The sequence below is a fragment of the Nonomuraea sp. NPDC050227 genome, from assembly GCF_044459705.1.
Classification (GTDB): Bacteria; Actinomycetota; Actinomycetes; order Streptosporangiales; family Streptosporangiaceae; genus Nonomuraea.
Genome location: NZ_JBITJF010000009.1, coordinates 55809 through 468273, shown reverse-complemented (window position 1 = coordinate 468273; position 412465 = coordinate 55809). Strand labels below are relative to the sequence as shown.

Sequence of the window (412465 nt, the reverse complement as noted above, 5' to 3'; positions counted from 1 at the left end):
TTTCAGCCGTTCAAGTCTCTGTCAAATTGACCGGACTTGCTCGACCTGCTGGAATTAAGTCGCGCCCCGCTTCCGGGACAACCCCTCTAACTTACTCCCAAGCCCGACTCTTGTCGAATCGACCTTCCGTTGGACGCGAACGTCCGCCGGAGTGGCAGTGTCTGGAGGTGGCCCCCGAGTGAGGTCGGCGATCAACGCCTTCCTCGTGGGACTGGTGAACTCTATGTACGGTCCCCAGAACCGTCAAATCGGCGACCCGCCACGCGTCGGGAAGACATGGTGGGTAGGTATTCCGGCGTGCGAGATCAATCCGTGCCGAGAGCACTCATCCTCCTGGTGGGCATCGCCGGCGCGGTGATCGCTCTGTTCGGGCTGCGCGAGATCAATTCCATCGTCGGGCCCGTCGTGCTGGCGCTCGTGCTGGTCATCGCCGTGGCGCCGGTGCGCAGCTGGCTGACGGCGCGGCGGGCGCCCATATGGGTGCAGGTGGCGGTGCCGTTCCTGATCGTGGTGCTGGTGCTGCTCGGCATGGTGGGGATCCTGACGATCTCCGTCACCCAGCTCGCCTCGCTGCTGCCGACGTACGCCAAACAGTTCGAGGAGCTGCTGGCGGCGTCGCAACACTGGGCCGGCACCCACGGTCTGGGCAACGACGTGCTGGCCAAGGCGGTGCAGGCGTTCGATCCCGGCCGGATGCTGGGGCTGGCGCAGAGCCTGCTCGGGAGCCTGATCGGCGTGTTGTCGAGCCTGTTCCTGATCGTGGTGCTGTTGCTGGCGATGTGCCTCGACGCGCCGGTGACGGCGCGGATCCTCACCACCGGCGAGGGGAACCGGCCGCAGCTGGTGACGGCGCTGGCGACGTTCGCGCACAAGACGCGGCGGTATCTCATCGTCTCGACCGTCTTCGGGCTGATCGACGCGGTTCTCGACGTCATCGTGCTGTCGTTGCTGGACGTGCCGTTGCCGCTGTTGTGGGGGGTGCTGGCGTTGATCGCCAACTACATCCCGAACATCGGGTTCGTCATCGGGCTGCTGCCGCCCGCCCTGCTGGCGCTCCTGCACGGCGGCGTCAAGACGATGGTGCTGGTCGTCGTGGCCTACATCGTCATCAACGTGGTCACGCAGTCGTTCATCATGCCGAAGTTCCTGGGGGACGCGGTGGGGCTCTCGACCACGATGACGTTCCTGTCGCTGATCGTGTGGACGTTCATGCTGGGGCCGCTCGGCGCGATCCTGGCGATCCCGCTCAGCCTGCTGGCGCGGGCGGTGCTGATCGACAGCGACCCGAGCGCGAAGTGGGTGCAGGCGCTGGTGTCAGGGAAGATGCCGGACGGGTGAGAGCAGGCGGCCCAGCGGGACGCCGCTCAGCCGTTTCACGTCGTGGGACAGGTGGGCCTGGTCGGCGTAGCCGGCGCGGACCGCCGCCTCCGCCGCCGGCACGCCCGCGCGGGCCAGGGTGAGCGCGCGCTGGAAGCGGACGACGCGCTGGAGGGTCTTGGGCGAGTAGCCGAAGGAGGCGACGCTGCGGCGGTGGAGCTGGCGTTCGCTGAGGCCGATGGCCCAGGCGACGTCGCGCACGCTGCGGCCCATGCGCAGCGCCCCGGCGATGGCGGGCGCGGCCGGGTCGGGGGCGGGGGTCTCGCGCAGGCGGGTCAGGACGGCGGCGCGCATGGCCGCGAGCCGCGCCGCCGGGTCGGGCGCGAGGGCCGCGTCGGACAGCAGCGGGGACGCGACGGCGAGGGCGGGCAGGGCGGCGAGCGGGACGCGGCGGTCGCGCAGCTCGTGGACCGGGACGCCGAAGACGGCGCCCGCCGCGCCGGGCTTGAAGCGGATGCCGACGTAGGCGTCGCCCGCCGCCATCGGGGTGGGCACCGGGCCGGTGTCGGGGCCGGCCACGAAGAGGCCGCCGGGCCCCCAGACGAGGTCGAGGCAGGCGTCGGGCACCACGAGCTGCGTGGTGTCGCCCTCGCTGACCTGCTGCCACACGCAGGCGACACGGCCGGAGAGAGCGTCGCCCGGGTGCCGTTCCGCGTACATGCCTCCAACGTACGCGACCCCGCCGACAGAATCCGTTCAGGCGGGCAGGCGGCCGTACGCGCGCAGGGTCTGCAGGCGTGCCACGGTCAGGTAGCCCGCCCATTCGTGGGCGACCAGCGGGGTCCAGGTGTTCCAGTTCGGGTGCCAGCCGCCTTCCGGGGACTGGGCGGCGGCCATGGCGTCCAGGTGGGGGTCGAGGGTGGCGGCGTCGAAGAGGGGCAGGGCCGACGGCGCGGGCGCGAAGTCGAGGGGGTGGTGGACCGCGCCTTCGGCGTGCGGGTCGAAGGTGACCGTGGCCAGGACGGACTCGCGCAGCCGGTCGAACTCGGCGACCGCGCGCTCCCTGTCGGGGACGTGTTCGAGGAACACGAGCAGGGCGCGGGCCTCGTACGGAGTGGTCCGCGTGAGCTGGGCGACGCGCGACCAGCAGAAGTCGGTGGCGGGCCCGAGCCAGGGGTGGGTGACGCCGTGCTTGTGCAGCAGCCCGGCGAGCGCGGCGGTGGGGTTGAGGTCGCCGGGCGGGTCGTCGGGGGCCTGCCACCAGGGCGCGCGCGGCGTGTCGCGGACGGACGGCAGCACGAACGGCACCCCGCCCCCGGCGGCCGTGATGCCCGCCAGGTAGTCGCAGGCGGCGGCGACCATCGGCGAGTCGAAGGCGTCGAGCTCGTCGAGGATCCAGAAGGCGACCTCGACCGGCTGCGGCTGGCTGCCGGCGCCGCGCAGGTCGGGCTCCAGGGCGTTGCCGAAGCCGCCGTCGGCGTTCTGGTAGCAGCGCAGGGCGTCGAGGACGCGGGCGCGGGAGCCGCCCGCGAACAGGGCCTCGAATCTCAGTCTGTCGATGAGCCTGCCGTGGAGTCGCAGGAACTGTGCCGCTCGGTCGAGTGTGTCCATGTCCGCTTCCGTGTCCGCTTCCGTGGAGAGAGCCGTGTCCTGCGACGCTACCGCCGGGGGCGCGGGCGGCTCTTGTCGGAATCGGACGCGTCGGCGGGTCACTTCATGAAGAAGACCGGGCCGCGCGGCCGGAAGGGCAGCGGCGCGCCCTGGGGCACCAGGAAGGCGTGCTCGCGGCGGATGCGCAGCACGTCGCACTGCCCGTCGGTGATCAGCAGGATGGGGCCGTCGGGCGGGAAGTCGTCGGCGCGTTCGAGCAGCTTGACGCCGGGCTGGAGGATCGTGCCGCCGCGGCCGCGCACCCTGACCCGGCCGGCGATCTCCTCGACCGGCAGGTAGCCGGCGTCGTAGGCGGTGGCGTCGCAGAAGACGACCCTGGCCCGGGGCACGTCGCGGGCGGCGGCGTAGGAGGCGATGGCGCCGAGTGCCTTGCCGAGCAGCTTGACGTCCATGGAACCGGAGGTGTCGAGGACGACGCCGAACGTCTTCCTGCGGACGACCTCCTCGGGCCGTACCCGGCCGGGGCGCGGGATGCCGGGGCTGGCGGCCTGGCGGCGGGAGGCGCGGGCGTACGAGCGACGCGACTCCTCGGGCCGGAAGTGCTCGTCGAACCAGCGGGCGAGCTGGGCGTCCCAGGGCAGGGGCGGCTGTTCGAGCGCGCGGATCTCCTGTTCGAGCCCGGCGGGCAGCAGGCCGCGTCCGCTGGAGTGGTGGTAGGCCAGGCCGGTGCACAGGGCGTTGCGGTAGTAGTCGTCGAGGTCGACGTAGCCGCGTGCCTGGCGTGCCGGGCGGTCGAGCACGTCGCCCATGCCGCGGCCGCGCAGGGTGGCCAGCTTGCGCATGCGCCGCAGGTCGCCGGCGATCTGGTCGTAGACGGCCTCGGCGGACAGCGTGCCGAGCGACTGGTCGAACAGCAGCCCTTCGGGCATCTCGCCGACGCCCATCTCGACCAGCCAGCCGTTGATCACGTAGTCGCAGGCGACGTTCCACAGGTACGGGTCGCGCATGCCGGCTCGTTCGCCGTGCCGCAGGGCGGCGTGCAGCATCTCGTGGGCGAGCACGAAACGCCATTCGTGCTCGGTGTGCGTGGCCAGCGGGTTGACGTAGATCTCGGCCGCCTCGGCGCTGACGGCGGCGATCGAGATGTCCCAGGCCCTGGCCAGCTCGGCGTCCGCGACGATCTTCATGCCCGCGGCCAGCGCGCCGAGCAGCGGGTACGACGACATGAACCAGCGCAGGGCGCCGTCCCAGGGGCCCTTGACGTGGCCTTCGGCGGGGGTGCGCGGCGCGCCGGCCCGGTCGAGCGCGGACGTGGCGGACCAGGCGACGCCGATCGCGAAGCCGCGCTGGAAGTCGAAGTGCTCGGCGTCCTGCTCGGTGCCGATGTGGAAGTCGGCCGGGCCGAGCGGCTGGAACGGGGGCGGGACGCCGGTCCTGCGCCACCGTTCGGAGAGCGTCACCTCGTCCTCCTCGGGCAGCTCGGCGGGCAGCGGCGCGGGGCAGCGTCCGATCTTGACGGTGCGCAGGAAACGGTCGACCGCCAGGCAGCAGGCCGCGTGGTAGGCCGGGTCGGGCAGGTCGCCGTCGACGTCCTTGGGGGCGCAGGCGCGCGGGTCGGCGTGGCCGAAGCCCAGGTGGAGCAGCAGGTGGGCGAAGACCCATGCCCACTCCTCGGCGGGGGCGCGGCGCTTGGGGTGGAAGGTGACGTCGCCGTCCTCGCTGACGACGGCCCACGTCTCGGGCGGCAGCCGGCCGTCGGCCGCCTCCAGCAGGGTGCCGTGCAGGCCGGCGAACAGCGGGTGGCGGTTGACGGCGGCCCAGCCGTTCATGACCTCGGCCCGCCAGGGGTCGGCCTTGGGCTTGCGGCGGCTCACGAGCGGGCCGCCATGAGCCGGGGCACGTCCCTGCCGATCTCGACGAGGAACCAGGTGGGCAGCGCGGGCGCGCCGTCGGCGTCGTTGGCGATGACGAGCTGGGCGCATTCGAGGGAGATCTCGGCCAGCTCGACGAGCAGTGTCTTGGCGCGGAAGCCGAGGTCGCGGCCGCGGGCCGAGGCGCCGCGCTTGTCGGCGGGCAGCTCCTTGATCAGGCGGGCGCGGAAGGTCTCGGCCAGGAAGTAGAGCAGGTCGCGCTCCTCGGGACGGCGCGGCCAGGGCGCCTCGCCCTTGAGCACGGCGTCGAGGTCGTAGGCGTGCCGGACGGTCCTGACGTAGGCGCGGAAGGCGGAGGCGTGGGCGGTGGTGAGGGTGCCGAAGGCGAGCATCGCGAGGGTCTCGTCGCCGACGTCGTCGCCGTAGGAGGTGAGCACGTCGGAGAGCATGTGCCAGGCGCGCGGCGAGGAGAACGGCTCCTCGGTCTTGGGCGGCGGGCTCCACAGGTGGTCGGGGCGCTGGACGAGGTAGTCGACGATCCAGGGGTGGATCCCGCTGGACGCCGCCCACTTCAGCCAGTCGTCGGCCGAGGCGCGCAGGTGCACGTGGACCAGGCGGTTGATCAGGGCCGAGGCCATCGGGCGGGCCAGCGCGTTGTCGGTGGCCCGGTTGCCGGCGCCGATCACGACCGAGCCGGCGGGCAGCTCGTACGTGCCGATGCGGCGGTCGAGGATCAGCGAGTAGAACGCCTTCTGCACCTCGGGCGCGGAGGCGTTGAGCTCGTCGAGGAACAGGCAGTAGGGCTCGTCGCGGGCGATGGACTCCGGCGGCGCGAACCGGCTGCGCCCGCCGACCAGCTCGGGCACGCCGATCAGGTCTTCGGGGGCGAGCTGGGTGCCGAGCAGGGTCACGCAGTCGAGGCCGAGGGAGCCGGCGAACTCGCGTACCAGCGAGCTCTTGCCGATGCCGGGCGCGCCCCACAGGAAGACCGGGCGGACCACGGCGACGTGCAGCAGCACCTCCGGAAGCTGCGCCGGGGTGACGGTGACCGTTGCCTGCATGCGTCCAAGGGTGACGAACCGGGCGTGCCCGCGCATCACATTTAATCGTTTGCCCTGGTGGCGCCGCCCGGCCTACTGTCGGCGCCATGTGTTCCATGTTCTGCACCGTGTTCATCCGCATCCGCCACGGCCGGGCTCTGGCCCGCTAGCGGACGGCTGACACCGCGCGTCCGCCGGCGCGCCCAGGGCCCTTCGAGACCTGTTCATCTCGAGGACCCGAAAGGGCAGTGCTGTGGCGCAGAACTTCGCGCACGGAAACTATTCACACACCCAGAAGAACGTCAGGAACGGCGGCGGCGGTCGCACGCCCGCCGACCGGCTCAGGCGTGAGCTCTCGCAGAACTTCCTGGCCGACCGGCATGCCGTGGAGCTGATGATCAAGGCGGCGGCGCCGGAGGGGCTGGTGCTCGAACCCGGCTCCGGGCCGGGGGCGCTCACGCTGGCGCTGGCCGAGGCCGGTGCGCGGGTGATCGGCTACGAGCTCGATCCCCGGCTCGCCGGGCGGCTGGCCTCGCGTACGCGCGACGACCCGCGGATCGAGGTGGTCAGGGGTGACTTCACGGCCGCGCGGGCGCCGCGTGAGCCGTTCGCGGTCGTGGGCAACATCCCGTACTCGATCACGTCGAGGATCGTCGACTGGTGCCTGCGGGCGCGCGAGCTGACCTCGGCGACGCTGCTCACCCAGCGGGAGTACGCGCGCAAGCGCACCGGCGACTACGGCCGGTGGAGCCTGGTCACGGTGTCGTCGTGGCCGTGGTTCGACTGGCGGCTCGGCGACACGATCGGCAGGGAGAGCTTCCGTCCCGTGCCGTCGGTGGACTCGGCGATCCTGCGCGTGCGACGGCGGCCCGAACCGCTGGTGAGCGACCGCGGGAGCTACCTGGAGCTGGTCGAGCTGGGCTTCGGCGGGGTCGGCGGCTCGGTGCGCGCGTCCCTGCGCACGCGCTACCAGGGGGTGGACGCGGCGCTCGGCGAGGCGGGCGTGCCCCGCGACGCCGTCGTGGGGCACGTGCACCCGGACCAGTGGGTGAGCCTGTGGCGACGGCTAGAGCGCCGTTGAGGCGACCTTCGGCGGGACGGCGGCGACTCTGTCCTGGGCCGTCGACACGCGACGGGCCCAGGGCATCGCCAGCAGCAGCACCGGCAGCAGCACGATGGAGGCCCGTGACCAGTCGCGGTGGAGGTACCACCAGTCGTTGACGCTGAACTGCGTCATGTACAGGTAGCCGAAGGCGGCCCAGAAGGAGGTGCCGATGATGGCCGGCCAGGCCCACCTGGTCGGCCTGGCCACCAGGAACGGCATGAACCACAGCAGGTACTGGGCGCCGAGGCGGGGCGTCATGACCATGAAGATCAGCAGGATGGCCGTGGTCAGGTCGATCGGGTCGGCCCGCCGCCACAGCAGCAGGACGCCGACGACGCTGATGTAGATGAGCTTCGTGCCGAACGAGGCCAGCCCCGGCATCAGGGCCCAGTCGCCGCCGGTGAACCACGGGGTGTAGCCCCATTCGCCGACGATCGGGCGGATGTCCTGGATGGTACGGATGACGGCCGGGATCTCGTCGAGCGTGGTGCCCGCGAAGATCGGCGAGGTGACCAGGAAGAACACCGGGACGATGCCGGTCATGACGAGCGCGGCGATCCTGGCCCGCAGGTGGGGCAGGAGCAGCAGCATGCCGGGGATCAGCCAGATCGGCCAGCTCTTGGCGCACAGCGCGAGGCCCATGAGCAGCCCGGCCAGCATGGCGCGCCGCAGGTCGGCGCGGTCGTCGGAGCCGGGCATGAGGGCGCGGCGCAGCATGGCGACGGGGCGGCGCGCCACGGCGCCGAGGACGGCGGCGTCGATGGCCACGCCGGGACGGTCGGGTGCGCCGGGCCCGCGGGCCACCACGAACGCGGCCACGCCGAACACGAGCGCGACCGGCTCGACCTGGCCGTGGACGCTGGCGATGAGCACGGCCAGCGGGTTGAACGCGTACTGGAGGGCGCGCAGGGACGCCTTGGGGCCGCCGGCCAGCTTGCCGACCAGCGGGATCAGCACGATGTCGGCGACGACGGTGACCAGGCGGCCGGCGTACTCCCACGGGATGCCGAGCCACAGCAGGATGCCGTAGACGTAGGGGATGGTCGGCAGGAAGTGCCAGCCGCCCTCGCTGGCCAGCACCGGGTCCTTGCCCTGCAGCACCGCCTCGCCGGCGGGCTTGAAGCTCTCCATGAAGTCGACGGGTTGCCATGAGTCGATCGCGGAGGTGTACATGATCAGCACGCGGACGGCGATGCCGACGAGCACGGCGACGTAGAGGGGCGGACGCCAGTCGCGCCACTGCGCGACGAGGGCGAGGACGACACCGGTGACGAGGACGACCCCCGTGAGAACTGCGTAATCCATGGCGGCCCCTAGCCTGCCGTAACAAACTGAGTGCCGCCACCTGGGCTTCCAATTCTTATCCCCGACATGCGGACACGTAACGCGATAGAACATGACTGTCTGTGTTGAACTTTTTCCATGGGGGGATCGCAGGTCAACCAGGCACTGGTCAGGCTCTATTTCGAGGTGAGGGACGGGGTCCGTGACCCGGTCGCGGCCTGGGCGAAACTCACAGGCAACTCTCAGGTCTACCAGGCGCGGCGCGGGGAGCGGCGGGTCCCGCTGGACGACGCCACGGCGGCCGAGCTGGCGGCGGCGGCGATCGTGCACACGGCGTCGGAGCACGGCGCGGACCGGGTGGCGGCGCTGGCGACGTCGCCGCTGGCGGGCGTGGTGGACGGGCTGGGCGGCGCGCTGCTGACCGAGCATCCGTGCGCGTCGGAGCAGGTGCTCGGGCCGCGGTTCACGGGGCCGGGGGCCGAGGACTGGGCGCGGGCGGCGTACGTGCTGCTGTGGGGGGAGAACAACCGGCTGGCCCGGACGGCGGACACGCCCTGGGTGATCGCCGGGCGGTACAAGGGCCAGAAGGTGGTGGCGATCGGCACCCATCCGACCCGGTTGTCGGACGAGACGCTGGTCGTGCGGCCGGGCACGGACGGCGCGCTGGCGATGGCGATGGGGCACGTGCTGCTGAAGGAGTTCTTCCTGGACCGGCCGCCGTTCGCCGCGCACGCGATGGAGCGGACGGACCTGCCGTTCCTGGTGCGGCTGCGCGAGCGCGAGGACGCGTACGTGCCGGGCGGGCTGCTCGGCCGGGCCTGCGACCGGCTCAGCGTGTACGGCGGCGAGGCGGTGCAGGTGCTGCTGCCGCGCTTCGACTTCGGGCCGGGCGTGCTGCGGCGCGGCGTGCCGGTCGTCAGGGACGGCGGCGAGCTGGTGACCACGGTGTTCGACCTGCTGCTGGCCGCCTACGGCGTGGCCCGGGACGGGCTGCCGGGGGTGTGGCCGCAGGGGTACGGGGACCGGGAGCCGTACACGCCGGGCTGGCAGGAGATCTACACCGGGGTGGCCGCCTCGCGGACCGTGAAGACGGCGCGGGAGCTGGGCGTGACGGCGGAGAAGACCGGCGGGCGGTGCATGATCGTGCCGGGCCGGCTGGAGACGCCGCACGCCGACACCGCCTACCGGGCGATGCTGGCGCTGCTGGTGCTGACCGGGTGCGGCAGCGGGTGGGCGCAGCCGGCGGGCGGCGCGGGGATCCCGCTGGTGCCGTACCTGTGCCTGCACGCCTGCGGCGAGGACCGCGCCGACGTGGGCGCGCTGAGCTGGGCCCTGTGCGAGGGCCTGTTCGCGCGCCGCACGTCGCGGTCGGTGCTGCTGGAGGCGGTGCGCGACGGGTGGCCGATGGCTCCCTCGCCGCGCGTGCTGGCCATCCCCCGGCCGATCTACCCGCTGCCGCCGGAGGTCGACCTGCTCATCGGCCCCGACGAGCAGTGCGACCTCGCGCCGCCGGACGCGGGCCTGGTGGCCGAGGCGGTGGCCCGGCTGGCCGGGCGGACGTCCCGGGCGGACCCGGACGGCACGCCGGCGGACGGGCGCATGCGCCTGATGGTCGACCACGCCTGGATGCACGAGTACGGCGAGGCGCTGCCGACCTACCGTCCGCCGGGGTTGGGGGTGCCGCTCAAGCCCACCCAGCTCGTCCGGCCGTTCACAGGCCGTTGAGGTAGGCCCGGTGGCTCCTTGAGAACTCGAAGGCGTTGTACCTGTCCCAGTTGATCGACCAGGTCATCAGGCCGCGCAGGTTCGGGTAGACGCCGCGGGGCCGGTAGCTGCCGCAGTTGCTGCCCTTGGCCAGGCAGTCGAACGCCTTCTGGACCTCGGCGACGGTGGTGAACCCGTTGCCCGCGTTGGGCGAGGCGGGCAGGCCGATGGCCACCTGGTCCTGGCGCAGCGGCGGGAACACGTTGTTCGGGTTGCCCATGATCGGGAAGCCGGCCAGCAGCATGTCCGTCATGGCGACGTGGAAGTCGTGGCCGCCCATCGTGTGGTACTGGTTGTCCAGGCCGGTGATCGGGCCGGAGTTGTAGTCCTGCACGTGCAGCAGGGTCAGGTCGTCGCGCAGGGCGTGGATGACGGGCAGGTAGGAGGCGGCCCTGCTGTCGGCCGAGCCGTTCGGGCCGGGGCCGTAGAACTGGTAGCCGAGCTGCACGAAGAACGTCTCGGGCGCCATGGTGAGCACGAACTTGGCGCCGTAGCGGCTCTTGAGGGCGCGCAGCGCGGAGATCAGGTTGACGACGACGGGCGTGGTGGGGTTGGCCAGGTTCGTGTCGCCCTGGTTGAGGTAGAGGGAATGGCCCTCGAAGTCCACGTCGAGGCCGTCCAGGCCGTACCTGTCGATGATGGCCGCGACCGACTCGACGAACTTGTCCCTGGCGGCCGTGGTGGTGAGCTGCACCTGGCCGTTCTGGCCGCCGATGGAGATGAGCACCTTCTTGCCCTGGGCCTGCTTGGCCTTGATGGCGGCGACGAAGTCCGCCTCGGGTTCGACGTTCGGGCACTCGGCGGCCGGGCACTGGCGGAAGCGGATGTCGCCGGAGGTGACCGAGGTGGGCTCGCCGAAGGCGAGGTTGATGACGTCCCATTCGGCGGGCACGTCGGCCATGCGGATGTAGCCGGAGCCGTTGGCGAAGGAGGCGTGCAGGTAGCCGACCAGGACGCGTTTGGGCAGTCCGCCTCCCCCGCCGCCGCCCGCGGTCGTGGTGCCGGTGGCCTCGGCGGTGTAGGGCGAGCAGTTGCCTGCGGCGTCGCAGGCGCGGACCTTGAAGCGGTAGGAGGTGGAGGCGGCCAGGCCGGTGGCGGTGTGGCTGGTGGCGGTCACGGCGACCGGGGTGCCGCCGTCGCGGGAGACCTCGTACCGGTCCACGCCGACGTTGTCGGTGGCGGCCGACCAGGTGGCGGTGAGCGAGCTGCTCGTCGCGCCGCCCACGGTCAGGTTGCCCGGGACGGTGGGAGCCTGGGTGTCGCCGCCGCCTCCGCCGCCGGGCGCGCCGTCCAGGACGACGTCGTCGGCGAGGTAGGCGCTCTGGCCGTACCAGGAGTTGAGGTAGACGGTCACGGACGTGGTGGCGGCGCCGGTGGTGAACGTGGTGCGCAGCTGCGTCCAGGCCGAGCCGGGCGAGCCCCACGTCTGGGGGTCGGTGCCGCCGGTGCCGGTCGCGCCGAGGAAGACGTAGCCGCCCTGCACCCAGGCCGACAGCGTGTACGACGACGACGGCTGCACCTTGATCTGCTGCTGGCAGCGGGCGAGGTCGGTCCCCGCCGGGGTGGCCTTGAGCGCCTTCGTCCCGCCGTGGACGGGCGAGGTGACGGCCGCGGCCCCGGCGGAGGAGCTGCAGGTCCAGCCGGTCAGCCCGTCCTCGAAGCCGGGGTTGACGGCGATGTTGGCCGCCAGGGCGGGGGTGGCGGTCAGGCCCGCCGTGCCGAGGGCGAGCACGACCGCCGCGACGGCGGTGCGCCACCTGAAGATGCCGCTCATCCGGTGAACCCCTTGAAGATGTTCGTGAACTCGTAGCTGGACTGGGAGATCCCGCTGCAGGTCGGGGAGACCTGGCCGTTGGGGCAGCCGCCGTTGTCGCGGGCGGCCGACCAGAAGCCGACGAATCCGATGTGGTTGCTGTTGGCCCAGGTCAGGAGCTTGCGGGCGTCGGCCTGGGTGGTGGTCATGCCGGTGTCGTTCTTGCCGATCATGGGGGTGACGCCGAGCGCGCGCCTGAGCTGGGCGTCGCTCCTGGCCGGCCAGACGCCCTTCATCTGGCCGAGCGTGGCCTGGGCGGCGGCGGTCATCGCGTCGCCCCAGTTGCCGGTGTAGCCGAAGTTCATCAGCATGGGGTTGACGATCACGTCGAGGCCCTTGGCGGCGGCGTCCTGGAGGATCTGCAACGAGAACGGGTCCACGCCGTAGTCCTGGCCCTGCACGCGCAGCGTGTAGCTGATCACCGTGCCGCGCTCGGTCTGGAGCTGCTTGAGCGCGGTGTTGACCTTGTTCGCGTCGATGCTCGCCTCGACGTCGACGTCCAGGTGGTTGGTGCCGACGGTGTCGAGCACCTTCTTGTAGGCGGCCAGCAGCGCCGCCGAGGTGCCGCAGGCGTGCTCCAGGTACGGTCCGACCGCGCCGCCGCTGGCCACGACCACCTGGCCGCCCTGGGCCTGGAGGGCCTTGACGTCGTTGACGATGCGGGTGTCGGCGAGCGGGATCGTGCCGCCCCAGGCCGGGTTGCAGCCGCTGCTGTCGCCGAGGACGAACGCCAGCGTGTAGTTCTTCACGCCGGTCGCGTTGGCCGCGCCCACCAGGGACGGGCTGGTCATCGTGATGTCGATGTAGGGGGCGTACCGGATGTCGCCGGCGGGCGGGACGGTGTCCTTGGTGGTGCGGCCGCTGACCGGGGGCGAGTAGGCCGAGCAGTTGCCGGCGGCGTCGCAGGCCCGCACGCGGAAGGCGTAGGAGGTGTCGGGGGTGAGGCCGGTCGCGGTGTGGCTGGTCGTGGGAACGGCGACGGGGGCGGCGTCGTCCCTGGAGACTTCGTAGCGGGCCACCGAGCCGGAGTCGTCGGTGGAGGGCGACCAGGTCACCGTCAGGGAGGTGCCGGTGGGGCCGCCGACGGCCACGCTGCCGGGGACGGTCGGCGCCTGCGTGTCGGGCGGGCCGCCGGGGCCGTCGAGGACGACGTCGTCGGCGGTGTAGGCGCTCTGGCCGTACCAGCCGCTGACGTACACGGTCACGGAGGTGGTGCCGGCGCCGGTGGTGAAGGAGGTCCTGAGCTGGCCCCACTGGTTGCCGGGGGCGCCCCACGTGCTGGCGTTGACGCCGGCGCCGGTCGCGCCGAGGAAGACGTAGGAGCCCTGGGCCCAGGCCGAGAGCTGGTAGGCGGTGCCGGGCTTGACGGTGACGGTCTGCTGGCAGCGGGCGAGGTCGGAGCCCTGCGGGGTGGCCTGGAGCGCCTGCGTGCCGCCGTGCGCGGGGGTGGTGACGGCCTGCGCGCCGGCCGGGCAGGTCCAGCCGCTCAGGCCGGACTCGAAGCCGGGGTTGGACAGGATGTTCGCGGCGGCGGCCGGGGTGGCGTGCAGGACGGTGAGTCCCAGTGCGGCCAGGGCCGTGGCCGCCAGTCCGCGCAGTCTCGTGCGGGGTCTCATGCGGGTCCTTTCGGGGGGTGCGGACCGCGCGCCGGTGCGGCCCGCCACCGGAGGGTGGCGGGCCGCCTCAGCGGGTCAGAAGCCAGCGGTGATCTTGGTGAACTCCCAGTTGTCCTGGGCGATGCCGCTGCAGTTCTCCGCGACACCGCCGCCGGGGCAGGGGCGGTCGCGGTTGACCGACCAGAACGCGAGCCTGGTCAGGCCGTGGGAGTTGGCGTAGTCGCGGATCTGGGTCCAGGTGCTCTGGTTGGTGAGCTCCTGCTGGTCGGACAGGCCGTTCATGCCGGAGATGCCCATGTGGGCGTACGCCTGGGCGTCGGTCCAGCTCTGGGCGGTCTTCAGGGCGTTCTTGAGCCCTTCGGCCGCGTTGACGGTGTTCTGGTACATGTTGGCGCCGCCGCCGAAGTCGAACGGCATGATCGTGTAGTTGTCGATCGGCACCGCCAGTTCCTTGGCGCGGTTGATCAGGCGGGTGCCGTAGTAGGTCGGGCCGGTGGTCGCGGTGCCGAAGGTGACGGCGATCTTGACGTTCGGGTTGGCCGCCTTGACGATCTTGAGGGCGTTCAGGATGCGGTCCTGGACGGTCAGGTTCTCGAACTCGTCGGTGTTCTCGATGTCGAAGTCCACCACGGCCGGGCCGACGGCGTTGATGACCTTCTGCACCGCGCCGGCGAACAGTTCGGGCGTGGAGCAGTTCGGGCCGAGCTTGTTGCCCTGCCAGCCGCCGAAGGACACCTGCACGCTGCCGCCGGCCGCCTTGATGGCCGAGATGGCCTGCGCGTCCTGGCCGCCGGTCAGCGGGCGCTGCCCGTCCCAGGCCGGGTTGCAGCCGTTGCTGGCCAGGATGAAGGCCATCGTGAACGACTTGATGCCGGTCGCGCTCATCACCGTGGTGGGAGAGGGCGGGTCGCCCCAGCCGGTGTAGAGGTAGGGCGCGCCGGGCATCTTGCCGCCGGTCGGACAGCCGGTCGTGGTCGCCGAGACGTCACGCCCGGCCGACTCGCCCACCGAGTTGTACGCCTTGACGGTGTAGGTGTGGCTCTGGCAGGCGCTCAGCCCGGAGATCGTCGTGCTGGTCCCGGTGACCTCGGCCTTCTGGGTCGCGCCCTCGTAGACGCGGTACCCGGTCACCGTGCCGGAGGAGGCTCCCCACGACAGCGCGATGCTGGTGTCGGTCACGGTCGTGGTGACCGTGCCGGGCTGGCCGGGCGCGCCGGTGCCGCCGGGGGTGGTGACGCTGAGCGCGTTGCTGACGCCGGACAGGTTCCCCGCGGCGTCGCGGGCCCGGACGGTGTAGCTGTAGGTGGTCGACGCCGTCAGCCCGTTGTCGGTGTACGTCGTGCCGGTCGCGGTGCCGACCTGGGTGCCGCCGCGGTAGACGTTGTAGCCGGTCACGCCGACGTTGTCGGTGGAGGCGTCCCAGGCCAGGCCGGCGCTGGTGGCGGTGACGGTGGTCGAGCGCAGGTTGCCGGGCACCGACGGCGGGGTGGGGTCGCCTCCGCCGCTGCCCTGCTTCCACAGCGCGGGCACGTTCGGCGGCTCCCAGCCGGGCTGGGAGGTGTGACCCTGGAGGGCCACGTAGTCCACGCCGTTGTAGGTGACGGCGGCGCCGGTGGCGTAGGCGGTCCACGGCGCCCAGGCGGCGGCCAGCTGCTGCTGGGCGGCGGCGCCGTAGGCGGTGGGTACGCCCGTGGCCAGGCCGGCCCCGGTGAGGGCGATGGCCAGGCCGGCCACCGAGCTGATCAGTCTGCTACGTAATCTCATGGCATTCCCTGAAGGTGCGGCTTGACGGTCTTGGAGAAGGACCAGTTGTTGCTGGCGTCCCAGTTGATGGACCAGGTCATCGCGCCCCGGATGTCCGGGTAGGCGCGCGGCGGTACGAAGGATCCGCAACTGGTGCGCTTGGCCAGGCAGTCGAGCGCCTGGTTGACGAGGGAGGGCGAGACGACGCCGCCGCCCGCGGCCCCGGGCCCGGCCGGCAGGCCCAGTGCCACCTGGTCGGGGCGCAGGCCGTTCTCCAGCTGGATGCAGGCCAGGGCGGTCATGAAGTTGACCGTCCCCTGCGAGTACGCCGCGGACTGGTCGCAGCCGAGCATGGATCCCGAGTTGTAGTACTGCATGTTGACGACCGTGAGGATGTCCTTGATGTTCAGGGCGAGCTTGAAGTACTCCATCCCGGTCGACTGCATGTCGATGGTCTGCGGGGCCATCATGATGATCAGTCCGCTGCCGGCCTTCGCGCGCAGCGACCGCAGGGCCTGGCCCATGTAGGTGGCGTTGAGGCCGTTCTCCAGGTCGATGTCCACGCCGTCGAAGCCGTAGCTCTGCATCAGCGCGTACACCGTGTCGGCGAACTTCGTGGCGGCCGCGCCGCTGGAGACCTGCACGCGACCGGCCTCGCCGCCGACCGACAGGATGACCTTCTTGCCGCGCTGGTGCAGGGCCTGCACGTCGGCCTTGAACTGGGCGTCGGTGTAGCCGCCGAGCGCGGTGGAAAGGCCCGGGTCGACCGAGAAGACGACCTCGCCGGCGGTGGAGGTGGCCTCGCCGAAGGCGACGGCGACGACGTCGTACTCGTTGGGCACGGCCGACAGCTTGAGCTCGGTCGCGGCGTTGACGAAGTTGTGCCAGTAGCCGGTCAGGAAGTGCTTGGGCAGCGGGTCGGTGGTGCAGCCCGGGGTGGTGAAGGTCGCGGCGTCGCTGGGCGGGCCGTCGCCGGTGGCGTTCGACGCGGTGACCGTCAGCGAGTACGAGGTGCAGGCGGTCAGGCCGGTGAGGGTGTAGGAGGTGCCGGTGACGGTGGCCACCTGGGAGCCGTTGAGCCGGACCTGGTAGCCGGTGGCTCCGGCGACCGCCGGCCAGGTGGCCGTGGCGCCGGTCTGGGAGGTGCCGGTCACGGTGATCGGGCCGGCCTTGCCGGGCACGCCGGTGCCGCAGCCCGTGGTGGTCGCGGTCACGGCGTCGCCGGCGGCCGACTCGCCCGCCGAGTTGTACGCCTTGACGGTGTAGGTGTGGCTCTGACACGTCCCGAGGCCGGAGATCGTCGCCGTGGTGCCGGTGACGGTGGCCTTGACGGCGCTGCCTTCGTAGACGCGGTAGCCGGTCACCGTGCCCGTGGAGGCGCCCCAGGACAGGGCGATGCTGGTGTCGGTGCTGGTCGCGGTGGCCGTGCCGGGCTTGCCGGGGACCTCGACGGTCGTGCCGCCGCAGGAGGAGCCGTTCAGCGTGCAGCCGGTGATGCCGGGGAAGTTGCCGGGGGCGCCGTTGAAGCCGAAGCTCGTGCTCGCCCCGGCCGCCAGCGGTCCCGCCCAGCTCGGCGCGGTGAACGTGTAGTGCTGGCCGCTCCTGGTCAGGACCGCGTCCCAGGCGGACGGGATGGAGAACCCGGCCGGCACGTCGAACTGCACGTTCCAGGCCAGGGGGGCGGTGGTGCCGTTGACGACGGTGACCTTGCCCTCGAAGCCGGACCCCCAGTCGGCGACCTTGACGAAGGTCGCGGTGGCGGCGGCGGCGTGGGCGGGCAGGGCCAGGAGACTCAGTGCGAGGGTCGCGAGCGCTAAGAAGATCGCGCGAAATCTCACTGTCGATTTCCGTTCTTCTGGCGTGCCGTACGGCTTGCACCGGGGGGTGAGAGCGCAAGCCGTACGGCACGGGCCCGTGGAGGTGAGACACGGGCCTTTTCGGGGGGTGTCGGCGCAGGCCGGTGGAAAAGCAGGCGCGCGCGGAGCTTGCAGCGGCAGTCAGGGCCGGTGCGTCCGGCCGGGCCGCGTGACCGCTCCAGCGGCTGGGAAGAGGTGGGGGGTGTGCACGCCCGCAGCGCCGGGGGCGTGGCAGAAGGGGTCGTTCGGGTGGATGTCTCCGCAGCTCAGCAGCGAGTCATGCGGGCGGCGAGCGAGTCATGGGCCATCCGATCCATGATTTCTTTTAGGAAAGTTTCCTAAGAGTTGTCGCGATCGTAGCCTTGACACCCTGTGCTTACAAGACCCAATCACGTGACGGCCCGTGACGTGCCGAAACGCGGGGTGCCGGCGGCAACGGCAGCGCCCCCTCGCCCGGACCGGGGTCCGGGCGAGGGGGCGCGGTGGTCGGGTCAGGGCTGCTGGGTGATCTTGACGTCGTCCACGCCCGCCTCCACCAGGGAGGCCCCGGAGGCGTCGGCCGCGTCGATGAGGATGCGGACCGTCTGGCCCGCGTAGGCGGTCAGGTCGGCCGTCGCCACGGCCCAGGCGCCGTTGCGGTTCGTGGCCGCGCCGGCCTGCTGGAAAACGGTGGTCGTGGTGCCGCCGACCACGCGGACCCGGAAGTAGTCCGCGCTGGAGGCGTTGGAGCCGTGCGCCAGGTACCACGACAGCGACAGGCTCAGCGTGCCCGTCGAGGGCAGCGTGATCGGCGGCGACTGGATCGAGCTGACGCCGCCGTCGAGGTCGTAGTCACCGGCCGCGGCGCCCGCCAGGCGGCCGGTCACCAGGTCGTTCGTGCCGCTGACCGTGGTGCCGAGCTGCTTGGCGCCCGAGGAGGTGGTCGCCTCCGGGTCGCCGCGCTCCCACGCGCCCGTGGTGGCGGTGTCGGTGCCGGACGGGTTCGCCGTCCAGCCGGTCGCCGTCTCGAACGTGTCGGACCAGACCGTCACCGGCGGCGTGCCGGTGCCGCAGTACTGCGACTCCTTGCCGATGATCCGGTAGACGCAGTCGGAGTACTCCAGGAAGCGCAGCACGGCCTCCTTGTTGCGGGTGGTCTGCGGGACGATCTGCTCGTCCGGCGGGTAGAAGCCGGGGCTCGCGCCGACCGGGTACATCTCGAACGTGAAGCTGAAGATCTTGTACTGGCCCCACATCCAGTCGTCGATCGTGCCGTCGGTGATGTAGAGGTCGCTGGACTGCTCGGGCGTGTAGCCGTTGGTGCCGGCCATGTTCTGGCCGAGGGTGGCGTGCGCGTCCCGGTCGTCCTGGGTCAGGCCGGGGGCGGTGTCGTTGTAGGTGTAGCCGTAGGGCCACAGGACCAGCTCGCTGTAGGTGTGCCAGTCGAGGTTCGTCCTGATCTGTTGCACGCCGCCGACGACCCGGCTGCGCACCCAGTCGGCCGCCGCCTTGACCTCGGGGGCCGACTCGGCGCTCGCGCCGCGGTAGGTCTCGCTGGAGGTCGAGCCCGAGGAGCCGCCGCAGCAGCCCCACTGGTAGGCCCAGTTGCGGTTGAGGTCGGTGCCGACCGCCGAGGAGCCGGAGTTCGGCTGCCGGTTCTTGCGCCAGGAACGGTAGGTGCCGCTGGCGATGTCGTACTCGCCGCCGTCCGGGTTGAGGTCCGGCATGATCCAGATCTCACGGGTGTTGACCAGGTTCGTGATCCTGGCGTCGGTGCCGTAGTTGTCGGTCAGCAGGTGCATGATGTAGAGCGCCATCTCGACCGTGAGGTGCTCGCGGGCGTGCTGGTGGGCGGTGAACAGCACCTCGGGCTCGGCCTCGTCCGTGCCCACGTTGTCGCTGATCTTGACCAGGCGCATCGGCCGGCCCTCGTACGAGGTGCCGAACGTGCTCTGGCTCATGATCCCCGGATGGGCCGCGACCAGGGTGTTGATCTCGGCCGTCATCTCCGCGTAGTTGTGGTAGCCGGAGTCCGACGGCGGGAAGTCGAACGTCCCGACGGCGTCCGGCGGCGCCGGGCGCGGGGCCTCCGTCACCCGGTAGCCGAGCCGCCTGATGGCCGCGATCTCCGCTCCCGTGGCGGTGACCAGCACCGAGTCCGCCTGCACGTCCTCGATGGCGGCGCCCGTCGCCGCCACGGCGCTGCGCTGCCGCGCGTCGGCCGGGCCGGAGACCCGGTACTGCTTGTTCGCCGGTGGTTCCGCGCCGGCCCCGGCGCCGGTCATGCCGGTCAGGCTGACCATGCCCAGGACCGCCAGCAGGATGAGTAATCGGCGTTTCACCTCGTCCTCCTCGCCCGCGCGGGACTGGGGGGTTTGACCCGCGCCTGAACTGAGAGTGAAGACGATGGGTGCCCTAGGAAAGGCCCAATTTTCCGTCGAACCGGATCAGGGCCTCTTCCAGCGGTTTCCTGGCGAGGTCAGGCACCTCGGCGTCGGGGGCGGCGTACCCGACGGGGAACAGGATGTAGGGCCGCTCGTTGGCCGGGCGTTCGCAGATCTCGCTGAGGAAGGCCATCGGGTTGGGGGTGTGGGTGAGCGTGGACAGGCCCATGGCGTGCAGGGCGGTGATGAACAGGCCGCAGGCGATGCCCACGCTCTCGTTGACGTAGTAGTGCTTGACCTTGCGGCCGCCGGGGCGCACGCCGTACTTCTCGGCGAAGCACACCACCAGCCACGGCACGACCTCCAGGTAGCCCTTGTCGGAGGTCGTCTCCAGCGGGGCCAGCGCCTCGCGCCACTCCTGCGGCAGCCTGCCGCCCTCGTAGTTGCGGCGTTCCTCTTCCTCGGCGGCCTCGCGGATGCGCCGCTTGACCTCCGGGTCGCCGATCACCACGAACTTCCACGGCTGCTGGTGCGCGCCCGACGGCGCGGTGTTGGCCGCCCGCACGGCCAGCTCGACGCACCGGTACGGCACCGGCTCGTCGCTGAAGAAGCGCACGCTGCGCCGCCGGTCGGCCAGCGCGTGGAACTCCTCCCCGCGTTTGATCATCTCGTCGGCGTCGTAACGTTCGGGCCGGTAGGGGACGAACGGAAACTGGTGCTCCATAAGATCCGCAGTCTCGGCACGACCGGCGGGTCTGACAACACCGCGCGCCGTATGCTGCCGATCTGACAGCCGAATCGGCTTTTGGGAGGCGAATATGCCGGCACGTCGCCGCGGGCTCGACGATCTGGACCTGCGCGTCCTGCGCCTGGTCGCCGACCGGCCGCGCAGCGGGCTGCTGGAGATCGCCCGGCTGCTCGGGGTGGCGCGGGGGACCGTACAGGCCCGGCTGGACCGGATGGCCGCGGACGGCGTGATCATCGACTACGGCCCGAACCTGTCCCCCGCCGCGCTCGGCTACCCGGTGCAGGCGTTCACCACCCTGGAGGTCGAGCAGGCCGCCCGCGAGCACATCTCCAGAACCCTGGAGTCCATCCCCGAGCTGCTCGAAGCCTGCATCGTGACCGGTCCTGGCGACGTCTGGTGCCGCGTCGCGGGCCGCGACAACGAGCACGTCCAGCGGGTGATCGACCGGATGCTGACGATCCCCGGCGTGCGCCGGAGCAGCACCGTCATCGCGCTGTCGACCGTCGTGCCGCACCGGGTGCTGCCGCTGGCGGCGGCTGACAGGTAGGTGCCAGGCCGCTGCCAGCGCCCTCCGCGACCGTAGGGGCATGACATACGCGATCGAAGCGGAAGGGCTCGTCAAGCGGTACGGCGACAAGACCGCGCTGGACGGCGTCGGCCTGCGGGTCAGGACCGGCACCGTGCTCGGCGTGCTCGGCCCCAACGGCGCGGGCAAGACCACCGCCGTCCGCATCCTGGCCACCCTCGCCGCCCCCGACGCCGGCCACGCCACGGTCGGCGGGCACGACGTCGTCACCCAGGCCCGCCGGGTCCGCGAGCTGATCGGCCTGACCGGCCAGTACGCCTCGGTCGACGAGAAGCTGACCGGCACCCAGAACCTCGTGCTCGTCGGCCGCCTGCTCGGCCTGTCCAGGGCGGCCGCCAGGGCCAGGGCCGCCGAGCTGCTGGCCAGGTTCGGCCTGGAGGAGGCGGCGGGCCGGCCGGCGGCCGGCTACTCGGGCGGCATGCGCCGCCGGCTGGACCTGGCGGTCAGCCTGGTCAGCCGGCCCCGGATCCTGTTCCTCGACGAGCCGACGACCGGCCTCGACCCGCGAGCCCGCGGCGACCTGTGGGACGTGGTCAGGGAGCTGGTCGCGGACGGGGTGACGGTCCTGCTGACCACCCAGTACCTGGAGGAGGCCGACCAGCTCGCCGACGACCTGCTCGTCATCGACCGCGGCCGGGTGGCGGCGAGCGGCACGCCGGCCGAGCTCAAGTCGCTGGCCGGCGGCCACCGGCTGGACGTCCGGCCGCTGCACGCCGCCGACCTGGAGAAGGCCGGCTCGATCCTCGGCGCCACGGCCGTGGACGGGCTGCTCAGCGTGCCCGTGCACGACCTGGCCGCGCCGCCCGACCTGCTCAGGCGGCTGGACGACGCCGGGATCGTGCTGGCCGAGCACGCCCTGCGCCTGCCCTCCCTCGACGACGTCTTCCGCACACTCACCGGAGCAAGCTCATGACCACCGCGCTCTCCCAAGGGCTGACGCTCGCCTGGCGCAGCCTGATCCCGTTGAAGAACAACCCCGGCCAGCTCGCCGGGCTGCTGCTCCAGCCCGTCTTCATGATCGTCATCTTCGTCTACCTGTTCGGCGGGGCGGCCGGCGGCGACCGGGCGGGCGCGGTGTCGTACATGCTGCCCGGCGTGCTCGTCCAGGTCGCGCTGATGGCGACGATCACGACGGGCATGAACCTGGCCACCGACATCGGCAACGGCGTGTTCGACCGGTTCAGGACCATGCCGATCGCCAGGTCGGCGCCGCTGGCCGGGCGCATCATGGCCGACCTGCTGACCCTGCTGATCACCATCGCCATGTCGCTGGCCGTGGGGTACGCCGTCGGCTTTCGCGTGCGGACCGATCCGCTGAGCGCGCTGGCCGGGATCGGCCTGGTGCTGCTCATGGTGACGGCGCTGAGCTGGGGGTCGGCCTGGATCGGGCTGGTGGCCAAGTCGGTCGCCTCGATGCAGGGCATCGCGACCGCCGTGCTGCTGCCGCTCACGTTCGGCAGCAGCGCGTTCATCCCCGCCACCGACCTGCCGGGCTGGCTGACCTGGTGGATGGGCGTCAACCCGGTCTCGCACCTGGCCGGCGCGCTGCGCGGGCTGCTGGTGGGCGGCCTGGCGGCGTCCGACGTGTGGATCACGCTCGGCTGGGCCGCCGCGCTGCTCGCCCTCTTCGCCCCCTTCGCCCTTCGTGCCTACAACCGGAAAGTGCGGTGACCGCGCTCTCCTACGTGGTGCTGCGGGCCATCGCGTAGAGCTCGTCCGGCGGCAGGGTGGCGCCCTCGGCGAAACGGCGGGCGAAGAGCTCATCGCCGAGCGCCTTCCTGGCCGCCGCGTGTCCCTCCGCGGTGTCGGGCGAGGTGTCCTGCGGGACGACCGCCGACGCCCCGCCGAACAGCACCGCCGCCCGTTCCTGGTCGCCCGCGGCCTGCGCCGCCAGCGCGAACCCGGCCAGCGTCATCGACAGCAGCGGCCGGTCCGGGCTGACGTCGCCGAGGACGTCGAGCGCCTGGCGGTGCCGGGCCAGCGCGGCGTCCAGGTCGCCGGCTCGGGCCAGGGCCCGGCCGTAGGAGATCAGGTACACCGCCGTGATCTGCGGCACCCGGGGAGCCGCGGCCACGACGCCGTCCATGTCCCGGTAGATCGCCAGGCTGCCGGCCAGGTCGCCGCGCCGCTCCTGGTACGCGGCCTCGCCCAGGCCGAGCAGCACCAGCGTCCACGGCGACGTCTCCTCGCCCACCCGGGACCTGGCCATGGCGAGGTCGGCGCCCGCGCCGTCCAGGTCGTCCACCCGCAGGCGGAGCTGGGCGAGCCGGATCAAGGTGGAGATCGACTCGTCGTCGCTGATCCATTCGCTGGTCAGCGACCTGGTCTCGGCGATCAGGTCGTCGGTGCCTGCGCCGCGCTCGGCCCGCAGGTCGGCCAGGCCCAGCAGCGCCTCGCTCAGTCCCCAGCGGTCGCCGAGCCGCCGGAACCCCTCGACCGCCCGTTCCAGCTCCCGCTCCCGCTCTCCCCCCGACCGCATCCGGCCGCCGATCATCAGGGCGGCGGACGACAACCACAGGTCGTCGCTGCCGGCGTAGTCGCCGATCAGCGCGGCCGCCCGCTCGTCCTGCCCGGCCGCCGCGGCCATGACGACCCTGCTGATCAGCAGCAGCGGGTGCACCGGACCCTCCCGAGCCGCCCGCTCCACCAGCTCCTCCATCCGGGCCGACAGCTCCAGCATGGCCGCGCGGTCGTTGCTGATCGTCCCGAACACGTCGACGCCGTAGGCGAACATGCAGGACGTGTACGCCTCCGCGAGCCCCGGCGGCGGCGTGTCCCCGGCCAGGTCGAGCGCCTGCCTGGCCCAGGCCGCGCTCTCGCGGCGGTAGCCGCACATCCACCAGTACCAGTTGAGCGCCCCGCACAGCCGCAGCGCGGGCCCGGCGTCCCGCCGGTCGATCAGCCAGCGCAGCGCCGCCGCGAAGTCGTCGCGTTCCGCCGCCAGCCGTTCGATCCACTCCACCTGGGTGGCGGTGCGCAGCTCGGGCACCGCGCGTTCGGCCAGGTCGAGCAGGTGGCGGGCGTGCCGGTCGCGGTACTCGTCGGTCTCGTCCGCCTCGGCCAGGCGTTCCAGGGCGTAGGCGCGGATGGTCTCCAGCATCGAGTAGCGGCCTTCGGGCGACAGGCGCACCAGGGACTTGTCGGCCAGCGCGCCGAGGACGTCGGCCGTGCCGCCGCACACCTCCTCGACGGCCTCCAGGGACGCGCCGCCGGCGAACACGCCGAACCGCCTGGCCAGCACGCGTTCCCGCGCGTCGAGCAGGTCCCAGCTCCACTCCACGACCGCCCGCAGCGTCTGCTGGCGCGGCAGCGCGGTACGGCTGCCGCCGTCGAGCAGCCTGAACCTGTCGTCCAGCCGGTCGGCGAGCTGGCGCGGCGTCATCGTGCGCAGCCGGGCGGCGGCCAGCTCGATGGCCAGCGGCATGCCGTCGAGCCTGCGGCAGAGCGCGACCACGGCCGCCGCGTTGCCCTCGTCCACGGCGAACGACGGCCGGGCCGCCGCCGCCCGGTCGACCAGCAGCCGCACCGACGGGTAGGCCGACGCCTCGGCGGGCCCCGCGCCCGCCGGCGGCGGTTCGAGCGGCGGGAGGGGCAGCAGCCGCTCGCCCGGCACGTTGAGCGGCTCCCTGCTGGTGGCCAGCACGCGCAGCTCGGGGCACTCGTCGAGCAGCCGCTCGACCAGCACGGCCGCGGCCGTCACCACGTGCTCGCAGTTGTCCAGCACGACCAGCGCGGGCCGCTCGCCCAGCGCCTCGGCGACCTGCTCGACCACGTCCTTGGCCGCCTCGGGCGGGCGGTAGCCGGGGCGGTCGTCGCGCAGGCCGAGCGCGTCGAGCACGGCTCCGGGCACGCCGGCCGGGTCGCTGACCGAGCCCAGCTCCACCATCCACGCCACGACCCCCCGCCGACCGCCGGGCTCGCCTGCCGTCCGAGGTGTGGAGGGTTCGGTGGCCGGCCGGAGGGCCGCCTCGGTGCGCGGTTCGGTGGCGGGCTGGAGGGCCGCCTCGGTGCGCGGTTCGGTGGACAGCTGGAGGGCGGCCTCGGTCGCCAGTCTGGTCTTGCCGGCGCCGCCGGGGCCCACGAGCGTGATGAGCCGGTCGTGGCGGAGCAGGCCGGTGAGCCGTCCGAGCTCGGCCTCCCGGCCGATGAAGCTGGTGCGCGGCTTGCGTACGTTGCCCTTCGGCCGGCTTCTGGGCCACGCGACCGGAGGCGGCTCCGCCGACAACACGGCCAGGTGCGCGGCCCGCAGCTCGGCGCCGGGATCGACGCCCAGCTCGTCGGCCAGCCGGTGACGGGTGCGGTCGAACAGCTCCAGCGCCTCGGCCTGCCGTCCGGACGCGGCCAGCCCGCGCATGGCCAGCCCGACCAGCCGCTCGCGCAACGGGTGCGCCGTCACCTCGGCGGCGAGCTCGACCGGCCGCCCGGCCGCCAGCAGGCGCTCGGCCCTGGCCTCGACCGCCGCCAGCCGCTCCTGCTCCAGCGCGGTCGCCGCGTCCGCCAGGTACGGGACCGACATGAGATCCGCCAGCGCCGCCCCACGCCACAACGCCAGCGCCCGGTCGGCGTCCTCGCCGGCCAGCCGCCGGAACGCCAGCGCGTCCACCTGCTCGGCGGGGAGCGCGAGGGCGTACCCGCCGGGGCGGCTGTCGATCACCTCGGCCGGCCTGAGCGCCGCCCGCAGCCGTCTGACCAGCGTCTGCAGCGCGTTGGCCGCGTTGGCGGGCGGCTCCTGCGGCCAGAGCACGTCGATCAGCCGCTCCGCCGTGACCGTACGGCCCGCTTCGAGCGCCAGCACGGCCAGCAGCGCCCGCAGCCGGAGACCGCCGACCACGACCGCTCCCCCGTCGCCCTCGACCTCCAACGGCCCCAGGATGGATATCCGCATCCATCACATCCTGCCCTGCCTGCGCACATGCTCCGGTAGAGACCTTTCCCCCGCCCGTTTCCTCCCGGGGATGAACTCTTTCCACCTCCACGCGCCTGCCATCCTTTTTCGCGGACACAGAACGTCATCGGCCGCTGACGTTCCGCCCGTGATCTCCTCCCAGCACGAGGCGCTGCACCGCGTCTTCCGTGACAATCCAGAGCTCTGCACGAGCGTCTTCAAGGTGCTCGACATCCCCTTCCCGTCACCGACCGAGGTCGCGGTGGTGGACACCGACCTGACCGAGATCAAGCCGATCGAGCGGCGCGCCGACACGATCATGATGTTCACGTCCCTGGAGGGACAGCACGCGGTCATCACCGAGTCGCAGTCCAAGCCCGACGACCGCAAGACCGCCGCCTGGGCGCACTACATCAGCCACGTGCACGTCAAGTTCGGCTGCCCCGTGACGCTGCTGGTGATCTGCCAGGACGAGGCGACCGCCACCTGGGCCGCCCTTCCGAAGACGATCGGCCTGCCGGACTGGCCGACGCTGTCCGTCCGCGCGGTCGTCGTGGGCCCGCACAACATCCCCGTGATCGACGACCTCGCCGAGGCGGTGAACGACGTGGTGCTCACCATGTTCTCGGCGCTGACCCACGCCCGTTCCAAGGAGGTCGCTGCCATACTGGAAGTCCTGGCAGACGCCTTGGACACCACCGACACCACCAGCGCGGGACACATCGCCGAACAAACCGAAATAGGCCTCGGAAACACCGACGCCCGACGAATCTGGAGAGACCTGATGGCGACCAAGACCTACCGCTACCAGTCCGAGTACGCCCAGATGCTGCGCGCCGAAGGCGAAGCCAAAGGCGAAGCCAAAGGCGAAGCCAAGGTGCTGCTGATGATCCTCGACGGCCGTGGAGTGGTGATCCCCGACGAGGTGCGCCGGCGCATCACCACCTGCGCGGACACCACCGTCCTCGAAACCTGGTGCAAGCGGGCCATCCACGCCACCAGCCTCACCGACATCTTCGGCACGGACGACGAGCAACCGGAACAGGGCTGACGGGCGGCCATGACCTACCGCTACCGGTCCGAGTACGCCGAGATGCTGCGCGCCGAAGGCATGGCCAGGGGGCTCTTGCGGCTGCTGGACGGGCGAGGCGTGGAGGTGCCCGATGACGTGCGGGAGAGGGTCACCGCCTGCACGGACATCGCCCTCCTCGAAACCTGGATCGACAGGGCCGTTCACGCCGATCGGCTCTGCGAGGTGTTCGGGTCAGGCCTGGAGGACGGTGAGGAGGCCGGCGGCGATCAGGGCGGCGGCCCACATGCGGTCCACGTTGAACCAGGCGCGGCGCAGGATCGTCAGGCCGAGCACCTCGTAGACCACCAGGGCCACGACGCCGGCCACCACGAACATGGCCAGCGTGTGCAGGGCCGCCACCGCCAGCCCTCCTGAGACGGCGTGCCCCGGGTGGCCCTCCGCGCGCAGCCCGGTGAGTACGGGCAGCAGCATGAGCCCGGCGCCGTGGGCCGACGACATCAGGAACGACCAGCCGGCGAGCTGGGCGAGCGACAGGCGCATGCCCACCCACCGGAAGTGGCGGGTGGACAGCAGCCGCCACAGCCCGAACGCCACCAGCACCAGCCCGCCGACCACCGGCAGCGCCGCGCCCGTCACCAGGGAGCCGGTGGCGGCCACGACCAGGGCGACCAGGGCCACCGACGCCAGGTGGCCCAGGGCGATCACGGGGATCGACTGGAGCAGCAGGTCGCGGCTGCGCTCCTGCAGGCCGCGGGCCACCGCGAAGAGCCAGCCCATGGCCGGGTTCAGGCCGTGGAAGGCTCCGAGCAGCAGGACCGTCGCGGTGCTCATGGCGGGCATCGTGGCGGGCATCGTGGCGGGCATGGTCACGGGTAGCAGTAGGAGTCGGAGGAGGCGTCGCCGCCCTGGAGGCGTACCTGGTGGGGGCGCAGGCCGCGGAAGGCGTCGCCGTGGGGGAAGAAGGCGGTGTCGAAGGTGAAGGAGTCGGCGTCGACCTTGGCGAGCCAGGCTCCGACGCCCTCGGGGTAGAACTGGTCGTCCCAGGAGCCGTACAGGGAGTTGGTGAGGTAGACGCGGCGGCCGTCGCGGCTCACTTCGACCATCTGGGGGCCGCCGCGCAGCGGGAGTCCGGGCTCGGCGGGGTGCGGGGTGCGCCGGGTGATGCCGCCGATCCGCAGGGATCCCAGTTCGACCGGCTTGTACGGGTCCGACACGTCGTACTGCTTCAGCTCCCCGGTGCCCCAGCAGGAGACGTACAGGCGCTGGTCGTCCACGGAGAGGGCGATGTCGGTGACCAGCGGCGGCACGGCGGCGAACGGCTGCAGCACGGGCGGCAGCAGGGCGGGGTCGGCCGGTTCCGCGGGGATGGTGATGACCTTCCGCGCCTGCCAGCGGCCGTCCTCGTGGAACCACAGCCAGACGGAGGCCGACAGGTCCTCCACGCTGGTGACCACGCCGACGAAGCCGTACAGGCGGGTGGGGTCGTGGGCGGGGCGCAGCTCCAGCGGCATCTGGTGCTGGTCGCCCAGGTCCACCTCCTGGACGTGCCGGCGCTTGCGCAGGTCCCAGAAGTGCAGCTTGTGGCCGTACTTGCGGCCGAGCAGCAGCTCGCCGACCACGCCGTCCTCGATCATGGACGGCGTGCCCCACTCCGAGGTGATCAGCACGTCGTGGTTGATGTGCCACCAGAAGTCGTAGGCGAGGTACTGCGGCCCGCGGTCCAGCTCCCATCGGCCGAGCACCTCGAAGGAGGTGTGGTCGAGCACGGCGATGCCGCCGGGGCCCTCGGCGCCGTCCGCGCCGCCGAGCGCCGAGACGTACAGGCCCTCGGGACCGCAGTGGACGGTGTGCGGGCGGGAGTAGCCCGCCCGCCTGGCCAGCGACTCGGCGTCGATCACCTTGACCAGCTCGGGGCTGATCCGGTCCTTGGTGTCGTAGATGTGGATGCGCGAGGAGCGCAGGCCGGGCACGACCAGGTAGCGCCGCTCGACGTGCGGGTGCGGCGCGTTGGGGCACAAAGCGCTGCTGCAGGCGTTCCAGCCGAAGTGGTGCAGCTCGTCGCCGGTGCCGGGCAGGTCGGTCCAGCCGATCACGGTGCCGTAGGCCGGGGAGGCGGGGTCGGTGTCGAGCACGGCCAGCGCGTCCGGACGGTTCGCCGACCGGTCGAAGGCGGCGACGTAGGCCAGCTTCTCCACGGGGGCCTCGACGGCGTCGCGCGGGGAGGGGTAGAACGTGGGGTCGGGGGTCCAGAGAGCCATGACACCAGATATTCACGAGTATCCCTACTGGGTCAATAGGCATCAGCGCCGCAATGTGCAGCCACCGACCGACTGAATCGGCACATATCACGCGATACCGTTAAGCGTGTTCTTCGGTATCACGGACATCTGGACCTACGTCGTCGGCGCCTTCTTCATCGTGCTGCTGCCCGGCCCGAACTCCCTGTACGTCCTCAGCTTCGCCGCCCAGCACGGCGTCCGGCAGGGCTACCGGGCCGCGGCGGGCGTGTTCCTCGGCGACACCGTCCTGATGGTGCTCGCCGCCGCCGGGGCCGCGTCCTTGCTGCGCGCGACGCCCGTGCTGTTCACCGTCGTCAAGTACGCCGGCGCCGCCTACCTGGCCTGGATGGGCTTCCAGATGATCCGCGGCGCGGTACGGGCCTGGCGGGCCCGTCCGGCGGCGGCGGACGAGTCCGGGGCGGCCCCCGTGCGGCAGGCCAGGCCGTTCCGCAAGGCCCTGACGATCAGCCTGCTGAACCCGAAGGCGATCCTGTTCTTCCTGTCGTTCTTCATCCCGTTCGTGGACCCCGGGTACAGCGCCCCCTGGCTGTCGTTCCTCATCCTGGGCGCGGTGATCCAGATCTTCAGCGTGCTCTACCTCACCACGCTGATCTTCTCCGGCACGTTCCTGGCCGGTCAGTTCCGCCGGCACAGGAAGCTGAGCGCGGGCCTGACCTCGGGCGTCGGCGCGCTGTTCCTCGGGTTCGGCGCCAAGCTCGCCACGGCGTCACTCGGCTGAAAGCCGGGTTCAAGGGTGAGCTGGTTTCGTATGGAACAGATGGAACGCGGCAAAAGCGGCAGTCCTACTCGCCGGGCTCCGGTACGGTAGGCCACCGGCCTTCGGGGTCGCACCGGGCGGAGTCGCATCCGGCGGTGACGACGACCGGTCCATCCGGCAAGCCTGGACCCCCGAAGCCCGGGTAGACGCTGATCGTCGGCCTATCTGCGGAGCAGCCTTGAACCACCATCCGGTCGCACTCCCCCGTCTGACCGCGCTCGCCCGTCAGGCGGCCCCCCGCCTGCTCGAAGGCGTGGTCGCCCCCCTGCTGGTGTTCTACCTCGCCATGGTCGTGCTGGGCTTCAAGTGGGCCCTGGTGGCCACGGTCTCCTGGGTGTACCTCGGCGTGGCCTGGCGGCTGGTCAGAGGGATCAAGGTGCCCGCCACCATGTTCCTGGCGGCGTTCGCGGTCACGGTGCGGGCCCTGGTGTCGTTCTGGACGGGCACCTGGATGTGGTTCTTCATCCAGCCGGAGCTGGGCACGATCTGCATCAGCATGGTCTTCCTGGCCTCCGTCCGGCTCAACCGGCCGCTGGTGCAGAAGCTCACCCTCGACTACATCCACCTGCCGTCGGCCGTGCTCAAGCACGAGCGGGTGCGCAGGTTCTTCGCCAGGATCACGCTGCTGTGGGCGTTCGTGCTGCTGGCCAACTCGACGCTGAGCATCTTCCTGGCCGTCTACGAGAAGCTGGAGGGCTCGCTCGGCGCGTTCATGGTGCTGCGGACCTCAGCGGTGGCCGTGATCAGCGGGCTGGCGATCACCTTCTCGATCCTGGCGTTCAAGCGCGTCCTGGCCAGGCTGCACGTGGCCCACGCCTGACCGTTCGGCCAGCAGGAACGCTCCACACATCCCCATCACCAGCCCGGTCAGCATGCCGAACAGCTCGGCGAAGTCCGCGACGCCCGTGCCGCCGTAGGCCAGGGGGCCGCCCGTGGACCTGACGATCATCGAGAACAGCCCCCAGCCGAACAGCGAGCCCGACCCGAGCCAGGCCAGCGCCAGCGGCCGCCAGAACGGGCCGTTCCCGCGCCGCCTGACCAGGGCCACCAGCGCGGCCGCCCCGCCCACCGCGAGCAGCGCCTTCAGCCCGTTCTGCACGGCCTGGACGGTCCCGTCGAACGCCATGACGACCCGCAGCGCCCCGACGGCGGTCGCCACCAGGAGCGCGCCCCACGCCACCACCTCCTGGAACGATCTGGTCGCGCTCGGGAACGGCAGCCTGACCGGGGTGGCGAAGACGGCCGGCCAGCGGTCGCGGGCGTAGAGGGCGAAGGCCGTCATGAGGGCGACGCCGAGGGTGATGAAACCGCCGTAGACGACCAGATAGACCCAGGTCTGGATCGGGCCGCCGCTGAAGATCGTCAGGCCGCCGATCAGCAGGATCAGCGGGGTCGTGACGGCCAGCACCGACAACAGGCCGGTGCCCACCCACAGCGGCAGCAGCACCAGCCAGGCGGGCAGCCGCATGCCCCAGCGCATGGTGAAGGCCAGCGCCAGCAGCAGCCCGGCGGCCTCCATGGCGAAGGTCAGCGCGTTCATCCCCAGCATCTGCCCGTTGTCCATGAGCGCCGGGTCGGAGACGCCGACGGCGTCGCCGGTCAGCCAGAGCGTCTTGATCGTGAGGTAGGGCAGCGTGGCGGCGACCGCCACGATCGCGGCGGTGAGCCGGCCGATGCCCGCTCGCTGTTCTGTCATGCCACGATCGTGCGCCTCAGGCGGGCCGGCCCCCTCCCGACCGGCGGGGATCCGCCTCCCCCTCGCGGGGGAGCTCGACGGCCAGGCGGAAGCCGTCGCCGTCGGGGCCCGCGGTCAGCGTGGCGCCGGCCAGCCGTACGCGCTCGCGCAGCCCCGCCAGGCCCAGCCCGCCGCGCCGGGCGCTGGGACGCGAGCTCGGCGGGCCGTTGCGCACGACCACCCGGTGCGGCGCGACCGACACGGCGACCGCCGCCCCCGGCGCGTGCTTGGCCGCGTTCGTCAGCCCTTCCTGGACGACGGCGTGCGCCAGCTCCGACGACGACGCCCCCGGCGCCAGCTCCAGGGTGATCGACATGCCGGAGTCCCTGGCCCGGCCGACCAGCTCGGCGACGTCCTCGCCCACCGGGGACAGCGGGGCCTCCTCGGCGTCCTCGCGCAGCAGGCCGATGATCTGGCGCAGCCGCTCGGTCGCGTCGGCCGCCGCCATGCGCAGCTCGCCGGCCGCCTTGACCTGGGCCGGGCCGAGCCCGGGGGCGACTTCGAGCCCGCCGGCGCGCATCGCGATCAGCGCCAGGTCGTGGCCGAGCGAGTCGTGCATCTCGCGGGCGATCCTGGCCCGCTCGCGCAGCCGCGCCTGCGCCTCGACCGACAGCCGCGCCTGCCGCCGCTGCTGGAGCACGCCCCGCCGGAGCAGCCCCAGCAGGTACGGGACCAGGTACGTGCCGACGAGCCCGGTGCCCATCGACACCCACAGCGCCAGGTCACCGCCCTGGAGCAGCACGACCCCGCAGCCGATGGCCGTGATCAGGCAGAACACGGCGCCCGCGGGCCACAGCCGGGTCATGCGCCGGCCGGTGAGGTAGGCGTACCAGATGATGAACGGCGAGGTCGCAAGCAGCGGCAGGATCTTCACGTCGCGCCGGGGCAGCAGCCACGTCAGGTCCACCGTCGCGAAGCCCTCGGTGAAGGTCCACGGGCCGAGCGGCAGCAGCAGCACCAGCGCCGCCAGCGGCCAGGGCCGGCCCACGAGCACGGCCAGCCCGGCCAGCCCGACCCTGGGCAGCGTCACCAGCGCGAACCCGGCCGGATCGGCGAACGGGTCGGGGCCCATGGCGGTCACGAAGATGCCCAGCACGGCCCACAGCAGCAGGTCGAGGACGACCTGACGGCGACTCTCACGACGCAGACGGTTCACGCCCCGACGGTATCCGCCGCCCGGCGGGCCCGGTCCCGCCCGAAGGTCATGCGGCGCCCCTGACGAAAGTCAGGGTGGGGCCCGGTGCAGTGATCACGGTGGGGCTAACCCCACCTGAAAGGCGGATACCTCCTCTCCTGTTTCCGGGGCGCGCAACCGGTTTGATCGTGGGTGTCACACGGAAGTCGCACGTCCGCCCCTGACGAAAGTAGGGGGTGGCGCGTGCCGATGGGCCGATGTGCCACGACCTGCGGAATTTCTACCTTCATGGGGTAGGCGGCCCTGACCCTCCTAGGGGACGGGCCCGCGTTCGACCGGGGGCATCCCCGATGTCCCCGGTCCGCTCACGCCGACAGGCTTGGTGAGTGCCCTGACGATCGGAGTCCACGCATATGTCGCACGCCATTCTCGACCTCGTCCAGCAGGTGATGTCATCGCCATGGCTGTACGTGGCGCTGTTCGCCCTCGCGCTGCTCGACGGGTTCTTCCCCGTCGTGCCCGCCGAGACGTCGGTCATCACCGCGGCGGTGTTCGCCGCCTCCGGCCAGACCAACCTGGCCCTGGTGATCGTGGTCGCGGCGCTCGGCGCGTTCGTGGGCGACCACGTGTCGTACCTGATCGGCAACAAGTCGGCCAGGCGGCTGCGGGACAAGAAGGCGTTCGTCTGGGCGCGCGGCGCGCTGGCCGAGCGGGGCGGAATGGTGCTGATCGTGGCCAGGTACATCCCCGGCGGGCGGACCGCGACGACGCTGACCATGGGCGCCGTCGGTCATCCGCTGCGCTCGTTCACCTTCTTCGACGCCATCGCGGCGAGCTCGTGGGCGGTGTACTCCGGGCTGATCGGCTTCTTCGGCGGCATGGCCTTCGAGAACGACCCGATCAAGGGCCTGCTGCTGGGCCTCGGGATCGCGCTGTCGATCACCGGGCTCGTCGAGCTGGTGCGGTGGGCCAGGAAGCGGCGCGCCACCCAGCCTTCCCCGGAACGCCTTCCGGTGGACACGTCCGTTTGACCCAGTCCGGCAACCATCCGTCTGAAGGGAGTGCGCATGAGTGTGCTGGCCGCGGCGATCGCGCTGGTCGGTTCGCTGTTCTTCGCGCTCGGGGCCGCGCTGCAGCAGTTCGAGGCGGCGGGCTCGGCGAAGCCCGCGCTGCTGGCCCTGCTGCGCAGGCCGCGCTGGCTGCTCGGCGGCGTCTCCATCGTGACGGGCGGCGGCCTGCACATCGTCGCCCTCGGGCTCGGCCCGCTGACCGTGGTGCAGCCGATGGGGGTGGCCAGCCTGCTGTTCGCGCTGCCCATCGCCGCCGCGCTGCACGGCCGCCGGCCCTCCCGCAAGGAGCTGGCCGCGGCGGGCGTGGTCGCGGCCGGGCTGATCGGCCTGGTGCTGCTGGTGCCCGAGTCCGACGGGCCGACGTACCTGGCGCCCACGGGCGTGCTCACCCTGCTCGCCGTGGCCGGGGTCGCGGCGGTGCTGCTGTGGGCGGGCTCGAAGGCGGCCTCCCCCGCCGGCCGGGCCGCGCTGCTCGCCACCGGCTCCGGCGTCCTGTACGGCGCCACCGCCACGCTCATGCGCGTGCTCGTGGACGGCGGCTGGAACTGGTGGTACCTGCTGGCCCTGCCGGTGCCGCTGCTGCTGGCGCTGGTGATGCTGCAACGCGCCTACGCCGTCGGGCACTTCGGCGTCTCCTTCGCCTCACTGCAGATCGCCGACCCGCTCACGGCGGTGGCCTTCGGGGCGCTGCTGCTCGGCGAGCCGCTGCCGTCCGGCCTCGCGCCGATCGCGGCCGCCGCCCTGACCGCGGCGGGCACGTTCGCCCTGGCCCGGACGTCCCCGCTGGAGGCGCGCAACGACCTCGCCTGATCCCCTCCCCTGACCGAAACCCCCTGTTCGCCCATCGGCCCTCCCCCAGCCGTCCCCCCTTGTGAAAGCGGAGTCACCGTCATGGCCATGCCCCTGCGCAACGTCACCGACCACGCCCAGCTCGCCCCCGCCCCCGAACGTCCCCGCCGCGTCCTGATCTCGACCGACACCTATCCCCCCGACGTGAACGGCGCCGCCTACTTCACCCACCGCCTGGCCACCGGCCTGGCCGCGCGCGGCAACGAGGTGCACGTGGTGTGCCAGTCGGAGGCCGGCCCGGCCAGCGCCGACGTGGTGGACGGCGTGATCGTCCACCGGCTGCGCTCGGCCCCGCTGCTGGTCCACCCGACCATGCGGGTCACCGTGCCGACCAGGCTCGACCGGCTGGTGGCCGACATCGACCCGGACGTGCTGCACACCCAGGGCCACTTCGTGGTCGGCCGGGCCGCCATCGCCGCCGCCCGGCGCCGCGGCGTGCCGGTCGTGGCCACCAACCACTTCATGCCCGACAACCTCTTCCAGTTCGGGCACGTCCCCGAGGCGCTGCGGGCCAGGGCGGGCCGGCTGGCCTGGCGCGACTTCAGCCGCGTCTTCAAGCGCGCCGACCACATCACCACGCCGACCCCGCTGGCCGCCAAGCTCCTGTCCGACCAGGGCTTCTCCCGCGACGTCGAGGCCGTCTCGTGCGGCATCGACCTGGCCAGGTTCCACCCGCACGCCGAGCCCAAGTCGTGGGCGCGCCGGCGGTTCGCGCTGCCCGACCGGCCGACCGCCCTGTTCGTGGGCCGCCTGGACGAGGAGAAGCACCTCGACGAGCTGATCCGCGCGCTGCCCCTCGTGCTCAACGAGACCGACGCGCAGGTGGCGTTCGTGGGCCGCGGCAACCAGCGGATGGAGCTGGAGAAGCTGGCCAAGCGCATCGGGGTGGGCGACCGGGTGTTCTTCGTCGGGTTCGTGCCCGACGAGAGCATGCCGCAGGCGTTCGCCGCCGCAGACGTGTTCGCCATGCCGGGCGTCGCCGAGCTGCAGAGCATCGCCACGCTGGAGGCCATGGCGTCCGGCCTGCCCGTCGTGGCCGCCGACGCGATGGCCCTGCCGCACCTGGTGAACGGCAACGGCTACCTCTACCAGCCGGGCGACGTGGTCGCGCTGGCCAGGCACCTGACCGCCGTCCTCACCGACGACGACCTGCGCGCCCGCCTGGGCAACGCCAGCCGGACGCTGGCGCTGACCCACGACGACCAGGTGTCGCTGGCCCGCTTCGAGCAGATCTACGACGAGGTGACACGATGACCTGGCGTGCCGTGCTCGCTCCCGTGGCCGGAGCCGTGGCGGCGGTGGCCGCCCTCGGCTACGCGCAGGTGACCCTGCCCGAGCAGCCGCTGATCAGCGACTACGCGCTCGTCCCCGGCGGCATGCTGCCGGTGCTGGCCGGGACGCTGGCGCTGGCCGCCGCCTGCCTGGCGCTGGCGTACGGGCTGGCCGCCCGGGAGCCAGGGCGGACCGCCGCGACCCGCGTGCTGCTGCTGGCGGGGGCGGCCGGGCTGATGCTCAGCGCCATCTTCCCCACCGATCCCGGCATGTCGGACGTCAGCACGCTCGGCGGGGAGATCCACCGCTGGTCGGCGGCCGTGGTCTTCACCGCGCTGCCGGTCGCCGGCTGGACCCTGGCCAGGGGACGGGCGGCGGCCGCGCGCTGGAGCGCGGTCAAGGCCCTGAGCGTGACCTCCGGGCTCACGCTGGTCGCCTACCTGGCGGCCCACCCGGCCGCCGTCACCTCCTCGCTGATCGGCGGCGAGGCGTACTACGGGCTGCTCGAACGGGGACTGGTGCTGGCCGAGATCGTCCTCGTCGTCGCCATGGCGCTGGCCTGCGCACCGGGCCGCGCCGCCGCACGGGAGCAGGGCACGCGGGCCACCGGGGCGCCCGCGCAGCCCGAGAGCCCGCAGCGGCTGGCGGCGTGACGGGGATGCGCAGCCACACTTCGTCCGCCGTCGAACGGTCGGCGGCCTAGCGTGGACCCATGCTCATCACCCACCACGCCGAAGCCCGGGCGGTGCTCTCCGACGGCCGGTACGTGCCGCCGCCCGTCCCGCAGGACGGCGAGCCGGGGACGCTCGCCTGGCTGCGGGCCCACGTGTCGCGCTTCAGCACCGGCGAGACGCACGCCGAACGCCGCCGCCTGGTCGTCGAACGCCTGTCCGCCCTGGACCCGGCCGAGCTGCGGACGGCCGCCAAGGCCGCGACGCTCGACCGTTGCGGCGACAGTGACGGCGACCGTGACGGCGACTGGCGCGGTGTGCCGACGGCCGTGCTGGGGGCCGCGCTCGGCGTGCCGGACACCTCGGCTGTGCCCGCGGCCGCGAGCGGCTACCTGTCGGGCGAGGGGAGCCCGCAGGCCGACGCCGCCGTCGCCGAACTGCTCGGCCTGACCGACCTGCCGGCCGTCACCCTGCTGCTCCAGGGCCACGCCGCCACCGAGGCGCTCATCGAGAACGCGCTCACCCACGCCGTGCCGGGCGACGACCCCGAGGCGGTGCTGCGCGAGACGCTCAGGCAGGACCCGCCGCTGAAGGCCAGCCGCAGGCTCGACACCCGCACCGGCGAGGAGGTCACGATCGACCTGGTCGCGGCCAACCGCGATCCCGAGGTGTTCGCCGACCCCGACCGCTTCGACGCCTCCCGGGGCCCCGCCCCCCACCTGACGTTCGGGGACGGCCTGCGCCCGTGCCCCGCTCCCGCCCACGCCCTAGCGCTGGCCGCCGGCGTGCTCGACGCGCTCCTCGAAGGGACCCGCCGATGAACTTCCACGACCTGCACAAGCCGGGCGACCCGCTGCTGCTGCCCAACGCGTGGGACTACGGCTCGGCCGCGATCCTGGCCGCGCACGGCTTCCCCGCGATCGGCACGACCAGCCTCGGCGTGTCCGCCGTGCACGGCAAGCCGGACGCCGCCGGCGCGACCAGGGCCGAGACGATCGAGCTCGCCGAGACGGTCAAGGACCTGGGCGTGCTGGTCACGGTGGACATCGAGGGCGGGTTCAGCGACGACCCGCAGGAGGTGTCGGACCTGGTCGCGAGCCTGGCCGCGCTCGGGGTGGCGGGCGTGAACCTGGAGGACGGCCGTCCCGACGGCACGCTGCGCCCGGTCGAGCTGCACCGGCGGATCATCGAGGCCGCCAAGGGCCACGGCGTGTTCGTCAACGCCCGCACCGACACCCACTGGCTGGGCACCGGCGACTGGCGCGAACGGGTGGACGCCTACGAGCACGCCGACGGCATCTTCGTCCCCGGGCTCTCGGATCCGGCGGAGATCGCCGAGGTCGTCGCGCGTACGCGGCTGCCGCTCAACGTGCTCTACCAGCCGGGCGGGCCGACGCTGGACCGGCTGGCCGAGGCGGGGGTGGCCCGGGTGAGCACCGGCTCGCTGCTCTACCGGGCCGCGCTCCAGGGCGCTCTGGCCGCCGTGCTGGGCGCGCAGGGCAAGGACGCCCCGGCGCTGCCGACGTACGGAGAAATCGCCGCGCTCCTCCCGCAGACCCGATAATCGGGGCATGCGCTTCGAGATCCTCGGACCCACCAGCGTGCTGGACGAGGACGGCGCGCCGGTGGCGCTCGGCGGGCCGCGGGTGCGCGCCCTGCTCACCCTGCTGGCCCTGAACGCCGGCCGCGTCGTCGGCGCCGGACAGCTCGTGGACGACCTCTACGGCCCCCACCCGCCGGACGGCGTGGCCAACGCGCTGCAGTCCCAGGTGTCCAGGCTGCGCCGGGCGCTCGGCCGGGACCTGGTCGAGTTCCACCCGGCGGGCTACCGCCTTGTCGCCGACCCGCACGACGTGGACGCGCGCCGCTTCGAGCTCTTGGCCCTGGACGGGCGGCGGGCGCTGGCCGCCGGGGACGCCGGGCGGGCAGCGGCGCTGCTGTCCGAGGCGCTGGAGTTGTGGCGGGGCGCGCCGCTCGCCGACGCGCCGCACGCGGTGTCCGCCGCGGCCGGGCTGGAGGAGCTGCGGCTGGCGGCCGTCGAGGACCGCCTCCAGGCCGACCTGGCGCTCGGGCGGCACCGCGACCTGGTCGCTGAGCTGCGCCGGCTCACCGCCGCCCATCCGCTGCGCGAGCGCCTGCGCGCCCAGCTCATGCGCGCCCTGTACGGCAGCGGGCGACAGGCCGAGGCGCTGGCCGTCTACGACGAGGCGCGGCGGCTGCTCGACCGGGAGCTGGGCATCGAGCCGGGCGCCGAGCTGGCCGCCGCGCACCTCGCCGTCCTGCGCGCCGACCCGTCCCTGACCCCGCAGATCACCGCGCCGAACCCCCCGCAGATCACCGCGCCGAACCCCCCGCTGAGCACCGCGCCGAACGCCGCGCCGGCCTCCGCACCGGCTGCCGCGCCGATCCAGCCGCCGGTTCCCTCGTCCCCTCCCGCGCCCGGAGGGCCCGCCGGGTCGTCGCGCGGGGGGTTCAAGCAGGGGTTGCGGGCGCAGCTGACCAGTTTCGTGGGCCGGGCGGAGGAGCTGGCGCAGGTGGGCGCGCGGCTGCGGGACAGCAGGCTCGTCACGCTGATCGGCCCCGGCGGCGCGGGCAAGACCAGGCTGGCGCAGGAGGCGGCCGCCCAGGAGCCGGGCGACGTGTGCTTCGTGCCCCTCGCCCACGTGGCCGGCGCGGCCGGGGTGCCCGGCGCGGTGCTGGTCGCCCTCGACATCCGCGACGCCCTGCTGCCCGCGCCCCAGCGCGCCGCGGTCGGCCCCGTCACCCGGCTGCTCACCGCGCTGGCCGAGCGCGACCTGCTGCTCGTCCTGGACAACTGCGAGCATCTGGTCGCCGCCGTGGCCGAGCTCGCCGACGCGCTGCTGGCCTCCTGCCCCGGGCTGCGGGTGCTGACCACCAGCCGCGAGGCGCTGGGCATCACCGGGGAGTCGATCCTGCCGGTGTCCCCGCTGCGCCTGCCGCCGCCGGAGCCGGACGACCCGCTGGAGTACGCCGCCGTCCGGCTGTTCGCCGACCGGGCCGCCGCCGTGCGTCCGGGGTTCGCCGTGGACGCCGGCAACGCCGCCGACGTGGTGCGCATCTGCCGGGCGCTCGACGGGCTGCCGCTGGCCATCGAGCTGGCCGCGGCCCGCCTCCGCACGCTGTCGGTCGCCGACGTGGCGGCCCGCCTGGACGACCGGTTCCGGCTGCTGACCCGCGGCAGCCGTACGGCGCTGCCCCGGCACCAGACGCTGCGCGCGGTCGTCGCGTGGAGCTGGGACCTGCTGGACGACGCCGAGCAGCGCCTGGCCGCCCGCCTGAGCGTGTTCGTCGGCGGCGCCACGCCCGAGGCGGCCGAGCGGGTGTGCGGGCTGCCGGAGGAGGTGCTGTTCTCGCTGGCGGAGAAGTCGCTGGTGGAGTACGTCGGCGGCCGGTACCGCATGCTCGACACGATCCGGGCGTTCTGCGCGGAACGCCTGGCCGAGTCCGGCGAGACCGCCGCGATCGGGGACGCGCACACCGCCTACTACCTCGACCTCGTCCTGACCGCCGACCCCCTGCTGCGGACCGCCGACCAGCTCACCTGGCTGGCCCGCCTCGACCAGGAGAGCGACGACCTCGAAGCCGCCGTGCGCTGGACGACCGCGTCCGGGCAGCCGGAGACCGGCCTGCGGCTGCTGGCGCACAGCGCCTGCTACTGGTGGATGCGCGGCCACCGCGGCGTCATCGCCGGGCTGGCCGCCGCGCTGCTGGCCAGGATCGGCGACGCCCGCCCCGCAGGCATGGAGGAGGAGTACGTCATGTGCCTGCTCGTCACCGCCTGGACGGGCGTGGCCGACGACGTCGTGCGCGAGCGGCTGGCCGAGGTGCGCGAGCTGCTGCCGATCACCCACCTGCCGGAGCGGGTGGAGTTCCTGATGATGATGCGGTCGATGTTCACCGGGCCGCCGGGCGACGTCGAGCAGATCTACCACGAGCTGCAGGCCCACACCGAGGGGCTGCCGCCCTGGCAGCGGGCGTTGTCGTACAGCGGCGCGGGGTTCGTGCTGCAGATCCTGGGGCGGGTCGAGGAGTCGCTGGCCTCCTTCCGGCGCGCCCTGGCCGCCTTCCGGGCCATCGGCGAGCGCTGGGGGGCGGTGCTGGTGCTGTCGGGCCTCGGCGAGCTGGCCTCCCGCGAGGGCGACTACGCGGCCTCGTACGCGCTGTCGGACGAGGCGCTGACGCTGGCCCGCGAGCTCGACGCGCGGGCGGAGATGGCCGAGGCCCTGTGCCGGCGCGGCGACGCGCTGCTCGGCATGGGCGAGCCGCTGGGCGGGCGGGCCGACTACGAGGAGGCCGCCGAGCTGGCCCGTCGCGTGGGTTCCATGGACATGCTGGCGTGGGCGCACCTCGGGATGGCCGAGGTGGCGCTGATCGGCGGCGAGCGCGACGCCGCGCTGTCCCTGCTGGCCCAGGCCCGCGCGGAGTGCCCCGACGACTGGTACAGCACCGAGGACATCCGCAACCGCATCGACGAGGCCCTCGGCCGGGCGGTCAGCGAACGGTAGGCGGCCCGTCAGCCGTCCTCGCCACCGTGGACGGCATGACGCGAAAATGGGCCTGTCTGGCCATCGCCTGCCTGGCGACGCTGCTGCTCTCGGTCGATCTCACCGTGCTGCACCTGGCGCTCCCCCGGCTGGTCGCCGACCTCGGTGCGAGCTCGACGCAACTGCTCTGGATCGGCGACATGTACGGGTTCGCCCTGGCCGGACTCCTCGTCACCATGGGCAACCTCGGGGACCGCGTGGGCCGCAAGCGGCTGCTGCTGATCGGCGCGGCCGGCTTCGGCGCCGCCTCGGTGGTGACCGCCTACGCCCCGAACCCCGAGCTGCTGATCGCCGCCAGGACGCTGCTGGGCGTGGCGGGCGCGATGATCATGCCGTCCACGCTCTCGATCGTCAGGAACGTCTTCGCCGACCCGCGTGAGCGGACCGCGGCCATCGGGATCTGGAGCGGGATGAGCGCGGCCGGGTTCGCGCTGGGGCCGGTCGTCGGCGGCGTGCTGCTGGACCATTTCTGGTGGGGGTCGGTGTTCCTGATCAACGTGCCGATCATGGCGCTGGTGCTGGTCTGCGGGTTCCTGGTGCTGCCGGAGTCGCGCGGCCCCGCCGGGCGGGTGGACGGGCCCAGCGTGGTGCTGTCCTTCGCCGGTGTCGTGACGGCCGTCTACGCGGTCAAGGAGGCCGCCCACCAGGGCCTGGCGCACGCCGACGTGCTGGGGGCGGCCGTGGTGGGGGCGGTGTGCCTGATGCTGTTCGTCCGGCGGCAGGGCCGGCTGGCCACGCCGCTGATCGACGTACGGCTGTTCCGGCGGCGGGCCTTCAGCGCGTCCGTGGGCACGAACCTGCTGGCGATCTTCGCGTTGTCGGCCATGAACCTGCTGTTCGCCTGGTACCTGCAGCTCGTCCTGGGGTGGACCCCGCTCCAGGCCGGGCTGGCGCAACTGCCCGGCGGCCTCAGCGGCGCGGTGGGCGGGGTGCTCGCGGCCCGGCTCATCGGCCGGCTCGGCAGGAACGGCGTGGTCGCGCTCGGCCTGGCGCTGAACGCCGGCGCGTTCGTCCGGTACGCCATGCTCGGCACCGAGCTGGACTATCTCACCCTGCTGCCGGTGATGATGATCGGCGGGCTGGGGGTCGGGCTCACCTTCACCGTGAACAACGACAACATCCTGGCCACCGCGCCCAAGGAGCGGGCGGGGGCGGCGGCCGCGGTGTCGGAGACGGCGTTCGAGCTGGGCGGGGCGCTGGGCATCGCGGTCCTGGGGACGGTGCTCAACAGCGTCTACCGCGCGAACCTGCTGGTGCCCGCGGGGGTGCCCGGCGAGGCGGCGCGGGAGTCGATCGCCGGGGCCACCGCCACGGCGGCGGAGCTGCCCCCGCAGGCGGCCGGTGAGCTGATGCGCGCGGCGCGCACGGCGTTCGTGTCGGGGATGCAGGTGACGACGCTGGTCACGGCGGTCCTGCTGGCCGTGGTCGCGGTGTTCGCGCTGGCCTGGCTGCGCGGCGTGCCGAAGGTCATCCAGGAAGAGCAGCCGGTCCCTCGGTGAGCGACGGGGTCTGCGCCGCGGGCCCGGCGGGCAGCGGGCGCAGGCTGCGCACCCTGGCCAGCACGAGCAGCGCGGCCACGCCCGTCGCCGCCGGCGCGACGACGAACGCCAGGGACGCGCCGAAGTGGTCCACGAGCTGCCCGGCGACCGACGACCCGGCCGCGATGCCGAGGGCGATGCCGCCGTTCAGCCAGGTGAACGCCTCGGTGCGGACCTCCGCCGCGACCAGGCCCTCGACCAGGGTGTAGCCGGTGATCACCACGGGGGCGATCACCAGGCCGGCCAGGGCGGCGGCGACGTACATGTGGGGGACGGCTCCGGCCAGCGTGAACGCGCTGGTCGCGACCGCGAGCAGGGCCAGCCCGGCGACCAGCCGGGCGCGGGCGGACGACCGCCAGCGGACCGCGCCGTACAGCAGGCCGCCGAGCATGCTGGCGCCGGAGAAGACGCCGTAGACGGGTCCGGCGGCGGCGGGCGCGTGCAGGGCGGTGGTGAGCGAGGTGACGCCGACCTGGAGGCTGCCGAAGACCGACCCCATGGCCAGGAAGGCTGCGGCCAGCAGCGCCACGCCGCGCCGTCGCAGCACGCCCTTGGAGGCGGCGATCCTGACCGGCACCGGCTCGGGCGCGCCCGTCCGGACGGCGGCGAAGACGACCGTGCCCACCAGGATCAGCACCAGCCCGCCGAGCAGCGCGACCACCGGCGAGTACGCCGTGGACAGCCCCACCAGCAGCACCGGGGCCAGCGTGAACGTCAGCTCGTCGGTGATCGACTCGACCGCGAACGCCGTGTTCAGCCTGCCGGTGCCGCCGAGCCGGTGCGCCCAGCGGGCCCGGACCATCGAGCCGACCTGCGGTCCTGACGCGCCGACGAGGGCGGCCATGGCGACCAGCGGCGCGAGGTGGGCGTGCGCGGCGGCCAGGGCCAGCAGGCCGCCCATGGCCAGGGCGTGCAGGGCCACCTGCGGGAGCAGCACGCGGGCCTGGCCGTACCGGTCGGCCAGGCGGCCCGTCTGGGGGCCGATGAGGGCCTGGCAGACGGCGGCGGCGGCGGCGGTGATCCCGGCCGCGCCATAGGAGCCGGTGGACCACTGGACCAGCAGCAGGATGCCCATCTGGGTCATCGCGAACGGCACCCGGGCCAGCAGCGCGGGCACGAGGAACCGCCAGGCGCCGGGGGTGGCCAGCACGTCGAGGTAGGACTTCAAGGGTCTCCGTCCAGATCATGACGGAGTCCTCCCCCGGGGGAGCGCACCGTCGGAGGTGGGCTTCGACCGGGGTAGATACCGGCGGGTGCCGGCCGCCGAGCGGTCAATCAGTCACTTCAGTCAAACGCGACGAGAGCCGATCCTATTGCAGGAAACGGGCGACTTATTTCATTTGTCGTTGACTTCAACGCCGGGATGCCGGAGAGGTCTTGGGGGTCGGGAGGGGCGGCGTCAGGGGCCCGGGTTCCTCGGGCAGGACCGGATCATCGTCGGCGACAGCTCGTCGAGGCGGGAGCCGATCATCCTGGCCACCCCCTCGATGGTCTCGATGCCCGCCCCCTCCCCCGGCTGCTCGTCGGTCTGCACCGCAAGCAGCAGGTCGCGCCCCGGCCCGACGACGCGGCCGTAGCTGGTCACCGCCCAGGTGTTGCGGATGAACGGGCGTGGCGTCCAGCCGTTCTTCAACGCCACCCGGTCCACCGGGCGGGCGGCCGCGCTGACGCCCCACGACTGGTCCTTGACCACGCGTCCCATCAGGCCGAGCACGAGGTCGCGGTCGCGGCCGGACAGGCCCTCGCCGCCCTCCACCAGTACCTGGAGCAGGCGGATGCGGTCGGCGGGGCTGGTGTTGGTGCCGCCCCAGAAGACGCCGGGCCCGGGGATGGTCTCGGTCAGGCCCATGCGCCGGTAGAACTCGCCCATCGCGCCGCCGACCCGGCCCCACAACGCGTCCGCGGCGCCGTTGTCGCTCTCGATGATCATGCGCTCGGCCAGGTCGCGTTCCTCCTCGCCCAGGCCGCCGCGGCCGAGCACGAGCGCCGTCAGGATGTCCACCTTGACGCCGCTGGCGGTGATCATGTCGTGCTGGTGCTCGCCGCGGCCCAGGGTGATACCGCTGTCGCGCTCCAGCATGCTGTAGGCGATCCGCCCAGGGCGTCTGGACAGGTACTGCTCGATGTCGTGCTCAAGCCGGTCGCGGGCCGCCCTCCCAGCCCTCTTGTCCGGAAATTTCAGGACGCATCGGCCGACCGTCACCGGCGCCTTCCGCACGCCGGGCACCCCGGGCAGCCGTCCGGCCGCACATCCGGCCGCGAGCCCCCAGACCACCACGACGACCAGCCATCTCCACCACACCCGCAAACCCCCGCGATCGTCCCGTCTCGGGGGTTTTGATCACCTTCTGCCCAGTGGCGTCAATGGTCACACTCTGCACGTCAGGGCAGGAGCACCACCTTTCCGACAGTTCGCCGTCCGGCCAGGTCGGCCACGGCCCGGCCGGCCTCCGCCAGCGGGTACTCGCCGCCCACCAGCGGCCTCAGCCGCCCGGCCGCGGTCAGCGCGAGCAGCTCGCCCAGCGGGGGCCCGACCATCTCCCGCCGCCCCCGCAGCGGACGCAGCCAGAACCCGAGGACGGCGAGGTTGCCCGCGGTGAGCCGCGCGACCTCGACCGGCGCGGCCTGCTCCCCCGACGACGACCCGTAGCTCACCAGCCGCCCGAAGGGGGCCAGCACGGTCAGCGCCGCGTCGAAGACCGCGCCGCCCACCGCGTCGAGCACGACGTCCACCGGACGGTCGCCGTTGGCCTCGATGACGCGCTCGGCGTACCCGTCGGCCGCGCCGTCCACGGCGGCGTCCGCGCCGAGGTCGAGGGCGAGCGAACGTTTGTCCTCGCTGGAGGCGGTGGCGATCACGCGTCCGGCCCCGAACACCTTGGCGAGCTGCACGGCCAGGCTGCCGACGCCGCCCGCGCCGGAGTGGACGACCACGCTCTCGCCCTCCCTGAGCCGCGCCGACGAGCGCAGCAGGTGCCAGGCGGTGAGCCCCTGGACGAGCAGCGCCAGCGCCTCCCCGGCCCGCAGCGAGCCGGGCACGACCACGACGTCGCCCTCGTCCAGGACGGCCCTGGAGGCGTAGCCGTTGGCGGTGAAGCCCATCACCCGCCGCCCCCGGGGATCGAGCCCGACGACCTCGCTGCCGGGGATGTGCGGCAGGCGGTCGGGGGCGGAGTAGTGGCCGGAGATCTGCCGCACGTCGGCGAAGTTCAGCCCCGCGGCCTCGACGTCGACCAGCACCTGGCCCGGCCCCACGACCGGGTCGGGCACCTCGGCCTCTTCGAGCACCTCCGGACCGCCGAAGCGGGTGAACTGGATGGCACGCATGAATCCCCCCATTCCGCGCGATACCCCCCAGCGTAGACGTCAGGCTCCGGAGCCTCCCGGCCGGAGGTGCTCGGCGAGGAAGTCCGCGGTGGCGTCCACGGCCTGCGACACGTACGGCTCGCGGTCGTAGAGGTCGATGTGCTGCTTGGCGTCCACCCAGACGAGCCTCTTGGGCTGGTCGAGCCGCCTGAACGCCTCCTCGGCCCCTTCGGGCGGGCAGAACCTGTCGATCACGCCGTGCACGATCAGGGCGGCCTTCGGCGACAGGAAGTCGGCGCCCATCATGTTGTCCATGGTGATCAGCTCGCGCAGCCCGGCCCGGGTCACCGCGTTCCGCCAGGAGGCGGAGGCCCCGCGCTCGGTGCCGTAGTAGGCGAACGGCTCGTCGCCCGGCATCGCGGCCTCGCCCTCCTCGGCCACGGCGGGCAGGTACTCGACCGGGCCGCCCCGGTCCTGCCGCTCCAGCACGCCGGCGAACCCGGCCAGCGCCGCCTGGTAGTCCATGCCGGACCGCATCGCGTACGGGTTGTTGTAGGCCCCGGCGATGCCCGCGAACGCCCGTACGCGCGGGTCGAAGGCGGCGAACCTCAGCGCGTACCCGGCGCCCAGGCAGATGCCGACCGCGCCGATCAGGTCGCCGTCCACCTCGGGGCGCGACCTCAGCAGAGACACCGCCGCCCGCAGGTCGGCCAGCTTGCCCTGCGGATCCTCGTGCCCGCGCGGCTCGCCGCCGGACTCGCCCCAGTTGCGGTGGTCGAAGGACAGCGTCACGTAGCCGCGCCGGGCCAGCCGTTCGGCGTACAGGCCGGTGACCTGGTCGCGCACCCCGGTGAACGGCCCGGTGAGCACCAGCCCCGGCCAGGGGCCCGTACCCTCGGGCGTCCGCAGGTCACCGGTCAGGCGCACGCCGTCGGCGGCGAACTCGACTTTCATGGTGACAAGTGTGCGCCAGGCCCGCCGCGGGCGGGCCCGGCGCCCCCTCGGAACACCGGATCAGGAGTCGAACCCGAGGCCCATCCTGTCGAGCGTGCGCAGCCACAGGTTGCGCTTGCCCTGATGCTGGTCGGCCTGCGCGATCGACCACCGGGTGAACTGGATCACCCCCGACCGGACCGGCTCGGGCGGGAACGGCACCGGCTTCTCCTTGACCATCCGCAGCTCGGTCCGCTCGGTGGCCTCCCCCGACAGCAGGTCCAGCATCACGTTCGCGCCGAACCTGGTGGCCCCGACGCCCATGCCGGTGTAGCCCACGGCGTAGGCCAGCCGGCCGCCGTGCGCCGTGCCGTAGAAGGCGCTGAAGCGGCTGCAGGTGTCGATCACGCCGCCCCAGCGGTGCGTGAAGCGCACCTGGGAGAGCTGCGGGAACGTGGTGGCGAAGTGCTCGGCCAGCTTGACGAACGTCTCGTCGCGCTGCTCGTACTCCGGCTTGACCAGGCCGCCGTTGTAGTAGACCGCGTCGTAGCCGCCCCACAGGATGCGGTTGTCGTCGGTGAGCCGGTAGTAGTGGAACTGGTTGCCCGAGTCGCCGACGCCCTGCCGGTTGTGCCAGCCCACCTCGGCGAGCTGGGCCGCGCTCAGCGGCTCGGTCATCAGGGCGTAGTCGTACACCGGGACGACGAAGTGCTTGAGCCTGCGCAGCAGGGGCGGGAAGACCCCCGTGCCCAGCGCCACCCGGCGGCCCACGACCGACCCGTACGGGGTGCGGAGGGTGATCGTCGTGCCGTCGTCGCGCAGCGAACGCACCGGGCTGCGCTCAAAGACCCGTACGCCGAGCCGCAGGCACGCCTCGCGCAACCCCCAGGCCAGCCGCGCCGGGTCCAGCATGGCGCAGCCGCTGCGTTCCCACAGGCCGCCCAGGTAGGTCGGCGAGTTGACCTCGGCCCGCACCTGCCGCTCGTCCATCGGCACGTAGTCGAGGCCGAGCTCGGAGATCAGGTCCAGGTGTTCGCCCAGCGAGTCGAGCTGCCACGGCTCGGTGGCCACGTGCAGCTCTCCGGTGCGCTCGAAGGAGCAGTCGATGCCGTGCCGCTCCAGCGTGCGCTCGATCTCGTCGAGGTTGTCCACGCCCATGCGTTCCAGGCGGCCGATGTCCTCCGGCCACCGTTCCAGGCCGTTGGCCAGGCCATGGGTGAGGGTCGCCATGCAGAACCCGCCGTTGCGGCCGGTCGCCGCCCAGCCGATCCTGCGCCCTTCGAGCAGGACCACGTCCAGCGAAGGGTCACGTTCCTTGGCCATCAGGGCCGTCCAGAGCCCCGAGAAGCCTCCGCCGACGACGACCAGGTCGGCGTCGGTGTTTCCGATGAGCCGCGCGCGCGGCTCGGGTCTGGCCGGGCTGTCCAGCCAGTACGGCTTGCGCTCCGCGTCAGCCAGCGCCTTCAGCGGATCCACAAATCCCACTTCCCTACGAAAGTCTTAGTTGTTCTTTGTTGATTGCGGGATCCAAAAGCATGATGTGATCACGCGCGGGTTCCCCCCGCCGAAATCCGATCTCGCCTCCCTGTTCTTGGTCGGAATACACCAATCCCCCCGCCGGATCGCGGGGGGAAAGCCTGTTGGAGCAGATCCTAGGCGCGGCGTCTGGCGGCCACGGCGTTCGCCACGGCGATCAGCACACCGATCCCGAAGATGAGCGTACCCATCACATTGACCTGCGGCGGAATGCCGGTCTTCACCGCACCCACGATCCACAGGGGGAAGGTGACGGTCGAGCCGTTGACGAAGCTCGTCACCACGTAGTCGTCGATCGACAGCGCGAAGGAGAGCATCGCGCCCGCGAGCACGCCCGGCATGATCGAGGGCAGCGTCACCTGCCGGAACGTGCCCCAGGCGGTCGCGCCGAGGTCCTTGGCCGCCTCCTCCAGCGACGGGTCGAGCGTGATGACCCGCGCCCTGACCGTCACCACGACGAAGGAGAGCGAGAACAGCACGTGCGCGACGATGATCGTGTTGCCGTCGCGCGGCACGTTGCCCGAGACGAACAGCGACAGCAGCGAGGCCCCCATCACCAGCTCCGGCGTGGAGATGGCGGCGAAGACCAGGAAGTTCGTGGCGCTGAGGCCGCGGAAGCGGTGCCGGCCGACGGCCAGTCCCAGCATCGTCCCGATGACGACCGTGATGACGGTGCTGACCAGGGCGATCACGATGGAGTTGCGCAGCGCCGTGGTCAGGTCGGAGATCTCGAAGAGCTCGCCGTACCACTTGAGGGTGAAGCCCTGCCAGCTCGTGTTCGACTTGCTCTTCTTGTCGTTGAAGCCGAACAGGATCATGACGGCGATCGGCGACGACAGCCACAGGATGATCAGCCAGGTGTAGACGTGCAGCAGGCGGTCGCCGAACCTGCCCCGCGTGCCCCTGCTCATTGCTCGCTCACCGCTCATCGCGCCGCCGCCTCCAGGACGTTCTCGGTGCCGAGCGCGCGGGCGTAGACGAAGATGCCCACCAGCAGGATCGCCATCAGCGTGAACGACAGCGCCGAGGCGGTCGGGTAGTCGAGGTTGGTCAGGTACTCGGTCTGGATGATGTTGCCGATCATGGTGTTGGCCGTGCCGCCGAGGATCTGCGCGTTGACCGGGTCGGCCGTCGCGGGCACGAACGTCATCAGCACGCCGGCGAAGACGCCGGGCAGCGACAGCGGCAGCACCACCCGGCGGAAGGCCCCGGCGCGGGTGGCGTACAGGTCCTGGGCCGCCTCCACCACCCGCGGGTCCACCCGCTCCAGGGCCACGTAGATCGGCAGGATCATGAACGGCAGGAAGTTGTAGGTGAGCCCGCCCACCACGGCCACGGTCGTGGCCAGCACGTGGAAGCCCTCCGGCAGCAGCCCCCAGCCCTTCAGCGTCCCGAACAGGATGCCGTTGTCGGCCAGCAGGAAGTTCCACGAGATCGTCCGCAGCACGAACGACACGAAGAACGGCAGCAGCAGCAGGAACAGGTACACCGACTTGCGGCTGCCGCCCTTGAAGGCGATCCAGTACGCCACCGGGTACCCGATCACCAGCATGGCCACCGTGGCCAGGCCGCCATACAGGAGCGAGCGCAGCAGCTGGTCGCTGTACCTGCCGAGCGCGTCGGCGTAGTTGGAGAAGCTGAACGTCATCGCGTAGCCGTCGATGGCGTTGCCCGTCTGGAGCGAGACCGACGCCATCGCCACCATGGGCACGACCAGGAAGATCGCCAGCCACAGCCAGCTCGGCAGGGCGAGCAGGTAGGGGGTGAGCCGTTTCATGGCTATGCCTGGGTGATCGACTGGAAGATGGAGTTGAACACCTGCTCCTGCTGGGTGGTCAGCGTGGTGTAGGTGCGCAGCTTGGCGTAGTCGGCCTCCGAGGGGAACATGAGCGGGCTGTCCACCATGTCCTCCAGGGCCTTCTTGTCCTCGCCCTTGGCCGTCTTGGCCTTCTCGCGCAGGAGGTCCTGCACGGCCGGGACCGGGGTGACGAACTGGATGAACTCATCCAGGTCGGCGGCCACCGCGGGCTGGTACAGGTAGTCCATGAGGGTGAGCGCGTCCACGGGGTTGGCCGCGCCCTTGGGGATGAGCATGTTGTCGGTCCAGATCGTGCCGCCCTCCGCCGGCACCACGAACTTGACCGGCTCGCCGGCGAGCTGCCGCTGGAAGACGTCGCCCGACCAGGCCATGCTCAGCCAGACGTCGCCCTTGGAGACCGCGTCGATGTAGCTCTGGTCGTAGTATTTCCGGACGATTCCCGCGTCGCGCTGCTGCTTGAGCTTCTCCCCGGCCTTCTTCCAGTCGGCCTCGGTCGACTTCTCCGGATCGACGCCCAGCGCGAACATCGCGAAGTTGCCGATCTCCTGCGCGTCGGCCATCATCCCGACCCGGCCCTTGTACTTGGGGTCGAACAGGGCCTCGATGCTGGTGATGTCGTCCTTGACGTACTTGGTGTTGTACGCGATGCCGGTCACGCCCGAGGTGTAGGGCATCGTGTACTGGTTGCCCGGGTCGTAGGCGCGTTCCTTGTACTTGTCACCGGCGTTGGCCAGGAAGTTCGGCATCCGGCTGTGGTCGAGCGGCACGATGTAGCCGAGCTCGACCATGTGCTGGAGCTGCACGCCGTTGGTCATCACGATGATGTCGTAGCCGAGCGACTGGCCGGCGCGGAGCACGGGGTCGGCCTTGCCGAAGAACTCCGCGTTCTCCTGGATGACCTCCTTGTACTCCACGGAGATCCCGGTGGTCTGGGTGAACTTCTTCAGCGGGGCCTGGTCCTCGGGCATGTACTCGGGCCAGTTGGCGAAGACGAGCTTGCCGTGCTTGCTCTGCTTGGCCCAGTAGTCCTGGACGGCGTCGGCCTTCGGAGGGGCGGCCTTCTGGCCCTGCACGCCACAGGCGGCGAGCGCGAGGCCGGCGGCGGACAGGCCGGTGACACGGAAGAAGTCGCGGCGGGTGCGGGGCTGGGTCATGCCCCTCAGGAGGGCGGGGGTGATCTGGCGGGGGTTCATGGGGTGCTATCAACTTCCAATCACATAAGAGTGCTGCGCCTCCCACGACAGCCACACGGAGTCGCCCCGCTCCGCGGTCGCCGTCGCGTCATGCGCGTTCTGCTCGAACACGGTCATCTCGGCTCCGTCGGCGAGCTGCACCGCGTAGCTGTTGGAGGTGCCCAGGTAGACCATCTCCGTGACGGTCCCGGGGACGGCGCTCAGCCCGGGCCCCGGCTCGTCCGCGCAGATCGTGATCTTCTCGGGGCGGACGGTCACCGTCACGTCGCCCTCGTGGCCCGGCACCAGCACCCGGCCGCCGCCGATCGCCAGCACCCCGCCGGTCACCGTCCCGGTGATCAGGTTGGAGGTGCCGATGAACCCCGCCACGAACGCGGTGGCCGGCCGTTCGTAGATCTCCCGCGGGCTCGCCAGTTGCTCGACCAGCCCGTCGTTCATCACGGCGATCCTGTCGCTCATGGTCAGAGCCTCGTTCTGGTCGTGCGTCACGTACACGAACGTGATGCCGACCTCGCGCTGGATGCGCTTGAGCTCGATCTGCATGGCCTGGCGCAGCTTGAGGTCGAGCGCGCCGAGGGGCTCGTCGAGCAGCAGCGCCCGCGGCCGGTTGACCAGCGCGCGGGCCAGCGCCACGCGCTGCTGCTGGCCGCCGGACATCTCGCGCGGCCGGCGCTTCTCCCGGCCGGTCAGGTCGACGATCTCCAGCATCTCGCCGACCCGCCGCCGGATCTCCTCCGGCGGCGTCTTGCGCTGCTTCAGGCCGAACGCCACGTTGTCCCACACGCTCATGTGCGGGAACAGGGCGTAGGACTGGAAGACCATGTTGACGTCGCGCTTGTTCGGCGGAACGTCGGTGACGTCCTTGCCGTGCAGCCTCACGAGCCCTTTGGTGGGCTCCTCGAAGCCGGCGATCATCCTCATGGTCGTGGTCTTGCCGCATCCGGACGGGCCGAGGAGGGAGAAGAACTCCCCCTCGGCGATGTCCAGCGACACACCCTTGACCGCCTGGACGACCTCGCCGTGCGAGAGGTACTCCTTGACGACGTCCTCAAGCTGAATCGCGGATAGCTCGGTCATGTCCAGGGCTCGTCCTTATTCGCCGATGTAGTGCATGACGTGCTTGACCCTGGTGTAGTCGTGCAGACCGAACACCGACAGGTCCTTGCCGTACCCGGAGTGCTTGAAGCCGCCGTGCGGCATCTCCGAGACGAACGGGATGTGCGTGTTGACCCAGACCACGCCGAAGTCGAGGCGGTTCGACATGCGCATGGCGCGGCCGTGGTCGGAGGTCCACACCGAGCTGGACAGGCCGTACTTGACGTCGTTGGCCTTGGCCAGCGCGTCGGCCTCGTCGGTGAACGTCTGGACGGTGATGACGGGGCCGAAGACCTCGTTCTGCACCATCTCGTCGTCCTGGCGCAGGCCGTCCACGACGGTCGGGGCGAAGAAATAGCCCTTGTCGCCGACGCGGTTGCCGCCGGTGAGCACCTTGGCGTGGCCGGGGACCCGGTCGATGAAGCCCTGGACCCTGGCGAGCTGGTTCTCGTTGTTGAGCGGGCCGTAGAGCGCTTCCTCGTTGCCCAGGTCGCCGGTCACGGTCGCGGCGGCGGCCTCGGTCAGCGCGGCCACGAACTCGTCGTGCACGCTCTCCTGGACGAGCACGCGGCAGGCCGCGGTGCAGTCCTGGCCGGCGTTGTAGAGACCGGCGGTGGCGATGTCGGCGGCGGCCTTGGCGAGGTCCTTGACGTCCTCGAAGACCACGACCGGCGCCTTGCCGCCGAGCTCCAGGTGCACCCGCTTGAGGTCGTCGGCGGCGCTCTTGGCGACCGCCATGCCCGCGCCGACGGACCCGGTGATCGCCACCATGGCGGCGGTCGGGTGGCCCACGACGAGCGCGCCGGTCTCGCGGTCGCCGGTGACGACGTTGAAGACGCCGGGCGGCAGCACCGAGCCGACGATCTCGGCCAGCTTGAGCGTGGAGGCCGGGGTGGTGTCCGACGGCTTGAGGACGATCGTGTTCCCGGCGGCCAGCGCCGGGGCGATCTTCCACACGGCCATCATCATCGGGTAGTTCCAGGGGGTGACCTGGCCGACGACGCCGATGGGCTCGTGCCTGATGACGCTGGTGTGCTCGGCGAGGAACTCCCCGGCCGTGGGCCCCTCCAGGGTGCGCGCGGCGCCGGCGAAGAAGCGGAAGTGGTCGGCCGCTACCGGTGTCTCGTCCTCGGCCATGCGGGCGCGCGGCTTGCCGGTGTTGAGGCACTCGGCCTCGTTGATCTCGTCGGCCCGGGCGTCGATCGCGTCGGCGACCTTGAGCAGCAGGTTCGCCCGCTCACCGGGGGTGGTCCGACCCCACGACTCGAACGCGACGGCCGCCGCGGCGTAGGCCGCGTCGACGTCCTCGGCGCCGGAGATCGGGGCCTGAAGGTAGGCCTCTCCCGTGCAAGGGTCGATGATGTCGGAGAACCGGCCGCTCTGGGCGTCCACGAACTCACCGTTGATGAAGTTCTGCAGACGGGTGGTCAATGCACGACCTCCTCGTTGAGGTGGCTGAGATGCCGCGACTCTTACAGAGCAGATGCATCTGGACAAGGGATTTCGTGGTGAAGATATCAAATTGCTACGAATTCGCTTGACACACCGCCAAGAACTGACAACATGTCGCACCAGGACGGCAATCGAGCGGGAACGCCCCCGTAACGCCGGACCGCTAGGAGGATTCCTCTGACATGACGACGCCGCCCCGCGTACGACGAAACAACGCCAGTTCCGGGCCCGTCGTGCTCGACGATCTCTCCAAGCAGATCATCGAGCAGCTCCAGTCAGACGGGCGCATGCCCTACGCGGCGATCGGCAAGGCCGTCGGGCTCTCCGAGGCCGCGGTCCGCCAGCGCGTCCAGCGGTTGCAGGACGCCGGGGTGATGCAGATCGTCGCGGTCACCGACCCCCTCACCCTCGGCTTCCCCCGCCAGGCGATGATCGGGGTCAACTGCGAGGGCGACCTGGAGTCGGTGGCCGACGAGCTGTCGGCCATCGAGGAGATCGACTACGTGGTGCTCACGGCGGGCTCCTTCGATGTGATCGTCGAGGTGGTCTGCGAGGGCGACGGGCACCTGCTGGAGATCCTCAGCAAGATCCGCGCCATCCCCGCCGTCCGGGCCACGGAGTCGTTCGTGTACCTGAAGCTGCGCAAGCAGTCGTACTCCTGGGGCACGCGCTAACCGATCCGCGCCACGGCCCGCACGGGCGCGCCGTCGGCGCCGTCCAGCCGCAGCGGCATCATCCAGACCTCGATCGGCCGCCCCCTGGCCTGGGCGTCCAGCAGCCGGTCGAGGCCGGTGAGGTTCTCGGCGATCACGGCGTGCGCCCCGCACAGGACGCGGTGGGCGGGGAAGTCGTCGGCCGGCGTCGGATCGACGCTCAGCGCGTCGATGCCGACCGTGCGCACGCCCCGCTCGACCAGCAGCGTGGCGGCCTCCTCGGTGAGGAAGGGGTGGGCCTGGTAGGACTCGCCGCCCCAGTGGGCCGACCAGCCGGTCGCGACCAGCACGATCGGCGCGTCGCCGCCGGACGGCCAGGCCGGGCCGTCGAGCAGCCCGGCCCCGATCGGCGACCGGGGCGCGAGCCCCCGGGCGTCGGCCACCACGGCCGGCCCGGCGAAGCGGGACAGCGGCAGGTCGCCGAGCGCCGGCAGCGCGTCGTCGATGTGGAAGGGGGCGTCGACGTGGGTGCCCGACTGCGAGCCGAGGTGCAGGCCCAGCACGTTGACGCCGTCGCGGGGGCCGGTGAGCGCGGGGACGACCGAGACCTCGGGATCGCCCGGGTAGACCGGCATCCCGGTCTCGACGGGCACCGACAGGTCGACGAGTTCCATCACGCCATCGATTCTGCCGCGTCCACGATGGGCAGGATCGGCGTGTCGGCCGAGCGCACCAGGAGCGGGCCCTGCGGGCCGTACACCTCGCGCGGTTCGGGGAAGAGCGCGAGCAGCGTCAGGTAGAGCACGGCCGCGACCGCGAGGCCCAGCGGCAGCGAGACGTCCACGCCGCCGGCCAGGTCGCCCAGCGGCCCGACGAACTGGCCCGGCAGGTTCACGAACATCAGCGCCACGGCGGCCGCGAGCAGCCACGCGGTGAGGCCGCGCCAGTTCCAGCCGTGGGTGAACCAGTACCGCCCGCCGCGCTGCCGCCGGTTGAAGACCTGCAGGGCGTCGGGGTCGTACCAGCCCCTGCGGGTCACGTAGCCGAGCATCATGATCACCATCCAGGGCGCGGTGCAGGTGATGATCAGCGTGGCGAACGTGGAGATGCTGGCCGTCAGGTTCGCCGCGAAGCGCCCGACGAAGATGAACACGATCGACAGGGTGCCGATGAAGACGGTCGCCTGCACCCGGGAGAAGCGCGGGAACACGCTGGAGAAGTCGAGCCCGGTCCCGTACAGGGAGGTGGTGCCGGTGGACATGCCGCCGATCAGCGCGATCAGGCAGACCGGGACGAAGTACCAGGCCGGCGAGATCGCCAGCAGCCCGCCCACGTAGTTGGGCGCGGCCGGGTCGACGTACTCGGCGGCCTTGGCGGCGATGATCGAGGCGGTGGCCAGCCCGAAGAAGAACGGCAGGATGGTGGCGAGCTGCGACAGGAAGGCCGCCGCCATCACGCGGGAGCGCGGGGTCGAGGCCGGGATGTAGCGGGACCAGTCGCCCAGGAAGGCGCCGAAGGACACGGGGTTCGACAACACGATCAGCGCCGCGCCGATGAACGACGGCCAGAACAGCGGGTCGCCGGCCGCCAGCGTCCCGGGGTAGGACGGGTCGAAGTCCCCGGCGAAGGCGAACAGCCCGAGCACGAACAGCAGCGACGCCGCCGCGACCGCGATCTTGTTGACGAACAGCATGAAGCGGAAGCCGTACACGCAGACCACGAGGACGAGCAGGGCGAAGACGGCGTAGGCCACACCGTAGGACAGGTCGGTGTCGGGCAGGCCGACGAGCCGGTGCGCGCCGCCCACCAGCGCGTCGCCCGACGACCACACCGAGATCGAGAAGAACGCGATGGCGGTCAGCAGCGACAGGAACGAGCCGACCACCCGGCCGTGCACGCCCAGGTGGGCCGAGGAGGAGACGGCGTTGTTGGTGCCGTTGAGCGGCCCGAACAGCGACAGCGGGGCCAGGATCAGCGCCCCGACCACCAGGCCGAGCACGGTGGCCGCGAGCCCCTGCCAGAACGACAGGCCGAACAGGATGGGGAAGGCGCCCAGCACGCAGGTGGCGAACGTGTTCGCGCCCCCGAAGGCGACCCGGAACAGGTCGAACGGCCCGGCGGTGCGGTCGGCGTCGGGGATGCGCTCGACGCCGTAGGTCTCGATCTCGGTGATGCTCATGTCTTCTCCTGCATCGCCAGCAGGCTGACGAGGTCGTAGGCCACGTGGGAGGCGGCGACCGAGGTGATCTCGGCGTGGTCGTAGGCCGGGGCCACCTCGACCACGTCGGCCCCGATCAGGCGGCAGCCGGCCAGACCGCGGAGAATCTCCAGCAGCTCCCGGCTGGTGAGCCCGCCGGCCTCCGGCGTGCCGGTGCCGGGGGCGTGGGCGGGGTCGAGCACGTCGATGTCGACGGAGACGTAGAGCGGGCGGTCGCCGACGCGCTGCCGCAGCACGTCGATGACCTCGTCCAGGCCGCGGCGGAGCACGTCGGCGGCGGTCAGGATGCCGAAGCCGAGCCGCCGGTCGTCCTCCAGGTCCTTCTTGCCGTACAGCGGGCCCCGGATGCCGACGTGGCTGAGCGCCTCGGTGTCGAGGATGCCCTCCTCGACCGCCCGGCGGAAGGGGGTGCCGTGGGTGTACTCGGCGCCGAAGTAGGTGTCCCAGGTGTCGAGGTGCGCGTCGAAGTGCAGCAGCGCCACGGGGCCGTGCTTCCTGGCCGCCGAGCGCAGCAGCGGCAGCGCGATCGTGTGGTCGCCGCCGATGGTGACCAGCCGGGCGTCCAGCTCGTCGGCCGCGGCCTCGATGGTCTCGACGGCCTCGCCGATGTCGAACGGGTTCGCCGCGATGTCACCGGCGTCGGCGACCTGGACGCGCTCGAACGGCGAGACGTCCAGCCCCGGATGGTAGGGCCGCAGCAACCGGCTGGCCTCCCGTACGGCGGCGGGGCCGAACCGGGCGCCCGGACGGTAGGACACGCCCGCGTCGAAGGGCACGCCCACGACGGCCACGTCCGCCCGCTCGACCTGGTCGAGCCGGGGCAGCCGGGCGAAGGTGGCGGGCCCGGCGAAACGCGGGACCCGAGAGGAGTCGACGGGACCGATGTGCATGTTCGTCAGTGTTCGTCACGCTTCTGACCTGCGGCAATTGTTACTCCCACAAAGTAATACGGTGTGTGTTGTGGCTGACCACAAGCTGACGGTCGAAGACCTTCTCCGCTCCCCCGCCCTCCAGCTCCGCGTGCTCGCCGGCGAGGCCGGGCTGTCCCGCTCGGTCTCGTGGGCGCACGTCAGCGAGCTGGCCGACCCGACGCCCTGGCTGCTCGGCGCCGAGGTCATCATGACGACCGGTCTCGGCCTGCCGCGCTCGGCCGCCCGGCAGCGCGCCTACCTCGAACGCCTCGACGACGCGGGGGTCTCGGCGCTCGCCCTGTCGGCCCAGTTGCACGTCCCGCCGCTGCACCGGGCGTTCTTCGAGGCCGCCGAGGAGCGCGGCATGCCGGTGCTGGAGGTGCCGCTCGCGGTGCCGTTCATCGCCGTCTCGCAGGAGGTGGCGGCGGCGCTCCAGGAGGACGCCAGCCACCGGCTGGGCGCCCAGCTCCAGGTGTTCGGCGCGCTGCGCTGGCTGGCCGCCGAGGACCTCGACACCGTCACCCTGTTCAAGCGCCTGGAACGGCTGTCCGGCTACGACGTCTACCTGTGCACCCCGCAGGGCCGGCCGTTGCTGCCCGGCGTGCCGGTGCCGGCGCTCGACGTCCTGCCCGCCGAGCCCGACGCGCCGCCCACGATCCCGGGCGGCTTCGCGCTGCCGGTGCCGGCGCCCGGCGGCCCCGCCGGGTTCCTGGTGGCCTTCGAGCGGGAGGGCGCGCGGCCCGCCGGGCTGGCGGTGGTCCAGCACATCGCCACCGTGGCCGCCCTCCAGGTCGCCATGGCCAGGCACGAGCGCGAGACCCTGCGCAGAGAAGGTGCCGAGACGCTGGCCGAGCTGCTCCAGGACGTGCTCGACCCGCCCGCGGCCCGGCGCCGGCTGGCCAGGATGGGCCTGCCCCTGGAGACCGGGTCGGTGCTGCTCGTCGTGCGGCACGCGCCCGACGACGCGCTGCGCCGGGCGGTGGGCGAGCTGCCGCACCTGCTGCTGCGCCGCGGCGACGACCACTACCTGCTGGGGCCGCCCGAGCTGGGGCCGACGGTGGCCGCCGTGCCCGGGGTCAGCGCGGGCGTGAGCCGGCCGTTCCCGCCGGGCGAGTCGTTGCGGGTCGCCCAGCGCGAGGCCGTGTGGGCGGCCGCGCACGCCGCCGAGTCGGGCAAGGCGCTGGTCCACTACGGCGACGACACCACCGGCCGCTGGCTGCCCGACGACCCCTCCACGCTGTCGGCCCTGGTCGACCACGTGCTGGGCGAGGTGCTGGCCTACGACGAGGCCCACGACTCGCGGCTGCTGCTGTCGGTGCGGACGTGGATGGAGCGCAACCGCCACGTCGAGGACGCGGCGGCGGCGTTGCACGTCCACCCCAACACGCTGGCCTACCGGCTGCGCCGGTTCGCCGCGCTGAGCGGGCGGGACCTGTCGTCCAGCGCGGCGTTCGCGGAGGTCTGGCTGGCCGTGCGCGCGGCCCGCCAGCTCGGACTCTGCTAGGGCTGCGGGGTCAGCGGAGCTGGACGGTGGCGATCTCCCACGGCCTCAGCGGCAGCCTGAGCGTGCCGTCCGCCGTCTCCAGCGTCTCGCCGGGGCCGCCGGTCAGGCCGGCCCGCCGGGCCCGGGTGAAGTCGCCCCGCACCACGGCCTCGGTGCCGGACGCGGTGAGCGCCACCAGGCGCAGTTCCTGCCAGTCGTCGCGGCGGCGCAGCGAGCTCATCGTCACGCCCTGACCGGACACCGACAACCCGTGCGCCGCCGGCGGCGGGGTCAGCTCGCGATCGCCGCCGCCCGGCACCACCAGCAGGTCGTGCCGGTACAGCTCCGCCTGCGGCGGCACGTCCCGCCAGTCCAGGTACGGCATCAGCGCCAGCGACACGGTGTGCGGCCCGCGTGACTGCGCGGCGGGGGTGGGCAGTTGCGGACCGGCGGGCTCGGGGCGCAGCCTGTTGTGGTTGCGCGACAGGTAGCCGACCGAGCGCAGCAGCGTGAGCGCCAGCTCGTAGCCGTCGTCCAGCAGCTCGTACTCGGTGACGTGCTCCAGCAGCGCGGCGACGCCGCCGGCGGCCACCCAGCCGGAGGCGGGGAAGGTGGGCAGCGGGGTCTCGCCGCAGCCGCCCTCGGCTTCGAGCTCCCGCCGCACGATCGCGAACTGCCCCTCGGCCAGCGAATGGTCGGCCCGCCTCGGCAGCGGCACGTGGAAGCGCACCCGGTGGTCCGCGCACCGGTTGTCGAACGACACCCGCAGCCGGACGAACGGCTCGCCCGCCCGCAGCTCGACCCGCATGGTGACCACGACGTCCTCGGTCGCGCCGGTACGCGCGGGCGGCGGCAGCTCCGGCGTGTTCGGGACGGGCTCGCCCGCCGCCGGCCACAGGTAGACCCGGGTGATCTCCACGGCGGCGACGAGCGGGCCGCCTTCGATGATCTCCGTGTCGATCGAGATCGGCTCGGACACGACCAGGTCGTCGGCGGGGGGCGCGTGGTTGTAGGTGTCGCCGGAGTCGCCGCCGTCCTCGATGCGGCCCACGCCGGTGATCGTCCGGCCGTCCTCGCCGAACAGGCCGAGGGTGCCGTCGGGCTCGATCTCGACCCGCAGCAGCCCGTTGTCCAGCACCGTGGAGCTGGCCTTGATGGGCAGGACCCCGGTGTCGGAGGAGAGCCAGCAGTCCTGGTGGTGGCCGTTGTTGCGGATCTCCGCCCGCGGAGCGGGGTGCGTGGGCTCGGGCGGGCCGGGGCGCAGGCTCGTGTGGCCGAGCGCGGGCACCTCGACGAAGGCGGCGACCGTGGACCGGGGCTCGGCCTCGACCCGGACCCAGGTCACGCCGTCGAGCGCGCGGCGCAGCTCGGCCTGGTCGAACGGCCCGCGCGGCTCCCTGCCCACGGTGATGAGGAGGATGTCGTCGAACACCTGCCAGTCGATGATGTGCTGGCCGTACAGCTCGGTGCCGTGCACGAAGCCCAGCACGGTGAGGGGGTCGATGCGCTCGTCCAGCAGCAGCACGGGCGCGGAGTCCAGGGGCTGGGTGGGCACCGGCGCGCCGGAGGGATCCACCAGGGGCCCGCTGCCGCCGGCCACGTCGGCGATCACCACGCCGCTGCGCACGGCCGGCGTCGGGTTGACGACGAGCACGCCGTCGGCCGGCACCGCCGCCGCCAGCCGCGTGGTCACCATGTCGCGGACGGCCTGCCCGAGCTGCTCGGCCTCGGCGATGCGGGCGGCGACCTGCTGGGCGGTCTCGTCCACGCCGCAGCCGGTGACCGAGTCGTGGCCGCTGGCCTCCACCAGCCGCCGCCAGGCCATGTCGAGGAACCGGCCGGGCCACGGGCCGCCCCAGAGCGTGGCCAGGGGCTCGGCGTAGCGCTCGACCATGCGCTCGGCCCGGCCCATGGCCTGCTTGACGGCGACGCGGGCGGAGATGACGCCGGGCAGGATGTTGGCGCGGGCGTGCGAGCGCAGCTCGCCGACGACCTGCGGCAGCCCCGCGGTATCACCCGAAAATTTCTCGATATATCCAGACAAGGTGTCCATGCGGGCGCCGACGGCCGCCACCATCTCCGGCAACCCGCGCACCGGAGCCGAGTGGTCGGCGCCGTACATGGCCAGCAGCTCGCCCTGCGGGCCGTGCCAGGCGCGCATGGTGGCGACGAACTCCGCCGCCCGCTCCTCCAGCCCCTTGACGTCGGAGAACAGGTGGGCGCCGTTGCCGTAGCCGCCCTCGGGCAGGTACTGGGTGCGGATCGCGGTGCCGTCGGGGGCCACCCAGGCGAAGGCGTCGGTCGTCACCGACGACGGCACTCCGCGGTAGACGCAGGCGTGCTCAAGCCCGGCCTGCCGCAGGATCTGCGGCATCTGGGCGGTGTGACCGAACATGTCCGGCAGGTAGCCCACCCGCATCGCGCCGCCGAGCGCGTCCGCACCGGCCAGCCCGAGTTCGAGGTTGCGCACGATGTTCTCGCCCGAGCACAGGAACTCGTCGAGCAGGATCTGCCACGGCCCCACCGCCAGCCGCCCGGACTCGACGAGCGCCGCGACGCGGTCCCGGTTCTCCGGGCGCACCTCCAGGTAGTCGTCCACGCAGGCGAGCTGGCCGTCGAGGGTGAAGTGGTAGGCGGGCTCGCGTTCCATGGTGTCGAGCACCTCGTCGAGGAGGTCCACCAGCCGCAGCCTGAAGCGCTGGAAGGGCTCGTACCACTCCCTGTCCCAATGCGTGTGCGGTACGACCACTATGTCCATGCCGCCGCCTCCCCTCCGATGGGCAGCCGATGCTGGACGGCGTAGCGGGCGGCGATCCGCTGAGCCGTCACGATGTCCTCCAGTGCGCCGGCCGCGTCGGTGAGCGGCGGGCTGCCATCGTTCACATAAGCATGGAAGGCCGTCAGTTGTACCTCGAACGCCTCGGTCACCTGGCGGTGTTCGGCGCGGGTCTCGGCCCCGGAGACCACGGTGAGGGTGGTGGGCGCGTTCATCAGGTAGGGCGTGGGGAAGACCAGCTCCAGCGTGCCCCCGTCGTGGTGGATCGCGACGGTCTCGCGGTAGGCGGGGTAGCCGTCCAGGTAGTGCCAGCGGATGTGGAACCGGCCCGCCACGGGCAGCGGCCCGGAGATCTCCACGGAACCGGGCGCCGGCCCCCAGCTGTCCACGTACGTGATCTCCCGCGGCGCTCCGGTGAAGCGCCGCAGCAGCGACAGGTCGTGGCAGATCGAGCCCAGGGAGACCGCGTACACGTTGCGCAGCGACTCCGGGGCGGCCTGGCCCAGCGCCCGGGAGACGAGCGCGTCCTCGGCCTCGCGCAACGAGCCGAGCACGCCGGGATCGACGTCGCCGGCCCGCGCCAGGTTCGCGAACGCGAGCTGCGACTCCCCGCTGGGATGCAGCACGGTCACCTCGACCGACCGGACGGCCGCCGGGCCGCCCAGCTCCTCCAGCAGCGCGACGGCCCGGCGCACGGCCGGGTCGTACTGCTTCATGTAGCCGACCATCAGCCGCCCCGCGGGCAGCGCGGCCACCTCCGCCCTGGTCAGCGCGAGCGGCTTCTCGCACAGCACGGCGTACCCGGCGGCCAGCGCCCGGCGCACGGTCTCGCCGTGGGAGCCCGAGGCCAGCACCACCACGGCCTCGAAACCGCCGTCGGCCAGCATCTTCGCCAGGGAGGTGTAGCGCCGGGGCGCGCCCAGCCGGTCGCCGACGACGTCGGCCAGCGTGCGCGACAGGTCGCAGACGGCGCTCACCTCGAACAGGTCCCGCCGCCTGGACAGCAGCGGCACGTAGACCGCCTGGGTGACGGCCCCGCACCCGACCAGCGCGATCCTCACAGGCCCAGCTCCCTCAGCCGCTCGCGGTTGGCGGCCTGGTCGGCGATGTTCCGCCCGACCGGGCGGCGGCCCGGCATCGTGTCCTGCTCGACCACGATCCAGCCCTCGTAGCCGATGGCGTCGAGCGCCGCCACGACCGCGGGCAGGTCGAGCTCGCCGTCGCCCAGGCGGGTGAAGCCGCCCCTGGCCATCAGCTCGCGCAGGTCGGCGCCGTCGTCCAGGGCGGCGGCCAGGATCCTGGTGTCGCCGTCCTTGACGTGCACGTGCCCGACGCGGCCGGCCCACGCGCGCAGCGCCGCGACCGGGTCCCCGCCGGCCAGCAGCAGGTGACCGGTGTCCAGGCAGAGCTGGACGTCGGTCAGCTCCAGAAGGCGCTCGACGTCGTCGGGGGTCTCGACGTAGGTGCCGAGGTGGTGGTGGAAGGCGGGTTCCAGGCCGCGTTCGCGGCAGCGGTCGGCGGCCTCCTGGACGCGGGCGGCGTACCCGGGCCAGTCGGCGGCGGGCAGCCCGGGGACGCTGCCGCCGGGCCTGGCGAACCTCTCGGGCGAGCCCGAGCAGGCCAGCGTGGGCCGGGGCGCGAAGAGGGCGGGCGCCTGCGGCGCGGCGGCGAACACGTCGAGCGCGGCCTCCAGCGCGGGCAGCCCCCGCCGGTACGCCTCGGCGTCGCCGTACCGCAGGTCGACCCAGCCGCCGGCGAGCAGCAGGCCGTGCGCCGACAGCCGGGCGGCCAGGTCGGCGCCGGTGCCGAGGTAGCCGATGGGCCCGGAGTCGATGCCCGCGTAACCGGCCTCGGCCAGCGCGCGGACCATCTCGTCGGGGCCCAGGGGCGGCGGCGCGTCGCTGAGCTCGAACACGCCGAAGCTCACCGGCGCGTTCGCGACTCTCCTCACTCGCATAGGGCGATCACCTCGTTCTCGTAGGTCTCCAGGCGGTGGCGTCCCTCGGCCGCGGGAAGCAGCGCCCGCTCGCCGCGTACGACCTGGCGGGCGCCTCCGGGGCGGACCAGCACCAGGCCGTCGGCGTCGAGCGCGAGCAGCTCGTCGCCCAGCCGGAGCAGCAGCGGCGCGTCCGGCCCCGCCGAGACCGCGGTGCGCCCGGCGCGCACGCCGTCGAGCACCGCGCCCGGCTCCTCGGCCAGCACCCACGTGGTCGGCGCGCCCGGCAGGCCGTCGCTGCCGTGCCGGTGGAAGTCGCTGCCGCCGATCGCCACCACGTCGTCGCGCCAGGCGTCGGCCCAGGCCAGTGGCGCGCCCCAGCGGCGGTCCCACCACCCGGAGCTCCACACCTCGGCCACCCTCGGGCGTTCGCCGACCGGCAGCAGCCAGGCGCAGTCGCCGCCCAGCGGGTGGTTGATCGAGATCAGGCCGCCGGCGCGCCCGGCGTGCTCGGTCCAGGAGCCCGCGGGCCGCCGGAAGTCCACCCAGCCGACCTCGCCGAACACGTTGGCGTGGCCGCGGTCGGTGGTGACCTCCTGGCCGGGGATGAGCGTGACGCCGCGGTCGGTCGCGCGCAGCCAGGGGTGGTGGCTGACGGTGTTGTGGTCGGTGACCGCCAGGAAGTCCAGGCCCCGGCCGCGGGCCAGCTCGGCCAGCTCGGCAATGGTGAGCGCGCCGTCGCTGTGGACGGTGTGCGCGTGGAAGTCGCCGGCGAACCAGCGCAGCCCGCCGACGTCGGGCACGTCCCGGCGCGGCGGCCGTTCGCCGGGCGGCGGCTCGGCGGCGACCGGCTCCGGCGGGGCCGTGCGCGCGGCCGAGATCTCCAGGGTGAAGTCGAGGCCCTGCGGCGGCACGCGGTGCAGCCCGAGCCACACGTGCCAGGCGCCGGGCTCGGGAACGCCGGGCAGGTAGCCGGGGGTGGCCCAGTCGCGGGCGATCGTGAACTCCGAGCGCGCCCCTCCCGACCAGCCGCGGAAGCCGCCGGGCGAGCCGCAGCCGAGGTCGAGCACGCCCTGCGACCGGTCGTAGTCGAGCCGCACGGTGACGGACTCCGACCCGGCGGGCACCTCGAAGGGGACCTCGCGCAACGACCGCTCCAGCCGGTCGTCGAGGCTCCAGTGGCCTTTCACGCCGGTCCGCCCTTGCCTGAGGCGGGGCGGAAGGAGAGCTTGGTGGTGTGCTGTTCGTGATGGACGCCGTTGGGGACGAACATGAGCGAACCTCCTCACCGCCCGACACTACAGAAGTGAGGTGACGGGGGCCCGTCCTGAAGGATCATCAACAACATAGCGGACATCCTTATGTCATGACAATATGCCATAGTGTCGAGGTAGGGTGCGTCCTCTGGAGGTGCGTTGTACGACCTGATCACGATCGGCCGCTGCGGCGTCGACGTCTATCCGCTGCAGACCGGCGTCGGGCTGGCCGACGTCGAGACCTTCGGCAAGTTCCTCGGCGGCAGCCCGACCAACGTCGCCGTCGCGGCGGCACGTCACGGGCTGCGCTCGGCGGTGATCACCGCGGTGGGCGCCGACCCCTTCGGCGCGTACGTCCGACGGGCCATCCGCGACTTCGGCGTGGACGACGCCTACGTGAGCGTCATCGAGGGCCCGGCCACCCCGGTCACGTTCTGCGAGATCTTCCCGCCCGACCACTTCCCCATCTGGTTCTACCGCGGCGAGCACCCGCCCGACCTGCGCCTCACCCCCGGCCACCTCGACCTCGACGCCATCCGCGCGACCGGCCTGTTCTGGTTCTCCCTCACCGGCCTGAGCAAGGAGCCGAGCCGCGCGGCGCACGCCGCCGCCCTGTCGGCCCGCACCTCCGGCTGGACCGTGTTCGACCTCGACCACCGTCCGGCGCTGTGGGAGTCGCGTGCGGCCGCCCGCGCGGCGGCGCGCGAGGCGCTGCCGCACGCGAACGTGGCCGTCGGCAACCTGGACGAGGTGGAGACCGCCGTGGGCGTGCGCGAGCCGGAGGCGGCGGCGCAGGCGCTGCTCGACGCCGGGGTCGAGGTGGCGATCGTCAAGATGGGCCCGGCCGGGGTGCTGGCCCGCACCGCCACCGAGACCGTCGTGGCCGAGCCGGTCGAGGTGAAGGTGGTCAACGGCATCGGGGCCGGCGACGCGTTCGGCGGCGCCGTCTGCCTCGGGCTGCTGCGCGGCTGGCCGCTGGAGCGCACGATCCGCTTCGCGGGCGCCGCCGGCGCGTTCGTGGCCGCCCGGCTGGCCTGCGCCGACGCCATGCCCACCACCGACGAGGTGCACGAGCTGCTGAACGAGGTGCCCACGTGAGCGACCTCACGCTGCCCAGGACCGCCCGCTACGAGTGGCTCACGCGGATCCGCGCGACCCGCCCCGAGGAGATCGCCGCGGCCGCCGCGCGCCGGCAGCGCCGCCGGATGCCGGGGCCGGACGAGCGGCTGCTGATCATCGCCGCCGACCATCCGGCCAGGGGAGCCTTGTCCGTACGCGACCGCCCGCTGGCCATGGGCAGCCGCCACGACCTGCTCGACCGCCTCCAGGCGGCCCTGGCCCGGCCCGGCGTGGACGGCATCCTCGCCTCCCCCGACGTCCTGGAGGACCTGCTGCTGCTGGGCGCGCTGGAGGGCAAGCTGGCCTTCGGCTCGATGAACCGGGGCGGCCTGCAGGGCTCGGTGTTCGAGCTGGACGACCGTTTCACCGGCTTCGACCCCGAGGCCATCGACACGATGCGCCTCGACGGCGGCAAGATGTTGTGCCGCATCGACCCCGGCGACCACGCGACGGCCGCCACCCTGGAGTCGTGCGCGCACGCGGTGACCGGCCTGGCCCGCAGGCGGCTGGTGGCCATGGTGGAGCCGTTCTGGGCGGCGCGCTCGGAGTCCGGCGTGCTGCGCAACGACCTGTCCCCCGACGCCGTGATCCGCTCGATCAGCGTCGCCCAGGCGCTCGGCGCCACCTCGGCCCACACCTGGCTGAAGATCCCCGTGGTGGCCGAGATGGACCGGGTGATGGCCGCGACCACGCTGCCCACCCTGCTCCTCGGCGGCGACCCGCCCGACATCGGCACGGCCTACGCCGACTGGCACCGCGCGCTGGCCCTGCCCGGCGTGCTCGGCCTGGTCGTCGGCCGCGCCCTGCTCTACCCATCCGACGACGACGTGGCGACGGCGGTGGACGGCGCCGCCGCCCTGGTACGAGAGGCACACGCATGACCTACCTGCCCTACGGCAAGGCCGCCGACGGCCCCTGGTCGGTGGAGATCACCCCCTCGCTGGCCGGCTGGACCTACTCCGGGCTGCGCGTGGCGGACCTGACCGGCACGCCGCTGTCGTTCGGCACCGGAGAGGAGGAGATGATCGTCCTTCCGCTGTCGGGGTCGTGCACGGTCGAGGTCGGCGGTGAGACGTTCGTGCTGGCCGGGCGCGGGTCGGTGTTCGACGGGCCGAGCGACTTCGCGTACCTGCCGATCGGCGTCCAGGTCACGTTGAGCGGCGGCGGGCGCGTCGCGCTGCCGTCGGCCCGCGCGACCCGGTCGCTGCCGCCGCGGCACGTGCCCGCCTCCCGGGTGCCGGTGGAGATCAGGGGCGCGGGGCAGGCCAGCCGGCAGGTGAACAACTTCTGCGCCCCCGGCGTCTTCGACTGCGACAAGCTCATGGCCGTCGAGGTGCTGACCCCGGGCGGCAACTGGTCGTCCTACCCGCCGCACAAGCACGACACCCCCAACCCGGGCGAGGCCGTGCTGGAGGAGGTCTACTACTTCGAGGTCGCCGGCGACGGGCCCGGCTACCAGCGCGTCTACTCCTCCGAGCGGGGGCAGGTCGACACGCTGGCCGAGGTCTCCTCCGGCGACGTCGTCCTGGTGCCCTACGGCTACCACGGGCCGTCCATGGCCGCCCCGGGCTACGACCTGTACTACCTCAACGTGCTGGCGGGGCCGGCGGAGGAGCGTTCGATGGCGTTCTGCGACGATCCCCGTCACGCCTGGATCCGCTCGTCCTGGTCGGGCCAGGACGTCGACCCGAGACTGCCGTTCGGAGGGCACGCATGACCCGGTTGACCGTCGCGCAGGCCGTCGTGCGCTTCCTGGCCGCCCAGTGGAGCGAGCGCGACGGCGAGGAGCGCCGCTTCTTCGGCGGCTGCTTCGGCATCTTCGGCCACGGCAACGTCGCCGGGCTCGGCCAGGCCCTGGCCACCTCGGGCGACGACCTGCCCTACTACCTGGCCCGCAACGAGCAGGCCATGGTGCACACGGCCGCCGCCTACGCCCGGGCCGCCGACCGGCTGGCCACGCTGGCCTGCACGACGTCGATCGGCCCCGGCGCGACCAACATGATCACCGGCGCGGCCGGCGCGACGATCAACCGGCTGCCCGTGCTGCTGCTGCCCGGCGACGTCTTCTCCACCCGTGCCGCCAACCCGGTGCTCCAGGAGCTGGAGGACCCGCGTTCGTACGACATCTCGGTCAACGACTGCTTCAAGCCGGTCTCGCGGTACTGGGACCGGATCAACCGGCCGGAACAGCTCCCGTCCGCGCTGACGGCGGCCATGCGGGTGCTCACCGACCCGGTCGAGACCGGCGCGGTGACGTTGGCCCTGCCGCAGGACGTGCAGGCCGAGGCGTACGACTGGCCCGAGGAGCTGTTCGCCCGCCGGGTGTGGCACGTGCCGCGCCCGCGCCCCGAACGCGCCGCGCTGGCCAGGGCGGCCGCGGTGATCAGGTCGGCGGCCCGCCCGCTGATCGTCTCGGGCGGCGGGACGATCTACAGCCGGGCCACCGCCGAACTGGCCGCCTTCGCCGAGGCGCACGGCATCCCGGTCGCCGAGACCCAGGCCGGCAAGGGGTCGCTGCCGCACGGCCATCCGCTGGCGGTGGGCGCGGTGGGCGCGACCGGCACCACCGCCGCCAACACGCTGGCCCGCGAGGCCGACGTGATCATCGGGGTCGGCACCCGCTACAGCGACTTCACCACGGCTTCGAGGTCGCTCTTCGCCGCGGACGCCAGGTTCGTCAACGTCAACGTCGCCGCCTTCGACGCCGCCAAGCTGTCGGGGCTGCACCTGGTCGCCGACGCCCGCGAATGCCTGACCGACCTGGTCTCGGCCGTCGCCGGCCGGCGCTCCGACGACGCCTGGACGGCCAGGGCCGCCGCGCTCTCCCGGGACTGGGACGCGCAGGTGGACCGGGCGTACGCGCTCGACGGCTCCCCTCTGTCGCAGGCGGCGATCATCGGCGCCGTGAACGCGGCCGCGGGCCCGGACGGCGTCGTGGTGTGCGCGGCCGGTTCCATGCCGGGCGACCTGCACAAGCTGTGGCGGCCGAGCGGCCCCGGCGGTTACCACGTCGAGTACGGCAACTCCTGCATGGGCTACGAGATCGCGGGCGGCGTCGGCGTCAAGCTGGCCGCGCCGGAGCGCGAGGTGTTCGTCCTGGTGGGCGACGGGTCGTACCTGATGATGGCGCAGGAGCTGGTCACCGCGGTCGCCGAGGGCGTCAAGCTGGTCGTCGTCCTGGTGGACAACTCGGGCTTCGCCTCCATCGGGCGGCTGTCGGAGAGCGTGGGCGCGCGCCGCCTGGGCACGTCCTACCGCTCCCGCACGGGCGGCCCGCTGCCGGTGGACCTGGCCGCCAACGCCGCCAGCCTGGGCGCGGCCGTGCTGCGTCCGGAGTCGCTCGCCGACCTGCGCAAGGCCCTGGAGGAGGCGCGCTCGTCCGGCGAGACGACCGTCGTGCACGTGCGCACCGACCCCATGGCCGACGACGTCCCCTCCTCGCAGGCGTGGTGGGACGTGCCCGTGGCCGAGGTGGGCGCGCCGGCCGAGCGGGCGGCGTACGAGGAGGCCAAGCGGTCGCAGCGCGCGCACCTGAGCCCGCCGTCCTGACCAGGGTCGCCCTCGATCGCCTGAGCCCGCCGTCCTGACCAGGGTTGCCCTCGATCACCGCCGGGAAGGCCACTGACCAGGCACGATCGGGGGTTGGGCATGAGGCCGTGGCGGGTGCTGGGGTGGATCGCGATCATCGCGGTCGCCTTCTTCTGCCTCTATCACCTGCGCACGGTCGTCATGTCCGTGATCATCGGCGTCTTCCTCACGGCGCTGCTGCACCCGCCGGCCCGCTGGCTCACCGCCCGCGGGCTCGGCCCGGCGCTGGCCACCACGATCGTCTTCGTCGGCGGCCTGCTGCTGGCCGGCGCGCTGATCGCGCTGCTGGTGCCGCCCACGGTGGACAGCCTGAGCGAGATGCGCACCAGCCTGGGCAAGGCGTTCGGCGACCTGCACGGCCTGGCCGCCCGGTTCGGGCTCGACGACCAGCGGCTGCTCGCCCAGGCCAGGGACTACGTCTCCAAGCAGGGCAGGCAGATCACCAGCGGCGCCATCGCCGGGGTCAGGACGGCCGGCGAGATCGTCGTCGGCGCGGTGCTCGCGGTCATCCTGTCGGTGTACTTCGTGCACGGCGGCGAGCGGCTGTTCGCCTGGATCGTCGATCTGATGCCCGACGCGGCGAGAACGCGCTGCCACGACACCGGCGTGCTGATCTTCGGGGTGATCGGGCGCTACATCCGCGGCGTGGCGATCGTGGGCGTGGTCGACGGCTTCTTCATCGGGCTCGCCCTGTGGATCCTCGGCGTGCCGATCGCGCTGCCGCTGGCCGTGCTGACGTTCGTGGGGGCGTTCCTGCCGGTGGTGGGGGCGTTCATGGCCGGGCTGCTGGCGGCGGTGGTGGCGCTCGTGGCCAAGGGGTGGCTGGTGGCGCTGATCGTGGTCGCGGTGACGGTGGCGGTGCAGCAGCTCGAAGGGCACGTGCTGGCGCCGCAGGTCTACGGCAAGGCGCTCGACCTGCCGGGAGCGGTCATCCTGATCGCGATCACGGTGGGCAGTGTGATCGCGGGCATCACCGGGGCGTTCCTGGCCGCGCCGGTGACCTCGGTGCTCGTCGCGCTGCTGCGGCGGCCGCGCCCGCACCTGATCACTCCCGGGCCGAGCTGACCGCCTCCAGCTCCTCGCGCGACCACTGGATGCGGCCTTCCCGCAGGTCGGCGATGACGGCGCGGAGCCAGCGGGCCTCGGCCGCCGTCACCTCGCGCAGGTACTCGGACTCCAGCATCGTGATGCGCGGCAGGTCCTGCTCGGCCGACAGGCTCGACTCCAGCTCGGCCAGCGTCTGCTCCACGGCCGCCGCCCGCCGCTCCAGCGCGTCGGCCAGCACGCCGGGCGGGAGCAGCATCGCGTTGGACAGCGCGGCAGGGAACTGCGGGAACTCCTGTTTGGGACGGCTGAGCATGTCGTCGAGCCACACGTCGAGCCGCTCGCGCCCGGCGTCGGTGAGCTCGTAGACCGTGCGCTCCGGGTACTGCTGGTCGCGGCCGGTCTCCCTGATCCTGAGCAGCCCGGCCTCTCCCAGCCGCTCGATCGTGCGGTAGAGCCCGGCCCGCTGGCCGACGTTGACGACCTGGTCCTTGCCCCACTGCTTGAGCAGGCGCTGCATGCCGTACGCGTGCAGAGGCCGGGACCGCAGCAGGGCCAGCACGGTGAGGGCGAGCGGCGAGCCGCGGTCGAGAGCCATGGCCCTCATCATAGCCGCACAGCAACTAGTTGACTTGAGACTAGTTGCAGTGCAACTATCTCCCCATGACCACAGCAGACCGCCCTGAGGGCGTCATGACCGAGATTCCCGTGCTGATCGTCGGCGGCGGCTACGCCGGGCTCACCTCCGCCCTGTTCCTGTCCCACCACGGGGTGCCCTGCGTGCTCGTCGACCGCCACCCCGGCGTGTCGCTCCTGGGCAGGGCGCGCGGCATCACCCCGCGCACGATGGAGATCTACCGGCCGCTCGGCCTGGAGCAGGCCGTCAAGGAGGCCGGGCGGCCCTTCGACGAGGAAGGGGGCGTGGCCCGCTGCGAGACGCTGGCCGGCGAATGGCAGTGGCTCTTCGAGGGCGGCTCCTCCCGGGCGATGCCCGAGCTCACCTCGGGCGAGTACGGCATGGCCGACCAGAGCACGGTCGAGCCGATCCTCGCCGAGGCCGCCCGTGCCCGGGGCGCCGACCTGCGCTTCGACACCATATGCAGGTCGATCGAGCCCGACGCGGACGGCGTCACGGTGGTGACCGAGGACGCCCGCACCGGCGAGCGCCGGACCCTGCGCGCCCGCTACCTGATCGCCGCCGACGGCTACCGCGGCACGATCAGGGAGCGGCTGGGCATCGCCCGCGAAGGGCTCGGCGTCCTGCGCGCCTACCAGTCCTTCGTCTTCAGGGCCGACCTGTCGGAGCTGGTCACCAAGCGGGCGCTGTTCTGGATCCTCGGGGCGCCCGGCGGGACGGCCTCGGGCGCGATGGTCTCCCACGCGCTGCCGGGCCATTGGGGCATGGCCCTGACGTACGACCCCGCCGCCGAGTCGCCGGCCGACTTCACCGACGAGCGGCTGGTCGCCTCGGCCAAGGAGCTGATCGGCCGCGACCTGCCCGTGGAGATCGTCAGCAGGGCCGCGTGGGAGGAGGCGGTGGGCGTCGCCACGCGCTACCGCGAGGGACGGGTCTTCCTGGTCGGCGACGCGGCGCACGTCTGGCCGCCGGCCGGCGGGCTGGGCGCCAACTCGGCCGTCCAGGACACCCACAACCTGGCCTGGAAGCTGGCCGCCGTGCTGGCCGGCCGGGCCTCCGACGCGCTGCTCGACACCTACGAGGCCGAGCGCCGCCCGGTGGCCCTGGAGCTGGCCGACCTGACCGTGCGCAGCCAGGCGGCCAGGTTCGGCCCCAACCCCGAGGACGACCCGCTGGACCACGTCGCGGCGATCCTGGGACAGCGGTACCGCTCGTCGGCCATGGTCGGCGCCACCCACGAGACGGTGCTCGGCGACCCGGCGGCCCAGGGCGCCCGTCCCGGCACCCGCGCCCCGCACCTCTGGCTCGACCGGGACGGCGAGCGCATCGGCGTCCACGACCTGTTCCACGACGCCTTCGTCCTGCTGTGCGGCCCCGGCGGCGCGGACTGGGCGCGGGCCGCCGGGCCCGGCGTGCGGGTGCACCAGGTGGGCGGTGACGTGCTCGACGTCGAGGACGTCTGGGCCGAACGCTACGGCGACGCCACCGCCGTCCTGGTCCGCCCCGACGGCTACGTGGCCTGGCGGGCCGAAGGACCGGCGGTCGAGGGCGAGGTCGGCCGGGCGCTCGACCAGGTGCTCGGAAGGGTCATCATGTGACCTATGCGATGGATCACGTTCGACTGTTTCGGCACCCTCGTCGACTGGCGGCACGGCATCGGCACCAGCCTTGAGCTGATCGCGCCCGGCAGGGGGGATGAGCTGCTGACGGCGTACCTGCGGCACGAGAGCGCGGTCGAGGCCGAGACGCCACGGGCCCGCTACCGGGACGTCATGGCCGAGGCGCTGCGCCGCGCCTGCGCCGAGACCGGAGTCCCGCTGAACGACGACGACGCCTCGGTGCTGGCCGCCACGCTGCCCTACTGGCCGGTGTACGCCGAGGTCGGGGCGGAGCTGTCGGCCCTGCGCGCGGCGGGCCGGCGGCTGGCGCTGCTGACCAACTGCGACCGCGACCTGATCGCCCAGACGCTGCGGCGGCTGCCCGTGCCGTTCGACGCGGTGGTGACCGCCGAGGACGCCGGGGCCTACAAGCCGGACGAGGCGCACTTCGAGCACTTCAGCAGGACCTACGAGCCGGCCGAGTGGGTGCACGTGGCGCAGAGCCACTTCCACGACATGATCCCGGCCGAGCGGCTGGGCGTGCGCCGGGTGTGGATCAACCGGCACGGCGAGCGGCCCGCCGGGCCCGAAGTCGTCCGGGTGGTCCTGCCCGACCTCCGCGGCCTGCTCGCGGCCGTCGAACGGGCCTGACGGCGGCGCCGGGGCCGCACCGCGGCGGCCTAGCGGGGTTTCTCCAGGATCTCGGCGACGCCTTCGAGGAAGGAGTCGACGTCGGCGATCAGGTAGCCGGCGCGCAGCAGCACGGTCGAGAAGCGGGCCTCGCGCACCTCCTGGGCGGTCACCGCGAACTCGGTCGTGCCGCGCAGGGTGGCCACGATGCGGTCGAGGAAGGCGTCGACCTCGTCCTCGTTGTAGCCGGTGCCCATGCGGCCGGGGCGGAAGGCCACCCGTTCGACGCGGGCCGCCTGGGTCTCGAACCACTCCTCGCGCAGCAGCTCCCCGGTGGGCTCGGCCATGGCCAGCCGTACCGGGCGCTTGGCCTGGGTCTCCAGGGCCACGACGAACGCCTCCAGCGCGAAGTCCACCGCGGTCTCGTGGTAGCCGCCGCGTTTGGCGCGGAAGGTCGCGGTGCGGACCTCGTCGGCGGTGACGGGCTCGACCGTGTGCGGGCCTCTGCCCAGGGTCGACTCGATGCGCGCGATCAGGGCGTCGACTTCCACGGGGTCATAGCCTGAACGCATACCCATGACGCGCGGAAAGCGGTTCAAGCCCACTCCTCCTGAGATGTGCCGGGGCTTCTCCATTGTGAGGCCCTTCATCACGGTCAGGCCCTTTATAGCGGTGAGGCCCTTTATCACGGCCCTGCGCCCTGACATATACCGTTACAGCACCATGCGACTGTTACAGGTCTCTTTTCGCTACCGAAGACGTCAGCCCTTCGTCCTCGAAGAGGCCGAAGCGCAGCTCGCGCCGGGCGACGCGATCGAGCTGACCGGGGCCAACGGGGCGGGGAAGTCCACGCTGCTGCGGCTCCTCGCGGGGCTCGCGCGGCCGACGCGGGGCCACATCACCGACCGTCCCGGCGTCGTGGGCTTCGCCCCCGACCGCTTCCCGACGGCCCAACCGTTCACGGTGACGTCCTACCTGACGCACATGGCGTCCGTACGGGGCGGCGCCCGGTGGCGGCCCTGGGCCGAACGCCTGAACATGGGCCACCTTCTCCGCCTGCCGCTCGGCGAGCTGTCCAAGGGCAGCGCGCACAAGGTCGGCCTGGTCCAGGCCCTGATGGCCGACCCCGGCCTGCTGATCCTGGACGAGCCCTTCGCCGGCCTGGACGCCGACGCCCGCGAGATGCTGCCCGCCATCGTCACCGAGGTCGCCGGGCGCGGGGGCATCGTCGTCGCCAGCGACCACCAGGGCGGCCTGCGCGGCCTCCCCGGGCTGCGCTCATGGTCGCTCGTGGACGGCCACCTCAAGGAGGCCACCCCTGCGGCCCCTGGGCCTTCCGCGGCCCCGATCTCCGCCACCCCCGTCGCCCCTGAGCCCCCCGCGGCCCGGATCTCCGCCGCCGCTGTGGCCCAGGTGGCCCCGGCGGCCTCTGCGTCCCCTCCGACTCACGCTCCGGAACGCCCGCTGACCACCGTGGCGGTCACCCTGCCCGCCGACGAGCTCCCGCTCTTCCTGACCAGGATGCGCGACCAGGGCTACCGAACCTCCACCCTCGACCACCCCCACACCCCCGAGGAGCCCGGATGACCGCCCTGGCCGCCGTCCGCCTGACCGAGGAGTGCCGGTGACCGCCCTGGCCGTCTTCCGCTCGCCTGAGGAGTGCCGGTGATCGCTCTGGCCGTCTTCCGGTTGGCCGCCTATGTGCGGTCGCACCGGGTCCATCAGGCGCTCCTGCTCACCCTCGCCATGCTCGCGATCGTCTACGGCAGCCGCGCGCCCAAGGGCACGGAGGCCGCCGTGCTGGCCGACGGCGCCGTCCTGATCATCCCCATCCTCGCCTGGGCCACGCGGAGCCTCCTGGACACCGAGCCCGACCGGCAGCGCGAGCTGTCGGCGGTCACCGCGGGCGGGCGCGGCAAGGAGGTGGCCGCGGGGCTCGTGGCGAGCCTGGTTGCCTGCGCCGCGCTGGCCGCCGTCGGCCTCGCGTGGGCCGTCCTGCTCGGCCTGAGCGAGCGCCCCGGCCGGGACGTGCTCGGCGCGGCCCTCGTCCTGCACGCCCTGGCCGTGCTCGCCGGGACGGCGCTCGGCGCGCTCACCAGCCGGGCCGTGCTGCGCTCCCCCGCGGTCTCGATCATGTCGCTGGTGCTCGGCTACCTGGTGATGCTGCTGCTCAGCGCGTCCCCCGCGTACTGGCTGACGGTTCCGCTGGTGGTCTGGATGCGTACGGCCGGCGCCGGCGAGCTGCTCGACCAGCTGCCCCAACTGTCCGCGATCTCCCTGGTGTGGTGCCTGGCGGGACTCGCCCTGTATGCCTGGAGGCGCCGTAGGGTAGGTTAGTAAGCGTTCACTCACCCCTGAGGAGGCAACGGTGAAGGTGATCTGCCTGGGTGACAGCATCACCCGCGGACAAGTGAGCGTCGACTATGTGGCCATGCTGCGCGACCGGCTGCCCGGCGAGACGGTGATCAACGCGGGCGTCAACTACGAGCCGTCGTCCGAGCTGCTCAAGCGTCTCGACGACGTCGTACGGCAGGATCCGGATGTGGTGACCGTGCTCATCGGCACCAACGACGCCAACGCCACGTTGAGCGAGAAGCGGGCCAGGGCCCTGCGCAAGCGCTGGAAGCTCGCCGAGACCCCCACGCCCGCCGCGTACGCCGCCAACCTGACGGCCATCGCCGCCCGCCTGCAGAACGAGACCATGGCCCGCGTGGCGCTGCTGTCCCCGCCGGTCATCGGCGAGGACCTGGACTCGGTCCCGGTGCGCCGCACCCAGGAGTTCGCCGAGATCGTCAGGACGGTCGCCGCCGAGCAGGGCGTGACCTACCTGCCGCTCAACGAGCGCATGACCGCCGACCTGGAGGGCACCTCGCCCCGCACCCACTACCGTCCCGAGAGCAACCAGGCGCAGACCGCCGCGATGCAGCACTTCCTGCTCGGCCGCAGCCTGGACGCCATCTCCAGCAGCCGCGGCCTGCGGCTCACCACCGACACCGTGCACCTCAACAGCCGGGGCGCGGCCATGATCGCGGACCTGATCGAGACCTTCGCCGCCCGCTCGCCCGCCACAAGATAGGCCGGCCGCCCTGTTCGGCGGCCGCCGGTCGGGGCCGGTCACTTGCTCGAAGAGGGCCGGCTACCACCCGCTCGGGCCGGGGCCGGTTACTCGGCCGCGGCGAGCTGGCCGCAGGCGCCGTCGATCTCGCGGCCCCTGGTGTCGCGCACGGTCACCGGCACCCCGTGGAACTCCAGCCGGCGCACGAACGCCCGCTCGTCCTCCGGCCGGGAGGCCGTCCACTTGGAGCCGGGCGTGGGGTTGAGCGGGATCAGGTTGACGTGCACGAGCTTGTTCCTGACCAGCTTGCCGAGCAGGTCGGCCCGCCACTCCTGGTCGTTGACGTCCTTGATCAGGGCGTACTCGATGGAGATGCGGCGCTTGGTCTTGGCCGCGTACGACCAGGCCGCGTCGAGGACCTCGGCCACCTTCCAGCGCGTGTTGATCGGGACGAGCGTGTCGCGCAGCTCGTCGTCGGGCGCGTGCAGCGACAGCGCGAGCGTGACCGGCAGCCCCTCGTCGGCGAGCTTGCCGATGGCGGGCACCAGCCCCACGGTGGAGACCGTGACCCCGCGCGCGGAGATGCCGAGACCGTGCGGCGCGGGCTCGACCATGCGGCGCACGGCGCCGATCACCTGCTTGTAGTTGGCCAGCGGCTCGCCCATGCCCATGAAGACGATGTTGCTCACCCGGCCGGGACCGCCCGGCACCTCGCCCGCCGCCAGCGCACGGGCGCCGGAGACCACCTGCTCGACGATCTCGGCGGTGGACATGTTCCGGGTCAGGCCCGCCTGTCCGGTGGCGCAGAACGGGCAGTTCATGCCACAACCGGCCTGCGACGACACGCACATCGTGACCCGCTCGGGATAGCGCATGAGCACCGACTCGACCAGCGCGCCGTCGAACAGGCGCCACAGGGTCTTGCGGGTCGTGCCGCCGTCGGTGGTCAGCTCCTTGACCGGCGTGAGCAGCGTCGGCAGCAGCGCCGACAGCTTGTCGCGGGCCGCCGCGGACAGATCGGTCATCTCGGCGACGTCGGCGGTGTGGCGCTCGAAGTAGTGGCGCGAGAGCTGGTCGGCGCGGAACGCCTTCTCCCCCAGCTCGGTGACCGCGGCCCGGCGCTCGGCCATGGACAGGTCCGCCAGGTGCCGCGCGGGCTTGGCCCGTCGCGGTGCGACGAAGGTGAGCTGGCCTGGCTGCTGGGACACGTTCCTGCCTTTGCTTGGGGGACTTCCGGGACTCTGCTTGGGACTTCCGGGATTTCTCACCGGCCAGGTTAGTGAACGCCGGCCGCGGAGGAGGCATTCCTGATCACGGTACGGCTCGCGTCAGGGTCACCGCCCGATCTACAGTCATCTCGTATGGCGATTTTCCGGTCGGCATCTGGCGAGGGTGGCACCGAGGTCGTCCTCGCCGCCGGTAACCCCTACGGCAGCCGCACGCTCGTGGTCGAGCGGGACGAGGACTCCTCGGTAGCTTACCTGTGCTCGCCCGAGGGCGCCGTCCACGGAGCGGTCTGGCTGGCCAACCACCGGCCGGCCCCGGCCGTGGTCGACCTGGCCCGGATCAACTCCGGCCTGCCCCCGCTGATGCCGAGGGGCAACACGACGCACCCCGAGGGGCGCAGGCCGCTCGGCCAGTTGTCCGCCCTGTGGTTCGAGGAGGGCGACGGCGTCGCCCTCTACGAGGACGACGACCTGCTCGCGGTCATCCCCGGCTGGGCCGACATGAGCAGGGGCATGCCCGGCTACGCCCGTGACGCCGTGGGCGAGTCTCCGTTCGCGTGGGCGCTGTCGGAGGCGCTGGAGGGGCTGCGGCCGCGTATCTCCAATGCCACGTCCTACTGGCGCTGGCGGCACGGCGAGGGGTCGTGGCCGTCGTTCCAGCAGTTCGTCATGGGCCATCTGGACCGGGTGCTCGGCCCGGCCGGCCGGTACTGGGACGCCAGCGGCGAGCGCCTGCCGACCGTCGGCATCACCGAACGGCCGCCGTACGCGGGCCGCGAGCCGACCGTGCTGTCCACGGTGGGGATGAGCTGCCAGCGCATGCCGACGGTCGAGCAGTGGATCGACCGCCCCGACGCCTACGCCCGGATCGAGCTGGCCGTGGCCACCCACGACGACCCCAGGGACGCGGCGCTGCTGCTGGTGTGGCTGGCCCAGTATCCGTGGCACTCGGTGACCTGGCTCGGCCACGGGCACACGGCCAAGTGGTACCACGAGCCCTCGACGTTCCCGCTGGGGCCGCAGTACTCGGGGGTGCTCATGCGGGCCGACCCACCCGACATGCCTGACATGTCGGGGTTCGCGTTCGGCGGGGAGGCCGTACGGTGGTTGTGGCTCACGCCCGTCACGACGGAGGCGTTAGAGGAACAGCGTCAGTAGCAGCCAGACCGGCACCAGCGTGGTCACCAGCGAGTCGAGGCGGTCCATCAGGCCGCCGTGCCCCGGCAGGATCGTGCCGAGGTCCTTGATGCCGAGGTCCCGCTTGATCATCGACTCGATGAGGTCGCCCACGGTCGCCAGCAGCGCCGCCAGCGCCCCGATCAGCGCGCCCAGCCAGAGCGGGCCGTCCAGCAGCCAGGTCACCAGCCAGCCGCCGACCAGCGTGCAGGCGATCACCGACCCGGCGAAACCCTCCCAGGTCTTCTTCGGGCTGATGACCGTCATCTTGTGCCTGCCGAACAGCACACCCGCGACGTATCCGCCGATGTCGCTGGCCACGGTCACCGCGATGAAGATCAGCACCCGGTCGCGGCCGTCGTGCGGCGCCAGCAGCAACGCCGCGAACGCCGCCAGCATCGCCGGGTAGAACAACGTGAACACCGAGGCGGTGCCGTCGCGCACGTAGCCGTCGGTGCCGTCGCTGAACATCCGCCAGACCAGCAGCACGAACGCGAACACCGCGAACGTCCCCAGCAGCCAGAACGGCCCGCCCCAGTACGCCCCGGCCTGCATCGCCACCAGCCCCGCGAGCACGGGCACGGCCGGGACCTTGATCCCGCGCGTGGCGAACGCCTTGGTCAGCTCCAGCACGCCCACGCCGACGCACACCACGATCACCAGGAGGAAGAGCTCCTTGATCGTGTAGAGGGTACCGAGGACCAGCGCACCCAGCCCCACACCCACCGCGATCGCGGCCGGCAGGTTCCTTCCGGTACGGCTGCCGCCGTCCGGGCCGGTGCCGGCCGTACGTTCTTCCACAGACACTCTCCATAGCCACGGCCCCCGCCTTCCGGCGAGGGCCGCGAGGCGTGCCGCTCAGACTTCGAGCAGCTCGGCTTCCTTGTGCTTGAGCAGCTCGTCGATCTTGGCGACGTGCTTCTGGGTGAGGTCGTCGAGTTCCTTCTCCGCGCGACGGACCTCGTCCTCGCCCGCCTCGCCGTCCTTGATCATCTTGTCGAGGGCCTCCTTGGCCGTACGACGGATGTTCCGGATCGACACCTTGGCGTGCTCGCCCTTGTTCTTGGCGACCTTGATGTACTCCTTGCGGCGCTCCTCGGACAGCTCCGGGAAGGTCACGCGGATCACGTCGCCGGTGTTGGTCGGGTTGACGCCGAGGTCGGAGTCGCGGATGGCCTTCTCGATCGCGCCCATCGCGCTCTTGTCGAAGGGCTGGATGATGACCATGCGCGCCTCGGGCAGGTGGAACGAGGCCAACTGCTGCACCGGAGTCGGAGTGCCGTAGTACTCCGCATTGATCTTGTTGAACATCGCGGGGGTGACCCGGCCGGTCCGGATGGTCGCGAAGTCTTCCTTCGCGACCGAGACGGCCTTGTCCATCTTTTCCTCGGCTTCGAGGAGGGTTTCGTCGATCACAGCGGCTCCCTGTCTACTAGCTGGCGGTGTCGGGCTAGCTCCCTCATTTGCCTGCGGGACTCACCAGCGTGCCGATTTTCTCACCGCGTACCGCTCGCAGGATGTTGCCCTCGCCCATCAGGTCGAAGACCACGATCGGCAGATCGTTGTCCTTGCACAGGCTGATCGCGGTCGCGTCCATGACCGCGAGGTCGCGCAGCAGCACCTCGCCGTAGTCAAGATGGTCGAACCGGACCGCGTCGGGGTTCTTGCGCGGGTCGGAGTCGTAGATCCCGTCGACCTGCGTGCCCTTGAGCAGCGCCTCGGCGCCGATCTCCAGGGCTCGCTGCGACGCCGCGGTGTCGGTGGAGAAGTACGGCGAGCCGAGACCCGCCCCGAAGATGACCACGCGGCCCTTCTCCAGGTGCCTGATCGCGCGGCGCGGCAGGAAGGGCTCGGCGACCTGCTGCATGGTGATGGCGGTCTGGACGCGGGTCTCGACGCCGCGCCGCTCCAGGAAGTCCTGGAGCGCCAGACAGTTGATCACCGTGCCGAGCATGCCCATGTAGTCGGCCCTGGCGCGGTCGATGCCGCCCTGGGACAGGGTGGCGCCGCGGAACATGTTCCCCCCGCCGACCACGACCGCGACCTGCACGCCCTCGCGCACGGCCTCGGTGATCGAGTCGGCCAGGTGGTCGACGACGGCCGGGTCGATGCCCAGCGGGTCGTCTCCGGCGAACGCCTCGCCTGACAGCTTCAACATCACCCGCTTCCACCTCAGTGGACCCTGCGGGCTGGGTGATGAGGAAGCCGCCGTCCGTGTGGATTCGTGGGCTGACTCCCGGTGGTCCTGCACGGCGGCGGCCTCCTTCATTGGGTGGAACTCTGGGCTGGCAGTTCGCTCAAGCCTATGCCTGGCCGACCTTGAATCGGACGAAGGCGAGCACCTCGACGCCGTTCTCCTCGGCGTACTTGCCCACGCTCTTCTTGTTGTCCTTCACGAAGGCCTGCTGGACCAGGGTGAAGTCCTTGTACCAGCCGTTGACGCGACCCTCGACGATCTTGCCGATGGCGGCCTCGGGCTTGCCCTCCTCGCGGGTCATCTCCTCGAAGAGCTTGCGCTCCTTCTCGACGACCTCGGCGGGGACGGACTCGGCCTTGAGGTACTGCGGGGCCATCGCCGCGGCGTGCTGGGCGATGTCCTTGGCGACCTCGGCGTTCGGCTTGTCGAGCTGCACGAGCACGCCGACCGCCGGCGGCAGCGCCGGGTCCGTCTTGTGCATGTACGAGCCGATGTAGCCGCCCTCAAGCACGGCGAAGCGGCGGATCTCGATCTTCTCTCCGAGCGCGGCGTTGGCCTCGTCCAGGTGCTCCTTGACGGTCTTGCCGTCGAAGGAGGAGTCGAGCAGCGTCGCCACGTCGGCGGGCTTGCTCGCCAGGATGTGCGCGACCACACCGGCGGCCAGCTCCTGGAAGCGCTCGCCCTTGGCCACGAAGTCGGTCTCGCAGTTGAGCTCGAGAAGAGCGGCGGAGGAGTCGCTGTCCTGCTGGAGCGCGACGAGGCCGTTGGAGGCCGTACGGGCCTCGCGCTTGCCCACGTCCTTGGCGCCCTTGAGGCGCAGGAGCTCGATGGCGCGGTCGAAGTCGCCTTCGGACTCCTCAAGCGCCTTCTTGCAGTCCATCATGCCGGCAGCGGTGATCTCGCGAAGCCGCTTGACGTCGGCCATGTTCACGGAAGCCATTGCTCTTATTCCTTGTGGGATTTCGTCGTCGTCGTGGATCGGAGTGGACGCCCTGGGCGCCCGCCCCTGGTCGGTGCGGCAGGCGCGCGCCGCACCAGGGCCTTGTCGTGCGCGGGTCGTGCGCGGGTCGTGCGTTCTGCCTCGGTCGTGCGCGGTCTCGAACGGTGGTGCCGGTTGTGTCGGGTTGTGCTCGGACGGTGGTGCCAGGCGTTGTCCGGAGGGCGCCCTCACGCCGGGTTCCCTCCCGACCAGCCGAACATCCGTCCGGCCGACCCGGCCCTCGCCCAACCGGCTGAGCTCCGAGCCATCGAACCTCCGCCCAACTGGCCGAGCTCCGAGCCATCGAACCTCCGCCCGACCGGCTGGGCTTCCGCCCGGCCCTTTGGCTTTCACCTGACTGGCCCGGCTTTCGCCTGGCCCGTCCGGCTGCCTCCGGAACCTTCGCTCGTACCTGGGCTTGGTCTGGGCTCGGGCTTCGTCCGGCCTGGGCGCGGACTCCGCTCGGGCCCGGGTTTTCGCCCAGGTCTCCGCTCAGCAGGACGGGCTCCGCCGGTGGAGCTCCGCTCCGCCTCGCTCGGCATACTGCCCAGCCAGGCTCGGCTTATCGCTCCGGCCCGATGGTCATCCACCTCGGCTCACCGCCTCGGCTTCCGACGCCCGGCCCTGACCTACCGCCCGAACCTGATCGCCACCCTGCCTTGACTTATCGCCTCGGCGGGGTGCCGTCCTGTCCGGCTTGCCGTCCCGGCTCGGCCGTTTGCCCAGTCGAGACGCGTACCTTGCCCTACCAAGCCTCAGCCCGCGCAGGACCTCGGCCTTGCCCTTCACAACCTCGGCCCGCGCAGGACCTCGGTTCCGCTCACCCTCTGTCGGCCGGCTGCCCGCCCCGCACCGCGGTCGAGGACGACCTGCGGCGCGGAGCCGGCGCCTGTACCGTGCCCGGCCTCACGGACCGGGCGCGGCGGCCGTGTCTCAGGCCTGCGGCTCGGACTCGGGGGTCGCGTCGGCAGCCGGAGCGGCCTCGGCGGCGGGCGCCTCCTCGGCCGGAGCCTCGGCAGCGGGCGCCTCGGCGGCGGGGGCCTCCTCGGCGGCGGCCTCGGGAGCAGCCTCAGGGGCGGCCTCGGCGGCCTGACCCTGGCCCTGCTCGATGAGCTCGCGCTCCCACTCGGCCAGCGGCTCGGCGGCGGCCGGCTTCTCGTCACCGCGGGCGGCGCCGGAGCGAGCCATCAGACCGGCGGCGACACCGTCGGCGACGACCCTGGTGAGCAGGCCGACGGCGCGGATGGCGTCGTCGTTGCCCGGGATCGGGTAGTCGACCTCGTCGGGGTCGCAGTTGGTGTCGAGGATCGCGACGACCGGGATGCCAAGCTTCTTGGCCTCGCTGATCGCGATGTGCTCCTTCTTCGTGTCCACGACCCACACCGCGCTGGGCACGCGGCCCATGTCACGGATGCCGCCGAGCGTGCGCTCGAGCTTGTCCTTCTCGCGACGGCGCATGAGGAGCTCCTTCTTGGTGAGCCCCGAGCCGGCGACGTTGTCGAAGTCGAGCTCCTCGAGCTCCTTCAGACGCTGAAGCCTCTTGTGCACGGTGGAGAAGTTGGTGAGCATGCCGCCCAGCCAGCGCTGGTTGACGTACGGCATGCCGACCCGCGCGGCCTGCTCGGAGATGGCCTCCTGAGCCTGCTTCTTGGTGCCGATGAACAGGATCGTGCCGCCGTGGGCGACGGTCTCCTTGACGAAGTCGTAGGCACGGTCGATGTACGACAGCGACTTCTGCAGGTCGATGATGTAGATGCCGTTGCGCTCGGTGAAGATGAAGCGCTTCATCTTCGGGTTCCACCGGCGGGTCTGGTGGCCGAAGTGAACGCCGCTCTCGAGCAGCTGTCGCATGGTGACGACGGGGGCCATGTGATGGTCCTCCAGGTCTGGGCGCCCTGCGGATGGGCGCAGTTCTCGGTTGTGCCGCGGCAGCGCGTTGTCTACCGCCCTGATGCCCCAAAACCGCTCCAGCCGGGCCGGGGCCCGGACCGAGGGTGCGGTCCGCAACGGGGCATGCGAAGTCGGCCTGTTGCCACAGGCCATCGAAAAGTCTACCTCCCACACCGCCCCAGGCTGACCGTCGGAGGTCAAACCGACATGCCGGGTACGGCTCACCCCACATCGTGGTCCTCCGTGGGCAACCCGGGCGACGTCCTGGGGGCGACCGGGAAGAGGTTGATCTGCGCCTCCGCGATCCTGGCACCGCTCGGCGCGTCCTCCTGGCTGCGCTGGTGGGCGATGTACGGCTCCAGGAGCTTCTCGATCTCCGCGCTCAGCCGTCCCAGCTCGCTCGCGTCGACTCTGATCCGGGTGCGGCTGAAGCGCGTCGCGTCGCGCCATTCGTCCGTGTCGTGCTCGGTCCTGGCCAGGGCCCGGTCGGCCTCGTCGCCGGCCTCCTTGCGGAACGCCTTGATCAACAGGGTCTTGGCGTCACGGACCTCCGGCTGGTCGTCCGGCAGCACTCCCACGCTGAACGGCTTGTGCGTCGACCTCCACAGCCGTTCGCGTCCGTCCCCTCTGGGCGGGGCGTCCTCGACGAAGCCGTATTTGGCCAGCATGCGCAGGTGATAGCTGGCGGCGCTGGGCGTGATCCCCGCGATCTCGGCCACCTCGGTCGCGGTGGCGCTGTCCTGCACGCCGAGCCGGTTGAGGATCAACAGCCTCGCCGGGTGAGCCAGCGCCCGCATCATCTTGGGATCGCTGAGCCCCTCCATGTCCTGCGTCATGTGCCAAAGGTACCCGGCGGGAGATGTGAAGCATTCCCTTTACAACTCTGAAGGGATCCCTTCATACTTATGAAGTCTTCCTTTCACATCTCTCCCCACCCGTCCGACCGGCCCCCCTTCAGCTCCCTCGAACTCGCCACCGGAGACCCCAGCATGGACACGACGCCCCCACTCCCCCTCCGCAAACAGCGCGACTACCGCCTGCTGTGGAGCGCCCGCACGATCTCGATCACCGGCTCGGAGGTCTCCAAGCTGGCCGTCCCGCTGACCGCCATCACGCTGCTGACCGCCTCACCCGCCGAGATGGGACTGCTCACCGCCGCCGCGCCGCTGCCCGCCCTGCTGTTCGGCCTCCAGTCGGGCGCCATCGCCGACCGTCTCACCCGGCACCGCCCGCTGATGATCGCCTGCGAACTCGTCTCCTGCGCCGCCGCCCTCACCGTCCCGCTGGCCTGGCTGCTCGGCGTCCTCACCGTGCCCTGGCTGATCATCGTGGCCCTGGTCATCGGTACGGCCGGCGTCATCTTCAAATCCGCCAACTTCCCCTACATAGCCGCGGTCGTGGATCCGTCGCAGCGCACCGAGGCCATGGCCGGCTTCCAAGCCTCGTACTCGGTAGCCTCCGTGAGCGGCCCCGGCCTGGCCGGCATCCTGGTCCAGACGCTCACCGCGCCGTTCGCCGTACTGGCCGAGGCGCTGTCATTCCTCGCCTCCGCCATCCTGCTCCGCTCGATCCGCACCCCGGAGCACAACGAGCCCACCCGCTCGTCCAGCATGTGGCACGACATCGTCGAGGGCCTGCGAACCAGCCTCACCCACCCCACGCTCCGAGCCGTCCTGGGCGCCGGCGTGACGATCAACTTCTTCGCCATGGCGTACATCGCCGTCTACATGCTCTACATGGTCAACACGCTCGACATCCCCAAGGGAATGATCGGCTTCCTCACGGCGCTGAGCGGCGCGGGCGGCCTCCTGGGCGCCTGGCTCACCTCCCGCCTGTCCAAGCGCTACGGCGAGAACCGCATCCTGCTCGTCTCGGTCCTGTTCTTCCCGCTGGACATCCTCGCCGTCGGCCTCCTGACCGGCCCCCTCTGGGTGAAGCTCACCGTCCTCGGCCTGACGGGCGTCATGACCGGCGTCATCGTGGTCGCCTTCGCCACCTGCATGGGCGTGATCACCCTCCGCTACACCCCCGCCGCCCTCCGAGGCCGCGTGAACGCCACCATGACCTTCGCCGTACAGGGCGTCCTGGCCGTCGGCGGCCTGGTGGGCGGCGTACTGGCCGAGTTCATGGGCCTGCGCCCGGTCATCCTGCTGAGCGCGGCGGGCATCGCCTTGAGCAGCCTCTGGATCTGGCTCTCCCCCCTACGTCCCAACCGCCCTCAGACCTCCCACACCCCACCCGCGCCCCCTCACAACCCCAGCCCCCAGACACTGAAGAACCTGATCGAATCCAAGCGCCACTCAGTCATCTAGCCACCTCCACTCCCCAGATTCCGCACTTCGCCCGTACGGACCCCACTACGTCTCGCTCCCACCGCTCTCCGCCTCTTGCCATCTCGCCAACCACACGTACACCCACGGCGCCTGCACCGGTCGTACGGCACACAGCCAGAGCCCTCGCCCTCCCGGCGTCGGCGGTTACCGTCACTGGGGACGGCCCGTTCCTTGGGCACAGCCTTTCTCCAGCTCTCGGCGCAGCTCTGGATCGATCGCCACACCAGCCGCATGGTGGTGACGCAATGGTGTGACCGTGCTGTCCAGGCAGAGATCGACCTGCCTGCACCAGCGCACTTCATCAACGTCCTGAAGCCACTTTGAGTCGTCACCGCCGGAAGCGGCCATCAATGGCCGCCCAGGAGCCGCAGCACTCGGCCCTCAAGCTCCGCCGAACAGCGACCTGAAGCCGGGACGGGCCTAATACGGCAGGTAGTAGCTGAGCAGATCCGCGGTGAGCGGCGGGAAGAGCGCCTGGGACAGCTCTTCCTCTCCGGTGTAGACGTCGGGCCGGATGCGGGTCAGCCCCTCGATCCCGTGCGGGCCGAACAACAGGGCGGGCAGGTGGTCGGGTGCCACTCCGATGCCCTTCACGGATCCAGGTCTCTGCATCGGGCCGCCTGTGACGACCTCGCCGAGGCCATCGGCGCCGACCGGGATCCGGTAATGGGCGCCGAAGGTGGAGATGACGATGTCATCGCCGGTGCGGTCCGTCCCCTCTGCGGTGAGGCGCTGCCAGAGCAGCGGCCGGAACCGGTCGAGCAACACCGCGACGTCCGGAATGCGCACGTAGTACTGCTCCGCCCGCTTCCGCGGTTCGTGGTCGAGGAACTCCTGCCAGGCGGTGGCGGTCACGGATCCGGCCCGATGGACGACCTTCAGCTCACTCCCGGGGAACTGGGCGACGACGGCACTGAGCAGGTCGCGGGCCGCGGCCTCGTCGGCGGCGGCAGCCTCGGCCAGCAGCACCTCGTCGTCGTCGGGAGGCGTGGTGCGTCCGGTGGCGATGACGGTGCCAGCGCGCTCCAGGACCCAGGAGGTGCTCGCCTGGTGGTCCAGCAACCATCGCCAGCATGCCGCCGAATGCGGCATGGCCACGTCGAACCGGTCCTGAGCCATGTCCTGCAGAGCTGCCATGGCGGGAATGTCGGCGGGCCGGGCGACGCGGAGTGCGGGCGTGCCGTCACCGGCCGGGGGCGTGTGCACGGTCAGCGCCGACGGTATGTCGATGGCGTACTCGTAGCCGAACAGCCGGTAGAAGTACGGGATCCCGATCATCACCTGAACGACGTGACCACGGGCGGCGGAGCGGTCGTGAGCCCATCGCATGAGCGCCCGTACGAGTCCGCGTCCTTCGTATTCGCGGTCGGTGGCGACCAGTTCGACCTGGCCGGCTGGTAGGCGGATGCCGCCGACGCGCACTTCCTCGTCGAGGAGCGTCGCGGTGGACACGACCCGCTCTCCATCCACGACCACGGCGCAGGCGGACCAGCCGACCTCCGGGTCCGAGACGACCAGCCGGTGGTCGAGGGCGTCGGCCGAGTCGCCACGTTCGGTGAGCAGCGCGCTGATCTGGTCGAGGTCCGCCGGCCGTGCCTGCCGCAGAACGAGACCGTCGGCCAGCGGGACGGATGTGGGGGACGCTGCAGTCGGGCTCACGGTGGGACTTTTGCATCGCCCGGATGACCTCGTCCATTGAATTTCCACTCGGGCGGGCGGGCGGCGGGCTCGGCACAGGGCGGGTTGTCCACAGGAGGCTCCCCACCGCTTCCTGTATCCACAGAATCCCGCTCGCCTCGACCTCCGCAGGCCGCTCCCGGCAAGACTCCCCGCCATGCCCCCTCGCCCACGCCTCCCCGCCCTGTCCCCCCGCTCAGCACCGCCACCGCCGAGACCACGCACGCAGGACGTGGCCCGCCGTGCCGTGATCTCCCTGGTCGTGCTCACAACAGCGATCATGCTCACGACCCTCGCCACCCCGGCTCCGCTGGCGAAGGCCGCCCCACCCGCCTGGCGCTGGCCACTCGATGGCAGCCCCCGCGTCCTGCGCCGCTTCGCCCCGCCCTTGGCTCCTTGGCTGGCCGGACACCGCGGCATCGACCTGGCCGCCTCCGCCGACACCCCCGTCCTGGCCGCGGGCTCAGGCACCGTCCGCTACGCAGGCCCAGTAGGCGGAAGGGGAGTCGTCACCATCGACCACCCAGGCGGCCTCCGAACGACGTACCTGCCGATCAGCGCATCGGTGAAGCAGGGTGAGCCGATCACGATGGGCAGCCGACTGGGGGTCGTACAAGCCGTACACGGCCATTGCCAGGAGTCATGCCTGCACTGGGGCCTGATCCAGAGCGCCCGCTACCTGGACCCTCTTCTCCTCCTGGGCCACGCCCCCATCCGCCTCCTCCCCATCTGGCCCAAGACCGCCCCACCGCAGACCACCCCACCCCTGCTCCCTCCGGCCCCCAAAACACCCTCCGAAGCACCGCTTGCCTATCCCTCCGAGCCTTCCGAAGCGCCCGATGCCGTCCCCGTCGAGCCCTCCGAAGTACCCCTCGCCGTCCCCCTTGAGCCCTCCGAAGCTCCGCTTGACGTCTCGTCCAACCTCTCGGAGGCCATTGCAGGCAGCACCTCAACCTCACCCACCCTTCCCCTGCTCACCAAGCTGTCCGCCGCTTTCTACCGCCCGAACCCGCCCCTGCTTCCGCACCTGAACCCGCCTGCTCCGCTCGCACGGAACCTGCTCCCCAACGCCCCCGTGCCTCCTCCGCCCCCGCTCCTCGTCCCTCTCCCCCCGTCCCTGCTCACAGTTCTCGCGCACCGCGACTCATCCGCGAACCAGCACAACGCGCTCCCATCCCCCTACTCCACGGTCCTGCAGGCACTTGGCCTCACCGCAGAGCCGCCCCCCGAGACCCCGCTCATCACCCCTGCGGTCACCTCCTCACGCCCGGAGATGCGTTCCAGCGACCTTCCCCTCCGCAACCAATCAGCCATAACTCCCGAGCAGCGGCATGAACCAACTCACGCCCCCTCCAGATCCCTTGCAACCGTCCTCCGACTCCTGACACACGCGGCTTCGCTGCCAGCAGCCCCAGCGCTCGGGCTGGGCACCCTCCTCGCCTCCGCCCTCCTGATCACGGCCCTACGCCGCCGCCGACGCCCCCACAAGAAGCACCACGGCTCAAGAAGCGGCCAACACCGCAAACCCCCAACAGAAGGGCTCCACAGACGCCCCAACCCACCCTCACGACGCTCCTCCTGACCCCCTCAAAACCACCCTCAGAGGCTCACTCTTCAAGCCCTAAAACCCGACACCTGCCGAGACCTCCAAGCTCACAACGAGACCTCCACAACGGCCACCCGCATCAATCCAGAAAGGCCTTCAAGGCAACCAAGATGCCCATCCATTCACCGCCGCTGGATGAACACGACCGTCAAACCTCATCGGGAAACGCGCGCGCCCTTGATCCGGACCAAGCCCCAACTAATAAGAGCGCCTTGTTCCGCCCTCCGGCCCCATGGCCCAGCCGCCGTCCGCCGCCTCCATAGCCATCGGCCGTCGCCATTCGCCGTCGCCGTCCGCCCACCGCTGTCGGTCCACCACCGTCCGCCCACCACCCACCACCCACCACCCACCACCCACCGCCGACGCCCGACACCGACACCGACACCGACACCGACACCGACACCGACACCGACACCGACCAACCGTCTCTGAACTCTCCGCCCTTCGCGCTTCTTGCTCTTCGCGCCCTCTGCTCCTCTGTGCCCCTCACCGCCAAGCCAGGCAACCGAAGTACGGTGCACCAGGACCGCACTGCCAAGTTGCGGCCTACGTAGAGCGCACGGCACCTGCGCCGCGCGTGGTTGTGGTTGCCTGTAGCGGCACAGGCCACCCGCGCCATGTGAATGGCGACCACTCATTTCTTGGCCGCCGTAGGTCAGCCCAGTCGCTACATGGCACCGCTCCCCTGTAAGCGAGACGCTTTTATGCGCCGTAAGGGGGAGCTCGTCAGCAGGGGACCGAACCAACCCGGGACTCACTTGGGCGAGGGCTGGCCCCACGCCGGAGCCCGTACCCCCAGGGGGGCGGCGTTCACCCGGACAGTGGCTAGACCCGCGCCGGAGCCCACACCCCAGTGGGCGGCGTTCACCCGGACGGTGGCTAGACCCGCGCCGGAGCCTGCCCTCCAGTGGGACGGGGACTCACCCAAGCTGTGGCTAGACCCGAGCTGAAGCCCCCGCCCCCCTTCTGGGTGAGAGACTCCCAGGCTGTGGCTGGCCCCTGATGGGAGACCATGCCCGCGAATACTCCAACGCCGGAGTGGTTTCGTCCTCTACCGTCCGCGCCGCGTTCGTACGAGTCCTTCGTTCCCCGTTCCTCCTCGGAGGGGGCCAGGTACAGACGCGTCCTGCTGTGGGATGACGGCGCGTGATCTGGAACGTCCAGCAAGCCGGCGCCAGCCAGGAGCATCAGGTCCTCGATCAAGGCGCTGCACGTGACCCACTCCTCCGCGCGCTCGACTCCCGCGCGCCTATCCGGTAGAGCAACCGTCGGTTAGATGGTCGCCACCGGTCTCTCGCTCCACCCCGTGAATCCAGCACTGCCTGCGCGGCAGGAACATGCTCCTCGCGTCATTGCCTCTCGCCCCTTCGCATCCCTCGCGCATTGACGGCACTGTCGTGTCGTCGCGCCGTCGGGTTCTCTGGCCGACGTGGCTACAGGTCTTGGGTCGTTGGCGTAGATGCGGGAACTGCGCAGCACGCCCGAACGTGTCGTGCTGCGTCGCCTGGCGGCGGGCTCGGCCGGGCCCAATGCCTGCGTGGACGCTTGGTTCGACGTCTTATGGCCCTTGCGCTCAGCCGGAGAGCGAGGGGTGGGCGAGAGAGGCAATGGCGTGCTGGTGTTTGTGGTCAGGCGCGGGGGTGGGCTTGGCGGTATGCGGTGCGGAGGCGGTCGATCGAGACGTGGGTGTAGATCTGGGTTGTGTTGAGGGAGGCATGACCGAGTAGTTCTTGGACGCTACGCAGGTCTGCGCCCCCTTCGAGCAGGTGGGTTGCCGCGGTGTGCCGCAGTCCGTGTGGGCCCATGTCGGGGGCGCCCTCGGTCTGGGCCAGCCGCGCGTGCACCACCCGTCGTACGGTGCCGGCGTCGATCCGGCCGCCACGGACTCCGAGGAAGAGGGCCGGCCCGGAGCGTTCCCGAACCCAGATGGGACGCCCGTTGATGCACCATCGGTCCAGAGCTCGAAGCGCTGGCAGCCCGAACGGCACGGAACGCTCCTTTCGTCCCTTGCCCAGGACCCTGATGACATGCCGGTCCCGGTCCACGTCATCGACGTCGAGCGCGCAGAGCTCACCCACCCGCACACCTGTGGCGTAGAGGAGTTCCAGGAGCGCCTGGTCTCGAAGGTCTTTGGGATCGCCGGTGGACTGGGGCGCGCTCAGGACGGTCTGCGCCTGTTCCTGGTCGAGCACGGCAGGCAAGGGACGGGGCGCCTTTGCGCTGCCCAACAACAGGCCGGGGTCGGCGGCCAGCCAACCCCGGCGGTGGCAGTACGCGGTGAAGGTACGGACGCACGCCGTTCTGCGGGCCAGCGTGGCTCTTGCCTTGCCTGCACTGTGCTGGTCGGCCAGCCAGCCTCTCAGCTCGCTGATGTCCAGGCCGTCAAGCCGTCCATGGAGGTGGTCGAGGAGGGCGGTGATGTCGGAGAGATAGGCGCGCACTGTATGTGGGGAAAGGTCTCGCTCGAACCGCAAATACCTCTCGAACTCGGCAAGCACTTCGTCGGCGTTCACGTCACGGTTCAAACCGGAGTTCAGGCCACGATCCGGGTACGCGTTCACGTGGGGGTTCGGGTCCGCGTTCACATCGGGGTTCAGGCCAGCGTTCGCCTCGGGATTCAGGTCGGCGTTCACGTCAGGGTTCAGGTCGGGATTTGGGTCGCGGTTCAGGCTGTCGTTCAGGTCGTTGTTCAAGGCTTCACCTATTGTCCGCACGAACATTCGCCACTTATGTCACTGCTGTGCCGCCCGATGCCTCGGGCTCGCCATGGGAGCGGTGTGCAGCTCAACCGCCCGAGCGTCCGTCCGAGCGGCCGAGCAAGGCACGACGCGGCACGGCACGGCACGGCACGGCACGACGCAGCACGACGCGGCACGACGCGGCACGACGCGGACGTCGGCTGCGGCTTGGTTGCGCGTCGCATTGCCCACATGTCAGTCATTTTCGATCGCCCTCATGCCTTCTTCCTTCACCATCTCACCCGATGCACTCGCCCCTTGGTTCATGGTGGCTGTCACATCGGCGGTGCTGCATGCCCCTACGTCGCAAAGGTTGGTCAGGTAAGGGGTGCGAGTTCTTCGGGGTGGGGCGGGGGCGGGGTGTCGTCTTCCGCAGGTGGCGGAGGGTCGGTGGCTGGGGCTTCGTTGGCCGGGGGCGGGGTCAGGGCCATGGTTTCGGGGGCTTTCGGGTAGCTGGATGTGGTTTTGCGGAGGCGCCAGCCGCCGCCCGCTCGTTCTATGTATCCGGCTGCGGCCAAACCGCCCAGGGCGCTCAGTGTGATGTCCATGCTGACGCCTGCTGAGACCGCTATCGAGGCCGGACCGGCGCCGCCGCGGGTGGGGATGGCGTCCAGGACTCTCTTGGTGGATTCGCTGAGACCGTCGCGGGGGACGATGGGCGTTCGGGTCTGCGGGGCCAGGTCGTCGCCCATGACGCCGACTAGTTCGATCATTTCCTCCGGAGTGGTGACACAGACCGCCTTGCGTTCGCGCAGGAGTTTGTGGCAGCCGGCCGACAACGCGGACGTGGTGGGCCCGGGCACCGCCCCCAGGTGACGGTTGAGAGTGAGCGCGTGGCCGGCGGTGTTCAGGGCACCGCTGCGGAGGGCTGCCTCCACGACGGCCGTGCCTCTGGTCAGGGCGGCGATGAGGCGGTTCCTGATCAGGAACCGGGCGCGGGTGGGATGGACGCCGGGCGGGCATTCGCTCATCACGACGCCCTGCTCGCGGGCCTGGGCGAAGAGCTCCTGATGGCCGCTCGGGTAGCAGATGTCCACTCCGCAGGCGAGAACGACCACCGTGGGTGAGCCGGCCAGCAGGGCGCCCTTGTGGGCCGCGCCGTCCACCCCGTAGGCGCCGCCGGAGACGACGGACCAACCCGCTTCGCTGAGGCCGATGCCGAAGTCGGCCGCGATGTGCAGACCGTACTGGGTGGCGGCTCGGGCTCCTACGACGGCCACGGACTGCAGGCAGGCGAAGCGGAGATCGGCCGTGCCGTGCAACCAGAGGCCCAGGGGGCGACTCGGGCCGAGATGATCCAGTTGCGTGGGCCATTCGGGGTCGCCTGGGACGATCAGCCTGGCTCCGTGCTTCTCGCCGGCCTCCAGATCGGCGGCGGGCTTCGACGCAGCCAGGCGGAGGAACCAGGCGTTCAGCCGACCCGACAGGTCACACGGACGTTCCTGCCGGGACTCCTGGGCGGTGAAGGCCGGTGGAAGTGCGCGCTCGCGGATCGCCTCCACCGCTTCGGAGGCACCGAGGTGGGCCACCAGGCGGCCCATGGCCGTGTCGCCCACGTCGGCGGCTCGCATGAGGGCCGCACGTGCCTCATGCTCTGGACTAATCACAGGGACCTCCTGGTGATCTTCATGGGCGGGTTCGTGTGCAGGCGGACGGCCGGGGTCACGGTTGTACTCCGAGCCAGAAGCCGAGGGCTGCGGTGGTCTCGTCTTCTTCTGGGCGGTCTTTGCCGGCGAGGTCGGCGAGGGTCCAGGCGACGCGCAGCGTGCGGTCGAGGCCGCGGGCGGTGAGGGAGCCCGAGTCGAGGCAGGAGGTCATGGGCTTCATCGCCGCATCGGACGGACGGAGGTCGGAGTGGAGGACGGACGAGGGGATCTCGGCGTTTGTCCGCCAGGGGGTGTGGGCCAGGCGTTTGACGGCGCGCTCGCGGGCCAGCAGGACGCGTTCGGCCACTGTTTCGCTGGATTCGACGAAGTGGCGGTCGGCCAGGAGCTCGCGTCTGGACGAACGGGCGACCGTGACCTTCATGTCGATGCGGTCGAGGAGGGGACCGGACAGCCGGCCCAGATATCGACGTCTTGTGGTGGGCGAGCAGCGGCAGGCCGCGCCGGCCTGGTCGTCGGCCTGGGCGCAGGGGCACGGGTTGGCGGCCAGCACCAGCATGAACCGGGCGGGGAACGTGACCGACGCCGCGGATCTGGACACCGTGACGCGCCCCGACTCCAGCGGTTGCCGCAACGAGTCGAGGACGTGACGAGGGAACTCGGGGGCCTCGTCCATGAACAGCAGGCCCCTGTGCGCGAGGGAGACCGCTCCCGGACGGACGACCGTGCTGCCACCACCGATGATGGCGGCCGCCGTCGCCGTGTGGTGGGGGCTGACGAACGGCGGACGGTTGATCATGGGACTGTCGGGCGGCAGCAACCCCGCGACGGAGTGGATGGCCGTGACCTCCAGGGCGTGGTCGAGCTCCAGGTCCGGCAGGAGGGTGGGAAGGCGTTCGGCCAGCAGGGTCTTGCCGGTGCCGGGCGGGCCCACCATCCACAGGTTGTGGCCGCCTGCGGCGCACACCTCCAACGCTCGGCGGGCCACGGGCTGGCCGACGACGTCCGCCAGGTCGACGGCGGGCTGGGTCACGGGCTTGGGCGTGTCGACGCGGCCAGCGACTTCGGGTTCGGGTGGCTTGTCGCCTTTGCGTAGCCACTCGACCAGCTGGCGCAGGTGAGCCACCGGAACCACGTTCACGTCGGGGACCAGGCCCGCTTCCCCCGAATTCTCCGACGGGACGATGATCGTGGCGTCTTCGTGCGCCGCCGCGGCACCGAGGATGGACGGGAGCACTCCGCGCACGGGCCTGATGCGGCCGTCGAGACCGAGCTCGCCCAAGAAGAAGGGCTCGGCGATGCGCTCCGCCGGGACGACTCCTGCGGCTCCCAGGATGGCCATGGCGATGGCGAGGTCGAACTGGGATCCGCGCTTGGGGAGGCTGGCGGGGAAGAGGCTGACGGTGATGCGGGCGTCCGGCCATGGGTAACTGCTGTTGACCACGGCGGATCGCACCCGGTCGCGGGCCTCGCTGAGCGCCGTGTCGGGCAGACCGATGAGGTGGATGCCGGCCAGGCCGTTGCCCACGTCGGCCTCGACCTCGACGCTGCGGCCGCTCACACCGACCAGCGCGACGCTGCGGGTGCGGGCCACGGCCATCTAGATCGCCCCCCGTATGTGGCGCAGGGCGAAGTTGCCCGCGAAGCGCTCAAGGGCGATCACGTCTATGCGTACGGCTTCGAAGGACCGGGACTGCGCCGACAGCCATTTGGCGGCCAGCATGCGGAGCCGCGCCAGTTTGGTGTGGTTCACGGATTCCAGGGCTGTGCCGTGGGATCTGCTCGATCTGGTCTTGACCTCGACGACCACCAGGACCTGACCGTCCAGGGCGATGATGTCGATCTCGCCGCGACGGCAGCGCCAGTTGCGTTCGAGGATCGTCATTCCCTTGGCTTCGAGGTAGATCGCGGCCAGGTGCTCGCCTTCTTTGCCGAGCTCGTCTTTCGGGGCCATGGGGGGCGTCCCTTCGTCCGTCGTCGGTGCTGTGTTCGGTCACCGACCTTGGCGGATGGCGGGGAGATCAGACGGAGGCGAACGGGATTCTGGGGATAGCGGAGAGAGCTGGGCGGCGGCTTGTGGATAGCTCCACGCGACCGAGGCTCGTTGCCGGGCCATCGAGGGGCGTCATCTGTGCATCCATGCCGGGATGACGGAACAGGTCAGAGCGTTGTGTGATCAGGAGCGGTGTGACCGTCCCGCCCGAGATGGCTCGCCGTGGCACGACAGTCGGCCACTGCACAGCGCAGGGGCGGCGGAGGCGCACCATGAGCCTTATGGCCCTACGGCCCTACGGCCCTACGGCCCTCCGCGGCCCCTGAAGCGACGCGGACGGCTGGCGGCGACGGTGCAGGTAGGACGCGGTACCCATCCCACGAGGCGGCACATGACGGGCAGCACGTGGGAGGAGGCGGGTGAGCGCTGGCAGGGGGCGGGCACCGCGTGGCGGGAGGCGGGCAGACGCCTGCATCGTGGGCCAGATGGCGCTCATCTTGAGCCGGCTGCCAATGCTCATCGCGGGCGAGGCGTCGCTACCCTGAGCTGGCTAATGCTTCCGCCTGCCCGGCAACCCTCACCTTGCGCTCGGCGACGACCATCGCAAGCCGAATGACGTCCCAGCACGCGCTGATGGCACCCAGCGTGTGCAGCAGCGCTCAGCGTGTGCCCGCAGCGCTCAGCGTGTCCCGGAGGGAGCCCAACGTGGTCCCTGCAGGGCTCAACATGTGCCGACACTGCCCAGCAAGCACCCGGCGGGCGCCACAGCGCGGAAGCAGGTCATCAGCGTGCAGGAGGCGGTACTCAGCATGCTTGCAGGTATGCGTCGTGCAAGGCATCGGGCCGATGAGGTCAGCGTTGGTCAACCAGCAACGAGACTTCCTGAGGACCAATAGCCGCCCAGAGCGATGAGTCCCCCCGATGCGGCGTGACAGCAGCGGCGTCACGCGCAACACCAGAACCCCGGACCTCCAGGAGCGAGCACAAGCTCAACCGAGCCGACACGCCGCCGGACGCACCAGCAACACCCGCCGCCCCACCGGCCCCGCCTCGACGGCGCCCCTTCGACCTACCCCGAGAACCCTTCCTTGGGCATCTCCAGGTCGGCCTTGGCCAGTTCCTCGACGTTCACATCCTTGAACGTGACCACCCGCACGTTCTTCACGAACCGCGCCGGCCGGTACATGTCCCACACCCAGGCGTCCTGCATCTTCACATCGAAGAAGACGTCGCCGTTCTCCGCCGTACGGACGTCGAGGTCGACCGAGTTGGTCAGGTAGAACCGACGCTCAGTCTCCACGACGTATGTGAACAAACCGACGACATCACGGTATTCGCGGTAAAGCTGCAGCTCCATCTCGGTTTCGTATTTTTCGAGATCCTCTGCGCTCATCGCGGTCCTCCTGTCGTACCGGTCCCCCGGTTCGCCTGCTCAGGCAACCCCGGCCCCCATCTCATTTTCACCCATCCCCCTGGCCACCGTGACGAAGGAGTAACGGTGTTCGGGGCACGGGCCGTGTCTCTCCAGTGCCAAACGGTGTCCTGGCGTGACATACCCCTTGTGCTCGGCAAAACCGTACTGAGGGAACCTTCGATCCAGCTCGACCATGAGGCGGTCCCTCGTCACCTTGGCCACGATCGACGCGGCCGCCACGCAGGCGGCCACCTGATCCCCCTTCCACACCGCCAGGGACGGCGCGGGCATGCCGGGCACCGGGAAGCCGTCCGTGAGGATGTACTCCGGATCACATGGCAACTGCGCCACAGCCCGCCGCATTCCGGAGATGTTGCTCCTGTGCAGCCCCCGGGCGTCGATCTCGGCGGCCGGGATCACCACGACGCCCACGTGGGCGGTGGCGACGACGCGGTCGTACAGGCGCTCGCGCACCGGCGGGGACAGCACCTTGGAGTCACCGAGACCGTCGATCTCCCTGCGCAGGACGACGGCCGCGACGACCAGCGGCCCGGCGCAGGCGCCACGGCCCGCCTCGTCGACGCCCGCGATCGGGGTCAGCCCACGGCGGGCCAGCGCCCGCTCGTAGGCGTAGAGTCCGGAATCGCGCCGGACGACGCTCGGTCGAGGGCGGAACGCAACTGTCATGACACTCGAAGCGTACGCCCCATTCGCCGCAAACCGCGACCGAAAGCCCCTTACTTGACCTTGTCGAAAGTCTCGGGCGTGGAGAACAGGTAGCCGCGCGACAGCGGCCAGTAGCGGACGACCGCCTTGCCGATCACGTCGTCGACGGAGATGAAGCCGCCGCCGGGCTCGTCCATGTGGGCCCGCGAGTCCGCCGAGGCGGTGCGGTGGTCGCCCATCAGCCACAGTTTGCCGGCCGGGACGGTGACGCTGAACTTGTCGCCGCCGCCGAAGTCGCCGGGGTAGAGGTAGGACTCCTCGTCGAGCGGCGTGCCGTTGACGCTGATGCGGTGCTTGGAGTCGCAGCACACCACCTTGTCGCCGCCGACGCCGATGACCCGCTTGATGGTGTCCTCGCCGGTGCGCCAGCCCTTGAAGACCACGATGTCGCCGCGCTCGGGATCGCCCGCCAGCTTGTTGACGAAGACCCGGTCGTTGATGAGCAGGGTGTTCTCCATCGACTCCGACGGGATGTAGAACGACCCGATCACGAACGCCTGGAGCAACAACGCGATGCCCACGCCGAGCACCAGCAGCAGGACGGTCTCCCGGAAGCCGCCCTTTTTCTTCTCTTTGGCCACGCCCTCCGCCTTCTTGGTGACGGCCATCAGCGCTTCCTCCCCAACCGGCGCCGACGAACCAGGACCAAGGGTACGGCCAGCCCGAACCCGGCCACCAGCGGTACGGCCCCTCCGAGTGCCTGGAGCGCGGGCTGCGCGAAGGTGTCGGGTATGGACAACACGCCCGCCCGGTTGAACGGCCAGACGATCACGAAGGCCCGGCCGATGACCTGACCTTCGGGGATCGAGCCGCCGCCCTGGTCGCCGGTGTGCGAGCGGGAGTCGAGCGAGACGGAACGGTGGTCGCCCATCACCCACAGCCGCCCGGGCGGCACGGTGATGTCGAAGAACCGGTCAGACGGCACATTGCCCGGATAGAGGTAGGACTCCTCGTCGATGGCCGTGCCGTTGACCGTGATGCGCCCCTTGGAGTCGCAGCACTTGACGTGGTCGCCGCCCACGCCGATGACCCGCTTGATGTAGTCCTTCTCGCCGGGGACGACGCCGAAGGCCGTGCCGACCCAGCGGAAGAAGCCCGCGATCGGGTTGGACGGCTCCTCGACCTCGAACTCGCCGTCCCAGGAGTCGACGCCGGAGAAGACGACCACGTCGCCGCGCTCGATGTCACGGGTGTGGTAGACGAGCTTGTTGACCAGGACCCTGTCGTTCTTGAGCAGGGTGTTCTCCATGGACTCCGACGGAATGTAGAAGGCCTGGATCACGAACGTCTTGATGATCAGGGCCAGCACGAGGGCCACAACGACAAGTACGGGGAGTTCTTTCCAGAACGACCCCTTCTTCTCCTTGTCGCCCTTTGCCGGCTTCTGAGTCTCTTCGGCGACCACGTCCACCTCGTCCTCGACAGGGCGGCGCGAAGCGCCGTGCTCCTGGTCTTCGCTTGTCATCGCTGACGAGCCTAGATGATGGAACGGCTCGACAAGCCTCGACCGACGTTACACCCACGCACGAGTCGCTCCACATAAAGGAAATGGCCCCGCAAAGCCGAAAGGCCCGTGCGGTGCACGGGCCTTTCGGAAAAGATTGGGGTTACTTCGCGGGCGTGGACTCACGCTTCTCGCGGATGCGGGCGGCCTTGCCGCGCAGGTCGCGCATGTAGTAGAGCTTGGCGCGACGCACGTCACCGCGGGTCACGAGCACGATCTTCTCGATGACCGGGCTGTGCACCGGGAAGGTGCGCTCGACGCCGACGCCGTAGCTGACCTTGCGGACCGTGAAGGTCTCGCGGGCGCCGCTGCCCTGCCGGCGCAGCACGAAACCCTTGAAGACCTGGATACGGGAGCGGTTGCCTTCGACGACTCGTACGTGGACCTCGAGCGTGTCACCGGGGCGGAACGCCGGGACGTCGCTCCGAAGGGTCGCCTTCTCGAGCTCCTGGATCTTCGTGTGCATGAGAGCTGTCCTCAAGTCCTCGCGAGCACGCGGAGGTCCACCCGGCCGGAGCTCGCGGCGGACACGCTTGCTGATTTGATGAACCCGGGACCGTTACCCGGGCATGACGGACCAACCGTGTGATGGTCGGCAGCGATTCAGTTTGCCACATCTTCCGGCCGGACGCGAAACGAGAGCTCGTCGAGCAGCTTTCTGTCGTGCTTGTCGAGCGTCTCCGGATCGAGCGCCGCGGCCAGTTCCGGCCGGTTCCGCACCGTACGCCGGAGCGCCTCGTCCCGTCGCCATCGGGCGACTTTTCCGTGATGTCCGGACAGCAGCACCGCGGGAACCTCGTGCCCGCGCCAGACCGGCGGCTTGGTGTAGACCGGGCCTTCCACCAGGTTCTGCATCGAACCCGGCGCGAAGGAGTCGTCCACGGCCGACTGGGCGTTGCCCAGCACGCCGGGCAGCAGCCTGCCGACGGCCTCGACCATCACCAGCACCGCGACCTCGCCACCGGCCAGCACGTAGTCGCCGATGCTGACCTCGTCGACCCGCAGCCGGGCGCCGTACTCGGCCATGACGCGCGAGTCGATGCCCTCGTAACGCCCGCAGGCGAACAGCAGCCACGGCTCGGCGGCCAGCTCCTGGGCCATCTCCTGGGTGAACGGCCGCCCGCTCGGCGTCGGCACGATGACCCGCGGAGCGCCGTCGCCGATCACCGAGTCGATGGCCTCGCCCCAGACCTCGGGCTTCATCACCATGCCGGGACCGCCGCCGTACGGCGTGTCGTCGACCGTCCTGTGCACGTCGTGCGCCCAGTCGCGGAGCTGGTGGACGCGTACGTCGAGGGTGCCGCGCTCGCGCGCTTTGCCGATCAGCGAGACGTCGAGCGGGGCGAAGTACTCGGGGAAGATGGAGATGATGTCGAGGCGCATCACAGCAGGCCCTCTGGCGGGTCGACGACCAGGCGCCCGCCCGTCAGATCGACCTCGGGCACCAGGGCCTTCACGAACGGGATGAGCGCGTCGTCCTGCCCGCGCCGGCGTACGACCAGCAGGTCCTGGCCGTGGTGCAGCACGTCGGTGACCTCGCCGACGGGCTCGCCCGACACGGTCTCCACCGCCAGCCCGACGAGCTGGTGGTCGTGGAACTCGTCCGGGTCGTCCGACGACTCCACGTCGGCGGAGTCGATGACCAGCATGGTGCCCCGGAGCTCCTCGGCGGCGTCGCGGCCGTGAACCCCCTCGAACGCGATCAGCAGCACGCCCTTGTGCCAGCGGCGGCTCTCGACCACGAGCGGCCCCGCGCTCGCCGGGTCGGTCGCGACAGCCACGCCCTCGGCGAAGCGCAGCTCGGGATCGTCGGTGCGCACCTCCACGGTGACCTCGCCGCGTACACCGTGCGGACGGCCTATCCGGCCGACGACCAGCTGCACGTAAACCCACCTTCTCCTAACGCAAGCGCCCCCATCAGCCCCTTCGGGACCGATGAGGGCGCGAATTCCTGACGCTAACGGACTGCTTCGTCCAGGTCGAGCAGATCGACCCGTACGTACTTCCCGTCGGCCAGGGCGTTCACAACGGTGCGCAGCGCCTTGGCGGTGCGCCCGCCGCGTCCGATGACCTTGCCCAGGTCCTCGGGGTGCACCCGGACCTCCAGGACGCGCCCGCTGCGAATGCGGCGAGCGCGGACCCGGACATCGTCGGGATGTTCGACGATGCCCTTAACGAGGTGCTCGAGAGCCTCCTCGAGCACGTCAGCCCTCGCCCTCGGTCGGGGTCTCGGCGGCGGGGGCGGCCTCAGCCTCTTCCTTCTTCTTGGCACGCTTGGGCGCCGTGGTGGCGGCCGTGCCGGTGTCGCCACCGGACAGCGCCTCCTTGGCCGCGGCCTCGTAGAGGGCGTGGCGGTCGGGCGCGGGCTCGGCGACCAGCAGCGGCGCCGGGGCGGCCTCGCCCTTGAACTTCTGCCAGTCACCGGTGAGCTTGAGCAGCTTGAGCACCGGCTCGGTCGGCTGCGCGCCGACACCCAGCCAGTAGGCCGCACGCTCGGCGTTGACCTCGATGCGCGAAGGGTTTTCCTTCGGGTGGTACAGGCCGATCTCCTCGATCGCCCGGCCGTCACGCTTGGTGCGGCTGTCGGCGACGACGATTCGGTACTGAGCGTTGCGGATCATGCCGAGCCGCTTGAGCTTGATCTTGACTGCCACTGGTGTGGTCTCTCCTGCATTCGAGCGTGGGTGAACGGCACCTCATCGAGTGGGGCACGATGAGAGGACGTTCCAGGGACAGGCGTGGCCGGCAGGAGATGAGAGGGCACCCACCTGGTCACGATGTTCCAACATGTCATTCTGCCAGACCGCGGACAGTGCCTTCGACCTGTCCCGGCAGGCCGCGGCAAAGGCTCGGCAAGGGCCGCGTGTCACCTCGCCCGACTTGATCAACTTCCCTGCGGAATGGGTGGGTGACCACCACGACCAATCCGCTGTTCACGCGCGCGCGGCTGCTCACCGCCGGCGCGTCCGTCCTGCTCACCGGCGCCTTGTTCGGGCTTACGGCCACCGCCGCGGCGGGCGAGTTCGCCAACGCCAACGGTATCGGCCTGACCATCACCGAGATCCCGGAACTGGGCCAGCCGGGCTTCTCCGGCACCTGGGGCACGGCGTCCGTCGGGCCCGACCCCGGCACCGACACCGGCGACTGGAGCGACCCCGACGGGGTCACCGACTTCGTCAGCCTGGCCAACGAGCAGATCCAGGCCGACGGCCTCGACGCGCCGGACGTCTGGGAGGCCAGCGCCCAACTGGTCGTCAACACCCTTCAGCTCAACCCGGACGCGTCCGAGCCGCTGCTGGTCACGGGCAACGTGGAGACGCACGCGCGGTGCACGCCGCCGGCTCCGGCGATGGCGTCCGTACAGGCGGCGCCGGGGACCATCACGGTGCTCGGCGTGCCCGTGGACCAGGGGACCACGGAGGTGCCTGCGACGGGCGCGCAGCTCGGGTACCCCGGCGTGTACGACGGGATCCTGACGGTGGTCAGGATCGACAACGCCACGACGAACGACGCGACCTCCGCCGAGGCGGACATGACGATCTCGATCTCGGCCAGCCTGCGGGACGCCGACGGGAACGTCGTCTACGAGGGGCCGCTCACGGAGGTCACCATCGGCCGGGTGGAGGTCAACTGCGTCCCCAACCAGCCCACCCCGACGCCCACGATCACCCCCACGGTGACCCCGACACCCACGCCCACCGTCACTCCCACGCCCACCGTGACCCCCACCCCCACGGTCACACCCACCGTGACGCCCACTGTGACACCGACGCCTACGGTCACGCCGACGCCGAACCCGACGCCCACCGTGACTCCGACGCCGACCGTCACTCCTACGCCCACCGTGACGCCCACCGTGACACCGACGCCCACGGTGACGCCCACGCCGACCGTGACGCCGACACCCACCGTGACGCCGACGCCGAACCCGACGCCCACCGTGACGCCGACGCCCACGCCGAGCCCAACGCCCACGCATGACTGCACTCACAAGCCGCACGAGACTCACAAGCCGTACGAGAAGAGCCACTGGCCCCCTTGCGAGTGGCCGTACAGCCCGCATGAGCCGCACCACCACGGCGGCCCCAGCGGTCATCAATGGCCCGGCGACCACGACGGCGAGTTCGGCACAGCGCACGAAGACGCCTGGGTGACCCAGAGGTCGCCGCTCACCGGCCTGCCGATGTGGATGCCCGTAACGGCCGCCTCAGGGTGGCTCCTCATGGATCCCGCTCTGCAGTGGATGCTCCTCTGCCGTTAGAGCAGGCCGAACGGCCTCACATCCGCGCGCCCGGTGACCGACCACGGTCCCGGGCGCGCACCCGTTCGGGCGAGCGCGAACACACCGGCGAACAGCGACACAGCCCCGACGCGCAATCCACCGTCATGAAGGCGGCGCGAGTAGGGGTAGTACGAGAAGGACCGGCGCGAAAGGGGGGCCGGGGCGAGAAAGACCGGCGCCAAAACCCGCCAGCACAGCACCGACGGCGCAAGGGCCGCCAGCACAGGGACCGCCAGCGCAGAAGCCGCCAGCACAGGGGCCGCCACCGCAAGGGGCGCCGACGTAAGGGGCACCGGCGTAAGGGGCACCGGCGCAAAGGGCCGCCGCAAGGGACGCAGGTGTAAGGGCGCGCCTGGATGCCCAGAGCTTCCGATGCGGGGCGAGGCCCGCCATGGCACGCGTAAGAGACACGGCTCCGAGTCGGGCGCCAGACAGGCGCGGCGGACAGACAGACGCGCCGGTCGGCCAGCCCAGGGTCGCGGTCAGGGCCAGGCGCGCGCCCGGCAAAGAGGCGCGCGACAGATGGCCACGCAATAGACAGCTACACGCCAGACAACACGTGAAAGGACCTGCCCGACAAGCAGGCGCAGGAGGCGGACGCGGCAGGCCCCAGCAGGCGCGCAGGCCGGGCAGACGTGCAGGCCGGGCAGACGTGCGGGCCGGGCAGACGTGCGGGCCGGGCAGGCAGTCAGGGCAGGGGCGGGCGGGACGGGTGCCCGCCCCTGTCGGCGCGGCTACTGCCCGGGCAGCTTCAGCTTCGACGGGTCGAAGCCCGGCGGCAGTTCGAGCCCCGGCGGCAGCTTGCCGCCCAGGTTCCCCAGCACTCCCCCGGCCTTGGGCGCGCCGCCCTCGCCGTCGGGCGACGGGGACGCCGACTTCTCCAGGCCCGCCTTGCGCGGGTCGCCGCTGACGCGCCGCCCCTTCTTGGCCTTCTTCTGAGCCTTGGACGCCTTCCCGCGCCCCCCGGGCATGCCCGGCAGCCCCATGCCCCCGGCCACCCGCTTCATCATCTTCTGCGCCTCGAAGAAGCGCGTGACGAGGTTGCTCACGGCGCTGACCGTGACGCCGGAGCCGGCGGCGATGCGGGCGCGGCGGGAGCCGTTGATGATCTTCGGGTCCTGGCGCTCGCCGGGCGTCATCGAGCGGATGATGGCGGCGATGCGGTCGAGGTCGCGGTCGTCGATGGAGTTGAGCTGGTCGCGCATCTGCCCCATGCCGGGCATCATGCCGAGCAGGTTCTTGATGGGGCCCATCTTCTGGACCATCATCATCTGCTCGAGGAAGTCGTCGAGCGTGAAGTTCTCGCCCGAGGTGAGCTTGCCCGCCATCTTGGCGGCCTGCTCCTCGTCGAACGTCTTCTGCGCCTGCTCGATCAGGGTGAGGATGTCACCCATGTCGAGGATGCGGGAGGCCATCCGGTCGGGGTGGAAGGCGTCGAAGTCTTCCAGCTTCTCGCCGGTGGAGGCGAACATGATCGGGCGGCCGGTGATGTGCCGCACCGACAGCGCGGCGCCGCCGCGGGCGTCGCCGTCGAGCTTGGTCAGCACGACGCCGTCGAAGCCGACGCCGTCCATGAACGCCTGGGCCGTGGTGACGGCGTCCTGGCCGATCATGGCGTCGACCACGAACAGGACCTCGTCGGGGCGGACCGCGTCGCGGATGTCGGCGGCCTGCTTCATCATCTCCTGGTCGATGCCCAGGCGGCCGGCGGTGTCGATGATGACGATGTCGTGGTTGAGCCGCCGGGCCTCGTCGATCGAGCGGCGGGCGACGTCGACCGGGTCGCCGACGCCGCTGCCCGGCTCGGGCGCGAAGACGGCGACCTGGGCGCGCTCGCCCACGACCTGGAGCTGCTGCACGGCGTTGGGCCGCTGGAGGTCGGCGGCGACCAGCAGGGGCGCGTGGCCCTGATCGCGCAGCCACCGGGCCAGCTTGCCGGCCAGGGTGGTCTTGCCGGCGCCCTGGAGACCCGCGAGCATGACGACGGTCGGCGCGGTCTTGGCGAAGCGGAGCCTGCGGGTCTCGCCGCCGAGGATCTCGATCAGCTCGTCATTGACGATCTTGACGACCTGCTGCGCCGGGTTGAGCGCCTGGGAGACCTCGGCGCCGCGGGCGCGCTCCTTGACCTGGGCGACGAACGCCTTGACCACCGGGAGCGCGACATCGGCCTCGAGCAGGGCGATGCGGATCTCGCGGGTGGTGGCGTCGATGTCGGCGTCGGACAGCCGACCCTTGGATCGGAGGGAGGAGAAGACCGATGTCAGCCGGTCGGAAAGCGTCTCGAACACGTGGTTGGCCAGTCCTCGAAGCGAATGTACGTCTAAGACTTCAGCCTATCCGCTCTCCTAGCCGCTCCAGCCTGGCACGGCCATCCGGACGGTCAACGCGTGCTCGACGAGGTTGATCAGAGCGCTTTTGACCGAGTCCTTCTGGCGGGCGTCGAGACGCACCAGCGGGATGTGGGGGGCCAGCGTGAGGGCGTCGCGGACCTCGGCGTCGCTGTGGGCGTACGTGCCGTCCCAGCCGTTGATCCCCACGATGAAGGGGAGTTGCGCCTCCTCGAAATAGTCGATCGCGGGGAAGCTGTCGGCCAGGCGGCGGGTGTCCACCAGCACGACCGCGCCGATCGCGCCGCGCACCAGGTCGTCCCACATGAACCAGAACCGGTGCTGTCCGGGCGTGCCGAACAGGTAAAGGATCAGGTCGCGGTCGAGCGAGACGCGGCCGAAGTCCATCGCGACGGTCGTGGTCGACTTCAGCGGCGTCATGCCCAGGTCGTCGATGCCCGCGGAGGCGTCCGTCATGACGGCCTCCGTCGTGAGCGGCATGATCTCCGAGACCGCGCCGACGAACGTCGTCTTGCCCACGCCGAAGCCGCCGGCCACCACGATCTTCGTCGAGGTCAGACCGGGGCTAGAGCCTGCGAAGTCCACTGAGCACCCTTTCCAGCAGGTTGACGTCCGGCCTACCCGCATCCAGCTGCGGCTGATGCACCCGTACCAGGCCCTCGGCCGCCATGTCCGCGATCAGAACACGCACCACGCCGAGCGGGATCCGCAGCAGCGCCGACACCTCGGCGACCGACCGAACCTGACGGCAGAGCTGGCTGATCGCCTTGTACTCGGGGGTGATGTGGGAGAACTCCCGGTGTTCGGCCGTAGCCGACGAGACCAGGGCCTCCATGGCCAGCTTGACCTTGGGCGCGGTACGCCCGCCCGTCACCGCGTACGGGCGCACCGGCGAGGCCGGGTCCGAGCTGACCGGCGGCTGGGGCTCCCAACCACCGCTGTTCCAGGAATCCGTCACCTACATCACCTGGTCTGGCTGGCGCGCAGCTCCGCGCGCACCGCCGGGGTCAGCACCTGACCGGCGCGATCCACCATCAAGGTCATCTGGTACGCCACCAGTCCCATGTCGCAGTCGGGAGCCGCCAGGACCGCCAGGCACGAGCCGTCGCTGATCGACATGATCAGCATCAGGCCGCGCTGCATCTCCACGATCGTCTGGTTGACCGCACCACCCTCGAACACCCTGGCCGCGCCCTGCGTGAGACTCACCAGTCCCGACGCGATGGCGGCCAGCTGGTCGGCCCGGTCAGCCGGAAAACCCGACGAAGCCGCGAGCGGCAAGCCGTCGGATGACACGACCACCGCGTGCGCGACCCCCGGGACGGTACTGACGAAGTCGGTGATCAACCAGTCGACTCCGCGCGCCGAGTGGCTCAGGTCATTCACGCGCCCTCCTCCCTACTGTCGTTCCTCGGGCCGGATTGGTATGTCCTGCCCTCGCTGATGTCGTCACGCGCTGCTCGGAAGCCCTGCTGGAAGCTCGACAACCTGCTGCGCACCCGGTCGGGCGAGACCGACGGCATGGGAGCCACGCCCTTGGGCGCGGACGCCGTGTCCGCCGATCCGGGCACCAGGTTGGCCTTGGGCACCCGCTTGGGCAGCCCGGCCGCCGTCGAGCCGTCGCGTACGGGCTCCACCACGGACGCCGCCGCGTTCCAGCCGGCGTCGGCCTTGGCCGAGCCCCAGGTGGCGCTCGGCTCGCCCTGGTCGAACCAGGCCGACTCCACCGCGGCGAATATCGGCAGGTATTCGTCCCCGCCGGAGGCGGGCTTGACGACGGGGATCGGGCCGGTCGCCGCCGACTCGGTCTCGGGGTAGTCGTACTTGGACGCGGGCGACGTCTCCTGCGGCGGAGCCGACCAGGCGCGGGGCTCCTCGGGGGGCAGGCCGCGCTGCGGCGGCGCGTGCTCCCCGGTGACCGGCCCGCGCGAGGACACCCAGACGTCGGACGACGAGTCCGGCAGCCAGTCGGAGCCGGTGTTCGTCGACTCAGTCGAGGGCCATTGCGGCATCGCGGACGGCATGGACGACGACATCGAGGACGGCAGCGAGTTCGGCAGCGACGGCCACGACCCGCCGGCCGGCTCGGACGGGTACGACGGGTAGGACGGGTGCCCGGGGGCGAGCCCGAAGCCCGCGGCGCCGGGCCACTGCTGGGCCCCGGCGACGGGCTGGGAGGCGGCGAAGGCGTCCTCGCGGGCGGTCGTGGCGGCGGTGTTGCCGCCCGCCCCGGCGGCCGCGGCGGGCTGCGCGCCGAGCAGCGTCTCGGGGATGAGAACCATGGCGGTCAGGCCGCCGGAGCCGTGCGGGCGCAGCTGCACCCTGATGCCGTGCCGGTGGGCCAGCCTGGCGACCACGAACAGGCCCATGCGGCGGGAGACCGACACGTCCACGGTGGGGGCGTCGGTCAGGCGCTCGTTGGCCTGGACCAGTTCCTCGCCGGTCATGCCGATGCCGGAGTCGCTGATGGAGAGCATGATCCCGCCGCCGTCGATCCTGCTGCCGGAGACGGGGACGCGGGTCTCGCGCGGGGAGAACGACAGCGCGTTCTCGATGAGCTCGGCCAGCAGGTGGATGACGTCGTTGACGGCCTGGCCGGCGATGGAGACGCCCTCGGGCACCTCCAGGACGACGCGCTCGTAGTTCTCGACCTCCGACAGGGAGGCGCGGGCGACGTCGACCAGCTTGACCGGCTGGCTCCAGCGCCGCGGCGGGTCCTGACCGGCCAGCACCAGCAGGTTCTCGCTGTTGCGCCGCATACGCGTGGCCAGGTGGTCCAGCTTGAACAGGTTGCCGAGCCGCTGCTCGTCCTGCTCGCCCTGCTCCAGACCGTCGATCAGGGTGATCTGCCGCTCCACCAGCGTCTGACTGCGGCGCGACAGGTTCACGAACATCGCGTTGACGTTCGAGCGCAGCCGCGCCTCCTCGCCGGCCAGCCGGACCGCCTCGCGGTGGACCTCATCGAAGGCGCGCGCCACCTCGCCGATCTCGTCCTTGGAGTTGACCTCGATCGGCGGGACCTGGAGCTGTTCCGGGCTGACGTCGGTGTTGCGCAGCTGCCGGACCAGGTCGGGAAGGGTCTGGCCGGCGATCTTCAGGGCGTCCGAGCGCAGGCGGCGCAGCGGGCGCACCAGCGAGCCGGCCATCAGGGCGGTGATCGCGAGGACCAGGACGAGCAGGCCCACCACGATGCCGATGTTGATCGCGGCGACCTGCCGGTCGCTGCTGGCGATGTCGGCGCTTCGGGTGGCGATCTGCTCCGACAGCGACTTCTGCACGCTGTGCAGGCGCTCGACGGTCTCGGTGATGGACTGGAACCACTGGTCGGTGTCGTCCCTGGTCGAGGTGTCGAGCCGGCGCAGTGACTGGTTGGCGTTGTGCAGCAGCACCGCGCGGCTGGCGTAGAACTCGGCGCGGCCGATCTTCAGGCTGGCGACGGTGTTGTCGTAGAACTGGCGCTGCGCGGGCGTGGCGACGGCGCGGAAGGAGTCCCGCTCGCTGTTGCGGCGGGAGCGGGCGTCGAGGAAGGCGTTGTACTCCGGCTCCTCGAACGAGCCCCTGATCAGGGCGCTGGTCAGCAGGCCGCGCTGCTTGGAGGCCTCCTCCTCGGCGCGGGCGACGGCGCGCAGGGCCGCGCTGGTGGCGATGATCTCCTCGTCCGTGGAGCCCTGGCCGAGCTCGTCGTAGAGCTGCAGCAGCTCGGCGATGACCTCGGAGTACTTCTCGCTGGTGGGCAGCGGGCCGAGCTTGGTCTCGGCGACGGCCTTGCGCATCGTGGGGATCTGGCCGAGCCGGATCCGGATGTGGTCGAGGGACTTCCTGCCAAGGTCGGACAGCGCCGTCTCGGACTTCTTCCCCGCCTCAAGGGTGCCGGCGATGCGCTTGTCGACGATCTCGTGCTGGCTCTGCAACCGCTGCTCGTCGGAGGCTCCGCGGTTGGTGGCGACGTGGCGGGTGGCCAGGTCGCGTTCGAGCCCGAGGTCGCGGGAGAGCTCGCCGAGCTGTGCGACCAGGGTCCCCACGCTGCTGATGTCCTGGTACTGCTGGGCGCTGCTGATCGAGGTCGTGACCCGCAGGGCGCCGAGGACGACGGCCACGAGGGTGGGAATGGCGATGAGGGCGATGAGGCGGGTACGCACGCGCCAGTTGCGCAGGGCGAACGGGCTGCCCGCCTTGGGCGTGTGGGCTTGCCGCACCTCGCCGTCCGCGGCCTTTTCCGGGGCGTCCGGAGCCCGGCCACGACCGGATCCGGTCGTTGTTGTCCTCACTGGTGGCAACCTCTCGCCATGGCCTGCTTCAGGGGGAATCAGCGGCTTCGTCACGCGGACGAGTGATCGCAGGCAAGTTCGAGGCCCAATTTGAGCACAAACCTCATACTTAGGCCAACGTTTCGGTGGTTTTCAACCGTTCCACATCGCACTCCCTTCACGTCGCATACCAGCGCACACGGAGCGCAACCACCGCCCCAATACGGACATATCGCCACTAAACATACTTAATCTTCTGATTTACATCTATAGCGCCGATTTGTCATATTTTCGCGATAAACCAACATATACGCGGCATAGCGCTGTAGATCCGAAGTCGGCTCCGGTACGCTTCACGCCCGGCATCCCGTGCCGATCTCCGGAACTTCCCCCTGGTAGGAGAACCCCCCCATGACACGCACTATGCGCGGTCACGCCATTGTCGTCGGCGTGGCTCTGGCGCTCACCCTTGCCGGCTGCGGCGGAGGCAGCGGCGAGACCGCGAAGAGCTCGGCCAACAGCAAGGGCCTGGAGAAGACCACCATCAAGGTCGGCGCCCTCCCCGTGCCCGACGTTGTGTCGGTCTATCTCGCCAACGAAAAGGGCTTCTTCAAGGAAGAGGGACTGACCGTCGAGCCGGTCACCATCACCGGTGGCGCGGCGGCGCTGCCGCAGATCGAGAGCGGTGCGCTCGACATCTCGCAGACCAACTACGTCTCGACCTTCCTCGCGGTGAGCAAGGGCAAGAAGATCAAGCTGGTCGCGGACATGTACCAGGCCGCGCCGAACACGTTCAACATCATGGTGCCGAAGGACTCCCCCATCAAGACGGTGGCGGACCTCAAGGGCAAGACGGTCTACGTCAACAACCTCAGGAACATCGCCACCCTGGCCGTGGAGACGCAGCTCAAGGTGGCCGGTCTGGCCGACACCGACGTGAAGTTCGTGGAGAAGCCGTTCCCGGAGCAGGGCAACGCGATCAACACCGGGCAGGCGGACGCGGGCTGGATGACCGAGCCCTTCATCACCGCCAACCAGAGCGCCTTCGGCTTCCGCAAGCTCGCCGACACCATGACCGGCCAGACGGAGGACTTCCCCATCGCCGGCTGGATGGCCACCGAGGACTGGGTGCAGAAGTACCCGAAGACGCTGGCCGCCTTCCAGCGGGCCATCGCCAAGGCGCAGCAGCTCGCCTCCAGTGACCGCAAGGTCATCGAGGAGACGCTGCCGAAGTACACCAAGATCGACGCCAAGACGGCCTCGGTGATCACGCTCGGCACGTACCCGAGCGAGCTGAACGAGAACCGGCTGCAGAAGGTCGCCGACCTGATGCTGGAGTACAAGTACCTCACCAGCCCGGTCGACGTGAAGTCGGTCATCGCCGCCCCTGCAAGCTGATGAACACCGCGCGTCTGCTCCGCGGCGCCGCCGGCGCCGCGGGGTTCCTCATCGCCGGTGAGCTGGTCATCCGCTTCGCGCTGAGCGACGGCGTGATCTTCCCGGCGCCCTCCGTCATCCTGTACGAAGCCGTGCGCCTGCTCGCCGACCCGGTGTTCACGGAGGGCCTGGCCACCACCCTCACCAACTGGGCGCTCGGCCTGCTCGCCGCCATCGTCGTGGCCGTGCCGCTGGGCGTGCTGCTGGGGGCGGTGCCGCCGGTGGAGCGGGCGATCCGGCCGCTGCTGGAGTTCATGCGCCCGATCCCCTCGGTGGCGATCATCCCGCTGGCGATCCTGCTGATCCCGGTGGACGGCCTGATGAAGGTCTCGGTCATCGTGTACGCGTCCATGTGGCCGATCCTGATCAACACCCTGTACGGCATGCAGGACGTGGACCCGCTGGCCAAGGAGTCGCTGCGCAGCTTCGGCTTCGGCCGCCTGGCCGTGCTGGCCCGGGTCAGCCTGCCGAGCGCCGCCCCCTTCGTCGCGACCGGCATCAGGATCGCGGCCGGCATCGCGCTCGTGCTCGCGGTCAGCGCCGAGCTGCTGGCCGGCGGCACGGCCGGGATCGGCGTCTACACGATCCAGGCGGGCAGCGGCAACCGGATGGACCTCATCATGGCGGCGACGTTCTGGGCCGGGGCGTTCGGGGTGTTCGCGAACCTCGTCCTGCTGGCCGGCGAGCGGCGGCTGTTCCGCTGGCACCGCGTCCGGATGGGAGCGTCGGAGTCGTGAGGCGGCTGTCCAGGCTGTGGGTGGTGCCGGTCGTGCTGGTCGTCTGGGAGCTGCTCGGGCGGCTCATCGACGACAGCGACTTCCCGCCGCCGCTCACCATCGTCACCAGCATGTACCAGATGTGGTTCTCCGGGCCCGTCTCCCACCTGTTCCTCACCGAAGACGCGATCGGCAACATCCTGCCCAGCCTCGGCCGCATGTTCAGCGGCTGGATCCTGGCCTCGCTGCTCGGGGTGCTGCTCGGCGTGGCGCTCGGCCGTTCCAAGGCGGCCACCGACTACGTGGACGCGCTGTTCGAGTTCGGCCGGGCGATCCCGCCGCCGCTGCTGCTGCCGCTGTTCGTCGCGCTGTTCGCGCGCACCGAGTACGCGCAGCTCGGCATGCAGCTCGCCACGATCGTCTTCGGCGTGATCTGGCCGGTGCTGCTCAACACGATCGAGGGCGTCCGGGCCGTGGACCGCACCTACACCGAGACCGCCACCGTGTTCGGCCTGTCCAAGGCACAGCGCCTGCGCGTCGTCGTGCTCCCCGCCGCCTCGCCGAAGATCTTCGCCGGGCTGCGGCTGAGCCTGTCCCTGGCGCTGATCCTCATGGTGATCTCCGAGCTGTTCGGCAGCACGGACGGCATCGGCTACCAGCTCCTGCAGGCCCAGCGCAGCTTCGACGGGCCCGGCGTGTGGGCCGCGATCGCCCTGCTCGGCATCCTCGGCTACCTGGTGAACTCGCTGTTCGTGCTGGCCGAGCGCCGCCTGCTGGTGTGGCACCGGCAGGCCAACCGCAACGTCTGACTTCTGGAAGGACCCCATGCCCCACTCGGATGACCTCCTTTGGGGGGCCGTGGCCGACATCTCGCGCTTCGCCGCTCTGCTGACCATGGCGGAGCTCGGCCTGGCCGACCATCTCGCCCACGGTCCGCTCACCACCGCCGACCTGGCCGCCCGCTGCGAGGCCGACGCCCCCCGGCTGCGCCGCGTGCTGCGCGAGCTGGCCGGGATGGGCGTGGTCCGCGGCGCCGGGCCGGACACGTTCGACCTGACCGAGCGCGGCACGGCGCTGCGTTCGGACGTGCCCGACTCGGTGCGCTCGTCGATCAGGATGCTCGGCGAGGAGGGCTTCTGGCACGCCATGGGCAACCTGCCCGCGACCGTCCGCGACGGCGGCTCGGCCTTCGCCGCCCGCTACGGCCACCTGTACGACTACCTGGCGGCCAACCCCGGAGCGGGCAAGCTGTTCGACGACTACATGACCGCCCGCGCGATCCCCTTCACCGAGGGCCTGGCCAAGCGGTACGACTTCCCGGCCACCGCGACCATGGTGGACGTGGCCGGCGGCAAGGGCCACATCCTGGCCACGGTGCTGCACGCCAACCCGGACATGCGCGGCATCCTGTTCGACCTGGAGCACGTGGCCGACCGGGCCAGGGAGCTGCTGGCCGCCGAGGGGCTGGGCGAGCGGAGCGAGGTCGTCACCGGCGACTTCTTCACCGAGGTCCCGGCGGGCGGCGACGTCTACCTGCTGGCCAGCGTCCTGCACAACTGGGACGACGAGGACGCGGTCACGATCCTGCGCAACGTCCGCCGGGCGATGAACCCCGGCGGCCGCGTCCTGGTGCTGGAGGTGGTGCTGCCCGACGACGAGGCGCCGCACCTGGGCAAGGACATCGACATGCGGATGCTGGCGATCTTCGACGGCGGCGCCGAGCGCAGCCGGGAGCAGTACACGGCACTGCTCGACCGGGCGGACCTGCGCCTGGCCGAGGTCGTCGAGCTGGGCTCGGGAGCCAGCCTCATCGAGGCCCGGCCCCGCTGAGCGCGAGGGGCGGCGGCGGGCCGGATCAGCTGCCGCCGCTCCAGCCCGGCACCGCCATCCTGATCGACAGGGCGTGCTCGACCAGCTGGATCAGCGCGCTCTTGACGGCGTCCTTGGAGCGCGCGTCCAGCCGGACGAGCGGGATGTGGGGGGCCAGCGTGAGGGCGTCGCGGACCTCGGCGTCGCTGTGCGGGTACTGGCCGTCCCAGCCGTTGACGCCCACCACGAACGGCAGCTGCGCCTCCTCGAAGTAGTCGATCGCGGGAAAGCTGTCGGCCAGCCGGCGGGTGTCCACCAGCACGACCGCGCCGATCGCGCCGCGCACCAGGTCGTCCCACATGAACCAGAACCGATGCTGGCCCGGCGTGCCGAACAGATAGAGGATCAGGTCACGGTCGAGCGAGACGCGGCCGAAGTCCATCGCGACGGTCGTGGTCGACTTCAGGGGCGTCATGCCCAGGTCGTCGATCCCCGCGGAGGCGTCGGTCATCACCGCCTCGGTGGTCAACGGCATGATCTCGGAGACCGCGCCGACGAACGTCGTCTTGCCCACCCCGAAACCGCCGGCTACCACGATCTTCGTTGAAGTCAAGCCGGGGCTAGAGCCTGCGAAGTCCACTGAGCACCCTTTCGAGCAGATTAACGTCCGGCCTGCCGGCGTCCAGCTGTGGCTGATGCACGCGGACCAGGCCCTCGGCCGCCATGTCGGCGATCAGAACACGCACCACGCCCAGCGGGATCCGCAGCAGCGCCGACACCTCGGCCACGGACCTGACCTGCCTGCACAGCTGGCTGATCGCCTGGTACTCCGGCGTGATGTGCGAGAACTCCCGGTGCTCGGCCGTCGCCGACGACACCAGGGCCTCCATCGCCAGTTTGACCCTGGGCGCCGTCCGCCCACCCGTCACCGCGTACGGGCGGACGGGCGAGGCGGGGTCGGGGTGCAGCTGCGACTGGGGCTGTGGCTTGGGCGGAGGCGCCCAGCCGCCGCTGTTCCATCTCTGGTCCGTCACCTACATCACCTGGTCTGGCTGGCGCGCAGCTCGGCCCGCACAGCCGGGGTCAGCACCTGACCGGCGCGATCCACCATCAGAGTCATCTGGTACGCCACCAGCCCCATGTCGCAGTCGGGAGCCGCCAGCACCGCCAGGCACGAACCGTCGCTGATCGACATGATCAGCATCAGCCCGCGCTGCATCTCCACGATCGTCTGGTTGACCGCACCACCCTCGAACACCCTGGCCGCACCCTGCGTCAGGCTCACCAGCCCCGACGCGATGGCGGCCAGCTGGTCGGCCCGGTCAGCCGGAAAACCCGACGAGGCCGCAAGCGGCAACCCGTCGGACGAGACGACCACCGCATGTGCCACACCGGGGACCGTGCTGACGAAGTCGGTGATCAACCAGTCGACTCCGCGCGCCGCGTGGCTCAGGTCGTTCATGCGCCCTCCTCTCTTTCACTGTTGTGGGCTTCACCGTTGTAGGAGCCGCGAGGGCCCGGCTGGAACGCCTTGCCCCCGGTGATGTCGTCGCGGGCCGCCCGGAAACCCTGCTGGAAGCTGGACAACCTGTTCCGCACCCGGTCCGGCGAGACCGAGGGCATCGGGGACACGCCCTTGGGCGAGGCGGAGGTGTCGGCCGAGCCGGGCACCAGGTTCGCCTTGGGCACCCGTTTGGGCAGGCCGGCCGCGGTCGTGCCGTCGCGGGCCGGCTCGGCCGCCGCCTCGGCGGCGCTCCAGCCGGCGTCGGCCTTCGTCGAGCCCCAGCCGCCCTCGTCGCGTCCGAACCAGGCCGACTCGACGGCGGCGAAGATCGGCAGGTAGTCGTCCCCGGCGGAGGCGGGCGGCACGGGCGGGATCGGGCCGGTGGCCGCCGACTCGGTCTCGGGGAAGTCGGGCCGCGGGCGCTGGAAGCCGTCCTGCTTCCAGGGGGGCGGCGGCTCGGCCGCGGGACGCTTGGGCAGCCCGCGATCGCCGTTGTTGCGCGGCGGCGACCAGATGTCGTGGCTGTCGAAGCCGCCGCCGTGCGGGTCGGAGGGCCAGCCGTCGGACGAGGGCCACTGCGGCCAGTTGCCCCCCGCCTCCGGGTTCGACGGGTACGACGGGTGCGCGGGGCCCATCTGGTAGGTGGGCCGCGGCCAGTCCTGTCCGGCGGCCGGGGGCGCCTGCGGCCAGTCGGCCGCCGGCGTGAGCGGCGCCTGCGGCCAGTCGGCTCCCGGCGCGGGCGGCGCGGGCGGCCAGTCGGCCCCGGCGGCGGAGGCGGCCGCGGGCCAGTCGGCCTCGGGCGGAGCCGAGATCGGTGGCCAGTCGGTGGCCGGGGGCGCCGCGTGCGGCCCCACGTACGGCTCGCTCCCGGACGTGCTCTCGGCCGCCGCCGGCTGCATGCCCGCGAACCCGGGCGGCTGCGTGCCGAGCATGTTCTCCGGGACGAGCACCATGGCGGTCAGCCCGCCCGAGCTGTGCGGACGGAGCTGCACCCTGATGCCGTGCCGGTGGGCCAGCCTGGCGACCACGAACAGGCCCATCCGCCGCGAGACCGACACGTCGACGCTGGGCGAGTCGGTGAGGCGGTCGTTGGCCTGGGCCAGCTCCTCGGGGGTCATGCCGATGCCGGAGTCGGTGATCGACAACATCACGCCGCCGCCGTCGATCCTGCTGCCCGACACCGCCACCCGGGTCTCGCGCGGCGAGAACGACAGCGCGTTCTCCACCAGCTCGGCCAGCAGATGGATGACGTCGTTGACGGCCTGACCGGCCACCGACACGCCGTCGGGCACCTGGAGCACGACGCGCTCGTAGCTCTCGACCTCCGACAGAGAGGCGCGGGCCACGTCGACCAGCTTGACCGGCTGGCTCCAGCGCCGCGGCGGGTCCTGACCGGCCAGCACCAGCAGGTTCTCGCTGTTGCGCCGCATACGCGTGGCCAGGTGGTCCAGTTTGAACAGGTTGCCGAGCCGCTGCTCGTCCTGCTCGCCCTGCTCCAGACCGTCGATCAGGGTGATCTGCCGCTCCACCAGCGTCTGACTGCGCCGCGACAGGTTCACGAACATCGCGTTGACGTTCGAGCGCAGCCGCGCCTCCTCGCCGGCCAGCCGGACCGCCTCGCGGTGGACCTCGTCGAAGGCGCGCGCCACCTCGCCGATCTCGTCGTGGGTGTCCACCCCGATCGGCGGGACGGGCCCGACCTTGCCGTCACCCGCCTCGCGGAGCGCCCGCACGGTCTCCGGCAGGCGTTTGCCGGCGATGTCCAGGGCCTCGCCGCGCAGCCTGCGCAGCGGCCTGATGAGCGAGCGGGCGATGAAGGTGATGATGATCAGCACCACGATCAGCAGGATCATGATGAGCACGCCGGAGATCAGCGCCGACCGGTTGGCCGCCTCCTCCAGGGCGCGGGCCCGCAGGATGACCGAGGAGGCCAGCGACTTCTCCACGCTGCGCAGGGCGTCGATCTTGCCCGTGCTGACGTCGAACCAGGTGCCGACGTCCTTGTCCGGCCGTACGCCGATGCTCAGGGGCTTGGCCTCGACGGACTGGGCCATGGCCCGCAGCCGGAACAGGTCGGTCTGGTCGACGTCCCTGCCCACCACGGTGTCGCGGTAGAGCTCCAGCTGGTCGATGCTGGCGAGGGTGGCGAACAGGGTCTCCTCGCTCTCCTCCCGCGCTTTGGCGTCGGAGAGCGCGTCGAGCTCGCCGCTGTCGAAGCTCTTCTTGTCCAGGGCGCTGGCCAGGATGCCGCGCTGCTTGGACGCCTGCTCCTTCGCGCGCGCGATGGCCGCCATGGAGCTGGCGCTGTGGGAGATGTCGTCGTCCACCGCGACCTGTCCCACCTGGTCGTGGAACTGCAGGAGGGTGGCGATGATCTGGGAGTACTTCTGGATCATCGGCAGCGGCTGGATCTTGCCCTTGACGGCGGTGTCGCGCAGGGTCTGGATCTCCTCCAGGCGGCGCAGCACCGGGCGTACGGAGTCGGCGTGGGTGTCGGTGAGGGCGCCGGCCCGCACCTTGGCCTCGTCGATGAGGTTGTCGACCCCGCTGTAGGTGGTGCGGAGCTGGGCCGCGCGGCTCTCCGGACGGCCTTGGGCGATGTAGAGAGCGGTCTCGTCCCGTTCGAAGGCCAGTTCGTGCGTGACGGCGCCGAGCTGCTCGCTGAGCTCGGCCACCTCTCTGAGTGTCTGGTAGGTGTCGGCGTCCCTGAGGGAGGTGATCACGTTCAGCCCGCCCAGGCCCACCGCGACAGCCGTGGGTACGACGATCAACGCCACGAGGCGCGATCGTACGTGCCAATTGCCCAATCCGAACCTGTTAGAAGCAGGTTTGGGCGGCCGTCGCTTCTGGTGCCCGTGCGGCTCGCGGTCAGCGGAAGCTTCAGCGCTCTGCGTTCTCACTTGCCTCGCAACCTCTCGCCCCGGAGGGGAATTCTCGAAGACCATGCAGGTAAATGCACGTGGGGCAATATGTACAATCGAGATGAGGGCCATTTGAGCACAGGTACCGGTCAGGACCAACCACCTATAGTGCCCCTCTGAGGCTTATATCCCGGATTGTCCAAAAATTGTGACAAAATTGGTAGACCGCCGTTTACCTGCAAAAACGGGCAGCCGAAACGTGTTCCGCAAGCCCCCTTCCGCCCGCGGAACGATCCAGGTCAGCTAGTCCCACCAGTAACAGACGCCCCGGTCGCCACCCTCTTTCCCAAAACGGACAAAGACATCTCACGCCTCTATTTACGATAGAGCGGCAAACGGACATTGCAACCACAAGAGTCATTTTCTTGATAATGACTGCCAATGTGGTGCTACGGTCGATTCCTGCTTGTTCGTCAGGCACTCAGCCCCGGGGGCAGTTCAGCCACCCGGTCCCCCCGGCTCCACGTCTTGAAGGGAGTCCCTGACATGAGGCTTGGCCGCTCCGCCAAGGCCGCCATCATCGGGTTCGCTGTGACTTTAGGCGCCGTAGCGTGCAGCACCGGCGGCTCAACCACCGCCAGCGCACCACCCTCCGCCTCCGCGAACGGCGGCGGCGGCGCCTTGGAGAAGACGAAGCTCAAGATCGCCACCCTGCCCGCCATCGACAGTGCCGCCATCTACGTCGCCATCGACCAGAAGCTCTTCGAGCAGGAGGGTCTCGACGTCACCCCGCAGGTCGTCCAGGCCGCCCCCGAGGCGATCCCCATGCTGGTCAACGGCGAGATCGACGCCATGTTCGGCAACTACGTGTCGATGTTCCAGGCGCACGACAAGGGGGCGATCAAGATCCACGTGCTCGCCGAGGGCTCGCGGGCCGCCCCCGACTCGCTCAGCATCATGGCGCTGCCCAACTCCCCCATCAAGACGCCGAAGGACCTCGCGGGCAAGACGATCAACGTCAACGTCCTGCACAACTTCCAGGAGCTCGCGCTCACCCAGGTGCTCAAGGCCAACAACATCGACCCCGGCACGATCAAGTACGTCCCCGTGACGTTCCAGAACATCATGGCCTCGTGGAAGAGCGGCCAGATCGACGCCGCCTACCTGGGCGAGCCGCAGGTCACCGCGGCGACCTCGTCGATGGGCGCGCGCAAGATCCTCGACCCGGCCTCCGGGCCGGCGGCGGAGTTCCCGATCTCGGGATACATCAGCACCCAGGACTGGTACGACAAGAACCCGAGGACGGCGGCGGCCTTCCAGCGGGCCATCCACAACGCGGCCAAGCTGATGGAGAACAACCGTGAGGTGGTGGCCAAGGTGCTGCCGAACTTCACGCAGATCGACGCGTCCACGGCGGCGACGGTCACCTTCCCCTACTTCTCCAGCTCCGACAACCCGGTGCGGCTGCAGCGGGTGGCCGACTGGATGTGGGAGGCCAAGTGGCTGGGCAAGGAGATCGACGTCAAGACGTTGATGTCGCCGACGACGTCGGGGTGAGCAGCACCGCGACGGCCGTCGTCCGCCGTCCGGCCGGCGCCGCCACGCGGTGGTCGCGCCGGGCGGCGGGGGCGGCCGGCTTCGCCGTCCTCGTCGAGCTGCTGAGCCGGTCGGGGCTGGTGGACGCCGAGGTGCTGCCGCCGGCCACGCGGATCGTCGGGCGTGGCCTGGCGCTGCTCGCCGATCCGGCCTTCCTGACCCACGCCCGCACCAGCCTGCTGGCCTGGGCCTTCGGGCTCGGGCTCGCGGTGCTGGTGGCGGTGCCGCTCGGCCTGCTGCTCGGCAGCGTGCCGGTGATCGACGCCGCCACCCGCTCGGTGGTGGAGTTCCTGCGGCCGATCCCGTCGGTGGCGCTGATCCCGCTGGTCGCCCTCGTGATCGGCACCGGCCTGCAGCTCCGCGTCACGCTCGTGCTCTACGCCGCCATGTGGCCCATCCTCTACAACACCATGTACGGCCTGCGCGGCGTCGACCCCGTCGCCAAGGAGACCCTGCGCTCCTACGGCTTCGGCCCGCTGTCGGTGCTGCTGCGCGTCAGCCTGCCGTCGGCCGCGCCGTTCATCACCACGGGCGTGCGGCTGGCGGCGTCCGTGGCGCTCATCCTGACCGTCAGCACCGAGATCGTGGCCGGGCGCGGGGAGGGCATCGGCGTGTTCATCTTCTTCGCCGGGATCGCGGTCCCGGCCAGGATGACCGACATCCTGGCCGGGGTGTTCTGGGTGGGACTGTTCGGCGTGCTGGTCAACGCGCTGCTGGTGGCGGCCGAGCAGCGCGCCTTCCGCTGGCACCACGCCCGGCTGACGGAGGGGTCGTGACCGGGGGCCGGCGCGGGCCGTCGGCCCGCGACCGCACGCGCGGCACGGCGTTCCGGGTGGCCGTGCTGGCCGTGCTGGTCCTGGCCTGGGAGGCGGGCACGCGGCTGGCGGGCAGCTCGTTCTTCCCGCCGCCGACGACGATCGTGGCCCGGATGCACCAGATGTGGTTCTCCGGCCCGCCCGGCAGCCTGTTCCTGACCGGCGCGGCGGTGGACGACGTCCTGCCGAGCCTGGGCCGGATGGCCGCCGGGTTCGCGGGCGGGGCGGTGGCCGGGGTGCTGCTCGGGCTGGCGTTCGGGCTGTCGGCGCGGGTCTACGACTATCTCGACGGCGTGCTGCAGTTCCTGCGCGCGATCCCACCGCCCGCGCTGGTCACCGTGTTCCTGGTGGTGTTCGGCTTCGGGCTGCGCATGCAGCTGGCGTTCATCACGTTCAGCGTCGTGTGGCCGGTGCTGCTCAACACCGCCGACGGCGCGCGGGCGGTCGATCCGCTGCACCTGGACACCGGGCGGGTGTTCCGGCTGTCGGGGACCGAGCGCCTGCTGCGGGTCGTCCTGCCGTCGGCGCTGCCGAAGATGTTCGCCGGGCTGCGGCTGTCGTTGTCGTTGTCGCTGATCGTCATGGTCTTCGCCGAGCTGCTGCCGGGGGCCTCCAACGGCATCGGGTTCCAGCTCACCACCGCGTACTCGACGTTCGACCTGCCCGCGATGTGGGCCGGGATCGTGCTGCTCGGCGTGCTGGGCTACCTGCTCAACGAGCTGTTCCTGGTGGCCGAGCGGCGGGTGCTGGCCTGGCACCTCGGCGCGCAGCGGCTCACGGAGCAGTGAACGTGCCGGCGGCGACCGGGCGGCTGCGCGGCGGCTCGTAGGCGCCCGAGTCGATGCCCCACGACGCGACGGCCAGCGGCATGATCTCCACCCATACGGGCTCGTACCCGGGTTTCAGCCGCTCGCCGCCCTTGGCGTGGACCCGCCCGACCCCCTGGACGAGGACGCCGCGCGGCCCGTCCTCGGTGAAGTCGTCCACGACGAGCGACACCTCGGGGTTGTCCCTGACGTCCCGGCGATACCGCCGGGGACGCACGCCGCCGGGCAGCAGGCGGGAGCCGACCGCGATCATGCCGCGGTCCGGCTGGAGATGGATCCGCACGGGCACGACGTGCGGCGTTCCCCCGGCTCCCGCCGTGGCGAGCCGCGCCAGGTCGTGCTCAAGCAGGTAGGCGAACTCCCCATCACTGAATCCGCGCATCACACACCTCACACCCAGATAGGAACGAGGTTAATGGGATAACTCTGGTCTTCGGCCTGCAAAGGGCGAGAAACTTATCGTCATGTTCCCCGTCAGGGACACGTGGGACCGGATCGAGACCACTGGGGGCGACGTGAGGACGATGGTCGTGGGCGCCGGGATCGGCGGGCTCACCACCGCGCTCAGCCTGGCGGCGGCCGGGCTGGAGTGCGTGGTCGTGGAGGCGGCCGCCACGCTGAGGCCGCTCGGCGTCGGGATCAACCTGCAACCGCACGCCGTACGGGAGCTGACCGAGCTGGGGCTGGCCGGCGAGCTGGCCGCGCTGGGCGTGGAGACGACCTTCATGACCTTCGCCGACCGGCACGGCAACGTGATCCTGGCGCTGCCGCGCGGGCGCTCGGCCGGATACCGCTGGCCGCAGTACAGCATCCACCGGGGCGAGCTGCAGATGGCGCTGCTGGCCGCGGTCGAGGAACGGGCCGTCCCGGTGCGGACGGGCGTCCGCCTGGAGGGCTTCGAGCAGGACGGCGCGCAGGTCCTCGTCCGGCTCCGGCGGGGCGGCGAGCTCGTGGAGGAACGCGTGGACGTGCTCGTCGGCGCGGACGGCGTGCAGTCCACGGTGCGGGCGCTGCTGCACCCGTCGGACGACCCGCTGCTGTGGTCCGGCATCAGGATGTGGCGCGGGGTGGCCGAGGCCGACCGCGTCCTGGACGGCGCCACCGTGCTGGTGGGCGGCTCCAACCGGGCCGGGAAGTTCGTCACCTACCACATCTCGGCCCGCAACCCCCGGCTGGTCAACTGGGTGGCCGAGGTCAAGGTGGCCGAGCCCGGCGTCGCCGCGGAGGCCGACTGGTCGCGCGCGGGCCGGCTGGCGGAGGTGGCCGCGCACTTCGCCGACTGGCGGTACCGGCCGGCCGACGTCCAGGGGTTGCTCGCGGCCTCCCCGCGCATCCTGGAGTACCCGATGGTGGACCGGGACCCGCTGCCGGTCTGGGGAGAGGGCCGGGTGACGCTGCTGGGCGACGCCGCGCACCCGATGTACCCGATCGGCTCGAACGGCGGCTCGCAGGCGGTGCTCGACGCGCGGGTGCTGGCCCGGCGCCTGGCGACGTCCGGCGACCCGGTCACGGCGCTCAAGGCGTACGAGGAGGAACGGCGTCCGCCCACGTCGGCGCTGGTGATGGCGCATCGGGCGCTGCCCATCGAGGATACGATCGGGCTGGTGACCGAGCGCGCGCCCGACGGGTTCGCCGACATCGCCGACGTGCTGACGGAGGCCGAGCTGGCCGCCATGGCCGGGGCGCAGCGGCGCATCTCCGACGCCGACGTCCGGGCGCTGAACGAGCGGGAGTCGTGGAGCGTACGCATCCCATGACAGCCGCGAAGACTCAAGGGTAAGATCCGACACCGTAGAGCCATACCGACATTTCCGGCTTCCCGAGTCGGTCCTCCGCTCGCGGCCTCGCCCCCTAGGACATCCATGCTCGAGATAGAGAACCTCTCCCACGTGTACGGCGGCGGTGGCCCCAACGCTCACCACGCCATCGAAGGGCTCAACCTGAGCGTCGCCGCGGGCGAGCTGCTGTGCATCGTCGGGCCGTCGGGAGCCGGGAAGTCGACCCTGCTGCGCTCCATCGCCGGGCTGATCAGGCCGACCGGCGGCGAGGTCAGGGTCGAGGGCGAGCTGGTGCGGCAGACCCCCGACAACCTGGCGGTGGTCTTCCAGGACTACAGCCGCTCGCTGTTCCCGTGGATGTCGGTGGCCGACAACGTGGCCCTGCCGCTGCGCCGCCGGGGCATGGACAAGCAGCAGCGCCGCGAGGCCGCCCAGGAGGCGCTGGAGTCGGTCGGGCTCCAGGGCGCCGAGAAGAAGTACCCGTTCCAGCTCTCCGGCGGCATGCAGCAGCGGGTGGCGATCGCGCGGGCGCTGGCCTACCGGCCCTCGCTCATGCTCATGGACGAGCCGTTCGGCTCGGTCGACGCCCAGACCCGCGAAGACCTGGAAGACCTCGTGCTGAAGGTGCGCGGCCACCACCAGATGACGATCGTGCTCATCACCCACGACATCGACGAGAGCGTCTACGTCGGCGACCGCGTCGTGGTGTTGTCGAAGGCCCCCGCGCACGTGGTCGGCGACCTCAAGGTCGACCTGCCCGAGCCGCGCGACCAGATCACCACCCGCGAGCACCCCGACTTCGTGCACCTGCGCGCCGAGGTCGGCCGCCTGGTGCGCGGCCACGCCACCACCGTCTGACGCGCGGACGGGCGCCCGGCCTCAAGCCGGGCGCCCGGGGCGCGTCGGGCTATACCGGCGTGTGGGAGTGGCGCGTGAGCGCGTGCTCCACCAGCGTGATCAGGGTGGATTTCACCGCGTCGCGCTGGCGGGCGTCGAGACGGACGATCGGGATGTGCCCGCCGACGGACAGCGCCTCGCGGATCTCGTCCTCCGCGTGGGCGAACTGGCCGTCCCAGCCGTTGATGCCGATGACGAAGGGCAGCTTGGCCTCTTCGAAGTAGTCGATGGCGGGGAAGCTGTCCGCCAGACGGCGCGTGTCCACCAGGACGACGGCGCCGATCGCGCCGCGCACGAGGTCGTCCCACATGAACCAGAACCGGTGCTGTCCGGGGGTGCCGAACAGGTAGAGGATCAGGTCGCGATCCAGCGACACACGTCCGAAGTCCATCGCCACGGTCGTGGTCGTCTTGTTCGGCGTGAGCGAGACGTCGTCGACGTGGGCCGAGGCGTCCGTCATGACCGCTTCCGTGGTGAGCGGCAGGATCTCCGAGACCGCTCCCACGAACGTCGTCTTCCCCACGCCGAAGCCCCCGGCCACGACGATCTTCGTCGAGGTCAGACCGGGGCTAGAGCCTGCGAAGTCCACTGAGCACCCTTTCGAGCAAGTTGAGGTCCGGCTTTCCCGCGTCCAGCGCAGGCTGGTGCACGCGGATCAGGCCCTCCGACGCCATGTCGGCGATCAGCACCCGGACCACACCAAGGGGCTGGCGTAAAAGGGCGGAGATCTCGGCAACCGACCGGACGTTCCGGGTCAGCTGAATGATCGCCTGATACTCCGGACTCAGTAGGGAAATGTCTTGGTATTCCGACGTCACGGAGGACACCAAAGCCTCCATGGCGAACTTCATCCGCGGCGCGGTGCGCCCCCCGGTCACGGCATAGGGCCGTACCAGGGAACTCGGCTTCTGCGGACGAGGGGCCGCCGGATGCGGCGGAGTGCTATCACCAGCCCAACCCTGACCTGACACCATGATCTCCTGTCACCGCCCGCTAGCGGGGGCGGGCCGCTTGCAGCTCAGCGCGTACGGCCGGGGTGAGCACCTGACCGGCGCGCTCGACCAGCAGCGTCATCTGGTACGCCACGAGGCCCATGTCACAGTCGGGAGCCGCGAGGACGGCCAGACAGGACCCGTCGCTGATGGACATGATCATCAACAGCCCGCGCTGCATCTCGATGACGGTCTGGGTGACCATGCCGCCCTCGAAGACCCGCGCGGCGCCCTGCGTCAAACTGATCACGCCCGAGGCGACCGCGGCGAGCTGGTCGGCCCGGTCCTTGGGGAAACCCTCCGAGAAGGCCAGCGGCAGGCCGTCGGACGACACCACGACGGTGTGCGCGACGCCCGGCACGTTGTTCACGAAGTCGGTGATCAGCCAGCTGATGCCACGCGCTCCCTGGCTCATCTCTCTCATTTGTCCTCCTCATTCTCTTCTCCGCGGGTGAACGCGCGGCCTTGCCGCACTCCCTGCTGGAAGCTGGAGAGCCTGCTGCGCAACCGCTCGGGCGAGATCTGCGGCGGCGGTGACGTGGGCTGCGGCTCGGCGAGACTGGCCGTACCGGGCACGAGGTTGGCCTTGGGCACCCGGCGCGGCAGCCCCGAGGACGTCGTGCCGGCCTGGGCGGGCTGCGCGGCGGCCTGGGCCGCCTGGAAACCGGAGTCGGCGGGCGAGGACCACGACGCGCCGGCGCCCGACTGGCCGGGCCTGCGCTGCGGCAGCCCGGACCGGCCCACCGCCGGGGCGGCGGGCGGCGCGGCCGCCGGAGGGTCGGCGGGCACGGCCGGATGCACGGCGGTGATCTCGTGCTCGGGCTCCTGCTCCTGCTGGCGCAGCTGCTCGGGGTCGGGCCTGCGGAACCAGTCCGAGCCGACGGACGAGAAGATCGGCAGGAACTCCTCGCTCTGCTCCTCCAGGGGCGAGGTGCGCACCACGGGGAGCGGGCCGGTCAGGTCCTGGGAGGAGTAGTCGCCCTGGCCGAACGGGCCGTAGGCGCCCGGACGGCTCTGCTCGTACTGGTCGGCGGGCTTGGGCTCCTCCGCGCCGAACCCCGGCAGGTCGCCGAACGCCGCCCGGTAGGGCTCCTCGCCGAACGCCGAGGGGCGCGGCGGGTCGACCGACTCGAACAGGGACCGCCGCGGCGGCTCCTCGTTGAAGGCCGACTGGCCGAGCGAGGTGTCGCCGAAGGACGGCGAGCCGAAGGAGGACCAGCGGGGCTCCTCCGTCCCGCTCTGCGGCGGCTCGGTGGCGAAGGACGGCCAGCGGGGCTCGTCGTCCTGCAGCGGCGGCGGCTGCTCGGCGAAGGAGGGCCAGCGCTGCTCGCCCCACGGGGACTGGGCCTGCGGCTGCGGCTGCGGCTGGGCCGCGGGCGGCTCGTCGGCGAAGAACGGCTTGGGCTCGTCACCGAAGGACGGCTTCGGCTCATCGCTGAAGAACGGCTTGGGCTCGTCGGCGAAGAACGGCTTGGGCTCGTCACCGAAGGACGGCTTGGGCTCCTCGGCGAACGACGGCCAGCGCGGCTCGTCCCGGCCCGGCTCCTCGCCGAAGGATCCCCAGCGGGTCTCCTCCTGGGCCGACTCGTCGGCGAAGGACGGCCAGTTGCCGGTGCCCGGCGCGGGCAGCGAGCCCGGCCACTGCGTGTCCAGCACCCGGTCGGCCGCGTCGGGCGCGGAGACGGGGGCGCCGTTCTGGCTCGCCTCGGCGGGCGCGGCGGCGACGCCGAACTGGCTCGGGTCGAACGTGGTGAACGCCTCGTACTGGCTGCCGGGCTGCTGCGGCATGCCGGCGCCGCCGCTGATGAGCATGTCGGGCATCATCACCAGCGCGCTCAGGCCGCCGGTCTCCCGCATGCTGAGCTGGACGCGGATGCCGTGGCGCAGGGCCAGGCGGCCGACCACGAACAGGCCCATGCGGCGGGAGACGCCGACGTCCACGACGGGCGGGTTGGCCAGGCGCCAGTTGGCCTCGGCGAGCTCCTCGGGGCTCATGCCGATGCCCAGGTCGTTGATGGAGATCATGACGCCGCCGTCGGCGGCCACGCTGGAGACCTCGACCTTGCTCTCGCGCGGCGAGAAGGAGATCGCGTTCTCGATCAGCTCGGCGAGCAGGTGGACGGCGTCGGTGACGGCCGGGCCGACGATCAGCGTGCCGGACGGGATCTTGATCTGGACCCGCTCGTAGTTCTCGACCTCCGACAGCGAGGCGCGGGCGATGTCGACCAGCGGCACCGGCTCGCTCCACTTGCGCGCGGCCTCCTGGCCGGCGAGGACCAGGAGGTTCTCGCTGTTGCGGCGCATGCGGGTGGCCAGGTGGTCGAGGCGGAAGAGGTTGGCGAGCCGCTGCTCGTCCTCCTCGCCCTGCTCCAGGCCCTCGATGAGCTGCAGCTGCCGTTCGACCAGCGTCTGGCTGCGGCGGGAGAGGTTGACGAACATGGCGTTGACGTTGGCGCGTAGCTTGGCCTCGTCGCCGGCCAGCCGGAGCGCCTCGCGGTGGACCTCGTCGAAGGCCCGCGCCACTTCACCGATCTCGTCGCGGGTGTTGACGCCGACCGAGGGCACTTCGGGCATCTGCGCGCCGTCGCCGGACTCGCGCAGGATGCGGACGGTCTCGGGCAGCCGGGTGGTGGCCACCTGGAGCGCCTCGGCGCGCAGCCGGCGCAGCGGGCGGACCAGTGAACCGGCCACCCGGGTGGTGATGATCAGGACCAGCAGCAGCAGGACGAGGATGGTCGCGCCGCTGATGATGGCGTTGCGCTGCTCGGTGTCGCTCAGCTCGCGGGCCCTGGTCACGATCTTGGTGGCCAGGGAGTCCTCGACCTTGCGCATGGTGTTGCCGGCCAGCGTGGTGCTGTCGTACCAGCGGCTCAGGTCGCGAGCGGAGGTGACGTCGAGGTCGCGGATCCGGTTGTACTCGCGGACCTGGGCCAGGGCGCGCTGCCGCATGGCGTCGGCGCGGTCGATGTCCGGCCCGCGCATGCTCTTCTGGTAGGCGCGCAGGTCCGCCGGGTCGGCCTCCCGCTCGAAGGCGGTCAGCTCGGCCTGCTGGCGGCTCCACGAGCCGAGGAACTCCGACAGGTCGTCGTAGTCCAGCTCACGCTCGATGAGCGCGATCATGAGAATGGCCTGCTGCCTGGAGACTTCTTCCTTGACCCGCTGCAGCGAGCCGAGGGCGGCCACGTCACCCTGGAGGTCGTCGTCGTTCACGCCGTCGCCCAGGTCGCCCTGGATCGCGGAGAAGACGCCGATCATGGTGGTGTACGTGGTGATCGCGGCTCGCGGGGGCGTGCCCTCGGCCACCATCGACGTGCGGAGGCTGTCGAGGCCGGTGAGCCACCGGCGCATGTTCTCCACACCGTCGCGGATACGGGCCGAGTGCGCGGCGTCGATGGCGTTGGCCGAGGCCAGCACCTTCTTCTTGGCCGCGTCGACGGCCGCGCGCTGGGTCTTGAGCTGGACGAACCGCCCTGCCTTCGACTGGTCGGTCACGTACCACGCGGTGAGCGTGCGCTCCTTGGCCAGCTCGTGGTTGAGCCCGCCGATGCGCTGCACCAGCTCGGCGACCTGGGTCAGCCGGCGGTACTCGGAGCTCGTCCCGATGGCGTTGGCGAGCTGCACGCCCGCGAGGAGCACGCCCACGATGGTGGGGATGAGGATCAGCGCGATCAACCTCGAGCGCACACGCCAGTTCCCCAGCCGGAACCTTCCGCCTGTGTACTCCCCTGACCTCGTGTGCCTGGGGTTTTCCGTCCTCACTGACTCTCGCTACCTCTCGCCGGTACGTGCTCGAAAGAAATCAGACACGCGTGTGGCGCATGGGATTCTGTCCGGCTGGGTAATTGGAACACAGTCCGTACCAGACGGCCAACCGCACATTTCCCACTAAATGCACCCAAAGCGACACTTTGGGCGTCATATCGCCGTACACGTTTTCAGGCGGGCCGGAACGAATCCCGCTCCACGGGCGCCGCGTGCTTGACCATGAGGTGACGCGTCACCGAATACTCCTGCACCGCCTCCTGGCTCATGTCCTTGCCGAACCCGCTGCCCTTCACGCCGCCGTGCGGCGCCTCGCTGGCGATCGGCAAATGATCGTTCACCCAGGTCACGCCCACGTCGAGCCGATGGGACACGCGCATCGCCCGCGCGACGTCGCGCGACCACACCGACGAGGCCAGCCCGTACGGGGTGTCGTTGGCCAGCCGGACGGCCTCGTCCTCGCCGTCGAACGGCAGCGCCACAAGGACCGGTCCGAAAAGTTCACCTTGGACGATCTCGCTGTCCTGTGCGACATCGGTCACAAGCGTCGGCGGGTAGAAGAACCCCGGCCCCTCGACGGGCGCGCCGCCGTGCACGACCCGTCCGCCCGAGCGCGCGACGAAGCCGTGCACGCGCTCGCGGTGGGCGGCCGAGATCAGCGGGCCGATGTCCGTCGCCGGGTCCCAGGGGTCGCCCACGGTGATCTCGGCGAGGGTCGCCCGGATGGCCTCGACGGCGTCGTCGTAGATCTCGCGGGCGAGGTAGACGCGGGTGGCCGCGGTGCAGTCCTGGCCGGTGTTGTACGTGGCGCCCATGGCCACGCCGCGGGCCATCTCGGCCAGGTCGGCGTCCTGGAAGACCAGGGCGGGCGCCTTGCCGCCGAGTTCGAGGTGCACCCGCTTGAGCGTGGCCGCCGCGCCGGTCATGACCGCCCGGCCGGTGCCGGTCGAGCCGGTGACGCTGACCATGTCCACGCCCGGGTCGGTGACCAGCGCCTGGCCGACCTCGGCGTCGCCGGTGACCGCCTGGACGAGCCCTTCGGGCGCGCCCGCCTTGGCGAACAGCTCGGCCAGGCGCAGCGTCGTGCGCGGCGTCTGCGGCGCCGGCTTGATGACCACGGCGTTCCCGGCGGCCACGGCCGGGCCGACCTTCCACACCGCCATGACGAACGGGAAGTTCCACGGCGCGATCGACCCCACCACCCCGACCGGACGGCGCAGCAGCACCGAGGTGTAGCCGGCGCTGAACACCCCGGCCCCCGACCCTTCGAGCGAACGGGCGGCGCCGGCGAAGAAGCGCAGGTTGTCGACGGCGAAGGGCAGCTCGCCGTCCCTGAAGACGGCCGCCGGCTTGCCGGTCTCCTCCACCTCCAGCCGGGTCAGCTCCTCGGCGTCGGCCTCCACCAGGTCGGCCAGGCGCAGCAGCAGCCGCTGGCGCTCGGCGGGGGTGGTCTGGGCCCACTCCTCGAACGCGCCCCGGGCGGTCCGGACGGCCGCCGCCACGTCGGCCACCGGGGTGTCCGGGATCTCGGCGCACGGGAGGCCGGTGGCGGGGTTGATCAGTTCACGCATGGAAGGTCCTCGAAATCCCTACTGGCCGAGCTGTTCGATCAGGTCGGCGGCCTTGCGCAGGCCGTCGCGGCGGCGGATCTCCTCGCCCGCCGCGGCGAGCCTCGCGCGCATCTCGGTGTCGCCGAGCAGGCGCTCCACCGCGCCGGTCAGCTCCTCGTCGGTGAAGGTGTAGGTGGAAAGCCGGACGCCGTAGCCCAGCTCGTCCACCCGCTGGGCGTTGTCGTACTGGTCCCAGAACAGCGGCAGCACGATCATCGGCTTGCCGAAGTGCGCCGCCTCGGTGGTGGTGTTGTTGCCGCCGTGCGTGATGACCAGGTCGCACAGGGGGATGATCTTCGTCTGCGGCAGGAACTCGGCGCCGTACATGTTGTCGGCGAGCTTGATCTCCTCGTGCAGCGGGCCCTTGGAGACGATGTACTGGTGCCGCGTGCCGGCCAGGATGTCGATCACGCGCTGCATCAGCTCCACGTCGGAGGAGCCGAGTGAGCCGAGCGAGAAGTAGATGAGCGAGCCGTCATTACGCTCGAAGGGCAGCGTGAAGTCCTCGTCGGTCTCGCGGACCGAGGAGTCGAGCCGGTGCCAGCTCGGGCCGAGCGGGCGGGCGTCGGTGTAGTCGAGGATCTCGGGGAAGACGTAGAGGTTCAGGTCGCCCTCGTGGATGAAGTCCAGGTCGGGCAGCGGGGCGGTGCCCTGCTCGACGCACCACTCGTTGAAGGCGGTCCAGATCTCGCGGTGGGTGCGGTCGTACTCGGCGCGGAAGGCGTCCCAGCCGGAGCGGTCGTCCGCGGGCAGGCCGGAGAAGACCGGCGCGACGTTCTCGCCGCGCACCTCCAGCGGGTTGCAGGAGACGATCCGGACGTACTTCTTGCCCGCCGTGAGCAGCGCCGGGAACGTGATCACGTTGTCCTCGACGATCACGTCCGGGTTCACCCGCTCGATGATGGCCTTGAGCTGCGGCTCGCAGTACTTGGCGCCGTCGATGAGGGAGTCCCAGATGGGCTTGATGACGGTGTCGAGCTGCTCCAGCGTGCTCTTGCGGTACTCCGGCGCGGTCTCGCGGATGAAGTCCTTCCAGAACTGGCCGGCGTCCTGCTCCTCGGCGTTCTCGGGCGGCGGGGCCAGGTCGACGAGATCCTCCTCGAAGCCGAGCGCTTCGAGCTTGCCCTTCCAGGACGACTCCGCGGCGAAGACGACGCGGTGCCCGCGACGGCGGAGAATGTCGCCGACGCCGATGCAGTTGTTCGTGGGGCCGTACGCGCTCTCTGGCATGAACAGGATGGTGAGGGACATCGTGAACTCCGGGGGAACTCGTCAAATTGAAGAGGAATTCAAATACTCATCTAGCGTGAAGCGCAAGTTAAGTGCACTATGGTCACGGCCGATCTGAATGGTGACCAAACGCACGGGGGGTGGTGGTCGTGGCCCAGCGCAAAAGCCGTAGTGACCGGCGCATCGACTTGATCGAGGCCGCGCGCCGAGCCATCATCCGCCACGGCATCGACGGAGTACAGCTCTCGCACGTCGCCGAGGAGGCCGGTCTGACCTCCGGCGCCGTGCTCTACCACTACCCCGACCTGGGCGAACTGCTGGTCGAGGCGCAGCACGCGGGCATGGAGCGGTTCTACGAGCTGCGCATGCGCCGCCTGGCCGACTTCACCGACCCGGTCGAGAAGCTGGTCGTCACGATCCGGTCGGGGTTGCCGACCGGGCCGCTCGACCCCGACGTCCGCCTGCTCAACGAGCTGGGCGGCGCCGCGGGCCGCAACCGGGTCTACGGCGTGCTGCTCACCTCGCTGTACGACCGCCAGGTGTCGATGTACCAGGCGATCCTGGACACCGGGGCCGCGCTCGGGGTCTTCCGGCTGACGGCCGACTCCGTGACCGTCGCGCGCAACCTGGTGGCCCTGGAGGACGCCTACGGCTACCGCATCACCGCCAGGCACCCGCTGATCGGCCCCGACGAGGCGGCCGAGCTGATCCTGTCGTACGCGCGGGCGGCGACGGGCAACGACCTGGCTCATTGATCGACCGCCATGATGACGGCGTCCTGGGCCTCCCAGCGCACCTTCACCTTGGCGCCGGGCTGCACCGTGCTCGCCCCCTGCACCGCGGCGAGCACGGGCTTGGCCCGTCCCGGCACGTCCACGGAGATGTGCGAGACGCCGCCGTAGAAGCTCACGTCCAGGACGCTGCCCTTCAGGCCCCGCGTCGCGTTCTCGTCGGCCAGCTCGATCTTCTCGGGCCGCACCGCGAGCAGCGCCTTGGAGTCGGCGGCCAGGTCTTCGAGCGGCGTGCCGGCCAGCATGCCGAACTCCTCGCTCTTGATCCCGTCCAGGCCGGTGCAGACGCCCTCGAACAGGTTGTTCGCCCCGACGAAGTCGGCCACGAACGGCGAGCGCGGGCGCTCGTACAGGGCCACGGGGGCGTCCACCTGGCGCACGCTGCCGCTGTCGAAGACCGCGATGCGGTCGGCCAGCGACATGGCCTCCTCCTGGTCGTGCGTGACGACCACGAAGGTGATGCCGACCTCGCTCTGCAGCCGCTTGAGCTCCAGCTGCATGTCCGCGCGGACCTTCTTGTCCAGGGCCGACAGCGGCTCGTCGAGCAGCAGCAGCCGCGGCCGCTTGACGATGGAGCGGGCCAGCGCGACCCGCTGCCGCTGGCCGCCGGACAGCTGCGCGGGCTTGCGCGAGGCGTGCGCCGACAGGCCCACGGTCTCCAGCACCTCGCCGACCCGCTGCTTGATCTCCTGCCGGGGCAGCTTCTCCCGCTCCAGGCCGTAGGCCACGTTCTTGGCCACGGTCATGTGCGGGAACAGCGCGTACGACTGGAACATGAGGCTGATCGGCCGCCGGTTGGGCTGCTTGGACAGCAGGTCCTCGCCGTCGAGCGTGACCGTGCCGGCGTCCGGCGTCTCGAACCCGGCGATGATGCGCAGCAGGGTGGTCTTGCCGCAGCCGGAGGGCCCGAGCAGGGCGAAGAACTCGCCCTGCTCGATCTCCAGCGAGACGCCGTCGAGCGCGGTGACGTCACCGAACCTGCGGGTGACCCCGTCAATCCTGAGCACGTGATTTCCCGATCTTGGTCATCCGCTGCCCGGCGATCACCGCCGTGAAGCTCACGAGGAGCAGGATCGCGGCCAGCGCGTTGATCTTCGGGGTCACCCCGAAACGAACCATTGAGTAGATGACGATCGGCAGCGTCGGCTCGGCGTTGCCGATCGTGAAGAAGGCGATCACGAACTCGTCCAGCGACAGCGTGAACGCCAGCAGCGCCCCGGCGACGATCCCGGGCACCAGCTGCGGCAGCGTGACCTTCATGAACGTGACCACCGGCCCGGCCCCCAGGTCGCGCGAGGCCTCCTCCAGCGAGGTGTCGGCGTTGGTGAGCCGGGTGCGCACCACCGCCGCGACGAACGCCATCGAGAACACGGCGTGCGCGATGGTCACCGTGGGCAGGCCCAGCGCGAACTGGGCGTCCCACTGGGCCAGGAAGGTGTTGATCAGGGCGTACAGGACCAGCAGTCCGATCCCGAGCACCAGGTCGGGCAGCACGGCCGGCATGAGCGAGATCGCGTCGAGCAGCTTCGATCTGGTGTACCGGGCCAGGCCGACGGCCAGCAACGTGCCCAGCACGGTGGCGATCGCCGTCGAGCCGAGGGCCACGATCAGGGTGTTGACCAGGCCCTCTCGGATCTTCTCGTCGGCGGCCAGCTCGCCGTACCACTTGAGGCTGAAGCCCTCGTAGGTGTAGGCCGACTTGCCGGAGTTGAACGACATGACGACCAGGACGATGATCGGCACGTACAGGAAGGCGTAGGTCGCCCAGAACGGCACGTACAGCAGCTTGGGTCTACGCACGGCGGGCCGCCCACGCCTGCACGAGCAGCAGCAGGATCAGCACCGCGATCAGCGCCAGCACCAGCGCCGAGCCGAACGGCCAGTCGCGCGCGACCAGGAACTGGTTGCGGATCAGGTTCCCCACCATGATGGACTTGTTGCCGCCGAGCATCTCGGGGATGACGAAGTTGCCGAAGCTCGGCACGAACACGAACATCGCCCCGGTCAGCGCGCCGGGCAGGGTGAGCGGCAGCGTCACCTTCCGGAACGTGGTGAACGCCGAGGCCCCGAGGTTCGCCGACGCCTCGCGCAACTGCGGGTCGAGCTTCTCGATCGAGGAGTACAACGGCAGCACCATGAGCGGCAGGTACGAGTAGAGCAGCCCGGTGACGATCGCGCCCTGGGTGTACAGCAGCTCCATCTCCTTGCCCAGCAGGGAGCTGAGCAGCCCCTGACTGCTGAGCATGATGATCCACGCGTAGACGCGGATGATGAAGTTCGTCCAGAAGGGCAGCACGACCGCCACCAGGGCGATCGTCTTCCACTTCGACGGGAGCTGGGCGATCAGGTACGCCGTCGGGTAGCCGAGCAGCAACGCGATCAGCGTGGCGATCGTCGCCATCTTCAGCGAGTCGCCGACGACGTTCAGGTAGAGGGAGTCGAACAGGCGCTGGAAGTTCTCCAGCGTGAACTCGTAGACGATGCCCCCGAAGCGCCCCCGCTGGAAGACGGTGTAGCTGAGCACCAGCGCCAGCGGCACGAGGAGGAGCACGACCAGGTACGTCAGACCTGGCGAAAGGAAAACGAACGCGCCCAGCCGGCGACCCCGCTTACGGGACACCGGCCGGGCCTTGACCTCGGATCTCACTGCACCAACGACTATCCGGCCGTGACTTCCTGCGACAGGCGGCTGAACTTGGTCGACGCCTGTCCCAGGTCGATGATCGACTCACCGTTGAGCAGTTCCGCCGGCTTGATGTCCAGCAGCGAGCCCTTGGGGATGGTCACCTTGTCCATGGCGGCCTTGTTGGGGACCTTGTAGTTGATGTTCTCGGCCGCCCAGCGGTGGATCTCCGGGTCGAGGATCATGTTGATGAAGGCGTGGGCCGCCTCCTTGTTCTTGGAGGACTTCATGATCACCATGGTGTCCACCCAGAGGTCGCTGCCCTCCTTCGGCACCACGAACTTGATGTTCTGCTTCTCGTCCGTGGTCGGGCACCAGCCGTCCCACGCCTCGACCATGATGGCCTCGCCGGACTTCAGCCGGTCGCCGAAGGTGGTGTCGTCGTAGCGCAGCAGGTGCGGCTTCTGCGAGACCAGGAGCTCCTTGGCCTTGGCGATCTCCTCGTCCTTCTCGGTGTTGACCGAGTAGCCGAGCGCCTTGAGCGCGGGCAGGACCAGCCAGCGCTCGGTGGTCATCATGGTGACCTTCTTCTCGGCCCAGGAGGCGGGCTTGAGGATGTCGTTCCAGCTCGTCGGCGGCGTCTTCACCAGGTCGCTGCGGTAGCAGATGCCGGTGGTGCCCCAGGTGTAGGGCACCGAGTACTTGTTGCCCTTGTCGTAGGAGAGCTGCGTGGCCTCGGGGTAGAGATTGGCCAGGTTGGGGATCAGCTCCGCGTGGATGGGCTCCAGCAGGCCCTGGGCGTTGAGCGCCTGGGCGTACTGGCCGGACACGAACGCCACGTCGATGCCGCTGTCGCCGGAGGCGGTCAGCTTGGCCATCGCCAGCTCGTTCGTGTCGTGGTTGGTGATCCCCATCTCCTTGACCTTGAGCTGCTGCTTGACCTTCTCGGGCAGCTCCTCCGGGGTGTAGCCCGGCCAGACGGTCACCTGGAGCGACTGCTTGGTCAGGTCGGCGTTGGGCTGGAGCTGTTCGGCCTTGGCCGCGGTCGTGCCGTCTGAGCTGCTCGACGACCCACCGCCGCACGCCGCGACGGCTAGCGCGAGGCCGGCCACCGCCACGGCGGCCGGAAGACGACGGGTGAACCGGTTACGGGACACGGCCGCTACTCCTTCTGGTGCTGAGGATTGAGGGGTCGCGCGACCTTACTGGACACGGCAGACCAGAGCAGGAGTGTTGCAGCAGAAATCAACATGAGCAAGACTTTTCCCGACATTGCTACCAGGAAGTTTGATCAGAGTGTTGAATCGAGATTCAATAACGGAGTCGCCTCATCCCGGTCCGTGAGGGACCTCTCACCTCGCGTACGGACCGCCTTTGGGCCGCGCTCTTCGCGCCATCTCTCCCAGCCGTAATCTATCGGCTCGGGAGCGTGCGATCCCTGGCGGGTGCTCAGCGAACGGGTGAACGATCCGGATCCGCTCAGAGCGGGTTATCGGTCGCGGTGACACCGCGCGGACCCCACTGGCGCATGGAGGCAGGGGCGGCCCGGAGCGAGCACCGGGGGCGGGACCGTACCCTCCTGACCGGCGCAGGCGCTTTTCCCCTAATACGCGGACGGGCTCCGAAGAGGGCGAAGTTGCAGCGGATATCAACATGAGCGAGACTTCCTTCCACACGTCGATCGGGAACGATGGTCAATCTGTTGAACTGGGATTCAATTGCGCCTCGGCTCGCCGCCCTCGCGGCGGAGCCCGTCTCCGACCGGGATCACGGCCTGTCCGCGAGCCTGCTGCGGGCGCTGGCGCACGACCCGCCGCCCCCGTTCGCCGTCCGCCGGTTCCATGACCTTCCCGTCCTCGCGGCGACGGCCGCCGAGCGCGGCTTCGGGCCGCACGTCGACCAGACCAACCACTCGGTCGTGGTGGACGAGCGGATGGTCGTGAAGTGGCTGGCCCCGCCGGTCCCGCTGCCCCACCCGACGCCCGAGATCTTCGCCCACCTCGTCGAGGTCGGCTTCACCGGCACCGCGCCCCCGTACCTGGCGCTGACCCGCGCGTCGGACGCCGGCGAGGAGCTGCTCGCGCTGGTGACCGGCTACCTGCCCGAGGCGCGCGACGGCTGGGAGTGGTGCGTGGACGAGGCCGAGTCCGGCGGCACGCGGTTCGCCGGCGAGCTCGGCCGGCTGGCCGCCGACCTGCACGTCGCGCTGTCCACCCTGCCCGGCGGCTCGTCCGCGCGGCAGGCGGACCCGGCGGCGCGGGCCGCGGACGCGCTGGCCGAGGCGCTCGCCCTCACCGGCGGCGCCGACGGCGCGTGGCTGGCCACGCGGGCCGGCGCCCTGGCCGGCGAGCTGGAGCCGCTGCGCGCGGGCTTCGCGGGCCCGGTGATCAGGATCCACGGCGACCTGCACGTCGGCCAGATCCTGCGGTGGCGCGACGGCTACGCCGTGATCGACTTCGACGGCAACCCGACCGTGGCCGACACCGGCGTGCGCCAGCCGGCCGCCAGGGACGTCGCCCAGCTCACCACCAGCCTGGAGCACGTGGCCCAGGTCGCCGTCAAGCGCCGGGGCACCCCGCCCGCCCACGCCGCGGCCTGGGCGGCGCGGGCCCGGGCCGGCCTGCTGGACGCCTACCGCGACCGCCTGTCCGGCCTCGGCCGCTCCGACCTGCTGGAGGAGACCCTGATCCGCCCGTTCGAGGTCGAGCAGGAGTGCCGCGAGCTGATCTACGCCGCCCGCCACCTGCCCCGCTGGCGCTACGCCCCCATGGGCGTGCTGCGCACCTGGTACCCCGAGGAGAACCTGCCGTGAATCCCGAGCTCTACCTGGCCGACCTGGAGGCCAAGCCCGCCGCCCTGGCCGCCCTCGCCGACAGGCTGCGCGCGGCCGATCCCTTCGCCGGGCTGCCCGAGGGCGTGCGCCGGGTGCTGTTCCTCGGCATGGGCAGCTCCCGGTACGCCGCCGGGGTGGCGGCCCTGCGCCTGCGCGCGGCCGGCGTGGACGCCTACGCCGACTACGCCTCGGCCGCGGCGACCTACCCGGCCGGGCCGGACACGCTGGTCGTGCCGATCTCGGCCACCGGCGGCAGCCGCGAGACCCTCGACGCCCTCGCCCGCTACGCCGGGGGCCCGTCGTACGTGGCCGCGATCACCAACGTGCCCGGCTCGCCCGTCACCGAGGCGGCCGACCTGGTCGTCCCCATGGGCGCGGGCGAGGAGCGCGGCGGCGTGGCCTGCCGGACGTTCCAGCACACGCTGGCCCTGCTGCTGGCGCTCGAAGCCCGGCTCACCAGGACGGGCGGCGACCTGCCCGCGCTGCTCACCCGCGCCGCCGAGGCCACCCGCGACCTCCTGGACCGCCGGGACGAATGGCTCCCGCTGACCATGGAGCTCCTGGACGGGCCCCACGGCGTCTACACGATCGCCCCCGCCGAGCGGCTGTCGTCGGCCGAGCAGTCGGCGCTGATGTTCCGCGAGGGCCCGCGCCGCGCGGCCGACGCCTGCGAGGCGGGCGACTGGTCGCACGTCGACGTCTACCTCACCAAGACCCTCGACTACCGGGCGCTGCTCTTCCCCGGCTCCCGCTACGACGAGCAGGCCATGGACTGGGTGCGCGAGCGCGGCTCCACGGTGATCTCCGTGGGCGGCGAGGTGAAGGACGCCGCGGCGGCGATCCGCTACGCGCACGACGACGACCCCGGCGTGGCGCTGCTCACCGAGACGCTGGTGGCCGAGCTGGTGGCCGCGTACTGGTGGAACGCTCAGTAGGGACGGGCGCCGATCACGTGCTCGACCAGGGTGATCAGGGTGTTCTTGACCGACTGGCGGGCCCGCGCGTCCGTGCGCACGATGGGCACCTGCGGTGAGAGCGTGAGCGCCTCGCGCACCTCGCTCTCCACGTGCGGGAAGCGACCGTCCCAGCCGTTCAGGCCGACGACGAACGGCAGCCCGGCCTCCTCGAAGTAGTCGACGGCGGGGAAGCTGTCGGCCAGGCGGCGGGTGTCCACCAGCACGACCGCGCCGATCGCGCCGCGCACCAGGTCGTCCCACATGAACCAGAACCGGTGCTGGCCGGGCGTGCCGAACAGGTAGAGGATCAGGTCGCGTTCGAGGGAGACGCGGCCGAAGTCCATCGCGACCGTGGTGGTGGACTTGCCCGGGGTGTGCGCGAGGTCGTCGATGCCGGCCGAGGCGTCCGTCAGCACGGCCTCGGTGGTCAGCGGCACGATCTCCGACACCGCGCCGACGAAGGTGGTCTTCCCCACGCCGAACCCGCCCGCCACGACGATCTTCGTCGAGGTGAGCGCTGGGCTAGAGCCGGCGAAGTCCACTCAGGACCCTCTCCAGCAGCCTGCGGTCCGGCAGCCCGGCCTCCAGCTGCGGCTGGTAGACCTTGACCAGCCCGTCCGCCTCCATGTCGGCGACCAGCACCCGCGCCACGCCGAGCGGCACGGCCAGCAGCGCGGAGATCTCGGCCACCGAGCGCACCTGGCGGCACAGCTCGCTGATCGCGCGGTACTCGCGGGTGTAGGTCATGCCGAGCCGGGCCGAGGTCGCCGACGAGACCAGCGCCTCCATGGCCAGGCCGGTGCGCGGCGCCGTCCTGCCGCCGGTCACGGCGTACATGCGCACCAGCGAGCTGCGCTGGGGCTCCGGCTCCCCGTCATGCCACGATGCCAACGTCCACTCCCATCACCAGGGGCGCGCGGATGACAACTCCGCCCGTACGGCAGGGGTCAGCACCTGCCCCGTGCGTTCGACCAGAATCGTCATCTGGTACGCCACCAGGCCCATGTCACAGTCGGGCGCGGCCAGCACCGCCAGGCACGACCCGTCGCTGATCGACATCACCAGCAGCAGCCCGCGTTCCATCTCCACCAGGGTCTGCGTGACGCCGCCGCCCTCGAACACCCGCGCCGACCCCTGCGTCAGGCTGACCAGCCCGGCCGCGATGGCGGCGAGCTGGTCGGCGCGGTCCTTGGGGAAGCCGCGGGAGAAGGCCATCGGCAGGCCGTCGGCGGAGACGACCACGGCGTGGGCCACGCCGGGCACCTCCTCGACGAACGCGCTCACCAGCCAGTTGATGTCCCTGGCCCCCTGGCTCAGTTCCTTCATCAGTCCTCCTCTAGCTCGGCTCGGCCCTTGCGCACGCCCTGCTGGTAGCTGGCCAGCCGGCTGCGCAGCCGGTCGGGGGACGGCGGAGGAGCCGGCACGGGCGGCGGCTGGGGAACCGCGGTACCCGGTACCAGATTCGCTCGCGGCGTGCGCTTGGGCAGGCCGGAGTTCGTGGTGCCGCCTTGGGCGGGCTCGGCGGTCGTGTTCGCCGCCTGCCAGCCCTGGTCGGCGGGCGACGACCAGGCCGGGTCCCGCCGGTCGGCGGTCGGCGCGGCCTTGCTGAACCAGCTGCTCTCCTCGACGGAGGCGAAGATCGGCAGGAACTCGTTCCCGGCCGCCGGCCCGGCCGGCTCGGGCCCTGTGGCGAACGACGGGTACGACGCCCCGGACGCCGGCGGCTCCGGCTGCTCGACCGACTGCGAGGAGGACGAGGTGAACCACGACGACTCGGACGCCGACGGCATGGGGTCGAACGACGGGTGCCCGTAGGCGGGCATCGGGGCCGTGGGCGGCGCGTACGACTCGGCGCCCTGGAAGGGCTCGGCACTCTGGAACGGGTCGGCGCTGCGGAACGGGTCGGCGCTTCGGAACGGCTCAGCGCTTCGGAACGGCTCGGCGCTCTGGAACGGCTCGGCAGTCTGGAAGGACTCGGCGCTCTGGAAGGGCTCGGCGCGTCCCTGGTCCGGGCGGCCCACGGCGGACATGGCCGGGGTGTGCGCGGCCGCGGCCATCGAGCCGTGCAGGTGCCCGGCCACCGTGCCGGGGACGGCGGCGAGCAGCATCTCCGGGATCAGCACCATCGCGGTCAGCCCGCCGATGTCCTGGCGGCGGAGCTGCACCTTGATGCTGTGCCGCAGCGCCAGCCGCCCGACCACGAACAGGCCCATCCGCCGCGACACGGACACGTCCACGACCGGCGGGTGGGCCAGCCGCCAGTTGGCCTCGGCCAGTTCCTCGGGGGTCATGCCGATGCCGTTGTCGGTCACCGAGACCATCAGCCCGCCGCCGTCGATGCGGCTGCTGGAGATGATCACCTTGGTGTCCTTCGAGGAGAACGAGACCGAGTTCTCGACCAGCTCGGCCAGCAGGTGCACCACGTCGGTGACGGCCTGCCCGGCGATGGCGACGTCCGACTGCGCCTGGACGCTGACCCGGTCGTAGCTCTCGACCTCGCCGAGCGCCGCGCGCACGATGTCCATGAGCTCGACCGGCTCGCTCCACTTGCGCGCGGCCTCCTGACCGGCCAGGACCAGCAGGTTCTCGCTGTTGCGGCGCATGCGGGTGGCCAGGTGGTCGAGCTTGAACAGGTCGCCGAGGCGCTCGTCGTCGCGCTCGCCGCGCTCCAGGCGCTCGATCAGGGTGAGCTGCCGTTCGACCAGGGTCTGGCTGCGCCGCGACAGGTTGACGAACATCGCGTTGACGTTGGAGCGCAGCCGCGCCTCGTCGCCCGCCAGCCGGACGGCCTCGCGGTGCACCTCGTCGAAGGCGCGGGCGACCTCGCCGACCTCGTCCCTGGAGAAGATGCCGATGGGCGGCACCTCGGCGTCGACCGCGCCGTCGCGCGACTCGCGCAGATGCTGGACGAAGTCCGGCAGGCGGCGCCCGGCGATCTCCAGCGCCTCGCCGCGCAGCCTGCGCAGCGGCCGGACCAGCGACCTGGCCACGCCGGTGGTGATCAGCAGGACGGCGACCAGCAGCGCGAGCACCGCGCCCGCGATGACCAGCGCCCGCCGCTGCTCCTCGGCGCTGAGCGTGGCGCTGCGCGCCACGATCCCGGCGGCCTGGCGCTGCTCGACCTTGCGCATGGAGTCCACGACGACGTTGGAGGCGTCGAACCACTCCTTGGCGTCGTCGCGCTTGGCCAGGTCCAGCCCGCGCAGCGGCAGCGAGGCCGAGGCCCTGATGAGCACCAGCTCGCGCAGGAACAACATGCGGTCGGCGCTGCGGCCGTTGACGGTCTCGTCGAAGAAGCGGCGCTCGTCGGCGGTGGCCTCGGCGGCGAAGCCCCTGCGGTCGGCGGTCTCGGCGGACAGCTCGCCGAGGAAGCGCTTGAGCTGGTCCTGGCCGAAGGCGCCCTCGACGAGGACGGTGGTGAGCAGCGCCTGCTGGTAGGAGACGCTCTCCTTGGCCCTGGCCAGGCCGTCCAGCATGCGGGTCTGGCGGAACAGCTCGTCGTCGGAGCTGCCCTTGATCAGTTCGGTGTGGATGGAGAGGAGGTCGCCGATCACCGTCGTGTAGAGGTCGACGGCGGGGCCGGGCAGCAGGTCGGCGTCCATCGCCTGCTCGCGCAGCGAGGTCAGGTCGTCCAGGCGGGTGAGCATGTTCTCGATCTGGTCGGCGGTGCGGCCCTCGACGTCGGCCAGGATCTGCTGGGCGGTGCCGCGTACCTCCCTGATGGCGACGTCCACCTGGTCCATCTGGGACCGGACGCCGCCGAGCCCGTTCACGGGCCGGTTCCTGGCGATGTACCAGGCGGTCTTGGCCCGCTCACCGGCGAGCTGGTGGGTCAGGTCGCCCACCTGCTCCGACAGCACGGCTAATCGGTTCGTCCGGTCGTAGTCGGCGGCGGCGCCCGTCGAGGACAGCACCTGGACGCCGCCCAGCAGCACGGCGGCGGCGGTCGGCACCAGGATGAGGGCGACCAGGCGCGCACGTACGCGCCAATTGCGCAGGCGCCAGTTGCCTTCGACGGCCTGCCGCTCGCCCAGCTGTGTTGTCACCGAACGCACCTCGCCCGAATCGGCGTATTTGTCAGGGCTGTGGCCCTTGGGAGAAATCAGCAAGTGCGGGTAATTGGAACACATCCTAAGCGGAGGTGGCCACCCGCACATATCGGTGCGAAATTCAACTTCTGTGCCCAGTGGGACGAAAGCTGGAGCCCCATCTCGCCGCCCACTCAACCAGAAATAGCCCCCTATACATTCGTATGTCCATCTATGGGCGTTTAGTTCGTTCCAAGCGCATAACACGGGAGGAGCAGCCAGGTCTCTCACAGGTCACAGCGTTGAGATTTGCGTTATTCACCGCATATGTTGAGCCCTCGGCAATCGAGGAGGCGAGGGTGCGGGATTCTCCCGACAGCGCGGCCATCAGCGTCGAAGGGCTTTGGAAGATCTTCGGATCCAGGGCGCAAAAGGTGCTGGACAGCGAGGACAGACACCTCGACCCCGCCGCTCTGCGAGAGAAGACCGGTTGCACCGCCGCCGTCCGCGACGTGAGCTTCGAGGTGCGCCCCGGCGAGGTCTTCGTCGTCATGGGCCTGTCGGGCAGCGGCAAGTCCACCCTCGTACGCTGCCTGACCAGGCTCGTCGAGCCCACCGCCGGCCGCATCAGCATCGGCGGCGAGGACGTCGGCCGCGCCTCCCCCGCCCGGCTGCGCGAGCTGCGCCGCCACCGGGTCAGCATGGTCTTCCAGCACTTCGGCCTGCTGCCGCACCGCAGGGTCATCGACAACGTCGCCTACGGCCTGGAGATCCAGGGCACCCCCAGGGCCGCCAGGCACGCGCGGGCCGCCGAGATCCTCACCCTCGTCGGCCTCGACGGGTACGCCGGCGCCTACCCCGACCAGCTCTCCGGCGGCATGCAGCAACGCGTCGGCCTGGCCCGCGCGCTGGCCGTCGATCCCCAGGTCATGCTGTTCGACGAGCCGTTCAGCGCGCTCGACCCGCTGATCCGGCGGGACATGCAGACCGAGGTGATCCGGCTCCACCGCGAGGTCGGCAAGACGATGGTGTTCATCACCCACGACCTGTCCGAGGCGCTCAAGCTGGGCGAGCGCATCGCCATCATGCGGGCCGGCTCGATCGTGCAGCTGGGCACGGCCGAGGAGCTGGTGGGCGCGCCGGCTGACGACTACGTGGCCGACTTCGTCCGCGACGTGCCGCGCAGCCACGTGCTGACGCTGCGCTGGATCTGCCGCGCCCCCGAGCCCGGCGAGCCGCTGGACGGCCCCCAGCTCCCCGCCACCACCCTGGTCAAGGACGCCATCGCCGCGGCCTCGGCCTCCTCCCGCCCGATCCGGGTGATGGACGGCGACGAGCTGACCGGCGTCGTGGACCGAGTGGACCTGCTGTCCTTCCTCGCCGGCGCGGACGCCGCGGTGAGGGCAGGCGCGTGAGCACCACCGCGGTCAGCGCCCCCACCAGGCTCAAGATCCCCAGATGGGCCGCTCCCGCCGGGGTCGCGGTCCTGTTCGCGGTGGCGTACCTGGTCTTCCGCGGCACCGGGACGCTGCCGCACGACAAGGAGGCGCCGCAGTTCCTGGCGGTCACCGAGCTGCGCGAATGGATCGACGACCACCGCAACGAGAGCCCGCTCTTCCTGTACTTCCTCAACTACATCCGGCTGTTCGTCGACGGCGTCTACACCTTCTTCCAGACCGTGCTCACCGCCCTGAACTGGCCGGGTCTCATCGGCGTCCTGGCCGCGCTGGCCTGGCTCGCGGGCGGCTGGCGCATCGCGCTGCTCGCGGCGGCGGGCGTGGGCGCGTTCGGGGTGCTCGGCCTGTGGCAGTCGAGCGTGGACACGCTGGCGCTGGTGGCGGCCTCGGTGCTGCTGTCGCTGGCGGTCGGCGTGCCGCTCGGCGTCTGGGCCGGGCTGTCGGCGCGGGTGCGGCGGGTGCTGACGCCGGTGCTGGACGTCATGCAGATCATGCCGACGTTCGCCTACCTGGCGCCGCTCGTGCTGTTCTTCCACATCGGCGCGCCGGCCGGGGCCATCGCGACGATGATCTACTCGATCCCGCCCGCGATCCGGATCACCGCGCTGGCCGTCGAGGGGGTCTCCGCCACGGCGGTCGAGGCGTCGGCGTCGCTCGGCGCGACCCGCCGTCAGACGCTGTTCAAGGTGCAGCTGCCGCTGGCCCGTCCGACGATGGCGCTGGCGGTGAACCAGACCATCATGATGGCGCTGTCGATGGTCGTGATCGCGAACCTGATCTCGGCCCCCGGCCTGGGCGGCGACATCATCCGCGGCCTGTCGCGGGCCCAGGTCGGCATCATGCTCCCGGCGGGCCTGGCCATCGTGGTCATGGCCGTCGTGCTCGACCGCATGCTCATGTCGGTGGCCCGCCGCGAGGCGCACGCGTCGCTCGGCCGGCCGGACCTGGCGGTCGCGGCGGCGCTGGCGGTCGCGGGCGTGGCGGCCGGGCTCGCGCTGCCCGCGGGCTGGCCCGACGGCCTGACGGTCACCTTCGCCGGCGCGGTGAACGACGCCGTCCGCTGGGCGGAGACGACCTGGTACCCGGTCACGACGTTCGTCAAGGACCTGACCTCGGCCTTCCTGCTCAACCCGCTGGAGGGCCTGCTCACCTCCGCCCCGTGGTGGCTGGTCGCCCTCGCGGTGCTGGCCCTGGCCTGGCGGGTGAGCGGGGTACGCCCGGCGCTGACCGCGCTCGGCTGCCTGCTGGCGATCGCGCTGCTCGGCGTGTGGGAGCACGCCATGCAGACGATGACCACGGTCGCGGTGGCGGTGCTCGTCACCCTCGTCGTCGGCCTGCTGCTGGGGGTGGCCGCGGCCCGCTCGCCACGCTGGTCGGCCGTTCAGCGCCCGCTGCTGGACGCCGCCCAGACCATGCCCGCGTTCGTCTACCTGCTCCCGGCGCTGGCCCTGTTCGAGACGACCCGGTTCACCGCGATCTTCGCCTCGGTGATCTACGCGGTGCCGCCCGTGGTGCGCCTGGTCGAGGACGGCATCAGAGGGGTGCCCGGCACGGTCGTCGAGGCGGCCGCGTCGGCCGGCTCGACCCCGGGCCAGCTGCTGTGGAAGGTGCAGCTGCCGATGGCGCGGCGGGCCATCCTGCTCGCCGCCAACCAGGGCATCGTGATGACGCTGGCCATGGTCGTCGTCGGCGGCCTGGTCGGGGCGGGCGCGCTCGGCTACGACGTGGTCGTCGGCTTCTCCCAGCGCACGGATTTCGGCATGGGCTTCGTGGCGGGCATCGCGACCGTCCTGCTCGGAGTCATGCTCGACCGCATCACGCAGGGCGCCGACAGGCGCCCTTCCCCCCGAAAGAGGAAGCGCACATGAAGATTCGCCTGCTCGCAGGCCTGCTCGTTGTCGGCCTCACCGCCGTGGGTTGCGGCGGTGGCGCCAAGGTGGAGACCTCCCCCAGCTCCGCCGCCCCGTCGGCCGGCGCCGCCTCAGGCGCGGCGACGACCGGCACCGTCAAGATCGCGATCAACCCGTGGGTCGGTTACGAGGCCAGCGCGAACGTCGTCGCCTACCTGCTGAAGAACGAGCTCAAGTACGACGTGCAGCTGCCCGAGATCAAGGAGCAGGTCGCCTGGGAGGGCTTCGAGACGGGCGACGTGGACGTCATCATCGAGAACTGGGGCCATCCGGACCTGAAGAAGAAGTTCATCGACGAGAAGAAGGTCGCGCTCTCGGCGGGCTCCACCGGCAACAAGGGCGTCATCGGCTGGTACGTGCCCAAGTGGATGGCCGACAAGTACCCCGACATCACCGACTACAAGAACCTGAACAAGTACGCCGACCTGTTCAAGACGTCGGAGTCCGGCGGCAAGGGCCAGCTCCTCGACGGCGACCCGAGCTACGTCACCAACGACGAGGCCCTGGTCAAGAACCTCAAGCTGAACTACAAGGTGGTGACCGGCGGCAGCGAGGCGGCCCTGCTCAAGGCGGCCGAGCAGGCGCAGGCGCAGAAGAAGGCGCTGCTGTTCTACTTCTGGACGCCCCACTGGCTGTTCGACAAGGTCGAGCTGACCCGGGTGAACCTGCCCCCGTACACCGAGGGCTGCGACGCCGACGCCAAGAAGGTCGCCTGCGACTACGCCGAGCTGGACCTCGACAAGATCGTCAGCAAGAAGTTCGCCGACACCGGCGGCAAGGCGTACGAGCTGGTCAAGAACTTCAGCTGGACCAACGAGGACCAGAACGCGGTCGCCAACGACATGACCAACAACGGCCTGACCGGCGAGCAGGCCGCCAAGAAGTGGGTCGAGGTCAACACCGCCAAGTGGCAGGCCTGGCTCCCCAAGTGACCCCTCTTGACCGCGTCCGCGCCGGCCGCCCGCCGGCGGAGGCGCGGTCGCGGAGACCTCTCATGCGAACCAAGAAGCTGGCCGGGCCGCTGCTCGCGGCCCTGCTCCTGACGTCCTGCTCCGGCGGCGCCCCCGAGACCGGGGCCGCCGCCAAGGGCACGGTCAACATCGACGTGCACGCCTGGGTCGGGTACGAGGCCCAGGCCGCCGTCCTGGCCTACCTGCTCGAACACGAGCTGGGTTACAAGGTCAACACGCGCAAGAACAACGAGAGCGATTCCTGGCGCGATTTCGAATCCGGCAAGGTCGACGTGATCGTCGAGAACTGGGGACACAACGACCTGAAGAAGGAGTACATCGAGCAGAAGAAGGTGGCGCTGTCGGCCGGGCTCACCGGCAACAAAGGCGTGATCGGTTGGTACGTCCCCGAGTGGATGACCAAGAAATATCCCGACATAACCGACTATCGGAACCTGAACAAGTACGCACACCTATTCCGGACCGCCAAAACCGGAAATTTGGGTCAGGTACTCGACGGGGACCCGACATTCGTCACCAACGACGAGGTTCTCATCAAGAACCTCGGCCTCGATTACAAGGTCGTCTACTCCGGCAGCGAGGACGCGCTGATCAAGGCCGCGCAGACGGCGGCGCGCACCCGCACGCCCCTGCTCATGTATTTCTACGAACCGCAATGGCTGTTCACCAAGGTCAAACTGGTCAAGGTCAACCTGCCCCCGTACGCGGTCGGCTGCGACGACGTGCCCGCCAGGGTCGCCTGCGACTACCCGCCGTACCTGCTGGACAAGATCGTCAGCAGGCGGTTCGCCGAGCGCGGCGGGAAGGCGTACGAGCTGGTGCGCAACTTCACCTGGACCAACGACAACCAGAACGCCGTGGCCGCCGAGATGATCAACGGCAAGAAGACCGCCGAGCAGGCCGCCCGGCAGTGGGTGGAGGAGAACAAGATCGTGTGGAAGGACTGGATCCCGCGTTGAGCTTCGACTTCGTCATCGTGGGCGGCGGCTCGGCCGGCTGCGCCCTGGCCAACCGGCTGAGCGCCGATCCGTCGGTGTCCGTGCTGGTGCTGGAGGCGGGCCGGCCGGACTACCTCTGGGACGTCTTCATCCACATGCCGGCCGCGCTGATGTTCCCCATCGGCAGCCGGTTCTACGACTGGAAGTACGAGTCCGAGCCAGAGCCGCACATGAACGACCGGCGCATCTACCACGCGCGCGGCAAGGTGCTGGGCGGCTCCAGCAGCATCAACGGGATGATCTTCCAGCGCGGCAACCCGCTGGACTACGAGCGCTGGGCCGCCGATCCCGGCATGGAGAACTGGGACTACGCCCACTGCCTGCCCTACTTCAGGCGCATGGAGAACTGCCTGGCCGACCCCGGCTCCCCCTTCCGTGGCGACGACGGCCCGCTGAAGCTGGAGCGCGGCCCGGCCCGCGGCCCGCTGTTCGAGGCGTTCTTCGAGGCGGTCCAGCAGGCCGGCCATCCGCTCACCGACGACGTGAACGGCTACCGCCAGGAGGGCTTCGCCGCCTTCGACCGCAACGTCCACCGGGGCCGCCGGCTCAGCGCGGCCCGCGCCTACCTGCATCCGGTGCGCCGCCGTCCCAACCTCACGGTCAGGACGCGGGCCCACGTGGAGAAGGTGCTCTTCGACGGGACGCGGGCGGTGGGCGTCCAGTGCGGCGGCGAGCGCATCGAGGCGCGCGAGGTCGTGCTGTGCGGCGGCGCGATCAACACCCCGCAGCTCCTCCAGCTGTCCGGGGTCGGGCCGAAGGCGCTGCTGGAGTCCGTGGGCGTCCGGGTGGTGCACGACCTGCCGGGCGTCGGCGAGAACCTCCAGGACCATCTGGAGGTCTACGTCCAGCACGCCTGCACGCAGCCGGTCTCGCAGCAGCCGTCGCTGGCGATGTGGCGGCGGCCGTTCATCGGCGCCGACTGGCTGTTCCTGCGGCGCGGCCCCGGCGCCACGAACCACTTCGAGGCGGGCGGGTTCATCCGCTCCAACGACGACGTCGCGTACCCGAACCTGATGTTCCACTTCCTGCCGATCGCCGTGCGCTACGACGGCTCGGCGCCGGCCGGCGGGCACGGCTACCAGGTGCACATCGGCCCGATGTACTCCGACGCCCGCGGCTCGGTGCGGATCCGGTCGGCCGACCCCCGCGCCAAGCCCGCGCTGCGCTTCAACTACCTCTCCACCGAGCAGGACCGCCGCGAGTGGGTGGAGGCGATCAGGCACGCCCGCGCCATCCTGTCCCAGCCCGCCTGGGCCGGCCTGGACGGCGGCGAGATCTCCCCCGGCCCGGACGTCCGGACCGACGAGGAGATCCTGGCCTGGGTGGCCAAGGACGGCGAGACCGCCCTGCACCCGTCGTGCACCTGCAAGATGGGCGTGGACGACCTGGCCGTGCTCGACCCCGCCACCATGCGCGTGCACGGCCTGGACGGCCTGCGCGTCGTGGACGCCTCCGCCATGCCGTACGTCACCAACGGCAACATCTACGCTCCGGTCATGATGCTCGCCGAGAAGTCCGCCGACCTGATCCTCGGCAACACCCCCCTCGCCCCCGACACCACGGCCTTCCACCGCCACGCCTGACCCGGTCTAACGGTCCAGACGCTGGTACAGGCGGACAGACAGGACGAAGAAGACGACGGTGATCGCCACCGGCCACAGCACCGCCATCGTCACGGCGTGCTGGGCCACCCACGAGTCGCCGCCCCAGCCCGGGTTGCCGAACAGCTGCCTGGCGGCGGCGACCGTGGAGGAGAGCGGGTTCCACTCCGAGATCGCGCCCAGCCAGCCGGGCATGGTGCCGGGCGCGACGAAGGCGTTGGACAGGAAGCCGATCGGGAACTCCAGCGTCTGGATCGCGACCACCGCGCCCGGCTCCCGGGTGAGCAGGCCGAGGTACATGCCCGCCCACAGCAGGGCGAAGCGCAGGAGCAGCAGCAGGCCGATCGCGCCCAGCGCGCCCCCGGCCGAGGCGGGCCGCCAGCCCACCGCCAGGCCGCACAGCAGCAGCCCGCCCAGGATCAGGACCGAGTTGAGCAGGTCGGCCACGGCCCGCCCGACCAGCACGGCCGAGGGCGCCATGGGCATCGACCGGAACCGGTCGGTGACGCCCTTGGAGACGTCGGAGGACACGGCGATCATGGTGGAGCTCAGGCCGAAGAGCATCGTCATGCCGTACATGCCGGGCATGAGGAAGGCGAAGTAGTCGGCCCCCGCGGGCACCTCGACGGCGCCGCCGAACAGGTAGCCGAAGGCCAGGGTGATCATCACGGGGAAGAGCACCCCGAAGACCACCGTCATGGGCTGGTTGGCCCAGTGGATCAGGTCGCGGCGGGCGACGGTCCAGCCGTCGGCCAGCGCCCATCTGAGTGCGGTCATCGATCGCCTCCCGCGGTCGTCAGGTTCAGGAAGACCTCGTCGAGGGTCGGCCGGCGCAGCGCGACGTCGGCGGCCTCGATGCCGGCCGCCGCCAGCGCGGGCAGGACCTGGGTGAGCGCGCTCACCCGCTCGGCCACGGGGGCGCTGACGTGCCGGGTGTCCCGGTCGATCTCGGCGGGGCCCGCGGCGGCCGCCGAGAGGATCGCTGCCGCCTCGTCGAGCCGCGCCGGGTCGTTGATCACCACGTCGAGCCGGTCGCCGCCGAGCTTGGCCTTCAGCTCCTCCGGCGTGCCCTCGGCCGCCAGCCGGCCGGAGTCGATCACCGCGACGCGGTCCGCGAGCTGGTCGGCCTCCTCCAGGTACTGGGTGGTCAGCAGCACGGTCGTGCCGCCCGCGACCAGCTCGCGCACCGCGTTCCAGATCCCGGCGCGGCTGCGCGGGTCGAGACCGGTGGTGGGCTCGTCGAGGAAGAGCACGGGCGGCGCCAGGATCATGCTCGCGGCCAGGTCGAGCCGCCTGCGCAGGCCGCCGGACAGCTCCTTGGCCGGGCCGTCGTGCCCGGTCAGGCCGAAGCGCTCCAGCAGCTCGGCGGCCCGGGCGCGGGCGGCCGGCGCGCTCAGGTGGTAGAGGCGGCCGAACAGCTCCAGGTTCTGCCTTCCGGTCAGGATCTCGTCCACGGCCGTCTGCTGGCCGACCAGGCCGATGGCGGCGCGGACCCGGCGGGGCTCGGCCGTCACGTCGAACCCGGCCACCTCCGCCCGGCCGGCCGAGGGGCGAAGGAGCGTGGTGAGGATGCGGACGGCGGTGGTCTTCCCGGCGCCGTTGGGCCCGAGCAGGCCGTAGACGGTGCCGGCGGGCACGTCGAGATCGATGCCGTCGAGCGCCGTCTTCGAGCCGTACGTCTTGCGCAGGCCCTGGGCGAGCACTGCGGACATGGCCACCTCCCTATCGAATCGTACGGCGTACCGTACAACATACGATCGACGCATGCAACCGTACGGTGTACCGTACGAGGGTGACTGTTGAGTACCCGGGCAAAGGCGACCCGGCCCGCAGCCTCGCGCTGCTGTGGCGGACGAGCGAACGGGCCAGCCGCAAGGGCAAGCCGGAGCTGAGCGTCGAGCGCATCGTCCGCGCCGCCATCGACGTGGCCGACGCCGAGGGGCTGGCGGCGCTGTCCATGCGCCGGGTGGCCGAGAAGCTGGGCGTGGGCACGATGTCGCTCTACACGTACGTGCCGGGCAAACCCGAGCTGCTCGACGTCATGCTCGACACCGTCTACGGCGAGACCGCCCGCCCCGAGGACGTGCCGGGCGGCTGGCGGGCCCGGCTGGAGCTGATCGCCCGCGAGAACTTCGCCCTCTACCTGCGCCACCCGTGGCTGCTCCAGGTGGCCGCGAGCCGCCCGGTCCTCGGCCCCAACGTCACCGCCAAGTACGACTACGAGCTGCGCGCCGTCGACGGCATCGGCCTGACCGACCTGGAGATGGACTCGGTGATCACGCTGGTCACCGGCTTCGTGCACGGCACCGCGAGAGGTGCGGTGGAGGCCGCGCAGGCCGAGAGCCAGACCGGCATGACGGACCTGCAGTGGTGGGCCGCGCACGCGCCCTTCCTCAGCCGGATCTCCGATCCCGCCATGTTCCCCACGGCCTCGCGCGTCGGCCAGGCGGCCGGGGAGGCGCTGCAGGCCGCCTACAGCCCCGAGCACGCCTTCGAGTTCGGCCTCCAGCGCGTGCTCGACGGCGTCGAGGTGCTGGTCGACAGCCGGTCAGCGGGCTGACAACGCCTGCTCGTAGGCCAGCAGGGTGCGCACGAACGTCTGCCGCTCCTGCGGCGTCAGCGGGTCGAGGGCGGCCCGCCAGGCCGTGGCGCCGTAGCCGAGCCATTCGGTGATCGCCTCCTGGTGGGCCGGGGCGATGCTGACGATCGTGCGGCGCCGGTCGGCGTCGTCCTCGCGGCGCTCCAGCACGCCCTTCCTGCTCAGCTCGCCCACCATCAGGCTCACGGTGGCCGGCGCCACCTCCAGGCGCCCGGCCAGCTCGTTGACCGTGGTCGGGCCGTCGAACAGCAGATAGGCCAGCAACGACAGGTGCCGGGGGGCCAGCGCCAACGACCGCAGCGCCTCGGGCACCTTGAGCCGCTTGGCCCGGCCCACCATGCGCGGCATCAGGAGCAGCAGCGTCCTGATGCCTTCGTCCACGCTCAAGCCGTCGGTTGACATCGCCAATACCTTGCTGTCTAAATTAGCTTTGTTCGCAAAGCTAATTTGTCGTCGTCTGAGCAAAGGATAGTGACATGGACGAGCGGGTGCGGGCCTTCGGGGACGAGCTGGTCAAGGTGCACGACTGGTTCAGGGGCGAGCTGGCGAGGCTGCGCGCGGGCGGGGCCGTCACCGACGACCTGCGGGCACACTGCCTGACCTTCTGCGACGCGCTGAGCTTCCACCACTCCGGCGAGGACCGGGTGGCGTTCCCCCACCTGGAGGGCACGCGTCCGGAGCTGAAGGAGGCGCTCGACCGGCTGCGCCGCGAGCACGAGGTGATCGCGGCGCTGGTCGAGGAGCTGCGCGCGGCGAGCGACCCGGCGGCGATCGAACGCGTCGCCGCCGAGCTGGAGAGCCACTTCGACTACGAGGAGCGGGCGCTGGTGCCCGTGCTCAACTCGCTGGAGAGCGTCCCGTGGGCGGTCGGCGGCTAGCGGACGGGGGCCGCGCGCAGCCGTACGACGTGCTCGACCAGCGAGATCAGCGTCGTCTTGACCGACTCGCGGTTGCGCGCGTCGGTGCGCACGATCGGCACGTGCGAGCCCAGCGCCAGCGCCTCGCGCACCTCGTCGTCGGTGTGCGGGAACTGCCCGTCCCAGCCGTTGATGCCCACCACGAACGGCAGCTTGGCCTCTTCGAAGTAGTCGATGGCGGGGAAGCTGTCGGCCAGGCGGCGGGTGTCGAGCAGCACGACCGCGCCGATGGCGCCGCGGACCAGGTCGTCCCACATGAACCAGAACCGGTGCTGTCCGGGCGTGCCGAACAGGTACAGGATCAGGTCGCGGTCGAGCGAGAGCCGGCCGAAGTCCATGGCGACGGTCGTGGTCTGCTTGTTCGGCGTCAACCCGAGGTCGTCGATGCCCGCGGACGCGTCGGTCATCACCGCTTCCGTGGTGAGCGGGAGGATCTCGGACACCGCCCCCACGAACGTCGTCTTGCCGACGCCGAACCCACCAGCGACGACGATCTTCGTCGAAGTGAGCCCGGGGCTAGAGCCTGCGAAGTCCACTGAGCACCCTTTCGAGCATGTTGAGGTCTGGCTGTCCCTGGCTGAGGCGTGGCTGGTGCAGGCGGACGAGACCTTCGTCTGACATGTCCGCCACTAGCACCCTCGCCACGCCCAGCGGGACGCGGAGCAGGGCCGAGATCTCGGCGACCGACCGGAACGTCCTGCAGAGCTGCATGATGGCCTCCTGCTCGGGGGTGAGCATGGCCATCTCGTCGTCCGGGATCGACATCGACGAGATCAGCGTCTCCATCGCGAGGTGATACCGCGGCTCGGAACGGCCGCCGGTCACCGCGTAAGGACGGAACAGGGGCTCGTCGTCCCCGGTCCCGTCACTGCCGTACACGGCCCTCTCCCATCAGTTCCATCACATCACCGGGTCCTGGCGGCCTGGAGTTCGGCGCGCAGGGCCGGCGTGAGCGCCTGTCCCGCTCTGTCTACCAGCAGCGTCATCTGGTACGCCACCAGCCCCATGTCACAATCAGGACCCGCCAGCACCGTCAGCACCGAGCCGTCGCTGATCGCCATGACCAGCAGCAGCCCGCGCTGCATCTCGACGACGGTCTGCGACACCGCGCCGCCCTCGAACACCCTGGACGCGCCCACCGTCAGGCTCAGCAGACCGGCGGAGACCGCCGCGAGCTGGTCGGCCCGGTCCGGCGGGAAACCCTCGGAGGCGGCCAGGCACAGGCCGTCCGCCGAGACGACCACGGCGTGCGCGACCCCCGGAGTGTTGCGCACGAAGTCGGTGATCAGCCAGTCGAAGCGGTGCGCTTCATGGCTCAGCGTTGTCACGCATCCTCCCCAGCGGGACGCTTACTCACTCTGTTCCTCCTGTCCACGTACTTCCTGGCGGCCCCGTCGCACACCCTTCTGGTAGCTGGCCATGCGGCTGCGCATCCGGTCGGCTGAGACCGGTGGCGCCGGCGGCGGCGACTGCTGAGCCTGCTGCTGAGCGGGCTGGCTGGCCGTGCCGGGGACCAGATTGGCCTTGGGGGTGCGCTTGGGGAGCCCCGCGGCGGTCACGCCGCCGAGGCTGGGCTCGCTGGCTTTGGCCGCCGCACGCCAACCGGCGTCCGCGGCCGTCTGCCACGCTTCCTCCCCAGAGGGTACGGCTTGCGCGGGCCTCGCCTCACCGCCGTTCTCGCCGGACGAGGACGCCTCGGGCGCCGACTCCCCCGGCGGCCTGCGGAACCACGCGGACTCCACCGACGCGAAGATCGGCAGAAACTCCTCCTGCTCCGGCTCCATCGGCGAGACCTCCACCGAGGGCGCCGGATCGGGACGGCGTACGTCGTTCGTCCCGTAGCTCGTCGCGTACGGCGGCGGCGTCGGGAACGTCCCGCCGCTCGCCGGATACGGCGGGAACGAGCCGGTGCCCGACGACAACGACGGGTAGGCCCCGGAGTCGAACGAGGACGGCTGCCGCCGGTAGGAACCGCCGTCGGTGTCGGCCGTGAAGCCGTTGACCGGACGGCCCGGGTCGGAGTTGAACGCCCCGAGCCCGTGCCTGGGCGCGGGCGGCGGCGGGTTGTCGAAGGACGGCGGCCCGGAGGGAGCGCTGTCGAAGGTCCCCGAGGGCGCCGGGGCCGCCGGGGACGCCGACGGCCCGGTGCCGAACCTGGCCGGGTCGCCCGGAGCCGGCCTGGCCCCGTTCGCCCCGTTCGCCTCGACCGAGTCGAAGCTGCCGAACGACCGGAACGAGCCGTTCGGCGCAGGCGGCGGCACGGTCCCGCCGCCGAACGCGGGGCGCTGCGGCAGCGGCTGCTGCATGTTGTCGGCGATCAGCGTGGGCGGCAGCAGCACCATGGCGATCAGGCCGGTGCCCTCGCCCTTGCGCAGCTGCACCCGGATGCCGTGGCGCAGCGCCAGCCGGCCGACCACGAACAGGCCCATGCGGCGGGAGACCGACACGTCCACGACGGGCGGCTCGGCCAGGCGGCGGTTGGCCTCGGCCAGCTCCTCCTCGGTCATGCTGATGCCGGAGTCGCTCACCGACAGCAGCGCGCCGCCGCCCTCGATGAGGCTGCTGGAGACCAGGACCTGGGAGTTGCTCGGGGAGAACTGGATCGCGTTCTCGACCAGCTCGGCCACCAGGTGGACGAGGTCGTTGGCGGCGCTGCCCTGCACGGACGTGGCCCGGTGGACCTTGACCTGGACCCGCTCGTAGCCCTCGACCTCCGACAGCGCGGCGCGCACGACGTCGACCAGCTTGGCCGGCTGGCTGCGCCGGCGGGTGGCCTCGTGGCCGGCGAGGACCAGCAGGTTCTCGGAGTTGCGGCGCATGCGGGTGGCCAGGTGGTCGAGCTTGAACAGGTCGGCCAGGCGGCCGCCGTCCTGCTCGCCCTTCTCCAGGCCGTCGATCAGCGAGATCTGCCGCTCGACCAGCGTCTGGGTGCGGCGCGAGAGGTTGACGAACATCGAGCTGATGTTGCTGCGGAGCTCGGCCTCCTCACCGGCCAGGCGCACGGCCTGGCGGTGGACCTGGTCGAAGGCCCGCGCGACCTCGCCGATCTCGTCCTGGCCCTCGACCTCGATCGGGCGGACCTCGGTGCTGGCCTCGCCCGAGACGCGCAGCTGGCGGACCACGTCCGGGAGCCGGAAACCGGCGATCTCCAGGGCCTCCGTGCGCAGCCGGCGCAGCGGGCCGACCATCGAACGGGCGATGGCCACGGTCAGCAGCAGCACGATCAGCAGCAGCGCCAGGATCAGCACACCGGCGATGATGGCGTTGCGGATCTCGGCCTCGCGCAGCTCCTGGCTACGCAGGTTCACCTTGTCGGCGAGGTCCTTCTCGATCTCGTGCAGGACGCCGATCGCGACCTTGTTGTCGTTGAACCACTGCTCGCGGGCGTTGGACCGGGAGGAGATCAGGTTGTCGGCGATCCGCACGCCCGGGGCCCGGCCGCTGGCCAGGGTGACCGCGCGGGCCTTGGTGAGCTGGACGTTGACGTACTCGTTCTTGCCGGTCAGCAGCTTGGACAGCTGCAGGCCGATCTCGACGCCGGCCTCGGCGCCCACGGTGGCGATGTCGCTCTGCTCGCGGGCGTTGGAGGCGATGAACCGCTCGACCTCCTTGGCGTCGACGCGCTCGACGTTGTAGGAGTTCTTCAGCAGCTGCACGCGCTGGCGGGACATCTCCTCCTTGGCCTGCGCGAGCGCGCTCAGGGCGCGAAAGTGGCCGATGATCTGGGAGTCGTCCGACAGCAGCGAGAGCTCGTCGTGCAGCTTGAGCAGGGTGTCGGTCAGGAAGTCGTACCGGATGGTGTCGGCCTGGCCCTCGGCGCGGATCTTGCTCAGCCGGTTGAGGTCGTACTTGGCCTGGCCGGCGGCCTTGACGACGCGTTCGCCGTAGGACTCGTCCATGGTGTCGAGGTCCGCGCGCACGCTGGTGACCAGCTTGTCGACCGCGGCCTTGTACTCGGCGAGTTCGTCGGCCTTCGACTTGCGCAACTTGGGATAGGCGCCGATCCAGCCCCCCGTGTCACGCTCCAGGCCGAGTGCCTGCACCAGGTCGCGGATCCGGCCGGCCTGCTCGGCCGCGGTGGCCGTGCGGTCGTAGTCGCCGATGCTCTGGACCGAGCCGACCACACGTGCTCCCCCGAGCACGACGCCGGCGATGGTGGGCACGAGGATGAGCGCCGTCAGACGCCATCTCACGCGCCAGTTCCGCAGGCCGAGGCGAGGCAGCGACCGCTTCCCGCGGTCCCGCCTCGCGGCATGGCCGCTGTCGGAGTTCCCCGTGATCACTGCTTTCGCTACCCCTCAATCGTCCCGTTCAAACGACGGGTGTTCAAGCCGTCCACAAGGTATCCGCAGCATCCGACTTAACAGGCATTTCGGACACAATCGTTACATATGTGACCGACAGTTGTTCACTGTTGGTTATCGCAGTGCGGCCAGCACCTGATCGTGGACTTGAGCTCGCTGCGCGCTGTCGCTGAGGGGGCGACCGGCGCGGTCCACGACATAGAAGACGTCCACCGCCTCCGCGCCGAGAGTCTCCACGCGGGCGGCTCTCACGTCAAGACCGCACTCCCCGAACGCCCGTCCGATGCGCCACAGGAGCCCCGGCCTGTCATGGGCCCTGACTTCCACCACGGTGGCCGTCGCGGAGGCGTCGTCGACCAGTGTCACCCGAGGTGGAGCCACAGGTACCCGCGGCGGCCGCACGGACCTGGTCCGGCGGGCCAGCCGCTGCTCGATGTCAAGACGGCCGGCAAGGACGAGACGGAGGTCGGCCTCCAGGGTGGCGGGGTCGGGCGGCGAGCCGTACTCGGGCACGACGGCGAACTCGATCACCGCCGTGCCGCCCGCCGAGGCGGCCGACGCCGAGCGCACGACCATCCGGTGGGCGGCCAGCACCCCGGCGGCGCTCCACAACAGCCCGGCCCGGTCGGGCGCGACGACGGTGACCGCCCCGCCGTTGACGCGCACCGCGCCGCCGCCGTGCCGGGCCAGCGCCGCCTGCTCGGGCGGGATCGAGGGCGCCCTGGGCGGCGGCGAGCCCGACAACACGGACCTGACGCGGCGCACGAGGTCGGCGACCAGCCCGGCCTTCCAGGCGTTCCACGCGGCCGGCCCGGTCGCGTTGCCGTCGGCGACGGCCAGCGCGGCCAGCAGGTCGAGCACTTCGCGGGAGCCGACCGTGGCGGCGACCTTCTCGATCGTGACCGGGTCGTCGAGGTCCCTGCGGGTGGCGGTCTCGGGCAGCAGCAGGTGGTGGCGTACGACGGTGGCCAGCGTCTCGACGTCGCGGGCGGGCAGCCCCATGCGCCGGGCGATGTCGCGGACCACGACCTCGCCCGTCGCCGAGTGGTCACCCGGCCAGCCCTTGCCGACGTCGTGCAGGAGCGCGCCGATCAGCAGCAGGTCGGGACGGGAGACCTCGCGGGCGTGGCCGGCCGCGTTCGCGGCGGCCTCGATCAGGTGCCGGTCGACGGTGAAGCGGTGGATGGGGTTGCGCTGCGGACGGTGCCGTACGCGCTCCCAGTCAGGAAGCAGCTTGACAAGCACGCCCGCCTGGTCGAGCTCCTCCCACACCGGCACGGCGGCCCGTCCGGCGCCGAGGATCGACACCAGCGCGTCGCGCGCCTCCTCCGGCCACGGCACCGGCATCGGAGCCGACTGAGCAGCCAGGACGGACACCGTGGCGGGCGCCAGCGGCAGCCCCGAGCCGGCCGCCGCGGCGGCGGCCCGCAGCACCAGGACGGGGTCCTTGCGCGGGTCGGCGCCCCTGGCCAGCACCACCTCGCCGCCGTGCTCGACCACGCCGTCGGCCAGCGGGCGGCGCCCTCGCGGGACCGGTCCTGACAGCAGCCTGTCAACCGTGCGCCAGGTGGCGTCGAAGGCGTGGGAGACGGTCCGGCCCGCCTCGGCGAGCCGGCGCATGAGGGCCTCGGCGTCCAGCAGGCCGAGCAGCCCGGCCACCGCGTCCTGCTCCTGGAGCACCAGCCGGTCGGCGCCGCGCGCGGTGACGACGTGCAGCGCGTGCCGCACGTCGAGGATGAACTCGTGGGCCTCGCGCGCCCGCGGTCCCGGCGCCGAGGCGACCCACGCCGCCGCCACGGCCTGCATCGCCTGGACGTCGCGCAGCCCGCCGCGGCCGTCCTTGAGGTCGGGTTCGAGCAGGAAGGCCAGCTCGCCGCTGACCTGGGCCCGGTGGTCGGCCGACGCGCGCAGCTCGCCCAGCCTGCGCCGCGAGTCGGCCCGCCACTCGGCCAGCACCGCCTCCCTGGCCCTCCTGGTCAGCTCGGGGTCGCCGGCGACGTGCCTGGCCTGGATGAGGCCGAGGACGGCCTTGAGGTCCTGCCCGGCCACGGCCACGGCCTCCGCCACGGTCCGCACGGAGTGGTCGAGGCCGACGCCGGAGTCCCAGATCGGGTACCAGATGCGCTCGGCGATCCGCGCCACGTCGGCCCGCCCGTCGTGCAGCAGGACCAGGTCCAGGTCGCTGCCGGGGGCCGGCTCGCCGCGGCCGAGGCTGCCGACGGCGACCAGGGAGACCTGGTCGCCGTCGCTCGCCGTCCTGAAGAGGTCCTTGAGCCAGCGGTCGGTGTCCGCGGTCCGCTCCTTGCGGGCCGCGGCGTACGAGCGCGCCTCTCCTCTCACAGGGCCTCCGGCCCTCGCTCTCCGGTGCGTACGCGCACGGCCGTGTCGACGGGCACGGACCAGACCTTGCCGTCGCCGATCTTGCCGGTGTGCGCCGCCTTGACGATGACGTCGATGACGTCCTCGGCGTCGTCCTCCTCGGTCAGCACCTCCAGGCGCACCTTCGGCACCAGGTCCACCTGGTACTCGGCGCCGCGGTAGACCTCGGTGTGGCCGCGCTGGCGGCCGTAGCCGCTGGCCTCGCTGACCGTCATGCCCTTGATGCCGAACTGCTCCAGCGCCGCCTTGACGTCGTCGAGCTTGAACGGCTTGATGATCGCGGTGATGAGCCTCATGCCTCCACCTTCTTGGGAGCCGGTGCCGGGGTGAGCGGACCGTTCGGGGTGGTCACGCCGGAGGCGTAGACCGTGCCGAGGTCGTACCCGGTCTCGGCGTGCGTGGTGACGTCGATGCCGGTGAGCTCGTCCTCGGCGGAGATGCGGAAGCCCATCGTCCTGTCGATGAGCTTGCCGACGATCCAGGTGGCGGCGAACGAGTAGCCGCCGATCGCGACCGGGCCGAGCACCTGCAGCCCGAGCTGGCCGAGGCCGCCGCCGTAGAACAGGCCCTTGCTCTGCTGGTCGAGGAAGGGATAGGCGGCCAGGAAGCCGAGCGAGACGGCGCCGATGACGCCGCCGACCAGGTGCACGCCGACCACGTCGAGCGAGTCGTCGAAGCCCAGCCGGTACTTCAGGCCCACGGCGTAGGCGCAGACGGCCCCGGCGGCCAGGCCGATGACCATCGCGGCCCACGGGTCCACGAAGCCGCAGGCCGGCGTGATGGCGACCAGGCCGGCGACCGCGCCGGAGGCGACGCCGAGGCTGGTGGCGTGGCCGTCGCGCAGCTTCTCCACGACGAGCCAGGCCCCCGCGGCGACCGCCGTGGCGATCTGGGTGTTCATGAACGCCAGCCCGGCGGTGCCGTCCACGGCCAGCTCCGAGCCGGCGTTGAAGCCGAACCAGCCGAACCACAGCAGGCCCGCGCCGAGCAGGACCAGCGTCAGGTTGTGCGGCCGCATCGGCTCCTTGCGCCAGCCCTGGCGCTTGCCGATCACGAGGGCCAGGGCCAGCGCCGCGGCGCCGGCGTTGATGTGCACGACGGTTCCGCCGGCGAAGTCCTCGATGCCCATGGTGTTGAGCCAGCCGGTGCCCCACACCCAGTGGGCGACCGGGAAGTAGACCACGGTGGCCCAGATGACGCTGAACAGGATCCACGCGCCGAACTTCGCCCGGTCCGCGATCGCGCCGCTGATCAGGGCGACGGTGATGATGGCGAACGTCAGCTGGAAGGCCGAGAAGACCAGGCTCGGCATGCCGGTGCCGTCGTCCTTGGTGGCCGTCTCCACCAGGCTCTGCAGGCCCAGGGCGTCGAAACCGCCGACGACGTTGTTCAGCAGCGAGCTGCCGTTGTCGGTGAAGGCGAGCGAGTGCCCGAACAGCACCCAGGCCACGGTGACCGTGATGATGGCGCCGAAGGACATCATCATCATGTTCAGGACGCTCTTGGCCCTGGTCATGCCCCCGTAGAAGAACGCGAGACCCGGAGTCATCAGCAACACCAGCGCGGTGGCCGCGAGCATCCAGGCTGTGGTGCCGCTATCGATCTTCACGACGCGACCCTCCTTACATGTGACGTGTTGCCACAGCGTGTTCGGCCGGGGTTTCGTGGCTCGACCTGGAGTGTTTCGCGGCGGTGAATCTCACCGGCACGGTGTTTCGGGTAGGTTTCGGCCCCTTCACACGCGCCGATCCGGTCATGAGATACTTAGGATTGCCTAACCTAATAGATCAAGGAATCCCTCATGCGTCTCCGGCTTCTGGCCCTGCTCCCCGTCCTCGCCCTGGCCGCCTGCGGCACCTCGACCGGCACGGAGGACGCCGGCCCCACCCGGACCGTCAAGCACGCCATGGGCGAGACCAAGGTGCCGATGACCCCCAAGCGGGTCGTCGTGCTCGACACCGACAAGCTGGACACGATGGTCTCCCTCGGGATGGCCCCCATAGGCGCGGCCCAGGCGGGCGAGAACCAGACCTGGCCGGAGTACCTCGGCTCGGCGTTGTCGGCCACCAAGCCGGTCGGCACGCTCCAGCAGCCCAACATCGAGGCGATCATGGCGCTCAAGCCGGACCTCATCCTCGGCTCGAAGTTCCGCCAGGCCGCCTTCTACGACAAGCTCAGCAAGATCGCGCCGACCGTGTTCACCGAGAAGGTGGGCGTCACCTGGAAGGAGAACTTCCTGCTGGACGCCGAGGCCCTGGGCAAGAAGGAGCAGGCGTCCGGGCTGCTGTCGGCCTACGAGCAGCGGGCCGAGGCGCTGGGCGGGAAGTTCGGCAAGCTGTCGGTGAGCATCGTGCGCTTCATGCCCACCGAGATCCGCATGTACGGCCCCGAGTCGTTCAGCGGCATCGTGGTCGGCGACGCGGGCGTCCAGCGGCCCGAGGCCCAGCGCCTGGCCGACCAGGACGACAAGCGCTTCGGCAAGCTGAGCCAGGAGAACATCGCCAAGGCCGACGGCGACGCCGTCTTCTACAGCGCCTACGGCGAGGCCGCCGCCAAGTCGCAGGCCACGGTGACCGGCGGCCCGCTGTGGAAGAACCTGGCCGCGGTGAAGGCCGGCCACGCCCACGACGTGGACGACGAGATCTGGATGACCGGCATCGGCGTCACCGCCGCCGGCAAGATCCTCGACGACCTGGAGAAGTACCTCAGCCCGCTGGCCTGACCCGGTCGCCCCGGGCGATCCGGCCGGGCCGCAGCACCCGCGCGTAGACGCCCGCGCACGCCTGGAGCCCGGCCTCCAGCACCTGGACCCGGTTGTGCCGGGCCACCACGCGCAGCGCCTCGGTGTCGCGGCCGAGCGCGCCGTGGGCGAGCGTCGGCACCGCGCAGCGCGGGCTGGCCACGATGACCTGGAGCACGACCTCGTCCCCGACGTGCAGCTCGCGCCCCACCCAGTCGTTCTCCACGAAGCCCGCCGCGTCCGTCCTGATGATCAGGTTGGGCCGGTAGCGGAGGGCTTCGACGTGCCCCCGCGGGCTGAGCTCGCCGATGCGGCCGATCGTCGAGGTGGAGATCAGGTGCAGGGGCGCGAAGTCGAAGAAGGTGCCCGCCGGCGAGGCCCCGCCGAGCGTGCCTGCCGTGTACGGCACCTCCGCCTCGATGCCCTCGGCCAGCACCCGCTCGGGCACCGACCGCTCCAGCTCGGCCCCCTCCGGCGGCACGTCGATCAGCCGCACCTCGCGGCCGAGCAGCTTCGACAGCTCCTCGTCGCCCGGTGCGCGGGCGCCTTCGACGGTCAGCAGGTCGCGCCAGAGCCGCGGGTTCTTGGCGCTGGCGATCTTCCCCGTGGCGACGTCGAGCACCGCCCGGGCCCGGTCGCCGGCCAGGCCGCGCTCGGTCACCTCGCTCTCGGCGACCTCCTCGCCCAGCATCGACTTCACCGGATAGCGGCGCAACGTCTCGACATGCATGATCGAGAGCTTAGGCCCGGCCCCAGAAGCGGCGCAGGTGGGGGACCAGCTCGGCGGCCCGCTCGTCGGGGAAGAACAGCCGGCCGCCGTCGATCTCCACGACCTCCCGCACGCCGGGGATCGTGTCGCGCAGCCAGCGGGCCCAGCTCACGTCGAAGAACACGTCGCCGGTGCCCCACACGACCAGCGTCGGCACGGTGAGCACGGTGAGCTGCGGCTCGATGGCGACCATGTCCGCGGCGTCGATCGAGGCCAGCAGGCGTTCGAAGGCGCGGCCGCCGTCCGGCCTGGCCAGGATCGGGCGCAGGTAGGCGTCCACCAGCGCGGCGGGGTCGTCGATGTGCTCGTAGCCGGCGCCCAGGGCGGTTCGGGTCAGCAGCTCGGGGTGGTCCAGCACGGCGGCCACCAGCCCGGCCAGCTCGCCCTTGGCGGCCAGCTCCACGGTGTCCTTGAACGCCTCCGGCGGGGTGTTGGTGTGCACGTCGCAGTTGGTGAGGGTGAGCGAGCGCAGCCGTCCGGGATGGCGGACCGCGAAGACCTGGGCGACGGCGCCGCCGGTGTCGTTGGCCACGAGGTCCACCTCGTCCAGGCCGAGCCCGGCGCACAGCTCCTCCACGGCCTCGGCCAGCGCGGGGATGGACAGGTCTTCGCGCGGCTCGCTGCCGCCGTGCGCGGGCAGGTCCAGGGCCACGCAGCGGCGCTCGTCGCGCAGCTCGGCGATGACGTTGCGCCACAGGTACGAGCTGGTGCCCACACCGTGCACGAACAGGGTCACCGGGCCCTGGCCCACGTCCACGTAGTTGATGCCGTCCATGCCGGCTCCCCCTCAATTACAGACCGACTGTCGGTCTAGGAAATTACCGACCGTTGGTCGGTTTGTCTAGAGTGAGGGCATGAACCTCAAGGCGGAGCGCGGCGCGGCCACCCGCGACAAGGTCCTGGCCATCGCCACGCGGCTGTTCGCCGAACGGGGCTACGACGACACGTCGATCGAGGCCGTGCTCCAGGAGTCGGGGCTGAGCCGCGGGGCCCTCTACCACCACTACGCGGGCAAGGACGCGCTGTTCGAGGCGGTGCTGGAGGCCACGGAGTCGGCCATCGGCGTCAAGATCGCCAAGGCGGTGCGCGGCATCGCCGACCCGGCGGCGGCGCTCCTGGCGGGCGCGCTGGCCTGGGTCAGGCTGGCGGGCGATCCGGTGATCCGGCGCATCGTGCTCATCGACGCGCCCGCGGTGCTGGGCTGGGAGAGCTGGCGGGCGATGGAGGAGCGGTACTCCTTCGGCATGCTGAAGGCGGCCCTGCAGGCGACCGGCGCGGTCCCCGACGACTTCGTCGACCTGCACGCCCACATGCTGCTGGCCGCCGTCAACGAGAGCGCCCTGCTGGTCGCCAGGGGCGGCGACACGGCGACGGCGGAGGCCGCCGTGGAGGAGTTCCTGCGCCGCGTCCTCAAGCCGTAGCAGGCCCTCGGGGCGCTGCGACACGGCCCTGGAAACGGCGGCGCCGCCCGGAGGCCGGGCGGCGGGGCCGGAAACGCCGCCGCCGCCCGGAAGCCGGGCGGCGGGGCGGAAACGTGGAGAAAGGTCAGGCGGCGGCGTTGGCCATGCGGCGCAGCCGGGCCAGGGCGTCGCGCTCGATGCGGCGGGCGCGGTCGCGGCCGATGCCGTAGCGCTCCCCCACCTCGGTCAGCGTGTGCTCGCGCCCGTCGAGCAGCCCGTAGCGCCAGCGCAGCATCTCGCTGGTGTCGCCCTCCAGGCCGGTGAGCCACTGGTCGAGCCGCTCGCGCTCAAGGATGTCGATGGCCTGCTGCTCGGGATCGGCCCACGTCTCGTCGGCGATCATGTCACCGAGCTCGGTCTCGTCCTCGTCACCCACGCCGAGCTGCAACGACACCGGGTCGGACGCCCAGCGGCGCAGCTCGCGCACCCGCTCGATCGGCAGGTCGAGGATCTCGGCGAGGTCGCCGTCGGTCGGCTCGGCGTCGAACTCGGCCAGCATGTCGCGGCGCACCCGCATCAGCCGGGTCATCTGCTCGCCGGCGTGCGTCGGCAGCCGGACCGGACGGGCCTGCTCGTGGATGGCCCGTCCGACCGACTGCCTGATCCACCAGGTCGCGTAGGTGGAGAACTTGTACCCCCGGCGGTAGTCGAACTTCTCGACCGCTCGAACCAGGCCCAGGTTCCCCTCCTGGACCAGGTCGATGAGCGGCATCCCCCGGCCCGAGTACTTCCGGGCCACCGCCACCACCAGGCGCAGGTTGGCCTGGATGAACTCGTCCTTCGCGCGCTGGCCGGAGACGGCCAGGCGCTCCAGCTCCTCGTCCGCCGCGTCCCCGATCCGCGGCTCGGAGCCTCCGCTGTCAAGAAGCTGCTCGGCGAACAGGCCCGCCTCGATCCGTTTGGCGAGCTCCACCTCTTCCTCCGCCGTGAGCAGCGGGACCCGGCCGATCTCGGCCAGATACGTCCCCAGCAGGTCGCGGTCAGCGACGTGCTGCTCCTGCGTGCGACTCCCCGTAGGCCTTGCCATCCCCTGGCACCTCGTTCCGCAGCTGCGTCCTATATCCGGCCAACGTCCGGCCGGAAGCAAAGATTCCCTAAACAGCTACGCCAGAGGGAGGGTCTTGGACGTCCTCCTAAAGGAGGAGACCGGCCTGAAACACCTGGTGGACAAGGGGAACACCGGGTCGGTACGCCAGGTGGACATAGGAGGGGGCGTCGAGCACGACCAGGTCCGCGCGGGCTCCCTGACGCAGCCACCCCACGTCCGTGCGGCGCAGCGCGCGGGCTCCGCCGTACGTGGCCGCGCGCACCGCCTCCAGCGGCGTCATCCCCATCTCGCGCACCGCCAGCGCCACGCAGAACGGCATCGACGAGGTGAACGACGAGCCCGGGTTGCAGTCGGTGGCCAGCGCGACCGTGACGCCCGCGTCGATGAGCCGCCGCGCGTCGGGATAGGGCGAGCGGGTGGAGAACTCGGCCCCCGGCAGCAGCGTCGCCACCGTCCCGCTCGACGCCAGGGCGTCGACGTCGGCGGCCGACAGGTGGGTGCAGTGGTCGGCCGAGGCCGCGCCCAGCTCGCAGGCGATGCGCACGCCGGGCCCCTCGGTGAGCTGGTTGGCGTGCACCCGGGGCTGGAGCCCGGCCTTGATCCCGGCGTTCAGGATCTCCCTGGTCTGGTCGCCGTCGAACGCGCCGCGCTCGCAGAAGACGTCCACCCATTTGGCGTAGGGGGCGCAGGCGTCGAGCATCTCGCCCGTCACCAGCCGGACGTAGTCGTCGGCGTCGGCGCCCTCGGGGACGACGTGCGCGCCCAGGTAGGTCGTCTCGTCGGTGAGGGTGGTGGCGATCTCCAGCGAGCGGCGCTCGTGCTCGGCGGACAGGCCGTAACCGCTCTTGATCTCCACGGTGGTGGTGCCCTGGGCGAGCATCTCCTCCACCAGGGCGCGGGCGTGCGTGGCCAGGTCGGCGTCGCTCGCCGCGCGGGTGGCGGCGACGGTCGTCCTGATGCCGCCGCCGGTGTACGGCTGCCCCGACATGCGGGCCTGGAACTCGGCCGTACGGTCGCCGGCGAACACCAGGTGGGCGTGGCTGTCCACGAACCCGGGCAGCACGGCCCGGCCGCCGGCGTGCAGGCGCTCGTCGGCGTCGGGCGCCTGGGCGGCGGGGCCGACCCAGGCCACCAGGCCGTCCTCGACGACCAGCGCCGCGTCGGTGATCTCCTCGCGCTCGGGGTCGCCGGTGTAGAGCAGCCCGATCCCGTCGATCAGCGTGGTGGTCATCGCACCTTTCCTATCGCCTCGGAGAGCATGTGCCCGACGTCGCCGAGCTCGTGGCGGCCCTGCGCGACCACCCTGCGGCCGCCGGAGACCACCGAGTGCACGTCGGAGGCCGTGGCCGCGAACACCACGGCCTCCAGGCCGCCGATGCCCGCCGTGCGCACCGAGTCGAGCCGGACCGACACCAGGTCGGCCCACGCCCCGGGGATGAGCCGGCCGGCGTCGGCGAAGCCGAGCGAGGTGTGCCCGGCGCCCGTGGCGGCGGTGAGCAGGTCGGCGGCGCTCCAGTGGCCGCGCCGCTCGCTGGTCAGCCGCTCGTCGAGCTCGACCGCGCGGGCCTCCTCGAACAGGTCGATCACGGCGTGGCCGTCGGAGCCGAGCGTGATCGGGGTGCCGCGGTCGGCCGCCGCCCTGGCCGGGCCGACGCCGTCGGCCAGGTCGCGCTCGGTGGTGGGGCACATGCAGATGTACGTGCCCGACTGGCTGAGCAGCTCCACGTCGGAGTCGGTCAGATGGGTGGCGTGCACCGCGGTCGAGCGCGGGCCCAGCACGCCGCGCTCGTGCAGGATCTGGACCGGCGTGGCGGCGTACGTCTCGGCGCAGGCCGCGTTCTCGGCGCGCTGCTCGGAGACGTGCGCGTGCAGCGGGGCGCCGTGCCGGTGGGAGAACTCGGCCACCACCGGCATCTGCTCGGGCGGCACCGCGCGCACGGAGTGGACGGCGGCCCCGATCTCCACGTCGTGCTGCCCCTCGTAGGCGGCGGCCAGCTCGTCGGCCCTGGCCGCCCAGCCGTCGGCGCTGCCGTCGCTGAAGCGCAGCTGGGTGCCCGACAGCGGCACGCCGATGCCGCCGGACAGGTAGCAGGTGTCGAGCAGCGTGATGCGCAGCCCGGCCTCGCGCGCGGCCTGGACGAGCGCGTGGCTCATCACGTTCCTGTCCTCGTACGGGCGGCCGCCGGGGCCGTGGTGCAGGTAGTGGAACTCGCCCACGCAGGTCACCCCGGCCAGCGCCATCTCGGCGTAGACGGCCCTGGCGAGCTGGAAGTAGGTGTCGGGGTCGAGCTTGCCCGCGACCTCGTACATCTGGTCGCGCCAGGTCCAGAAGTCGCCCTTGCCGCGCTGGGTGGCGCCGCGCAGGGCCCGGTGGAAGGCGTGGGAATGGGCGTTGGCCAGGCCGGGGATGGTCAGGCCGGGCAGCCGCTCGGCCGAGCCGGGCTCACCCCGCCCGATCCTGGCGATCCGGGCGCCCTCGACCTCGATGAGGACGCCGTGGGCGACCCCGTCGGGCAACCAGGCCTGCTCGCACCAGTAGGTCAGCGACACAGATCCTCCAGCACGTCCGCGAGTGCCACCACTCCCGCATGGCAGTCTGCCTGGTCGGCGTGCTCCTCGGGGGAATGGGACACGCCGGTGGGGTTGCGTACGAACAACATCGCGCTCGGGACGCCCGCCGTGGCGAGGATTCCGGCGTCGTGGCCCGCTCCGGTCGGCAGGATCGGCGCGGGCGTGTCGCCGCCCGCCACGCGGGCCAGCCGGTCCCTCAGCGCCGCGCCGAAGGCGACCTCGGGGGTCCACGACTCCTCGCGCACGTCCGCGCCGGCCCCCGCGGACAGCTCCTCGACCAGGGCGCGGACCGCGGGCTCGGCCGGGCCTCGGGCGTCCAGCCAGGCCGTGACCAGGCCGGGGACGGCGTTGGCGTTGCCGGGCGAGACGCGGGTCTTGCCGACCGTGGCCACCACGTCGTGCCGCTCGGCCGCCTCGCGGGCGGCCAGCACCAGGCGGGCGAAGGGCAGCATCGGGTCGTCGCGGTCGGCCAGCCGGGTGGTGCCCGCGTGGTCGGCCCTGCCGTGGAAGTCGAACCGCCACCGGCCGTGCGGCCAGATGGCGCTGGCCACGCCCACCGGGCGGCCCTCGTGCACCAGGCCGCGGCCCTGCTCGACGTGGAGCTCGACGAACGTGCCGACGGTGGCCAGGGTCTCGGCGTCGTGGCCGACGTCCGCCGGCTTGCGGCCGGCCCGCGTCATGACGTCGGCCAGCGTGTCGCCGTCGTCGTCGGTGAGCGCGAGGGCGCGTTCCGGCGTGAGCGCGCCGGTGAGCAGCCGGGAGCCCATGCACGGCACGCCGAACCTGGCGCCCTCCTCGTCGGTGAAGCAGGCGACGCCGATCGGCCGGCCCGGCGTGACCTGCCGTTCGCGCAGCAGGTCGAGGGCGGCGAAGGCGGACACCACGCCGAGCGGGCCGTCGTAGGCGCCGCCGTGGCGCACGGAGTCGAGGTGGCTGCCGGTGACCACGCCGGGCCTGCGCGACGGGTCGCCCCACCAGGCCCATAGGTTGCCGTTGCGGTCTTCCCGCAGGTCGAGCCCGCGGCGCGCGGCCTCGCCCGCGAACCACCCGCGTAGCTCCATGTCGGCGGCCGACCAGGCGTCTCTCACGTATCCGCCGGAGCGGGGATCTCGTCCTATGTGCGCGAGTGGTTCAAGCATGGGTCCACTGTAGTGAATGGATCCATTCAGATGTCAGTTGGCCGGGCCCGCACTCGGTCTGATGGTCAGTTCGGTGAGGTGGGCGTCGGGTCCGGCGTTGATCGTGGCGAGCACGGCCCGCGCGACGGTCTCCGGGGTGAGGTACTTGTCCGGTTCGTACGCGCCGCCCTCCTGGGCGCGCACGCCGCGCTGCATGTCGGTGGCCACCCGGCCCGGGTAGACGGTGGTGACCCGCAGCTCGGGCTCCTCCAGGCGCAGCGCGTCGGCGAAGGCGCGCAGGGCGAACTTGCTGGCCGCGTACGAGGCCCACTCGGGGTTGGCCCGCTGCCCCGCGCCGGAGTTCACGCAGACGACGTGCCCCCGGGCGCGGCGCAGCGCGGGCAGCAGCAGCCGGGTCAGCTCGGCGACCGCGACGACGTTGAGCTCCATGGTCGTGCGCCAGTTGCCGGCGGGCTGGTCGGCGATCCGGCCGAGCAGCGCGATCCCGGCGCTGTGCACGAGCACGTCGAGCCGCTCGACGCCGTCGGCGTCGGCCTCGGTGAGCCGGGTCAGCTCGACGGGCCAGGGCCGGGCGTCCGGCAGCTCGGCCGCCAGCCTGGCGAGCGCGGACTCGTCCCTGCCGCCGAGGATGACGTGATGCGTGGGGCCCAGCGCCCGCGCCACGGCCTCGCCCACACCACGGGAAGCGCCGGTGACCAGCGCAGTCGGTCGTTCAGTCATGGGGCCGAGTTTATGACCTTGACGGCCATACAAATTTGAGTACAAACTTGAGCACATGTCGGCGTCCACGCGCATCCTGATCCTCGGTTCCCTGCTCGACGGCCCCATGAACGGCTACGGCGTCCGCCGCCGGCTGGAGATGATGGGCGCCGACACCTGGGCCAACGTCGCCTTCGGCTCGATCTACCACGGCCTGGGCAAGATGGCCGACGAGGGGCTGCTCGCGGTCGTCGAGGCCGGCAAGGGCGGCAAGGTCGTCTACGAGCTGACCGAGGCCGGCCGCTACGAGTTCCACCGGCTGCTCATGCACAGCTGGTCCGAGGTGAGACCCGTCGTCGACCCCTTCCAGGTCGCGCTGACGTTCATGCACCGGATGAAAAAGCAGGAGATTCTCGACGCCCTGCATGGCAGGATTCGGCAACTGCGACTGAACATCGAAACCATCGACCACGCGTACGGCACCAAGCAGCGCTACGGCGAGCCCCGCCACCTCGACGAGAACCTCCGCCTGACCCAAGCCATGCTCCAGGCCCAGCTCGACTGGGTCGAAGGCGCGATCGGCCGGGTCGAGAAGGACGAACTGCCCTGAGGAGAAAAATGATCATTGAGGCACGTGAGTTACGCAAGACGTTCACCACCAGGAGCCGCAAGGGCTCGCAGACCGTCGAGGCCGTGCGCGGCATCGACCTCGACGTCGAGAAGGGCGAGATCTTCGGCGTGCTCGGCCCCAACGGCGCCGGCAAGACCACGACGATCCGCATGCTGGCCACGCTGATCACGCCCGACTCCGGCACCGCCGTCGTCGCCGGCCACGACCTGCGCAAGGAGCCCGAGGCCGTGCGCCGCCGGCTCGGCTACGTCAGCCAGGCGGGCGGCGTGGAGGACACCACGAGCGCCCGCGCCCAGATCATGATGGCCGCGAAGATCCACGGCGTGGCCGACCCGAAGCAGGCCACGGCCGACGTGCTCGACCGCTTCGACCTCGCCGAGATGGCCGACCGGCCCGGCCGCACGCTCTCCGGCGGCCAGAAACGGCGGGTGGCCATCGCGCTGGGGCTGGTGCACGCCCCGCCGCTGCTCTTCCTCGACGAGCCCACCACCGGCCTCGACCCGCAGAACCGGGCCAACCTCTGGGATCGCATCAGGCAGCTCCGCGAGGCCGGCACGAGCGTGCTGCTCAGCACCCACTACCTCGACGAGGCCGACGCGCTCTGCGACCGGCTGGTGATCGTCGACCACGGGCGCATCGTGGCCGAGGGCACGCCCGGCGAACTCAAGCGCGAGGTCTCCGGCGACGTCGTCACGCTGCGGCTGGCCGAGCCCGAGCGGGCCGCCGAGGCGCTCAGGCCCCTGGCCCGCGAGGTGCGCCTGGACGAGGACGCCCTGCGCGTCTACGTCGACGACGGCGAGCACACCCTGCCCGCGCTGCTGCGCGTCCTTGAGGAGCAGGGCATCGGCCTGCGCTCGATCGCGCTCGACCGCTCCACCCTCGACGACGTCTTCCTGGCCAAGACCGGCCGGTCCCTGCGCGACACCGGAGCCGCCGCATGATCCGCCACATCGCCCTGTTCACCGGCTACGAGCTGAAGAAGTCCTTCAGCAACCCCGTCTGGCCGCTGTTCGGCATCCTGCAGCCGGTGCTCTACCTGCTGATGTTCGCGCCGCTGCTCAAGGACCTGACGCCGGGCCGCAGCACGGTCGACGCCCTGCGCATGTTCACACCCGCGTCGATGATGATGATCGCCGTGTTCGGCTCGTTGTTCTCCGGGTTCGGCCTGATCGCCGAGCTGCGCAACGGCTCGCTCGAACGGTACGCCGTCAGCCCCGCCTGGCGGCCGGCCATCGTGCTCGGGCGGGTGGCCAAGGACATGGTCGTGCTGGTGTGCCAGGCGGTCCTGGTGCTCGTCGTGGCCGTGGCCATGGGCGTGCGCATCGGCGGCGTCGAGCTGGTGCTGGTGCTGGCGCTCATGGCGGCCACCGGGCTGTTCGCCTCCGGGCTGTCGCAGGGGCTGGCGCTGACCGTGCGCGACGAGAACGGCATGTCGCAGACGCTCAACCTGTTCATGCTGCCGATCATGCTGCTGGCCGGGCTGTTCATCCCGATCGCGTTCGCGCCCGGCTGGATGCGGGCGATCGCGCCGGTCAACCCGCTCTACCACGCGGTCGAGGCCGGGCGGGCGCTGTTCGCCGGACGGCTGGACGACTCGTCGATCCCGATCGCCTTCGCGCTGTTCATCGTGCTCGCGGTGCTCACGACGCTCTGGTCGATGCGGTCGCTACGCAGGATCGCCGGGTAGGAACGTGCCGGCCTCGTCGGTCATCCGCTCGTACTCCTCCAGCCTGGCCCTGGTACGCAGCGGCGCGGCGTCGGCCATGGCCTCGACCAGGGCCATGGCCAGGGCCAGGGGGGCTGCGTGGGAGTCGAACACCAGGCGGTCCCCGACCGGGCCGTCGAGCACGACCTCGGCCGGGAAGTCCGCTTTGTCGGTGATGGCGGCGACGCGCAGGCCGAGCTTCCCGGCGTACTCCAGCGCCTGCACGACCTCGGCCGGATAACGCGGGAGCACCACCGCCACCACCCACTCCGCGCCCGCCCGCCGCGCCGCGTGCAGCCCCTCGACCAGCTCGGAGCCGCCGTGGGTGAGCAGGCGCACGTCGGGGTGGATGCGCCTGGCGTAGTAGGCGAAGGTGGTGGCCAGGCCGCAGGAGACCCGCAGGCCCAGCACCGGCAGCGGCTCGGTGGCGGCGAGCTGCTCGCCCAGCTCCTTGAGCGGGAGTGCGGCCAGCCGCTCGCGGACCACGGCGAGGTTGCGGATCTCGCTGTCGATCGCGTTGCGCAGCAGGCTCTCCTGGGGCGCGACCACGCCGCCGCCGCCGAGCACCAGCGGGCGCAACGCCTGGCGCAGCTCGGGATAGCCGGCGAAGCCGAGCACCATGGCGAACCTGGTCACCGACGGCTGGCTGACCCCGGCCCGCTCGGCCAGCTCGACGCTGGACAGGAAGATCGCCTCGTCGAGGTGCTCGCCCAGGTAATGGGCGATCCTGCGCTGCACCGGCGACAACCTCCGGCCGTCGAGCAGCACGCCGAGCCCACCGTGATATCCGTCAGCCACGCCACCTCCAACACTCCGCCACCGGCATTCTCATCCCCCGCGCCGGGCGGGGGACGGCGACGGCGGGGTCAGGACTCGCGCATGGGGATGCGCACGCCACGGGCCTCGGCCACCTCGGCGGCCTCCTCGTACCCCGCGTCGACGTGGCGCATCACGCCCGTGCCGGGGTCGTTGGTCAGGACGCGGTTGAGCTTCTCCCCGGCCAGCGCGGTGCCGTCGGCGACCGTGACCTGCCCGGCGTGGATGGACCGGCCGATCCCCACGCCGCCGCCGTGGTGGATGGACACCCAGGCCGCGCCGGAGGCGGTGTTGAGCATGGCGTTGAGCAGCGGCCAGTCGGCGATGGCGTCCGAGCCGTCGGCCATGGCCTCGGTCTCCCGGTACGGCGAGGCCACCGATCCGCTGTCCAGGTGGTCGCGGCCGATCACGATCGGCGCCTGGAGCTCGCCGGAGGCCACCATGTCGTTGAACCGCTCGCCCGCGACGTTGCGCTCGCCGTAGCCGAGCCAGCAGATGCGCGCGGGCAGGCCCTGGAAGTGCACCTTCTCGCCGGCCTGCGCGATCCACCTGGCCAGCGGCTCGTTGTCGGGGAACAGCTCCAGGATCGCGCGGTCGGTCGCGGCGATGTCGGCCGGGTCGCCGCTCAGCGCGGCCCACCGGAACGGCCCCTTGCCCTCGCAGAACAGCGGCCTGATGTACGCCGGCACGAACCCGGGGAAGTCGAAGGCCCGCGTGTACCCGGCCAGCTGGGCCTCCCCGCGGATGGAGTTGCCGTAGTCGAACACCTCGGCGCCGGCGTCCTTGAAGCCGACCATGGCCTCGACGTGCCGGGCCATCGACGTGCGCGCCCGCTCGGTGAAGCCGGCCGGGTCCTTGTCGCGTTCGGCGCCCATGTCCTCGAAGGCGACGCCGACCGGCAGGTACATCAGCGGGTCGTGCGCGGAGGTCTGGTCGGTGACGATGTCGATCTCGGCGCCCCCGGCCAGCAGCTCGGGCAGGGCCTCGGCGGCGTTGGCCACGACGCCGATGGACAGCGGGCGGCGCGCGTCGCGGGCCTCGTAGGCCAGCCGCAGCGCCTCCTCCAGGGAGGCCGCCTGCACGTCGAGGTAGCGGTGCTCGATGCGGCGGGTGACCGAGCGGGGGTCGCAGTCGATGCAGATCGCGACGCCGCCGTTCATGGTGACGGCCAGCGGCTGGGCGCCGCCCATGCCGCCGAGGCCGGCCGTGAGGGTGATCGTGCCGGCCAGCGAGCCGCCGAACCGCTTCGCGGCGACCGCGGCGAACGTCTCGTACGTGCCCTGGAGGATGCCCTGGGTGCCGATGTAGATCCACGAACCGGCGGTCATCTGGCCGTACATGGTGAGGCCGGCCGCCTCCAGGCGGCGGAACTCCTCCCAGTTGGCCCAGTCGGGGACCAGGTTGGAGTTGGCGATGAGCACCCGGGGGGCCCATTCGTGGGTGCGGAAGACGCCCACCGGGCGGCCCGACTGGACCAGCAGCGTCTCGTCGCCCTCCAGCGTGGTCAGGGTCCTGACCATGGCGTCGAAGGAGGGCCAGTCGCGGGCGGCCCGGCCGGAGCCGCCGTAGACGACCAGCTGCTCGGGGTGCTCGGCGACCTCGGGGTCCAGGTTGTTCTGGAGCATGCGGAGCGCCGCCTCCTGCGGCCACCCCTTCGCGGTGATCGTGGTGCCTCGCGGTGCGCGCACGCTGCGGCTCATGGTGACCCTCCTGAATGAACACATTCACCTTTGTCACCCGAAGACTACGGTGGACCGCGTCCAGCGGTCCACCGCAGGCTGCAGGCGAAGCCTGCGCCTACGGTCCCCAAGCGTCCAGCGGTCCACCGCAGGCAGCAGGCGAAGCCTGCGCCTACGGCCCCCGAACGCCCAACGGACCGCTTTGCGGCCTTCAGCTCACCAAGAACTGGGTGGCGGCCAGTTCGCGGTAGAGGTCGTCGTCCGCGACGAGTTCGGCGTGGGTGCCGACCGCCCGTACGCCGCCCGCCTCCATCACCACGATCCGGTCGGCGTTCGTCACGGTGGACAGCCGGTGGGCGATGACCAGCACGGTCGTCTCGGCCGCCACCTCGGCGATGACCTCGCGCAGCCGCAGCTCGTTGACCGCGTCGAGCTGGGACGTGGCCTCGTCGAGCAGCAGCAGCCTGGGCCTGCGCAGCAGCGCCCTGGCGATGGCGACGCGCTGCCGCTCGCCGCCGGACAGCAGCACGCCGCGGTGGCCCACCGCCGTGTCGAGCCCTTCGGGCAGCCGGGCGACCAGGTCGTCGAGCCGGGTGCGGGTGACGGCGCGGCGCAGCTCGTCCTCGGTGGCGTCCTGGGCGGCGAAGAGCAGGTTCTCGCGCAGCGTGCCGGCCAGGACGGGGGCGTCCTGCTCGACGTAGCCGAGCGCGGCCCGCAGCTCGCCGAGCGGCCAGTCGCGGATGTCCCGGCCGCCGATGGAGATCAGGCCGTCCTGGTGCTCGTAGAAGCGTTCGAGCAGGGCGAACACCGTGGACTTGCCCGCGCCGGACGGCCCGACCAGCGCCGTGAGCCCGCCCGCGGGCACCTCGAAGGTGACGCCGTCGTGCACGGCGGGACGGTCGTCGCCGTACCGGAAGACCACGTTCTCGAACCGCAGGCCCACCGGCGTGCCCGCGACCGGGACGGCGGCGCTGACCGGCTCGCCGGGCAGGTCCTCGATCTCCTTGATGCGCCGCATCGCGGCCAGCCCGTTCTGGAGCTGGACGGCGCCCTGGACGAGCTGTCCGATCGGCGGCACCAGGTAGAACAGGTAGAGCAGGAACGCGATCAGGGACGAGACCTCCAGCACCCCCGACGCCACCCGCGACCCGCCGACGGCCAGCACGCACAGGAAGGCGATCTGCACGGCCATCCAGGTCGCCACGCCGGCCAGCGACGTCCAGCCGGCCACCTGCAGCCCGCGGTCGCGGGCGCGCTCGGCCGCCTCTCCGACGACCGCGATCTCCCGCTCCTCCGCGCCGCTGGCCTTGACCGTCCGGTACGCCTGCAGCGCCCGGTCCAGCACGGCCCCCATCTCGCCGACGGCCTCCTGGGCCTGCGTCTGCGCCCGCTGGATGCGCGGCATGATGAGCGCGACCAGGCCGCCGATCACCACCACCACGAGCAGCGTGACCAGCAGCAGCACGCCGTCCATGGTGGCCATCATGACGATCGCGCCGATCAGCATGAAGACCGCGCTGACCGACTCCACGATCCCGTTGGTCAGCACCGCGCGCAGCAGCGTCGTGTCACTCGTCACCCGCGACATCAGGTCGCCGGGCTTGAGCCGGTCGACGTCGGCGACCCTGAGCCGGAGCATCCGGTCGACGAGCCTGCGCCGGGCGCCCAGCACGACGCCCTCGCCGGTGCGTTCCATCAGGTAGGTGCCCCCGGCCGAGACGACGGCTCCGACGAGCACCGCCACGGTCAGTCCTAACAGCGGCGCGGCCAGCGACTGGTCTTCTCCGAAGGCGTCCACGACGTACTTGGCCAGCAGGGGCATCGCCAGCCCCGCCACCGAGCCGATCAACCCGAGCAGACCGCCCGCGATCAGGACCTTCCGATGCGGCCTGAGGTAGGCCAGCAGCTCTTTGAGCACCCCAACTCCTCTCACGACATTTCTCGAAATTGCCCAACGAACGGCGCAACGCGATCCGCACCGCCACGCCCGGGTCAACTTAGATTGACGACCAAAGTATGTCAACTTTCGTTGACGCCTCCTCCTTGAGAAGGAGACGCACGGGCGATCGCCGCCCCCTGGCACCGGAATCGGCGGCGGCCCTATAGTCATGTCCATGAGTAGTCATGTTCTTGAGCGTCGCTGATGGCGTTGCGGCATGCCGTGCTGGCGGCGCTGCTCGACGGCGAGTACAGCGGCTACCAGCTCACCAAGATCTTCGACGTGGGCGTCTCCAACTTCTGGTACGCCGCCCCCCAGCAGCTCTACGCCGAGCTGACCAGGCTGGAGGCCGACGGCCTGGTCACCGGCCGGGAGGTGGTCCAGCGCGGCCGTCCGAACAAGCGCCTGTTCTCGGTCACCCCGGCCGGCCTGGACGAGCTGGCCGGCTTCGCCGCTGCTCCGGCCAAGCCGTTGCTGCTCCGCGACGACCTGGCCGTCAAGGTCCACGCGGCCGACCGGCTCGACCCGGCGCCGCTGATCGCCCAGCTCCTCGACCGCGCCGGGGAGGCCGCCGCCAAGCTCGCGTTCTTCGAGCAGACCCTGCTGCGCCTGCGCGGCGACCGCGACGAGGAGTCGTTCCTGCGCGAGGGCGAGCGGGTCGGCCCGTACCTGTCCTGCCTGGCGGGCTGCCGCCTGGAGCGGGAGATGCGCGACTGGTGCCTGAGCACCGCCCGGACGCTCGGCGAGCGCGCCGCCCGGACCTCGGAGGAGAACCCGTGACCTACACCCGTTACGTCGCGCTCGGCGACAGCCAGACCGAGGGCCTCGGCGACGGCGACGACGTCCTCGGCCACCGCGGCTGGGCCGACCGGCTCGCCGAGCACCTGGCCCGCGGCAATCCCGGCCTGCTCTACGCCAACCTCGCGGTGCGCGGCCGGGTGGCCGCCCAGATCCGCGCCGAGCAGCTTCCCGCCGCGCTGGAGCTCCGTCCCGACCTGGCCACGGTCATGGCGGGCATGAACGACGTCATCCGTCCCGGCTTCGACGCCGCCGCCGTCGCGGCCGACCTGGAGCACATGTTCGCGGCGCTGACCGGAGCGGGCGCGCGGGTGGTGACCGTGACCTTCCCCGACATCGGCCGGATCGCGCCGCTGGCCAGGCCGCTGCTGCCGCGCGTGCTCGACCTCAACGCCCGCGTCCGCGAGGCCGCCGCCCGGCACGGCGTGACGCTGGTGGACACCTTCCCCGACACGGCAGTGACCGACGCGCGGTTGTGGAGCCCCGACCGGCTGCACGCCAGCCCGGCCGGGCACGCCAGGTTCGCCGCGTCGGTGGCGTACGCGCTGGAGCTGCCCGGCAGCGACGACGGTTGGAACCTGCCGCTGCCCGTGCTGCCGCCGCCCGGCCGCCTGCGCACGGCGGCGGCGGAGGTCCGCTGGCTGGGCTCGTTCGCCGGGCCGTGGATCGCCCGGCGCCTGCGGGGCCGCTCCTCGGGCGATGGCCGGGTGTGCAAGCGCCCGGCGCTCGCGCCGGTGCTCCTGGGCCTGCCGGATCAGTCGACCTCGGGCAGGTCGGGATCGTCGTAGTCGGCGTCGCCGTCGTCGGCCCTGCGCAGCTTGATGTCCTCGGCCCACTCCAAGGCGAAGGCGCGGATGTCCGCGATGTGCCGTTCGTCCAGGCCGTGGGCCTCGAAGCGTTCGTCGCTCATGAGCTCGACGAACTCCAGCCGCATGAGCAGCTCCTGCGGCGAGAAGTCGTCGAGATGGACGGCGGCGAGGCGTTCGAGGTCGCGGAAGGAGAACACGTGCGCCGCCGAGGCCGCGTCGGCGACGTCGGCCGGCAGCCCCCTCTCGTGCAGGTCGCGCACCCGCAGCCCGATCACGTCCGCCGGGGCCGCCACCGGCAGGCCATCGCACACCACCGGGGGCTCGCGCAGCGCCTCGCGCGTGAGGACGATCTCGGCGTCGCGCCCGCTGGACGGGTCCGTGACGGTCAGGCGGGCCGCCCACGCGGCGCTCTCGGCGACCTCGGCGACCAGCCCGCCGACGCGCAACGCGGCCACGACGTCGTCTGCGGCGGACGGCAGGGGCCCTTCGGCGGCGGTCACCAGGTCGAGGCCCTCGACCAGGCGGTCGGTGAAGCCGTGGGCCCGCAGGGCGTGGCCGCCCGCCAGCAGCAGCCCGTGCCGCTCGCCGGCCGGGGACAGGGCCCGCAGCAGGCGCTCGGGGAACGGCGGTAAGCGCATCAGAGCGCGGCGGGGGGCGCGAGCGGTGTCATGGGTCAAGTATGCCGACGGCCGCGCCGGCTGGAGGGCAGGTCGTGCCGCCCCGACAGGAACTCCTGGAACGCGATCTTGGCCCTGATGACCGGCCGCCGCCAGCGTTCCTCACGATGGACGGCGGTGGCCAGCTTGCGGGGCGAGCGTCCGCCGCGGAAGAACCAGCGGGCCCACGGCGAGCCGGGACGGGCCAGGCGCACGGCGCCCACCACGAGCAGTAAAGGCAGGAACAGCCCCGCCATCCCGGTCCAGATCTTGCCCTTGAGCAGCGTGATCACCGCCAGCGCGAGGTTGGCCACGATCAGCGCCGCCGGGTTGACCGGCGTGCCATAGTCCCAGGTCAGCGGGCGCAGGCCGATGAGGAGCAGGCCGGTCACGGCGACGGCGATGAAGACCGCGTCCACCGAGGTGCGCCCCTCCTCCTCCCAGTAGACGTCGTGCAGGTGCAGGATCAGCGCGAACTCGTCCAGCACGAGGGCGGAGCCGACGCCGAACACGCAGGCGGCGACCACCTGCCCGGCCTGCGCGGCGCCGTTGACGATGAGCCCGGTCACGCCTCCGATGAGCATGAGCACGACGCCGAACACGACGTGGTGGATGTGCATCTCGCCCACGTTCACGTTGCGGAACCAGCCGACCTTGGCCCTGATCAGGCGGACGTTGATGCGGGTGGCGATGAACGCCACGATGAGCGTGACGAAGTAACAGAACAGCGGCAGCCGTCCCGTGGTGACGATGTTGCTCTGGAACCAGTTCCCCATGACCTTAGAAGTCGATGGTACGAGCCGGAACAGCCTTGTATGTCCGCTGCGGGAGGGCTTACGAGGCGGCTCTCGCCTGGAGGGCCCGTTCGTAGCCCTCGATGACGAGCTGCCGCCTGATGTTGTCGCGTACCTGGTCGAAAGGGGGCGCGCCGGGGGCCGCGGTGCGGGCGTACCGGTCGCGCAGGCGGCGTTCGGACAGGTCGAGGGTGGCCGCGTGCAGCTTGCCGAGCGCCGAGTCCAGCTCGGCGGCCCGCACCTGCGCGTAGGTGTACTGGTCGTAGGAGGGCACGCCCGGGATCGGGCGGCCGGAGCGCGCGGCCTGCGCGCGGCGGGCGTTCTCGGCGGCCAGCTCGCGCTGGAACCCCTGCTCGCTGACGTCGGCGAGCAGGCCCGCCTCGCGGGCCCAGATCCGCCGCGCCTTGTCCAGCACAGCGGCCCGCACCGCCCGCTCCCTGAGCCGCCGCGCCGGGGTGACGCCGTCGCGGGGACGGCCCCAGAAGCCAGGACCGAGCCCCTGGGCGGCGAACTCGGAGATCACCTCGGCGCGCACGGTCTCGGCCGCCCGCAGCACCTCGGCTCCGCTCACCCGCTCCCCCTCGAACGTGACGACCGTGTCCCCGGGACGCATCCCGAGCACCTCCGCCACGCCCGCGGACGCCGCCCGCGCCGGAACCCCGCCCCCGGCCTCCTTCCCCGACACCGCGATGCCGGCGACGAGCACCCCGGCCAGGGCGAGAGCCGCCCACAGGACCCGCCCGCGCGCCGGGAACCCCCGACGCGGGCCGGACGCCCGGCGCGGCCGGCCGGTGGCCGGGGTGCTCGTCACGGCGTCAGCTCGCGATCTTCATGTCGAAGACGTGGAACCCCGCGTTCGCCAGCGGGCTGCCCGCCGGGAAGGTCACCGTGGCGACCGTCCTGGACGCGTCGAGCGGCACCGCGTAGCCGAACACCGACACGCCCGACTCGCGCGTCTGGCCGGTGGCCGGGTTCCTGTAGCTGGTCTGCGTCATGTTGTGGTAGTCGGCGCGGGCCACGAGCACGCCACCGGCGGGCGCGGTCGCGTCCCACTGGTCGCCGAACCTGACGGTCTTGTCCTCGGTCGTCCCGTCGGTGTAGGTGACCTTGAACACGCCCTCGCGCGCCTTCAGGCCACCGGCTCCGAGCAGGACCAGCCTGGCGCCCTGCCCCGGCAGCGCGACCGTCTGCCCGGCGGCCTTGACGTTGTCGGTCATGCCGTACGGGCGCGGGTGCCAGACGAAGTCGGCGCCGAGCACGTTCACGGTCCGGCCCGGCGTCAGGCCGGCCTTCTCCAGCGCCTGGCCGGAGTAGCTGCGGCCGCTGGTGGAGAAGCCGCCGACGTTGGGGTTGAGGTCGGAGCTGACCGCGACGTTGTTGTACGCCTCCTCGACCGAGCCCGCCACGACCGGCGCGGTGGCCGGCCCGTTGTAGGCCCCGCGCGAGACCGTGCCGGCGACCTGGTTGCCGAAGTAGTCGCGGTCGCCCAGACCGTCCACGACCGCGCCGGACGCGAGCGCGGGCGAGCCTTCGAGCAGCTTGTAGCCGTCCACGTCGGCGGCCCCGTCGGCGGTGCCGGGGGCGGCGAGCCCGGGGTCGGCGGTCACCGCGCGGGCGTCGGCCGCCGGCACGGCCACGCCGCCGTGGTAGACGTTGGAGTCGTAGCCGATGCCGGGGGCCGCGGGCAGCGTGCCGGACGGCGCGTAGAAGATGTTGTTGACGATCTTCGAGTTCCCGGTGGGCACGGCCACGTCGAGCTTCTGCGACGGGCAGAAGAACGTGTTGTTGTACAGCCACAGCGGGCTCGTGTTGTCGCCGGAGGCGTTGCCCGCGATGCGGCAGTCGTCCTGGGCGATGTTGAACCGCAGGATGGCGGTGGCCTTGTAGTTGGGGAACTCGGTGCAGCTCTGGCAGCCGAGGTAGAAGCCGCCGGCGTTGTCGTGCGAGTAGTTGTACTGGTAGACGCACGAGCCCTTGATGCCGCCGTCGCAGTCCCAGGCGGTGGAGTCGAAGATGGTGGGCCGCTGCCGGGTCACCTCGTTGAACTGAAATACCGGGTCAACAGAGTTGATCGGCCACATTCCCGCGAAATTTCCGTCTACGTACGGGTATTTCCCGGCGCCGCCCTCGTCGAACAGGTTCTGCTCCACCAGCGGCCGGTCCGAGGCGTGCACCACGATGCCGTCGCCGCCGACCGCGCGGATGGTGTTGCGGGCGATGAGCACGTTCCGGTGGTAGTCGGTGCCCTTGCGGCTGATCTTGATGCCGCCGCCGCCCGTGTCGTGCACGTAGTTGCCGGTGATCGTGATGCCGTCGAGATAGCCGACCTTGCCCTCGGGCAGCGCCTGGACGCTGATGCCCGCCGAGTAGGCGAACCAGGAGCTGTTCGCCCCGGTCTTGTTGCCCCATCCGGCGACGTCGGAGACCTCCAGGTCCCGCAGGACCAGCCCGGCCTTCGGCTCGGGGGTGGTGGAGTTGTACTGCACGCCGGTCCGCTTGGCCGTGGTGGCCGCCGGGTTGGTGATGTGCAGCTTCTCCAGCGTCACGTAGCTGTTGTCCACCAGGTGGACGGCCCACTCGCCGCCGTCGCCCTGGATGATCGGCTTGGGGCCCTCGCCGTAGGAGGTGAAGACGACGGGGTGCGCGGCCGTGCCGGAGCCGACGGGTTCGAGCCGGCCGGCGCAGACGGTCCCCGCCCTGAACTTGATCGTGTCCTTCTCGCGGAAGGTGATGGCGTTGACGGCGTCCAGGCTGTTCAGCGGCCCGGCGGCATTGCGCCCCGAGCCGCCGTCCGGCGCCTGGCAGTCGACGAAGAAGTTCCGGGCGGCGGCCGCTTCCGCGGGGGTGGCGACCAGTCCGGCCGCCACGACCAGGGCCGCGACTAACTGAAGGCGCATGTTTCCTCTCCGGGGGTGTTTCAGGCGAACTCTGAGCAGCTCAGAGCGGTTCAGAGGGGGCTTCAGGCGGACCGGGACAGCGTGCCGGGCTCGACGCCGTGCTCGAAGGGCAGGCCCTGGGCGTGCCGGGCCAGCTCGTCGAGCGCGAGGTCGGCCATCCTGGCCAGCTCGCCGCCCAGCGAGCCGGCGACGTGCGGCGTGACGAGCACGTTCGGCAGGTCGTAGAGGGGCGAGTCGGCGGGCAGGAACTCCGGCTCGGTGTGGTCGAGCACCGCGTACAGCCGTCCGGAGGTCAGCTCGGCGATCAGCGCGTCCTGGTCGACCAGGGCGGCCCTGGCCGTGTTGATCAGCGTGGCGCCGTCGCGCATGGCGGCCAGCCGGCCCGCGTCGATCAGGTGGCGGGTCTCGGGCAGGTCGGGCGCGTGCAGGCTGACCACGTCGGAGCGGGCGACCAGCTCGTCCAGCCCGACCCGGCGCGCCCCCAGGTCCTCCGTCAGGTACGGATCGCTGACCAGCACCTCGAAGTCGAACGGCCGCAGCAGCTCGATCACCCGCCGCCCGATCCTGGAGGCCCCGACGACGCCGACCACCCGCCGGTAGTTGCCGAAGCCGGGGAAGCGGGCGTCCCAGTCGTCGTTGGCCCGCCGCGCCCGGTAGGCGCGGGCGATGTCGATCACCCGCTTGTTCGCGAACAGGATCGCCGCGAGCGTGAACTCGGCCACCGGCTCGGCGTTGGCCGAGGCGGCCGAGGAGACCACGATGCCGCGCTCCCAGCAGGCGTCGGTGACGTGGTGCTTGACCGAGCCGGCCGCGTGCACGATCGCCCGCAGCCGGGGCGCGCGGGCCAGCACCTCGGCGGTCACCGGCGGGCAGCCCCACGAGGTGAGCAGCACCTCGGCCTGCGACAGGTCGGCGTCGTCGAACGCGGCGACCTCGGCCCGGACGTCGGCCACCCGGGCCAGCCGGGCGCGCACCTCGCCGGTGAGCATGCGCCCGGCGACCTCGGCGGCCATGGCGACGACCGTCACCGGCTTGTTCATGTTCTCCCCCGAGAGCTCGTTCACTTGACGCTGCCCGCCGTCATCCCGGCCTTCCAGAACCGCTGCAGGGACACGAACACCAGCAGCAGGGGCACCACGGACAGCAGCGACCCGGTGATCACGAGGCTGTGGAACTCGGGGAAGGCGTTGCCCTGCTTCTCCCAGCCGTACAGGCCGAGGCTGAGCGGGTAGAGCCGCTGGTCGCTCAGCATGACCAGGGGCAGGAAGAAGTTGTTCCAGATGGCGGTGAACTGGAACAGGAAGATCGTCACGTACGCGGGCAGCAGCATGGGCAGCGCCACGGACACGAACGTGCGCAGCTCGCCGGCCCCGTCGGACCTGGCCGCCTCCAGCACCTCGCCGGGCACGTACCCGGAGGAGAGCACCCGCGCCAGGTAGACGCCGAACGGATGCACCAGCACCGGCACGAACACCGACCAGAACGTGTTCACCACGCCGACCTTGGAGGCCAGCAGGTAGAGCGGCACGGCGGTGGCGGTGGTCGGCACCAGCACGCCGAGCAGCACCAGCCCGAACATCTTCTCCTTGGCGAACCAGGAGTACTTGTCGAAGGCGTAACCGCACATCACGGTGACGAACGAGCTGACCGCCGCGCCGACCCCGGCGTACAGGACGCTGTTGAGGTACCAGCGGAAGAAGACGCCGTCGCCCTCCTGCGCGACCGCCCTGATGTTCTCGAACAGGTTGAAGCCGGCGAAGGAGAAGCCGGGCGTCGAGTACAGGTCCGACAGCGACTTGGTGGAGGCGAACAGCAGCCACGTCAGCGGCAGCAGCGTGTAGAGGGCGGAGATGATCAGCAGCACGTTGACCGTGGCGCGGGACATCCACTTCACCGGCGGTTCCCCCACTTCGTGACGGCGTAGGACAGCACGGCGGCGAGCAGCGCGAGCAGGATGGAGGCCGCGCCGGCCTGGCCGTAGTCGTTGTTGCCGAACGCCTCGTTGTAGGCGTACATGTTGGGCGTCCAGGTGCTGACGACGCCGTCGCTGACGTTGTCGAGCACCATCGGCTCGGTGAACAGCTGCAGCGAGCCGATGATCGTGAACAGCACGGTGGTGACCACGGCGCCGCGGATCAGCGGCACCTTGACCTGGAGGGCGACGCGCAGCGGGCCGGCGCCGTCCATCCTGGCCGCCTCGACGACCTCGGCCGGGATGGCCTGGAGCGCCGCGAAGTAGATGATCATGTTGTAGCCCACCCACTCCCACAGCGCGATGTTGACCACCGAGCCGAGCACGTGGTCGCCGCCGAGGAAGTCGACGTCGCCGAGCAGGTCCACGATGGGGCTGATGCCGGGCAGGTACAGGTAGAGCCAGATCAGCCCGGCGATCACGCCCGGCACGATGTGCGGCATGAACAGCGCGAGCTGGAAGAACTTGCCCAGCCTGGCCAGCCCGGAGTCCAGCAGCAGCGCCAGCGTGAGCGCGCCGCCGATCATCAGCGGGATGTACAGCACGCAGTAGCCGAGGATGACCAGGAAGCCGTCGGTGAAGGCGGAGTCCTTCAGCGTGTCCAGGTAGTTGCCGAGCCCGACGAACACGGTCTCCGCGCCGCCGAAGCCGAGCCCCGACGACTTCTCGCTGAACAGGCTGAGGTAGACCGCGTAGGCCAGCGGGGCCACGATCACGGCCGCGAACAGCGCGAAGAACGGCCCGACGAACAGCAGGATCGCCCCCCGCCGCCGCCACCCCTCGCCGCCGCGACCGCTTCCTACTGGAGGAGTCACAAGCTGCCTTTCGGTGGGTCGCGGCGGAGCCGGCGCTCCGCCGCGAGCGTCGTGCTACTGCTGGGCGACGTTGAGGCCGCGGCTCTTGATCTCGCCGACGGTGGCCGTCTGAGCGGCGTCCAGCACGCCGGGGATGGTGGTGCCGCCGCTGGAGACCTTGCCGAGGGCGTCCTTGAAGGTGGTCAGCGTCTGGACCATGCTCGGGCCCCACGTCCAGCCGGGCTGGACCGTCTTGTACGACTCCGCGAACAGCGCGTAGATGTCCTGGCCGCCGTAGAAGGAGGCGTCGAAGCTCTTGGCCGCGACCGGCACGAGGTCGGCGATGGCCGGGAAGCCGCTGGAGGTGCCCGAGGACAGGCGGGCGGTCCACGCCTCCTCCGAGCCGGTCAGCCACTTGACGACCTCGACGGCGGCCTTGGCGTTCTTCGACCCCTTGCTCACGCCGAACGTGGTGCCGCCGAGCATGCCGCTGGCCGGGGTGCCCCAGTTCGGGATCGGCGCGATGGCCCACTTGCCGGCCTGGCCGGCGTGGTTGCCCTTCATGACGCCCGCGCCCCAGTTGGCGCCGACGTAGCCCCAGAGGGTGTCGTCCTCGAAGGCGGCGTTCCACTCCTGGCTGAAGGACGGCTGGACCTTCAGCAGGTCGTCCTTGACCAGGCCCTGCCAGTACTCGGCGACCTTCTTGCTGGGCTCGTCGTTGATCGTCACCTTCCAGGCGTCGCCCTCGGTGCCGAACCACTTGCCGCCCGCCTGCCACGACAGCGCGGCCAGCACGCTCGGGTCATCGGGGAAGAAGGTGGCGATGCGCGACTTGCCGTCGGCCTTCTTGACCTTCTCGGCGGCAGTGCGGAAGTCGTCCCAGGTCTTGGGGACCTCGATCTTGTTCTTCTCGAACAGGTCCTTGCGGTAGAAGAACACCTGCGGCGCGGCGTCCATGGGCAGCGCCCACGCCTTGCCGCCCAGCTCTACCAGGCCGAAGACCTCGGCCGGGTACTTGGACTTGACGTCGGCCACGTCGGCCGAGATGTCCTGGAGGGCGCCCTGGTTCACGAAGTCGGGCAGCTGCGGGTACTCCACGGACATGACGTCGGGGGCGTTGCCGGCCTTGACGGCGTTGGAGAACTTGGCGTAGCCGCCCGCGTTGCCCGAGGGGATCTCCTCGTACTTGATCTGGACGTCCTTGTGTGACTTGTTGAAGGCGTCCACGACCTGCTGGGTGCCCTTGGCCCAGCCCCAGAAGGTGACCTCGGCGGGCTTGCCCGCCTCGCCCGCGGGCTGCGCCGGCTCCGTGCTGCCGCACGCGGCGGCGAGCAGGCTCATACCGGCCAGCAGTCCGGCAATGCCGGCGCTCTTGCGTCCCATCGATGGCTCCTCATCGCTTTCGATCGATAAGGCATCATTCGCTCATACTCGATCGGTTGTCTAGAGAGAGGCCACAAATCGATCAATAACGAAATGGATGCGTAACGTCACGGACGCGGCGCGACCGTGGATTCCCGGACCCTCAGCTCGGGCAGCAGCGCCACGTGCTGGGCAGGGCGCCGCGGGCCCTCCTGGATCCGGCTCACCAGCAGGTCGACGGCACAGCGGCCGACCGCGGCCTTGGGGGGCGCGACGGCCGTGAGCGGGGGGTCGCTGAGCGCCGCCACCTCGTCATCGTAGGCGACCAGCGACACCTCTTCGGGAATGCGCACCCCGGCCGTCCGCAGGTGCTGGACCAGCAGCAACGTGTCCTCGTCGTTGTGCACCAGCATGGCGGTGACCCCGCCCCTGATCGCCGCGACCACGTCGGCCACCTGCTCGCGCGAGGGCCCCTCCTGCGCGACGTCGAGGTGGACGGGCTCGGCCAGCCCCAGGTCGCGGACGGCGGCGAGGAACCCGTGGCGCACCCGGGGGGCCGTCGGGCTGTCCCGCGAGACCATCGCCAGGCGCCGGTGCCCGAGCTCGGCCAGGTGCCGCGTGCCGAGGAAGGCCCCGTGGGCGTGGTGGGAGGCCGCCGCGTCCAGCAGCGAGGCGGGCCCGCCCAGCTCGGCCCGCCGTTCGACGAGCACCGCCGGCACGCCCAGCTCGGCCAGCCAGTCCTCGTGCGAGGCGTCCGGCTGCCTGCTCGGGGTGAGCAGCAGGCCCTCGATGCCGCCGTCCACGAGCTGCCTGACCTGGGTGCGGTCCTCCTCGTCGTCGTAGCGCGAGACGCCGAGGACGAGCCGCGCGCCCAGCCGTTCGGCCTGCTCGCGGGCACCCCTGATGACCGCCGGGTAGTAGTAGGTGGCCGAGGGCACCAGCATGCCGAGGGTCAGGGAGCGCTCCCTGGCCGGGGCGGGCGCGGACTCGGGCCGGGTGATGCCGCCGTGCACGCGGTTGACCAGGCCCTGGCCGGCCAGGTGCTCGACGTCCCTGCGCAGGGTGACCATCGAGACGTTGAGCCGGTCGACCAGCTCGGCCAGGCGTACGGAACCGCGCTCGCGCACCTCGCGCAGGATCAGTTCATGACGTTGTTCGGCGAACACCGCGACTCCTTCTGACTCGACCCTACGATCCTAGCGGGAAGTGCTTTCGTTTTTGAACGGATGCTTTCGTTCGATCAGGATGCTAAGGTCCCGGCCGAGACCGGACGTCCCTTTGGAGTGCCGCATGTTCCCGCTTCCGCCGGAGGATCGAACGCTCAGCCCGTACACCGGCTGGACCCGCGCCCATTGGGAGGCGGTGGCCGACGGGCTGCTGGCCGCGGTGGAACCGTACCGCTCCGCGGACGGCGCCGTGATCACGTTGCCGGGACGCGAGAGCTGGTCGCGCTGCGACGGCCTGGAGGGGTACGCGCGCACCTTCCTGCTGGCCGCCTTCCGCGTGGCCGGCGGCGGCCCCGAGGAGCTGCTGGCCCCGTACGCGCGCGGCCTGGAGTCCGGCCCCGGCGTCTGGCAGCCGATCGAGGACCGCACCCAGCCCATGGTCGAGGCGGCCTCGATCGCCCTGTCGCTCTGGCTGACCCGCGAGCGCCTGTGGGACCGCCTGTCCCCCGCCACCCGTGAACGCGTCGCCGCGTACCTGGCCGGGGCGCTGCGCCACGAGCCGGTGGACAACAACTGGTGGCTGTTCCCCGCCATGGTGGGCGGCTTCCTGTCGGCCGCCGGCCTGCACGCCGAGGAGGCCGGCGCGGCGGTGGAGCGCGGCCTGGCCCGCATCGAGCCCTGGTACGCCGGCGACGGCTGGTACGCCGACGGCGACAACCGCTCCTTCGACCACTACAACGGCTGGGCCATGCACCTCTACCCGGCCCTGCTGGCCCACCTGGGGGGCCAGGGCTCCCCCGGGCCCCGCCTGCGCCGCTTCCTGGAGAGCTACGCCCTCACCTTCGACCAGGACGGCCGCATGCTCTACCAGGGCCGCTCCCTCACCTACCGCTTCGCCTCGGCGACCTCGCTCTTCGCCGGCGCCCTGCTGGAGGCCACCCCGCTCTCCCCCGGCCAGACCCGCCGCATCGCCTCCGGCGTCCTGCGCCGCTTCCTCGACGAGGGCGCGCTCTCCCCCGAGGGGCTGCTCACGCTGGGCTGGCACGGCCCGCACGAGCCCTCGCTGCAGTCCTACTCCGGCTCGGCGTCGCCGTACTGGGCGTCGAAGGCGTTCCTCGGGCTGCTGCTGCCGGCCGGCCATCCGGTGTGGACCGCGACCGAGGAGCCCGGCCCCACCGGCCTGGCCGCGCTGCCCGGCCCGGGACTGGTCGTCCAGCACACCGGCGACGTCGCCCGCCTGCTCAACCACGGCAGCCAGCACCACCCCGGCGACCCCCTGTACGACCGCTACGCCTACTCCACCCGCACCGCGCCGACGACGGGCGTCCCCGACAACCACTTCGGCGTGGTCGGCCCGGACGGCACGGTCGCCGGGCGCGGCACGATCACCCCTCGGGGGGCGGGCTCGGCGGGCGACCTGGCGTGGGCCGCGTCGGCGGGCGCCGGTGTGGAGAGCCTGAGCGTGATCAGGGGGGCCGTCGAGGTGCGCGTCCATCGGGTCGCGCCCGGCTCGGCGGTCCGGCAGAGCGGCTGGGCGCTCGTCGCGTCCGCCGACCCGGCCGACCAGGCCGACCAGGACGACCCGGCCGGCGGGCCCGGCGTCCGGGTCCGGGACGGCGACGGGCTGGTCTCCGAGCTGGCCGCGATGCGCGGCTACAGCCGGGCCTACGTCGCCGACGACCCCGAGGGCAGCGCCTTCGGGGCCCCGGCGGCCGTGCCGGTGCTGGAGGGGGTGGCGGCGGACGGCTGGGCGGTCAGCGCGGCCGTCCTGGACGGCGACCCGGCCGGGCCGCCGTCGGCGGCGGCCGCCGACATCACGCTGACGGTGCCGTCGGCGGCGGTGACGGCTGACGAGATCACGCTGACCTGGCCCGACGGCACCCGCCACACCTTCCAGGTCCGCACCCCGGACACCGCCGCCTGACGGCCCCGGCTCAGGCCAGGAAGGCGCGCAGGAGGGCTGCCGTGCCCTCCAGGTGCTCGGCCATCGCGCGGCGCGCCGCGTCCGGGTCGCCGGCCAGGATGGCGTCCACGATGGCCCGGTGCTGGGCGGCCGCGTGCTCGATGTTCACCTGGAGCATCGGGATCGCGTTCAGCAGGTCGCTCACCCGGGAGCGGGCGTCGGCGCACGTCGCCGCGAGCAGCGTCGAGCCGGTCAGCTCGGCGATCGACAGGTGGAAGGCCGTGTCCAGGCGCCGGTAGTCCTCCAGGGGCGCCGCGTCCAGCTCGGCCAGCCGGCGCAGCAGCACCTCCCGCTGGGCGGGGGTGAGCTCGGCCGCGGCCAGCACCTGCGCCGCCCCGCACTCGACCGCCAGCCGGAACGTCAGCGCGTCCGACAGCTCGGCCATGCCCATGTCGGCCACCGCCTGCCGCAGGTCGCCCGCGTCGGGCCGCGGCGGGACATAGGTGACGAACGCGCCGCCGTACCGGCCGCGCCGCACGTCGAGGTAGCCCGCGTCCTGAAGGGCGCGGATGGCCTCGCGCAGGGTGACCCTGCTGATGCCCAGCCGCACGGCGAGCTCGCGCTCGGGCGGCAGCTTGTCGCCGTACGCCACCACGCCCAGTTTGATCGCCTGGAGCAGCCGTTCCACGGTCTCCTCGAAGGCGTTTCCCGCCTTCACCGGGCGCAGCACTGTCATCAAACGCGCCGAATCGTCCAAGGTGTCCTCAGGTCTTGACAAGCGATCCCGGCATGCACATCAATGGTCTGAGACTAGCCCAATCAACGGGAAAGCGCTTCAGAGCAGATCGGAGCGACCTAGGGTGAGCGAACCAGCGGGCAACGGATTCCTGTCCGTCGAGGAACTGCGGGGCGAGGTCGCCTCCGGCCGGATCGACACGGTGCTGCTCGCCGTCGCCGACATGCAGGGCAGGTTGCAGGGCAAACGGCTCTCCGCCCGCTACTTCCTGGACGAGGTGCTGCACCACGGCTCCGAGGGCTGCAACTACCTGCTCGCGGTCGACGTGGACATGAACACCGTCGCCGGCTACGACATGTCCTCCTGGGACCGGGGCTACGGCGACTTCGCGATGAAGCCCGACCTGTCCACCCTGCGCCGGGTCCCCTGGCAGGACGGCACCGCCCTGGTCATGGCCGACCTGGCCTGGGAGGAGGGCGGCGAGGTCACCGCCTCGCCGCGGCAGATCCTGCGCCGCCAGCTCGCCCGCCTGGCCGAGCGGGGCCTGGCCGCGTACGTGGGCACCGAGCTGGAGTTCGTCGTCTACGACGACAGCTACGAGGACGCCTGGCGGCGCGCCTACCGCGACCTGACCCCCGCCAACCTCTACAACGTCGACTACTCCCTCCTCGGCACCGCCCGCGTCGAGCCGCTGCTCCGGCGCATCAGGCGCGACATGGAGGGCGCCGGCATGTACGTCGAGTCGGCCAAGGGCGAGTGCAACCTCGGCCAGCACGAGATCGCCTTCCGCTACGACGAGGCCCTGCGCACCTGCGACAACCACTCGATCTACAAGAACGGCGCCAAGGAGATCGCCGCCCAGGAGGGCCGCTCGATCACCTTCATGGCCAAGCCGAACCAGCGCGAGGGCAACTCCTGCCACATCCACATCTCGCTGCGCGGCCTCGACGGCGGCCTGGCGATGGCGGGCGAGGGGCCGTACGGACTCTCGCAGCTCGGCGCGCGGTTCATCGCCGGGCAGCTCGCCCGCATGCGCGAGCTCACTTTGCTGTACGCCCCCAACGTCAACTCCTACAAGCGTTACGTGCCCGGCAGTTTCGCGCCGACCGCCGTCAAGTGGGGCGTGGACAACCGCACCTGCTCCCTGCGGCTGGTGGGCCACGGGCCGTCGCTGCGGGTGGAGAACCGGGTGCCGGGCGGGGACGTCAACCCCTACTTGGCGGTGTCGGCGCTGATCGCGGCCGGCCTGGACGGCATCGACCGGGAGCTGCCGCTGGAGGACGCCTTCGAGGGCAACGCCTACGACTCCGGCGCCGAGACCGTGCCCCACACGCTGCGGGACGCGCTCGCCCTGTTCGAGGGGTCGAAGCTGGCCAGGGAGGCGTTCGGCGACGACGTGGTCGAGCACTACGCGAACAACGCGCGCGTGGAGCTGGCCGCCTTCGACGCGGCGGTGACGGACTGGGAGCTGTTCCGTGGTTTCGAGCGAATGTGACGGTGGGCATGAGGATCGTTAATCCGGCGACGGAAGAGGTCGTCGCCGAGGTCGAGATGGCCGACGCGGCCGAGGTCGACCGGGCGGTGGAGCGGGCCGCGAAGGCGTACCGGAGCTGGCGGGAGGTGGCGCCGGGCGACCGGGCGCGGCTGCTGCGCCGCTTCGCCGACCTGGTGGACGCCCACGGCGAGGAGCTGGCCCGGCTGGAGCTGGACAACGCCGGGCACCCGATCGGCAACGCGCGCTGGGCGGCCGGGGCCGTCCGCGACGTGCTGCACTTCTACGCCGCCGCCCCCGAGCGCAACCACGGCAAGCAGATCCCGGTGCCCGGCGGCGTGGACATCACGTTCCAGGAGCCGCTGGGCGTGGTGGGCGTCATCGTGCCGTGGAACTTCCCGATGCTGATCATGTCGTGGGGCGTCGCCCCGGCGCTGGCGGCGGGCAACACGGTGATCGTCAAGCCGGCGGAATGGACTCCGCTCACGGCGCTGCGGCTGGCCGAGCTGGCCCTGGCGGCGGGCCTCCCCGAGGGGGTGCTCCAGGTGCTGCCCGGGGCAGGGGAGGTCGCGGGGGCCCGGCTGGTCGAGCATCCCGGCGTGGCCAAGATCGTGTTCACCGGCTCGACGGAGGTGGGCAAGGAGATCGCCGCCAAGGCGGCGGCGCAGGTCAAGCGGGTGACGCTGGAGCTGGGCGGCAAGTCCGCGAACATCGTCTTCGCCGACTCGGATCTCGAAAAAGCAGCAAAAACAGCCCCTTATGCGGTCTTCGACAACTCCGGCCAGGACTGCTGCGCCCGCTCGCGCATCCTCGTCCAGGCCGAGGTGTACGACGAGTTCCTGGAACGCCTGTCGGCGGCGGTGCGCGGCGTCAAGGTCGGCGACCCGCTCGACGAGTCCACCGAGATGGGCCCGCTGATCAGCGCCGAGCACCTGGAGCGCGTCCGCGGCTTCGTCGAGGGCACGCCCTACCTCCAGGGCGACTGCCCCCAGGGCAAGGGCTTCTGGTTCCCGCCGACGGTGCTCACCTCCAAGGTCACCGACCGCGCCTTCACCGAGGAGATCTTCGGCCCGGTCGTGTCGGTGGTGCCGTTCGCCGACGAGGCCGAGGCCGTGCGCATCGCCAACGACACCCCGTACGGGCTGAGCGGCTCGATCTGGACGCGCGACGTCGGGCGGGCGCTGCGGGTGGCCCGCGCGGTGGAGTCGGGCGCCCTGTCGGTGAACTCGCACTCCTCGGTGCGCTACTGGACCCCGTTCGGCGGCTTCAAGCAGTCCGGCCTCGGCCGCGAGCTCGGCCCCGACGCCTTGACGGCCTTCACCGAGACCAAGAACGTCTTCATTTCATGGGAGTAGGTACAGTGCAGCGATTGCAGGACCGGGTGGCCGTGATCACCGGCGCGGGCAGCGGCATCGGGCTGGCCACGGCGCGCAGGTTCGCGCAGGAGGGCGCGAGGGTCGTCTGCGTCGACATCGACGAGGAGGCCGGGGCCAAGGCCGCGGGCGAGGTCGGCGGCCTCTTCGTCAAGGCCGACGTGACCAGCGAGGACGACGTCGTCCGGATGTTCGCCACGGCCCACGAGACCTACGGCAGCGTGGACGTCGCCTTCAACAACGCCGGCATCTCGCCGCCCGACGACGACTCGATCCTGGAGACCGGCCTGGACGCCTGGCGCCGCGTCCAGGAGGTGAACCTGACCAGCGTGTACCTGTGCTGCAAGCACGCCATCCCGTACATGCGGCGGCAGGGCAAGGGTTCGATCATCAACACCGCGTCGTTCGTGGCGGTGATGGGGTCGGCCACGTCGCAGATCTCGTACACGGCGTCCAAGGGCGGCGTGCTGGCGATGTCGCGCGAGCTGGGCGTGCAGTTCGCGCGCGAGGGCATCCGGGTCAACGCGCTGTGCCCGGGGCCGGTGAACACGCCGCTGCTGCAGGAGCTGTTCGCCAAGGACCCCGAGCGGGCCCAGCGGCGTCTGGTGCACATCCCGGTGGGCCGCTTCGCCGAGGCGTCGGAGATCGCCGCCGCCGTGGCGTTCCTGGCCAGCGACGACGCCTCCTTCATCACGGGGGCCGAGTTCCTGGTGGACGGCGGCATCTCCGGCGCGTACGTGACGCCGCTGTGACCCGTCCGGTCATCGGCGTCACGACGTACGTCGAGCCCGCCCGGTTCACCGTGTGGGACCTGCCCGTCGCGCTGCTGCCGTACATGTACGTCGAGAAGATCGTCCAGGCCGGCGGGCAGCCCGTGCTGCTGCCGCCGGCCGGCGATCCCGCCCAGGTCGTGGGGCGGCTCGACGGTCTCGTCCTGGCCGGCGGCGGCGACGTCGACCCGGCCAGGTACGGCCGGGCGGCGCACGAGCGCACCGGCTACGTCCGGGAGTTCCGGGACGAGGCCGAGTTCGCCCTCCTGGCGGCGGCCCTGAAGGCCGGGCTGCCGTTCCTGGGCATCTGCCGCGGCCTGCAGGTGCTCAACGTGCTGCTCGGCGGCACCCTGCACCAGCACCTGCCCGACGTGACCGGGCACACCGGCCACTCCCCCGCGCCCGGCGAGTTCGGCCACCTGCCGGTCACGCCCGTCCCCGGCAGCCGCCTGGCCAAGGTGCTCGGCACGGACCCGGTGGCGGTCCCGCACTACCATCACCAGGCCATCGACCGGCTCGGCCGGGGCCTCACGGTCACCGCCACGGCCGGCGACGGGACGATCGAGGCGGTGGAGCTCGACTCCGGCAGGTTCGCGGTGGCGGTCCAGTGGCACCCGGAGGCAGGCGACGGACCGGCGCTCTTCGAGGCGTTCACGGCGGCCTGCTGAGACCGTTACTGGAAAGCTTCTTTACCTTTTCTGCGCCCTAAAATCCCGCGAAATCCCAGCTCAGGGGGCCATACCACCGCGTTATAGGAAACTTGTTGGGTACCGGGTCGCGCCATCCCGGTGTCACCCTGTGTTCATCCCCAGCCGGCCGGGGCTCTTCCACTCCACACCCCCCTGAGGAGCCAGAGAGTGAACCCCAAACTCAGGTTGGGGGCTGCCGCAATGCTCGCGCTAGCCCTGACCACCAGCTCGCTGGTGGGCGCCACGAGCGCCACAGCCCAAGCGTCGCAGGTGGCCGATCCTCCCAGCCCCGACGAGCGCAGGAACGCGATCGCCACCGCGCACAACGCGATCCTGGCCGACTCGGCGGCATTGCTGGCATCCGAGCAGGACACGTTCACGCTGACGTCGACCGTCGAAGGCGTCCGCGGCCTGCAGTACCTGACCTACGCCCGTAAGCACGCGGGCCTGCCCGTCTACGGCGGCGACGTGGTCGTCGCCACGGACGCCTCCGGCGCGGTGGTCGACACGGTCGCCACCGGGCAGCGCACGAAGATCGGGATCGGCACGAAGGCGAGGGTCACCGCGGCCCAGGCCGCCGTGACGGCCAGGGCCAAGGTGGCCAGGGTCGAGACCGTCGCCACGCCCGTGCTGTCCGTGCACGCCACCACGACGACCCCGCGGCTGGCCTGGGAGGTCCTCGTCACCGGCGCCACCGCCGCCGGTCACGAGACCAAGCTCCACGTCTACGTGGACGCCCTGACCGGCAAGGTCATCGACGACTGGGACGAGGTGCGCGACGGCACCGGCAACAGCTACTACGTCGGCACCGTCACCATCGACACCAGCCCCTCGTACACGATGCGCGACCCCCGCAGGAGCGGCGTCGCGTGCGGCGGCCAGAACGGCTCGCCGTACACGAAGACCACCGACACCTGGGGCAACGGCTCGGGCACGAACCTGGAGACCGCCTGCGTCGACGCGCTCTACGCCGCGCAGCGGGAATGGGACATGCTGAGCGCCTGGCTCGGCCGCAACGGCATCAACGGCCAGGGCGGCGGCTACCCGGCCCGCGTCGGTCTGGCCGACGTCAACGCCTACTGGAACGGCCAGTACGGCTCCTTCGGCCACAACTCCGCCAACTCCCAGCAGCTCACGTCGATGGACGTGGTCGGCCACGAGTTCGGCCACGGCATCTTCCAGTTCACCAGCGGCGGCTCGGGCAGCGGCAACGAGACCGGCGGCATGAACGAGTCCACCGGCGACATCTTCGGCGCGCTCACCGAGGCGTACGCCAACAACCCGAACGACCCGCCGGACTACCTGGTCGGCGAGGAGGTCAACCTCTCCGGGTCCGGGCCGATCCGCAACATGTACAACCCGTCGGCCCTCAGCCACCCGAACTGCTACAGCGCCTCCATCCCGAACACCGAGGTGCACGCGGCGGCCGGTCCGCAGAACCACTGGTTCTACCTGGTGGCCGAGGGCACCAACCCCTCGGGCAAGCCCGCCAGCACCCGCTGCGACAACGGCGCCGCGATCACCGGCATCGGCATCCGCAAGGCCGGTGAGGTGTTCATGTCCGCGCTGAACACGAAGACCCAGCCGTGGACGCACGCCAAGGCCAGGGTCGCCACCCTCCAGGCCGCCAAGACCCTGTACCCGGGCAGCTGCACCGAGTTCAACGTGGTCAAGAACGCCTGGGACGGCGTCAGCGTACGGGCCCAGTCCGGCGAGCCGACCTGCACCCAGGGCAGCAACGACTTCTCGGTCAACCTGAACCCCGCCTCCGGCAGCGTCACCCCCGGCCAGAGCACCACGACCACGGTGAGCACCACCGTGACCGGCGGCTCGGCGCAGTCGATCACCCTGCGGACCGGCACCCTGCCGGCCGGCGTGACCGCCTCGTTCAGCCCGGCCACCATCACCGCGGGGCAGAGCTCGACGCTGACGATCACCACCTCGGCGGGCAGCCCGCAGGGCAGCCACTCGATCGCCATCACGGCCGACGGCGCCGACGTGGACCGCCAGGCCACCTACAACCTGCAGATCGGGCAGAGCTCGCCGAACGACTACTCCTTCGGCGTGACCCCGTCGTCGGCCTCGGTGCAGGCCGGTCAGTCGGCCACCGCCACGGTCAGCACGCAGGTCACCGCCGGTCAGGCGCAGAGCATCGCCCTGGCGGCGAGCAACGTGCCCGCGGGCGTGACGGTCAGCTTCAGCCCGTCCACGATCACCGCCGGGCAGTCGTCCACGGTGACGTTCGCGACCACGAGCGGCGTGACGCCCAGCACGTACACGATCAGCCTGAACGCCGACGGCGCGAGCGCCGACCACTCGGCCTCCTTCAGCCTGACGGTGGGCGGCGGCCAGGGCACCACGTGGCAGACGTACACGGCCTACACGGCCGGACAGACCGTCACCTACCAGGGCACCAGCTACCGCTGCCTCCAGGCGCACACCAGCCTGCCGGGCTGGGAGCCGCCCAACACCCCTGCCCTCTGGCAGCCGGTCTAAGTCGCACGACCTGGGCGGCCACGCCGGGGTGGCCGCCCAACCCCCTTGAGGAGCCACAGATCGTGAACGCCATGCTCAGGCTGGGCGCCGCGGCCACCGCCGCGTTGGCCCTGACCCTCACCACGCCGGCCGGACCGGCCGGCGCCGCCGCCGACCCCGCGCCCGACATCCCCGTCGCGAACGTGACGGCGCATCTGAGCCAGTTGCAGTCCATCGCCACGAGCAACGGCGGCAACCGCGCCTCGGGCAGGCCGGGCTTCACCGCCTCGATGAACTACATCAAGGGCAAGCTGGACGCGGCCGGCTTCACCACCCGCGTGCAGAACTTCAGCGGCGGCAGCAACCTGATCGCCGACTGGCCGGGCGGCCCGGCCAACCAGACCGTGATGCTCGGCGCCCACCTCGACAGCGTCGCGGCCGGCCCCGGGATCAACGACAACGGTTCCGGCTCGGCCGCGCTCCTGGAGAACGCCCTCACCCTGGCCGCCCGCAAGCCCACCCTCACCAAGCACGTGCGGTTCGGCTGGTGGGGCGCCGAAGAGGCGGGCATGGTCGGGTCCAGGTACTACGTCCAGAACGGCGGCGCGAGCGGCGTCGAGGTGTACCTGAACTTCGACATGATCGCCTCGACCAACGCCGGCTATTTCGTCTACGACGACGACGCGGCGATCCAGCGCACCTTCAACGACTACTTCGCCACCATCGGCCTGCAGACCGAGGGTGACAGGGAGGGCGACGGCCGCAGCGACCACGCCTCGTTCAAGAGCGCGGGCGTCCGGGTCGGCGGCCTGGCCACGGGGGCCGGGGCGGTCAAGAGCTCGGCCCAGGCCGCCAAGTGGGGCGGCTCGGCCGGGCAGGCGTTCGACCGCTGCTACCACAGCGCGTGCGACAGCTACCCGAGCGCCATCAACACCACGGCGCTCGACCGCAACTCCGACGCCATCGCCTACGCCATATGGAAGCTCGCCGTGGGCACCAGCACGCCCACGGAGAACGACTACTCGATCTCGGTGACCCCGTCGTCGGCATCGGTCCAGGCCGGTCAGTCGGCTACCGCGGCGGTCAGTACCCAGGTCACGTCCGGCCAGGCGCAGAGCGTCGCGCTCTCCGCCGGGAACGTGCCGAGCGGGGTCACCGTCTCCTTCAGCCCGTCCACGGTTCAGGCGGGCCAGTCGTCCACCGTCACGATCGCCACCACCAGCGGCGTCGCGGCGGGGACGTACACCATAGGGATCAACGGCGACGGGGCGACGGCGGACCACTCCGCGTCCTTCACCCTGACCGTCGGAGGGGACGGCCAGGGCACCACCTGGACGGCTTACAAGTCGTACACGGCCGGAGACGTCGTCACCTACCAGGGGGTCAGCTACCGCTGCCTCCAGGCGCACACCAGCCTGCCGGGCTGGGAGCCGCCGAACGTGCCCGCCCTCTGGGCACGGGCCTGACCTCAGGGCCTGTCATCTGTAGGGCCTGATCCCGCGCGGGCCGGTCACCGCCGGCCCGCCCCGAGCTGCCGCGTGCGAGCTGACCTGCCATGACCGGCTCGCGCGCGGCCACCAACGCGGCCGCGACCCCGCCTCTCCGGGGCCGCGGCCGCTTTTCGCTGCGTGCGGTATGTCGCGGATGCCGCGGATGGTGGAGGGCGAAGCGCGACAACACCCCCATGACGGCACTAGGCTGACGGACATCACCGGCGAAACCGTGCGGGAGAGCACCCTGACAGCCGGTCAGGGTCCCTGAAGGAGCAAGCCCTCCCCGCGAACCTCTCAAGGCAAAGGACCGCGCGGCAGCCCTGTAAGGCGTTCTTACGGGGAGGTGACCTCTGGAAAGCAGGCCCTCGGGGCCTCGCCGAAGGTGAAAGTCCGGTAAAACTCGGGCGAAGCTCTCAGGCATCCATGACAGAGGGGGAGGATGCTGGCATCCAATCCTGTCCTGAGGTGCGACAAATGTCCCGACCTACGCCGCTACGAGACGTCCACGAGGCCCTAGGCGCCACGCTGACCGACTTCGCCGGCTGGCTCATGCCGCTCCGGTACGGCAGCGAGTCCGCGGAGCACAAAGCCGTCCGCGAGGCGGCCGGGCTGTTCGACCTCTCGCACATGGGCGAGATCTTCCTGACCGGTCCGCAGGCCGGAGAGGCCCTCGACTACGCGCTGGTCGGCCACCTGTCGGCGCTCGCGCCCGGCCGGGCCAGGTACACGATGATCGTGGACGAGCGCGGCGGGGTGCTCGACGACCTCATCGTCTACCGGCTGGCGGACGAGGAGTTCATGGTGGTGGCCAACGCCTCGAACTCCGACAAGGTCGCGGATGAGCTGAAAAATCGTACTAAGTCGTATGACGCGGCGGTCGATGACCGCTCCCAGCAGTACGCCCTCATCGCGATCCAGGGCCCGAAGGCCCAGGAGATCCTGGCCACGCTCACCGACGCCGACCTCGACGGTCTCAAGTACTACGCGGGCCTGCCCGGCGTGGTCGACGGCCGCCAGGCGCTCATCGCCCGTACCGGCTACACCGGCGAGGACGGCTTCGAGCTGTTCGTCGCCAACCAGGACGCCGTGCCGCTCTGGCGCGCCCTGGAGGCCGCGGGCGAGCCGCACGGGCTGCGCGCCGCCGGTCTGTCCAGCCGCGACACCCTCAGGCTGGAGGCCGGCATGCCGCTCTACGGCAACGAGCTGAGCTCCGACCTGACCCCGTTCGACGCGGGGCTGGGCAGAGTGGTGAAATTCGACAAGCCCGGTGACTTCGTCGGCAGGGCGGCGCTGGAGGCGGTCAAGGACGACCAGCCCCGCCGCCGCCTCGTCGGCCTGGTCGCCCAGGGCCGCCGGGTGCCGCGTCACGGCTACCCGGTCACCCGCGACGGCGCCGTCGTCGGCGAGGTCACCAGCGGTGCGCCCTCCCAGACCCTGGGCAAGCCCATCGCGATGGCCTACGTGGACGCCGGTGCCGACACAGGTCTGGCCGTGGACATCCGGGGCAGCCATGAACCTATGGACCTGGTCGAGCTGCCCTTCTACAGGAGGAACAAGTGAGCAACATCCCTGACGACCTGAACTACACCAAGGAGCACGAGTGGGTGTCGGGCGTGGACGACGGCATCACCGTGACCGTCGGCATCACGGCCTTCGCCGCCGAGGCTCTTGGTGACGTCGTCTTCGTGCAGCTCCCCGAGGTCGGTTCGACCGTCGAGGCGGGTGACTCGGTCGGCGAGGTGGAGTCCACCAAGTCGGTGAGCGAGATCTACGCGCCCGTCGGCGGCGAGATCGTCGAGGTGAACTCGGCCGTGGCCGACGACCCGTCGCTGGCCAACAGCGACCCGTACGGCGACGGCTGGATGTTCCGCGTCCGCATGGAGGGCGACGCGGAGGACCTGCTGTCCGCCGAGGAGTACACGGCGCTCACCTCAGGCGAGTCCTGACACCAACGCCGGGGCCCGCCGCGGGCCCCGGCACTTCCTGAACTGAAGGGCGCCATCAATGGCGATCAGCGTCTTCGACCTCTTCAAGATCGGCATCGGACCGTCCAGCTCCCACACGGGCGGCCCGATGGCCGCCGCGCACAAGTTCGCCCGCGGGCTGCACGACGACGGCCTGCTCCCCCGCGTGGCCCGCGTCGAGGTCATCCTGTACGGCTCGCTCGGCCTGACCGGCAAGGGCCACGGCAGCGACAAGGCGGTGCTGCTCGGCCTGTCCGGTGAGAAGCCGGAACTGGTCGACGTCGACTCCGTCGACACCCGCCTGGCCGAGATGCGCGCCGCGGGCACGGTCAAGCTCTACGGCGAGCGCGAGATCCCCTTCGTCGTGGGTCAGGACCTCGTCTTCGAGCGCAAGATCTCCCTGCCCGAGCACCCCAACGGCATGCGCTTCACCGCCCGCGACGAGCAGGGCGAGACCGTGCGCGAGAAGGTCTACTTCTCCGTCGGCGGCGGCTTCGTCGTGGACGAGAAGGCCACCGGCGCCGACCGCATCAAGCCCGACGACACCGTCCTGCCCTACCCGTTCGCCTCGGGCGAGGAGCTGCTCAAGCACTGCTCGAACACCGGCCTGTCGATCTCCGCCCTGATGCTGGAGAACGAGAAGGCGTTCGGGCGCACCGAGGAGGAGATCCGCGCGGGCATCCTCAACCTGTGGCGGGTGATGTCGGAGTGCGTGCGGCGCGGCATCAGCAAGGAGGGCGTGCTGCCCGGCGGCCTGAAGGTCAAGCGCCGGGCCAACCAGCTCCACCGGCGGCTGCAGGCCGAGTCGGCAGAGAAGGACCCGCTGCAGGCGATGGACTGGGTGGCGCTGTTCGCCCTGGCCGTCAACGAGGAGAACGCCGCCGGCGGCCGCATCGTCACCGCCCCCACCAACGGCGCCGCGGGCATCATCCCGGCCGTGCTGACGTACTACACCAAGTTCGTCCCGAGCGCCGACGACGACGGCGTGGTGCGTTTCCTGCTCACGGCGGCCGCGATCGGCGTGCTGTTCAAGGAGAACGCCTCGATCTCCGGCGCCGAGGTCGGCTGCCAGGGCGAGGTGGGCTCGGCCTGCTCGATGGCCTCGGCCGGGCTGACCGAGGTCATGGGCGGCACCCCCGAGCAGGTGGAGAACGCCGCCGAGATCGGCATCGAGCACAACCTCGGGCTGACCTGCGACCCGATCGGCGGCCTGGTGCAGATCCCGTGCATCGAGCGCAACGCGGTGGCCTCCAACAAGGCCATCACGGCCGCCCGGATCGCCCTGCGCGGCGACGGCCGCCACTACGTGGCGCTGGACAAGGCCATCAAGACCATGCGCGACACCGGCCGCGACATGCTCGACAAGTACAAGGAGACCTCCCGCGGCGGCCTGGCCGTCAACGTCATCGAGTGCTGACCCGCCTCCGAGTGGTACCGTGAAGTTGTACCACTCGGAGGAGGCGACCATGTCCATCACCGCCAGCGAGGCTCGCCGTCGTCTGTTCCCCCTCATCGAGGAGGTCAACAACGACCGCACCGCCGTGGAGATCGTGTCCAAGAGCGGCAGCGCCTACCTGGTGGCCGCAGAGGAGTACGAAGCACTCCAGGAGACGGCCTACCTGCTACGTTCCCCGGCCAACGCCCGCCGGCTGATCGAGTCCTATCAGGAAGCGGTCCAAGGGCGTCATGAGCGACACGAGCTGCTGGGCGACGAGGCTGCTCGGTGAAGGTGGCGTTCACCACCCAGGGCTGGGAGGACTACGTCCACTGGCAGACGGCTGACCGGCAGGTGCTCAAGCGCATCAACCGGCTCGTCGAGGATGTCCTGCGCGATCCTTACGAGGGCATCGGCAAGCCCGAGCCCCTCAAGTACGCGTTGGCGGGCGCCTGGTCCCGGCGCATCACCGACGAGCATCGCCTGGTGTATCTCGTCCTGCACGACGAGATCGTCGTCCTGCAGGCTCGCTACCACTACGAGTAGACCCGCCCGGCCCCCTCCGCGGGAGAGGGCCGGGGAGCCGGGTGTCAGGCGGATGAGCGGCAGATGACCGTGGTGGTGTGGCTGTCCACGCAGATCAGGCCGACCGCGGGGCTGAGCGCCTGGGCCAGCAGGCCGGGCAGGTGGTCCCCCACGCAGTGCATCTGGCCGTCTTCCCCGATCTTGCAGGGGATCAGCGGAAAGCCGTCGCCCGTCGCCGCGTGGGCGGCGGGCGCGGCGAGCGCGAGGGCGAGGGTTGCGGCGGCGAACGCGCCGATGATGCGGTGAATGACGACCTCCCGATCGGATTCGACGACGAAGGCGCCGAGTCGCGCCTTCTTCCTTCAGCTACGAGCAGCCGGTTGACTGGTCAGCGGCGCTCGGCCGGTTGGCGGCGGACGTGCACGCGGACGACCGCAGGCGTCTCGTCGTCGCGCACCTCACGGCGGATGCGGCCGACGATGTCCTGGTCGAGCTTGGTCACCACCGCGCCGACGTCCGCGTCGGAGGGGCAGGTCAGGGCGACGCGCAGGCCGTTGTCGGCGACCCGTACGGCCGCCCGGCCCAGGCCGTCCACGCCCTTGAGGCCCACGCACAGCATGGCCGTGCCGGTGCCGCTGGCCGCGCCCCGGCGGCCCCAGCCCAGGCTCAGCAGCAGCCAGCGCACGGCGAGCATGGCCAGGATCAGCATGGCGAAGGCCAGCAGCCACAACGTCCAGGGGTCGGCGGCCAGCGTGCGGGCGAACTCGGCGGGCAGCACCTTGGCGTTGCGCGGCAGGTCGAACAGCAGGCCCCGGCCGCGCAGCCAGCCGTAGCCGCCCACGGCGAGCAGGGCGAGGCCGACCAGGGCCAGGCCGACGCGGTTGCCCGTGTACTGCCGCATCACACGCCCTTCCTGCGCAGCCGGACGACGACCTCGCCGGTGCCGAGCGTGCCGACGCCGGCCAGCCGGTCGCCGACCGCCGTGCCGACCTGCCGGAGCATCGCGCCCGAGCTCTCCGGCCCGGTCACGACGGTGACCTCGATGGTGCGCCGGCGCAGCCGTACCCGGGCCCGGTCCACGCCGTTGACCTTCTGGGCGGCCGCGCGCAGGGTGCGCCGCAGCCCGGCGCGGGTGATGCCGATGACGATCAGCGGGTCGGACGTCTCGACCGGGACCGTCCTGGACCGTCCCGGCACGATCGCGAGCAGCAGCATCAGCAGCCCGGCGCCGGCGGTGAGCAGCGCGGCCGAGGAGACCTGCGGCCAGGTCCGCGCGCCGGCCAGCTCGACCGCCTCGTTCACCGGGACCCAGCCCAGCGGCTTGCCGAGCAGCGACGTCACCACCTCGGCGGTCGTCGCGCCGAGCACGGCGGCCAGGACGAGCGCGACGAGCGCGCCGGGCAGCGTGCGCGCCGGTCTGAGCGCCCGTCTCGCCCTGCGCAGCCCGGTGTGGTGCTGGGCGGTGATGGCTGCGGGCACCATCTGCTGAAGCGTGGTCATCACAACGACAGACGTACATGGGTGCGCGGGGGCCGCGACCGCGCCCTCGCCGCCCATTTGCCCGATCATTACGGCCGCACCAAGGAAAGTGAACCTCTCCCGCGCTCCGGAAAGGAATATGAACCCCACTCATATTCATTCGCCCGATATGCCGTTACCCTGCTGACATGGATGACCGCCGGCGCTACGACCGCGCCACCGCCGCGCTCGAACCGCCCTTCGCGATCCTCGATCTGGCGGCCATGCGGGCCAACGCGGCCGACCTGGTGCGCCGCGCCGCCGGCAAGCCGATCCGGGTGGCGAGCAAGTCCGTGCGCAGCCGCGCGGTCCTCGAACGCATCCTGGCCATGGACGGCTTCCGCGGCGTCATGGCCTTCACCCTCCCCGAGGCCCTGTGGCTGGCCGGGCAGGGTTTCACCGACATCCTGGTCGCCTACCCCACGGCCGACCGGCACGCGCTCGCCGCCCTGGCCGCCGACCCGCGGGCCGCCGCCGAGATCGCGATCACCGTCGACTCCCGCGAGCAGCTCGACTTCGTCGAGCAGGCCGTGTCGGATGTGCATCCCAGAGCCGAGCTGCGGCTCTCCCTCGACCTGGACGCCGGCTACGTCGCCCTCGGCGGCAGGTTCCGGGCCGGCGCGCTCCGCTCCCCCGTGCGCGAGCCCCACGAGGCCGCCGACCTGGCCACGGCCATCGCCAAGCGCCCGGGGCTGCGCCTGGTGGGGCTCATGGCCTACGAGGCGCAGATCGCCGGGGTGGGCGACGCCCCGCCGGGCAACGCCGCCTTCGCGCGCGTCGTCCGGGTCATGCAGGCCCGCTCGGCCCGCGAGCTGATCCTGCGCCGCGGCCGCGTCGTGAACGCCGTGCGCCAGGTCGCCGACCTGGAGTTCGTCAACGGCGGCGGCACGGGCTCGATCGAGACGACGGTCAGGGAGAAGGCGATCACGGAGGTCGCCGCCGGATCGGGCTTCTTCCACCCGCGGCTGTTCGACTTCTACCGGCGTTTCACCGGCCGTCCGGCGGCCCTGTTCGCGCTGCCGGTCGTCCGGCGGCCGGGGCCGGACACGGTGACGGTGCTGGGCGGCGGCTACCTCGCCTCCGGCCCTCCCGGGCCGAGCCGGCTGCCGCAGCCGTACCTGCCCGCCGGGCTGCGGTACGCGCAGGACGAGGGCGCGGGCGAGGTGCAGACCCCGCTGCTGGGCCAGGCGGCCCAGGAGCTGCGGGTCGGGGACCGGGTGTGGTTCCGGCACGCCAAGGCGGGCGAGATGTGCGAGCGCTTCGACACCCTGCACCTCGTGGACGGCGACACCCTGGCCGAGTCGGTGCCGACGTACCGGGGCGAGGGCCGGACGTTCCTGTGACCCCGGCCCCGGGCCCCGGCACCCGCGCTCAGCGCCGGCGGCGCCTGCGCCGGAACAGCACGATCGCGGCGCCGACGACCAGCACCGCGCCGACGCCGATGAGCACCGGCGCCAGGTTGGGCTGCTCGTCCTCCCACACCCCTTCGGGCTTGTCGCCGTAGTCGACCGGGCGGGCGGTCACCCCGAGGGCGTCCCCCACGGACGCCACGAAGTGGCCCGCCCGGCTCTTGACATCGGCGACCGTACGCTCGGCGACCCGCTTGGGGCTCACCCGGTCGGCGATGGCGTCGACCGTCTGCGCCAACTCCGCGCGCGTGCGCGCGATCCGCCGCTCCAACTCGTCGGGATCGGTGTCAGCCATGGCTCTCCTTTCGACCGTACGCGTGGTCGCGCCCGCTACGTTGTCCGTCGCGAGCTCCGTCCGTTCTGGTCGTGATCAGTCTGTCAGGTCGGCGTGCCGTACGGCACAGCGGCCGGGCCGGTAGGTTTGCCGGAGGAACTCAGGAGGGCCCATGACAGAGACCAAGCTCGCGCCCGGCGACGCCGCGCCCGAGTTCACGCTACCCACCGCCGACGGCGGCACCGTCTCCCTCGACAGCCTGCGCGGCAAGAGGGTGATCCTCTATTTCTACCCCGCCGCCATGACGCCCGGCTGCACCAAACAGGCCTGCGACTTCCGCGACAACCTCAGCCAGTTGACCGGCGAGGGTTTCGTCGTCCTCGGCGTGTCGAAGGACAAGCCGGAGAAGCTGGCCAAGTTCGTCGCCCGCGACGCCCTGACCTTCCCCTTGTTGTCGGACCCTGAGCTCGCCGTCCACCAGGCCTATGGCGCGTACGGCCCGAAGAAGCTCTACGGCAAGGAGATGATCGGCGTGATCCGCTCGACGTTCGTCATCGACGCCGACGGCAAGATCGAGCAGGCGCTCTACAACGTGAAGGCCACCGGCCACGTGGCCTCGCTCAAGAAGAAGCTCGGCCTGGCCTGACCCCGGCTCGCGGGCCCCGCCGACAGGGGCCCGCGGTCGTCGCGGAAGGCTGCCCGGTCACGGCCGGAGCGCTAAGCTGTTCCCAGCCCGCCTCGGCGGGATCGCGGGCGTGGCGAAATGGCATACGCGGCAGGTTTAGGTCCTGTTGGTGGAGACACTGTGGGGGTTCGAGTCCCCCCGCCCGCACACGCAGCGGCTGCGCGGGGCGCGCCGTCCGGGAGGCCGGGTCGCGCGGTGCTTCCTCTTCACCGCGCGACCCGCGTCTCGATCATGATCCGCCATCACGATCTCCCTTTACTCGCCCGCGAGGGGCGCTCCCAGGTACCACCATGCCTGGTCCCCCGTAAGACCCATGTAAGACCTGGGTCGTAGGCGGACTTCCCCCTCCAGGCGGACAAACCCGCGGCGTGGCTTACATATCGTGATGATGTGTTCGGCAGGGTACGGGCGTGGTCGAGGCGCCACGGCGGGCTGGTGAGCGTCCTGCGGGTCGCCCCCCTCGCCGTCTTCAGCTTGCTTCTGGCGATCCCCTACGCCTCGCTCACCCCGGCGGGGGGCGGCCGGTACCTGGGCGTGGCGGGCTACGTCGCGCTCTCGGTGCTGCTGATCGCGCCGCTGCTGTGGCGGCGCAGGCCGCTGGCGGCCTACGCGGTGATCACACTGGCCTCCTTCGGGCAGTGGCTGGCCCACGTCGACCCGCTGCCCGCCAACCTCGCGGTCATGGTGGCGTTGTGGACGGTCGCCTCCGAGTGCGCGTTCCGGTGGGCGCTGGCCGCCGGGCTGGTGGCCGAGCTGGGGATCTTCCTGGCGCTGGTGAACTGGTCCGTCGCCACCTTCGGCATGTTCTTCAGCGGCTCGATCTTCGTCGTCACCATCTGGCTGGCCGGCCTGTACGCCAACACCCGCCGGCGCTACCTCGAAGGGCTGGAGGAACGCGCCGAGCGGGCCGAGCGCGAACGCGACCAGCAGGCCAGGATGGCCGCTGCGGCCGAGCGCACGAGGATCGCCAGGGAGCTGCACGACGTGGTGGCGCACAATGTCAGCGTGATGGTGGTGCAGGCCGACGGCGCGGGCTTCGCCCTCGACAGCGACCCCGAGCAGGCCCGGCTGGCCGTACGGAACATCTCCAAGACCGGGCGGGCGGCCCTGGCCGAGATGCGCAGGATGGTCGGCGTGCTGCGCGAGAACGAGGACGACGGCACCGACTACACCCCGCAGCCCGGCCTGGGCCAGCTCGAAGAGCTGGTACGCGGCGCCGGCGTGCCCGCCAGCCTGCGGATCGGCGGCGTGCCCGGCGAGCTTCCCGAAGGGCAGCAGCTCGCCGTCTACCGCATCGTCCAGGAGGCGCTGACGAACGCGCTCAAGCACGGCGGCCCGCACGTCCAGGCGCGGGTCGAGATCGACTACGGCGGGCCGGAGCTGGTCGTCCGGGTGACCGACGACGGCCGGGGGGCCGCCGCGCCGCGCAGCCCGGACGGGCACGGCCTGATCGGCATGCGCGAACGCGTCGGCATGTACGGCGGCGCGGTCTCGGCCGGTCCCCTGACCGGCGGCGGCTTCGAGGTGCTGGCCCGCCTCCCGACGGCCAGGGCGGCGTGATGATCAGGGTGATGCTGGTCGACGACCAGGAGCTGCTGCGGGCCGGGTTCAAGATGGTGCTCGGCGCCCAGCCCGACATCGACGTGGTGGCCGAGGCCGCCGACGGCGTCACGGCCCTGGAGCTGCTGGACCGCGTCGAGGTGGACGTCGTGCTGATGGACGTCCGCATGCCGCGCATGGACGGCGTCGAGGCGACCAGGCGCATCGACGGGCCGAAGGTGCTGATCCTGACCACCTTCGACCTCGACGAGTACGCCCTGGCCGCGATCAAGGCGGGCGCGGCCGGGTTCCTGCTGAAGGACGTGCCGCCGGCCGACCTGGTCAACGCCATCAGGCAGGTGCACGCGGGCGACGCCGTGGTCTCGCCGCGCACGCTGCGCCGGATGCTGGACCGCTTCGCCGCCCAGTTGCCGGTGGAGGAGCTGCCGGCGGCGACCGAGCTGACCCCGCGCGAGCGGGAGGTGCTGCTCATGGTGGCCCGCGGCCTGTCGAACATGGAGATCGCGGGCCGCCTGGAGGTCGCCGAGGCCACGGTGAAGACGCATCTCGGCCGGGTGCTGGCCAAGCTGGGGCTGCGGGACCGGGCGCAGGTGGTCGTGTACGCCTACGAGGCGGGGCTCGTCGTGCCCTCGCATCGGCCGAAAGGCTGACGAGGGTCGTCTGAGGTCCTACACGAAGTCCCTCCTCAGGGCCCACAATTCCTGAAATTTCCACTCCTAACGTGGGTCGCGACGAGAAATTGCGACAAGGAGTGAAAGTGACCCTCACCGAGTCCTGGCGCGCGGCACCGCCCGCGGTGGTGGCCAAGGCCCTGACCAAGGTGTACGGCCAGGGCGACGCCCAGGTCCACGCCCTCCGCGGCGTGGACGTGGCCTTCGCCACCGGCGCCTTCACGGCGATCATGGGCCCGTCCGGCTCCGGGAAGTCGACGCTCATGCACTGCCTGGCCGGCCTGGACACCGCCACCTCGGGCACGGTGCACATCGGCGACGTCGAGCTGACCGGCCTGGCCGACCGGCAGCTCACGCTGCTGCGCCGGGAGCGGATCGGCTTCATCTTCCAGGCGTTCAACCTGCTGCCCACGCTGACCGCCGAGCAGAACATCAGGCTGCCCCTGGACATCGCCGCCCGGCAGGCGGACGAGGAGCTGTTCGCCCGGGTCATCGACACCGTCGGGCTGCGCAACCGGCTCGGGCACCGGCCGACCGAGCTGTCCGGCGGCCAGCAGCAGCGCGTGGCCGTGGCCAGGGCCCTGATCAGCAAGCCGCAGGTGATCTTCGCCGACGAGCCCACGGGCAACCTGGACTCGCGCAGCGGCTCGGAGATCCTGTCCTTCCTGCGCACCTCGGTCCGCGAGCTCGGCCAGACCATCGTCATGGTCACCCACGACCCGGTCGCGGCGGCCTACGCCGACCGGGTGGTGTTCCTGCGCGACGGCGAGCTGGTCACCGAGATCACCTCGCCGTCGCCGCAGGCCGTCCTGGACACGCTCGTGAAGCTGGAGGGGTGAGGTGCTGAAGACGGCGCTGGCCGGGCTGCGCGCGCACAAGCTCAGGCTGCTGCTCACCTCGCTGGCGATCACACTCGGGGTGGGCTTCATCGCGGGCACGTTCGTGCTGAACGACACCATCCAGGCGGGCTTCTCCCAGCGCGTCACCGCCGACGCCGACAAGGTGGACGTGGCCGTCCTGCCCAAGGAGCGCGACGGCGTGCTGCCGGAGAAGGCCCTGGAACGGGTGCGCGCCCTGGCCGGCGTGACCGAGGCGCAGGGCCTGATCCGCGACCCCGCGCCGCTGCTCGGCAAGGACGGCAGGGCGGTCGGCAGCAGCCCGACCACGGCCCTGTCCATCGTCCCCGGCCCGCTGGACCGCGCCGCGATCGTCGCGGGCACCGGCCCGGGCACCGACGACCAGGCGGCCGTGCTGGACAAGAACACCGCGAAGTCGCAGGGCCTGCGGCTCGGCGACACGATCACCGTGCTCGACCGCAAGCAGGCCCGCCACCAGTTCCGCCTGGTCGGCCTGCTCGACCCCGGAGTGGACCAGGAGCTCTCCTTCACCGGCGCGGTCGGCTTCACCGCGGCCACCGCGCAGCGCATGACCGGCGCCAAGGGCTACCGCGAGATCGACGTCGCCGGCTCGGCCCCCGGGCTGAAGCAGGCCGTGGCCGCGGCGCTCGGCGACGCCTACGAGGTCAAGTCCGGCACGGAGCTGGCCGACGACCTGGCGGCCTCGGCCGGGCTGTCGATGCGCACGCTGACCATCGGCCTGCTGCTGTTCGGGGCGGTGGCGATGATGGTGGCCGCGCTGGTCATCTACAACACCTTCACCATCCTGGTCGCGCAGCGCACCCGGGAGATGGCGCTGCTGCGCTGCATCGGCGCGACCCGCGGGCAGGTGTTCGGCTCGATCGTGCTGGAGTCGGTCGCGGTCGGGCTGCTCGCCTCCGCGCTCGGCCTGCTGGCCGGTTACGGGCTGGCCATGCTCGCCCTGACGCTGCTGGCCGCGTTCGACGCCCCCATGCCCACGGACGCGGCGGTCTCGCTGACGCCGGCCACCGTCGGGATCGGTCTGGCCGTCGGCCTGGTGGTCACCCTGTTCGCGGCCCTGCTGCCCGCGCGGGCGGCCACCCGCGTGCCGCCGGTCGCGGCGCTGCGCGCCCAGCCGGAGGAGCAGGACTTCCGCACCGGCCTGCTGCGCTCGGTGTTCGCGGGGCTGTTCCTGCTGGCCGGGGCGGGCCTGACCGCGTACGGCGTGGCGGGGCTGCCGGCGGGCGAGACGAGCACGCTCTTCGTCGTGATGGCGGGCGGCGCGCTGGTCTTCCTGGCCGTGCTGATCCTCGGGCCGGTGCTGGTCGGGCCGCTGAGCGCGGTGGTGGGCTGGATCCCGGCCAAGCTGTTCGGCGTGCCCGGACGCCTGGCCCTGGACAACTCGGCCCGCAACCCCCGGCGCGCCGCGACCACCACGGTCGCGCTCACCATCGGCGTCACGCTGATGACGCTGATCTCGGTGCTCAGCGCCTCCACCCGGCTGACCGTGTGGAACAAGCTCGACGAGCAGTTCCCGGTCGACTACATGCTGGCCGGCCAGGTGCAGGACAGCGGGGTGCCCAGGTCGGTGGCCGAGAAGCTGCGCGGCCGTCCCGAGCTGGCCTCGGTGCTGCAGATCCGCGAGACCCCGGGCAAGGTGGGCGACCGGCGCTTCGACATCGGCACCTACCACGGGACCGTCACCCCCGAGGTGCTGTCCGGCTCGATGGCGGGCCTGTCGGCCGGGCAGGTCGCACTGCTCGACTACGCGGCCTCCGCCCTGGGCGTCAAGGTCGGCGACACGGTCACGGTGAAGACCGAGCTGGCCGGGTCCGTGCCGCTGAAGGTGGTCGCCGTCCTCGCCGGGACGAACTCCACCCTGCCGCCGCTCACCGTCGCCGAGCGGCCGTTCGACACCTACTACGACCGGGTGCCCGACTCCCGCGTGATGATCAACATCCGCGACGGCGTCGCGACCGACCAGGCCCGCCAGGTGGTCAAGGCCGCGATCGCGGCCCATCCCACCGTCCAGATGGCCAGCTCGACCGAGGTGCGCGGGCAGTTCGACGAGACCCTGGACATGCTGCTCATGATCGTGACCGGGCTGCTCGGGCTGGCGATCCTGATTTCGCTGCTCGGCATCGCCAACACCCTGTCGTTGTCGGTGCACGAGCGCACCAGGGAGTCGGCGCTGCTGCGGGCGCTCGGGCTGACCCGGCCGCAGCTGCGGCGGATGCTCTCGGTCGAGGCGCTGCTGCTCGGCCTGATCGGGGCGCTGGTCGGCGTGGTGCTCGGCGGCGTGTTCGGCTGGGCCGCGGTACGGGCGATGCTGCCCGGCGCGGTGTTCTCCGCGCCGCTCGGGCAGATCGCGCTGTTCGTGGTGCTCTCGGGGCTGGCGGGCGTGCTGGCCGCCGTGGTGCCGGCCCGGCGGGCGGCCAGGGCGTCGATCGTCGGCTCGCTGGCTACGGGCTAATCCCTGATAAAAGCGAATAAAAGCGAAAAATCAGGATAGAGGGTACGCGCAGGGGCTGCGCGGCCTCATGGGACGGGTGTCGTGGGGGACGCCGAGGCCGCGCGGCCACACACGTGCCGCCAGACCAGAAGCCAGGTCGGGCGCCAGGTCGGACGCCCCATGGGGGGCGGCCACGTACGTGCCGCCAGGTCGGGCGCCCATGGGGGCGGCGCCCGGCCCCGCGTGTGCCACACGGTCAGCGCGGGGTGCGACCCGGCCAGAGCTCGGCGACGGTCTCGGGGTCCAGCAGCGGCCGCACCACGACCTCCCCGGACGCCTTGTCGATCACGATGCACGCCCCGCCGACCGTGTCCGGCAGGGTGGTGGGGTCGTCGGGGTCGAGCTCCCGGATCCACGCGACGTACCCGTCGTGGAAGCCGTACAGGCCCACCGACAGCGGCTCGTCCGGCGGACGCGTCCCGTTGACGTACTCCTCCGCCAGCGCCCTGGCCTGGTCCATGTTCATCGCGGCCGCCCCTGCCGGTCGAGGATCATGCAGAACACCCCCGTCACCGTCGCGTACGGCGGCTCGACCGACATGTGCCCGCGCTGGGCGTCGATCCAGATCACCTCGCTGCCGGAGTTGACCGCGTTCCAGACGTGCGACCCGCCGCCCGGCCAGCGCACCACGATGACCGCGCTCGCGCCGTGCCCGGCCTCCAGCAACCGCCGGGCGATCATGGGGTAGGCGTGCCGCCCCTGGCCCGCGTACTGGAACCGCTGGCCGGTCCACCGCTCGATCCGGGCCGCTCCGCCCTTCTCGCCGGTGAGCAGCGGACGGCCGATCCCGTCGTACTCGGGGAGCCTGGGGGCGGCGGTGGCGGGCTCGCCGTGCCAGGTGGACAGCACGGCCAGGGCGCAGTCGGCGGCGTTGGAGGCCCGGAACGGGTCGTCCGCCGGGCCGCCGCCGTTGATCAGCCGGACCCAGGTGCCGCGCGGGTCGGGGAACCGGGTGCCGGGCTCCAGCGCCTGCCTCAGCTCCCGTTCCACCTGCGGGTCGGGCTGTGCCAGCCCGCCGGGCAGCCCGTACGGCCGGCTGTCGGCCAGCCTCGGCGGCCGCCGCGCGCCCTCGAACCAGTCGACGGCGGCACGGTTCCTCGCCCGGTCGATCCGGGCCTCCAGCGGATGCCGTCCGTCCGCGCCACAGGCCCCGTCCCTCTCCCCGAACTCCAGCCGCCGCATCCCGCTGACCGCCGCCCCGAACCCCCGCGTCACCGCTCCCCCGGGTGTCTCCGGCCCACCGGTCCCGCCCCCTGGGAACTCCCCTGGCTCCCGCGCGTCCGGCCCGGCCCCAGGCGGGCCGCCCTTGCCCGGACCGGCCGCACGCAGGCTGCCCGGCTGCGGGGCGGCTTCCCGCAGGTCGCTTCCGCGTGCCGCGCCTGCCTGCGGGGTGGCTCCGTTCAGGCCGATCTCGCGCGGGGCGGCCGGCGCGGGTGCGGCTCCGTGCGGATCGCGGGCCGGGTGAGCCGTCGTGCGCGACGCCGCCTCCTCCGGGAGCTCCCGGGCGTCAGGCGCGTCAGGACGCCCCTCCCGATGTCCGGACGTGCCGGTCCGCGTCTCCCCGGCGTTCGGCACTTCTGTGGCGGTCTGCCCGTCGGTCGCCGCGCCGGCGTCGGCGTCGCAGCCGGTCGGCTCGGTGGCAGGCGGCGCCGGACCGTCCGGCACATCCGTCGGCGGCAGGCCGGGACGTGCGTCCTCCCGTTCGTCCGGGAGGGCGAGGCGGTTGAGGGTGTTCAGGCTGAACGTCAGGCCGTACGGCGTGCCGGCGCGGGCCGGGGCCGGGCGGGTGGCGAGACCGGTGAGCACGTCCAGGGCGGAGGCCACGCCAGGGGCGGGGGCTGCGGCGGGCTGGGGGGACGGGCGGGAAGGAGGAGGGGCCTGCGTACGGAGGCCGGGTGGCGGCGGCTCCTCGTCGGGGGCGCTGGAGGCGGCGGGCGTTAAGGGGGCCGAGCCCTCACGGGAGGAGGGGACCTCGGTCGTGGCGGGCGCTTCGCCGGGCACGTCCTCGGCGGCACGTTCGTAGTCGAGCCACCGGACCCCCTCCCCCACCACCGGGTTGTACTGCCCCTCCGGAAGGACCCCTCGGACGCTCGACTTGCGTTCGCGGACCACGTCCTGCCTCCTGTCCTGCTTGGACGACCGATCGTAGGGCCGCCGTCGCGTCCGAGAGGGGGAAGTGGGGAAGATTATCCGTCAGGGGGAACGGCTTTACCTGCGCAAACGTCCGCGAATCAGGCCACCTGGACCGTCACGGCCGGCCACCCGCTGGCGCCGTCGGGCGCGGGCGGCGCCTGCCGTTCGGTCTGGGTGTGACCGGCCGCGTCCGTGGCCCGCGCCTCGATCATGTGCTCCCCGGGGGTGGCGTCCCAGTCGAGCGCCCACTGCCGCCAGGTGTCGGGCCCCGGCACGGCGGCCAGCCGCGCCTGCCGCCACTCGCCGCGATCGACCCGCACCTCGACGGCGTCCACCCCGGTGTGCTGGGCCCACGCCACCCCGGCGATGGTCGTGCGCCCGGCCTTGAGCGAGGCGCCGCTCTTCGGGACGTCGATGCGCGACTCCGTCTTGATCGGCCCCTTGGCGGCCCAGCCGCGTGGCGTCCAGTACGCCTGGTCCTGGTCGAACCGGGTCACCTTCACGTCCACCACCCACTTGGTGGCCGACACGTACCCGTACAGGCCGGGCACCACCTGGCGGACGGGGAAACCGTGCTCGAACGGGAGCGCCTCGCCGTTCATGGCGATGGCGAAGAGGGCGTCGCGGCCGTCCATCACGACGTCCACGGGCGTGCCGCAGGTGAAGCCGTCGTCGGAGGTGGACAGCAGCATGTCGGCGCCCGACTGGAGCCCGGCACGGCGCAGCAGGTCGGCCATGCGCACGCCGAGCCAGCGGGCGTTGCCGACGTACGGGCCGCCCACCTCGTTGGAGACGCAGGTCAGGGTGATGTCGGCCTCGGTGAGCGGCAGGTTCAGCAGCTCGGCGTAGGTGATCTCGACCGGTCTGTCCACCATGCCGTGGATGCGAAGCCGCCAGGCGCGCGGGTCCACCTGGGGGACGACGAGCGCCGTATCAACCCTATAGAAGTCCTGATTTTTCGTGATGAAGGAGGACAGGCCGGGGATGCGGAAGTCCGTACCGGGGGGAAGGGGGCGGGCGGGCGTCGCGGGCCTGGGCAGCGCCAGGTTCCCCCGCGTCGCGGCCAGCTCCCGCCGCCCGCCGAGCTGGCGGCCCAGCGCGGCCGACGCCCCCGCCACCACGATCCCGCCCGCCACCCCGGTGATCAGCCGCCGCCGGTCGAAACCGCGCTCCCCCACCCCGGCCCGCATCACAGCCGGCCGCTTCACAGCCCCCTCACCGCCCGCACCGACCTCGGAGCCCTCGCCGCCGACACCGCCCGCGCCACCGATCTCGGGACCCGCCGTGGCCGTACGGCGACCACTACCCGCGCGCCGCAGCAGCCACCCCAGCGCCAGCCCCCCGCACAGGACCCCGGCCACCGTGGGCAGCACGTCCACCGCCGCCGCCCCAGGACGGGTGAGCACCGCGGCCACCCCCACCACCCCGAACAGGGCCAGCCCCGCGTACCCGTACGCGAGCCGCCGCCGCGCCAGCACGCCGATGAGGGCCGCGATCCCGGCGAGCACCACGAGCACGCCCCCGATGAGGACGGTCTTGTCGTTCTCCCCGAACGTGTTGATCGCGAAATCTTTGACCGGCGCCGGCGTCAGGTCGACGACGGCGTCCCCCACCGCCACCACCGGAAAGGTCTCAGGACCGGCGAGCCCGGCGACGAGCTGCGCGATCCCCAGCGCCAGCGCGCCCGCCGTGAGCCCCGCCAGGGCGCCGGCCCAGGCGGGCACCGTCTCGTTCTTCTGCACGGTACGACGTTACGTCGCCCGTGGTCAGCAGGTTCTTACGCGGTGGTTACGAGCCGACGATGTCGCGCACGATCGGCGCCAGCGCGCGGAAGGCGCGGCCCCGGTGGCTGATGGCGTCCTTCTCGTCAGGGGACAGCTCGGCGGTGGTGCGGTCGTGGCCGAGCGGGACCAGGATCGGGTCGTAGCCGAAGCCGTTGGTGCCCCGCGGGGTGGTGATCAGGTGGCCGGGCAGCGTGCCCTCCACCACCCGGTGCTCACCGGACGGCAGCGCGAGCGCGGCGGCGCAGGCGAAGTGCGCCGACAGCTTCTCGGCGGGCACGTCGGAGAGCTGGGCGAGCAGCAGGTCGAGGTTGGCCTGGTCGTCGCCGTGGCGGCCGGACCAGCGGGCCGAGAAGACGCCGGGCATGCCGTTGAGCACGTCGACGCAGAGCCCGGAGTCGTCGGCCACGGCCGGCAGCCCGGAGCCGTTGGCGACGGCGTGCGCCTTGAGCAGCGCGTTCTCCTCGAAGGTGACGCCGGTCTCGGCGACCTCGCCGATCTCGGGGAACTCCTCCAGGCCGACGATCTCGAACCCGGCGAGGATGCGCCGCAGCTCCGCGATCTTGCCCGGGTTGCGGGTGGCGAGCACGATCTTCATGCGCTCAGCGCCTCCTGCTGGATCAGGGTCAGCTCCTCGCACCCGGCGGCGGCCAGGTCGAGCAGCTGGTCGAGGGCCGCGCGGTCGAAGGGCACGCCCTCGGCGGTGCCCTGCACCTCGACGAAGGCGCCCTCGCCGGTCATCACGACGTTCATGTCGGTCTCGGCGGCGACGTCTTCGGTGTAGCACAGGTCGAGCATGGGGACCGAGCCGACAACCCCGACGGAGACGGCCGCGACCGAGCCGATCAGCGGGTCTCCCGGGCACATCTTGCGCGCCTTCATCCAGGCGACGGCGTCGGCGAGCGCGACGTAGGCGCCGGTGATCGCGGCGGTCCTGGTGCCGCCGTCGGCCTGGAGAACGTCGCAGTCGAGCACAATGGAGTTTTCGCCCAGAGCCTTGTAATCGACGCACGCGCGAAGTGATCTTCCGATCAACCGGGAAATCTCGTGCGTGCGCCCGCCGATTTTGCCGCGGACCGATTCCCGATCATTACGGGTATTGGTCGCCCGCGGCAGCATCGCGTATTCGGCCGTGACCCAGCCCTGCCCGCTGCCCCTGCGCCAGCGCGGCACGCTGTCCTGCACCGAGGCCGCGCAGAGCACCCGCGTGCCGCCGAACTCGACGAGGACCGAACCCTCGGCATGCGCCAGCCACTGCCGGGTGATGGTGATGGGGCGTAGCTGGTCGGGGTTGCGGCCATCCTGTCGGGACATGCAGATCACCCTATCTCCGCGGCACGACACTCTTGACCAAATGTGTCCGACACATGGATCCTTACGCAATGACAACGGGGGTGTTGCGAAACCCTGACTTCCTCCGGTTCCTGACGTCGCACGTGGGGAACGAACTGGGAGCGAATATCTCGCGCGTGGCCCTCCCGCTGGTGGCGGTCGTCACGCTGCACGCGCAGCCGGCCCAGGTGGCTCTGCTGTCCGCGCTGCAGACCGCCGCGTTCCTCGTGCTCGGCCTGCCCGCGGGGGTGTGGGTCGACCGGATGCGCCGGCGCCGCGTGATGATGGTCACCGACCTGGCCAGGTTCGTGCTGCTGGCGAGCATTCCGCTGGCGGCGCACCTGGGCCTGCTGTCGATCGGGATGATGTTCGCGGTCGCCTTCCTGGCGGGTGCTGCGCAGGTGTTCAACGACGTCGCGGACCAGACGTACCTGCCCAGCCTGGTGAGCACGCGGCAGCTCAGCGACGGCAACTCCAAGCTGGAGGTGGTGCGCTCCGGCAGCTTCCTGGCCGGGCCGGGCATCGGCGGCCTGCTGGTGCAGCTCGTCGGCGCGCCGTTCACGATGTTCGCCACCGCGCTGGGCTCGCTGACGTCGGCGCTGTTCCTCAGCACCATCAAGACCCCGGACAAGCCGCCGGCCGCGAACGAGCCCGAGCCGTTGCTGCGCGGCATCGGCGTGGGGCTGCGCCACGTGTGGCGCGACCGCCTGCTGCGCATGTTCGCCGCGTCCTCGGTGCTGACGAACCTGACGGTCGGCGCGGTGCTCGGCCTGTCGGTGTTGTTCCTGGCCGATGAGGTGGGGCTGGCGCCCGGTCTCATCGGCGTGCTGCTCATGTCCGGCGGGTTCGGCGGCGTGACCGCGGGCCTGCTCGGCGCGCTGCTGGCCAGGAAGGTCGGCACGGCCAGGATCACCTGGCTCTCCCTCACCGTGCCGGCGCCCTTCGCCCTGCTGCTGCCGATGACCCAGGCCGACTGGCGGGTGGCGTTCTTCGCCGTCACCTCGATCGCGTTGTCGTGGAGCGCGGCGCTGAGCACGGTCGGCCAGATCACCTACCGGCAGACGACGGTCCCCGAGCAGCTGCTGGGCCGGGTCAACGCCTCGTTCCGGTCGTTGATGTGGAGCTCGGTCCCGCTGGGCGCGCTGCTCGGCGGGATCGTCGCCCAGCAGTTCGGCGTGCGGACGGCCTTATGGGTGTTCATGATCGGCCGGGTCGTGTCGTTCGTGCCGCTGCTGTTCTCGCCGCTGCCCCGATTACGCGACTTCGACGACGTTCAGGCCAGGTCGTAGACCGCGCCGCTGCGGGCCAGCTCGATCGGCCCGGCGTAGCCGCCCCTCGACGCGTCCTGCAGCACTCTCGCGTTGTCGTTCCACGGCACCAGGTGGGTGAGCACCAGCTTGCCCGCGTTGGCCTTGGCCGCGTGCTCGGCCGCCTGACGGCCGGTCAGGTGCAGGTCGGGCGGCAGGTCGGGCCCCTCGACGAACGACGCCTCGCACAACATGAGGTCGGCCCCCGCGGCCAGCTTGACCAGCTCCGCCGACTCCCCGGTGTCCCCCGAGTACGCCATGCACACGTCGTCGCTGGCCACCCGGAACCCGTACGCCTCGACCGGATGGTTCACCAGGCCGGCGGTGACGACGAACGGCCCCACCTCGAACGAGCCGGGCGACAGCGGCGTGAAGTCGAAGGCGGTCTCCAGGCCGGGCTCGTCCGGCATCCCGTACGCGGCCGCGAGCCGGGCCGGCGCCCCCTCGGGCGCGTAGACCGGCACGGGCGGGTACGGCGCGTCGGGCCCGTACGTGCGGGCCACGTGGTAGCCGCAGACGTCGAGGCAGTGGTCGGCGTGCAGATGGGACAGGCAGATGGCGTCCACGTCGTAGAGGCCGATGTGGCGCTGGAGCGCGCCGAGCGACCCGTTGCCGAGGTCGAGCAGCATCCTGAACCCCTCGGCCTCGACGAGATAGCAGGACGCGGGGCTGTCGGGGCCGGGGTAGCTGCCCGAGCATCCGACGATGGTCACCTTCATGTGGGCCTCCCGCTAAAGGTAGTACCCCCCACTGGCGCGACTTCGACCACGTCGATCTCCGGGCCCAGGAACCGCCTGCCGAGGCGGGCGAAGAGCTGGGAGTCGCCGGTGGCGCGGAAGCGGTGCCGGGGGGTGGCCTCGCCTCCCGCCGCCAGTCCGCGGTCGTGCAGGATCCGGTAGACGTCCTTGGCCGTCTCGTCGGCGCTGGAGACCAGCGTGACCCCGTCGCCGACGACGTAGGAGATCGCGCCGGTGAGCAGCGGGTAGTGGGTGCAGCCGAGGATGAGCGTGTCGCAGCCGGCCGCCCTGATCGGCTCCAGGTAGTCGCGCAGGACGTCGATGAGCTCCTTGCTCATTGTCTCCCCGCGCTCGACGTACTCCACCAGCCGGGGCGCGGCCACGCCGGTGAGCTGCACGTCGGGGGCCGCGGTGAAGGCGTCGTGGTAGGCCAGCGACGTGATGGTGGCCTGGGTGGCGATCACGCCGACCCGGCCGGTGCGGGTGGCGCGCACCGCGCGCCTGGTGGCGGGCTGGATCACCTCGACGACCGGCACGTCGTAGCGTTCGCGGGCGTCGCGCAGCACGGCGGCGCTGGCGCTGTTGCACGCGATGACGAGCATCTTGACGTCCTGCTCGACGAGGTGGTCCATCACCTCAAGGGCGTAGGCGCGCAGCTCCGCGATGGGTTTCGGCCCGTACGGCTGGCGGGCCGTGTCGGCCACGTAGGTGATCGACTCGTGGGGGAGCTGGTCGATGATCGCGCGCGCGACCGTCAGGCCGCCCACCCCGCTGTCGAAGATCCCAATACTCTCGTCCGGCACGTTCTAGAGGGTAGGCGACCTGCTCGATCAACACCGCGTAAGAATGCTCACACCTGATGAAGGCGCGACTGTCGGGTTGCTCACATCAGCCCCTTCCGACCCTGGCGAGCTGGCGCGACTGGGCGACGAGCCGGCCCGCGGAGTCCCAGACCTCGACCTCCTCGTCGAACCAGCCGTCCGAAATGAGGCGGCCGCTCCCGATCAGGGTGAGCCAGCCGGGGGCGGGCAGGGCCCGCAGGTGCCAGGTGAGCTCGACGGTGGGCGCCCAGCCGCGGGCGCCGGCGGAGAACACCACGGGCGGCAGCGCGTCCACGGCCAGGGCCAGCACGTACGGGTCGGCGTCCTGCGGCTCGGCCATCCTGAAGTACGCCCGCGACTCCGGCCTGCCCGTCGGTTCGCCGGCCAGCCAGGCGATGGTGGGCGGGTCGAAGCGCATGTCCATCTGGGCGTTGAGGGTCATGTTGTTCTCGGGCTTGGGGTCGGGCAGCTTGACGCACTCCTCGACGGACGGCATGACGACCGAGGGCGCGTCGGTGTAGACGGGGTCGGCGCCGGTCAGGGTGGCGGTGGTGATCAGGCTCTCGATCTGCGGCACGCCGTCCTGGACGAGGGTGGCTCTGGCGAACGCGGCCGTGCGGCCCGACTTCAGCGGCTCGACCCGGACCTGGGCGGGGCCGGCGACCGGTGACTTGAGGAACTGCGAGGTGGTGCTCACCGGGTGCTCGAACGGCGAGGCGTCCACGGCGGCGCGCAGGACGACGGCCATAAGGTAGCCGCCGTTGAGCGGGCCGCCGATGGAGTATCCGGGGTCGAGGCACACGTCATAGGTGGTCTCGTCGACCCTGATCGCCTGTGTGGCCTCGTCGAACTTGGTCATCCCGCCCTGCCTTCACCGTACGGAACTATATTCTAGTAGTCCCCCCACTTTACGCGGGGCTGCGGCGTTCGCACCACGCCGTTCCGCCATCAGCGCGCCTACCTGCGGAAACACCACCCGGATGGGACAGTTCGATCATGGCAACTGTCACCGAACTCATCGGTCAGTCGGTGTGGGACTCCAACGGGATCTGGGTCGGTCACGTGGTCGACATCCGCGCGCACAAGCACAGGGGCGGCCTCCAGCAGAGCCAGACGGTCTACGGGCTGGTGGTCTCGGGACGGCGGGCGCCCGTGCTGCTCGGGCTCACCCGCGACCGTCAGGGCCGCTCGCCCTGGCTGTCCAAGACGCTGGCGCGGACGGTCTACGCCGGGTGCACGTTCGTCCCCTGGGCCTGCGTGACGGACTGGACAGATGGCGAAGTCCACCTCGATGTGCTGAAAAAAGAGCTGAACCGGGCCTGATCCCGACTTCAGCACATTGCAAGCGGCCATCTAGCAACATCAGCTACCTTCTCTGTGGTCAAAAGTCCACATTGTGAGTTGAGTGATGTCTGCGAATAATCCCCCACCTGGCCAGGATCCTGAGCGCACCACGGCGTACCGAGGAGGCTGGGACCAGCCGCAGGAGCAGCAGCAGCCGTACCAGCAGCCGTATGGTCAGCAGGCCCCGCAGCCGGGGCAGGGGGCTTCGTACGGGCAGCCGGCTTACAGCCCTCAATCCGCCTACGGCCAGCAGCCCGCCTACGGCGCCCCGTACGGCGGCCAGGCCCAGCAGGGCTGGCAACAGCAGCAGCAACAACAACAGCCGACCTGGCCGCCGCAGGACCAGCACGCCCAGCAACAGGGCTGGCCGCAGCAGGACCCCTACGCGCAGCAGCACCAGCAGCAGGGCTGGCAGCAGCAGGACCAGTACGGGCAGCAAGGTTGGCAGCAGCAGGGCCCCGAGGGCTTCGGCCCGCCCCAGCCGGCGAAGAAGGGCGGCCGCAAGGGCTGGCTGATCGCCGGCGCGGCGGCGCTCGCGGTGGTGTTGCTCGGCGGCGGCGCGGTGTGGGCCGTGGGCGCGATCGGCGGCGGCGGCACGCAGCCGAACGAGGTCCTGCCCGCCAACGCGATCGCCTACGCCCGCCTCGACCTCGACCCGGCCGCGAACCAGAAGCTGGCGCTGTTCCAGCTCGCCAGGAAGTTCACGGTCACCAAGGGCTCCTTCACCGGCGAGGACCCGCGTCAGGCCCTGTTCAACCTGGTCAACGACAGCGGCGAGAAGAAGGTGGACTTCGCCAAGGACGTGGACCCGTGGCTGGGCAGCAGGGTCGGCTTCGCCGCCGTGCCCTCCGGCAAGTCCGAGCCCGACTTCGCGGTGGCCGTGCAGGTCAAGGACCAGGCGCAGGCCAAGGCGGGCATCGCCAAGCTCATGGACGGCGACAAGTACGGCATCGCCTTCCGCGACGACTACGCGCTGCTGTCCTCGACCCAGGCGCTGGCCGACAAGTTCGCGAAGGGCGAGGCCACCCTCGCCGACAACAGCGAGTTCAACGACGACATGGGCGACGTCGGCGAGCAGGGCGTGTTGTCGTTCTGGGCGGACATGGGCGCGCTGGCCAAGCTCACCCCCATCCCCGCCGAGCAGGCCGCGAGCATCGAGCCCATCAAGGACGCCCGGTTCGCCGGCGCGCTACGCTTCGACAGCGCCTACGTCGAGCTGGCCGGCCTGGTCAGGGGCGCCAAGGGCGTGACCTCGGACGACCTCCAGCCCGCCACCCTGGGCACGCTGCCCGCCGGCACCGCCGGGGCCCTGTCGGTCTCCGGCCTGGACCAGATGATCACCAGCCAGTGGGCCCAGATCCAGAAGTCGGCCGCGGCCGGCGGCGGCGCCGAGGTGCAGCAGCTCCTCGACCAGGCCAAGACCAAGTTCGGCCTCGACCTGCCCGGCGACCTCGCCACGGTGCTCGGCAAGAACTTCACGGTCGCGGTGGACAGCCAGGGCCTGGACGGCGACCAGATCAAGGCGGGCGTCCGGGTGGTCACCGACCCGGCCAAGGCCCAGGCGGTCGTCGGCAAGATCGAGAAGGCGCTGGCGGCCAGCGGGCAGCCCGCTCCGCAGCTCGCCAAGGTGCCCGGTGACGGCGTCTTCACGGCGGCGACGAGCGAGGAGTACGCCAAGAAGCTGGCCGAGGAGGGCACGCTGGGCGACTCCGAGACGTTCCAGACCGCGATCCCCGACGCCGGCGAGGCCACCTTCGCGCTCTTCGTGGACCTCGACAAGGTCGAGCACCTGTACCTGCAGAGCATGGAGGGCGACGAGAAGGCCAACGTGCAGGTCCTGCGGGCCGTCGGGCTGAGCGGCAAGCAGAGCGCCACCGAGGCGGACTTCTCGCTGCGGGTCCTGTTCAACTGACCGGACAAGAAGGGGGCGGCCGTCCCGGCCGCCCCCTTCTTCATGTCCTCAGGCCCAGAGCTGGCCTTCGAGGCGGTCTTCCGCCTCCTCCAGGGTGCCTTCGTAGGCGCCCGTGGACAGGTATTTCCAGCCGCCGTCGGCCACCACGAAGACGACGTCGGCCCGCTCGCCCGCCTTGACGGCCTTCCCGGCCACGCCCAGCGCGGCGTGCAGCGCGGCGCCCGTCGAGACGCCCGCGAAGATGCCCTCGGCGGCCAGCAGCTCGCGGGTGCGCCGCAGCGCGTCGGCCGAGCCGACGGAGAAGCGGGTGGTCAGCACGGACTCGTCGTACAACTCGGGGATGAAGCCCTCGTCGACGTTGCGCAGGCCGTAGACCAGCTCGCCGTAGCGCGGCTCGGCGGCGACGATCTGCACGCCGGGCACCCTTTCCCGCAGGAAGCGGCCGACGCCCATGAGCGTGCCCGTCGTGCCGAGCCCGGCCACGAAGTGGGTGACCGTGGGCAGGTCGGCCAGGATCTCCGGGCCGGTGGTCTCGTAGTGGGAGCGCCAGTTGGCCGGGTTCCCGTACTGGTAGAGCATCACCCAGGACGGGTTCTCCGCGGCCAGGCCCTTGGCCACGCGGACGGCCTCGTTGGAGCCGCCCGCGGCGGGCGAGGAGATGATCTCCGCGCCCCACATGCGCAGGAGCTGACGGCGTTCCTCGGAGGTGTTCTCCGGCATCACGCAGATCAGCCGGTAGCCCTTGAGCTTGGCCGACATCGCGAGCGAGATGCCGGTGTTGCCGCTGGTGGGCTCCAGGATCGTGCAGCCGGGCGTGAGCAGGCCGTCCTTCTCGGCCTGCTCGATCATCCACAGCGCCGGCCGGTCCTTGATCGACCCGGTCGGGTTGCGGTCCTCGAGCTTGGCCCAGACGCGCACCTCGGGCGAGGGCGACAGCCGGGGCAGCCCGACGAGCGGCGTGCGCCCGACCGAGTCGATCAGCGAGTCGAACCGCATGTCACCCGCCGGCGACGGCGGGCAGCACGGTCACCGTGTCGCCGTCGGACACCGGGGTGCCGAGGCCGCCGAGGAAGCGCACGTCTTCGTCGTTGAGGTAGACGTTGACGAAGCGGCGCAGGCTGCCCTGGTCGACCAGGCGGTCCTTGATGCCGGGGTGGCGCGACTCAAGGTTGCTGATCAGCTCGTCGAGGGTGGCGCCCTCGGCGTCGACGGCCTTGGCGCCGTCGGTGTAGGTGCGCAGGATGGTGGGAATGCGAACCTCGATGGCCATCGCGGTCATTCTCCTCTTATCTGGTCGTCGTCCCATCGGCGGCAACACCGATGGCTTGGTACGGATTCCAGATCAGCGACAGTCGTAGACGACGACGGCCGGGGTGTGCGCGAAGAGGTAGCTCTGCACCGGCCGGACCATCATGGGAGGAATCTTACCTCTTCCTCCTCGATCACTCCGTCGAGGATCCGGTAGGAGCGGAACTCGACCTCGTTCTCGTCCCTGGTCGAGACCAGGACGTAGTGGGCCTGCGGCTCGGAGGCGTAGGACACGTCGGTGCGCGACGGGTACGCCTCGGTGGCGGTGTGGGAGTGGTAGATCACGACGGGCTCCTCGTCGCGGTCGTCCATCTCCCGCCAGACGCGCAGTTGCTCCATGGAGTCGAACCGGTAGAAGGTGGGCGAACGCTCGGCGTTCTCCATCGGGACGAACCGCTCGGGCACGCCGTCGCGGCCCGCGATCACCCCGCACGCCTCGTCGGGATGGTCGGCCCGCGCGTGCGCGACGATCTTGTCCACCAGTTCCTGCGAGATCGTGAGCATGCCCGGAAGCTACCAGAGGGCGCGGACCAGGCTGTCTTGGAGGTAGGTCAGCCAGTCGTAGGTGACGTAGGCCGGGTAGCGGGGGTCGTCCTCGGACATCATGGCGATCTCGTCGTGGACCTCCTCGGTCACGTCGAGCTTGGTGCCGAGCGTCAGGCGCACGTCGTTGAGCGAGCGCAGCCACGCCTGGGCCTGCTCCGGCGTCAGCTCGGCGCCGCCCGGTCGCGCGGTGTCCAGGACGGTCTGGGCGTCGGCGCGCTTGCCGTCGCGCAGCGTGGCCTCGGTGTAGCGGCGGAACTCCGAGGCCTCCTGCTCGTCCTCGTAGGCCGAGGGGAACAGCCGGGCCAGCACCGGGTCGGTGGGCGCCTGGGCCGCCCCGATGCCGAGCGCCCGCTCCAGTGGATCGTCGCTGGTCTCCCCCGGCGCGACCAGGCCGAGCAGCATCGAGACGAGCGAGCGCAACAGCGAGACCTCGGCGGCCTCGAACTGCGCGATGACCGAGCCGTTCCGCCCGGCCGAGAACCCCGAACTCACTGCCGCCGCCTCACTTGACCGAATCCGGCTGGACCGTCGCCCACAGGCCGTAGGAGTGAAGAATCTGCACATCGCGTTCCATCTCTTCGCGCGTGCCACTGGACACGACCGCCTTGCCCTTTTGGTGGACGTCCAGCATCAGTTTCTCCGCCTTCTCCTTGGTGTAGCCGAAGACGGTTTGGAAGACATAGGTCACGTAGGACATGAGGTTGACCGGGTCGTTCCAGACGATGGTCACCCATGGCAGATCGGGCCGGACGTCCGATGACGGACGCTCGACGGTGATTGGAGCGGTGCTACCCACATCCCCGAGTCTGCCCTATCTGGGTCGTAGTCTTCGAGTCGTGAGAATGACCATGAGCACTGCGTTGCTCACAGATCACTATGAGCTGACGATGCTCCAGGCGGCACTGCGCAGCGGCGCGGCGCACCGGCGCGCGGTCTTCGAGGTGTTCGCCAGACACCTGCCGGGCGGCCGCCGGTACGGGGTCGTGGCTGGCATCGGACGCGTCCTGGACGAGCTCGAACGCTTCCGTTTCGGTGACGAAGAACTCACCTTTCTCCGCGAGCAGGAGGTGGTCGACGAATCGACTCTGGCGTTTCTCGCCGATTACCGGTTTTCCGGGAACGTCTACGGCTACCGCGAGGGCGACCTGTACTTCCCCGCCTCCCCGATCATGATCGTCGAGGGCACCTTCGCCGAGGCCGTGCTGCTGGAGACGCTGACGCTGTCGATACTCAACCACGACTGCGCCATCGCCTCGGCGGCCTCCCGCATGACCAACGCCGCCGGCAAGCGCCCGCTCATCGAGATGGGCTCGCGCCGCACGCACGAGTACGCCGCCGTCGCCGCCGCCCGCGCCGCCTACATCGCCGGGTTCGCCTCCACCTCCAACCTCATGGCCGGCCACATGTACGGCGTCCCCACCGCGGGCACGGCCGCGCACGCGTTCACCCTGCTGCACGACTCCGAGCGGGACGCGTTCGAGGCCCAGATCGCCTCCCTCGGCGTGGGCACCACGCTGCTGGTGGACACCTACGACGTCGAGCAGGCGGTGCGCACGGCGGTCGAGCTGGCCGGCAACAAGCTGGGCGCGGTCCGCATCGACTCCGGCGACCTGGCCGCCGCCGCGCAGGAGGTGCGCGAGCTGCTCGACTCGCTCGGCGCCTTCGACACCCGCATCGTGGTCACCTCCGACCTCGACGAGTACGCCATCGCCGCGCTCGCCGCCGCCCCGGTGGACGGCTACGGCGTGGGCACCTCCCTGGTGACCGGGTCCGGCGTCCCCACGGCGGCCCTGGTGTACAAGCTGGTGGCGCGGGAGACCGGGGCGGGCCGGCTGGAGGCCGTGGCCAAGCGGTCGGTGGGCAAGCCGTCGCGCGGGGGGCGCAAGGAGGCGTACCGGCTGCTCGACGACGGCGGGCACGTCGAGACCGAGCTGATCACGACCGGCGGCGTCGTCCCCGACGGCGGCATCCCCCTGCTGCACGAGCTGGTGCGCGACGGCGAGGTCGTCGGCCGGGAGCCCCTGTCCGCCGCCCGTGACCGCCACGCCGCTGCCGTCGCGCTGCTCCCCCAGGAGGCGCTGCACCTCGGGAGGGGGTACGCGGCGATCCCCACGGAGTTCGTCTGACGTATCGTGCTCTTATGGGCACCGCGTTGATCATCGTCGATGTGCAGAACGACTTCTGCGAGGGTGGCAGCCTGGCCGTGGCAGGCGGCTCGGAGGTGGCCGCCGCGATCACCCGCCATCTCGGCGAGCACGGCTACGACCACGTCGTGGCCACCCGTGACCACCACGTCGACCCCGGCACCCACTTCTCGGACACCCCCGACTTCGTCACGTCCTGGCCCGCCCACTGCGTGGCCGGCACCCCCGGCGCCGACTTCCACCCCTCCTTCGACGTGTCGGAGGTGGAGGAGGTCTTCAGCAAGGGCGCCCACGCGGCGGCCTACAGCGGCTTCGAGGGCGCCTCGGGCGACGGCGCGCCGCTGGCCGACTGGCTGCGCGAGCGCGGGGTGACCGAGGTCGACGTGGTGGGCATCGCCACCGACCACTGCGTGCGGGCGACCGCGCTCGACGCGGCGGCCAACGGGCTGGCCGTGCGCGTGCTGCTCGACCTCACGGCGGGCGTCTCCCCGGCGACCACGCAGTCGGCCATGGCCCAGATGGAGGCCGCGGGCGTGACGCTGGAGGGCACGCCCAAGGCGGGCTGACCGGCCCCGCCCGGGGACGACCCGCGGTTGTGCCGCGACCGAGCCTGATCACGGACGGTACACAGTGCGCAACCCTGCGGTCATGTGATATTCAAGGATGACCTAACCTCTCCGCAGTCGAAGTAGTACGTAGAGTCATATCTCTTCATCCTGTGCGAGGTTTCTCATGCTTGCCATCTCCCTGGGCGCGGCCTGGCTGCTGCTCGCCCCTCTCGCCCTCTGGGTGCTCGTCAAGGGCCGTCCGGGGGCGCGGGTGGGGGCGGTCGTGACGCTGGCGCTGCTGGAGGTCGCGACGGTCGCGATGGGCGACGTGCCCTCCGGCCACGGCCCCGCCGTCGTGGCCCACGACATGCCGCCGGCGCCCGCGCTGCCCGCCTGCGACGAGCGCACCCCGATCCCCCAGTGGGCCAAGGTCGGGCGGCAGCTCGTGCTGTCGTGGTCGGCCGCGCCGCGCGAGTGCGCGACGGCCAAGGTGATCGCCCGTCCGGAGGGCCGCCGGCTGCTGGTGTGGGTGCACGAGGGGCCGCTGAACGGTGACCATCAGGGTGTGCGCACCCTTCCCGTCCGCGTCAAGGACGGCCGGGCGGCGCTGACCGTCCCGCTGCCGGGCGACGAGCGCTACATCCCCGTGGACGGCCGCTCCGGGAAGAGGATCCCGGCCCCCGCCGGCCTCTAGAGCCTCCTAGAGGGTCGCCACGGCCAGCCGCAGGGCGTCGTCGAACCTGGTGAACACCTCGAACGCGTGCCGCAGCCCCGTGATCGACAACACCCGGGCCATCACCCCGTGCACCCCCGCGAGCAGCAGCCTGGTGTCCCTCGACTCGCACCGCTGCATGACCTCGACGAGCTCGTTCATGCCCATCGAGTCGCAGAAGGCGACCGCGCCGAGGTCGAGGATCAGGAACGGCTTGGCCGGCAGCTCCCACACGCGCTGCATGTGCTCGCGCAGGACCGGGATGGCGTAGACGTCGAGCTCGCCTTCGAGCCGGATGATGACGGCGTTTCGGGAGAGGCCGGAAGCGACGGTGAGGGTCGACCTGCCGGGGGCCTCAGACGACATGGGCAAGATCCTTCTGGTATCCCAAGACAGCCAAGAGGGTTGTTGCCGTTCTGGCCGGCCTTCTAACGGAAGGTCACTGCTCTGTGTCCAAATGTGCAGGGTCCCCTGCCGGACCCCCGCCGGACCCCTTCGCCGGTTCGCGGGGAACCGGCGAAGGGGGCGCGGCTAGCGCCGCTGGGTGGCCCAGCGGCGGATGGCGTCGATGCGCTCCTGGATCTGCTCGGCCGTGGCCTGCGCGATCGGCGGGCCGCCGCACGCGCGGCGCAGCTCGGCGTGGATGACGCCGTGGGGCTGGCCCGTGCGGTGGTTCCAGGCGCCGACCAGGCCGTTGAGCTCGCGCCGGAGCTCGGCGATCTGCTCGTGCGGGGCGAGCGTCTCCTTGGGCTGCTCGGCCGGGCTCTGCCGGCGCTTGGCGGCCTGCTGGTCGGACTGGCGCTTGCGGAGCAGGGTGGCCACCTGGTCGGGCTCCAGGAGGCCGGGCAGGCCGAGGAAGTCCTCCTCCTCGGCCGAGCCGATCTCCGCGCCGGTGCCGAACTCGCCGCCGTCGAAGAGCACCCGGTCGAAGGTGGCCGAGGTCTCCATCGTCTCGAACGGCAGCTCGTCACCCAGGACGTCGGGGTTGTCCTTCTGCCGGTTGGCCTGCTCCAGCAGGCTGTCGTCGAGGCCGTCCTCCGGGGGCTTCCTGTTGAGCACGTGGTCGCGCTCGACCTCCATCTCGTTGGCCAGCCCCATGAGGGTGGGCACCGAGGGGAGGAAGACCGAGGCGGTCTCGCCGCGCTTGCGGGCGCGCACGAACCGGCCCACGGCCTGGGCGAAGAAGAGCGGGGTGGAGGTCGAGGTGGCGTAGACGCCCACGCACAGGCGCGGGATGTCGACCCCCTCGGAGACCATGCGGACGGCCACCAGCCACCGGTCGTGGGAGGCGGCGAACTGCTTGATCTTCTTGGACGCCCCGGGGTCGTCGGACAGGACCACCGTCGCGCCCTCGCCGGTGATGTTGCGCAGGTGGCGGGCGTAGGCGCGGGCGGTCTCGTGGTCGGTGGCGATCACCAGGCCGCCCGCGTCGGGCACGCCCCGGCGGATCTCGGTCAGGCGGCGGTCGGCGGCCTGCATGACCTGGCGGATCCAGTCGCCCTTGGGGTCGAGCGCGGCCCGCCACGCCTGGGACAGCTGGTCTTTGGTGAGCGGGGTGCCGAGCGTGGCGGCGATCTCGTCGCCCGCGCGGGTGCGCCACTTCATCTCGCCGGAGTAGGCCAGGAAGATCACCGGACGGACGACGCCGTCGTCGAGCGCCGGGCCGTAGCCGTAGGAGAAGTCGGAGACGCTGCGCTTGACGCCCTCGGCGTCCTCCTCGTAGCCGACGAACGGGATCGGGTTGTCGTCGGACCTGAACGGCGTGCCGGTGAGCTGGAGCCGGCGGGTGGCGGGCTCGAACGCCTCGCGCACGCCGTCGCCCCACGACTTGGCGTCGCCCGCGTGGTGGATCTCGTCGAAGATGACCAGCGTCTTGCGGGCCTCGGTGCGCGCCCGGTGGAGCGCGGGGTGCATCGCGACCTGCGCGTAGGTCACCGCCACCCCGGTGTAGTCGCGCGAGGTCGTGCCCTGGCTGTTCTTGAACTCCGGGTCGATGCCGATGCCGACCCGGGCGGCGGCGTCGGCCCACTGGCGTTTGAGGTGCTCGGTGGGCGTGACGATGGTGACGGCCCTGATCACCCCGTTGGCCAGCAGCTCGCTGGCGATGCGCAGGGCGTAGGTCGTCTTGCCCGCGCCGGGGGTGGCCACGGTGAGGAAGTCACGCGGCTCGCGCCTGAAGTACAGGTCGAACGCCTGCTGCTGCCAGGCGCGCAGTTTGGGCGCGGTGCCCCACGCGGCGCGGTCTGGATAGGAAGGCGAAAGGTGGGACGCGGCGAAGGTGCTCACCGCATCACCTCTGGGGTTCGTGTGCTTCGCTCTCTCACAGTGACCCAAGAGTAATCGGGCTCACCGACAAGACGTGCCGTGCACCGAGGATTCTGGCCAAGGTCTTCCCTACGTGCTATGTGGCTTATCTGAAGCTCGTCATCACCGCGTCGAGCGCCTGTCTGCCGGTGGCCGCCTCGGGCTGGAGCAGGCCGACGAGCAGCACGGCGCGGTCCGCGCGAGTGAGAAGCATCACGCGCAGGAACGCGGGCCGGTTGACGACGTCCTGGTACTCGGCCCGCAGGGCCCGGGTGTGTCCCCGCGGGATGTCCCGGTCGTCGACGACCGTGACCTTGTCGCCCTTGAGCAGCAGCCTGGAGTACAGCTCGGCGGCCTCCCCCGCGGCCTTCTTGGCGTTCGGCACGGGCTCGGCGACCCGCCTGGCCATGACCAGCGCGCCGTTGCCGTCCCTGGCGACCGAGGTGAAGCCGGTGACGGGCGGGACCGTCCCGGCGCTCCAGCCGGGCGGCAGCCGCAGCGTCACGCCGGCCACGGCGTCGCTCAGCCGGTCGGGCCGCGGCGGCGGCGCGGCGAGCCGGGACGCCACCGCGCTCACCCCCGCGACCAGCCCCCCAGCCGCCACCAGCGCGACCAGGACGCCGGCCAGACGCCGTCCGCGCCGCGGCGCCTGCTCCAGCGGGCCGGGGTCGGCGGGGGTGCCGTAGAGGCGGGCCGAGGGCGGCAGCGGCTCGGAGGGGGTGGCGTGGCGGCGGGCCGAGGGCGGCAGCGGGTCGGCCGGCGGGTCGAACGGGACGGTCCTGCGGATCCGCGGGTTCCACGCCGTCCGCTCGTACGGGTCGCGCCCCCGGCGCGGCGGCCATTGGGTCTCCTCGCCGTCGTCGTCGTCGTCGGTGTCGTCGGTGTCGGGGTCGTCCGGGAAGTCCGCGTCCTGGGGAGGAGTGCGGCGGTGCCGAGGCCCGGAAGCGGGGGGCCAGACCCGGTGATCATCCTCCATGACACCTCCTCGTCCCGTTGTCCTATCACTCCTCGGGACGAAGATCTGGCGATCCGTGATCGCTGTGGCGGGAGGGGCAGAATCACACGATCAGCGGGTGCGGGCGGCCAGGAACGTGGCGGCCAGCCCGATGAGCGCCATGAGGACCGAGATCACCACGAATCCGGTGGCGATCTGCCCGGAGCCGTGCCCGATGAAGTTGATCACCGCGCCGCCCAGGCCCACGGTCAGGGCCGAGCCCAGCATGTCGGTGACCGACAGCGCCGCGGAGTTGGCGCCCTGCTCGCTGACCGGCGACTGCCTGAGCGCGGTCACGCTGACCGTGGTCATGCCGAGGCCCATGCCGAACCCGGCCGCGATCCAGGCCGGCACCGCGATCCAGCCGCTCACCGCGGGCAGCGCCGCGAACAGCGCGATCACGATCCCGGCCGTGACGCACACCGCCCCGAGCCTGATCCGCCGGTGCGGCTCGGCGGTCCGCCTGCTCTGCAGGAACGAGCCCGCCGACCAGCCGAGCGCGCCCGTGGTCAGCGCGATCCCGGCGGCCCTGGCGTCGAAGAGCTTGACCGACGTGAGCACCAGCGGGATGAAGGAGTTCACCCCGAAGAAGGCGGCCGAGAAGAACCCGCGCAGCAGCACGGTGGTGGGCAGCCCGCGCCCGAACCGCAGCGCGCCCGGCGGCAGCAGCCGCTGCAGGCCGTAGACGAGGAAGCCCAGCCCGCCGAGCGTGGCGGCCGTGCCGATCATCGGCTGCTTGTGCAGCTCGTCCACGCCCCACAGCAGCACGCCCGCGCCGCCGGCGGCGGACGTGGCGGCCAGCGTCATCGCCAGCGGCTGCGAACGCGGCCCGCGCGGGCTCTCGTCGGCCTCCCCCGGCGTGGCCATCCGCAGCGCCGGGACGAGCATCACCAGCGCGGGCACCACCAGCGGGATGATCCCGTAGAAGACGAACCGCCAGCCCCACTCCTTCGCGACGGCCCCCGCCACGGCGGGCCCGACCATCGAGGGCACGACCCAGGCGGCCGACAGCGCCGCGAAGACCTTGGGCCGCACGACCGCCGGGTAGACCCGGGCGATCATCACGTACAGCGCCACGATCGAGGAACCGGCGCCCAGCCCCTGGACGGCCCGCGCCACCAGGAACAGCTCCTTGGCGTCCGCCGCGCCGGCCAGCGCCATCCCGGCGACGAACAGCACCACCCCGACGAGGAACGGCAGCGGGTAGCCGCGCCGGTCCGACCAGAGCCCGGCGACCACGTTGGCGAACAGGCTGGCGATGAGGAAGGCCGAGAAGCTGATGCCGTAGAGGTTGAGCGCGTCGAGGTCGGCCGAGACCGCCGGCATGACGACGCCGACCGACATGCCCTCGAAGGCGATCAGCGTGACCACCAGAAGGATCCCCAAGGTGGCGGTGCGGTACTGGGGCCCGAGGATCGGGGGTGAGGTGTCGGGAGCGTCGATTGCCTTCGGTGCTGTCACCTACACATCGTAATTGCCCCCAAACTACGCATCTGCGCTGCGTCGGTAGGCCGTCCACATCTCGTGCATGCGGTCGGCCTGCCCCTGGGTGAACTCCGACATGCACCGGTCGTGGGTGTAGTCCATGTAGTTGCGCATCGGGTCGGAGCCGGCGTGGGCGCAGGTGTCCTTGCCCTCGGGGCAGCCCTCGGTCGCGCGGGCCTCGGGGGCGGTGTCGGCGATGCCGTCGCCCGGCTCGTCGCAGCCGTTCTCGAAGGTGTGGAACAGGCCGAGCCAGTGGCCGATCTCGTGGACGCCGGTGTAGCCCTTGTCGTAGTTGGTCATCGGGCCGCCGGGCAGGCTGCGCCAGTCGATCACGACGCCGTCGAGGGCGGGGGCGCCGGCGTACCAGTAGGGGTAGCTGGCGAAGCCCAGCATGAGCTCGCTGAGCTGGGCGATGTAGAGGTTGAGCGTCTGGGCGCCGCCCTGGTGCAGGCGGGTCTTCATGTCCTTCTCGCCGCCGACGGGGTCGGTGAACCAGCCGGCGTTCTCCTTGACGGAGACCGACTCCAGCTTGAAGCGCACGCCGGTGTCGACGCCTCCGTTGCGGCCGGCGTAGGCGGCGTTGAGCACGTCGATCTGGGCCTTGACCGCCTGCTCGGAGACCTTGCGGCGGCCGTCGGTGAGGACGACCACCCGGGTCGGCACGGTGATGTGCGCAGGCACGGCCACCCCGCGCAGCCGCACCTTCAGCTCGGCCATGACCTTGGCGACGTCCTCGGGGAGCGGCGAGCGCGGGCCGGTCGCCTTGGGCACGCCCGCAGTCGGGCGCGCAGTCGGCCGCGCGGTCGGACGCGCGGTCGGACGCGCGGTCGGACGCGCGGTCGGACGCGCGGTCGGACGCGCGGTCGGACGCGCGGTCGGACGCGCGGTCGGACGCGTGCTCAGGCGCGCGGCCGACGATTGGCAGGGCGACGTCGGGGTGGCGTCGAGCGGGAGCGGCGGGGCGAGCCCGGCCGCCAGCAGGCATGCCAACGAGACGGCGGTCGCGCGCCGGGCCATGCAATCCCCCCGTGACGGTATGGGCTGGTCAGATTACCGACCGTAGCCTTACCCGAGGGGATTGGGCTTCAGCAACACTCACTGCTTCTTGTCGTCACCCCCGCCGCCCGACGGAAGACCTTCGTAGATCTCCTTGCACTCGGGGCAGACCGGGTATTTCTTCGGGTCCCGGCTGGGCACCCAGACCTTGCCGCACAGGGCGCGGATGGGTGTGCCCGTCACCATGCTCTCGGTGATCTTGTGCTTGTCCGCGTAGTGGGCGAAGCGCTCGTGGTCGCCGTCACCGTGAGAGGTGCGCGGCGTGGTCTCCTGCTCTGGGAGGATCTTCGTGCTCACCCCATCGAGTTTATGCCCGCCGGCGAGCGGTCCCGCGTACCGCGCCGGCGTGGCAGCGCGGCGAGCCCGGGGAGCCAGCCGAGCACGATTCCCCAGATCAGCCCCACGGCCAGGCCGCCGCCGAGATAGCCCAGATAGGCGCCGATCCCGGCCTGCGCGACCGTGGCGAGCAGGGCCGCGCGCAGCAGGTTCACCACGACCGCGGCGGCCAGGAACCTGCCCCAGGTGCGCCAGAAGCCGCCGCGCGTGGCCGCCAGCGCGCCGACCAGGGCGAGCGCCAGGACCGTGTCGGCGAGCGTGAGCAGCCACGTCGTCTCGCCGAGGGGGACGACGCGCAGGCCCGGCAGCGCGTACGGGGCCCCGACCGCGGACGGCACGGCCAGGTAGCCGACCCTCGTGACCAGGGCCGCGCCGAACAGACCGAACCCCAGGACGATCAAGAAGGCGACGATCGCCGGCAGGCTATTGCGAACAAGGCTCATGTTCGGCAGGCTAGCCGCGTCCATGATTCTGATGGAAGACCCCATTTCCCGGCATCCGCGGAGATCAGATGAAGCGTGCCAGGTTGCTCGCGACGACAGCCGTGCTCGTCCTGCTGGCCGGAGGCGCCGTCGCCGCCGCGACCAGGGACGCTCCCCCGTCCACGCCCCGCTATGTCACCGACGACCGGGGACGGGCGCTGATCCTGCACGGCTTCAACACGGCGGGCAGCGCCAAGGGCGCCCCCGACGCCCTGCCCGAGCTGACCCCGGACGACATCGACCGCGAGTACCGGGACATGGGCACCAACTTCGTGCGGTTCCTCATCCAGTGGCGGGCCGTGGAGCCCTCCCCCGGCACCTATGACACGAAATATCTGGACAAGGTGGCTGAGCGGGTGCGGTGGTACTCCGACCGCGGCTACCAGGTCATGCTCGACATGCACCAGGACCTGTGGGGCAACGGCATCACCCCCACCGGCGTCGCCGGCAACGGCGCGCCCGGCTGGGCCACCCACACCGACGGCCTGCCGGTGGCCACCGACCACTTCACCTGGGAGATGTACTACCTGGAACCCGGCGTCATCCGGGCCTTCGACCACTTCTGGAACACCACCGGCGAGCACCCCGAGCTGATGGACCACTACGCCAAGGCGTGGGCGGCGGTCGCGGCCCGCTTCAAGGACGTGCCGGGCGTTCTCGGGTACGACCTGATGAACGAGCCGTGGGGCGGCTCGGTCCAGGGCGCGGCGTTCGAGACCGGCCCCCTGGCCACCCTCTACCGCAAGAGCATCGACCGGATCAGGGCGGTCGACCAGGACAGCTGGATCTTCCTGGAGCCGCAGGCCGTGGGCGTCAACTGGGGGCTGCCGTCGTCGCTGCCGCGCTTCGACGACCCGCGCGGCGGGCCGCCGCGCATCGCCTTCGCCCCGCACGTCTACCCGCTGCCGCTGGACCTCGGGGACGACTACGCCGCCGGCTCCAAGGAGTGGACCGACCGCACGCTGGGCTGGTGGCGCGAGAACATCGCGCGGACGGCCGAGCGCATGGGGGCGCCGGTCCTGCTGGGCGAGTTCGGGCTGGACATGACCCGGCCCGGCGCGTCCGACCTGGTGCGGAAGGTCCAGGGGCTGAGCGACGAGGTGGGCACCGGCATGGCCTACTGGTCGCGGGACGCCGACGCCTGGGGGCCGTACGACGTGAAGGGGAAGGCCACCGCGTTGCCGGGCGCGTACGTCAGGGCCTACCCGAGGGCGATCGGCGGCGTCCCGATCAGCGTGACCTACGGCGAGAACCGCCTCCAGGTGGTCTTCGACGCCAACGAGACCGGCCCCACCGAGATCTACCTGCCCGAGCGCGGCTTCCCGAACGGCGCCCGGGTGGACGGCGGCACCGCCGCCTGGAACGCCGCCAGGCGCATCCTGACGGTCACCACCAAGACCTCGGGCCGCGTCGTCCTGACCGTCACCCCCGCATAACCGGCCCCGGACAACCGCCACCCCCGCACAACCGGCCCCGGACAGCGGAACGGCCCCCGCCACGCAGGCGGGGGCCGTTCCGGCGGGACGCGGTCAGCCCATGTGGACCGGCGCGCCCTCGCTCTTCCGCCCGGCCTTGACGAACAGCGTCAGCAGGGCCGTCAGCACCGCGACACCGGTGCTGACCAGGAAGGCGAGGTGCATGCCGTCCATGAACGAGTGGTGCACGGCGTCGGTGACCACCTGCGGCAGCCCGGGAGGCGCCGCGCCGAACGCGGCGGCCTTCTCCAGCAGCGGGAGCTGCGCGGGCGGGATCGCCTGCGCCGCCGGGCCGAGGTAGCCGGGCAGGGTGTCGGCGATCTCGCCGGCCATCACGGCGCCCAGGATCGCGGTGCCGAGCGCGCCGCCGACCTGCATGGCCGACTGCTGCACGCCGCCCGCGACGCCGCTCAGCTCGACCGGCGCGTTGCCCACGATGATCTCGGTCGCGCCGACGAACACCGGCGAGAGGCCGAAGGCCAGCAGCACGAACGGCAGGCCGCTCTCGATGAACGAGGCGTCGATGCTGAGACGCGACATGAGGAACATCGAGCACGCGGTGATCAGCAGACCGGCGGCCATCGTGATCTTCGGCCCGAGCTTGCCGATCGCCATGCCGGCCAGCGGCGAGGCGACGATCATGCCCGCGCTCATCGGCAACATCCGCAGACCCGCCTCCAGCGGGGTCAGGCCGTGCACGCCCTGGAAGAAGAAGCCCAGGAAGAACATCGCGCCGAACATGGCGAACGCGACCATCATCATCAGCAGGGTGCCGATCGAGATCGAGGCGTTCTTGAACAGCGACAGCGGCACCAGCGGCTGCTTGGCCCTGCTCTGCCAGAAGATGAACGCGGCGATGAGCACCACGAACGCGCCGATGAAGGTCAGCGTCGTCGAGTCGCCCCAGCCCCACTCGGGGGCCTTGATGATCGTCCAGACCAGCGAGAACATCGCGCCCGACAGCAGCAGCACGCCGAGCCAGTCGATCCTGGCGAACGTCTGGACGCGGTTCTCCTTGATCAGGAAAATGCCCATGATCAGCGCGACGATGCCCACCGGGGCGTTGATGAAGAAGACCGACTCCCAGCTCACCTTCTCCACCAGCACGCCGCCCACGATCGGGCCGGCGGCGCTGGACAGACCGATGATCGCACCCCAGGCCCCCATGGCCTGGTTCAGCTTCTCACCGGGGAAGGCGCCACGCAGCAGGGCCAGGGCGGCCGGCTGGAGCAGGGCGCCGAAGAGGCCCTGCAGCACCCGCAGGCCGATCAGCGCGCCGACCGGCGACACACCGGGAACGATGTCGGCCAGTTCCTGGCTGAGACCGATGCCGATCGAGGACAGAGCGAAGCCGGCCACGCCGATCAGGAAGACGCGCTTGTGCCCGAACAGGTCGCCGAGCTTGCCCGCCGTGATCAGGAACACGGCCAGCGCGAGCAGGTAACCGCTGGTCACCCACTGCAGGTCGGACAGCGACGCCTTCAACTCCATCTGGATGACGGGGTTGGCGATGCCCACCACCGTGCCGTCCAGCATCACCATGATGACGCCGAGGCTGACCGCCAACAGCACCAGCCACGGGTTTCCGCCACCTGTCCCCGTCTTACCGAGGCCGGGCGACGACGGTTCGACGACCGCCTTCGCGTTAGCCATAAGGTCCCCCTCAGTCACATACCGCTCAACTGCGGCATAGGTCTCGTAAGCCTCAGGTAGGGTATGTCAGGCGATGACTTATGACAAACGATTTTAAAAAGACGCCGCATGACTTCTGGCACACTGTGACAGAAAGGTGGCGAAGGGGTGTCCGCTGTGGGTCTACGGGAACGCAAGAAGGAGAAGACGCGCCTCGCGCTCCTCGACGCGGCGCTCGACCTGTTCCTCGAACAAGGATACGAGTCCACCACGATCGAGCAGATAGCGGGGGTCGTCGAAGTCTCTCCCCGCACCTTCTTCCGCTACTTCACCAGCAAGGACCATCTCGTTCTGTGGTTCCACGACCACGGCGAGGAGATCCTGCTGGAGGAGTTCGCCGCTCGTCCCGCGGACGAGCCCCCGTTCACGTCGCTCATGCACGGCCTGCGGGCCATGGTGGACGACATGCAGGGGTCAACGCCGGAGGACACCGAGAGGTTCCTGAAGCTGCGGCAACTCTTCGATAAATATCCACATCTGGTGGGACAGTCGGTGGCCCGGGGCGCCATGACGGAGACCCGGCTGGCCGAGGCCGTCGCCGCCCGCAGAGGGGTCGCCCCCGAGGACGATCAGCTGACGTACCTGATCGTGGCGTTCGCGATGTCCACCATGCGCATCGGCTTCGAGTGCCCCCGCAGGGAGACCACCATGCCGGAGATCGTCTCGCGCATCTCCGAGGCGGTCGCGCTGGCCGAGGCGTCGCTGCGGCCCGGCTGGGACACCCGCCCGGCGGCCTAGTTCATCGTGGGGTCGTCGGGGCAGGTCGCCACGAAGGCCAGCTCGCCCGGCTGGCGCCGCAGCACGTGCCGCCAGAGCGAGCCGGGGTCGCCGTGGAAGGTGTCGCCGTCCTCGGAGTCGACGACGTACCAGGCGCCTTCGGCGATCTCGCTCTCCAGCTGGCCGGAGGTCCAGCCGGCGTACCCGGCGAAGATCCGCATCTGCGCGATCTCGCCCTGGAGGATCTCGGGGGGCGCGTCGAGGTCGACCGTGCCCAGGCGGGAGACGGCCGGGGTGCCGGCGTGGAGCCTGCGCCAGCCGAGCGGCTCCTCCCCGCTCGGGACCGCCGCGAGGGCGAGGGCGCTGTCGGTCTGCACGGGGCCGCCCTCGAACAGCACCGGCGGCCCGGTCACCAGCGGGTCCCAGACCGGCAGCACCTGCGTGACCGAGATGTCGCTGGGCCGGTTGAGCACCACGCCGAGCGTGCCGCCGTCGTGGTCGTGTTCCAGGATCAGCACGACGCTACGCCGGAAGTTGGGGTCGTCAAGAAGCGGCGTCGCCACCAACAAACCGCCGACGTAGATCGCTTCCGCCATACCTCCATCATGAGGGCTGTGACGGGCTTCCGCTCCCCCGGCTCGGTCATGTTACTTTCTGTGCGCTTATGGGCACGATCTGTGGCAAAGATCACGCTTGCGGGGCTCGGGAGGAGCACATGCGCATCGGTACACGCCTCGTCCTGGCCGCCCTTCCCGTGGGCGCGGCCGTGCTGCTCCCGTCGTCCGCGCAGGCGTGGCCGCTGCCCGACCGGGGTGATCCGTTCACGATGACGACCGACCGGATCGCGTGCGGCTCGGGGTCCGTACGGGTTACGCTGCGCAACCAGACGCCCCAGCTCGCCCGGTTCGACCTGCGGGTGGACGCGCGGAGCGTGGCGACCGGCTCGATCCCGGCCCGCAAGCAGGTGGTCAGGACGGTCCGGATCGACCGGGGCACCACCCGCGAGATCGAGGCGTTCTCGGTCACCGACACCCATCCCGACACGCTGCTCGACTCCACCCGGGTGCGCAACGACTGCGCCTGGGGGCGGGAGCGCAGGCACGGCCGCCTGCCGTACACCGGGCCGCCGTCCGACCTGTGGGGCAAGCTGGCGACGGCGGCCGGGCTCGTGGTGATGGGCGGGATCATGTGGTGGTACGGCTCCGTCTGGCCCCGTTCGGTCCCCGACGGCCCCTTGTGACCCCGCCCGTGACCCCGCCCGTGACCCCGCCCGTGACCCCGCCCGTGACCCCGCCCGTGACCCCGCCCGTGACCCCGCCCGTGACCCCGCCCGCGCGAGAGGCGCCGTCGTGCCGCGTCAGGCGTCCCGCGGGACGAACGCGCCCGCCCGCGCCGCGGCCAGCGTGCGCAGCGCCGCGTCCCGGGCGACCTCCAGGTCCACCGGCTCCTTGGTGACCAGCAGGCGGTAGTAGAGCGGCGCGGAGATCGCCCGGATCACCTCCATGCCGTCGGTGCCCTCGGGCAATTCACCCCGTTTCACTGCGAGGTCGACGACCTTCGCCCACTCCTCGATGCGCCGCAGATAGAACGCGCGCAACGCCTGGACGGCCTGCGCGTCGGAGGTGCCCGCCGCGATCACCGCCTGGAACGTGGCCCCGAGCCGGTGGTCGGTGACCGCGCCCACGACGGCCCCGGCGTTGGCCAGCAGGTCGCCCTCGATGGATCCCGTGTCGGCGTGCGGTGACGACTGCTCGGCCAGCTCGGTCATCAGGTCCGTCACCAGCCCGGCCCTGCTGCCCCAGCGCCGGTAGACCGTGGTCTTGCCCACGCCGGCCCTGGCCGCCACCTGGTCCATGGTCAGCCCATGGAAACCGTGCTCGACCAGCTCGTCCTGAGTGGCCTCCAGCACGGCCGCGCGCACGCGCGCGGTGCGGCCCCCTGGCCGCACAGTCCCCGCCAAACGGGACTCTTGTTCCATTAATGCCCCTTTCGTGCTATCGTCGTGCCGCATCTTAACGGAACTAGTGTCCCATTAGGGGGATGGCATGACCGTGCTCGCCGATCGGCCCCGATCCGATCGCATGACGTCCGCGCAGCGGCTGGTTCTGGTGCTCCTGCTGGGGTCCCAGTTCATGCTCGCCGTGGACTTCTCCATTCTGAACGTGGCGCTGCCGGTGATCGGTTCAGGTCTCGGCTTCGCGCTGTCCGACCTCCAGTGGGTGGCCACGGCGTTCGCGTTGGCCGCCGCCGGGTTCACGTTGCTCTTCGGCAGGATCGCCGACCTGTTCGGGCGGCGCCGGCTGTTCCTGGCGGGCATGGTGCTGCTGGGGGTCTCCTCGCTGGCCGGCGGCCTGGCCGTCTCACCCGGCATGCTGCTGGTCGCCCGGGTCGCCCAGGGCCTGGCCACGGCCGTCGTCACGCCCGCCGGGCTCGCACTGCTGACCACGTCGTTCCCCGAGGGGCCGCTGCGGGCCAGGGCGCTCGGCCTGAACGGCGCGCTGATGTCGGCCGGGTTCACCTCGGGCGCGATCCTGGGCGGGCTGCTGACCGAGTTGCTGAGCTGGCGGTGGGCGTTCTTCGTCAACGTGCCCGTCGCGCTGGCCGTGGTCGTCGCCGCGCCCGTGGTGCTGAAGGAGAGCCGTCCCGCCGAGCGGCCCGGGATGGACCTGCCCGGCGCGGTGAGCGTGACCGCCGGCCTGCTCGCGCTGGTCTTCGGCCTGACCAGGGCCGGCGAGCACGGCTTCGCCGACCCCCTCGGCCTCGGCGCGCTCGCCGCCGGCGCCGCCCTGCTCGTCGCCTTCTGGTACGTCGAGCGCCGGGCCGCCGCACCCCTGGTGCCCGTCCCGATCCTGGCCCGGCCCAACGTCACCTGGGGCAACCTGGCCGGGCTGATCGCCTTCGCCACGGAGACGTCCCTCGTCTTCCTGATGACCCTCTACCTGCAGAAGGTGCTCGGCTACTCGGCACTGGCGACCGGGCTGGCGTTCGGGGTGCTGGGGCTCGGCACCGTGCTCGGCGGCGTGCTCGCGCCCCGGGTCCTCGGCCGGCTCGGCAGGGGCCGGGCGCTGGCGGCCGGATTCGGGCTCCAGGCCGTCGCGACGGCGTCGCTGGCGCTGCTGGGCACCGGTCCCGGATGGATCTGGCTGCTGCTGGCGGCCACCTTCGCGGGCGGGATCGGGAACATGGTGGCGATCGTCGGGTTCATGGTGACGGCCACGTCCGGTCTGCCGGACTCCGAGCAGGGCCTGGCCACCGGCCTGGCGACGATGACGCAGCAGGTCGGCATCACCATGGGCATCCCGGTCATGAGCGCCGTGGCCACGGCCGCGATGGGCACCGTGCTCCAGGGGGTGATCGTGGCGGTGCTCGTCAACGCCGCCCTCACGGTCGGCGGAGCACTGATTTCCCGCAAGCGTTCGGCAATGTCGAACTGATCTGCGCTAGGGTGGCCGCCGTGGGAGAGACGATTCAATCGGTGGAACGGGCGGCCGCGATCCTGCGGCTGCTCGCATCCGGCCCCCGCCAGCTCGGCGTGGCGGAGCTGGCCAGGGCGCTGGGCCTGCCCAAGGGCACACTCCACGGCATCCTGCGCACGCTGGTCCGCGTCGGCTTCGTCGAGCAGGACGCCGCGACCGGCAAGTACCGGCTCGGGGCCACCCTGCTCCACCTGGGCAGCAGCTACCTCGACGTCAACGAGCTGCGCACCCGCTCGATCAACTGGGCCGACGCCCTGGCCGGGCGGAGCAGGGAGAGCGCCTGGATCGGCACCCTGCACGAGGGGCACGTGCTGGTGATCCACCACGTGTTCCGCCCGGACGACAGCATGCAGACCCTCCAGGTCGGCACCTACCTGCCGACGCACGCCAGCGCGCTCGGCAAGGTGCTGCTCGCCTACGACCCGTACGGGGAGTCGCTCGCGGCCCCGCCGCTGCCGGCGTACACCGACCGGACGCTGGTCGACGCCGCCAAGCTGGAGGAGGACCTGGAGCAGGTCCGGGCCAGGGGGTGGGCGGCCGAGATGGAGGAGCTCACCGAGGGCGAGGTCGCCATCGCCGCCCCGATCAAGGACCCGCGCGGCCTCGTGGTGGGCGCCATCGGCATCCGCGGCGCGGTCGAACGGCTGACCTCCGACGGCGCCCTGACCATGGAGTACGTCTCCTACGTCCGCGACGCCGCCCGCGCGATCACCCGCGATCTGGCCAGATGACCGGTTGAACAACACCGGGGCAAACACGTAACATCGCTCACATCGTTCGACAATGTCGAACCCCGACTCCCAAGCGAGGAACCTCGTGCCTCGACCGCACTACATCGCAGCCATCGACCAGGGCACCACGTCCAGCCGGTGCATCGTCTTCGACCAGGCCGGCAACATCGTCACCGTCGCCCAGCGCGAGCACCGCCAGATCTTCCCCAAGCCGGGCTGGGTCGAGCACGACGCCGAGGAGATCTGGCAGTCGGTCCAGAGCGTCATGGCCGAGGCCACCGAGGGGCTCGACATCGCCGCGCTGGGCATCACCAACCAGCGCGAGACCACCGTCCTGTGGGACCGGGAGACCGGGCGTCCCGTCTGCCCCGCGATCGTGTGGCAGGACACCAGGACCGACGCGCTCACCCGCGCGCTCGCCGAGCACGAGGGTCTGTTCAAGGAGAAGGCCGGCCTGCCGCTGACCACGTACTTCTCCGGGCCGAAGATCCGCTGGCTGCTCGACGCGTACGACCTGCGCGAGCGGGCCGAGCGCGGCGAGGTGCTGTTCGGCACGATGGACAGCTGGCTGCTGTGGAACCTGACCGGCCGCCACCTGACCGACGTGACCAACGCCAGCCGCACGATGCTGATGAACATCCACACGCTGAGCTGGGACGACGACCTGCTCGCCGCCCTCGGCGTGCCCCGCGCGATGCTGCCGGAGATCCGCCCGTCCGCCGAGGTCTACGGCCACACCGCGGCCGGCGTGCCGGTGGCCTCCGCGCTCGGCGACCAGCAGGCGGCGCTGTTCGGCCAGACCTGCTTCGAGCCCGGCGAGACCAAGAGCACCTACGGCTCGGGCAGTTTCCTGCTGATGAACACCGGCCAGGAGCCCGTCGTCTCCCGGCACGGCCTGCTGACCACCGTCGGCTACCAGATCGGCGACGGACCGGCCACGTACGCGCTGGAGGGCGCGATCGCCGTCACCGGCTCGCTCGTGCAGTGGCTGCGCGACAACCTGGGCCTGATCTCCAGCGCCGCCGAGATCGAGACGCTGGCCAAGACCGTCGACGACAACGGCGGCTGCTACTTCGTCCCGGCCTTCTCGGGGCTGTTCGCGCCCCACTGGCGCTCCGACGCGCGCGGCGTGATCGCCGGGCTGACCGGGTTCGTCACCAAGGGGCACATCGCGCGGGCCGTCCTGGAGGCCACCGCCTGGCAGACCCGCGAGGTCGTCGACGCGATGAACGCCGACTCCGGCCTCGACCTGACCACGCTGCGCGCCGACGGCGGCATGACGGCCGACAACCTGCTCATGCAGACGCTGGCCGACGTGCTGGCCGTCCCCGTGATCAGGCCGATGGTCGCCGAGACCACCGCGCTCGGCGCCGCGTACGCCGCCGGCCTGGCCACCGGCTACTGGCCCGACCTCGACAGCCTGCGCGCCAACTGGCACAAGGCCTCGGAGTGGCGGCCGGAGATCGACGAACAGGTCCGCGCGCGGGAGTACCGCAATTGGAAGAAGGCCGTGGCCCGCACCCTCGACTGGGTCGAACAGTAGGACTGGAGCACGTCATGAACATCGCCATCGGCGCCGACCGGGCCGAGATCCGGCACGAGCTCTCCCGCGCCACGTACGACCTGCTGGTGATCGGCGGCGGCATCCTCGGCACCTCCGTCACCTGGATGGCCGCGCAGGCGGGGCTGCGGGTGGCGATGGTCGAGGCGGGCGACTTCGCCGGGGCCACCTCCAGCGCGTCGTCCAAGCTGGTCCACGGCGGCCTGCGCTACCTGCAGACCGGCAACGTCAAGCTGGTCGCCGAGAACCACCGCGAACGCCGTGCCCTGGCCGCCGACATCGCGCCCCACCTGGTCAAACCGCTCAGCTTCCTGGTGCCGATCTACAAGGGCGGCCCGCACGGCGCGGCCAAGCTCGGCGCCGGCGTCTTCCTGTACTCCGCGCTGTCGGTGTTCGGCGACGGCATGGGCAAGGTCATCACGCCGCACCAGGCCATGACCCGCGTCCCCGCGCTGCGCAGCGAAGGTCTGCGCGCCGCCGCCGTCTACGGCGACCACCAGATGAACGACAGCCGCGTCGCCGTCATGACCGTGCGCGCGGCCGTCGACGCGGGGGCGGTCGTGCTCAACCACGCCGAGGTCGTCGGACTACGCAAATCGGGCGCCAACGTGACCGGGGCCGAGCTGCGCGACCGTCTCGACGGCACCGAGTTCGGGGTGGACGCCCGGCTCGTCCTCAACGCCACCGGCCCGTGGGTGGACCACCTGCGCCGGATGGAGGACCCGCACGCCGCGCCGAGCATCAGGCTCTCCAAGGGCGCCCACCTGGTCATGCGCCGCCACGACCCGTGGAAGGCCGCGCTCACCACGCCGATCGACAAGTACCGGGTCTCCTTCGCCATCCCGTGGGAGGACCACCTGCTGCTCGGCACCACCGACGAGGCCTACGAGGGCGACCCGGCCGACGTGCGCGCCACCGACGCCGACATCGCCCAGATCCTCGACGAGGCCGGTCACGCCGTACGCGACTGCCAGCTCCGCCGTGAGGACATCACCTACGCCTTCGCCGGGCTGCGCGTGCTGCCCGGCGGCCCCGGGCAGGTGTCGGCCGCCAAGCGGGAGACCGTGGTGACCAGGGGCGCGGGCGGCATGTTGTCGGTCGCGGGCGGCAAGTGGACCACCTACCGGCACATCGGCAGGCACGTCCTGGAGACCCTCTCCCGCCTGCCGGGCCGGCCGCTCGGCGACGACCTGGCCGACATCCTGCCCGCCGTGCCGCTGCCGGGCCTGGCCAGCCCGGACGCCGTCGCCATGCGCCTGTGGACCGAACGCGAGCCGGGCGCCCGCATGGACCCGCTGGTCGCCCGCAACCTGGCCACCCACTACGGCACGATCGCCTTCGACGTGGCCCGGCTCATCCGCGACGACCCCTCGCTCGGCGAGCGCATCCACCCCGACGGGCCCGACATCTGGGCCCAGGCCGTCTACGCCCGCGACCACGAGTGGGCGGCCACCGTCGACGACGTCGTGCGCCGCCGTACCACGCTCACCGTGCGCGGCCTCGACACGCCCGACGTCCGCACCCGCATCGAGCAGCTCCTCGCCTGACCGTCACCCGGGCCGCGGCGGCGCCCCGCCGCCGCGGCTGCGACGAACGTCACCGCAGTTCACAGGTTCGAAGCGGCCCGTAGGGGGAATCCGAGATGGCGCATCCGCCGCCTCCCACCGAGGCGGCGGGCCGCCTACCGGCCGAACCCTCTTCTGCCGCCCCTACGGAGGTGACGTCATGTCCGCCAAGTCCCGGCTGCACATCGCGATGGTGGCTCCCCCGAGGTTCGAGAACCCGCCCCGCTCGTACGGCGGTGTCAAGGTCATGATGGACGACCTCGCGCGGTCCCTGCTCAGACTGGGCCACCAGGTCACCCTGATCGGCGCGGGCCGGTCGGGCACGTCCCCGCACGTCCTGGCCGCCTACACCGAGCCGCCTTCCCACCCGCTCGACGAACCCGCCCCTAGGGCGGCGGTCCCCGACGTCCGGCCGGAGGACCTGGACGTGGACGTCGTCCACGACCACTCCCCGGCCGGCTCGGTGACCGCCCTGAACCTCCGGATCCCGACGGTGACGACCGTGCACGGCCTGGCCTCGGGCGAGCAGGCCGAGCGCTACCGCCGGCTCGGCGACTCCGTCGGCCTGGTGTCCACCTCGACGTTCCAGCGCATGCAGGCCCCCGACCTCAACTGGCTGGGCACCGTGCACAACGGCGTGGACCTGAAGAGCTTCCCCTTCCGCGAGCGCAAGGAGGACTACGCGCTCTTCCTCGGCCGGTTCAGCCCCGGCAAGGGCGCCCACCTGGCCATCGACGCCGCCCGGCGGGCCGGCCGGCGCATCGTGCTCGCCGGCCGGTTGAACGAGCCGTCCGAGCACGAGTACTTCGACCGCCACATCCGCCCCCGGCTCGGCGACGACGCCGTCTACGTCGGCGAGGCCGACGGAGCGCGCAAGCGCGAGCTGCTGGCCGACGCCCACTGCCTGCTCTTCCCCAGCCGCCGGGAGGAGGCGTTCGGCATGGTCATGATCGAGGCCATGGCGAGCGGCACCCCGGTGGTCGCGCTGCGCGGCGGCGCCGTGGGCGAGGTCCTCGTCGACGGCATCACCGGCTACGTCTGCGACGACCCCGCCGACCTGGCCGAGGCGGTCGAGGCCGCGGGCGGCCTGAACCCGGCCGACTGCCGCATGCACGTCAAGCGCAACTTCGACGCGCTCGGCATGGCCATGGGCTACGAGAAGATCTACGAGCTGAGCATCCGCGACCGGCGTCCGGCGCCGTTCGCCGCCTGACCCGCGCGTCCCCGTGCGGCGGATCGCCGCCGCACGGGGTGTCGCCCCCGTCCCGGGGGAAGGGGGTAGGCATGCGCACTGCCATGAACGAGGCTCTGATCAGGCATTTCACCGACCTGCGCGACGGCGTCCACGGCGGCGTCACCGCGCGGGAGGACAAGGAACGCCTGTTCGCCACGGCGGTCGAGCTGCTCGACCCGGTGGCGCGGGCGACGCTGGACGAGTTCAACGCCGACCTGCTCCTCGGCACGGGGCAGGTGGTGGCCAGCGGGCTCACCAGGTCTCAGGAGGGCGGGCTCAACGCCATGTGGTCGCTCACGTGGCCGGAGCAGCGCGACAAGGACATCCTGCCGATCGCGATCGTGGCCCACTACGGCGCCGACTTCCACCACCCGCACCTGCGCGGCAACACGGTCGGCGACTGGCCGCTGAACGTCTTCGACCACTCGGACGCGGCGGGCCAGCTCACCACCCTGCGCGCCATCGCCGCCGCCGACGCCCACAACCTGGTCTTCCAGGAAAGCTACCGCCTCATCCCCGCCGTCACCCGGTAGGCGAGAGCTTTCCCGTCTTCACGGCCCTTGCATGCTTCCGTCTTCACGGCCCTTGCGCGCTTTTCCGTCTTCACGGCCCTTGCGCGCTTTTCCGTCTTCACGGCCCTTGCACGCTTTTCCGTCTTCACGGCTTCGCGTGGTCGAGCCACCCGCCGTACTCCGGCTGGCGGCCCTCCATGTCACGCCCGCTGACCCTTCACCGGCGCGCCGCCGTGACGGTGCGCTCTGTGGGCCGCCTGGGTGCGGGGGCCGAGCCTGTCTGGACCGGCCCCCGTGGGATCACGCCTCGGTGAAGCCTCTTGCCCGGCCGCCGGCGCTCTCGCGGACCGCGGCGGCCACCGCCGTCGCCACGTCGGGGTGGAAGACGCTCGGCACGATGTAGTTGGGGCCCAGCTCCTCCGGGGTCACCACGGCCGCCAGCGCGCCCGCCGCGGCCAGCAGCATCTCCTGCGTCACCCCGCCGGCCTGCGCGTCGAGCAGGCCGCGGAACACGCCCGGGAAGGCCAGCACGTTGTTGATCTGGTTGGGGTAGTCGGAGCGGCCGGTCGCCACCACGGCGGCGTGCTCGCGCGCGTCGTCGGGCGAGACCTCGGGCTCGGGGTTGGCCAGCGCGAACACCACGGAGTCCTTGGCCATCGTCGCGATGTCGTCGCCGGTCAGGATGCCGGGCGCGGACACGCCCACGAACACGTCGGCGTCCTTGACCGCGCCGCGCAGGTCGCCCGCGTAGCCGTCGGCGTTGGTGTGCTCGGCGATCCAGCGCAGCGAGTCGTCGAGGTCGTCGCGGCCCTTGTGCACGGCGCCCAGGTAGTCGCAGACCACCACGTTGCGGGCGCCGGCGGCCAGCAGCAGCCGCAGCACCGCGTTCCCGGCCGCGCCGGCGCCGGCCATCGTGATCCTGACGTTCTCGATGGACTTGTTCACCACGCGCAGCGCGTTGGTCAGCGCCGCCAGCACGCAGATCGCCGTGCCGTGCTGGTCGTCGTGGAAGACCGGGATGTCCAGCAGCTCGCGCAGCCGGCGCTCGACCTCGAAGCAGCGCGGCGCGCCGATGTCCTCCAGGTTGATGCCGCCGAACCCGGGCGCGATCAGCTGCACCGTGCGGACGATCTCGTCGACGTCCTGGGTGTCGAGGCAGATCGGCCAGGCGTCGATGCCCGCGAACCGCTTGAACAGGGCCGCCTTGCCCTCCATGACCGGCAGCGCGGCCTCCGGCCCGATGTTGCCCAGGCCCAGCACCGCCGACCCGTCGGTGACCACGGCCACCGAGTTGCGCTTGATCGTCAGGCGCCGCGCGTCCTCCTTGTTCCTGGCGATGGCCATCGACACGCGCGCCACGCCCGGGGTGTAGGCCATGGACAGCTCGTCGCGGTTGCGCAGCGGCACCTTCGACTTCATCTCGATCTTGCCGCCGAGGTGCATGAGGAACGTGCGGTCGGAGACCTTGTGGATGACGACGCCCTCGACCGCCTCCAGCTGGTCGACGATGGCCTGCGCGTGGTCGGTGTCACGCGCGGCGCAGGTGACGTCGATGCGGAGCTTCTCGTGGCCCGCGTTGGTGACGTCGAGGGCGGTCACCACGCCTCCGGCCGACTCTACGGCGTGGGTGAGCTGGCTCACGGCCTTGCCGCCTGCGGGCACCTCGAGACGCACGGTTATGGAGTACGACACACTCGGGACGGTCGCCACGTCAATCGCTCCTTCGGGACTGACCAAGAAGTCATCCAAGGATAGGGGGCATCAGGTCAACCCAGTGCCGTCGCTGCGGTGACGATGAGATCGACACACGCGGGGACGGGAATCGTCGTGCTGTCCAGCACAAGGTGATAGTGGCACGGATCACCCGGATCCGCCCGATAGAAGTGGCGTACGTAGGCCGTCCTGGCCCGGTCGTTGTCCTCGACGACGGCCCGCGCCTCCCGCTCGCTCGTGCCGCTCAGCGTGGCCGTCTGGCGGACCCGGCGCTTCAGCGGCGCGTCGAGCCTGACGTGGAGGGCGCCGGGATGGTCGGCCAGCACCAGGGCGCCGGCGCGGCCCAGGAAGACGCCTCCCTGAGCCAGGGCCATCTCCTTCATCATGCGCTCGGTGCGCCGGACGAACTCCTCGGGCGGCAGCGGCATCGCGCCGGGCACGTACATGTCCACGCCGCCGAAGGTGACCGTGGGCAGCCGGATGGCGCCCGACAGCAGCCTGCCCAGGCCGTGCTCGGCACGGTCGTCGTGGGCCAGCGCCTCCTCCAGCGTGCAGCCGAGCTCCTTGGCCACGGCGCTGGGGATGGCACGGTCGACGAAGGGCACGCCGAGCCGTTCGGCGACGGCCGGGCCGATGTGGCTACCGGCCGTGCCGTAGGCCGCGGAGATCGTGACGACCCGCATACCCCCAGGTTAGAACAGGGCGCTCGCCAATGCTCTACGCGCTTTCGCCAAAGATGGGTCGTCTGACGGCAACGCGTCGAAAAGTCCGAGCAAGTGCTTTCTGGCCCGGTCGCGGTCGTCGCCCGACGTGCGCTTGACCACGGCCACGACACGCTCGAACGCCTCGTCGACCGCGCCGGAGAGCATCTCCAGGTCGGCGGCCAGCAGCTGCGCGTCGATGTCGGACGGGTCCTGGAGTCGCCGCTGCACGTCGGCCGGGTCGGCCGCGGAGGTGCGCTTGATCAGGCCGACGCCCGCCAGGCCCATCTTGGCGTCCTCGTCACCGGGGACGCGGGCCAGCAGGCGCTGGTAGGCCGCCTCGGCCGCGTCGAGGTCGCCCGCGTCGATGGCCTGCTCGGCCGCCACCAGGTCGGGGTCGGCGGGCGGCCCGGCGGGCTCCTGCGGCCCCTCCTCGGCCGCCGGCGGCCGGGCGTCGGGGTTGGCCTGGTAGAACTGCTCGACCGCGCCCATCAGCTCGTCGAGCCAGCGGCGCACCTCCTGCTCGGGCAGCACCTGCTGGAAGCCGGTGACGGCCTGCCCCTGGAAGATGGCCAGCACGGTCGGCACGGCCTGCACCCGCAGCGCCTGCGCGATCTGGGGGCTGGCGTCGACGTTGACCTTGGCCAGCACGGCCCGGCCGCCCAGGTCGCCGATCACCTTCTCCAGCACCGGGCTGAGCTGGGCGCTGCCGGGCGCCCTCGGCGACCACAGGTCGAGCACCACCGGCACGGTCATCGACCGGTCGATGACGTCCGTCGTGAACGTCTCCTCGGTCACGTCGACGACCGAGGCCGAGGTGGCCCCCTGGGGACCGGCGGCCTCCCGCCGGGCCTGGGCCTCCAGTGCCTGTTTGCGCGCGCCCAGGTCCACAGCTCCGTAGAGCGACCCGGGCCTAGAGAAGTCCGCCATGCTCCTCATCTTGCCGCATGGACGGGCCCGCGAAGTCACCCGCCGCCACCCTCAGCGTGCGGAGCTGGTCGAAGATCTGGCGGAGTTCGTCCTCGGCGTACATCGTGAGGCCGAACTCGGCGGCCATCAGGTCGTCGGTGGCCCGGCGCACGACCTCCCTGCCCTTGCCGGTGATCTCGGCCAGCACGCCGCGGCCGTCGCGGGGGTTGGGCAGGCGGCAGACGAACCCGGACTTCTCCAGCCTGTCCACCGTGTTCGTGACGCTGGTGGGGTGGACCATGAGCCGTTCGCCGATCTTCCACAGCGGCAGCGAGCCGGTGTGGCTGAAGGTCAGCAGGACCAGGGCCTCGTAGCGGGCGAAGGTGAGGTCGTGGGGTTTCAGCAGCGAGTCGAGCTGCGACAGCAGGATCTGCTGCGCTCTCATGATCGAGGTGACCGCGGCCATCGCGGAGGAAGGCCCGAAGCGGGCACGCCAGCTCTCCGCGGCGCGGTCGATGGGATCGAACGGCAGATTGAGCGGCTTCGGCTGGGACACAGCGCTACGGTAGCGTGCCTCTCGTCCCGGTTTCGTCGGGCTACCTGGAGCGACAGGCTTCACCGCTTGACCAAGAATCCGACCGTCAATCATCACGCTCCGTTATGGTTCTCTCACGTAAGGTGACGCGGAAGCCAAGTCCATCTGCCGTGGGGACGGGTCTGGGCTGGCATTCTTCCGCTTTGCCGAGGGCACGGGGGGTGCTTGGTGAACATCAACGGGATACAGGGTGCGTGAGCACTCGGGCGTTACACGCGAGGAGCTGAAGCACAGCGCGGCCGTGACAGTGGCGGTGCTGCTCGCTCTCGGCCTGGTCGCGGCGTGGAACGTCCTGATACCCGGCGTCGACGCGTGGGAGAACATCCTGGCCGCGGTCATCGGCTCGCTGCGGATGACCGGGCCGGTGGCGGCCGCGTTCGCCGCGTGGGTGGCGTTGCGCAAGCGGCGCGCCCTGCGCGGGCGGTCACTCACGACGTGGCGGGCGCTCAAGGCGCCGCTGGCGATCGTGGTGGTGGTGCTGGGCTCGTTCGGCGCGACGGTGCTGGTGCTGGCGGTCAAGACCGTGCTCACCGACCAGGCGGGGCGGCTCAGCCTGTCCGGCCTGGGCATGGGCATGGCGGGCCTGGCGCTCTACGCGGTGATCGGGTGGGTGGCCGGCTGGGTCGTGCCCAAGGCGCTCACGCCGCCGATCACGGGGCTGGCCTGCTACGTCGCCTTCTCCTGGCTGGCCGACGACCGGGGGCTGGCCGACCGGCTGGTGCCGGGCACGGGCGAGCCGTACGACCTGTTCCAGGGGCTGGGCGGGGCGCCGTTCTTCGACCAGACGATCTGGCTGCTCGGCATCACCTGCGCGCTGCTGCTCGGCTGGGCGGCGCTGGTGACCAGGCAGGCCCTGGTGCTGGCGTGCGCGCTGCTGGCCGTCCTGGCGGCGGGCATGGGCGTGTCGCGGATGCTGGCCCACCCCAAGCCGGCCGCGGCCGAGGACATCGCCTACGCCTGCCAGGAGTGGCCGATCACGGTCTGCCTGCACCCCGGGATGCGGGCCGGGCAGACCGAGCTGGGCGCGGTGTTCACGCAGATCGCCTCACGCCTGGCCGGCACGCCGGCCGCGTTCACGCGGGTGGAGCAGCGGCCGCTGGACGAGCCGCTGAAGCCCTCCAACGGCCTGGCGCCGATCCACGTGCCCGACCTGTCGGCGGGGTTCGCCGAGGAGGCGGCCTACGAGTACATCGACGCGCTGGCCGCCCGCTGCCCCGGCACGCCGGCCGACGGCTACCGGGAGATCGTGATGGCCTGGCTGCGCGGCGAGCCGCTGCCCGGCGGCCCGCTGCCCGAGCACCAGTACGCCGCGTCCTGGTTCTCCGGTCTCGACGAGCACCAGCGCAGGGAGTGGCTGCGCATGTTCTACAGCGACTTCCAGGCGTGCCGCCTGTCCAGCACGCACTTCGGCGGCGGTCCGGCCCCCACCGCCGTCATCACGCCCCCCACCGGCGCCACGCCCGAGAGCAGCCACGTCTACCCGGTCTATCCCGACCCCGGCACCCCGAGCACCTCCGGCTGAGGACGAAGATGTCACCCTGCGGGTGGCACTGATGATCGCCGAGCGGGTAGTCATGCCCCATGACGACTTCCCAGACGACGCCGCCGGACCTGGCTCCCCGGCGGCGGCGCAGGTGGCGATACGCGGCCGGGTTCCTCGTCCTGGCGGTCCTGCTCGTGGTGGGCGGCCGGCTGGCCTGGACCTGGCTCAACCCGTTCGGAGAGCAGACCGTCGACCGCAGCCAGCCGGTGCTGCTGCAGTCCATCAAGGACCTCAGCCGGTTCGAGGCGGCCACGGGCACCTTCCAGGTCGTCGTCGACCTGGAGAAGGACGCCAACTTCCTGCCCGACGCGGTCAAGGGCACCCGCACGCTGTTCGTGGGCGCGGGCGGCGTCGACGCCTACGTCGACTTCTCGGCCATGGGGGCGGGCGCGGTGACCGTGAACAAGGAGCGCACCGAGGCCACCGTCCGCCTCCCGCGCGCCCAGCTGGAGAAGCCCAACCTGGACAACAGCCGCTCGTACGTGTTCGCCCAGCAGCGCGGCCTGCTCGACCGCGTCCAGGACTTCCTGTCGGGCTCCCCGGGCGACCAGCGCGAGCTCTACCTGCTGGCGGAGAAGAAGATCACCGAGGCGGCCGTGGCCAGCGACCTGCGGGCGCGGGCCGACGCCAACACCAGATCGATGCTCACCGGCATGCTCAAGTCGCTCGGGTTCGCCAAGGTGACCGTGAAGTTCACCGACGAGCCCTGACGCGCCTCCTTACCCTGCCTGCGGGCCGCTCCACCTCGGGTGGGGCGGCCCGTCCGCGTTCCCGCCTAGGTATGCCGAGGCGTCCTTAGTCCATGGGCGTGTCTGCCTAAGTATCTCCCTACCTGCCCGAACCCCGGCAGATAGGACATCCGCCCGATGTGGCGGGAGGGGCCTTAGGAGGAGTCTTAAGAGTGCAGGGAACAAGGAAACACGAACAGCAGGAGCATCGGATGAACGCCGAACTCGAGTACTCCGTCATGCAGCACCACGCCGCCGAACTCCGTCGGGCCGCCGCCGAGCAGCGGCGCGTACGGGAAGCGCTGAAGGGACAGCGTTCCGAGCGTCGCCACCGCTCGGTCTTCGCCAAGTTCCTGGCTTCATGACCGTCCACAAGCAGCCCGGCCGCAACCTCCCTCGCGGCCGGGCTGAGATGCCCCCTTAGGGGGGCGCGTCCGGCGTCGGATTCCTGGCCGGCCCGAGCGCAGCGTCACCGACACCCCGGTCCCGTTCCTGGTCGGACCGGGGTTTCGCGCGTTCACGCCGTACGTCGCGGGGGCTCGTACGGCGTGGGCAGGACACTGACGGAAGATGTCAGGGATCGGCGCATACCGTCCGGGCATGGACAACAGCTTCGACTTCTTCGTCGGCACCTGGACCTCACGGCAGCGACGGCTGCGCAAGGCGCTGGCCGGCAGCGACGAATGGTACGAGTTCACCGGGCGCACCAGGTGCTGGAGCGTCCTGGACGGCGCGGGCAACATCGACGAGGTCACCTTCCCCAGCGAGGGCTCGGCCGGGGTGACCCTGCGCCTGTACGACAAGGCGGCCGGCACCTGGTCGCTCTACTGGGCCGGCAGCGCCACCGGCATGTCCCTGCCGCCCGTCGTGGGCCGCTTCGACGACACCGGAGTCGGCCTGTTCACCTGCGACGACGTGTACGACGGCAGGCCGATCAAGGTCGCCTACGTCTGGTCGGACATCACCGCCGAGTCGTGCCGATGGGAGCAGCGCTTCTCCCCCGACGGCGGGACGACCTGGGAGACCAACTGGATAGCCGACTTCACCCGCGCCTCCTGAATCCTTTTCGGGGGTCGGCGCCTCTCATGTCCGTACAACGGAACGAGACAATGGGAGACCATCATGGTGATCGCCATCGCGGCCGGCGCTGCGGCCGTACTGATCTGCACGTGCGTCGTCGTACTGCGGCGAAGGAGCAAGGAACGTGGCTGACCCGCAGCGCCTCGGCACGGCCGCCGCGCCCGGCGCCCCGGCGCCGGCCGGCGGCGGGCGCGCCTGGTCGGACGAGCAGCTGATCAACGCGGCCCGGGCCGGCGACGCCGACTCGATCGCCGCGCTGGTGTCGGGCGCCCACCCGCACGTGCGGCGCTTCGCCCACACGCTGTGCGCCACGCCGGAGGACGCCGAGGACGCCGCCCAGGAGGCGCTGATCGTCCTGTACCGCAAGATCGGCACCCTGCGCGCGTCCGGAGCGCTGGCCTCGTGGATGTTCCGGATCATCCGCAACGAGTGCATCAGGCGGGCCCGCCTGATGCTGCGTCCTGAACCGCCCGCGCCCTCCTCGGCCGCCGCGCAGTCGGCCGAGGAGGAGATGTTCGAACGGCTGGAGGCCGCGCGGGTGGCCGAGGCCATCGCGGCACTCCCCGCCGACCAGCGGCGGGTGCTCATCATGCGGGACGTCCAGGGGCTCAGCGGCCGCATGGTCGCCGACGCCCTCGGGCTGAGCGTCCCGGCGATGAAGTCCCGCCTGCACCGCGCCCGTGCGACCGTGCACGGCCTGCTGTCCCAAGGAGCCCTCCATGACTGAGCCCACCGCGGGGACGTCACTGCCCCGTCACCTGGCCCGCGGCGCGCTGGGCTTCGGCGCGTTGATCGCCGCGATCGCGCTGATCCCGTGGACCGGGCCGGTCAGCCTGGTGCTCGCCGTCCCCGGCGCGATCGCCCTGCGCGGGTGCCCGGCGTGCTGGGTGATGGCGCTGGTGCAGCTCGTCTCGATGGGACGCATGCAGCGCCAGTGCACCGACGGCGTGTGCGAGCTGGTCCCGGCGGGCGGGCGGCACGCGGGCAAGGGCGCGGCTCATTGACCGCGCCCTGACCGGCGACCGCGCACAGGGGGCAGGAGACAGGCCCACCCGACGACAGCGACCGGGTGGGCCTGGACGGGTCAGGGCACGCGGATGATCAGCGCGTCGCCCTGCCCGCCGCCGCCGCACAGGCCGGCCGCCCCGAGGCCGCCGCCTCGCCGCTTCAGCTCGTACGCCAGCGTCAGCACGATCCGCGCCCCCGAGGCCCCGATCGGGTGCCCGAGCGCGATGCCGCCGCCGTTGACGTTCACCTTGTCCAGCGGCACGCCGAGCTCCTTGGCCGACTGCAGGACCACGCTGGCGAACGCCTCGTTGATCTCGATCAGGTCGAGGTCGTCGGCGGTCAGCCCCTGCTTGGACAGCGCGTGCTTGATGGCGTTGGCCGGCTGCGACTGCAGGGACGCGTCGGGCCCGGCCACGTTGCCGTGCCGGCCGATCTCCGCCAGCCACGGCAGCCCGAGCTCCTCGGCCTTGGCCTTCGACATGACCACCACGGCGCACGCGCCGTCGGAGATCTGCGAGGCCGACCCGGCGGTGATGGTGCCGTCGGCGGCGAAGGCCGGGCGCAGCTTGGCCAGCGTCTCGGCGGTGGTGTCGCCGCGGATGCCCTCGTCCTCGCGGACGATCACCGGCTCGCCGCGGCGCTGCGGGATCTCGACCGGGACGATCTCCTCCTCGAAGACGCCGTTCTTGGTGGCGGCGGCGGCGAGCTGGTGGGAGCGGGCCGACAGGGCGTCCTGCTCGTCGCGGGCGATGCCGAGCCGGGCGTTGTGCCGCTCGGTCGACTCGCCCATCGCGCACTGGTCGAAGGCGCAGAACAGGCCGTCGTGGGCCATGGAGTCGACCACCTCGGAGCCGCCGTACTTGACGCCCTTGCGCAGCCCCGGCAGCAGGTGGGGGGCGTTGGTCATGGACTCCATGCCGCCCGCGACCACGATGTCGAACTCGCCGGCGCGGATGAGCTGGTCGGCCAGGGCGATGGCGTCGAGGCCCGACAGGCAGACCTTGTTGACGGTCAGCGAGGGCACTGTCATCGGGATGCCGGCCTTGACGGCGGCCTGGCGGGAGGGGATCTGGCCCGCGCCCGCCTGGAGCACCTGGCCCATGATCACGTACTCGACGGCCTCCGGGGCCACTCCGGCACGTTCCAGGGCGGCCTTGATGGCGATGCCACCCAGCTCCACGCCGGACAGCCCGGACAGGGCGCCGAGCAACTTGCCGATGGGGGTACGAGCTCCGGCGACGATGACGGAACTGGACATTGGCGGCGGCCTCCTGTGCTCACGAGGGGTTCTTTGACACCATACCCACGAGTAGGAGCTCGCCCGCTATGGAGGTAGGCCACACAATGTTCATGCGCATCGACCACATCGGGATCGCCTGCCACGACCTGGAGGAGAAGATCGCGTTCTTCTCGGAGACGTTCGAGCTGACCGTCGTGGCCCGCGAGGTCAACGAGGCGCAGGGCGTCAAGGAGGCGATGCTGCACATCGCCGACGGCGAGGGCGGGGGCTCCTACATCCAGCTGCTGGAACCCCTTTCCGACGACTCGCCGGTGGGGAAATTCCTCGCCAAACGGGGCGAAGGTGTCCACCATGTGGCATTTGGGGTTTCCGACGTCGCCGAGGCCATGACTAAGATCAACGAGAAGGGCGTGAGGGTGCTGGACGAACGTCCGCGGCACGGTTCGATGGGGTCGCAGATCGCGTTCCTGCACCCCAAAGATGTGGGAGGAATGCTCACCGAGTTGGTCCAAGCGGCCTCGCGCTAGCAAACGGAAATTTCGTACATAAGTAACTAGTCACGCAGAAAGCTGGACGGGGCCCGAAGGTGGCACCAGCGGAGTACGCTGGCTTCCCACCGGACAGGGAGCCTGCCGCGAGGCACAGGCTCCTGGCTCGGCTGCCCCGAACCCCCCGTCCGGCCCGTGTAGCCGTCTCGACAACCCAGGATCGAGCCTCCATGCAGTCCGACATCGACGCCCAGCTCAACAACTTCTTCGAGGACGCCCCGGCACGCGAGTTCGACGTCGTGCTCAGGGGCTACGACCGGCACCAGGTGCACGACCACCTCAAGCAGCTCGACCTGGAGCTACGCCAGTCCAGGGAGCAGGTCACCAACCTGCAGCGCGATCTGTCCGACTCCCAGCGCCAGCTGCAGGAGCAGGAGCGTCCGACGTACTCCGGTCTCGGCGCCCGCATCGAGCAGTTGCTGCGCCTGGCCGAGGAGCAGGCCACCGAGCTCGTGCAGGCCGCCCGGACCGAGGCCAACGAGATCAAGGCCGCCGCCAAGGTCGAGGCCGCCGACCTGCGGGCCGCCGCCGAGGCCGAGGCCGCCGAGAAGCGGGCCCAGGCCACGCGGGAGAGCGACGACATGCGCTCCACCGCCGAGCGGGACGCCGAGGAGATCCGCTCCACCGCCCGCCGCGAGGCCGACGAGCTGACCAACACCACCGAGCGCGAGGCCGCCAAGCTGCGGGCCACCGCCGACCACGAGGTGGCCGAGAAGCGGGCCGACGCCGAGCGCGAGATCGCCAAGCTGCGCACCACCACCGAGCGCGAGGTGGCGCAGCTGCGCGCCTCGACCAAGCGCGAGCGCGACGAGGTGCTGACCACCGCCAAGCGGCAGGCCGACGAGATGCGCGCGCAGGCTCAGCGGGTGCTGGAGGAGTCGGAGGCCAAGCGGGCCCAGGACGAGGCGGAGTTCGAGATCCAGCTCGCCTCCCGCCGGGAGGAGGCCGAGCGCCAGGAGGCCGAGCGCCACGCCACCGCCCAGGCCAACACGCAGAAGATGGTCGCCGAGGCCGAGCAGCGGGCCGCCACGGCCGAGTCGCGCGCCACGAAGGCCACCCAGCAGGCCGAGCAGACGCGCCGCGAGGCCGACCTGCACGCCAAGCAGCTCGTCGCCAACGCCCGCAAGAGCGCCGAGACGATCATGTCGGAGGCCAAGACCAGCGCCGAGACGATCGTTACCGAGGCGAAGAACGACGCCGAGCGCACCCGCACCACGATGCAGCGCCAGGTCGACGAGCTGACCAGGCAGCGCGACAGCATCACCAGCCACCTGGCCCAGCTGCGCCAGCTGCTCGGCGGCGCCGCCCTGCCGGGCCTGGAGCCGGAGCCCGCGGTCGCCGCGGCCCCGGCCAAGCCGGCCATCGCCGCGCCGGCCGCCGAGCCGGTCGCGCCGCCCACGACGCCCGCTCCCAAGGTCGAGGCCAAGAGCGAGGACGACGCGGAGTGGTGGCAGGAGTGACGGCGGGCTAGGCGGGAGACCGCACACGGGGGCAGCGAACGGTTGGAGAGAGAGCCTGGTGACCTTGGGTCGCTAGGCTCTCTTTCTGTTTCACCGACACCTCCCGTCCCCCCTAGGAGCCCCCCGTGTCCGCAGAAACCGAGCCCAGGACCGCCGAGGAGGCCGAGGCGCCCCAGGAGCCCGGTCCCGCCGAGGAGCAGGGGCCCGCCGAGGAGCCGGCGCCGTACGGGCTGCCGGGCAAGCCGTTCGCCCGCGGCCCGTTCCTGTTCGGGCTGGTGGGCGGGCTGGGCGTGCTGACGGCCATCGCGCTCGCGCAGATGATCGAGAAGTCGCTCAGCACGATCATCCTCATCGTCGTGGCGATGTTCCTGGCCGTGGGCCTCAACCCGGCGGTCGAGGCGTTGCAGCGGCGCGGCCTGGGCAGGCGGCCGGCGATCTCGATCGTGTTCACCGGGGTGGTCGTGGCGTTCGCGCTGTTCGGCCTGGCCGTGGTGCCGCCGGTCAGCCAGCAGTTGTCGGAGTTCATCGCGGCCGTGCCCGGCTACATCACCGACCTGAGCAACCATCCGACGGTCCGCCAGATCGAGGCCGAGTACCACGTGCTGGCGCAGGTGCGCCAGTTCGTGACCAGCACGCTCGGGCCCGCGCTGGCCAGCGGCATCATGGGCGCGGGTCTGGTGGTGCTCAACGGCGTGTTCACCACCGTGACGCTGCTGGTGCTCATGCTGTACTTCCTCGGCTCGCTGCACACGATCAAGGAGTACCTGCTCAAGCTCGTCCCGGCCTCGCGCCGGCCGCGCACGACGGCCATCACCGAGCAGATCCTCACCGGCATCGGCGGCTACGTCGCGGGCAACGTGCTCATCTCGGTCATCGCGGGCGTGCTGACCTGGATCTTCCTGTCGATCGCCGGGGTGCAGTACGCGCTCGCGCTCGCCCTCGTCGTGGCCCTGACCGACCTGATCCCGCTGGTGGGCGCCACGATCGGCGCGGTGCTGGTCACCGGGGTCGCGCTGCTGCAGTCGCTGCCGGCCGGCATCGCCTGCGCCATCTTCTTCGTGGTCTACCAGCAGATCGAGAACTACTTCATCTACCCCAGGGTGATGAAGCGCTCGGTGGACGTGACGCCCGCCGTGACGGTGATCGCCGCGCTGTTCGGCGGCGCTCTGCTCGGCATCGTCGGAGCGTTGCTGGCGATCCCGGTGGCCGCCGCCATCGCGCTGATCATCCGGGAGATCGTGCTGCCCCGCCAAGCTCGGTCCTGAGGAACTCGGCCACCGTCGCGTTGAACGCCTCCGGCTGCTCGACCGCGCTCAGGTGACCGGCCTTGGGGATGACCTCCAGCCTGCCCTCGGGCGCGGCCCGCGCCATGGCCTCGGCGTCGGCGGGCGGTGACAGCTCGTCCTCCTCCCCCACGACGATCAGCAGGGGCACCTTCAGCTCGCCCAGCGTGCCGAAGGAGTCGGGACGCGCGGCCATGGCCCGTTGCGCCCAGGCCACGGCCCCCGGCGGGGCCGACTGCACCAGACCCTTGACCCGGCCGAACACCATGGCCCTGCGTTCCTTGGTCGTGGGCCCGATGAGCGCCGGCAGCACCTCGCTGACCAGCACCTCGCTCCCCTCGTCCAGCACGGCGCGGGCGATGCGTTCCCGGTTGTCCCTGGCGGCGGGCGGGTCGGTGCCGGCCTTGGTGTCGGCCAGGACCACGCCCAGCACCCGGTCGGGATGCCGGCGGCAGAACGCCATGGTCACGTAGCCGCCCATCGACAACCCGCCGACCACCGCCCGGTCGATGCCCTCGTCGTCGAGCAGCCGGGCGACGTCGTCGGCCATCAGATCGAGGGAGGGCTCGTCGTCGCCCAGCCGGGAGCCGCCGAACCCGCGCAGGTCGGGGGTGATGACCCGGCAGACCGTCGACAGCCCTTCGCGCTGGGCCAGCCACATCGCCGACGACAGCGGGAACGCGTGAAGCAGCACAACCGGGAGTCCGCTCCCGGCCGATCTCGTGTAGAGCTGCACGGACCACACGGTAGCCGGGTTCACGGAGACATTCACTTATTGACCTATGCCGGTATACCGGGATAAGCCCGACCACTTCCGGACGTTGCCCTGTGGCGGTCCCAGCACGCACAATCCAGGCGAGGTGATAGCGATGGCCGGAATTCGTCCCGCCCTCCCCGACGCCACCAACAACGCCTTCCTGCAGGAGGCGCTGAACGAGGTCAACGCCCACCGGGCCAAGCACCACGCGCCCCCGCTCACGATGGACCCGCTGCTGGTCGGGTACGCCAGGTCCAGGGCCGCCTCGCGCTCCGAGCACGAGGGCCTGAGCGCCGGGCACGACGGGCTGCGCGCGGGCACCGGCGAGAGCCTCTTCTGGCACCCCGGGGACGCCGCCGCCGGGGACGCGGTCGCCGCCTGGCACGACCGGGCGGCCGGTGACGGCCGGGCGGAGGCCGCCGGCGACTTCGGCCGGCTCGTCCGGGCGGGCACCACCAGGATGGGCGCCGGGCGCGTGGCGGGCAACGGCGGCCGGTCGTTCGAGACGTACGTCGTCTTCGTGTTCGAGCCGCCGGGCGAGCCCGGGGCCGTCTGAGGCCCCGGCGCACGAGGGGTCAGCCGATCGCGGTGGCCCCGCCGTCGACGAACAGCACCTGCCCGGTCATGTAGGCCGACGCCTCCCCGGCCAGGAACACGGCCGGCTGGGCCATCTCCTCCGGCGTGCCCCAGCGCCGCATGGGCACGCCCGCGACCGTGGCCGCGGCGGCGGCCTCGTCCTGCCACAGGTTGCGGTTGAGGTCGGTGGCCGTCCAGCCGGGGCACAGGGCGTTGACCCGGACGCCCGCCGGCGCCCACTCGGCCGCGAGCGTCTTGGTCAGGGCCACCAGCCCGGCCTTGGCGGCGGCGTACGGGGCGAGCAGCGGAGCGCCGCGCGCCGCCACCGAGGCCACGTTGATCACCGAGCCGGAGCCGCGGCCCAGCAGGTGGGGCGCGACGGCGTGGCAGACGGCCATGGCGGAGTCGAGGTTGAGCCGCATCAGCTTGTCCCAGCCGGACAGGCGCAGGTCCTTGAACTCGACCAGGAAGTTCGAGCCGCCGGCGTTGTTGACGACGACGTCGAGGTGCCCGAGCCCGTCGATCGAGGCGGCGACGGCCGCGGCGGCCGCCTCGCGGTCGGTGAGGTCGGCCGGGATCACGACGGCCCGCCTGCCGAGCGCCTGGACCTCCTTGGCCACCTCGGCGAGGGGCTCGGCCGACCTGCTGACCAGGGCGACGTCGGCGCCCGCCGCGGCGTAGGCGAGCGCGATGGCCCGCCCGATGCCCTTCGACGCCCCGGTGACCAGAGCCGTCCTGCCGGACAGGTCGAACGCGCCCACACTGCCTCCTCGCTCGGAACCGAACAAGATTCTACAAATCTTGCCCGGCCCGCGCTATGCCCGTACCGCCCCAAATCACGACAGGACGGGCGCCGCTGGCGCGGCCGGAGCCTGCGGCGCGGCCGGCAGCCTCGCCCCGCGCAGCAGCAGCGACTCGCACGCCCTGACCGCCGCCCCGTACGTCGCCGACAGCGCGTCCACCCGCTCGCCGTCGATGCTGAGGTTGATCAGCCCGTCCTCGGAGACGGTGACCCCGGGAAAGTCCGGCAGCCCGTGCGCGCGCACGCAGGCGGTGAACGCCTTCCCACCGTCGCCCGGCCCGCTCTCCCCGTACGACGCCGCCGCCCCGCCCGTCACGGCGGCGAAGACCAGGGCGGCCAGGGCCACCCGCCTGATGGTCGAACCCTTCATGATGACTCCTCCGTTTCGTCCGACGCTCCCAGCGAACCCCGCCCCCGGTTACCGCCCGGGAACGACGGCGGTTACCCCGCTGTAACCCCGCTCTGGGCATGCTGGGCGGACCATGAGGGTGCTGATCGTCGAAGACCACGAGGAGCTCGCCCACACCGTGGCCGCCGGCCTGCGCCGCGAGGGCATGGCCGTCGACGTGGCGCTGGACGGGTCCGCCGGGCTGGAACGCACGTCCGTCAACGACTACGACGTGGTCGTGCTCGACCGCGACCTGCCCGGCCTGCACGGCGACGACGTGTGCCGCAGCCTGGCCGCCGGCGGCCATCCGGCGCGCGTGCTGATGCTCACCGCCGCCGGGACCATCGACGACCGGGTGAGCGGGCTGGGCATCGGGGCCGACGACTACCTGCCCAAGCCGTTCGCGTTCGCCGAGCTGGTGGCCAGGATCCGGGCGCTGGCCAGGCGGGCGCGTCCGGCGCTGCCCGCGGTGCTGGTCCACGGCGGGTTGCGGCTCGACCCGGCCACGCGGGTGGCTACCCGCGACGGACGCCGGCTGCCGCTCAGCCCGAAGGAGTTCGCGGTGCTGGAGCTGCTGCTGTCGGCGGGCGGCGCGGTCGTCTCGGCCGAGCAGCTGCTCGAACGCGGCTGGGACGAGTTCGCCGACCCGTTCACCCAGACCGTGAAGGTCACGGTCAGCCGGTTGCGCCGCAAGCTCGGCGACCCGCCGCTGATCGAGACCGTGCCGCAGGCCGGGTACCGGATGGCCGGCCCCGCACGGGCACCGGACCCGGACGGAGGTGTCCCGGCGTGCGGCGGACCGTACGGCTGCGGCTGACGCTGCTCTACAGCGGCCTGTTCCTGGCCGCCGGGCTGCTGCTGGTCGCCCTGATCTACCTGCTGGTCGCGCACTCGCCGTTCCCGGCCGCGCCGGTCGCGCCCGTCCTGCCCGGCGGGCCCGGCCAGGTGGTGCCGCAGCCGCGGGTGGACGTGGCGTACCTGGCCGAGCAGCAGGCGGCCGGGCTGCGCAGGCTGCTGGTCAACTCGGTGATCGCCCTGGTGGTCATGGCCTTCGCGTCGGCGCTGCTGGGCCGGTTGACGGCCGGGCGGGTGCTGCGCCCGTTGCGGGACATGACGGCGACCGTCCGGCGCATCACGGCCGACCGGCTCGACCGGCGGCTGGCCGCCTCCGGCCCGGACGACGAGCTGAAGGAGCTGGCCGACACCTTCGACGACCTGCTCGACCGGCTGGAGGCCGCCTTCACCGCGCAACGCCGGTTCGTGGCCAACGCCTCCCACGAGCTGCGCACCCCGCTGACCCTGCAACGCGCCATGGCCGAGGTCGCGCTGGCCGACCCGGACGCCGGCGCCGCCGAGCTGCGCCACGTCCTCGACCGCCTGCTGGCGGCCGGCCGGCACCAGGAACGGCTCATCGAGGCGCTGCTCGTCCTGGCCAGGAGCCAGCAGGGGCTGGACCACCGGGAGCCGCTGGACCTGGCGGCCGTCGCCGGGCAGGCGCTCGACCGGCGGCCGGACTCAGCGCTGCGCGTCGAGGCGGCGCTGCGGCCCGCGCCCGCCTCCGGTGACCGCGCCCTGCTCGAACGCCTGGTCGTGAACCTGCTGGACAACGCGACACAGCACAACGTGCCGGACGGCTGGATCACGGTGGCCACCGGCGTGCGGGCGGGCCTGGCCACGCTCAGCGTCGCCAACAGCGGCCCGGTGATCCCGCCCGACCGGGTCGCGACGCTGCTCCAGCCGTTCCAGCGGCTGGCGGGCGGCCGCCGGGCGGTCGGCGACGGGCTGGGGCTCGGCCTGTCGATCGTCGCCGCCGTCGTCCAGGCCCATCACGGCACGCTGGAGGTGGTCGCGCGGCCGCAGGGCGGGCTGAAGGTGACCGTCAGATGTCCGTCGGCAGCGGATACGCCTCCGGATTGACCCGCCGGACGATCTCGTTCAGCACGATCCGGACATAGGGCTCGCCCACCCACAGGTGCTTGGCGCCGTCGACCCCGATGACCTCGGCCTGCGGCACCCTGGCGAAACGCCGCCGGGCCTCCTCCGGACGCAGGTAGTCGTCGAACTCGGGCACCATCGCCACCAGCGGCCGGCCGAACCGGGCCCAGGCGTCGAGGTCGTCGTCGGTGGCCCTGTGGAGCGGCGGCGAGAGCAGGATCGCCCCCTCGACCAGGGGGTCGTGGGCCCACTTCAGGGTCAGCTCGGTGCCGAAGGACCAGCCCACCACCCACACCCGCGGCAGGTCGTTGAACTCGGCGTACTCCAGCGCCGCCGCCACGTCGAACCGCTCGCCCTCGCCGCCGTCGAACGCGCCTCCGGAGGTGCCGCGCTCGGAGCTGGTGCCGCGCGTGTTGAAGCGCAGCACGGCGAGGTCGGCGAGCGCGGGCAGCCGGTTGGCGGCCTTCTTGTAGACGTGGCTGTCCATGAACCCGCCGTGGGTGGGCAGCGGGTGCAGGGTCACCAGGGTCGCCACGGGCGGCCGGTCGAGGGGCTGGGCCAGCTCGCCGACCAGGGTCAGGCCGTCGGCCGTCTGCAGCTCGATCGGTTCACGCCTGGCGGGCAGCACGGTGGCCGCGCGAATCTCCACGGGGGTCCTCCTAGTAGCGGCTGCGGCCGGGGCCGCGGTCGAGTCTCTTGCGCCAGCAGGCCGGATGCCAGTGGCGGCGCTCCTCGTCGCCGCCCGGCCAGTCGGGCCAGGCGACCAGGTGCGGCCTGCCGCCCAGGATCTCCTGGTCGCAGCCGGGGCAGCGGTAGGTCTTGGTCGAGGACGCGCCCGTGAGCATGCGCACCTTCCAGTCGCCGTCCGGCCATTCCTCCACCTTGTCGTTGCCGGTGGGAAGGCCGAGAGGGCGGGAGTCGTCCCTCCGGCGGGCGCGGCGGGGGCTCATGAGCGGGGGAACTCGCTGACACCGGCCGTGACGAGCTGGTCGAGCAGGGGGGCGGGGGCGAAGGCGGACTCGCGGTACTCGGCGTACAGGGCCCTGAGGCCGTCGCGGACCCTGGCCAGGCCGAGGTAGCCCAGCATCTCGAACGGGCCGGCCGGGTAGCCGCAGCCCAGCCGCATGGCGGCGTCGATGTCGGCGATGGAGGCGTAGCCGGCGTCGTACATGCGGACGGCGTCGTTGAGGTAGGGGAACAGCAGGGCGTCGGCCACGAACCCGGCCCGGTCCTTGCACGAGACGGGCACCAGACCGGCGACCCGCATCAGGTCGCGCGCCGCCTTGGCGGCCCCGGGCGAGGTGAGCGCGGTGCCGGCCAGCTCGGCCACCTTGTCGCCGACGACGTGCACGCCGACCATCCTGGTGGGGTCGGACAGGCGCACGGCGTGCTCGATCACCGGACGGTCGGTGCAGCGCAGCACGGTGTCGGGCGCGTCGGACGGCCCGAACCCGGAGGCCCGCAACCGCTCGCCGAGCCCGTGGACGTCGGGCCCGTCGATGCCGAACGTGATGACCGTGGACTTCTCCGGCTCCTTGGGCGGCTCCTGCGGCCCGTAGAAGCCGTGGCCGCTCTTGCGGCCGAGCCGCCCGGCGGTGACCAGCTCGCGCAGCAGCGGCGAGGGCGCGTGCCGGCGGTCGCGCGTCTCGTCGAACAGCACCTCCATCACCTCGTACGCGGTGTCCAGCCCGATCAGGTCGAGCAGCGCGAACGGCCCCATCGGCAGCCCCACGCCCAGCCGCATCGCGTCGTCGATGCCGTCGCGCGTGGCGATGCCCAGCTCCAGCAGGACGGCGGCGTGGTTCAGATAGGGCAGCAGCAGCCGGTTGACCACGAACCCGGCCCGGTCGCCCGCAGGTACGGCGGTCTTGCCCAGCCGCCCGGCCAACTCGCAGATCTCGGAGACCACTCCGGGCGCGGTCACCACCGTGCCCACCACCTCGACCAGCCGCATCACCGGCGCCGGGTTGAAGAAGTGCATGCCGACCACGCGCCCGGGCCGGCCCGTGGCGGCGGCGACGGCGGTGACCGGCAGCGAGGAGGTGTTGGTGGCCAGCACCGTCTCGGGCTTGCAGATCCGGTCGAGGTCCTGGAACAGCGAGATCTTCAGGTCGAGCACCTCGGGGATCGCCTCGATCACGAGGTCGGCCTCGCGCAGGTCCTCGCGCGAGGTGGTCAGCGTGATGCGCCCCAGGATCTCGGCCCGCTGCCCGTCGGTCAGCTTGCCCCGGTCGGCCGCCCTGGCCGTGGAGCGCTCGACGTGCCCGCGCCCTCTGGCCAGCGCCTCGACGTCGGCCTCGACGCCGATCACCCGGAGCCCGGCACGCGCGAAGACTTCGGCGATCCCGGCGCCCATCGTGCCGAGCCCGACAACTCCCACCGTTTCAAACGCCATGCAACCAGTTTTCCAGAGCCGCTAAGGTGGACCGTCATGCGGCTGGTCATCGCGCGGTGCAGCGTGGATTACATCGGACGGCTCACGGCGCATCTGCCGATGGCGCCGAGGCTCGTCCTCATCAAGGCGGACGGGAGCGTCAGCATCCACGCCGACGACCGCGCCTTCAAACCGCTCAACTGGATGAACCCTCCGTGCAAGCTCAAGGAGGACGGCGAGACCTGGACGGTCACCCACGGCAAGACCGGCGAGAAGCTGGTCCTGACCATGGCGGAGATCATCCATGACTCCAGCCACGAGCTGGGCGTCGACCCCGGCCTGATCAAGGACGGCGTGGAGGCCCACCTCCAGGAGCTGCTGGCCGAGCACATCACGACCCTGGGCGAGGGCTACTCGCTGATCCGCCGCGAGTACATGACGGCCATCGGGCCGGTCGACATCCTGTGCCGCGACGCGCTGGGCGCGACGGTGGCCATCGAGATCAAGCGGCGCGGCGAGATCGACGGCGTCGAGCAGCTCACCCGATATCTGGAGCTGCTCAACCGCGATCCGCTGCTCGCGCCGGTGCGCGGGGTGTTCGCGGCGCAGGAGATCAAGCCGCAGGCGCGCGTGCTGGCCGCCGACCGGGGCATCGACTGCGTCACCCTCGACTACGCCGCCCTGCGCGGCATCGAGCCGGAGAACCCGACCCTCTTCTAGCCCTCCCGGCCTCGTAGCGGGCCGGGATTTTCCATGGCCCGACATTCCTGTGTTGACACGTCTCTTCTGGACGTTCTAGTTTCGACCTATCGAGATTGGAGTGTTCATGGACGTTCCCGCGTATCTCAGCGGCGACCTGGCGCCCGTCCCCGACGAGATCGAGGCGCACGACCTGGAGGTCACGGGCGCGCTGCCCGCCGAGCTGACCGGGCGTTACTTCCGCAACGGGCCCAACCCGCGGCCGGGCGAGGATCCCGGCCACTGGTTCGCCGGGCACGGCATGCTGCACGGCGTCCGGCTGCGGGACGGGCGGGCCGAGTGGTACCGCAACCGGTGGGTGCGGACCAGCAAGTTCACCGACGACGCGCCGTTCGTCTCCGACACCGGCGTCGATCTCGCCGCGGTGACCGCCAACACGCACGTCGTCCGGCACGCCGGGCGCATCCTGGCGCTCGTGGAGAACGGCCTGCCGCACGAGGTGACGCCCGAGCTGGCCACCGTGGGCCCGTGCGACTTCGGCGGACGGCTGACCACCGCGATGACCGCCCACCCCAAGCACGACCCGCTCACCGGCGAGCTGCACTTCTTCGGCTACGGGTACTTCCCGCCGTTCCTCACCTACCACCGGCTCTCGGCCGCCGGCGAGCTGGTGGAGAGCAGGGAGATCGAGGTGCCTGGGCCGACGATGATGCACGACTTCGCCGTCACCGAGCACCACCTGCTCTGGCTGGACCTGCCGGTGGTGTTCGACCTGAACCGCCGCGGCATGCCGTACGCGTGGGAGGACGACTACGGCGCCAGGATCGGCGTCACCCCCCGGACGGGCGGCCCGACCCGCTGGTTCGACGTCGACCCCTGCTACGTCTTCCACGTCGGCAACGCCTGGGAGGACGAGCGGGGGCGCGTCGTCCTGAACGCCGCCCGCTACTCCCCCGGCGCGTGGTCGGCCGTCTGGAAGAGGATCGGCGGCGCCGCCGACCCGGCCCGGCACGCGGGCGCCGCCGGCGCGGCCGCCCTGCACCGCTGGACCCTCGACCCGGCCACCGGCACGGCCACGGAGGAGGCGCTGGACGACCGCGGCGTGGAGTTCCCCACGTTCAACGAGGACCTGCTCGGCCGGCCCAGCCGCCACCTGTACACGGTGGGCGCCGACGCCGTCGTCAAGTACGACCTGCGCGACGGCTCCGCCCAGGTCAGGAAGACCGGCGGGGCCACCGGCGAGGCCGTGTTCGTGCCGGCCGAGGGTGCCGCGGGCGAGGACGAGGGGTGGCTGCTGTCGATCGTCACCTCCGGGGGATCGTCCGAGCTGCTGGTGCTGGACGCGAGCGACCTGTCCGGCGTCGCGTCGGTGCGGCTGCCCAGGCGGGTGCCGGCGGGCTTCCACGGCTCGTGGTTCGCGGAGGGCTGACCGGTGGAGATCAGGCAGTCCGACGACTTCGACGCCGCCGGCGACGCGCTGGCCAGGGCCTTCCACGACGATCCGGTGGTCGGCTGGCTGCTGCCCGGCGGCCGCGGCGCGGCGGGGATGTTCACCACGATCGCCCGTCACCTGCACGCGTTCACCGATACGGCGCTCAGCGGGGGCGGCGCCGTGGCGGGGGCCGCGCTGTGGGACCCGCCGGGCCACCGGCCCGACGCGGAGGCGGGCGTGCCCGGCCTGGTGGCGGCCATGGGCGACCGGGTGCGCCAGGGCCTGCTGCTGGAGGAGGAGTTCGCCCGGCACAAGCCGGAAGGCCCCTACTGGTATCTGGCCCAGCTCGGCACCGTGCCCGAGCTCCAGGGCACCGGCGTGGGCGGCGCGCTGCTGCGCGCGGGCCTGGCCAGGTGCGGCGGCCTGCCCGTCTACCTGGAGAGCAGCAAGGAGTCGAACGTGCCCTTCTACGAGCGGTTCGGGTTCGCGGTCACCGAGCGGTTCACGCTGCCGGACGGGCCGCCGGTGTGGGGGATGCTGCGCCCACCCCGGAGCTAGTAAGCGACGGCTTACCGGTTTATCGTGACGCCATGACCACGCTGACCTTCGACTCACTGAACCCGGCTACCGGCGAGGTCGTCGGCAGTCACCCCAAGAACGACGCCCAGGCCGTGCGCGAGGCCGTGACCAGGGCCGAGACGGCCGCGGAGTGGTGGGCGGCCCTGCCCGCGGGCGAGCGCAGGCGCCGCCTGCTCGACTACAAGGCGGTCCTCACGCGGCGCCTGCGGGAGCTGGCCGCGCTGGTGCACGAGGAGACCGGCAAGCCGGTGGGCGACGCCACGCTGGAGATCGTGCTGGCCGTCACGCACCTCGACTGGGCGGCCCGCAACGCCGCCAAGGTGCTGGGCCGCCGCCGCGTGGCGACCGGCATGTTGGGGCTCAACCTGGCCGCCACCCTGGAATACCTGCCGCTCGGCGTGGTCGGCGTGATCGGCCCGTGGAACTACCCGGTGTTCACCCCCATGGGGTCCATCGCGTACGCGCTGGCCGCCGGCAACGCGGTCGTGTTCAAGCCCAGCGAGCTCACCCCGGGCGTGGGCGTGCGGCTGGCGGAGCTGTTCGCCGAGTCGGTGCCCGAGCAGCCGGTGTTGCAGACGGTGACCGGGCTCGGCGAGACCGGCGCGGCGCTGGCCGCCGACCCCCGGGTGCGGAAGGTGGCCTTCACCGGCTCGACCGCCACCGCCAAGCGGGTCATGGCGGCGTGCGCGGAGAACCTCACGCCCCTCGTGGCCGAGTGCGGCGGCAAGGACGCCTTCATCGTGGACGCCGACGCCGACCTGCCCGCCGCGGCCGACGCCTGCCTGTGGGGCGCGATGTCGAACGCGGGCCAGACCTGCGCGGGCGTCGAGCGGGTCTACGTGGTGGACGCGGTGTACGAGCCGTTCATGCGGGAGCTGTCGGAGCGGGCCGCCGAGGTCAAGGCCGGCCAGGACTACGGCCCGATCACCATGCCCGCCCAGATCGACATCATCCGGCGGCACATCGACGACGCCACCAAGTCCGGAAAAGTGGTGACCGGCGGCCCAGGCTCGGTCCGGGCCCCGTTCGTCGACCCGGTCATCGTGGCGGACGTGCCCGAGGACTCCCCGGCCGTGCGCGAGGAGACGTTCGGGCCGACGATCACCGTCCGGCGCACCCGCGACGCACAGGAGGCGCTGGAGCTGGCCAACGCCTCGGCGTACGGGCTGGCGGGCACGATCTTCTCGCGGGACGCCCGCCGGGCGACGCGGCTCGCGCGGGCGATGCGTACCGGGATGACCGCCGTCAACTCGGTCATCTCCTTCGCCGGGGTGCCCGCGCTGCCGTTCGGCGGGGTCGGCGACTCGGGGTTCGGCCGCATCCACGGAGCCGACGGCCTACGCGAGTTCACCAGGCCGAAGGCGGTCTCCCGCCAGCGCTTCGCCCTGCCCGGCATGAACCTGACCTCCTTCAGGAGGGGGCCCGACGAGCTTGAGCGACTGATCAGGCTTGTCACGTTCTTGCACGGCCGACGTAAAAGATAATCATCGCACTCTTTCCCAAATCCGATCATCCGTCCATAATTGTGTGCTCTGGGGGCCACGATCATGTTGGACGGGTGGAATGTGAACCGGTCTTACCGGGGAATGTCGGCTGAGCAAAGGCTGGCGGACAGACGCGAGCGGCTGATGACGGCCGCCTACACGCTATACGCGAAACCAGGTTTCGCGGCGACGACCATCGAAAGATTGTGCTCGGAGGCGCGGATCTCCAACCGCGCCTTCTACGAATGTTTCGGCGGCCGCGAGGAGTTGCTCCAGGCGCTGCACGAGCGGTGCGTGGAGGAAAGCCTCGCGGTTGTGGCCAAAGCGTTACAGGAGGCGCCGGGCACGCTTGACGGAAGAGTCAAGGCGGGGATTCGCGCCTATATCGAGTTCGCCGCCGCCGACTGGCGGCGGGCCCGCATCATGCACCTGGAGGTGCGCAGGTCGGGTGACGTCCTGACAGCCTCGCGTCAGCGGGCGGTGGACTCCTTCGCCCGGCTCGTGGAGGAGGCGTCGGCGGATTTCCCGCAGGCCCGCTCGCTGAAACGGCGCCTGGTGGCACTTGGCGTAATTGGCGCGCTGCAAGAGCTGCTGATCGAATGGATACTGGCCGACCAGCAGCCCGCCATCGACGATCTGGTCGAGGTGGCGGTGCACATCTTCATCCGCAGCCTCAGTCCGTCGTGACCCGCCGATTACCCGCAGTGATGGGGTCACAGAATAATCACTTTCACAGTTCTTTCCGAGTGCCCACGCCCGTGATAGCGGGCCGGCCGAAATCTACATTCCTTCTATATTCGGCTCGTGAAAGGGCACGGGCGACGGCTGATCGGCGCCCGGCCCCGATATGTGACCTCAGGCCACCGCGGCCGCGGGAACCTCGACGAGCAGGACCCGATTCAGCCGGGTCACCGCCAGGATCCGCATGATCCGCGGGGGCACCCCCCGAAGAACGAGGCGGCGTTGCACGCTGATCGCGCGCCGATGCGCTCCGACCAGCACCCCGAGCCCGGTGGCGTCGATCATCTCCAGCTTGGAGAGGTCGAGGATGAGGTCGCCCTCGCCGGCGTCGAGCGCGGCGTGCAGCCGCTCACGCACGCCGGCCGACGTGCCGGCGTCGAGCCGGGCACCGATCCGCACCGTCTGGCCTCGTGGATTGCGCCGGACGCGCATGCCACCTCCTCAATCACGCACACGGCGTGTGGTCGCCGGGATCGAGACCCCCGCTCTCCTCCCCTACCCATCTATCGGGAGTGACACGACAGCCGTCAGCAGGAACTGTCCGTCGCCGGTGGGACGGGCCGTCATGCGCCCGCCCACGGCGGCCATCCGCTCGCCCATGCCGGTCAGCCCGCTGCCCAGGTCGTCGGCCTGCCTACGGGCCACGCCGTCGTTGCGCACCGCCAGTTCCGCCTCCTGGTCGGTGAAGCGCAGGGTGATGTCGCAGAAGGTCGCGGCGCTGTGCTTCAGCACGTTCGTGACCGCCTCACGCACCGCGTAGGCGAACACCGGCGCGACGCCGTGGGGCAGCTCGCGGTGCGGCAGGCGCACCTCGCAGCGGACGCCGGCCGCTTCGAGCACTCCCTTCACGCTATTCAGCTCAGCGGTCAAGTCAAGTTCGCGGTAGCCGCGCACGGCCTGGCGCAGCTCGCGCAGGGCCTTGCGGGTCAGCGTGTTCACCTCCGCCATCTCGTCCCTGGCGGCCTTGCCGTCGGCGTCGGCCAGGCGCACGGCCAGCTCGGTCTTGACGGCGATGGCGGACAGCTGGTGGCCGACGAGGTCGTGCAGGTCCCTGGCGAAGCGCAGCCGCTCCTCGGCCAGCGCCAGCCGGGTGTGCGCCTCGCGGCCGTCGTGGGCCTGCACGGCCAGCGACCAGATCCAGGCCCACATCCTGTTGGTGCAGGGCAATGCCGTGGCCCACACGACGTCGAGGGCGGTGATGACGAGCAGCGAGACGAGGAAGGAGTCACCGCTCAGCGCCAGCAGGCCCGTCCCGCCCAGCACGGACAGTGCGCCGAGCCCGACGCAGGCCGCGCACGTCGCCGCGCCCAGCGCCAGCGCCCGGCGCGCGGGCAGCCCGATCACCACCACGGACAGCCAGACCATGGGCACGAACCCCCAGCCCATCGGGTCGGCCCCGCCGAGCACCGCCGCCAGGAACGCCAGAGCGCCGGTCCACACGACCTCCCTCGTGGGATACCGGCGCTCCATGACCGCGGCGACGACGCGTACGTAGAGCCAGCTGAAGGCGAGCGCCGCGATCGTCGCGAGCAGCAGGCGCGGCCAGCCGGCCGCGCCCGAGCCGAGGCTGAACACGGTCGACGCGATCAGGAAGATCCACATGATCACGAGCGTCGAGTTCAGCATCCGGCGGGCCAGCCGCCGCGCCCGCGTGATCGCGTCCATCTAGCCCGCGCGCAGCACGTCGCCGAGCTTCAGCCGGGCGCCCGTGCGCAGCACCGCCCGCTCGTAGACCTTGGCGCCGAACGACAACACCGCCAGCACGGCCACGGCCATCGCCGCCATGGACGCCGCCACCTGCCACATCGGCACGTCGGCCGCCGCCATCCGGACCGGCATGATCATCGAGGAGAACGGCGGGATGTAGGACATCACCGTGGCCAGCGTGCCCGTGGGATCGTTGGTGGCGTAGAAGGCCACGAAGTAGGTGACCATGATGAGCATGGTCAGCGGCGACATCACGCTGCTCACCTCCTCCTGGCGGGAGACCAGCGAGGCGAACGCGGCCGCGAGCGTGGCGAAGAAGGCGTACCCGAGCACGAACCAGACCAGGACGGCGACCACCAGCCCCGGCACGCCCGGCGGGAAGTCCGCGGCGAACCCCGACACCGACGTGGCGACCAGGCCGACGGCGAGGATGGTGAGCAGGTTGATCAGCCCGAGCACGCCCAGCCCGACGATCTTGCCGCCGAGCAGCTGCCACGGGCGCACCGCCGCGAGCAGGATCTCCACGATCCTGCTGCCCTTCTCCTCCACCACGCCCATCGCCACCATCATGACCTGGCCCATGAGCAACATGAACAGGACGAGCACCAGCACCACGGCGATGCCGGTCTTGGCCGCCTGGTAGCGGGTGTCCACGCCCACGGAGACCATCTGCAGCGGCGGGATCGTCACCCCGGCCGCGCCGAGCCGCATCTCCCGGTTGGTGCTCTGCATGAGCACGCCGAGCTTGCTGTCGATCTCGCCGTCGGTGAGCACCTTGTCGCCGTTGACCAGCACCGCGTCCACGTCACCGGCCAGCACGGCCTTCTTGGCCGCGGCCTCGTCGGGGTAGGAGCGCCACTCGAACTCGGCGTCCGGCGCGGCGGCCTTCAGCGGGAGCTGCTGGGAGTTGACCGTGCCCAGCGTGTACGAGTCGTTCCCGCCCATGATCTTCGGCGCGAAGGAGACGGCCGCCACCAGCAGCGCGGTCACCAGCAGGCCGACCAGGAACGTCTTCGTGCGCACCTGCGTGACGATCTCGCGGCGGGCGACCAGCATCAGTCCGTTCACGCCACGGCCTCCTTGAAGATCTCGGTGAGGGTCGGCTGCTCGACCCCGAAATGCTCGACGCGGCCCGCCTTCATGGCGCGGCGCAGGATCTCCTGGTCGTCGCCCTCGGTCGTCCGCAGGGTGTGCAGGTCGCCGTGGACGGTCACCGTGCCCGGCAGGCCGTCGGCCCAGCCCGGGGCCGGGTTGCGGACCTCCACGCGCAACGTGTCGCCCTCGGCGGCGCGCAGCTCGGCCACCGTGCCCGTCGCGACCATCCGGCCGCCGGAGACGATGCCCACCGAGTCGCACAGCCGCTCCACCAGGTCGAGCTGGTGGCTGGAGAAGATCACCGGCACGCCGCTCCTGCAGCGTTCCTGGAGCGCCCCGGCCAGGGCGTCCACGGCGAGAGGGTCGAGCCCCGAGAACGGCTCGTCCAGGACCAGCGCCTCGGGGTCGTGCACCAGCGCCACCGCGAGCTGCACGCGCTGCTGGTTGCCCAGCGACAGCGTCTGCACCGCGTCGCCCCTGCGCTCGGTCAGCCCCAGCCGCTCGATGAGCTCGTCGGCGGCCTTCTTCGCCGCCGCCGGGGCGAGCCCGTGCAGCCGGCCGAAGTACTCGATCTGCTCGCTGACCCGCATCTTCTGGTACAGCCCGCGCTCCTCGGGCATGTAACCGAACCGCGTGCGGTCGTCGTAGCCCAGCGCGCGGTCCCGCCAGCGCACCGAACCGGAGTCGGCCTGGAGCACGCCCATGACGATACGCATCGTCGTCGTCTTGCCCGCACCGTTCGCGCCCACGAAGCCGTACATCTCGCCCGGACGTACCGTGAAGCTGATCCCGTCCAGGGCGATCTTGCCGCCGGGGTTGTCGGGACCGCCCGCGAAGCGCTTGCGCAGCTCGCTGATCTCGAGCATCAGGTCCTCTCTCTCGTCATGAGTAGATTGTGGCTTTGGCGGCGTTCGCCCTGGTAGTCGTGGAAATCATGGACGCGACATGGAAAGCGCGTCCCGTTCGGATGACATTTGTCATTACGCTGGGCTCATGACGCGTGCCGACAAGGACAAGCCCGTCGTCCTCTCCCGCATCTACACCCGTACGGGCGACGACGGCACCACGAACCTGAGCGACATGAGCCGCGCGGCCAAGACCGACACCCGGCTGGCCGCCTACGCCGACGTCGAGGAGGCCAACGCCTGCCTGGGCCTGGCCCTGTCCCACGGCACCCTGTCCGCCGACCTCGTGGCGCTCCTCGTGCGCATCCAGAACGAGCTGTTCGACGTGGGGGCCGACCTGGCCACGCCGGTGGTGGACGAGCCGGAGTTCCCGCCGCTGCGGGTGGAGCAGTCCTACATCGACCGGCTGGAGGAGCAGTGCGACCGGCTCAACGCCGAGCTCCAGCCGCTGCGCAGCTTCATCCTGCCCGGCGGCGACCCGGCCACGGCCGCGCTGCACCTGGCCCGGGTGACCGTACGCCGGGCCGAGCGCACCACGTGGGCGGCGCTAGAGGCCCACGACGACGTCAACCCGCTGACCGCCAAATACCTCAACAGGCTCTCCGACCTGCTCTTCATCGCCTGCCGGATCGCCCACGGCGGCAACGAGATCCTCTGGAAGCCCGGCGGCACCCGCTAGGCGACGTCGAGGTACGCGCTGGGCGGCGCCGACTCCAGCCAGGCGAGGAAGCCGGTGAGGGCGTCGGCGCTCATCGCCAGCGACAACCCGCGCGTCGTGCCGCCGCAGTCGACGGCGTAGAGGCCGCCGTCGATCTCACGACGGGCGGAAACGACGAGGCCGCGCCTCGCGATCGCGTGGCGCGGCCTCAGTCGGACGCCCATGAGCGGAATCCAGTGGAGCTCACCGTCGGCGTAGCGGGCCACCCCGCTCTGCCACCCTCGGCTGCCCACTTTCAGCCGGCAGGGTACGCTGCCGCGCGAACGGGCGAGCGTCACCCCTCGAAGGACCACGAGGGCGACCAGCAGCAACAACAAAACCGAAACCGTCGCCACCATGGCCGCCCCCCTGAATCCCGTTGTATGTATTAAACCTCTTCGCCCGCCGCGCGCAGCCGGGCCCTGGCCCGCTTCGCCTCGATCGCCGCGTCGGCGTCCTCCTGGTTGGCCTCGATCGAGGCCTGAGCCCGGTCGAGAGCGTCTCGGGCGGCCGCGACGTCGACCTCGGAACCGAGCTCGGCGACCTCGGCGAGCACCGACACCTCATCATCGGCCACGGAGATGAACCCCCCGTGAACGGCCGCGACGAGCTCGGGCTCACCTTCCCGCTTGACGCGCAGCACGCCGCCCTCGACGAGGACGCCGAGCACGGGTGCGTGTTGCGGCATAATACCGATCTCGCCGTCAACGGTCTTGGCAATCACCATGTCGGCCTCGCCCGACCAGATCTCACGCTCGGGTGAGACAACCCCTACGCGTAGCTTCGCCACTTCGTCAGGTTCCTTTCCGATCAGGTAGCGGCACGGGTTCTCCCACCCGTGCCGCTACCGTAGGGCGATCAGCGACGCTCGAGTTCCTTGGCCTTGGCCACGGCCTGGTCGATGCCGCCGACCATGAAGAACGCCTGCTCGGGCAGGTGGTCGTACTCGCCGGCGCACAGGCCCTTGAAGGAGGCGATCGTCTCGTCCAGCGGGACGTTCTCGCCCGGCTGGCCGGTGAACGCCTCGGCGGCGTACATCGGGTGCGACAGGAACCGCTCGATGCGACGGGCCCGCTGCACGGTGACCTTGTCCTCTTCGGACAGCTCGTCGATACCGAGGATCGCGATGATGTCCTGGAGCTCGCGGTACTTCTGCAGGATCCGCTTGGTCTCCTGGGCCACCCGGTAGTGCTCCTCGCCCACGACCTGCGGGTCGAGGATCCGGGAGGTGGAGTCGAGCGGGTCCACCGCGGGGTAGATGCCCTTCTCCGAGATCGGCCGGGACAGAACGGTCTGCGCGTCGAGGTGCGCGAACGCGTTGTGCGGGGCCGGGTCGGTGATGTCGTCGGCGGGCACGTAGATCGCCTGCATGGAGGTGATCGAGTGACCGCGCGTCGAGGTGATGCGCTCCTGGAGCACACCCATCTCGTCGGCCAGCGTCGGCTGGTAACCCACCGCGGACGGCATGCGGCCGAGGAGGGTGGAGACCTCCGAGCCCGCCTGCGTGAAGCGGAAGATGTTGTCGATGAACAGCAGCACGTCCTGCTTCTGCACGTCGCGGAAGTACTCCGCCATCGTCAGCGCGGACAGGGCCACCCGCAGACGGGTGCCCGGCGGCTCGTCCATCTGGCCGAAGACGAGGGCGGTGTCCTTGAGGACGTCCGCCTCCTCCATCTCCAGCCAGAGGTCGTTGCCCTCACGGGTGCGCTCGCCGACGCCGGCGAACACCGAGGTGCCACCGAAGTTGCGGGCGACACGGCGGATCATCTCCTGGATGAGAACCGTCTTGCCCACACCGGCGCCACCGAACAGGCCGATCTTGCCACCCTGCACGTACGGGGTGAGCAGGTCGATGACCTTGATACCCGTGACCAGCATCTCGGTACGGGACTCGAGCTGGTCGAAGGGCGGGGACGGCCGGTGGATGCCCCACTTCTCGGTGACCTGGAGCGACGCGGTCGGCACGTCGAGCGCCTCGCCGAGCGCGTTCCACACGTGACCCTTGACGACGTCGCCGACGGGCACCGAGATCGGGTGGCCGGAGTCGGTGACGGCCGTACCGCGGACCAGGCCGTCGGTGGGCTGCATGGAGATGGCGCGGACCAGGTTGTCACCCAGGTGCTGGGCGACCTCCATGGTCAGGGTCTTGGTCTCGCCGCCGAGGGTCACCTCGACGTTGAGCGCGTTGTAGATGTCGGGCATCGCCTCGACGGGGAACTCCACGTCGACGACGGGCCCCTTGACGCTGGCCACACGACCGGCACCGGCCGACGTGGGCTCAACAGTCTCAACAGCCTCTGCAGTCATTTCACTCTTTCCCCGCTGCGGCGTCAGCCAGCGCGTTGGCGCCACCGACGATCTCGCTGATTTCCTGGGTGATCTCGGCCTGGCGAGCCTGGTTCATCTGCATGGTGAACACGCGGATCAGCTCGTTGGCGTTGTCCGTGGCGGACTTCATGGCGCGGCGGCGCGCGGCCTCCTCCGAAGCAGCCGACTGCAGCAGCGCCGTGAAGATGCGGGACTCCACATAGCGCGGCAGCAGCGATTCGAGCACGTCGCCCGCGGTGGGCTCGAACTCGAAGTACGGCGGGATCGTCTCGCTGGCCGTCGCCTCGGTCTCCTCGACCTCCAGCGGCAGCACGCGCTTGACCACGACGTTCTGGGTCAGCATCGAGACGAACTCGGTCGAGACGATGTGGATCTCGTCGATCCCCGCCTCTTCCTTGAAGGAGTCGATCAGCGTCTGCGCGATCTCCTTGGCGTCGGCGTAGGCCGGCTTCCTGGAGAAGCCGACCCACTGGCCGCCCATCGTACGGTTGCGGAAGGTGTGCCAGGTGACACCCTTCCGGCCGGTGACGAACGGCACCACCGTCAGGCCACGGCTCTCCAGCAGCCCGCGCAGGGCCTCGGCCTCGCGCAGGACGTTGGCGTTGAAGCCGCCACAGAACCCGCTGTCGCTGGTGACGATGAGGACGCCCGCCTTGGCGGGGTTCTCCTTCGCCACGGTCAGCGGATGGTCGACGCTGGCCGCGTTGCTGACGACGCCGGTGACGGCGCGAGTGATCTCACGCTCGTACGGCAGCGCCGCCTGCATCCGCATCTGCGCCTTCACGATCCGCGAGGAGGCGATGAGCTCCTGGGCACGCGTGATCTTGGCGGTCGACTTGACCGACTTGATCCGCCGCCGCAGCAGCCTTAGCTGGGCACCCATGAGCTACTTCTCCGTCGCCGGACGGACGACCTTCTTGATCTTCTCCTGGCCGACCTCGCCGGCTTCGAGCGGCGCCACCGGCTCGTCCTTGACCAGGAGCTCGCCCGAGGAGGTGGTGAAGCCCTTCTTGAACTCCGTGACGGCGTCCTTGAGGCTGGTCACCGCATCGTCGGACAGCTCGTTGGTCTCGCGGATGCTGTCGAAGATGCCCTTGTGGCTGCTCTGCAGGTAGTCGAGGAACTCCTGCTCGAAGCGGCGGATGTCCTCGACCGGAACCTCGTCGAGCTCACCCGTCGTGCCCGCCCACACCGACACGACCTGACGCTCCACGGGGAACGGCGAGTACTGCGGCTGGATGAGCAGCTCGGTCAGGCGCTGACCGCGCTCCAGCTGGGCGCGGGAGGCCGCGTCCAGGTCGGAGGCGAAGGCCGCGAAGGCCTCCAGGTCGCGGTACTGCGACAGCGACAGACGCAGCGTGCCGGCCACCTTGCGCATCGCCTTGATCTGCGCCGAGCCACCGACTCGGGAGACCGAGATACCGACGTTGATGGCGGGACGGATACCGGCGTTGAAGTAGTCGGTCTCCAGGAAGCACTGGCCGTCGGTGATGGAGATGACGTTGGTCGGGATGAACGCCGACACGTCGTTGCCCTTCGTCTCGATGATCGGAAGACCGGTCATCGAGCCGCCGCCCATGTCACTGGAGAGCTTGGCGCAGCGCTCCAGCAGGCGGGAGTGGAGGTAGAAGACGTCACCGGGGAACGCCTCGCGGCCCGGCGGGCGGCGAAGCAGCAGCGAGACGGCGCGGTAGGCGTCGGCCTGCTTGGTGAGGTCGTCGAAGATGATGAGGACGTGCTTGCCCTGGTACATCCAGTGCTGGCCGATGGCCGAACCGGTGTACGGGGAGATGTACTTGTAACCGGCCGGGTCGGAGGCCGGGGCGGCGACGATCGTGGTGTACTCCAGGGCGCCGGCCTCTTCGAGACGGGAACGCACCTGGGCGATCGTCGAGCCCTTCTGGCCGACCGCGACGTAGACGCAGCGAACCTGCTTCTCGGGGTCGCCCGAGAGCCAGTTGTCGCGCTGGTTGATGATCGTGTCCACGGCGACGGCCGTCTTGCCCGTGCCACGGTCACCGATGATCAGCTGGCGCTGGCCGCGGCCGATCGGCGTCATGGCGTCGATCGCCTTGATGCCGGTCTGCAGCGGCTGCTTCACCGGCTGCCGCTGGACGACCGAGGGCGCCTGCAGTTCGAGGGCGCGCAGGCCCTCGGCCTCGATCGCGCCCTTGCCGTCGAGGGGGTTGCCGAGCGGGTCGACCACACGGCCGAGGAAGTTGTCGCCGACCGGCACGGACAGGACCTCGCCCGTCCGGCGGACCGTCTGGCCCTCCTCGATCTTGCTGAAGTCGCCCAGGACCACGACGCCGATCTCTCGGGGGTCGAGGTTCAGGGCCAGGCCGCGCGTGCCGTCCTCGAACTCGAGCAGCTCGTTCGCCATCGCCGAGGGAAGGCCGGAGACATGGGCAATGCCGTCGCCGGCGTCGACGACGGTCCCGATCTCCTCGCGCGCGGCGCCTTCCGGTTCGTACGCCTGGACGAAGCGCTCAAGCGCGTCCCGGATCTCGTCCGGCCGGATCGTAAGCTCCGCCATCTCTACTCTGTCTCCCTATTCATTCGGCGCTCACTGCGCCTCAGCCGGCCAACCGGCGGCGGACTTCTTCAATTCGTCCCACGATCGTGGTGTCGATCATCTCGTCGCCGATGCGGACCGAGAACCCACCGAGCACTCGCTTGTCCACCTCGACGTTCAGGTGCACGTCACGACCGTAGGAGGTGCGCAGCCAGTCGGCCAGTCGCTGCTTCTGCGCGTCGGACAGCTCGACCGCGCTGCGCACGACCGCCACCAGGCGCTGGCGCTGCTGGGCCACGAGCTGGCCGAACTCCTCCAAGCCCGCTTCCAGGCTACGCCCTCGCGGGTGCACCGCCAGCTGCGTGATCAGGCGCTGGCTGGTGGGGGCCACCTTGCCACCGAGCAGGTCGCTCAGCAGCTGCCGCTTGCCCTCCGCGGGCGCGGCCGCGTCGGCGAGCGCGCGTCGGAGGTCGGGGTTGGCGGCGACGATACGGCCGAAACGGAAGAGCTCGTCCTCGACGTCGTCGAGCCTGGACTGGCCCTCCGCCTCGGCGGCGGCGGCGACGACGCCGAGCCGTTCGAGCGAGTCGGCCAGGTCACCCGCGCGCGACCACCGGACCGAGACCGCGGCCTCGGTCGTGGCGAGGGCCGCCTCGGAGACCTTGCCGCCGAGCAGGGCACGGACGGTGCCCGCCTTCTGCTCGGCGGCCCTGGCCGGGTCGGACAGCGCGCGGCGCAGGCCGTGCTCGCGGTCGAGCAGATCCGCGACGGCGAACAACTCGTCGGAGAGCGCGCCGAGGTCGGCGCTGCCCGCGACCGCGTTGAAGCGCTCCTCGACCTCTGCCAACGAGGTCCTGCTCAGACCTCGCATTAGCGCACCGCCTGCGCGTTGCTGCTCTCAAGCTCGTCGAGGAACCTGTCCACGATCCGGCTCTGGCGGACCTCGTCCTCCAGGGACTCGCCGACGATGCGGCCGGCCAGCTCGGTGGACAGACGGCCGATCTCCGTGCGGAGCTGCGCGAACGCGGCGGCGCGGTCGGCCTCGATCTGGGCGTGCGCGGCCTCGACGAGACGACGGGCCTCGGCCTGCGCCTCCTCGCGGAGCTCCGCCTTGATCTGCGCGGCCTGCTCGCGAGCCTCTTCACGGAGCCGGCCGGCCTCGCGGCGGGCCTCCTCAAGCTGCTGCGCGTACTGCCGCTGGAGGTTCTGCGCCTCGGCCTGGGCCTCCTCAGCCCTCTTGATGCCACCCTCGATCGCGTCGGTCCGCTCGGCCAGAGTCTTCTGGATGCGCGGAACGAGAATCTTGCCGACGACGAGGAGGACGACGAGGAACGAGAAGATACCGACGACGAGCTCGAACGTGTGCGGAAGGAGCGGGTTCGCCCCTTCTTCCTGCGCGAGGAGCGTAGCTGCCTTAATCATGGGTGCAGCCTTTCGTCAGAATTCTTCTGGTCCTAGATGCCCGCGAAGATGAACGGCGCGACCAGACCGATCAGGGCGAGGGCCTCGGTGAGGACGAAGCCGAGGAGCATGTTCTGGCGGATCAGGCCGTAAGCCTCGGGCTGACGCGCGATGGCCTGCACGCCCTGACCGAAGATGATGCCGACGCCGATGCCGGGGCCGATGGCGGCGAGACCGTAACCGATGGCGGTGACGTTGCCGGAGACCTCAGCGAGAACGCTCATTGCTATTTCCTTTACTGGACGGCCGGTGAAGGGAGTCCCACCGGTCATGGATATTCCGGTATGTGGTTCTCAGTGATCCGGGTGCAGCGCGCCGCCGATGTACATCGACGCCAGCATTGCGAACAGGAAGGCCTGCAGGAACTGGATGAACATCTCGAACCCGGTCAGGATGATCGTCATGATCACGCCCACCACGCCGACGGGTGCGCCCAGGGGCGTCAGCTTCTCGAACAGGAACCAGAAGCCGACCATGCTGAAGAACGCGAGCAGCATGTGACCGGCGAACATGTTCGCGAACAGTCGGACAGCGTGCGTGAACGGCGCGATGATCATGTTCGACAGGAACTCGATCGGCGCCAGAAGGAAGTAGATCGGCTTGGGCAGGCCGGGCGGGAACATCATGTTCTTGAAGTAACCGATGCCGCCCTGGTGCTTGACGCCCAGGTAGACCTTGATCGCGTAGATCGAGAGCGCGAGCACGGCCGGGAACGCGATGTGCGAGGCGACCGGGAACTGCGCGAGCGGGATCACACCGAGGATGTTCCAGAACAGGACCAGGAAGAAGAGCGTGACCAGCAGGCCCATCCACCGATCGGCGTCCTTGCCGAGGAACGGCCGGGCGATCTGGTCACGGACGAACATGTAGCCGTACTCGACGACGTTCTGGGTGCCCCTCGGCACGAGCTTCGGCTTGGCGAAGGCCACCCAGCACACGGCGATCACCACGAGCGCGCTGAGCATCGCCAGCAGCACCGGCTTGGTGAACCAGGTCACCCCGGGGATGATCGGCGTGAACGAATTGAACAGCTCATCGGGCGATGGCGCCCGGAAGTTGTCTTCGGGGGCGAGGACCGTCAGCGCAATCACGCGGCGTTCCCTTCAACGTCGTAGTGGATCACAAGGGTTTCCTCAGCGAGGCGATCGCTGCGTCGGGTTAGCGACCGAACTTCCGGTAGACCGCGTAGCCGCCGAGCACGACCCCAAGGACCACGCCTATGGGGAAGAACGCGGACATGTCGAGCCACCGGTCCAGCAACCACCCGAGACCGCCATAGACCGCCATCCCGGCGAGCAGATAGCTGGGGACTGACCACATGGCATCGGAGAAGTCGCGACCGTCGTGTTCCGGCCGGCGTTCCTGTGCGCTCATCGCGGCCCCGACGATAGCAGGCGAGTGGAGGACTAGTCATATCGGACCCCATCCCTTTACCTGCCTCATGAGTCGCCCTTTCCGGGGACCGAGGCTTCGGGGTCGACGTAGAGCATCTTGGTCTTCATGAACGCGCGGACCTCGAATCCGGTCCAGACGAGCGTGCATCCGACCACGGACCACGCGAAGGCCTGGGTGTTCCAGGCGGTGGTCTCACGGAAGGCGGACAGCACCACCATGATGGCGACGACTTTGACGAGGTAGCTGACCATCGCCGCGATCGCCATCATCTGCGGGGAGACGCGTGCGGCATAGGAGACCGCTACCACGCTGATGCTGAAGAAAACCCCGACGAGCAAGGTGCCGAGGGCCGCGCCGAGCGCTCCCTTGCCGCCCGCCAGGAGGAACGCCACGATGACCGCGACCACCCCGACCGCGAAGGTCGGAACAGCGGCGCTCTTGAGTACGCGCACGTCGTTGGCCTGCATCGGTGCTCCATCAGCATGTTGTCAAGCGAGCGTTTGCTACCTCCAGAACATGTGCGTCTGGAGGTCCCTGCTCGTGAAAGATATCACAAGCTCACGGAAGACCGCTTTTACCTGCCGTTTCTAGTTCCCGATCACGGACGGCTCGGAAATGCAGGAATGACCGGTTTGCCCTCGGCGCTCGCGCGTTCCTGCGCCGAAGGGCCGCCCTGCGGCGGCATCTGCCGCCTGACCTGGGTGTCCGGGCCGATCGGCGGCATCGGGCCGGTGGGCGGGCCGTCGTCGTCGGGCTGCTTGTCGCGCGTGGCGGCGTGCGCGCCGCCCCTCCCCCGCCACCGCGGCGCGGCCATCAGGACGAGCACCGCCAGCGCCAGCACGATGACCACCACGAACAGCAGCACCGGCACGCCCTCGCGGGACATCGCCACCAGGCCGAAGGCGAACAGGAACGCCCACGCGTACATGATCAGCACCGAGCGGCGGTGCGAGTGGCCGATGTCCAGCAGCCGGTGGTGCAGGTGACCCCGGTCGGGCGCGAACGGCGACATGCCGTGGGACGTGCGCCGGACCACGGCGGTGATCAGGTCGATCAGCGGCAGGACCAGCACCGCCGCCGGCAGCATCAGCGGCAGCAGCACCGGGACCTTGTTCATGTCCTCGATGGCGGCCGGGTCGAGCGGCGTCACCGTGACGATCGAGGAGGCGAGCACCAGCCCGATCAGCATCGCCCCGGTGTCGCCCATGAAGATCTTGGCCGGATGGAAATTGTGCGGCAGGAAGCCCAGGCACGTGCCGATGAGGACGGCCGCGATGGCCGCCGTCGTGGTGATGTTCCCCACGCTCATGCTCTGGGCCAGCAGGATCGAGTACGCCCACGTGGCCATGGCGGCGATGCACACGATGCCGGCCGCGAGCCCGTCGAGGCCGTCGACGAAGTTCACGGCGTTGATGGTGACCACCACGATCATGATGGTGATGATCGTGCTCAGCGTGTAGTCGAGGCTGGTGGAGCCGCCCCAGTCCTTCGGCAGCGGGATGTAGAGCAGCCGCAGGTCGAAGTAGACCAGCACGCCCGCCGCCGCGATCTGCCCGCCGAGCTTGATGAAGGCGTCCATGCCCCACCAGTCGTCGAGGAAGCCGGTGAGCGTGATCAGGCCGCCGGCGACGATCAACGCGGTGACGGCTTTGCCGTCGTACTCCGACAGCGCCGCGCCCGTGTGTTTCAGCTGGCTGGCGACCAGCAGGCCGACCACGAGGCCGCCGTACATGGCCAGGCCGCCGAGCCTCGGCGTCGGCGTGGTGTGCACGTCGCGCTCGCGAACCTCGGGCATGGCGCCGATGCGGATGGCGAAGCGGCGCACCAGCGGGACCAGCAGATACGTCACCGCTGCCGAGATGAGCGCCATGAACAGGTATTCGCGCACGGACCTAGTTTCCCGGATGCTCCGGCCAGCTGTGACCGGAAACCGACACAGACCAGCTTAATATTCGCTGAGATATGGCTGATGGATGGCGAGAAGCGCCGCCACTCTTTCCCTGACCTCGGGCGCTACGGCCGGGTCGCGCACGGACATCGACAGCAGACTTCCCACCTCTTCCATCTCCCGCGGGCCCATGCCCTGCGTGGTCACGCACGCCGTGCCCACCCGGATCCCGGAGGTGACGGCCGCCGGCTCCGGATCGTAGGGGATGACGTTGCGGTTGAGCGTGATGCCGGCGACCGCGCAGCGCCGTTCGGCCTCGGCGCCCGACACGCCCAGCTCACGCAGGTCGATCAGGGCCAGGTGGGTGTCGGTGCCGCCGGTGACCGGACGCATGCCCGCCCCGTCCAGCGCGCCGGCGAGCGTGCGGGCGTTGGCGAGGACGCGGCCCGCGTACTCGGCGAACTCCGGCCGCAGCGCCTCCCCGAACGCCACCGCCTTGGCCGCCACCGCGTGCATCAGCGGCCCGCCCTGCACGAACGGGAACACCGCCCGGTCGATCTTGCCGGCCAGCTCCTCCGTGCACAGGATCGCGCCGCCGCGCGGCCCGCGCAGCACCTTGTGCGTGGTCAGCGTCACGACGTCCGCGTACGGCACCGCCGACGGGATCACCCCGCCCGCCATCAGCCCGATCGGGTGCGCCACGTCGGCCAGCAACCACGCGCCCACCTCGTCGGCGATGCCGCGGAAGACCGAGAAGTCGATCAGCCTCGGGTACGCCGTCGCGCCGCACACGATCACCTTGGGCCGGCGTCGCAGCGCCAGGTCACGCACCTCGTCGTAGTCGATGAGCTCGGTGTCGCGCCGCACGCCGTAGGAGGCGACGTCGAACCATCGTCCCGAGAAGTTCGCCTTCGAGCCGTGCGTGAGGTGGCCGCCGTGCGGGAGCGCCATGGCGAGCATGGTGTCGCCGGGCTGCAGCAGGGCGGCGTAGGCGGCCAGGTTGGCGCTCGCGCCGGAATGCGGCTGGACGTTGGCGTGCTCGGCCCCGAACAGCCTGCGCGCCCGCTCCACCGCCAGCCGTTCGGCCCGGTCGACGACCTCGCAGCCGCCGTAGTAGCGCCTGCCGGGGTAGCCCTCGGCGTACTTGTTGGTGAGGGTGGAGCCCAGGGCGGCCATGACCGCGGGGGAGGTGAAGTTCTCGCCGGCGATCAGCTGGATGCCGGCGCGTTCGCGTTCGAGCTCGTCGAGCAGCACCTGCGCCAGCTCCGGATCCTGCCGCCGCAACCGCCCGAAGTCGGGCCCGTAGTACGGCTCCCCACCCATTTCTCCACTGTACGACCGCATGTCCGATTTGCCCAGATAGCCGCGGTGCGAGGGCGGTCGGTTGCGGGGGCACGGGGTCCGTGCCGGTCAGGAGCCATGAGGGCGTTCACCTGCGTAGGCCAGAGGGCGGCGACCGCGAAGCTCCGAGAGCGCGAAGCGCACGGACCGCGAAGCTCAAGGAACGCGCAGTACCGGAACCGCGAAGCGCCGGGGAGGTCGGAGGTCAGGGGAAGGCGTGTGGTGCGCCGGTCTGGCTGGGGATCCACCTCGGGGTGTCGTCGGCCTGATCGCTGATCGCGGTGAGCACGGCGTGACGGTAGAGAGCCAGCTTCGACCGCCATTCCCGGATGTCCTGCACATATCGATCGCCGACCGGCGCGTCCCACGTCTGCGGGCTCTTGGCCAGCGCGTACGCCTTGTCGAGGGCCGTGCTGAGCTTCTCCAGCATGGGCATGACGGTGTTCCAGGCGGTGACGAGACGTTCGTAGTCGGGGTTGAACTCGTAGGCCAGCGGCTGGTTGTCCAGCGGGCCCGCGGCGGTGACGGGCGGCATCTCGTCCCTGCTCCTGGGCCTGGGCGCGGGCGGGTCGACGTACATCACACGCTCCTTCCCGACGTCCCGGGATCGACCTCACCCGATGGACCGTCCGGCCTGATGTCCCTGGGCGCCCAGTCACCCTCGCCGTACTCACCGGGCGGAGCCTCCACGGACGGCATGTCGAGCGGCTGAATGTCGCGGACGTCGTCGATCAAAGTCCTGATCGCCTCTGGCCCGGCCGCGGACACGTCCACAGCCACCACCCCGTCCCCTTCACTCACCCACTTCCCACCGGCCCGCCCGCCGTCCAAGCCCTGCGCCCCACCATCGCCATGCCCCTCGACACCATGCCCCCCGCCGCCGTAAACAGCCGCGCCATGACGCCCTGTATCACCACCAGCCGATACGTCCCCTCCAGCAGAGACGTCCCCTCCAGCCGAGACGGCCGCCCCTCCCCCAGGCGCCGTAGGCGGAATCCGCACCCCAGCAGACCCATCACCCCGCCCCGCCGCTCCACCGTCCGCACCGGCGCGACCAGCGTCCGCCACGCCACCATCAGCACGCCCGGCATCAGCGGCGCCGCCACCGGTCCCCACATCGGCACGCCCGTTACCCGCGCCCCCATCGGCACGTCCGTTCCCCGCGCCGCCATCGGCACGCCCACCATCGCCGTACCCGCCACCGACGTCACGACCACCGTTCACGGCACCGCCATCAGCCCGACCATCATCAGCCGCACCACCACCGGTCCCCACGCCGCCACGCCCGCCGTCCGCGTGCCCACCGTCGGTGTTGCCGCCGGTGCCGCTGCCGGCGTCGCGGCTGCCGTTGGCGGTGTCCGCGTCGGTGCGGGTGCCGTTCGTGGCCTTGTCGTCGGCGCAGGCGGTGCCGTCAGTGCGGCCGGTGTCCGTGGTGCCGCCGTCGGAGCGGCCGGTGTCGCTGTTCGCGCCGCCGCTGGGGCCGTCGGCCCGGCCTGTGCCGGTGTCCGTGTGGCCATGTGCGCCGTCGGCCCGGCCGGTGTCGCCGATGGGCTGGGTGCCGGTGCCTGTGGTGGCGTCGGGGCGGGTCGGGGTGGAGGAGGCGCCGTCGGCGTGGGTGCCGTGGGTGTTGCCCGCCTCCCTTGGGGTGCCCTGGTGGGCGCCTGTGTCCCCGGTGGGGCCGCCGTAGGTGTCTCCGGTGGTGCCGGAGTGGGTGGCGGCATCGCCTTGGGTGCCGTTGTGGGAGGTCGTGTCGCCTGCGGTGCCGAAGTGGGCGCCCGTGCCTTCTGACGTGCCATAGGGGTGACCGGCGGCCGTTGCAGCGCCGTAGGGGTGGCCGGTCGCGGTTGCGGTGCCGTACGGGTGACCGGTGGCGGTTGTGGTGCCGGGGTGGTGGCCGGTGGTGGTGCCTGAGGTGGTCGTCGAGGGGTCGGTGCCGCCCTCTCCTGTCGGCACCGACAGCCCTTCGCCTCCGCCCGCCGTCGCCGCACCGCCGTCGGCGTGCACGGTCGGCATGTCGGCGGGCTGCACGTTGTCGACGTTCTTGAGCAGGGACTCCAGTTGTTCGGCCGTGGGCGGGTCGATGGGGACCTGGAGCACCTTCACGCCGTCGACCACCACGACCTGGGGCTTGTGCGGGTCGTCCGGCTGATCCTTCGCGGGGACATTGGTCGTGCCGGTGTCGGCCTCCGCTCCCCGGTCGCGTCTGCTGTCCTGGTCGGGGGCCTTGGGGTCGTCGGCGGCCGGGGTGTCGCCGGTGCTGCCGTCGCTGCGGCCGTCTGTGCGGTCACCGGTCCGGTCGTCGGTCCTGGTGTCGTTTCCGCTGGTCCCGGTGTCCTTGTCGGCGCCGTCGCACGCCTTCCCGTCGCCGTCGGCCTTGGCACCGTCGTCACCGGTCTTACCGTCGTCACCGGTCTTGCTGTCGGGGTCCTTAGGCGTCGGCGGGTCCGTCGGCTTGGGGTCGTGGTCTTTCGACGCAGGCGGGTCCGTGGGCTTGGTATCGGGGGTTTTCGGGGGTGGGTCGGTGGGTTTCGGGTCGTGGTCCTTCGGGGTGGAGGGGTGGGTGGGCTTCGGGTCGGCGGGGTGGGCGGGGTCGGTGTGCTTGGGCGGGGTGTCGGCGCGGGGGTTGCCGTACTTGTCGTCGCGGCTGCCCGGCGACTCCTTGGGCTCGTCGGCCGTGCCGCCGCCGCCCGTCTTCGACGTGTCGCCCAGCTTCCCGTCGGCGCGCTTCTCCAGGACGGCCAGCCGCGCGTTGACGTCCTTGACCATGTGATCGGCGGAGTCGGCCACCTGGACCGGACGGTGGGTGCTCCGCGCGGACAGCCCGGCACGGCTCAGCACCGCCCTGACCTGGTCCTCGGCCGTGCGCAGCGCCGAGGACGCGTGCTTGACCTCGGTCAGCAGGTCACGGACCAGCTGCGGATCCATGCCGTCGAACTTGCCCATGGGCCACTCCCGGACGTGTCGCCGTTCCGGGACTCACGGTAATCGCGGCCGTGGCGTCGCCGCAGCCGGGATGCAAAGACGGTATACGTCAGTCGTCGGTGGCGACGTAGCCGATGATGCCGCGCAGCTTCTCGACGGGGATCGCGCCGCGGCGCAACATCCGGGGCACCGCCGTGGTGAGGTCGAGGATGGTCGAGGGCGTGTTGTCGGTGGTCTTGCCGCCGTCGAGGTAGACCGCGACCGAGTCGCCGAGCTGCTCCTCTGCCTCCTCCGCCGTCGTCGCCGCGGGGGCGCCGGAGCGGTTGGCGCTGGAGACGGCCATCGGGCCGGTCTCCTTGAGCAGGTCGAGGGCGACCGGGTGGAGCGGCATGCGGACGGCGACCGTGCCCTTGGTGTCGCCCAGGTCCCAGGAAAGGGCCCTGTTGGCCCTGCAGACCAGCGTGAGCGGCCCGGGCCAGAAGGCGTCGATGAGATCCTGCCCGTAGGGCCCGAGGTCGTCCACGAGCGCTGTGGCGGCTCTGACGGTGCCCACGAGCACGGGCGGCGGCATGTCGCGGCCGCGCCCCTTGGCGTCGAGCAGCGCGGTGACGGCCGGCGGCATGAACGCGTCGGCGCCGATGCCGTAGACGGTGTCGGTCGGCAGCACGACCAGCTCGCCGCGGCGCACGGCGGTGGCGGCCTCGATCAGGCCCTCGGCGCGCTGGTCGAGGTCGGAGCAGTCAAAGCGTCTTCCCACGGCGTGCATCCTAGTCCTGGCCGAGTCTGGCCGTGACGAAGCGGTCCCTTCGGGTGAGGTCCTGGCGCAGGCGGACGTCGCGCCAGCCGTTGTCCTCCGGGAAGGTCAGATAGACGGCCCTGCCCTGCTCGTCGGCGTGTTCGACGGCCACCCAGCCGCCGGGACGCAGCAGGCGGCGGGCGGTGCGTTCGACCGCGCGCACCTCGCCGAGGCCGTCGTCGCCGGAGCCGTAGAGGGCCCGGGAGGGGTCGTAGTCGCGGACCTCGGGGTCGCGCGGGATGGCGCCGGGCGGGATGTACGGCGGGTTGGAGATCACCAGGTCGACCTTGCCGTTGAGCTCGGGAAGGGCTTCGGCGAGGTCTTCCGGGTGCAGGTGCGTACGCCCCTGGCCCAGCTCGGAGATGTTGCGCTTGGCCCAGGTGTAGGCCGCGGGGTCGACCTCGACGGCGTGCACCTCGGCGAGCGCGACCTCCTGGGCGATCGACAGCGCGATGGCCCCCGAGCCGGTGCCGAGGTCGACGACGAGGGGCGCCGTCACGTCCATGGCGCGCAGGGTCTCGATCGCCCACCCGGCCATGACCTCGGTCTCCGGCCGCGGCACGAACACGCCGGGGCCGACCGCGAGCTCCAGGTAGCGGAAGTAGGCGTGGCCGGTGATGTGCTGCAGCGGCTCACGCGCCTCGCGCCGGGCGATGCCCTCCCAGAACAGCGCGTCGAAGTCGGAGTCCTTGACCGTGTGGAGCTCGCTCCTGCGCACGCCGTGGACGAACGCCGCGATCTCCTCCGCGTCGGTGCGCGGCGAAGGCACACCTGCCTCGGCGAGCCGAGCGGTGGCCAGAGCGATCTCGTCCAGCAGAAATGTCATGAGTGTTGTGCGAGCTTCTCCGCCATCTCGGCGTCGATGAGTGCCTGGGTGACGGCGTTGAGCTCGCCGTCGAGAACCTGGTCGAGGTTATACGCCTTGAAGCCTACGCGGTGGTCGGAAATCCGGTTCTCGGGAAAGTTGTACGTGCGGATGCGCTCGGAACGGTCGACCGTGCGGACCTGCGACTTGCGCTCGGCCTGCGCCGCGGCGTCGGCCTGCTCCTGTGCCACGGCCAGCAGGCGGGCACGCAGGATGCGCATCGCCGACTCCTTGTTCTGGAGCTGGCTCTTCTCGTTCTGGCAGGAGACGACCACGCCCGTGGGCAGGTGGGTGATGCGCACGGCCGAGTCGGTCGTGTTGACGCTCTGGCCACCGGGACCGCTGGAGCGGTAGACGTCGATACGCAGGTCGTTGGGGTCGATCTGGACGTCGACCTCCTCCGCCTCCGGGTAGACCAGCACGCCCGCGGCGCTGGTGTGGATGCGGCCCTGGGACTCGGTGACGGGCACCCGCTGCACGCGGTGGACGCCGCCCTCGAACTTGAGCCTGGACCACACGCCCTCGTCGCCCTTGGCCTTGATGCCGACCGTGACGTCTTTGTAGCCGCCGAGGTCGGAGGGCTGGGTGTCGATGATCTCGGTCTTCCAGCCGAGGCGCTCGGCGTAGCGCAGGTACATCCGCAGCAGGTCGCCGGCGAACAGCGCGGACTCCTCGCCGCCCTCGCCCGCTTTGATCTCCATGATGATGTCTTTGTCATCGTTGGGGTCGCGCGGGATGAGCAGGTGCTTGAGCTTCTCCTCAAGCTGCGGGATGCGCTCCTCGATCTCGGCCGCCTCGGCCGCGAACCCCTCGTCCTCGCCGGCCAGTTCCTTGGCCGCCGTCAGGTCCTCGCGGGCCGTGTCGAGCTCCCGGTAGGTGCTGACGATCGGGGTGAGCTGGCTGTAGCGCCGGCCGAGTGTGCGGGCCTTGTTCTGGTCGGCGTGCACGGCGGGGTCGGCAAGCTGCAGCTCCAGCTCGGAATACTCCTTGAGCAACTCGTCGAGGTTCACCGTGGGTCCTTCAGTGGTTTGAATGCCGTTTCACCAACAACGCCGACCCGGCGCACGTGGTGCGGCCGGGTCGGCGTCGGTGAAGCTACTTGCCCGTGGCCTTCTTGCCGAAGCGCTTCTCGAAGCGAGCCACCCGGCCGCCGGTGTCGAGGATCTTCTGCTTGCCCGTGTAGAACGGGTGGCAGGCCGAGCACACGTCGGCGTGGATGACGCCGTTCTTCGCGGTGCTGCGGGTCGTGAACGTGTTGCCGCAGGAGCAGGAGACCTGCGTCACGTGGTAATCGGGGTGGATGTCGGGCTTCATGGCTGTCCTTTCGGGCTGCGGCCGCCGGGTCGCCTTCACGCATGGCGTGAACCGGAACCGCAAAATGGTCAGCTACCAGTGTGCCAGATCGTGCAACCTGCCCAGGCCATGGGGCATTCCCGCGATCTTCATGACGCGGCCGCACGCGCCACACTAGGCTCCCTCGCACAAACCATCACTTTTCCCACAAATGGGACTTAGCCAAAGGATCATCCAACTGATGAAGAGAAGGGTGCGGCTGCTCCTCGCGGCCGCCACGGGGGCCGCCGTTCTCCTCGGAGGCGCCGGTCTCTCGGCCACCGGCGCGTCGGCCTCGGCGTACGCGCTGGCGGACGACTTCACGGGCGACGCGTCGGCGAGCGCGTACGTCCCGCTGGAGAAGGACGTCGACGCCACCGTCACGCTCAAGCTCAAGAACCCGGACACCGTCACCGGCGTGACCGGGTCCATCGAGCCGCCCGGCAAGTCGGCCAAGACGGTGTCGTTCGACTTCACGCCGAGCACCTCCACCTCCACCTCCACCCCGACCGCCACCCCGTCGCCGGCTCCCGACAAGACGATCACCGGCAAGTGGACGATCACCAAGGACGACCCGGCGGGCGACTGGAAGCTCACCGTCAACGTCGCCCGCGCGGGCGGGGGAAGCAGCCCGAGCACCTTCACCGTCAAGGTCTCCGGCAAGCAGGGCATCTCCGGCGCGAACGTCACCCCCGACCCCGTCCAGCTCGTCAAGGGCAGGGACACCAAGGTCACGGTCGAGGCGACGGTGAAGGACGCGGGCACGGTCTCGGCCAAGCTCGTCAGCGACACCACCAGCGAGTACTACGACCTCGGTGAGCTGGCCAAGGAGTCGGACAGCTACTACCGCGGCGTCACGTACTTCACCGACGACACCACCGAGGGCGCCTGGACCCTGGAGGTGTACGCCACTCGCAGCGGCCAGACGCTCAAGGGCGAGGCGTCCTTCTCGGTCGTCGCCCCCACCGGCGGCGCGTCCAAGAAGGCCAAGACCAGGGTGACGATCTCGGCCCCGAACAAGGTCACCAAGGGCCGCGCGTTCAAGGTCTACGGCAAGGTCTACCGCGGCACCAAGGCGTACAAGAACAAGGTCGTCGAGGTGTACTTCAAGGCCAAGGGCACCAAGACGTACAAGTTCATGGGGTACGCCAAGGCCACCTCGACCGGCAAGTACAGCAAGACCTTCAAGGCCAAGAAGGACGGCTACTTCCAGGTCAAGGTGCCCGGCACGAGCAAGACGCGCACCTCCCTGTCGCCGCAGGAGTTCGTGGACGTGAGGTAGCGGGTACGGCCCGCATCCCCAACCCCGGGTGCAGGCCGTATCAGCGACCCAGATACGTCAAAACGGCGAGAACCCGCCGATGGTCCTCGGGCGCGGGCCCGAGGGCCAGCTTGGCGAAGATGCCGGACACGTGTTTCTCCACCGCCCCTTCGGTGACGACCAGCCTGGAGGCGATCGCGGTGTTGGAGCGGCCCTCGGCCATCAGCGCCAGGACCTCGCGCTCCCGGGGGGAGAGCAGGTCGAGCGGCGCACCCCTGCGCCTGCGGCTGAGCAGTTGCACGACGACCTCCGGATCGATCACCGTGCCGCCCGCCGCCACCTCGCGCACCGCCTCCATGAACTCGGCCACGTCGGCCACCCGCTCCTTCAGCAGGTAGCCGACGGCCTTGCCGATCAGCTCGCCCGCGTAGCGCTCCTCGACGTACTGGGACAGGACCAGGATCGGGAAGTCGGGCCTGGCCTCGCGGACCCTCAGCGCCGCCTTCAGCCCCTCGTCGGTGTGGGTGGGCGGCATGCGCACGTCGACGATCGCCAGGTCGGGCTCGTGTTCCTGGACGGCGGCCACCAGCGCGGGCCCGTCGGAGACCGCCGCGACGGTCTCGAAACCGCCGTCGGCGAGCAACCGCGCCAGCCCCTCGCGCAACAGTACGGAATCCTCGGCGATGACCACGCGCATGTGCACATGACTACCATTCGCAGGGCAGCTCCGCACGCACGATCGTCGGCCCCCCGACGGGGCTGTGCAGCACGAGCACGCCGTCGATGGTCGCCGCCCGGTCGGCCAGGCCCGACAGCCCGCCGTCCGGCGTGACGACGGCGCCGCCGATGCCGTTGTCCCACACGTCCACGACCACGCCGCGGTCGCCGCCGAACACCGCCACCGACGCCTCCGTCGCGCCCGAGTGCTTGGCGAGGTTGGCCAGGGCCTCGGCGACGATGAAGTACGCGATGCTCTCCACCGCGGCGGGCGGCCGTTCGGCCAGTTCGACGGAGACGTCCACGTGCACCGGGGCCCGCGCGGCCAGCCCCGACAGCGCCGCGTCGAGCCCGCGGTCGGTGAGGATGGCCGGGTAGATGCCGCGGGCCAGGTCGCGCAGCTCGGCGATGGCCGCCTTGGTGCCCGCGTGAGCCTGGACGATCAGCGCCCTGGCCTCCTCCGGCTCGGTGTCGAACTTGGCCTGTGCCCGTCCGAGGTCCACCGCCACCGACAGCAGCCGCTGCTGCGCGCCGTCGTGCAGGTCGCGCTCGATCCTGCGGCGTTCGGCCTCGGCGGCGTCGATCCCCCTGGCCCGGCTGGCCCGCAGCCGCTCCTCCTCGCTGCCGCCGAGCAGCACCGTGGCCAGGGTGCCGTGCAGCCAGGCCATGCCCCGTACGAGGTAGGCCGTCACGACGAGCAGCACCACGCCGGCCGCGCCCGCGACCAGCACGCCCGCCCAGTCGTCGATGATCAGGCCGGTGCGCCCGTCGCTCAGGACGTACAGGACGCGGGCCAGGGGCGCGAGGAGCAGCACCGCCGTCGCCGTCCACAGCGCCAGCGACAACGCGGACTCCACCAGGCCCAGCGGGAGGAGCATGAGGAGGTAGCCGAGGTCCTGCCAGGTGGCCTTGTCGCCCAGCAGCCAGGTGAGGTGCGAAAGCAGCCCGCCCTCGGGCCTGCTCCGGTACGGGTCGGCGATCCGCACCCCGAACGCCGCCCCCATCAGCCGCCGCTCCAGCATCGCCCCGCCGCGCCACATCAGCACGGTCGCCATCGTCAGCGGCAGCCCCACCCAGACGATCACCAGCGGCACCGCCACCGTCGTCGCCAGGGTCACCACGACGAACCAGACCATCCCGAACAACGCGCTGACCAGCAGGTACGGAGCCGCCCGCCAGGTCATCGGGTCGACCAGCACCCCTAACGGCCCCTTCGGCCCGAACCGCACCCTGTCCTTCAGCCTCACCGATCGCATGCCCCCAGCCTGCCCGGCGCCGCGGACGGGGTGAATGGAGCAGACGTCCGATCCGCAGGTGGGGTTAACCCCACCCTCGGCGCCTTGGCACGGCCTCGGCACGCGAAAGGGGCGGCGGGAGAACCTCCCCGCCGCCCCTTCAGGCGCGTGGCCGCTAGTCGCGGTCGTTGCTCACCGTGGTCTTCTGCACCTGCAGCAGGAACTCGGCGTTGGACTTGGTCTCCTTCATCTTCTCCAGGAGAAGCTCCAGAGCCTGCTGCATGTCCAGGGCGTGCAGCACCCGGCGGAGCTTCCAGACGATCTGCAGCTCCTCCTTGGCCATGAGGATCTCTTCCTTACGCGTGCCGGACGCGTCGACGTCGACCGCGGGGAAGATGCGCTTGTCGGCCAGGGAGCGGTTGAGCTTGAGCTCCATGTTGCCGGTGCCCTTGAACTCCTCGAAGATGACCTCGTCCATCTTGGACCCGGTCTCGACCAGGGCCGTGGCGAGGATCGTCAGCGAGCCGCCGTTCTCGATGTTGCGCGCGGCGCCGAAGAAGCGCTTCGGCGGGTAGAGCGCCGTGGAGTCGACACCACCCGACAGGATACGACCGGAGGCCGGGGCCGCCAGGTTGTAGGCGCGGCCGAGTCGCGTGATCGAGTCGAGCAGGACGACCACGTCGTGGCCCAGCTCCACCAGGCGCTTGGCGCGCTCGATGGCCAGCTCGGCGACCGTGGTGTGGTCCTCGGCCGGACGGTCGAAGGTCGAGTGGATGACCTCGCCCTTGACCGACCGCTGCATGTCGGTGACCTCTTCGGGACGCTCGTCCACGAGCACGACCATCAGGTGGCACTCGGGGTTGTTGCGGGTGATCGCGTTGGCGATCGCCTGCAGCACCATCGTCTTGCCGGCCTTCGGCGGCGAGACGATCAGACCACGCTGGCCCTTGCCGATCGGCGAGACCAGGTCGATGATCCGCGTGGTGAGGATGTTGTGCTCGGTCTCCAGGCGCAGGCGCTCCTGCGGGTAGAGCGGCGTCAGCTTGTTGAAGTCGGGCCGGTTGCGGGCCTGCTCCGGGTCCATGCCGTTGACGGTGTCGAGGCGGACCAGGGCGTTGAACTTCTCGCGGCGCTCGCCGTCGCGCGGCTGGCGCACCGCGCCGGTGATGACGTCGCCCTTGCGCAGGCCGTTGCGGCGGATCTGGGCCAGCGAGACGTAGACGTCGTTGCTGCCCGGCAGGTAGCCGCTGGTCCTGACGAACGCGTAGTTGTCGAGGATGTCGAGGATGCCGGCGATCGGGATGAGCACGTCGTCGTCGCCGATGACGGGCTCGGTGCTGTCGAAGCGGTCACGGCCGCGGCCGCGGTTGCGCTCCCTGAAGCGGCCCCTGCGGCCACGCCCGCGGTCGTCGTCGTCGCCGCCACGCTGGTCGCCACGCTGGTCGCCGCCCCGCTGGTCACCGCGCTGGTCGCCACGCTGGTCACCGCGCTGCTCGCCACGCTGCTCGCCGCGCTGGTCGCCCCTGCCGCCGGCGTCCGTGGCGCGCTGGTCGCCGCGGCTGCTCTCGGCACGGCCGCCCTCACCGCGGTCGGCACGGTCGCCACGCTCACCGCGGTCGCTGCGCTCACCGCGCTCGCCGCGGTCGCTACGCTCGCCACGCTCACGGCGCTCGCCGCGGCTGCGCCGCTCGCGACGGCTCTCGCGCTCGCCCCGCGTGTCGGCCTGACCGGCGTCCACGACCTGGGCCTGCTGCTCGACGGCCGGCTCGGCCGGCGCGGCCACGGGCTCGGGGGCCGCGGCCACCGGCTCGGCGGCCTGCGGTGCGGCCTCGTCGGCGGGCTTGGTGCGGGAACGTTCCCTGCGCGTACGGGTGGGCCGCTCGGCCACGGGAGGCGCGGCCTCCGTCAGGACGGGCGCCGCCTCAACCGCGGCTGCCGCCGGAGCGCCGTCTCCGGAGGCGCCACCCTGCTTCTCCTGGATGGCCGCGATGAGCTGGCTCTTCCGCATGCGCCCGGTGCCGCTGATGCCCAGCTCAGCGGCCATCTTCTGCAGCTCGGGCAGCACCTTGGCGGACAGGCCGGTGCCGGAGCGACGCGCACGAGGCTTGGCCGCGGCGCGGGTGGGGGTGTCGCCGGACGCGGGCTGAGAGCCTGGTGCGTCGGAGAGGAGTTCGGTGGTGTCGCTCAACTAAAAGGTCCTTCCCAGGGGTCGGGCGCCGGTTTTGTTCTGCCGGGCGTCCCGGAGGTGCTTGCGACCCGGCGGGACAGACCGGGTCGGGGTGCACGTTGCGATCTTCGGCTGTCGCGGACGGCCGCCACTCTTGGGGAGGGGTTCGTCCAGGCCGCCACAGGACCGTGGCGCGTGGCTGACACCCCCCAGATTGCTGTCGCCAACCAGATGTCGATGTGCGTCGAACGCGCAGGTCCCCGTCGTCGCCGCCTCACGTTGGGCCAACCGGGTGTGGGCCAACCGGAGGCAACGGATTCCGGGGAGACAGCCGCGCTGCTCACGCCTCGCGACGTGAAGCATGATGCAGCGATGTATGGCTGACAAGCACGCACCCACCAAGGGGGCATCTGGTGCGGCTATCAGCCTAACATCACCAGCGCACACGGCTATTCCCTGAAGGTCTAAAGAGGCATCAGCGTGTCTCGGGGAACTGAACGTTCGCACCAACCGGGTCGACGTCCATTTGCTGGATGTGCCAGTCATTACCCACTTCTGGCGCGATCAAATCCTGCGTATCCGGTGACGAAAACGCAAGAACCGTGGGACCCGCCCCCGAAACGACCGCGGGCACGCCGACTGCACGCAGACGTTCTACCAGACGCGCGCTCTCCGGCATGGCAGGCGCGCGATAGGGCTGGTGGAGACGGTCTTCGGTGGCGGCGAGCAGCAGCTCTGGTTCCGGCCGCGAGGTCAGCGCGGCGATCAGCAACGCGGCCCTGCCGGCGTTGAAGGAGGCGTCCTTGTGGGGCACGTCCTTCGGCAACAACCCCCGAGCGGTCTCCGTGGCCAGCCGCGTCGTGGGAACGACGACGACCGGACGGACCCTCTCGTCGGGGGCCAGCTTCACCATACGCGCTGCTCCCGCGTGGTCGGTCCAGGCCACCGTCAGGCCCCCGGCCAGGCACGGAGCGACGTTGTCGGGGTGGCCCTCCATCTCGGTGGCAAGCGCGAAGACCTCGTCGTCGGACAGGCCGCCGTCGCTCAGCGCGCGGGCGGCCAGGATGCCGGCGCAGACGGCGGCCGAGGACGAGCCCAGGCCGCGGGCGTGCGGGATGCGGTTGACGCAGCGCAGGGCGATGCCCGCGGGCTGCGGCGCCCCCATGCGGGCGTACGCCTCGCGCATCGCCCGGACGACGAGGTGTCCCTCGCCGAGGTCGACCTCGCCCGCGCCTTCGCCCTCCACGCTCACGCGCACGCCGGGGTCGGCGGTGAGCGTGGCCTCCACGTCGTCGTAGAGGGTGAGCGCCAGGCCGAGCGCGTCGAAGCCCGGCCCCAGGTTGGCCGACGTGGCCGGCACGCGGATTCGCACCGTCGTCATCGATTCACGGTTCTCTCGTCGTTCGCTCACTCCCCGTGCGCCTCTCAGGCGAGGTTGAGCGCCGCGGCGGCGGCGTGCACGTCGATGGGGATGACCACCGGGGCGGGCGCGCCCGAGATGGCCCAGTCGGGGTCCTTCAGGCCGTTGCCGGTGACAGTGCAGACGATGCGCTGCCCGGCCTCCACGAGCCCCTGCGCGTGTGCCTGGAGCAGCCCCGCGACGCTCGCCGCCGAGGCCAGCTCCACGAACACGCCCTCCTCCTGGGCCAGCAGCTTGTACGCCGCCGCGATCTGCCGGTCGGTCACCGCCTGGATGACGCCGCCGGACTCGTCGCGGGCCGCGGTGGCCAGGTTCCAGGACGCCGGGTTGCCGATGCGGATGGCGGTGGCGATCGTGTGGGGGTGGGTCACCGGGGCGCCCTCGACGATCGGCGCGGCGCCGCTGGCCTGGAAGCCGAACATGCGCGGACGCTTCGTCGAGACGCCGTCGTCGGCGTACTCCTGGTAGCCCATCCAGTAGGCCGAGATGTTGCCCGCGTTGCCCACCGGGATGCAGTGGATGTCGGGGGCGTCGCCGAGCGTGTCGACGATCTCGAACGCCGCCGTCTTCTGACCCTGCAGCCGGAACGGGTTGACCGAGTTGACCAGCGCGATCGGGTAGCTGGAGGACAGCTTGCGGGTCATCTCCAGGCAGTCGTCGAACGACCCCTCGACCTGCAGCAGCGTGGCCCCGTGGACGAGCGCCTGCGCCAGCTTGCCCATCGCGATCTTGCCCTTCGGCACCAGCACGGCGCAGGTCAGCCCCGCGCGTACGGCGTAGGCCGCCGCGGAGGCCGAGGTGTTGCCGGTGGAGGCGCAGATGACCGCCTTGGCGCCCTCTTCGACCGCCTTGCTGATGGCCATGGTCATGCCGCGGTCCTTGAAGCTGCCGGTCGGGTTCGCCCCCTCGACCTTGAGATAGACCTCGCATCCCGTCAGCGCCGACACGCGGTGCGCCGGGACGAGCGGGGTGCCGCCTTCGAGGAGCGTGACGACGGGCGTCTTCGTGGTGACCGGAAGACGCTCTCGGTACTCCTCGATGAGGCCACGCCACGACCTGCCCATGATGACTCCCTACCTGCGGTGTTGGCCACCGAGTGTACGGGGTGCGCGGCGCGGGCGCGGAGCCGAGTCCACTGAGTGGACAGGTCGTTGGACAGCGCCACTATTCAGGAAATTCTCAGCATCTCCCGATAAGGTCTCGGCAGGGGGTCACCATGAACGCGCGTCCTGCTTTGAGGCAGAACGACTATTCACCAGTAGTGCCGCCGGAGCTCGGGGCCTGGTCGCCGGGGTTGTCCGTGAGCGTGGTGATACCGACGCACGGCGGGCAGGACAAACTCGACCTGACGCTGGCCGCGCTGGCCGCGCAGACGTACCCGGACCATCTCATGGAGGTCCTGGTCGTCGACGACGGAAGCGCGCCGCCCGTCCGGCTGCCGGAGATCCGGCCGGTCAACACCAGGATCGTCCCGGTACGCGAGGGCTGGGGCATCTCCAACGCGGTCAACACCGGCGCCAAGGCCGCCGACGGGGAGATCATCCAGCGGCTCGACGCCGACATGGTCGCCTGCCGCGAGCACATCGAGGCCCTGGCCCGCTGGCACCACGTGACCGACTACCTGGTCACCATCGGGATGAAGAAGTTCGTCGAGGCGCCGCCGGTCACCGCGCGGCAGGTCTTCCGCGCCGAGCGCCTGGACGAGGTGTTCGACCTGGCCGGGGCCGTGTCGAGCTCGACCGAGGCGACGATCGAGAAGACCGACGGGCTGCGCAGCAGCCGCAACCCGTACCACGTGTGCACCGGGCCGACCTTCGCCCTCCCCCGCGAGGTCTTCGACGCCGTGGGCGGGCTCGACCCGACCGTGGTGCGCGGCGAGGACACCGAGTTCTCCTACCGGCTGGCCATGCACGGCGTGGTGTTCGTGCCCGACCTGGCCGCCCAGGCGGTGCACCTCGGGCTGCCGGCGCAGCACCGCGACCGGGAGCGGGCCGTGCGGGCGGTGGAGCCGTACCTGGCGCACCGGATCCCGCTCCGCCGGGACCTGCGCAAGGACCGGGGGCGGCGGTGGCTGGTGCCGTACGTGGAGATCGTGCTGGACGTCACCGACACCTCCGAGTCGGTGGTGCGGCGGGCGGTGACGGCGGCCCTGGACGGCAAGCTCCAGGACGTCGTGCTGACGCTGGTGGGCCCGTGGTCGCGGCTCGACGACGGGCGGCGCGCGGTGTTGTCGGACCCGTGCTTCGAGCTGCGGCTCATGCGCGACCTGTGCGCGCACGACGAACGCATCCGGCTCATCGACGAGGCCGCCCCGACGCCCGCGCCCACGCCGTTCCGCTACCGGGGGCCGGTGGATGTGCCGCTGCACAGGGCGACGCTGGAGCGCATGGTCGAGTCGGTGCAGAAGGACCTGACAGGGGTGCTCGTCGTCGACCTGCCCGACGGGCGCACGGCCCGGCTCGAACGCACCTCGGCGCTGGGCCGGGCGCTGCTGCTCGCCGGTCCAGGCGCCGATCTCGACGAGGTCATCGACGCCACGCACGGCGTGCGTCACGAGCCGCCGGACCGCTACTGGCCCGCGCCGCCGCAGCCGGAGCCGGTCACCATCCCCGCGACGGTCGCGGTCACGGCCGAGTCCGCCGAGAACACCCTGTTCAGACGGCTGAAGTCGGCCCTGCGCCCGAACTGACCGCCGCCCGCGGGACGCGGTCGGCCGCGCAGGCGGCGACCCAGCGCCCTTTTCTGCGCAGGCGGCGGCCCAGCGGTCATGTCAGCGCAGGCGGCGGCCCAGCGCCCGTTTCATCGTGGCCGACAGCAGGGTGCGCAGGCTCTGCTGGGCGCGGTTCGCGGCGGCGAGCTGGCGGCGCAGGGTGCTCACGTCGCGCCGCAGCTCGACGGCCGTCCTGCGCCACCGGGTGGCCTCGTCCCGCCACTTGGTCACCTGGGCGCGCAGGCGGTCGGCCTCCGCCGCCAGCCGCTCGGCCTCGGCCCGGGCCTCCAGCCGCGCCCGGTACGCCCCGCGCCGCCCGATCAGCGGCGCCGCCTCCGTGGTGAACCCGTAGGTCTCGCCCTCGACCCAGGACACGCCGGACACGGCGTCCACCACGTCGTCGAGGTCGCCGGGCTCGCCGGGCTCACCGGGCTCGCCGCCGGCCACCATGCGGGCCCTGGCGAAGGCCGAGCGGCGTTCCAGGCGGGCCGCCACGACACCGTGCGACGACTCCCGCAGCAGCACGGCCACCAGGCCGAGGCCCTCGTCGCGGGCCAGGTCGAGCAGGCGGGCGAGGGTGTCCTCGCCGGGGATCCAGCCGGGCGGCAGGCGCAGCACGAACGGCGTGGCCGGGTCCAGCTCCTCGGCCGTGGCCAGGCGCACCCGTCCTTCGTGCCGGTAGTGGCCGTGGACCAGGGCCAGGTCGAGGCGGGGGTCCTTGAGCGGGGAGCGGCGCTCGCGGCCCACCTCGTCCCAGGGGCCGAGCAGGAGCACCGACAGGTCGGGAACGGTCCCGGCGAGCAGGGTGTCCACGGTCGCGCGCACGCTGTCGTAGCCGGCCGTGCCGTCCACGACGGCGGTGACGTATGGGATCTTCCACTGGCGGGACGGATGGGAGCGCAACCACCGGTACGCCGGGATGCGGTCGGCCACGAACGCGTGGCTCACCCGGTCGATGGACTCCTTGTCGCGCATGCGCATGGTCGGGCCGAGATGGTAGGCGCGGGCGCGCGGCTCGGGCACGAACACCGCGCCCGCCTGGTGCAGCCGGTAGCCCATCTCGGTGTCCTGGCCGAGGATCAGCTCGTCGTCCATGGGGCCGGCGGCCTCGATCAGGCGGGCCCCGACCGAGGTCGCGCCGCCGACGTGCAGGCTGAAGGGACGCTGGGGGTTGGCGGTGAGGCCGTCGGTGCGTTCGACGAGGTCGACGATCCAGGCGTGCGGCTCGGCCGGCTCGAAGTGCTCCTCCAGGTCGGCGGGGAGCTCGGCGGGCAGCTCCGCGTCGGTGAACCTGATGTAGCCGGTCACGACCAGGTAGGGGGCCGTGTGGTGCCAGCGCATGTGGGCCTCGATCGCGCCCGGGGTGAGGACGACGTCGGAGTCGAGCCAGTGGATCACGTCGCCGGTGGCCTCGGCCAGCCCGGCGTTGCGGGCGTTCGCGCGGCCGGGCTGGTCGCAGACGATCAGGCGGGCGCCCTCGGGACGGACGTCGGGCAGCCGCAGGGGCGGCACGCTGCCGTTGTCCACGACGATGACCTCGGTGAGCGCGGCCGGGTAGGTCTGGCGGGCAAGTCCGGCCAGCACCAGGTCCAGCTTGTCCTGGCCGCCGTAGGCCGGGATGATCACGCTGACCGTGAGCGACGGGGTGAGATCCTCGGCGGGCCGCAGCACGCGGTAGTCGTTGCCGCGCACCGGCGGCTTCTGGCCGTTGTTCATGCGGCTTCCATCAGCAGGCTCGGCCGGAAGCCGTGCCATTGGTTCGTGGCGATTCTGACGAAATGGGCCAGGGGCAGCTGCCAGGTGTGCTCCTCGGTCAACCCCCTGCGCAGGACGTAGCCGAGGCCGTGCGTGCGATAGACGCGCGCGCCGATCTTTTGCGCCGCTTTCACGAACTCAAGATCGACCGCACGCGGAAGAGCGGGAAATCCTCCAATTTCCCGAAATTTCGCGCTTTGGAGCAAAATGGTGCCTCCGGCTACGTGATCCGCCCAAACCTCGCTAGGGTACGCCGCTCCGCTCGCGAACGTCGTCCGCCGGATCGTGGCGCGCAACGGCTCCAGGTAGAAGAACTCGGCCGTCGTGCCCACCACGTCGGCCCCCGCGTACGAGCGGGCCATGAGGAGGTCGGACAGGTGGTCGGGGCCGTACCAGTCGTCGTCGTCCCACTTGGCGAGGTAGTCGCCCGAGGCCAGGGCGGCGGCCCGGTTCAGCACCTCGCCGAACGGCACCGTCCTGGCCGCCTCGACCCACCTGACGGGCAGCGAGCACGCCTCGACGGCCGCGCGCACCTGCCCGAAGGCCACCCCGTGCAGCCCGAGCAGGACCTCAGCCTCGACGCCCCGCTGCCGCTCCATCTGCGCCAGCGCCGCGCCGACCAGGGCGGGCCGCTTGGTCGACATGACGATGCTGACCGTCGCGCGGGCGGGCCGGTGGACCAGGCGCCGCAGCCGTACGCTGTGCTCCTCCCGCCGCAGGTCGGCCAGGCAGCGCGCGGTGCCGTCAGCGGGCGCGGCGAGCCAGTCGCGGTCGGTGAGCAGCGCGGCCAGGTCGCCCGGCACCCACGCGGGGGCGTCCTGGGCGGTCAGCGGGATCCCGGCGCCGGCCAGCTCCGTCAGGCCGTCGAGCGGCACCGGCGCGGCGGGCCAGTCGATCTCCAGTCCGCGCCGGGAGCGCAGCGCGGGCACGTCGGGCGGCCCGCCGTCCAACTGCCAGCCGTCCGACCAGTGCAGCCGGGCGAACCCCTTGCCCGGCGTACGCGTGAAGCCGCAGGGGGTGACGGACATGGACGATGCTCCTCGACCGGACGGGACTGGATCGGCGCCTACCTTACGCCCGTTTTTACACGTCAGTAGACAGACAGGCAGCTTTCGGGTGGCGGACGGCATGAGCCCCGAGGCCGGGTTCCCAGTTTTCCTCCAGGAACATATGGCACGGTAGTGGTCAGGGTTTATTAGGGTGGCAATAATCCCGCCCATCCTCCTATGCCCGACTAGTCGTGACTATGAAAGGTTTGCGCGGATGCTCTCGCCCCGCCGACTGGCAGCGGCCGCCGCACTTCTCGCAGTCGTCGCCGCCGGGGTGCTCGCCCTGCTCGTCCTGGCCGGCCTGCTCACCCTCGGCGCGGCGGCGGCCGTCGCCGCGTTCGCGGTCACGCTGGCCGCCCTCGCCCTGCTGCTGCTCACCGTCCGCCGCGTGGACGGCAAGGCGCACCGGATCGACCTGCGCATGAAGAAGCACGAGGCCGAGCTCGCCCGTGCGACGACCGCGGTCAAGAACCTCGAATCCCGGCTGGAACTGCTGGTCCAGGCGGTCGAGGAGTCGGCCGCGCGGCGGGCCGACGACATCGGGGCGATCCTCGCCTCGCTCGGCGAGGACCGCGTGAACGCCATGACCAGGGCCCGGGAGGTCGAGGAGCTGCGCGAGGAGGTTCGCGCGCTGGCCAAGGGCCTGGCATGATCCGCGTCCGGCACAACGACTACGGGGTGCTGCGCCCGCCCGCGATCGGAAACTGGACGCCCGAGCTGCGCGTGTCCGTGGTCATCCCGGCCTACGACTGCCAGGAGGCGCTGGAGCGCACGGCGTCCGCGCTGGCCGCGCAGACCTACCCGGCCGAACTCGTCGAGATCGTGGTCGCCGACGACGGCAGCACGCCGCCGGTCGAGCTGCCGGGGGCCCGCGTCGTACGGGTGACCGACGGCTGGGGACGCGGCGCGGCCCGGCAGACCGGGCAGCTGGCCGCCACCGGCGAGGTGATCCACTGGCTGGACTCCGACATGATCCTGGCCCCCGACCACCTTGAGGCGCACATGCGCTGGCACCACCTGCTCGACCACGTGGTGGTGATCGGCGACATCCGGTTCGTGACGGCCCCCGGCGAGGAGGGCACGCGACCGGAGTACACGCGTAAGACGCTGGAGTCGACCCGGATGCTGAAGGACGCGGGGACGAGCGCGTACCTGCTGCACACGGGGGCCTCCACGTCGGTGCGCGCCGAGCTGCTGCGCGCGGCGGGCGGCGTGGACGCCTCGCTCAACATGGCCGAGGACACCGAGCTGGGCTACCGGCTGGCCCAGGCGGGGGCGGTGTTCGTGCCCGATCCGCAGGCCAGGGCGTGGCACGTCGGGCCGTCCACGGTGATGCTGCGGGAGAAGGAGGTCCATCGGCACAACTGGTCCTACCTGGGCGATCTGGTGCCGGATCTGCGCTGGCTGCGCGGCCATCCCCGGCGCCACTGGCGGGTGCCGTACGTGCGGGTCGTGGTGAGCGCCACCACGTACGAGGAGACCCGGGCGAGCGTGGACGCGGCGCTGGCGGGCACGCTGCCCGACGCCGCCGTCACCGTCGTCGGCCCCTGGGACCGGCTGACCGGCGAACGCCGGTCCAGCCTCGACGACCCGCTGCTGGACCTGCGGCTGCTGCACAACCTGTACGCCCACGAGCCGCGCGTCACTTTCGCGGAAAGCGAACCGGTCACCGCCGCCCCCACCCCGTTCCTGCTGCGGCTGCCCGCCGGATGGGTCCTCGGGGCCGACACCCTGGCCAGGCTCGTGCGGCTGGCCGACGAGGACCTGCTCGGCCTGCTCTGCGTGGCGCTGGACGAGGACGCGGACGGGGTCGTGGCCGCCCGGTTGGAGCGCACGGCCGCCTTCGCCCGCGCTGCGCGCTTCGACGGCCCCGCCGACGACCTGGTGGACGAGCTGTTCGGCGTCCTGTGGGTCGAGGGCGGCGAGCACGGCTTCGGCGCCGCCGCCGACCCGCCGCCGCTGGGCGGCGACCCGGCCAAGTGGCGCGCCCTGGCGGCCCGGCGGCTGGCGGAGACCAAGGAGCTGCGCGCCCAGGTCGACCGGCTCTCCGCCGAGGTCGAGCGCCTGTCCCGCGCGCAGGAGCAGGAGGACCCCGCTCCCGGGCCGCTGAGCTCCCTGATCCGGCACCTGCGGAGCGCCGGATGAGCGCCGAGCGGCGGACGGTCACCGCGTTGCTGGCCGAGCTGCCGGACGCCCGGGTGTTCCTGGCCGGCATCGAGAGCCCCACCTTCCCTGCCGACGGCGAAGGCGGCGAGGGCGGTGAGGGCCGCGCCGGGCTGCCCGCCGGCGCCGTGGACCTGGACCGGGACCTGGTGGAGCCGCCCGCCGAGCCGGAGTCGGCCGACCACGTCCTCGTGCTCGCCAGGACGCCCGCCGACCTGCGCAGGGTGGCGACCCTGCACAAGCTGCTCCCGCTGGCCGGGCGGGTGGTGGTGTGCGTGCTCGACGCCCCCGCCTCGCACCCGGCCCCCGTGCCCACGCCGACCCCCGCGCACCGCTGGCGGTCGCTGACGGACCTGCGGGTCTACCAGCCCAGGAACCGGGTGTGGGTGGTGGACGCCCGCTTCTCGGCCGCGACGCCCGCCGGCCGCACGGTGACCGCCACCGCCCGCGCCTTCGCCGGTCACCGCCTGGACGTGATCGCCGCGCCCGCCGCCGCCATCGCCGGGATCGGCTCGGCCGACTGGCGTCCCGGCGACCCGAACGCCACGCCCGCCGAGGTGAGCGGCCCGGTCCCCGAACGCGTCGGCGCCCCCGGCAGCGACGTCGTGCTCCGCACGCTGGGCGACGTCGCCCTCCGCGGCCTGGCCGGCGACGCCCTGCGCCCGCCGGGCGACGGCCGCGCCCCGGACGCGTCCCCGGCCCTGACGCCGGGCGGGTCCGCCGAGCCGGGCGGGATCGGCTGGGCCGGGGACCAGGCGCCCGTCGAGCGGCCCACGATCGTCGCCGCGAGCTGGGAGAGCATCGGGCGTCCCGGCGGGGCGGGGTCGCCGCTGGCCGATCCCGACGTGCTCGGCGAGCCGTCGATGGTCCCGCCCGTGGACGAGCGGCTGGTCAACCCCCAGGGGTTCGTGACCACGCCGTCCCGGGGCATGGCCGCGCTGGCCGAGCGCGACGGCCGCTGGTCGGTGCTGCTCGACGGCAAGGTCGTCACGACGTTCGCCGAGTCGGGCGGGGTCACCGACGCCGACGTGGCCAGGCTCCGGCAGATCCGCGGCGTCGAGGTGAGCTGGCAACATCCGCACAGCGGCCCGCTGGCGGCCGTGCGGGTGCTGGCCGGTCTGGCCGCCGCCGGGGTGCCGCTGGTCACCGGGGCCGTGCCGCGCTGGGCGGGCGCTCTGGGGGACGAGCTGGTCGCGCTGCTGCCCGCCGCCCCCGACCTGTCCGACGAGCTGCGGCGCGAGGAGCACAGCATCCGGCTGCGCCGGGCCGCCCTGCGCACCCATGGCGTGGCGGCGCGGTGGGAGCAGCTCGGCGCGCCCGCCCCCGCTCCCCCGCTCACCTCCGTCCTGCTGGCCACCCGGCGCGCCGACATGGTGCCGTTCGCGCTGCGGCAGATCGCCCGCCAGCGCGACGCCCAGCTCGAAGTGGTGCTCGCGCTGCACGGCGTCCCGCGGGAGCACCCGGACGTCGCCGCGGCCCTGGCCGACTTCGGCGGCCCGCTGACCGTGTACGAGGCCGACCCCGCGGCCGTCTTCGGCGAGGTGCTGAACGAGGCCGCCGCCCGGGCCTCCGGCTCGTTCCTGCTCAAGATGGACGACGACGACTGGTACGGCCCCGACTTCCTAGCCGACCTGCTGCTCGCCCACGCCTACTCGGGGGCGCAGGTGGTCGGCACAGTGCCCGAGTTCGTCTATCTGGCCTCGATCGACGTCACCGTGCACCGCAGCCAGGTCACCGAGCAGATCACCAGCTTCGTGGCGGGCGGCACGATCCTGGTGGAGCGTTCGGCGTTCCAGGCCGTGGGCGGCTTCCGGCCGCTGCGCCGCTCGGTGGACACCCAGTTCCAGGAGGCCCTCCAGGCGGCGGGCGGCCAGATCTACCGCACCCACGGCCTGGGCTACATCCTGCGCCGCGGCCCGGCCTCCGCCCACACCTGGCAGGAGCCGATCGGCACGTTCCTGCGCCGCAACCGGCGCCAGTGGCGCGGGTTCCGCCCGAACGCCCTGATGGAGCTGGAGGGGAGCAGCCGCCCATGACCGTCCCGCGCATCCGTGGCAACGACTTCGGCGTCCTCGACCCGCCCGAGCTGGGGGCCTGGGAGCCGGAGCTCGCCGTCACGGTCGTCATCCCGGCGCACGACCGCCAGGAGACCCTGGACCTGACGCTCGCCGCCCTGTCCGCGCAGAGCTACCCGGCGCACCTGCTCGACGTGATCGTGGTGGACGACGGCAGCGCCATCCCCATCCGCCTGCCCGCCCTCGCCCCGGGCGGCACCAAGCTGATCTCCAGCCCGCCGGGCGGCTGGGGGCGCGCCTGGGCCGTGCAGGCGGGCCTGGACGCCGCCGCCGGCGACGTCGTCCTCGTGCTGGACGCCGACATGGTCCCGCACCGGCGGCACGTCGAGGCCCAGCTTCGGTGGCACCACCTGGCCCCGTACGTGGTGGTGCTGGGCTGGATCGACTTCACCTCGGCCGCCGAGCCGCCCACGCCGGAGCAGGTCGTCCAGGCCCTGGACGCGGGCGCCGAGGACGGCCTGTTCCCCCTGTCGCCGCACCGGCACGACTGGGCCGAGCAGATCATCCACGACCACGACGGCCTGCGCACGGCGTCCGGCGCGACGGCCGCCCGCGTGCACGTGGGGGCCACGGCGTCGTACCCGGCGGCGCTGCTGCGCTCGATCGGCGGCCTGGACACCTCGCTGGTGCTGGCCGAGGACACCGAGCTGGGGTACCGGCTCGTCCAGGCGGGGGCGGTGTTCGTCCCGGACCCGCAGGCGCGGGCGTGGCACGTCGGCCTGCCGACCGCGATGCGCGACGTCGCCGCGTTGAAGCGGTACAACGACCCCTACGTGGCCGACCGGGTTCCCTACCGGCGGTATCTGCGGACGGATCCGGGGCGGCAGTGGCTGGTGCCGTACGTGGAGGCGGTGGTGGCGGCGGGCGGCTACGAGGACACCCGCGCCACCGCGGACGCCCTGCTCGCCTCCTCCATCCCCGACGTGGGCCTCACCCTCACCGGCCGCTGGCCCGCGCTGCCCACCGGACGCCGCTCGCCCCTGCGCGACCCCGACCTGGACCTGCGCCTGCTCAAGGCCACCTTCGAGCACGACCCGCGGGTCCGCCTGGCCACCGAACCGCCCACCGGCACGACGGCCCCCTTCCGACTGACCGTGCCGTCCGGCTGGACTCTCTCCCCCGGCACGCTGGAACACCTGATCGCCCACCTGGACGAGCACGACCTCGGCAGCCTGTGCCTGGCCCTGGACGAGACCTCGCAGGGCGTGGTCGCCGCCCGCCTCGACCGGACGGCCGCGCTGTCCAGAGCCGCCCTGGTCGCCGCCCCCGGCGACCACCCGGACGACCTGATCGACGCCCTGTACGGCCTGGAATGGGCGGACGGCGCGTCGTGGGGCCTGCGCCGCCGCCCCGACGTCTACCCGCCGCGCCGGCCGCCGGTCGCGGAGCTCGCCCTGCTCACCGCCCGCCACGAGAAGGAGCTGACCCTCCACCGCAAGCGCGTCGCCGCCCTGCGCGCCGAGATCGCCCAGCTGCGCCGGGAGGCCGCCAAGAACGGCAGGGACGCCTCCCGCTGGCGGGAGAAGGCCGAGAGCTGGCGGCGCGAGGCGGTGCGGCTGGCCCGCGAGCAGGACCGCACGGTCCTGAAACGGGCCGTGCGCCGCGTCCGCGACCTGGCCTTCCCCGCCCACTGACCGGGCGGGGCGGGCGTCAGTCGTCGCCCTCCACGCGCATCACGCCGGCGACCGCGCGGACGATGTCGAGCTCGCGCAGCCCCTCCATGGTCGCCGTGAGGGCCGCGTCGGTGGCGCGGTGGCTGACGATGACGAGCTGGGCGTCGTCGCCGTGCCCCTCCTGGCGGACGGTCTGGATGGACACGTCGTGCTTGGCGAACAGGTCGGCCACCCGCGCCAGCACGCCGGGCTTGTCGGCCACGTCGAGCGCCACGTGGCAGCGCGTGACCGTGTCGCCCATCGGGTGGACGGCCAGGTCGGCGTAGGTGGACTCCTCGGGCCCGTGGGTGCCGGCCAGCCGGTTGCGGCCGACGGCCACGAGGTCGCCGAGCACGGCCGAGGCCGTCGGCGCGCCGCCGGCGCCCTTGCCGTAGAACATGAGCTGCCCGGCCGACTCGGCCTCTACGAACACCGCGTTGTACGCCTCGCGCACCCCCGCCAGCGGGTGGGTGCGCGGGATCATCGCCGGGTGCACCCGCACGCCGAACGAGCGGCCGTCGTCGGAGCGCTGGCAGATGGCCAGCAGCTTGATGACGTAGCCCATGGCCTTGGCGGAGGCGACGTCGGTCGCGGTGATCTCGGTGATGCCCTCGCGGTGCACCTTGTCGGCGGTGACCCGGCTGTGGAAGGCCAGGCCGGCCAGGATGGCGGCCTTGGCGGCGGCGTCGAAGCCCTCGACGTCGGCCGTCGGGTCGGCCTCGGCGTAGCCGAGCGTCTGGGCCTCCTCCAGGGCGTCGGTGAAGGACGCGCCCGAGGTGTCCATCTTGTCGAGGATGTAGTTGGTGGTGCCGTTGACGATGCCGAGCACGCGCTTGACGTGGTCGCCGGCCAGCGACTCGCGCAGCGGGCGCAGCAGCGGGATGGCGCCGGCGACGCTGGCCTCGAAGTAGAGGTCGCCGCCGCCCCGGCGGGCCGCCTCGTGCAGGGACGAGCCGTCCTCGGCCAGCAGCGCCTTGTTGGCGGTGACGACCGACTTGCCGCGTTCGAGGGCGGCCACGATGAGCGTGCGGGCCGGCTCGATGCCGCCGATCACCTCGACGACGATGTCGATGTCGTCGCGGGTGACCAGGGACTCGGCGTCGGTGGTCAGCAGCGCCGGGTCGACCTCGATGTCGCGCTTGCGCCCGAGCCTGCGCACGGCCACGCCGGCCAGCTCCAGCGGTGCGCCGATGCGCGCGGCCAGGTCGTCGGCCTGCTCGTGCAGGAGCCTGATGACCTGCGAGCCGACGACGCCGCAGCCCAGCAGAGCCACTTTCAGCGGTTTCACAGCTGCCCCCTCAACAGGTCGTCCTCGGTCTCGCCCGCCACGATCACCCGGGCCGCGCCGTCGGCGACGGCGACCACGGCGGGCCTGGGCAGGTAGTTGTAGTTGCTGGCCAGCGAACGGCAGTAGGCGCCGGTCGCGGCCACGGCGACCAGGTCGCCGGGCGCCAGGTCGGCGGGCAGGTGGCAGTCGCGCACGAGGATGTCGCCGCTCTCGCAGTGCTTGCCGACCAGGCGGCTGAGCATGGGCGCGGCGTCGCTGGCGCGGCTGGCGAGGGTGGCGGTGTACTCGGCGCCGTAGAGGGCGGTGCGCACGTTGTCGCTCATGCCGCCGTCGACGCTGACGTACGTGCGCAGCCCCTCGACGTCTTTGACCGTGCCGACCTCGTAGAGGGAGATGCCGCCCGGACCCACGATGGTGCGGCCCGGCTCGACGGTCAGGCGCGGCACCGGCAGGCCGGCGTCGGCGCAGACCTTGGTGACGATCTCGCGCAGGCCGTCGGCCAGCTCCTTGATGTCGGGGGCCTCGTCGCCCTCGACGTAGGCGATGCCGTAGCCGCCGCCGAGGTCGAGCTCGGGCAGGACGACGCCGTGCTCGTCCTTGATCTGCACCAGCAGCGTGGCCAGCCGTCGCGCGGCCACCTCGAACCCGGCGGTGTCGACGATCTGCGACCCGATGTGGGAGTGGAGGCCGACCAGGTCGAGCTGCGGCAGCGCGAGGATGCGGCGCACGGCCTCGGCGGCGGCGCCGGTGTTGAGCGACAGGCCGAACTTCTGGTCGTCGTGGGCCGTGGCGATGAACTCGTGGGTGTGGGCCTCGACCCCGGTGGTCACCCGGATCATCACCTTGGGCCGCTTGCCGAGCTGCTCGGCGAGGTAGCCGAGGCGGGCGATCTCCTCGTAGGAGTCGACCACGATGTGCCCGACGCCGCACTCCAGGGCGCGGGTCAGCTCGGCCGTGGACTTGTTGTTGCCGTGGAGGGTGATGCGCTCGGGCGGGAAGCCGACGCTGAGCGCCACCGCCAGCTCGCCGCCGCTGGCGACGTCGAGGCCGAGGCCCTCGTCGGCCAGCCAGCGCACGATCTCCTTGCACAGGAACGCCTTGCCCGCGTAGTGGACCTCGGAGCCCTGGAAGGCCGTGGCGTAGTCGCGCATGCGTGAGCGTACGTCGGCCTCGTCGAGGACGTAGAGCGGCGTGCCGAACTCGCGGGCCAGGTCGCGCACGTCGACGCCGCCGACCGTGAGCGTGCCGTCGGTCCGGGTCGACGTTCGGGGCCAGATCGCGGGGTCGATCCGGTTGAGGTCGGCGGGCGCCATCGGGGGGCGCTCGTGGGGCAGCATCTCGGCGTGCCGGTCCCCGGCTGGATGGACGAAGCTCACCCGATCGAGGCTATCGGAACCGCCGCCCCTTCCAGGACCACCGCCCACGTATCGAGACGCGATCAAGGTCCACAAGCAACATTTTCACGATTTTTCGCGCTTTAGCCGGATATTTTACGATCCATCACAATCTTTCCGGCCCAACCAGTACCCCCCGGACGGCCTCCGCCAGCCGCAACCGCGCCGTGTGCACCGGCCGGACCGGCTCGTCCCCCATCGGGACGGCGGGGGCGTGCTCGTGGGCGTCGTGGTAGGCCAGCGCCAGCCGGACCGAGAAGGCGTCCCAGCCGGGGTCGCGGCTGAGGGCGCGTCCGGGCAGCTCGGCCAGCACCCGCAGCACCCGGCGGTCGTGGGGGTCGTCGAGCAGCTCGGGCCGGAAGCCGGTGAGCGGCACCCCCAGCTCCCCGGCCCACCGCCGCACCGCGCAGGCACGGACGTGGGCGTACCGGACGACGAAGCCGGGGTTGTCCCACGTGCGCGGGAAGTCGGGCCATCCGGGCTCGGGAAGGGCGGGCGGGTCCAGGGACTCGACCAGCCGTCCCGGCGCGTCCACGACGATGCGCAGGAAGCCGTTCGGCCGCGCCCGCGCCTCGCTCACCCCGTCCACCGCCCGCACCCGCGCGGCCAGCTCGGCCGGCGGGACGCGGCGGCGCAGCGCGGCGGCCGTCACGTAGACGGCCTCCCGCTCCCAGGTGCCCTCGGGCGCCGGCGGCTCCCCCAGCACCTCCGCCAGCGACTGGGCGAGCAGGTCGGTCATCGGCTCAGCGTAGGCGTCAGATCAGCGCGTGCGGCTCCGCCGAGCCGTACTCGACCAGGTGGGCCGCGCCGAGCAGCCAGCGGTCCTCGTCGCGCACCCGCACGTAGCCGAACCGGTCGGCGGAGAAGACCTTGACGCCGTCGGTGCGGCACTGGCGCATCATGACCTCGTCCCAGCCCTCGGTGAGGTCGGCGAAGCCCACCTCGCGCAGGGCGTTCCTGCGGGCGAGCAGGGTGGCCCCGGCGATCTCGGGGAGGTAGGCGTACTCGGCCTCGGGCTGCTTGAGCAGGGTCGCCTGGGGCTTGCGCAGGTGGGCGTAGAAGGCGGCCTTGCCGACGATGTCGGCCGTGCTGAACAGGAAGGCCCGGCGCAGGTCGGACAGGTAGTGCGGGCCGTAGACGTCGCGCGGGTCCATGACCGCGACCAGGTCGGCCTCGCACAGGTCGAGGCCCTTGGCCAGCATCGCGCCCTCGCTCATGGCCGGGTGGGGCCGCCGGTACAGCACCTCGGCGTCGGTCAGCACGTCACGGGCGCGCAGCTCGGCCTCGGGCGGGCCGATGACGATCACCTGGGCCACGCCGGACTGCCTGGCCACCTGGGCGAGCGCGTGCTCCATGAGCGACGGGTCGAGGATCGGCAGCAGCACGGAGGTGTCGAGGGTGGCGCGGGCGCTGGGCAGGCCGATGGCCTCCAGCAGCTCGTCCACGCGCTCGGTCATCGTCCCCGTGCCGTAGGCCCGGCGCAGGGCCACGTGCGCCCGCCGCGAGTCCGGCTCGGTGCCGATCGGCGTGCCGCAGGCGGCGATCTCGGCCAGCCGCCACTGCGGCGTGCCCGGCGGGCAGTCGGCCGCGGCCGGCCAGCGGTAGGAGGTGAGCACGTCGGGATAGGCCAGGTGCGGCGGCAGCAGCTGGTCGAGCGTGAGCACCCGGTCGACCCGCCCGCCGGCCAGCGGCAGCGGGTTGTGCACCCGGGGCTGCACGCCGAAGTGCAGGCGCGGCCACGGGACCGTCATGTCGGTGGTGAAGCGGTGCTCGAACAGCTCGGCCGCGGCGGCGTAGTCCGCCACGTCGCCCTGGGTGTGCCAGAAGACGGTGCGGATGCCGCGCTCGGCGCACCAGGCCAGCAGGGACCTGAGCCCCTCGCCCGGCTCGCCGGTCAGCTCCTCCAGCCACGGCCCCTGCGTGACGGACTCCACCACGAGCAGGTGGGGCACCTCCAGCGGCAGCACGCGGGCGAAGTCGCGCGGCGTGAACCCGGTCGTCTGACGCCACTCGTAGCGCAGCAGCGCCTCGACGTGCGGATCGGCGACGACGGCCGCGGTCAGGTGCGGGCGGGTGTTGGGCCCGGTGGGGATCCGGTACGGCTTGAGCTTGAACGAGGCCCCGCCCAGCGTCCTGGTCGTGCTGGTGGCCTGGAACGACGCCCCAGGACGCGCCTCCTTGGCCCCCTGGACGGCCACCGGCCGGCGCTTGGGCGCGCTGGGCCGCTTGACCGGCTTGGCCGCGCCCTTGAGCCCCTTGGCCAGGCGCATCGGGTTGTTCTTGCCGCTCTTGATGGCGTCGCCGAGCCGGTTCCAGCGGGCGACCTTGATCGAGGACAGCTTCCAGTTGGCCACCTCGGCCTGGAAGCGCTGCTCGGCCAGCTCCTTGCGCAGCCTGTCGGCCGCGGCGCGCTCGGCCTCCAGCCGCTCCTCGGTCTCGCTCAGCTGCTCGGCCAGCTTCCTGGCCTCCTCGGCGCTCTCCTCGGCGGCCGCCAGCCTGGACTGCGCGGCGTCCAGCAGCCTGGCCAGTTCGGCCGCGCGCTCGGCCTGCGCGACAGCTTCCCGCAACGCCCGACGCGTGCTTTCCAGCTCGGTAGACAACCGGACCTCCGCTCTCTCAGCCCGGCAAAGGATACTCTTTTGCAGGAAGCGTCTCGAAGGGATGAGATCCGGTGCAGTTCAACGTGCGACCCTACGTATGCGGCGCTCTCGGCCGGATCGACACCTCCATACTGGGCAAACTCACCGCCGCGGGCCCCAAGGTGCGGCCCGCGCTCCAGACGGACGAGGCCGCGCTGTTCAGCTCCGCGCCGCTGCCGCCGTACCACCGGGCGGGCGGCGCGTTCGCGTTCTCGTGGGGCGAGCGCAAGCCCGCCGCCGCCGAGGACTGGATGACGGTCGCGGAGACGTACGAGACGCCCGGCCTGATCGGCGACGGCGCGCGGGTGACGTTGCACGCGGGCGCGCTCGGCCTGGTCGACGTCTACCACGTGCGCCAGGGCGACGCGGTCTACTTCTCCTCGCTGATCCAGCCGCTGCTCAGCCTGGTGCCCATCGAGATCGACTGGGCCGCCTGGGCCTCGATCATCCAGGTGACGTTCCCGCTGGGCGAGGCGACCCCGTACCGGGAGGTCAGGCGGCTGCCGGGGTCGAGCGCGCTGGTTTTCGAGCACCGCCGGCTGGCCACCGAGCGCCGGTTGCCGCGCTGGCTGCGCACCGAGCCGTACGAGGCGTGGACCAGCCCCGAGGAGATCGTCGAGCTGCTGCACCACGTCTACGAGGACTACGACGGCCGCAGGCTGCTCGTGCCGGTCAGCGGCGGCTACGACTCGCGCCTGCTGGCCAGTGTGGCCATGGCCCGCGGCGCCGACGTCGAGTCGTGGACCACCAGCCCCGACGACGGCACCGACACCGACATCGCCTTCGCCAGGGCGATCACCCGCGAGCTGGGCATCCCGCACCGGGTCGTCACCCAGGACGCCGCCGCCTACCCCGCCGACGCCGCCGAGGTGGCCCGCCGGCTGGAGTACCTGACGCCGCACCACGCCTGGTACGCGCCGTTCGCCAAGGAGGTGCACGGCTCGGGCCGCATCCTGGTCGACGGCCTGGCCGGCGGCCCGCTGCTGAAGAACTTCATGGTCAGCGGCGCCGCGCTGGAGGCCAGGACGCAGGCCGAGCGGTCGGCGGCGCTGCTGGGCTCGCTGTCGCTGGGCGCGCCCGCGCAGCCGTTCCTGTCCAAGGCGGCCGCGCAGTGGATGGAGGAGACCGTGCGCGAGCAGTTCGCGGCGGCCACCTCGATGCTCCACGGCCACCGGGCCGAGCTGCCGCTGTCGGTGCTGCACACCAGGACCGTGCGCGGCATCGCGCGTTCGGCGGTCAACCTGGTGGGGCCGGAGGCGTCGTTCGCGGCGCCGTTCATCCATCCCGCCTTCTTCGACGCCGCGCTCAGCGTCGGCGTCGCGCGCAAGGACAAGGGCCGCTTCTACCGCGAGGTGCTGCACGCGGCCAACCCGAGGGTGGCCGCGCTGCCGTCCACGAACGTGGTCAAGCAGCCGCTCCAGCGGGTGCCCCTGCGTTCCACGGCCGCGCCGGCGCGGGCGTACTCCCACGCCATGCTCGAAGTCGTGGCCCGGCGGGTGCCCGCGATGCTCTCCGACGAGCTGCACGAGGTGATCGCCGGCGGTCCGGACGCGCTGACCCGGTTCAACGGCTGGAACGACCGTTTCTGGGTGCGCGGACTGGTGCTTTTCGGACTCTGGCTGAACGACTTCGAGAACGACCTCCCGGACGTCACCGCACCTTTTTAGTGAACTCTGGGTAACAGGGCGATTACATACGGATCTCGCGGGTATTACACGTCGCACAGCAGAAGCGGGTTCCGGAAAGCCACCGGGCTGGTAGTGTTCGGCCCGTAAGCGCCGCAACAAACGGGCACCAGATCACAAATCCGGTCTCGTTCGAGGGCATGGAGTTCGCAGGGATGACGACTCCACGCGGCGCGGTCACCAGCTAAGAACGCCGGGGTAACCGGTGACTTCGTCCTGCCCACATCTCTTCCTGTGAGCGACATCATGATCAACGCATCCCCATCACCTGAGTCGATCTCTGAGGCTTTCGTCTCGGAAGATCCGCGATGGTACAAGCGGGCGGTGTTCTACGAGGTTCTCGTCCGGGGGTTCAAGGACTCCAACGGTGACGGCACGGGCGACCTGCGCGGTCTCATCGAGAAGCTCGGGTACCTGGAATGGCTCGGCGTCGACTGCCTCTGGCTGCTGCCGCTGTACGAGTCCCCGCTGCGCGATGGCGGTTATGACATTTCGGACTATATGAAGATCCTTCCGGATTTTGGCGACCTGGGAGACTTCGTCCAGTTGATCGAGGCCGCGCACGAGCGGGGCCTGCGGATCATCACCGACCTGGTCATGAACCACACCAGCGACAGGCACCCGTGGTTCCAGGCCTCCAGGCACGATCCGGAGGGGCCCTACGGGGACTTCTACGTCTGGTCCGACGAGCCCACCGGCTATCCGGACGCGCCGATCATCTTCATCGGCGCCGAGGAGTCCAACTGGACGTACGACCCTGTGCGCAAGCAGTACTACTGGCACCGTTTCTTCCACCACCAGCCGGACCTGAACTATGACAACCCGGCGGTGCAGGAGGCCATGCTGGAGGTGCTGCGGTTCTGGCTCGACCTGGGGATCGACGGTTTCCGCCTCGACGCGGTGCCGTACCTGTTCGAGCGTGAGGGCACGGCGTGCTCCGGGCTGCCCGAGACGCACGCGTACCTGAAGAAGATCCGCTCGGAGGTCGACCGGCTCTACCCCGACCGGGTGCTGCTGGCCGAGGCCAACGGCTGGCCCGAGGACGTCGTGGAGTACTTCGGCGACCCCACCACCGGCGGCGACGAGTGCCACATGGCCTTCCACTTCCCGCTGATGCCGCGCATCTACATGGCGGTGAAGAAGGAGACCCGCGAGCCGATCTCCGAGATCATGTCCCGCACCCCCAAGCTGCCCGACACGGCACAGTGGGGCATCTTCCTGCGCAACCACGACGAGCTCACGCTCGAGACGGTGACCGAGGAAGAGCGCGACTACATGCACAAGGAGTACGCCAAGGACCCGCGCATGCGGGCCTACCTCGGCATCCGGCGTCGGCTGGCGCCCCTGCTGGACAACAACCGGGACCTGATCGAGCTGTTCACGGCGCTGTTGTTGTCGCTGCCGGGCTCGCCGGTCATGTACTACGGCGACGAGATCGGCATGGGCGACAACATCTGGCTGGAGGACCGCGACTCGGTCCGCACGCCGATGCAGTGGAGCCCCGACCGCAACGCCGGGTTCTCCTCGGCCGACCCGGGCCGCCTCTACCTGCCGGCCGTCATGGACCCGATCTACGGCTTCCAGGCGGTCAACGTGGAGGCCCAGCAGCGCCACGCGGGCTCCCTGCTGCACTTCACCCGCAGCATGCTGGAGATCCGCAAGAACCACCCGGTGTTCGGCCTCGGCGCCTACACCGAAATGTGGTCCTCCAACCCGTGCGTGCTCACGTACGTGCGCGAGGACCGCGACGACGTGATGCTCTGCGTCAACAACCTGTCGAAGTTCCCGCAGCCCGTCGAGCTGGACCTGCGCAGGTTCGAGGGCATGGTGCCGGTCGAGGCCCGCGGCGGGGTGCGCTTCCCGAAGATCGGTGAGCTGCCCTACCTGCTGACCCTGCCGGGCCACGGCTTCTACTGGTTCGCGCTGAAGCCCGGGGACTGAGCACAGCCCCCGAGCAGATCAGCGTGACGTGACGGGCACCTGGGCACGGGCCGCGCGGCGGGCGGGAATGAGCGCCACCGCGAGGGCCGTGCCCACTGCCGTCACCACGGCCACTGCCAGCGTCACCGGCGAGGGCGCGCGGCCGATGCCCGCGCCCACGCCGCTCGTGTGACCCTGCAGGTCGATCAGCCCCACCACCACCGACGCCCCCACCGCCGTGCCGGCGCCGACGCCGAGCACGACCAGCAGGCCGGTGCCGGTCACCAGCGTGGCCATGACCTGGCGTGGCGTCAGCCCCATGGCCTTGAGCACGGCCAGGTCGAAGGCGTGGTCGCGCAGGCCGATCGCGCTCGCGGTGAGCAGGTTGGCCAGGCCGATCAGGGCCAGCACGGCGATCAGCGCCACGATCACCACTCTGATGATCGACAGCCGGTCGGCCGGGTTGACCGCGGCCTGCACGTCGAGGTTCTCCCCCGACTCGGCCAGCAGCCTGGCGCGCACCTCGGCCTTGTCGGCGCCCGGCCGCAGGGCCAGCGCGTAGTACTGGGGCGGCACGGAGTCCTTGGCGGCCAGGCTGTCCAGGCCCACCGAGAGCACCTCGCCGTCCAGGTCGGGCTCGACGGTGCGGCCCACGATCCGGACGATCAGCGGCGAGCCGCCCACGGTCAGGCGCACCCGGTCGCCGATCCTGACCCCCAGCAGGTCGAGCAGCCCCTGCCCGGCGACCGCCTCGCCGCGCTCGGCGTAGCCCCTGCCCTCCATCACGGGGAACGGGTAGGGGTCGGTCGAGCTGCCGACCGCCCGCACCCGGACCGACCGGGCCTCGCCCGGGGCCAGGGCGTTCACGTCGCTGCCCGGGTAGACAGCGCGCACGTCGCGGTCGCGTTCGGCGATGCGCTGGGCCTCGGCCGACTCCATCTGCTTGCCGGGACGGACGTACAGGCCGGCGTGCTGGCCGACCTGTTCGGGGTGGCTGAGGAAGTTGTCGAGGGTGGCCCAGACGCCGAGCCCGATCGTGATCATCATCATCGGCACGGCCAGGCCGAACGCCGTCAGGAACGCCGGCACGCGCCTGGTGAAGGCGTCGCGGGTGCCCAGGATCAGGGCGGGCGGGAGGCGTACGAGCAGGCCGAGCCGGGCCAGCCGGGACAGGTGGCCGCGCGGCGGCGAGGCCGGCACGGCGGGGATCGGCGGCGTGCGCGCCCCCCGCCAGGCGGGCACCCCCACCGCCCCCAGGACGACCAGCGCCGTGCCCGCCACGATGGCCAGCACCGGGACCGGCGCGGCCGAGTACGTGCCGAGCACCACCGCCGTCGCCCCCCAGCCCGCCAGCGCGCCGAGACCGACGCCGAGCAGGCCGAGCGCGCCGTGCTCGACCAGGAGCAGCAGGGCGACCTGGCCGCCGGTGAAGCCCATCGACTTGAGCGTGGCCAGGTCGCGGAGCTGGCCGAGCACCCGGCCGCCGGCGGCGTTGGCCAGCGCGAGCGCCGCCGCGACCATGCCCACCACGCCGAACAGCGCGAGCAGCGTGCCGAGCAGCCGGTTGTCCAGCTCCATCGCGGCCCTGACCTCGCGCCAGGTGTAGACGCGCTGGAGCTTGTCCTCCAGCATCACCACGACGCGCTGGGCCACGACCTGGCTGGCGTCGGGGTCGGACAGGCGCAGCCCGGTGACCCATTCGCTGCGGCCCAGCATGGGCTCGACGCGGTCGAGCGTGGCGGGCAGCACCCAGGCCAGCCCGGGGGTCCATTCGGGGTAGAAGCCCTGGTCGGCGGAGTCGGCGATGCCGCGCACGTACAGGGTGTGGCGCTCGCCGTTGAGCGCGATGACGGTGAACGGCGAGCCGATCGCCAGGCCCAGCGACCTGGCGAAGGAGTGTTCGACGACCACGCCGTCGGGCTGCGAGCCGTCGAGCCACCTGCCCTCGGCCAGCACGGGATGGGCCACCCGGGGCGGCGAGGCGGGCATCGCGCGCAGCGACGCGGGCTCCTTCTTGCCCTCCTGCGCCACGGTGACGGGCGCCGAGCGGTAGGGGCCCGCGGTGCCGGTGACGCCGTCGATGCCGCCCAGGGCGACTTGGGGGTCGTCGTCGGTGTAGACCCAGACGTGGGCGCCGTCGGTCTGGGCCGACAGGCTGCGCCACGGGTTGGTGCCGTCCTCCAGGAGGGTCGCCGCGGTGATCAGGGCGGCCACGATCCCGGCCACGACCAGCACGGTGAGCACCGCCTGGCCCTTCCTGGCCCGCAGGTCGGCCTTGATCCACCGGCTTCCGGCCAGGGTGGTGCTCATCGGAGGTCGATCACCTCGCCGGCGGTGCGGGTGCGGCGGCGGGCGATGCGGCCGTCGTCGACGATCTCGCCGTCGAACAGCGACACCAGCCGGTCGGCCAGGCCCGCCACCCGGGCGTCGTGGGTGACCATGACGATCGTCTGCCCCTCTTTGTGCACGTCGCTGAGCAGGCGCAGCACGTCGCGCGTGTTGCGGCTGTCGAGGTTGCCGGTGGGCTCGTCGGCCAGCAGCAGGCTGGGCTTGTTGGCCAGGGCCCTGGCCAGCGCGACGCGCTGCTGCTCGCCGCCGGAGAGCTGGGCGGGCGAGGCCCCGGCGCGGTCGGCCAGGTTGAGCGCGCCGAGCAGGCTCTCGCGCCGCTCGCGGGCCACCTTGGGCGAGGCCCCGGCCAGCAGCGCGGGCAGCTCGACGTTGTCGCCGACGGTCATGTTGGCGACCAGGTTGAAGAACTGGAAGACGAAGCCGACCTTCTTGCGCCGCAGCAGCGCCCAGGCGCTCTCGGAGAGGGTGTCGACCCGCTGCCCGTCGAGCCAGATCTCGCCGCTGGTGCGCGCGTCGAGGCCGCCGAGCATGTGCACGAGCGTGGACTTGCCCGAGCCGGACGGCCCCATCACCGCGACGAACTCGCCCGGCTCGACCTGGAGGTCCACCCCGCGCACGGCCGGCACCGGCACTGCGCCATCTTGGTAGATTTTGACCAGATTGACCGTTTTTAGGACCGAGCTCATGCCAGATCCTCCTGGCATCGCTCCAGCCAGTCAAGATCGGCCTGAAGGTGCAGCATGGCCCCTTCGATCAGCAGCAGAGCCACCCGGTCGGCAGGCTCGGTACGGGAGAGCAGGTCGTTGAGGTCGCCCATGAGCGACAGGTAGTGGCGGCGCTGGCGGCTGATCAGCGCCATCCGGTCGGCGATGCCGGTGAGCGGCGCGAGCACGAGCTTCATGAAGAACTCGTCGCGCACCCTGGGCCCCTCGGTGGGCTCGTCGACCCAGATGGTGAGCAGGTCGCGGCCCTTGGCGGTCAGGTAGTAGACCTTCTTGTTCGGCCGGTTGGACTGTTCGACGTCGACGGCCCTGACCAGCCCGTCCTTCTCCAGCCGGCCGAGCGTCACGTATATCTGCCCGATGTTCGGGGAGGGGTAGGCGCTGCCGAACGTCTGTTCAAGGGCCTGTTTGAGCTCGTAGCCGTGGGCCGGTTCCTTGGCCAGGAGCGCCAGCAGGTGAAGCCGCACGCCTCACCTCCCCGCTTTGTGTTACGTGAGCGTTACGTAGGTATCCGTTGACCATCAGATTACAGGTGTGCATAACATGAATGCATCTACCTAACACGTATGTAACCCCGCTGATTGTGGAGGAAACAGAGTGCTGCGCCCGCTTTCGTTCGCTCTGGTCGTCGTGCTGGCGGCCGGATGCACGGTGGCGGGTGACGAGGGCAGCGGCGAGAAGGGGACGGGCGGCACAGGCCCGATCACCTTCGCCACCGGACGCGACACCACGGCGTACCTGCAACCCCTGCTGGACCGCTGGAACCAGGCCCACCCGGCCGAGAAGGTGACGCTGCTGGAGCTGCCCGAGGCCGCCGACGAGCAACGCGCCCAGATGGTGGCCAACCTCCAGGCCCAGAGCAACCGCTACGACGTGCTGGGGCTCGACGTGGTGTGGACCGCCGAGTTCGCGGAGAACGGCTGGATCATCCCCCTGGAGCGCGGGTTGTTCCCGCTCGACAGGTTCCTGCCGCCCGTCGTGGACACGGCCGTCTACAAGGGCAAGCTCTGGGCCGTCCCGTACACCAGCAACGCGGGACTGCTCTACTACCGGACCGATCTCATCAAGAAGCCGCCGCAGACCTGGGCGGAACTTCGCGATAAAGCGCGAGAAGTAACGAAAAAGCGGGACATCGGAGGCTATGCGGCCCAACTCCTGGCCTACGAAGGCTTGACCGTGAACTTCTCCGAGGCAGTGCAGTCGGCGGGCGGGCAGATTCTCAACCACGACGGCACGGAAGTGACCCTCGATCCGGCCAAGGGGAAGATCGCGCTCGACTTCCTGATGCAAGGGCTGCGGGAGCGCTGGATCACCGGCGACTCCCTGTCCTTCAAGGAGGAGGAGACCCGGCTGGCCTTCCAGGACGGGAAGCTGGCCTTCGCCCGCAACTGGCCGCACGCCTACGGCCCGGCCAGGGCCAAGCTGGGCGACCGCTTCGCGGTGACCCGGCTGCCCGGACTCAACGGTCAGGGATCCAGCTCCCTCGGCGGGATCAACCTGGCCGTCAGCGCCTACTCCAAGCACCAGCAGACCGCACAGCAGTTCATCCGCTACTTCACCAGCCTGGAGAACGAACGCCGCGTCCTCACCGAGGGCTCCTTCCCGCCCGTGTGGACCGAGCTGTACGACGACCCGGCCCTGATCAAGCGGTTCCCGTACCTGCCGGTGCTCAAGGAGAGCATCCTCGCCGCCAAACCACGGCCGGTGAGCGCCAACTACAACCAGGTGAGCCTGGTGATCGCCAGCTCGGTCGCCAAGGCCCTGGCCGACCCCGAGAACGAGTCCGCCGACGACGTCGCGGCCTCCATGAAGTCAGAACTCGAAGAGATCATCAGAACCCAGTGAGGCAAGCCATGCGTAAAGCCAGTGCAGCAGTAGTCCTGGCAGGGCTCGCGGTAGCCGTCGCCGCCTGCGGCAACGCCCCGACGACGACGACCCCCACCGCCTCGGAGTCGGCGCCGGCCAGTTCCGCCGCCGGCGCCAAGACGCTCGAAGGCGTCAAGCTGGAGGTCGCGGCCAAGTGGACCGGCGCGGAGCAGAAGAACTTCGAGCAGGTGCTCAAGGCCTTCTCCGACAAGACCGGCGCCACCGTCACCTACGCCTCCACGGGTGAGGACACCGGCGCCTACCTCGGCCCGCGCATCCAGGGCAAGAACCCGCCGGACGTCGCGATCCTGCCGCAGCCGGGTCTGGTGCAGCAGTACGCCAAGCAGGACGCGCTCAAGCCGCTGTCCGCCGAGGTCACCCAGGAGATCGACACCAACTACACGCCGTACTGGAAGGAGCTCGGCTCCGCCGACGGCAAGGTGTACGGCGTGCTCATCAAGGCCGCGCACAAGTCGCTGGTCTGGTACCGCTCCGAGGCGTTCGAGGAGGCCGGCGTCCAGGTGCCGACGACCTGGGACGAGCTGATCAAGGCCGGGCAGACCATCGCCGACTCCGGCACCCCGCCCTTCTCCCTCTGCGGCGCCTCCGGCTGGACGCTGACCGACCTGTTCGAGAACGTCTACCTGTCCAGCGCCGGCCCGGAGAACTACGACAAGCTCTCCAAGCACGAGATCCCGTGGACCGACGCCAGCGTCGCCACCGCCCTGGAGAAGATCGCGCAGATCGCGGGCAAGAAGGAGTTCGTGCTCGACGGCGCCTCCGGCGCGCTGCAGACCGACTTCCCGACCTGCGTGACCAAGGTCTACGGCAACAAGAAGGCCGCCATGGTCATCGAGGCCGACTTCGTCGCCACCCAGGCCACCCAGGACGGCGCCAAGGTCGGCGAGGGCGCCAAGTACTTCCCGTTCCCGAAGGCCGGCGACACCGCCCCGGTCGTGCTCGGCGGCGACGTGGCCGTGGTCATGAAGGACTCCCCCGGCGCGATGGCCCTGGTGCAGTTCCTGGCCTCCAAGGAGGGCGGCGAGATCTGGGCCAAGCTCCCCGGCTACCTGTCGCCCAACAAGAACGTCTCCCCCGACAACTACCCCGACGAGCTGACCAAGCAGCTCGGCCAGACGATCGTCTCCGCCGGCGACGCCGTCCGCTACGACATGTCGGACCTGGCCCCGAGCGCCTTCGGCGGCACCGACGGCAAGGGCGAGTGGAAGGTCCTCCAGGACTTCCTGCGCAACCCGAGCGACGTCAAGGGCGCCCAGGAGGCGCTCGAGGCCGAGGCCAAGAAGGCCTGGAAGTAAAGAGGTAAGGCCGTGACCGAACGGTTGGACGGCCCGGCGGCCCCGCCCGCGAAGATCGCGGGCGGGCCCTCCGCAGGACCGGCTGAAACCCCCCGTACGAGACGACGCCTCGGCCCATCGCCGGCGGTCGCCATCGCCTTCCTCCTGCCGGCGGCCCTGCTGCTCGGCGTCTGGGTGGTCTACCCCATCGTCTACTCCATCTTCCGCAGCCTGTTCGACGCCTCGGGCAGCGGGTTCGTGGGGCTGGGCAACTACGCCACGATCTTCAGCGACCAGGGCATGCTGGTCACGATCCGCAACAACCTCATCTGGGTGGTCGTGGCGCCGATCGTGGTCACCACGATCGGCCTGATCTTCGCGGTGCTGACCGAGCGCATCAAGTGGGCGACGGCGTTCAAGCTGATCGTGTTCATGCCGATGGCGGTCTCGCTGATGGCCGCGGGCGTCATCTTCCGCCTGGTGTACGAGGAGAGCCCCGACAAGGGCCTGGCCAACGCCGTGCTCACCACCGTGCACGACACGTTCTCCTCCTCCAAGGGCTACCCCGAGGCACGGCCGCGCGGCGGCGACGAGTCTCCCGTGACCGAGCAGAACGGCGCGGTCGTCACCAAGGAGCCCGCCCAGGCGGGCCGGCCGGTGCTGATCCCGATCGTCGGCGTCAAGCCGCAGACCATGCCGTCCAACGCCCAGACCGCTCGCGCCCCCTCGGGCGACGGCCTGTCGGGGACCGTCTGGTTCGACTTCACCCAGGGCGGTGGCGGCAAGAGCGGCGCGGTTGACCCGACGGAGAAGGGCCTGCCCGGCATCACCGTCGAGGCGGTCCAGAACGGCAAGGTGGCGGGCACCGCCACCACCGCCGACGACGGCACGTTCCGCTTCGACGGCCTGCCCGCGGGCTCCTACGTCGTACGGCTGCCGGAGTCGAACTTCCAGGCCAGCTACGGCGGCCTGACCTGGCTCGGCCAGACGCTCATCACGCCGGCGATCATCGGCGCGTTCGTCTGGGTGTGGGCCGGGTTCGCGATGGTGCTGATCGCCGCCGGCCTCGCCGCCATCCCGCGGGACGCCCTGGAGGCCGCCCGCATCGACGGCGCGACCGAGTGGCAGGTGTTCCGGCGGATCACCGTGCCGCTGCTGTCGCCGGTGCTGCTCGTCGTCTTCGTGACGATGATCATCAATACGCTGAAGGTCTTCGACCTGGTCTACATCATCGCGCCGGCCTCGGTTCAGCCGCAGTCGAACGTGGTCGCGCTGGAGATGTGGCGCGTGTCGTTCGGCGGCGGGAACAACCAGGGGCTCGGCAGCGCACTCGCGGTGTTCCTGCTCATCCTGGTCCTCCCCTTCATGATCATGAACATCCGCCGGTTCAGAAGGGAAGACACATGACGACCGCGACCGTGAACGCGTCTCACGGACTGGAGTCGGGCGCGCCGCGCAGGGGCGTGGCGAGCAGGATCGTGGACCGCCTCGGCGGCGGGGCCGTCCAGGTGATCATGATCGTGCTCGGCCTGTTCTGGCTGGTGCCGACGCTCGGCCTGCTGGTCGTCTCCCTGCGCACGGTGAAGGTGAACAACGCCGAGGGCTGGTGGACGATCTTCACCAAGCCCGCCGAGCTGACCCTGGCCAACTACAAGAACCTGCTGGCCAGCGGCTTCACCTCGTCGTTCTGGAACACGGTGGCCATCACCGTGCCGACCACGATCCTGGTGATCGGCATCGCGGCCATGGCGGCGTACGCGTTCGCGTGGATGGAGTTCCGCGGCCGGGACACGGCGTTCCTGGTCGTGGTGGGCCTGCTGATCGTGCCGATCCAGATCGCGCTGATCCCCGTCGCCGCCTTCTACGGCGGTGTCGGGATCTTCGGCACGATCCCCGGCGTGGTGCTGTTCCACACGGCGTTCGGCCTGCCGTTCGCCATCTTCCTGCTGCGCAACTTCTTCGTCGGCATCCCGGCCTCGCTCCTGGAGGCGGCCAGGATGGACGGCGCACCCGAGTGGAAGATCTTCGCCCAGGTCGTGTTCCCGCTGGGCAAGCCGGCCATCGCCTCGCTGGGGATCTTCCAGTTCCTGTGGGTGTGGAACGACATGCTCATCGCGCTCGTGTTCGCCAACACCGACAACCAGCCGATGACCAAGGCCCTGCAGTCTCAGATGCGGCAGTTCGGATCGAACGTCGACATCCTCTCCTCTGGGGCGTTCCTGTCACTGATCATCCCGCTGGTGCTGTTCTTCGCCTTCCAGCGGTACTTCGTCCAGGGCATGATGGCCGGTTCCGTCAAGTAGGCCATTCCCGGCGGGCGCCCGCCTCCCGAGGGGGGCAGGCGGGCGCCCGTAACACGTCCTTCCGGACCTCCGATGATTGTTCATGAAGCGTCTTCTCGCCCTCGCCGCAGCAGCCTTCATCTCCCTCCCCCTCACCCCCGCCGCCGCGCTCGGCGGCACCCCGGGCTCGCCCGGGGCGGGCGACCCGTACTTCCCCGGTCAGGGGAACGGCGGCTACGACGCCGGCCACTACGCCCTCGCCCTCGACTACGAGCCCTCCTCCAACGTCCTGACCGGCGTCGCCACCGTCAACGCCCGCGCCACCCAGGCGCTCAGCCGCTTCGACCTCGACCTGTCCGGCTCGCTGTCCGTACGCTCGGTCACCGTGGACGGCCGGCCCGCCGCCTTCACCCGCAGCGGCGACGAACTGGTCGTCACCCCCGCCGCCGCGCTCGCCTCCGGGCAGGGCTTCTCCGTCGTCGTCCGGTACGACGGCAGGCCCACCCACGTCCTCGACCCCGACGGCTCCAGGGACGGCTGGATCAGGACCAGCGACGGCGTCTTCAACGCCAACGAGCCGCAGGGCGCGATGACCTGGTACCCCGGCAATCATCACCTGTCGGACAAGGCGACGTACCGGTTCTCGGTCACCGTGCCCAGCACCAGGGTCGCGGTGGCCAACGGCGACCTGGTGGCCAGGACGTCGGCCGGCGGCCGGACCACCTACGTGTGGGACGCCCGCGAGCCCATGGCCAGTTATCTGGCCACCGTGTCGATCGGCAAGTTCCAGCTCACCGACACCAGGTCCGGCGGCTACCGGGTGATCACCGCCGTGGACCCCAAACTCGCCGGCACGGCGACGGACTTCGCCGCCCGTCACGCCCCCGTCCTGGACTATTTCAGCTCGCTCTTCGGCCCGTACCCCTTCTCCTCCACCGGCGGGATCGTGGACCACGAGCCGAACGTCGGCTACGCCCTGGAGACCCAGACCCGGCCCATCTACCCCGTGGTGCCCGGCGAGTCGCTGCTCGCGCACGAGCTGGCCCACCAGTGGTTCGGCGACTCGGTGACGCCCACCTTATGGCGGGACATCTGGCTGAACGAGGGCTTCGCGACGTACGCGGAATGGCTCTGGCTGGAGAAGATCGGCAGCCGTACGGTGCAGACGTCCTTCGACGGCGTCTACGCCAGGCCCGCCGACGACGAGTTCTGGCAGACGCCCACCGCCGACCCCGGCGGCGCCGCCGCGCTCTTCCACGACCCCGTCTACGACCGCGGCGCGGCGACCCTGCACGTCCTGCGCCGAACCGTCGGCGACAACGCGTTCTTCACGATCCTGCGCACCTGGGCGAACGACCACAAGTACGGCAACGCCGACACCGCCGCCTTCGTCGCCCTGTCCGAACGCGTGTCCGGCAGGCAGCTCGACGCCCTCTTCGACGCCTGGCTCTTCCAGCCCGGCAAGCCGTCGTTGTGATCATTCCGGTACGGCCTGCGCGTCCGTTTGGGCGGCAAGCCGTACCAGACCTAGATAAGCTTCACGGCCATGGCCGGTCGTCCTTTGCATGAAGTCGTCGAAGCCGGATGGGCTCAGGCTCTTGAGCCCGTATCCGAGCAGATCTCCTTGATGGGTGAGTTCCTGCGCAACGAGATCGCCGAGGGCAGGCAGTACCTGCCCGCGGGCCCCAACGTCCTGCGCGCGTTCAACCAGCCCTTCGACGACGTCAGGGTGCTGATCGTGGGTCAGGACCCCTACCCCACGCCCGGCCACCCCGTCGGGTTGTCGTTCTCGGTGGCGCCCGAGGTGCGGCCGATACCCGGGAGCCTGCTCAACATCTACAAGGAGATGGAGTCCGACCTCGGCCTCCCCCGCCCCGCCAACGGCGACCTGACCCCGTGGGCCGAGCAGGGCGTGCTGCTGCTCAACAGGGTCCTGACCGTCATGCCCGGCAAGCCCGCCTCCCACCGGGGCAAGGGCTGGGAGCAGGTCACCGAGCAGGCCATCCGCGCCCTCGTGGCCCGCGACAAGCCGATGGTCGCCATCCTGTGGGGCCGCGACGCCCGCAACCTGGCGCCCATGCTCGGCAGCGTGCCGCGCATCGAGTCGGCGCACCCGTCCCCGCTGTCGGCGCGCAGCGGCTTCTTCGGCTCGCGGCCGTTCAGCCGCGCCAATGAGCTGCTCACCCAGCAAGGCGCCGCACCTGTCGAGTGGAAGCTGCCCTAGCATCGTCGCCATGAGTGATGAACCGAAATACCTGCGCCTTACGGTCGAGCTGACCGTGGAGGTGCTCGACGTGAACGCGCTGCAGGCGGCGGCGCTGGCCGAGATCCGGCATCCCGACGCCGACCTCAGCGACGAGGAGCGCTCCGAGCAGGCCGACCTCGTCAACTCCGACGAGACCGGCGCCTCGGCGCTGCAGTGGCTGATCGAGCCGGACCACGTGCTGCAGCTCGTGGACCACATCACCGAGATCGAGCCGCGTGAGGCCGTTCTCGGGGTGGAGCCGTCCGAGGGGCCGAGCGAGGACGAGGACGAGGACCACCACGACCACGACCACGCGTGACCTCTCGCACGTGACGTGGTGTGGCGCGTGACGTGGTGTGGCGCGTGACGTGGTGTGGCGCGTGACGTGACGTACGCCGACCGGCCACGGCGCCCCACCGCGCCGCGGCTCCGACGTACGCCGACGGGCCACGACGCCCCGCCCAGGTGGCGACTCCGACGTACGGCGATCAGCCACGACGCCTCATCGCGTCGTGACCTGCGACGTACGCCGACCGGCCACGGCGCCCATCGCGTCGTGACCTGCGACGTGCGGCGACCGGCCACGGCGCTCCATCCGCGCCGCGGCTCCGTCGTACGGCGCCCATCATGTCGTCACCTCTGACGTACGGCGATCAGCCACGGCGCCCCACCCGCGTCGTGGCTCTTCGCCCCGGTTACGATCGTCTCGTCCGGGCTCTTTCCGTTCTCCGAGGGATCTGTCGCCATGATCGTGGCCTTCTCCATCACCCCGCTGGGCGTCGGCGAAGGGGTCGCCGAACCGGTCGCCCGCGCCGTCAAGGTGGTCCGCGAGAGCGGCCTGCCCAACCGCACGGACGCGATGTTCACCACGATCGAGGGCGAGTGGGACGAGGTCATGGACGTCGTCAGGCGCGCGGTGGACGCCGTCTCCGAGGTCGCCCCGAGAGTCAGCCTGGTCCTCAAGGCCGACCTGCGCCCGGGCGTGACGGACGGCATGACCACCAAACTCCAAAGCCTCGAACGCCACCTCCCCTGACCCACCTCACCCACGCAGGGGAACTCTCGGCCGCACCCGCGTACCGTGAAGCCCACGATCTGCGGATGCCGGCTGAGCACGCAGCTGGGCACACGGTGAGGAACCTCCCACAGTCGAATGTGGCGAGGAACCCCGTAGGGGCACGCGGCGCGCAACCATCCCGTCGCGGACACACAGCGGGAAGCCCCGCAGCCGGCACGCAACGCGCATCCCCCATGGCGGGCACAGGGCAGCAAACCTCCCGTGGCGGACACGTGACGAGGAGCCCCCCAGCGGGCACGCAACGCGCAGCCCCCACGGCGGGCACAAGGCAGGAAACCTCCCGTAGCGGGCACATGGGTGAAGGGCCTCGCAGCGCACATGCGGCACGCAGCCTCTGCGGCGCACACATGGCGCGGAGCCGTCCATGGCGAGACGTGGCGAAGGACCGCGCAGCAGGCATGCGGCGCGCGCCCGTCCCGTAGCGGACATATGGCACGGAGCCGTCCATAGCGGGGGCGTGGCGAGGAGCCGTGCAGTACGACGTGGCGCACAGCCCTCCGCATAGCGGGCACATGGTCGAGGCGGACACATGGTCGAGGCGGACGCCCGGCGCACAACCCCCACGGCGGTCACAGGGCTCGGAGCCCCCAGTGGCGGGCGCGTGGCGCGGAGCCGCGCAGCGGGCGCGTGGCGCGGAGCCGCGCAGCGGGCACGCGGCGCGCAGCCCCCACGGCCGGCACAGGGCAGGAAGCCTCCCGTAGCCGGCATGTGATGAGGAGCCCTGTAGCAGGCACGCCGCGCAGCGCCCCTGCGGCGGACACATGGCGCAGAGCCCTTGTAGCGGACACGTAGCCCGGAGCCCCCCGTAGCGGACACTAGCCCGGAGCCCCATAGCGGACACGTAGCCGGGAGCCCTCGTAGCCGAGCATGGCGAGTAATCCCGTAGCGGGTACGTGGCGCCGAAGGTTGGATTCAAGCGCGACTGCTCGGCCTTCTGGTGATGTCGGTGTTGCGCGGCTTGCGAGCGGGGCGGGCAGCGGCCGTTTGGCCTCGCGCCCAGGCGGCGGCGCGCTCCTTTCGGGGACGGCAGAGCTCCGATGAATGACGGGATTCGCGATATGTCTTGACCGTCTCCGCAAACGCGACATATCGTGTCGCTTGATCGGAGAACGCGATACTACTCGTGCCCGGAGGTGGAGGCAATGAGACAAGAGCGAGTGCCCGTGCTGGTGGTCGGCGGCGGGTACGCGGGCCTGAGCGCTGCCGCGCTGCTGGCGTGGCGCGAGGTGCCCGTCATTCTGGTCGAGCGGCACCCGAGCACGTCCATCCAGCCCAAGGCGTTCGGCATGGGACCGCGAGCCGTCGAGCTGCTGCGGCCGCTGCCGGGGATCGAGCAGACGTTCGCCGACATCTGGATCGGCATCGGCGACTCCATGCGCATCGCGATCGCCAAGACGCTGGCCGACCCCGATCCGCAGATGATCTTCGAGGACACGGGTGAGTTCGACGCCCTGGCCGACCTCACCCCCGTGCCCCGCGTGGGCGCCCCCCAGTCGGAGGTCGAGCGGGTACTGCGCGCCTACGCCGACGAGCTCGGCGCCGACCTGCGTTTCTCCACCGAGCTGATCTCCCTCGACCAGGACGACGACGGCGTCACCGCCGTGATCCGCGCCGCCGACGGCGAGGAGAGCGTCGTACGGGCCGACTACGTGGTGGCGGCCGACGGCCACCGGAGCCCGCTGCGTGAGCGGCTGGCCGTGCCCACCTCCGGCAGGGGCGACCTGGTGCAGATGCGCTCGATCATGTTCGACGCCGATCTGACCGGCCTGGTGAACGAGCGCGAGGTCATCGTCTGGTACCTCCACAACGACACGTTCACCGGCGTCATCGTGACCGGCACGGGCGTCGGCGCGCACGTGCTCGGCATCAACCAGAACCCTTCCCCGGACGGCGGCGCAGACGCCCTCACCGAGGAACGCTGTGTCGAGCTCATCCGCGCCGGAACCGGCATCCCGGACCTGGACGTGCAGGTGCTGGACACGGCGACGTTCAGCCTGGCGCACGTCGTGGCCGACACCTTCCGCGCCGGACGCGTCTTCTTCGCCGGCGACGCCGCCCACACCATGCCGCCCACCGGCGGCCAGGGCGGCAGCACCGCCCTCCAGGACGGCTGCGACATCGCCTGGCGCCTCTGGCTGGTGCTCAGCGGGCAGGCCGGCCCCGGCTTCCTGGACACCTACGACGCCGAACGCCGCCCGATCGGCGCCCTGACCGCCGACGCCCAGCTCGCCAACCTCAGCGTGCGGATGCCCGTGGACGAGCGCTCCGACTACCCCGAGCCCCTGGAGGATTTCCTGCAGGCGATGCTCGGTTACCGGTACCACTCCGCCGCCGTCCTGGAGGAGCCCGGCGACGACGGCTCGCTCCTGGAGGACCCTCGCGTCCCGAGCGGCCGGCCCGGCAGCCGTGCCCCGCACGTCGTGCTCGACTGGGAGGGGCAGCGCATCTCGACCATCGACCTGTTCGGCTCGGGTTTCGTCCTGCTGGCCGACAAGTGCGGCGGCCAGGTCTGGATGGACGCCGGCCGCGTGGTCAAGGAGCGCCTGGGCGTGCAGCTCACCCGCATCCTGGTGGACGACGAGCTGGTGGACGTGGAGGGCCGCTGGCGGGAACGGTACGGGGTGCGGGAAGGCGGCGCCGTCCTGGTGCGGCCCGACGGGTACGTGGCCTGGCGCGCCCCTCGCCCCACGTCGGACCCCATGTCCACGCTCGACCAGGCCCTCACCCGGATCCTGCACCGCTGACCACCTGCCTTTCGCCGGACCGGGCCCGATGGCCTTCGACGGGGTCGTGAAACGTGCGCATGAGCGGGAGGCACGTACGTGCTCCATGGGTCTGGCCGTCTCGCGGGGGCGGGGGTCAGGCGGCGAGGGCCGGGCGTGCGGGGTGGTCGGCGGAGGTCAGGTCGAGGCTGGCGGCGGCGCACAGCCAGTCGTTGACCGAGCCGGTGGAGCCGGACGGCGGCCCCACCTTGAGACAGGTGAGCCGGCCGCTGCCGGGGGCGGGGCCCACCTTCAGGCGGCGGATGGCGCCCGAGCTACCCGGCTCGCCAAGGCCGGCGAGGTCCGCGAGGTCCGCGAGGTCGGCGTCGCACGGGGTCAGCCGTACGCCGAACGGCGGGACGCCCCGGAGGGCGCCGGACGGCTGGATCCGCAGGAGGTCGTCGATCTCGTGGCAGCTGGCCAGCGGGTGCACCCGCAGGTGGGCGAGCTGGTCGGCGACCAGGCGATGGGCCACCGATCGGAGGAGGGCGGTCGCGCAGAGGCTGTGGGCGCAGGCGGCGCCGTCGAGGGTGATCTCCGGGAGCGCGAAGCGGCGCAGGCCGCGCGAGGTGACGCGCAGGCAGTCGCAGGCGGCCGTCTCGGACGGGTCCCACGGCGGACAGGTGGCGTCGTCGCGCATCTGCACGTCCCAGGTGAGCCAGTCGTCGCCGAGGCGGAAGTCTTCCGGCTCGCCCGGCGACCTCGGGCAGGCGGGCACGGCCGAGGCTGTGGACGGGTCGATCAGCAGGCCGTCGCACTGGCGGGCGAGGGCGCGGGCGACGGCTCTGGCTGTCTGGGCGTTGCCGGGCAGGCGGCGTGGAGGCGCGGTGGTGGACACCAGCACGTGTTGCCCGGCCCGGCGCAGCCGCCGCCGTTCGTCGCCCGTGAGGGTGAGGCCGGCCGGTCGCCAGGGGGCGGGGACATGGGTGACGGTCAGGGACGGCGGGGTGTCGAGCGCGTCACGGGCCGCCTTCCGGTACGGCGCGGGGACGCGCCAGGGCACGAAGGTGTCGACGTCGAACGGCAGGTGCTCCACGGCTACGACGAACAGTGAGGTCAGCATGGCGGGGAGCGGCAGAACGATCTTCATGAGGTGCCTCGCCTTCGAAAACGTGGTGAGGCACCCAGGATCCGGAACCGGGCCGGCCGCGGTGCGGCCGAACCCGGTTCTGGGGACGAACCCGCCGACCGGCCCCCACCCTGTGGACAACCACCGGGGAGGTGAAGGCCGGGCATTCCGGGGGTGGCGAGGGGCTGGCCGGGGAGGCGGAGAGCGTCCGGTCAGGGGGGCGAGCGCCGGGGAGGCGGAGAGCGTCCGGTCAGGGGGGCGAGCGCCGGGGAGGCGGAGACGTTCGGTCAGGGGGTGGTGCGGGTGATGGCGAGGGTTTGGCCGGGGAGGCGGAGGCCGTCGGGGCCCGCGGCGACCGGGTCGTCCGAGGCCAGGAGGAGGGTGGCGCCCGCCGGCGGCAACGTCAGCGTCTCCGGGGAGAAGTTGACGCTGACGCACACCGTCCCGCGCCACATGACCAGCCACCTGCCCTCCGGATCGGCCTCCACCCGCACCCGGTCCAGCCGCGGATCCGACAGCTCGGGCAGCGCCTTGCGCAGCGCGATGAGGTCCCTGTACCAGCACAGCAGGGACCAGTTCTCCTCCTCCTTCAGCTCGCTCCAGTCCAGCTTGGAACGGAGGAACGCCTCCTCGTCGGACGGGTTCGGCGCGTCCCAGGCGTACCCGAAGCCGTCGAACTCGCGCTCGCGCCGCGTCCCCTCGCTCTCCCGCAGCTCGGGCTCCACGTGGTCGGAGAAGAACAGGAACGGCGTGCCGGCCCCCCACTCCTCCCCCATGAACAACATCGGCGTGAACGGCGAGGTCAGCAGCAAACCGGCCCCGAGCCTGAGTGCGGACACGGGCAGGCGGTCGCCGCCGGGCCGGTTGCCGATCTGGTCGTGGTTCTGCAGGCAGGCGACCAGCCGGTGGCCGGGCACGCCGGTGAAGGGCTGCCCGTGCGCCCGGTCGCGGAAGCTGGAGTAGCCGCCGTCGTGCAGCACGCCCCGGGTCAGCACCCGGGCCAGCGCCGACGGGTCGGCGAAGTCCTCGTAGTAGCCGTGGCTCTCGCCGCTCACGGCGGTGTGCAGGGCGTGGTGGACGTCGTCGTTCCACTGCGCGGTCATCCCGAGGCCGCCGGCCTCCAGCGGGCGTACCATGCGCGGGTCGTTGAGGTCGGACTCGGCGATCAGCGACAGCGGCCGGCCGAGCGAGCAGGCCAGCGCGTCGACCTCCTCCGACAGCTCGGCCAGCAGGTGGCGGGCGCGCCTGTCGTGCAGCGCGTGGACGGCGTCCAGCCGCAGCCCGTCGACGTGATAGTCGCGCAGCCACTGGACGGCGTTGCCGACGAAGTACCGGCGGACCTCGTCGGACCCCGGCCCGTCCAGGTTGACCGCTTCGCCCCAATAGCTACCAGCAAAGCCGGAAAAATACGGACCAAAGGGGTGGAGGAAGTTGCCCGATGGCCCCAGGTGGTTGTAGACCACGTCCAGGATGACGCCGATCCCGGCCCGGTGGCACGCGTCCACGAACGACTTCAGCCCGTCGGGCCCGCCGTACGTCTCGTTGACCGCGTAGAGGTCGACGCCGTCGTACCCCCAGTTGCGCCCGCCGGGGACGGGGGCGACCGGCATGATCTCCACGAAGTCCACGCAGAGCTCGACCAGGTGCTCCAGCCGCTCGATCGCCGCGGCGAACGTCCCCTCGCCGGTGAACGTGCCGACGTGCAGCTCGTAGATCACCGAACCGCGCAGGTCGCGGCCCTTCCAGTCGTGGTCGGACCAGGTGAAGCGGTCGTGCTCGTAGACCGCGCTCGGCCCGAACACCCCCTCGGGCTGCCGCCGGGAGCGCGGGTCGGGGTAGGGCCCGCCGCCGTCGAGGACGAAGGCGTACCTGGTGCCGTGGCCGGCCTCGGCGACCTCGGCCCACCACCAGCCTCTCTCCCCCTGGGACATCGGCCGGCGTCCGTCCAGAACGTCGACCTCGACAGCCGTGGCCTTCGGTGCCCAGACCTCAAAGATCATGTCGCTCCAGCAGTGAGACGGGGTACTGATCGAGCAGCCGGGCCAGCGGAACCGTCCCCGAGTGCGGCTCGCCGGTGAGCAGGTCGCGCCAGGATCCGCCGGGCAGCGTCAAGGTGGTGTCGCCCCACACCGAGTGGCCGGCGACCGCGGAGCGGCGCGCGAGGCGTACCGGCAGCCTGGTGGCGACCGCCACCGCCCGCGGGCCTTCGCCCCGGGCGAAGGCGATCGCGTGCTCGGCCGCCTCCCCCTCCGCCCGCAGCGGCAGGTACGGCGCCGCGCCCCCGAGCCGCCTGCGCAGCCGCAACGCCTGCGTCGTGACCAGGAGCTTGGCGGCGTCCCAGGAGGTCTCGGGCTTGCGCGGGTACGTCACGGGCCGCCGGTTGTCCGGATCGACCAGCGAGAAGTCGGTGGTCTCGTTGCCCTGGTACACGTCGGGCACCCCGGGCATCATCAGCTGCACCAGCTTGGCCCCGAGCGAGTTCGACATCGCGAACGGCTCGATGCGCTCGGTGAACTCCTCCACCGGCAGCCGCACGGCGGCCTGCGCGAACTCCCGCAGCCGCCGCTCGTAGCCGGCGTCGGGACGTACCCACGAGATCGCGGTCTTGGCCTCGCGAGCCGCCTTGAGCAGGTAGTCGGTGAAGCGTTCCGCGGAGATCGGCCAGGCGGCCATGAGGTTCTGCCAGGCCAGGTAGTCGAGATGGGGGTCGAAGGAGAGCTCCCGCGACCACTCCGACACCACGGACGCCCACTCCCGCGGCATCTCCGACAACACCGACAACCGGGCCCGCACGTCCTCCGACCGCTTGGTGTCGTGGGTGGACAGGGTCGTCATCGTGTATGGGGACATCTCCCCGCAGAAGTCGTGGAACTCCTCGACCGACACGCCGAACGCGTCCGGCTCGCCGCCCACCTCGTTGAGGCACGACAGCGGGAACCACCGGTACAGCGCGGTGTCCTCCACGCCCTTGGCCATGACCGGGCCGCACGTCTGCTGGAAGCGCACGATCGCCTCCGGCGAGCCGTACAGGACCTCCCGGACGAGCGGCCGCACGGCGGGCGAGCACTCGGCGGCGGCCAGCTCGACGATCTCCACCGACTCGGGCGGCGGTTCCTCCCCCGGCACCAGGTACGCCCGGTAGAGCGGCATCGCGGCCAGCAGCTCCGACACCGCGGCGGGTGCGCAGCCGGTGACCCTGGCCAGCCGGTCGATCTCCGCCCCGAAGAACAGGTCGAGCACCTCGCGCTTGGCCTGCGTCATCACCGGACGGTACTCGTCGGGCTGCCCGGTCAGCTCGCTGAACAGCCGGACCAGCGGCTCCTTGCCCGAGGGGTCGACGAACAGGCCGTTGACCCGGTTGAGCACCTCGTAGCCGGTCGTGCCGTCGCAGGCCCAGTCGGGCTGTAGCCGCTCGGGGCCGATGAGGATCTTCTCCACGACCGTCCAGGGGCCGCCGGTCCGCTCACGCAGCCGGTCGAGGTAGCCGCGGGGGTCGGCCAGGCCGTCGGGGTGGTCGATGCGCAACCCGTCGACCAGGCCCTCGTCGAGCAGCCAGAAGATCACCTCGTGCGTGGCGGACAACACCGCCGGGTCCTCCACGCGCAGCCCGATCAGCGAGGAGACGTCGAAGAAGCGCCGGTAGCCGGGGCCCTCCCGCCAGTCGACCAGCCGGTAGTGGCCCGGGTGGGGGAAGGCGTGCTCGTGGTAGCGCAGGACGTCGCCGTCGACCACGGGCTCGGTGTCGTCGCCGAGCACCGGCAGCGCCACCTTCCCCTCCACCCACTCGATGTCGAACCAGTTCGCGTACGGCGAGGCGGGCCCGTCCTTGAGCACCGACCAGAACTGGGCGTTCATCGTGTTCATGTGGTTGGGCACGATGTCGATGACGATGCCCAGGTCGTGCGCGGCCAGTTCCTGGGCCATCTCGCGGAAGCCGGTGGCCCCGCCGAACTCCTCCCTGATCCTGGAGTGGTCGACGACGTCGTAGCCGTGCCGCGAGCCGGGCGTGGCCTGCAGCACCGGCGACAGGTAGACGTGGCTGACGCCGAGGTCGCGCAGGTAGCCGGCGATCTCGGCGACCTGCGCGAAACCGAAGTCGGGGGTGAGCTGCACCCGGTACGTCGAGGCCGGCCTAGACACGGCGCAGTACCCGCACGCTGCGTCCGGGGACCTCGATCGCCTCGCCCGCGCGCACCATCCGCACGTCGAGCCTGATGGGCATCGCGGTGTCGATCTCGGTGTGCCACATCTCGCCGTAGTCCTGGGGGATCGTGAACTTGATCGTGTCGTGGTGGGCGTTGAACAGCAGCAGGAAGGAGTCGTCCCGGATCGGGCGGCCGCGTCGGTCGGGCTCGGTGATGGCGTCGCCGTTGAGGAAGACGGCCAGCGACTTGGCGTAGCCGACGTTCCAGTCGCTGTCGGTCATCTCCTCCCCGGACGGGGTGAGCCAGGCGATGTCGCTCAGCCCGCGGACCGGCCTGCCGTAGAAGAACCTCCTGCGCCGGAAGACCGGATGCTTCTTCCGCAGCGCCGCGAGCTCCTGGGTGAACTCCAGCAGCAGCCAGTTCTCCCTGATGTCGGACCAGTCGACCCAGGTCAGCTCGTTGTCCTGGCAGTAGCCGTTGTTGTTGCCCTTCTGGGTGCGGCCCAGCTCGTCGCCGTGCGAGAGCATCGGCACGCCCTGCGACAGGAACAACGTGGTGAGGAAGTTGCGTTTCTGCTGCTCGCGCAGCGACTCGATGGCCAGGCTCGCCGGGCCCTCCTCGCCGCAGTTCCACGACCGGTTGTCGTCGGTGCCGTCGCGGTTGCCCTCTTTGTTCGCCTCGTTGTGCTTGTCGTTGTACGCGACGAGATCCTGCAGGGTGAAGCCGTCGTGGCAGGTCACGAAGTTGATGGAGGCGGCCGGGCGGCGGCTGTCGTCCTTGTACAGGTCGCTGGACCCGGTCAGGCGGGAGCCGAACTCGGGCAGCGTGGCGGCCTGCCCGCGCCACAGGTCGCGGATCGTGTCGCGGTAGCGGCCGTTCCACTCGGTCCAGCGCGAGGGGAAGTTGCCGACCTGGTAGCCGCCGGGGCCGACGTCCCAGGGCTCGGCGATGAGCTTGACCTGCGACAACACCGGGTCCTGCTGCACCAGGTCGAAGAACGCGCTCAGCCGGTCGACCTCGTGCAGCTCGCGGGCGAGGGTGGAGGCGAGGTCGAAGCGGAACCCGTCGACGTGCATCTCGATGACCCAGTAGCGGAGCGAGTCCATGATCATCTGGAGGACGTGCGGGGAGCGCATGAGCAGGCTGTTGCCCGTGCCGGTGGTGTCGACGTAGTAGCGCTTGTCGTTCTCGACCAGGCGGTAGTAGTTGCTGTTGTCGATGCCCCTGAACCCCAGCGTCGGCCCCAGGTGGTTGCCCTCGGCGGTGTGGTTGTAGACGACGTCGAGGATGACCTCGATGCCCGCCTCGTGCAGGCTGCGCACCATCGCCTTGAACTCCAGCACCTGCCCGCCGCGCTGCCCGGTGCTGGAGTAGCGGTTGTGCGGGGCGAAGAAGCCGATGGAGTTGTAGCCCCAGTAGTTGGACAGGCCGCGCTGCTCCAGGATGTGGTCGGTGACGAACTGGTGCACCGGCATCAGCTCCAGCGCCGTCACGCCGAGCTTGGTGAGGTGGTCGAGGATCTCGGGGTGGCCGAGCGCCGCGTACGTGCCGCGCAGGTGCTTGGGGATCTTGGGATGGCTTATCGTCAGCCCGCGCACGTGGGCCTCGTAGATCACCGTGTCGTGGTACGGCGTCGCCGGCGGCCGGTCGTGCCCCCACCCGAAGAACGGGTTGATCACGATGGACCGCGGCACGTACGGGGAGGAGTCGGCGTCGTTGCGCGTGTCCGGCTGGCCGAACCGGTAGCCGTAGACCGCCTCGTGCCAGTCGACGCCGCCCTCGATCGCCATCGCGTACGGGTCGAGCAGCAGCTTGTTGGGGTTGCAGCGCAGCCCGCGCGCCGGCTCGTACGGCCCGTGCACGCGGTAGCCGTAACGCTGGCCGGGGCCGATGCCCGGCAGGTAACCGTGCCAGATGAACCCGTCGACCTCCGTGAGCGGCACCCGCGACTCGACGTTGTCCTCGTCGAACAGGCACAGCTCCACCGCCTGGGCGACCTCGGTGTAGAGCGAGAAGTTCGTGCCCGCGCCGTCGTACGTCGCCCCGAGAGGATAGGGGTCTCCAGGCCAGATCTCGATCATCGAGGCTCCCTTGCGGTCTCTCCCCATGTTCCGTTCCCCCGGTCCGCCGGACAAGGCCACCCTGTTCCTTCCCACGCGTCCGTCCGGAATACTCCGAAAAATCGAGTGAGCCGCCTCCGACGGCGCGGTGTCGAAGGCGGCTCACGTGTTCGGCCCGGTGGGGGGTGCGGCGAGGTTCACGGATCCGGTGCGCGGCCCCCGCGCACCGGATCCGCACCCGCGATCGGGCGACGCGACGCTGCGTCCCCGATCCCCCGCGATCAGGACGGTCGATCCTCGCTCTGGCAGGAGCGAACGATCGTCGCAGCCGGGCCGACGAGCCCCCGTCGGCCCAGCCTTATGTGACGGACGGCCTCTGGTGAGCCATCACGTCAGGGAATGAACGCGGCATTTCGATCTCTGGTGGTTTGATCAAATCAGCCCCAGGGCATCCCCCTCTCTTACGGCTTGGCTGACTTTTACCCTCCGACACCGGAAACCCACCCCGAATTGGCACTTGCCATAGGAACGTGCCGGTGACGATTACCTACCGCACATGCCTTCGAAACCGAACCCGGGGGTACGCTCCGGGGCAACCGGCCACCGCGCGGGAAGGGAGTGTGCGGCGATGACCATCCCCAACCCGACGCTCCGCCAGCGGCAACTGGCGATGCGCTTACGCGAGCTGCGCAACGAGAAGAACCTCAGCATCGCCGAGGTCGCCCAGCTCCTCCTGTGCTCCCCGGCCAAGATCAGCCGGATCGAGACCGCCCAGCGCGGCGTCAGCCTGCGCGACGTGCGCGACCTGTGCCGCCTGTACGAGGTCTCCCCCGCCGAGTCCGCCCAGCTCATGACGCTGGCCAAGGACGCCAGGCAGAAGGAGTGGTGGCAGTTCTACGACAACCGCGAGCTGCGGCAGATGCTCGGCCTGGAGGCGGAGGCCAGCGCCATCACCGAGTACGAGATCACCACCGTGCCCGGCCTGCTCCAGACCGAGGACTACGCCCGCGCCGTGATCCGCGGCTGGCTGCCCCGCATCGCGCCCGACGTGCTCGACGACCGGGTCAGGGTGCGGATGAAACGCCAGGAGTGGCTGCACCGGCCCGACACCCTGCGCTACTGGGTCCTGCTGGACGAGTCGGTGCTCTACCGGCACGTGAGCAGCCGGCAGACCATGCGTGAACAGCTCGACCGGCTCATCGAGCTGAGCGAGCTGCCGCACGTCACCATCCAGGTGATCCCGTTCACGGCGGGGGCGCACGTGGGTTTCGACAGCACCTTCCGGCTCATGGAGTTCGACCATGACTCCGGCATCGCCGACACCATTTTCGTGGAACATCAAATGGGCCTTTTCTACCTGGAGGCCGATAAGGTGGTCCGGCGATTTCGCGAGATCATCGACCATCTGCGGGCCGAGGCCCTGGGCATCCAGGAATCGAAGCGGCGAATTACCGAGATGGCCGCGACCTTCGCTTAGCACTTCGTCACGAGATCATCTCTTTTCTCCGGCCACCTGGCATGATGCCTCCGACACATCGGGACCTCGCTTCCGTGGCAAGTGCCAGGTGCTACTGTTCATCCATTGGGACACTTTCGCTCTCCACGTGAGATCGCCGGTGTCCGATCAACACCGTTCCAGCGCGCCCGGCGAGGTCCGACCGCCGCCGCGCCCATTGTCGATGCACGAGGGGGAGACAATGACGTCCCACCACCCTGACGTCCAGGCGGGTCCGCGGTGGCGGGCCGCGTCGCGCTGCAACAACGGAGAATGCGTCGAGGTCGCGTTGCTGTCCGCCGGCGAGATCGGCGTGCGGGACAACAAGAACCCGGCCGGCCCCGTCCTCACGTTCAGCGCCCGGGAATGGGACGCGTTCCTGCATGGAATACGTCAGTCCGGCTGAGCGCGCGGCGCTTTTTTCCGGCGGTCGTCCTCACGGACGCCCGCCTTTTGTTTTGTCCGGCGCCGGCAGCTGCACTGCCCCTTTTGTCGCCTGGTCATCCTCTGCTGTCAAGGTAAAATCACCTTCGGCTCAATACCTCTACAGCCGCCTTCAGGAGGTAATGGATGAAACGCCCACCTGCCCTTGACCAGGCACGCTGGCAACGGTGCAACAATGGCGACTGCGTCGAGGTCACCATGCTCGCCGACCGGGTCTGGGTGCGGGGAAGTCAGGACGCCAGCGGTGCCGTCCTGTCGTTCACCACCGACGAGTGGGCCGCGTTCCTCGACGGCGTGCGGCGCGGCCGCTTCGATCTCGAACGGCTCGCGCCGCAGGTCTGACCGGCCACGACGTTCTCCGTCGGGCTCTGTCGGGGGCCATCGGGGTTTCAGGCCGCGGCCCCCGGCAATATGCCGACTCCATGGGCGGTTTCAAGAAGTTCTTACTCCGAGGCAACATCGTCGAGCTGGCCGTCGCCGTCATCGTCGGGGCGACCTTCAGCGGGCTCGTCCAGGCACTGGTCACCGATCTCATCACCCCGCTCATCGGCGCGGTGACCGGCGGCCGGCAGCCGAACTTCGCCGAATACTCCTTCACGATCAACGGCAGCCAGTTCAAGTACGGCGACTTCCTCAACCACCTGCTGACCTTCCTGGTCATCGCGGCGGTCGTCTACTGGCTGGTCGTGGCCCCGATGACGCGGCTGATCCACCTGTTCGACCGCGACAAGGCGGCGACGACCAAGGAGTGCCCCGAGTGCCTGTCCGACATCCCGGCCGAGGCCAGCCGGTGCGCCCATTGCACGGTGGAGCTGGTGCCCCAGTCCGAGAAACCGCGCTGAACCGTACATCACGGACTCTTGACCCCAGTGGCGCGCCGGCACGGTGGACGTTCGGCAAGATGGACCGATGAGCGTTGAGTTGATGGTCTGGGACGAGCCCGTGCCGATCAGCAGGGATCAGGCCCGGACCACGTATCTGGCGGTGAAGCGGAGCGACCCCGTCGAGGGGGACGTGCCCGACGTCGCCAAGGAGTTGCCCGGGCAGGTCACCCTGTACCCCGGGCACGTCCTGGTGACGATGGACCTGGACACGATGGACGAGAGCTCGGCCCAGGTGTTCACCACCGCCCGCGCGCACGGCCTGGTCTGCTACGACCCCCAGCGCGACCTGGTGCACAACGTGGCCCCGCTCGGCGTGTACGAGGGCATGCAGCTCCACACCGGCGACGGGATGGTCGTGCACGACCCCGACCTCGGGCTGGTCCAGGACGTCCTGGCCACCCTGTCGCCGCAGAACCCGTTCGTCGCCCTGGTGAACTTCGGCCGGCACTTCCTCCAGGTCTCCCCCGGCTACGAGCTGGAGTACAAGGAGGGCGCAATGGTCCGCGCGGTGGTGCCCGAGCTGGCCGAAGTGCAGCAGGCCTTCCACGAGTACGCCACCGGCGAGCGCGGCTTCCTCACCCGCCACGCCTGGGCTCAGGCGTAGACCTGGGCGAACAGCTCCGGATCGACGTTCCCCCCGGACAGCACGGCCACCGTGCGCCCGGCGGGGACGCGGCCCGACAGCAGGGCGGCCGTGGTCGCCGCGCCGCTGGGCTCGGCCACCAGCCGGGCCGTGCGCGCGATGTGCCGCATGGCCGCCCGCAGCTCGTCCTCCGCGACGGTGACGATGCCTTCGAGGTGTTCGCGCAGGTGGGCGAAGGTCAGCTCGGACACCTGGTTCACGCGCAGCCCGTCGGCGATGGTCCGGAACGTGCGGGTGGTCTCCCAGGCGACCACGTGCCCGGCCGCCAGGCTCTCGGCGGCGTCGGCGGCCAGCTCGGGCTCCACGCCGTACACGCGGACGTCGGGCCGCAGCGCCTTGACCGCCGCCGCCACGCCGGCGGCCAGCCCGCCGCCGCTGACCGGCACGAGCACCACCTCGACGTCCGGCAGGTCCTCGACGATCTCCAGCCCGATCGTGCCCTGCCCGGCGATGATCGCGCGGTGGTCGTAGGGCGGCACCAGCGTCAGGCCGCGCTCGCCGGCCAGCCGCTCGGCCGTCACCTCGCGCTGGTCGGGCGGCACGACCACCAGCTCGGCGCCCCACCCCTCGATCGCCGCCGCCTTGACCGCCGGGGTGCCCTCGGGCACGACGACCACGCACGGCACGCCGAACTGCGCCGCCGCGAACGCCAGCGCCTGGCCATGGTTGCCGGAGGAGTGCGTGACGACGCCGGCCGGACGCAGCGCGGCCAGCGCGTTGTAGGCGCCGCGGATCTTGAACGACCCGACCGGCTGCAGGCTCTCGGGCTTCAGCCACGCCTCGCCCATCCTCAGGAGCGGCGTGCGCACCGCGGTTCCGTTGATCCGCCCGGCCGCCGCGCGGATGTCGTCGATCGTCACCAGGTCCATACGGTCACTCTAGGCGCGGACCGGCACAATTCGACCGACTCCTGCTCCATGGCAGGATCGCGAGACATGAGAACTCTGTACCCGCCCATCGAACCCTACGAGTCCGGCCTGCTCGACGTGGGTGACGGCAACCAGATCTACTGGGAGGTCTGCGGCAACCCCGACGGAAAGCCGGCCGTCATGCTGCACGGCGGGCCGGGCGCCGGGTGCAGCGCCAACCACCGCCGGCAGTGGAACCCCGAGCTGTACCGCATCGTCCTGTTCGACCAGCGCAACTGCGGGCGCAGCCTGCCGCACGCCAGCACGCCGGGCACCTCGCTGGCCGCCAACACCACCTGGAATCTGGTGGCCGACATGGAACGGCTGCGCGAGCACCTGGGCATCGAGCGGTGGCAGGTGTTCGGCGGGTCGTGGGGCAGCGCGCTGTCGCTGGCCTACGCCCAGACGCACCCCGACCGTACGACCGAGCTGGTGCTGCGCGGCATCTTCACGCTGCGCCCGCACGAGCTGCGCTGGTTCTACCAGGAGGGCGCGAGCTACCTGTTCCCCGACCTGTGGGAGTCGTACCTGGCGCCGATCCCCGTCGAGGAGCGCGGCGACCTCATGGCCGCCTACCGCGCCCGGCTCGAAGGCGACGACGACGCGGTCCGGCTCGCGGCGGCCAAGGCGTGGTCGCAGTGGGAGGGCGCCACGATCACGCTGCTGCCCGACCCGAGCCTGGTGGCGGAGTTCGGCGAGGACAAGATGGCGGTGTCGTTCGCCAGGATCGAGAACCACTACTTCCACCACGGCGGCTGGTTCGAGCCCGAGCAGCTCATCAGGGACGTCGACCGCGTCCGGCACATCCCGGCCGTGATCATCCAGGGCCGCTACGACGCCTGCACGCCCATGGCCACCGCCTGGGACCTGCACAAGGCCTGGCCCGAGGCCGACTTCCAGGTGGTGCACGACGCCGGGCACGCGGCGACCGAGCCCGGCATCGTCGACCGGCTCATCGCGGCGACAGACGGCTTCGCGCGAGCCTGACCGCGGGGGTGACCGCGCCGACCAGCAGCAGCGCGAACAGCGGCGCGAGCACCAGGCCGAGCAGGAAGCCGCCGGCCACGTCGTGCGGGTAGTGCACGCCGACGAACACCCGGGAGAAGCCCATCAGGGCGGCCAGCGGCAGCACCACCCAGGCCAGGGCGCGCCAGACCAGGATGAGCGTGCCCGCCGCCCCGGCGGCGATCACGGTGTGGTTGCTGGGGAAGGACCAGTCCGTGGAGGGCGGGCAGGCCGCGATCGTGGCGATGCCGCCGCGGCACGGCCGGTCCTCCCGGACCAGCAGCTTCACGCCCTCGCTCACGATGTACGCGCCCACCACCCCGGCCGGACCGGCGATGGCGAGCGCGAGGTCGCGGGCGGGGGCCTGGCGGGCCCGCCACCAGCACACGAGGAACAGCGCCGCGAAGATGAACAGGCCGGCGTCCGTGCCGAACTCGGCGAGGGCGTGCAGCCACCCGGGCGTGGTCAGAGCGAAGTCGACGATGTCGCGGTACACAGGTGTCCAATCCGTGAACGGGTAGTGGACACGACCTTATGAACTCTGATCGTCAAATGCTTCGACCGAAAGGGCGATTCCGGTCCTTACCCAAGATACTGGCGCACGAGGAGGGCGCGCCTCTGCTCCAGCTCGCCTTCGGTGATGAGGCCGCGGTCGAACGCCTCGGCGGTGGCGTCCCGCTCGGCCATGTAGTACGCGGCCATGATCTCGCTGCGCAGCGGGGTGAAGCCGCGCTCCACGCAGTCGGAGAAGACGGTGACCTTCTGCTCGACGACGCCGGCGGGGACGGTGCACGTCAGGTCGTGCGCCTTGAGGTGCTGAACCGCTTCACGAAGGGTGACCGGGCCGAGGGACCCGTTGAAACGGGTGTCAAGGGTGATCTTCACTGTTTTTACGCCTCCAATCGTTTCAAACGCATCGACGCAGACCGCGTATTCCCAGTTCAGAGCGGGTAAGGAGGCAAACGTGATCGGAGAGCACGTGATCGTCGGCTACAGCAACGACCCCGGTGGGCGGGACGCCCTCGCGCTCGGGGCCGCCATCACCCGGCTGACCGGGGGCGAGCTCACGGTGGCGTCGATCTATCCCCCGGGCAGCCCGGGGCTGGCCGTCGAGGCCCAGGCCAACCTGGCGCACGCGGGTGAGGAGCTGGGCGTCGTCCCGGCCGAGTACATGGCGTTCGAGAGCCGGGGCACCGGCCGCGGGCTGTCGGTGCTGGCCAGCAGGATCAGGGCCGACCTGATCGTGGTCGGCTCGGCGAGCGGCGGCCAGTACGGCCGCATCGCCGTCGGCAGCACCGCCGACCACCTGCTGCACCTGTCGCCGGAGGCGGTGATGCTGGCGCCCTCGGGCTACGTGCCGCCCGACGAGCCCGCCCGGCTCACCCTGGCCTACGTCCACCGGCCGCAGTGCGACGCGGCGGTCGAGCGGGTGGCCCAGGCGGCGCTGCGGCTCGACGTGCCGCTCCGGCTGATCACCCTCGACCTGCGCACCGAGAACCAGGGCAAGCTGCGCGACGACCTCGCCCTGGCCGTACGGCTGGCCTGGGAGAGCACCGGCATCGAGGCCGAGTCGGAGGTGGCCGAGGGCCACGACGTGCAGGCCGCGCTCAAGGACGTCGAGTGGCTGCCCGGCGAGCTGCTGGTCTGCGCCGCCGGCGAGGACGCCCAGCCCCACCGGGTGTTCCTGGGCGAGCTGGCGATGAAGGTGCTGCGGTCGTCGTCCTGCCCGGTCACCGTGCTGCCGCGGGGGTTCTCCTAAGCTTCTGGGCGTGCGTGTCGCCCGATTGATCGTCGTCGTGGTGCTGGCCTCGCTGGCCGGCGTCTACGTGGTGGCCGGCGCCTGGGGGGCGCTGCCGGTGCTGGCCGTGCAGTGCGCCTTCACGCTGCGGGCCAGGTGGGGGTGGCTGCTCGCCGTCCAGGGGGTGCTGGTCTACGCGGTGACGCTGGGGCAGGGCGCGTCCGTCGCGATCCTGGGCTTCCTGGCCGGGTCGCTGCTGGTGACGCGCTGGTGGGCGCTGGCGCCCGCGGTGGCCTTCAGCGGCGTCGTGATCCACCACTGGCGCAATGCCGGGGACGCGGTCTCCACGACGGACCTCGCGATCACCACGGTGCTGGTGTCGCTGGTCGTGTTCGGCCTGATCCGGCTGGTCGAGCGGGTGGCCGAGATGGAGGCCACCCGTCCCGCGCTGGCCGCGGCGGCGGTGGCCGAGGAGCGGCTGCGCATCGCCGCGGAGCTGAGCGACGGCCTCGGCCGCGGCCTGGCCACGATCGGCGCGGGCGCGCGGCGGGCGCTGGCCGCCCCGCGGGACGCGGCCGGAACGCTCGGCGAGGTGGTCGCGACGGCACGGCTGTCGCTGGCGGACGCGCGCGCCGCGGCGGCCGGCTACCGCGCGATGTCCCTGGCCCCCGAGCTGACCACCGCCCGCGCCCTGCTGGAGGCGGCCGGCGTCGGCGTGGAGGTGCGCGCCGCCCACACCGAGCCGCTGGGCCCGGCGGGCGCGCTGCTCGCCTCGGTGCTGCGCGAGGCGGTCACGGACGTCGCCCGCCGCGGCACCGCCACGGTGTGCGTGATCGAGACCTGGGAGGAGCCGGAACGAGCCCAGGTGCGCCTGCGCGTGGCCGACGACGGCCGCCGCACGGCCGAGGACGACGACGCCGGCGGGCTCGCCGGCCCGGCGGGGCTCACCCGCCAGGTGGCGGCGGCGGGCGGCACGCTCACCCGCGGCCTGTCCGGCCGGGGCCGGTACACGGTGGAGGCCGTGCTGCCCGCCCCGCGCCCGCCCGCGGCGGCCCGGCGCGAGCCGCCCGACGTCTCGGTGGTCCTGCTGGCCGCCGTGCTGGTCGGGTTCAGCGTCAAGGCGCTGCTGCAGATCCCGGCCGGGCTGCTGGCGCCCGCGGTCGCGGCGCTGGCCGTGATCGTCGTCATGCAGCTGCGCTCGGTCACCGGCCGCCACATGGTGGCGCTGGGGGTGATGGCGGCGCTCACCTTCGCCCCGATCCCGGTGTTCGGGCCGATCTGGCTGGGGGCGGCGGGCTTCCTCGCCGGTCCGGTGCTGCTCGCCTTCCGCCCGCGGACGGCCTGGCCCCTGACGGCCGCGATCCTGGCCGCGGTCTGGACGGTCGCCTCCCTGTACGAGCTGCCCGGCCGCGTCAACATCACGGTGAGCACGCTCACCACCGGCGTGGTGGTCTACAGCCTCCTGCGCCTGGCCCAGCTGGCCAAGGAGCTGCACGCGGCCAGGGAGAGCCTGGCGCGGTCGGCCGTCGTCGAGGAGCGCCTGCGGGCCGCCCGCGACCTGCACGACCTGCTCGGCCACAGCCTGGCCGCCATCCTGCTCACCTGCGAGCTCGCCCGCCGCCTGCCCGACCCCGTCCGGGAGCTGGAGAACGTCGTCACCATGGCCGAGCACGCCCAGGACGACCTGCGCTCGGTCACCGGCGAGCAGCGCGAGCTGTCCTTCGCCGCCGAGGCCGAGTCGGCCGGGAAGGTGCTGGCGGCGGCCGGGGTCGAGGTCACTCTGCGGCTCGCGCACCCCGAGCTGCCGGCCGAGGTCGAGACCGTGCTCAGCACCGTGCTGCGCGAGGCCGTGACGAACGTCCTGCGCCACAGCGCCGCGCGCGCCTGCGTGATCTCCACCTCCGTGGCCGGCGGCGAGGTCGGGCTGCTCGTCCGCAACGACGGCGCGGGCACGGCGGCCGCCCGTCGCGGCTCGTCCGGGCTGGGCAACCTCACCACCCGCCTGGCCACGCTGGGCGGCCGGCTCACGACCGCCGCCGCGGACGGCTGGTTCCGGCTCGACGCGCGCGCCCCGCTAGATCCAGCCGGCCTCGGTGGCGATGCGCACGGCGTCGGTGCGGTTGCGCGCGTTTAGCTTGGCCACGATGGCCGTCAGGTAGTTGCGCACGGTCCCGGCGGTCAGGTGCAGCCGCCGGGCGATGTCGGGGGCCTCGGCGCCGCCCGCCACCAGCCGCAGCACGTCGGCCTCGCGCGGCGTGAGCGGGTTGTCGGCCAGGTCCCAGGCGGTGACCGCGAGCGACGGGTCGAGCACCCGGCCGCCCCGGGTGACCTCCCTGATCGCCGCGACCAGGTCCTCCGGCGGCGCGGTCTTCAGCAGGAAGCCGTCCACCTGGGCGGTCAGGGCCCGCTTGAGATGGCCGGGTTTGCCGTAGGCGGTGAGCATGAGCGTGCGGCACGAGGGCACCCTGGCCCGGATCTCCGCCGCGGCGGCCAGCCCGTCGAGGGTGCCGGGCATGTCGATGTCCAGCACGGCCACGTCCGGCCGGTGCGCGGCGGCCGACGCCAGGGCCGCGTCACCGGACTCGACCGCGGCCACGATCTCCAAGTCGGCCTCCAGGCCGAGCAGGGTCGCGAGCGCGTGCCTGATCACGGCCTGGTCCTCGGCCAGAAGTACGCGAATCATCGGACATGTCTATCAGTCGGCGCGCAGCACCCGGTCGTACAGGTCCAGGTAGCGGTCGGCCATCACGCCGGGCGAGAAGCGGCGCCGGGCCTCGCGGCGGCACTCCTCCGGATCGATCTCGTCCACCCGCTGGACGTACTCGGCCAGTTCCTCCTCGGTGTCGGCGAGGAAGCCGGTGCGGCCGTGGTCGATGATCTCGGGCAGGCAGCCGCGGCGCAGGCCCACCGGCGGCACCCCGAGCGCCAGGGCCTCGACGACCGCCGTGCCGCCCGGCTCGTCCCACTGGATGGGGAAGAGCGCGGCACGGGCCGAGGCGTACAGCTCGTCCCTTTCCTGGCCGCCGACCGCGCCGACCCACCTGACCAGGTCGCCGTCGAGGTAGCGGGACACCTGGTCGAGGTGGTAGCGCACGTCGGGGTGGCTGTGCAGCGGGTGGTAGGGGTCCTGCAGGACGACGTCCAGCTCGGCCTGGCTGTCCCGGCCGCAGACCGGGCCGGCCACGACCAGCGGCAGGCCGAGTTTCTGGCAGATGCGGGCGGCCACGTGCTGGCCCTTGAGCCCGCAGATCCGTCCCATGATCACCAGGTGCTCGCCGCGCTCGGCGCGGACGTCCTGGCCGGCCAGCGGCGTGGCCAGGTGGACGGCGCCCAGCGAGGCCGCGCGCAGAGCCTCCGGGGCGCGGGCGAGCTGCGAGTCCGACACCCCGTTGACCGCGATCGAGCGCGGGAAGGCGCCGTAGAACGCCGGGTGCTTGCGCAGGTCCCAGTGGAGGGTGTGGAGGACCGGCGGCCCGCCCAGCGCGGCCAGCACCGCCGGCCCGACGACCTCCACGTGGTCGTGCACGAGGTCGATGTCGTCGCGGCCGCGCAGCTCGACGGCCACCCGCGCCTGGTGCGCGTGCGCGATCCCCATGACCTGGTTGTACGGCTTCTGCAACTCCGCGAACTGGCCCTCGTCGTAGACGGCGATCAGCTCGTCGGCCTCCAGCGTGCTCGACGCCACGGAGGCCAGCACGACCTCCACGCCGCGTTCGCGCAGCGCGGGGACCAGGGTGGCGACCACGTTCTCGATTCCGCCGTAGCCGGGCGGCGGGACCGCCAGCCACGGTCCCGCGTTGATCAGCACCTTCACGCGACGTCCTCCTCCAGCATGAGCGAGGCGAGCGGCGGCCGTTCCGCCACTCCCACGTCCACCAGGCCGGCCCGCCCGTCGAGACCGAACTGCAGCAGCGTGTGAGCCGGGGGTACCGAGGACACCACGCGGCCCTGGCGTTCCAGCCGGGACCACGCGGTGAGCATGATCTGCCCGGCCATCCGGCCGAGCGCGTGCACGGACTGGTGGCCGTGCGCGCGGGAGCCCAGGTCCACCTGGGCCATCGCGTCCAGTCCCACCAGTTGGAGGAGGTCGACGAGGAGGCCCAACTCCACGCCGTACTCGGTGACGAAGGGGACCTGTTCCAGCACTTCGCGCCGGGCGGCGTACTCGCCGCCGAGGGGTTGGCGAAAGCCCGCCAGCTCCGGCCAGAACAGGTTGAGCAGGGGCCTGGCCACCAGCTCGGTGACCCGGCCGCCCGCGCCGCGCCGGGGCACGCCGTCCTCGCCCGTGAAGGGCCGTTCGTACGTGGCCTTGACGAAGTGGGTGCCCGGGTTCACCAGCAGCGGACCGACCAGCCCCGACACGAAGTGCGCGCCGAAGTTGAGCAGGTCCGAGTCGACGAACGCGACGATGTCGCCGTGGGAGGCGGCCAGGCCCTTCCACAGCGCCTCCCCCTTGCCCGACAGGCGCGGCAGGTGGGGCAGCACCTCGTTCTGCGCCACGACGCGCGCGCCCGCCGCGCGTGCCCGTTCCGCCGTCGCGTCGGTGGAGTTGGAGTCGACGACGAGGATCTCGTCGACGAGTGGCGCCTGCTCCACCAGTTCACGTCTGATCACGGTGACGATGTCCCCGACCGTGCGCTCTTCGTCGCGCGCCGGCAGGACGACGCTCACCGTTGTGTTGCCCTTGGCCTCGATTAAGGCATCCACCGGCCATTCCGCGGCCGTACTGGAATGCGGGCCGCACCACTCCTGGGCCCTGGCAAAGGCTCGCACATCTGTCTCCATGCAGTCAGCCCCATCTCATAGGGGCACGACCCCTGCCCGATCTATGCGCCTTCGAACATCCTTGTTTGTTAACCCCTAGACGTGGCATATGTCGGGTTGTGTCCCCAATTACCCGTGTCGGCATCATTGGTGCCGGAAATGTCGCCGCTCGCCACGCAGATGTCCTGTCCGGCTTCCCCGATGTGACGATTGCCGGGGTGGCCGACACCGATCTCCACAAGGCTGAGGCGTTGGCCTCCGCGCACGGCGCCCCCGCCTACGGCGACCATGCCGGCCTGCTGGAGGCCGGCGGTCTCGACGCTGTCTACGTCTGTGTGCCTCCTTTCGCGCACGGTAACCCTGAAAACGACGTCTTGTCGTGCAATCTCCCGATTTTTGTGGAAAAACCCCTTTCTCTCGACCTCAAAACCGCAGAAAACATCGCAGCCGAAATCGACCGGCGCGGGCTGCCGTCCGCCGTCGGCCACCACTGGCGCTACCTCGACATCGTCGACCGGGCCCGGGAACGGCTCGACGGCCGTCCCGTGCAGCTCGCGCTCGGGCACTGGCTGGACAAGGTGCCGCCGGTCGGCTGGTGGCTGAAGGCGAGCATGTCGGGCGGCCAGATCCTGGAGCAGGCGGTCCACGTCCTGGACCTGGCCAGGCTGCTGGTCGGCGAGGTGTCGATGGTGCACGCCGTACCGGCCGGGAACGCGGTGGACGGCGAGATCGACCGGGCCACGTCGGCCGTCATGAGCTTCGCGGGCGGCGCGACCGGCCTGCTGGCCACCTCCTGCCTGCTGCGCCACAAGCACCGGGTGGGGCTGGAGGTGTGCGCCGACGGCATCGCGCTGGAGCTCAGCGAGACCCGGCTGCTCGTGGACGGCGAGGAGGCCGTCGAGGACGGCGGGCACGCCAAGACCCTCGTGGACCGCGCGTTCATCGACGCGGTGCGCGGGAAGGACGCCGACGTGCGCGCGCCGTACGGCGAAGCCCTGCGAACCCACCGCCTGGCCGTCGCGCTGGCGCGCTCTGCGGCGGAACGGAGGCCGGTGATGCTGGATGACTGAGGCGACGAGCACGATCCTGAGCATCGAGGCGCCCGGCGAGGTGTGCCTGGTCGAGGAGAAGCTGCCCGGCCTGCCCGACGGCGGGTTCATGGTCGCCACCACGCACAGCGGCGTCTCGGCGGGCACCGAGCTGACCTATCTCAAGGGCGCCAACCCCTACCTCACCTCGGCCTGGGACCCGGCGCTCGGGCTGTTCCTGCCGGGCACGCCGTCGGTGGCGTACCCGGTGCGCGGCATCGGCTACATGCAGGTGGGCGTGGTCGCCGAGACCCGCACGCGGGCCGTGGCCGAGGGCGCCCGGGTCGCCATGGCCTACGGCCACCGCACGGCGTACGTGGCCGACCCGATGGCCGACCGGTTCGTCGTGCTGCCCGGCGACCTCGACCCGCTGCTCGGCATCTACGTCGCCCACATGGGCCCGATCTGCGCCAACGGCCTGCTGCACGCGGCCGCCGACCTGCACGGCCCGGCCGTCCAGCACCTGGGCGACGGCGTGCGCGGTCGCCGCGTCGCGGTGGTCGGGGCGGGCGTGGTGGGGCTGCTGACCGCGTCCTTCGCCCTGTCCTGCGGGGCCGCCGAGGTGGTGGTCGTGGACGAGACCCGGGCCAGGCTCGCGGTGGCCGAGGCGATCGGCACGCAGGTCCTGGCCGCCCCCGACGACGACCCGGCGGTGACGCTGAAGCGCCGCTGGCGGCACGCCCCGGGCGACCGCGGCGCGGACCTGGTCTTCCAGTGCCGCGGTCAACCGCGGGCGCTGGCCCTGGGGCTGCGGCTGCTGCGCCCGCAGGGCACGCTGATCGACCTCGCGTTCTACACCCAGGGCGCCGACGAGGTGCGGCTCGGCGAGGAGTTCCACCACAACGGGCTGGCGCTGCGCTGCGCCCAGATCGGCCGGGTGCCGCGCGGCCTCGCGCACGCCTGGGACCGGGAACGCCTGTCGCACGAGACGATCGGCCTGCTCAGGGAGCGCGGGAGGCTGCTACGCGAGCACCTGGTCACCGACGTCGTCGGCTTCGGGGAGGCCCCCGAACTTCTGACCGATCTCGCGGCCCGACGGCGGCAGGCCGTCCAGGCCGTGCTCAGCCACGACGTCGAGGATGAGGGCCGCTGACCAGCTGAAGTCCCGGCACCCGTGCCCGCGCAGCGTGAACGGGTTGAAGTACTCGCGGAAGCCGGAGTGGGCGACGGCGTGGATCATGCCCTCGGCGAGCAGGTCGGCCAGGTCGGGACGGCGGTCCCGGAGCCCCTGCCAGACCAGCCAGGTCAGGTTGATCCAGCTCGGCCCGCGCCAGTAGCGGGCCGGGTCGAACTCGGCCGTGGCCGGGGCGTGGCTGGGCAGCACGCCGTCCTTGAGCGAGAACTTGTCCAGGGCCGTGCCGATCAGCGCCTCGGCGATCTCCGGCGGCAGCCCCGGGAGCATGAGCGGCACCAGGCCGGCGGCGCTGCCCGAGCGGATCAGCCGGCCGGTGCGCAGGTCGCGGGGGCGGAAGTGGCCGTCCTGGTAGAGGTGGTCGACCATGGCGGCGGTGACGGCGGCGGCCTCGCGCCGGTGGGGGCCGGGGTCGTGGCCGCACACCTGCGCGATCTCGGCGAGCGCCGACTCGGCCACGCCGTACGCGGCGTTGAACAGCGGGTCCTCGATCTCGAACGAGCCGGCCCGCCGGTAGCCGCTGTCGCGGTAGGCGCCGGCCAGGGCGACGTACCGCTCGTAGTCGCGGTCGGTGGGGCGCTCGTCGGCGCTGACGGTGTTGAGGTCCCGGCGGACGAAGCCCGTCGCGCCGGTCTCGACCGCCCGCAGCGGAAGGTCCCAGGCCGGGCTGTTGTCCATGCCCGACTCCCACGGGTGGACGATCGAGATCAGGCCCTCGGGCGAGCGACGGGAGGCGCGCAGGAACTCCTGCTGGGCGACGAGCTTGGGATAGATCCTGGCCAGGAACGCCGGGTCGGGCTCGGCCTGGTGCACCTTCCAGGCGGCCAGCGCGTGCACGGGCGGCTGCACGATGCCGGAGGTCGCCGAGCCGGACGGCGCGCGGGCGCCCCAGAACTGCGGGCCGGGGAAGTAGGCGCCCTCGGGCACGACGGGGTTGAACACGATGTGCGGCACCCGGCCGTCGGCCCACTGGGCGCCGAACAGCGACAGCAGCTCCGCCCTGGCCCGCCGCGGCGACCAGCGGGCGTTGCCGATCGCGATGAAGGCGGAGTCCCAGCTCCACTGGTGGGGGTACAGACGGCGGGAGGGAACCGTGTGGCTGCCGTCCCAGTTGGCGACGAGCACGCGTACGGCGTCGCGGAGGATCACAGGAATTTCCTGATGAAGGCCGCCGTCTGCGGGAGCACGATCTCGGGCTCGCCCCGCAGCCGGCATTCGAGGGCGAGGTAGCCGTCGAAGCCGACGGCGTCGAGCGTGGCGAGCTGCGCGCCCCAGTCGAGGTGGCCGGTGCCGGGCTGGTTCCTGTTGGACTCGCTGATCTGCATGTGCGCGAGGTACGGGGCCGCCTCCACCAGGGCCCGGCAGGGGTCGTCCTCCTCGATGTTCATGTGGTAGGTGTCGCCGACGATCCTGATCGAGTCCATCGAGCAGTACGAGACCGCGTCGGCCAGCGTGTTGACCATGTGGTTCTCGTACCGGTTGAGGGGTTCGAGCATGATCAGCACGCCGTTGCGCTGGGCGTGCTCGCCAAGGATGCCCAGCGCCTCGGCCAGCACCTCCCGGTCGTCCGCGGCGGTGCGCGGCGGCTCGAACGGCGGCAGCCGGAGCGAGAACTGGCCCCACGAGGCCGGGGTCATGACGCCGATGCCGCCCAGCTCGGCGATCACCGTGAGCTGCGACCTGAGCTGCTGGATGGCGTCCTTGCGCTTGGCCGGGTCGAAGTCGCCGATGAAGTGCGGCATCTCGACGCACACCGTCGGCATCACGACGCCGTCGGCCAGCGCCCGCTTGAGCTCGGTCAGCCGGCCGGCGAAGTGGAAGTCGCCCTTCCCCCTCAGCTCGATCGCGTCGAACCCGGCCTCCACCGCGAACGCGAACTTCTCCTGCAGGCTGCGGCCGGGCAGAAGCTGCTCCTGGGCGGCGAGCTTCATCGTGACTCCTCGAAGGTGAAGACGAGCTGGAGCACCTCGGACTGGTGCTTGTCGATCAGGTCGAACGCCTCGGCCGCCTGCTCGACCGGCACGAGGTGGGTGACCAGGTCGCCGACCTCGACCTCGCCCCGGTGCACGAGCTCCATGAACGTGCGCTGGAGGCGTTCGACGTCCCAGCGGTGGGCCAGCCAGGAGGCGACGCCGCCGATCTGGGAGGAGACGAGCTGCACCTGGTTGTGGTGGAACTCCTCGCCCAGCCGCAGCCCGATGCCGTCGCCCTGGTAGAAGCCGGCCGCGACGACCCGGCCGCCCTTGCGCACGCTCCTGATGGCCTCCTGGAGCCCCAGGTGGTTGCCGCTGAGCTCGATCGCGGTGTCGGCGCCCTCGATGCGCTTGCGCAGGAACTCGGCGACCGACCCCGACCGCACGTCGAACGTCTCGGCGGCGCCGAACTTCCTGGCGAGTTCGAGCCGGTCGGGGATGGCGTCGGCGGCCACCACCCGGGCGCCGCTGAGCACCGCCATGCGGGTGGCGAGCAGGCCGATGACGCCCTGGCCGAAGATCGCGACCTGGTCGCCCAGGTGCACGTCGGCGGCGTGGACGGCGTTGAGCGCGATGGCTCCGACCCGGGCGAAGACGCCCGCGACGGGGTCGGCCCCCGGCGGCAGGATGTGCCCGGCCAGCTTCTCGGCGGGGACGACGGCCTCGGCGCGGTGGCCCCAGATGCCCCACACGAGGCTGCCGACGGGCGGCTCGGCGACGTCGGGGGCCGCCTCCACCACCTCGCCGACCTCCTGGTAGCCCCAGCCGGACAGGGGGTAGGCGTGCGTCTGGCCTTCGAGGAAGAGCCGGCGCTCGGTGTCCCACTTACGGGTGAGGTAGGGATTGGTGCCGCGATATGCGGTCAGCTCGGTGCCCGCGGAGACCCCGGAATAGAGGGTCCGCACCCGGACGGAGCCCGGCACGAGTTCGGCGGGCGACTCCAGGCTGACGCTGACACGGCCTGGCTCTTGGAAGGTGATGACGCGCATACCCCACACTTACGCTTTTTGATCAATCAAAAGTCAGAGATTTAGTGTTTGTTTGCACACCATAGTTGCGCTCGAAACACTCGTAAGTCTACGACTTCCGTCGATCGCGGCCGATGGAATCCAGGTTTCCGGTAGGGCGCGTTCTGGAAAGAGACCTTACCGACATGTCACGCCCCGTCTGTCCACCTGATCCGGAAGCGCCAGAAGTGCTTGCCCGGGCAGCAGCCGGATGACCGAAATGACATCAGACCAGATCGTTTCGAGGTGGGCGTCCGTGATCGGTTCTGGGGAAGATTTGCCGGAACGCCGAGCAACCTTTTACCGAAGGCCCTGGTGACGTGCGGCGGCGGCACGGCGAGAGAACGGACCGGTCTCGTTCTCGCCTACGCCAGGTGCCTGCCCCTTATCTACGGGTAAGTGCGGCATATCCCCAACCAGAGGAGCGTGCCATGCCGAACCGGGTCACCGCCGTCCTCTCCGTCGCACTGCTGGCCTCGGCCGCCCTCACGGCCTGCGGCGACGGCGGCGAGCAGCAGTCCGGCGCCAACCAGATCACCGTCTGGACCGAGGAGAACCTCGGCGACCGGATGGCCGTGCAGAACCAGATCATCGCCGAGTTCACCAGGAAGACCGGGATCAAGGTGAAGCTGGTCGGCGTCGGGGAGGACCAGTTCAGCCAGACCGTGACGGCCGCCGCCGCCGCGGACGACCTCCCCGACGTCATCGGCGCGCTGCCGCTGGCCTCCGTCCGCGAGCTGGAGGCCAACGACCTGCTGGACACCGAGACGCCGGGCCGGATCGTGGACGGGCTCGGCAGGGACTCCTTCTCGCCGCGCGCGCTCGAACTGGACTCCTCGGGCGGCAGGCTGCTGGCCGTGCCCAGCGACGGGTGGGCGCAGCTCCTGCTCTACCGCAAGGACCTGTTCGACAAGGCCGGGCTGGCGCCGCCGGACAGCTACGAGGCGCTGGAGGCGGCGGCGGCGAAGCTGAACGCGGGTGGGGTGGCGGGCATCACGCTGGCGATCGCGCCCAAGGACTCCTTCACCGCGCAGAGCTTCGAGCACGTGGCGCTGGCGAACGGCTGCCAACTGGTCGACAATTCCGGAAATGTCGCGCTCGACAGCCCACAGTGCGTGAAAGCCTTCGATTTCTACGGAAAGCTGGCGAAGAACTACTCGGTCAAGGGCAAACAGGACGTCGACTCCACCAGGGCCACGTACTTCTCCGGGAAGGCGGCCATGATGATCTGGTCGTCGTTCATCCTCGACGAGCTGGCGGGGCTGCGTAAGGACGCGCTGCCGAGCTGCGCCGAGTGCCGCGCCGACCCCGAGTGGCTGGCGAAGAACACCGGCGTGGTCACGGCGCTGAAGGGCCCCGGCGCGAGCGCGCCCGCCCAGTACGGCGAGATCGTCTCCTGGGCGGTGCTGCGCGGCGCCGCCGCCGATCCGGCCGCCAAGTTCGTCAGGTACATGATGGACGAGGGCTACGAGCGCTGGATCGGGATGGCGCCCGAGGGCAAGTTCCCCACCCGCAAGGGCTTCGCCGACAAGTGGAAGAAGCTGCCCGCGGGCGTGGACGCCAAGAAGCCGCTGTCGGAGGTCTACCCGGCCGACGTGCTCGACGCGCTGCGCCGCAGCCCCGACACCTTCGCCCGCTGGGGCATCCCGCAGGGCCAGGGCAAGCTGGTCGGCGCCACGATGGGCGAGCTGCCCGTGCCCAAGGCCCTGAGCCAGGTGGCCGACGGCTCGCTGACCCCGCAGGCCGCCGCCGTCCAGGCCAAGAAGGACGTGGAGACCATCAAGCGCGGGATCCGGCAGTGAGCGCACCCCGCACCCTGCGGCAGCGGGAAGGGCGGGCCGGGCTGGCGTTGATCTCGCCCACGCTGGTCATCACGCTGGTCGTGGTGGTGCTGCCGCTGCTGTGGGCGATCATGCTGGCCTTCCAGGACGTACGGCTGATCAACATCCGCCGGGCCGGCGTCTTCGGGCACTACACGCTGGAGAACTTCACGTACGTGATCTCCGAGCCGGGCTTCTGGGCGTCTCTGGCCAACACCCTGATCTACACGGTGGCCGGCACGGCGTTGTCGATCGCGATCGGCCTGGTGACCGCGCTCGCCCTGCGCGACCGGTTCCCCGGCCGCACCCTGGTCAGGGCCTCGATCCTGATCCCGTACGTGGCGCCGGTGGTGGCCGTGGCCTTCCTGTGGGAGACCATGCTGAACCCCCAGTACGGCATCGTGAACACCTGGCTGAAGGAGCCGATCGCCTTCCTCACCCAGGCCCAGGGCAACTTCCTGGGGCTGAAGGTGCCGGTCGCGCTGCTCACGGTGATCGCGTTCGAGGCGTGGCGGTACTTCCCGTTCGCGTTCCTGTTCATCCTGGCCCGGCTGCAGGCGCTGCCGGCCGAGCTGGAGGAGGCCGCGGTCGTGGACGGCGCCACCCCCACCCAGCGCTTCCGGCACGTGATCATGCCGCAGCTCTGGCGCATCGTGGCGCTGCTGGCGGTGCTGCGGTTCGTGTTCACCTTCACCAAGTTCGACGACGTCTACCTGCTGACCGGCGGCGGCGCCGGCACCGAGGTGGTCAGCGTGCGCGTCTACAACTTCCTGACCGCCCGCGACGACATCGGCGCCTCGGCCGCGCAGGCGATCGTGCTGGCCGTCGTCCTCGTCGTGCTGCTGGCCGTGTACCTGCGCTTCTTCTCGGGAGGCGACCGTGAGCAGGGATAGGTTCGAGCGCGCGCTGTTCGCGGCGCTGCGGCCCGTGGTCATCGTGTTCCTCTTCGCCGTCACCGGGCTGCCGTTCCTGTACATGGTGACGCTGTCCCTACGGGACATCCAGGAGCTCATCCTGGAGCCCGGCTCGGTGTGGCCGCGGCACTTCACCCTGGACACGTACGTGAACGTGCTGACCACGCAGGGGTTCCTCACGTTCATCAGGAACAGCGCGGTCGTGGCGGTCGCCTCGGTGGCCGCCACGCTGCTGATCTCGATCCCGGGCGCGTACGCCGTCGCGCGGCTGCGCTTCTTCGGCCGGCGGCAGGTGCACTTCCTGTTCCTCGCCGTCTACCTGTTCCCGGCGATCGTGCTGGCCATCCCCCTGTTCGTGCTGTTCACCATGCTGGGCCTCAGGGGATCTCTGGTCGGACTGATCCTGGTTTATATCGCGCAGACCGTGCCCGTCACGGTATACATGCTGCGCAACTACTTCGAGACCGTGCCGCAGAGCGTGGAGGAGGCGGCCGCGATCGACGGCTGCTCGCGGCTGTCGACCATCTGGCGGGTGGTGCTGCCACTGTCCAAGCCCGCGCTCATGGCAACCGGCCTCTACGCGTTCATGATCGCGTGGAACGAGTTCCTGTTCGCCCTGCTGTTCCTCGTGGAGCGGCGGGAGAGCTGGACGGTCTCCCTGGGGCTCTCTCAGCTGGCGGGGAGCATAGAGATCCCCACGACGGTGCTGATGGCAGGATCCGTGGTGCTGACGCTGCCCATCGTGATCGTGTTCTTCGCCAGTGAACGCCTGCTGACGGAGGGCCTCACGGCAGGAGCGGAGAAGGGATAGACATGCTGACGGCAGGGCAGGTCCTCCAGCTCATCCGCGATGGCTCCTGCCGTACCCGCAAAGACCTGATCGAGTTCACCGGCCTGTCCCGGTCGACCGTCACCGACCGGGTCGACCGGCTCATCGCCGCCGGCTACCTGCACGAGTCCGGCGTCGGCGCCTCGGGCGGCGGCCGGCCGCCCTCGGTGCTCGACGTCGACGCCGCCCGGCGGCTGATCCTCGTGGCCGACCTGGGCGCCACCCACGCCAGGGTGGCGCTCACCGACCTCGCCGCCCGTCCGATGGCCGAGGAACGCGCGGAGATGCGCATCGACCGCGGGCCCGAGCCCGTGCTGACGTGGGTGCGCGAGGCGTTCCAGCGCCTGCTGGACAGGGCCGGGCGGCCGGCGGGCGACGTGTGCGGCATCGGGCTCGACCTGCCCGGCTCGGTCGACCACACCGGCGGACGGGTGATCAGGTCGTTCCTGATGCCGGGCTGGGACGACCACCCGATCAGGGAGGCCGTCGGGCGCACGTACGACGTGCCCGTCCTGGTGGAGAACGACGCCAACGCGATGGCCCTCGGCGAGTGGTGGTCGTCCTGGCGGGAGACCGACTCGCTGATCCTGGTCAAGGTGTCCACCGGCATCGGCACCGGCATCGTCCTCGACGGGCGGATCTACCGGGGCGTCGAGGAGGCCGCGGGCAACATCGGGCACGTCCGCATCCGGGAGACCGACGACCGGGTGTGCACCTGCGGCTCGCGCGGCTGCGTGGCCTCCCTGGCCAGCGGGCACGCGATCGCGGCCGACCTGGGCCGGGAGACCAGCCGCGACGTCGTGCGCCTGGTGCAGGCCGGCGACCCGGCGGCGATCGCGCGCGTCCAGGAGGCGGGCCGCACGCTGGGCGTGGTGCTGGCCACCGCGGTCAGCCTGCTCAACCCCGGCGTGCTGGTGCTGGCCGGGGACATGGCCCAGACGGAGGAGCACTACCTGACCGGGATCAGGGAGATCGTCTACCGGCGGAGCCTGCCGTACACGACGCGCAACCTGGAGATCGTCACCAGCAGGCTCGGCGACCGGGCCGGGATCGTGGGCATGGCGGTGATCGTGATGGAGCACGTGCTCTCCCCCGCGGCCGTGGACGCCGCCCTGGCCGCCGTCGGCTGATCAGGCCAGCGCGCGCGGCAGGGCGGTGGCGGCCTCGGTGAGCGAGGGGCCGTACCAGGTCAGCAGGCGGCCGCTGACCAGCGCGCAGTCCAGGCCGGGGAACGCCTCGGGGCCGTCGTCCGCGCTGAAGGCGTAGGGCTCGTCGGGCAGCACGACCAGGTCGGGGCGGTTGCCGGTCAGCTCGGGCAGGGGGATCTTCGGGTAGCGGTCGGGGTGGGCGGCGTACAGGTTGTCCACGCCGAGGTGGCGCAGCACGTCCCCGGTGAAGGTGTCGCGGCCCACGACCATCCAGGGGCGGCGCCAGATCGGGACGATCGCGGTGCGGCGCGGGCCGTCCGCCGGGGCTCCCCACGCCTGGCGGGCCTCCGCCAGCCAGTCCGGGCGGTCCGTCCGGCAGGCGTGCGCGAACATGCGCTCCAGCGAGGCGAACGCCTGCTCCAGCGTCTCGATCCTGGTCACCCATACCGCCACGCCCGCCTCGCGCAGGGCCTCGACGTCGGGCGCGCGGTTCTCCTCGGCGTTGGCCAGGACGACGTCCGGGCGCAGGCGCAGGACGGCGTCGAGGTCGGGGTTCTTGGTGCCCCTGACCCGGGCCACGTCCAGGTCCGCCGGGTGCGTGCACCAGTCCGTCGCCCCGACCAGCGCCTCGGGGACGGTCGCCGCCACGGACTCGGTCAGCGACGGCACCAGCGACACGATCCGCCGGACGGTCTGGGGTACCTCCACAGGGATCCCTGTGTCATCGTGGACCACGGCACCACCTTAGGTTGCGTTTTCCTGAAATATGCGTAGCACCACTCTTATGTCGGTATAGATCCGTAGAATCCCGGTAAAGATCGTTAAAACTGTGTGATCGGGGGCTCGACGGTTGGAGCACGAGGCATCGGATTTCGATCCGAACACGCCGAACGTGGCACGGCTCTACGACTACTACCTCGGCGGCAAGGATCACTTCCCGGTCGACCGCCAGGCGGCCGAGCGCATCCTCGCGGTGGCGCCCGAGGTACGGGCGGCGGCGCGGGCCAACCGCGCCTTCCTCGGCCGCGCCGTACGCCACCTCGCCGAGTCCGGGATCAGGCAGTTCCTCGACATCGGCACGGGGCTGCCGACCCAGGGGAACGTGCACGAGGTGGCCGCCAAGGTCGCCCCGGGCTCCCGCGTCGTCTACGTCGACCGTGACCCCGTGGTGCTGGTGCACGCCAGGGCGCTGCTCACCGGCCACGGCGAGGACACCACGGTGGTCGAGGGCGACCTGCGCAACCCGGGCGACATCCTGCGCGACCCGGAGGTGCTGCGGACCATCGACTTCAGCCGGCCGGTCGCCGTGCTGCTGGTGGCGATCATGCACTTCATCGAGGAGTCCGACGACCCGGAGCGGATCCTGAAGACCCTGCGTGAGGCCATGGCGCCGGGTAGTTACCTGGTCATGTCCCACGGCACCAGCGACGCCCGTCCCGACGCGGTCAGCGCGGGCACCGAGGTCTACCGCAACGCCACCGCGCGGCTGGCGCTGCGCAGCCGGGCCAGGATCAGGGAGCTGTTCGAGGGGTTCGAGCTGGTGGAGCCCGGTCTGGTGTGGCTGCCCGAATGGCATCCCGACCAGGCGGACACGATCGACTTCATGGACCGCCCCGAGTCGTCGCTCATCGTGTGCGGCGTGGCCAGGAAGGTCTAGGACGCGCCCATGGACCTCGGCCTCGCCGTCCCGCAGTACGGCAGGTTCGCCGCGCTGGGCAGCGTGAGGCGGGTGGCCCGCGAGGCCGAGGCGATGGGGTTCGCCGGCCTGTGGGCGGGCGACCGGCTGCTGACGCCGCTGCGGCCCCAGGACCGCTATCCCGGGGGCGACGGCAGCGTGCCTGAGGCTCATCGGGTGTTCCTCGACCCGTTCGCGGTGCTGGCGGTGGCCGCGTCCGTGACCTCGTCGGTCCGGCTGGGAACCAGCGCGCTCAACGCCTGCTGGTACCCCCCGCCGGTGCTGGCCCGCTCGCTCACCACGATCGACCACCTGAGCGGCGGCCGGCTGGCGGCGGGCCTCGGCCTCGGCTGGTCCTCCGACGAGTACGCCGCCGTCGGGGTGCCATGGAAGGGGCGGGCCGAACGTTACGAGGCCACCCTCGACGCCCTGGAGGCGATCTGGGGCGCGGACCCCGTGACGTTCGAGCACGAGCTGTGGACGATCGCGCCCAGTCACATCGACCCCAAGCCGGCCCGCCGCCCGCCGCTGCTGCTGGCCGGGTTCGCCCCGGAGGCGTTGCGCCGGATCGGGCGCAGGGGCGACGGCTGGCTGACGGCCGCGCTGCCCGTGCCCGTGCTCCTGTCGATGTGGGAGACGGTCAGAAAAAGCGCCGAGCAGGCCGGACGCGACCCCGATGCCCTGCGCATGATCCTGCGCTCCAACCCCGTGATCACCCCCGACGGCGCCCCGCCGCGGAGCGGCACGGTGGCCGAGATCGCGGCGTACCTGTCGCAGGCGGCGGAGGCCGGGGTCCACGAGGTCATCCTGGACCTCCAGCACACCGCCGCCGACGACGACCACCTGCTGGAGCTGGCCGCCGACTTCCGCGAGCGTCTCGGCACGGTTTGAGCGCGGCTTGAGCGCGGGTTACTTGAGCGCGGAGAGCGCGCCCTCGTAGTCGGGCTCCTGGGTGATCTCGGGCACCAGCTCGGAGTAGACCACGTTGTCGTCGGCGTCGATCACGACGACCGCGCGCGCGGCCAGGCCGGCCAGCGGGCCCGACTCCTGGGCCACGCCGTAGTCGGCGAGGAACTCGCGCCCGCGCATGAGCGACAGCATGGTCACCTTGTCCAGGCCCTCGGCGCCGCAGAACCGGTTCTGGGCGAAGGGCAGGTCGGCCGAGACGCAGAGCACGACCGCGTCGGGGTGCTCGGACGCGACCTGGTTGAAGCGGCGCACGGAGGCCGCGCAGACGCCGGTGTCGACGCTCGGGAAGATGTTGAGCACCTTGGTCTTGCCGGCGAAGTCGGCCAGCGTGCGGTCGGACAGGTCGGTGCCGACCAGCTTGAAGGCGGGCGCGGCGTCGCCGGGCTTCGGGAAGGCGCCGCCCACGGTGATCGGGTTGCCCTTGAAAGTGACGTCGGACATGAAAGCCTCCTGATAGCGATGTTCCCCGACCAGCGATCCTAGCGGCGCGATCTCCCCCACGCCGTAGCGGCTCGGGCACGGCACAGCGGCGGCCCGGAAGCGGCGGCCGCCGCCCGCCGGGCCGTCGTCCGTCGCTGTGCCTAGACGTTGCGCCGGTACTGGCCGCCCGCCTCGAACAGGGCCTCGGTGATCTGGCCGAGCGAGCAGACCCGGGCCGCGTCCATCAGCACCGCGAACGCGTTGCCGTCGGACATCGCGACCTCGCGCAGCCGGGACAGCTCCGCAGGCGCCTGCGACCGGTTGCGCTCGTGGAAGGCGTGCAGGCGGTCGAGCTGCGACTGCTTCTCCTCCTCGGTGCCCCTGGCCAGCTCCAGCTTGTGCGGGTCGGACTGCTCGGCGCCGGGGTTGCGGAAGGTGTTGACGCCGATGATCGGCAGGGATCCGTCGTGCTTGCGCATCTCGTACAGCATCGACTCGTCCTGGATCTTGCCGCGCTGGTAGCCGGTCTCCATCGCGCCGAGCACGCCGCCCCGGTCCGACAGCCGCTCGAACTCGGCCAGCACGGCCTCCTCGACCAGGTCGGTCAGCTCGTCGATGATGAACGAGCCCTGCAGCGGGTTCTCGTTCCTGGCCAGGCCCCACTCGCGGTTGATGATGAGCTGGATCGCCATCGCCCGGCGCACCGAGTCGGCCGACGGGGTGGTGACGGCCTCGTCGAAGGCGTTGGTGTGCAGGCTGTTGCAGTTGTCGTAGATGGCGATCAGGGCCTGCAGGGTGGTGCGGATGTCGTTGAAGGACATCTCCTGGGCGTGCAGCGACCGGCCCGAGGTCTGGATGTGGTACTTGAGCTTCTGGGAGCGCTCGGCCGCGCCGTAACGCTCGCGCATGGCCACCGCCCAGATCCGGCGCGCCACCCGGCCGAGCACGCTGTACTCGGGGTCCATGCCGTTGGAGAAGAAGAACGACAGGTTCGGCGCGAAGTCGTCGATCCGCATCCCCCTGGCCAGGTACGCCTCCACGTACGTGAACCCGTTGGCCAGCGTGAACGCGAGCTGGCTGATCGGGTTGGCCCCCGCCTCGGCGATGTGGTAGCCGGAGATGGAGACCGAGTAGAAGTTCCTGACCCCGTTCTGGATGAACCATTCCTGGATGTCGGCCATCATCCGCAACGAGAACTCGGTGGAGAAGATGCAGGTGTTCTGCCCCTGGTCCTCCTTCAGGATGTCGGCCTGGACCGTGCCCCTGACCGTGGCCAGCGTACGGGCGCGCAGGTCGCGGGCCTCCTGCTCGTCGGGCTCGCGGCCCTGCTCGGCGCGGAAGCGGTCGAGGGCCTGGTCGAGCGCGGCGTTGAGGAAGAAGGCCAGGATCGTGGGCGCCGGGCCGTTGATCGTCATGGACACCGACGTGTTGGGCGCGGCCAGGTCGAACCCGTCGTAGAGCACCTTCATGTCGTCGAGCGTGGCGATGGACACGCCCGAGGTGCCGACCTTTCCGTAGATGTCGGGACGCAGGTCGGGGTCGTGGCCGTACAGGGTGACCGAGTCGAAGGCGGTGGACAGCCGGGTGGCGGGCTGGCCCTCCGACAGCAGCTTGAAGCGCCGGTTGGTGCGGAACGGGTCGCCCTCGCCGGCGAACATCCTGGTCGGGTCCTCGTCGTCGCGCTTGAACGGGAAGACCCCGGCGGTGAACGGGAACGACCCGGGCAGGTTCTCCGAGCGCAGGAAGCGCAGCAGGTCGCCGTGGTCGCTGAAGCGCGGCAGGGCCACCCGCGGGATGCGGTTGCCGGACAACGTCTCGCGCCAGAGCGGGGTGTGGATCTCCCGGTCGCGGATCTTCACGACCAGCTCGTCGCTGCGGTACGCCTCCTTGATCGCGGGCCAGCCGTCGAGCAGGCGGCGGCTCTCCTCGCTCAGCTCGCCCTCGGCCTGCTCGGCGAGCCCGGCCAGCCGGGCATCCTCGCCGTCCAGGAGCTCCCGCACGGCGGCGAGCTGCTGACGGCGGCGCGCGACCTCCGCCTGGGCCAGCGTCTCGGCGTGGTAGGTCCGGACGGAGTCGGCGATGTCGGACAGGTAGCGGGCGCGGGCGGGCGGGACGATGGCCGCGGCCGCCTTGGAGGTGCGCTCGGTCACGACGGGCAGCAGCCCCGGCCCGACGTCCTCCAGCAGCAGGCCCTTGAGGTGCTGGTAGAGGGCGGTGACGCCGGCGTCGTTGTAGCGGGCGGCGATCGTGCCGAAGACCGGCATGTCCTCGGGCGACTGACCGAACGCCTCCCGGTTGCGCACGAGCTGGCGGCGCACGTCGCGCAGGGCGTCCTCGGCGCCGCGGCGCTCGTACTTGTTGATGACGACGGCCTCGGCGAAGTCGAGCATGTCGATCTTCTCCAGCTGGGAGGCGGCGCCGAACTCGGGGGTCATGACGTAGATGGGCACGTCGACGTGCGGGACGATGCCGGCGTCGCCCTGGCCGATGCCGGGGGTCTCCACGATCACCAGGTCGTAGCCGGCCGCGCGGCACGCGGTGACCACGTCGTCGAGGCATGCGGGGACCTCGTTGGCGGCCCCGCGGGTGGCCAGCGAGCGGAAGTAGGTCTGGGGGCCCAGGCTGTTCATCCTGATGCGGTCGCCGAGCAGCGCGCCGCCGCCGCGCCGGCGGGTGGGGTCGATGGCGAGGATAGCGATGCGCAGTTTGTCGTCGTTGTCCACCCGGAACCGGCGGACCAGCTCGTCGGTGAGCGAGGACTTGCCCGAACCGCCCGTGCCGGTGATGCCGAGCACCCGCGCCGGACGCTCCTGGACGGCGACCGCCGCCTTCAGCCCCTCGGCCAGCTCGGCGGGGGCGCGGCCGGACTCCATGAAGGTGATCGCGCGGGCCAGCGCCGCCTGGTCGCCCGAGAGCACGGCCTCGACCGACGGCGGGTCGCCGAGCTCGTGGTCGCACTCCTCGATCAGCTTGTTGATCATGCCGGGCAGGCCGTACCGCTGGCCGTCCTCGGGCGAGAAGATGCGCGTGACGCCCCGCTCGTGCAGCAGCTCGATCTCCTCGGGGACGATCACGCCGCCACCGCCGCCGTACACCTTGACGTGACCCGCGCCGCGCTCGCGCAGCAGCTCGACCAGGTAGGTGAAGAACTCGACGTGGCCGCCCTGGTAGGAGCTGATGGCCACGCCCTGGACGTCCTCCTGGACGGCGGCCGTGACGATCTCGTCCACGGACCGGTTGTGGCCGAGATGGATCACCTCGGCCCCCTGCGTCTGGAGGATGCGCCGCATGATGTTGATCGCCGCGTCATGGCCGTCGAACAGCGCCGCGGCGGTCACGAAACGAACAGGGTACGCCGGAACGTGCACGCCTGATCACTCCTTTGTGAGGGGACCCTCCTGCGAAAGATACTAGGACGTCCAACTATTTCGATAGTAGGACGTCCTCGTAGCTCCTTCCGGTCTGGGTAAGGACTGCCCCAGGGGGTGACGCCGATGCGCGCGTTGACGTTCGAGCCGGGCCGACAGGGGACGCTAGAGGTGGAAGAGGTGCCCGATCCGGAGCCGGGGCCAGGGGAGCTGCTCGTGCAGGGGCTGGCGCTGGGGGTCTGCGGCACCGACAGGGAGCTGGCGGCGGCCGAGTACGGCTGGGCGCCGCCCGGCAGGAGCCGCATGGTCATCGGCCACGAGTCGCTCGGCCGGGTGCTCCAGGTGCCCGACGGGTCCGCCTTCTCCCCCGGCGACCTGGTCGTGGGCGTGGTGCGCCGGCCCGATCCCGAGCCGTGCGGGGCCTGCGCGCGGGGCGAGTTCGACATGTGCCGCAACGGCCGCTACACCGAGCGCGGCATCAAGGAGATCGACGGCTACGCCAGCGAGCAGTGGGCGGTCGAGGCCGGGTACGCCGTGCGCCTGGACCCGTCGCTGGAGAGCGTGGGCATGCTCGTCGAGCCGACGTCCGTGGTGGCCAAGGCGTGGGAGCACATCGAGCGCATCGGCTCGCGCGCCTGGTTCGAGCCGCGCACGGTGCTGGTGACCGGCGCGGGGCCGATCGGGCTGCTGGCGGCGCTGCTGGGCCGGCAGCGCGGGCTGGAGGTGCACGTCCTGGACCGGGAGGCGGGCGGGGCCAAGCCCGCGCTGGTGGCCGACCTGGGGGCGACGTACCACGTGGGCTCCGGCCTGGACGCCTTCACCGACGACAAACCGGACATCATCATCGAGGGCACGGGCGTGGGGCAGCTCGTCATGGAGGCGCTGACCTGCACGTCCGCGGCCGGGATCGTCTGCCTGGCCGGGCTCGGCGCGGGCGGGCGCACCCACCGGCTGGACGTCAGCGAGATCAACCGGGACATCGTCCTGGAGAACGACGCGATCTTCGGCACCGTCAACGCCAACCTCCGCCACTTCAGGGACGCCGCGACCGCCCTGGCCCAGGCGGACCGGAGCTGGCTCGAACGCCTGGTCACCCGGCGCGTCCCCCTCAGCCAGGCGAAGGACGCCTTCAGCCACGAGCCGGGCGACGTCAAGGTGGTCCTCGACCTGACCTCCTGATCCTCGCGGCCTCAGCTCTTCGGGGTGTAGGGCCTGCGGCGGTTGGCGGGCACATGGCCCGCGCCCGTCCTGCCGTCGCGCGGGGCGGGCACCTCGGGCGCCGCCGCCCGGACGGCGCGGGACCGGAGCGCGGCGGAGGAGGACGGTCCGGCCTGCGCGGGAGGGCCGGCGGGGGCGGCGCCCACGCGGATCCCGCCGGCCTCGCGCGGCGGCGGCGCGGGGGTCAGCACGGTCACGCGCGGCGCCCAATCCTCGTCGTCCCTCGTCCGGCCGGCGCCGCGGCCCTCTGGCGCGTTCCAGAACCGCAGCCAGCCGAAGCGGCGGTGGACGCCACGACGGCGGCCGGTCACCCGTAAGGAGAGCACGACGGTCACCAGCACCATCGCGACCAGCAACGCGGGCGGCGTGCCCAGGACGTCGAGCGGCGAGGACCGGCCCGCGTCCGTGCGCGGCGCGGGCACGAACGGCCGCTCGGTCGACCGGATCTCGGTCGCCTGGTCGGCCGCGGCCTTGACCACCCGGGGAAGGCCGTAGCCGACGACCTTGTCGGTGTCCCTGACCTTGCGCTTGAGCCAGACGCGGTCGACGTTGGCCTCGATGGTGTGGATCTTCTTGCCCTCGACCCGTTCCACGATCCCGACGTGGTCGACGCCCTTGTAGCTCTTCCCGCCGCCCCAGTCGAAGAAGACCAGCGCGCCGGGCTCGGGCCGCTGCGCCCAGGCCTTCTGCTTGATGAACCAGGCGGCGTGGGACGGCGTCCAGGCGAACTGCCCGACGTACGGGCCGAGGCCGGTCTTGTCGGCCGCCCAGGCGATGAACATGTCGCACCAGGGCGCGTTGCGGTATTGGGTGTCCTGGACGCGATCCGCGTACCACTGGCCGAATTTGGTGCTCTGGCCGCTCTTCTCCTTGTAACCGAGTTCCTGCCGTACCTGCTTCAGCAGCGCGTCCGCGATCGGGTCCAGGGTGACTCCTCCCCGAAAAACCGACAAATCACGATGGACTGTAGTAGCGCCATCGCGAAATTGCTCGAATCATTCAGAAAGTGTCTATTTATGGGCCCAAATTTCGGCATTGGGACGCATGTGACGGGTGGTGCGTCCCTCGTCAGGCTCCGGCGCCCACGCGGTAGACGCTCACCTCGCCCGCGCCCGGCGCCACCACGTCGGCCACGATCACGGTGACGTTGTCCGGCGAGCCGCCCTCGTTCGCCAGGTCGATGAGCCGCTGGACGGCCGCCGCCGGGTCTGCCACCGTGGTCAGCACCTCGTGCAGGACCTCGGGCCCGAGCACGGTGGTGAGCCCGTCGGAGCAGAGGAGGTAACGATCGTCAGGCTCGGCCTCGCGCAGCGCCATGTCCGGTTCGGCCCTGCCCTCGCTGCCCAGGACGCGCAGCACCATGGACCGCCGGGGGTGCACGGCGGCTTGATCCTCCGTTATCCGCCCTTCGTCCACCATCGACTGCACAAGTGTGTGATCCTTGGTCATCTGATAGAGCGCACCATCACGAAGCAGGTATCCGCGGGAGTCACCCAGATGAGCAAGGGCGAACCGGTAGCCGTCCCACAGCATGGCGGTCACCGTGGTCCCCATCCCCCGGCGGGCGGGGTCGATGTCGGCCAGTTCGACCAGCCTGCGGGCCGCCTCGTGCACGGCGCCCTCCAGGGCCGCCTCCAGGTCCGAGCCGGTCTCGGGAAGCGTGGCATCCAGCTCGCGCATGACGGCGATCGCCGCCGAGCTCGCCAGCTCGCCCGCCGCGTGCCCGCCCATGCCGTCGGCAACCACGAGCAACCGGCCACTCGCATAGCCGGAATCCTCGTTCTGCTCCCTGCGACGGCCCACGTCTGATCCGGCGGCATAGCGGATGTTGTGCTTCATACCCAGCAGTAAATCATTGGTTGAAAGACTTCACAAGCAGATGCGCTGAAGACTCTTGTGAACTACTGTGGCCTCATGAGCCACGACCCGACCGTGAACGCCGGGGACATCGCCCGGCTCGCCGGTGTCGGGCGTGCCGCGGTGAGCAACTGGCGCCGCCGCCACGACGACTTCCCCCAGCCGATCGGCGGAACCGCGAACCAGCCGCTGTTCTCGCTGCGGCAGGTCGAGTCCTGGCTGCGCCGCTATGGGAAGTCCTACCAGGTCTCGCTGGGAGATCGGGTGTGGCAACGCCTGAAAGCCGCCGGCGATCTGCGGCTGGGCCATCTGGTCGCCCAGGCTGGAACGTTGCTGACCAGCGGGAAGAGCGAGCTGGAGCCCGAGCTGGCCGGGCTCGTGTCGGAGCTGGCCGAGCGCCACGGCGCGCTGACGGCCTACGAGTTCCTCTGCGAGCGATACCTGGAGGCCCACTCCCGTCAGCTCTCGGTCACCCGCCACGACGTGGCCGAGCTGATGCTGCGGCTGGTCCGCGCCGAGGGCGCCACCGTCCTCGACCCGGCCTGCGGGGTCGGCACCCTGCTCCTGCCGCCGGCCGCCGCGCTTCCCGCCGCGCTGCCCGGCGGGGCGGAACGGTCCGGAGCCGTTCCCAGCGACCCCGCGCCCGCCGCGGGCGACGACCCGCCGCCGGGCCGGCCCGCCCGGGTGCTCGGGCAGGAGCTCAGCGAGACCTCGGCCGCCATCACCGCCGCCCGCCTGCGGCTGCGCGGCATCGAGGCCGACATCGTGGCCGGCGACTCCATGCGGCTCGACGGCTTCCCCGAGCTCAAGGCCGATGCCGTGGTGTGCGATCCGCCGTTCAACGAGCGGGCCTGGGGTTACGAGGAGCTGACCGGCGACCCGCGCTGGGAGCACGGCCTGCCGCCGCGCGGCGAGCCCGAGCTGGCCTGGGTCCAGCACTGCCTCACCCACGTCCGGCCCGGCGGCCTGGTCGCCGTGCTCATGCCGCCGGCCGCCGCGAGCCGCAAGGCGGGCCGCCGGATCAGGGCCAACCTGCTGCGCGCCGGAGCCCTGCGCGCGGTGGTGGCGCTGCCCGGCTCCGACCTGTGGCTGCTGCGCCGGCCGAGGGCGGGCGAGCGGCCGCCGTCGGAGGTGCTCATCCTCGACGCGACGGCCGACCTGGCGCCGGTCGAGCCCGCCTGGCTGGCCTACCTCGACGACCGCTCCGACCAGACCGTGCGCATCATCGACCTGCTGGCCGACGAGGTCGACATGACCCCGGCCCGCCACCAGCGCCGCGACGACGTCGGCCGGGCCTTCGCGCAGGCCCGCGACCGGTTCCTGGCCGCCGCGGCCGTCCCGCCCGACCTGAAGGTGCTCGACCAGCCGCTCGACCAGCCGTCCACGACGCTGGGCGACCTGATCAAGGAGGGCCTGGTGAGCACGTCCCAGGCGCCGCCCAAGATGGCCGCCGACGGGGGCGACGTGGCCGTGCTCACGGCCGACGACGTGCTGAGCGGCGGCGCGCCCTCCGGCCTGACCACCATGCAGCCCGGCCTGATCGTGATCCGTCCGGGCGACGTGGTGGCCTCCTACTCCGGGGTGCGGGTGATCGCCGAGGGCGGCGCGGTGCTCGGTCCCCACCTGACCCTCTACCGGGTCGACGCCCGCCGGCTCGACCCCGACTTCCTGGCCGGCTTCCTGCGGGCCGCGGGCGGCCGGGTGACCACCGGGTCCAGCAGGTTCGACGTGCGCCGCACCCGCGTGCCGCGGTTGTCGCTGAAGGAGCAGAAGGCGTACGGGGAGGCGTTCAGGCAACTGGCCGTGCTGGAGGACGCGCTGCGCGAGACCTCGACCCTCGGCCGCACGCTGATCAGGCTCGGCCTCGACGGGCTGGCCGACGGCCATCTGCACCCGCAGTCCTGACGGTGTAGTTTTTCCCGAAAGGCTGCGTGGAGGGGCGAATGGTCATCGGCGACCGCTATGAGCTCGACGACCTCCCCCTCGGGCAGGGCGGGATGGGCGCGGTCTACGCGGGGCACGACCGCCACCTCGACCGCAGGGTGGCGGTGAAGCTGCTCAGGCTGCCCAGCGGCCCCGACCACGAGCTGGAACGCCGCTTCATCCGCGAGGCGCGCATCCTGGCCAGGCTGGAGCATCCGGGCGCGCCCGTGCTCTACGACTTCGGCACCCACGAGCAGCGGCTCTACCAGGTGATGCAGTTCATCGAGGGCGTCACCGTGGCCGACGTGGTCAGCGAGCACGGCCCGCTGCCGGTGCCGTGGGCGGCGGCCATCGCGGCCCAGGCGTGCGCGGTGTTGTCGGCGGCCCACGCCCTGGCGATCTGCCACCGCGACCTCAAGCCGACCAACCTCATGCTCTGCCCCGACGGCAGCGTCAAGGTGCTCGACTTCGGGCTGGCGCTGCTGCGGGACGCCGACGTCACCACGTTCACCCGCATCGGCCAGATCCTCGGCACGCCGGCGTACATGGCCCCCGAGCAGATCCAGCACGGCGTGGCCGAGCCGCGCAGCGACCTGTACTCGCTCGGCTGCGTCCTGCACGAGATGCTGACCGGGCGGCAGCTGTTCACCGGGCCGACCGACTATGTGGTGTTCGAGCAGCAGGTCAAGGAGCGCCCGCCGGCCATCCCCGGGCTTCCCGACGAGCTGGGCGCGCTGCTGGCCGAGCTGCTGGCGAAGCAGCCGGAGAACCGTCCGGCCGACGCCGACGAGCTGTACGAGCGGCTGGCCCCCTTCGCCGTCGAGCTGCCGATGCTCCCCGGCTTCCTGACCGAGGCGCCGAGCCCCGGCCGCATGTACGCCCGCATGGTGGGCCGCGTGCTCAGCCGCCGGTCGTAGCGCCCCGGAGCCCGGCGAAGGCGGCGATCAGGGCGTCCCCCAGGTGGTCGCGCCAGCAGTAGCGGTCGTGGCCGCCGTCGAACTCCCGGTAGTCCGCCGCCGCGCCGAGGACGGCCCGCAGCCGCTCGGTCGGGCCGTGCATGTCGTCGTCCTCCAGGCTGCCGAGTTGGAGGTGCACGCGTGGCACCGGGCCCCTGGCCAGCTCGCCCGTCAGCCATTCGGGCTCGGGGCCGTCCGGCCACCAGAACGAGCCCGACTGCGACACCGCCGCCGCGAACCTGCCGGGATGCCGGTGGGCGGCGTAGACGGCGGTGAGCCCGCCGAGGCTCTGACCGGCGATCACGGTGAAGCCGTCGTGGGGCAGGGCGTCCACGAAGCCGGGGTCGCAGGTGAGCCGGGCCGTGCGCTCGGGACCCGACTCGACCAGCCAGGCCCGCACCGGCGGGATGCGGCCGGCCGCGATGAGGTTGTCGAGGATGACGGGCAGGTCCTCGGTCCACTCCTCGCCGTCGAGCGCGACCAGCGAGCCGACCGGCGGGAGCGCGGGCTCGTACCGGAACCCGGCGGGCTCGCGGACGAGCCGGTGGCGGCGCCGGCCGGGGACCAGCCACGGCGAGGACGGGGTCGTCTCGGCGATCGAGAAGCCCCGCCACAGGCGGGGGTTGAGCGGGTCGGCGACCTGTGCGCCGTCCACCTGGAGGCGGTAGGAGGCGCGCCAGCCGCGCCGCACGCGGAAGGTGCGGCTCCACAGGCCCGGCCCGCGCTCCAGCAGGGCGTCGGCGCCGTCGGGACGCAGCCTGCCGGCCAGGACGCGCACCTCGCGGGCGGGGCCGTGCCACAGGAACGTGACCGTGTCGTGCTCGTCGTCGAGCCGGGTGACGACGGGCGTGACGGTCGCGCCGGGGCGCGGACCCGGCAGGGTGTCGGGCGGAAGGTCGCTCGTCAAGGCGGGCCGCTCCTCAGTCCGGTCGGGGACGTTGCAGCACCCTACCCCACTCGCCCTCGACCGGCTCTGAACGCGCTCTCTTGGTAACGCCGATCGTTATGCGGACTCCGTTGACAGGGCGGCGTGACGGCCGCGAATCTGGCGAGAGAGCGCTCTCTCACATCCCCCGTTCTCCCCCAGGAGGGTTTCCATGACCCCTCGTGTCCGGCGGCTCGCCCTGCCCGTGCTCACCGCGTCCCTGCTCGCGCTGGCGACGGCCTGCGGTGGCGGCGGCGGCAGCCCCACCGCCGAGGCGAGCGCCAAGCCCGGCGAGAAGATCAAGCTGTCCATCGGCCTCTTCGGCGACTTCGGCTTCAAGCCGCTCTACGAGGAGTACAAGAAGACCCACCCGAACATCGAGATCACCGAGGCCGTCACCCAGTTCAACGACCACCACAACAACCTGGTCAAGCGCCTGGCCACGAACGCCGGCGCGGGTGACGTCGAGGCCGTCGAGGTGGGCTACATCAGCACGTTCACCTCCCAGCCCGGCAAGTTCGTCGATCTCAAGCAGTACGGGCTGGACAAGCGCCAGGGCGACTACCTCGACTGGAAGTGGCAGCAGGGCCTCAGCAAGGACGGGCAGCAGCTCCTCGGCCTCGGCACCGACGTCGGCGGCCTGGCCATGTGTTACCGCAAGGACCTGTTCAAGAAGGCCGGGCTGCCGAGCGACCGGGCCGCGGTGAGCGCTCTCTGGCCGACCTGGGAGCAGTACATCGAGACCGGCAAGAAGTTCGGCGCCGCGAACGTCGCCGGCGCCAAGTTCGTCGACTCCCCCGGCGAGATCTTCCGCGCCATGGTCAACCAGGCCCCGGTCGGCCTGTACGACGCCCAGGACCAGATCATCGTGGCCAGCAACCCCGACGTGAAGAAGGCGTGGGACCTGTCCAACCAGCTCACCCAGGAGGGCCTGACCGCCAAGCTGGCCGCCTTCACCCCGCCGTGGAACACCGGCTTCGCCAAGGGCTCGTTCGCCACGATCATCTGCCCGGCCTGGATGACCGGGTTCATCCAGGAACAGGCCAAGGACGCCTCCGGCAAGTGGGACATCGCGACCGTGCCGGGCGGTTCGGGCAACAGCGGCGGCTCGCACCTGATGGTGCCCAAGCAGAGCAAGCACCCGAAGGAGGCGGCCGAGCTGATCGACTTCCTGACCTCCAAGGAGAACCAGGCCAAGGTGTTCAAGGAGGAGGGCACGTTCCCGTCGATCCCGTCGCTGTACGACGACCCCTCGATCCAGAACTTCACCAAGCCGTTCTTCGGCGACGCCCCCATCGGCAAGATCTACTCCGACGCCGCCAAGGCGCTCAAGCCGCAGCACCTCGGCCCCAAGGAGGCCGACGTCCGGGTGGCGATCGGGAACGGGCTGGGCCGGGTCGAGCAGGGCAAGCAGACGCCCGACGAGGCGTGGGCACAGGTCCTCCAGGACGTCCAGAAGATCAAATGAGTACGCTCCCGCTGTCGGCGCCGGCCCGGCACCGGCGGCGTGGCGTGCGGCACACCCTCGACGTGAGGGTGTCGCCGTACGCCTACGTCGCCCCCTTCTTCCTGCTCTTCTGCGCCTTCGGGCTGTTCCCGCTGATCTACACGGCCTGGGTGAGCCTGCACGACTGGACCCTGCTGTCGGAGGAGCACACGTTCGTCGGCGCGAAGAACTTCCAGACGCTGCTGGCCGACGGCTACTTCTGGAACGCCACCTTCAACACGCTGTCCATCGGCGTGCTGTCCACCGTGCCGCAGCTGCTGCTGGCCATCTGGCTGGCCCACCTGCTGAACCGGCGGCTGCGCTTCCAGACGTTGCTGCGCATCTCGATGCTGCTGCCCAACGTCACCAGCGTGGTGGCCGTGGTGGTGATCTTCAGCCAGCTCTTCGGCCGCGACTTCGGGCTGATCAACTGGGTGCTGTCGTGGGTCGGCATCGGGAAGATCGACTGGGCGGCCGGCACCGCGACCTCGCACATCGCGCTCTCCGTGATGATCATGTGGCGCTGGACCGGCTACAACGCGCTCATCTTCCTGGCCGCCATGCAGGCCGTACCGCGCGAGCTGTACGAGGCCGCCACCCTCGACGGCGCGAGCAGCTTCACCCAGCTGCGCAGGATCACCATCCCGATGATCCGGCCCACGATCATCTTCGTCGTCATCGTCTCCACGATCGGCGCGATGCAGATCATCGCCGAGCCCCTGCTGTTCGGCCAGAGCAGCGGCGCGGGCGGCGGCGCGGCCAGCGGCGGCCCGGACCGCCAGTACCAGACGCTCGCGCTGTTCGTCTACGAGCAGGGTTTCACCAAGTTCGACTTCGGGTACGCCTCGGCGGCGTCCTGGCTGATGTTCCTGGTCGTGGTGGTCGCCGCCGGGATCAACTTCCTGATCAGCCGCCGGGTGAAGGGCGGCACGACATGAGACTGCGCTACCTGACCCTCATCGCGGTCGCCTTCTTCTCCGCCTTCCCGCTCTACTACAGCGTCGTGGTGGCCTCGCGGCACAACTCGGCGCTGGCCGAGGTCCCGCCGCCGCTGCTGCCCGGCGGGAACTTCCTGGCCAACGTCGCCCGCGTGTTCGACACCGTGCCCTTCGGGCTGGCGCTGCTGAACTCGGTCATCGTGGCGGGCTCGATCGCGGTCGCGGTGATGTTCTTCTCGACGCTGGCCGGGTTCGCCTTCGCCAAGCTGAGGTTCCGGGGCAGGAACGCCATGCTGGTGATCACGGTGGCCACCATGATGGTCCCGGCCCAGCTCGGCATCATCCCGCTCTACCTGCTCATGGTGAAACTGGAGTGGACCGGCACGGACTACGCGCTGATCGTGCCGGCGCTGGTCAACGCGTTCGGGGTGTTCTTCATGACCCAGTACCTGACCCGGGCGCTGCCGGACGAGCTGCTGGAGGCCGGGCGGGTGGACGGGTGCACGACGTGGGGCCTGTTCTGGCACGTCGTGCTGCCCGCCGCGCGGCCGGCGGCGGCCGTGCTCGGCATGCTGACGTTCATGTCGGCCTGGAACGACTACTTCTGGCCGCTGGTCGTGCTGAACCCGGACAACCCGACCGTCCAGGTGGCCCTGTCCACGCTGGCCAGCGGTTACGTCAACGACTACGTGCTGGGCCTGGCGGGCACGGCGGTCGGCGTCCTGCCGCTCGTGGCGGTCTTCGCCCTGTTCGGCAGGCAAATCATCGGTGGAATCATGCAAGGAGCTGTTAAGGGATGAAGTTTCCCGAGGAATTCGTCTGGGGAGCCGCCACGGCCTCCTACCAGATCGAGGGGGCGGTCAAGGAGGACGGGCGCGGCCGCTCGATCTGGGACACCTTCTCCCACACCCCCGGGAAGGTCGCCGACGGCGACACCGGTGACGTGGCCTGCGACCACTATCACCGCTACAAGGACGACGTCGCGCTGATGCGCGAGCTGCGGCTGCGGGCCTACCGGTTCTCGGTGGCGTGGCCGCGCGTGCAGCCGGAGGGGACGGGGCCGATCAACCCGCGCGGCCTCGCCTTCTACGACAAGCTCGTAGATGAACTACTGGCCGCCGAAATTTCGCCCTATGTCACGCTTTATCACTGGGATCTTCCCCAAGCCCTCGAAGACCACGGCGGGTGGACGAACCGCGACACGGCCTACCGTTTCGCCGACTACGCCCAGGCCGTGCACGACCGGCTCGGCGACCGGGTGACCCACTGGACGACGCTCAACGAGCCCTGGGTGTCGGCCTTCCTCGGCTACGGCAACGGCGTGCACGCGCCCGGCCGCCGCGACCCGGGCCAGGCCATGCGCGCGGCCCACCACCTGCTGCTCGGCCACGGCCTGGCGGCGCGCCGGCTGCGGGCGGCGGGGGCGCGCAGCATCATGCTCGTGGTCAACTCCGCGCCGGTGCTCACCCCGGCCCAGGTCAACGATCCCACGGCGGTCGCCGGCGAGGCGGACGCGGCCGCCGCCGAACGCGTCCACGCCCTGCTGACCAGGCAGTTCCTCGACCCCGCGGTGCACGGCAGGTACCCGGAGGAGGTCCTGGCGGCGGCGGCGCGCAACGGCGGGACCGCGCACGTGCACGACGGCGACCTGGAGCTGATCAACGCGCCGATCGACCTGGTCGGCGTCAACTACTACAACCCGTGCGTGGTCGAGTCGGGCCCGGGGCTGCCCGCCGACGCCGCCTGGCCGGGCTCCGACGGCGTGCGCTTCACCACGGCGGACGCCCCGGTCACCGCGATGGGCTGGCCGATCGTGCCCGACGGCCTGTCCCGGCTGCTCATCCGGCTCTCGAAGGACTATCCGCAGGTCGGGCTCATGGTCACCGAGAACGGCGCGGCCTTCGACGACCTGGTCGAGGACGGCCGGGTGCACGACGACGAGCGCGTGGCGTACCTGGACGGGCATCTGCGCGAGCTGCACCGGGCCGTCGAGGCGGGCGCCGACCTGCGCGGTTACCTGGTGTGGTCGTTGCTGGACAACTTCGAGTGGGCCGAGGGCTACCGGCGCCGGTTCGGCATCGTGCACGTGGACTACGCGACGCAGAGCCGGGTGCCCAAGGACAGCGCCCTGTGGTACCGCGACGTGATCAGCAGGAACGGCCTGTAGATTTTTTCCGTGCTCTCCCTCTTGGTGCAGTCATGAGACGCCCGACGCTGGAGGCGGTCGCCGCCCGCGCGGGCGTCTCCCGCGCGACCGCCTCCAGGGTCGTCAACAACCAGACGACCGTCGCGCCGCACATCCGCGACGCCGTGCAGCGCGCCATCGACGAGCTGGGCTACATCCCCAACTCGGCGGCGCGCAGCCTGGTCACCCAGCGCACCGACTCGGTCGCGCTGGTCGTCAGCGAGCCGGGCACCCGGGTCTTCTCCGAGGACCCGATGTTCTCCACGGCGATCAGGTCGGCCAGCTACGAGCTGGAGGCGGTCAACAAGCAGGTCGTGCTGATGCTGGCCTCCTCGCCCAAGAGCCACGCCCGGGTGGAGCGGTACATCTCGGGCGGTCACGTCGACGGCGTCATGCTGATCTCCATGCACGGCGCCGACCCGCTGCCGGCCGCGCTGTCGCGCCTGCGCGTGCCCGTGGTCTCCTACGGGCGGCCGGCCGTGCCGGTCGACATCCCGTTCGTGGACAACGACAACGTGGGCGGGGCCGAGGCGGGCGTCCGGCACCTGGTCGAGTCCGGGCGGCGCAGGATCGCCACCATCGCCGGCCCGCAGGACATGATCGCCGGCCAGGACCGGCTGACCGGCTACCGCAACGTGCTGCGCGACTCCGACCGCCGCTCGATCGTGGCCGTGGGCGACTTCACCCGGGAGTCGGGCGCGATCGCGATGCGCCAGCTCCTCGGCGACGACCCCGCGCTCGACGCCGTGTTCGTGGGCAACGACCTGATGGCGGTCGGCGCGCTCCAGGCGCTGCGCCAGGCCGGGCGGCGGGTGCCCGACGACGTCGCGGTGGTGGGGTTCGACGACATCGAGGCGGCCAAGTACACCGAGCCGCCGCTGACCACGCTGCGCCATCCGATCGCCGAGCAGGCGGCGGCCATGGTCCGGCTGCTGCTCGGCCTGTTCGAGGGCGGCTCGCGGGAACCGGTGATCCTGCCGACCGAGCTGGTGGTCCGTGAGTCGGCCTGAGCCCGCCGGCGCCGCCCGGGTGATCCCCGCCGGCGAGGCCGTGGCCGCCGCCGTCGCGGTGGCCGAGGCGCACGGCGTCACGGTGCGCGAGCCCGTCGTGCTGAAGGACTCCTACAACCTGCGGATCCACCTGCGTCCGGCGCCGGTCGTGGCGCGGGTGCCCACGGTCACCGCGCTGGCCCGGCTCCGGCCCGAGGAGGCGATGCGGCGGGAGCTGGCGGTCGTGTCGTTCCTGCACGAGCTGGGGGCGCCGGTCGTGCCGCCGAGTGACCTGCTGCCCGCGCGGGTGCACGAGAGCGGCGGGGCGCTGGTGTCGTTCTGGCGGCACGTCGAGCACGACGGGTCGCGGCCGGTGACGCCCGAGGTGTTCGGGCGGGCGCTGCGCGAGCTGCACGAGGCGCTGCGCGGCTATCCCGGCGCGCTGCCGCGCCTCGGGCCGGTCCTCGACGAGACCGGGCACCTGCTCCGGGTGCTCTCCGCCGACCTGGAGCCGGCGGTGTCCGCCCGGCTCGCCGAGGCCCGCGCCGGGCTGGCGGCCCGGCTGCCGGACGGCGGGCAGGCCGTGCACGGCGACGCCCATCCGGGCAACCTGCTGGTCACGCCCGACGGCCTGCTGTGGAACGACTTCGAGGAGACCACGTACGGGCCCGTGGGCTGGGACCTGGCCTGCCTGCTCGGCACCGTGCGGCTCGACGGCCACGCGGCCGTGCGCGCCTACGGCGCCGACCCCGGTGACCCGGCCCTGGCGGTGTTCGCCGAGGCGCGGGCCCTGCAGGCCGTCCTGTGGACGCTGGTCAGGGCGCGGCGCTTCCCCGAGGAGCGGCCCGCCGCCCGCGCCGTCCTCGACAGCTGGTTGCGCGACCCCACCGGCCGTTCTCGCTGACCGGGCCCGTGCTCAGACCCGTTGTCAGACCGGCACGACGCCCTGCGCCGGGCCGAGGAAGTAGCCGCCGGTGGCGTCGAGCACGTGGCCGGTGATCCACCGGGCGTCCGGCCGGGCCAGCAGGGCCACGGCGTCGGCGATGTCCTCAGGACGGCCGATGCGACCGAGCGCGGTGACCTCGGTGACGCGCCGCTCGGCGACGCCGTCGTGGTCCTCGCGCAGCCAGGCGTTCATGTCGGTCTCGGTGACGCCCGGGGAGACGGTGTTCACGGTGATGCCGCGCGGGCCGAGCAGCGGGGCCAGGGTGAAGCCGAGCGTGTCCAGCGCGCCCTTGGTCATCGAGTACACGACGTCGGGCAGCGCGATGCGCACGACCGCCGAGGACACGTTGATGATCCGGCCGCCGTCGTTCAGCAGCGGCAGCGCCCGTTCGATGACGAAGTACGGCGCCCGCACGTTCACCGCGAACACCCGGTCGAACTGCTCGGGCGTGACCGAGTTCAGCACTCCGCCCAGGATGGCGGCGTTGTTCACCACGATGTCCAGCCGGTCGTCGCGCAGGCCGTCGAACAGGGCGTCCACGCCGTCCTCGAAGGCGGCCCTGACCGCGTACGCCTGTCCGCCGGCGTTCTCGATCTCGGCGACCGTCTCCTTCGCCAGGTCGTCGTTGGTGGCGTAATGGACGATCACCCGGGCGCCGCCGGCGGCCAGGCGGCGCGCCACGGCCCGTCCGATGCCGCGCGAGGCCCCCGTGACCAGCGCGGTCCTGCCTGCGAACTCACTCATGACGTGCTCCTTCATCGGTGGAGCTCCATCGTGCGGCGGGGACGTCACGGGCGTCCAAGACCGGCTGTTATAGCTTCTTGCTATGGATGCCCATATCCGGGATCTGCGGTATTTCGTGGCGGTCGCGGAGGAGTTGAGCTTCACGCGGGCGGCCACCGAACGGCTGTTCATCTCCCAGCCCTCGCTGAGCAGGCAGATCAGACAGCTTGAGCTGTCCATGCGGGCCAGGCTGTTCGACCGCGACCGGCGGACCGTCGCGCTGACCGACGCCGGGGCCGCGCTGCTGCCGCTGGCCCGGCGGATCATCGAGCAGTGGGAGGACGCGCGGCGCGCGGTGGCCTCGGCGCGCGAGGAGCGCACGCTGACCGTGGGGTTCCAGACGCGGATCGGGCGGGGACTGGTGCCGTCCATCGTGGAGGCGCTGCCGGGGTGGGAGCTGCGCTTCCGCCAGATCACCTGGGCCGACCCGACCGTGGGACTGGGCGACGGACAGGTGGACGTCGCGGTCGCCTGGCTGCCCGTCCCCGGCGACGGCGTCTACGACTGGACGGTGGTGAGCACCGAGGAGCGGTGGGTGGCGCTGCCCGCCGGGCACCGGCTGGCCGGGCGGGCGGAGATCGGGCTGGCCGAGCTGGCCGGCGAGCCGTTCGTCGCGCTGCCGCGCACGGCGGGGCCGATGCGGGACTTCTGGCTGGCCGCCGACCGGCGCACCGGCCCGGCGCTGGTCGGGGCGGAGGCGGAGACGGCGGAGGAGGCGTTCGAGGTGGTGGCGTCCGGGCGGGCCGTCGCGCTGGTCTCGGCCGGGAACGCCGAGCTCTACCGGCGCGACGACGTGGTGGCGCGGCCGGTGACCGGGCTGCCGCCGAGCAGGCTGGCCATCGTGTGGCGGCGCGACGACCGCAGGCCGTCGGTAGGCGCGCTGGTACGGGAGTTCGTCCGCTGCCTGTGCCCGTGACACGGCGCCCAGGGTCAGGTCGGGATGGTGGCGCGGGCCTCCTCGACGTGGGCGGCGACGCGGTCGGCGCCGCACGACTCGGCCAGGGCGCGGGCCACGTCGGCGAGCGCCAGGGCCTCGTCGTGCCGTCCCTGGGCGACCGCGATGTGGATCAGCCCGACCTGGTTGGACGCGACCCCGGCCGGCGACCCCAGCTCCCGGCGCAGCCGCGACGACTCCGTCAGCCTCTCGCGCGCCTCGTCGAGCCGCCCGGACCGGTGGGCCGCGATCCCCTGGTGCCTGAGCACCTCCGCGAGCGTGACCAGGTCCCCCGTCTCTGCGGCCAGTTCCCCGGCACGCCGGAGGAGGGGCAGCGCGCGGTCGAGATCGCCTGCGACGACCTGGTGGTAACAGCCCTCCCAGAACGCCGACTCCCCCTCGCCGCGCCGGTCGCCGACCGCCCTGAACAGCGCGCCGGCCCGTTCGAACAGCGGCAGCTCGCGCGGGTCCGCCTCGCCGCCCTGCACGAAGCGCACGTGCAGGACCCGGCCCCTGGCCAGGCACAGCGCGGCCTCGACCGCGTCCAGTTCACGGTCGGACGCGGCGAGCGCGGCGTCGTCCCCTGCGTAGATCCCGCGTTCGTAGAGCCCTTTGGCCCGCTCGATCCACATTCGCCCGAATGTACGGGAAGTGGGGGCCCGGCGCACGTGAGGGCGAGGTCAGCCGCGAGCCCGCGCCGTCGAGGCCCTGACCACCAGCTCCGGCTCGAACAGCAGCTCGTCGGCGGGCACCACGGCCTTGTCGATCTGGGCCACCAGCAGGTCGACGGCGGCCCGGCCCATCGCGTCGATCGGCTGGCGGACCGTGGTCAGCGGCGGCTCGGTGCAGTTCATCAGCGCCGAGTCGTCGAAGCCGATGACCGAGACGTCCCCCGGCACGGCCAGGCCGGCCCGCCTGGCCGCCCTGACTGTGCCGAGCGCGAGCAGGTCGCTGGCGCAGATCACGCCGGTCACGCCCTGCTTGACCAGCCTGGACGCGGCCGCATGCCCGCCTTCCAGGGAGAACATCGTGTGCTCGACGAGCTTCGGGTCGCCGCCCCGGGCCTGGAACGTCTCCAGCTTGCGCCGGGAGGGCATGTGGTCCTTCGGGCCGAGCACCATGCCGACGCGTTCGTGGCCGAGCGCGCGCAGGTGGGACAGGGCCATCTCGGCGGCCACCACGTCGTCGCAGGAGACCTGCGGGAAGTCCAGCCGCTCGACGGCCGCGTTGACCAGGACGGTCGGCAGCTTGCGCTCGTGCAGCAGCTCGTAGTGGTCGTGCGAGGCGTCGGCCTGGGCGTAGAGGCCGCCGGCGAAGACCACGCCGCTGACCTGCTGCTGGAGCAGCAGATCGACGTAGTCGGCCTCGGAGACGCCGCCGACCGTGCGGGTGCAGAGCACGGAGGTGAAACCCTGCTGGGCCAGCGCGCCGCCGACGACCTCGGCGAAGGCGGGGAAGATCGGGTTCTGCAGCTCGGGGAGCACCAGGCCGACCAGGCGGGCCCGGTCGCCGCGCAACTGGGTGGGACGTTCGTAGCCGAGCACGTCGAGCGCGGTCAGCACGGCCTCGCGGGTGGCGTCGGAGACCCCCGGCTTGCCGTTGAGCACGCGGCTCACCGTCGCCTCGCTCACCCCGACCTTCTTCGCCACCTCTGCGAGTCGTCGCGTCATGCGCAAACTATACGGCCTTGCGCGCAAGCGCTTGCGATCACTTACGTAGCCTCCGCAGTCCCTTCCCGCTCCCGCCCAGGACGGCCTTCCCGGCAATTTCCGCGCATCGGACGGCGGAATTGCGGGGTGCCGCACGACAATGGCCAGTCAAATGTTTGCGCAATCACGTCAAGCGGTTGCGAAATTCTGCGTCACAGCTCCGCCCTGGACGGCAAGCCTTGCCAGTCGCTCACACTCGTCATCGCCGCCGCGCTCAGCAGCGCGCCCCGGTGCAGCCGTTCCTGCGGCGTGAGGCCGTCGAGCGCGGCGCTGATGTAACCGGCCGCGAACGCCTCGCCCGCGCCCGCCATGTCCACGACGGGCACCTGCGGGACGGCCACGTCGTAACGCATGCGATCGGCGCGCACGCTGGCGCCCTTGGCGCCCCGGTCCACCACGACCTCGCGCTCGGGGGTGAGGGCGGGCTTGACCAGGTCCAGCTCGTCCTGGGCGAGGAAGAGCAGGTGGGACCGGCAGGCCAGCTCGCCGAGCACCTCCTCGGCCTCCCGGACCGAGGGCCACAGCTCGGGCACGTAGTCGACGGAGAAGGAGATCATCACCCCGGCCGTCCGCGCCGCGCTCATGGCGGCGTGCACGGCGTCGAGCGCGTCCCTGCTCAGGGCCGCCGTGACGCCGGTCACGTGCAGCATCTTGGCGGCGCCCACCCGGTCCATCGGCACGTTGCCGGGCGACAGCCGGGACCCGGCCGAGCGGGTGCGGTACTGGGCGGTCACCGGCTCGCGGCCGACGCGCACCTCCCTGAGCACCATCCCGGTCCGCGCCCCTTCGACCACCCGCACGTCCTCGACGTCCACGCCCTCGCCCCTGAGCACGGTCAGCGCCCTGGCGCCCAGCTCGTCGTCCCCCACCCGGGCGGCGTACGCGCATCGGTGACCCAGCCTGGACAGGGCGATCACCAAGGTGAACTCGGGGCCGCAGACGTCCAGCCTGGCCTCGTTCTCGTGCCGCACCCGGCCGCTGGAGACCACCCCGAGCGGCTCACCCAGCGCGTAGACGTCCGTCATGAGCCAGACTGTAGTTGGTCACGACTACGCCGAATGATTTTTTCGCATAAGTCCTGGTTAGGACCGTGATCAAATATTTTCTGTATCTTTAGCGAACCTTTTCCCCAACTCGTGCCTCAAAGTAGTAGAGGAAGCCGGCGCGCCCCGGCGCCGGCTTCGAGTCGATACGGGGAGAGGAATCAGCACCCTCATGAGAAAGATCGCAGTAGGAATCATCACCGCCTTCGTCGGCGGGGCCATGTTGGTTTCCGGCGCGGGCGCCGCCTCCGCCACCGCTACCAGGCACGCCACGGAACTCAAGATCCGTGACATCACCCCCAACCCGGTCGTGGTGAAGGCCGGCAGCGAGACCACCGCGTACTTCGACATCGGGGCCAGCTCCGACGTCCAGAAGGTCACGCTGAGCGTGTCGCCGGAGGGCGACGTCCGCACCTTCCGCGCCAAGGACGTCAAGGACCTCGAGGGCTGGCGCTTCGCCGTCCCGTTCAACGAGGGCGACTTCGCCGGCAAGTGGAAGGCCACCGCCGTGGCCTTCGACAAGGACAACAAGCAGGTCGCCACCGACTCCGCGTTCTTCAACGTCGAGATCCAGAAGGGCAAGGCCGACACCCGCATCACGCGCTTCACGGCCGACCCCTACAAGGTCCGTCAGGGCCGCTCGATCTACTTCTCCGGTCGCCTTCAGGTCGATGACGAAGGCTGGGAGGGTCTGCGCGGCGAGAAGGTGAGCGTCTACTACCGCGCCAACGGCTCCAGCGGCTGGAAGTGGGTCGCCTCGGCCAAGACCTCCTGGGGCGGCAAGTTCGCCACCAAGACCCGCGCCTGGAAGAGCGGCACGTTCAAGGCCGTCTTCGAGGGTGACGACGAGCTCAACAGCTCCGAGAGCCGTCGCGACTACGTCAAGGTCTACCGCTCCTGGCACCACCGCTGATTGATCGCCGAGGCCCGGTTCCCCTGGTGGGAGCCGGGCCTCCGGCTTTTCCGGATTCTTTTTGCCGCCGGAGAGGTTTATCGATCAGCGGATCGCCGCATGGACTGTCCCATTTGCAAAGGAGGCGGCCCGCCGCCTCGCGGACACCGCGTCGATCCGACAGGAGCCCCCGTATGCCCCACCCCCTGATCGCCCTCGTCCTGAGCCTGACGAGCACGTTGGGGGCGGCCCCTTCGGTCCGTTACGAGCCCGCCGGCACGGCCCGCGAGCAGCACGCCAGGAAGCTCCTGAAGGACAGCGGCGTGCTGCGCACCCGGCTCGGCGGCGTCCAGGTCGTCGCCCGCGGCTGCGACGCGCCCCGCGCCACCTGGAACGGCGACCGGCGGCGGATCACGATCTGCTACTCGCTGGTCGCCAAGATCGACCGCACGCTCACCGGCGTCTCCGAGACGGAGGAGGCCGACCGGCGCACCGCCGCCGCCCGCGTGGACGGCGCCCTGGCCGCCCTCTACCACCACCAGCTCGGCCACGCCCTGGCCGCGCTCAACGGCCTGCCCGCCGACGAGCCGCAGGCCGACCGGTTCGCCGCGCTGACGCTCGCGGCGCGCGACGGCGGCCACGTCGTGGCCGCCGCCGAGGCCCGCCACCTGCTGGCCGCCCACACCCATGCCGACCATCTGTCGGGGACGGCCGCCTCCGCCACGTTCGCCTGCCTCCTGTACGGCGCCGACCCCGTCAAATACGCCCGCATCGCCAAGGGCGGCTGGGTGCCGGCCGAGCGTGTCCCGTCGTGCCGCGCCGAGTACGAGCGGGCCAGGGCGGAACTGGGGTCGCTGGCAGTGAAAGTCGGGGCCTGAGGGGTACGTCCGGATGTATGGCTGAGGAGCTGCTCAGAGACTTCGACCCGTTCGACATCTTCGACACCGAGGCGGCCCGGCTCGACCGGTTCTTCGACGGGCTCGACGAGGCGGGCTGGGCGCGTCCGTCCCGCTGCGCCGGGTGGTCGGTGCGCGACGTGCTGGCCCATCTGGCGGGTGAGGAGGCGTACAACCACGCCTGTCTCGACGGCACCGTGCAGGAGCTGCTGACCCGGGTGGCCGCCGAGGGGGTGACCGGGTTCAACGACTTCAACGAGTGGTCCGTACGGCAGCGCCGCGACCTGCCCGTCGAGGAGGTGCTCCAGGAGTGGCGCACCAAGAACGGCGAGACGCGCGAGCGCATGCGCGCCCTCGGCCCCGACGCGCTGATCGACACGGCGGCGGGCCCGTACCCGGTGGGGTTGCAGACCTTCCACTACGACTCCGAGTACGCCACCCACGCCGACGACGTCGGCGCGCCGGTGGCGCCGGAGGAGATCGACGACCGGACGTTCTGGCGGGTCGCCGTCGGGCGCTTCGTGCTGGCCGAGCAGGAGTCGAGGGCGCAGGTGGAGCAGACGGCCGAGCAGATCTGGGTGAGCGTCGACCAGGGCAGCGCGTCGCTGTCGTACCCGGAGTTCGTGGAGGCCACCGTGGGGCGGCTGCCGACCGACGGGCTCGACCCGCGGGTCGCCGCCGCGCTGCGGTGCCTGGCCTGAGAGGAGAGCGGGATGTGGCTGCGCAACCGCGCGGGCACCGAGCCGGTGACGGCGCGCAGCCCACTGCGCGCGAGGCGGGTGCTGTCGTGGATCGCCCTGGTCGTCGCCGCTGCCGCGGCCGTCTTCTTCGTGACCCGCGCGATGGCCACCGGCCGGCAGGTGTGGGTCTGGGAGGCCGCCCTGGCCGCCGCGGTGGCCGTGGTGGCCGCCGTGGACCTGGCGGTGCTCAGACGCCGGCGCGCCGGCCCGTCAGGCGGCGGGCACGCCCGGTCGGCCGGGGAGCACGGCGGGTCAGGTGACGGGCACGGCGGGTCAGGTGGTGAGCACGGCCAGCAGGAGCAGCAGGATCACCGCGGCGGCCACCCCGAAGATGATCCAGACATGGGTCAGCGCCCACACCCGTAGCCGGTCACCGCAGGCCTGCGGGTAGTCGATACCGTCGGACTCGATCCTGTTGATCGCCGCCACGCGCCGGGCCAGTTCGGGGTCGTCCCGTTCGAGGCCCTGCTCGATCTCAGCGAGGATGCGGCGTTCCCTTCCAGAGAGACCCATCGCGATCACCATTGCTCCCACGCCGGTGAAAGCCTTGTACCCACCAGTAGCCCCAGCATGCCCGCCCGGCTCCTCCTTGGCGTGACATGCCGAAACCCCCGGCCGTTCCGGCAGGAAGGCGCGGAACGGACGGGGGCGGGTCAAGCCTTGGCTGTCATTTCTTGCCGTAGCGCTGGTTGAAGCGCTCGACGCGGCCCTCGGTGTCGAGGACGCGGCTGCGGCCGGTGTAGAACGGGTGGCTGGCCGACGACACGTCGACGTCCACGACCGGGTAGGTCCTGCCGTCCTCCCACTCGACGGTCCTGCCGCTCGTCAGGGTCGAGCGGGTGAGGAGGGCGAAGCCGGCGCTCGGGTCGCGGAAGACGACCGGACGGTACGAGGGGTGCAGGTTCTTCTTCATGCCCCTCTCAACCGGATGGCAATGGTTTTCATTCCCTCGCTTCGGGGTCCATCCCGAGGACGGTCCGGCCGCCGTCCACGGGGATCGTCGCCCCGTTGACGAACGAGGCGTCCGGCGAGAGCAGGTGCGCCACGACCGCGGCCACCTCGCCGGGGAAGGCGACCCGGCCCAGGGGGTGCACCCTGGCCATCTGGCGCTCGACGTCCACCACTTCGTCCGCGGTCCTGGAGGCCAGGAAGTCCTCGTAGCGTTCGGTGGCCACCGAGCCGGGCGCGACGGCGTTGACCCTGATGCCGTACCGGCCGTACTCGACGGCCAGCGACCTGGTCAGGCCCTCGGTCGCGGCCTTCGCGGTGGCGTAGGGCAGGCTGCCGGGCACCGCCCGCGTGGCCTGGTGGGAGGTGACGTTGACGATCGCGCCCGGCGTGCCCGCCGCGAGGAAGCGGCGGACGGCGACCGCGCAGCCCACCAGCGCCAGGTCCAGGTTGGCCGCGATCAGCTGCCTGACCTCCGCGATCGGGGCGTCGTGCACGGAGGCGTCACGGAAGATCGCCGCGTTGTTGACCCAGCCCGCCAGTGTGCCGGCCTCCTCGGCCCGGTCGGCGGCCCAGGAGACCAGCTCCTCGTCGGCCGCGTCGCCCACCACGGGGATGACGCGGGGGCCCGTCCAGGACAGCGAGCCGCCGTCGCGGTCGATGACGACGACGGTGTCCTTCTCCCCCAGGAGCCGCTGGACCACGGCCTTCCCGATGCCACGCCCGCCGCCGGTCACCACGTAGGAAAGACTCATGCGTCCGACGCTACTCCGTCCCGGAGTGACCCTTGTCACCGTATTTCCGGCTGGTGAACGGGAACGAACCAATGCGTGATCGCCATACCCGGTCCGAGGTCGCCGGCCCGCGTGGTCGGGGCGCTCGCGATCACGCAGACGGCCGGCTACGGCGTGCTCTACTACGCGTTCTCGGTGTTCATCCCGCCGATGGCCCGTGACCTGCGGACCGGGGTCGCCCAGCTCACCGGCGCGATCACGGTGTCGGTGCTGGTGTCCGCGCTGGTGGCCCCCTTCGTCGGACGCTGGCTCGACCGGCACGGCGGGCGCGCGCTGATGACGGCCGGGTCGCTGCTGGGCGGGCTCGCGGTGCTGGCCTGGTCGCAGGTGCGCACCGTGACGCAGCTCTACCTGGTGTGCGCGGCGCTCGGGATCGCCTCGGCCATGGTGCTCTACGAGGCCGCCTTCGCGGTGATCGTCGCCTGTTTCGACCCGGCCAGGCGGGCCCGCGCGCTGCTCGCCGTGACGGTGGTGGCCGGGTTCGCCTCCAGCATCTTCCTGCCGCTGACGGGGTTCCTCGTGGACCGGTACGGCTGGCGGCAGGCGCTGGTCGTCCTGGCCGCCGGGTACGCGCTGACGGCCGTGCCGCTGCACGCGCTGGCCGTGCGGGGGCGGGGGGCGTCCGCGCCGCCGGCCCGGCGTCGCGCGATCGTCGGCTCCGCGCTGCGCGAACGGCCGTTCTGGCTGCTGGTGGCCGCCTTCCTGGCCCAGACGGGCGCGGTGGCGGTCATGGGGGTGCTGCTGGTGACGTATCTGATCGCGCTCGGGCATCCGCCTTTGTTCGCGGCGAGCGTGGCCGGGCTGCTCGGCGTGTTGTCGGTGACCGGGCGGCTGGTCACGACGGGGCTGCAGAGCCGGTGGCCGGTGGCGCTGGTCACGGCGGCGATGTTCGCCGTTCAGGGGGTGGCGGCGCTGCTGCTGCCGCTGGCGGGCGACAGCGTGGCGGGGGCGATCGCCGGGGTGGTGCTGTTCGGGCTGGGGTTCGGGGTGGCCACGATCGCCCGTCCCGCCCTGCTGGCCGACCGGTACGGCACGGCCGCGTACGCGACGCTGAGCGGCGCGCTCGCCCTGCCCGTCACGGTGTCCAAGGCCGTGGCCCCGCTGCTGTCGGCGGCGGTGGCGCAGGTCGCCGGATACCCGGCGGTGATGGCCTCGGTGGCGGCGGCCTGCGTGCTCGGAGCGCTCTCGCTGGTGGCCTACGATCGGTACGGGCGGGCGCCGGAGCGACAGGCCGCGCTGCCCGCCGAGCCGACCTGAGACCCGCGGTCCGCCGTCGGCGGAACTGACGGAACGTCGGCCGACGACCACGTAAGGTAGCCGCATGGATACCCCCACCGAGGCTCTCCACCGCGTCTTCGGTTACGACTCGTTCAGGGCGGGTCAGCAGGAGATCATCGACCACGTCGTCGCCGGCGGCGACGCGCTGGTGCTCATGCCCACCGGCGGCGGCAAGTCGCTGTGCTACCAGATCCCGGCGCTCGTGCGCCCGGGGGTGGGGGTCGTCGTCTCGCCGCTGATCGCGCTCATGCAGGACCAGGTCGACGCGCTGCGCGCGCTCGGCGTGCGGGCCGGTTTCCTCAACTCCACCCAGGACTTCGACGAGCGCCAGCTCGTGGAGGCCGAGTTCCTGGCCGGCGAGCTCGACCTGCTCTACCTCGCCCCCGAGCGGCTGCGCGTCGAGGCCACGATGCGGCTGCTGGCCAAGGGCGAGATCTCGTTGTTCGCCATCGACGAGGCCCACTGCGTGGCGCAGTGGGGCCACGACTTCCGCCCCGACTACCTCGCCCTGTCGGAGCTGCGCGAGCGCTGGCCGCAGGTGCCGCGCATCGCGCTGACCGCCACCGCCACCCCGGCCACCCACGCCGAGATCTCCACCCGGCTCGGCCTCGACCAGGCCCGTCATTTCGTGGCCGGCTTCGACCGGCCCAACATCCACTACCGCATCACGTCCAAGAGCGACCCCAAGCGGCAGCTCCTCGACTTCCTGCGCACCGAGCACCCGGGCGACTCCGGCATCGTCTACTGCCTGTCTCGCTCGTCGGTGGAGAAGATCGCCGCGTTCCTGGCCGACCACGGCATCGCGGCGGTGCCGTACCATGCCGGGCTCGACGCCCGCACCCGCGCCGCCCACCAGTCCCGGTTCCTGCGGGAAGACGGGCTGATCGTGGTCGCCACCATCGCGTTCGGCATGGGCATCGACAAGCCCGACGTGCGTTTCGTCGCCCACCTCGACCTGCCCAAGTCGGTCGAGGGCTACTACCAGGAGACCGGCCGCGCCGGGCGCGACGGCCTGCCCGCGACCGCCTGGATGGCCTACGGCCTGCAAGACGTCGTCCAGCACCGGCGCATGGCCCTGGAGGGCGACGAGGCCCACCGCCGCCGCCAGGTCCTGCACCTCGACGCCATGCTGGCGCTGTGCGAGACGGCCGGCTGCCGCCGGGTCATGCTGCTCGACTACTTCGGGCAGAAGGGCGCCGAGCCCTGCGGCAACTGCGACACCTGCCAGAGCCCGCCCGAGTCCTGGGACGGCACGATCGCCGCCCAGAAGCTGCTGTCCACCGTGCTGCGGCTGAAACGGGAGCGCGGCCAGAAGTTCGGCGTCGGGCAGGTGGTCGACATCCTGCTCGGCAAGAAGACGGCCAAGGTGCTCCAGCACGGCCACGACTCGCTGAGCGTCTTCGGCGTGGGCACCGACCTGGGCAACGCCGAGTGGCACGGCGTGGCCCGGCAACTGCTGGCGCAGGGCCTGCTCGCGGTGGAGTCCGACCACGGCACGCTGGTGCTCACCGACGCCAGCGCCGACGTGCTGCGCGGGCAGCGGGAGGTGCCGTTGCGCCGCGACACGGCCCGTCCGGCGTCCCGGTCGTCCAGGTCGTCGTCCGGGTCGTCGTCCGGGTCGTCGTCCGGGTCGTCCGGGGCGAAGGGCCAGCCGGCCGCCGAGCTGCCCGCCGAGGCGGCGCCGCTGTTCGAGCGGCTGCGGGCCTGGCGGGGCGCGGTCGCCAAGGAGCAGGGCGTGCCCGCGTACGTCATCTTCCACGACGCCACACTGCGGGAGATCGCCACGTTGTCGCCGTCCTCGCTGGCTGAGCTGAGCAGGGTCAACGGGGTCGGGGAGAACAAACTCGCCAAATACGGGGACCAGGTCCTGGAGGTCGTCGGGGCTGCGGCCGCCGAAGACGCCTGACGCCGTCCCGCTCAGCTCCGGAGGGCCACGGTTCGGGGTGATGGCGACGGCCGCACGAAGAACGGTCGTCGCCATCACGCTGGCCGACCTGGTCGAGGCGCGTGGCCCGCGACCGGCCGGACGGATGCCGGGCCCCGGTGTCCCTCTTTGATCGTACGGGGTGCCGCCGCCGGGTGGGGGGCCGGTCATGCCGTCAGTTCGGCCGGCGGCCGAGGTAGGCGAGGAGGTGGTCCTGGGCGGTGCCCAGCGGGGGCGGCCGCAGCCGGGCGCCGAACCGGACCGGGCGGTCCTCGTCGGTGACGAAGAGATGGGCCAGGTCCAGCAGCTCTTCGGCGAGGGCGTGCGGGATCGGGCGGTGTTCACCGCAGGCCCGCGCGATGTCCCAGCCGTGCACGGTGATCTCGATGGCGCCCGCCGCGGCCACCATCGGCGTCGTCATGGGCACGTCCCCCACCGCGACCATCCCGGCCTGGATCGTGCCCGTCCACGTGCCGAGCACCTCCGTCGCGCCGTCCCTGAGCAGCAGCGCCGGGTTCCCGCACACCGGCCCGCCGACCGGCACGGGCCTGCGGGCGGGGGCGATGCGGCCGAGCGCGGCCTCGTTCAGGGCCTCGAAGGAGTCCTGCATGTGGTCCAGGAGCTCCTGGAGGTTCCAGCGGGAGCACGGGGTGGGCCGGCACAGGACGTGTGGGCTCACCACGCGCAGGCTGCCCAAGGTGTAGTGGATGGCCCTCTCCAGCAACGCCACCCCTGCCGTCAACGCCCGCGCCCGTTCGTCCATGTCGCCTCCTCGGTTCATACAGACCGCACGGAAGTCCAAAAATCATCGCCCCACCACCGACCGCCACACCCACTCCCGAATTGCCAACCTTGGGGCGGGTGGGCGTGGAGCGGGCGGCGCATGTCCCGTTGGAACCTCTGGGCGGGTGGGCGTGGAACGAGCAGCGCATGTCCCGTTGGAACCTCTGGGCGGGTGGGCGTGGGGCGGGTGACGTAGGTCCCAGTGGAACCTTTTGGGGGCGTGGGGGGTAGGTGAGGGCATGAGGAAGATGGCGGTGATTTCGGTGGCGGTGCTGCTGGCAGGGGTTGGATGTGCCGGAGGTGGCGGTCCTGGGAGGGGGGCGGGGGCGAGTGGTGGTGCCGGGGCCTCGTTCGGAGGTGCGGGGAGCAGCGCGGACTCCTCGGTGAGTGCGTCTTCGGGGATCCCAGCAGGCGAAGGTGGGAGCGGGAGCCCAAGCCCGACCGCCGATGCCGCCCCGGCGCCCGTCTCCAACCTGAGCACCGAGGCCAACCGGGCTCCGGACTCGGGGCCCGGACTGAGCACCGATGCCGGCTCCCTTCCCGGCCCGAGCCTGAGCCCTGCCCCCACCCAGAGGACCGACACGCGGCCGAGCCCTGGAGCTGGGGTGGAGTTCGGTGGGAGGGGGAGGTCGAGTGCCAAGGGTGAGCGGGTGGGGTGCCGGGGGGCGTTGGTGGTCGGCGGGGGTGGGTTTCCGGAGGTGCGGGGGGTGTCGGCGGACGCCGAGGTGTGGGGGTTGTTGTTCGTGTCCAAGCTGCCGCTTCGCCGGAAGGAGACCACCAAGATCGTGTGGCGGATGACCGGGGACGGGCCGCTTACGGTCAGGGCGTCCCTTCCTGACGGCACCGCCGCCCGCCTCGCCTGGGGGCCCGAGGAGCACGGCGGGTCGTCCTGGCACCGGCCGGGGGACGAATGGGGCACCGGCCTCGTCTTCCCCAAGCCCGGCTGCTGGAAGATCGAACTCAGCCGCACCCACGGCAAGGGCCACCTCTGGCTACCGGTCGCCTGACACCACCCGGCGACCCACCGCACAACTACGCCTGGCTACCGGCCGGTCAGCGCCCAGCGAGCCCCTCCCTGGCTGCCGGTGGCCCACCAGTCAGGGGCTGTAGCCCTCGTTACCGGTTGCTCAGGGCTCGGTCTACGAAGGTTTGGAGGTCGGTGAGGACCTCGTCCTTGTTGGTTTCGTTGAAGACCTCGTGGCGGGCGCCGGCGTAGATGCGTTCGGTCAGGTCGGTGCCCCTGACCGCCTCCACCCCGACCCGGCTGCCGGCCAGCGGTACGAGCTGGTCGTCGTCGCCGTGCACCCACAACGTGGGCAGGGCGCCGAACGTGCCGCCCTTGGCGATGGTGTCCAGCATCGCGGCGAACGCCTCCACCGTGGCCCGCTTGAACGGCCCGTGCCAGACCAGCGGGTCGTCCGCGTACGCCGCCCCCACCGACGGGTCGCGGGAGAGCGTGGCCGGGTCGATGGGGATGTCGGGCAGCTCGTCGAGCGCCATCAGCGCGGGGATGACCGCCCACTCGCCGATCACCGGGCCCGACAGCACCAGCGCGGTCAGGCCCTCGGCGTAGCGCTGGGCGTACCGGGCGGCGATCATGCCGCCCATGGAGTGGCCGATCAGCACGACCGGGACGCCGGGGTGGTCGGCCCTGGCGCGCTCCTCGACGGCGTGCACGTCGGTCACGACGTCCTCGAAGTCCTCGACGAGCACGCGTTCGCCCGCCGACCTGCCGTGGCCCATGTGGTCGAGTCCGTAGACGGCGGCGCCGTGCCGGACGAGACGGTCGGCGACGTACTCGTAGCGGCCGATGTGCTCGCCGTATCCGTGGACCAGGAGGGCGAGGTAGCGCGGCCGGTCGTGCGGCCATTCGCGGACGACGTTCAGCCCCCGCGTGCCGGTGAAGGTGTGCTCTCGCGACTCGGCCATGAACTTCCTCTCCCATCCAGCCACGACGTCCGAAAACCGCTGACTTCCGCGGGCGCGCCGGTGTTGTAGAGAGTATGGACATCCACACCATCATCGACAGTCCGCTGGGCGAGATTCTCCTCGTCGGCGACGGCGCGGGACGGCTGACCCGCGTGTCGTTCGACGTGGGCGCGCCGCCCGGACGCCGGGAGCCGGCCGCCTTCGGGGAGGCCGAACGGCAGCTCGGCGAGTACTTCGCGGGCGGGCGCACCTCGTTCGACCTGCCCCTGGCCGCCCGCGGGACGGCGTTCCAGCAGCGGGTGTGGGCCGAGGTGGCGGCGCTGCCGTACGGGACGACGACCAGCTACGGCGAGCTGACCGCCCGCGCCGGCGTGGCGCGGGACCGGGTCCGCGCGGTCGGCGCGGCGATCGGCGCGAACCCGCTGCTCGTCGTGGTCCCCTGCCACCGGGTGGTCGCCGCGGACGGCGCGCTGACCGGCTACGCGGGCGGCCTGGAACGCAAGTGCGACCTGCTCACCCTCGAAGGCGTCCTGCAGCCGCAGCTCTGGAGCGTGTCGTCATGACGCCGCAGGTCGACGGGGCCGACTGGCAGCGGCTGGCCGGTGAGCTCGACGCCCACGGCTGCGCGCTGACGCCGCGGCTGCTCTCGCCCGGGGAGTGCGCGGAGATCTCCGGCCTGTACGACGAGGCCGGCCGGTTCCGCTCGACGGTCGACATGGCCCGCCACCGGTTCGGCTCCGGCCAGTACCGGTACTTCCGCCGGCCGTTCCCGCCGCTGGTCGAGGAGTTGCGGGCGGCGTTCTATCCGCAGCTGCTGCCGATCGCCCGCGACTGGGCGGCCCGGCTGGGGCAGCCCGCGCCCTGGCCGGACGACTTCGCCGAGTGGCTGGACAGGTGCCACGCGGCGGGACAGACCAAGCCGACCCCCATCCTGCTGCGCTACCGGGAGAACGACTGGAACGCGCTCCACCGCGACCTGTACGGCGACCTCGTGTTCCCGCTGCAGGTCGTGATCGGGCTCGACCGGCCCGGCGAGGACTACACGGGGGGCGAGTTCCTGCTGGTGGAGCAGCGGCCGAGGGCCCAGTCGCGGGGCACGGTGACCGCGCTGCCGCAGGGTCACGGGCTGATCTTCACCACCCGCGACCGGCCGGTGCGCTCCTCGCGCGGCTGGTCGGCCTCGCCGGTGCGGCACGGGGTCAGCACCGTGCGTTCGGGGCTGCGGCACACCCTCGGCCTGGTCCTGCACGACGCGGCATGACCAGCGTGCGAACGGCGGAGCTGGACGCGCTGCTCACCCTCGTCCGGGCCCAGCGCCCACGGGCGCGGGCCGTCGTCGTCGGCCACGGCCGGGACGGCGCCCGCCTGGCCGAGGCGTTCGCCGACGCCTGGGACGGGACGGTGCTCGCGGTGGTCGCCTGGCCGGAGACGGCGGCGTCGTGGTTGCGCCAGGCCAGGCGGTTCACGGCGGGCGAACCGGACGCCTGGGTGGTCGCGGGCGCGCCGGCGGGATGGGCCGGGATGAGCGAGCGCCTGCGCCGCAGCACCGACTGGGATCCGCGCCGGACGTACGGTTCGGCGGCCACGGCCCGCGCGGTCGCCATGGCCGCTCCTGGGACACTGGAAGGCATGCGCGGAGCCGACGCCGACGGCACGACATGGCGAATAGGACGAAACCTGATATTTCGGGAACCATCATGATCCCGCTGCCCATGCGGGAGTTCGCGCCTGGCGCGGTGCACGTCCCCGGCTGGCTGTCCCTCGCCGAGCAGCAGGACCTGGTGCGCGCCTGCCGCGCGTGGGCGACCGGCCCGGTGCCGATCCGGCACACTGTTCTGCCCGGCGGCGGCGTGATGTCGGTGCGGACGGTGTGCGTCGGCTGGCACTGGCAGCCGTACCGGTACACGCGGCTGGCCCACGACGTGAACGGGCGGCGGGTCGCCGCGTTCCCCACGTGGCTCGGCGGCCTCGGCCGCCGCGCGCTGGCCGACGCCTACGGCCGCCCGGACGACGGCTACGACCCCGACACCGCGCTGGTCAACTTCTACGACGGCCAGGCCAGGATGGGCATGCACCAGGACAAGGACGAGCGCTCCGACGCCCCGGTGGTGTCCCTGAGCGTCGGCGACACGTGCCTGTTCCGCTTCGGCAACACCGAGACGCGCGGCAAGCCGTACACGGACGTCGAGCTGGCCTCGGGTGATCTGTTCGTGTTCGGCGGCGCGTCCCGCTTCGCCTATCACGGCGTGCCGAAGGTCTACCCGGGCACCGGCGACCCGGCCACGGGCCTGGCCGCCGGGCGCCTCAACGTGACGATGCGGGTGACGGGTCTTCGATGAAGTAGTCGAACTGGTCGTCGGTGAGGGTGCGGCGCAGGATGCGCAGGACCTTGCCCGGGTCGTCGTGCGGGCCCGGGGTGTAGAAGGGCTTGCCGTCGCGGCCGAAGGTGATGGCCGAGCCGCCCTCCCACTTGCCCAGCAGGTCGCTGACGGGCGAGAAGTCCTCGTGGGGCTCGAAGCCGAGGGTGCGCGCGTAGTCGATCGAGCCGAAGACCAGGTGCTGGGCCAGCTCGATCGGCACCTCCTGGTAGCCCGCGTACTCGCCGAAGAAGTATTCGCGGAACCTGCGCAGGTCGCGCTCGTCGAGCACGTCGGGGCCGATGGTGTTCTTGATGCCGAGGCAGTAGACGTCGGCGAGGTAGCCGCAGACGGTCATCCGGTCCCAGGTGTGGCGCCGGGCGACCAGCACGCACACCATGCCGCCGGCGCCCGACTCCGGGGCCTCGTCGATCCAGCCCTTGGACGGGTCGACGCCCAGCCCGGCGCTCCAGCCGACGTTCATCCAGCAGCCGACCACCTCGGGCTCGGCCGACGTCACGTTCTCGGCGGCGATGGCGCGCACGAGGGGCGCGACGACCGACGGCGACACCTTGAGCGCCCGCGCGATCTCCTTGGGAGACCTGCCCTGGGCGCGCAGCTCGCGTACCTGATCCTTCAACTCCACACGCGGCAGCCTAGCGCCCGGCGTCCCGTCAGGCGGACAGGCCGCGGGCGAGCCACGCCAGGAACCGGAGCGGCCGGGCCTCCCCCTCCGGCTCAGCCGACGGACGAGGTCACGGTGTCGACGTGCTTCTGGCTGACCGAACGCCCCGACACCAGCACGAGGTCGAGCGCGCGCAGGTCGGCCAGGCGGTCGAGCGGGTTGCCGCGGACCGCGATGACGTCGGCGCGCTTCCCGGCCTCCAGGCTGCCGGTCTCGGCCCCGGCCCCGCACGCCTCGGCGGCGCGTACGGTGGCCAGCTCGACGATCTCGGCGTTGCCGAACCCGGCCTCGGCGAAGACCTCCAGCCCCGACACGTAGTCGTCGGTGCGCTTGTCGAGCCCGGCGATGGCGAACCCGGTGTCGGTCCCGGCGACGAGCCTGATCCCGGCCTCGCGCATGGCGGCGAGATTGCCCAGCCAGCGGTCCATCGGCTCGGCGCCGACGAGCGCCCGCAGGTTCCAGAACTGGCCGTGCACGGTCGGGCACACGTACGTGCCGCTTGCCGCGATGCGGTCGGCCAGCCGCGCGTCGTAGGCCGGGCCCGCGGGGGTGTGGAACGTGCAGTGCTCGATCGTGGTGACCCCGGCCTCCAGCGCGTTGCCGATCGACTCGGGGGCGTGGGCGTGGGCCGCGACGGTCCTGCCGCGCGTCGCGGCCTCCTCCACGGCGGCCCTGATCAGCGCGGCCGGGTACTGGGCCCGCCAGCTCGGCACCGAGCCGGGCGACATCTCGCCGCCCGAGGCCATCACCTTGAGGCAGTCGGCGCCGGCCCGCAGGTTCTCCCTGGCCACCCGGCGGACGGACGGCTCGTCGTCGGCCTCGCCGCCCATGTACCAGCAGTGGCCGCCGGTGACCGTGATCGGGCGGGTCGCGGCGATCAGGTGGGGGCCGACGGCGAGGCCGCCCTCGATCGCGTCGCGCAGGGTGAGGTCGAGGAAGCCGCGCCCGCCGAGGTCGCGGGCCGTGGTGACGCCCGCGGAGACGAGCTTGCGGGCGTTCTCGGCCATGCGCAGCAGCAGCCGGCCGTCGCTCACGGCGCTGCGCCCGGTCACCGGGTCGACCGTACCGTCGAAGCCGAGGTGCACGTGCGCGTCGACGAGGCCGGGCAGCAAGGTGTGGCCGGGCAGGTCGAGCGTCTCCGCGGCCTGGCCCGCGCTGCCGCGGGGGCCCACCGAGACGATGCGCGAGCCGTCGATCAGCACCTCGCCGTCCGTGATGACCTCTCCGGGACGTCCGGTGAGCACCGTGCCGGCACGGATGATCCGCATGCCTCCACAGTGCCACACACGGCCCCGCCACGCCCGCCCCGCCGGGCGCCGGGAACACGGCCCCCAATTAATAGGAAGGTTTACTTATTACGGCATGATGGCCGTCCATGTGGACGCGCGACTTCGTGCTCTTCTTCACCGCCCGCACGGTGTCGATGCTGGGCTCGGCGATGATGCCGGTGGCCACCGCGCTCGGCATGCACGACGCCGGTTACGGCGCCACCGGCGTCGGCCTGGCGCTGGCCGCCTGGATGGTGCCGATGGCCGGGCTCATCCTGTTCGGCGGCGTGCTCATGGACCGGTTCACGCCCCGCCGCATGATGGTCGGCGCCGACCTGGCCAGGACGGCGACGCAGGCGGGCACGGCGGCCCTGTTCGGGCTGGGCCGGCCGGAGTTGTGGCAGGTCGTGGCCCTGTCGGCGGTCGCCGGGGCGGCGGCCGCCATGTACACGCCGGGCGTCGCGGGCACCATCTCGCGGATCGCGGCCGACGTGCAGCGGGCCAACGCCACCCTGCGCATGTCCGAGGCGATCATGCAGTTGCTCGGGCCGGGGCTGGCGGGGGCGCTGGTCGGGCTGGCCGGGGTGGGCGTGGTGTTCGCCGCCGACTCGGCCGGGTTCGCGATCAGCGCGGCGTGCCTGCTGCTCATGCGGGTGCGGGTGGCGGGCTCCGGCGAGGAGCCGGTGCTGGTGCGGCTGCGGGAGGGCTGGCGGGAGTTCCGGTCGCGCACGTGGATGTGGAGCGTCATCCTGATCTGGGTGGTCTTCGGGATCACCCTGTTCGGGCCGCTGATCCCGCTGGGCTCGGTGCTGGTGACCGACGCGTACGGGCAGACGGCGTACGGGCTGGTCATGTCGGCGAGCGGGGCCGGGACGATCGTGGGCGGCCTGGTGGCGCTGCGGATCAGGCCGGCCAGGCCGCTGGTCGCGGGCGGGATCGGCATGTTCCTGTTCGCGCTGGAGCCGCTGAGCTTCGCGGCCGGCGTGCCGCTCGGCGTGATCATGGCCTGCCACGTGGTGGGCGGGGCGGGGTGGGCGTTCTGGTCGGTGATGTGGGCGACGAGCGTGCAGACGCTGGTGCCGGCCGAGGCGCTGAACCGGGTCAGCGCGTACGAGATCGGCGGCTCGACCATGTCGCTCCCGATCGGCCAGGCGCTGGCCGGGCCGGTGGCCGCCCTGGTGGGCTCCCGCGAGGTGCTGGGCTTCTCCGCGCTGGTCACGGTCGCCGGCTGCCTGGCGCTGCTGACCTTGCGGCCGGTGCGGCAGATCACCGTAAGGCCACGGGAAGAGGACCGTAAGGCCGCTCCCGCATCGTAGAGGCATGACAACGACGCAGACCGCACAGTACGAGATCGTCCGCACCTTCGACGCCCCCCGCGAGGACGTCTACGCCGCCTGGACCCAGCCCGAGCGCTTCTCCCGCTGGTTCGGCCCCCGCATGCTGGCCACGCCGGTCGGCCGGATCACCCTCGACGCCCGTCCCGGCGGCCGGTGGCGCGCGACGCTCGTCGGCGAGGAGGGGTTCGAGGCGACGCTGGAGGGCTCCTACCGCGAGGTGCAGGCGCCCGCCCGGCTGGTGTTCACCACCGGCGACCCCGACAACCCCGGCGACGGCCCGGCCTCGGTCGTGACGCTCGACCTGCTCGACCGGGACGGCGGCACCGAGATGCGCTTCCACCAGTTCGGCGTCAACACCGACCAGGAGCACGCCGAGCAGGCCAGGGCCGGCTGGGACGAGTTCTTCGACCGCCTGGCCGAGCATGTCGCCCGCTGACCCCAGACACGCCGACCCCCGCCACGCCGACCCTCGACACGCCGCCCCCGTACACGCTGCCCCTCAGAACAGGCCGAGGGCGTCGTCCAGCTTGTACGTGCCGCCCCGCTCGTACGCCACGGCGAAGGCGCGCTCACCGAGCGCGTCCCGGACCCGGGCCGTGACCCGCTCCTCCTCCTCGCGTTCGGCGGCGTTGGCCGGGGTCCTGATCTGCTCGCGGACCGCGGCGGCCAGCCCCAGCAGCACCGCCGCCCGCTCGGTCGGCCCGGCCGCCGACGCCGCGCCCGCGACGCACGCCGCCGCCGTGCGCGGGTCGCCGACCCTGACCGCCGCGGCCAGCGCCTCCCGGTGCAGCTCCAGGGCCGCGGCCGGGTCGCCACGCAGCTCGGTGACGTGGCCCAGCTCGACCAGCAGGTCCGGCAGGTGCAGCGGCGGCTCGACGGCGGGGTCGCGCGGCAGGCCCGCCAGCAGGTGGTGCAGGTGCGACTCGGCCAGGTCGAGCAGCCCGGCGCGGCGCGCGGCGAAGGCCAGGCCCATCTCGGCCATGGTCTCGCCCATCTTGTAGCCCTGGCCGAGCGCCAGCTTCAGCGCCCGTCCGCACAGCTCCATGGCCTGGTCGTAGGCGCCGTCGTGCAGGGCCGTCCAGCCCAGCCAGGCGATGCGCCCGGCCACTTCCGGCCACAGGCCGAGCTCCTCGGCCATGCGCAGCCCCTCGGCGAACAGCCGGCGCGCCCGCTCGTGGTCGCCGGCCATCTCGGCCGCGCCCGCCAGCCATTCGGTGGCCTGCAACATGCCCCAGCGGTCGCCCAGCTCGCCGAACAGCCGCGCGCTCTCCCCCGCGTCCCGCTCCAGCGCCTCGGTGTCGCGCATGGTGAACGCGTCGCGCGCCCGTCTGGCCAGCGCGACGGCGACGCCCCACGTGTCGCCGAGGGCGCGGCAGGCGGCCAGCGCCCGTCCGGTCAGCTCCTGGCCGGTGACCATGTCGGGCACGCTCATGCCGGCGAACAGCTCGGCCCTGGCCCGCTCGCCCGGGTCGGCGACCCGCTCCAGCAGCGGCTCCCACGCGACCTGCTCGCCCAGCAGGAGCGCGACCCCGGCCTGCCAGGCCGCCGCCCGGTGCCTGGCCGGGCCGTCCGGCCCCGCGACGGCCAGCGCCGCGCCCAGCGAGCGCCTGCCCTCGGCCAGCCGGCCGCGCAGGAACCAGTACCAGGCCAGCGCGTTGACCAGGCGCGCGGCGGTGTCGGCGGCGCCCTCGGCGATCGCGGTGTCCAGCGCGGCCCGCATGTTGGCCGACTCGGCGTCCAGGCGCAGCAGGCGGTCCCGTTGCTCGCCGCCGTACAGGCCGGGTTCGGCCGCCACGGCCAGCTCCAGGTAGTGGCGCAGGTGGGCGCGGCGCACGTCGGCCAGCTCGCCGGCGTCGGCCAGGCGGCCCACGCAGTACTCCGACACCGACTCCAGCAGCCGGTACCTGACCCCCGTCGTGCTCTCGGCGACCACCACGAGCGAGCGGTCGACCAGCCGGGCCAGCAGGTCGAGCACGTCGAGCCCCGGCTCGGCGCACACCGCCTCGGCCGACTCCAGGGTGCAGCCGTCGGCGTGCACGGCCAGGCGGCGCAGCACCACCCGTTCCTCGTCCGACAGCAGGTCCCAGCTCCAGTCGATCACGGCGGTGAGCGTCTGCTGCCGGGCGGGCGCGCCCCTTCGCCCGGACGCCAGCAGCCTGAACCGGTCGTCCAGCCGGTCCACCACCCCCTGGACGCCGAGCGCCCGCACCCGCGTCGCGGCCAGCTCCAGGGCCAGCGGGATGCCGTCGAGCCGCCGGCAGAGCTGGGCCACCGCCAGCGCGTTGCCCGCCTCCAGGGCGAACCCGCGGGCCGAGGCGGCGGCCCTGGCGACGAACAGCCGGACGGCGTCCGAACGGGCCATCTCCGTCAGGTCGGTGCCCGCCGGCAGGTCGAGCGGCGGGACGCTCCACAGGACCTCGCCGTCCACGCCGAGCGGCTCCCGGCTGGTGGCCAGGACGGTCAGGCCCGGCGCCGCGGCCAGCAGCGCGTCGACCACCTCGGCGACCTGCTCGACCACGTGCTCGCAGTTGTCCAGCACGAGCAGCAGGCGCCTCGGCCGCAACGCCGCGGCCAGCCGCTCGGGCACGTCGCCGCCCGACGGGTCCTCCCGGATGTCCAGAGCGGCCATGATCGCCTCGGCGGGCGAGTGGGTGGCGCCGTCGAGCGCGACCAGCCAGGCGCCGTCGGCGAAGCCGTCCAGCAGCCGGTGCGCCGCCTCCAGCGCCAGCCTGGTCTTGCCGACGCCGCCGGTGCCGGTGAGCGTCACCAGCCGCTCGGCGGTGACCAGCGAGCAGACCTCGGTCAGCGCCTCGTCCCTGCCGACGAGCTTGCTGACGGACGCGGGCAGGTTCGTGGTGGGCCGCTCGGCGGGCAGGCTCAGCGCCGGGTCCTGGGCCAGGATCGCCTGGTGCAGCGCGACCAGCTCGGGGCCGGGGTCGAGGCCCAGCTCGTCGGCCAGGCGCTCGCGCAGCTCGGCGAAGCTCGCCAGGGCGTCGCTCTGCCGTCCGGCCCGGTACAGGGCGCGCATGTGCACGGCGCGCAGCCGCTCCCGCAGCGGATGCCGGGCCACCAGGTCGCCCAGCTCGCCCACGAGCAGCCCGTGCTCGCCCAGTTCGAGCCGGGCCTCGGCGCGCTGCTCCAGCGCCGTGAGCCGCTGCTCCTCCAGCCGGACGATCGCCGACCTGGTGTACTCCTCGTCGGCGAAGTCCGCGTACGCCGCCCCCCGCCACAGCGCCAGGGCGTCGGCCAGCAGCCCCGCCCTGGTCCGCGGGCTGTCGGCGGCCTCGGCGCGGGCCAGCAGGCCGGCGAAGCGGTCCGCGTCGAGCGCGCCGGGATCGGTGCGCAGCAGATAGCCGGGCGCCCGCGAGACCACCAGGTTCTTGCCGCCCGGCTCGGCGTCCTCCAGCGCCTTGCGCAACTGGGAGACCCGCACCTGGAGCGCGCCCGCCGGGTTGCCCGGCGGCTCCTCGCCCCACAGGTCCTCCACCAGCCGGTCGGCCGAGACCGGATGGCCCTCGTGGACGAGCAGGTCGGCGAGCAGCGCCCGGACCTTGAGCCCGGGGATCGTCACGGGCTCCCCCGCGTCGGTCCACACGGCCAGCGAGCCCAGCACCCCAAAACGCATGTCCGTCACCTTATGCGCCGCCGTAAGCCCACGAGAAGCGCACCGGAAGCGCCCTCCGGCACCGTGAAGGCAACGAAAGGGGAAACGACATGAAGACCGGCACCCTCGCTGGACGGCGTGAATGGACGGGCCTCGCGGTCCTCGCCTCGGTGGCCCTGCTGCTCTCCATCGACCTGAGCGTGCTCTACCTGGCGCTGCCGCACCTGAGCGCCGGACTCGGCGCCTCCGCGCCGCAGCAGCTGTGGATCCTGGACATCTACTCGTTCATGCTGGCCGGGTTCCTGGTGACGATGGGGACGCTGGGCGACCGGATCGGGCGGCGCAGGCTGCTGCTGATCGGCTCGGTGGCCTTCGCCGCGGCCTCGGTGGCCGCCGCGTACTCGGTGAACGCGGAGATGCTCATCGTGTCCCGGGCGCTGCTCGGCGTCTCGGGGGCGACGCTGCTGCCGTCGTCGCTGGCGCTGATCCGCACGATGTTCACCGACGGCCGGCAGCTGGGCACCGCGATCGGCCTCTGGTACGGCTGCTTCATGCTCGGCATGGCGGTCGGCCCGCTGGTGGGCGGGCTGCTGCTGGAGCACTTCTGGTGGGGGTCGGCGTTCCTGATGGGCGTGCCGTTCATGGCGGCCGTGCTGGTCGCCGGACGGCTGCTGCTCCCCGAGTACCGCGACCCGCACGCCGGCCGCCTCGACCCGGCCAGCGTGGCCCTGTCCCTGGCGACCATCCTGCCGGTCGTCTACGGGCTCAAGGAGGTCGCGCGCGGCGGCTGGCAGCCCGTCCCCCTGATCGCGGTCGCCGCCGGGACGGCCTTCGGCGTGGTGTTCGTCAGGCGGCAGCGCGACCTCGCCAACCCGCTGCTGGACCTGCGGCTGTTCGGCAACCGCGCGTTCGCGGCGACGCTGGGGATCATGTCGCTCGGCGGGATCGTCATGGCCGGGACCACGCTCATGACCACCCAGTACCTGCAGACCGTGGAGTCGTTGTCGCCGCTGGGCGCCGGGTTGTGGCTGGTGCCGCAGAACGTGGCGATGATCGTGGCCCTGTCGGTCGCGCCGCGGCTCGCCGCCCGGATCGGCACCGCGTACGTGATGGCCGCCGGGCTCGCGCTGGGCGCCGTCGGGCTGTTCCTGCACACCCAGGTCCCCAGCGTGGGCGGGACCGGGCTGGTCGTCACCGGGCTGGTGCTGGCCTCGGCGGGCATCGCGCTGCCGATGGGCGCGGGCAACAGCGTGATCATGACGGCCGCGCCCGCCGAGAAGGCCGGGTCGGCGGCGGCGCTGACCGAGACGAGCGGCGAGTTCGGGGTGGCGGTCGGGGTGGCCGCGCTCGGCAGCCTCGGCACGGCCGTCTACCGCGGGCGGCTCCCCGAGCACCTGCCGGTGGAGGCGGTGCGGGAGAGCATCAGCGTGGCGGTGACCGCCGCCAAGGACCTGCCCGGCCTGCTGGAGGTGGCGCGGGCGGCGTTCACGGCGGGGCTGAACACGGTGGGGGCCGTGAGCGCGGTGGTCTTCGCGGGGCTGGCCGTCTTCGCCCTCCTCGCCCTCCGCCACCACCGCCCGACGCCCTGACCCCCTCCAGCCCGCTCGCCCGGTCAGGTGGACGGCGGCGCCTTTCTGGCCGAGCCGCGGTAGCCGGCCGCGTCGTAGCGGCGTTCGTTGTCGGCCAGCTTGGCGGTCGCCGCCGCCACCAGATCGACCCCCAGGACGTCGGCCAGCCGGACCAGGTACAGGGTCACGTCGCCGAGCTCGGCGCGGATGCGGGCGAGCGTGTCGGGGTCGGGGCTCGCGGACTCCTCGGCGGTCAGCCACTGGAACTCCGCGACCAGCTCGCCCGCCTCCCCCGCCAGCGCCATCGCTAGGTTCTTCGGCGTGTGGAACCTCTCCCAGTCGCGGGCCCGCGCGAACTCCCGCAGCCGTACGGCCAGCCCTTCCAGCTCCTCGCTCACGCCACCCGACCCTACTGGGCCGCCGGCCGATTCATCACGACCGGTGATGACAGTCCGGGCGAACCCCGTCTGGTTCCCCGGCCGCTTCCGCGATCGACTGGCTTCCGTGTTCTCCCACTTCAACGGCCCCGTCCTCGTCCCCGGCGGCCCCGGGTACGACGACGAGACGGCCCGCTTCAACACCGTC

General features: G+C 71.5%; 382 protein-coding genes, 1 tRNA gene, 3 pseudogenes and 2 riboswitches (1 of these 388 running past the window's edge). Of the genes and pseudogenes, 169 read left to right on the top strand and 217 right to left on the bottom strand.

Features of this window, described 5'->3' with window-relative positions; translation table 11 throughout:
• Positions 1-312 precede the first annotated feature (312 nt).
• Positions 313-1338 (top strand): AI-2E family transporter, encoded by a 1026-nt coding sequence (locus tag ACIBK9_RS33485; RefSeq protein ID WP_364324250.1) that lies wholly within the window; start codon positions 313-315, stop codon positions 1336-1338.
• On the opposite strand, the gene ACIBK9_RS33480 is transcribed toward ACIBK9_RS33485, so the two are convergent.
• From ACIBK9_RS33480 to ACIBK9_RS33465, 4 genes are all read right to left on the bottom strand, one after another.
• Positions 1315-2037 carry a DUF6597 domain-containing transcriptional factor gene (locus ACIBK9_RS33480; protein ID WP_397162592.1) on the bottom strand — a complete coding sequence of 241 codons (723 nt, stop codon included), beginning with the start codon at positions 2035-2037 and terminating at the stop codon, positions 1315-1317. The genes ACIBK9_RS33485 and ACIBK9_RS33480 overlap by 24 nt on opposite strands.
• Positions 2038-2073: 36 nt before the next feature.
• The gene (locus ACIBK9_RS33475; RefSeq protein ID WP_397162591.1) at positions 2074-2928 is read right to left on the bottom strand and encodes a hypothetical protein; all 855 of its coding nucleotides are present in this window, start codon (positions 2926-2928) and stop codon (positions 2074-2076) included.
• A 98-nt stretch (positions 2929-3026) separates the two neighbouring features.
• On the bottom strand, positions 3027-4802 hold the full coding sequence (locus tag ACIBK9_RS33470) for a hypothetical protein (protein WP_397162590.1): 1776 nt from the start codon (positions 4800-4802) through the stop codon (positions 3027-3029).
• A complete protein-coding gene (locus tag ACIBK9_RS33465) occupies positions 4799-5860 on the bottom strand; it encodes a MoxR family ATPase (RefSeq protein WP_358283877.1) in 1062 nt (353 codons plus the stop codon). The genes ACIBK9_RS33470 and ACIBK9_RS33465 overlap by 4 nt, the downstream gene beginning before the upstream one ends.
• A 232-nt stretch (positions 5861-6092) precedes the next feature.
• Between ACIBK9_RS33465 and erm the strand changes: the two genes are divergently transcribed.
• Positions 6093-6920 (top strand): ErmE/ErmH/ErmO/ErmR family 23S rRNA (adenine(2058)-N(6))-methyltransferase, encoded by an 828-nt coding sequence (gene erm / locus ACIBK9_RS33460; RefSeq protein WP_397162589.1) that lies wholly within the window; start codon positions 6093-6095, stop codon positions 6918-6920.
• Here erm and ACIBK9_RS33455 read toward each other — a convergent pair.
• Positions 6906-8249, bottom strand: coding sequence for a hypothetical protein (locus ACIBK9_RS33455; RefSeq protein WP_397162588.1), 1344 nt, complete (start codon positions 8247-8249; stop codon positions 6906-6908). The two genes, erm and ACIBK9_RS33455, sit on opposite strands and share 15 nt — an antisense overlap.
• A gap of 117 nt (positions 8250-8366) precedes the next feature.
• Here ACIBK9_RS33455 and ACIBK9_RS33450 point away from each other — a divergent pair, with 117 nt between their 5' ends.
• Positions 8367-9953, top strand: coding sequence for a molybdopterin-dependent oxidoreductase (locus ACIBK9_RS33450; RefSeq protein ID WP_357984351.1), 1587 nt, complete (start codon positions 8367-8369; stop codon positions 9951-9953).
• Here the strand turns inward: ACIBK9_RS33450 and ACIBK9_RS33445 are convergent.
• From ACIBK9_RS33445 to ACIBK9_RS33420, 6 genes are all read right to left on the bottom strand, one after another.
• A complete protein-coding gene (locus tag ACIBK9_RS33445) occupies positions 9940-11766 on the bottom strand; it encodes a chitinase (RefSeq protein ID WP_397162587.1) in 1827 nt (608 codons plus the stop codon). The two genes, ACIBK9_RS33450 and ACIBK9_RS33445, sit on opposite strands and share 14 nt — an antisense overlap.
• Positions 11763-13421, bottom strand: a complete 1659-nt coding sequence (locus tag ACIBK9_RS33440; protein WP_397162586.1) for a carbohydrate binding domain-containing protein — start codon at positions 13419-13421, stop codon at positions 11763-11765. Before ACIBK9_RS33440 ends, ACIBK9_RS33445 begins: the two co-directional genes overlap by 4 nt.
• Positions 13422-13496: 75 nt before the next feature.
• Positions 13497-15185, bottom strand: coding sequence for a fibronectin type III domain-containing protein (locus ACIBK9_RS33435; RefSeq protein ID WP_397162585.1), 1689 nt, complete (start codon positions 15183-15185; stop codon positions 13497-13499).
• The gene (locus ACIBK9_RS33430; protein ID WP_397162584.1) at positions 15182-17002 is read right to left on the bottom strand and encodes a cellulose binding domain-containing protein; all 1821 of its coding nucleotides are present in this window, start codon (positions 17000-17002) and stop codon (positions 15182-15184) included. Before ACIBK9_RS33430 ends, ACIBK9_RS33435 begins: the two co-directional genes overlap by 4 nt.
• Before the next feature lie 509 nt (positions 17003-17511).
• The gene (locus ACIBK9_RS33425) at positions 17512-19341 is read right to left on the bottom strand and encodes a M14 family zinc carboxypeptidase (RefSeq protein WP_387667537.1); all 1830 of its coding nucleotides are present in this window, start codon (positions 19339-19341) and stop codon (positions 17512-17514) included.
• 73 nt (positions 19342-19414) lie between these two features.
• Positions 19415-20107 carry a nitroreductase family protein gene (locus tag ACIBK9_RS33420; protein WP_397162583.1) on the bottom strand — a complete coding sequence of 231 codons (693 nt, stop codon included), beginning with the start codon at positions 20105-20107 and terminating at the stop codon, positions 19415-19417.
• 94 nt (positions 20108-20201) lie between these two features.
• Here ACIBK9_RS33420 and ACIBK9_RS33415 point away from each other — a divergent pair, with 94 nt between their 5' ends.
• From ACIBK9_RS33415 to ACIBK9_RS33405, 3 genes are read left to right on the top strand one after another with little or no spacing between them, the layout of a single operon-like run.
• On the top strand, positions 20202-20678 hold the full coding sequence (locus tag ACIBK9_RS33415) for an Lrp/AsnC family transcriptional regulator (RefSeq protein ID WP_397162582.1): 477 nt from the start codon (positions 20202-20204) through the stop codon (positions 20676-20678).
• 40 nt (positions 20679-20718) lie between these two features.
• Complete coding sequence (locus tag ACIBK9_RS33410) at positions 20719-21630, top strand: ATP-binding cassette domain-containing protein (protein ID WP_397162581.1); 912 nt, start codon at positions 20719-20721, stop codon at positions 21628-21630.
• The gene (locus ACIBK9_RS33405) at positions 21627-22388 is read left to right on the top strand and encodes an ABC transporter permease (RefSeq protein ID WP_352350427.1); all 762 of its coding nucleotides are present in this window, start codon (positions 21627-21629) and stop codon (positions 22386-22388) included. Before ACIBK9_RS33410 ends, ACIBK9_RS33405 begins: the two co-directional genes overlap by 4 nt.
• Positions 22389-22398: 10 nt before the next feature.
• On the opposite strand, the gene ACIBK9_RS33400 is transcribed toward ACIBK9_RS33405, so the two are convergent.
• Positions 22399-25602 (bottom strand): BTAD domain-containing putative transcriptional regulator, encoded by a 3204-nt coding sequence (locus ACIBK9_RS33400; RefSeq protein WP_397162580.1) that lies wholly within the window; start codon positions 25600-25602, stop codon positions 22399-22401.
• Between the two features lie 148 nt (positions 25603-25750).
• On the opposite strand from ACIBK9_RS33400, the gene ACIBK9_RS33395 reads away from it, so the two are divergent.
• Positions 25751-26653 carry a hypothetical protein gene (locus ACIBK9_RS33395; protein WP_397162579.1) on the top strand — a complete coding sequence of 301 codons (903 nt, stop codon included), beginning with the start codon at positions 25751-25753 and terminating at the stop codon, positions 26651-26653.
• A gap of 213 nt (positions 26654-26866) precedes the next feature.
• Here ACIBK9_RS33395 and ACIBK9_RS33390 read toward each other — a convergent pair whose 3' ends face one another.
• The gene (locus ACIBK9_RS33390) at positions 26867-27466 is read right to left on the bottom strand and encodes a hypothetical protein (RefSeq protein ID WP_397162578.1); all 600 of its coding nucleotides are present in this window, start codon (positions 27464-27466) and stop codon (positions 26867-26869) included.
• Between the two features lie 35 nt (positions 27467-27501).
• The gene (locus tag ACIBK9_RS33385) at positions 27502-28893 is read right to left on the bottom strand and encodes a selenium-binding protein SBP56-related protein (protein ID WP_352327571.1); all 1392 of its coding nucleotides are present in this window, start codon (positions 28891-28893) and stop codon (positions 27502-27504) included.
• A 106-nt stretch (positions 28894-28999) separates the two neighbouring features.
• On the opposite strand from ACIBK9_RS33385, the gene leuE reads away from it, so the two are divergent.
• Together leuE and ACIBK9_RS33375 are read left to right on the top strand one after the other, a co-directional pair.
• Positions 29000-29653, top strand: coding sequence for a leucine efflux protein LeuE (leuE, locus tag ACIBK9_RS33380; RefSeq protein ID WP_358283853.1), 654 nt, complete (start codon positions 29000-29002; stop codon positions 29651-29653).
• A gap of 217 nt (positions 29654-29870) precedes the next feature.
• The gene (locus ACIBK9_RS33375; protein WP_364324307.1) at positions 29871-30512 is read left to right on the top strand and encodes a VC0807 family protein; all 642 of its coding nucleotides are present in this window, start codon (positions 29871-29873) and stop codon (positions 30510-30512) included.
• Here ACIBK9_RS33375 and ACIBK9_RS33370 read toward each other — a convergent pair.
• Together ACIBK9_RS33370 and ACIBK9_RS33365 are read right to left on the bottom strand one after the other, a co-directional pair.
• A complete protein-coding gene (locus ACIBK9_RS33370; RefSeq protein WP_397162577.1) occupies positions 30420-31388 on the bottom strand; it encodes a hypothetical protein in 969 nt (322 codons plus the stop codon). The two genes, ACIBK9_RS33375 and ACIBK9_RS33370, sit on opposite strands and share 93 nt — an antisense overlap.
• 16 nt (positions 31389-31404) lie before the next feature.
• On the bottom strand, positions 31405-32583 hold the full coding sequence (locus ACIBK9_RS33365) for a sensor histidine kinase (protein WP_397162576.1): 1179 nt from the start codon (positions 32581-32583) through the stop codon (positions 31405-31407).
• A gap of 392 nt (positions 32584-32975) precedes the next feature.
• Here ACIBK9_RS33365 and ACIBK9_RS33360 point away from each other — a divergent pair, with 392 nt between their 5' ends.
• From ACIBK9_RS33360 to ACIBK9_RS33325, 8 genes are all read left to right on the top strand, one after another.
• The gene (locus tag ACIBK9_RS33360) at positions 32976-33593 is read left to right on the top strand and encodes a DedA family protein (RefSeq protein ID WP_364324315.1); all 618 of its coding nucleotides are present in this window, start codon (positions 32976-32978) and stop codon (positions 33591-33593) included.
• Positions 33594-33629: 36 nt separating this feature from the next.
• A complete protein-coding gene (locus tag ACIBK9_RS33355) occupies positions 33630-34442 on the top strand; it encodes a DMT family transporter (protein WP_358283843.1) in 813 nt (270 codons plus the stop codon).
• Between the two features lie 81 nt (positions 34443-34523).
• Positions 34524-35735, top strand: a complete 1212-nt coding sequence (locus ACIBK9_RS33350) for a glycosyltransferase (protein WP_397162575.1) — start codon at positions 34524-34526, stop codon at positions 35733-35735.
• Positions 35732-36406, top strand: a complete 675-nt coding sequence (locus tag ACIBK9_RS33345; protein WP_387667573.1) for a DUF998 domain-containing protein — start codon at positions 35732-35734, stop codon at positions 36404-36406. Before ACIBK9_RS33350 ends, ACIBK9_RS33345 begins: the two co-directional genes overlap by 4 nt.
• A 59-nt stretch (positions 36407-36465) precedes the next feature.
• Positions 36466-37245, top strand: coding sequence for a cytochrome P450 (locus ACIBK9_RS33340; protein WP_397162574.1), 780 nt, complete (start codon positions 36466-36468; stop codon positions 37243-37245).
• Positions 37242-37988: an isocitrate lyase/phosphoenolpyruvate mutase family protein gene (locus ACIBK9_RS33335; protein WP_358283834.1), complete on the top strand. Its 747-nt coding sequence runs from the start codon at positions 37242-37244 to the stop codon at positions 37986-37988. The genes ACIBK9_RS33340 and ACIBK9_RS33335 overlap by 4 nt, the downstream gene beginning before the upstream one ends.
• Before the next feature lie 7 nt (positions 37989-37995).
• Positions 37996-40950 (top strand): AfsR/SARP family transcriptional regulator, encoded by a 2955-nt coding sequence (locus tag ACIBK9_RS33330; RefSeq protein WP_397162573.1) that lies wholly within the window; start codon positions 37996-37998, stop codon positions 40948-40950.
• Positions 40951-40985: 35 nt separating this feature from the next.
• On the top strand, positions 40986-42488 hold the full coding sequence (locus ACIBK9_RS33325; RefSeq protein ID WP_397162572.1) for an MFS transporter: 1503 nt from the start codon (positions 40986-40988) through the stop codon (positions 42486-42488).
• Here the strand turns inward: ACIBK9_RS33325 and ACIBK9_RS33320 are convergent.
• The 10 genes from ACIBK9_RS33320 to ACIBK9_RS33275 all read right to left on the bottom strand — a co-directional run bounded on the left by ACIBK9_RS33320 (position 42457) and on the right by ACIBK9_RS33275 (position 53840).
• Positions 42457-43695 carry an MFS transporter gene (locus ACIBK9_RS33320; protein WP_397162571.1) on the bottom strand — a complete coding sequence of 413 codons (1239 nt, stop codon included), beginning with the start codon at positions 43693-43695 and terminating at the stop codon, positions 42457-42459. The two genes, ACIBK9_RS33325 and ACIBK9_RS33320, sit on opposite strands and share 32 nt — an antisense overlap.
• A 231-nt stretch (positions 43696-43926) precedes the next feature.
• Entirely contained in the window at positions 43927-44829 is a 903-nt protein-coding gene (locus tag ACIBK9_RS33315; protein ID WP_397162570.1) for a serine hydrolase, read from the bottom strand.
• Positions 44830-44909: 80 nt separating this feature from the next.
• Positions 44910-45854: a zinc-binding dehydrogenase gene (locus ACIBK9_RS33310; protein ID WP_358283824.1), complete on the bottom strand. Its 945-nt coding sequence runs from the start codon at positions 45852-45854 to the stop codon at positions 44910-44912.
• Positions 45855-45893: 39 nt separating this feature from the next.
• Positions 45894-46787, bottom strand: a complete 894-nt coding sequence (locus tag ACIBK9_RS33305; RefSeq protein ID WP_397162569.1) for an alpha/beta hydrolase — start codon at positions 46785-46787, stop codon at positions 45894-45896.
• Between the two features lie 60 nt (positions 46788-46847).
• On the bottom strand, positions 46848-48242 hold the full coding sequence (locus ACIBK9_RS33300) for an FAD-dependent oxidoreductase (protein WP_358283821.1): 1395 nt from the start codon (positions 48240-48242) through the stop codon (positions 46848-46850).
• 176 nt (positions 48243-48418) lie between these two features.
• The gene (locus ACIBK9_RS33295; protein ID WP_358283819.1) at positions 48419-49213 is read right to left on the bottom strand and encodes an ABC transporter permease; all 795 of its coding nucleotides are present in this window, start codon (positions 49211-49213) and stop codon (positions 48419-48421) included.
• Positions 49214-49227: 14 nt separating this feature from the next.
• Complete coding sequence (locus ACIBK9_RS33290) at positions 49228-50079, bottom strand: ABC transporter permease (protein ID WP_358283817.1); 852 nt, start codon at positions 50077-50079, stop codon at positions 49228-49230.
• A 2-nt stretch (positions 50080-50081) separates the two neighbouring features.
• Positions 50082-51275: a spermidine/putrescine ABC transporter substrate-binding protein gene (locus ACIBK9_RS33285; RefSeq protein ID WP_397162568.1), complete on the bottom strand. Its 1194-nt coding sequence runs from the start codon at positions 51273-51275 to the stop codon at positions 50082-50084.
• 48 nt (positions 51276-51323) lie between these two features.
• A complete protein-coding gene (locus tag ACIBK9_RS33280; protein ID WP_358283813.1) occupies positions 51324-52391 on the bottom strand; it encodes an ABC transporter ATP-binding protein in 1068 nt (355 codons plus the stop codon).
• 15 nt (positions 52392-52406) lie between these two features.
• A complete protein-coding gene (locus ACIBK9_RS33275) occupies positions 52407-53840 on the bottom strand; it encodes a gamma-aminobutyraldehyde dehydrogenase (protein WP_397162567.1) in 1434 nt (477 codons plus the stop codon).
• Between the two features lie 203 nt (positions 53841-54043).
• Between ACIBK9_RS33275 and ACIBK9_RS33270 the strand changes: the two genes are divergently transcribed.
• Complete coding sequence (locus ACIBK9_RS33270; protein ID WP_352322709.1) at positions 54044-54535, top strand: Lrp/AsnC family transcriptional regulator; 492 nt, start codon at positions 54044-54046, stop codon at positions 54533-54535.
• Here the strand turns inward: ACIBK9_RS33270 and ACIBK9_RS33265 are convergent.
• Genes ACIBK9_RS33265 through speB form a run of 3 tightly spaced genes read right to left on the bottom strand, consistent with a single transcriptional unit; the run spans position 54532 to position 57622 of the window.
• Positions 54532-55188: a cyclase family protein gene (locus ACIBK9_RS33265; RefSeq protein ID WP_397162596.1), complete on the bottom strand. Its 657-nt coding sequence runs from the start codon at positions 55186-55188 to the stop codon at positions 54532-54534. The two genes, ACIBK9_RS33270 and ACIBK9_RS33265, sit on opposite strands and share 4 nt — an antisense overlap.
• On the bottom strand, positions 55188-56693 hold the full coding sequence (locus ACIBK9_RS33260; protein WP_397162566.1) for a purine-cytosine permease family protein: 1506 nt from the start codon (positions 56691-56693) through the stop codon (positions 55188-55190). The genes ACIBK9_RS33265 and ACIBK9_RS33260 overlap by 1 nt, the downstream gene beginning before the upstream one ends.
• The gene (speB, locus tag ACIBK9_RS33255; protein WP_358283807.1) at positions 56690-57622 is read right to left on the bottom strand and encodes an agmatinase; all 933 of its coding nucleotides are present in this window, start codon (positions 57620-57622) and stop codon (positions 56690-56692) included. The genes ACIBK9_RS33260 and speB overlap by 4 nt, the downstream gene beginning before the upstream one ends.
• A 70-nt stretch (positions 57623-57692) precedes the next feature.
• Between speB and ACIBK9_RS33250 the strand changes: the two genes are divergently transcribed.
• Complete coding sequence (locus tag ACIBK9_RS33250; RefSeq protein WP_397162565.1) at positions 57693-59147, top strand: PucR family transcriptional regulator; 1455 nt, start codon at positions 57693-57695, stop codon at positions 59145-59147.
• Positions 59148-59157: 10 nt separating this feature from the next.
• Here the strand turns inward: ACIBK9_RS33250 and ACIBK9_RS33245 are convergent, their stop codons facing one another.
• The 4 genes from ACIBK9_RS33245 to ACIBK9_RS33230 are packed head-to-tail and all read right to left on the bottom strand — an operon-like array spanning position 59158 to position 65028.
• Positions 59158-61884 carry an alpha-mannosidase gene (locus ACIBK9_RS33245; RefSeq protein WP_397162564.1) on the bottom strand — a complete coding sequence of 909 codons (2727 nt, stop codon included), beginning with the start codon at positions 61882-61884 and terminating at the stop codon, positions 59158-59160.
• Positions 61875-62963: a Gfo/Idh/MocA family protein gene (locus tag ACIBK9_RS33240; protein WP_397162563.1), complete on the bottom strand. Its 1089-nt coding sequence runs from the start codon at positions 62961-62963 to the stop codon at positions 61875-61877. The genes ACIBK9_RS33245 and ACIBK9_RS33240 overlap by 10 nt, the downstream gene beginning before the upstream one ends.
• On the bottom strand, positions 62960-63859 hold the full coding sequence (locus ACIBK9_RS33235) for a TIM barrel protein (RefSeq protein ID WP_364324380.1): 900 nt from the start codon (positions 63857-63859) through the stop codon (positions 62960-62962). Before ACIBK9_RS33235 ends, ACIBK9_RS33240 begins: the two co-directional genes overlap by 4 nt.
• Positions 63850-65028 carry a CehA/McbA family metallohydrolase gene (locus ACIBK9_RS33230; RefSeq protein ID WP_397162562.1) on the bottom strand — a complete coding sequence of 393 codons (1179 nt, stop codon included), beginning with the start codon at positions 65026-65028 and terminating at the stop codon, positions 63850-63852. Before ACIBK9_RS33230 ends, ACIBK9_RS33235 begins: the two co-directional genes overlap by 10 nt.
• Before the next feature lie 225 nt (positions 65029-65253).
• On the opposite strand from ACIBK9_RS33230, the gene iolC reads away from it, so the two are divergent.
• From iolC to ACIBK9_RS33205, 5 genes are all read left to right on the top strand, one after another.
• The gene (iolC, locus tag ACIBK9_RS33225) at positions 65254-66192 is read left to right on the top strand and encodes a 5-dehydro-2-deoxygluconokinase (protein ID WP_387667613.1); all 939 of its coding nucleotides are present in this window, start codon (positions 65254-65256) and stop codon (positions 66190-66192) included.
• A complete protein-coding gene (locus ACIBK9_RS33220) occupies positions 66189-67094 on the top strand; it encodes a deoxyribose-phosphate aldolase (RefSeq protein ID WP_358283793.1) in 906 nt (301 codons plus the stop codon). Before iolC ends, ACIBK9_RS33220 begins: the two co-directional genes overlap by 4 nt.
• Positions 67091-67930 carry a 5-deoxy-glucuronate isomerase gene (iolB, locus tag ACIBK9_RS33215; protein WP_387667616.1) on the top strand — a complete coding sequence of 280 codons (840 nt, stop codon included), beginning with the start codon at positions 67091-67093 and terminating at the stop codon, positions 67928-67930. Before ACIBK9_RS33220 ends, iolB begins: the two co-directional genes overlap by 4 nt.
• A complete protein-coding gene (gene iolD / locus ACIBK9_RS33210; RefSeq protein WP_397162561.1) occupies positions 67927-69762 on the top strand; it encodes a 3D-(3,5/4)-trihydroxycyclohexane-1,2-dione acylhydrolase (decyclizing) in 1836 nt (611 codons plus the stop codon). The genes iolB and iolD overlap by 4 nt, the downstream gene beginning before the upstream one ends.
• Before the next feature lie 99 nt (positions 69763-69861).
• A complete protein-coding gene (locus ACIBK9_RS33205; protein ID WP_397162560.1) occupies positions 69862-70866 on the top strand; it encodes an AI-2E family transporter in 1005 nt (334 codons plus the stop codon).
• Here ACIBK9_RS33205 and ACIBK9_RS33200 read toward each other — a convergent pair.
• Positions 70847-71443: a PadR family transcriptional regulator gene (locus ACIBK9_RS33200; protein ID WP_397162559.1), complete on the bottom strand. Its 597-nt coding sequence runs from the start codon at positions 71441-71443 to the stop codon at positions 70847-70849. The two genes, ACIBK9_RS33205 and ACIBK9_RS33200, sit on opposite strands and share 20 nt — an antisense overlap.
• 65 nt (positions 71444-71508) lie before the next feature.
• On the opposite strand from ACIBK9_RS33200, the gene ACIBK9_RS33195 reads away from it, so the two are divergent.
• Positions 71509-73080 carry an FAD-dependent monooxygenase gene (locus ACIBK9_RS33195; protein WP_397162558.1) on the top strand — a complete coding sequence of 524 codons (1572 nt, stop codon included), beginning with the start codon at positions 71509-71511 and terminating at the stop codon, positions 73078-73080.
• 3 nt (positions 73081-73083) lie between these two features.
• Entirely contained in the window at positions 73084-73731 is a 648-nt protein-coding gene (locus ACIBK9_RS33190) for an HAD family hydrolase (protein WP_387667630.1), read from the top strand.
• A gap of 29 nt (positions 73732-73760) precedes the next feature.
• Here ACIBK9_RS33190 and ACIBK9_RS33185 read toward each other — a convergent pair whose 3' ends face one another.
• Positions 73761-74261, bottom strand: coding sequence for a DivIVA domain-containing protein (locus tag ACIBK9_RS33185; RefSeq protein ID WP_358283780.1), 501 nt, complete (start codon positions 74259-74261; stop codon positions 73761-73763).
• Between the two features lie 172 nt (positions 74262-74433).
• Between ACIBK9_RS33185 and ACIBK9_RS33180 the strand changes: the two genes are divergently transcribed.
• The 3 genes from ACIBK9_RS33180 (at position 74434) to ACIBK9_RS33170 (ending at position 76786) form a co-directional block, all read left to right on the top strand.
• Complete coding sequence (locus ACIBK9_RS33180) at positions 74434-75297, top strand: ATP-binding cassette domain-containing protein (RefSeq protein ID WP_397162557.1); 864 nt, start codon at positions 74434-74436, stop codon at positions 75295-75297.
• 78 nt (positions 75298-75375) lie between these two features.
• Complete coding sequence (locus tag ACIBK9_RS33175) at positions 75376-76047, top strand: hypothetical protein (RefSeq protein ID WP_397162556.1); 672 nt, start codon at positions 75376-75378, stop codon at positions 76045-76047.
• Between the two features lie 31 nt (positions 76048-76078).
• Complete coding sequence (locus ACIBK9_RS33170; protein WP_397162555.1) at positions 76079-76786, top strand: SGNH/GDSL hydrolase family protein; 708 nt, start codon at positions 76079-76081, stop codon at positions 76784-76786.
• A gap of 86 nt (positions 76787-76872) precedes the next feature.
• Here the strand turns inward: ACIBK9_RS33170 and rlmN are convergent, their stop codons facing one another.
• Positions 76873-77973: a 23S rRNA (adenine(2503)-C(2))-methyltransferase RlmN gene (gene rlmN / locus ACIBK9_RS33165; protein WP_352350343.1), complete on the bottom strand. Its 1101-nt coding sequence runs from the start codon at positions 77971-77973 to the stop codon at positions 76873-76875.
• A 153-nt stretch (positions 77974-78126) separates the two neighbouring features.
• Here rlmN and ACIBK9_RS33160 point away from each other — a divergent pair, with 153 nt between their 5' ends.
• Positions 78127-79149 carry a suppressor of fused domain protein gene (locus tag ACIBK9_RS33160; protein ID WP_358283771.1) on the top strand — a complete coding sequence of 341 codons (1023 nt, stop codon included), beginning with the start codon at positions 78127-78129 and terminating at the stop codon, positions 79147-79149.
• On the opposite strand, the gene ACIBK9_RS33155 is transcribed toward ACIBK9_RS33160, so the two are convergent.
• From ACIBK9_RS33155 to ACIBK9_RS33130, 6 genes are all read right to left on the bottom strand, one after another.
• Positions 79129-79968, bottom strand: a complete 840-nt coding sequence (locus tag ACIBK9_RS33155) for a phosphatidate cytidylyltransferase (protein ID WP_352323802.1) — start codon at positions 79966-79968, stop codon at positions 79129-79131. The genes ACIBK9_RS33160 and ACIBK9_RS33155 overlap by 21 nt on opposite strands.
• A 57-nt stretch (positions 79969-80025) precedes the next feature.
• Positions 80026-80583: a ribosome recycling factor gene (frr, locus tag ACIBK9_RS33150; RefSeq protein ID WP_352350337.1), complete on the bottom strand. Its 558-nt coding sequence runs from the start codon at positions 80581-80583 to the stop codon at positions 80026-80028.
• A 43-nt stretch (positions 80584-80626) separates the two neighbouring features.
• Positions 80627-81325 (bottom strand): UMP kinase, encoded by a 699-nt coding sequence (pyrH, locus tag ACIBK9_RS33145; RefSeq protein ID WP_352323800.1) that lies wholly within the window; start codon positions 81323-81325, stop codon positions 80627-80629.
• A 145-nt stretch (positions 81326-81470) separates the two neighbouring features.
• The gene (gene tsf, locus ACIBK9_RS33140) at positions 81471-82304 is read right to left on the bottom strand and encodes a translation elongation factor Ts (RefSeq protein WP_352323799.1); all 834 of its coding nucleotides are present in this window, start codon (positions 82302-82304) and stop codon (positions 81471-81473) included.
• Between the two features lie 972 nt (positions 82305-83276).
• Complete coding sequence (gene rpsB / locus ACIBK9_RS33135; RefSeq protein WP_364324423.1) at positions 83277-84212, bottom strand: 30S ribosomal protein S2; 936 nt, start codon at positions 84210-84212, stop codon at positions 83277-83279.
• Between the two features lie 242 nt (positions 84213-84454).
• Entirely contained in the window at positions 84455-85069 is a 615-nt protein-coding gene (locus tag ACIBK9_RS33130; protein ID WP_397162554.1) for an ArsR/SmtB family transcription factor, read from the bottom strand.
• 153 nt (positions 85070-85222) lie between these two features.
• Between ACIBK9_RS33130 and ACIBK9_RS33125 the strand changes: the two genes are divergently transcribed.
• A complete protein-coding gene (locus tag ACIBK9_RS33125) occupies positions 85223-86545 on the top strand; it encodes an MFS transporter (protein WP_397162553.1) in 1323 nt (440 codons plus the stop codon).
• Positions 86546-86986: 441 nt separating this feature from the next.
• Here ACIBK9_RS33125 and ACIBK9_RS33120 read toward each other — a convergent pair whose 3' ends face one another.
• Positions 86987-88225, bottom strand: a complete 1239-nt coding sequence (locus ACIBK9_RS33120; RefSeq protein WP_397162552.1) for a GNAT family N-acetyltransferase — start codon at positions 88223-88225, stop codon at positions 86987-86989.
• 175 nt (positions 88226-88400) lie between these two features.
• On the opposite strand from ACIBK9_RS33120, the gene ACIBK9_RS33115 reads away from it, so the two are divergent.
• The gene (locus tag ACIBK9_RS33115) at positions 88401-89825 is read left to right on the top strand and encodes a M23 family metallopeptidase (protein WP_397162551.1); all 1425 of its coding nucleotides are present in this window, start codon (positions 88401-88403) and stop codon (positions 89823-89825) included.
• Positions 89826-91477: 1652 nt separating this feature from the next.
• Here the strand turns inward: ACIBK9_RS33115 and ACIBK9_RS33110 are convergent.
• The 13 genes from ACIBK9_RS33110 to rpsP all read right to left on the bottom strand — a co-directional run bounded on the left by ACIBK9_RS33110 (position 91478) and on the right by rpsP (position 102482).
• Positions 91478-92347 (bottom strand): tyrosine recombinase XerC, encoded by an 870-nt coding sequence (locus tag ACIBK9_RS33110; protein WP_397162595.1) that lies wholly within the window; start codon positions 92345-92347, stop codon positions 91478-91480.
• A 557-nt stretch (positions 92348-92904) separates the two neighbouring features.
• Positions 92905-94128, bottom strand: a complete 1224-nt coding sequence (dprA, locus tag ACIBK9_RS33105) for a DNA-processing protein DprA (protein ID WP_397162550.1) — start codon at positions 94126-94128, stop codon at positions 92905-92907.
• A gap of 121 nt (positions 94129-94249) precedes the next feature.
• Positions 94250-95791 (bottom strand): YifB family Mg chelatase-like AAA ATPase, encoded by a 1542-nt coding sequence (locus ACIBK9_RS33100; RefSeq protein ID WP_397162549.1) that lies wholly within the window; start codon positions 95789-95791, stop codon positions 94250-94252.
• Positions 95792-96145 (bottom strand): YraN family protein, encoded by a 354-nt coding sequence (locus ACIBK9_RS33095; RefSeq protein WP_352350319.1) that lies wholly within the window; start codon positions 96143-96145, stop codon positions 95792-95794.
• A gap of 1108 nt (positions 96146-97253) precedes the next feature.
• Complete coding sequence (locus tag ACIBK9_RS33090) at positions 97254-97577, bottom strand: DUF2469 domain-containing protein (protein WP_026215037.1); 324 nt, start codon at positions 97575-97577, stop codon at positions 97254-97256.
• Between the two features lie 39 nt (positions 97578-97616).
• Positions 97617-98285, bottom strand: coding sequence for a ribonuclease HII (locus ACIBK9_RS33085; protein WP_364324443.1), 669 nt, complete (start codon positions 98283-98285; stop codon positions 97617-97619).
• A 50-nt stretch (positions 98286-98335) separates the two neighbouring features.
• Positions 98336-98932: a signal peptidase I gene (gene lepB / locus ACIBK9_RS33080; protein WP_352330985.1), complete on the bottom strand. Its 597-nt coding sequence runs from the start codon at positions 98930-98932 to the stop codon at positions 98336-98338.
• Entirely contained in the window at positions 98932-99789 is an 858-nt protein-coding gene (gene lepB, locus ACIBK9_RS33075; protein ID WP_387667740.1) for a signal peptidase I, read from the bottom strand. The genes lepB (ACIBK9_RS33080) and lepB (ACIBK9_RS33075) overlap by 1 nt, the downstream gene beginning before the upstream one ends.
• 142 nt (positions 99790-99931) lie before the next feature.
• Positions 99932-100294: a 50S ribosomal protein L19 gene (gene rplS / locus ACIBK9_RS33070; RefSeq protein WP_352350313.1), complete on the bottom strand. Its 363-nt coding sequence runs from the start codon at positions 100292-100294 to the stop codon at positions 99932-99934.
• Between the two features lie 137 nt (positions 100295-100431).
• Positions 100432-101211 carry a tRNA (guanosine(37)-N1)-methyltransferase TrmD gene (gene trmD, locus ACIBK9_RS33065; RefSeq protein WP_364389021.1) on the bottom strand — a complete coding sequence of 260 codons (780 nt, stop codon included), beginning with the start codon at positions 101209-101211 and terminating at the stop codon, positions 100432-100434.
• Entirely contained in the window at positions 101211-101711 is a 501-nt protein-coding gene (gene rimM, locus ACIBK9_RS33060) for a ribosome maturation factor RimM (RefSeq protein WP_358283744.1), read from the bottom strand. Before rimM ends, trmD begins: the two co-directional genes overlap by 1 nt.
• 74 nt (positions 101712-101785) lie before the next feature.
• A complete protein-coding gene (locus ACIBK9_RS33055) occupies positions 101786-102031 on the bottom strand; it encodes an RNA-binding protein (RefSeq protein ID WP_020546537.1) in 246 nt (81 codons plus the stop codon).
• Position 102032: 1 nt separating this feature from the next.
• Positions 102033-102482: a 30S ribosomal protein S16 gene (gene rpsP / locus ACIBK9_RS33050; RefSeq protein ID WP_352329496.1), complete on the bottom strand. Its 450-nt coding sequence runs from the start codon at positions 102480-102482 to the stop codon at positions 102033-102035.
• Between the two features lie 254 nt (positions 102483-102736).
• On the opposite strand from rpsP, the gene ACIBK9_RS33045 reads away from it, so the two are divergent.
• The gene (locus tag ACIBK9_RS33045) at positions 102737-104089 is read left to right on the top strand and encodes a hypothetical protein (protein ID WP_397162548.1); all 1353 of its coding nucleotides are present in this window, start codon (positions 102737-102739) and stop codon (positions 104087-104089) included.
• A gap of 755 nt (positions 104090-104844) precedes the next feature.
• On the opposite strand, the gene ffh is transcribed toward ACIBK9_RS33045, so the two are convergent.
• From ffh to ACIBK9_RS33020, 5 genes are read right to left on the bottom strand one after another with little or no spacing between them, the layout of a single operon-like run.
• Positions 104845-106398, bottom strand: a complete 1554-nt coding sequence (gene ffh, locus ACIBK9_RS33040; RefSeq protein WP_358283740.1) for a signal recognition particle protein — start codon at positions 106396-106398, stop codon at positions 104845-104847.
• Between the two features lie 57 nt (positions 106399-106455).
• Positions 106456-107016 carry an ATP/GTP-binding protein gene (locus ACIBK9_RS33035; RefSeq protein WP_352350493.1) on the bottom strand — a complete coding sequence of 187 codons (561 nt, stop codon included), beginning with the start codon at positions 107014-107016 and terminating at the stop codon, positions 106456-106458.
• A gap of 7 nt (positions 107017-107023) precedes the next feature.
• Positions 107024-107416 carry a DUF742 domain-containing protein gene (locus tag ACIBK9_RS33030; RefSeq protein ID WP_352350303.1) on the bottom strand — a complete coding sequence of 131 codons (393 nt, stop codon included), beginning with the start codon at positions 107414-107416 and terminating at the stop codon, positions 107024-107026.
• 5 nt (positions 107417-107421) lie between these two features.
• A complete protein-coding gene (locus tag ACIBK9_RS33025; RefSeq protein WP_352350301.1) occupies positions 107422-107844 on the bottom strand; it encodes a roadblock/LC7 domain-containing protein in 423 nt (140 codons plus the stop codon).
• Positions 107841-110654: a nitrate- and nitrite sensing domain-containing protein gene (locus ACIBK9_RS33020; protein WP_397162547.1), complete on the bottom strand. Its 2814-nt coding sequence runs from the start codon at positions 110652-110654 to the stop codon at positions 107841-107843. The genes ACIBK9_RS33025 and ACIBK9_RS33020 overlap by 4 nt, the downstream gene beginning before the upstream one ends.
• A gap of 462 nt (positions 110655-111116) precedes the next feature.
• On the opposite strand from ACIBK9_RS33020, the gene ACIBK9_RS33015 reads away from it, so the two are divergent.
• From ACIBK9_RS33015 to ACIBK9_RS33000, 4 genes are read left to right on the top strand one after another with little or no spacing between them, the layout of a single operon-like run.
• A complete protein-coding gene (locus tag ACIBK9_RS33015; RefSeq protein ID WP_397162546.1) occupies positions 111117-112103 on the top strand; it encodes an ABC transporter substrate-binding protein in 987 nt (328 codons plus the stop codon).
• Entirely contained in the window at positions 112103-112879 is a 777-nt protein-coding gene (locus ACIBK9_RS33010; RefSeq protein ID WP_397162545.1) for an ABC transporter permease, read from the top strand. Before ACIBK9_RS33015 ends, ACIBK9_RS33010 begins: the two co-directional genes overlap by 1 nt.
• Complete coding sequence (locus ACIBK9_RS33005; RefSeq protein ID WP_397162544.1) at positions 112876-113667, top strand: ABC transporter permease; 792 nt, start codon at positions 112876-112878, stop codon at positions 113665-113667. The genes ACIBK9_RS33010 and ACIBK9_RS33005 overlap by 4 nt, the downstream gene beginning before the upstream one ends.
• 16 nt (positions 113668-113683) lie before the next feature.
• Complete coding sequence (locus ACIBK9_RS33000) at positions 113684-114688, top strand: methyltransferase (RefSeq protein ID WP_358283726.1); 1005 nt, start codon at positions 113684-113686, stop codon at positions 114686-114688.
• A 25-nt stretch (positions 114689-114713) separates the two neighbouring features.
• Here the strand turns inward: ACIBK9_RS33000 and ACIBK9_RS32995 are convergent, their stop codons facing one another.
• The 4 genes from ACIBK9_RS32995 to ACIBK9_RS32980 form a co-directional block, all read right to left on the bottom strand.
• Positions 114714-115280: an ATP/GTP-binding protein gene (locus tag ACIBK9_RS32995; protein ID WP_352350291.1), complete on the bottom strand. Its 567-nt coding sequence runs from the start codon at positions 115278-115280 to the stop codon at positions 114714-114716.
• Positions 115281-115287: 7 nt separating this feature from the next.
• The gene (locus ACIBK9_RS32990) at positions 115288-115635 is read right to left on the bottom strand and encodes a DUF742 domain-containing protein (protein ID WP_352350491.1); all 348 of its coding nucleotides are present in this window, start codon (positions 115633-115635) and stop codon (positions 115288-115290) included.
• 71 nt (positions 115636-115706) lie between these two features.
• Positions 115707-116129, bottom strand: coding sequence for a roadblock/LC7 domain-containing protein (locus ACIBK9_RS32985; protein ID WP_020546542.1), 423 nt, complete (start codon positions 116127-116129; stop codon positions 115707-115709).
• Positions 116126-118948 carry a nitrate- and nitrite sensing domain-containing protein gene (locus ACIBK9_RS32980; RefSeq protein WP_397162543.1) on the bottom strand — a complete coding sequence of 941 codons (2823 nt, stop codon included), beginning with the start codon at positions 118946-118948 and terminating at the stop codon, positions 116126-116128. Before ACIBK9_RS32980 ends, ACIBK9_RS32985 begins: the two co-directional genes overlap by 4 nt.
• Positions 118949-119713: 765 nt before the next feature.
• On the opposite strand from ACIBK9_RS32980, the gene ACIBK9_RS32975 reads away from it, so the two are divergent.
• From ACIBK9_RS32975 to ACIBK9_RS32965, 3 genes are read left to right on the top strand one after another with little or no spacing between them, the layout of a single operon-like run.
• The gene (locus ACIBK9_RS32975) at positions 119714-120589 is read left to right on the top strand and encodes an ABC transporter substrate-binding protein (RefSeq protein WP_358283719.1); all 876 of its coding nucleotides are present in this window, start codon (positions 119714-119716) and stop codon (positions 120587-120589) included.
• Complete coding sequence (locus ACIBK9_RS32970) at positions 120586-121404, top strand: ABC transporter permease (protein ID WP_397162542.1); 819 nt, start codon at positions 120586-120588, stop codon at positions 121402-121404. Before ACIBK9_RS32975 ends, ACIBK9_RS32970 begins: the two co-directional genes overlap by 4 nt.
• Positions 121401-122231, top strand: a complete 831-nt coding sequence (locus ACIBK9_RS32965; protein ID WP_397162541.1) for an ABC transporter permease — start codon at positions 121401-121403, stop codon at positions 122229-122231. Before ACIBK9_RS32970 ends, ACIBK9_RS32965 begins: the two co-directional genes overlap by 4 nt.
• Here the strand turns inward: ACIBK9_RS32965 and ACIBK9_RS32960 are convergent.
• Positions 122218-122652 carry a pyridoxamine 5'-phosphate oxidase family protein gene (locus tag ACIBK9_RS32960; protein ID WP_364324477.1) on the bottom strand — a complete coding sequence of 145 codons (435 nt, stop codon included), beginning with the start codon at positions 122650-122652 and terminating at the stop codon, positions 122218-122220. The two genes, ACIBK9_RS32965 and ACIBK9_RS32960, sit on opposite strands and share 14 nt — an antisense overlap.
• A gap of 82 nt (positions 122653-122734) precedes the next feature.
• On the opposite strand from ACIBK9_RS32960, the gene ACIBK9_RS32955 reads away from it, so the two are divergent.
• The gene (locus ACIBK9_RS32955) at positions 122735-124027 is read left to right on the top strand and encodes a flavin-dependent oxidoreductase (protein ID WP_397162540.1); all 1293 of its coding nucleotides are present in this window, start codon (positions 122735-122737) and stop codon (positions 124025-124027) included.
• 105 nt (positions 124028-124132) lie between these two features.
• Positions 124133-124906, top strand: a complete 774-nt coding sequence (locus tag ACIBK9_RS32950) for an ABC transporter ATP-binding protein (protein WP_358283706.1) — start codon at positions 124133-124135, stop codon at positions 124904-124906.
• Positions 124907-124955: 49 nt separating this feature from the next.
• On the opposite strand, the gene ACIBK9_RS32945 is transcribed toward ACIBK9_RS32950, so the two are convergent.
• From ACIBK9_RS32945 to ACIBK9_RS32920, 6 genes are all read right to left on the bottom strand, one after another.
• Positions 124956-125507: an ATP/GTP-binding protein gene (locus ACIBK9_RS32945; RefSeq protein WP_352350489.1), complete on the bottom strand. Its 552-nt coding sequence runs from the start codon at positions 125505-125507 to the stop codon at positions 124956-124958.
• Between the two features lie 7 nt (positions 125508-125514).
• Complete coding sequence (locus ACIBK9_RS32940) at positions 125515-125919, bottom strand: DUF742 domain-containing protein (RefSeq protein WP_055507219.1); 405 nt, start codon at positions 125917-125919, stop codon at positions 125515-125517.
• A gap of 19 nt (positions 125920-125938) precedes the next feature.
• Positions 125939-126352, bottom strand: coding sequence for a roadblock/LC7 domain-containing protein (locus ACIBK9_RS32935; RefSeq protein ID WP_201760494.1), 414 nt, complete (start codon positions 126350-126352; stop codon positions 125939-125941).
• A 5-nt stretch (positions 126353-126357) separates the two neighbouring features.
• Positions 126358-129621: a nitrate- and nitrite sensing domain-containing protein gene (locus ACIBK9_RS32930; protein WP_397162539.1), complete on the bottom strand. Its 3264-nt coding sequence runs from the start codon at positions 129619-129621 to the stop codon at positions 126358-126360.
• A 251-nt stretch (positions 129622-129872) separates the two neighbouring features.
• Complete coding sequence (locus ACIBK9_RS32925; RefSeq protein ID WP_397162538.1) at positions 129873-131270, bottom strand: aminobutyraldehyde dehydrogenase; 1398 nt, start codon at positions 131268-131270, stop codon at positions 129873-129875.
• A gap of 18 nt (positions 131271-131288) precedes the next feature.
• A complete protein-coding gene (locus tag ACIBK9_RS32920; protein WP_397162537.1) occupies positions 131289-132560 on the bottom strand; it encodes a glycosyltransferase in 1272 nt (423 codons plus the stop codon).
• Positions 132561-132688: 128 nt separating this feature from the next.
• Between ACIBK9_RS32920 and ACIBK9_RS32915 the strand changes: the two genes are divergently transcribed.
• The gene (locus ACIBK9_RS32915; RefSeq protein WP_352350268.1) at positions 132689-133294 is read left to right on the top strand and encodes a TetR family transcriptional regulator; all 606 of its coding nucleotides are present in this window, start codon (positions 132689-132691) and stop codon (positions 133292-133294) included.
• Here the strand turns inward: ACIBK9_RS32915 and ACIBK9_RS32910 are convergent.
• The 4 genes from ACIBK9_RS32910 to ACIBK9_RS32895 all read right to left on the bottom strand — a co-directional run bounded on the left by ACIBK9_RS32910 (position 133288) and on the right by ACIBK9_RS32895 (position 137110).
• Positions 133288-134337: an ABC transporter ATP-binding protein gene (locus ACIBK9_RS32910; protein WP_397162536.1), complete on the bottom strand. Its 1050-nt coding sequence runs from the start codon at positions 134335-134337 to the stop codon at positions 133288-133290. The two genes, ACIBK9_RS32915 and ACIBK9_RS32910, sit on opposite strands and share 7 nt — an antisense overlap.
• Positions 134324-135130: an ABC transporter permease gene (locus ACIBK9_RS32905; protein WP_358283695.1), complete on the bottom strand. Its 807-nt coding sequence runs from the start codon at positions 135128-135130 to the stop codon at positions 134324-134326. The genes ACIBK9_RS32910 and ACIBK9_RS32905 overlap by 14 nt, the downstream gene beginning before the upstream one ends.
• Positions 135123-135881 carry an ABC transporter permease gene (locus ACIBK9_RS32900; protein ID WP_352350262.1) on the bottom strand — a complete coding sequence of 253 codons (759 nt, stop codon included), beginning with the start codon at positions 135879-135881 and terminating at the stop codon, positions 135123-135125. Before ACIBK9_RS32900 ends, ACIBK9_RS32905 begins: the two co-directional genes overlap by 8 nt.
• A gap of 107 nt (positions 135882-135988) precedes the next feature.
• Positions 135989-137110 carry a spermidine/putrescine ABC transporter substrate-binding protein gene (locus ACIBK9_RS32895; protein ID WP_357971184.1) on the bottom strand — a complete coding sequence of 374 codons (1122 nt, stop codon included), beginning with the start codon at positions 137108-137110 and terminating at the stop codon, positions 135989-135991.
• Between the two features lie 545 nt (positions 137111-137655).
• Here ACIBK9_RS32895 and ACIBK9_RS32890 point away from each other — a divergent pair.
• Together ACIBK9_RS32890 and ACIBK9_RS32885 are read left to right on the top strand one after the other, a co-directional pair.
• Positions 137656-138765, top strand: coding sequence for a hypothetical protein (locus ACIBK9_RS32890; protein ID WP_397162535.1), 1110 nt, complete (start codon positions 137656-137658; stop codon positions 138763-138765).
• On the top strand, positions 138762-139721 hold the full coding sequence (locus tag ACIBK9_RS32885; RefSeq protein WP_397162534.1) for an SIS domain-containing protein: 960 nt from the start codon (positions 138762-138764) through the stop codon (positions 139719-139721). Before ACIBK9_RS32890 ends, ACIBK9_RS32885 begins: the two co-directional genes overlap by 4 nt.
• On the opposite strand, the gene ACIBK9_RS32880 is transcribed toward ACIBK9_RS32885, so the two are convergent.
• The 4 genes from ACIBK9_RS32880 to ACIBK9_RS32865 all read right to left on the bottom strand — a co-directional run bounded on the left by ACIBK9_RS32880 (position 139715) and on the right by ACIBK9_RS32865 (position 143788).
• A complete protein-coding gene (locus ACIBK9_RS32880; protein WP_358283685.1) occupies positions 139715-140284 on the bottom strand; it encodes an ATP/GTP-binding protein in 570 nt (189 codons plus the stop codon). The genes ACIBK9_RS32885 and ACIBK9_RS32880 overlap by 7 nt on opposite strands.
• Positions 140265-140579: a DUF742 domain-containing protein gene (locus tag ACIBK9_RS32875; protein WP_229824241.1), complete on the bottom strand. Its 315-nt coding sequence runs from the start codon at positions 140577-140579 to the stop codon at positions 140265-140267. Before ACIBK9_RS32875 ends, ACIBK9_RS32880 begins: the two co-directional genes overlap by 20 nt.
• Positions 140580-140645: 66 nt before the next feature.
• Positions 140646-141068 carry a roadblock/LC7 domain-containing protein gene (locus tag ACIBK9_RS32870; RefSeq protein ID WP_352321436.1) on the bottom strand — a complete coding sequence of 141 codons (423 nt, stop codon included), beginning with the start codon at positions 141066-141068 and terminating at the stop codon, positions 140646-140648.
• Positions 141068-143788, bottom strand: coding sequence for a nitrate- and nitrite sensing domain-containing protein (locus ACIBK9_RS32865; RefSeq protein WP_397162533.1), 2721 nt, complete (start codon positions 143786-143788; stop codon positions 141068-141070). Before ACIBK9_RS32865 ends, ACIBK9_RS32870 begins: the two co-directional genes overlap by 1 nt.
• 341 nt (positions 143789-144129) lie before the next feature.
• Between ACIBK9_RS32865 and ACIBK9_RS32860 the strand changes: the two genes are divergently transcribed.
• From ACIBK9_RS32860 to betA, 5 genes are all read left to right on the top strand, one after another.
• Positions 144130-145185 (top strand): glycine betaine/L-proline ABC transporter ATP-binding protein, encoded by a 1056-nt coding sequence (locus tag ACIBK9_RS32860; protein ID WP_387667788.1) that lies wholly within the window; start codon positions 144130-144132, stop codon positions 145183-145185.
• On the top strand, positions 145182-147095 hold the full coding sequence (locus ACIBK9_RS32855; protein ID WP_397162532.1) for an ABC transporter permease: 1914 nt from the start codon (positions 145182-145184) through the stop codon (positions 147093-147095). The genes ACIBK9_RS32860 and ACIBK9_RS32855 overlap by 4 nt, the downstream gene beginning before the upstream one ends.
• On the top strand, positions 147092-148069 hold the full coding sequence (locus ACIBK9_RS32850) for an ABC transporter substrate-binding protein (protein ID WP_397162531.1): 978 nt from the start codon (positions 147092-147094) through the stop codon (positions 148067-148069). Before ACIBK9_RS32855 ends, ACIBK9_RS32850 begins: the two co-directional genes overlap by 4 nt.
• Positions 148070-148131: 62 nt before the next feature.
• On the top strand, positions 148132-149067 hold the full coding sequence (locus ACIBK9_RS32845; RefSeq protein ID WP_397162530.1) for an ABC transporter substrate-binding protein: 936 nt from the start codon (positions 148132-148134) through the stop codon (positions 149065-149067).
• A complete protein-coding gene (gene betA, locus ACIBK9_RS32840; protein WP_397162529.1) occupies positions 149043-150689 on the top strand; it encodes a choline dehydrogenase in 1647 nt (548 codons plus the stop codon). The genes ACIBK9_RS32845 and betA overlap by 25 nt, the downstream gene beginning before the upstream one ends.
• 6 nt (positions 150690-150695) lie before the next feature.
• On the opposite strand, the gene ACIBK9_RS32835 is transcribed toward betA, so the two are convergent.
• Positions 150696-151484: an ABC transporter permease gene (locus ACIBK9_RS32835; RefSeq protein ID WP_397162528.1), complete on the bottom strand. Its 789-nt coding sequence runs from the start codon at positions 151482-151484 to the stop codon at positions 150696-150698.
• On the bottom strand, positions 151481-152419 hold the full coding sequence (locus ACIBK9_RS32830) for an ATP-binding cassette domain-containing protein (RefSeq protein ID WP_397162527.1): 939 nt from the start codon (positions 152417-152419) through the stop codon (positions 151481-151483). Before ACIBK9_RS32830 ends, ACIBK9_RS32835 begins: the two co-directional genes overlap by 4 nt.
• An 80-nt stretch (positions 152420-152499) precedes the next feature.
• Here ACIBK9_RS32830 and ACIBK9_RS32825 point away from each other — a divergent pair, with 80 nt between their 5' ends.
• The gene (locus ACIBK9_RS32825; RefSeq protein WP_397162526.1) at positions 152500-153267 is read left to right on the top strand and encodes a TetR/AcrR family transcriptional regulator; all 768 of its coding nucleotides are present in this window, start codon (positions 152500-152502) and stop codon (positions 153265-153267) included.
• On the opposite strand, the gene ACIBK9_RS32820 is transcribed toward ACIBK9_RS32825, so the two are convergent.
• Positions 153256-153708 (bottom strand): MarR family winged helix-turn-helix transcriptional regulator, encoded by a 453-nt coding sequence (locus ACIBK9_RS32820; RefSeq protein WP_387667803.1) that lies wholly within the window; start codon positions 153706-153708, stop codon positions 153256-153258. The genes ACIBK9_RS32825 and ACIBK9_RS32820 overlap by 12 nt on opposite strands.
• Positions 153709-153782: 74 nt before the next feature.
• On the opposite strand from ACIBK9_RS32820, the gene ACIBK9_RS32815 reads away from it, so the two are divergent.
• Complete coding sequence (locus tag ACIBK9_RS32815; protein ID WP_397162525.1) at positions 153783-154184, top strand: hemerythrin domain-containing protein; 402 nt, start codon at positions 153783-153785, stop codon at positions 154182-154184.
• Here ACIBK9_RS32815 and ACIBK9_RS32810 read toward each other — a convergent pair.
• From ACIBK9_RS32810 to ACIBK9_RS32780, 7 genes are all read right to left on the bottom strand, one after another.
• Positions 154181-154759 carry an ATP/GTP-binding protein gene (locus tag ACIBK9_RS32810; protein WP_352321413.1) on the bottom strand — a complete coding sequence of 193 codons (579 nt, stop codon included), beginning with the start codon at positions 154757-154759 and terminating at the stop codon, positions 154181-154183. The two genes, ACIBK9_RS32815 and ACIBK9_RS32810, sit on opposite strands and share 4 nt — an antisense overlap.
• Positions 154740-155102 (bottom strand): DUF742 domain-containing protein, encoded by a 363-nt coding sequence (locus ACIBK9_RS32805; protein ID WP_125631446.1) that lies wholly within the window; start codon positions 155100-155102, stop codon positions 154740-154742. The genes ACIBK9_RS32810 and ACIBK9_RS32805 overlap by 20 nt, the downstream gene beginning before the upstream one ends.
• Positions 155103-155128: 26 nt before the next feature.
• Complete coding sequence (locus tag ACIBK9_RS32800) at positions 155129-155551, bottom strand: roadblock/LC7 domain-containing protein (protein WP_185844483.1); 423 nt, start codon at positions 155549-155551, stop codon at positions 155129-155131.
• A gap of 21 nt (positions 155552-155572) precedes the next feature.
• Positions 155573-158416 (bottom strand): nitrate- and nitrite sensing domain-containing protein, encoded by a 2844-nt coding sequence (locus ACIBK9_RS32795; RefSeq protein WP_397162524.1) that lies wholly within the window; start codon positions 158414-158416, stop codon positions 155573-155575.
• A 225-nt stretch (positions 158417-158641) separates the two neighbouring features.
• Complete coding sequence (locus tag ACIBK9_RS32790) at positions 158642-160867, bottom strand: [protein-PII] uridylyltransferase (RefSeq protein ID WP_397162523.1); 2226 nt, start codon at positions 160865-160867, stop codon at positions 158642-158644.
• Complete coding sequence (locus ACIBK9_RS32785) at positions 160864-161202, bottom strand: P-II family nitrogen regulator (protein ID WP_352321406.1); 339 nt, start codon at positions 161200-161202, stop codon at positions 160864-160866. Before ACIBK9_RS32785 ends, ACIBK9_RS32790 begins: the two co-directional genes overlap by 4 nt.
• Positions 161199-162515: an ammonium transporter gene (locus ACIBK9_RS32780; protein WP_358283648.1), complete on the bottom strand. Its 1317-nt coding sequence runs from the start codon at positions 162513-162515 to the stop codon at positions 161199-161201. Before ACIBK9_RS32780 ends, ACIBK9_RS32785 begins: the two co-directional genes overlap by 4 nt.
• Before the next feature lie 192 nt (positions 162516-162707).
• Here ACIBK9_RS32780 and ACIBK9_RS32775 point away from each other — a divergent pair, with 192 nt between their 5' ends.
• Positions 162708-163628 (top strand): ABC transporter substrate-binding protein, encoded by a 921-nt coding sequence (locus tag ACIBK9_RS32775; RefSeq protein WP_397162522.1) that lies wholly within the window; start codon positions 162708-162710, stop codon positions 163626-163628.
• Here ACIBK9_RS32775 and ACIBK9_RS32770 read toward each other — a convergent pair.
• Together ACIBK9_RS32770 and ACIBK9_RS32765 are read right to left on the bottom strand one after the other, a co-directional pair.
• Positions 163612-164376: an MOSC domain-containing protein gene (locus ACIBK9_RS32770; protein WP_397162521.1), complete on the bottom strand. Its 765-nt coding sequence runs from the start codon at positions 164374-164376 to the stop codon at positions 163612-163614. The two genes, ACIBK9_RS32775 and ACIBK9_RS32770, sit on opposite strands and share 17 nt — an antisense overlap.
• Before the next feature lie 10 nt (positions 164377-164386).
• A complete protein-coding gene (locus tag ACIBK9_RS32765; protein ID WP_397162520.1) occupies positions 164387-165190 on the bottom strand; it encodes an alpha/beta fold hydrolase in 804 nt (267 codons plus the stop codon).
• A gap of 79 nt (positions 165191-165269) precedes the next feature.
• Here ACIBK9_RS32765 and ACIBK9_RS32760 point away from each other — a divergent pair, with 79 nt between their 5' ends.
• A complete protein-coding gene (locus ACIBK9_RS32760; protein WP_397162519.1) occupies positions 165270-165836 on the top strand; it encodes a TetR/AcrR family transcriptional regulator in 567 nt (188 codons plus the stop codon).
• A gap of 124 nt (positions 165837-165960) precedes the next feature.
• Here the strand turns inward: ACIBK9_RS32760 and ACIBK9_RS32755 are convergent, their stop codons facing one another.
• From ACIBK9_RS32755 to ACIBK9_RS32735, 5 genes are all read right to left on the bottom strand, one after another.
• Positions 165961-166902: a sigma-70 family RNA polymerase sigma factor gene (locus ACIBK9_RS32755; RefSeq protein WP_358283634.1), complete on the bottom strand. Its 942-nt coding sequence runs from the start codon at positions 166900-166902 to the stop codon at positions 165961-165963.
• A gap of 106 nt (positions 166903-167008) precedes the next feature.
• Positions 167009-168154, bottom strand: coding sequence for an imidazolonepropionase (hutI, locus tag ACIBK9_RS32750; RefSeq protein WP_358283632.1), 1146 nt, complete (start codon positions 168152-168154; stop codon positions 167009-167011).
• Complete coding sequence (locus ACIBK9_RS32745; protein ID WP_397162518.1) at positions 168151-169473, bottom strand: formimidoylglutamate deiminase; 1323 nt, start codon at positions 169471-169473, stop codon at positions 168151-168153. Before ACIBK9_RS32745 ends, hutI begins: the two co-directional genes overlap by 4 nt.
• Positions 169464-170633 (bottom strand): allantoate amidohydrolase, encoded by a 1170-nt coding sequence (locus ACIBK9_RS32740; RefSeq protein WP_358283627.1) that lies wholly within the window; start codon positions 170631-170633, stop codon positions 169464-169466. Before ACIBK9_RS32740 ends, ACIBK9_RS32745 begins: the two co-directional genes overlap by 10 nt.
• Positions 170634-170666: 33 nt before the next feature.
• Entirely contained in the window at positions 170667-171353 is a 687-nt protein-coding gene (locus ACIBK9_RS32735; protein ID WP_397162517.1) for an SDR family oxidoreductase, read from the bottom strand.
• Positions 171354-171408: 55 nt separating this feature from the next.
• Here ACIBK9_RS32735 and ACIBK9_RS32730 point away from each other — a divergent pair, with 55 nt between their 5' ends.
• From ACIBK9_RS32730 to ACIBK9_RS32720, 3 genes are read left to right on the top strand one after another with little or no spacing between them, the layout of a single operon-like run.
• A complete protein-coding gene (locus ACIBK9_RS32730) occupies positions 171409-171942 on the top strand; it encodes a PadR family transcriptional regulator (protein ID WP_352326833.1) in 534 nt (177 codons plus the stop codon).
• Positions 171943-171953: 11 nt separating this feature from the next.
• Entirely contained in the window at positions 171954-172904 is a 951-nt protein-coding gene (locus tag ACIBK9_RS32725) for an ATP-binding cassette domain-containing protein (RefSeq protein ID WP_387669264.1), read from the top strand.
• Complete coding sequence (locus ACIBK9_RS32720; RefSeq protein ID WP_397162516.1) at positions 172901-173650, top strand: ABC transporter permease; 750 nt, start codon at positions 172901-172903, stop codon at positions 173648-173650. Before ACIBK9_RS32725 ends, ACIBK9_RS32720 begins: the two co-directional genes overlap by 4 nt.
• Here the strand turns inward: ACIBK9_RS32720 and ACIBK9_RS32715 are convergent.
• The 3 genes from ACIBK9_RS32715 to ACIBK9_RS32705 all read right to left on the bottom strand — a co-directional run bounded on the left by ACIBK9_RS32715 (position 173630) and on the right by ACIBK9_RS32705 (position 178081).
• Positions 173630-174466 (bottom strand): MurR/RpiR family transcriptional regulator, encoded by an 837-nt coding sequence (locus ACIBK9_RS32715; RefSeq protein WP_397162515.1) that lies wholly within the window; start codon positions 174464-174466, stop codon positions 173630-173632. The two genes, ACIBK9_RS32720 and ACIBK9_RS32715, sit on opposite strands and share 21 nt — an antisense overlap.
• A gap of 68 nt (positions 174467-174534) precedes the next feature.
• Positions 174535-176184, bottom strand: coding sequence for a urocanate hydratase (gene hutU / locus ACIBK9_RS32710; protein ID WP_358283617.1), 1650 nt, complete (start codon positions 176182-176184; stop codon positions 174535-174537).
• A 190-nt stretch (positions 176185-176374) separates the two neighbouring features.
• Entirely contained in the window at positions 176375-178081 is a 1707-nt protein-coding gene (locus ACIBK9_RS32705) for an ABC transporter ATP-binding protein (RefSeq protein WP_397162514.1), read from the bottom strand.
• A 225-nt stretch (positions 178082-178306) separates the two neighbouring features.
• On the opposite strand from ACIBK9_RS32705, the gene ACIBK9_RS32700 reads away from it, so the two are divergent.
• Both ACIBK9_RS32700 and ACIBK9_RS32695 read left to right on the top strand, forming a co-directional pair.
• Positions 178307-178882, top strand: a complete 576-nt coding sequence (locus ACIBK9_RS32700; protein ID WP_397162513.1) for a PadR family transcriptional regulator — start codon at positions 178307-178309, stop codon at positions 178880-178882.
• The gene (locus ACIBK9_RS32695; protein WP_397162512.1) at positions 178879-179688 is read left to right on the top strand and encodes an SGNH/GDSL hydrolase family protein; all 810 of its coding nucleotides are present in this window, start codon (positions 178879-178881) and stop codon (positions 179686-179688) included. The genes ACIBK9_RS32700 and ACIBK9_RS32695 overlap by 4 nt, the downstream gene beginning before the upstream one ends.
• On the opposite strand, the gene ACIBK9_RS32690 is transcribed toward ACIBK9_RS32695, so the two are convergent.
• The 9 genes from ACIBK9_RS32690 to ACIBK9_RS32650 all read right to left on the bottom strand — a co-directional run bounded on the left by ACIBK9_RS32690 (position 179655) and on the right by ACIBK9_RS32650 (position 189350).
• Positions 179655-180347, bottom strand: coding sequence for a hypothetical protein (locus tag ACIBK9_RS32690; RefSeq protein WP_397162511.1), 693 nt, complete (start codon positions 180345-180347; stop codon positions 179655-179657). The genes ACIBK9_RS32695 and ACIBK9_RS32690 overlap by 34 nt on opposite strands.
• A 35-nt stretch (positions 180348-180382) precedes the next feature.
• Positions 180383-181141, bottom strand: a complete 759-nt coding sequence (locus ACIBK9_RS32685; protein ID WP_387667845.1) for a hypothetical protein — start codon at positions 181139-181141, stop codon at positions 180383-180385.
• Between the two features lie 58 nt (positions 181142-181199).
• Entirely contained in the window at positions 181200-181970 is a 771-nt protein-coding gene (locus ACIBK9_RS32680) for a hypothetical protein (protein ID WP_397162510.1), read from the bottom strand.
• 4 nt (positions 181971-181974) lie between these two features.
• Positions 181975-184056, bottom strand: a complete 2082-nt coding sequence (locus ACIBK9_RS32675; RefSeq protein WP_397162509.1) for a hypothetical protein — start codon at positions 184054-184056, stop codon at positions 181975-181977.
• 62 nt (positions 184057-184118) lie between these two features.
• Positions 184119-185120 carry a hydroxyacid dehydrogenase gene (locus ACIBK9_RS32670; protein ID WP_397162508.1) on the bottom strand — a complete coding sequence of 334 codons (1002 nt, stop codon included), beginning with the start codon at positions 185118-185120 and terminating at the stop codon, positions 184119-184121.
• Complete coding sequence (locus ACIBK9_RS32665; RefSeq protein ID WP_352350487.1) at positions 185117-185941, bottom strand: carbohydrate ABC transporter permease; 825 nt, start codon at positions 185939-185941, stop codon at positions 185117-185119. Before ACIBK9_RS32665 ends, ACIBK9_RS32670 begins: the two co-directional genes overlap by 4 nt.
• Positions 185942-185946: 5 nt before the next feature.
• On the bottom strand, positions 185947-186843 hold the full coding sequence (locus ACIBK9_RS32660; RefSeq protein ID WP_352324984.1) for a sugar ABC transporter permease: 897 nt from the start codon (positions 186841-186843) through the stop codon (positions 185947-185949).
• A 54-nt stretch (positions 186844-186897) separates the two neighbouring features.
• Positions 186898-188205: an ABC transporter substrate-binding protein gene (locus ACIBK9_RS32655; protein WP_397162507.1), complete on the bottom strand. Its 1308-nt coding sequence runs from the start codon at positions 188203-188205 to the stop codon at positions 186898-186900.
• A 107-nt stretch (positions 188206-188312) separates the two neighbouring features.
• The gene (locus ACIBK9_RS32650; RefSeq protein WP_387667859.1) at positions 188313-189350 is read right to left on the bottom strand and encodes a substrate-binding domain-containing protein; all 1038 of its coding nucleotides are present in this window, start codon (positions 189348-189350) and stop codon (positions 188313-188315) included.
• Between the two features lie 124 nt (positions 189351-189474).
• Here ACIBK9_RS32650 and ACIBK9_RS32645 point away from each other — a divergent pair, with 124 nt between their 5' ends.
• Complete coding sequence (locus tag ACIBK9_RS32645; protein WP_397162506.1) at positions 189475-191274, top strand: DUF2264 domain-containing protein; 1800 nt, start codon at positions 189475-189477, stop codon at positions 191272-191274.
• Positions 191275-191284: 10 nt separating this feature from the next.
• On the opposite strand, the gene ACIBK9_RS32640 is transcribed toward ACIBK9_RS32645, so the two are convergent.
• Positions 191285-191989, bottom strand: a complete 705-nt coding sequence (locus ACIBK9_RS32640; protein ID WP_358283588.1) for an FCD domain-containing protein — start codon at positions 191987-191989, stop codon at positions 191285-191287.
• Between the two features lie 124 nt (positions 191990-192113).
• Between ACIBK9_RS32640 and ACIBK9_RS32635 the strand changes: the two genes are divergently transcribed.
• The 11 genes from ACIBK9_RS32635 to ACIBK9_RS32585 all read left to right on the top strand — a co-directional run bounded on the left by ACIBK9_RS32635 (position 192114) and on the right by ACIBK9_RS32585 (position 204226).
• Positions 192114-193484 (top strand): glutamine synthetase family protein, encoded by a 1371-nt coding sequence (locus ACIBK9_RS32635; protein WP_397162505.1) that lies wholly within the window; start codon positions 192114-192116, stop codon positions 193482-193484.
• Positions 193485-193492: 8 nt separating this feature from the next.
• A complete protein-coding gene (locus ACIBK9_RS32630) occupies positions 193493-194836 on the top strand; it encodes an aldehyde dehydrogenase family protein (protein ID WP_397162504.1) in 1344 nt (447 codons plus the stop codon).
• A 5-nt stretch (positions 194837-194841) separates the two neighbouring features.
• Positions 194842-195606, top strand: a complete 765-nt coding sequence (locus ACIBK9_RS32625; protein WP_397162503.1) for a 3-oxoacyl-ACP reductase — start codon at positions 194842-194844, stop codon at positions 195604-195606.
• The gene (locus ACIBK9_RS32620) at positions 195603-196292 is read left to right on the top strand and encodes a gamma-glutamyl-gamma-aminobutyrate hydrolase family protein (RefSeq protein WP_397162502.1); all 690 of its coding nucleotides are present in this window, start codon (positions 195603-195605) and stop codon (positions 196290-196292) included. Before ACIBK9_RS32625 ends, ACIBK9_RS32620 begins: the two co-directional genes overlap by 4 nt.
• A gap of 222 nt (positions 196293-196514) precedes the next feature.
• Positions 196515-198809, top strand: a complete 2295-nt coding sequence (locus ACIBK9_RS32615) for a M4 family metallopeptidase (protein ID WP_397162501.1) — start codon at positions 196515-196517, stop codon at positions 198807-198809.
• Between the two features lie 71 nt (positions 198810-198880).
• The gene (locus ACIBK9_RS32610) at positions 198881-200254 is read left to right on the top strand and encodes a M28 family peptidase (protein ID WP_364326137.1); all 1374 of its coding nucleotides are present in this window, start codon (positions 198881-198883) and stop codon (positions 200252-200254) included.
• Positions 200255-200503: 249 nt separating this feature from the next.
• Positions 200504-200601, top strand: a riboswitch (glycine riboswitch).
• Between the two features lie 20 nt (positions 200602-200621).
• Positions 200622-200721, top strand: a riboswitch (glycine riboswitch).
• Positions 200722-200755: 34 nt separating this feature from the next.
• The gene (gene gcvT / locus ACIBK9_RS32605; protein ID WP_358283572.1) at positions 200756-201841 is read left to right on the top strand and encodes a glycine cleavage system aminomethyltransferase GcvT; all 1086 of its coding nucleotides are present in this window, start codon (positions 200756-200758) and stop codon (positions 201839-201841) included.
• On the top strand, positions 201838-202227 hold the full coding sequence (gene gcvH / locus ACIBK9_RS32600) for a glycine cleavage system protein GcvH (protein WP_352324995.1): 390 nt from the start codon (positions 201838-201840) through the stop codon (positions 202225-202227). The genes gcvT and gcvH overlap by 4 nt, the downstream gene beginning before the upstream one ends.
• A gap of 58 nt (positions 202228-202285) precedes the next feature.
• A complete protein-coding gene (locus tag ACIBK9_RS32595; protein ID WP_397162500.1) occupies positions 202286-203662 on the top strand; it encodes an L-serine ammonia-lyase in 1377 nt (458 codons plus the stop codon).
• A gap of 49 nt (positions 203663-203711) precedes the next feature.
• On the top strand, positions 203712-203972 hold the full coding sequence (locus ACIBK9_RS32590; protein WP_352329707.1) for a type II toxin-antitoxin system prevent-host-death family antitoxin: 261 nt from the start codon (positions 203712-203714) through the stop codon (positions 203970-203972).
• Positions 203969-204226 (top strand): Txe/YoeB family addiction module toxin, encoded by a 258-nt coding sequence (locus ACIBK9_RS32585; protein WP_397162499.1) that lies wholly within the window; start codon positions 203969-203971, stop codon positions 204224-204226. The genes ACIBK9_RS32590 and ACIBK9_RS32585 overlap by 4 nt, the downstream gene beginning before the upstream one ends.
• Before the next feature lie 367 nt (positions 204227-204593).
• Here ACIBK9_RS32585 and ACIBK9_RS32580 read toward each other — a convergent pair whose 3' ends face one another.
• Positions 204594-205106, bottom strand: coding sequence for a hypothetical protein (locus tag ACIBK9_RS32580; protein ID WP_358283565.1), 513 nt, complete (start codon positions 205104-205106; stop codon positions 204594-204596).
• On the bottom strand, positions 205106-205705 hold the full coding sequence (locus ACIBK9_RS32575) for a DUF6286 domain-containing protein (protein WP_397162498.1): 600 nt from the start codon (positions 205703-205705) through the stop codon (positions 205106-205108). Before ACIBK9_RS32575 ends, ACIBK9_RS32580 begins: the two co-directional genes overlap by 1 nt.
• Positions 205706-205872: 167 nt before the next feature.
• Here ACIBK9_RS32575 and ACIBK9_RS32570 point away from each other — a divergent pair, with 167 nt between their 5' ends.
• Entirely contained in the window at positions 205873-207066 is a 1194-nt protein-coding gene (locus tag ACIBK9_RS32570; protein ID WP_397162497.1) for an amino acid deaminase/aldolase, read from the top strand.
• Between the two features lie 28 nt (positions 207067-207094).
• Here the strand turns inward: ACIBK9_RS32570 and ACIBK9_RS32565 are convergent, their stop codons facing one another.
• Entirely contained in the window at positions 207095-207427 is a 333-nt protein-coding gene (locus ACIBK9_RS32565) for a DUF3618 domain-containing protein (protein ID WP_189648887.1), read from the bottom strand.
• Between the two features lie 151 nt (positions 207428-207578).
• Here ACIBK9_RS32565 and bcp point away from each other — a divergent pair, with 151 nt between their 5' ends.
• The 6 genes from bcp to ACIBK9_RS32535 all read left to right on the top strand — a co-directional run bounded on the left by bcp (position 207579) and on the right by ACIBK9_RS32535 (position 213652).
• Positions 207579-208052 (top strand): thioredoxin-dependent thiol peroxidase, encoded by a 474-nt coding sequence (bcp, locus tag ACIBK9_RS32560; RefSeq protein ID WP_352350148.1) that lies wholly within the window; start codon positions 207579-207581, stop codon positions 208050-208052.
• 103 nt (positions 208053-208155) lie between these two features.
• Positions 208156-208238 (top strand) — tRNA-Leu (locus tag ACIBK9_RS32555).
• Between the two features lie 243 nt (positions 208239-208481).
• Positions 208482-209651, top strand: coding sequence for a sensor histidine kinase (locus ACIBK9_RS32550; RefSeq protein ID WP_397162496.1), 1170 nt, complete (start codon positions 208482-208484; stop codon positions 209649-209651).
• Positions 209651-210301, top strand: coding sequence for a response regulator transcription factor (locus tag ACIBK9_RS32545; RefSeq protein ID WP_397162495.1), 651 nt, complete (start codon positions 209651-209653; stop codon positions 210299-210301). The genes ACIBK9_RS32550 and ACIBK9_RS32545 overlap by 1 nt, the downstream gene beginning before the upstream one ends.
• A gap of 107 nt (positions 210302-210408) precedes the next feature.
• Positions 210409-211161, top strand: coding sequence for an ABC transporter ATP-binding protein (locus tag ACIBK9_RS32540; protein ID WP_352350142.1), 753 nt, complete (start codon positions 210409-210411; stop codon positions 211159-211161).
• A gap of 1 nt (position 211162) precedes the next feature.
• On the top strand, positions 211163-213652 hold the full coding sequence (locus ACIBK9_RS32535; RefSeq protein WP_397162494.1) for an ABC transporter permease: 2490 nt from the start codon (positions 211163-211165) through the stop codon (positions 213650-213652).
• Positions 213653-213887: 235 nt separating this feature from the next.
• Here ACIBK9_RS32535 and ACIBK9_RS32530 read toward each other — a convergent pair whose 3' ends face one another.
• The 5 genes from ACIBK9_RS32530 to rph all read right to left on the bottom strand — a co-directional run bounded on the left by ACIBK9_RS32530 (position 213888) and on the right by rph (position 218919).
• Entirely contained in the window at positions 213888-214157 is a 270-nt protein-coding gene (locus ACIBK9_RS32530; protein ID WP_357971121.1) for a hypothetical protein, read from the bottom strand.
• Entirely contained in the window at positions 214154-215803 is a 1650-nt protein-coding gene (locus tag ACIBK9_RS32525) for a toxin glutamine deamidase domain-containing protein (RefSeq protein WP_397162493.1), read from the bottom strand. The genes ACIBK9_RS32530 and ACIBK9_RS32525 overlap by 4 nt, the downstream gene beginning before the upstream one ends.
• Positions 215804-215922: 119 nt before the next feature.
• Positions 215923-217566: a molybdopterin-dependent oxidoreductase gene (locus ACIBK9_RS32520; protein ID WP_397162492.1), complete on the bottom strand. Its 1644-nt coding sequence runs from the start codon at positions 217564-217566 to the stop codon at positions 215923-215925.
• A gap of 46 nt (positions 217567-217612) precedes the next feature.
• Complete coding sequence (gene rdgB, locus ACIBK9_RS32515) at positions 217613-218203, bottom strand: RdgB/HAM1 family non-canonical purine NTP pyrophosphatase (protein WP_358283548.1); 591 nt, start codon at positions 218201-218203, stop codon at positions 217613-217615.
• Complete coding sequence (gene rph, locus ACIBK9_RS32510) at positions 218200-218919, bottom strand: ribonuclease PH (RefSeq protein ID WP_358283918.1); 720 nt, start codon at positions 218917-218919, stop codon at positions 218200-218202. The genes rdgB and rph overlap by 4 nt, the downstream gene beginning before the upstream one ends.
• Before the next feature lie 53 nt (positions 218920-218972).
• Between rph and ACIBK9_RS32505 the strand changes: the two genes are divergently transcribed.
• Positions 218973-220226 carry an MFS transporter gene (locus tag ACIBK9_RS32505; protein ID WP_397162491.1) on the top strand — a complete coding sequence of 418 codons (1254 nt, stop codon included), beginning with the start codon at positions 218973-218975 and terminating at the stop codon, positions 220224-220226.
• Here ACIBK9_RS32505 and ACIBK9_RS32500 read toward each other — a convergent pair.
• From ACIBK9_RS32500 to ACIBK9_RS32490, 3 genes are all read right to left on the bottom strand, one after another.
• A complete protein-coding gene (locus tag ACIBK9_RS32500) occupies positions 220211-220963 on the bottom strand; it encodes an MBL fold metallo-hydrolase (protein ID WP_357971117.1) in 753 nt (250 codons plus the stop codon). The genes ACIBK9_RS32505 and ACIBK9_RS32500 overlap by 16 nt on opposite strands.
• Positions 220960-221784 carry a glutamate racemase gene (murI, locus tag ACIBK9_RS32495; protein ID WP_387645872.1) on the bottom strand — a complete coding sequence of 275 codons (825 nt, stop codon included), beginning with the start codon at positions 221782-221784 and terminating at the stop codon, positions 220960-220962. The genes ACIBK9_RS32500 and murI overlap by 4 nt, the downstream gene beginning before the upstream one ends.
• 85 nt (positions 221785-221869) lie before the next feature.
• Entirely contained in the window at positions 221870-222661 is a 792-nt protein-coding gene (locus ACIBK9_RS32490; protein ID WP_364324666.1) for a thioesterase family protein, read from the bottom strand.
• A gap of 137 nt (positions 222662-222798) precedes the next feature.
• Between ACIBK9_RS32490 and ACIBK9_RS32485 the strand changes: the two genes are divergently transcribed.
• Positions 222799-223125, top strand: coding sequence for a hypothetical protein (locus ACIBK9_RS32485; protein ID WP_352350122.1), 327 nt, complete (start codon positions 222799-222801; stop codon positions 223123-223125).
• Between the two features lie 85 nt (positions 223126-223210).
• On the top strand, positions 223211-225058 hold the full coding sequence (locus tag ACIBK9_RS32480; RefSeq protein ID WP_397162490.1) for a DUF3352 domain-containing protein: 1848 nt from the start codon (positions 223211-223213) through the stop codon (positions 225056-225058).
• A 48-nt stretch (positions 225059-225106) separates the two neighbouring features.
• Here the strand turns inward: ACIBK9_RS32480 and ACIBK9_RS32475 are convergent, their stop codons facing one another.
• From ACIBK9_RS32475 to clpS, 5 genes are all read right to left on the bottom strand, one after another.
• Positions 225107-226054 carry a cysteine synthase gene (locus ACIBK9_RS32475; protein WP_358283538.1) on the bottom strand — a complete coding sequence of 316 codons (948 nt, stop codon included), beginning with the start codon at positions 226052-226054 and terminating at the stop codon, positions 225107-225109.
• A 1-nt stretch (position 226055) separates the two neighbouring features.
• The gene (locus ACIBK9_RS32470; RefSeq protein WP_352350116.1) at positions 226056-226328 is read right to left on the bottom strand and encodes a MoaD/ThiS family protein; all 273 of its coding nucleotides are present in this window, start codon (positions 226326-226328) and stop codon (positions 226056-226058) included.
• A gap of 140 nt (positions 226329-226468) precedes the next feature.
• Positions 226469-226870, bottom strand: a complete 402-nt coding sequence (locus tag ACIBK9_RS32465) for a M67 family metallopeptidase (protein WP_352327704.1) — start codon at positions 226868-226870, stop codon at positions 226469-226471.
• Between the two features lie 9 nt (positions 226871-226879).
• Positions 226880-227404: a DUF2017 domain-containing protein gene (locus ACIBK9_RS32460; protein ID WP_352350114.1), complete on the bottom strand. Its 525-nt coding sequence runs from the start codon at positions 227402-227404 to the stop codon at positions 226880-226882.
• 10 nt (positions 227405-227414) lie between these two features.
• On the bottom strand, positions 227415-227708 hold the full coding sequence (clpS, locus tag ACIBK9_RS32455; protein WP_352350112.1) for an ATP-dependent Clp protease adapter ClpS: 294 nt from the start codon (positions 227706-227708) through the stop codon (positions 227415-227417).
• A 46-nt stretch (positions 227709-227754) separates the two neighbouring features.
• Here clpS and ACIBK9_RS32450 point away from each other — a divergent pair, with 46 nt between their 5' ends.
• The 3 genes from ACIBK9_RS32450 to ACIBK9_RS32440 all read left to right on the top strand — a co-directional run bounded on the left by ACIBK9_RS32450 (position 227755) and on the right by ACIBK9_RS32440 (position 230298).
• Entirely contained in the window at positions 227755-229038 is a 1284-nt protein-coding gene (locus ACIBK9_RS32450; RefSeq protein ID WP_397162489.1) for a nicotinate phosphoribosyltransferase, read from the top strand.
• A 14-nt stretch (positions 229039-229052) separates the two neighbouring features.
• Positions 229053-229622: a nicotinamidase gene (locus ACIBK9_RS32445; protein WP_397162488.1), complete on the top strand. Its 570-nt coding sequence runs from the start codon at positions 229053-229055 to the stop codon at positions 229620-229622.
• A gap of 166 nt (positions 229623-229788) precedes the next feature.
• The gene (locus ACIBK9_RS32440) at positions 229789-230298 is read left to right on the top strand and encodes a hypothetical protein (protein WP_397162487.1); all 510 of its coding nucleotides are present in this window, start codon (positions 229789-229791) and stop codon (positions 230296-230298) included.
• 6 nt (positions 230299-230304) lie between these two features.
• Here the strand turns inward: ACIBK9_RS32440 and ACIBK9_RS32435 are convergent, their stop codons facing one another.
• The 8 genes and pseudogenes from ACIBK9_RS32435 to ACIBK9_RS32400 form a co-directional block, all read right to left on the bottom strand.
• Positions 230305-230682 carry an STAS domain-containing protein gene (locus tag ACIBK9_RS32435; protein WP_397162486.1) on the bottom strand — a complete coding sequence of 126 codons (378 nt, stop codon included), beginning with the start codon at positions 230680-230682 and terminating at the stop codon, positions 230305-230307.
• 165 nt (positions 230683-230847) lie between these two features.
• Complete coding sequence (locus ACIBK9_RS32430) at positions 230848-232602, bottom strand: DEAD/DEAH box helicase (protein WP_397162485.1); 1755 nt, start codon at positions 232600-232602, stop codon at positions 230848-230850.
• A 124-nt stretch (positions 232603-232726) separates the two neighbouring features.
• Positions 232727-233596 carry a hypothetical protein gene (locus tag ACIBK9_RS32425; protein WP_397162484.1) on the bottom strand — a complete coding sequence of 290 codons (870 nt, stop codon included), beginning with the start codon at positions 233594-233596 and terminating at the stop codon, positions 232727-232729.
• A 90-nt stretch (positions 233597-233686) separates the two neighbouring features.
• Positions 233687-235075, bottom strand: coding sequence for an MFS transporter (locus tag ACIBK9_RS32420; RefSeq protein ID WP_397162483.1), 1389 nt, complete (start codon positions 235073-235075; stop codon positions 233687-233689).
• Positions 235076-235099: 24 nt separating this feature from the next.
• The gene (locus ACIBK9_RS32415) at positions 235100-235870 is read right to left on the bottom strand and encodes a zinc metalloprotease (RefSeq protein WP_397162594.1); all 771 of its coding nucleotides are present in this window, start codon (positions 235868-235870) and stop codon (positions 235100-235102) included.
• Positions 235871-235927: 57 nt separating this feature from the next.
• Positions 235928-236116 (bottom strand): annotated as a pseudogene (locus ACIBK9_RS32410) (hypothetical protein); the annotation flags it as partial.
• Between the two features lie 78 nt (positions 236117-236194).
• The gene (locus tag ACIBK9_RS32405; protein WP_358283521.1) at positions 236195-236452 is read right to left on the bottom strand and encodes a DUF3039 domain-containing protein; all 258 of its coding nucleotides are present in this window, start codon (positions 236450-236452) and stop codon (positions 236195-236197) included.
• Positions 236449-236934: a hypothetical protein gene (locus tag ACIBK9_RS32400; RefSeq protein ID WP_387667931.1), complete on the bottom strand. Its 486-nt coding sequence runs from the start codon at positions 236932-236934 to the stop codon at positions 236449-236451. The genes ACIBK9_RS32405 and ACIBK9_RS32400 overlap by 4 nt, the downstream gene beginning before the upstream one ends.
• Positions 236935-237002: 68 nt before the next feature.
• On the opposite strand from ACIBK9_RS32400, the gene ACIBK9_RS32395 reads away from it, so the two are divergent.
• Positions 237003-238409: a cellulase family glycosylhydrolase gene (locus ACIBK9_RS32395; protein ID WP_397162482.1), complete on the top strand. Its 1407-nt coding sequence runs from the start codon at positions 237003-237005 to the stop codon at positions 238407-238409.
• A gap of 93 nt (positions 238410-238502) precedes the next feature.
• On the opposite strand, the gene ACIBK9_RS32390 is transcribed toward ACIBK9_RS32395, so the two are convergent.
• Complete coding sequence (locus tag ACIBK9_RS32390; protein WP_397162481.1) at positions 238503-240101, bottom strand: MFS transporter; 1599 nt, start codon at positions 240099-240101, stop codon at positions 238503-238505.
• A 147-nt stretch (positions 240102-240248) separates the two neighbouring features.
• On the opposite strand from ACIBK9_RS32390, the gene ACIBK9_RS32385 reads away from it, so the two are divergent.
• Complete coding sequence (locus ACIBK9_RS32385; RefSeq protein ID WP_358283515.1) at positions 240249-240878, top strand: TetR family transcriptional regulator; 630 nt, start codon at positions 240249-240251, stop codon at positions 240876-240878.
• Here the strand turns inward: ACIBK9_RS32385 and ACIBK9_RS32380 are convergent.
• A complete protein-coding gene (locus ACIBK9_RS32380) occupies positions 240875-241453 on the bottom strand; it encodes a YqgE/AlgH family protein (RefSeq protein WP_358283513.1) in 579 nt (192 codons plus the stop codon). The genes ACIBK9_RS32385 and ACIBK9_RS32380 overlap by 4 nt on opposite strands.
• 119 nt (positions 241454-241572) lie before the next feature.
• Here ACIBK9_RS32380 and ACIBK9_RS32375 point away from each other — a divergent pair, with 119 nt between their 5' ends.
• Entirely contained in the window at positions 241573-242097 is a 525-nt protein-coding gene (locus ACIBK9_RS32375) for a hypothetical protein (protein ID WP_358283512.1), read from the top strand.
• A gap of 117 nt (positions 242098-242214) precedes the next feature.
• Here ACIBK9_RS32375 and ACIBK9_RS32370 read toward each other — a convergent pair whose 3' ends face one another.
• Positions 242215-242835 (bottom strand): TetR/AcrR family transcriptional regulator, encoded by a 621-nt coding sequence (locus ACIBK9_RS32370; protein ID WP_358283510.1) that lies wholly within the window; start codon positions 242833-242835, stop codon positions 242215-242217.
• Between the two features lie 103 nt (positions 242836-242938).
• Between ACIBK9_RS32370 and ACIBK9_RS32365 the strand changes: the two genes are divergently transcribed.
• The 6 genes from ACIBK9_RS32365 (at position 242939) to ACIBK9_RS32340 (ending at position 249957) form a co-directional block, all read left to right on the top strand.
• Complete coding sequence (locus tag ACIBK9_RS32365; protein WP_397162480.1) at positions 242939-244291, top strand: MFS transporter; 1353 nt, start codon at positions 242939-242941, stop codon at positions 244289-244291.
• Between the two features lie 20 nt (positions 244292-244311).
• Positions 244312-245064 carry an IclR family transcriptional regulator gene (locus ACIBK9_RS32360; protein ID WP_352350074.1) on the top strand — a complete coding sequence of 251 codons (753 nt, stop codon included), beginning with the start codon at positions 244312-244314 and terminating at the stop codon, positions 245062-245064.
• 52 nt (positions 245065-245116) lie between these two features.
• On the top strand, positions 245117-246607 hold the full coding sequence (gene glpK, locus ACIBK9_RS32355) for a glycerol kinase GlpK (RefSeq protein ID WP_397162479.1): 1491 nt from the start codon (positions 245117-245119) through the stop codon (positions 246605-246607).
• Between the two features lie 14 nt (positions 246608-246621).
• The gene (locus tag ACIBK9_RS32350; RefSeq protein WP_397162478.1) at positions 246622-248172 is read left to right on the top strand and encodes an FAD-dependent oxidoreductase; all 1551 of its coding nucleotides are present in this window, start codon (positions 246622-246624) and stop codon (positions 248170-248172) included.
• 178 nt (positions 248173-248350) lie between these two features.
• Positions 248351-249403, top strand: coding sequence for a glycosyltransferase family 4 protein (locus ACIBK9_RS32345; protein ID WP_397162477.1), 1053 nt, complete (start codon positions 248351-248353; stop codon positions 249401-249403).
• A 71-nt stretch (positions 249404-249474) separates the two neighbouring features.
• Positions 249475-249957: a hypothetical protein gene (locus ACIBK9_RS32340; RefSeq protein WP_352326153.1), complete on the top strand. Its 483-nt coding sequence runs from the start codon at positions 249475-249477 to the stop codon at positions 249955-249957.
• A gap of 279 nt (positions 249958-250236) precedes the next feature.
• Here ACIBK9_RS32340 and ACIBK9_RS32335 read toward each other — a convergent pair whose 3' ends face one another.
• The 4 genes from ACIBK9_RS32335 to ACIBK9_RS32320 are packed head-to-tail and all read right to left on the bottom strand — an operon-like array spanning position 250237 to position 253815.
• Complete coding sequence (locus ACIBK9_RS32335) at positions 250237-251646, bottom strand: NAD-dependent malic enzyme (RefSeq protein WP_352326154.1); 1410 nt, start codon at positions 251644-251646, stop codon at positions 250237-250239.
• 56 nt (positions 251647-251702) lie between these two features.
• Positions 251703-252332 (bottom strand): AAA family ATPase, encoded by a 630-nt coding sequence (locus ACIBK9_RS32330; protein WP_397162476.1) that lies wholly within the window; start codon positions 252330-252332, stop codon positions 251703-251705.
• A gap of 9 nt (positions 252333-252341) precedes the next feature.
• Positions 252342-253280 (bottom strand): tetratricopeptide repeat protein, encoded by a 939-nt coding sequence (locus ACIBK9_RS32325; RefSeq protein WP_358283494.1) that lies wholly within the window; start codon positions 253278-253280, stop codon positions 252342-252344.
• On the bottom strand, positions 253264-253815 hold the full coding sequence (locus ACIBK9_RS32320; RefSeq protein WP_358283492.1) for a MarR family transcriptional regulator: 552 nt from the start codon (positions 253813-253815) through the stop codon (positions 253264-253266). The genes ACIBK9_RS32325 and ACIBK9_RS32320 overlap by 17 nt, the downstream gene beginning before the upstream one ends.
• Positions 253816-254044: 229 nt before the next feature.
• Between ACIBK9_RS32320 and ACIBK9_RS32315 the strand changes: the two genes are divergently transcribed.
• The 6 genes from ACIBK9_RS32315 to ACIBK9_RS32290 all read left to right on the top strand — a co-directional run bounded on the left by ACIBK9_RS32315 (position 254045) and on the right by ACIBK9_RS32290 (position 258209).
• Entirely contained in the window at positions 254045-255376 is a 1332-nt protein-coding gene (locus tag ACIBK9_RS32315) for a hypothetical protein (RefSeq protein ID WP_397162475.1), read from the top strand.
• A gap of 59 nt (positions 255377-255435) precedes the next feature.
• On the top strand, positions 255436-256107 hold the full coding sequence (locus ACIBK9_RS32310) for a DUF4230 domain-containing protein (protein WP_364324747.1): 672 nt from the start codon (positions 255436-255438) through the stop codon (positions 256105-256107).
• A gap of 230 nt (positions 256108-256337) precedes the next feature.
• Positions 256338-256490 (top strand): hypothetical protein, encoded by a 153-nt coding sequence (locus ACIBK9_RS32305; RefSeq protein ID WP_352324303.1) that lies wholly within the window; start codon positions 256338-256340, stop codon positions 256488-256490.
• Between the two features lie 235 nt (positions 256491-256725).
• Complete coding sequence (locus tag ACIBK9_RS32300) at positions 256726-257184, top strand: hypothetical protein (protein ID WP_397162474.1); 459 nt, start codon at positions 256726-256728, stop codon at positions 257182-257184.
• Positions 257185-257329: 145 nt separating this feature from the next.
• On the top strand, positions 257330-257932 hold the full coding sequence (locus ACIBK9_RS32295) for a sigma-70 family RNA polymerase sigma factor (protein ID WP_358283487.1): 603 nt from the start codon (positions 257330-257332) through the stop codon (positions 257930-257932).
• Complete coding sequence (locus ACIBK9_RS32290) at positions 257925-258209, top strand: hypothetical protein (RefSeq protein ID WP_397162473.1); 285 nt, start codon at positions 257925-257927, stop codon at positions 258207-258209. The genes ACIBK9_RS32295 and ACIBK9_RS32290 overlap by 8 nt, the downstream gene beginning before the upstream one ends.
• A gap of 80 nt (positions 258210-258289) precedes the next feature.
• Here the strand turns inward: ACIBK9_RS32290 and ACIBK9_RS32285 are convergent, their stop codons facing one another.
• Positions 258290-259471: an acetyl-CoA C-acetyltransferase gene (locus ACIBK9_RS32285; protein WP_358283483.1), complete on the bottom strand. Its 1182-nt coding sequence runs from the start codon at positions 259469-259471 to the stop codon at positions 258290-258292.
• Between the two features lie 86 nt (positions 259472-259557).
• Here ACIBK9_RS32285 and mce point away from each other — a divergent pair, with 86 nt between their 5' ends.
• The 3 genes from mce (at position 259558) to ACIBK9_RS32270 (ending at position 262726) form a co-directional block, all read left to right on the top strand.
• Positions 259558-259980 (top strand): methylmalonyl-CoA epimerase, encoded by a 423-nt coding sequence (gene mce, locus ACIBK9_RS32280; protein WP_352350044.1) that lies wholly within the window; start codon positions 259558-259560, stop codon positions 259978-259980.
• Between the two features lie 191 nt (positions 259981-260171).
• A complete protein-coding gene (locus ACIBK9_RS32275) occupies positions 260172-261461 on the top strand; it encodes a DivIVA domain-containing protein (protein ID WP_352350042.1) in 1290 nt (429 codons plus the stop codon).
• 125 nt (positions 261462-261586) lie between these two features.
• Complete coding sequence (locus ACIBK9_RS32270; protein ID WP_397162472.1) at positions 261587-262726, top strand: AI-2E family transporter; 1140 nt, start codon at positions 261587-261589, stop codon at positions 262724-262726.
• On the opposite strand, the gene ACIBK9_RS32265 is transcribed toward ACIBK9_RS32270, so the two are convergent.
• Complete coding sequence (locus ACIBK9_RS32265; protein ID WP_397162471.1) at positions 262686-263480, bottom strand: alpha/beta fold hydrolase; 795 nt, start codon at positions 263478-263480, stop codon at positions 262686-262688. The two genes, ACIBK9_RS32270 and ACIBK9_RS32265, sit on opposite strands and share 41 nt — an antisense overlap.
• 133 nt (positions 263481-263613) lie before the next feature.
• Between ACIBK9_RS32265 and ACIBK9_RS32260 the strand changes: the two genes are divergently transcribed.
• Positions 263614-264057: a CAP domain-containing protein gene (locus tag ACIBK9_RS32260; protein ID WP_397162470.1), complete on the top strand. Its 444-nt coding sequence runs from the start codon at positions 263614-263616 to the stop codon at positions 264055-264057.
• A gap of 19 nt (positions 264058-264076) precedes the next feature.
• Here ACIBK9_RS32260 and ACIBK9_RS32255 read toward each other — a convergent pair whose 3' ends face one another.
• Together ACIBK9_RS32255 and ACIBK9_RS32250 are read right to left on the bottom strand one after the other, a co-directional pair.
• Positions 264077-264838: an SDR family NAD(P)-dependent oxidoreductase gene (locus tag ACIBK9_RS32255; protein WP_358283475.1), complete on the bottom strand. Its 762-nt coding sequence runs from the start codon at positions 264836-264838 to the stop codon at positions 264077-264079.
• Between the two features lie 75 nt (positions 264839-264913).
• Complete coding sequence (locus ACIBK9_RS32250) at positions 264914-265249, bottom strand: hypothetical protein (RefSeq protein ID WP_397162469.1); 336 nt, start codon at positions 265247-265249, stop codon at positions 264914-264916.
• A gap of 112 nt (positions 265250-265361) precedes the next feature.
• Between ACIBK9_RS32250 and ACIBK9_RS32245 the strand changes: the two are divergent.
• Positions 265362-266012, top strand: a pseudogene (locus tag ACIBK9_RS32245) (response regulator transcription factor); the annotation flags it as partial.
• A gap of 44 nt (positions 266013-266056) precedes the next feature.
• The gene (locus ACIBK9_RS32240; protein ID WP_397162468.1) at positions 266057-267184 is read left to right on the top strand and encodes a sensor histidine kinase; all 1128 of its coding nucleotides are present in this window, start codon (positions 266057-266059) and stop codon (positions 267182-267184) included.
• Here ACIBK9_RS32240 and ACIBK9_RS32235 read toward each other — a convergent pair.
• Genes ACIBK9_RS32235 through ACIBK9_RS32225 form a run of 3 tightly spaced genes read right to left on the bottom strand, consistent with a single transcriptional unit; the run spans position 267147 to position 269597 of the window.
• Complete coding sequence (locus tag ACIBK9_RS32235) at positions 267147-267851, bottom strand: alpha/beta hydrolase (RefSeq protein WP_352350030.1); 705 nt, start codon at positions 267849-267851, stop codon at positions 267147-267149. The genes ACIBK9_RS32240 and ACIBK9_RS32235 overlap by 38 nt on opposite strands.
• 10 nt (positions 267852-267861) lie before the next feature.
• A complete protein-coding gene (locus ACIBK9_RS32230; protein WP_357971071.1) occupies positions 267862-268152 on the bottom strand; it encodes an ATP/GTP-binding protein in 291 nt (96 codons plus the stop codon).
• A complete protein-coding gene (locus tag ACIBK9_RS32225) occupies positions 268149-269597 on the bottom strand; it encodes a 3-hydroxyacyl-CoA dehydrogenase family protein (RefSeq protein WP_397162467.1) in 1449 nt (482 codons plus the stop codon). The genes ACIBK9_RS32230 and ACIBK9_RS32225 overlap by 4 nt, the downstream gene beginning before the upstream one ends.
• A gap of 36 nt (positions 269598-269633) precedes the next feature.
• Here ACIBK9_RS32225 and nucS point away from each other — a divergent pair, with 36 nt between their 5' ends.
• The 5 genes from nucS (at position 269634) to ACIBK9_RS32200 (ending at position 274457) form a co-directional block, all read left to right on the top strand.
• Positions 269634-270296, top strand: a complete 663-nt coding sequence (nucS, locus tag ACIBK9_RS32220) for an endonuclease NucS (protein WP_358283463.1) — start codon at positions 269634-269636, stop codon at positions 270294-270296.
• 106 nt (positions 270297-270402) lie between these two features.
• Positions 270403-271704 carry a carotenoid oxygenase family protein gene (locus ACIBK9_RS32215; protein ID WP_397162466.1) on the top strand — a complete coding sequence of 434 codons (1302 nt, stop codon included), beginning with the start codon at positions 270403-270405 and terminating at the stop codon, positions 271702-271704.
• A gap of 3 nt (positions 271705-271707) precedes the next feature.
• Positions 271708-272265, top strand: a complete 558-nt coding sequence (locus ACIBK9_RS32210; protein ID WP_397162465.1) for a GNAT family N-acetyltransferase — start codon at positions 271708-271710, stop codon at positions 272263-272265.
• Positions 272266-272297: 32 nt separating this feature from the next.
• Positions 272298-273770 carry an aldehyde dehydrogenase family protein gene (locus ACIBK9_RS32205; RefSeq protein ID WP_387667993.1) on the top strand — a complete coding sequence of 491 codons (1473 nt, stop codon included), beginning with the start codon at positions 272298-272300 and terminating at the stop codon, positions 273768-273770.
• A 144-nt stretch (positions 273771-273914) separates the two neighbouring features.
• Entirely contained in the window at positions 273915-274457 is a 543-nt protein-coding gene (locus ACIBK9_RS32200; RefSeq protein ID WP_358283455.1) for a TetR/AcrR family transcriptional regulator, read from the top strand.
• A 168-nt stretch (positions 274458-274625) separates the two neighbouring features.
• Here the strand turns inward: ACIBK9_RS32200 and ACIBK9_RS32195 are convergent, their stop codons facing one another.
• From ACIBK9_RS32195 to ACIBK9_RS32180, 4 genes are all read right to left on the bottom strand, one after another.
• Entirely contained in the window at positions 274626-274943 is a 318-nt protein-coding gene (locus tag ACIBK9_RS32195; protein WP_352350014.1) for an STAS domain-containing protein, read from the bottom strand.
• A gap of 63 nt (positions 274944-275006) precedes the next feature.
• Positions 275007-276176, bottom strand: a complete 1170-nt coding sequence (locus tag ACIBK9_RS32190; RefSeq protein ID WP_397162464.1) for a sensor histidine kinase — start codon at positions 276174-276176, stop codon at positions 275007-275009.
• On the bottom strand, positions 276177-277286 hold the full coding sequence (locus tag ACIBK9_RS32185; RefSeq protein ID WP_397162463.1) for an ABC transporter permease: 1110 nt from the start codon (positions 277284-277286) through the stop codon (positions 276177-276179).
• The gene (locus ACIBK9_RS32180) at positions 277283-278179 is read right to left on the bottom strand and encodes an ABC transporter ATP-binding protein (RefSeq protein WP_397162462.1); all 897 of its coding nucleotides are present in this window, start codon (positions 278177-278179) and stop codon (positions 277283-277285) included. The genes ACIBK9_RS32185 and ACIBK9_RS32180 overlap by 4 nt, the downstream gene beginning before the upstream one ends.
• 127 nt (positions 278180-278306) lie before the next feature.
• Here ACIBK9_RS32180 and ACIBK9_RS32175 point away from each other — a divergent pair, with 127 nt between their 5' ends.
• Positions 278307-278897, top strand: a complete 591-nt coding sequence (locus tag ACIBK9_RS32175) for a cob(I)yrinic acid a,c-diamide adenosyltransferase (RefSeq protein ID WP_358283447.1) — start codon at positions 278307-278309, stop codon at positions 278895-278897.
• On the opposite strand, the gene ACIBK9_RS32170 is transcribed toward ACIBK9_RS32175, so the two are convergent.
• From ACIBK9_RS32170 to rpmE, 19 genes are all read right to left on the bottom strand, one after another.
• Positions 278894-279274, bottom strand: a complete 381-nt coding sequence (locus ACIBK9_RS32170; RefSeq protein ID WP_358283445.1) for a DUF2550 domain-containing protein — start codon at positions 279272-279274, stop codon at positions 278894-278896. The genes ACIBK9_RS32175 and ACIBK9_RS32170 overlap by 4 nt on opposite strands.
• A gap of 29 nt (positions 279275-279303) precedes the next feature.
• A complete protein-coding gene (locus ACIBK9_RS32165) occupies positions 279304-279705 on the bottom strand; it encodes a F0F1 ATP synthase subunit epsilon (RefSeq protein ID WP_080042501.1) in 402 nt (133 codons plus the stop codon).
• A gap of 68 nt (positions 279706-279773) precedes the next feature.
• Positions 279774-281222 (bottom strand): F0F1 ATP synthase subunit beta, encoded by a 1449-nt coding sequence (atpD, locus tag ACIBK9_RS32160; RefSeq protein WP_358283443.1) that lies wholly within the window; start codon positions 281220-281222, stop codon positions 279774-279776.
• Between the two features lies 1 nt (position 281223).
• Positions 281224-282126, bottom strand: coding sequence for a F0F1 ATP synthase subunit gamma (locus tag ACIBK9_RS32155; RefSeq protein WP_358283441.1), 903 nt, complete (start codon positions 282124-282126; stop codon positions 281224-281226).
• A gap of 3 nt (positions 282127-282129) precedes the next feature.
• Positions 282130-283779, bottom strand: coding sequence for a F0F1 ATP synthase subunit alpha (atpA, locus tag ACIBK9_RS32150; RefSeq protein WP_397162461.1), 1650 nt, complete (start codon positions 283777-283779; stop codon positions 282130-282132).
• A 40-nt stretch (positions 283780-283819) separates the two neighbouring features.
• Complete coding sequence (locus ACIBK9_RS32145) at positions 283820-284629, bottom strand: F0F1 ATP synthase subunit delta (RefSeq protein ID WP_397162460.1); 810 nt, start codon at positions 284627-284629, stop codon at positions 283820-283822.
• Positions 284629-285180 carry a F0F1 ATP synthase subunit B gene (locus tag ACIBK9_RS32140; RefSeq protein ID WP_352320415.1) on the bottom strand — a complete coding sequence of 184 codons (552 nt, stop codon included), beginning with the start codon at positions 285178-285180 and terminating at the stop codon, positions 284629-284631. Before ACIBK9_RS32140 ends, ACIBK9_RS32145 begins: the two co-directional genes overlap by 1 nt.
• Before the next feature lie 32 nt (positions 285181-285212).
• A complete protein-coding gene (gene atpE / locus ACIBK9_RS32135; protein WP_188190622.1) occupies positions 285213-285443 on the bottom strand; it encodes an ATP synthase F0 subunit C in 231 nt (76 codons plus the stop codon).
• Positions 285444-285512: 69 nt separating this feature from the next.
• Complete coding sequence (atpB, locus tag ACIBK9_RS32130) at positions 285513-286310, bottom strand: F0F1 ATP synthase subunit A (RefSeq protein ID WP_352350001.1); 798 nt, start codon at positions 286308-286310, stop codon at positions 285513-285515.
• A 67-nt stretch (positions 286311-286377) separates the two neighbouring features.
• Positions 286378-286593, bottom strand: a complete 216-nt coding sequence (locus ACIBK9_RS32125) for an AtpZ/AtpI family protein (RefSeq protein ID WP_229824207.1) — start codon at positions 286591-286593, stop codon at positions 286378-286380.
• A gap of 65 nt (positions 286594-286658) precedes the next feature.
• The gene (locus ACIBK9_RS32120) at positions 286659-287081 is read right to left on the bottom strand and encodes a hypothetical protein (RefSeq protein WP_352349999.1); all 423 of its coding nucleotides are present in this window, start codon (positions 287079-287081) and stop codon (positions 286659-286661) included.
• Positions 287082-287212: 131 nt separating this feature from the next.
• On the bottom strand, positions 287213-288502 hold the full coding sequence (locus tag ACIBK9_RS32115; protein ID WP_358283433.1) for an MraY family glycosyltransferase: 1290 nt from the start codon (positions 288500-288502) through the stop codon (positions 287213-287215).
• A gap of 57 nt (positions 288503-288559) precedes the next feature.
• On the bottom strand, positions 288560-289825 hold the full coding sequence (glyA, locus tag ACIBK9_RS32110; RefSeq protein WP_397162459.1) for a serine hydroxymethyltransferase: 1266 nt from the start codon (positions 289823-289825) through the stop codon (positions 288560-288562).
• A 223-nt stretch (positions 289826-290048) separates the two neighbouring features.
• A complete protein-coding gene (locus ACIBK9_RS32105; RefSeq protein WP_352349993.1) occupies positions 290049-290423 on the bottom strand; it encodes a hypothetical protein in 375 nt (124 codons plus the stop codon).
• Complete coding sequence (locus ACIBK9_RS32100) at positions 290423-292786, bottom strand: hypothetical protein (protein ID WP_397162458.1); 2364 nt, start codon at positions 292784-292786, stop codon at positions 290423-290425. Before ACIBK9_RS32100 ends, ACIBK9_RS32105 begins: the two co-directional genes overlap by 1 nt.
• A gap of 88 nt (positions 292787-292874) precedes the next feature.
• Positions 292875-293531, bottom strand: coding sequence for an L-threonylcarbamoyladenylate synthase (locus ACIBK9_RS32095; RefSeq protein WP_357971048.1), 657 nt, complete (start codon positions 293529-293531; stop codon positions 292875-292877).
• Between the two features lies 1 nt (position 293532).
• A complete protein-coding gene (gene prmC / locus ACIBK9_RS32090) occupies positions 293533-294387 on the bottom strand; it encodes a peptide chain release factor N(5)-glutamine methyltransferase (RefSeq protein WP_352320399.1) in 855 nt (284 codons plus the stop codon).
• Positions 294384-295436, bottom strand: a complete 1053-nt coding sequence (prfA, locus tag ACIBK9_RS32085; protein WP_358283426.1) for a peptide chain release factor 1 — start codon at positions 295434-295436, stop codon at positions 294384-294386. Before prfA ends, prmC begins: the two co-directional genes overlap by 4 nt.
• An 85-nt stretch (positions 295437-295521) precedes the next feature.
• Positions 295522-295740 carry a 50S ribosomal protein L31 gene (rpmE, locus tag ACIBK9_RS32080; protein WP_352320396.1) on the bottom strand — a complete coding sequence of 73 codons (219 nt, stop codon included), beginning with the start codon at positions 295738-295740 and terminating at the stop codon, positions 295522-295524.
• 220 nt (positions 295741-295960) lie between these two features.
• Between rpmE and ACIBK9_RS32075 the strand changes: the two genes are divergently transcribed.
• Complete coding sequence (locus tag ACIBK9_RS32075; protein WP_397162457.1) at positions 295961-297040, top strand: hypothetical protein; 1080 nt, start codon at positions 295961-295963, stop codon at positions 297038-297040.
• Positions 297041-297080: 40 nt separating this feature from the next.
• Here the strand turns inward: ACIBK9_RS32075 and ACIBK9_RS32070 are convergent, their stop codons facing one another.
• From ACIBK9_RS32070 to thrC, 5 genes are all read right to left on the bottom strand, one after another.
• On the bottom strand, positions 297081-297716 hold the full coding sequence (locus tag ACIBK9_RS32070) for a response regulator transcription factor (RefSeq protein WP_358283423.1): 636 nt from the start codon (positions 297714-297716) through the stop codon (positions 297081-297083).
• A gap of 10 nt (positions 297717-297726) precedes the next feature.
• Complete coding sequence (locus ACIBK9_RS32065) at positions 297727-298992, bottom strand: sensor histidine kinase (protein ID WP_397162456.1); 1266 nt, start codon at positions 298990-298992, stop codon at positions 297727-297729.
• Positions 298993-299146: 154 nt separating this feature from the next.
• The gene (gene rho, locus ACIBK9_RS32060; RefSeq protein ID WP_397162455.1) at positions 299147-301159 is read right to left on the bottom strand and encodes a transcription termination factor Rho; all 2013 of its coding nucleotides are present in this window, start codon (positions 301157-301159) and stop codon (positions 299147-299149) included.
• 454 nt (positions 301160-301613) lie between these two features.
• On the bottom strand, positions 301614-302519 hold the full coding sequence (gene thrB, locus ACIBK9_RS32055) for a homoserine kinase (RefSeq protein WP_397162454.1): 906 nt from the start codon (positions 302517-302519) through the stop codon (positions 301614-301616).
• A 44-nt stretch (positions 302520-302563) separates the two neighbouring features.
• Positions 302564-303622, bottom strand: coding sequence for a threonine synthase (gene thrC, locus ACIBK9_RS32050; protein ID WP_364324843.1), 1059 nt, complete (start codon positions 303620-303622; stop codon positions 302564-302566).
• A gap of 236 nt (positions 303623-303858) precedes the next feature.
• On the opposite strand from thrC, the gene ACIBK9_RS32045 reads away from it, so the two are divergent.
• A complete protein-coding gene (locus ACIBK9_RS32045; protein WP_397162453.1) occupies positions 303859-305247 on the top strand; it encodes a glycosyltransferase in 1389 nt (462 codons plus the stop codon).
• Positions 305248-305328: 81 nt separating this feature from the next.
• On the opposite strand, the gene ACIBK9_RS32040 is transcribed toward ACIBK9_RS32045, so the two are convergent.
• Both ACIBK9_RS32040 and ACIBK9_RS32035 read right to left on the bottom strand, forming a co-directional pair.
• A complete protein-coding gene (locus ACIBK9_RS32040) occupies positions 305329-306984 on the bottom strand; it encodes a glycosyltransferase (protein WP_397162452.1) in 1656 nt (551 codons plus the stop codon).
• A complete protein-coding gene (locus tag ACIBK9_RS32035) occupies positions 306981-308051 on the bottom strand; it encodes a glycosyltransferase (protein WP_397162451.1) in 1071 nt (356 codons plus the stop codon). Before ACIBK9_RS32035 ends, ACIBK9_RS32040 begins: the two co-directional genes overlap by 4 nt.
• Positions 308052-308286: 235 nt before the next feature.
• Here ACIBK9_RS32035 and ACIBK9_RS32030 point away from each other — a divergent pair, with 235 nt between their 5' ends.
• From ACIBK9_RS32030 to ACIBK9_RS32015, 4 genes are read left to right on the top strand one after another with little or no spacing between them, the layout of a single operon-like run.
• Positions 308287-308724, top strand: a complete 438-nt coding sequence (locus ACIBK9_RS32030; protein WP_364324855.1) for a hypothetical protein — start codon at positions 308287-308289, stop codon at positions 308722-308724.
• Positions 308721-310217, top strand: coding sequence for a glycosyltransferase (locus ACIBK9_RS32025; RefSeq protein WP_397162450.1), 1497 nt, complete (start codon positions 308721-308723; stop codon positions 310215-310217). The genes ACIBK9_RS32030 and ACIBK9_RS32025 overlap by 4 nt, the downstream gene beginning before the upstream one ends.
• A complete protein-coding gene (locus ACIBK9_RS32020; protein WP_397162449.1) occupies positions 310214-312271 on the top strand; it encodes a glycosyltransferase in 2058 nt (685 codons plus the stop codon). Before ACIBK9_RS32025 ends, ACIBK9_RS32020 begins: the two co-directional genes overlap by 4 nt.
• Complete coding sequence (locus ACIBK9_RS32015) at positions 312268-313944, top strand: glycosyltransferase (RefSeq protein WP_397162448.1); 1677 nt, start codon at positions 312268-312270, stop codon at positions 313942-313944. Before ACIBK9_RS32020 ends, ACIBK9_RS32015 begins: the two co-directional genes overlap by 4 nt.
• Positions 313945-313960: 16 nt before the next feature.
• Here the strand turns inward: ACIBK9_RS32015 and ACIBK9_RS32010 are convergent, their stop codons facing one another.
• From ACIBK9_RS32010 to ACIBK9_RS31995, 4 genes are all read right to left on the bottom strand, one after another.
• On the bottom strand, positions 313961-315250 hold the full coding sequence (locus tag ACIBK9_RS32010; RefSeq protein WP_397162447.1) for a homoserine dehydrogenase: 1290 nt from the start codon (positions 315248-315250) through the stop codon (positions 313961-313963).
• Positions 315247-316587: a diaminopimelate decarboxylase gene (lysA, locus tag ACIBK9_RS32005; RefSeq protein WP_397162593.1), complete on the bottom strand. Its 1341-nt coding sequence runs from the start codon at positions 316585-316587 to the stop codon at positions 315247-315249. The genes ACIBK9_RS32010 and lysA overlap by 4 nt, the downstream gene beginning before the upstream one ends.
• A gap of 163 nt (positions 316588-316750) precedes the next feature.
• Positions 316751-317383, bottom strand: coding sequence for an anticodon-binding protein (locus ACIBK9_RS32000; protein WP_397162446.1), 633 nt, complete (start codon positions 317381-317383; stop codon positions 316751-316753).
• 16 nt (positions 317384-317399) lie between these two features.
• The gene (locus ACIBK9_RS31995) at positions 317400-319211 is read right to left on the bottom strand and encodes a hypothetical protein (protein ID WP_397162445.1); all 1812 of its coding nucleotides are present in this window, start codon (positions 319209-319211) and stop codon (positions 317400-317402) included.
• Between the two features lie 116 nt (positions 319212-319327).
• Between ACIBK9_RS31995 and ACIBK9_RS31990 the strand changes: the two genes are divergently transcribed.
• Entirely contained in the window at positions 319328-320950 is a 1623-nt protein-coding gene (locus ACIBK9_RS31990; protein WP_397162444.1) for an asparagine synthetase B family protein, read from the top strand.
• Between the two features lie 264 nt (positions 320951-321214).
• Positions 321215-322909, top strand: a complete 1695-nt coding sequence (gene treS, locus ACIBK9_RS31985) for a maltose alpha-D-glucosyltransferase (protein ID WP_358283394.1) — start codon at positions 321215-321217, stop codon at positions 322907-322909.
• Between the two features lie 18 nt (positions 322910-322927).
• Here treS and ACIBK9_RS31980 read toward each other — a convergent pair whose 3' ends face one another.
• The 3 genes from ACIBK9_RS31980 to ACIBK9_RS31970 are packed head-to-tail and all read right to left on the bottom strand — an operon-like array spanning position 322928 to position 326426.
• Positions 322928-325198, bottom strand: a complete 2271-nt coding sequence (locus ACIBK9_RS31980) for an FtsX-like permease family protein (protein ID WP_397162443.1) — start codon at positions 325196-325198, stop codon at positions 322928-322930.
• On the bottom strand, positions 325195-325923 hold the full coding sequence (locus ACIBK9_RS31975) for an ABC transporter ATP-binding protein (protein ID WP_352349946.1): 729 nt from the start codon (positions 325921-325923) through the stop codon (positions 325195-325197). The genes ACIBK9_RS31980 and ACIBK9_RS31975 overlap by 4 nt, the downstream gene beginning before the upstream one ends.
• The gene (locus ACIBK9_RS31970; RefSeq protein WP_387668059.1) at positions 325920-326426 is read right to left on the bottom strand and encodes a PadR family transcriptional regulator; all 507 of its coding nucleotides are present in this window, start codon (positions 326424-326426) and stop codon (positions 325920-325922) included. The genes ACIBK9_RS31975 and ACIBK9_RS31970 overlap by 4 nt, the downstream gene beginning before the upstream one ends.
• A gap of 130 nt (positions 326427-326556) precedes the next feature.
• Between ACIBK9_RS31970 and ACIBK9_RS31965 the strand changes: the two genes are divergently transcribed.
• The 9 genes from ACIBK9_RS31965 to ACIBK9_RS31925 all read left to right on the top strand — a co-directional run bounded on the left by ACIBK9_RS31965 (position 326557) and on the right by ACIBK9_RS31925 (position 337469).
• Complete coding sequence (locus ACIBK9_RS31965; RefSeq protein WP_387668062.1) at positions 326557-327804, top strand: ABC transporter substrate-binding protein; 1248 nt, start codon at positions 326557-326559, stop codon at positions 327802-327804.
• An 8-nt stretch (positions 327805-327812) separates the two neighbouring features.
• Positions 327813-329141: an ABC transporter substrate-binding protein gene (locus ACIBK9_RS31960; protein WP_358283386.1), complete on the top strand. Its 1329-nt coding sequence runs from the start codon at positions 327813-327815 to the stop codon at positions 329139-329141.
• Positions 329142-329153: 12 nt separating this feature from the next.
• The gene (locus ACIBK9_RS31955; RefSeq protein WP_387668065.1) at positions 329154-330527 is read left to right on the top strand and encodes an ABC transporter permease subunit; all 1374 of its coding nucleotides are present in this window, start codon (positions 329154-329156) and stop codon (positions 330525-330527) included.
• Positions 330524-331423, top strand: a complete 900-nt coding sequence (locus tag ACIBK9_RS31950; RefSeq protein WP_397162442.1) for a carbohydrate ABC transporter permease — start codon at positions 330524-330526, stop codon at positions 331421-331423. The genes ACIBK9_RS31955 and ACIBK9_RS31950 overlap by 4 nt, the downstream gene beginning before the upstream one ends.
• 82 nt (positions 331424-331505) lie before the next feature.
• Positions 331506-332879 carry a M1 family metallopeptidase gene (locus tag ACIBK9_RS31945; protein ID WP_397162441.1) on the top strand — a complete coding sequence of 458 codons (1374 nt, stop codon included), beginning with the start codon at positions 331506-331508 and terminating at the stop codon, positions 332877-332879.
• 69 nt (positions 332880-332948) lie between these two features.
• A complete protein-coding gene (locus ACIBK9_RS31940; RefSeq protein WP_352320349.1) occupies positions 332949-333626 on the top strand; it encodes a uracil-DNA glycosylase in 678 nt (225 codons plus the stop codon).
• Positions 333627-333636: 10 nt separating this feature from the next.
• Entirely contained in the window at positions 333637-333966 is a 330-nt protein-coding gene (locus ACIBK9_RS31935; protein WP_352320347.1) for a hypothetical protein, read from the top strand.
• A gap of 426 nt (positions 333967-334392) precedes the next feature.
• Complete coding sequence (locus tag ACIBK9_RS31930; RefSeq protein WP_352320345.1) at positions 334393-334683, top strand: MTH1187 family thiamine-binding protein; 291 nt, start codon at positions 334393-334395, stop codon at positions 334681-334683.
• A gap of 1184 nt (positions 334684-335867) precedes the next feature.
• Positions 335868-337469 carry an FAD-dependent monooxygenase gene (locus ACIBK9_RS31925; RefSeq protein WP_397162440.1) on the top strand — a complete coding sequence of 534 codons (1602 nt, stop codon included), beginning with the start codon at positions 335868-335870 and terminating at the stop codon, positions 337467-337469.
• 115 nt (positions 337470-337584) lie between these two features.
• Here ACIBK9_RS31925 and ACIBK9_RS31920 read toward each other — a convergent pair whose 3' ends face one another.
• The 4 genes from ACIBK9_RS31920 to glgX all read right to left on the bottom strand — a co-directional run bounded on the left by ACIBK9_RS31920 (position 337585) and on the right by glgX (position 344782).
• Complete coding sequence (locus ACIBK9_RS31920; RefSeq protein ID WP_397162439.1) at positions 337585-338577, bottom strand: hypothetical protein; 993 nt, start codon at positions 338575-338577, stop codon at positions 337585-337587.
• Positions 338578-338843: 266 nt separating this feature from the next.
• A complete protein-coding gene (treZ, locus tag ACIBK9_RS31915; protein ID WP_397162438.1) occupies positions 338844-340556 on the bottom strand; it encodes a malto-oligosyltrehalose trehalohydrolase in 1713 nt (570 codons plus the stop codon).
• Entirely contained in the window at positions 340546-342696 is a 2151-nt protein-coding gene (gene treY, locus ACIBK9_RS31910; RefSeq protein WP_397162437.1) for a malto-oligosyltrehalose synthase, read from the bottom strand. The genes treZ and treY overlap by 11 nt, the downstream gene beginning before the upstream one ends.
• Positions 342689-344782, bottom strand: a complete 2094-nt coding sequence (gene glgX, locus ACIBK9_RS31905) for a glycogen debranching protein GlgX (RefSeq protein ID WP_352349923.1) — start codon at positions 344780-344782, stop codon at positions 342689-342691. Before glgX ends, treY begins: the two co-directional genes overlap by 8 nt.
• Before the next feature lie 607 nt (positions 344783-345389).
• Between glgX and ACIBK9_RS31900 the strand changes: the two genes are divergently transcribed.
• From ACIBK9_RS31900 to ACIBK9_RS31880, 5 genes are all read left to right on the top strand, one after another.
• A complete protein-coding gene (locus ACIBK9_RS31900; RefSeq protein WP_397162436.1) occupies positions 345390-346238 on the top strand; it encodes a helix-turn-helix domain-containing protein in 849 nt (282 codons plus the stop codon).
• 220 nt (positions 346239-346458) lie between these two features.
• Entirely contained in the window at positions 346459-346662 is a 204-nt protein-coding gene (locus ACIBK9_RS31895; RefSeq protein ID WP_352349919.1) for a DUF397 domain-containing protein, read from the top strand.
• A 164-nt stretch (positions 346663-346826) separates the two neighbouring features.
• A complete protein-coding gene (locus tag ACIBK9_RS31890) occupies positions 346827-347042 on the top strand; it encodes a DUF397 domain-containing protein (RefSeq protein ID WP_387668089.1) in 216 nt (71 codons plus the stop codon).
• 80 nt (positions 347043-347122) lie between these two features.
• The gene (mscL, locus tag ACIBK9_RS31885; RefSeq protein WP_352349915.1) at positions 347123-347542 is read left to right on the top strand and encodes a large conductance mechanosensitive channel protein MscL; all 420 of its coding nucleotides are present in this window, start codon (positions 347123-347125) and stop codon (positions 347540-347542) included.
• A 67-nt stretch (positions 347543-347609) separates the two neighbouring features.
• On the top strand, positions 347610-348188 hold the full coding sequence (locus ACIBK9_RS31880) for a hypothetical protein (RefSeq protein WP_364324915.1): 579 nt from the start codon (positions 347610-347612) through the stop codon (positions 348186-348188).
• Here the strand turns inward: ACIBK9_RS31880 and ACIBK9_RS31875 are convergent.
• Positions 348179-349096: a threonine/serine dehydratase gene (locus ACIBK9_RS31875; protein ID WP_397162435.1), complete on the bottom strand. Its 918-nt coding sequence runs from the start codon at positions 349094-349096 to the stop codon at positions 348179-348181. The two genes, ACIBK9_RS31880 and ACIBK9_RS31875, sit on opposite strands and share 10 nt — an antisense overlap.
• A gap of 66 nt (positions 349097-349162) precedes the next feature.
• Between ACIBK9_RS31875 and pip the strand changes: the two genes are divergently transcribed.
• Positions 349163-350122: a prolyl aminopeptidase gene (gene pip / locus ACIBK9_RS31870; protein ID WP_358283358.1), complete on the top strand. Its 960-nt coding sequence runs from the start codon at positions 349163-349165 to the stop codon at positions 350120-350122.
• Here the strand turns inward: pip and ACIBK9_RS31865 are convergent.
• Together ACIBK9_RS31865 and ACIBK9_RS31860 are read right to left on the bottom strand one after the other, a co-directional pair.
• Entirely contained in the window at positions 350088-350636 is a 549-nt protein-coding gene (locus ACIBK9_RS31865; RefSeq protein WP_358283356.1) for a phosphatase PAP2 family protein, read from the bottom strand. The genes pip and ACIBK9_RS31865 overlap by 35 nt on opposite strands.
• An 86-nt stretch (positions 350637-350722) precedes the next feature.
• Positions 350723-351025, bottom strand: a complete 303-nt coding sequence (locus tag ACIBK9_RS31860; protein ID WP_358283354.1) for a hypothetical protein — start codon at positions 351023-351025, stop codon at positions 350723-350725.
• A 79-nt stretch (positions 351026-351104) separates the two neighbouring features.
• Between ACIBK9_RS31860 and ACIBK9_RS31855 the strand changes: the two genes are divergently transcribed.
• Positions 351105-351899, top strand: coding sequence for a universal stress protein (locus tag ACIBK9_RS31855; protein ID WP_352349903.1), 795 nt, complete (start codon positions 351105-351107; stop codon positions 351897-351899).
• A 10-nt stretch (positions 351900-351909) separates the two neighbouring features.
• Positions 351910-354012 (top strand): sensor histidine kinase, encoded by a 2103-nt coding sequence (locus ACIBK9_RS31850; RefSeq protein WP_397162434.1) that lies wholly within the window; start codon positions 351910-351912, stop codon positions 354010-354012.
• Here the strand turns inward: ACIBK9_RS31850 and ACIBK9_RS31845 are convergent.
• Genes ACIBK9_RS31845 through ACIBK9_RS31835 form a run of 3 tightly spaced genes read right to left on the bottom strand, consistent with a single transcriptional unit; the run spans position 353953 to position 356663 of the window.
• The gene (locus tag ACIBK9_RS31845; RefSeq protein WP_397162433.1) at positions 353953-354561 is read right to left on the bottom strand and encodes a DNA-binding response regulator; all 609 of its coding nucleotides are present in this window, start codon (positions 354559-354561) and stop codon (positions 353953-353955) included. The genes ACIBK9_RS31850 and ACIBK9_RS31845 overlap by 60 nt on opposite strands.
• A gap of 12 nt (positions 354562-354573) precedes the next feature.
• Entirely contained in the window at positions 354574-355692 is a 1119-nt protein-coding gene (locus tag ACIBK9_RS31840; RefSeq protein ID WP_397162432.1) for a glycosyltransferase, read from the bottom strand.
• Positions 355689-356663 (bottom strand): glucosyl-3-phosphoglycerate synthase, encoded by a 975-nt coding sequence (locus ACIBK9_RS31835; protein ID WP_397162431.1) that lies wholly within the window; start codon positions 356661-356663, stop codon positions 355689-355691. The genes ACIBK9_RS31840 and ACIBK9_RS31835 overlap by 4 nt, the downstream gene beginning before the upstream one ends.
• A gap of 98 nt (positions 356664-356761) precedes the next feature.
• Between ACIBK9_RS31835 and ACIBK9_RS31830 the strand changes: the two genes are divergently transcribed.
• Together ACIBK9_RS31830 and ACIBK9_RS31825 are read left to right on the top strand one after the other, a co-directional pair.
• Positions 356762-357712 carry a Gfo/Idh/MocA family protein gene (locus ACIBK9_RS31830; protein WP_397162430.1) on the top strand — a complete coding sequence of 317 codons (951 nt, stop codon included), beginning with the start codon at positions 356762-356764 and terminating at the stop codon, positions 357710-357712.
• Positions 357705-358823, top strand: coding sequence for a zinc-binding dehydrogenase (locus tag ACIBK9_RS31825; RefSeq protein WP_397162429.1), 1119 nt, complete (start codon positions 357705-357707; stop codon positions 358821-358823). The genes ACIBK9_RS31830 and ACIBK9_RS31825 overlap by 8 nt, the downstream gene beginning before the upstream one ends.
• 9 nt (positions 358824-358832) lie before the next feature.
• Here the strand turns inward: ACIBK9_RS31825 and ACIBK9_RS31820 are convergent.
• The 3 genes and pseudogenes from ACIBK9_RS31820 to ACIBK9_RS31810 form a co-directional block, all read right to left on the bottom strand.
• A pseudogene (locus ACIBK9_RS31820) lies at positions 358833-360077 on the bottom strand (MGH1-like glycoside hydrolase domain-containing protein); the annotation flags it as partial.
• Positions 360008-360793, bottom strand: a complete 786-nt coding sequence (locus tag ACIBK9_RS31815) for a sugar phosphate isomerase/epimerase family protein (protein ID WP_352349888.1) — start codon at positions 360791-360793, stop codon at positions 360008-360010. The gene ACIBK9_RS31815 and the pseudogene ACIBK9_RS31820, both read right to left, overlap by 70 nt.
• On the bottom strand, positions 360790-361824 hold the full coding sequence (locus ACIBK9_RS31810; RefSeq protein WP_358283338.1) for a zinc-binding dehydrogenase: 1035 nt from the start codon (positions 361822-361824) through the stop codon (positions 360790-360792). The genes ACIBK9_RS31815 and ACIBK9_RS31810 overlap by 4 nt, the downstream gene beginning before the upstream one ends.
• A gap of 449 nt (positions 361825-362273) precedes the next feature.
• Between ACIBK9_RS31810 and ACIBK9_RS31805 the strand changes: the two genes are divergently transcribed.
• The 4 genes from ACIBK9_RS31805 to ACIBK9_RS31790 are packed head-to-tail and all read left to right on the top strand — an operon-like array spanning position 362274 to position 366535.
• Positions 362274-363644: an ABC transporter substrate-binding protein gene (locus ACIBK9_RS31805; protein ID WP_397162428.1), complete on the top strand. Its 1371-nt coding sequence runs from the start codon at positions 362274-362276 to the stop codon at positions 363642-363644.
• Complete coding sequence (locus tag ACIBK9_RS31800) at positions 363641-364555, top strand: carbohydrate ABC transporter permease (protein WP_397162427.1); 915 nt, start codon at positions 363641-363643, stop codon at positions 364553-364555. The genes ACIBK9_RS31805 and ACIBK9_RS31800 overlap by 4 nt, the downstream gene beginning before the upstream one ends.
• Positions 364542-365387 carry a carbohydrate ABC transporter permease gene (locus ACIBK9_RS31795; RefSeq protein ID WP_397162426.1) on the top strand — a complete coding sequence of 282 codons (846 nt, stop codon included), beginning with the start codon at positions 364542-364544 and terminating at the stop codon, positions 365385-365387. The genes ACIBK9_RS31800 and ACIBK9_RS31795 overlap by 14 nt, the downstream gene beginning before the upstream one ends.
• A gap of 2 nt (positions 365388-365389) precedes the next feature.
• Complete coding sequence (locus ACIBK9_RS31790) at positions 365390-366535, top strand: ROK family transcriptional regulator (protein WP_397162425.1); 1146 nt, start codon at positions 365390-365392, stop codon at positions 366533-366535.
• On the opposite strand, the gene ACIBK9_RS31785 is transcribed toward ACIBK9_RS31790, so the two are convergent.
• The gene (locus ACIBK9_RS31785) at positions 366536-367261 is read right to left on the bottom strand and encodes a helical backbone metal receptor (RefSeq protein WP_352349877.1); all 726 of its coding nucleotides are present in this window, start codon (positions 367259-367261) and stop codon (positions 366536-366538) included.
• Positions 367262-367403: 142 nt separating this feature from the next.
• Between ACIBK9_RS31785 and ACIBK9_RS31780 the strand changes: the two genes are divergently transcribed.
• Positions 367404-368210 carry an SAM-dependent methyltransferase gene (locus ACIBK9_RS31780; RefSeq protein WP_397162424.1) on the top strand — a complete coding sequence of 269 codons (807 nt, stop codon included), beginning with the start codon at positions 367404-367406 and terminating at the stop codon, positions 368208-368210.
• 9 nt (positions 368211-368219) lie between these two features.
• Entirely contained in the window at positions 368220-369119 is a 900-nt protein-coding gene (locus ACIBK9_RS31775; RefSeq protein WP_397162423.1) for a TIGR03619 family F420-dependent LLM class oxidoreductase, read from the top strand.
• An 18-nt stretch (positions 369120-369137) separates the two neighbouring features.
• On the opposite strand, the gene tpx is transcribed toward ACIBK9_RS31775, so the two are convergent.
• Both tpx and icmF read right to left on the bottom strand, forming a co-directional pair.
• Positions 369138-369638, bottom strand: coding sequence for a thiol peroxidase (gene tpx / locus ACIBK9_RS31770; RefSeq protein ID WP_352324335.1), 501 nt, complete (start codon positions 369636-369638; stop codon positions 369138-369140).
• A 140-nt stretch (positions 369639-369778) separates the two neighbouring features.
• Positions 369779-372985 (bottom strand): fused isobutyryl-CoA mutase/GTPase IcmF, encoded by a 3207-nt coding sequence (icmF, locus tag ACIBK9_RS31765; RefSeq protein ID WP_397162422.1) that lies wholly within the window; start codon positions 372983-372985, stop codon positions 369779-369781.
• Positions 372986-373111: 126 nt separating this feature from the next.
• Between icmF and ACIBK9_RS31760 the strand changes: the two genes are divergently transcribed.
• Positions 373112-374164: a glucose 1-dehydrogenase gene (locus ACIBK9_RS31760; protein WP_397162421.1), complete on the top strand. Its 1053-nt coding sequence runs from the start codon at positions 373112-373114 to the stop codon at positions 374162-374164.
• A gap of 11 nt (positions 374165-374175) precedes the next feature.
• On the opposite strand, the gene ACIBK9_RS31755 is transcribed toward ACIBK9_RS31760, so the two are convergent.
• Together ACIBK9_RS31755 and ACIBK9_RS31750 are read right to left on the bottom strand one after the other, a co-directional pair.
• Entirely contained in the window at positions 374176-375156 is a 981-nt protein-coding gene (locus ACIBK9_RS31755) for a CHAP domain-containing protein (protein WP_397162420.1), read from the bottom strand.
• A gap of 115 nt (positions 375157-375271) precedes the next feature.
• Positions 375272-376042 (bottom strand): protein phosphatase 2C domain-containing protein, encoded by a 771-nt coding sequence (locus tag ACIBK9_RS31750; RefSeq protein ID WP_352349865.1) that lies wholly within the window; start codon positions 376040-376042, stop codon positions 375272-375274.
• A 75-nt stretch (positions 376043-376117) separates the two neighbouring features.
• Here ACIBK9_RS31750 and ACIBK9_RS31745 point away from each other — a divergent pair, with 75 nt between their 5' ends.
• Together ACIBK9_RS31745 and ACIBK9_RS31740 are read left to right on the top strand one after the other, a co-directional pair.
• Positions 376118-377965, top strand: a complete 1848-nt coding sequence (locus tag ACIBK9_RS31745; protein ID WP_397162419.1) for a class I SAM-dependent DNA methyltransferase — start codon at positions 376118-376120, stop codon at positions 377963-377965.
• Between the two features lie 38 nt (positions 377966-378003).
• Positions 378004-378900, top strand: a complete 897-nt coding sequence (locus ACIBK9_RS31740; RefSeq protein WP_397162418.1) for a serine/threonine-protein kinase — start codon at positions 378004-378006, stop codon at positions 378898-378900.
• On the opposite strand, the gene ACIBK9_RS31735 is transcribed toward ACIBK9_RS31740, so the two are convergent.
• Complete coding sequence (locus ACIBK9_RS31735; protein WP_397162417.1) at positions 378884-379846, bottom strand: alpha/beta hydrolase-fold protein; 963 nt, start codon at positions 379844-379846, stop codon at positions 378884-378886. The two genes, ACIBK9_RS31740 and ACIBK9_RS31735, sit on opposite strands and share 17 nt — an antisense overlap.
• 190 nt (positions 379847-380036) lie before the next feature.
• Here ACIBK9_RS31735 and ACIBK9_RS31730 point away from each other — a divergent pair, with 190 nt between their 5' ends.
• The 6 genes from ACIBK9_RS31730 to ACIBK9_RS31705 are packed head-to-tail and all read left to right on the top strand — an operon-like array spanning position 380037 to position 386366.
• Positions 380037-381332 (top strand): extracellular solute-binding protein, encoded by a 1296-nt coding sequence (locus ACIBK9_RS31730; RefSeq protein WP_397162416.1) that lies wholly within the window; start codon positions 380037-380039, stop codon positions 381330-381332.
• Positions 381329-382288, top strand: coding sequence for a carbohydrate ABC transporter permease (locus tag ACIBK9_RS31725; protein ID WP_397162415.1), 960 nt, complete (start codon positions 381329-381331; stop codon positions 382286-382288). The genes ACIBK9_RS31730 and ACIBK9_RS31725 overlap by 4 nt, the downstream gene beginning before the upstream one ends.
• Positions 382285-383088 carry a carbohydrate ABC transporter permease gene (locus ACIBK9_RS31720; RefSeq protein WP_352349853.1) on the top strand — a complete coding sequence of 268 codons (804 nt, stop codon included), beginning with the start codon at positions 382285-382287 and terminating at the stop codon, positions 383086-383088. The genes ACIBK9_RS31725 and ACIBK9_RS31720 overlap by 4 nt, the downstream gene beginning before the upstream one ends.
• Positions 383085-384455: a GH1 family beta-glucosidase gene (locus tag ACIBK9_RS31715; protein ID WP_397162414.1), complete on the top strand. Its 1371-nt coding sequence runs from the start codon at positions 383085-383087 to the stop codon at positions 384453-384455. Before ACIBK9_RS31720 ends, ACIBK9_RS31715 begins: the two co-directional genes overlap by 4 nt.
• Before the next feature lie 32 nt (positions 384456-384487).
• On the top strand, positions 384488-385483 hold the full coding sequence (locus ACIBK9_RS31710) for a LacI family DNA-binding transcriptional regulator (protein WP_358283308.1): 996 nt from the start codon (positions 384488-384490) through the stop codon (positions 385481-385483).
• Positions 385470-386366 (top strand): phosphotransferase, encoded by an 897-nt coding sequence (locus tag ACIBK9_RS31705; RefSeq protein ID WP_397162413.1) that lies wholly within the window; start codon positions 385470-385472, stop codon positions 386364-386366. Before ACIBK9_RS31710 ends, ACIBK9_RS31705 begins: the two co-directional genes overlap by 14 nt.
• Positions 386367-386390: 24 nt before the next feature.
• Here the strand turns inward: ACIBK9_RS31705 and ACIBK9_RS31700 are convergent, their stop codons facing one another.
• Positions 386391-387152: an SDR family oxidoreductase gene (locus ACIBK9_RS31700; protein WP_397162412.1), complete on the bottom strand. Its 762-nt coding sequence runs from the start codon at positions 387150-387152 to the stop codon at positions 386391-386393.
• An 82-nt stretch (positions 387153-387234) separates the two neighbouring features.
• Between ACIBK9_RS31700 and ACIBK9_RS31695 the strand changes: the two genes are divergently transcribed.
• Entirely contained in the window at positions 387235-388107 is an 873-nt protein-coding gene (locus ACIBK9_RS31695) for a LysR family transcriptional regulator (protein ID WP_397162411.1), read from the top strand.
• Between the two features lie 14 nt (positions 388108-388121).
• Here ACIBK9_RS31695 and ACIBK9_RS31690 read toward each other — a convergent pair whose 3' ends face one another.
• The 3 genes from ACIBK9_RS31690 to ACIBK9_RS31680 all read right to left on the bottom strand — a co-directional run bounded on the left by ACIBK9_RS31690 (position 388122) and on the right by ACIBK9_RS31680 (position 390859).
• The gene (locus ACIBK9_RS31690) at positions 388122-388757 is read right to left on the bottom strand and encodes a hypothetical protein (protein ID WP_397162410.1); all 636 of its coding nucleotides are present in this window, start codon (positions 388755-388757) and stop codon (positions 388122-388124) included.
• Between the two features lie 48 nt (positions 388758-388805).
• Positions 388806-389795, bottom strand: a complete 990-nt coding sequence (locus ACIBK9_RS31685) for a LacI family DNA-binding transcriptional regulator (protein WP_397162409.1) — start codon at positions 389793-389795, stop codon at positions 388806-388808.
• A gap of 191 nt (positions 389796-389986) precedes the next feature.
• Positions 389987-390859, bottom strand: a complete 873-nt coding sequence (locus ACIBK9_RS31680; RefSeq protein ID WP_358283296.1) for a PfkB family carbohydrate kinase — start codon at positions 390857-390859, stop codon at positions 389987-389989.
• 190 nt (positions 390860-391049) lie between these two features.
• Between ACIBK9_RS31680 and ACIBK9_RS31675 the strand changes: the two genes are divergently transcribed.
• The 4 genes from ACIBK9_RS31675 to ACIBK9_RS31660 all read left to right on the top strand — a co-directional run bounded on the left by ACIBK9_RS31675 (position 391050) and on the right by ACIBK9_RS31660 (position 393771).
• Complete coding sequence (locus ACIBK9_RS31675; RefSeq protein WP_358283294.1) at positions 391050-391790, top strand: hypothetical protein; 741 nt, start codon at positions 391050-391052, stop codon at positions 391788-391790.
• Positions 391791-391963: 173 nt separating this feature from the next.
• Positions 391964-392647, top strand: a complete 684-nt coding sequence (locus ACIBK9_RS31670; RefSeq protein ID WP_397162408.1) for a DUF4344 domain-containing metallopeptidase — start codon at positions 391964-391966, stop codon at positions 392645-392647.
• A 17-nt stretch (positions 392648-392664) separates the two neighbouring features.
• Positions 392665-393366, top strand: coding sequence for a maleylpyruvate isomerase family mycothiol-dependent enzyme (locus tag ACIBK9_RS31665; RefSeq protein WP_397162407.1), 702 nt, complete (start codon positions 392665-392667; stop codon positions 393364-393366).
• Positions 393367-393378: 12 nt separating this feature from the next.
• On the top strand, positions 393379-393771 hold the full coding sequence (locus tag ACIBK9_RS31660; RefSeq protein WP_397162406.1) for a DUF6343 family protein: 393 nt from the start codon (positions 393379-393381) through the stop codon (positions 393769-393771).
• Here the strand turns inward: ACIBK9_RS31660 and ACIBK9_RS31655 are convergent.
• From ACIBK9_RS31655 to ACIBK9_RS31645, 3 genes are all read right to left on the bottom strand, one after another.
• Positions 393679-393918 (bottom strand): DUF3040 domain-containing protein, encoded by a 240-nt coding sequence (locus ACIBK9_RS31655; RefSeq protein ID WP_358283286.1) that lies wholly within the window; start codon positions 393916-393918, stop codon positions 393679-393681. The two genes, ACIBK9_RS31660 and ACIBK9_RS31655, sit on opposite strands and share 93 nt — an antisense overlap.
• Positions 393919-394072: 154 nt before the next feature.
• On the bottom strand, positions 394073-394318 hold the full coding sequence (locus ACIBK9_RS31650; RefSeq protein WP_358283284.1) for a type B 50S ribosomal protein L31: 246 nt from the start codon (positions 394316-394318) through the stop codon (positions 394073-394075).
• 28 nt (positions 394319-394346) lie between these two features.
• Positions 394347-395108 carry an SDR family NAD(P)-dependent oxidoreductase gene (locus tag ACIBK9_RS31645; protein ID WP_387668184.1) on the bottom strand — a complete coding sequence of 254 codons (762 nt, stop codon included), beginning with the start codon at positions 395106-395108 and terminating at the stop codon, positions 394347-394349.
• 75 nt (positions 395109-395183) lie between these two features.
• Between ACIBK9_RS31645 and ACIBK9_RS31640 the strand changes: the two genes are divergently transcribed.
• Positions 395184-396404 (top strand): MFS transporter, encoded by a 1221-nt coding sequence (locus tag ACIBK9_RS31640; protein WP_358283280.1) that lies wholly within the window; start codon positions 395184-395186, stop codon positions 396402-396404.
• Positions 396405-396468: 64 nt separating this feature from the next.
• Positions 396469-398331 (top strand): DNA helicase RecQ, encoded by a 1863-nt coding sequence (gene recQ / locus ACIBK9_RS31635; protein WP_397162405.1) that lies wholly within the window; start codon positions 396469-396471, stop codon positions 398329-398331.
• A gap of 193 nt (positions 398332-398524) precedes the next feature.
• On the opposite strand, the gene ACIBK9_RS31630 is transcribed toward recQ, so the two are convergent.
• Entirely contained in the window at positions 398525-399112 is a 588-nt protein-coding gene (locus tag ACIBK9_RS31630; protein WP_397162404.1) for a TIGR03086 family metal-binding protein, read from the bottom strand.
• 727 nt (positions 399113-399839) lie between these two features.
• Between ACIBK9_RS31630 and ACIBK9_RS31625 the strand changes: the two genes are divergently transcribed.
• Positions 399840-400139, top strand: coding sequence for a hypothetical protein (locus ACIBK9_RS31625; RefSeq protein WP_397162403.1), 300 nt, complete (start codon positions 399840-399842; stop codon positions 400137-400139).
• Positions 400140-400248: 109 nt separating this feature from the next.
• On the opposite strand, the gene ACIBK9_RS31620 is transcribed toward ACIBK9_RS31625, so the two are convergent.
• Positions 400249-401061 carry a lysophospholipase gene (locus tag ACIBK9_RS31620; protein ID WP_397162402.1) on the bottom strand — a complete coding sequence of 271 codons (813 nt, stop codon included), beginning with the start codon at positions 401059-401061 and terminating at the stop codon, positions 400249-400251.
• Positions 401062-401135: 74 nt separating this feature from the next.
• On the opposite strand from ACIBK9_RS31620, the gene ACIBK9_RS31615 reads away from it, so the two are divergent.
• Genes ACIBK9_RS31615 through ACIBK9_RS31600 form a run of 4 tightly spaced genes read left to right on the top strand, consistent with a single transcriptional unit; the run spans position 401136 to position 403400 of the window.
• A complete protein-coding gene (locus tag ACIBK9_RS31615; RefSeq protein ID WP_387668202.1) occupies positions 401136-401624 on the top strand; it encodes a methylated-DNA--[protein]-cysteine S-methyltransferase in 489 nt (162 codons plus the stop codon).
• The gene (locus ACIBK9_RS31610; RefSeq protein ID WP_397162401.1) at positions 401621-402322 is read left to right on the top strand and encodes a 2OG-Fe(II) oxygenase; all 702 of its coding nucleotides are present in this window, start codon (positions 401621-401623) and stop codon (positions 402320-402322) included. The genes ACIBK9_RS31615 and ACIBK9_RS31610 overlap by 4 nt, the downstream gene beginning before the upstream one ends.
• Positions 402319-402762: a hypothetical protein gene (locus ACIBK9_RS31605; RefSeq protein ID WP_397162400.1), complete on the top strand. Its 444-nt coding sequence runs from the start codon at positions 402319-402321 to the stop codon at positions 402760-402762. Before ACIBK9_RS31610 ends, ACIBK9_RS31605 begins: the two co-directional genes overlap by 4 nt.
• Complete coding sequence (locus tag ACIBK9_RS31600; RefSeq protein ID WP_397162399.1) at positions 402759-403400, top strand: alpha-ketoglutarate-dependent dioxygenase AlkB family protein; 642 nt, start codon at positions 402759-402761, stop codon at positions 403398-403400. The genes ACIBK9_RS31605 and ACIBK9_RS31600 overlap by 4 nt, the downstream gene beginning before the upstream one ends.
• On the opposite strand, the gene ACIBK9_RS31595 is transcribed toward ACIBK9_RS31600, so the two are convergent.
• Positions 403366-404064, bottom strand: coding sequence for a helix-turn-helix domain-containing protein (locus ACIBK9_RS31595; protein ID WP_358283265.1), 699 nt, complete (start codon positions 404062-404064; stop codon positions 403366-403368). The genes ACIBK9_RS31600 and ACIBK9_RS31595 overlap by 35 nt on opposite strands.
• A 92-nt stretch (positions 404065-404156) precedes the next feature.
• The gene (locus tag ACIBK9_RS31590) at positions 404157-405371 is read right to left on the bottom strand and encodes an amidohydrolase family protein (protein ID WP_397162398.1); all 1215 of its coding nucleotides are present in this window, start codon (positions 405369-405371) and stop codon (positions 404157-404159) included.
• 107 nt (positions 405372-405478) lie between these two features.
• Here ACIBK9_RS31590 and ACIBK9_RS31585 point away from each other — a divergent pair, with 107 nt between their 5' ends.
• Complete coding sequence (locus tag ACIBK9_RS31585; RefSeq protein ID WP_397162397.1) at positions 405479-406687, top strand: MFS transporter; 1209 nt, start codon at positions 405479-405481, stop codon at positions 406685-406687.
• Between the two features lie 4 nt (positions 406688-406691).
• The gene (locus ACIBK9_RS31580; protein ID WP_397162396.1) at positions 406692-407144 is read left to right on the top strand and encodes an SRPBCC domain-containing protein; all 453 of its coding nucleotides are present in this window, start codon (positions 406692-406694) and stop codon (positions 407142-407144) included.
• Positions 407145-407207: 63 nt separating this feature from the next.
• Here the strand turns inward: ACIBK9_RS31580 and ACIBK9_RS31575 are convergent, their stop codons facing one another.
• Positions 407208-410333, bottom strand: a complete 3126-nt coding sequence (locus ACIBK9_RS31575; RefSeq protein ID WP_397162395.1) for a BTAD domain-containing putative transcriptional regulator — start codon at positions 410331-410333, stop codon at positions 407208-407210.
• Between the two features lie 89 nt (positions 410334-410422).
• Between ACIBK9_RS31575 and ACIBK9_RS31570 the strand changes: the two genes are divergently transcribed.
• Positions 410423-411901 (top strand): MFS transporter, encoded by a 1479-nt coding sequence (locus tag ACIBK9_RS31570; protein WP_397162394.1) that lies wholly within the window; start codon positions 410423-410425, stop codon positions 411899-411901.
• Positions 411902-411924: 23 nt separating this feature from the next.
• Here ACIBK9_RS31570 and ACIBK9_RS31565 read toward each other — a convergent pair whose 3' ends face one another.
• Entirely contained in the window at positions 411925-412278 is a 354-nt protein-coding gene (locus tag ACIBK9_RS31565; protein ID WP_397162393.1) for a nucleotide pyrophosphohydrolase, read from the bottom strand.
• 106 nt (positions 412279-412384) lie between these two features.
• Between ACIBK9_RS31565 and ACIBK9_RS31560 the strand changes: the two genes are divergently transcribed.
• Positions 412385-412465 carry the start of an FAD-binding oxidoreductase gene (locus ACIBK9_RS31560; protein ID WP_397162392.1) on the top strand. Its footprint extends 1236 nt past the window's final position, so the window shows 81 of its 1317 coding nt (coding positions 1-81); it begins with the start codon at positions 412385-412387; its stop codon lies beyond the right edge, outside the window.

Coding starts and splice junctions, on each gene's coding strand:
- ACIBK9_RS32630 (WP_397162504.1), top strand. CDS start 193,493: ATGAGGATCGTTAATCCGGCGACGGAAGAGGTCGTCGCCGAGGTCGAG.
- glgX (WP_352349923.1), bottom strand. CDS start 344,782: ATGATCGAGATCTGGCCTGGAGACCCCTATCCTCTCGGGGCGACGTAC.
- ACIBK9_RS31620 (WP_397162402.1), bottom strand. CDS start 401,061: ATGGCCGAGTCGCGAGAGCACACCTTCACCGGCACGCGGGGGCTGAAC.
- ACIBK9_RS33325 (WP_397162572.1), top strand. CDS start 40,986: ATGACGCGAAAATGGGCCTGTCTGGCCATCGCCTGCCTGGCGACGCTG.
- trmD (WP_364389021.1), bottom strand. CDS start 101,211: ATGCGCCTCGACATCATCTCCATCTTCCCCGAGTACTTCGCCCCGCTC.
- ACIBK9_RS33310 (WP_358283824.1), bottom strand. CDS start 45,854: ATGCGTGCCATCCAGTTCACCCGCTTCGGCGGTCCGGAGGTGCTCGAA.
- ACIBK9_RS33335 (WP_358283834.1), top strand. CDS start 37,242: ATGAACTTCCACGACCTGCACAAGCCGGGCGACCCGCTGCTGCTGCCC.
- ACIBK9_RS32065 (WP_397162456.1), bottom strand. CDS start 298,992: ATGCGATCGGTGAGGCTGAAGGACAGGGTGCGGTTCGGGCCGAAGGGG.
- ACIBK9_RS31580 (WP_397162396.1), top strand. CDS start 406,692: ATGACAACGACGCAGACCGCACAGTACGAGATCGTCCGCACCTTCGAC.
- ACIBK9_RS32690 (WP_397162511.1), bottom strand. CDS start 180,347: ATGCGCTTACCGCCGTTCCCCGAGCGCCTGCTGCGGGCCCTGTCCCCG.
- ACIBK9_RS32230 (WP_357971071.1), bottom strand. CDS start 268,152: ATGAGCCCCCGCCGCGCCCGCCGGAGGGACGACTCCCGCCCTCTCGGC.
- ACIBK9_RS32380 (WP_358283513.1), bottom strand. CDS start 241,453: ATGGCGGAAGCGATCTACGTCGGCGGTTTGTTGGTGGCGACGCCGCTT.
- ACIBK9_RS32015 (WP_397162448.1), top strand. CDS start 312,268: ATGACCGTCCCGCGCATCCGTGGCAACGACTTCGGCGTCCTCGACCCG.
- ACIBK9_RS32655 (WP_397162507.1), bottom strand. CDS start 188,205: ATGGGACGCAAGAGCGCCGGCATTGCCGGACTGCTGGCCGGTATGAGC.
- ACIBK9_RS31715 (WP_397162414.1), top strand. CDS start 383,085: ATGAAGTTTCCCGAGGAATTCGTCTGGGGAGCCGCCACGGCCTCCTAC.
- ACIBK9_RS31875 (WP_397162435.1), bottom strand. CDS start 349,096: ATGGACCTGGTGACGATCGACGACATCCGCGCGGCGGCCGGGCGGATC.
- ACIBK9_RS31730 (WP_397162416.1), top strand. CDS start 380,037: ATGACCCCTCGTGTCCGGCGGCTCGCCCTGCCCGTGCTCACCGCGTCC.
- ACIBK9_RS31690 (WP_397162410.1), bottom strand. CDS start 388,757: ATGTGGATCGAGCGGGCCAAAGGGCTCTACGAACGCGGGATCTACGCA.
- ACIBK9_RS32580 (WP_358283565.1), bottom strand. CDS start 205,106: ATGCGGCAGTACACGGGCAACCGCGTCGGCCTGGCCCTGGTCGGCCTC.
- ACIBK9_RS32615 (WP_397162501.1), top strand. CDS start 196,515: ATGCTCGCGCTAGCCCTGACCACCAGCTCGCTGGTGGGCGCCACGAGC.
- ACIBK9_RS32095 (WP_357971048.1), bottom strand. CDS start 293,531: ATGCACGCCGTGGGAAGACGCTTTGACTGCTCCGACCTCGACCAGCGC.
- ACIBK9_RS33285 (WP_397162568.1), bottom strand. CDS start 51,275: ATGACCCAGCCCCGCACCCGCCGCGACTTCTTCCGTGTCACCGGCCTG.
- ACIBK9_RS32125 (WP_229824207.1), bottom strand. CDS start 286,593: ATGAGCGCACAGGAACGCCGGCCGGAACACGACGGTCGCGACTTCTCC.
- ACIBK9_RS32200 (WP_358283455.1), top strand. CDS start 273,915: ATGACGGCCGCCTACACGCTATACGCGAAACCAGGTTTCGCGGCGACG.
- ACIBK9_RS32000 (WP_397162446.1), bottom strand. CDS start 317,383: ATGACCGACCTGCTCGCCCAGTCGCTGGCGGAGGTGCTGGGGGAGCCG.
- ACIBK9_RS31835 (WP_397162431.1), bottom strand. CDS start 356,663: ATGGAGACAGATGTGCGAGCCTTTGCCAGGGCCCAGGAGTGGTGCGGC.
- ACIBK9_RS31890 (WP_387668089.1), top strand. CDS start 346,827: ATGAAACGCCCACCTGCCCTTGACCAGGCACGCTGGCAACGGTGCAAC.
- ACIBK9_RS31920 (WP_397162439.1), bottom strand. CDS start 338,577: ATGAAGATCGTTCTGCCGCTCCCCGCCATGCTGACCTCACTGTTCGTC.
- ACIBK9_RS33270 (WP_352322709.1), top strand. CDS start 54,044: ATGACGACGCCGCCCCGCGTACGACGAAACAACGCCAGTTCCGGGCCC.
- ACIBK9_RS31760 (WP_397162421.1), top strand. CDS start 373,112: ATGCGCGCGTTGACGTTCGAGCCGGGCCGACAGGGGACGCTAGAGGTG.
- ACIBK9_RS31630 (WP_397162404.1), bottom strand. CDS start 399,112: ATGGACGAACGGGCGCGGGCGTTGACGGCAGGGGTGGCGTTGCTGGAG.
- ACIBK9_RS33390 (WP_397162578.1), bottom strand. CDS start 27,466: ATGAGCACCGCGACGGTCCTGCTGCTCGGAGCCTTCCACGGCCTGAAC.
- ACIBK9_RS33420 (WP_397162583.1), bottom strand. CDS start 20,107: ATGGAGCACCAGTTTCCGTTCGTCCCCTACCGGCCCGAACGTTACGAC.
- ACIBK9_RS31900 (WP_397162436.1), top strand. CDS start 345,390: ATGACCATCCCCAACCCGACGCTCCGCCAGCGGCAACTGGCGATGCGC.
- ACIBK9_RS32490 (WP_364324666.1), bottom strand. CDS start 222,661: ATGACCAAGTTCGACGAGGCCACACAGGCGATCAGGGTCGACGAGACC.
- ACIBK9_RS32145 (WP_397162460.1), bottom strand. CDS start 284,629: ATGCGAGGTCTGAGCAGGACCTCGTTGGCAGAGGTCGAGGAGCGCTTC.
- ACIBK9_RS32340 (WP_352326153.1), top strand. CDS start 249,475: ATGCGCACTGCCATGAACGAGGCTCTGATCAGGCATTTCACCGACCTG.
- ACIBK9_RS33295 (WP_358283819.1), bottom strand. CDS start 49,213: ATGAGCAGGGGCACGCGGGGCAGGTTCGGCGACCGCCTGCTGCACGTC.
- hutI (WP_358283632.1), bottom strand. CDS start 168,154: ATGACCACCACGCTGATCGACGGGATCGGGCTGCTCTACACCGGCGAC.
- ACIBK9_RS32190 (WP_397162464.1), bottom strand. CDS start 276,176: ATGGACGCGATCACGCGGGCGCGGCGGCTGGCCCGCCGGATGCTGAAC.
- ACIBK9_RS33265 (WP_397162596.1), bottom strand. CDS start 55,188: ATGGAACTCGTCGACCTGTCGGTGCCCGTCGAGACCGGGATGCCGGTC.
- ACIBK9_RS31805 (WP_397162428.1), top strand. CDS start 362,274: ATGCCGAACCGGGTCACCGCCGTCCTCTCCGTCGCACTGCTGGCCTCG.
- ACIBK9_RS32305 (WP_352324303.1), top strand. CDS start 256,338: ATGAACGCCGAACTCGAGTACTCCGTCATGCAGCACCACGCCGCCGAA.
- ACIBK9_RS32480 (WP_397162490.1), top strand. CDS start 223,211: ATGTCTGCGAATAATCCCCCACCTGGCCAGGATCCTGAGCGCACCACG.
- ACIBK9_RS32740 (WP_358283627.1), bottom strand. CDS start 170,633: ATGCTTGAACCACTCGCGCACATAGGACGAGATCCCCGCTCCGGCGGA.
- ACIBK9_RS33160 (WP_358283771.1), top strand. CDS start 78,127: ATGGCGATTTTCCGGTCGGCATCTGGCGAGGGTGGCACCGAGGTCGTC.
- ACIBK9_RS32770 (WP_397162521.1), bottom strand. CDS start 164,376: ATGCATGTCGAGACGTTGCGCCGCTATCCGGTGAAGTCGATGCTGGGC.
- tpx (WP_352324335.1), bottom strand. CDS start 369,638: ATGTCCGACGTCACTTTCAAGGGCAACCCGATCACCGTGGGCGGCGCC.
- ACIBK9_RS32830 (WP_397162527.1), bottom strand. CDS start 152,419: ATGTCCGCAGTGCTCGCCCAGGGCCTGCGCAAGACGTACGGCTCGAAG.
- ACIBK9_RS33180 (WP_397162557.1), top strand. CDS start 74,434: ATGCGACTGTTACAGGTCTCTTTTCGCTACCGAAGACGTCAGCCCTTC.
- ACIBK9_RS31615 (WP_387668202.1), top strand. CDS start 401,136: ATGGACATCCACACCATCATCGACAGTCCGCTGGGCGAGATTCTCCTC.
- lepB (WP_387667740.1), bottom strand. CDS start 99,789: ATGACAAGCGAAGACCAGGAGCACGGCGCTTCGCGCCGCCCTGTCGAG.
- ACIBK9_RS33235 (WP_364324380.1), bottom strand. CDS start 63,859: ATGCGAGTGAGGAGAGTCGCGAACGCGCCGGTGAGCTTCGGCGTGTTC.
- ACIBK9_RS32350 (WP_397162478.1), top strand. CDS start 246,622: ATGAACATCGCCATCGGCGCCGACCGGGCCGAGATCCGGCACGAGCTC.
- ACIBK9_RS32475 (WP_358283538.1), bottom strand. CDS start 226,054: ATGCGGTTCGACTCGCTGATCGACTCGGTCGGGCGCACGCCGCTCGTC.
- ACIBK9_RS33450 (WP_357984351.1), top strand. CDS start 8,367: ATGGGGGGATCGCAGGTCAACCAGGCACTGGTCAGGCTCTATTTCGAG.
- ACIBK9_RS33455 (WP_397162588.1), bottom strand. CDS start 8,249: ATGGATTACGCAGTTCTCACGGGGGTCGTCCTCGTCACCGGTGTCGTC.
- ACIBK9_RS32760 (WP_397162519.1), top strand. CDS start 165,270: ATGAACCTCAAGGCGGAGCGCGGCGCGGCCACCCGCGACAAGGTCCTG.
- treS (WP_358283394.1), top strand. CDS start 321,215: ATGATCAACGCATCCCCATCACCTGAGTCGATCTCTGAGGCTTTCGTC.
- ACIBK9_RS32400 (WP_387667931.1), bottom strand. CDS start 236,934: ATGAGCCTTGTTCGCAATAGCCTGCCGGCGATCGTCGCCTTCTTGATC.
- ACIBK9_RS31675 (WP_358283294.1), top strand. CDS start 391,050: ATGAGAAAGATCGCAGTAGGAATCATCACCGCCTTCGTCGGCGGGGCC.
- ACIBK9_RS32530 (WP_357971121.1), bottom strand. CDS start 214,157: ATGAACATGGACCAGGCCAGGGCGCTGGCGGAGGAGTACGTCAACGGG.
- ACIBK9_RS32395 (WP_397162482.1), top strand. CDS start 237,003: ATGAAGCGTGCCAGGTTGCTCGCGACGACAGCCGTGCTCGTCCTGCTG.
- rdgB (WP_358283548.1), bottom strand. CDS start 218,203: ATGAAGATCGTGCTCGCCACCCGCAACCCGGGCAAGATCGCGGAGCTG.
- ACIBK9_RS31935 (WP_352320347.1), top strand. CDS start 333,637: ATGAGTGATGAACCGAAATACCTGCGCCTTACGGTCGAGCTGACCGTG.
- rplS (WP_352350313.1), bottom strand. CDS start 100,294: ATGCACACGAAGATCCAGGAGCTCGAGAAGGCGACCCTTCGGAGCGAC.
- nucS (WP_358283463.1), top strand. CDS start 269,634: ATGCGGCTGGTCATCGCGCGGTGCAGCGTGGATTACATCGGACGGCTC.
- ACIBK9_RS32025 (WP_397162450.1), top strand. CDS start 308,721: ATGATCCGCGTCCGGCACAACGACTACGGGGTGCTGCGCCCGCCCGCG.
- ACIBK9_RS32075 (WP_397162457.1), top strand. CDS start 295,961: ATGAAGAGAAGGGTGCGGCTGCTCCTCGCGGCCGCCACGGGGGCCGCC.
- ACIBK9_RS33350 (WP_397162575.1), top strand. CDS start 34,524: ATGGCCATGCCCCTGCGCAACGTCACCGACCACGCCCAGCTCGCCCCC.
- ACIBK9_RS32850 (WP_397162531.1), top strand. CDS start 147,092: ATGAAGATTCGCCTGCTCGCAGGCCTGCTCGTTGTCGGCCTCACCGCC.
- ACIBK9_RS33100 (WP_397162549.1), bottom strand. CDS start 95,791: ATGGCCGTGGCCCGCACCCGCAGCGTCGCGCTGGTCGGTGTGAGCGGC.
- ACIBK9_RS31895 (WP_352349919.1), top strand. CDS start 346,459: ATGACGTCCCACCACCCTGACGTCCAGGCGGGTCCGCGGTGGCGGGCC.
- atpA (WP_397162461.1), bottom strand. CDS start 283,779: ATGGCGGAGCTTACGATCCGGCCGGACGAGATCCGGGACGCGCTTGAG.
- lepB (WP_352330985.1), bottom strand. CDS start 98,932: ATGGCCGTCACCAAGAAGGCGGAGGGCGTGGCCAAAGAGAAGAAAAAG.
- ACIBK9_RS32325 (WP_358283494.1), bottom strand. CDS start 253,280: ATGGCGGACTTCTCTAGGCCCGGGTCGCTCTACGGAGCTGTGGACCTG.
- ACIBK9_RS33015 (WP_397162546.1), top strand. CDS start 111,117: ATGACACGCACTATGCGCGGTCACGCCATTGTCGTCGGCGTGGCTCTG.
- lysA (WP_397162593.1), bottom strand. CDS start 316,587: ATGCTGCCCCACGAGCGCCCCCCGATGGCGCCCGCCGACCTCAACCGG.
- ACIBK9_RS32675 (WP_397162509.1), bottom strand. CDS start 184,056: ATGCGCCTTCAGTTAGTCGCGGCCCTGGTCGTGGCGGCCGGACTGGTC.
- ACIBK9_RS33440 (WP_397162586.1), bottom strand. CDS start 13,421: ATGAGACCCCGCACGAGACTGCGCGGACTGGCGGCCACGGCCCTGGCC.
- ACIBK9_RS31825 (WP_397162429.1), top strand. CDS start 357,705: ATGACTGAGGCGACGAGCACGATCCTGAGCATCGAGGCGCCCGGCGAG.
- ACIBK9_RS32020 (WP_397162449.1), top strand. CDS start 310,214: ATGAGCGCCGAGCGGCGGACGGTCACCGCGTTGCTGGCCGAGCTGCCG.
- ACIBK9_RS33125 (WP_397162553.1), top strand. CDS start 85,223: ATGGACACGACGCCCCCACTCCCCCTCCGCAAACAGCGCGACTACCGC.
- ACIBK9_RS31655 (WP_358283286.1), bottom strand. CDS start 393,918: ATGGGTCTCTCTGGAAGGGAACGCCGCATCCTCGCTGAGATCGAGCAG.
- ACIBK9_RS32300 (WP_397162474.1), top strand. CDS start 256,726: ATGGACAACAGCTTCGACTTCTTCGTCGGCACCTGGACCTCACGGCAG.
- ACIBK9_RS32720 (WP_397162516.1), top strand. CDS start 172,901: ATGATCCGCCACATCGCCCTGTTCACCGGCTACGAGCTGAAGAAGTCC.
- ACIBK9_RS32375 (WP_358283512.1), top strand. CDS start 241,573: ATGCGCATCGGTACACGCCTCGTCCTGGCCGCCCTTCCCGTGGGCGCG.
- ACIBK9_RS32310 (WP_364324747.1), top strand. CDS start 255,436: ATGACGACTTCCCAGACGACGCCGCCGGACCTGGCTCCCCGGCGGCGG.
- tsf (WP_352323799.1), bottom strand. CDS start 82,304: ATGGCTTCCGTGAACATGGCCGACGTCAAGCGGCTTCGCGAGATCACC.
- ACIBK9_RS33475 (WP_397162591.1), bottom strand. CDS start 2,928: ATGGACACACTCGACCGAGCGGCACAGTTCCTGCGACTCCACGGCAGG.
- thrB (WP_397162454.1), bottom strand. CDS start 302,519: ATGACGACGGTGCGAATCCGCGTGCCGGCCACGTCGGCCAACCTGGGG.
- ACIBK9_RS31600 (WP_397162399.1), top strand. CDS start 402,759: ATGATCCCGCTGCCCATGCGGGAGTTCGCGCCTGGCGCGGTGCACGTC.
- ACIBK9_RS33465 (WP_358283877.1), bottom strand. CDS start 5,860: ATGCAGGCAACGGTCACCGTCACCCCGGCGCAGCTTCCGGAGGTGCTG.
- ACIBK9_RS31685 (WP_397162409.1), bottom strand. CDS start 389,795: ATGACGCGACGACTCGCAGAGGTGGCGAAGAAGGTCGGGGTGAGCGAG.
- ACIBK9_RS33130 (WP_397162554.1), bottom strand. CDS start 85,069: ATGACGCAGGACATGGAGGGGCTCAGCGATCCCAAGATGATGCGGGCG.
- ACIBK9_RS33340 (WP_397162574.1), top strand. CDS start 36,466: ATGCTCATCACCCACCACGCCGAAGCCCGGGCGGTGCTCTCCGACGGC.
- ACIBK9_RS32250 (WP_397162469.1), bottom strand. CDS start 265,249: ATGAAGGGTTCGACCATCAGGCGGGTGGCCCTGGCCGCCCTGGTCTTC.
- ACIBK9_RS33410 (WP_397162581.1), top strand. CDS start 20,719: ATGACATACGCGATCGAAGCGGAAGGGCTCGTCAAGCGGTACGGCGAC.
- ACIBK9_RS31665 (WP_397162407.1), top strand. CDS start 392,665: ATGGCTGAGGAGCTGCTCAGAGACTTCGACCCGTTCGACATCTTCGAC.
- ACIBK9_RS33095 (WP_352350319.1), bottom strand. CDS start 96,145: ATGGCCCCGAAAGACGAGCTCGGCAAAGAAGGCGAGCACCTGGCCGCG.
- pyrH (WP_352323800.1), bottom strand. CDS start 81,325: ATGTTGAAGCTGTCAGGCGAGGCGTTCGCCGGAGACGACCCGCTGGGC.
- ACIBK9_RS32545 (WP_397162495.1), top strand. CDS start 209,651: ATGATCAGGGTGATGCTGGTCGACGACCAGGAGCTGCTGCGGGCCGGG.
- ACIBK9_RS31695 (WP_397162411.1), top strand. CDS start 387,235: ATGGATGCCCATATCCGGGATCTGCGGTATTTCGTGGCGGTCGCGGAG.
- ACIBK9_RS33260 (WP_397162566.1), bottom strand. CDS start 56,693: ATGAGCATCACCGAGATCGAGACCTACGGCGTCGAGCGCATCCCCGAC.
- ACIBK9_RS33385 (WP_352327571.1), bottom strand. CDS start 28,893: ATGGCTCTCTGGACCCCCGACCCCACGTTCTACCCCTCCCCGCGCGAC.
- ACIBK9_RS31700 (WP_397162412.1), bottom strand. CDS start 387,152: ATGAGTGAGTTCGCAGGCAGGACCGCGCTGGTCACGGGGGCCTCGCGC.
- ACIBK9_RS32765 (WP_397162520.1), bottom strand. CDS start 165,190: ATGGACGGCATCAACTACGTGGACGTGGGCCAGGGCCCGGTGACCCTG.
- ACIBK9_RS32500 (WP_357971117.1), bottom strand. CDS start 220,963: ATGAAGGTGACCATCGTCGGATGCTCGGGCAGCTACCCCGGCCCCGAC.
- ACIBK9_RS32955 (WP_397162540.1), top strand. CDS start 122,735: ATGTTCCCCGTCAGGGACACGTGGGACCGGATCGAGACCACTGGGGGC.
- ACIBK9_RS32435 (WP_397162486.1), bottom strand. CDS start 230,682: ATGTCGTCTGAGGCCCCCGGCAGGTCGACCCTCACCGTCGCTTCCGGC.
- ACIBK9_RS33360 (WP_364324315.1), top strand. CDS start 32,976: ATGTCGCACGCCATTCTCGACCTCGTCCAGCAGGTGATGTCATCGCCA.
- gcvT (WP_358283572.1), top strand. CDS start 200,756: ATGTCCCGACCTACGCCGCTACGAGACGTCCACGAGGCCCTAGGCGCC.
- rph (WP_358283918.1), bottom strand. CDS start 218,919: ATGTCCCGACAGGATGGCCGCAACCCCGACCAGCTACGCCCCATCACC.
- ACIBK9_RS31650 (WP_358283284.1), bottom strand. CDS start 394,318: ATGAAGAAGAACCTGCACCCCTCGTACCGTCCGGTCGTCTTCCGCGAC.
- ACIBK9_RS32815 (WP_397162525.1), top strand. CDS start 153,783: ATGGACGAGCGGGTGCGGGCCTTCGGGGACGAGCTGGTCAAGGTGCAC.
- ACIBK9_RS32205 (WP_387667993.1), top strand. CDS start 272,298: ATGACCACGCTGACCTTCGACTCACTGAACCCGGCTACCGGCGAGGTC.
- ACIBK9_RS31605 (WP_397162400.1), top strand. CDS start 402,319: ATGACCAGCGTGCGAACGGCGGAGCTGGACGCGCTGCTCACCCTCGTC.
- ACIBK9_RS33405 (WP_352350427.1), top strand. CDS start 21,627: ATGACCACCGCGCTCTCCCAAGGGCTGACGCTCGCCTGGCGCAGCCTG.
- ACIBK9_RS32465 (WP_352327704.1), bottom strand. CDS start 226,870: ATGCTCACGATCTCGCAGGAACTGGTGGACAAGATCGTCGCGCACGCG.
- ACIBK9_RS33445 (WP_397162587.1), bottom strand. CDS start 11,766: ATGAGCGGCATCTTCAGGTGGCGCACCGCCGTCGCGGCGGTCGTGCTC.
- prmC (WP_352320399.1), bottom strand. CDS start 294,387: ATGACATTTCTGCTGGACGAGATCGCTCTGGCCACCGCTCGGCTCGCC.
- ACIBK9_RS33195 (WP_397162558.1), top strand. CDS start 71,509: ATGACCACAGCAGACCGCCCTGAGGGCGTCATGACCGAGATTCCCGTG.
- ACIBK9_RS32835 (WP_397162528.1), bottom strand. CDS start 151,484: ATGACCGCACTCAGATGGGCGCTGGCCGACGGCTGGACCGTCGCCCGC.
- ACIBK9_RS31845 (WP_397162433.1), bottom strand. CDS start 354,561: ATGATTCGCGTACTTCTGGCCGAGGACCAGGCCGTGATCAGGCACGCG.
- ACIBK9_RS32570 (WP_397162497.1), top strand. CDS start 205,873: ATGGATGACCGCCGGCGCTACGACCGCGCCACCGCCGCGCTCGAACCG.
- ACIBK9_RS32820 (WP_387667803.1), bottom strand. CDS start 153,708: ATGTCAACCGACGGCTTGAGCGTGGACGAAGGCATCAGGACGCTGCTG.
- ACIBK9_RS33370 (WP_397162577.1), bottom strand. CDS start 31,388: ATGACAGAACAGCGAGCGGGCATCGGCCGGCTCACCGCCGCGATCGTG.
- bcp (WP_352350148.1), top strand. CDS start 207,579: ATGACAGAGACCAAGCTCGCGCCCGGCGACGCCGCGCCCGAGTTCACG.
- ACIBK9_RS32485 (WP_352350122.1), top strand. CDS start 222,799: ATGGCAACTGTCACCGAACTCATCGGTCAGTCGGTGTGGGACTCCAAC.
- ACIBK9_RS32590 (WP_352329707.1), top strand. CDS start 203,712: ATGTCCATCACCGCCAGCGAGGCTCGCCGTCGTCTGTTCCCCCTCATC.
- ACIBK9_RS32180 (WP_397162462.1), bottom strand. CDS start 278,179: ATGCTCGAGATCAGCGAGCTGCGCAAGCGCTTCGCGGGCGGTCCCGAC.
- ACIBK9_RS32040 (WP_397162452.1), bottom strand. CDS start 306,984: ATGAACAACGGCCAGAAGCCGCCGGTGCGCGGCAACGACTACCGCGTG.
- pip (WP_358283358.1), top strand. CDS start 349,163: ATGAGAACTCTGTACCCGCCCATCGAACCCTACGAGTCCGGCCTGCTC.
- ACIBK9_RS32425 (WP_397162484.1), bottom strand. CDS start 233,596: ATGGAGGATGATCACCGGGTCTGGCCCCCCGCTTCCGGGCCTCGGCAC.
- ACIBK9_RS31575 (WP_397162395.1), bottom strand. CDS start 410,333: ATGCGTTTTGGGGTGCTGGGCTCGCTGGCCGTGTGGACCGACGCGGGG.
- iolD (WP_397162561.1), top strand. CDS start 67,927: ATGACCCGGTTGACCGTCGCGCAGGCCGTCGTGCGCTTCCTGGCCGCC.
- ACIBK9_RS32920 (WP_397162537.1), bottom strand. CDS start 132,560: ATGTCCCTCACCATCCTGTTCATGCCAGAGAGCGCGTACGGCCCCACG.
- ACIBK9_RS32215 (WP_397162466.1), top strand. CDS start 270,403: ATGGACGTTCCCGCGTATCTCAGCGGCGACCTGGCGCCCGTCCCCGAC.
- ACIBK9_RS31660 (WP_397162406.1), top strand. CDS start 393,379: ATGTGGCTGCGCAACCGCGCGGGCACCGAGCCGGTGACGGCGCGCAGC.
- ACIBK9_RS32030 (WP_364324855.1), top strand. CDS start 308,287: ATGCTCTCGCCCCGCCGACTGGCAGCGGCCGCCGCACTTCTCGCAGTC.
- recQ (WP_397162405.1), top strand. CDS start 396,469: ATGGATACCCCCACCGAGGCTCTCCACCGCGTCTTCGGTTACGACTCG.
- glpK (WP_397162479.1), top strand. CDS start 245,117: ATGTCGAACCCCGACTCCCAAGCGAGGAACCTCGTGCCTCGACCGCAC.
- ACIBK9_RS31950 (WP_397162442.1), top strand. CDS start 330,524: ATGACGACCGCGACCGTGAACGCGTCTCACGGACTGGAGTCGGGCGCG.
- ACIBK9_RS32100 (WP_397162458.1), bottom strand. CDS start 292,786: ATGGGCAAGTTCGACGGCATGGATCCGCAGCTGGTCCGTGACCTGCTG.
- ACIBK9_RS32120 (WP_352349999.1), bottom strand. CDS start 287,081: ATGCAGGCCAACGACGTGCGCGTACTCAAGAGCGCCGCTGTTCCGACC.
- ACIBK9_RS31930 (WP_352320345.1), top strand. CDS start 334,393: ATGATCGTGGCCTTCTCCATCACCCCGCTGGGCGTCGGCGAAGGGGTC.
- atpE (WP_188190622.1), bottom strand. CDS start 285,443: ATGAGCGTTCTCGCTGAGGTCTCCGGCAACGTCACCGCCATCGGTTAC.
- ACIBK9_RS33010 (WP_397162545.1), top strand. CDS start 112,103: ATGAACACCGCGCGTCTGCTCCGCGGCGCCGCCGGCGCCGCGGGGTTC.
- ACIBK9_RS31925 (WP_397162440.1), top strand. CDS start 335,868: ATGAGACAAGAGCGAGTGCCCGTGCTGGTGGTCGGCGGCGGGTACGCG.
- ACIBK9_RS33415 (WP_397162582.1), top strand. CDS start 20,202: ATGCCGGCACGTCGCCGCGGGCTCGACGATCTGGACCTGCGCGTCCTG.
- ACIBK9_RS32445 (WP_397162488.1), top strand. CDS start 229,053: ATGGGCACCGCGTTGATCATCGTCGATGTGCAGAACGACTTCTGCGAG.
- ACIBK9_RS33355 (WP_358283843.1), top strand. CDS start 33,630: ATGAGTGTGCTGGCCGCGGCGATCGCGCTGGTCGGTTCGCTGTTCTTC.
- speB (WP_358283807.1), bottom strand. CDS start 57,622: ATGCACATCGGTCCCGTCGACTCCTCTCGGGTCCCGCGTTTCGCCGGG.
- dprA (WP_397162550.1), bottom strand. CDS start 94,128: ATGGGCCGCCTGGTGGCCCACCTCGGTGCCTCCGAAGCGGTGGAGGCG.
- ACIBK9_RS31720 (WP_352349853.1), top strand. CDS start 382,285: ATGAGACTGCGCTACCTGACCCTCATCGCGGTCGCCTTCTTCTCCGCC.
- ACIBK9_RS31590 (WP_397162398.1), bottom strand. CDS start 405,371: ATGCGGATCATCCGTGCCGGCACGGTGCTCACCGGACGTCCCGGAGAG.
- ACIBK9_RS32775 (WP_397162522.1), top strand. CDS start 162,708: ATGCGTCTCCGGCTTCTGGCCCTGCTCCCCGTCCTCGCCCTGGCCGCC.
- ACIBK9_RS32755 (WP_358283634.1), bottom strand. CDS start 166,902: ATGGCAAGGCCTACGGGGAGTCGCACGCAGGAGCAGCACGTCGCTGAC.
- ACIBK9_RS32610 (WP_364326137.1), top strand. CDS start 198,881: ATGCTCAGGCTGGGCGCCGCGGCCACCGCCGCGTTGGCCCTGACCCTC.
- ACIBK9_RS32565 (WP_189648887.1), bottom strand. CDS start 207,427: ATGGCTGACACCGATCCCGACGAGTTGGAGCGGCGGATCGCGCGCACG.
- ACIBK9_RS33190 (WP_387667630.1), top strand. CDS start 73,084: ATGCGATGGATCACGTTCGACTGTTTCGGCACCCTCGTCGACTGGCGG.
- ACIBK9_RS33435 (WP_397162585.1), bottom strand. CDS start 15,185: ATGAGATTACGTAGCAGACTGATCAGCTCGGTGGCCGGCCTGGCCATC.
- ACIBK9_RS32195 (WP_352350014.1), bottom strand. CDS start 274,943: ATGCGCGTCCGGCGCAATCCACGAGGCCAGACGGTGCGGATCGGTGCC.
- thrC (WP_364324843.1), bottom strand. CDS start 303,622: ATGGGCAGGTCGTGGCGTGGCCTCATCGAGGAGTACCGAGAGCGTCTT.
- ACIBK9_RS31680 (WP_358283296.1), bottom strand. CDS start 390,859: ATGACGGACGTCTACGCGCTGGGTGAGCCGCTCGGGGTGGTCTCCAGC.
- ACIBK9_RS31960 (WP_358283386.1), top strand. CDS start 327,813: ATGCGTAAAGCCAGTGCAGCAGTAGTCCTGGCAGGGCTCGCGGTAGCC.
- ACIBK9_RS32155 (WP_358283441.1), bottom strand. CDS start 282,126: ATGGGTGCCCAGCTAAGGCTGCTGCGGCGGCGGATCAAGTCGGTCAAG.
- ACIBK9_RS31610 (WP_397162401.1), top strand. CDS start 401,621: ATGACGCCGCAGGTCGACGGGGCCGACTGGCAGCGGCTGGCCGGTGAG.
- ACIBK9_RS33305 (WP_397162569.1), bottom strand. CDS start 46,787: ATGAAAGTCGAGTTCGCCGCCGACGGCGTGCGCCTGACCGGTGACCTG.
- ACIBK9_RS31645 (WP_387668184.1), bottom strand. CDS start 395,108: ATGAGTCTTTCCTACGTGGTGACCGGCGGCGGGCGTGGCATCGGGAAG.
- ACIBK9_RS32140 (WP_352320415.1), bottom strand. CDS start 285,180: ATGATTAAGGCAGCTACGCTCCTCGCGCAGGAAGAAGGGGCGAACCCG.
- ACIBK9_RS32845 (WP_397162530.1), top strand. CDS start 148,132: ATGCGAACCAAGAAGCTGGCCGGGCCGCTGCTCGCGGCCCTGCTCCTG.
- mce (WP_352350044.1), top strand. CDS start 259,558: ATGTTCATGCGCATCGACCACATCGGGATCGCCTGCCACGACCTGGAG.
- ACIBK9_RS31670 (WP_397162408.1), top strand. CDS start 391,964: ATGCCCCACCCCCTGATCGCCCTCGTCCTGAGCCTGACGAGCACGTTG.
- ACIBK9_RS32365 (WP_397162480.1), top strand. CDS start 242,939: ATGACGTCCGCGCAGCGGCTGGTTCTGGTGCTCCTGCTGGGGTCCCAG.
- treZ (WP_397162438.1), bottom strand. CDS start 340,556: ATGATCTTTGAGGTCTGGGCACCGAAGGCCACGGCTGTCGAGGTCGAC.
- mscL (WP_352349915.1), top strand. CDS start 347,123: ATGGGCGGTTTCAAGAAGTTCTTACTCCGAGGCAACATCGTCGAGCTG.
- ACIBK9_RS32960 (WP_364324477.1), bottom strand. CDS start 122,652: ATGCGCGGATTCAGTGATGGGGAGTTCGCCTACCTGCTTGAGCACGAC.
- ACIBK9_RS32105 (WP_352349993.1), bottom strand. CDS start 290,423: ATGTACGTCGACCCGCCCGCGCCCAGGCCCAGGAGCAGGGACGAGATG.
- ACIBK9_RS31745 (WP_397162419.1), top strand. CDS start 376,118: ATGAGCCACGACCCGACCGTGAACGCCGGGGACATCGCCCGGCTCGCC.
- ACIBK9_RS32070 (WP_358283423.1), bottom strand. CDS start 297,716: ATGCGCGTGGTCATCGCCGAGGATTCCGTACTGTTGCGCGAGGGGCTG.
- ACIBK9_RS32985 (WP_020546542.1), bottom strand. CDS start 116,129: ATGAACGACCTGAGCCACGCGGCGCGCGGAGTCGACTGGTTGATCACC.
- ACIBK9_RS32700 (WP_397162513.1), top strand. CDS start 178,307: ATGGCGTTGCGGCATGCCGTGCTGGCGGCGCTGCTCGACGGCGAGTAC.
- ACIBK9_RS33245 (WP_397162564.1), bottom strand. CDS start 61,884: ATGGACATAGTGGTCGTACCGCACACGCATTGGGACAGGGAGTGGTAC.
- glyA (WP_397162459.1), bottom strand. CDS start 289,825: ATGGGTGGGGAGCCGTACTACGGGCCCGACTTCGGGCGGTTGCGGCGG.
- ACIBK9_RS33345 (WP_387667573.1), top strand. CDS start 35,732: ATGACCTGGCGTGCCGTGCTCGCTCCCGTGGCCGGAGCCGTGGCGGCG.
- ACIBK9_RS31775 (WP_397162423.1), top strand. CDS start 368,220: ATGGACCTCGGCCTCGCCGTCCCGCAGTACGGCAGGTTCGCCGCGCTG.
- ACIBK9_RS31750 (WP_352349865.1), bottom strand. CDS start 376,042: ATGAAGCACAACATCCGCTATGCCGCCGGATCAGACGTGGGCCGTCGC.
- iolB (WP_387667616.1), top strand. CDS start 67,091: ATGACCTACCTGCCCTACGGCAAGGCCGCCGACGGCCCCTGGTCGGTG.
- ACIBK9_RS33085 (WP_364324443.1), bottom strand. CDS start 98,285: ATGACAGTTGCGTTCCGCCCTCGACCGAGCGTCGTCCGGCGCGATTCC.
- ACIBK9_RS32440 (WP_397162487.1), top strand. CDS start 229,789: ATGCTTGCCATCTCCCTGGGCGCGGCCTGGCTGCTGCTCGCCCCTCTC.
- ACIBK9_RS32260 (WP_397162470.1), top strand. CDS start 263,614: ATGGCCGGAATTCGTCCCGCCCTCCCCGACGCCACCAACAACGCCTTC.
- ACIBK9_RS32450 (WP_397162489.1), top strand. CDS start 227,755: ATGACCATGAGCACTGCGTTGCTCACAGATCACTATGAGCTGACGATG.
- ACIBK9_RS33200 (WP_397162559.1), bottom strand. CDS start 71,443: ATGGCTCTCGACCGCGGCTCGCCGCTCGCCCTCACCGTGCTGGCCCTG.
- ACIBK9_RS33090 (WP_026215037.1), bottom strand. CDS start 97,577: ATGAGCGCAGAGGATCTCGAAAAATACGAAACCGAGATGGAGCTGCAG.
- ACIBK9_RS32730 (WP_352326833.1), top strand. CDS start 171,409: ATGTCGGCGTCCACGCGCATCCTGATCCTCGGTTCCCTGCTCGACGGC.
- atpD (WP_358283443.1), bottom strand. CDS start 281,222: ATGACTGCAGAGGCTGTTGAGACTGTTGAGCCCACGTCGGCCGGTGCC.
- ACIBK9_RS31815 (WP_352349888.1), bottom strand. CDS start 360,793: ATGAAGCTCGCCGCCCAGGAGCAGCTTCTGCCCGGCCGCAGCCTGCAG.
- ACIBK9_RS32370 (WP_358283510.1), bottom strand. CDS start 242,835: ATGGAACAAGAGTCCCGTTTGGCGGGGACTGTGCGGCCAGGGGGCCGC.
- ACIBK9_RS32175 (WP_358283447.1), top strand. CDS start 278,307: ATGACGCGTGCCGACAAGGACAAGCCCGTCGTCCTCTCCCGCATCTAC.
- ACIBK9_RS31570 (WP_397162394.1), top strand. CDS start 410,423: ATGAAGACCGGCACCCTCGCTGGACGGCGTGAATGGACGGGCCTCGCG.
- ACIBK9_RS32035 (WP_397162451.1), bottom strand. CDS start 308,051: ATGTCCGTCACCCCCTGCGGCTTCACGCGTACGCCGGGCAAGGGGTTC.
- hutU (WP_358283617.1), bottom strand. CDS start 176,184: ATGAGCCGCAGCGTGCGCGCACCGCGAGGCACCACGATCACCGCGAAG.
- ACIBK9_RS32950 (WP_358283706.1), top strand. CDS start 124,133: ATGCTCGAGATAGAGAACCTCTCCCACGTGTACGGCGGCGGTGGCCCC.
- ACIBK9_RS32665 (WP_352350487.1), bottom strand. CDS start 185,941: ATGTCCCGCGCCACGGTCAACGTGCTGCTGATCATCTCCGCCCTCTAC.
- ACIBK9_RS32390 (WP_397162481.1), bottom strand. CDS start 240,101: ATGGCTAACGCGAAGGCGGTCGTCGAACCGTCGTCGCCCGGCCTCGGT.
- ACIBK9_RS33330 (WP_397162573.1), top strand. CDS start 37,996: ATGCGCTTCGAGATCCTCGGACCCACCAGCGTGCTGGACGAGGACGGC.
- ACIBK9_RS32685 (WP_387667845.1), bottom strand. CDS start 181,141: ATGGGGAACTGGTTCCAGAGCAACATCGTCACCACGGGACGGCTGCCG.
- ACIBK9_RS32735 (WP_397162517.1), bottom strand. CDS start 171,353: ATGACTGAACGACCGACTGCGCTGGTCACCGGCGCTTCCCGTGGTGTG.
- ACIBK9_RS32645 (WP_397162506.1), top strand. CDS start 189,475: ATGTTCCCGCTTCCGCCGGAGGATCGAACGCTCAGCCCGTACACCGGC.
- ACIBK9_RS32595 (WP_397162500.1), top strand. CDS start 202,286: ATGGCGATCAGCGTCTTCGACCTCTTCAAGATCGGCATCGGACCGTCC.
- ACIBK9_RS32870 (WP_352321436.1), bottom strand. CDS start 141,068: ATGAAGGAACTGAGCCAGGGGGCCAGGGACATCAACTGGCTGGTGAGC.
- ACIBK9_RS32275 (WP_352350042.1), top strand. CDS start 260,172: ATGCAGTCCGACATCGACGCCCAGCTCAACAACTTCTTCGAGGACGCC.
- ACIBK9_RS32640 (WP_358283588.1), bottom strand. CDS start 191,989: ATGACAGTGCTGCGCCCGGTGAAGGCGGGAAACGCCTTCGAGGAGACC.
- ACIBK9_RS32940 (WP_055507219.1), bottom strand. CDS start 125,919: ATGGTGTCAGGTCAGGGTTGGGCTGGTGATAGCACTCCGCCGCATCCG.
- ACIBK9_RS32345 (WP_397162477.1), top strand. CDS start 248,351: ATGTCCGCCAAGTCCCGGCTGCACATCGCGATGGTGGCTCCCCCGAGG.
- ACIBK9_RS32170 (WP_358283445.1), bottom strand. CDS start 279,274: ATGGTGGCGACGGTTTCGGTTTTGTTGTTGCTGCTGGTCGCCCTCGTG.
- ACIBK9_RS33480 (WP_397162592.1), bottom strand. CDS start 2,037: ATGTACGCGGAACGGCACCCGGGCGACGCTCTCTCCGGCCGTGTCGCC.
- ACIBK9_RS31725 (WP_397162415.1), top strand. CDS start 381,329: ATGAGTACGCTCCCGCTGTCGGCGCCGGCCCGGCACCGGCGGCGTGGC.
- ACIBK9_RS33400 (WP_397162580.1), bottom strand. CDS start 25,602: ATGCGGATATCCATCCTGGGGCCGTTGGAGGTCGAGGGCGACGGGGGA.
- rpmE (WP_352320396.1), bottom strand. CDS start 295,740: ATGAAGCCCGACATCCACCCCGATTACCACGTGACGCAGGTCTCCTGC.
- ACIBK9_RS32925 (WP_397162538.1), bottom strand. CDS start 131,270: ATGCGTGAACTGATCAACCCCGCCACCGGCCTCCCGTGCGCCGAGATC.
- ACIBK9_RS32470 (WP_352350116.1), bottom strand. CDS start 226,328: ATGGCCATCGAGGTTCGCATTCCCACCATCCTGCGCACCTACACCGAC.
- ACIBK9_RS33290 (WP_358283817.1), bottom strand. CDS start 50,079: ATGAAACGGCTCACCCCCTACCTGCTCGCCCTGCCGAGCTGGCTGTGG.
- ACIBK9_RS32505 (WP_397162491.1), top strand. CDS start 218,973: ATGGATCCTTACGCAATGACAACGGGGGTGTTGCGAAACCCTGACTTC.
- ACIBK9_RS32875 (WP_229824241.1), bottom strand. CDS start 140,579: ATGTACGCCGTGACCGGCGGCAGGACGGCGCCGCGCACCGGCCTGGCC.
- ACIBK9_RS32285 (WP_358283483.1), bottom strand. CDS start 259,471: ATGTCCAGTTCCGTCATCGTCGCCGGAGCTCGTACCCCCATCGGCAAG.
- ACIBK9_RS32575 (WP_397162498.1), bottom strand. CDS start 205,705: ATGACCACGCTTCAGCAGATGGTGCCCGCAGCCATCACCGCCCAGCAC.
- ACIBK9_RS31945 (WP_397162441.1), top strand. CDS start 331,506: ATGAAGCGTCTTCTCGCCCTCGCCGCAGCAGCCTTCATCTCCCTCCCC.
- ACIBK9_RS31790 (WP_397162425.1), top strand. CDS start 365,390: ATGCTGACGGCAGGGCAGGTCCTCCAGCTCATCCGCGATGGCTCCTGC.
- ACIBK9_RS31740 (WP_397162418.1), top strand. CDS start 378,004: ATGGTCATCGGCGACCGCTATGAGCTCGACGACCTCCCCCTCGGGCAG.
- ACIBK9_RS31940 (WP_352320349.1), top strand. CDS start 332,949: ATGGCCGGTCGTCCTTTGCATGAAGTCGTCGAAGCCGGATGGGCTCAG.
- ACIBK9_RS33205 (WP_397162560.1), top strand. CDS start 69,862: ATGAGGCCGTGGCGGGTGCTGGGGTGGATCGCGATCATCGCGGTCGCC.
- ACIBK9_RS32785 (WP_352321406.1), bottom strand. CDS start 161,202: ATGAGGCTCATCACCGCGATCATCAAGCCGTTCAAGCTCGACGACGTC.
- ACIBK9_RS32935 (WP_201760494.1), bottom strand. CDS start 126,352: ATGAGCCAGGGAGCGCGTGGCATCAGCTGGCTGATCACCGACTTCGTG.
- ACIBK9_RS31880 (WP_364324915.1), top strand. CDS start 347,610: ATGAGCGTTGAGTTGATGGTCTGGGACGAGCCCGTGCCGATCAGCAGG.
- ACIBK9_RS31585 (WP_397162397.1), top strand. CDS start 405,479: ATGTGGACGCGCGACTTCGTGCTCTTCTTCACCGCCCGCACGGTGTCG.
- ACIBK9_RS32225 (WP_397162467.1), bottom strand. CDS start 269,597: ATGGCGTTTGAAACGGTGGGAGTTGTCGGGCTCGGCACGATGGGCGCC.
- ACIBK9_RS32330 (WP_397162476.1), bottom strand. CDS start 252,332: ATGCGGGTCGTCACGATCTCCGCGGCCTACGGCACGGCCGGTAGCCAC.
- ACIBK9_RS31810 (WP_358283338.1), bottom strand. CDS start 361,824: ATGCGCGTCATCACCTTCCAAGAGCCAGGCCGTGTCAGCGTCAGCCTG.
- ACIBK9_RS33280 (WP_358283813.1), bottom strand. CDS start 52,391: ATGACCGAGCTATCCGCGATTCAGCTTGAGGACGTCGTCAAGGAGTAC.
- rpsB (WP_364324423.1), bottom strand. CDS start 84,212: ATGGCCCCCGTCGTCACCATGCGACAGCTGCTCGAGAGCGGCGTTCAC.
- ACIBK9_RS33115 (WP_397162551.1), top strand. CDS start 88,401: ATGCCCCCTCGCCCACGCCTCCCCGCCCTGTCCCCCCGCTCAGCACCG.
- ACIBK9_RS31975 (WP_352349946.1), bottom strand. CDS start 325,923: ATGAGCTCGGTCCTAAAAACGGTCAATCTGGTCAAAATCTACCAAGAT.
- ACIBK9_RS31980 (WP_397162443.1), bottom strand. CDS start 325,198: ATGAGCACCACCCTGGCCGGAAGCCGGTGGATCAAGGCCGACCTGCGG.
- ACIBK9_RS33000 (WP_358283726.1), top strand. CDS start 113,684: ATGCCCCACTCGGATGACCTCCTTTGGGGGGCCGTGGCCGACATCTCG.
- ACIBK9_RS32290 (WP_397162473.1), top strand. CDS start 257,925: ATGACTGAGCCCACCGCGGGGACGTCACTGCCCCGTCACCTGGCCCGC.
- ACIBK9_RS31710 (WP_358283308.1), top strand. CDS start 384,488: ATGAGACGCCCGACGCTGGAGGCGGTCGCCGCCCGCGCGGGCGTCTCC.